At 64.4% G+C, this 454,489-nt stretch carries 424 protein-coding genes, 2 tRNA genes, 2 other RNA genes, 3 pseudogenes, 2 riboswitches and 1 other annotated feature (1 of these 434 cut by a window edge); of the genes and pseudogenes, 203 read left to right on the top strand and 228 right to left on the bottom strand.

Going from position 1 to position 454,489, the window contains the following annotated elements:
- Together GSQ92_RS10015 and GSQ92_RS10010 are read left to right on the top strand one after the other, a co-directional pair.
- On the top strand, positions 1-1,322 hold the 3' portion of the coding sequence (locus tag GSQ92_RS10015) for a DEAD/DEAH box helicase (protein ID WP_158803119.1). It extends 1,900 nt beyond the left edge of the window; only the last 1,322 of its 3,222 coding nucleotides appear in the window; its start codon lies off the left edge, out of view; its stop codon occupies positions 1,320-1,322.
- Positions 1,323-1,436: 114 nt separating this feature from the next.
- On the top strand, positions 1,437-2,723 hold the full coding sequence (locus GSQ92_RS10010; RefSeq protein ID WP_158803118.1) for a cystathionine gamma-synthase family protein: 1,287 nt from the start codon (positions 1,437-1,439) through the stop codon (positions 2,721-2,723).
- Here the strand turns inward: GSQ92_RS10010 and GSQ92_RS10005 are convergent.
- Positions 2,689-3,663, bottom strand: a complete 975-nt coding sequence (locus GSQ92_RS10005) for a hypothetical protein (protein WP_159013409.1) — start codon at positions 3,661-3,663, stop codon at positions 2,689-2,691. The two genes, GSQ92_RS10010 and GSQ92_RS10005, sit on opposite strands and share 35 nt — an antisense overlap.
- A gap of 228 nt (positions 3,664-3,891) precedes the next feature.
- Here GSQ92_RS10005 and GSQ92_RS10000 point away from each other — a divergent pair, with 228 nt between their 5' ends.
- The 6 genes from GSQ92_RS10000 (at position 3,892) to GSQ92_RS09975 (ending at position 10,728) form a co-directional block, all read left to right on the top strand.
- Positions 3,892-4,839, top strand: a complete 948-nt coding sequence (locus tag GSQ92_RS10000) for a 3-hydroxyacyl-CoA dehydrogenase NAD-binding domain-containing protein (protein WP_158803116.1) — start codon at positions 3,892-3,894, stop codon at positions 4,837-4,839.
- 80 nt (positions 4,840-4,919) lie between these two features.
- The gene (locus GSQ92_RS09995; protein WP_158803115.1) at positions 4,920-5,645 is read left to right on the top strand and encodes a ribonuclease activity regulator RraA; all 726 of its coding nucleotides are present in this window, start codon (positions 4,920-4,922) and stop codon (positions 5,643-5,645) included.
- Between the two features lie 144 nt (positions 5,646-5,789).
- On the top strand, positions 5,790-6,563 hold the full coding sequence (locus tag GSQ92_RS09990; RefSeq protein WP_158803114.1) for an HpcH/HpaI aldolase/citrate lyase family protein: 774 nt from the start codon (positions 5,790-5,792) through the stop codon (positions 6,561-6,563).
- Positions 6,564-7,231: 668 nt separating this feature from the next.
- Entirely contained in the window at positions 7,232-8,128 is an 897-nt protein-coding gene (locus GSQ92_RS09985) for a branched-chain amino acid ABC transporter permease (protein WP_158803113.1), read from the top strand.
- Positions 8,129-8,152: 24 nt separating this feature from the next.
- A complete protein-coding gene (locus tag GSQ92_RS09980) occupies positions 8,153-10,003 on the top strand; it encodes a branched-chain amino acid ABC transporter ATP-binding protein/permease (protein ID WP_159013408.1) in 1,851 nt (616 codons plus the stop codon).
- Positions 10,000-10,728 (top strand): ABC transporter ATP-binding protein, encoded by a 729-nt coding sequence (locus tag GSQ92_RS09975; protein ID WP_158803111.1) that lies wholly within the window; start codon positions 10,000-10,002, stop codon positions 10,726-10,728. The genes GSQ92_RS09980 and GSQ92_RS09975 overlap by 4 nt, the downstream gene beginning before the upstream one ends.
- Positions 10,729-10,788: 60 nt before the next feature.
- Here GSQ92_RS09975 and GSQ92_RS09970 read toward each other — a convergent pair whose 3' ends face one another.
- Complete coding sequence (locus GSQ92_RS09970) at positions 10,789-11,955, bottom strand: ABC transporter substrate-binding protein (RefSeq protein ID WP_159013407.1); 1,167 nt, start codon at positions 11,953-11,955, stop codon at positions 10,789-10,791.
- A gap of 295 nt (positions 11,956-12,250) precedes the next feature.
- On the opposite strand from GSQ92_RS09970, the gene GSQ92_RS09965 reads away from it, so the two are divergent.
- From GSQ92_RS09965 to GSQ92_RS09945, 5 genes are all read left to right on the top strand, one after another.
- Complete coding sequence (locus GSQ92_RS09965; RefSeq protein ID WP_159013406.1) at positions 12,251-13,189, top strand: dihydrodipicolinate synthase family protein; 939 nt, start codon at positions 12,251-12,253, stop codon at positions 13,187-13,189.
- A gap of 231 nt (positions 13,190-13,420) precedes the next feature.
- Positions 13,421-14,497 (top strand): sugar ABC transporter substrate-binding protein, encoded by a 1,077-nt coding sequence (locus GSQ92_RS09960; protein WP_159013405.1) that lies wholly within the window; start codon positions 13,421-13,423, stop codon positions 14,495-14,497.
- A gap of 68 nt (positions 14,498-14,565) precedes the next feature.
- On the top strand, positions 14,566-16,095 hold the full coding sequence (locus GSQ92_RS09955; RefSeq protein ID WP_159013404.1) for a sugar ABC transporter ATP-binding protein: 1,530 nt from the start codon (positions 14,566-14,568) through the stop codon (positions 16,093-16,095).
- 35 nt (positions 16,096-16,130) lie between these two features.
- Entirely contained in the window at positions 16,131-16,955 is an 825-nt protein-coding gene (locus tag GSQ92_RS09950) for an SDR family NAD(P)-dependent oxidoreductase (RefSeq protein WP_158803106.1), read from the top strand.
- Between the two features lie 13 nt (positions 16,956-16,968).
- Positions 16,969-17,982, top strand: coding sequence for an ABC transporter permease (locus tag GSQ92_RS09945; RefSeq protein ID WP_254065641.1), 1,014 nt, complete (start codon positions 16,969-16,971; stop codon positions 17,980-17,982).
- An 18-nt stretch (positions 17,983-18,000) separates the two neighbouring features.
- Here GSQ92_RS09945 and GSQ92_RS09940 read toward each other — a convergent pair whose 3' ends face one another.
- A complete protein-coding gene (locus tag GSQ92_RS09940) occupies positions 18,001-18,726 on the bottom strand; it encodes an FCD domain-containing protein (RefSeq protein WP_158803104.1) in 726 nt (241 codons plus the stop codon).
- A gap of 120 nt (positions 18,727-18,846) precedes the next feature.
- On the opposite strand from GSQ92_RS09940, the gene GSQ92_RS09935 reads away from it, so the two are divergent.
- The 10 genes from GSQ92_RS09935 (at position 18,847) to GSQ92_RS09890 (ending at position 28,838) form a co-directional block, all read left to right on the top strand.
- Positions 18,847-20,043 (top strand): sugar ABC transporter substrate-binding protein, encoded by a 1,197-nt coding sequence (locus GSQ92_RS09935; RefSeq protein WP_158803103.1) that lies wholly within the window; start codon positions 18,847-18,849, stop codon positions 20,041-20,043.
- A 27-nt stretch (positions 20,044-20,070) separates the two neighbouring features.
- Positions 20,071-21,114, top strand: a complete 1,044-nt coding sequence (locus GSQ92_RS09930; protein ID WP_158803102.1) for an ABC transporter permease — start codon at positions 20,071-20,073, stop codon at positions 21,112-21,114.
- Positions 21,111-22,628, top strand: coding sequence for an ATP-binding cassette domain-containing protein (locus GSQ92_RS09925; RefSeq protein ID WP_158803101.1), 1,518 nt, complete (start codon positions 21,111-21,113; stop codon positions 22,626-22,628). The genes GSQ92_RS09930 and GSQ92_RS09925 overlap by 4 nt, the downstream gene beginning before the upstream one ends.
- A 132-nt stretch (positions 22,629-22,760) precedes the next feature.
- Positions 22,761-23,786: a 2-hydroxyacid dehydrogenase gene (locus GSQ92_RS09920; RefSeq protein WP_158803100.1), complete on the top strand. Its 1,026-nt coding sequence runs from the start codon at positions 22,761-22,763 to the stop codon at positions 23,784-23,786.
- Positions 23,787-23,836: 50 nt separating this feature from the next.
- Positions 23,837-24,916 (top strand): Gfo/Idh/MocA family protein, encoded by a 1,080-nt coding sequence (locus tag GSQ92_RS09915; RefSeq protein ID WP_158803099.1) that lies wholly within the window; start codon positions 23,837-23,839, stop codon positions 24,914-24,916.
- A gap of 5 nt (positions 24,917-24,921) precedes the next feature.
- The gene (locus tag GSQ92_RS09910) at positions 24,922-25,254 is read left to right on the top strand and encodes a putative quinol monooxygenase (protein WP_158803098.1); all 333 of its coding nucleotides are present in this window, start codon (positions 24,922-24,924) and stop codon (positions 25,252-25,254) included.
- 144 nt (positions 25,255-25,398) lie between these two features.
- Positions 25,399-25,668, top strand: a complete 270-nt coding sequence (locus tag GSQ92_RS09905) for an HU family DNA-binding protein (protein ID WP_158803097.1) — start codon at positions 25,399-25,401, stop codon at positions 25,666-25,668.
- Between the two features lie 192 nt (positions 25,669-25,860).
- Positions 25,861-26,712, top strand: coding sequence for a transketolase (locus GSQ92_RS09900; RefSeq protein ID WP_158803096.1), 852 nt, complete (start codon positions 25,861-25,863; stop codon positions 26,710-26,712).
- Positions 26,709-27,686 (top strand): transketolase family protein, encoded by a 978-nt coding sequence (locus tag GSQ92_RS09895; protein ID WP_158803095.1) that lies wholly within the window; start codon positions 26,709-26,711, stop codon positions 27,684-27,686. The genes GSQ92_RS09900 and GSQ92_RS09895 overlap by 4 nt, the downstream gene beginning before the upstream one ends.
- Before the next feature lie 87 nt (positions 27,687-27,773).
- A complete protein-coding gene (locus tag GSQ92_RS09890) occupies positions 27,774-28,838 on the top strand; it encodes an L-idonate 5-dehydrogenase (RefSeq protein WP_254066596.1) in 1,065 nt (354 codons plus the stop codon).
- A 32-nt stretch (positions 28,839-28,870) separates the two neighbouring features.
- Here GSQ92_RS09890 and GSQ92_RS09885 read toward each other — a convergent pair whose 3' ends face one another.
- Both GSQ92_RS09885 and otnK (GSQ92_RS09880) read right to left on the bottom strand, forming a co-directional pair.
- The gene (locus tag GSQ92_RS09885; protein ID WP_254065631.1) at positions 28,871-29,527 is read right to left on the bottom strand and encodes a class II aldolase/adducin family protein; all 657 of its coding nucleotides are present in this window, start codon (positions 29,525-29,527) and stop codon (positions 28,871-28,873) included.
- Positions 29,524-30,798, bottom strand: a complete 1,275-nt coding sequence (otnK, locus tag GSQ92_RS09880; protein ID WP_158803094.1) for a 3-oxo-tetronate kinase — start codon at positions 30,796-30,798, stop codon at positions 29,524-29,526. Before otnK (GSQ92_RS09880) ends, GSQ92_RS09885 begins: the two co-directional genes overlap by 4 nt.
- Positions 30,799-30,961: 163 nt before the next feature.
- On the opposite strand from otnK (GSQ92_RS09880), the gene GSQ92_RS09875 reads away from it, so the two are divergent.
- From GSQ92_RS09875 to GSQ92_RS09855, 5 genes are all read left to right on the top strand, one after another.
- Positions 30,962-31,750, top strand: coding sequence for an SDR family oxidoreductase (locus GSQ92_RS09875; RefSeq protein WP_158803093.1), 789 nt, complete (start codon positions 30,962-30,964; stop codon positions 31,748-31,750).
- Positions 31,751-31,855: 105 nt separating this feature from the next.
- On the top strand, positions 31,856-32,098 hold the full coding sequence (locus tag GSQ92_RS09870) for a hypothetical protein (RefSeq protein ID WP_158803092.1): 243 nt from the start codon (positions 31,856-31,858) through the stop codon (positions 32,096-32,098).
- A 76-nt stretch (positions 32,099-32,174) separates the two neighbouring features.
- Entirely contained in the window at positions 32,175-32,837 is a 663-nt protein-coding gene (locus tag GSQ92_RS09865; protein ID WP_158803091.1) for a DUF2459 domain-containing protein, read from the top strand.
- Positions 32,838-33,267: 430 nt separating this feature from the next.
- The gene (dinB, locus tag GSQ92_RS09860) at positions 33,268-34,392 is read left to right on the top strand and encodes a DNA polymerase IV (RefSeq protein WP_158803090.1); all 1,125 of its coding nucleotides are present in this window, start codon (positions 33,268-33,270) and stop codon (positions 34,390-34,392) included.
- 29 nt (positions 34,393-34,421) lie between these two features.
- Positions 34,422-34,976: a 2,4'-dihydroxyacetophenone dioxygenase family protein gene (locus GSQ92_RS09855; RefSeq protein ID WP_158803089.1), complete on the top strand. Its 555-nt coding sequence runs from the start codon at positions 34,422-34,424 to the stop codon at positions 34,974-34,976.
- 21 nt (positions 34,977-34,997) lie between these two features.
- On the opposite strand, the gene GSQ92_RS09850 is transcribed toward GSQ92_RS09855, so the two are convergent.
- A complete protein-coding gene (locus GSQ92_RS09850) occupies positions 34,998-36,272 on the bottom strand; it encodes an aspartate aminotransferase family protein (protein WP_159013403.1) in 1,275 nt (424 codons plus the stop codon).
- Positions 36,269-37,315: a phosphotransferase gene (locus tag GSQ92_RS09845; RefSeq protein ID WP_158803087.1), complete on the bottom strand. Its 1,047-nt coding sequence runs from the start codon at positions 37,313-37,315 to the stop codon at positions 36,269-36,271. The genes GSQ92_RS09850 and GSQ92_RS09845 overlap by 4 nt, the downstream gene beginning before the upstream one ends.
- A gap of 229 nt (positions 37,316-37,544) precedes the next feature.
- Here GSQ92_RS09845 and GSQ92_RS09840 point away from each other — a divergent pair, with 229 nt between their 5' ends.
- Complete coding sequence (locus GSQ92_RS09840) at positions 37,545-39,104, top strand: hypothetical protein (protein WP_158803086.1); 1,560 nt, start codon at positions 37,545-37,547, stop codon at positions 39,102-39,104.
- A gap of 45 nt (positions 39,105-39,149) precedes the next feature.
- On the opposite strand, the gene GSQ92_RS09835 is transcribed toward GSQ92_RS09840, so the two are convergent.
- The gene (locus GSQ92_RS09835) at positions 39,150-39,362 is read right to left on the bottom strand and encodes a hypothetical protein (RefSeq protein ID WP_158803085.1); all 213 of its coding nucleotides are present in this window, start codon (positions 39,360-39,362) and stop codon (positions 39,150-39,152) included.
- 198 nt (positions 39,363-39,560) lie between these two features.
- Positions 39,561-40,565 carry a methyltransferase gene (locus GSQ92_RS09830; RefSeq protein WP_158803084.1) on the bottom strand — a complete coding sequence of 335 codons (1,005 nt, stop codon included), beginning with the start codon at positions 40,563-40,565 and terminating at the stop codon, positions 39,561-39,563.
- Between the two features lie 257 nt (positions 40,566-40,822).
- On the opposite strand from GSQ92_RS09830, the gene GSQ92_RS09825 reads away from it, so the two are divergent.
- The 3 genes from GSQ92_RS09825 to GSQ92_RS09815 are packed head-to-tail and all read left to right on the top strand — an operon-like array spanning position 40,823 to position 46,277.
- The gene (locus GSQ92_RS09825; RefSeq protein WP_216856799.1) at positions 40,823-43,267 is read left to right on the top strand and encodes a hypothetical protein; all 2,445 of its coding nucleotides are present in this window, start codon (positions 40,823-40,825) and stop codon (positions 43,265-43,267) included.
- Positions 43,268-43,272: 5 nt separating this feature from the next.
- Positions 43,273-45,102 (top strand): GMC family oxidoreductase, encoded by a 1,830-nt coding sequence (locus GSQ92_RS09820; RefSeq protein WP_158803083.1) that lies wholly within the window; start codon positions 43,273-43,275, stop codon positions 45,100-45,102.
- The gene (locus tag GSQ92_RS09815; protein WP_159013402.1) at positions 45,099-46,277 is read left to right on the top strand and encodes a catalase family protein; all 1,179 of its coding nucleotides are present in this window, start codon (positions 45,099-45,101) and stop codon (positions 46,275-46,277) included. Before GSQ92_RS09820 ends, GSQ92_RS09815 begins: the two co-directional genes overlap by 4 nt.
- A gap of 423 nt (positions 46,278-46,700) precedes the next feature.
- On the opposite strand, the gene GSQ92_RS09810 is transcribed toward GSQ92_RS09815, so the two are convergent.
- The 4 genes from GSQ92_RS09810 to GSQ92_RS09795 all read right to left on the bottom strand — a co-directional run bounded on the left by GSQ92_RS09810 (position 46,701) and on the right by GSQ92_RS09795 (position 50,992).
- On the bottom strand, positions 46,701-47,711 hold the full coding sequence (locus GSQ92_RS09810) for a DUF3644 domain-containing protein (RefSeq protein ID WP_216850056.1): 1,011 nt from the start codon (positions 47,709-47,711) through the stop codon (positions 46,701-46,703).
- Between the two features lie 63 nt (positions 47,712-47,774).
- Entirely contained in the window at positions 47,775-49,280 is a 1,506-nt protein-coding gene (locus GSQ92_RS09805; protein ID WP_159013401.1) for a peroxidase, read from the bottom strand.
- Positions 49,262-50,542, bottom strand: coding sequence for a hypothetical protein (locus tag GSQ92_RS09800; protein ID WP_158803081.1), 1,281 nt, complete (start codon positions 50,540-50,542; stop codon positions 49,262-49,264). The genes GSQ92_RS09805 and GSQ92_RS09800 overlap by 19 nt, the downstream gene beginning before the upstream one ends.
- Positions 50,543-50,560: 18 nt before the next feature.
- Positions 50,561-50,992 (bottom strand): hypothetical protein, encoded by a 432-nt coding sequence (locus GSQ92_RS09795; protein WP_158803080.1) that lies wholly within the window; start codon positions 50,990-50,992, stop codon positions 50,561-50,563.
- A 200-nt stretch (positions 50,993-51,192) separates the two neighbouring features.
- Between GSQ92_RS09795 and GSQ92_RS09790 the strand changes: the two genes are divergently transcribed.
- The 5 genes from GSQ92_RS09790 (at position 51,193) to lpxB (ending at position 57,844) form a co-directional block, all read left to right on the top strand.
- Positions 51,193-53,928: a patatin-like phospholipase family protein gene (locus GSQ92_RS09790; protein ID WP_158803079.1), complete on the top strand. Its 2,736-nt coding sequence runs from the start codon at positions 51,193-51,195 to the stop codon at positions 53,926-53,928.
- Positions 53,929-53,966: 38 nt separating this feature from the next.
- On the top strand, positions 53,967-54,827 hold the full coding sequence (locus tag GSQ92_RS09785; protein ID WP_158803078.1) for a hypothetical protein: 861 nt from the start codon (positions 53,967-53,969) through the stop codon (positions 54,825-54,827).
- Positions 54,828-54,901: 74 nt separating this feature from the next.
- The gene (gene epmA / locus GSQ92_RS09780; RefSeq protein WP_158803077.1) at positions 54,902-55,924 is read left to right on the top strand and encodes an EF-P lysine aminoacylase EpmA; all 1,023 of its coding nucleotides are present in this window, start codon (positions 54,902-54,904) and stop codon (positions 55,922-55,924) included.
- A 139-nt stretch (positions 55,925-56,063) separates the two neighbouring features.
- Complete coding sequence (locus GSQ92_RS09775; protein ID WP_158803076.1) at positions 56,064-56,693, top strand: GNAT family N-acetyltransferase; 630 nt, start codon at positions 56,064-56,066, stop codon at positions 56,691-56,693.
- On the top strand, positions 56,690-57,844 hold the full coding sequence (lpxB, locus tag GSQ92_RS09770; RefSeq protein WP_158803075.1) for a lipid-A-disaccharide synthase: 1,155 nt from the start codon (positions 56,690-56,692) through the stop codon (positions 57,842-57,844). The genes GSQ92_RS09775 and lpxB overlap by 4 nt, the downstream gene beginning before the upstream one ends.
- On the opposite strand, the gene GSQ92_RS09765 is transcribed toward lpxB, so the two are convergent.
- A complete protein-coding gene (locus GSQ92_RS09765) occupies positions 57,788-58,804 on the bottom strand; it encodes a Gfo/Idh/MocA family protein (RefSeq protein WP_159013400.1) in 1,017 nt (338 codons plus the stop codon). The genes lpxB and GSQ92_RS09765 overlap by 57 nt on opposite strands.
- A 159-nt stretch (positions 58,805-58,963) precedes the next feature.
- Here GSQ92_RS09765 and secD point away from each other — a divergent pair, with 159 nt between their 5' ends.
- From secD to GSQ92_RS09745, 4 genes are all read left to right on the top strand, one after another.
- Positions 58,964-60,541, top strand: a complete 1,578-nt coding sequence (gene secD, locus GSQ92_RS09760) for a protein translocase subunit SecD (protein WP_159013399.1) — start codon at positions 58,964-58,966, stop codon at positions 60,539-60,541.
- Positions 60,542-60,633: 92 nt separating this feature from the next.
- A complete protein-coding gene (secF, locus tag GSQ92_RS09755; RefSeq protein WP_159013398.1) occupies positions 60,634-61,611 on the top strand; it encodes a protein translocase subunit SecF in 978 nt (325 codons plus the stop codon).
- Positions 61,612-61,814: 203 nt separating this feature from the next.
- The gene (locus GSQ92_RS09750; protein ID WP_158803072.1) at positions 61,815-63,299 is read left to right on the top strand and encodes a sulfotransferase family protein; all 1,485 of its coding nucleotides are present in this window, start codon (positions 61,815-61,817) and stop codon (positions 63,297-63,299) included.
- A 67-nt stretch (positions 63,300-63,366) separates the two neighbouring features.
- Positions 63,367-64,794, top strand: coding sequence for a tetratricopeptide repeat protein (locus GSQ92_RS09745; RefSeq protein ID WP_158803071.1), 1,428 nt, complete (start codon positions 63,367-63,369; stop codon positions 64,792-64,794).
- 9 nt (positions 64,795-64,803) lie between these two features.
- Here the strand turns inward: GSQ92_RS09745 and GSQ92_RS09740 are convergent, their stop codons facing one another.
- The 5 genes from GSQ92_RS09740 to GSQ92_RS09720 all read right to left on the bottom strand — a co-directional run bounded on the left by GSQ92_RS09740 (position 64,804) and on the right by GSQ92_RS09720 (position 70,562).
- Positions 64,804-65,613, bottom strand: a complete 810-nt coding sequence (locus GSQ92_RS09740) for an exodeoxyribonuclease III (RefSeq protein WP_158803070.1) — start codon at positions 65,611-65,613, stop codon at positions 64,804-64,806.
- A gap of 15 nt (positions 65,614-65,628) precedes the next feature.
- On the bottom strand, positions 65,629-66,312 hold the full coding sequence (locus GSQ92_RS09735; RefSeq protein WP_158803069.1) for a fumarylacetoacetate hydrolase family protein: 684 nt from the start codon (positions 66,310-66,312) through the stop codon (positions 65,629-65,631).
- Entirely contained in the window at positions 66,309-67,496 is a 1,188-nt protein-coding gene (locus GSQ92_RS09730) for a phosphoglycerate kinase (protein ID WP_158803068.1), read from the bottom strand. Before GSQ92_RS09730 ends, GSQ92_RS09735 begins: the two co-directional genes overlap by 4 nt.
- 127 nt (positions 67,497-67,623) lie before the next feature.
- Positions 67,624-68,637, bottom strand: a complete 1,014-nt coding sequence (gene gap, locus GSQ92_RS09725) for a type I glyceraldehyde-3-phosphate dehydrogenase (RefSeq protein ID WP_158803067.1) — start codon at positions 68,635-68,637, stop codon at positions 67,624-67,626.
- 17 nt (positions 68,638-68,654) lie between these two features.
- Complete coding sequence (locus GSQ92_RS09720) at positions 68,655-70,562, bottom strand: transketolase-like TK C-terminal-containing protein (protein ID WP_159013397.1); 1,908 nt, start codon at positions 70,560-70,562, stop codon at positions 68,655-68,657.
- A gap of 220 nt (positions 70,563-70,782) precedes the next feature.
- Here GSQ92_RS09720 and GSQ92_RS09715 point away from each other — a divergent pair, with 220 nt between their 5' ends.
- Positions 70,783-71,175 (top strand): hypothetical protein, encoded by a 393-nt coding sequence (locus tag GSQ92_RS09715; RefSeq protein ID WP_158803065.1) that lies wholly within the window; start codon positions 70,783-70,785, stop codon positions 71,173-71,175.
- Between the two features lie 225 nt (positions 71,176-71,400).
- On the opposite strand, the gene rsmA is transcribed toward GSQ92_RS09715, so the two are convergent.
- From rsmA to lptF, 5 genes are read right to left on the bottom strand one after another with little or no spacing between them, the layout of a single operon-like run.
- The gene (gene rsmA / locus GSQ92_RS09710) at positions 71,401-72,255 is read right to left on the bottom strand and encodes a 16S rRNA (adenine(1518)-N(6)/adenine(1519)-N(6))-dimethyltransferase RsmA (protein ID WP_158803064.1); all 855 of its coding nucleotides are present in this window, start codon (positions 72,253-72,255) and stop codon (positions 71,401-71,403) included.
- On the bottom strand, positions 72,252-73,565 hold the full coding sequence (locus tag GSQ92_RS09705) for a peptidylprolyl isomerase (protein ID WP_158803063.1): 1,314 nt from the start codon (positions 73,563-73,565) through the stop codon (positions 72,252-72,254). The genes rsmA and GSQ92_RS09705 overlap by 4 nt, the downstream gene beginning before the upstream one ends.
- Positions 73,566-73,600: 35 nt before the next feature.
- Positions 73,601-75,823: an LPS-assembly protein LptD gene (locus GSQ92_RS09700; RefSeq protein WP_159013396.1), complete on the bottom strand. Its 2,223-nt coding sequence runs from the start codon at positions 75,821-75,823 to the stop codon at positions 73,601-73,603.
- 9 nt (positions 75,824-75,832) lie between these two features.
- Entirely contained in the window at positions 75,833-76,945 is a 1,113-nt protein-coding gene (lptG, locus tag GSQ92_RS09695) for an LPS export ABC transporter permease LptG (protein ID WP_159013395.1), read from the bottom strand.
- Between the two features lie 4 nt (positions 76,946-76,949).
- Positions 76,950-78,128, bottom strand: a complete 1,179-nt coding sequence (lptF, locus tag GSQ92_RS09690; RefSeq protein WP_158803060.1) for an LPS export ABC transporter permease LptF — start codon at positions 78,126-78,128, stop codon at positions 76,950-76,952.
- A gap of 178 nt (positions 78,129-78,306) precedes the next feature.
- On the opposite strand from lptF, the gene GSQ92_RS09685 reads away from it, so the two are divergent.
- A complete protein-coding gene (locus GSQ92_RS09685; RefSeq protein WP_158803059.1) occupies positions 78,307-78,879 on the top strand; it encodes a hypothetical protein in 573 nt (190 codons plus the stop codon).
- Between the two features lie 290 nt (positions 78,880-79,169).
- Here GSQ92_RS09685 and nudC read toward each other — a convergent pair whose 3' ends face one another.
- The gene (nudC, locus tag GSQ92_RS09680) at positions 79,170-80,093 is read right to left on the bottom strand and encodes an NAD(+) diphosphatase (RefSeq protein ID WP_158803058.1); all 924 of its coding nucleotides are present in this window, start codon (positions 80,091-80,093) and stop codon (positions 79,170-79,172) included.
- A gap of 84 nt (positions 80,094-80,177) precedes the next feature.
- Here nudC and ffs point away from each other — a divergent pair.
- The 5 genes from ffs to ansP all read left to right on the top strand — a co-directional run bounded on the left by ffs (position 80,178) and on the right by ansP (position 84,910).
- Positions 80,178-80,276: signal recognition particle sRNA small type (gene ffs, locus GSQ92_RS09675), an RNA gene on the top strand.
- Positions 80,277-80,339: 63 nt separating this feature from the next.
- Positions 80,340-82,367: a DNA polymerase III subunit gamma/tau gene (locus GSQ92_RS09670; RefSeq protein WP_158803057.1), complete on the top strand. Its 2,028-nt coding sequence runs from the start codon at positions 80,340-80,342 to the stop codon at positions 82,365-82,367.
- On the top strand, positions 82,364-82,687 hold the full coding sequence (locus tag GSQ92_RS09665; protein ID WP_158803056.1) for a YbaB/EbfC family nucleoid-associated protein: 324 nt from the start codon (positions 82,364-82,366) through the stop codon (positions 82,685-82,687). Before GSQ92_RS09670 ends, GSQ92_RS09665 begins: the two co-directional genes overlap by 4 nt.
- Before the next feature lie 12 nt (positions 82,688-82,699).
- On the top strand, positions 82,700-83,293 hold the full coding sequence (gene recR, locus GSQ92_RS09660; protein WP_158803055.1) for a recombination mediator RecR: 594 nt from the start codon (positions 82,700-82,702) through the stop codon (positions 83,291-83,293).
- A gap of 114 nt (positions 83,294-83,407) precedes the next feature.
- On the top strand, positions 83,408-84,910 hold the full coding sequence (ansP, locus tag GSQ92_RS09655) for an L-asparagine permease (protein WP_254065630.1): 1,503 nt from the start codon (positions 83,408-83,410) through the stop codon (positions 84,908-84,910).
- Between the two features lie 56 nt (positions 84,911-84,966).
- Here the strand turns inward: ansP and GSQ92_RS09650 are convergent, their stop codons facing one another.
- From GSQ92_RS09650 to otnI, 4 genes are read right to left on the bottom strand one after another with little or no spacing between them, the layout of a single operon-like run.
- Positions 84,967-85,560 carry a hypothetical protein gene (locus GSQ92_RS09650; protein WP_158803054.1) on the bottom strand — a complete coding sequence of 198 codons (594 nt, stop codon included), beginning with the start codon at positions 85,558-85,560 and terminating at the stop codon, positions 84,967-84,969.
- 26 nt (positions 85,561-85,586) lie between these two features.
- On the bottom strand, positions 85,587-86,216 hold the full coding sequence (gene otnC, locus GSQ92_RS09645) for a 3-oxo-tetronate 4-phosphate decarboxylase (RefSeq protein ID WP_159013394.1): 630 nt from the start codon (positions 86,214-86,216) through the stop codon (positions 85,587-85,589).
- Positions 86,213-87,496, bottom strand: coding sequence for a 3-oxo-tetronate kinase (gene otnK, locus GSQ92_RS09640; protein WP_158803052.1), 1,284 nt, complete (start codon positions 87,494-87,496; stop codon positions 86,213-86,215). The genes otnC and otnK (GSQ92_RS09640) overlap by 4 nt, the downstream gene beginning before the upstream one ends.
- Positions 87,493-88,272, bottom strand: coding sequence for a 2-oxo-tetronate isomerase (otnI, locus tag GSQ92_RS09635; protein ID WP_158803051.1), 780 nt, complete (start codon positions 88,270-88,272; stop codon positions 87,493-87,495). Before otnI ends, otnK (GSQ92_RS09640) begins: the two co-directional genes overlap by 4 nt.
- Positions 88,273-88,469: 197 nt before the next feature.
- Between otnI and GSQ92_RS09630 the strand changes: the two genes are divergently transcribed.
- Both GSQ92_RS09630 and GSQ92_RS09625 read left to right on the top strand, forming a co-directional pair.
- On the top strand, positions 88,470-89,540 hold the full coding sequence (locus GSQ92_RS09630; protein WP_159013393.1) for an aromatic ring-hydroxylating dioxygenase subunit alpha: 1,071 nt from the start codon (positions 88,470-88,472) through the stop codon (positions 89,538-89,540).
- A 5-nt stretch (positions 89,541-89,545) separates the two neighbouring features.
- Positions 89,546-91,192 (top strand): NAD(P)/FAD-dependent oxidoreductase, encoded by a 1,647-nt coding sequence (locus GSQ92_RS09625; protein ID WP_158803049.1) that lies wholly within the window; start codon positions 89,546-89,548, stop codon positions 91,190-91,192.
- 12 nt (positions 91,193-91,204) lie between these two features.
- Here GSQ92_RS09625 and GSQ92_RS09620 read toward each other — a convergent pair whose 3' ends face one another.
- The 6 genes from GSQ92_RS09620 to GSQ92_RS09595 form a co-directional block, all read right to left on the bottom strand.
- The gene (locus tag GSQ92_RS09620) at positions 91,205-91,564 is read right to left on the bottom strand and encodes a transcriptional regulator (RefSeq protein ID WP_158803048.1); all 360 of its coding nucleotides are present in this window, start codon (positions 91,562-91,564) and stop codon (positions 91,205-91,207) included.
- Positions 91,561-91,845: a DUF6516 family protein gene (locus GSQ92_RS09615; RefSeq protein ID WP_158803047.1), complete on the bottom strand. Its 285-nt coding sequence runs from the start codon at positions 91,843-91,845 to the stop codon at positions 91,561-91,563. Before GSQ92_RS09615 ends, GSQ92_RS09620 begins: the two co-directional genes overlap by 4 nt.
- A gap of 156 nt (positions 91,846-92,001) precedes the next feature.
- A complete protein-coding gene (locus GSQ92_RS31680; RefSeq protein WP_216850072.1) occupies positions 92,002-92,208 on the bottom strand; it encodes a type II toxin-antitoxin system RelE/ParE family toxin in 207 nt (68 codons plus the stop codon).
- A complete protein-coding gene (locus GSQ92_RS09605; protein ID WP_254065629.1) occupies positions 92,205-92,441 on the bottom strand; it encodes a CopG family ribbon-helix-helix protein in 237 nt (78 codons plus the stop codon). Before GSQ92_RS09605 ends, GSQ92_RS31680 begins: the two co-directional genes overlap by 4 nt.
- Positions 92,442-92,532: 91 nt before the next feature.
- Positions 92,533-93,588, bottom strand: coding sequence for an AI-2E family transporter (locus GSQ92_RS09600; protein ID WP_158803045.1), 1,056 nt, complete (start codon positions 93,586-93,588; stop codon positions 92,533-92,535).
- Positions 93,589-93,595: 7 nt separating this feature from the next.
- Positions 93,596-94,072, bottom strand: a complete 477-nt coding sequence (locus tag GSQ92_RS09595; RefSeq protein ID WP_158803044.1) for a YbaK/EbsC family protein — start codon at positions 94,070-94,072, stop codon at positions 93,596-93,598.
- Between the two features lie 82 nt (positions 94,073-94,154).
- On the opposite strand from GSQ92_RS09595, the gene GSQ92_RS30885 reads away from it, so the two are divergent.
- Positions 94,155-94,967 (top strand): hypothetical protein, encoded by an 813-nt coding sequence (locus GSQ92_RS30885; protein WP_158803043.1) that lies wholly within the window; start codon positions 94,155-94,157, stop codon positions 94,965-94,967.
- Between the two features lie 5 nt (positions 94,968-94,972).
- Positions 94,973-96,121 carry a radical SAM family heme chaperone HemW gene (gene hemW / locus GSQ92_RS09585; protein WP_158803042.1) on the top strand — a complete coding sequence of 383 codons (1,149 nt, stop codon included), beginning with the start codon at positions 94,973-94,975 and terminating at the stop codon, positions 96,119-96,121.
- Positions 96,122-96,343: 222 nt separating this feature from the next.
- Here the strand turns inward: hemW and GSQ92_RS09580 are convergent, their stop codons facing one another.
- Positions 96,344-97,264 (bottom strand): DMT family transporter, encoded by a 921-nt coding sequence (locus GSQ92_RS09580; RefSeq protein ID WP_158803041.1) that lies wholly within the window; start codon positions 97,262-97,264, stop codon positions 96,344-96,346.
- A 112-nt stretch (positions 97,265-97,376) separates the two neighbouring features.
- Here GSQ92_RS09580 and hrcA point away from each other — a divergent pair, with 112 nt between their 5' ends.
- Positions 97,377-98,453, top strand: a complete 1,077-nt coding sequence (gene hrcA / locus GSQ92_RS09575) for a heat-inducible transcriptional repressor HrcA (RefSeq protein ID WP_158803153.1) — start codon at positions 97,377-97,379, stop codon at positions 98,451-98,453.
- A gap of 97 nt (positions 98,454-98,550) precedes the next feature.
- On the opposite strand, the gene GSQ92_RS09570 is transcribed toward hrcA, so the two are convergent.
- On the bottom strand, positions 98,551-99,207 hold the full coding sequence (locus GSQ92_RS09570) for a glutathione S-transferase family protein (protein ID WP_158803040.1): 657 nt from the start codon (positions 99,205-99,207) through the stop codon (positions 98,551-98,553).
- A 79-nt stretch (positions 99,208-99,286) separates the two neighbouring features.
- On the opposite strand from GSQ92_RS09570, the gene GSQ92_RS09565 reads away from it, so the two are divergent.
- Positions 99,287-100,597 (top strand): polyhydroxyalkanoate depolymerase, encoded by a 1,311-nt coding sequence (locus GSQ92_RS09565; RefSeq protein WP_371417998.1) that lies wholly within the window; start codon positions 99,287-99,289, stop codon positions 100,595-100,597.
- A 120-nt stretch (positions 100,598-100,717) separates the two neighbouring features.
- Here GSQ92_RS09565 and GSQ92_RS09560 read toward each other — a convergent pair whose 3' ends face one another.
- Entirely contained in the window at positions 100,718-100,993 is a 276-nt protein-coding gene (locus GSQ92_RS09560) for a hypothetical protein (protein WP_158803039.1), read from the bottom strand.
- Positions 100,994-101,290: 297 nt separating this feature from the next.
- Between GSQ92_RS09560 and GSQ92_RS09555 the strand changes: the two genes are divergently transcribed.
- Together GSQ92_RS09555 and ilvD are read left to right on the top strand one after the other, a co-directional pair.
- Entirely contained in the window at positions 101,291-101,521 is a 231-nt protein-coding gene (locus GSQ92_RS09555; protein ID WP_158803038.1) for a dodecin, read from the top strand.
- 139 nt (positions 101,522-101,660) lie between these two features.
- Entirely contained in the window at positions 101,661-103,529 is a 1,869-nt protein-coding gene (ilvD, locus tag GSQ92_RS09550; RefSeq protein WP_158803037.1) for a dihydroxy-acid dehydratase, read from the top strand.
- A 93-nt stretch (positions 103,530-103,622) separates the two neighbouring features.
- On the opposite strand, the gene GSQ92_RS09545 is transcribed toward ilvD, so the two are convergent.
- The 5 genes from GSQ92_RS09545 to GSQ92_RS09525 form a co-directional block, all read right to left on the bottom strand.
- Positions 103,623-104,369 carry an SDR family NAD(P)-dependent oxidoreductase gene (locus GSQ92_RS09545; RefSeq protein ID WP_158803036.1) on the bottom strand — a complete coding sequence of 249 codons (747 nt, stop codon included), beginning with the start codon at positions 104,367-104,369 and terminating at the stop codon, positions 103,623-103,625.
- 211 nt (positions 104,370-104,580) lie between these two features.
- Complete coding sequence (locus tag GSQ92_RS09540) at positions 104,581-104,895, bottom strand: helix-turn-helix transcriptional regulator (protein WP_216850053.1); 315 nt, start codon at positions 104,893-104,895, stop codon at positions 104,581-104,583.
- 40 nt (positions 104,896-104,935) lie between these two features.
- Entirely contained in the window at positions 104,936-105,946 is a 1,011-nt protein-coding gene (locus GSQ92_RS09535) for a zinc-binding alcohol dehydrogenase family protein (RefSeq protein ID WP_158803035.1), read from the bottom strand.
- Between the two features lie 51 nt (positions 105,947-105,997).
- Positions 105,998-106,477 (bottom strand): CinA family protein, encoded by a 480-nt coding sequence (locus GSQ92_RS09530; protein ID WP_158803034.1) that lies wholly within the window; start codon positions 106,475-106,477, stop codon positions 105,998-106,000.
- A gap of 68 nt (positions 106,478-106,545) precedes the next feature.
- Positions 106,546-107,475 carry a LysR family transcriptional regulator gene (locus GSQ92_RS09525; RefSeq protein WP_158803033.1) on the bottom strand — a complete coding sequence of 310 codons (930 nt, stop codon included), beginning with the start codon at positions 107,473-107,475 and terminating at the stop codon, positions 106,546-106,548.
- Between the two features lie 108 nt (positions 107,476-107,583).
- Here GSQ92_RS09525 and GSQ92_RS09520 point away from each other — a divergent pair, with 108 nt between their 5' ends.
- The 3 genes and pseudogenes from GSQ92_RS09520 to GSQ92_RS30880 all read left to right on the top strand — a co-directional run.
- Positions 107,584-108,423, top strand: a complete 840-nt coding sequence (locus GSQ92_RS09520) for an oxidoreductase (RefSeq protein WP_158803032.1) — start codon at positions 107,584-107,586, stop codon at positions 108,421-108,423.
- A gap of 102 nt (positions 108,424-108,525) precedes the next feature.
- Positions 108,526-109,857 (top strand): LLM class flavin-dependent oxidoreductase, encoded by a 1,332-nt coding sequence (locus GSQ92_RS09515; protein WP_159013392.1) that lies wholly within the window; start codon positions 108,526-108,528, stop codon positions 109,855-109,857.
- A gap of 231 nt (positions 109,858-110,088) precedes the next feature.
- Positions 110,089-110,253: pseudogene (locus GSQ92_RS30880) on the top strand (type II toxin-antitoxin system RelE family toxin); the annotation flags it as partial.
- A 38-nt stretch (positions 110,254-110,291) separates the two neighbouring features.
- Here GSQ92_RS30880 and GSQ92_RS09505 read toward each other — a convergent pair.
- Positions 110,292-111,485 (bottom strand): phytanoyl-CoA dioxygenase family protein, encoded by a 1,194-nt coding sequence (locus GSQ92_RS09505; protein ID WP_159013391.1) that lies wholly within the window; start codon positions 111,483-111,485, stop codon positions 110,292-110,294.
- A gap of 112 nt (positions 111,486-111,597) precedes the next feature.
- Here GSQ92_RS09505 and GSQ92_RS09500 point away from each other — a divergent pair, with 112 nt between their 5' ends.
- From GSQ92_RS09500 to GSQ92_RS09490, 3 genes are all read left to right on the top strand, one after another.
- Complete coding sequence (locus GSQ92_RS09500) at positions 111,598-112,614, top strand: LacI family DNA-binding transcriptional regulator (RefSeq protein ID WP_159013390.1); 1,017 nt, start codon at positions 111,598-111,600, stop codon at positions 112,612-112,614.
- Between the two features lie 63 nt (positions 112,615-112,677).
- Positions 112,678-114,210 carry a YifB family Mg chelatase-like AAA ATPase gene (locus GSQ92_RS09495; RefSeq protein ID WP_158803028.1) on the top strand — a complete coding sequence of 511 codons (1,533 nt, stop codon included), beginning with the start codon at positions 112,678-112,680 and terminating at the stop codon, positions 114,208-114,210.
- Between the two features lie 55 nt (positions 114,211-114,265).
- Positions 114,266-114,520, top strand: coding sequence for a DUF3297 family protein (locus GSQ92_RS09490; RefSeq protein ID WP_158803027.1), 255 nt, complete (start codon positions 114,266-114,268; stop codon positions 114,518-114,520).
- A gap of 51 nt (positions 114,521-114,571) precedes the next feature.
- On the opposite strand, the gene GSQ92_RS09485 is transcribed toward GSQ92_RS09490, so the two are convergent.
- The 6 genes from GSQ92_RS09485 to GSQ92_RS09460 form a co-directional block, all read right to left on the bottom strand.
- Positions 114,572-115,216, bottom strand: coding sequence for an outer membrane lipoprotein carrier protein LolA (locus GSQ92_RS09485; RefSeq protein ID WP_254066595.1), 645 nt, complete (start codon positions 115,214-115,216; stop codon positions 114,572-114,574).
- Positions 115,217-115,287: 71 nt separating this feature from the next.
- On the bottom strand, positions 115,288-116,271 hold the full coding sequence (gene lpxC / locus GSQ92_RS09480; RefSeq protein ID WP_158803026.1) for a UDP-3-O-acyl-N-acetylglucosamine deacetylase: 984 nt from the start codon (positions 116,269-116,271) through the stop codon (positions 115,288-115,290).
- A gap of 219 nt (positions 116,272-116,490) precedes the next feature.
- Positions 116,491-118,572, bottom strand: coding sequence for an NAD-dependent DNA ligase LigA (gene ligA / locus GSQ92_RS09475; RefSeq protein WP_158803025.1), 2,082 nt, complete (start codon positions 118,570-118,572; stop codon positions 116,491-116,493).
- Between the two features lie 68 nt (positions 118,573-118,640).
- The gene (recN, locus tag GSQ92_RS09470) at positions 118,641-120,335 is read right to left on the bottom strand and encodes a DNA repair protein RecN (RefSeq protein ID WP_159013389.1); all 1,695 of its coding nucleotides are present in this window, start codon (positions 120,333-120,335) and stop codon (positions 118,641-118,643) included.
- Between the two features lie 35 nt (positions 120,336-120,370).
- Positions 120,371-121,324, bottom strand: coding sequence for an outer membrane protein assembly factor BamD (locus GSQ92_RS09465; protein ID WP_158803023.1), 954 nt, complete (start codon positions 121,322-121,324; stop codon positions 120,371-120,373).
- A 56-nt stretch (positions 121,325-121,380) separates the two neighbouring features.
- Positions 121,381-121,959, bottom strand: a complete 579-nt coding sequence (locus tag GSQ92_RS09460) for a cob(I)yrinic acid a,c-diamide adenosyltransferase (protein ID WP_159013388.1) — start codon at positions 121,957-121,959, stop codon at positions 121,381-121,383.
- Between the two features lie 249 nt (positions 121,960-122,208).
- On the opposite strand from GSQ92_RS09460, the gene zapE reads away from it, so the two are divergent.
- On the top strand, positions 122,209-123,387 hold the full coding sequence (zapE, locus tag GSQ92_RS09455) for a cell division protein ZapE (protein WP_159013387.1): 1,179 nt from the start codon (positions 122,209-122,211) through the stop codon (positions 123,385-123,387).
- A gap of 13 nt (positions 123,388-123,400) precedes the next feature.
- On the opposite strand, the gene GSQ92_RS09450 is transcribed toward zapE, so the two are convergent.
- The 3 genes from GSQ92_RS09450 to GSQ92_RS09440 form a co-directional block, all read right to left on the bottom strand.
- Entirely contained in the window at positions 123,401-124,444 is a 1,044-nt protein-coding gene (locus GSQ92_RS09450; protein ID WP_159013386.1) for a glycosyltransferase family 1 protein, read from the bottom strand.
- Positions 124,445-124,449: 5 nt separating this feature from the next.
- Complete coding sequence (locus GSQ92_RS09445) at positions 124,450-125,301, bottom strand: UDP-2,3-diacylglucosamine diphosphatase (RefSeq protein WP_158803019.1); 852 nt, start codon at positions 125,299-125,301, stop codon at positions 124,450-124,452.
- An 88-nt stretch (positions 125,302-125,389) separates the two neighbouring features.
- Positions 125,390-126,022: a hypothetical protein gene (locus GSQ92_RS09440; RefSeq protein WP_159013385.1), complete on the bottom strand. Its 633-nt coding sequence runs from the start codon at positions 126,020-126,022 to the stop codon at positions 125,390-125,392.
- 85 nt (positions 126,023-126,107) lie between these two features.
- On the opposite strand from GSQ92_RS09440, the gene GSQ92_RS09435 reads away from it, so the two are divergent.
- Positions 126,108-126,290 (top strand): DUF3553 domain-containing protein, encoded by a 183-nt coding sequence (locus GSQ92_RS09435; RefSeq protein ID WP_159013384.1) that lies wholly within the window; start codon positions 126,108-126,110, stop codon positions 126,288-126,290.
- Positions 126,287-127,333 carry a GTP 3',8-cyclase MoaA gene (gene moaA / locus GSQ92_RS09430; RefSeq protein WP_158803016.1) on the top strand — a complete coding sequence of 349 codons (1,047 nt, stop codon included), beginning with the start codon at positions 126,287-126,289 and terminating at the stop codon, positions 127,331-127,333. Before GSQ92_RS09435 ends, moaA begins: the two co-directional genes overlap by 4 nt.
- Before the next feature lie 59 nt (positions 127,334-127,392).
- Here moaA and GSQ92_RS09425 read toward each other — a convergent pair whose 3' ends face one another.
- Together GSQ92_RS09425 and GSQ92_RS09420 are read right to left on the bottom strand one after the other, a co-directional pair.
- Positions 127,393-128,274, bottom strand: coding sequence for an aldo/keto reductase (locus GSQ92_RS09425; protein WP_158803015.1), 882 nt, complete (start codon positions 128,272-128,274; stop codon positions 127,393-127,395).
- A 57-nt stretch (positions 128,275-128,331) separates the two neighbouring features.
- Positions 128,332-129,081, bottom strand: a complete 750-nt coding sequence (locus tag GSQ92_RS09420) for a 2-keto-4-pentenoate hydratase (protein WP_158803014.1) — start codon at positions 129,079-129,081, stop codon at positions 128,332-128,334.
- A 140-nt stretch (positions 129,082-129,221) separates the two neighbouring features.
- On the opposite strand from GSQ92_RS09420, the gene GSQ92_RS09415 reads away from it, so the two are divergent.
- Entirely contained in the window at positions 129,222-130,517 is a 1,296-nt protein-coding gene (locus tag GSQ92_RS09415; protein WP_158803013.1) for a Gfo/Idh/MocA family protein, read from the top strand.
- A gap of 255 nt (positions 130,518-130,772) precedes the next feature.
- On the opposite strand, the gene GSQ92_RS09410 is transcribed toward GSQ92_RS09415, so the two are convergent.
- The 5 genes from GSQ92_RS09410 to GSQ92_RS09390 form a co-directional block, all read right to left on the bottom strand.
- The gene (locus GSQ92_RS09410; RefSeq protein ID WP_158803012.1) at positions 130,773-131,183 is read right to left on the bottom strand and encodes a hypothetical protein; all 411 of its coding nucleotides are present in this window, start codon (positions 131,181-131,183) and stop codon (positions 130,773-130,775) included.
- Positions 131,184-131,259: 76 nt separating this feature from the next.
- Entirely contained in the window at positions 131,260-132,234 is a 975-nt protein-coding gene (locus GSQ92_RS09405; RefSeq protein WP_158803011.1) for a sterol desaturase family protein, read from the bottom strand.
- Between the two features lie 9 nt (positions 132,235-132,243).
- The gene (locus GSQ92_RS09400) at positions 132,244-133,263 is read right to left on the bottom strand and encodes a YncE family protein (protein WP_256367094.1); all 1,020 of its coding nucleotides are present in this window, start codon (positions 133,261-133,263) and stop codon (positions 132,244-132,246) included.
- Positions 133,264-133,337: 74 nt separating this feature from the next.
- Positions 133,338-133,889 carry a demethoxyubiquinone hydroxylase family protein gene (locus GSQ92_RS09395; RefSeq protein ID WP_158803009.1) on the bottom strand — a complete coding sequence of 184 codons (552 nt, stop codon included), beginning with the start codon at positions 133,887-133,889 and terminating at the stop codon, positions 133,338-133,340.
- Positions 133,855-134,388: a disulfide bond formation protein B gene (locus GSQ92_RS09390; RefSeq protein ID WP_158803008.1), complete on the bottom strand. Its 534-nt coding sequence runs from the start codon at positions 134,386-134,388 to the stop codon at positions 133,855-133,857. Before GSQ92_RS09390 ends, GSQ92_RS09395 begins: the two co-directional genes overlap by 35 nt.
- A 177-nt stretch (positions 134,389-134,565) precedes the next feature.
- Here GSQ92_RS09390 and GSQ92_RS09385 point away from each other — a divergent pair, with 177 nt between their 5' ends.
- The 4 genes from GSQ92_RS09385 (at position 134,566) to GSQ92_RS09375 (ending at position 137,685) form a co-directional block, all read left to right on the top strand.
- Entirely contained in the window at positions 134,566-135,144 is a 579-nt protein-coding gene (locus GSQ92_RS09385; RefSeq protein ID WP_158803007.1) for a DedA family protein, read from the top strand.
- 62 nt (positions 135,145-135,206) lie between these two features.
- Positions 135,207-136,256, top strand: a complete 1,050-nt coding sequence (locus GSQ92_RS30875) for a D-alanine--D-alanine ligase (protein ID WP_371418552.1) — start codon at positions 135,207-135,209, stop codon at positions 136,254-136,256.
- Between the two features lie 16 nt (positions 136,257-136,272).
- Entirely contained in the window at positions 136,273-137,025 is a 753-nt protein-coding gene (locus GSQ92_RS09380) for a TlyA family RNA methyltransferase (protein ID WP_254066593.1), read from the top strand.
- A 51-nt stretch (positions 137,026-137,076) separates the two neighbouring features.
- Complete coding sequence (locus tag GSQ92_RS09375) at positions 137,077-137,685, top strand: VUT family protein (RefSeq protein WP_159013382.1); 609 nt, start codon at positions 137,077-137,079, stop codon at positions 137,683-137,685.
- Here GSQ92_RS09375 and GSQ92_RS09370 read toward each other — a convergent pair.
- The 16 genes from GSQ92_RS09370 to GSQ92_RS09295 all read right to left on the bottom strand — a co-directional run bounded on the left by GSQ92_RS09370 (position 137,667) and on the right by GSQ92_RS09295 (position 150,089).
- Positions 137,667-139,685 carry a flagellar biosynthesis protein FlhA gene (locus GSQ92_RS09370; RefSeq protein WP_158803004.1) on the bottom strand — a complete coding sequence of 673 codons (2,019 nt, stop codon included), beginning with the start codon at positions 139,683-139,685 and terminating at the stop codon, positions 137,667-137,669. The genes GSQ92_RS09375 and GSQ92_RS09370 overlap by 19 nt on opposite strands.
- A 51-nt stretch (positions 139,686-139,736) precedes the next feature.
- Positions 139,737-140,060: a hypothetical protein gene (locus GSQ92_RS09365; RefSeq protein WP_158803003.1), complete on the bottom strand. Its 324-nt coding sequence runs from the start codon at positions 140,058-140,060 to the stop codon at positions 139,737-139,739.
- Positions 140,061-140,063: 3 nt separating this feature from the next.
- Positions 140,064-140,411: a hypothetical protein gene (locus GSQ92_RS09360; protein ID WP_158803002.1), complete on the bottom strand. Its 348-nt coding sequence runs from the start codon at positions 140,409-140,411 to the stop codon at positions 140,064-140,066.
- Positions 140,412-140,453: 42 nt separating this feature from the next.
- Positions 140,454-141,338, bottom strand: a complete 885-nt coding sequence (locus GSQ92_RS09355) for an EscD/YscD/HrpQ family type III secretion system periplasmic domain-containing protein (protein WP_158803001.1) — start codon at positions 141,336-141,338, stop codon at positions 140,454-140,456.
- A gap of 173 nt (positions 141,339-141,511) precedes the next feature.
- Positions 141,512-141,844 carry a hypothetical protein gene (locus tag GSQ92_RS09350; RefSeq protein WP_158803000.1) on the bottom strand — a complete coding sequence of 111 codons (333 nt, stop codon included), beginning with the start codon at positions 141,842-141,844 and terminating at the stop codon, positions 141,512-141,514.
- A 79-nt stretch (positions 141,845-141,923) separates the two neighbouring features.
- Positions 141,924-142,964, bottom strand: a complete 1,041-nt coding sequence (locus GSQ92_RS09345) for an EscU/YscU/HrcU family type III secretion system export apparatus switch protein (protein ID WP_158802999.1) — start codon at positions 142,962-142,964, stop codon at positions 141,924-141,926.
- 3 nt (positions 142,965-142,967) lie between these two features.
- Complete coding sequence (gene sctT / locus GSQ92_RS09340) at positions 142,968-143,786, bottom strand: type III secretion system export apparatus subunit SctT (RefSeq protein ID WP_158802998.1); 819 nt, start codon at positions 143,784-143,786, stop codon at positions 142,968-142,970.
- The gene (locus tag GSQ92_RS09335) at positions 143,783-144,052 is read right to left on the bottom strand and encodes an EscS/YscS/HrcS family type III secretion system export apparatus protein (protein ID WP_254065626.1); all 270 of its coding nucleotides are present in this window, start codon (positions 144,050-144,052) and stop codon (positions 143,783-143,785) included. Before GSQ92_RS09335 ends, sctT begins: the two co-directional genes overlap by 4 nt.
- Before the next feature lies 1 nt (position 144,053).
- The gene (gene sctR, locus GSQ92_RS09330; RefSeq protein ID WP_216850052.1) at positions 144,054-144,743 is read right to left on the bottom strand and encodes a type III secretion system export apparatus subunit SctR; all 690 of its coding nucleotides are present in this window, start codon (positions 144,741-144,743) and stop codon (positions 144,054-144,056) included.
- Positions 144,736-145,749: a type III secretion system cytoplasmic ring protein SctQ gene (gene sctQ / locus GSQ92_RS09325; RefSeq protein WP_158802997.1), complete on the bottom strand. Its 1,014-nt coding sequence runs from the start codon at positions 145,747-145,749 to the stop codon at positions 144,736-144,738. Before sctQ ends, sctR begins: the two co-directional genes overlap by 8 nt.
- A 42-nt stretch (positions 145,750-145,791) precedes the next feature.
- Positions 145,792-146,208: a hypothetical protein gene (locus tag GSQ92_RS09320; RefSeq protein ID WP_158802996.1), complete on the bottom strand. Its 417-nt coding sequence runs from the start codon at positions 146,206-146,208 to the stop codon at positions 145,792-145,794.
- Entirely contained in the window at positions 146,198-147,622 is a 1,425-nt protein-coding gene (locus tag GSQ92_RS09315) for a FliI/YscN family ATPase (RefSeq protein WP_254065625.1), read from the bottom strand. Before GSQ92_RS09315 ends, GSQ92_RS09320 begins: the two co-directional genes overlap by 11 nt.
- A complete protein-coding gene (locus tag GSQ92_RS09310; protein ID WP_158802994.1) occupies positions 147,615-148,193 on the bottom strand; it encodes a FliH/SctL family protein in 579 nt (192 codons plus the stop codon). The genes GSQ92_RS09315 and GSQ92_RS09310 overlap by 8 nt, the downstream gene beginning before the upstream one ends.
- Positions 148,190-148,807, bottom strand: coding sequence for a hypothetical protein (locus GSQ92_RS09305; protein ID WP_159013381.1), 618 nt, complete (start codon positions 148,805-148,807; stop codon positions 148,190-148,192). Before GSQ92_RS09305 ends, GSQ92_RS09310 begins: the two co-directional genes overlap by 4 nt.
- Positions 148,804-149,583, bottom strand: coding sequence for a type III secretion system inner membrane ring lipoprotein SctJ (sctJ, locus tag GSQ92_RS09300; protein ID WP_158802992.1), 780 nt, complete (start codon positions 149,581-149,583; stop codon positions 148,804-148,806). Before sctJ ends, GSQ92_RS09305 begins: the two co-directional genes overlap by 4 nt.
- Positions 149,580-150,089 carry a hypothetical protein gene (locus GSQ92_RS09295; protein ID WP_158802991.1) on the bottom strand — a complete coding sequence of 170 codons (510 nt, stop codon included), beginning with the start codon at positions 150,087-150,089 and terminating at the stop codon, positions 149,580-149,582. Before GSQ92_RS09295 ends, sctJ begins: the two co-directional genes overlap by 4 nt.
- Before the next feature lie 308 nt (positions 150,090-150,397).
- Here GSQ92_RS09295 and GSQ92_RS09290 point away from each other — a divergent pair, with 308 nt between their 5' ends.
- The 8 genes from GSQ92_RS09290 to GSQ92_RS09255 all read left to right on the top strand — a co-directional run bounded on the left by GSQ92_RS09290 (position 150,398) and on the right by GSQ92_RS09255 (position 157,647).
- Positions 150,398-150,970, top strand: coding sequence for a hypothetical protein (locus tag GSQ92_RS09290; RefSeq protein WP_158802990.1), 573 nt, complete (start codon positions 150,398-150,400; stop codon positions 150,968-150,970).
- A gap of 117 nt (positions 150,971-151,087) precedes the next feature.
- On the top strand, positions 151,088-152,446 hold the full coding sequence (locus GSQ92_RS09285; RefSeq protein WP_158802989.1) for a type II and III secretion system protein family protein: 1,359 nt from the start codon (positions 151,088-151,090) through the stop codon (positions 152,444-152,446).
- Between the two features lie 80 nt (positions 152,447-152,526).
- Entirely contained in the window at positions 152,527-153,318 is a 792-nt protein-coding gene (locus GSQ92_RS30135) for a hypothetical protein (protein WP_216850051.1), read from the top strand.
- 253 nt (positions 153,319-153,571) lie between these two features.
- Positions 153,572-154,420, top strand: coding sequence for a pyridoxal kinase PdxY (gene pdxY / locus GSQ92_RS09275; RefSeq protein ID WP_158802988.1), 849 nt, complete (start codon positions 153,572-153,574; stop codon positions 154,418-154,420).
- Between the two features lie 136 nt (positions 154,421-154,556).
- The gene (locus GSQ92_RS09270) at positions 154,557-154,907 is read left to right on the top strand and encodes a RidA family protein (RefSeq protein ID WP_158802987.1); all 351 of its coding nucleotides are present in this window, start codon (positions 154,557-154,559) and stop codon (positions 154,905-154,907) included.
- Between the two features lie 272 nt (positions 154,908-155,179).
- Positions 155,180-156,151, top strand: coding sequence for a CHAP domain-containing protein (locus GSQ92_RS09265; RefSeq protein WP_254065624.1), 972 nt, complete (start codon positions 155,180-155,182; stop codon positions 156,149-156,151).
- 168 nt (positions 156,152-156,319) lie between these two features.
- On the top strand, positions 156,320-156,793 hold the full coding sequence (locus GSQ92_RS09260) for a TspO/MBR family protein (protein WP_256367093.1): 474 nt from the start codon (positions 156,320-156,322) through the stop codon (positions 156,791-156,793).
- A gap of 128 nt (positions 156,794-156,921) precedes the next feature.
- Entirely contained in the window at positions 156,922-157,647 is a 726-nt protein-coding gene (locus GSQ92_RS09255) for a hypothetical protein (RefSeq protein ID WP_158802985.1), read from the top strand.
- 54 nt (positions 157,648-157,701) lie between these two features.
- Here GSQ92_RS09255 and mscL read toward each other — a convergent pair whose 3' ends face one another.
- From mscL to thyX, 4 genes are all read right to left on the bottom strand, one after another.
- Complete coding sequence (gene mscL, locus GSQ92_RS09250; protein WP_158802984.1) at positions 157,702-158,196, bottom strand: large conductance mechanosensitive channel protein MscL; 495 nt, start codon at positions 158,194-158,196, stop codon at positions 157,702-157,704.
- A 129-nt stretch (positions 158,197-158,325) separates the two neighbouring features.
- A complete protein-coding gene (locus GSQ92_RS09245; protein ID WP_158802983.1) occupies positions 158,326-158,763 on the bottom strand; it encodes a hypothetical protein in 438 nt (145 codons plus the stop codon).
- A 39-nt stretch (positions 158,764-158,802) separates the two neighbouring features.
- A complete protein-coding gene (locus GSQ92_RS09240; protein WP_254066592.1) occupies positions 158,803-159,774 on the bottom strand; it encodes a protein-L-isoaspartate O-methyltransferase in 972 nt (323 codons plus the stop codon).
- A gap of 78 nt (positions 159,775-159,852) precedes the next feature.
- Positions 159,853-160,785 (bottom strand): FAD-dependent thymidylate synthase, encoded by a 933-nt coding sequence (gene thyX / locus GSQ92_RS09235; RefSeq protein ID WP_158802981.1) that lies wholly within the window; start codon positions 160,783-160,785, stop codon positions 159,853-159,855.
- Positions 160,786-160,791: 6 nt separating this feature from the next.
- Between thyX and ssrA the strand changes: the two genes are divergently transcribed.
- From ssrA to GSQ92_RS09195, 9 genes are all read left to right on the top strand, one after another.
- Positions 160,792-161,135: a transfer-messenger RNA gene (gene ssrA / locus GSQ92_RS09230) on the top strand.
- Between the two features lie 172 nt (positions 161,136-161,307).
- Positions 161,308-161,811, top strand: coding sequence for an SspB family protein (locus GSQ92_RS09225; RefSeq protein ID WP_158803145.1), 504 nt, complete (start codon positions 161,308-161,310; stop codon positions 161,809-161,811).
- Between the two features lie 92 nt (positions 161,812-161,903).
- Positions 161,904-162,299 (top strand): VOC family protein, encoded by a 396-nt coding sequence (locus tag GSQ92_RS09220; RefSeq protein ID WP_158802980.1) that lies wholly within the window; start codon positions 161,904-161,906, stop codon positions 162,297-162,299.
- An 18-nt stretch (positions 162,300-162,317) separates the two neighbouring features.
- Positions 162,318-163,355: a tRNA preQ1(34) S-adenosylmethionine ribosyltransferase-isomerase QueA gene (queA, locus tag GSQ92_RS09215; protein WP_158802979.1), complete on the top strand. Its 1,038-nt coding sequence runs from the start codon at positions 162,318-162,320 to the stop codon at positions 163,353-163,355.
- Complete coding sequence (gene tgt, locus GSQ92_RS09210) at positions 163,352-164,467, top strand: tRNA guanosine(34) transglycosylase Tgt (RefSeq protein ID WP_158802978.1); 1,116 nt, start codon at positions 163,352-163,354, stop codon at positions 164,465-164,467. The genes queA and tgt overlap by 4 nt, the downstream gene beginning before the upstream one ends.
- Complete coding sequence (gene queF, locus GSQ92_RS09205; protein ID WP_158802977.1) at positions 164,464-164,928, top strand: preQ(1) synthase; 465 nt, start codon at positions 164,464-164,466, stop codon at positions 164,926-164,928. The genes tgt and queF overlap by 4 nt, the downstream gene beginning before the upstream one ends.
- Positions 164,925-165,992: a tRNA epoxyqueuosine(34) reductase QueG gene (gene queG / locus GSQ92_RS09200; protein WP_158802976.1), complete on the top strand. Its 1,068-nt coding sequence runs from the start codon at positions 164,925-164,927 to the stop codon at positions 165,990-165,992. The genes queF and queG overlap by 4 nt, the downstream gene beginning before the upstream one ends.
- Before the next feature lie 290 nt (positions 165,993-166,282).
- Positions 166,283-166,405, top strand: coding sequence for a hypothetical protein (locus GSQ92_RS31425; RefSeq protein ID WP_256367091.1), 123 nt, complete (start codon positions 166,283-166,285; stop codon positions 166,403-166,405).
- Between the two features lie 805 nt (positions 166,406-167,210).
- The gene (locus GSQ92_RS09195; protein ID WP_158802975.1) at positions 167,211-167,951 is read left to right on the top strand and encodes a glycosyltransferase family 25 protein; all 741 of its coding nucleotides are present in this window, start codon (positions 167,211-167,213) and stop codon (positions 167,949-167,951) included.
- Positions 167,952-167,978: 27 nt separating this feature from the next.
- On the opposite strand, the gene GSQ92_RS09190 is transcribed toward GSQ92_RS09195, so the two are convergent.
- The 6 genes from GSQ92_RS09190 to GSQ92_RS09165 all read right to left on the bottom strand — a co-directional run bounded on the left by GSQ92_RS09190 (position 167,979) and on the right by GSQ92_RS09165 (position 173,448).
- Positions 167,979-169,064, bottom strand: coding sequence for an aromatic ring-hydroxylating dioxygenase subunit alpha (locus tag GSQ92_RS09190; protein ID WP_158802974.1), 1,086 nt, complete (start codon positions 169,062-169,064; stop codon positions 167,979-167,981).
- A 122-nt stretch (positions 169,065-169,186) separates the two neighbouring features.
- Positions 169,187-170,872, bottom strand: coding sequence for an NAD(P)/FAD-dependent oxidoreductase (locus GSQ92_RS09185; protein WP_158802973.1), 1,686 nt, complete (start codon positions 170,870-170,872; stop codon positions 169,187-169,189).
- 42 nt (positions 170,873-170,914) lie between these two features.
- Positions 170,915-171,202 (bottom strand): cell division topological specificity factor MinE, encoded by a 288-nt coding sequence (gene minE, locus GSQ92_RS09180; RefSeq protein ID WP_158802972.1) that lies wholly within the window; start codon positions 171,200-171,202, stop codon positions 170,915-170,917.
- Positions 171,199-172,014: a septum site-determining protein MinD gene (gene minD, locus GSQ92_RS09175; protein WP_158802971.1), complete on the bottom strand. Its 816-nt coding sequence runs from the start codon at positions 172,012-172,014 to the stop codon at positions 171,199-171,201. The genes minE and minD overlap by 4 nt, the downstream gene beginning before the upstream one ends.
- Before the next feature lie 63 nt (positions 172,015-172,077).
- Complete coding sequence (gene minC, locus GSQ92_RS09170) at positions 172,078-172,773, bottom strand: septum site-determining protein MinC (protein WP_158803144.1); 696 nt, start codon at positions 172,771-172,773, stop codon at positions 172,078-172,080.
- A 117-nt stretch (positions 172,774-172,890) separates the two neighbouring features.
- A complete protein-coding gene (locus GSQ92_RS09165) occupies positions 172,891-173,448 on the bottom strand; it encodes a hypothetical protein (RefSeq protein ID WP_158802970.1) in 558 nt (185 codons plus the stop codon).
- 117 nt (positions 173,449-173,565) lie between these two features.
- Here GSQ92_RS09165 and GSQ92_RS09160 point away from each other — a divergent pair, with 117 nt between their 5' ends.
- The 4 genes from GSQ92_RS09160 to GSQ92_RS09145 all read left to right on the top strand — a co-directional run bounded on the left by GSQ92_RS09160 (position 173,566) and on the right by GSQ92_RS09145 (position 177,800).
- Complete coding sequence (locus GSQ92_RS09160) at positions 173,566-174,843, top strand: MFS transporter (protein ID WP_158802969.1); 1,278 nt, start codon at positions 173,566-173,568, stop codon at positions 174,841-174,843.
- A gap of 277 nt (positions 174,844-175,120) precedes the next feature.
- Positions 175,121-176,551, top strand: coding sequence for an APC family permease (locus GSQ92_RS09155; protein WP_158802968.1), 1,431 nt, complete (start codon positions 175,121-175,123; stop codon positions 176,549-176,551).
- Between the two features lie 42 nt (positions 176,552-176,593).
- Positions 176,594-177,361, top strand: coding sequence for an SDR family NAD(P)-dependent oxidoreductase (locus GSQ92_RS09150; protein ID WP_158802967.1), 768 nt, complete (start codon positions 176,594-176,596; stop codon positions 177,359-177,361).
- A 163-nt stretch (positions 177,362-177,524) separates the two neighbouring features.
- Positions 177,525-177,800 carry a hypothetical protein gene (locus GSQ92_RS09145; RefSeq protein WP_159013378.1) on the top strand — a complete coding sequence of 92 codons (276 nt, stop codon included), beginning with the start codon at positions 177,525-177,527 and terminating at the stop codon, positions 177,798-177,800.
- Between the two features lie 65 nt (positions 177,801-177,865).
- Here GSQ92_RS09145 and GSQ92_RS09140 read toward each other — a convergent pair whose 3' ends face one another.
- From GSQ92_RS09140 to GSQ92_RS09130, 3 genes are read right to left on the bottom strand one after another with little or no spacing between them, the layout of a single operon-like run.
- Complete coding sequence (locus GSQ92_RS09140) at positions 177,866-180,340, bottom strand: hypothetical protein (RefSeq protein WP_158802965.1); 2,475 nt, start codon at positions 180,338-180,340, stop codon at positions 177,866-177,868.
- A gap of 8 nt (positions 180,341-180,348) precedes the next feature.
- The gene (locus GSQ92_RS09135; RefSeq protein ID WP_158802964.1) at positions 180,349-181,242 is read right to left on the bottom strand and encodes an alpha/beta fold hydrolase; all 894 of its coding nucleotides are present in this window, start codon (positions 181,240-181,242) and stop codon (positions 180,349-180,351) included.
- Positions 181,239-183,161, bottom strand: coding sequence for a transglycosylase domain-containing protein (locus GSQ92_RS09130; RefSeq protein WP_305782225.1), 1,923 nt, complete (start codon positions 183,159-183,161; stop codon positions 181,239-181,241). The genes GSQ92_RS09135 and GSQ92_RS09130 overlap by 4 nt, the downstream gene beginning before the upstream one ends.
- A gap of 816 nt (positions 183,162-183,977) precedes the next feature.
- Between GSQ92_RS09130 and GSQ92_RS09125 the strand changes: the two genes are divergently transcribed.
- Positions 183,978-184,889, top strand: coding sequence for a D-isomer specific 2-hydroxyacid dehydrogenase family protein (locus GSQ92_RS09125; protein WP_158802963.1), 912 nt, complete (start codon positions 183,978-183,980; stop codon positions 184,887-184,889).
- A gap of 30 nt (positions 184,890-184,919) precedes the next feature.
- Positions 184,920-185,006: transfer RNA gene (locus GSQ92_RS09120), tRNA-Leu, on the top strand.
- Between the two features lie 36 nt (positions 185,007-185,042).
- Here the strand turns inward: GSQ92_RS09120 and GSQ92_RS09115 are convergent.
- The 4 genes from GSQ92_RS09115 to GSQ92_RS09100 are packed head-to-tail and all read right to left on the bottom strand — an operon-like array spanning position 185,043 to position 188,941.
- Complete coding sequence (locus GSQ92_RS09115; RefSeq protein WP_216850048.1) at positions 185,043-186,173, bottom strand: ABC transporter ATP-binding protein; 1,131 nt, start codon at positions 186,171-186,173, stop codon at positions 185,043-185,045.
- Positions 186,166-187,248 carry an extracellular solute-binding protein gene (locus GSQ92_RS09110; protein WP_158802962.1) on the bottom strand — a complete coding sequence of 361 codons (1,083 nt, stop codon included), beginning with the start codon at positions 187,246-187,248 and terminating at the stop codon, positions 186,166-186,168. Before GSQ92_RS09110 ends, GSQ92_RS09115 begins: the two co-directional genes overlap by 8 nt.
- Positions 187,249-187,280: 32 nt before the next feature.
- Positions 187,281-188,078 carry an ABC transporter permease gene (locus tag GSQ92_RS09105; protein WP_158802961.1) on the bottom strand — a complete coding sequence of 266 codons (798 nt, stop codon included), beginning with the start codon at positions 188,076-188,078 and terminating at the stop codon, positions 187,281-187,283.
- Complete coding sequence (locus GSQ92_RS09100; RefSeq protein WP_158802960.1) at positions 188,075-188,941, bottom strand: ABC transporter permease; 867 nt, start codon at positions 188,939-188,941, stop codon at positions 188,075-188,077. The genes GSQ92_RS09105 and GSQ92_RS09100 overlap by 4 nt, the downstream gene beginning before the upstream one ends.
- Before the next feature lie 131 nt (positions 188,942-189,072).
- Here GSQ92_RS09100 and GSQ92_RS09095 point away from each other — a divergent pair, with 131 nt between their 5' ends.
- A complete protein-coding gene (locus tag GSQ92_RS09095; protein WP_254065638.1) occupies positions 189,073-189,699 on the top strand; it encodes a cupin domain-containing protein in 627 nt (208 codons plus the stop codon).
- On the opposite strand, the gene GSQ92_RS09090 is transcribed toward GSQ92_RS09095, so the two are convergent.
- From GSQ92_RS09090 to GSQ92_RS09080, 3 genes are all read right to left on the bottom strand, one after another.
- Complete coding sequence (locus GSQ92_RS09090) at positions 189,684-191,162, bottom strand: SulP family inorganic anion transporter (protein WP_159013377.1); 1,479 nt, start codon at positions 191,160-191,162, stop codon at positions 189,684-189,686. The genes GSQ92_RS09095 and GSQ92_RS09090 overlap by 16 nt on opposite strands.
- Positions 191,163-191,230: 68 nt before the next feature.
- Positions 191,231-191,286 (bottom strand) — a sequence feature (sul1 is cis-regulatory element that is thought to sense ions involved in sulfur or methionine metabolism; They are found in Alphaproteobacteria).
- A gap of 274 nt (positions 191,287-191,560) precedes the next feature.
- A complete protein-coding gene (locus GSQ92_RS09085; protein WP_158802958.1) occupies positions 191,561-192,445 on the bottom strand; it encodes a sugar phosphate isomerase/epimerase in 885 nt (294 codons plus the stop codon).
- 38 nt (positions 192,446-192,483) lie between these two features.
- Positions 192,484-193,965: a mannitol dehydrogenase family protein gene (locus tag GSQ92_RS09080; RefSeq protein ID WP_158802957.1), complete on the bottom strand. Its 1,482-nt coding sequence runs from the start codon at positions 193,963-193,965 to the stop codon at positions 192,484-192,486.
- A 105-nt stretch (positions 193,966-194,070) separates the two neighbouring features.
- Between GSQ92_RS09080 and GSQ92_RS09075 the strand changes: the two genes are divergently transcribed.
- Positions 194,071-194,853, top strand: coding sequence for an SDR family oxidoreductase (locus tag GSQ92_RS09075; RefSeq protein WP_158802956.1), 783 nt, complete (start codon positions 194,071-194,073; stop codon positions 194,851-194,853).
- A 143-nt stretch (positions 194,854-194,996) separates the two neighbouring features.
- On the opposite strand, the gene GSQ92_RS09070 is transcribed toward GSQ92_RS09075, so the two are convergent.
- From GSQ92_RS09070 to GSQ92_RS09060, 3 genes are all read right to left on the bottom strand, one after another.
- On the bottom strand, positions 194,997-195,254 hold the full coding sequence (locus GSQ92_RS09070) for a DUF2934 domain-containing protein (RefSeq protein WP_158802955.1): 258 nt from the start codon (positions 195,252-195,254) through the stop codon (positions 194,997-194,999).
- 74 nt (positions 195,255-195,328) lie between these two features.
- Positions 195,329-196,531 (bottom strand): multidrug effflux MFS transporter, encoded by a 1,203-nt coding sequence (locus tag GSQ92_RS09065; RefSeq protein ID WP_158802954.1) that lies wholly within the window; start codon positions 196,529-196,531, stop codon positions 195,329-195,331.
- Positions 196,532-196,767: 236 nt separating this feature from the next.
- On the bottom strand, positions 196,768-197,661 hold the full coding sequence (locus GSQ92_RS09060) for an SMP-30/gluconolactonase/LRE family protein (protein ID WP_254065620.1): 894 nt from the start codon (positions 197,659-197,661) through the stop codon (positions 196,768-196,770).
- Between the two features lie 117 nt (positions 197,662-197,778).
- Here GSQ92_RS09060 and GSQ92_RS09055 point away from each other — a divergent pair, with 117 nt between their 5' ends.
- Genes GSQ92_RS09055 through GSQ92_RS09040 form a run of 4 tightly spaced genes read left to right on the top strand, consistent with a single transcriptional unit; the run spans position 197,779 to position 201,947 of the window.
- Entirely contained in the window at positions 197,779-200,415 is a 2,637-nt protein-coding gene (locus GSQ92_RS09055; RefSeq protein ID WP_158802953.1) for an MGH1-like glycoside hydrolase domain-containing protein, read from the top strand.
- The gene (locus GSQ92_RS09050; RefSeq protein WP_158802952.1) at positions 200,412-200,753 is read left to right on the top strand and encodes a hypothetical protein; all 342 of its coding nucleotides are present in this window, start codon (positions 200,412-200,414) and stop codon (positions 200,751-200,753) included. The genes GSQ92_RS09055 and GSQ92_RS09050 overlap by 4 nt, the downstream gene beginning before the upstream one ends.
- 13 nt (positions 200,754-200,766) lie before the next feature.
- Entirely contained in the window at positions 200,767-201,678 is a 912-nt protein-coding gene (locus GSQ92_RS09045; protein ID WP_158802951.1) for a DnaJ C-terminal domain-containing protein, read from the top strand.
- Positions 201,675-201,947, top strand: a complete 273-nt coding sequence (locus GSQ92_RS09040; RefSeq protein ID WP_216850047.1) for a chaperone modulator CbpM — start codon at positions 201,675-201,677, stop codon at positions 201,945-201,947. The genes GSQ92_RS09045 and GSQ92_RS09040 overlap by 4 nt, the downstream gene beginning before the upstream one ends.
- A 171-nt stretch (positions 201,948-202,118) precedes the next feature.
- Here GSQ92_RS09040 and GSQ92_RS09035 read toward each other — a convergent pair whose 3' ends face one another.
- On the bottom strand, positions 202,119-202,907 hold the full coding sequence (locus GSQ92_RS09035; RefSeq protein ID WP_158802950.1) for a CDP-diacylglycerol diphosphatase: 789 nt from the start codon (positions 202,905-202,907) through the stop codon (positions 202,119-202,121).
- An 87-nt stretch (positions 202,908-202,994) separates the two neighbouring features.
- On the opposite strand from GSQ92_RS09035, the gene GSQ92_RS09030 reads away from it, so the two are divergent.
- The 4 genes from GSQ92_RS09030 (at position 202,995) to rnhA (ending at position 206,454) form a co-directional block, all read left to right on the top strand.
- Positions 202,995-203,384: an MAPEG family protein gene (locus GSQ92_RS09030; protein ID WP_216850046.1), complete on the top strand. Its 390-nt coding sequence runs from the start codon at positions 202,995-202,997 to the stop codon at positions 203,382-203,384.
- 223 nt (positions 203,385-203,607) lie between these two features.
- Positions 203,608-204,903: a DEAD/DEAH box helicase gene (locus GSQ92_RS09025; protein WP_158802949.1), complete on the top strand. Its 1,296-nt coding sequence runs from the start codon at positions 203,608-203,610 to the stop codon at positions 204,901-204,903.
- Between the two features lie 146 nt (positions 204,904-205,049).
- Entirely contained in the window at positions 205,050-206,009 is a 960-nt protein-coding gene (locus tag GSQ92_RS09020; protein WP_158802948.1) for a homoserine kinase, read from the top strand.
- Positions 205,999-206,454: a ribonuclease HI gene (rnhA, locus tag GSQ92_RS09015; protein WP_158802947.1), complete on the top strand. Its 456-nt coding sequence runs from the start codon at positions 205,999-206,001 to the stop codon at positions 206,452-206,454. Before GSQ92_RS09020 ends, rnhA begins: the two co-directional genes overlap by 11 nt.
- A 27-nt stretch (positions 206,455-206,481) precedes the next feature.
- Here the strand turns inward: rnhA and GSQ92_RS09010 are convergent, their stop codons facing one another.
- Positions 206,482-206,955 (bottom strand): GreA/GreB family elongation factor, encoded by a 474-nt coding sequence (locus GSQ92_RS09010; RefSeq protein ID WP_158802946.1) that lies wholly within the window; start codon positions 206,953-206,955, stop codon positions 206,482-206,484.
- A gap of 156 nt (positions 206,956-207,111) precedes the next feature.
- Here GSQ92_RS09010 and GSQ92_RS09005 point away from each other — a divergent pair, with 156 nt between their 5' ends.
- Positions 207,112-208,122 carry a succinylglutamate desuccinylase/aspartoacylase family protein gene (locus tag GSQ92_RS09005; RefSeq protein ID WP_158802945.1) on the top strand — a complete coding sequence of 337 codons (1,011 nt, stop codon included), beginning with the start codon at positions 207,112-207,114 and terminating at the stop codon, positions 208,120-208,122.
- Here GSQ92_RS09005 and GSQ92_RS09000 read toward each other — a convergent pair.
- The 5 genes from GSQ92_RS09000 to ald all read right to left on the bottom strand — a co-directional run bounded on the left by GSQ92_RS09000 (position 208,119) and on the right by ald (position 212,445).
- Positions 208,119-208,814 carry an ABC transporter permease gene (locus GSQ92_RS09000; RefSeq protein WP_158802944.1) on the bottom strand — a complete coding sequence of 232 codons (696 nt, stop codon included), beginning with the start codon at positions 208,812-208,814 and terminating at the stop codon, positions 208,119-208,121. The two genes, GSQ92_RS09005 and GSQ92_RS09000, sit on opposite strands and share 4 nt — an antisense overlap.
- Positions 208,811-209,518: an ABC transporter permease gene (locus GSQ92_RS08995; protein WP_158802943.1), complete on the bottom strand. Its 708-nt coding sequence runs from the start codon at positions 209,516-209,518 to the stop codon at positions 208,811-208,813. The genes GSQ92_RS09000 and GSQ92_RS08995 overlap by 4 nt, the downstream gene beginning before the upstream one ends.
- 19 nt (positions 209,519-209,537) lie before the next feature.
- Positions 209,538-210,323 (bottom strand): transporter substrate-binding domain-containing protein, encoded by a 786-nt coding sequence (locus GSQ92_RS08990; protein WP_158802942.1) that lies wholly within the window; start codon positions 210,321-210,323, stop codon positions 209,538-209,540.
- A 28-nt stretch (positions 210,324-210,351) separates the two neighbouring features.
- Complete coding sequence (locus tag GSQ92_RS08985; protein WP_305782224.1) at positions 210,352-211,125, bottom strand: ABC transporter ATP-binding protein; 774 nt, start codon at positions 211,123-211,125, stop codon at positions 210,352-210,354.
- 213 nt (positions 211,126-211,338) lie between these two features.
- Positions 211,339-212,445, bottom strand: coding sequence for an alanine dehydrogenase (gene ald, locus GSQ92_RS08980; RefSeq protein WP_158802940.1), 1,107 nt, complete (start codon positions 212,443-212,445; stop codon positions 211,339-211,341).
- 134 nt (positions 212,446-212,579) lie between these two features.
- Between ald and GSQ92_RS08975 the strand changes: the two are divergent.
- A pseudogene (locus tag GSQ92_RS08975) lies at positions 212,580-213,011 on the top strand (Lrp/AsnC family transcriptional regulator); the annotation flags it as partial.
- A gap of 47 nt (positions 213,012-213,058) precedes the next feature.
- Here the strand turns inward: GSQ92_RS08975 and GSQ92_RS08970 are convergent.
- The 10 genes from GSQ92_RS08970 to GSQ92_RS08925 form a co-directional block, all read right to left on the bottom strand.
- A complete protein-coding gene (locus tag GSQ92_RS08970) occupies positions 213,059-214,381 on the bottom strand; it encodes an NAD(P)/FAD-dependent oxidoreductase (RefSeq protein WP_254065619.1) in 1,323 nt (440 codons plus the stop codon).
- Positions 214,374-214,841, bottom strand: a complete 468-nt coding sequence (locus tag GSQ92_RS08965; RefSeq protein WP_158802937.1) for a hypothetical protein — start codon at positions 214,839-214,841, stop codon at positions 214,374-214,376. The genes GSQ92_RS08970 and GSQ92_RS08965 overlap by 8 nt, the downstream gene beginning before the upstream one ends.
- Positions 214,832-215,635 carry a beta-ketoacyl synthase chain length factor gene (locus GSQ92_RS08960; protein WP_159013376.1) on the bottom strand — a complete coding sequence of 268 codons (804 nt, stop codon included), beginning with the start codon at positions 215,633-215,635 and terminating at the stop codon, positions 214,832-214,834. The genes GSQ92_RS08965 and GSQ92_RS08960 overlap by 10 nt, the downstream gene beginning before the upstream one ends.
- Positions 215,632-216,816, bottom strand: a complete 1,185-nt coding sequence (locus GSQ92_RS08955; RefSeq protein WP_159013375.1) for a beta-ketoacyl-ACP synthase — start codon at positions 216,814-216,816, stop codon at positions 215,632-215,634. The genes GSQ92_RS08960 and GSQ92_RS08955 overlap by 4 nt, the downstream gene beginning before the upstream one ends.
- 14 nt (positions 216,817-216,830) lie before the next feature.
- Positions 216,831-219,119 (bottom strand): MMPL family transporter, encoded by a 2,289-nt coding sequence (locus GSQ92_RS08950; protein ID WP_159013374.1) that lies wholly within the window; start codon positions 219,117-219,119, stop codon positions 216,831-216,833.
- Positions 219,120-219,183: 64 nt separating this feature from the next.
- Positions 219,184-219,783 (bottom strand): LolA-related protein, encoded by a 600-nt coding sequence (locus GSQ92_RS08945; protein ID WP_158802933.1) that lies wholly within the window; start codon positions 219,781-219,783, stop codon positions 219,184-219,186.
- Positions 219,780-220,676, bottom strand: a complete 897-nt coding sequence (locus tag GSQ92_RS08940; protein WP_159013373.1) for a lipid A biosynthesis acyltransferase — start codon at positions 220,674-220,676, stop codon at positions 219,780-219,782. Before GSQ92_RS08940 ends, GSQ92_RS08945 begins: the two co-directional genes overlap by 4 nt.
- Positions 220,673-220,981, bottom strand: coding sequence for a hypothetical protein (locus GSQ92_RS08935; protein WP_159013372.1), 309 nt, complete (start codon positions 220,979-220,981; stop codon positions 220,673-220,675). The genes GSQ92_RS08940 and GSQ92_RS08935 overlap by 4 nt, the downstream gene beginning before the upstream one ends.
- The gene (locus GSQ92_RS08930; RefSeq protein ID WP_158802930.1) at positions 220,978-222,306 is read right to left on the bottom strand and encodes an AMP-binding protein; all 1,329 of its coding nucleotides are present in this window, start codon (positions 222,304-222,306) and stop codon (positions 220,978-220,980) included. Before GSQ92_RS08930 ends, GSQ92_RS08935 begins: the two co-directional genes overlap by 4 nt.
- A gap of 27 nt (positions 222,307-222,333) precedes the next feature.
- A complete protein-coding gene (locus GSQ92_RS08925) occupies positions 222,334-222,666 on the bottom strand; it encodes a phosphopantetheine-binding protein (RefSeq protein WP_305782223.1) in 333 nt (110 codons plus the stop codon).
- A 139-nt stretch (positions 222,667-222,805) separates the two neighbouring features.
- Between GSQ92_RS08925 and GSQ92_RS08920 the strand changes: the two genes are divergently transcribed.
- Complete coding sequence (locus GSQ92_RS08920) at positions 222,806-223,315, top strand: hypothetical protein (protein WP_158802929.1); 510 nt, start codon at positions 222,806-222,808, stop codon at positions 223,313-223,315.
- Positions 223,312-224,202, top strand: coding sequence for a polysaccharide deacetylase family protein (locus tag GSQ92_RS08915; protein ID WP_159013371.1), 891 nt, complete (start codon positions 223,312-223,314; stop codon positions 224,200-224,202). Before GSQ92_RS08920 ends, GSQ92_RS08915 begins: the two co-directional genes overlap by 4 nt.
- Here GSQ92_RS08915 and GSQ92_RS08910 read toward each other — a convergent pair.
- Both GSQ92_RS08910 and GSQ92_RS08905 read right to left on the bottom strand, forming a co-directional pair.
- The gene (locus GSQ92_RS08910; RefSeq protein WP_158802927.1) at positions 224,105-224,878 is read right to left on the bottom strand and encodes a glycosyltransferase family 2 protein; all 774 of its coding nucleotides are present in this window, start codon (positions 224,876-224,878) and stop codon (positions 224,105-224,107) included. The two genes, GSQ92_RS08915 and GSQ92_RS08910, sit on opposite strands and share 98 nt — an antisense overlap.
- Positions 224,875-225,693 (bottom strand): 1-acyl-sn-glycerol-3-phosphate acyltransferase, encoded by an 819-nt coding sequence (locus GSQ92_RS08905; protein WP_216850044.1) that lies wholly within the window; start codon positions 225,691-225,693, stop codon positions 224,875-224,877. Before GSQ92_RS08905 ends, GSQ92_RS08910 begins: the two co-directional genes overlap by 4 nt.
- 198 nt (positions 225,694-225,891) lie before the next feature.
- On the opposite strand from GSQ92_RS08905, the gene GSQ92_RS08900 reads away from it, so the two are divergent.
- Positions 225,892-226,869, top strand: coding sequence for a hypothetical protein (locus GSQ92_RS08900; RefSeq protein ID WP_158802925.1), 978 nt, complete (start codon positions 225,892-225,894; stop codon positions 226,867-226,869).
- Positions 226,870-226,934: 65 nt separating this feature from the next.
- Positions 226,935-228,062 (top strand): aminomethyltransferase family protein, encoded by a 1,128-nt coding sequence (locus GSQ92_RS08895; protein ID WP_158802924.1) that lies wholly within the window; start codon positions 226,935-226,937, stop codon positions 228,060-228,062.
- Positions 228,063-228,111: 49 nt separating this feature from the next.
- Here GSQ92_RS08895 and GSQ92_RS08890 read toward each other — a convergent pair whose 3' ends face one another.
- Positions 228,112-228,672, bottom strand: coding sequence for a glucose-6-phosphate isomerase family protein (locus GSQ92_RS08890; RefSeq protein WP_216850043.1), 561 nt, complete (start codon positions 228,670-228,672; stop codon positions 228,112-228,114).
- Between the two features lie 180 nt (positions 228,673-228,852).
- On the opposite strand from GSQ92_RS08890, the gene GSQ92_RS08885 reads away from it, so the two are divergent.
- Genes GSQ92_RS08885 through GSQ92_RS08875 form a run of 3 tightly spaced genes read left to right on the top strand, consistent with a single transcriptional unit; the run spans position 228,853 to position 231,984 of the window.
- Positions 228,853-230,055 (top strand): ROK family transcriptional regulator, encoded by a 1,203-nt coding sequence (locus GSQ92_RS08885; RefSeq protein WP_158802923.1) that lies wholly within the window; start codon positions 228,853-228,855, stop codon positions 230,053-230,055.
- 28 nt (positions 230,056-230,083) lie between these two features.
- Positions 230,084-231,157: a Gfo/Idh/MocA family protein gene (locus GSQ92_RS08880; RefSeq protein WP_216856798.1), complete on the top strand. Its 1,074-nt coding sequence runs from the start codon at positions 230,084-230,086 to the stop codon at positions 231,155-231,157.
- Positions 231,157-231,984 carry a sugar phosphate isomerase/epimerase gene (locus tag GSQ92_RS08875; protein ID WP_158802921.1) on the top strand — a complete coding sequence of 276 codons (828 nt, stop codon included), beginning with the start codon at positions 231,157-231,159 and terminating at the stop codon, positions 231,982-231,984. The genes GSQ92_RS08880 and GSQ92_RS08875 overlap by 1 nt, the downstream gene beginning before the upstream one ends.
- Positions 231,985-231,997: 13 nt before the next feature.
- On the opposite strand, the gene GSQ92_RS08870 is transcribed toward GSQ92_RS08875, so the two are convergent.
- Genes GSQ92_RS08870 through GSQ92_RS08845 form a run of 6 tightly spaced genes read right to left on the bottom strand, consistent with a single transcriptional unit; the run spans position 231,998 to position 237,230 of the window.
- Complete coding sequence (locus GSQ92_RS08870) at positions 231,998-232,627, bottom strand: SGNH/GDSL hydrolase family protein (RefSeq protein ID WP_159013370.1); 630 nt, start codon at positions 232,625-232,627, stop codon at positions 231,998-232,000.
- A gap of 45 nt (positions 232,628-232,672) precedes the next feature.
- The gene (locus GSQ92_RS08865) at positions 232,673-233,431 is read right to left on the bottom strand and encodes an MBL fold metallo-hydrolase (protein WP_158802919.1); all 759 of its coding nucleotides are present in this window, start codon (positions 233,429-233,431) and stop codon (positions 232,673-232,675) included.
- 6 nt (positions 233,432-233,437) lie between these two features.
- Positions 233,438-234,508 carry an ABC transporter ATP-binding protein gene (locus GSQ92_RS08860; RefSeq protein ID WP_158802918.1) on the bottom strand — a complete coding sequence of 357 codons (1,071 nt, stop codon included), beginning with the start codon at positions 234,506-234,508 and terminating at the stop codon, positions 233,438-233,440.
- Positions 234,505-235,302, bottom strand: a complete 798-nt coding sequence (locus GSQ92_RS08855; RefSeq protein WP_158802917.1) for an ABC transporter permease — start codon at positions 235,300-235,302, stop codon at positions 234,505-234,507. The genes GSQ92_RS08860 and GSQ92_RS08855 overlap by 4 nt, the downstream gene beginning before the upstream one ends.
- Complete coding sequence (locus GSQ92_RS08850; protein WP_216850042.1) at positions 235,299-236,204, bottom strand: ABC transporter permease; 906 nt, start codon at positions 236,202-236,204, stop codon at positions 235,299-235,301. Before GSQ92_RS08850 ends, GSQ92_RS08855 begins: the two co-directional genes overlap by 4 nt.
- Positions 236,205-236,219: 15 nt before the next feature.
- Entirely contained in the window at positions 236,220-237,230 is a 1,011-nt protein-coding gene (locus GSQ92_RS08845) for an extracellular solute-binding protein (RefSeq protein WP_216856797.1), read from the bottom strand.
- A gap of 301 nt (positions 237,231-237,531) precedes the next feature.
- Here GSQ92_RS08845 and GSQ92_RS08840 point away from each other — a divergent pair, with 301 nt between their 5' ends.
- Both GSQ92_RS08840 and GSQ92_RS08835 read left to right on the top strand, forming a co-directional pair.
- A complete protein-coding gene (locus tag GSQ92_RS08840; RefSeq protein ID WP_158802915.1) occupies positions 237,532-238,911 on the top strand; it encodes an MFS transporter in 1,380 nt (459 codons plus the stop codon).
- A gap of 51 nt (positions 238,912-238,962) precedes the next feature.
- Positions 238,963-240,027, top strand: coding sequence for a tartrate dehydrogenase (locus GSQ92_RS08835; protein ID WP_158802914.1), 1,065 nt, complete (start codon positions 238,963-238,965; stop codon positions 240,025-240,027).
- Between the two features lie 9 nt (positions 240,028-240,036).
- On the opposite strand, the gene GSQ92_RS08830 is transcribed toward GSQ92_RS08835, so the two are convergent.
- From GSQ92_RS08830 to GSQ92_RS08780, 11 genes are all read right to left on the bottom strand, one after another.
- Positions 240,037-240,849, bottom strand: coding sequence for an ATP-binding cassette domain-containing protein (locus GSQ92_RS08830; RefSeq protein WP_159013368.1), 813 nt, complete (start codon positions 240,847-240,849; stop codon positions 240,037-240,039).
- Positions 240,850-240,854: 5 nt separating this feature from the next.
- Positions 240,855-241,859 (bottom strand): ABC transporter permease, encoded by a 1,005-nt coding sequence (locus GSQ92_RS08825; RefSeq protein WP_158802912.1) that lies wholly within the window; start codon positions 241,857-241,859, stop codon positions 240,855-240,857.
- Positions 241,860-241,881: 22 nt separating this feature from the next.
- Positions 241,882-242,862, bottom strand: a complete 981-nt coding sequence (locus tag GSQ92_RS08820) for an ABC transporter substrate-binding protein (protein ID WP_158802911.1) — start codon at positions 242,860-242,862, stop codon at positions 241,882-241,884.
- Positions 242,863-243,169: 307 nt separating this feature from the next.
- A complete protein-coding gene (locus GSQ92_RS08815) occupies positions 243,170-244,024 on the bottom strand; it encodes a hypothetical protein (RefSeq protein WP_158802910.1) in 855 nt (284 codons plus the stop codon).
- 11 nt (positions 244,025-244,035) lie between these two features.
- Positions 244,036-244,179: a hypothetical protein gene (locus GSQ92_RS08810; protein ID WP_158802909.1), complete on the bottom strand. Its 144-nt coding sequence runs from the start codon at positions 244,177-244,179 to the stop codon at positions 244,036-244,038.
- A 162-nt stretch (positions 244,180-244,341) separates the two neighbouring features.
- Positions 244,342-244,941, bottom strand: a complete 600-nt coding sequence (gene wrbA / locus GSQ92_RS08805; RefSeq protein ID WP_158802908.1) for an NAD(P)H:quinone oxidoreductase — start codon at positions 244,939-244,941, stop codon at positions 244,342-244,344.
- A 131-nt stretch (positions 244,942-245,072) separates the two neighbouring features.
- Positions 245,073-246,854, bottom strand: a complete 1,782-nt coding sequence (locus GSQ92_RS08800; RefSeq protein ID WP_158802907.1) for an ABC transporter ATP-binding protein — start codon at positions 246,852-246,854, stop codon at positions 245,073-245,075.
- Positions 246,851-247,756: an ABC transporter permease gene (locus GSQ92_RS08795; RefSeq protein WP_158802906.1), complete on the bottom strand. Its 906-nt coding sequence runs from the start codon at positions 247,754-247,756 to the stop codon at positions 246,851-246,853. The genes GSQ92_RS08800 and GSQ92_RS08795 overlap by 4 nt, the downstream gene beginning before the upstream one ends.
- Positions 247,753-248,715: an ABC transporter permease gene (locus tag GSQ92_RS08790; RefSeq protein WP_158802905.1), complete on the bottom strand. Its 963-nt coding sequence runs from the start codon at positions 248,713-248,715 to the stop codon at positions 247,753-247,755. The genes GSQ92_RS08795 and GSQ92_RS08790 overlap by 4 nt, the downstream gene beginning before the upstream one ends.
- A gap of 15 nt (positions 248,716-248,730) precedes the next feature.
- Positions 248,731-250,323: an ABC transporter substrate-binding protein gene (locus GSQ92_RS08785; protein WP_158802904.1), complete on the bottom strand. Its 1,593-nt coding sequence runs from the start codon at positions 250,321-250,323 to the stop codon at positions 248,731-248,733.
- 279 nt (positions 250,324-250,602) lie between these two features.
- Positions 250,603-251,346, bottom strand: coding sequence for an FkbM family methyltransferase (locus GSQ92_RS08780; RefSeq protein WP_159013367.1), 744 nt, complete (start codon positions 251,344-251,346; stop codon positions 250,603-250,605).
- A 364-nt stretch (positions 251,347-251,710) separates the two neighbouring features.
- On the opposite strand from GSQ92_RS08780, the gene GSQ92_RS08775 reads away from it, so the two are divergent.
- Positions 251,711-253,504: a sulfatase-like hydrolase/transferase gene (locus GSQ92_RS08775; protein WP_159013366.1), complete on the top strand. Its 1,794-nt coding sequence runs from the start codon at positions 251,711-251,713 to the stop codon at positions 253,502-253,504.
- Positions 253,505-253,539: 35 nt separating this feature from the next.
- Positions 253,540-253,836, top strand: a complete 297-nt coding sequence (locus GSQ92_RS08770; RefSeq protein ID WP_158802901.1) for a hypothetical protein — start codon at positions 253,540-253,542, stop codon at positions 253,834-253,836.
- 27 nt (positions 253,837-253,863) lie between these two features.
- On the opposite strand, the gene GSQ92_RS08765 is transcribed toward GSQ92_RS08770, so the two are convergent.
- Positions 253,864-255,099 (bottom strand): D-amino acid dehydrogenase, encoded by a 1,236-nt coding sequence (locus GSQ92_RS08765; RefSeq protein WP_158802900.1) that lies wholly within the window; start codon positions 255,097-255,099, stop codon positions 253,864-253,866.
- Between the two features lie 62 nt (positions 255,100-255,161).
- A riboswitch (glycine riboswitch) is annotated at positions 255,162-255,259 on the bottom strand.
- A 1-nt stretch (position 255,260) separates the two neighbouring features.
- A riboswitch (glycine riboswitch) is annotated at positions 255,261-255,362 on the bottom strand.
- Positions 255,363-255,689: 327 nt separating this feature from the next.
- Here GSQ92_RS08765 and GSQ92_RS08760 point away from each other — a divergent pair.
- Complete coding sequence (locus tag GSQ92_RS08760; RefSeq protein ID WP_158802899.1) at positions 255,690-255,842, top strand: hypothetical protein; 153 nt, start codon at positions 255,690-255,692, stop codon at positions 255,840-255,842.
- Positions 255,843-255,962: 120 nt separating this feature from the next.
- The gene (locus GSQ92_RS08755; protein ID WP_158802898.1) at positions 255,963-256,190 is read left to right on the top strand and encodes a hypothetical protein; all 228 of its coding nucleotides are present in this window, start codon (positions 255,963-255,965) and stop codon (positions 256,188-256,190) included.
- Positions 256,191-256,192: 2 nt separating this feature from the next.
- Here the strand turns inward: GSQ92_RS08755 and GSQ92_RS08750 are convergent, their stop codons facing one another.
- From GSQ92_RS08750 to GSQ92_RS08735, 4 genes are read right to left on the bottom strand one after another with little or no spacing between them, the layout of a single operon-like run.
- Positions 256,193-257,431 (bottom strand): D-arabinono-1,4-lactone oxidase, encoded by a 1,239-nt coding sequence (locus GSQ92_RS08750; protein WP_158802897.1) that lies wholly within the window; start codon positions 257,429-257,431, stop codon positions 256,193-256,195.
- 25 nt (positions 257,432-257,456) lie between these two features.
- Complete coding sequence (tehA, locus tag GSQ92_RS08745) at positions 257,457-258,410, bottom strand: dicarboxylate transporter/tellurite-resistance protein TehA (RefSeq protein WP_158802896.1); 954 nt, start codon at positions 258,408-258,410, stop codon at positions 257,457-257,459.
- Between the two features lie 48 nt (positions 258,411-258,458).
- On the bottom strand, positions 258,459-259,241 hold the full coding sequence (locus GSQ92_RS08740) for a DUF3750 domain-containing protein (RefSeq protein WP_371417996.1): 783 nt from the start codon (positions 259,239-259,241) through the stop codon (positions 258,459-258,461).
- A 48-nt stretch (positions 259,242-259,289) separates the two neighbouring features.
- Positions 259,290-260,870: an alpha-amylase family glycosyl hydrolase gene (locus GSQ92_RS08735; RefSeq protein ID WP_216850040.1), complete on the bottom strand. Its 1,581-nt coding sequence runs from the start codon at positions 260,868-260,870 to the stop codon at positions 259,290-259,292.
- A gap of 79 nt (positions 260,871-260,949) precedes the next feature.
- Between GSQ92_RS08735 and GSQ92_RS08730 the strand changes: the two genes are divergently transcribed.
- Positions 260,950-262,614: an alpha-amylase family protein gene (locus GSQ92_RS08730; RefSeq protein ID WP_158802894.1), complete on the top strand. Its 1,665-nt coding sequence runs from the start codon at positions 260,950-260,952 to the stop codon at positions 262,612-262,614.
- 242 nt (positions 262,615-262,856) lie between these two features.
- Here the strand turns inward: GSQ92_RS08730 and GSQ92_RS08725 are convergent, their stop codons facing one another.
- Both GSQ92_RS08725 and GSQ92_RS08720 read right to left on the bottom strand, forming a co-directional pair.
- Positions 262,857-264,182 (bottom strand): ammonium transporter, encoded by a 1,326-nt coding sequence (locus GSQ92_RS08725; RefSeq protein ID WP_371417999.1) that lies wholly within the window; start codon positions 264,180-264,182, stop codon positions 262,857-262,859.
- 13 nt (positions 264,183-264,195) lie between these two features.
- Positions 264,196-264,534, bottom strand: a complete 339-nt coding sequence (locus GSQ92_RS08720; protein ID WP_158802892.1) for a P-II family nitrogen regulator — start codon at positions 264,532-264,534, stop codon at positions 264,196-264,198.
- A gap of 163 nt (positions 264,535-264,697) precedes the next feature.
- On the opposite strand from GSQ92_RS08720, the gene GSQ92_RS08715 reads away from it, so the two are divergent.
- Positions 264,698-265,906: a UbiH/UbiF/VisC/COQ6 family ubiquinone biosynthesis hydroxylase gene (locus tag GSQ92_RS08715; RefSeq protein ID WP_158802891.1), complete on the top strand. Its 1,209-nt coding sequence runs from the start codon at positions 264,698-264,700 to the stop codon at positions 265,904-265,906.
- A gap of 11 nt (positions 265,907-265,917) precedes the next feature.
- Here GSQ92_RS08715 and gpt read toward each other — a convergent pair whose 3' ends face one another.
- Together gpt and GSQ92_RS08705 are read right to left on the bottom strand one after the other, a co-directional pair.
- Positions 265,918-266,394 carry a xanthine phosphoribosyltransferase gene (gene gpt / locus GSQ92_RS08710; protein ID WP_158802890.1) on the bottom strand — a complete coding sequence of 159 codons (477 nt, stop codon included), beginning with the start codon at positions 266,392-266,394 and terminating at the stop codon, positions 265,918-265,920.
- On the bottom strand, positions 266,394-266,717 hold the full coding sequence (locus GSQ92_RS08705) for a tRNA-binding protein (protein ID WP_254065618.1): 324 nt from the start codon (positions 266,715-266,717) through the stop codon (positions 266,394-266,396). The genes gpt and GSQ92_RS08705 overlap by 1 nt, the downstream gene beginning before the upstream one ends.
- Between GSQ92_RS08705 and GSQ92_RS29800 the strand changes: the two genes are divergently transcribed.
- The 4 genes from GSQ92_RS29800 to GSQ92_RS08690 all read left to right on the top strand — a co-directional run bounded on the left by GSQ92_RS29800 (position 266,716) and on the right by GSQ92_RS08690 (position 270,230).
- Positions 266,716-266,898 (top strand): hypothetical protein, encoded by a 183-nt coding sequence (locus GSQ92_RS29800; protein WP_174246653.1) that lies wholly within the window; start codon positions 266,716-266,718, stop codon positions 266,896-266,898. The two genes, GSQ92_RS08705 and GSQ92_RS29800, sit on opposite strands and share 2 nt — an antisense overlap.
- Before the next feature lie 76 nt (positions 266,899-266,974).
- Complete coding sequence (locus GSQ92_RS08700; protein WP_254065617.1) at positions 266,975-267,988, top strand: S1C family serine protease; 1,014 nt, start codon at positions 266,975-266,977, stop codon at positions 267,986-267,988.
- Positions 267,989-268,015: 27 nt separating this feature from the next.
- Positions 268,016-268,702: a response regulator transcription factor gene (locus GSQ92_RS08695; protein WP_158802888.1), complete on the top strand. Its 687-nt coding sequence runs from the start codon at positions 268,016-268,018 to the stop codon at positions 268,700-268,702.
- A gap of 25 nt (positions 268,703-268,727) precedes the next feature.
- Positions 268,728-270,230: a HAMP domain-containing sensor histidine kinase gene (locus GSQ92_RS08690; RefSeq protein WP_158803133.1), complete on the top strand. Its 1,503-nt coding sequence runs from the start codon at positions 268,728-268,730 to the stop codon at positions 270,228-270,230.
- Between the two features lie 19 nt (positions 270,231-270,249).
- On the opposite strand, the gene ccmB is transcribed toward GSQ92_RS08690, so the two are convergent.
- Together ccmB and ccmA are read right to left on the bottom strand one after the other, a co-directional pair.
- The gene (ccmB, locus tag GSQ92_RS08685) at positions 270,250-270,918 is read right to left on the bottom strand and encodes a heme exporter protein CcmB (protein ID WP_158802887.1); all 669 of its coding nucleotides are present in this window, start codon (positions 270,916-270,918) and stop codon (positions 270,250-270,252) included.
- Positions 270,915-271,511 carry a heme ABC exporter ATP-binding protein CcmA gene (gene ccmA, locus GSQ92_RS08680; RefSeq protein ID WP_254065615.1) on the bottom strand — a complete coding sequence of 199 codons (597 nt, stop codon included), beginning with the start codon at positions 271,509-271,511 and terminating at the stop codon, positions 270,915-270,917. Before ccmA ends, ccmB begins: the two co-directional genes overlap by 4 nt.
- Positions 271,512-271,638: 127 nt before the next feature.
- On the opposite strand from ccmA, the gene acnA reads away from it, so the two are divergent.
- The gene (gene acnA, locus GSQ92_RS08675; RefSeq protein ID WP_159013365.1) at positions 271,639-274,332 is read left to right on the top strand and encodes an aconitate hydratase AcnA; all 2,694 of its coding nucleotides are present in this window, start codon (positions 271,639-271,641) and stop codon (positions 274,330-274,332) included.
- 142 nt (positions 274,333-274,474) lie between these two features.
- Here acnA and GSQ92_RS08670 read toward each other — a convergent pair whose 3' ends face one another.
- Entirely contained in the window at positions 274,475-275,401 is a 927-nt protein-coding gene (locus GSQ92_RS08670) for a CatB-related O-acetyltransferase (RefSeq protein WP_305782222.1), read from the bottom strand.
- 304 nt (positions 275,402-275,705) lie between these two features.
- A tRNA-Gly gene (locus GSQ92_RS08665) sits at positions 275,706-275,780 on the bottom strand.
- Positions 275,781-275,982: 202 nt separating this feature from the next.
- Between GSQ92_RS08665 and GSQ92_RS08660 the strand changes: the two genes are divergently transcribed.
- The 3 genes from GSQ92_RS08660 to GSQ92_RS08650 are packed head-to-tail and all read left to right on the top strand — an operon-like array spanning position 275,983 to position 277,863.
- Positions 275,983-276,909, top strand: a complete 927-nt coding sequence (locus GSQ92_RS08660) for a tetratricopeptide repeat protein (protein ID WP_158803131.1) — start codon at positions 275,983-275,985, stop codon at positions 276,907-276,909.
- A gap of 50 nt (positions 276,910-276,959) precedes the next feature.
- Positions 276,960-277,625: an LON peptidase substrate-binding domain-containing protein gene (locus GSQ92_RS08655; protein ID WP_158802884.1), complete on the top strand. Its 666-nt coding sequence runs from the start codon at positions 276,960-276,962 to the stop codon at positions 277,623-277,625.
- Between the two features lie 16 nt (positions 277,626-277,641).
- Positions 277,642-277,863 carry a Trm112 family protein gene (locus tag GSQ92_RS08650; protein WP_254065613.1) on the top strand — a complete coding sequence of 74 codons (222 nt, stop codon included), beginning with the start codon at positions 277,642-277,644 and terminating at the stop codon, positions 277,861-277,863.
- Positions 277,864-277,892: 29 nt separating this feature from the next.
- Here GSQ92_RS08650 and GSQ92_RS08645 read toward each other — a convergent pair whose 3' ends face one another.
- The 3 genes from GSQ92_RS08645 to GSQ92_RS08635 all read right to left on the bottom strand — a co-directional run bounded on the left by GSQ92_RS08645 (position 277,893) and on the right by GSQ92_RS08635 (position 279,848).
- Positions 277,893-278,174: a hypothetical protein gene (locus GSQ92_RS08645; protein WP_158802882.1), complete on the bottom strand. Its 282-nt coding sequence runs from the start codon at positions 278,172-278,174 to the stop codon at positions 277,893-277,895.
- Positions 278,175-278,401: 227 nt separating this feature from the next.
- Complete coding sequence (locus tag GSQ92_RS08640; protein WP_158802881.1) at positions 278,402-279,478, bottom strand: YeiH family protein; 1,077 nt, start codon at positions 279,476-279,478, stop codon at positions 278,402-278,404.
- Between the two features lie 4 nt (positions 279,479-279,482).
- On the bottom strand, positions 279,483-279,848 hold the full coding sequence (locus tag GSQ92_RS08635) for a copper resistance protein CopC (RefSeq protein ID WP_158802880.1): 366 nt from the start codon (positions 279,846-279,848) through the stop codon (positions 279,483-279,485).
- Between the two features lie 274 nt (positions 279,849-280,122).
- Here GSQ92_RS08635 and araD point away from each other — a divergent pair, with 274 nt between their 5' ends.
- Positions 280,123-281,862, top strand: a complete 1,740-nt coding sequence (gene araD / locus GSQ92_RS08630) for an L-arabinonate dehydratase (protein WP_159013364.1) — start codon at positions 280,123-280,125, stop codon at positions 281,860-281,862.
- Positions 281,863-282,022: 160 nt separating this feature from the next.
- Here the strand turns inward: araD and GSQ92_RS08625 are convergent, their stop codons facing one another.
- On the bottom strand, positions 282,023-283,351 hold the full coding sequence (locus tag GSQ92_RS08625; RefSeq protein WP_158802878.1) for an MFS transporter: 1,329 nt from the start codon (positions 283,349-283,351) through the stop codon (positions 282,023-282,025).
- Between the two features lie 391 nt (positions 283,352-283,742).
- On the opposite strand from GSQ92_RS08625, the gene GSQ92_RS08620 reads away from it, so the two are divergent.
- The 6 genes from GSQ92_RS08620 (at position 283,743) to GSQ92_RS08595 (ending at position 290,321) form a co-directional block, all read left to right on the top strand.
- The gene (locus GSQ92_RS08620; RefSeq protein WP_158802877.1) at positions 283,743-284,387 is read left to right on the top strand and encodes a hypothetical protein; all 645 of its coding nucleotides are present in this window, start codon (positions 283,743-283,745) and stop codon (positions 284,385-284,387) included.
- Positions 284,388-284,457: 70 nt separating this feature from the next.
- Positions 284,458-285,270, top strand: a complete 813-nt coding sequence (locus GSQ92_RS08615; RefSeq protein WP_158802876.1) for a class I SAM-dependent methyltransferase — start codon at positions 284,458-284,460, stop codon at positions 285,268-285,270.
- Positions 285,271-285,325: 55 nt separating this feature from the next.
- Entirely contained in the window at positions 285,326-286,564 is a 1,239-nt protein-coding gene (locus GSQ92_RS08610; RefSeq protein WP_254065612.1) for a CaiB/BaiF CoA-transferase family protein, read from the top strand.
- Positions 286,561-287,484, top strand: a complete 924-nt coding sequence (locus GSQ92_RS08605) for a hydroxymethylglutaryl-CoA lyase (RefSeq protein ID WP_158802874.1) — start codon at positions 286,561-286,563, stop codon at positions 287,482-287,484. The genes GSQ92_RS08610 and GSQ92_RS08605 overlap by 4 nt, the downstream gene beginning before the upstream one ends.
- A 240-nt stretch (positions 287,485-287,724) precedes the next feature.
- Positions 287,725-289,164, top strand: a complete 1,440-nt coding sequence (locus tag GSQ92_RS08600; RefSeq protein ID WP_158802873.1) for an aldehyde dehydrogenase family protein — start codon at positions 287,725-287,727, stop codon at positions 289,162-289,164.
- Positions 289,164-290,321 (top strand): CaiB/BaiF CoA-transferase family protein, encoded by a 1,158-nt coding sequence (locus GSQ92_RS08595; RefSeq protein WP_159013363.1) that lies wholly within the window; start codon positions 289,164-289,166, stop codon positions 290,319-290,321. Before GSQ92_RS08600 ends, GSQ92_RS08595 begins: the two co-directional genes overlap by 1 nt.
- 168 nt (positions 290,322-290,489) lie before the next feature.
- On the opposite strand, the gene GSQ92_RS08590 is transcribed toward GSQ92_RS08595, so the two are convergent.
- The gene (locus GSQ92_RS08590; protein ID WP_159013362.1) at positions 290,490-292,208 is read right to left on the bottom strand and encodes a dihydroxy-acid dehydratase; all 1,719 of its coding nucleotides are present in this window, start codon (positions 292,206-292,208) and stop codon (positions 290,490-290,492) included.
- A 73-nt stretch (positions 292,209-292,281) separates the two neighbouring features.
- Positions 292,282-292,614, bottom strand: a complete 333-nt coding sequence (locus GSQ92_RS08585) for a cupin domain-containing protein (RefSeq protein ID WP_158802855.1) — start codon at positions 292,612-292,614, stop codon at positions 292,282-292,284.
- A gap of 104 nt (positions 292,615-292,718) precedes the next feature.
- Here GSQ92_RS08585 and GSQ92_RS08580 point away from each other — a divergent pair, with 104 nt between their 5' ends.
- Together GSQ92_RS08580 and GSQ92_RS08575 are read left to right on the top strand one after the other, a co-directional pair.
- On the top strand, positions 292,719-293,555 hold the full coding sequence (locus GSQ92_RS08580) for a transglutaminase family protein (RefSeq protein WP_158802854.1): 837 nt from the start codon (positions 292,719-292,721) through the stop codon (positions 293,553-293,555).
- Positions 293,556-293,833: 278 nt separating this feature from the next.
- Positions 293,834-295,375: a peptide chain release factor 3 gene (locus GSQ92_RS08575; protein ID WP_158802853.1), complete on the top strand. Its 1,542-nt coding sequence runs from the start codon at positions 293,834-293,836 to the stop codon at positions 295,373-295,375.
- Positions 295,376-295,394: 19 nt separating this feature from the next.
- Here GSQ92_RS08575 and GSQ92_RS08570 read toward each other — a convergent pair whose 3' ends face one another.
- Complete coding sequence (locus GSQ92_RS08570) at positions 295,395-295,571, bottom strand: hypothetical protein (protein WP_158802852.1); 177 nt, start codon at positions 295,569-295,571, stop codon at positions 295,395-295,397.
- A 749-nt stretch (positions 295,572-296,320) separates the two neighbouring features.
- On the opposite strand from GSQ92_RS08570, the gene GSQ92_RS08565 reads away from it, so the two are divergent.
- From GSQ92_RS08565 to GSQ92_RS08555, 3 genes are all read left to right on the top strand, one after another.
- On the top strand, positions 296,321-298,831 hold the full coding sequence (locus GSQ92_RS08565) for an EAL domain-containing protein (protein WP_158802851.1): 2,511 nt from the start codon (positions 296,321-296,323) through the stop codon (positions 298,829-298,831).
- Between the two features lie 137 nt (positions 298,832-298,968).
- Positions 298,969-299,994, top strand: a complete 1,026-nt coding sequence (locus GSQ92_RS08560; protein WP_158802850.1) for an isopenicillin N synthase family oxygenase — start codon at positions 298,969-298,971, stop codon at positions 299,992-299,994.
- A 31-nt stretch (positions 299,995-300,025) separates the two neighbouring features.
- On the top strand, positions 300,026-301,360 hold the full coding sequence (locus GSQ92_RS08555; RefSeq protein ID WP_158802849.1) for an O-acetylhomoserine aminocarboxypropyltransferase/cysteine synthase family protein: 1,335 nt from the start codon (positions 300,026-300,028) through the stop codon (positions 301,358-301,360).
- Positions 301,361-301,540: 180 nt separating this feature from the next.
- Here GSQ92_RS08555 and GSQ92_RS08550 read toward each other — a convergent pair whose 3' ends face one another.
- On the bottom strand, positions 301,541-302,710 hold the full coding sequence (locus GSQ92_RS08550) for a zinc-dependent alcohol dehydrogenase (RefSeq protein WP_158802848.1): 1,170 nt from the start codon (positions 302,708-302,710) through the stop codon (positions 301,541-301,543).
- Positions 302,711-302,877: 167 nt separating this feature from the next.
- Here GSQ92_RS08550 and GSQ92_RS08545 point away from each other — a divergent pair, with 167 nt between their 5' ends.
- Positions 302,878-303,471: an NADPH-dependent FMN reductase gene (locus GSQ92_RS08545; RefSeq protein ID WP_158802847.1), complete on the top strand. Its 594-nt coding sequence runs from the start codon at positions 302,878-302,880 to the stop codon at positions 303,469-303,471.
- Positions 303,472-303,638: 167 nt separating this feature from the next.
- On the opposite strand, the gene GSQ92_RS08540 is transcribed toward GSQ92_RS08545, so the two are convergent.
- Entirely contained in the window at positions 303,639-304,697 is a 1,059-nt protein-coding gene (locus tag GSQ92_RS08540; protein WP_158802846.1) for an agmatinase, read from the bottom strand.
- A 99-nt stretch (positions 304,698-304,796) separates the two neighbouring features.
- Positions 304,797-305,933 carry an Mrp/NBP35 family ATP-binding protein gene (locus GSQ92_RS08535; RefSeq protein WP_158802845.1) on the bottom strand — a complete coding sequence of 379 codons (1,137 nt, stop codon included), beginning with the start codon at positions 305,931-305,933 and terminating at the stop codon, positions 304,797-304,799.
- 177 nt (positions 305,934-306,110) lie between these two features.
- Between GSQ92_RS08535 and GSQ92_RS08530 the strand changes: the two genes are divergently transcribed.
- The 3 genes from GSQ92_RS08530 (at position 306,111) to cysN (ending at position 310,676) form a co-directional block, all read left to right on the top strand.
- Positions 306,111-307,712 carry a Do family serine endopeptidase gene (locus tag GSQ92_RS08530; protein ID WP_159013361.1) on the top strand — a complete coding sequence of 534 codons (1,602 nt, stop codon included), beginning with the start codon at positions 306,111-306,113 and terminating at the stop codon, positions 307,710-307,712.
- Positions 307,713-307,875: 163 nt separating this feature from the next.
- Complete coding sequence (gene cysD, locus GSQ92_RS08525; protein WP_158802843.1) at positions 307,876-308,805, top strand: sulfate adenylyltransferase subunit CysD; 930 nt, start codon at positions 307,876-307,878, stop codon at positions 308,803-308,805.
- The gene (cysN, locus tag GSQ92_RS08520; protein WP_158802842.1) at positions 308,805-310,676 is read left to right on the top strand and encodes a sulfate adenylyltransferase subunit CysN; all 1,872 of its coding nucleotides are present in this window, start codon (positions 308,805-308,807) and stop codon (positions 310,674-310,676) included. Before cysD ends, cysN begins: the two co-directional genes overlap by 1 nt.
- Before the next feature lie 207 nt (positions 310,677-310,883).
- Here cysN and GSQ92_RS08515 read toward each other — a convergent pair whose 3' ends face one another.
- The 5 genes from GSQ92_RS08515 to cynS all read right to left on the bottom strand — a co-directional run bounded on the left by GSQ92_RS08515 (position 310,884) and on the right by cynS (position 314,341).
- Complete coding sequence (locus GSQ92_RS08515) at positions 310,884-311,924, bottom strand: alcohol dehydrogenase catalytic domain-containing protein (RefSeq protein ID WP_159013360.1); 1,041 nt, start codon at positions 311,922-311,924, stop codon at positions 310,884-310,886.
- A 70-nt stretch (positions 311,925-311,994) separates the two neighbouring features.
- On the bottom strand, positions 311,995-312,306 hold the full coding sequence (locus GSQ92_RS08510) for a plasmid stabilization protein (protein ID WP_158802840.1): 312 nt from the start codon (positions 312,304-312,306) through the stop codon (positions 311,995-311,997).
- 161 nt (positions 312,307-312,467) lie between these two features.
- Complete coding sequence (locus tag GSQ92_RS08505; protein ID WP_216850034.1) at positions 312,468-313,043, bottom strand: DUF2852 domain-containing protein; 576 nt, start codon at positions 313,041-313,043, stop codon at positions 312,468-312,470.
- Between the two features lie 82 nt (positions 313,044-313,125).
- Positions 313,126-313,755 carry a TetR/AcrR family transcriptional regulator gene (locus GSQ92_RS08500; RefSeq protein WP_158802839.1) on the bottom strand — a complete coding sequence of 210 codons (630 nt, stop codon included), beginning with the start codon at positions 313,753-313,755 and terminating at the stop codon, positions 313,126-313,128.
- 55 nt (positions 313,756-313,810) lie between these two features.
- Positions 313,811-314,341, bottom strand: coding sequence for a cyanase (gene cynS, locus GSQ92_RS08495; RefSeq protein WP_254065607.1), 531 nt, complete (start codon positions 314,339-314,341; stop codon positions 313,811-313,813).
- A gap of 187 nt (positions 314,342-314,528) precedes the next feature.
- On the opposite strand from cynS, the gene GSQ92_RS08490 reads away from it, so the two are divergent.
- Together GSQ92_RS08490 and GSQ92_RS08485 are read left to right on the top strand one after the other, a co-directional pair.
- Positions 314,529-315,497: an MBL fold metallo-hydrolase gene (locus tag GSQ92_RS08490; protein ID WP_158802838.1), complete on the top strand. Its 969-nt coding sequence runs from the start codon at positions 314,529-314,531 to the stop codon at positions 315,495-315,497.
- 51 nt (positions 315,498-315,548) lie between these two features.
- On the top strand, positions 315,549-316,934 hold the full coding sequence (locus tag GSQ92_RS08485) for an FAD-dependent oxidoreductase (RefSeq protein ID WP_158802837.1): 1,386 nt from the start codon (positions 315,549-315,551) through the stop codon (positions 316,932-316,934).
- Positions 316,935-316,970: 36 nt separating this feature from the next.
- On the opposite strand, the gene GSQ92_RS08480 is transcribed toward GSQ92_RS08485, so the two are convergent.
- Both GSQ92_RS08480 and GSQ92_RS08475 read right to left on the bottom strand, forming a co-directional pair.
- Positions 316,971-318,161: an acetyl-CoA C-acyltransferase gene (locus GSQ92_RS08480; RefSeq protein WP_158802836.1), complete on the bottom strand. Its 1,191-nt coding sequence runs from the start codon at positions 318,159-318,161 to the stop codon at positions 316,971-316,973.
- A 23-nt stretch (positions 318,162-318,184) separates the two neighbouring features.
- Entirely contained in the window at positions 318,185-320,212 is a 2,028-nt protein-coding gene (locus tag GSQ92_RS08475) for a M3 family metallopeptidase (protein ID WP_158802835.1), read from the bottom strand.
- Positions 320,213-320,326: 114 nt separating this feature from the next.
- Between GSQ92_RS08475 and GSQ92_RS08470 the strand changes: the two genes are divergently transcribed.
- From GSQ92_RS08470 to xylB, 4 genes are all read left to right on the top strand, one after another.
- A complete protein-coding gene (locus GSQ92_RS08470) occupies positions 320,327-320,650 on the top strand; it encodes a hypothetical protein (protein ID WP_254065606.1) in 324 nt (107 codons plus the stop codon).
- A gap of 84 nt (positions 320,651-320,734) precedes the next feature.
- Positions 320,735-321,841, top strand: coding sequence for an NADH:flavin oxidoreductase/NADH oxidase (locus GSQ92_RS08465; RefSeq protein WP_158802834.1), 1,107 nt, complete (start codon positions 320,735-320,737; stop codon positions 321,839-321,841).
- 68 nt (positions 321,842-321,909) lie between these two features.
- Positions 321,910-323,160: a DNA polymerase IV gene (locus tag GSQ92_RS08460; protein WP_159013359.1), complete on the top strand. Its 1,251-nt coding sequence runs from the start codon at positions 321,910-321,912 to the stop codon at positions 323,158-323,160.
- Positions 323,161-323,205: 45 nt separating this feature from the next.
- A complete protein-coding gene (gene xylB / locus GSQ92_RS08455; RefSeq protein ID WP_159013358.1) occupies positions 323,206-324,687 on the top strand; it encodes a xylulokinase in 1,482 nt (493 codons plus the stop codon).
- A gap of 159 nt (positions 324,688-324,846) precedes the next feature.
- Here the strand turns inward: xylB and GSQ92_RS08450 are convergent, their stop codons facing one another.
- The 7 genes from GSQ92_RS08450 to GSQ92_RS08420 all read right to left on the bottom strand — a co-directional run bounded on the left by GSQ92_RS08450 (position 324,847) and on the right by GSQ92_RS08420 (position 331,401).
- The gene (locus GSQ92_RS08450; RefSeq protein WP_216850033.1) at positions 324,847-325,857 is read right to left on the bottom strand and encodes a substrate-binding domain-containing protein; all 1,011 of its coding nucleotides are present in this window, start codon (positions 325,855-325,857) and stop codon (positions 324,847-324,849) included.
- A gap of 61 nt (positions 325,858-325,918) precedes the next feature.
- On the bottom strand, positions 325,919-326,647 hold the full coding sequence (locus tag GSQ92_RS08445; protein WP_158802832.1) for an SDR family oxidoreductase: 729 nt from the start codon (positions 326,645-326,647) through the stop codon (positions 325,919-325,921).
- Positions 326,648-326,692: 45 nt separating this feature from the next.
- Positions 326,693-327,391 carry a lysophospholipid acyltransferase family protein gene (locus GSQ92_RS08440; RefSeq protein ID WP_159013357.1) on the bottom strand — a complete coding sequence of 233 codons (699 nt, stop codon included), beginning with the start codon at positions 327,389-327,391 and terminating at the stop codon, positions 326,693-326,695.
- 12 nt (positions 327,392-327,403) lie between these two features.
- On the bottom strand, positions 327,404-328,447 hold the full coding sequence (locus tag GSQ92_RS08435) for an Ldh family oxidoreductase (RefSeq protein WP_158802830.1): 1,044 nt from the start codon (positions 328,445-328,447) through the stop codon (positions 327,404-327,406).
- A 45-nt stretch (positions 328,448-328,492) separates the two neighbouring features.
- Positions 328,493-329,485, bottom strand: coding sequence for an aldo/keto reductase (locus GSQ92_RS08430; RefSeq protein ID WP_159013356.1), 993 nt, complete (start codon positions 329,483-329,485; stop codon positions 328,493-328,495).
- A gap of 13 nt (positions 329,486-329,498) precedes the next feature.
- A complete protein-coding gene (locus GSQ92_RS08425) occupies positions 329,499-330,365 on the bottom strand; it encodes an amidohydrolase (protein ID WP_159013355.1) in 867 nt (288 codons plus the stop codon).
- A 49-nt stretch (positions 330,366-330,414) separates the two neighbouring features.
- Positions 330,415-331,401, bottom strand: coding sequence for an aldo/keto reductase (locus GSQ92_RS08420; RefSeq protein WP_159013354.1), 987 nt, complete (start codon positions 331,399-331,401; stop codon positions 330,415-330,417).
- Positions 331,402-331,626: 225 nt separating this feature from the next.
- Between GSQ92_RS08420 and GSQ92_RS08415 the strand changes: the two genes are divergently transcribed.
- The 9 genes from GSQ92_RS08415 to GSQ92_RS08375 all read left to right on the top strand — a co-directional run bounded on the left by GSQ92_RS08415 (position 331,627) and on the right by GSQ92_RS08375 (position 339,600).
- Positions 331,627-332,871: an ABC transporter substrate-binding protein gene (locus GSQ92_RS08415; protein ID WP_158802826.1), complete on the top strand. Its 1,245-nt coding sequence runs from the start codon at positions 331,627-331,629 to the stop codon at positions 332,869-332,871.
- A gap of 114 nt (positions 332,872-332,985) precedes the next feature.
- A complete protein-coding gene (locus GSQ92_RS08410; protein WP_158802825.1) occupies positions 332,986-333,855 on the top strand; it encodes a branched-chain amino acid ABC transporter permease in 870 nt (289 codons plus the stop codon).
- The gene (locus tag GSQ92_RS08405; RefSeq protein ID WP_158802824.1) at positions 333,852-334,904 is read left to right on the top strand and encodes a branched-chain amino acid ABC transporter permease; all 1,053 of its coding nucleotides are present in this window, start codon (positions 333,852-333,854) and stop codon (positions 334,902-334,904) included. The genes GSQ92_RS08410 and GSQ92_RS08405 overlap by 4 nt, the downstream gene beginning before the upstream one ends.
- Positions 334,905-334,908: 4 nt before the next feature.
- Positions 334,909-335,637: an ABC transporter ATP-binding protein gene (locus GSQ92_RS08400; protein WP_158802823.1), complete on the top strand. Its 729-nt coding sequence runs from the start codon at positions 334,909-334,911 to the stop codon at positions 335,635-335,637.
- Positions 335,634-336,362, top strand: coding sequence for an ABC transporter ATP-binding protein (locus tag GSQ92_RS08395; RefSeq protein ID WP_158802822.1), 729 nt, complete (start codon positions 335,634-335,636; stop codon positions 336,360-336,362). The genes GSQ92_RS08400 and GSQ92_RS08395 overlap by 4 nt, the downstream gene beginning before the upstream one ends.
- Position 336,363: 1 nt before the next feature.
- Entirely contained in the window at positions 336,364-337,203 is an 840-nt protein-coding gene (locus GSQ92_RS08390; RefSeq protein ID WP_158802821.1) for a FadR/GntR family transcriptional regulator, read from the top strand.
- Between the two features lie 57 nt (positions 337,204-337,260).
- On the top strand, positions 337,261-337,986 hold the full coding sequence (locus tag GSQ92_RS08385) for a FadR/GntR family transcriptional regulator (RefSeq protein WP_158802820.1): 726 nt from the start codon (positions 337,261-337,263) through the stop codon (positions 337,984-337,986).
- Positions 337,987-338,157: 171 nt separating this feature from the next.
- Complete coding sequence (locus GSQ92_RS08380) at positions 338,158-338,589, top strand: CBS domain-containing protein (RefSeq protein WP_158802819.1); 432 nt, start codon at positions 338,158-338,160, stop codon at positions 338,587-338,589.
- A 315-nt stretch (positions 338,590-338,904) separates the two neighbouring features.
- Positions 338,905-339,600, top strand: a complete 696-nt coding sequence (locus GSQ92_RS08375; RefSeq protein WP_158802818.1) for a hypothetical protein — start codon at positions 338,905-338,907, stop codon at positions 339,598-339,600.
- A 45-nt stretch (positions 339,601-339,645) separates the two neighbouring features.
- Here GSQ92_RS08375 and GSQ92_RS08370 read toward each other — a convergent pair whose 3' ends face one another.
- Complete coding sequence (locus GSQ92_RS08370) at positions 339,646-340,932, bottom strand: MFS transporter (RefSeq protein ID WP_158802817.1); 1,287 nt, start codon at positions 340,930-340,932, stop codon at positions 339,646-339,648.
- Between the two features lie 185 nt (positions 340,933-341,117).
- Here GSQ92_RS08370 and GSQ92_RS08365 point away from each other — a divergent pair, with 185 nt between their 5' ends.
- Positions 341,118-342,152, top strand: coding sequence for an LLM class flavin-dependent oxidoreductase (locus GSQ92_RS08365; protein ID WP_158802816.1), 1,035 nt, complete (start codon positions 341,118-341,120; stop codon positions 342,150-342,152).
- Between the two features lie 25 nt (positions 342,153-342,177).
- Here the strand turns inward: GSQ92_RS08365 and GSQ92_RS08360 are convergent, their stop codons facing one another.
- The 3 genes from GSQ92_RS08360 to GSQ92_RS08350 all read right to left on the bottom strand — a co-directional run bounded on the left by GSQ92_RS08360 (position 342,178) and on the right by GSQ92_RS08350 (position 348,010).
- Positions 342,178-343,611 (bottom strand): NAD-dependent succinate-semialdehyde dehydrogenase, encoded by a 1,434-nt coding sequence (locus GSQ92_RS08360; protein WP_158802815.1) that lies wholly within the window; start codon positions 343,609-343,611, stop codon positions 342,178-342,180.
- A gap of 123 nt (positions 343,612-343,734) precedes the next feature.
- On the bottom strand, positions 343,735-346,878 hold the full coding sequence (locus tag GSQ92_RS08355) for an efflux RND transporter permease subunit (protein WP_158802814.1): 3,144 nt from the start codon (positions 346,876-346,878) through the stop codon (positions 343,735-343,737).
- Positions 346,879-346,912: 34 nt separating this feature from the next.
- Positions 346,913-348,010 (bottom strand): efflux RND transporter periplasmic adaptor subunit, encoded by a 1,098-nt coding sequence (locus GSQ92_RS08350; protein ID WP_159013353.1) that lies wholly within the window; start codon positions 348,008-348,010, stop codon positions 346,913-346,915.
- 229 nt (positions 348,011-348,239) lie between these two features.
- Between GSQ92_RS08350 and GSQ92_RS08345 the strand changes: the two genes are divergently transcribed.
- Entirely contained in the window at positions 348,240-348,845 is a 606-nt protein-coding gene (locus GSQ92_RS08345; RefSeq protein WP_158802812.1) for a DUF5666 domain-containing protein, read from the top strand.
- Positions 348,846-348,867: 22 nt separating this feature from the next.
- On the opposite strand, the gene GSQ92_RS08340 is transcribed toward GSQ92_RS08345, so the two are convergent.
- Both GSQ92_RS08340 and GSQ92_RS08335 read right to left on the bottom strand, forming a co-directional pair.
- A complete protein-coding gene (locus tag GSQ92_RS08340) occupies positions 348,868-350,394 on the bottom strand; it encodes a sodium:proton antiporter (protein ID WP_158802811.1) in 1,527 nt (508 codons plus the stop codon).
- A 25-nt stretch (positions 350,395-350,419) separates the two neighbouring features.
- Entirely contained in the window at positions 350,420-351,202 is a 783-nt protein-coding gene (locus GSQ92_RS08335) for a helix-turn-helix transcriptional regulator (protein ID WP_254065635.1), read from the bottom strand.
- 99 nt (positions 351,203-351,301) lie between these two features.
- On the opposite strand from GSQ92_RS08335, the gene GSQ92_RS08330 reads away from it, so the two are divergent.
- From GSQ92_RS08330 to GSQ92_RS08315, 4 genes are all read left to right on the top strand, one after another.
- Positions 351,302-353,437: a hydantoinase/oxoprolinase family protein gene (locus GSQ92_RS08330; protein ID WP_158802810.1), complete on the top strand. Its 2,136-nt coding sequence runs from the start codon at positions 351,302-351,304 to the stop codon at positions 353,435-353,437.
- A 14-nt stretch (positions 353,438-353,451) separates the two neighbouring features.
- Entirely contained in the window at positions 353,452-355,653 is a 2,202-nt protein-coding gene (locus GSQ92_RS08325) for a hydantoinase B/oxoprolinase family protein (protein WP_158802809.1), read from the top strand.
- A complete protein-coding gene (locus tag GSQ92_RS08320; protein WP_158802808.1) occupies positions 355,650-356,141 on the top strand; it encodes an acetone carboxylase subunit gamma in 492 nt (163 codons plus the stop codon). Before GSQ92_RS08325 ends, GSQ92_RS08320 begins: the two co-directional genes overlap by 4 nt.
- A 184-nt stretch (positions 356,142-356,325) precedes the next feature.
- Positions 356,326-357,153, top strand: coding sequence for an SDR family NAD(P)-dependent oxidoreductase (locus GSQ92_RS08315; RefSeq protein WP_158802807.1), 828 nt, complete (start codon positions 356,326-356,328; stop codon positions 357,151-357,153).
- 25 nt (positions 357,154-357,178) lie between these two features.
- Here the strand turns inward: GSQ92_RS08315 and GSQ92_RS08310 are convergent, their stop codons facing one another.
- From GSQ92_RS08310 to GSQ92_RS08290, 5 genes are all read right to left on the bottom strand, one after another.
- On the bottom strand, positions 357,179-357,868 hold the full coding sequence (locus GSQ92_RS08310) for an XdhC family protein (protein ID WP_158802806.1): 690 nt from the start codon (positions 357,866-357,868) through the stop codon (positions 357,179-357,181).
- Positions 357,865-358,188 carry an XdhC family protein gene (locus GSQ92_RS08305; RefSeq protein WP_158802805.1) on the bottom strand — a complete coding sequence of 108 codons (324 nt, stop codon included), beginning with the start codon at positions 358,186-358,188 and terminating at the stop codon, positions 357,865-357,867. The genes GSQ92_RS08310 and GSQ92_RS08305 overlap by 4 nt, the downstream gene beginning before the upstream one ends.
- The gene (sufU, locus tag GSQ92_RS08300) at positions 358,185-358,652 is read right to left on the bottom strand and encodes a Fe-S cluster assembly sulfur transfer protein SufU (protein WP_158802804.1); all 468 of its coding nucleotides are present in this window, start codon (positions 358,650-358,652) and stop codon (positions 358,185-358,187) included. The genes GSQ92_RS08305 and sufU overlap by 4 nt, the downstream gene beginning before the upstream one ends.
- Positions 358,653-358,654: 2 nt before the next feature.
- On the bottom strand, positions 358,655-359,281 hold the full coding sequence (locus tag GSQ92_RS08295; protein WP_216850031.1) for an NTP transferase domain-containing protein: 627 nt from the start codon (positions 359,279-359,281) through the stop codon (positions 358,655-358,657).
- A gap of 107 nt (positions 359,282-359,388) precedes the next feature.
- Positions 359,389-360,240 carry a helix-turn-helix transcriptional regulator gene (locus GSQ92_RS08290; RefSeq protein WP_158802803.1) on the bottom strand — a complete coding sequence of 284 codons (852 nt, stop codon included), beginning with the start codon at positions 360,238-360,240 and terminating at the stop codon, positions 359,389-359,391.
- 29 nt (positions 360,241-360,269) lie between these two features.
- On the opposite strand from GSQ92_RS08290, the gene GSQ92_RS08285 reads away from it, so the two are divergent.
- Positions 360,270-361,034 carry a class I SAM-dependent methyltransferase gene (locus tag GSQ92_RS08285; protein WP_158802802.1) on the top strand — a complete coding sequence of 255 codons (765 nt, stop codon included), beginning with the start codon at positions 360,270-360,272 and terminating at the stop codon, positions 361,032-361,034.
- Positions 361,035-361,175: 141 nt separating this feature from the next.
- On the top strand, positions 361,176-363,659 hold the full coding sequence (locus tag GSQ92_RS08280; protein ID WP_158802801.1) for a DNA translocase FtsK 4TM domain-containing protein: 2,484 nt from the start codon (positions 361,176-361,178) through the stop codon (positions 363,657-363,659).
- 220 nt (positions 363,660-363,879) lie between these two features.
- Here GSQ92_RS08280 and GSQ92_RS08275 read toward each other — a convergent pair whose 3' ends face one another.
- From GSQ92_RS08275 to GSQ92_RS08260, 4 genes are all read right to left on the bottom strand, one after another.
- Positions 363,880-364,278, bottom strand: coding sequence for a response regulator (locus GSQ92_RS08275; RefSeq protein ID WP_158802800.1), 399 nt, complete (start codon positions 364,276-364,278; stop codon positions 363,880-363,882).
- Positions 364,279-364,335: 57 nt separating this feature from the next.
- Positions 364,336-364,650, bottom strand: coding sequence for a Dabb family protein (locus tag GSQ92_RS08270; RefSeq protein ID WP_158802799.1), 315 nt, complete (start codon positions 364,648-364,650; stop codon positions 364,336-364,338).
- 32 nt (positions 364,651-364,682) lie between these two features.
- Positions 364,683-366,737 (bottom strand): NAD(+) synthase, encoded by a 2,055-nt coding sequence (locus GSQ92_RS08265; RefSeq protein WP_159013449.1) that lies wholly within the window; start codon positions 366,735-366,737, stop codon positions 364,683-364,685.
- 128 nt (positions 366,738-366,865) lie between these two features.
- Positions 366,866-368,737, bottom strand: a complete 1,872-nt coding sequence (locus tag GSQ92_RS08260; RefSeq protein WP_159013352.1) for an ABC-F family ATP-binding cassette domain-containing protein — start codon at positions 368,735-368,737, stop codon at positions 366,866-366,868.
- A gap of 138 nt (positions 368,738-368,875) precedes the next feature.
- On the opposite strand from GSQ92_RS08260, the gene ndk reads away from it, so the two are divergent.
- On the top strand, positions 368,876-369,298 hold the full coding sequence (gene ndk, locus GSQ92_RS08255; protein ID WP_159013351.1) for a nucleoside-diphosphate kinase: 423 nt from the start codon (positions 368,876-368,878) through the stop codon (positions 369,296-369,298).
- Between the two features lie 82 nt (positions 369,299-369,380).
- Here ndk and GSQ92_RS08250 read toward each other — a convergent pair whose 3' ends face one another.
- Genes GSQ92_RS08250 through purM form a run of 3 tightly spaced genes read right to left on the bottom strand, consistent with a single transcriptional unit; the run spans position 369,381 to position 371,343 of the window.
- The gene (locus GSQ92_RS08250) at positions 369,381-369,569 is read right to left on the bottom strand and encodes a hypothetical protein (RefSeq protein ID WP_158802796.1); all 189 of its coding nucleotides are present in this window, start codon (positions 369,567-369,569) and stop codon (positions 369,381-369,383) included.
- A gap of 32 nt (positions 369,570-369,601) precedes the next feature.
- Positions 369,602-370,252 carry a phosphoribosylglycinamide formyltransferase gene (gene purN, locus GSQ92_RS08245; protein WP_159013350.1) on the bottom strand — a complete coding sequence of 217 codons (651 nt, stop codon included), beginning with the start codon at positions 370,250-370,252 and terminating at the stop codon, positions 369,602-369,604.
- Positions 370,249-371,343 carry a phosphoribosylformylglycinamidine cyclo-ligase gene (purM, locus tag GSQ92_RS08240; protein WP_158805885.1) on the bottom strand — a complete coding sequence of 365 codons (1,095 nt, stop codon included), beginning with the start codon at positions 371,341-371,343 and terminating at the stop codon, positions 370,249-370,251. The genes purN and purM overlap by 4 nt, the downstream gene beginning before the upstream one ends.
- A 189-nt stretch (positions 371,344-371,532) precedes the next feature.
- Here purM and GSQ92_RS08235 point away from each other — a divergent pair, with 189 nt between their 5' ends.
- The 5 genes from GSQ92_RS08235 to GSQ92_RS08215 are packed head-to-tail and all read left to right on the top strand — an operon-like array spanning position 371,533 to position 377,667.
- Positions 371,533-372,099: a CDP-alcohol phosphatidyltransferase family protein gene (locus tag GSQ92_RS08235; protein ID WP_159013349.1), complete on the top strand. Its 567-nt coding sequence runs from the start codon at positions 371,533-371,535 to the stop codon at positions 372,097-372,099.
- A 9-nt stretch (positions 372,100-372,108) separates the two neighbouring features.
- Entirely contained in the window at positions 372,109-373,266 is a 1,158-nt protein-coding gene (locus GSQ92_RS08230) for an AI-2E family transporter (RefSeq protein ID WP_158805887.1), read from the top strand.
- A 10-nt stretch (positions 373,267-373,276) separates the two neighbouring features.
- Positions 373,277-373,993 carry a chromosomal replication initiator DnaA gene (locus tag GSQ92_RS08225; RefSeq protein WP_158805888.1) on the top strand — a complete coding sequence of 239 codons (717 nt, stop codon included), beginning with the start codon at positions 373,277-373,279 and terminating at the stop codon, positions 373,991-373,993.
- Between the two features lie 8 nt (positions 373,994-374,001).
- Positions 374,002-376,188, top strand: a complete 2,187-nt coding sequence (locus GSQ92_RS08220) for an RNA degradosome polyphosphate kinase (protein ID WP_158805889.1) — start codon at positions 374,002-374,004, stop codon at positions 376,186-376,188.
- A gap of 3 nt (positions 376,189-376,191) precedes the next feature.
- Positions 376,192-377,667 (top strand): Ppx/GppA family phosphatase, encoded by a 1,476-nt coding sequence (locus GSQ92_RS08215; RefSeq protein WP_158806088.1) that lies wholly within the window; start codon positions 376,192-376,194, stop codon positions 377,665-377,667.
- Between the two features lie 96 nt (positions 377,668-377,763).
- Here GSQ92_RS08215 and GSQ92_RS08210 read toward each other — a convergent pair whose 3' ends face one another.
- Positions 377,764-379,035, bottom strand: a complete 1,272-nt coding sequence (locus GSQ92_RS08210; protein ID WP_254065927.1) for a D-alanyl-D-alanine carboxypeptidase family protein — start codon at positions 379,033-379,035, stop codon at positions 377,764-377,766.
- Positions 379,036-379,374: 339 nt separating this feature from the next.
- On the opposite strand from GSQ92_RS08210, the gene GSQ92_RS08205 reads away from it, so the two are divergent.
- The 3 genes from GSQ92_RS08205 (at position 379,375) to clpA (ending at position 383,195) form a co-directional block, all read left to right on the top strand.
- On the top strand, positions 379,375-379,944 hold the full coding sequence (locus GSQ92_RS08205) for a phasin family protein (RefSeq protein ID WP_158805890.1): 570 nt from the start codon (positions 379,375-379,377) through the stop codon (positions 379,942-379,944).
- Positions 379,945-380,305: 361 nt separating this feature from the next.
- Entirely contained in the window at positions 380,306-380,638 is a 333-nt protein-coding gene (gene clpS / locus GSQ92_RS08200) for an ATP-dependent Clp protease adapter ClpS (RefSeq protein ID WP_158805891.1), read from the top strand.
- 217 nt (positions 380,639-380,855) lie between these two features.
- A complete protein-coding gene (clpA, locus tag GSQ92_RS08195; RefSeq protein WP_158805892.1) occupies positions 380,856-383,195 on the top strand; it encodes an ATP-dependent Clp protease ATP-binding subunit ClpA in 2,340 nt (779 codons plus the stop codon).
- 567 nt (positions 383,196-383,762) lie between these two features.
- On the opposite strand, the gene ssuD is transcribed toward clpA, so the two are convergent.
- From ssuD to thrC, 8 genes are all read right to left on the bottom strand, one after another.
- Positions 383,763-384,968, bottom strand: coding sequence for an FMNH2-dependent alkanesulfonate monooxygenase (gene ssuD, locus GSQ92_RS08190; RefSeq protein WP_158805893.1), 1,206 nt, complete (start codon positions 384,966-384,968; stop codon positions 383,763-383,765).
- A gap of 78 nt (positions 384,969-385,046) precedes the next feature.
- Positions 385,047-385,634 (bottom strand): HdeD family acid-resistance protein, encoded by a 588-nt coding sequence (locus GSQ92_RS08185; RefSeq protein WP_158805894.1) that lies wholly within the window; start codon positions 385,632-385,634, stop codon positions 385,047-385,049.
- 71 nt (positions 385,635-385,705) lie between these two features.
- Complete coding sequence (locus GSQ92_RS08180) at positions 385,706-386,203, bottom strand: hypothetical protein (RefSeq protein WP_216850600.1); 498 nt, start codon at positions 386,201-386,203, stop codon at positions 385,706-385,708.
- Positions 386,200-386,724, bottom strand: a complete 525-nt coding sequence (locus GSQ92_RS08175; protein WP_216850601.1) for a hypothetical protein — start codon at positions 386,722-386,724, stop codon at positions 386,200-386,202. The genes GSQ92_RS08180 and GSQ92_RS08175 overlap by 4 nt, the downstream gene beginning before the upstream one ends.
- 223 nt (positions 386,725-386,947) lie before the next feature.
- Positions 386,948-387,895: a Tim44 domain-containing protein gene (locus GSQ92_RS08170; RefSeq protein WP_158805896.1), complete on the bottom strand. Its 948-nt coding sequence runs from the start codon at positions 387,893-387,895 to the stop codon at positions 386,948-386,950.
- Positions 387,896-387,952: 57 nt separating this feature from the next.
- Complete coding sequence (locus GSQ92_RS08165) at positions 387,953-389,311, bottom strand: TldD/PmbA family protein (RefSeq protein WP_158805897.1); 1,359 nt, start codon at positions 389,309-389,311, stop codon at positions 387,953-387,955.
- Complete coding sequence (locus GSQ92_RS08160) at positions 389,308-390,573, bottom strand: pitrilysin family protein (protein ID WP_159013348.1); 1,266 nt, start codon at positions 390,571-390,573, stop codon at positions 389,308-389,310. Before GSQ92_RS08160 ends, GSQ92_RS08165 begins: the two co-directional genes overlap by 4 nt.
- On the bottom strand, positions 390,570-392,003 hold the full coding sequence (thrC, locus tag GSQ92_RS08155; protein WP_158805899.1) for a threonine synthase: 1,434 nt from the start codon (positions 392,001-392,003) through the stop codon (positions 390,570-390,572). The genes GSQ92_RS08160 and thrC overlap by 4 nt, the downstream gene beginning before the upstream one ends.
- Before the next feature lie 849 nt (positions 392,004-392,852).
- Between thrC and GSQ92_RS08150 the strand changes: the two genes are divergently transcribed.
- Entirely contained in the window at positions 392,853-393,650 is a 798-nt protein-coding gene (locus GSQ92_RS08150; protein WP_158805900.1) for a PP2C family serine/threonine-protein phosphatase, read from the top strand.
- Between the two features lie 243 nt (positions 393,651-393,893).
- Here the strand turns inward: GSQ92_RS08150 and GSQ92_RS08145 are convergent, their stop codons facing one another.
- The 8 genes and pseudogenes from GSQ92_RS08145 to GSQ92_RS08110 form a co-directional block, all read right to left on the bottom strand.
- Complete coding sequence (locus tag GSQ92_RS08145; RefSeq protein WP_158805901.1) at positions 393,894-394,316, bottom strand: cytidine deaminase; 423 nt, start codon at positions 394,314-394,316, stop codon at positions 393,894-393,896.
- 16 nt (positions 394,317-394,332) lie between these two features.
- A complete protein-coding gene (gene recA, locus GSQ92_RS08140) occupies positions 394,333-395,373 on the bottom strand; it encodes a recombinase RecA (protein ID WP_158805902.1) in 1,041 nt (346 codons plus the stop codon).
- A 117-nt stretch (positions 395,374-395,490) separates the two neighbouring features.
- Entirely contained in the window at positions 395,491-396,114 is a 624-nt protein-coding gene (gene pncA, locus GSQ92_RS08135) for a bifunctional nicotinamidase/pyrazinamidase (protein ID WP_158805903.1), read from the bottom strand.
- Positions 396,111-396,635 carry a gluconokinase gene (locus GSQ92_RS08130; RefSeq protein WP_254065928.1) on the bottom strand — a complete coding sequence of 175 codons (525 nt, stop codon included), beginning with the start codon at positions 396,633-396,635 and terminating at the stop codon, positions 396,111-396,113. The genes pncA and GSQ92_RS08130 overlap by 4 nt, the downstream gene beginning before the upstream one ends.
- Before the next feature lie 32 nt (positions 396,636-396,667).
- Positions 396,668-396,868 carry a hypothetical protein gene (locus GSQ92_RS08125; RefSeq protein WP_158805904.1) on the bottom strand — a complete coding sequence of 67 codons (201 nt, stop codon included), beginning with the start codon at positions 396,866-396,868 and terminating at the stop codon, positions 396,668-396,670.
- 236 nt (positions 396,869-397,104) lie between these two features.
- A complete protein-coding gene (gene ychF / locus GSQ92_RS08120) occupies positions 397,105-398,199 on the bottom strand; it encodes a redox-regulated ATPase YchF (protein WP_158805905.1) in 1,095 nt (364 codons plus the stop codon).
- Positions 398,199-398,777, bottom strand: a complete 579-nt coding sequence (gene pth / locus GSQ92_RS08115) for an aminoacyl-tRNA hydrolase (RefSeq protein WP_158805906.1) — start codon at positions 398,775-398,777, stop codon at positions 398,199-398,201. The genes ychF and pth overlap by 1 nt, the downstream gene beginning before the upstream one ends.
- A gap of 117 nt (positions 398,778-398,894) precedes the next feature.
- Positions 398,895-399,551 (bottom strand): annotated as a pseudogene (locus GSQ92_RS08110) (50S ribosomal protein L25/general stress protein Ctc); the annotation flags it as partial.
- 361 nt (positions 399,552-399,912) lie between these two features.
- On the opposite strand from GSQ92_RS08110, the gene GSQ92_RS08105 reads away from it, so the two are divergent.
- The 6 genes from GSQ92_RS08105 (at position 399,913) to GSQ92_RS08080 (ending at position 405,824) form a co-directional block, all read left to right on the top strand.
- The gene (locus GSQ92_RS08105; RefSeq protein ID WP_158805908.1) at positions 399,913-401,049 is read left to right on the top strand and encodes a hypothetical protein; all 1,137 of its coding nucleotides are present in this window, start codon (positions 399,913-399,915) and stop codon (positions 401,047-401,049) included.
- Between the two features lie 82 nt (positions 401,050-401,131).
- Entirely contained in the window at positions 401,132-402,190 is a 1,059-nt protein-coding gene (locus tag GSQ92_RS08100; protein ID WP_158805909.1) for a glycosyltransferase family 4 protein, read from the top strand.
- A gap of 124 nt (positions 402,191-402,314) precedes the next feature.
- On the top strand, positions 402,315-403,037 hold the full coding sequence (phbB, locus tag GSQ92_RS08095) for an acetoacetyl-CoA reductase (protein ID WP_158805910.1): 723 nt from the start codon (positions 402,315-402,317) through the stop codon (positions 403,035-403,037).
- A gap of 30 nt (positions 403,038-403,067) precedes the next feature.
- On the top strand, positions 403,068-403,823 hold the full coding sequence (gene dapB / locus GSQ92_RS08090; RefSeq protein ID WP_158806092.1) for a 4-hydroxy-tetrahydrodipicolinate reductase: 756 nt from the start codon (positions 403,068-403,070) through the stop codon (positions 403,821-403,823).
- Positions 403,824-403,915: 92 nt separating this feature from the next.
- Positions 403,916-405,103, top strand: coding sequence for a methionine adenosyltransferase (gene metK / locus GSQ92_RS08085; RefSeq protein WP_159013347.1), 1,188 nt, complete (start codon positions 403,916-403,918; stop codon positions 405,101-405,103).
- A 16-nt stretch (positions 405,104-405,119) separates the two neighbouring features.
- The gene (locus GSQ92_RS08080) at positions 405,120-405,824 is read left to right on the top strand and encodes a tRNA (guanosine(46)-N(7))-methyltransferase TrmB (protein WP_158805913.1); all 705 of its coding nucleotides are present in this window, start codon (positions 405,120-405,122) and stop codon (positions 405,822-405,824) included.
- On the opposite strand, the gene GSQ92_RS08075 is transcribed toward GSQ92_RS08080, so the two are convergent.
- Both GSQ92_RS08075 and GSQ92_RS08070 read right to left on the bottom strand, forming a co-directional pair.
- Complete coding sequence (locus GSQ92_RS08075; protein ID WP_158805914.1) at positions 405,808-406,938, bottom strand: acyltransferase; 1,131 nt, start codon at positions 406,936-406,938, stop codon at positions 405,808-405,810. The two genes, GSQ92_RS08080 and GSQ92_RS08075, sit on opposite strands and share 17 nt — an antisense overlap.
- Positions 406,939-406,993: 55 nt before the next feature.
- Positions 406,994-407,644 carry a YbhB/YbcL family Raf kinase inhibitor-like protein gene (locus GSQ92_RS08070; RefSeq protein WP_254065951.1) on the bottom strand — a complete coding sequence of 217 codons (651 nt, stop codon included), beginning with the start codon at positions 407,642-407,644 and terminating at the stop codon, positions 406,994-406,996.
- Positions 407,645-407,901: 257 nt separating this feature from the next.
- Here GSQ92_RS08070 and rimP point away from each other — a divergent pair, with 257 nt between their 5' ends.
- The 7 genes from rimP to hutH all read left to right on the top strand — a co-directional run bounded on the left by rimP (position 407,902) and on the right by hutH (position 416,578).
- Entirely contained in the window at positions 407,902-408,465 is a 564-nt protein-coding gene (gene rimP / locus GSQ92_RS08065) for a ribosome maturation factor RimP (protein WP_158806093.1), read from the top strand.
- A gap of 58 nt (positions 408,466-408,523) precedes the next feature.
- Complete coding sequence (nusA, locus tag GSQ92_RS08060) at positions 408,524-410,119, top strand: transcription termination factor NusA (RefSeq protein WP_158805916.1); 1,596 nt, start codon at positions 408,524-408,526, stop codon at positions 410,117-410,119.
- Positions 410,100-410,726, top strand: coding sequence for an RNA-binding protein (locus tag GSQ92_RS08055; protein WP_158805917.1), 627 nt, complete (start codon positions 410,100-410,102; stop codon positions 410,724-410,726). The genes nusA and GSQ92_RS08055 overlap by 20 nt, the downstream gene beginning before the upstream one ends.
- A 16-nt stretch (positions 410,727-410,742) precedes the next feature.
- The gene (gene infB, locus GSQ92_RS08050) at positions 410,743-413,352 is read left to right on the top strand and encodes a translation initiation factor IF-2 (RefSeq protein ID WP_158805918.1); all 2,610 of its coding nucleotides are present in this window, start codon (positions 410,743-410,745) and stop codon (positions 413,350-413,352) included.
- On the top strand, positions 413,349-413,762 hold the full coding sequence (rbfA, locus tag GSQ92_RS08045; protein ID WP_254065930.1) for a 30S ribosome-binding factor RbfA: 414 nt from the start codon (positions 413,349-413,351) through the stop codon (positions 413,760-413,762). The genes infB and rbfA overlap by 4 nt, the downstream gene beginning before the upstream one ends.
- A gap of 285 nt (positions 413,763-414,047) precedes the next feature.
- Complete coding sequence (locus GSQ92_RS08040) at positions 414,048-415,049, top strand: ornithine cyclodeaminase family protein (RefSeq protein ID WP_158805920.1); 1,002 nt, start codon at positions 414,048-414,050, stop codon at positions 415,047-415,049.
- Between the two features lie 5 nt (positions 415,050-415,054).
- On the top strand, positions 415,055-416,578 hold the full coding sequence (gene hutH / locus GSQ92_RS08035; protein ID WP_158805921.1) for a histidine ammonia-lyase: 1,524 nt from the start codon (positions 415,055-415,057) through the stop codon (positions 416,576-416,578).
- A 186-nt stretch (positions 416,579-416,764) separates the two neighbouring features.
- On the opposite strand, the gene GSQ92_RS08030 is transcribed toward hutH, so the two are convergent.
- The 8 genes from GSQ92_RS08030 to gltX are packed head-to-tail and all read right to left on the bottom strand — an operon-like array spanning position 416,765 to position 428,676.
- Positions 416,765-418,270, bottom strand: coding sequence for a S41 family peptidase (locus tag GSQ92_RS08030; protein ID WP_158805922.1), 1,506 nt, complete (start codon positions 418,268-418,270; stop codon positions 416,765-416,767).
- Positions 418,267-420,543, bottom strand: coding sequence for a ribonuclease R (gene rnr, locus GSQ92_RS08025; RefSeq protein WP_158805923.1), 2,277 nt, complete (start codon positions 420,541-420,543; stop codon positions 418,267-418,269). Before rnr ends, GSQ92_RS08030 begins: the two co-directional genes overlap by 4 nt.
- 9 nt (positions 420,544-420,552) lie before the next feature.
- Entirely contained in the window at positions 420,553-423,288 is a 2,736-nt protein-coding gene (topA, locus tag GSQ92_RS08020) for a type I DNA topoisomerase (RefSeq protein WP_158805924.1), read from the bottom strand.
- 15 nt (positions 423,289-423,303) lie between these two features.
- Complete coding sequence (gene dprA / locus GSQ92_RS08015; protein ID WP_254065931.1) at positions 423,304-424,443, bottom strand: DNA-processing protein DprA; 1,140 nt, start codon at positions 424,441-424,443, stop codon at positions 423,304-423,306.
- Positions 424,440-425,042 carry a glycerol-3-phosphate 1-O-acyltransferase PlsY gene (gene plsY / locus GSQ92_RS08010; RefSeq protein ID WP_158805925.1) on the bottom strand — a complete coding sequence of 201 codons (603 nt, stop codon included), beginning with the start codon at positions 425,040-425,042 and terminating at the stop codon, positions 424,440-424,442. The genes dprA and plsY overlap by 4 nt, the downstream gene beginning before the upstream one ends.
- A complete protein-coding gene (locus GSQ92_RS08005; protein ID WP_371418086.1) occupies positions 425,039-426,313 on the bottom strand; it encodes a dihydroorotase family protein in 1,275 nt (424 codons plus the stop codon). Before GSQ92_RS08005 ends, plsY begins: the two co-directional genes overlap by 4 nt.
- A 20-nt stretch (positions 426,314-426,333) precedes the next feature.
- A complete protein-coding gene (locus tag GSQ92_RS08000; RefSeq protein ID WP_158805927.1) occupies positions 426,334-427,260 on the bottom strand; it encodes an aspartate carbamoyltransferase catalytic subunit in 927 nt (308 codons plus the stop codon).
- Complete coding sequence (gltX, locus tag GSQ92_RS07995; RefSeq protein ID WP_158805928.1) at positions 427,261-428,676, bottom strand: glutamate--tRNA ligase; 1,416 nt, start codon at positions 428,674-428,676, stop codon at positions 427,261-427,263.
- 40 nt (positions 428,677-428,716) lie between these two features.
- On the opposite strand from gltX, the gene GSQ92_RS07990 reads away from it, so the two are divergent.
- From GSQ92_RS07990 to GSQ92_RS07965, 6 genes are all read left to right on the top strand, one after another.
- Complete coding sequence (locus GSQ92_RS07990; protein WP_158805929.1) at positions 428,717-430,855, top strand: ComEC/Rec2 family competence protein; 2,139 nt, start codon at positions 428,717-428,719, stop codon at positions 430,853-430,855.
- Between the two features lie 79 nt (positions 430,856-430,934).
- A complete protein-coding gene (locus GSQ92_RS07985; RefSeq protein WP_158805930.1) occupies positions 430,935-431,918 on the top strand; it encodes a sugar-binding transcriptional regulator in 984 nt (327 codons plus the stop codon).
- 91 nt (positions 431,919-432,009) lie between these two features.
- On the top strand, positions 432,010-433,317 hold the full coding sequence (locus GSQ92_RS07980) for a sugar ABC transporter substrate-binding protein (protein WP_158805931.1): 1,308 nt from the start codon (positions 432,010-432,012) through the stop codon (positions 433,315-433,317).
- A gap of 121 nt (positions 433,318-433,438) precedes the next feature.
- Entirely contained in the window at positions 433,439-434,365 is a 927-nt protein-coding gene (locus GSQ92_RS07975; protein WP_216850602.1) for a carbohydrate ABC transporter permease, read from the top strand.
- Positions 434,362-435,189: a carbohydrate ABC transporter permease gene (locus GSQ92_RS07970; protein ID WP_158805932.1), complete on the top strand. Its 828-nt coding sequence runs from the start codon at positions 434,362-434,364 to the stop codon at positions 435,187-435,189. The genes GSQ92_RS07975 and GSQ92_RS07970 overlap by 4 nt, the downstream gene beginning before the upstream one ends.
- Positions 435,186-435,956: an L-iditol 2-dehydrogenase gene (locus GSQ92_RS07965; RefSeq protein ID WP_159013346.1), complete on the top strand. Its 771-nt coding sequence runs from the start codon at positions 435,186-435,188 to the stop codon at positions 435,954-435,956. The genes GSQ92_RS07970 and GSQ92_RS07965 overlap by 4 nt, the downstream gene beginning before the upstream one ends.
- A 183-nt stretch (positions 435,957-436,139) precedes the next feature.
- Here the strand turns inward: GSQ92_RS07965 and GSQ92_RS07960 are convergent, their stop codons facing one another.
- Positions 436,140-437,006, bottom strand: a complete 867-nt coding sequence (locus tag GSQ92_RS07960) for a helix-turn-helix domain-containing protein (RefSeq protein ID WP_158805934.1) — start codon at positions 437,004-437,006, stop codon at positions 436,140-436,142.
- Positions 437,007-437,127: 121 nt separating this feature from the next.
- Here GSQ92_RS07960 and GSQ92_RS07955 point away from each other — a divergent pair, with 121 nt between their 5' ends.
- Positions 437,128-438,168, top strand: a complete 1,041-nt coding sequence (locus tag GSQ92_RS07955) for a fatty acid desaturase (protein ID WP_158805935.1) — start codon at positions 437,128-437,130, stop codon at positions 438,166-438,168.
- Here the strand turns inward: GSQ92_RS07955 and GSQ92_RS07950 are convergent.
- From GSQ92_RS07950 to choX, 5 genes are all read right to left on the bottom strand, one after another.
- Positions 438,105-438,929: a phosphate/phosphite/phosphonate ABC transporter substrate-binding protein gene (locus tag GSQ92_RS07950; protein WP_159013345.1), complete on the bottom strand. Its 825-nt coding sequence runs from the start codon at positions 438,927-438,929 to the stop codon at positions 438,105-438,107. The two genes, GSQ92_RS07955 and GSQ92_RS07950, sit on opposite strands and share 64 nt — an antisense overlap.
- A gap of 241 nt (positions 438,930-439,170) precedes the next feature.
- Positions 439,171-439,800 carry a ParA family partition ATPase gene (gene parA / locus GSQ92_RS07945; RefSeq protein ID WP_159013344.1) on the bottom strand — a complete coding sequence of 210 codons (630 nt, stop codon included), beginning with the start codon at positions 439,798-439,800 and terminating at the stop codon, positions 439,171-439,173.
- A 70-nt stretch (positions 439,801-439,870) separates the two neighbouring features.
- Positions 439,871-441,091, bottom strand: coding sequence for a choline ABC transporter ATP-binding protein (gene choV, locus GSQ92_RS07940; RefSeq protein WP_158805938.1), 1,221 nt, complete (start codon positions 441,089-441,091; stop codon positions 439,871-439,873).
- Positions 441,092-441,093: 2 nt separating this feature from the next.
- Complete coding sequence (choW, locus tag GSQ92_RS07935; RefSeq protein WP_159013343.1) at positions 441,094-441,945, bottom strand: choline ABC transporter permease subunit; 852 nt, start codon at positions 441,943-441,945, stop codon at positions 441,094-441,096.
- Between the two features lie 108 nt (positions 441,946-442,053).
- Complete coding sequence (gene choX / locus GSQ92_RS07930) at positions 442,054-443,022, bottom strand: choline ABC transporter substrate-binding protein (RefSeq protein ID WP_159013342.1); 969 nt, start codon at positions 443,020-443,022, stop codon at positions 442,054-442,056.
- Between the two features lie 275 nt (positions 443,023-443,297).
- Here choX and betB point away from each other — a divergent pair, with 275 nt between their 5' ends.
- From betB to GSQ92_RS07910, 4 genes are all read left to right on the top strand, one after another.
- Positions 443,298-445,376 (top strand): betaine-aldehyde dehydrogenase, encoded by a 2,079-nt coding sequence (gene betB / locus GSQ92_RS07925; RefSeq protein WP_254065932.1) that lies wholly within the window; start codon positions 443,298-443,300, stop codon positions 445,374-445,376.
- A gap of 360 nt (positions 445,377-445,736) precedes the next feature.
- The gene (gene betA / locus GSQ92_RS07920) at positions 445,737-447,392 is read left to right on the top strand and encodes a choline dehydrogenase (RefSeq protein ID WP_158805941.1); all 1,656 of its coding nucleotides are present in this window, start codon (positions 445,737-445,739) and stop codon (positions 447,390-447,392) included.
- A complete protein-coding gene (locus tag GSQ92_RS07915) occupies positions 447,389-447,796 on the top strand; it encodes a DUF2177 family protein (RefSeq protein ID WP_158805942.1) in 408 nt (135 codons plus the stop codon). The genes betA and GSQ92_RS07915 overlap by 4 nt, the downstream gene beginning before the upstream one ends.
- Before the next feature lie 217 nt (positions 447,797-448,013).
- Positions 448,014-449,018, top strand: coding sequence for a hypothetical protein (locus tag GSQ92_RS07910; protein ID WP_159013341.1), 1,005 nt, complete (start codon positions 448,014-448,016; stop codon positions 449,016-449,018).
- Positions 449,019-450,132: 1,114 nt separating this feature from the next.
- On the opposite strand, the gene GSQ92_RS07905 is transcribed toward GSQ92_RS07910, so the two are convergent.
- Together GSQ92_RS07905 and GSQ92_RS07900 are read right to left on the bottom strand one after the other, a co-directional pair.
- Positions 450,133-451,233: an aldose epimerase family protein gene (locus GSQ92_RS07905; protein ID WP_158805944.1), complete on the bottom strand. Its 1,101-nt coding sequence runs from the start codon at positions 451,231-451,233 to the stop codon at positions 450,133-450,135.
- Positions 451,234-451,306: 73 nt separating this feature from the next.
- Positions 451,307-452,008: a MarC family protein gene (locus GSQ92_RS07900; protein WP_158805945.1), complete on the bottom strand. Its 702-nt coding sequence runs from the start codon at positions 452,006-452,008 to the stop codon at positions 451,307-451,309.
- Positions 452,009-452,204: 196 nt separating this feature from the next.
- Here GSQ92_RS07900 and gfa point away from each other — a divergent pair, with 196 nt between their 5' ends.
- Both gfa and GSQ92_RS07890 read left to right on the top strand, forming a co-directional pair.
- Positions 452,205-452,777: an S-(hydroxymethyl)glutathione synthase gene (gfa, locus tag GSQ92_RS07895; RefSeq protein WP_158805946.1), complete on the top strand. Its 573-nt coding sequence runs from the start codon at positions 452,205-452,207 to the stop codon at positions 452,775-452,777.
- A gap of 45 nt (positions 452,778-452,822) precedes the next feature.
- Positions 452,823-453,647 (top strand): DUF4239 domain-containing protein, encoded by an 825-nt coding sequence (locus GSQ92_RS07890; RefSeq protein WP_158805947.1) that lies wholly within the window; start codon positions 452,823-452,825, stop codon positions 453,645-453,647.
- 13 nt (positions 453,648-453,660) lie between these two features.
- Here GSQ92_RS07890 and GSQ92_RS30130 read toward each other — a convergent pair whose 3' ends face one another.
- Complete coding sequence (locus tag GSQ92_RS30130) at positions 453,661-454,149, bottom strand: DNA-binding transcriptional regulator (protein ID WP_216850603.1); 489 nt, start codon at positions 454,147-454,149, stop codon at positions 453,661-453,663.
- The gene (locus GSQ92_RS31675) at positions 454,137-454,409 is read right to left on the bottom strand and encodes a BrnT family toxin (RefSeq protein WP_158805948.1); all 273 of its coding nucleotides are present in this window, start codon (positions 454,407-454,409) and stop codon (positions 454,137-454,139) included. Before GSQ92_RS31675 ends, GSQ92_RS30130 begins: the two co-directional genes overlap by 13 nt.
- Between the last annotated feature and the right edge of the window lie 80 nt (positions 454,410-454,489).

The following is a 454,489-nucleotide window of genomic DNA, read 5'->3' as shown; positions in this document are numbered from 1 at the left end:
TGGGCAAAACCGCGCAGACCATCGCGCATATCGTCATCGAGCAAACGGAGGGACGGCTGGACCGGCCGGCTTTGATCGTCGTTCCGACCAGCCTGGTCACCAATTGGACCGCCGAGCTCGTTAAGTTCGCGCCACATCTGCGGGTCGCCGTTCTGCATGGTCTGGACCGCCATGAGCGTCGCACGGAACTCGCTGGCATCCATGTAGTGATCACCACGTACACCGTGCTCGCCCGCGATATCGAGGAGATGAAGCTGCTGCCTTGGCATTTGGTTGTCTTGGACGAGGCGCAGGTCATCAAGAGTCCGGACGCCAAGGCAACCCGCGCCGTCTGCCAGCTCGATACGCGCCACCGGCTTTGCCTCTCGGGCACGCCGATCGAGAACAACCTTCAGGAACTTTGGTCGGAATTCGCTTTCCTGATGCCCGGCCTCCTTGGCGACCGCAAAGGCTTCGCCAAGCGCTTCCGCACGCCGATCGAGAAGAACAACGACACCACTCGGCGCATTCAACTGATCCGCCGGATCAAGCCGTTTCTGCTGCGCCGCACGAAGGCGGAAGTGGCCACCGACCTTCCGCCGAAACACACCATCCTGCGCCGCATCAACCTGGCCACCGACCAGCGCGAACTCTACGAGACCATCCGCGCGACGCTGTACGACAAGGTTCGCGAACAGGTCGCCGAACTGAGCGCCGCGCAGAGCCGCATCGTGGTGCTGGATGCGCTCCTCAAACTGCGCCAAGTCTGCTGCGATCCGCGGCTGGTTAAGCTCGCCTCGGCCCGTTCGGTCGAATCCTCAAGCAAGCTCGATGAGCTCCTGGAGATGATCAGCGAGATGATCCCCGAGGGCCGGCGTATCCTGCTGTTCTCGCAGTTCACGACGATGCTCGACCTCATCAAGCCGCGCCTGGTGGAGGCTGGTATCAAGTTCGTCGAGTTGCGCGGCGATACGCGCGACCGGGCGGAGCCCGTGCGCGTCTTCGAAAGCGGCGAGGTCGCGCTGTTCCTCATCAGCCTGAAGGCTGGGGGTAGGGGACTGAACCTCACCTCCGCCGATACCGTCATTCATTATGACCCCTGGTGGAATCCGGCGGCCGAGGATCAGGCGTCGGACCGGACGCATCGTATCGGCCAGACCAAGCCGGTCTTCGTATACAAAATGATCGCGGCCGATACCGTCGAGGACAGGATCGTCGAACTCCAGCGCCGCAAGGCCGATCTCGCCAATATCGCGCTCAGCGAGGAGGGCGATTTCGCGGGTGTCGAAATCGACGATGTGGAGTTCCTGTTCAAGGGTCCCGAACAACGCCTGGCGGCTTGAGAACAGCGCGCCTATAGGCGGGCGAGCGGGCTAAAGCTCGGCGTGCAAAACACCTGAGACGCGTGCATCCTCCCCGCCGGGCCGGCCAAATGGGCCGGGACCCTGGGGGACTCCATGAAGGATCGCAGCCACAACCGAACCATCGGGAATCGCGTTTTGGCGCCGGAAACGCTGATGCTCGGCTACGGCTATGATCCGGCGCTTTCCGAGGGTTCGGTCAAGCCGCCGGTCTTTCTCACCTCGACCTTCGTCTTCAGATCCGCCGAGGAAGGGCGAGACTTCTTCGATGTCGTGGCCGGGCGCAAGCCCGCGCCAGAGGGTGGCGCCGGGCTGGTCTATTCCCGCTTTAACCACCCGAACAGCGAGATCATCGAGGAGCGGCTGGCCATCTACGAGGCCGGAGAAGGCGCTCTGGCGTTCAGTTCGGGAATGGCGGCGATCACGACCGCCATACTGGCGACCGCGCGGCCTGGCGACGTCATCCTTCATAGCCAGCCCCTGTATGGCGGCACGGAGACCTTGCTCAGCCGCACCCTCGCCAATTTCGGCATCAAGGCACATGGCTTCGCCGACGGAACCGATCCCGCCGCCATCCAAGCCGCTGCCGAGGAAGCCTGCAAGCTCGGGCGCCTCAGCCTGGTGATGATCGAAACCCCTTCGAATCCGCTCGACACGCTGGTCGATATCGCGGCTGTGCGTGCGGCGGCCGATCGGGTCGGCGAAACCACCGGCCTGCGGCCGCTCGTGATCTGCGACAACACCATGCTGAGCCCTGTGTTCCAGCAGCCGCTCCTTCACGGCGCCGATCTCGTGGCAGCGTCGCTCACAAAATACATAGGCGGCCACAGCGACCTTATCGGTGGCGCGGTGATTGGCAGCCGCGCGCTGTTGCAGCCGGTGCGGCTACTGCGCGGGGCGATCGGCACGCAGCTCGATCCGCATTCCTGCTGGATGCTGGGCCGCTCGCTGGAGACCTTGGCGGTGCGCGTTCGCGCCGCCGCCCGCAACGCCGAGACCGTTATCCGCGCGATGGAACTTCACCCGAAGGTTACAGCGGTGCATGCCCTCGGCGGTGAACGCGGCAGCGAGGCCACGCGTGGGATCTACGCCAGACAATGCACGGGTCCGGGCTCGACCTTCAGCATCGAGATCGCGGGTGGTGAGGCCGAGGCGTTCCGTGTGTTGAATCGGCTGCGCATCTTCAAGCTGGCGGTCAGCCTGGGCGGCACGGAATCGCTCGTGTGCCATCCCGCCTCCACCACGCATTCCGGCGTGCCTAAGGACGTGCGGGCCCGCATCGGTGTCACAGACGGCTTGATCCGTCTCAGTATCGGGCTGGAGAACGAGGACGATCTGGTTGCTGACCTCACCCAGGCTCTGGCGGTGCTGGATCAATCCTGAGCGCGGCTTTCCCAGCGGCCGGCAGGAAATACAGGGGGTCCAAGGCACTGGAGAAGCTGGCCTGATCGATCGGGGAGACCTGGTCGATCCCTCGCCCGAGGAAAGCGGCGACCAAAGCATTCAACGGTCCCGGCGCGTCGAGTTTTAGTCCCAATCCATCAAGATCGTCCGAGACGCAGGAAGGGCTAAAATCCAAATACCTGTTGGAGGTGTCGAGCCGCGCGGCGCTGGGAACACGCACGACAAGCATCCGAGAGGCCGATGGCAGCGCGTGGTGTGCGACAAAGGCCTGGGACGATAATATGCCGCAAAGCACGCTGGCCGGCGGTCCCGGCATGATCAGGATCATCGACGCGGGCAAGCCTGTATCCGGATTCCTCAGCAACATGTGCAACGTCCCGCCGCTGAGCACGACATCGCCAATCATCTGAACCGGGCCTCCGATCAGCGCCTCGGTATAGGTTGCCCTGAGCGTTGATCCCTTTCCCGGCTCGAGACGCAGCGCGCCACGGATCAGTTGCCCGGCATAATGGGGCGACCAGGCGAGCGAGTAACAGGCGAAGGTGCCGTACAGGGTGCGCAGCCCGCCCGGATCGGAAGGTGTTCCGTTGACAGCCTCGGAACGGGCGCGTGGCGTTTCGGTGCGGTGCATGTCTTCGAGGCTGGCGCCAAAGAGCAGAGCGATCTCGTCGCGAAACTCGTTCATGCTGCAGGTCGCGAGCCAAGTGCCGGGTCGGTGCGTCCCGAGAACCTTGGCCCAATCCTCATAAAGCTGGGGCGAGCGCGGCAACGCCCGCCCCTGGATCCACTTATGCAGCCGGTCGATATCACAGGGTGTGTTCGGGTTCACTGCCCTGAACCGCGCACAGAGGCCCTTATGCGTCGCGTTTCCCAGCACTGCGGCCGTCAGGCGCAATTTGGCAGCGAATTCAGCGTGCATCGAAGCGTCCAGGTCACGCACCCATCGCGTCTTGAGAGAATTTTCCCGAAAATGAACGTCTTTCTATGAATCGTCCATCGATTTCCTGGAAATTCCATGGAAATGCTCGCGATGCCTTTTTTGGTGGCGGCCGCTAGGCTGGGTCAACAATCGTCGCAGAAAGTGTGACGCTACGCGGTCTGGAGCGCCTGCAATAGACTATCGACGAGCAACCGAGGATGCTTGGCTATGATCGCTCATGCCGCGCAGTATAATTTGCTCCCCAAGTCGGTCGCGGTGGTGGGGTGTGGTCTGATCGGGGCGAGTTGGTCCGGCCTCTTTCTGTCGCACGGCTTCAACGTAAAGACGTGGGATCCCTCCGCCGAAATTCGCGCGGACCTTGCTGCTCGTGTCCAAGGCATTTGCGCCCAGTTGGCGGAGATGAAGTCCGGCGAGGGACTGTCACGCGGAACCCTCGTAGTTGAGCCGTCGATTGCAGGGGCTGTGCGTGACGTGTTCTGGATCCAGGAAAACGCGCCGGAATCGGTGCCCGTAAAGCAGGCGATCTATGCCGAAATCGAAACAGCCGCTTCGCCTGAGACGATCATCGCAAGCAGCACATCATCGCTGATCTGGTCGGAATTGGCGACCCAGTTACGCTACCCGCAACGCTTCATAACCGCGCATCCTTTCAACCCACCGCACCTCATGCCCCTAGTCGAGCTTTACGGAAACGACCCGGCCGCTTTGTCGTTCGCAGAATCGTTCTACCAAACACTTGGCCGCAAAACCGTTCGATTGAAAAAGGAGGCCGCCGGGCATATTGCGAACCGGCTTTCCTCCGCGCTCTGGCGCGAAGCGGTCAACATGGTCGCCGAGGGCATCGCCGATGTCGCCGAGATCGATGCGGCCCTTGTGCATGGTCCAGGGCTGCGATGGTCCGTCGTCGGTGCGCACATGGCTTATCATCTCGGCGGTGGTTCCGGCGGGATCGAGCACTACTTGAAACATCTCGGCCCCAGCCAGGAGGCTCGCTGGGCAAGCCTTGGCTCCCCCAGCTTGACGCCGGATATTTGCGCCAAACTCATCGCGGGGGTTACGGCGGAGGCGGCCGGCCGCTCCATCACCGAACTCGAGGCGGAACGGGACGCGGGCTTGATGCGCGTGCTCGCGGCGCGCGACGCCCCGCCGAAGTGAGAGGCGGCGGTGGCAGCTCATTCCCACCCAATCGCTAAAGTGTTTACCTCGGCTACCAGCAGGCGGAGGCTAGCCTAGCCATGTCACTTGATCCCTCGACCAGTGAGGTCCTCACCTCTGTTTCCACCGCGACGATCACGACCATCTTGCTGAAGAGGGGTCTGCGCAACCTGTGGATCCGCGGCGCGCGCCCTCTTGAGAAGGGGCAGCCCCGTTGCGCCGGGCGAGCGTTCACTTTGCGTTTCGTGCCCGCGCGCGAGGATCTCGCGACGCCCGCGTCCTGGAGTTCGCCGATTTCCACCCGCGCGGCGATCGAGGCCATGCCGAGTGGCTGCATCTCGGTGGTGGATGCGGGCGGCGCCACCGATGCCGGCATCTTCGGTGATATCCTGACGGCGCGAATGGCCCGCCGAGGCGTCGCAGCGCTGGTGACCGACGGTGCCGTGCGGGACGTCGCCGGTGTGCTCGGAACCGGACTCCCAGTCTGGTGCCAGGGCGTCGCGCCACCGCCATCCGTTGCTGCTCTTACCTTTGTCGGCTGGCAGGAGCCGATCGGCTGCGGCGGCGTCGCCATTTTTCCTGACGACGTGATCGTGGCTGATACTGACGGGGCGGTTGTCATCCCAGCAGCGCTGTTGGATGTCGTTCTGGCTGAAGCACCCGAACAGGAGCGGATGGAAGCCTGGATCATGGAGGAAATTGGCCGAGACGCGCCTTTGCCGGGTCTCTATCCGATGAATGCGGAGACGAAGGCGCGTTACGAGGCCTCAAACAAGGCCGCGGATCCGCCCGGGACCGGGCACTAAACCCAGCATTTGCGCCCCCGCGCCTTGTCGCACATGATGCCATCCTGCGTGCTTTCGCACACAACAACGACGCATGGGCGCCTTCCTGGCGATTGTCCGGGGCGACGATAACAGTGCGGCAGGAACGAAACCAAGGATCGCGTCATGAGCGTCACCCGCAGCCTTAAAGAACGCCTTCGCCGAGATGGGAAGGTGTTCGGCCCTATGATATTCGAATTCTTCTCGCCGGGAATGCCGGCGATCGTTGCCGGATCCGGCGCGGATTTTATTCTATTCGATATGGAACACACCGGCCTCGGCTATGAGACCCTGAAACACATGATTGCCGGTTGCAGAGGCCTGGACGTGGCACCGCTGGTTCGTGTGCCCACCAGCGAATACCACTTCATCGCCCGAGCACTCGATCTTGGCGCACATGGCATCATGGTCCCGATGGTCGAGAGCCGCGCCCAGGCCGAGCATATCGCTGCCTGCGCGCATTACCCCCCTTTCGGCAGGCGCGGAGCGGCATTCGGTGTCGCGCATGATGGTTACCGGGCTCAGCCAATCGCGACGATGGAAATAGCGCGCGAACGCACGCTGGTCATCGCTCAGATCGAAACCGCGACGGGCCTGGAAAATGTCGAGGAAATCGCGGCGGCAGAAGGCGTCGACGTGATTTGGCTCGGCCATTTCGATCTCACGAATTTTCTGGGGATACCCGGTCAGTTCCAAAACCCAATCTACTTAAGCGCCGTCAAGCGCATCGTGGAGGCGGCAAAGGCCAGCAAGAAGGTCGCGGGTTTTCTTGTGCCTGACGACAAATGGGCGACGGAATATTGGGAGCACGGATTTCGCATGATCGGCGTCGGGCCGGATCATGTGCTGTTTCAGAGCGCACTCGCACAGCGCCTCGCGTTTCTGAAAAGCCAGGCCTGACCTCGTCGGCTCGCGTGCCGCACTGCTGAAACCGTCGGGGCGCGGGGCGGCTGCGATGCCTCGCCTCGAACTGATCTACATCCCGGCGGGTTTCTGCAGATCGGCGCGATGGATTTGGTTGAGGAATTCGAGATACTCGGAGACAGAGGATACCGATCGCTCCGTCACCGATCGATCCGACCAGCGAAATCGCACGACACCAGAGGATTTATCTTTTCCGACATGAAATCTCGCTTTCACAAGCGTGATGCCGAGTGTGGACTTCTTGCCTGATTTTCCCATAGCGCGCTTAAGCCGTGCGATTCGATCTGGGCATGTCGCATATCCCTATCTGGCTTAGCTCGGCTCAAATTCGTGGCGAAGCCAAGCTGCCGGGCTGTGGCCGCAATCACTCCCCGAAAAAAAAGACGACGCTGTAAGAGCGCCGCCAAGTTTAGGGAGGGAACCTGCAGCGGGCCTTAGCCGTGCTGCGGACGGGACAATGATGTCGGATGCATCGACGGGCAATTCCTTTTGTGCGCTGCACAAGTGCTAACAGCTATGCCCAGCGTGATAGGGTCGGCCGACCGGCTTTGAGTGCTAAAGCTGGATGGGGGACGCTGCTCGGCAGCCGGTCCTTGATTGTGAGTGGCGGCCCGCGGCTAGGTGTAAGCAAGAAAAATAAGGGCATGATTACATTGTTCCAGGTCATACTCAGTGGGCTTGCGATCGGCGCGATTTACGGCCTGATCGGGATGGCACTGGCGATTTCCTACTACGTCACCCGCGTCATCAATTTTGCCCAGGGACAGTTGTTGATGATCGCCATTATGGTCGTGGCGGCGATTTCGTCCGCCGGGTGTTCCCCTTGGATAGCGGTTCTCGCGGGACTCGCCGCCTCCTGCGTCATCGGGGTCCTGTCCTATGTGGTGGCGGTGCGGCCGATCCTCGCCTTCGATCGCTTCAGCTTCGGCTGGCTAGTGAGCACCTTGGGCTTCGCCGTGGTGGTCGAGAATGCCGCCGCTTATATCTGGGGTCCGACGTCGCGGCCTTTTCCTCCGCTTCTGAACAGTTCCAGCCTCCACATCGGAGGCGCCATTCTCACGCAGCAGCAGCTTCTGGCAATTGTCGCAGCAATTGGCCTTGCCGCCGTATTCGAGTTGGTGCGCAGGCATACGCTGTTTGGCAAGCTTGGCATGGCAATCGCGGCCGATCCGGAAATGGCCTCCGCCATCGGGGCGAATATCACGGTGGTTGCGGTCGTGGCCTTCGCTATCTCGGGGCTTTTCGCAGGCATCGCAGGCATCCTGATCGGGCCGCTGACCTTCGCGAACCCCTATCTCGGTGACACCTACGGAACCTATGGCTTCATCGCGATGATGATCGGCGGGGGAACCGAAAAGCCCGTTGCCGCCATGTTCGGCGGCCTGCTTCTGGGCATTCTGTCCGAGGGCGCCAATGCACTGATCAACTCGCAGGCATCCGACTGGTTTCCGTTCCTCGTGCTCGTGGTGATTTTGATTTTCACGCCGCGAGGTCTTTTTAGTTCCGGAAATTTCTTGCTCCGTCTCCGCCCGGCACATTGATCGCGCTGCCGAGGAAACGCCGCGATGAATGGAAAGCCGGTGCAAGTCTCAACGCCAGTCGGTCGGATGGGGCAAATCGCGGCCCGATTGAAGCAAGCGGCAGGTCTGCTCGTAGTGGTGGGATATGTTCTCCTCACCTATATTGTCGCGAATTTAAATCTGAACCTCCAAAGCCTCGTCCTGGTTGCCGCGGTCTTTGGAATTTTGGCGATCAGCCTCGATTTGGTCGCGGGCACGCTTGGACTCTACTCGCTAGGCCAGGGTGGTTTCTTCGCGATCGGCGCCTATGCCACGACACTGGCGGCCACGGATTTGAACATCAATGTCTTCGTTCTGTTGCCCGTTATTCTCGCAATCACCGGCCTGAGCGGCATGATGATCGGCGCGATGTCTCTTCGCGTCAGCGGCCTGTATTTCGCCATCACGACATTCATTTTTACCCTCATAATCACGGTTCTGGCGACAGATCTACAGATTACGGGTGGCACACAAGGTTTGCTTGGCCCGCCTTTCCCGGACTTCCCGCAAAGCCTCACCGTGCTCGGCTCATCGGTTGCCTGGTGCGCCATGCTCTCGCTTTTCGCTGCCACTGCTCTGGTCTGGAACATACGGAAATCGCCACTGTATCCAGTGCTGCTCGCGATCAGGGATGCCGAGCCCTTCGCTGAGGCCGCTGGAGCGCGTACGGCGCTTATCAAAATCGGCGTCTTCGGCCTGTCAGCTTCCTTGGCGGGATTCGCGGGATGGCTCTTTTCCTTCCTTGGCGTCGTATCTCCTGGTCAGTTCGACTGGGCGGTCTCGCTGAACATCCTCGTCATGGTGCTGCTGGGCGGAATCAATACTACGCTAGGCCCGCTTGTGGGCGCCGCTTTCGTCAGCGCATTCCCGGCCGTCGTCAATATCAACCCTTGGCTCCAAGAGATCATCTACGGAGCACTCTCCATCTTCGCTATCACCGTCTTCCCCGAGGGTGTGGTGGGAATAATCAAACGCTACGTGTTTCGGGACGGCAGGAGCGAGACCATCGGGCGTGCGGATCAACAGGAGGCCGCTCCTGTTCCCCTGTCACGTCCAAACCAGGCCTTGATGCAGCATGGACCGGCCGTTGATGAAATTATGGTCGAATGCCGTGGCATCGAATTCGGCTATGGATCCGGTCCCAAAGTCCTGCGCAACGTGGATCTCATTGTGAAGCGCGGCCATATCCACGGCCTTATCGGCCCGAACGGATCCGGCAAAAGCACGCTTGCGAATGTCATCGCCGGCCGTTTGCGACCATCGTCGGGAACGACGACCGTTAGGGGATCGCGGGTCGATCGTTTTGCCCCGAGCGATCGCGCGCGGCTCGGCCTGCGGCGAACCTTTCAGGCCGCCGAATTGGTGCGCGAATTGACCACGCGGCAGAATGTTCTGGTCGGCTTATATAGCAGTGTGCCCGGTATCGTGCGAAGAGCGGCAGTCTGGCCTTTGCTCCCGTCCGGCCGGCGCGACATGAAACAGATGCAAACACGGGCCGCCGAAGCTCTGCTTTCGGCCGGCGCCGGGGATTGGACCAATCGGCGGGTCGGTGGTGTCCCGCATGGGATCGAGCAACTAACGCAGCTCGCATCGGTATGCGTGGCGGGTCCGGACATTATCATTCTAGATGAACCGGCAACCGGTCTGTCAACGCGGGAGGTTGATCATCTGGCGCGTATTCTCAGCGGTCTGAAGGCTCAGGGCGTCACCATGATCATCATCGAGCACCAGACGCGTTTCCTATTTCCACTCTGTGATCAAGTGACGGTCTTAAATGCGGGCGAGGTCATCCTCACCGGCACGGCGGATGAGGTTAGGGCAAACTCCGTCGTCAGGCAGGTATATCTGGGCGAATGAAAACCGAACCAAACCAGGCATTGCGGATTTCATCGCTATTCGCTGGATACGGGCGTTTTGACGTCGTTCGCGACATTAGCCTGCGGATCGAGGAGGGCGAAGCCGTCGCGCTGCTCGGTCCGAATGGTGCCGGGAAGACAACGGTCTTGCGCGCGATCATGGGTCTGGTGAAACACCGGAGAGGCACGATCCAGGTGTTCGGAACAGAGATTTCCGCGCTTCCCACGCATCGGATCGCCAGCGGATATGCCGCGATCGCTCCCGAAGGTCGCCGGCTTTTTCTCGATCAGTCGGTGGAAGACAACCTGATGCTCGGCGCCTTACATCTACGCCGGGACAAGGCGCGGGTTCAGGCGCTCATCGAGTCGGTCTACGAACTTTTTCCGGTATTGCTGGATTACCGCCGCCGCCGCTCGGCTTTCCTCAGTGGCGGGGAGCAGCAGATGGTCGCGATCGGGCGGATGCTGATGAGCGATCCGCAGGTGCTGCTTTTGGATGAGCCCTCAGTGGCGCTGTCGCCAGTTGCTGTGGACATCGTCGTGAAGGCGCTTCTGGAACTGCGGAAAAGAGGCGCCTCACTACTGCTCGTCGAGCAGCGCATCGATGTGGCGGTGCGGATTTGCGACCGTCTGTATATCATGACGCACGGTGAAATTGTCGACGAGATGAATCCGGATACGATCGGCCATGAAGGCATCGGAATGATCAATAAGTATCTGGGCTAGCCGATCCCCCGCCCGGGATGCACCAAATATAAGCTTCGGTGCATCCTACCAATCAGGAGTTTAGTCGGTAACTTCTACCCATGTCTTGGTCGCCGCGTCGTATTTGACCAGGGTTAGTTCGGCGGCCGTAATGGTAACGTGGTTCTGCGGGCTGAAGCCAAGATCGCCGGTAATGCCACCAAAATGCGAGATCGAGTTGAATGCCGCCTGGAGCGCTTTCGGCTCAGTCGACTTCGCGTTCGTGATGGCCTGAGCGAGCATCATGATACTGTCGTAGCTCGTCTCAGCGAAAGGCGTAGGGTCCTCGTTGAACTTCTTTTTATAGTCCGCGGCAAAAGCTTGCAGGTCGGCGCTCGGATGCAGCGCGGAAGTAAGCGCCGCGCTGATCGTGCCGTCCGCCTGATCACCAGCCAGCTTGGAGTAGGTATCGTCCGCATTAGTCTCGTCATTGCCGAAGACGGTGTACTTTAGCCCGAGAGAATGGAGATCCTGAGCAAATGCCGCCTGATCCTGAGGCGTAAGCCACACGTCAACGCAGGTCGCCCCGGTCGCTTTGATCGCGTTGATCTCCGGGATCAGACCGGTCGTCGCGCCGGTCGACCAATTCTCGGTAATCGTTTGATTGCTGGCGATGAGTTTGCCGGCCTTGTCGTAGACCTGCTTGATCCCGTAATAACCGCCCTCGCCATAGGTCGTCGGGTCATGCAGGACGGCGAGACCGGACGGGCAATGCTTCAACGCATATTCCGCGATTTTCGCACCCCATGCGAAGGTGTTCAATCCGAAATCGAAAACCCAAGGGTTCGGCGCGCCATCTGGCCCTTGGGTGTAAACCGTCAGCCCGCCGTCATCGACCACGCCGATATCCGGAATCTTGTACCGATTGGCCAGCTGCGCCGTCACAGGCCCGGTATCTGGCGAGCCAGCGATCGCAACCGCCCCATTGCTCACAAGCTTCTTGAACAACTGACCCGCGAGCGTGGCAGAAGCGTCATCATTGTGCCATTCCAGCTTGAGCGGCCGGCCGAGCACACCACCGCTCGCATTGATCTTCTCGATTGCGAGTTGTGCACCCTGAACCGTGGCGACACCCGTCGATCCATAAGCGCCGGTTGTTCCGGCAATCAAACCAACCAGGATCGGATCACTGTTTGCATAGGCATAGCCCGTCCCGAAAAGCAGTGTAGCCACCGTCGTGATAATACTATTAGCAAGACGCTTCCTCATCGGATCTCTCTTTCCTCTTTAAGTCCGGGAATGTTATACGCTGCTGGCCTCACCACTTAGCCGAGCGAAGGACCCTTGTGCCGCCGTCCGGAATTAGCAATCGAACCGGATAGGCGAGGATCAGCGCGCGCGACTGTCTTCCGACTGATTGTCTGCCACATCGCCGCGCCTGTCCACAGGTCTTCCTCGTTGCGCCCTCAACGCACCGCCCAAATGCCCCGGTTGTCCCACCTGCGGCATTTATCGGCGCGAAGGATTGCAGTATTCCGGTTCCGACCGATTCCAAGGACAAGCCATGAAACTGGATCACACTGCCAAGGGCGTTTACCCAATCGCGCCCACGCCTTTCAGCGCGGATGGCCGCATCGACTTCGCCTCGATCGACCGCATGACGGAGTTTTATCGCGAGGTCGGCAGTACGGGCATGACGGTGCTCGGCGTGATGGGGGAGGCGCCGAAGTTGGACAATGAGGAGGCGGTGGAAGTCGCCACGCGCTTCATCCGCCGTGCCGAAAACCTGCCGGTAATCGTGGGGGTCTCCGCACCGGGCTTCGCCATCATGCGCAGCCTGGCCCTGGCCTCCATGGAGGCCGGTGCAGCCGGGGTGATGATTGCGCCGCCGAACACACTGCGCACCGATGACCAGATTGCGACCTACTATAGCCAGGCAATTGAAGCGATCGGCGATGACGTGCCCTGGGTGATCCAGGACTATCCGCTGAACTTCACGGTCGTGATGACTCCCGGCGTCATCCGGCGGATCGTTACAGAAAACAAGTCCTGCGTCATGCTCAAGCACGAGGATTGGCCGGGGCTGGAAAAGATCTCCACCTTGCGCGGCTGGCAGGCTGAGGGGGCGATGCGTCCCATCTCCATCCTGTGCGGCAATGGCGGATTGTTCCTGGATTTCGAAACCGAGCGCGGCGCGGATGGCGCCATGACGGGCTACGCCTTCCCCGACATGCTTGTCGATGTTGTGCGCTTGCAGACCATTGGGCAGCGTGACGCGGCGCATGATTTATTCGACGCCCATTTGCCTTTGCTGCGCTACGAGCAGCAGCCCGGCATCGGCTTGGCCATCCGCAAATACGTGATGGCCAAGCGCGGCATCCTCGCCTCGGATGCCCAGCGCAAACCCGCCGGCGGCATGACGGCCCTTGCCAAAGCCGAGGTCAACTACCTGTTGGCTCGCTTGGAGCGACAGGATGCGCGGGCGGCGGGTCTAGCCGAATGAGCGCCAAGTTCCGGCCGACTGGTTCTGAGGGATTTTGACCGAATTTCGATCTGTAGATGAACAAACGGTCGATTTTGCGTGGCGCGTTATGATCGGTCTTGACCGATCATAACCGCTCATGTCTAGAATATAGCGCGGTATGGGCGGGAAGACCCATTGCACCCAAAGCGTGAGCCAGGGAGCGAGGATCGACGGCAGGCCGCCAAGATCTACTCTTAGGGAGCAAACAATATGCCCATGTGGCAGAACCGCATTCCAATGATCCTGCTCGCCGCGAGTTCGGTCAGTTTACTTTCGCCGCTTGCTCAAGCGCAGGACAAGACCACGGTCGGCTTCGTGACCCATTCGCAGGGTGACTCCTTCATCCAACAGATTATCGAAGGTGCCCAATCGGCGGCGAAGGATCTGGGTGTCGACCTCAAGGTTGCCCAGCAATCCGGCAGCGATCCGGACGGCCAGTTGAAGCTTGTGCAGAACATCGTCAATGCCGGCGCACAGGGCGTCGCGACTTCAGTGCCGGGCGAGTCCATGGCAAGAAGCCTGGATGATATCATCGAAAGCGGCGTTCCGCTGGCCCAATACAACTTGCTCAGCAGGGCAGTGAAGGGGCCTTACGTCGGAGAGCGTTCGACGGAAAGCGGCCGTATCCTCGGCAAGATGATCTTCGACAAGCTCGGTGGCGCCTCCGCAAAAGGCAAGGTCATCCTGGGCAACTGCTTCCCGGGACTCACGGTTCTCGAAAATCGCGGGCGGGGTGTCGAGGAATCGCTCAAAGCGGCGCCAGGGCTGACGATTCTCGGACCTTTCGACGTGAAGGTCAGCGCAGTCGAGAACTACAACCATTGGGAGCAGCTTTACGCGGCCAATCCGGATGCGGTCGCGCTCGTTGGCCTCTGCGCACCTGATGTCGCGAGTCTTGGCAAACTGAATGCCGCGAATGGCGATAAGTTCATCGCGGGCGGCTACGACCTTACGCCGCAAAATCTCAAGGCAGTGAAGGACGGTCACGCCTATGTCACGCTCGGACAGAGCGCTTATGTCCAAGGGTACCTGCCCGTAGCTCTGGTGGTGCAAGCGATCAAGACGAAAAAGCCTCTGCCTGTCGGCTTCTTCAATGCCGGCACCCAGGTCGTGACGGCCAGCAGTGTTGATATGGGCAACAATCTGCCGAAGATCACCTTCGAGCAACTCCAGACGATATCAGCCTCCCCTGATGCCACAGTGGAATTCTACAAGCCCTGGGCGAAGACTGTTGCAGGCGCTGACGCGCTCAACGGAATGCAGCCCATCTCCGCCGAATCCCAGTAGACGGCATGCAGGGCGAGCGCGACGATGGCCGGGACCTAACGCGCGCTCGTGCTGCGGCGAGCCCGGCGGTGGCAAACCCACTGCTTTCCGTTCGCAGTCTGACCAAGCGCTACGGCGGCGTTGTCGCGCTGAGCGGCATGAACCTCGAAGTGGCACGGGGCACCGTTCACGCCGTCGTCGGTGAAAACGGCGCCGGGAAATCCACGCTGATGAAGGTATTGGCTGGCGCCGTGCGCCCTGACGGCGGGGAAGTGTTGATCGAGGGCCAGGCCGCCACGATTGGTTCTCCCACCGCCGCTCGCGCCGCCGGAATCGGCATCGTCAATCAAGAGCTCAGCCTTTTCCCGCAGCGCTCCGTTCTCGCCAATCTCTTCGTCAATCGCGAGCCGGTGCGCGCGGGTCTGGTCTCGTTGCGAGACATGGAGGATCGCAGCAGAGCGCTTTTGGGACAATTGGGCCTGCATGTCGACGTCCATGCGCCTATCAGCGCACTGAGCATAGGCGAGCAGCAACTTGTGGAACTCTGTCGGGTTCTTCTGGAGGAGCCACGGCTGCTCATTCTCGATGAACCAAATTCGGCCCTAAACGAGCGGGAGACGAAACGGCTATTCGAGGTTCTGAGGCGGCTGCGTTCCGGGGGTATCACCATGCTCTACGTGTCGCACCGCCTTGAAGAAGTCTTCGCTATCGCCGACCGGGTAACGATTACCCGCAACGGACATGACGTTCTGACAAAAGCTACATCTGACCTCACGATATCGGAAGTCATCGAGGGCATGATTGGGACACAGGCACGCGAACTGTTCCCACCACCTTTGCCAAATCAGACCACCGCGACGCCGGCACGGCTGAATGTTAGCGGCTTGAGCGGCCAGGAACTGGCGGGGATTTCTTTCGACGTCACTTCGGGCGAGGTCGTGGGCCTGGCCGGCTTGGAGGGTTCAGGCGTGTCTACGCTGTTGGGAATGCTCTTCGGAACACAAAAAGCGAAATCAGGCGAGGTTCGCTATCCGGATATGAAGGGCCTGCCCCGCAACCCGACAGAGGCGGCACGGAGAGGCATTTGCCTGGTTCCGGCGGACCGTCGTCATCAGGGCCTTATGCTCGACAAGAGTATTCTCTTCAACATCAGTAACGTTCTTGTCGGCGCCTTGAACACCGGGAGTCCCTGGTTCGGCCATCGCAGCGCGCAGACGCGAGCCCAGCGTCAGATCGATAAGCTCAGGATCAAAACGAAATCATCCAATACCTTGGCCAATCAGCTTTCCGGTGGAAACCAACAGAAGGTCGTCGTCGGCAAATGGCTGGAGATCGCACCCAACGTGATCCTCCTGGAAGATCCGACGCGCGGTGTGGATGTCGGTGCGAAACGGGAGATCTATGAGCTGATTCGGCAGATGTCGGCAGATGGCCGGATCGTGCTCTTTAGTTCGACGGAACTGCCGGAACTCATCGGATTATGCGATCGCGTCATGGTTCTCTATCGCGGCAGGTTGGCAGGAACCGTCAGCGGCGCCGACATCGAAAATAGAATTCTACTCCACCTGATCAATACGGGCGAGATGCCGGCGCTAGCGGCCAAAAGCCGTGCCGTGTGATCGTTGCCGATGGAAAGTCATAGGAAAGCCAGTCGATGACAGATCTCACCGGAAAGATCGCCGTCGTCACCGGCGCGAGCCGTGGTTTGGGCCAGCGTGTGGCGGTGCGGCTGGCCGGGGCGGGTGCCACGGTCGCTCTCGTCGCGCGGCAAGAAGCGCAACTCCGGGAGACGGCGAAGCTGGTGGCCGCGTTAGGCGGCCGCTCCCATGTTTTGCCTGCGGATCTTAGCCGGGCAGAGTCACTTGATCTCATAAAGTCCAGCGTGGAGGCCGAACTTGGCCGCCCTTCCATTTTGGTCAACGCCGCCGGGATTTTCGGGCCGATCCAACTTATCAAAGACAGCGATCCCGCAGCCTGGATTGAAACCATCATGGCCAATACGGTCAGCGCCTATCTCACTTGCCGCGCATTTGTGGGGGGCATGATCGATATGGGCTGGGGTCGCATCGTGAATGTCACATCGGCGGCCTCCTTGCACGAACCAGGGCCAATCAACAGCGCCTACGGTACAAGCAAAGCCGCGCTGAACCAATTCACGCGCCATCTCGCGGCGGAAATCGCGGGCACAGGCGTTACTGCCAATGTCATCCATCCGGGTGACGTGAAGACCGATATGTGGGCCGAGATCCGCGACGCGGCCGAACGGCTGGGTCCGGTCGCCAATGCCTACCGCGATTGGGCACGCTGGGTTGAGCAGACTGGTGGCGACGATCCCGAAAAAGCGGCTGACTTGGTTCTCGATCTGATGGGTCCAGACGCGGCCACGGTCAGCGGACGGTTCCTGTGGATTCAAGGGGGCCTGCAGGCCCCTATTCCAAGTTGGGGCAAGCCTTCGGAAACGCAGCCTTGGAGGAAATGACGGCGTGAGCGATATGCGCGGCCTGAGTGCGGGACCTTCCTCGACCGCGGCGCCGCGAAGCGCACGCTGGCGTTTTGGGGTTCCGGAGGAAGTCGGTGTTGTCGTGGCACTCGTTGTTCTGATGGCGATCATCGGGATCTCACGGCCGCGTTTTCTGAATCCGCTCAACCTGCTGACGATTCTGGGCAATACGACCTTTCAAGGCATGCTCTCGCTCGGCATGGTGTTTCTGCTGGCGATCCGCGAGATCGATCTTTCGGTCGGCTGGATGTTTAATTTTTCGGCCGTGTTTTCAGCGACCCTCATGGTCGCCGGCTTCAATCCATGGCTCGCGACCTTGGGCGGCGTGGCTTTCGGCGCTCTGCTGGGGCTGATGAACGGCGCCTTGGCGGTCAGTTTGCGCCTGCCATCGATCATCATCACGCTCGGCACCTATTCCATGTTCCAGGGGTTGTCGCTTGTCGTGAACAGAGGCCGAGCCGTCGTTCCATCGGACGAATCGAGCAGCTTCTTTACCTTCATCTCGGCGAAGGTCCTTGGTGTCGTTCCCGTCGTCGCCATCATCTTCGTGTTGCTCGCGATAATTCTGCATATCGTCTTGCGGCGCACGCGATTCGGCTATCGCGTGCAGGCCGTCGGCAGCAATCCAGATGCCGCGCGTCTGGCGGGCATCCCGATAGCATTGGTCCGGTTGCAAACACTCGTGCTCATGGGCGCCATCAGCGGACTATCAGGGTCGATGTACATCGGATTTCGGGGGGCGATCGATCCAAATGAGGGCGCGGACTTCGCGCTCATTGTCATCGCCGCTGTCATTATCGGCGGAACCCCTCTTTCCGGCGGCGCGGGCACGGTGATCGGTGCTGTGGTGGGCATGCTCATCATTCAGGTCATCAGCAGTGGCATCATATTCTTCGGCATCGACGCTACGTGGAGTACCTTCGTTACCGGCGCTGTCATTGTGGTAGCCGTCGCCTTGGACCAGATCGTGAGATATCAGCGGAACCGCCGTATCGCCGGGGGCTGAGGACTATCCAGGCCGTTCTCAAGCTGCTTCCACACGGGATTGTTCGACCTGGCTCCAGTATAGAGAAATCACCGTGTCGATATGCTCGGCCATGGCCTCCTCTGCACGATCCTTGTTCCGGTCAACCAGAGCCATGAAGATCTTGGAATGTGCGGTGAACGCCGTCTCCTCCGCTCCCTGAACTTCGAGAACCTGCTTGCGCTGCTCCGTCAGCCAACCCGTGAGCGCTTGATAGATGCCGACCAGCAAAGGATTTCGCGAGACTCGTATAATTTCAAGATGAAAGATCACGTCCGTCTGGCTGAACAGGATGTTGTTCCCTTTGGCCGCTCGATTTTTTTCCAACGCGGCTGAAATCTGCTCCAGCTCATCTGAGGTAGCGGTCATCGCAGCAGTGCGTACGATCGCGACCTCCAATGTTTTCCGCAAAGCCTGGAATCGATGGACGCCCTCATCCTCGGACAGATATATGCTCACCGCACCGCTCATGGCGGAAACCAGCTTGTCCATATTGGATTTAGTGACGCGCGCCCTCTCTCCGTTCCTGATGTCGATAATTCCCTTCTGCTGCAGGGACAGCAGTGCTTCTCTGAGAGTCGCGCGGCTCACGTTGAAGCGGCTCATCAACTCCTTTTCGGCGGGCAGCAACTCGCCATCGACGAGTTGACCCTGCACAATCATCCGCTCGATCTGGGAAGTGACCTGCTCGTATAGCCGCGCTTTCCTGACAGGCTGAAAGCCCATTGCGTCCTCCGCTGGTCAGACCTTCTTCGAAGCCGACCGTGTCTTTCTGCCTATCAGACAGGTTGACAGTCAATAGCGGCGACAATAGGCTAGAGAAAATTGCTTTGCGGAATAGCCGCGTTGCATGCTGGCTCCTCAGCGATCCAGTGTTCCGATGCGTCGGCTCCTTCGCCCTGCAGTAAAATACAAGGGCGAAGCCCGGAAGAGGATGGAACGATGTACAAGAAGATCGGCCTCATCGCCTTGCTGTCGGCACTGGCAATCACGGGACAGGCCCGGGCTCAGAGCGTATCGCAAGTTCCGAGCTCCGGGCCGAAACCGCCCGGCGCTCCAATAACCATGCAAATGCCCTGGGGCACGTTCAAGCTCGCGGACCGCATCGCCGACAAGATTCGCAAGCATGAACCGATCAATGTCGTCTATTCTTACCAGGCCTCCGGCATTCCGCTATATTCCCAGCAACAATTGATGGGATTCAAGAACGGCTGCGCGGAAGCAAAAGCCATCTACCCCATGAATTGCGCCGCGATCGCGCCCGTGCAGGAGGACGCAAACCAGCAGGTTTCCCAGATTCAGGCTAAGCTCGCCACCAACGAAATAGATTGCTTGTCCGTCATGCCGGTGACGTTCGACTCAGCAACGACATTGGTCAATCAGATGATCGCCAAGGGTATTCCGGTGTTTTCCGTTGGCGTCCCGACCCATGGGCATGAATTCACAAACTTCACTCAGATTCCGCTCAAAGAGGGCGCGACAGCCGCACAAGTGGTGTTGGATTGGATGAAGACATCCGGTAATAATCCCAAGGTCTTCGCGATATCGGGAGGTGCCCCGTCACAGCAGTGGGCTCAAGGGCGGCTGAAAGGCTTCAGGGAGGCCATCGAGAAAGCCCTTCCCGATACGAAATTCCTCACCACTGAAACGAATGCCATCAACACGTCCTTCGATCCAGGAAAGACCTACGATACCTATCGGACATTCCTTTTGGGCCATCCAAACGTCCAATTCATCGTGAATGTCGATATCGGGGCCGAATACGCTGATCGCGCAATCGTCGATCTGAACCGCACTGGGAAGGTTTTCACAATTGGCTGGAACGTCAGCAAAGGCCAGCTTGACGCAATTGACAAGGGCATTCAGATCGCGCTGCTCGATCAGCGCTGGCCCGATCAGGGAGCTTTCGGTCCGTTTGCCTGCGCCCGTTTCCTATCGCAAGGGGAAGTCCTGGCGAATACCCAAAGCCTCTTGCCCGTCCTAAAACCGGGCGTGCCAGCCGCGCGCGCGCAGTTCGAGAAATTCCTCTCGAACAAGCAGTGAGATTGTTGATGGCGGGCGGGACGGCGCATGCCTGACGGATCGCGGCGGGCTGGAGACATGACAGGCAAGCTCCCCTTCAGGGCGAGCTTCGCCGTTGTCGTGCGGGCTGGCGGGTTAGTTGCGGCGATCATCATCGTCGCGATTGTATTTGACCTTTTCAACGCGGCTTTCCTGAGCATCGATGTCGGGATATCCATTCTCCGCTCGATGTGCTCGGTCGCGATATTGGGTCTTGGCCTGACGCTCGTCATCATAAGTGGCGAAATCGATCTGTCGGTTGGCGCAATGTACGGATTTGCGTCGAACATCCTCGCCGTTACGTGGATTTTGGGTGGCTTGCCGATTTATCTGGCTTTGCCGCTGACGCTCGTGATCGGCGCCGTGGTTGGGATGTGCAACGGAATTCTGAGCACCTGGGCGCGCATCCCGTCTTTCATTGTCACTTTAGGCAGTTACAATCTGCTCTATGGCCTTTCGCTGCTTGTTACCAACGCCACTACCTTCAATCCGGTCTACCCTCCGGATGGATCGAATGTCGCGGCCGGGCAGCTTAAGTTCTTTGTTGGTCTGACACGTCAGCTGGGGGCGCATCAGCTCTCAGCAGAGATTTTTTGGATGATCGGCGCCGCGCTGGTCGTCGGCTTCGTTCTGCATTACTCACTCTTCGGCTTTCGTCTGTACGCCATCGGCGGCAATGCGGCGGCGGCGCGCCTCGCGCGCCTACCGGTCGATAAATACAAAATCCTTGCTTTCTCTGCGGCGGGCGTTTTGGCGGCCCTGGCCGGCATACTGGATTTCTCGTTTGTTCAGACCACGCAGCCCGATATCGGATTGTCACAGACCTTCCCGGTCTTCGCGGCGGTGGTCATCGGCGGCGCCAGCCTCTCCGGCGGGAAGGGCACAATCATCGGCACCTTAGGCGGCGCGTTTCTGCTCGCCGAACTCCAGACCGGACTTGCGGTGCTATCGCCGGGTCCATACGCGCAACAGATTTTTCTCGGGGTTGTGACGGTGGGAGCAGTCGGCTTAGATATCGCCCTCAGCCGATTTCGGTCCCGGAGGGCGGCGTGACTCCGGGAGTGAGTGCCGCGCCCCTGTCGAAGGGCGGTGGTATAGCTTTACGGGGACTCGCCAAAAGTTACGGAAACACCCGCGCACTGCAAGGCCTCGACCTTGATCTCGCGCCGGGCGAGATACTGGGGATTGCCGGACCCAATGGCGCCGGGAAAAGCACGCTGATCAGGATATTAGCGGGCGAGGAAGATGCCGATGCCGGGCAGATTTCGAATGATGACGGGCACTGCACGCGTGAGTTCCTGGCTAAGCACGTCGCCGTCGTCCACCAGGAGCCACAGCTATTTCCCAATCTCACAGTCGCCGAAAACCTCCTCGTCGGGCGTGAACGAACGCGCTTTTTCAGGCCGCGTATTCGCCAACCAGATCGGGAACTCATGTCCACCATGGGAATCCTAGTCCACTCCAACGACGCTGTATCGAAGGTTCGACTGGCAACGCGCCAGCGTGTCGAAATTGGGCGGGCCCTGGCGCGCAACGCGAAAATCTTCCTGTTTGACGAGCCAAATTCGGCTCTGAGCGCGGATGAGTCGAGAGATCTATTCCGTGAATTGCACAAGGTCTCCGAGGCGGGCAATATCGTTATTCTGGTCACTCATCGGCTCGATGATCTTGTCAGGCACACACGACGTGTCGCCTTGATCCGAGACGGACGGATTGATGGACAACTCACTGGCACGGGACTTACGGAAGAGGCAATAGCCCGTCTCCTTGTGCGAGGACTCGAGCCAGATGAGAAGAGTAACGATGCGGCCAGGCGAGCGCGAAAGGAACCGGGCGAGCCTCCGCTGCTGCAGGTAAGCGCGTGGTGCCACACCGCGAAAGCCTTCTCGAATGTAGAGTTCGCGCTGGCGTCGCGTGAGGTGGTCGCGGTCTTGGGTGTGGAAGGATCGGGCGCCCGGGAAGTATTGCGATCCATTGCCGGTTTCGAAAATTCTCGTGGCGATATTCGCCTGCGAGGGCGCGAAGGCGTCGCGCATGTCCGCTCGGCTACGGCCTATGTCGCGCCATCGCGCTCGGAAAGCTTGTTTCACAACCTAACCGTGGGCGACAATATTCTTGCTCGTCTGGCACGACCCGAGATCGCGAATATCTATGGCCGGCTGAAGAAGGCCGAGATGCAGTCGAGGGCGGATGTCGAAATTCGTCGCTTCTGGGTCAAGGCCGAGTCGGCGAGCCAAAGCATAACGACCTTGTCGGGGGGCAATCAGCAGAAGGTTGCGATCGCACAAGCGATTCTGAAACGACCGCAGCTTATTCTGCTCGAAGAGCCGACGCGCGGAGTCGATATCGGAAGCAAGCGCGAGATATATCAGCTGCTGCGTGACTTTGCCGACGACGGCGCGGGGGTCCTCATGTTTTGTACCGAAATTCTCGAGGTGTTCGAAGCGGCGGATCGGGTGCTTGTCTTTGTTCAGGGTCGGCTGGCGGCATCCATAAAGACCGCGGATCACGAGCGAATCGAAGAGTTGGCAGCCACTGTCGCGCGCGCGGCCGGTGAGGCCGTGTAACCGCGCCTTTCGATGGGGCGCCTCCGAAGCAGAAAGAAAGAAAATATACCAGGATTTTGCGAGCAGAAAATACACGGAGATTCGGGATACTACTGCGGCATCCGTTGTGCCGAAACCGATCTGAGGGATGACATGACAAATTCGTTTCGTATTGGCATAACGCGCGACTTACTGACCAGCAGCGGCGCGCCCTCTTTCGGCGAGGCGGCGCTTGCGGCGCTCGGTGGTAGAGAGTGGGAATGGGTGGAGGAGAACACCACCGACATCACGCCGGAGATTGCCGCGCGCTATGATGCTCTATGTGTCAATGGCCCGCGCGTGCCAGCTTCCAGCGTAGCGCGTGCCGATTGCCGGTTGCGGATCGTGGCGAGGCACGGAGTGGGATATGAGTCGGTCGATGTAGCCGCGCTCACTGCCGCAGGCGTCGTGGTGACCAATACACCTGTGGCCGTGCGTCGCCCTGTCGCGACGGCTGCGATGACATATGTTCTTGCCCTGGCGCAGAAACTCCTGATCAAGGACCGGCTGACCCGCACCGGCGGATGGAACCGTCGTACGGATCATATGGGCCAAGGACTGACGGGGAAACGCCTCGGAATTGTCGGCGCGGGCAGTATCGGGCGGGAGACGATAGGGCTCGCCCGTGCCTTCGGCATGAGCGCTCTGGCGGCGGACCCGTTCGGCGATGCGGCGGCTCTGCGCGAGTTGGGTGCCGAACTGGTGCCGCTTGATCAACTTATGCGTGACTCCGACTTCATCGTTGTCACCTGCTTGTTGAATGATGAGACGCGGCATCTCATCAACGGGCCCCGCATCGCATTGATGAAGCCGACCGCCTATCTGATCAATGTCGCGCGAGGCCCCATCGTCGAAGAAGCGGCGCTGATCGCGGCACTCCAGGCAGGCAAGATCGCTGGGGCTGGACTCGATGTGTTCGAGCAGGAGCCGGTGGATCCGGCCAGCCCGTTGCTGACCATGGAGAATACGATCCTCACACCGCATTCGCTATGCTGGACGGATGAATGCTTCGGTGCCATCGCAACCAGCGCACTCTCGGGCATCGATGCAGCTCTGTCGGGCCGGCCTCCTCGCTTCGTGGTAGATCCCGATGTGATGAAGCATACACGTGTGCGTTCATGGCTTGGGGTGGAAAGCTGAACCGGCACCACTGCCCTTAGATCGCAAACATATAGGCAGGACCGAACATCATGAGCAGCTCGACGGCCATCGCGAACGCCAACAAATCCGGGGCGCCGACGCGCATTGGCCTGATCGGCTGCGGTTTCTATGCGCAGAACCACCTTAACGCCTGGGATGACCTGAAGCATGAAGGTGGCGTGCTCGTCGCCGTATGTGATAGTGACCAGGGCCGCGCCCAAGCCGCTGGTGACGCGCGTGGGGTACCCTGGTTCTCTGATGCGGAAAAGATGCTGTCCGCGCTGCAGCCCGATCTGGTGGATATCGTGACCCAGATGAATGCTCATCGCTCATTGGTGGAACTCGTAGCACGGCACGGCATCGGTCTGATCGTCCAGAAGCCGCTCGCGCCAAATTGGGAGGACTGCCTGGCAATGGCCGCTGCGACCGCCCGGGCGAAGGTGTTCGCGGCGGTGCATGAGAATTTCCGCTACCAGCCACAAATGACCCGGATGAAGGAACTCATCGACACCAACACCATCGGAAAGGCGACCTTTGCGCGTATTTCATTCCGTATCGGTTTCGACGTCTATGCGTCGCAGCCCTATCTTCTGACGGAGCCGCGCGGCGCCATCCTCGATGTCGGCATCCACCTGCTCGACCTCGCGCGGTTTTTCTGTGGTGAGGTGGTGCATGTCTTGGCCGAAACCCAGCGACGCAATCCGCGCGTCGCTGCCGAGGATACGGCGACAATTTTGTTGCGCCACGAATCCACGGCTGTAACGGTGGTGGAATGCACCTACGAATCACGGAGGCTGCCGGATACCTTCCCGGAAACCTTGATCGAGATCGAGGGTGACGAGGGCGCGATCCATCTTCACGCGGGCAACCGCCTTGTCATCACCAGCCGCGGCGCGATGACTGAAGAAACCGTGGAGCTGCCATCGCTCGACTGGGCCGATCCGCGCTGGCGGGCAAGCCAGGTCGCGGTATTGGAGACGAACCGGCACCTGCTGAGGAGTTTCCGAACTAGTCGGCCGGCTGATACGAGCATTGCGGATAACCTCAATACTTACGCACTCGTCGATGCCTCATATCTGGCGGCGGAACGGGGCGTCGCGGTGGTTCCTAAACGCTGGGTGGAGGGCTAAGGATCATGGAGGGCGACCCTGCGGCTCCAACCTTGTTCGGGGTTACAGTCAGTTTCACGATTGCGGATGGCCAGCTTTCGGCCTTTCTCGCCCTGGTGCGCCGCAATGCCGCCGACTCCGTCCGGGAGGAGGAGGGGTGCCTCCGATTCGATGTTTCGGTGCCTGCGGACAAATCGGCTTCGCCAGTGGTCTTCCTCTACGAACTCTATCGTGACCGTGGCGCCTTCGACCTTCATCTGCGCAGCGGTCATTTCCTTGCCTTCGATCGAGCGAGCAGCCACCTCGCCGTAGAGAAAACCATCAACACCTATTTGGTCAGCGAGCATGCGAAAACCTGATCGGTGACGTGCTCCTGAGGCGATTCCGAGGTGCGGGGTAGTGGCGACTCGATAATTCATAGCCTGACGCCGGTGAACGCTCTTGAACCCCCCAGCCCAGATGGGGCAGAAGTTGCGCTCACGCGTCAGAAGGAAAATTGCTTTATGTCCAAAGCCTTTATTGCCGCCGTCCTCCAGGAATCCGCAGAACTCACTGGTGTGGCCGCGAATCGGGCTGCAACCGATGTAGTCCATGCCATCATCAACGAGTTGAAGAAGTCCGGGGGTTTTACCCTCCCCAGCTTCGGGACCTTCCGGGTCGTCAAGACAAAGGCTCGCAAGGCGCTCAATCCTCGCACGGGTGAGCCCGTGAAGGTGAAAGCCGGCAAAACGGTCCGGTTCAAGGTTTCGCCCACGCTCAAGAAGGCCGTCTAACGCGCAAGGCTGCCAGGACAAGGCGAGTCGCGAAAGGATCGGCCAAGTAGGCTCAAGAACAAATAACAGGGCGCGCAAGCCTGCTCTGGCGAGCAAGACCCGGTGGCGGCGGAAGCGGGTGATCGAGCGTATGAAGGCGCCGGTCCCCCCTTCATCCTCGGCTACCATCCTCTCGAACACGGGCGCAACAGCATGAACACGACGCTGACACAGGATGAGATTACCCGCCTTGAGGAGCGCGCCCGCTTCATCCGCCTGGAGACAATCCGGCTCATCAGCATTGCGAAAGTCGGGCATTACTCCTCGGCCTTCTCGGCAGCCGAGATCTTTGCAACGCTCTATTACGATACTATGCGCATCAGGCGTGACGAACCGGCATGGATTGATCGTGACCGCTTTCTCATGGGAAAGGGCCACGCGGCGGTGGCGCTTTTCCCGGTTCTTGCGGATCTCGGCTTCTTCCCGAAAGCATGGCTCGACCAATATACGCGCCTGGGCAGCCCGCTTGGCGATCACCCCGATATGCGCAAGGTTCCTGGAGTGGATTTCAGCTCGGGCTCCATCGGTCATGCTTTGTCCGCCGGACTCGGCATGGCGCTCGGCGCCCGCATCCTGAAACGCGACTTCCGCACCTTCGTCATGCTGGGTGACGGCGAAATGCAGGAAGGCCAAGTCTGGGAGGCGGCGCTCGCCGCGGCCAATCATGGCCTCAGCCGGCTCATCGCGATCATCGACCGGAACGGCTTTCAACTGGATGGCCGCGTCGATGACACGATGGCGATCGAGCCTTTGCGTGAGAAATGGGAAGCCTTTGGCTGGGACGTCTCGGACGTCGATGGGCACGATGTCGTTTCCGTTGCCGAATGCCTGAGGCGCCTGCGTGACGACGAGAGACGCGCCAAACCCGCATGTGTCATCGCGCATACGATCAAGGGCAAGGGCGTGAGCTATATGGAGACGGAGCCGGGCTGGCATCTCGGCTATCTCGCGCCGGCCGATGAGGCGCGCGCGATCGAAGAGATCATGGCGGGAGCCGCCCGATGAACCGGCCCCTCGACCCAGGTTCGTGGCAGTATCGCGAACTGAACAGCCGCGCGCCTACTCTCTCGACACTGTCCGACACGCTGATCGCCCTTGCCGAGGAAGGGCATCCCATTGTCGCGGGCAGCGCCGATCTGCAATATTCGAACGGCCTTGTCGGCTTCGCGCGGCGCTACCCCGAGCGCTTCATACAATTCGGCATTTCCGAGCAGAATATGGTTTCGGCGGCGGCCGGCCTCGCCACGACGGGACTCATGCCATTCGTCGCGACCTTCGCTTCGTTTCTAGCGTTGCTCTGTTGCGAACAAATCCGGATGGATGTCGCCTATTGCGCTCAGCCAGTACGGCTGATCGGCCATCATGCCGGCATTTCGCTCGGCTTCTACGGCACCTCCCATCATGCGACGGAGGATCTGGCGATCATGCGCAGTATCGCCGATCTTACAGTCGTCGCACCTGCGGATGGCGCGCAATTCGCGGCGGCGATCCGCGCCTCGGTTCACCACCCGCAGCCGATCTACTTCCGCATCGGCCGTGGTCACGATCCCGTCGTCTATGACCAGGACACGCCCTTTGCCTTTGGCGAGGCCATCACCCACGGCATTGGGGATGAGATCACGATCATCGCAACGGGCTCCAGCGTTCATCCGGCGCTCGAGGCGACGCGGGCCCTGCAGGCCGGCGGCAAGTCCGTCGGTCTCATCGACATGCACACGATCAAACCGCTCGATGAAAAGGCAGTCCTCGCCGCGGCCGACCGTTCCCGCATCATACTGACGGTCGAGGAGCACACGATATTGGGAGGTCTCGGCGGCGCGGTCGCCGAGGTGATGGCGGAGCATGGCGCGCGCGCGCGCCTGGTCCGGCATGGCATCAAGGACGAATTCAGCTTGATCGCTCCACCCACTCATCTCTACCGGCACTATCGGCTCGACGCGCAGGGTATCGAGGAGGTCGCGCGGGCGCTTTTGGCCTAGCGCGAAATCGCGTCGACCTCGCAACAGGCGGTAAGCGCCCGGCCGCGGCCCAAGACCCGAAGCGCGGGTTCTGCTAGGAAGGGCGAGATGCCGAAGGTTATCGGGGAGGTCCAGATGCGTGCAGTCGTGATTCACGGCAAGAGGGATTTGCGGGTCGAGACCGTTCCGCAACCGGTCGTGGGGCCAAGGCAAGTGGCGGTCCGGATCTCCAACGCAGGCATCTGCGGCTCCGATCTCCACTACTTCCAGCATGGCGCCAATGGCAACATCGTGCTGAGGGAACCGATGGTGCTGGGGCACGAAGTCGCCGGAGTCGTGGCCCAGGCGGGCGCCGATGTCCGCGGCGTCGCGGTGGGCGATAAGGTCGCGATCCATCCGAGCGCGCCTTGCGGCCATTGTGTGCATTGCCGCGAAGGTCGGTCGCGACACTGCAAGAGCATCCGCTTCCTCGGCAGCGCCATGCATTTTCCCCATACCCAGGGCGGCTTCCGGGAGCTGCTGGTCTGCGACGCCTCCCAGGCTTTCGTTCTGCCGGCCGAGATGGATCTGGCAGACGCGGCTTTCGCCGAGCCTCTCGCCGTCTGCCTGCACGCCGTCTCGCGTGCCGGTTCCCTTCTAGGGCGGCGAGTCCTGGTCACAGGGGCGGGGCCGATCGGGCTACTCGTCGCGATGCTGGCGAGACTCGGCGGCGCGGCCGAAATCGTGGTGACGGATGTCGCTGACCCGCCGCTCCGGATCGCCGCGAAGGCAGCGGATGCGCGTGTCATCAACGTCGCGACCCAGGCCGCCGAATTGTCGGAATTGATCGCGGATACTGGTGGCTTCGACGTCGCCTTCGAGTGTTCGGGCCATGTCTCTGGCGTCACCGCCTCGATCAAGGCCGTGCGCGCTTGCGGCATCCTTGTCCAGGTCGGGATGCTGGGTGGCGATATCGCAGCGCCCCTCGGCGAGATCGTGGTGCGGGAGATCGACTACCGCGGCACCTTCAGGTTCGATCGCGAATTCGCGGAGGCAGTCGCCCTGTTGGTCAGCGGCAGGCTGGACGTTCGCTCGCTGCTCAGCCACCAACTGCCCTTCGGCGAGGCGACAAGTGCCTTCGCACTGGCTGCGGATCGGTCCCAGGCGATGAAGGTGCAACTCGTCTTCCCGTAATCCTACCCGACCTCGACTTCATCCAAGGCAAGTCAGGCCGTCGCCGTAGCAGGCGCGACGGCGCTCTGACCATAGCCGCGATAGCGCGCGCGCGCCGCCTGGATCTCCTCTGGCGTAAGTAGCCGTGGCTGACCGGCGCTCCGAGCCAGCAGATACTGCCGCGCCAGTGTCTCGAGGCGAACGGCGGCCGCGAGTGCCCGCTTGAGGTCACGGCCATGGCAGATCATGCCATGGTTGCCGAGCAGGCAGGCTGTGCGGCCTTGAAGGGCCTCTACGGCCAAGACCGCCAGCCTGGGCGTGCCGAAGGTCGTGTAGGGCGAGCAACGCACATCCTCGCCGCCAAAGCCCACCACCATGTAGTGAAAGGCGGGCAGCGGCTCGCGCAGGCAGGCGAGGGCGGTGCAGGCGTCCGCATGGCTGTGGACAACCGCACCGGCCTCCGGGAAGGCCGCATAGATCGCGGCATGCATGGCCCATTCGCTGGAGGGTGCGCCGCCACCCTCCACCTCGCCACCCAGCGTCATCGTGACGAGGGCGTCTTCCGTGATCTCATCGATGGTGGCACCCCCCGGTGTGATCACCATGCCCTCGCCACGGCGGCGGCTGACATTGCCCGCGCTGCCGAAGTTCAGCCCGAGTCGCCCCATCTCGCGATAGGTCGCGGCCACATTCTCCGTCGTATCACTCAAGAAACGCCTCCCATTTCGTCCAGCACCCTCGCGAACATTTCGACATCTCCGAGCTTGCCGGATTTGAGGCAGAAGGACAGGCGTGTGGGCATATCCGCCATGCAGCGCCCCACGCCCAGCCGAGTGTAGGCCGCAACATGCAGCCGTTCGACGCCGAGCGCCTGCACTACGGCGCCGGACGTCTCCCCTCCGGCCACCAGGAAGCGTCGAACCCCAAGTTCCACCAGGCCTTGCGCTATGCGCCCCAGCAGCCGCTCCGCCCGGCGCCCCGCAGCGATGACGCCGAACCGGTTCTGCACGATGGCGACCGCGGCCGGATCGGCAGAACTCGCGATGCAGAACGGCCTGGAGGGTCCCGCCGCCCTGGCCCAATCCAGCGCGCCGGTCACTGCCGCCTCTTCCTCTGCCATCAGATCCAGGTTCAGGACGGGGTAGTCGCGTCCGAATGCCGCGATCTGTTCGCGCGTCCGATCCGCGCAGCTGCCGGCCAGCACTGCGCCAGAGCCGCGAACGGTATCGAGGGCAGGGAGGGCGGCGTTCGGCATCAGACCCTGCCTCCGCCACAGCGCCGGGTAGTGGGCGGCGACGCTGGACCCGCCGGTCATCAGTGGCCAATCCCAGGTCGCCGCCGCGATGCTGCGCAGATCGGCCTCGGTGATCGCATCGGCGATAAGAAAGGGGGTGCCCTCCGCCGCCTTCGCTTCAGAAAAAGCGCGAATCGCCGAGGCCCCCGCCTGAACCGTCGCCCAAGGCAGAAGCCCGACCCCCTTTGAAGTCTGCGGCGCCAGAACTTCCACAAGGTCCGAACGCGTCATCGGTGTGAGCGGATCGTGCCGCTTGGGCGAATTGGCGAGCAGCTGGTCGCCGACGAAGTGGTGTCCCTGGTAGACCGTGCGAAAAGCCTCGGGAAAGCTCGGACAGAACAGCACAGAGCGGGCGCCCATACGCTCCATCAGAGCCTCGGCGCAGTTGCCGATATTCCCGTGATCCGTGCTGTCGAAAGTCGCACAGTATTTGAAGAAGATCTGCCGCGTTCGCAGCCTTTGAAAAGCCGAGGCGGCCTGATCTATTTCGTTGAGCGCTTCTTCCGGCGGCGCCACGCGCGATCGCAATGCAACGACCACGGCCTCTATGTCGTCGATTTGATTCGGAATACCGCCGGGGCTCGTCACGAACAGCGTACGCGCGCCGCCGGCGGTCAGCATCCCCGCCAATTCGACCGCACCCGTGAAGTCGTCGCCTATCGCACCTAGGATGACCGAGTTGGCCATGCGCTGCCGTTTCCTCTCCCATCCGCCGTTTCGCCCAGGCGTGACATTGCGCCGCCCCACCGCAGGATGCGCGCGTGCTCCCGCGATGCCAAGCCGCTGCCATTGGGCACATCATCATGTTAGTCAAAACCACAGAACGTCGCATCGCAGGAGGCAATTTGCCATGACGTCATCCTTCTCATCTACAGCCGTGCAGGGCCAGAGAGTCCTCGTCACCGCTGGCGCCTCCGGGATCGGGCGCGCCATCGCCGATATCCTGGCCGAACACGGCGCCCGCGTGCATGTCTGCGACATTGGCGACGAACAGCTCGACGCTTACCGCAAGGTCCACGGTGCTGCCGCCGCGACTAAGGCCGATGTCTCCGATGAGGCGGATGTCAAACGAATGTTCGCGGCGGTGCGCGAGACGCTGGGCGGACTCGACATCCTCGTCAACAATGCAGGCATCGCGGGACCAACGGGCGGCGTCGAGGAAATAAGCCCGATCGATTGGCGACGGACGATCGACATTTGCCTCACAGGGCAATTCCTCTGCGCGCATGAGGCCGTGCCGATGATCAAGGCCGCCGGCGGCGGCTCGATCGTCAACCTTTCCTCGGCGGCGGGACGCTTTGGCTATGCCTACCGCACGCCTTATTCATCCGCGAAGTGGGGCGTGATCGGCCTGACCCAGAGCCTCGCCAAGGAGCTTGGTCCCGACAACATCCGCGTGAACGCCATTCTTCCCGGTGTTGTCGAGGGCCCACGCATGACCGGCGTTATCCGGGATCGTGCGGCTCAGATCGGTGTCTCCTATGAGGAGATGGAGAAGACCTACATCGAAAATATATCCCTGCGCCGCATGGTCACCGCTTCGGATGTCGCGGCGGCCGCGCTGTTCCTGGTTTCGCCTGCCGGTCGCAACATCTCGGGCCAGTCGCTCAGCGTTTGTGGAAATGTCGAACGTATCTGAGGGTCGGCACGGTTTGATCGAGGCGCGGTGAGGCGCCTGGCTCGGGGGGACTTGCCCGACTCGACGCAATTGTTCTATGGCGGCGTCAGCCACCCGGAGAGAGTCATGGCAGATACCTCGCCGAGTTACTGGCGGTTGCATTGCCCTGAATGCGGTTGCGGCAACCGTGAGTTCGGTCATCTCGCCCGCCCCGACGACGTCTTCTGCATCGTCTGTTTGGAATATGATGGCATTTATGTTCGTCTCGACCGGTGGGAAGAAAAAGAACCCGCTCAGGTGAACCGTCGCGGTGGCCTGGCCCTTGCCTGGGCCACGCTCCTGTTTACGGGCGCTCTAGCCGCGTTCTAAGCGTCGCCGCGACCGACGATGGCGCCGCCCGGATCAGACTTCTCTGGGCGTGCGGTGACCGGAGGTTGGGGCTTCAATGCGGCTTTGGCTCCCCCTGCTCCTGCTAGGCCCGATCGGCTGCGCGCGTCCGGCGCCGCTCATCTCCGTGCCGACGGATCACATGAAAACCGTATCGGTCATAGATCACGGCTGGCACACGGATGTGGCACTTCCGGCGGATGAGGCTGTTGGCGGCCTTGCGGTCTTTCGCACGATGTTCCCTAACGCGAAAACGCTCATGTTCGGCTTCGGAAAGCGCACCTTCATGATCGCCCCGGTGCATTCCGTGGCGGATCTGGTTATCGGTCCATTTCCGGGAGATGCCGCGGTTCAGGTAGACGCGGTGTCGGTCACGGCGGCGCAAGCCTTCCCAGATTTGCAAGTCGCGACGCTTCCGCTGTCCTCAGGCGGCGCGACCGCTTTGTCTGACTTCATCTGGCGGACCATCGCACACGACGCCGCGGGACAGCCGCTACTCATTGCCAAAGGCCCATGGCCTGGCAGCCTGTTCTTCGCATCCACGCACCGATACAACCTGCTCTATACCTGCAATAGCTGGACCGCTTCCGCCCTTCGGCATGGAGGAATTCCAATGCATCTGAGTGGATTATTCTTCGCCAGCCAGGTCATGAATCAGCTCCGCCGCCCCCCAGTCGGAAGCGACATCGCGAGCGCCTATGCAGCTTCGCGAAGTAATTGACGTCGTGTTATTTGCAGGGCGGCGCTGTACCGTTTGAGCAAACCGACCCCTGGCCGTTCGGCAAAACGATGTAGGTCGGACGAGACGGTGAGGAACCGCCTCCACTAGAGGAACTGCATGCCGCAACTGCGAAGGTCATTGCGAGAAGGGCTGATACCATCAGCCTGCCCCCTATCCGCGCCGGCTTTCGATGCGGCACCAGTCCAGCTTTTCTCGCGATCGACCTACCGAGCGTTCCGACGTATTGGGGCATGCGACGATCTAGCTCCAGGAGTACTCGATAGGCAAAGTGACGAGAACATCAAATAAATCGTTGTTAGCATGAATAGCTAAGGCAAATTTTCGACCACCGCAACCGGGTTCGGCGCGCTATTATCGACGACTTGGCTATTAAACTCGCGTTTTCCGTACAGGCGAACCCAACGTCCCGATGATCTCCTCACCATCCGCCCAGCCCAATTTGCTTCGGCGAATCATCCACATCGACATGGATGCCTTCTACGCCTCGGTTGAGCAGCGCGATAATCCGGAACTAAGGGGCGTGCCTCTGGCCGTCGGCGGATCGCGGGAGCGCGGAGTGGTCGCCGCCGCGAGTTACGAAGCGAGAAAATTCGGCGTGCGTTCGGCGATGGCCTCGGTGACCGCCCGGCGAAAATGTCCGGAACTGATCTTCGTGCCGCCGCGATTCGACGTCTACAAGTCGGTTTCGCAACAGGTTCATGCGATTTTCACCCGCTATACGGGCGTTATCCAGCCGCTCTCCCTGGACGAGGCCTATCTCGACGTTACGGCGCCGCTCATCGACCGCGGCTCGGCGACCGCGATTGCTGAGGAGATCCGGGCGGCCATCCGCGCGGAAACGGGCCTCACAGCCTCGGCCGGCGTCTCTTACAACAAGTTCCTGGCCAAGCTCGCTTCCGATCACCGCAAACCGGATGGGTTGTTTGTCATTACGCCCCGGATGGGACCGGGTTTCGTGGAAGATCTGCCGATCGGCAAGTTCCACGGCGTTGGCCCGGTCACGGCGGCCAGGATGAACGCCCTCGGCATCCAGACCGGGCGCGATCTTCGCCGCCAATCGAGAGCTTTCCTCTCGGTGCATTTCGGCAAGGCGGCCGATTATTACTATGGCGTTGCGCGCGGCCAGGATGACCGGCCAGTCGAGGCTGACCAGCCCCGCAAATCAGTCGGCGCCGAAACCACTTTCGCGCAGGACCTCAAGCGCTGGGAGGAGGTCGAGCCGGTCTTGCAGCCGGTTTTCGCCAAGGTCTGGGATACCTGCTCACGCGGCGGCCATGCCGGGCGAACCGTCACGGTGAAGGTCAAATACGCGGATTTCCAGCAAATCACGCGAAGCCGATCGGGTTTGTGGCCGATCGGGTCAGAGGAGGAGTTGGCGCGCCTCGGGTTGGATCTGCTGAGGCCCTGCTTCCCTCCGCGCCGCGGCATCCGGCTTCTCGGCGTCACGATTTCCAGTTTGGAGGCGCGCGAGCATCCACCCCAAGCGCAACTGGCGCTCCTCCTCGATTTGGCGCCTCGCGACGGCGGGGGATAGAGTGCCGCATTCGGAGGACGAGGTATCTCATGACGACCGATAGTGGCGCGCGTTCCGGCGACGGTTTGGATGCCGAGACCCTGCGGCGGATGCCGTATCAATACCCGCAGCCGAAGGAAGCACTCGCCGACATTGTCGTCGCCAACGCGATTCCCGAGGATGAGCGCATCTGGGTGCCCCAGGCGGAGAATGTCTGGTTTCGGCCGCTTTGTTTGAACGTCTCGTCCGGCTACTGGATGAACCTGCTGAAGGTCCGCAAGTCAGGCGTGCTGAGCCGTCACCGTCATCCGGGCCCCGTTCATGGCTTCGTCCTGAAAGGTCGTTGGCGCTATCTGGAACATGACTGGATCGCCACCGAAGGCTCCTATGTGTTCGAGCCGCCGGGCGAAACGCACACCCTGGTCGTCGATGAGGATGTCGAGGAGATGATCACCTATTTCCAGGTCAATGGCGTCATGTACTACGTCGATCCTTGGGGAAATCACACGGGCTACGAGGACGTCTTCACCAAACTCGATATGTGCCGCAAGCACTATCGCGAAGTCGGCCTCGGCGAGGATTATGTGACGCAATTCGTGCGTTGACCGGCCCGCGCCGGCTGGCCCTCAAGCCCGTTCAGTGCAGGCCGCATCAAGCGCTTCGACAAGCTGATCGACATGTTCGCGCGCGAAGACCAGCGGCGGGCGAATCTTCAGAACAGTTCCCCCTGGACCGCAGTTGCTGACAAGAACGCGGCGCTGCCGCATCGCATTGGCAACTCTCCGCGCCATGCTGCCCGCAGGCAAAGTCTCTCCCACCAGTTCGACACCGCAGTAAAGCCCGGCGCCCCGCACGTCGACGATGCACGCGTGTCGCGATTTCAGCGTGAGGATTTCTTCCCGCAGATAATCCCCGACCCGCCGCGCATTCTCGACCAGGCTTTCCCCCTGAACCACATCCAGCACCGCGATGCCGACAGCCGCGGAAACCGGATTGCCGCCGAAGGTATTGAAATAACCTTCCGCCGCGGCAAAGCCCTCCAACAATTCCGGCCGAGCCATGACACCCGCGACGGGATGCCCATCGCCCATCGGCTTCCCGAGCGTGAGGAGATCGGGCACAAGCCCGTAACGCGCGAAACCCCACATGCCGGTCCCGAGCCTGCCAAACCCTGACTGCACCTCATCGGCAATCAGCAGGCCGCCGGCCCGGTGAATGATATCGCCAGCACCTTGAATCAATTCTGCCGCTGGGAAAAAGATCCCGTCGCTGGAGAAAGCGGAATCGAGTAGCAGCGCGGCGGGGCGCTTCCCGCCCGCGCAAAGCCGATCGACCTCCGCCTGCAACGCGCCCAGAAACTGCCGCGCACCAGCGCCATCATCATGAAACGTATTCGGCCGAGGAACCGCCGCATTGAACTCGCCGAGCACCGCTAGACCGCCTGCCGAGGTCGATAGCGCGGCAGTGGCGATCGTCGCGCCATGATAGGAGCAGTCGGTCACGATCACCCCATGGCCGCCGGTCGCGTGGCGCGCGATGCGGATAGCCAGATCGTTCGCCTCGCTGCCAGTGCAGGTGAACAGTGCGTGGCCGAGGTGCGGGGGCGCCGTCGCCAGCAGCCGCTCGGCATAGTCCAGAATCGTCTCATCGAGGTAGCGCGTATGAGTATTCAGTGTCGCGGCCTGCCGCGCCAGCGCCGCGACGACATGCGGGTGGCAATGGCCGACCGAAACGACGTTGTTGTAGGCGTCGAGATATCGCTCGCCCTCGGCATCAAACAGCCAGACACCTTCGCCCCGAACGAGATGCACCGGGCGATCGTAGAACAGCTCATAGGACGGACCAAGCAATCGCCGGCGACGAGCGATCAGGTTGGAGGAAGCATCATTCACCTGTGTCATCTCCGTTCCAATGCGGCGCGAAACATCCGCGTTGCCTGTGCGTTCGAAATACCCGCGATTGAGTCGAGAAAAGACCACAGATCCTCGTTGCCGCGCAGCACGTAATCGATCTTTTCCGGAAACCGTATCGCCTGCCAATTCGACAGGACCAAGGTCAGCGCCAGGCGGCAGCCGACCAGGATGAACAAGTTCTCGATCTCCTCGTCTTCCAGCTGCGTCACGCTGTCAAACCCTCGGGCGAAACGCGCCACGCCTTCGAGCGGATGCTCCCCCGGCGTCCAACGATAGGCGGCGGCCGTCGCGATGTCGCAGATGAGCGGCGCATGCAGCATATCGCCGAAATCGAGCGCCCCGGCGATGACGTCCGGGTCCTCGTCCACCACCACATTGGACAGGTTGAAGTCATTATGAACCACCTGTGCCCGAAACGCGGGAAGCCGAGGGAGCAGCTCTGCGGCGGCCTCATCCATGACCCGCTCGGCCAGATGCCGGCGGGACGGATCCCCGATGAGGCTGGTGCGGTCGCGCACCGCCGGAATTTGCCGAAGATCCCACAGCAACCCGTCACCGCCGGCCGCCGGATGGAAAAAGCCTCGCAGCGCCCGGTTCAGCCGAGCCAGGAAGGCGCCCAGCCGCACATCCTGGGTGGCCGAACGCGGCGCGTCCTTGAGCAGCGTGCCCGGCAGGAAAGTAAGGAGGCGCACGACCCGCCTAGGGCCATCACCCACTTCCAGGTCAAGCTCTTCCGCTCCGCCCAGACTCGGAATGACCGCGGGCACTGCCAGCGTCGGGTCGACCAGCGCGATATGGCGCAGCGCCGCCGTCTGGAAATTCGTCACCGAACGAGGTTCCGCCGGATGGGCGATCTTCAGCACGCTCTCGCGAAAGCCCTCAGCCTGGACGCGGAAATTATGATCGCGCTCGCTGACAAGCGGTTCGACATGCGCTGAAATGCCCCAATGCCGCCGGATAATCCGAACCGCTTCGGCATCGCTGACGGGCGGGGGGCCGTCGGACAGCACATCACCAACCGCGTCACTCATGAAGGCGCCTCACAATCTCAAGCAATTCAATGCCGCATGATGCACCATTCAAGGTCGCCAGAGGAAATCGTGGAGGGAGGCGCGCCGATTTGCTAGTTCGTTTGAATGATGTGCCCGACGGAAGGGTATTGTCCACCGCGAGGCAACCTATTGTTGACATTGCAGGCCCCCCGGTTCCAGCTAGGGCGCCGTTTGATTTCCAGCCGTTCCAAATCAAAAAGACTAGGCAATGTCCAGCATCCAGACCCTGACGCCCAACAACGCCCAAAACCTCAACGCGGCGAATTGGAGCTACAGCCAAGGAAGTGCGGCACTCCCTGCTGGCTTCCGCTACCTCATGGACGGCGGCCAGCCGGTCACGCTCTACAACGCGTCCACCGGTTTCTACGGCGCGGCACTCGTGGCATCGACGGGCCAGGTGATGGTCACCTTCGAGGGCACTAATTTCTTTACCGGCAGCGCGGAGTTTACCGCCGCCCAGGTGCTGGACGATGCCGCCATCACAGCCGGAATCGACGCGCCGTCTTACCAGACAGCTCTCAATTTCACGCAATCCGCGGTTACGGATGCCGAGGCGCAAGGCTACAACGCGAGCGACATCTATCTCGATGGTCATTCGCTGGGCGGCGCCGATGTCGAATATGTCGCGAGCCAGCTCGGGATTCCTGGAACCACCTTCGGCGCACCGGGAATCCCGGCGGGCGACATCCCCTCGGGCGCGACGCAAGACCTCACCAACTACGTGGAATACGGCGATCCGGTCGGCAACTACGCGCAAGGCGGCTACGAAGGCAACATCGTCCAAAGTGACAATATCGTTCACTATGGAACGGTCGACTGGACCGGCTCCTACCTCGGCATCGTCCCTCTAACGACGGCCGCCGTCGCCTATGACGCGGGCGATTATTCAGCCGCCATCGCCGCGCTGGCTGTCGCTCTCCCATTCCACCTCCTCGGCACCTACGCGGAGAGCCTGGGCGTTCCGCCTCTCGCCAATGGCGATCTTTCCTCAGGCGCTCTGGGCGACGGAGAAGCCGCGGCAGCCGCGATTTTTTCCAGCCTGTTCAAAAGCGGCGCGGCCGGGACGTCTGGCACCAGCCCTGGGGCGACCAACAACTCGCAGACGCTCAGCCAGACCGGCAGCGCCGCCACAAGCTCCGGAGACGTTTTCGGCGGTGACTCTGGTGCCACGATCACCGGCGGCGCCGCCCCGCTCCACTTCGTGGGCGGCACTGGCGCGGTCTCGGTTATGGGCGGCTCGGGCAATACGACGATGTTCGGCGCGACCAGCGACGCGAATTCGGTCCTTATCGGGGGATCGGGCAACAATACCCTGGTTGGCGGGATGGGCGCATCGACTTTGATCGGTGGCACGGGCAATGCGCTGGAATTCACCGACGGCGCCGGTCCAGCGCTCCTCGTCGGCGCGGCTGGCGCCTCGGCGATCAATGGTACGGGCGGCAGCGGCGCTGAAACCGTTCAAGTCGTCGGCGGCAAAACCGTGGTCGCGCTGAACGGGGCGGCGGATACCGTGGTCGGTGGCGCCGGTGCCGCGACCGTCGTCGGCGGGGCAGGGACGGATGTCTACGGCTTCATCAAGGGCCACGCGGGCGGCACCGAGCTAATCGGCGGCCTCAAGAGCACCGACACCATCGTCTTCGGCGGTTACGGCAGTGGGCCGATCGTTTCCGAAGCGGTTCAGAATGGTTCGGATGTCATCGCTCTGAATGACGGCACGGTCGTGACGCTTGAAGGGCTCGACCACAAGGTCTTCAACGGCGTCGCTTGAGGCGGTCCGCGGCCCGAATTGCGCCGTCGCAGCGCGCGAAGCGGCCTAGCCTTTCGCGCCCGCGATGCGGGCTTCGACCTCTTCCGGGGGAAGGCCGTAGCAGTCGGAGAGGATCGGTCGCAGCTCCGCCTCCGTATAGCCATGGGGGTCGCAGTCACGGCCCTGCGCTCGTTTCAGCTTCGCCGTCGCGGGATCAACCAACACTACCGCGTAGTGGCCATCTGCGACGGGGACAACGGTCACCGTCAGTCCGCCCATTTTGCTCGCTCCTGGCCTTTGAGGCATGAGGCTGCGGCGTCGGTCTCCGCCTCTCCCGCTACGGCGAAAGGACTCGGATCTTGCCGTCGCTTGTTGGGTATCCCGCCTGGGAGAGGCGAGCCTAGCTAGCCATTGGTCTATCCTGCGTGGCTAAAAGGCCCATCGCGCCGCGCCGGACCTTCGGGAAGCGGCCACACGTCAATCGAGCCTTGTCGCGCGGATGATGCTGCCGCCGGAGGGCAGAATGATCCGCTCTATCTCTCCGCATCCGGCCGCGGTCAGCCAGGCCGCATGCTCGGCCACGGTATGGGAGGCGCCGGCCGGGTAGATGTTCATGAAGGTCACATTCAGGAACACGGCCAGCGGCGGCCCGATCCGGTCGTCGTCGAGAATCCCGCCGCCCAGGATGAAGATCGAGCCGCCTGGCCGTATCGCCGATGCGGCATTCGCGATGGCCCCCGCCGCATCGGAGGGTGACAGCACCTGAAGCAAAGCGCGCAACACCGCCGCATCGAATGTTCCGTGTGGCGGGACCGCGAGAATGTCACCCTGCTCGACCGTCACCGCATCGCCGCCGGGTGTTGTCGCCAGAATACCGGCGGCGAGTGCCGCATTGCGCGGCAGTTCGAAAAGCGTCCCGTGCAACGCCGGATTGGCCTCGCGCAGCGCGATCAGCAGACCGCCCGAGCCACCGCCGATGTCGATGAGCGACCGATATCCGGAAAAGTCGAAGCGCCGGGCGAGGTCGCGGCCGGAGGCGATTGCGAAGGAATGCATCCCCCGCAGCATCGCCTTCATTTCCTCATCGGACGACGCGGCGAAGTCGTGCAGCGCCAACGGGGCGCCAGTGCGGATCGACTGAGCCGTGTGAAGGTCAGCACGCCAAAGCTGGGCCAGCAAGTCATGCGTGTCACCCAGGAAGCCTTCGCGCCCTCTCACCAGAAACGCTGCCGCCTCCGGCACATTGCCGAATTCGCTCCCGTGCCGGTCCAACAGGCCGGCGACGACCAGTGCATAGAGCAGACGTGATAGCCGATCCTCGGCGACCCCCAAGTCCGCCGCGAGGTCGCCGGCGCTACGGGGTCTTTCGGCGAGGCGAGTGAAAATATCGAGCTGCATCCCCGCCAGCAGGGCAAAGGCTGCCGGCACGCTGGCCTGCAAGCGCTCGATCGTCTCCGGCGTCTTGGGGGTGTTTTCGTGCATGCCAATGCCTCTCGATGACGCAAGCGGAGGCTAGCAGATGCACCGGCGCGAGTCGTTCCGCAACCGGCGTGGCAGCCAGCAAAGCTCCCGTCCGACAGAGGCGCGGTTTTTGAACCCTATTGTCGTTTTCGGCATCGATCCTAGAAAACCTGCCGTCATTCACTGCTGCTGCGACAGGTATCGTCCTCGCTTTTCCGCCTGTACCACTGCAATATGGCCGAAAGCGCGAGAAGAATTTGATGTTCCGGAGGATTATGATGGCCTTTCCCCGGCTTCCGAGCCTGGCAGTTGTGCTTGCCTTCGGCCTCGCGTTTGCAGGAAACGGCGGATCCTCGGTGCAGGCCGCGCCGGTGGTCGATGAGGCGACCGCCGCTCATCGCAGCGCCGACTCATTTCCCCAGGCGGATGAGGATTACTTCAAGGATATGGACGGTGGGCTCGCTTTGAGCCCGGCGGCGATCCGTGGCCGAAACATGTGGAATGTCTGGACCGGCGGCAATGATCGGTTCTGGACCGGCCTTACCGCTGAGACCTTCGGGGCTTTCGACCTGCTGAAGATCGTGACATCGCATCCCGGGCAACACACCGACCGCGACGGGCGCTGGCGCTATCTCGGTTTGATCAACGAGCCATGTTTCGACAAGGCAACCGGCCCGGATCCCAAGCGTTACGGATTGTGGCTTGATACCCGCAACACTGCTTGTCCGCCCGATCCCTTCGCCAACGCGCAGAAATATCCCGGCGTCGCGATCGGCGCACGCGGTAAGACCGTGCCGGTCGGCTCGTATTTCGGCGAATCCTCCGGCGTCATCGGCCTGCGCCTCTTCCCAAACCCCGCCTTCGACGAAGCGGCCCGCAAGCGTTGGGACCCCGAGCGCTACTACACGGATCCCACCTACTATAACGACAAGAGCCTGATCCGCCCCTATCGCGTCGGCATGTCCTGCGGCTTCTGCCATATCGGGCCGAGCCCGATCAATCCGCCGGCTGATCCCGCCCATCCCGAATGGAAGAATCTAAGCTCGACCGTCGGCGCGCAATATATGTGGGTCGATCGCCTGTTCGTTTATTCCGCCCAGCCCAACAACTTCATGTATCAGCTCGTGCATACCTACCGCCCCGGCAGCATGGACACCTCGCTGGTCTCGACGGACAATATCAACAATCCGCGCACGATGAACGCGATTTACAACCTCAGCGATCGGCTGAACTTCGCTTTGCGCTTCGGGAAGGAGACGCTTGCGGGCGGCGAGCGGAACAACAAGCAGCTCAATGACTATATCAAAAGCGGCCCGCTCACGGCCTTCTACACACCGCCAAAGACCGTCTGGACGCCGCGCGTTTTGAAGGACGGCTCCGATTCTGTGGGCGTCCTCGGTGCGCTCAACCGCGTCTATCTGAATATCGGATTGTTCAGCGAGGAGTGGCTGCGGCACTTCAACCCGGTCGTGGGCGGCAAGCCCATCACGCCGATCCAAATCGCCGTGGCCGAGCGCAACTCCGCCTATTGGCGCGCCACCGAAGCCGCCACGCCCGACACCGCGGAGTTCTTCCTGGAGGCCGCGAAACCGGATCATCTTTCCGCGGCACCAGGCGGCGCCAGCTACCTCACCGCAAGCGCCGCGCAGCTCGACCAGGGCAAAACCGTTTTCGCGCAGACCTGCGCGCGATGCCACTCAAGCAAACAACCGCAACAGATACCGGCCTTCAACCCAAGTGGCTGCGCCGGCCCCGGCTATCTTACGTGCTGGAACAAGTATTGGAGCTGGACGAAGACGGAGGAATACAAAGCCCAGATGCGGGCAATCGTCCATGCCCCCGACTTCCTCGACGGCAACTACCTCTCGACCGACCTCCGTGTGCCCGTCACGCTTTTGCAGACCAACGCTTGCAGCCCGCTCGCGACGAATGCACTCGCCGGCAATATCTGGGACAACTTTTCCTCGCAGAGCTACAAGACGTTGCCATCCGTCGGTTCGGTCACGGTCTACGATCCGTTCACGGGTGCCCCAAGCTCCTACAAGATGCCCGCCGGCGGCCGAGGCTACACGCGGCCGCCTTCGCTGGTCAGCGTCTGGTCGACCGCGCCGTTCCTGCTCAACAACGGCATCGGCCCCTTCAGCGAGGATCCTTCCGTCAAGTCGCGCATGACCGTGTTCCAAGCGTCGATCGAGCAGCTTCTCTGGCCTGTGCGGCGAGCCAAAGATGCCGTCCTGGGGGACAAAGTGCCCGGCGTCATCGATCGCACCACGGCGCGGAGCTGGATCTTCATTCCCGCCGGTTTTCAGCCCGCCTTGCTCAAGCCGCTGCGAGACTCGTTCCACCACTTGCTGCCGGGCCTGATCAACCCACAGGGCGACATCACCCTTGGCCCCATCCCGGCGGGCGTGCCCATCGATCTTCTCGCCAATCTCCAGCCGCTGCCCGAGAGCAGCAATCCCATCACCATCGCCGATCACAGCGCCAAACTCGTGAATCTGTTGCTGCGGCTTCAGATCGATCTCGCGAACCTGCCGAAAGGTTCGACGGACGAGCAGGCCCGCGCGCAATTCGCCGATCTCGCCAAGCCGCTCCTCAGCCTCAGCAAATGCCCCGACTTCGTCGTCAATCGCGGCCACTACTTCGGAACCAGCCTAGGTGACGAGCCCGGCCTCAGCGATGCCGACAAGAACGCACTGATCGCCTTCCTGAAGACCTTCTGAGCGCCATGCCGGATGAGGCGACCTGCGATTATATCGTCGTCGGTTCCGGCGCCGGCGGCGGCACGGTCGCCGCACGTCTCGCGGAGTTCGGCGCGCATGTGGTTCTCCTCGAAGCCGGCGGCGACCCGAGGGACGCGGCGCCCCGCATGCCGTCCGATTATGACGTTCCGGCCTTCCATCCCTTCGCCGCCGAAAACCCAGCCATGGCCTGGGACTTCTTCGTTCGCCACTACGCCGATGATGCGCTCCAGCGCGCCGACCCAAAATGCCAGCCAGAGGGCATCTACTATCCGCGCGCCGGCACGCTAGGCGGCTGCACGGCTCATAACGCGATGATCTTCGTCTACCCCGACGACGCCGACTGGAATGCCATCGCCGCCCTCACGGCCGACCCCTCCTGGCGCGCCGAGCACATGCGGGGTTACGCGCATCGCCTGGAAGCCTGCCACCATCGCCCCTTCTGGCGGTTTCTCGCCCGTCTCGGCCTCGACGCCACCGGTCATGGCTGGGACGGCTGGCTGCCGGTCGAACGCTCGAAACCCAACGAGGTCTTCCACGATCGCGCCCTCATGGAGACGGTGCTCGGCAGCGCGCTCGCTGCCCTGCGTGGCCCGCGCTTCCTCGACCGCCTCTGGCGCCTCTTCGAGAGCCAGGCCGATCCGAATGACCGCCGCACCCTGCACAAGGCGCGCGACGGCCTCTGCTATACGCCGCTCTCCACCCAGGGCCACCATCGCTTCGGCACCCGCGAACGCGTGTTGCGGGCCCAGGCGCGACGCCCCGATCGCCTCCACATCGAACTCCACGCCCTCGCGACGCAAGTACTGCTGGAGGAGGGCCGCGCCACCGGCGTCACCTACCTCAAAGGCGAGCGCCTCTATGGCGCCCATCCCACGCCCTCAACCGCGCCCGGTGAACAGTGCACCATCCGCGCGCGCCACGGCGTCATCCTCGCGGGCGGCGCCTTCAACACGCCACAACTCCTCATGCTGTCCGGTATCGGCGCGCCCGAGGAACTGGCACCTCATGGCATCCCGCTGCAGCTCGCCCGCCCCGGGGTCGGCCGCAATCTGCAGGACCGCTACGAAATCTCGGTCGTCAACCGCATGGCCGAGCCATGGTGCGTCCTCGCCGGCGCGCGTTTCGAGGCGGGCGATCCGCTCTACCGCGAATGGACCCAAGGCGGCCGAGGCATGTATGGCTCCAACGGCGCCGCGCTCGCTCTGTCCCGCCGCTCCGAACCGCACGTGACCGCCCCGGATCTCTTCTGCATGGGCCTGGTCGCGCGCTTTACCGGGTACTATCCGGGCTATGCCCAAGACCTCGCCAAACACCACGACTGCCTGAGCTGGGTCCTCCTCAAAGCCCATACCGCCAACCGCACCGGCACGGTCCGGCTACGCTCCGCCAATCCCCGCGACACACCCCTCGTGGAATTCAACTACTTCGACGAGCGCAGCGATCCCGGCGGCCACGATCTCAACGCGGTCGTCTCCGGCATCCGCCTCGCCCGAAAGATGACCGAGGGAATGCGCGCTGCTGGACTGGTCGCCGAGGAAGAACTCCCCGGCCCGCGACTGCAATCCGACGAAGACCTCGCCCAATACGTTCGAGACAATGCCTGGGGCCACCACGCCTCCTGCTCCTGCCCAATCGGTGCGCCGGAAGACGGCGGCGTCCTGGGCGCGGATTTCGCGGTCCATGGCCTGCGCGGTCTGCGCGTCGTGGACGCCTCGGTTTTTCCCCGTATCCCCGGCTTCTTCATCGCCAGCGCCATCTACATGATCGCCGAAAAGGCCGCCGAGGTGATCTGGCAGCAGGATCAGAAACAATGATCGCGCAACGCCTCCACGCCGCCGCGGTCAGCCTTCTGCATGCCGAGCGCCGCATCGATCCCTTCATCCGACCCGCGCTCGACAGCCTGTTCCGCCCCTGGCTCGCCGCCTTGACCCAATCGCTCATCAACCGCACGCGCATGCCCGAGCCCGACGAGCCCGCGCGCGAAACTCCACTGCCCGACGAGGCCGCCATCGCCGCCTCCATCATCGCCACGATGGCCGCCTATATGCGATCGATGTACGCGCCCGGCGGCTTCCAGCGCGCCGGCAATACCAAAACCCACGCCGTGTTGCGCGGCCGCTTCATCGTCTCGCCAGATCTTCCGCCCGCCCTGCGCCACGGCCTCTTCGCGGAGCCGGGCGACTACCCCGCCTGGATCCGCTTCGCGGGGCCAGGACCGGACAGTCCGCCGGATATCGAGGATATCGGCGTCCTCAGTTTCGGCATCAAAGTCATGGGCGTTCCTGGCGAGAAACTGCTCGCCGACGAGCGTTTCACTCAGGACTTCACCGGCATCAGCACACCGACCTTCACCACGCCGAATGTCCGAGAGAACGCCAAGCTGCAACGCGCCATAGCACGCCGCTTGCCGCTGTTTTATTTCCTCGACCCGCGTGACCCCCATCTGTTCGACGCCATCATGCAGGGCCTCTGGGCCCGCACGCAGACGAGTCCGCTGGAAACGCCATATTGGAGCTGCGTGCCGTATCTCCTCGGCGAGGGCCAGGCGATGCGCTACTCGCTCGTCCCGGTGAATGCGCCACACAGCAAAGTGCCGCGTCTCCCGTTACGTCCGCCCGACAACTACCTGCGCGAGGCCATGGTCGCGACTCTCGCTGAACGCGACGCCACCTTCGACTTCCGCATCCAACGCCAGACCGTCCCGAGCCGCATGCCGATCGAGTGTGCCTCCGTCATCTGGCCGGAACGCTTGTCGCCATCGATTCCGGTGGCACGGCTCATTCTGCCGCGCCAAATCTTCGACAGCGCGGCGCAGTTGGGGTTTGCGAGTAGTCTTTCGTTTAATCCTTGGCACGCGCTGCCCGCACACCGGCCTCTCGGCAACCAGAACCGCGCGCGGTTGGTGAGCTACGAGGAGTTGTCGCGATTGCGGCAGGAGATGAACGCGACGCCGCATGTGGAGCCTACGGGGGATGAGGTCTTTGGGTGAGGGGATGCGGCTGAGGGTGTGGTGACTTTGATGCGCGATTGTGTACGGCGCGGGTTCCCCTCCCTGGAAGGGAGGGGTTAGGGGTGGGTTACGGAGGGCGGCGGACGGAGAGACTTATCTACTCACCTGGAAGTTAGCTGCCAGGGCCGCTCGCCAGGCCCTATGACCAAAACCTACCAAGTCATCTTGCAACTGGCGCCGATGGCGAATTGACCTGATCTGACCCATCATTAGGTTAGTGCGCTATCTTCACGTTATGGGCCATAAGCCGAGAGCTCCTCCCACCGTTTGTCGTCGGCAATCTGCTTGACGAGGTAACTGACCCACGCTTGGGAATAGGTATACGATTTATACGGCGGATGATAACAGCAGTAGTCCTTGTTAGTAGCTGCGGGATCTGCCGCTCCCGTTTTGGGACGAGCACTATACATTTTCCAAGCCCGTTGGTGCTTGTCGCCCGCTAGCGCGGGCGACGAGCTTGACAACTTCGTTAGGTTTCAGTGGCCAGATATCTTCGGCCGGCTTGTATTTGATCAGAACATTCTGGATTTCCTTTCCTTCAGCGGAATCTGGCTGGACGAATTGGAAATGTGCCTTAGTCTTCGAGGCATTCGTAAGTGTGTAGACAACCCTAAACTGATACTCGAGATTGTCCGCGTCGCCCTCGCCCAGCTTAGCAGCTAGACTAGCATCTAGCGCGGCGATGTGCTCGGGCAGTTCCTGCGCCTGAAGCTTTGCGATTTCCTCCGTGGACAGTTTGGCAAACTGAAGTGAAAAACCGAGCTCGCGACCGAGGGTAAGCCGGTGGCCGAACAGGTCAGTCAGTGTCTTTTCGAAATTAAGGCATGTTGATTGAAAGAGAGGTAGCCACTCCAGATCGAACGACCCGATAGTTCGGTGCTCGACCACATCTCGGATCTCCTTGATTGCCAGAAGATTCTGCTTACAGCCCTTGGAAATGGGACAATCATGTCGGTCAATCATTTGCGAGAGTAGCAGGCTGAAGCCGTCTCTATTGACAATCGTAACGCCGTTGGATTCATAATGCTCATGCAATAGGTAAGTCCAGGCGACATTTGCGAGCATCGAGAAGACCCCGGCTTTGAAGGCGATACGCGGCGTATTGAACAGTTCGACTGCCAGGATCATCGCCTCCCGTGCGCGGACCAGCCGTTCGTTGTCAATGGGACAAAGGCCCGTCACGTGATCGAAGACGAGCTTCTTATGCTGGAAGGCTTCGACTTGCTGCCTGGTTGCCGGGGCGATCGAGGCATTGGCCTTGATCCCGGAAATTCGACCGGAGTTAATTGAAGCTGTCCGCCCGGTGTTGATGAGCGCTTGAACATCTTGATTGCGCCAACCGTCGTCAAGCAATGCCTTGACTACGGCTTTCTCGAGGGGCGTAAGTGAGACCTTTGTTGATTTTCTGGCCATCGGGAAACGCTATCATGAAGGTGTCATGCCATCCAGTTTTTGATCCCGGCTAAGCTCACACTACTACCCCGCCAAATACCGCAGCGCCCGCACCCCCGGAAGAAAGAAATACCCACCCCCGCGCACCGTCACAAAACGCGGCAGCGCGGCGACACGCTTCGCCACCCCACCACCCTGCGGCATACTAAACTCATCGGTCGCAGCGCCCGTCATCAGCGGCGCGCGATTGCCCGTCAGCGGATCCGCCTCACCGGTGAGGCCACCAAACGTGGTCCCCTGCAGCCAAGCATTCTGCACGAACTCGAATTGCCGGCTGATATTCGCGTTCAGGCAAAGAAAATGGATGCCGGCCGGCGGATGCTCGACCGAGGCCTGCGCCTCGCGGATCGAGAGGAGGCGCCCATATTCTCGGCCTCGGCGCAGCAGTCGATGGAAGCGGCTCGGCGCGATGCGATCGGCATCGGTATCCGCCGCGAAGCCCAGCGTGCAGAGCAGCTGACCCACCAGCCCGGTGCGGCCCTCCGCCATATCCCCGTTACGCGGATTGGCCCGCCGCACATGCGCGCCGATGGGACAAGCGAGCCCCTGCGGATCCCGCGTATAGGTGAACTGGTTGCGCACCCTGTCACCCGCATCCTCGCCGACCCCCGGAATCCTCTGAGGCTGCAACGGCACAAGTGGCGACCCATCGAGACGCCGCCCAACAACCGCTTCAGCCAGCGGAATCGGATTCGCCGGGGCCGCCGCGCTCATCGTGCGCCAGAAACCCGGCACATCCTGCTCCAACTGCCGCAGCACCAGATAGGTCCCGTTGCGCCCCGAATCATAGGCATTCGGCCGATCGGCGGCCCGAGGCAGCAAGGCCGCCGCCCGCTCATCCTGCGCGCCATCGACAATTGGCCGCTCGGTAAGCCGCCCATATTCATTGCGATACCCCAGCACGAACTCGCCGGCCGCGATGAGATTGCCGTAGTCCAGATCAGCGGCGCTTCCCGGTGCGCGTTCGCCATTCCAGTCAATACTTGGCTGGCTGACGCCATCGAGAAAGCCGAAAGGCTCGTGGCCTTTCATGTCCGACGTCTCGAGGCTCGTCAGCACATCGAAACCCGCTCCGATCGACCCCACGACCTCCTCGCGAAACACCGCCAAAGCGCCCGGCTGCGCATAGAGCATGACAAGCGCATGCGGCTCTCGCTCGGCCCAGCCCCAATCCCAATGCTCGGGCGCGTCCGGCCCGACATCGCCAAGCCGCCGGCTGCGCGCCGCATCCCCCGCCATGCCCGCGACGAACTCCGCGGAAAACCCGTCGATCACCTTCGGGTCAGTCCCGAGCGCCCGCATCCCCGCCGCCGTCAGCGCGACTTGCAGAACTGTCTCTTGCTTGGTGTCCAAATCCGCCATGCTCGTCACATGGACCCGCGCAAGCCAAGCCCGCGCCGCCACGACATCCGCCACCCGCAACAACAGGAAACACGCTTCGGTGAGCGGCCCGAAGCCAGATCGCAGCAAGGCCTGCACATCATCGCGCTCAGTGACATCGCCGGGCACGGTCAGATCAGCGCCAGCCATGCCCGAGCCTCCTCGTCACTCATGGCGCTGCGCTCGAAACCCTCGCGAATGCGGGTATTGCGGTCGAGATCGGATGTGGTGAGGCCAGGATAGGCTTTGTACCAAACCTCGGTCGGCAATTGATGGCGACGAAGGTAATTCTTGAATCCCTGCTCATCCTCCGCTCCGCCCAGAATGAGGAACCGTGTTCGCGGATAGCCAATCCCATTGCTGAAGACGAGGTTCAGTCCATAGGCAACCTTGTTGATGAAATCATCCATGTAGCTGTCCAGGCTGCCGTCATAATTACTCAGAAACAGCAACCGCCTTCGGTCATCGAAAAACACCCAACGCGCGAAATGTATGGTGCCCACGCGAGCCAACCGCCCGCGCGTATAGATCAACTGGGTCGTGAGATTGACCACCCAAAGCAGCACAACCAGAGTCCAGAGCCGGAACCGCCCAGGCTTGACGTTGCCAAAAGCGCTGAACTGGTTGGTAACGTCATAGTCTTCCCGCAGCGCAAGCTCCGCGACATGCGCGGGCGTCGGCCGTGGCGCTATGACAGCGTCACGGGTCTCCCGCCGCCGCAAAATCGCCAGGAACGGAATCGCGATGAGCAACCCAACGGGAATGGCGATCAGAAATGCCAGCACGCCCAAACCCGCCCGGCCAAGCTGAGCCAATCGCCAGGCCAAAGGCGTCGGAGGGCGAGGCGAAGGCAGCGGCCCATGCCGCGCGACCTCCGCGATCAGCGTGTTGCGCAGCGCGATCGCCGGTTGCGGTCCCGCCTCGACAGGCAGTGCCGCCCTCAGCGCTGCATGCAACGCCGCCTCCTGACACACATCAAGAACCGTGCGCCCGACCCAATTCACATACTGCGTCGCCGGAGAAACCGAATGCGAATGCATCCACTGCCGCAAATCGGTCGTCGGCGCGAAATCCGTGCAATGCGCGAAGATCCGCCGCAATCCCGGAGCGGCATCTCTCGCGAAAGCCTCGACCATCTCTCGCCCATCACCGTCGCAGTCGCCCAGAAACACCAGCCAGATCGGCGCATCGGGAAACGCCACGCCATAAGCGGTGAGATCGCCGAGCGTCTGGTCCTCCAGGATAACAAACCGCGCGAAGTGCAGCCGGTCGAAAGCGCCAAAGGTCACCAGCGTATTGTCCGGATCGGCGAAACCCGGCCGCAGGTTCATGGTCTCCAGCAAAACCCGCAAGCCCGGAACCTCAACGGGGAGGACCGAGGCCGCGACCATGAAATTCCCTTGCGGGGTCATCTGCCTGCCGACTTTAGGTCAGAAACGCAAAGCGAAGTCGATCAGCCGCGTCTTGTCCCAATAGACGATGCCCAGATAGGACCCAGGCGAGATCAGCCTGATCTCATCACGGACCCAATGCGCCACCATCGATGTCTCCGAATAATCGAGGACGATGCATTCCTTCCCATCCAGCCAACTCGCCTGCTTGTAAACACGTGCGACAATCGCGTTCAGGCCGAACGGCAGGATGCGATTCTTCAGAAGCCCAGCCTTAGCGTCAAAGACTTTGCCCTGCCACGCGAAATGATTGACGAACGCCGCGATTTCGCGGGTGAACACCGTGCCCGGCGCGATGATCGCGGTGCCGTCGCCCTCGCCATCCGGAATCGGTCCAGCCTCTAGCGAGCTGAACAGCGCATCGAGTTCCGCTTGCGACATGCGGAGCAGTTGATCGACGTCATACGCCATCGTCTCGCCTCTCTTACAGGGAGCCATCACATGGTCCACGCGAGTGCGGCCAAATTTGTTGCACGCAATGATAGTCTTTATAGATCGGATCCGCTAGTCTCGCATTGCGCCTTCTCAATTCACGCCGACGCCGCACGAGCGACGGAGCATCGGGGCGTTGGCCGCCGACCATCGCCTAACTCGCATGAGAGGGCCTTCCGATGCCTAACACCTCCGAAGATCCGAGCAACGCCGGACGTGGTGTCGGAGAAGTTATCTGTGACGAACTTAAGCGACTCTTCCCAGGGATCGAGACACCGACGCCGCCTCCTACAATTGGACTAGGTGAGGATCGAACCACTAAACAAGCGAGATGGGACGAGTTCGAACGAACCACACAATCGACGATTGACAATCTGCCTGAACCTCTCTCCGCACTTTGCCTATCGGGCGGCGGAATTCGCAGTGCGGCCTTCGCCCTCGGCGCGTTGCAGGCGCTGGCACGCTGCGGCGCCTTGGAACATTTCCATTATCTTTCGACCGTGTCAGGCGGCGGCTATATAGGTGGCTGGCTGACCGCCTGGCGGCATCACGCGAAAAGCGATGCCAAGGTCTTCGCCGGCCTCGATCAACTGCGCCGGACCGGCCAGGAAGCCGCCGAGATCGCCGGAATCAGGGCCGACAGCAATTACCTGACCCCAAGGCTGGGGCTGCTTTCGCCCGACACTTGGGCCGTCGTGGCGCTTACTGTGCGGAACCTCGTTCTCAACTGGCTGGTCTTCGGGCCGCTTTTCCTGGGCTTGTTGTTCATCCCGCTATTCTCTGACGCACTGCTCGTCTCGCTCCGTGCCAAATACTGTCCCGCGCCCCATTGCCTGCAACCGCCGCCGCTTGGTGTACTCTTTGCCTGGATCGGCGCCGCTTTCGCCCTCTTCGCGTCGATCGTCGCTTTCGTGGGTAGGCTCCGCATGACTAACAAATGGTTGACGACCGGCCGCTTCATCCGTCTCGCTTTGATACCTGCCACGATCGCGAGTGCTTGCTTCACCTTGGCCGCCGCCGTCGGCGTCAACGCGGGCCCGGGCTCAGGCGTCATCGACTGGCGATGGATCCTCGGAGGCGCCGCGCTCTATGTCGTCGCTTGGATGGCCGCGCGCCTGATTGTCTTCTTCCACCAGAAAACGACGGCTGGATGCGCCGCACTCGAACTTCTGGCCGCCGCGCTGACGGGCGCCGTCGTCGGCGCCATTCTCCTGGTCGGGGTCGATTTCGCCACGCTGGTGGACAGCAAAGGCCTGGTCGTCTTCGGCGTGTTGTGGACGCTGATGTCCATCCTCGTCGGTGATATCGTCTATGTCGCTGTGTCGAGCTTTCTGCCGCGCAGTGACATGGACCGGGAGTGGCTCGCCCGGGCAAGCGGCCTTTGTATGGCCACGGCCATCAGCTGGAGCATCATTGCCGGCATTGATCTTCACGGACCCTGGTTGTTGAAGTGGAGCCTGTACTCCGCTTGGACCTTATTCGGCACGGTCACTATCACCGGCGCCTTCGGCTTCATCACGCTAATCATCGGCTCCAGCGGTAAAACAGCCGCATTGCCCGGACAGGCGAAATCGGGGCTGCTCTCCCTCAACAACCTGGTCACCGTCGCGAGCGTCGTCTTCGCGATCTGCCTTGTGGCGGTCCTGTCGGCGATCGATGCGAAGCTCCGTGATGTGCTGACCGACGTCTTCAAGGTGAAAAACGCGCCCTGGATGAAGCTTCTGCCGCTGAATGGCGCGGGCCTGGTCGAACTGGGAACCGCAACTATTCTCATCGCGGTCGCTTTCGGCGCGTCCTGTCTCGTCAATATCAACCGCTTCACGCTGCACGGCATCTATCGCAACCGGCTGGTGCGCGCCTTTCTCGGTTCCGCGCGGGCCGGAGCGGGCAAACCACGAAGCCCGGATCCTTTCACCAGCTTCGACAGCGACGACAATCCGCGCATGTTCGAGGTCCGGCCTGAGCCTAAGGACAGCGCACGCCTCTTGCACGTCATCAACATGACTCTCAATGTGGTCTCCACGAAAAAGCTTGCCTGGCAGGAGCGTAAGGCCGAGGTCTTCACGGTCACCGATATGGCTTGCGGCAACCCCATCGTCGGCTATCGGCGGACGGAGCATTATGGCGGCCGCCACGGACTTTCGCTCGGCACTGCAATGGCAGTGTCGGGTGCCGCCGTCAGTCCGAATATGGGCTATCACTCCTCGGCTATCGTGAGTTTCCTTCTGATGCTTTTCAACGTCCGCCTTGGCTGGTGGCTCGGCAATCCCGCGCGCGCGCAATACCGTAAGAAGGGGCCGCAGCCTGGCCTCGTTCCGGCATTGATGGAGCTGGCAGGTGCCACGACCGACGATCGCAAATGGATCTATCTATCCGATGGCGGGCATTTTGAGAACCTCGGTCTCTATGAGATGGTGCGGCGGCGCTGCCGCTTCATCGTCGTAAGTGATGCGGGTGCGGATGCCGAAGGCGCCTTCGAGGATTTCGGCAATGCCGTGCGCAAGATTTTCATCGATCAAGGCGTGGGGATAGAGTTCGAGAGATTCGAAATTCATCCGCGGCAAGAACCTCCGGCGGCCGGAGCCTATTGCGCAATCGGTACGATCACTTATCCCGGATCGTCGAAACTTGGTTGGCTGCTCTACATCAAGCCCGGCTATCATGGCGATGAGCGGCTCGATATCCGCAGCTACGCGATGGCTCATCGGGACTTTCCGCATGAGAGCACGCTCGACCAGTGGTATTCCGAATCGCAGTTCGAGGCCTATCGGGCGCTTGGCGCGCATGTGCTCGAAACGATCTGCAATGGCGGCGCTATTGACCTGACGAAACCGATCCACAAGGTCAGCAGCTTGCAGGAACTTCGTTTGCGCGCGAACCGCTATATGGAGCGCCAGACTGGGATGGGCGGCTAGAGAGTGAGCCGATACGTCATATAGGTCTGGTCGGTCTTATGGCTGAGCATGACGGTGATCGGCCCGGTGTCTTAGAGACTATTGAAACGCACAAGTGTGAGTGGCTGGATCAAGCCTGCTCGGGTCCGGATCGCGCAATCTTCTCTCTCGGGGCAAGGGAGCGGGATGATCGCTACGCCTTGGGCTACGCGCTGCCACTAGACTTCATGTTGTTGCAAGCGATGTGGCGGCGTCCGTTAAACATTTCGAAAACAATAACCAAGCAGTTTGCTCCCTCTGAAATTTTGGGAGTGTTCATCATGGCCTTAGTACCCGTCCATTCGCCTCCCACGCGCGCTCCCTCTATGACCCAGGGAGACCCGGGCCGCTTCGAGCGCCTTGTAGGCGATCGCAAGGACGGGGCGCGCCCCAGAAATCAGCTTCCGCACAAGAATATTTGGAATTGCAAGAACAAGATTTGTTTTATGCGATCCCGGGATGATGGCGTTCCCGGCGTTATCTTCTCCAAATCTGACTACATGGTGGACTCAGTAACGAGGAGTGCGTACGACTTTGCGGGGGCGGCTATGAACGCTACCAGGGGAGCTATCGACTTTTTCAATCCTTACAGCGGCGCGGCCACGCTCGGTTATCTCACCACTCAGACCAGTGCACTCCATAATTGGACCGATGTATCGCCGCTAGGCTTGCCGAATCTCCCTTCGGGTGGCTCGCAGGAATGCCCGGGTTCATGCATTCCCGTGCAAGCAGCTGTCCTCGGCGGCATCGCGCTGTTCGCCGTGCCGGTATTCCTGGGTGGCCGCTGGCTCTACCAGTATTTCACGCAACAACCATCGCCACAGGCTGCACCGACCCCTGAAGTGGTGCCCCTCCAAGCCATACCCGTCACTCCTGCCTGAACGCGGTGGCATCGAGCGCCCTTCAGAACGAGCGCGAGTTCTCATTCCCTCGCGCCCGTTCTAGGCTTCGTCCGATGTCCTCCTATCCCCTGCCGCCCTGGCGTCCCGAAAGTCTGGAGGCACGGCTACCCTTCCTCCGCCGGCGCAATCTCCTGACCGCCGCCACCCGCGCCTTCTTCACCGCGCGCGGCTATACCGAGGTCGAGACGCCCTATGCGGTGGCTGCGCCGGGGGAGGAGGTGCATCTCGCCACCTTCGCCACCGAGCGCATCGGCACGGACGGCATGCGCCATCCCCTGCGTCTCCACACCAGCCCCGAATTCGCGATGAAGCGCCTGCTGGTGGCGGGGGCGGGCCCCATCTTCCAGCTCGCGCGCGTCTGGCGGAACGGCGAGGGTAGCGCGCGCCACGCCGCCGAATTCACCATGCTCGAATGGTATCGCCCCGTCGCCACCCTGGACGACCTCATCGAAGAGACCACCGCCTTCCTCCGCGCCGTCCTGTCGCCCCTGGTGACGAGCCAAGGGATCACCACCTCCCTGGCCGCCGTCGAGCGCCTGACCCTGGCCGAAGCCTTCGCGCGGGATGTGGGCGCCGACCTGCTGGCAACCGCCGGCGACGCCCCGGCGCTCGCCGCCGCCGCTGGCGAGCGGCTGCGGGAAGGCGAGGATTGGGAAGATCTGTTCTTCCGCCTCATCCTCGGCCGCATCGAGCCGAAGCTCGGTCAGCGGCATCCGACCTTCCTCACCCACTGGCCGGCCGCTCAGGCAGCCCTTGCGCGCCGCGACCCCGCCGATCACCGCGTCGCCGAACGCTTCGAGCTTTTCCTCTGCGGCATGGAACTCGCCAACGCCTTCGTGGAACTTACCGATGCGGAGGAGCAGCGCGGTCGTTTCATGGCGGACCGCGCCCGCCGTCACGCCCTTTATGGCGGCCCCGACTGGCCGCTGGACGAGGATTTTCTCGCAGCGCTCGCCCATGGCATGCCGCCAGCCGCCGGCATTGCTCTGGGCTTCGACCGTCTGGCGATGATCGCCGCCGGCGCCGACCGCATCGATCAGGTGCAGTGGCTGCCCTCCCCGCCCGACCCCGACTGAAAGCGACGCCTTGTTTCCGATGCGCACCGGGTTCGCCAAAGCGTGACAGCCGATGGCTTTCCGGCTCACGCTTTTCATGTAGCCTAAGCCGGATGCTCCCCACTCATTCCATAACCGCTCGCCATCACGCCCCATGCGTATGAGCGGCGCGCGCATCGGGCCTTCGCCCGAGATTCTTACCGTCAGCGGCGATGGCTTGCTGCCCTATGTCCCGGCGCTCGCGCAGCTGCGAATCACGGTGTTCCGGGACTGGCCCTACCTCTATGACGGCGACCCCGCCTATGAGGAGCGGTACTTGCGCAGCTACGTCGACAGCCCGCGCGCCGGTGTCGTTTTGGCGATTGCGGGCGACGAGGTCGTCGGCGCTTCCACCTGCCTGCCGCTCACCGACGAAACAGCGAACATCCAGGCGCCCTTCGTCGCCCAGCGCATCGACCCAGCGCGCGTCTTCTACTTCGGCGAATCGATCCTGCTGCATCCCTGGCGAGGCCATGGCCTCGGCCGCCGCTTCTTCGCCGAGCGGGAGGCGCATGCGCGCCGCGTCTCCACCTGCGACATCGCCGCCTTCTGCGCCGTCGAGCGCTCTGTCAATCACCCGGCGCGCCCTGTCGGCTACGTCCCGCTCGACGCTTTCTGGCGCAATCGGGGCTTCGCCCAGGCCACTGGCATGGGCTGCACCATGTCCTGGCGCGAAGTCGGCGCCACAGCCGAGACCCCGCACCGCCTGAACTTCTGGTGGAAAAGCCTCACCGGGGCAGCCCTATCGTGACCCTCATCTACCTCGTGGCCGGTGAGGCGAGCGGCGACGTTCTCGGCGCCCGGCTCATCCAGGCGCTCCGCGAGCAACGGCCGGAGCTGTCTTTCGCCGGTATCGGCGGCCCTCTCATGGCGCAGCACGGCTTCGTCAGCCTCTTCCCCATGGAGGAGCTGGCGCTGATGGGTCTCGCCGAGATCCTGCCGCGTATCCCCGCCCTGCGTCGCCGCATGGCCGAGACCGTGGCCGATATCGCGGCGCGGCGCCCCGATGTGGTCGTCACCATCGACAGCCCCGGCTTTTCACTGAGGCTGCTCCGCCGCGTCATCCCGCTCGGCATCCCGCGCATTCACTACGTGGCACCCCAGGTGTGGGCCTGGCGCGAGAAACGGGTGCGGAAATACCCCGGGCTTTGGGACCGCCTGCTTTGCCTGCTGCCCTTCGAGGTCGAGTTCTTCGCCAGCCACGGCCTCACCGCCGAATTCGTCGGTCATCCCGTCCTGGAATCCGGCGCCGGCACCGGCGACGCCGCCCGCTTCCGCGCCGCGCACGGCCTGGCACCTGACAGCATGCCCGTCATCCTGATGCCGGGCAGCCGCTCCACGGAGGTTTCCCGGCTCCTGCCGATCTTCGGCGAGACCCTGCGGCAATTGGCACCGCGCTTTCCCAAACTGCTGCCCGTGGTGCCTGTGGCCGCGCCGGTGGCGGCGGCCGTGACCGCTGCGGCCGCCGCTTGGCCGCAAAAACCCATCCTCGTCACCACCCTCACCGAGAAGCACGACGCTTTCGCCGCTGCCCGCGCCGCCCTCACCAAATCCGGCACATCGACCCTGGAGCTTGCCGTCGCTGGGGTGCCCATGGTGGTGGCCTATCGCGTCAACCCGATCACCGCCGCGCTCGTCAGGCGCGTGGTCCGGGTCAAACATGCCGCCATGGTCAATCTTCTCGCCGGGCGTGAAGTGGTGCCGGAGCTGATCCAGCAGGCCTGCCGCCCCGAACGCCTTGCCGAGGAACTAGGCCGCCTGTTGCAGGAAGGCCCCGCCGCCGCCTTGCAGAAGGCCGCCTTCGCGCGGATTACCGACAGCCTGCGGCCTGCCGCCGGCTTGCCCTCAGAGGCCGCCGCTGCCGCCGTTCTCGCCTTGCTCGACGAAAAGCCCGGAGTCTGAAACCTCCTGGCGAGAATGTTCCATCGCCGTGGTAACGGCCAGCGCCGCCTCCAGCGCGCGCCGCCCGGCCTCCGCATCCACCAGCACCGGCGCGCCATCGAGGATCGAGGCGAAGAAGGCGCCCTGTTCGGCGGCCAGCGCGTCATGATCTTCCCAGGAAGACTCCTCGATCGAGAATTCCGGCATTCCCGGCACCGGCATTCCGCCGCCGCGCCCGATGGCCGTCAGGCGCCGATTGGCGAAATCGACCGCGAGATAGCCACTCTGGGAAAAGATCCGCATCCGCCGCTCGGTCTTGAGCGAGATGCGGCTCGCGGTGATCGTCGCGACGCAGCCATTGGCGAAGCGCACGCGGGCATTGGCGATATCCTCATGCGCACTCGCCACCGCCGCGCCCACGGCATCGACATGGGCGATCGGCGCATCCACCAGCGCCAGCACAAGGTCGAGGTCGTGGATCATGAGGTCGAGGATGACGGAAACATCCGTACCCCGGATCTTGAAGGGGGCGACGCGCACCGCCTCGATATAAAGCGGCCGTCCCATCCGCGCTGCGACCGCGCCATGGGCCGCGGAAAACCGTTCCAGATGCCCGACCTGCAGCACGGCACCCGCCGCCTTCGCCAAAGCCGCGAGATCCTCGGCCTCCGCGAGCGTGGAGGCGATCGGCTTTTCGATCAGCACATGGCGGCCCGCGCGGATGGCGGCGGCGGCCAGGTCGTGATGCGCCTCCGCCGGGGCGGAAACGACTATCGCGTCCGAGGCGGCGAGCAAGGCCGCGAAGTCCATGGGCGGCACGCCGGCCTCCCAGCCCACGGCGCGCGCCCGCTCGGCATCCAGGTCATAGACACCGACCAGGCGGGCGCGGAGGGAGGCGGCGGCCTTCAAGGCATGGATGCGGCCGAAGTGACCAACACCGGCCACTCCAACTCTAACGATGCCGCTGTGTGATGTTGCCAAATTCTGGACCTATCGGAACGCGCGGCAGCGTTACCAGGACGTGGCGAGGCGTCAACCTTCTGGCGCCTGGGACCTGCCCAGGCCCCGAGGCTTGCCTTCAGACAAACGCGCCGCCATACCTCCGCGCCAAATCATGAACCGCTAAGGCCGTCCGCCCCCATGCTCTATTTCAGCCGACTCAAGGCTGCCGCGATCATCGGGGCTTGCCTGCTCGGCGTCCTCTTCTGCATACCCAATCTGATGCGCGCGCCGAATGGCTGGCTGCCCTGGCGGCAGATCCATCTCGGCCTCGACCTGCGCGGCGGCAGCTACCTGCTGATGCAGGTCGATATGGGCGCGGTCGCCAAGGAGAAGCTCGGCAGCACCGTTGACCAGGTGCGACAGGATTTCCGCGCGCCGGGCATCGGCTATACCCGCCTCGCGGCCGATCAGGCGGCCAACCGCGTCGAGATCACGCTACTCGACCCCAACCAGCGACAAGCGGCGATCAAGGCGCTCAGCGACCTGCTCACGCCGTCCCTCGGCACCACCAGCCTTGCCGATTTCGATGCCAGCGGCGACGGCGCCAATCTGATCCTCACGCTATCGCGGCCCGCCCTTATCGCTCGCGCCACGGCCGCCGTGACCCAGTCGATCGAGATCATTCGCCGCCGCATCGACAGCACCGGCATCGTCGATCCGCAGATCGCGCGTCAGGGCACCGACCGCATCATGGTCCAGCTGCCCGGCATCTCTGACCCGCAGCGCATCAAGACGCTGCTGGGCGAGACCGCGCATATGACCTTCCACCTGGTCGATGAGAGCGCCAACGCGAATTCCGGCGAGCCGCCGCCGCTGGGCGACGCCTTCCTGCCGCTTCAGGGTAGCCCGAACCAAAAGGTCGCCATCCGCCAGGCCGTCATGGTTGACGGTGCCAACCTAACCAATGCCCAGGCCGGCCAGGATCCCCAGACCGGCGGCTGGGTGGTCAATATCGAATTCGATAGCCTAGGCGCGCGTCAGTTCGGCGATGTGACCTCGGCCAATGTAGGCCATCCCTTCGCCATCGTGCTCGACAACCAGGTGATCAGCGACCCGGTCATCCGCGAGGCGATCACCGGCGGGCGCGGCCAGATCAGCGGCAGCGCCAATGCTCAGGCCGCAACCGACCTCGCGTTGCTGCTGCGTGCCGGCGCCTTGCCCGCGCCGCTGACGGTGATCGAGGAGCAGAGCGTCGGACCCGAGCTTGGCGCGGATTCGATCCGGGCCGGCGCCATCTCGCTGATGGTCGGCTTCGTGCTCGTCATCTTCTTCATGGGCGCCTTCTACGGCCTGTTCGGCTGGTTCGCGAATCTCGCCCTCGTCGTCAATCTCATCATGCTGATGGGCATTCTGTCGCTGCTCCAGGCGACACTCACGCTGCCGGGCATGGCGGGCATTCTGCTCACCCTCGGCATGGCGGTGGACGCGAATATCCTCATCAACGAGCGGGTGCGGGAAGAGGTGCGCAACGGGCGGTCTCCCTTGCAGGCGCTCGAAGCCGGGTATCGCCGCGCCTATGGCACTATCATCGACAGCAACGTGACGGCGCTGCTGGCGCATGTGATGCTGTTCATCTTTGGTTCGGGTCCGGTGCGCGGCTTCGCCGTGACGATCACCGTCGGCATCGTCACCACGCTTTTCACCGCCACCGTCTTCGCCCGGTTGCTGACATCGAGATGGTATATCCGGCGCCGCCCGTCGGCTTTGCCGGTATAGGCGGGCAATATGTTGCTCGACCGACGCGAGTTTTCGCCTGACGGCAATGGCCCGGCCGCGCCGGTCCAGGCGCCCCAAAGGACGGCATGAAGATGCGCTTTTTTTACAAGCCGCTGTTCCGCCTGGTTCCGGATGGTACCCGCATTCAGTTCATGAAGGGACGCTTCGCGGGCCTTATCGTTTCGGCCGTGTTGTCGCTCGCCTCGGTCGGGCTGTTCTTCTATCCCGGCCTGCGGCTAGGCATCGACTTCAAGGGCGGCGTGGTGATGGAAGCCCGCACACCGCAACCCGCCGATTTTGCCCATCTCCGCGCCGCGCTGGCCGCCCATAACCTCAGCGATGCCGGGCTGCAGCGCGTGGGCTCCGCTTCCGCCAACGAGTTCATGATCCGCCTCGAAAGCCGGGCCAATGCCGCGGCGACCGACCTGGCGGTGGCGCGGGTTCATGCGGCACTCGATCAGGTGGCGCCGGGCAACAAGGTCCTCAGCACCAGCGCGGTCGGTGCCTCGGTATCGCAGGAACTCTTTCGCCAGGGCCTGCTGGCACTCGGCCTCAGCTTGCTCATGATCCTGGTCTATATCTGGTTCCGGTTCGAGTGGCAGTTCGCGGTTGGTGCCGTGGTGACGCTCATTCTCGACATCACCAAAACCATCGGCTTCCTCGTCGTTACTCGCCTGCAATTCGACCTGGTGATGGTCGCCGCGATCCTGACGATCCTCGGCTACTCCACCAACGACAAGGTCGTGGTCTACGACCGGATGCGCGAGAACCTGCGCAAGTACAAGACCATGCCGCTGCGCCAATTGATCGACCAGTCGATCAACGAGACGCTGAACCGGACACTCGGCACCTCGATGACGGTGTTCCTCGCGGCGCTGCCGCTGGCGATCTTCGGCGCTTCCGTGAAAGCCTTCGCCATCGTCATGCTGTTCGGCATCGTCGTCGGCACCTCCTCCTCGATCTTCATCGCCGCCCCGATCCTGTTGTTGCTCGGCGAGAACCGGCTGCGGCGAGACGCCCAGCCGGCCAAGCCGGAAACCGGGAAGAAGGTTCAGGCGCGCGCGAACTGAGCGGATTCGCGCTCATCTCATTCCGGTTGACGAACGGACGGGCATGACGTTCTATCATCGGAATGAACGTCTCGGTCGGTTCTTCTCAGTCATCGGTTGAATTCGCGGGCCTGCCGGCATCCCCTGCCACCGCCTCTGAAAAGGAGTCGGCCAAGCGGGTCGCGGCGAATCCCAACGATTTACCCGCCACCCAGGCGCTTGCCATGGCGCTTCTCGCGCGCGGCGCCCTGGAAGAGGCTGAGGTCCATGCGCGGAATGCCGTGCGCATCGCGCCGGAGGATCCGAAAAGTCACAACCTGCTCGCCATGGTGCTAACCGGCGTGCACCGCCCGCAACCGGGGGAATTCCACTACCGCCGCGTCCTGAGCCTGACGGGCAAGCGCGACCCCATCGTGATCGCGAATCTTGCCTGGAACCTCAAGAAGCAGGGCAGGTTCGATGAGGCGAGACGCCTCTATCAGGAATCGGTCAGTGCCAATCCGCGGGTGCGGCAAAGCCTGCTCGGCTGGGCCCGGCTGGAAGAGGCGGATGGCCGGTTCGAGGCAGCGGGTTCTTTGCTCGATATCATCGACCGGCTCTTTCCCGACGATCCCGACAGCCTTTTGACCCGCGCTGTTCTACACACCCGTCTACACGACAATGACCGCGCCTTCGCGGTGCTCGATCGCCTGGAGCAGCAGGTGCGACTGGGCAAACTCACCCCTGCCGAACTTGCGGAAAAAGGCCGCCTGCTCGACCAGACCGGCGAATATGCGGCGGCCTTCGAGGTCTTCCTCGAAAGCAAGCGGCGCGTGCGGGACGAATTGGGCCAGATCTATCAGGACGAGGCGGTCAGCGAGATGATACGCCGGCTGCGTGGCTTCTTCACGCGCGGCCGGTTGGCGCTGCTACCGCGCGCGGATGTCGCCCCTGGGCCGCAACCGATCTTTATCCTCGGCTTTCCGCGTTCCGGCACCACGCTTCTCGAACAGATGCTGTCCCGTCATTCGCGCATCGCGGCGGGTGACGAATTGCCTTTCGTGAGCGATATCGCCGCGACCCTCCAGCGCCTTCTCGAGAGTCCGCTCAGCTACCCAGAGGCTTTGAGCGAGTTATGGATGGGCGATCGTCAGCAAGGTTTGAATGACTTGCGGGATGTCTATCTGCACCGCGCCGCCCAAATGGGCGTGTTCAAGCCGGACAAGGATCTTTTCACCGACAAGATGCCGCTCAACGAGACTCATCTCGGTCTCATCTCGCTGATCTTCCCGAAAGCGCCTTTGATCCATGTCGTCCGGCATCCGCTGGATGTCATGGTTTCGATCATGGGCAATATGCTGACCCATGGTTTTCATTGCGCCAGCAGCCTGGTCTCGGCGGCGACGCATTACGCGCGCATCATGCAGCTCGTCGCACATTACAGGGCCGAGATCGACCTGTCTCTGCACACTCTGCGCTACGAGGACCTTTTGACGGAGCCAGAAGAAACCTTGAGGGCGCTGTGCGGCTTCCTGTCCGTGGCCTACGAGCCGGCGTCCCTCGTCTTCCATGAGAGCCGCCATCATTCGCGCACGGCAAGCTACGCGCAGGTTAAGGAACCGCTCTATGACCGGTCGCGCTACCGCTATCGCCACTACCGAGACGAACTCGCCCCGGCTTTGCCGATCCTCGAGCCCTGGATTGAGAAGTTAGGCTACCAGCTCGACTGAAACCGGCCCTGTGACCAGCCAGGATGCATTTCCCGAACACCTGAAGGATAGGGGCGAAGGAGCCAGCTTGAGCCAGGACAAGCTTGAGGTCCCGCTCGACGCGGACTGGCGTTCAGAGCTCGAGCGGCTCATTCCGGTGCCGTTCCGATCGCTGTTGGCAATGGCCGTCCGTGCCGAAGAAAGTGGCCGCATCGACGACGCCGAGCAACTCGCCGTGCATATCCTGCGCGCCGCGCCGGAGGAGCCCGACGCGCTGCATCTCGCAGGCGTTGTCGCCTTCCGGCGCGAGCGCGTCGATCAGGCTGTCGCGCTGGTCGAGCATGCCATTCTCGCCGCACCGCAAAACGCCGTTTACCTGCGCAACCTCAGCGAGATGTATCGCGTGGCGGGACGGCTGGATGATGCGCTTGCCGCATCCAGCCGGGGTCTCGACTTGCAGCCGGCGGACCCGCTGGCCCTGCACAACCAGGCGATCATCCACCAGGAGAGAGGCGAGCCCGAACAGGTCGTCAATTGTGCCCGTCAGGCCATCGCGCTGAAGCCGATGATGCCCGGGCCGCATTTCGCCATCGCCGAGGCGCAGCTCCTGCTCGGCAATTACGCGGAGGGCTGGGAGGAGTACGAGTGGCGCTTTCGGCTGGCCGGCTTCCCGCGCCTGATGCCGCCAGCGCTGCAACAGGGCCGCCCGCAATGGGGCGGCGATCTTGGCGGTGGCCTATTGCTGTTGATCGGTGACCAAGGCTTCGGCGACGTCATCCAGTTCAGCCGCTATATCCGATGGGCGGCGGCACGATGCCCGCGCATCGTCATGGCGACCAGCATCGAAATGGCGCCGCTCTTCCGGCGGCTTTTCCCCCGGCTCCACATTTTCACGAATTGGTCCGAATGCCCCGCGTTCGCGACCTTCTGCCCGATCTCTGGCCTTCCCCGGCTGCATGGCACAAGGCTCGACACTATTCCGCCGCCGCCGGCGATCGAGCCGGATGCGGGCCGCGCGATCCTCTGGAAGGCACGGCTTGATCGTCAGGTTCCGAGCGGTCTGCGCCGCATCGGCGTGGTCTGGGCGGGACGCGCCACCCATCGCAACGACCGCAACCGCTCGATGCCGCTGTCGGCGCTCAACCCGCTCGCGGCGGTGCGGGGCATCGCGCTGGTCAGTCTGCAGAAGGGCGAGGCGGCCGGGCAGCTCGTGAACTATCAGGGTCATGCGCCACTCATCGATGCCGGCGCCGAAATCATCGACTTCGAGGACACCGCCGCCGTTATCGGTGCTCTTGATCTGGTGGTGACGGTCGATACCTCCGTCGCCCATCTCGCGGGCGGCATGGGCCGGCCGTGCTGGGTGATGCTGCCCTATGCCGCCGACTGGCGCTGGCTCCAGGAGCGCTCGGACTCGCCATGGTACCCAAGCATCACGCTATTCCGGCAAAGCGCGGCACGACGCTGGGACGAGGTGGTGGAGGCGATCACCCAAGCGCTCGCCGGCTCGCCGTAAGCGTTTGGTTCAAAGTCTCATTTCCAGCAGCACCGGCACATGGTCCGACGCTTGCGTCCAGCCGCGCGCCTGCTTCAGGATGGCATGACGGACAAGCCGCCCCGTCAGGTCATGCGTGACCCAGATATGGTCGAGCCTGCGTCCCTTGTCCGCCGCTTCCCAGTCTCGTGCTCGATACGACCACCAAGTGTAGAGCTTCTGATCGTCCGGCACGAAGTGGCGCAACGCGTCATGAAAGCAGGTGCGCTGCCACTCCGTATGCAAAGCGGTTTCGACCGGCGTGTGTGAGACGATTTTGAGAAGCTGCTTGTGGCTCCAGACATCATGCTCCAGCGGCGCGATGTTGAGATCGCCGACGAGCACGGTACGTTTCAGCTCAGGCGTCGGCGCGAAATGATCCCGCGCGGCGGCCACGAAATCGAGCTTATGCGCGAATTTCGGATTGACCTCGGGGTCGGGAATATCGCCGCCGGCCGGCACATAAAAGTTGTGGACAACCAGCGGGCCGCCGGGCGCGTCGATCTCGACGGAGAGGTGACGGCAATCCTCACGCCCGCACCAATCTTGTGTCGTGCCGTGCCGCCGCATCGGCAGCTTCGAGAAGGTGGCGACGCCGTTATAGCCTTTCATCCCGCGAAACTGGACATGCGGCAGGCCGAGCACCGCCGGCAGTTCCAGCGGAAAAAATTCGTCCGGGCATTTCGTTTCCTGTAGGCACACGACATCGGGGTCGAGCGCGGTCACGACATCGCGCAGCAGCACCTGCCGCAAGCGAATCGAATTGATGTTCCAGGTAACGATACGAAGCGGACGGGGCATGAACTCGATGCTGAGCTAAACCACCCTCACCCTCAGCGGTGGCAGCCCCGAGATCATCGCCTCCAACTCATCGCCGCGCTTCACTTCGGCCACGCCCTCTGGCGTGCCGGTGAAGATGAGGTCGCCGGGTTGCAATTCCACCAGCCGGGACAGCGCCGCGATCACCTCGGGCACGCTCCAGATCATATCCAGCAAGTCGCCTTCCTGCCGCTCGGCGCCATTGACGTTCAGGAGGATGTGGCCGCTTTCGAACCTGCCGAAATTGCCCACCGGCACGATCTCGCCGATTGGCGCCGAATGGTCGAAGCCCTTCGCCATGTCCCAGGGCCGTCCGAGCTTCTTGGCTTCCGCCTGCAGGTCGCGCCGCGTCATGTCGATGCCGATTGCGTAGCCCCAGATATGGGCTTTCGCATCCGTCTCGGCGATGTCGCGGCCGCCGGCGCCGATGGCGACGACCAGCTCGACCTCGTGATGCAGCTCGCTCGTCGCCGCGGGGTAGGGCATCTCGCCGCCGGTGACGATCGCATCCGCCGGCTTGGTGAAGAAGAAGGGCGGCTCGCGATCGGGATCATGCCCCATCTCCCGCGCATGCGCCGCATAGTTGCGGCCCACGCAGAAGATCCGGCGCACCGGGAATAAGCCGCCACCGCGCACCGGCACAGCCGGGACAGGAGGCGCCGGAATCACAAACTCGCTCATGCGTGCAGCGCCGCGACGCCCGGAAGCGTCTTGCCTTCCAGCCACTCCAGGAAGGCGCCGCCCGCCGAGGACACATAGGTCAGCTCATCGGTGACGCCTGCTTCACGCAGCGCCGATACCGTATCGCCGCCGCCCGCCACGCTGCGCAGCTTTCCGGCGCGCGTAAGTTCCGCGACGACCTTTGCGACCGCCATCGTTGAAGCCTCAAAGGGTGGCGTCTCGAAAGCGCCGAGCGGGCCATTCCAGACCAGCGTCTTTACCGTCTTGAGCCGCGCGATAATGAGCTTCGCGGTCTCCGGCCCGACATCCAGCGCCATGCCGTCATGCTCGGCATCCACCGCAAGCGTGCGGGTGGCGGCATTGGCTTTGAACTCCTGCGCGACCGTGCCGTCCACCGGCAGCAGGATTTCGCATCGCCCGCCCTCGGCGCGCTTCATGATCTCGCGCGCGGTGTCATGGAGGTCTTTCTCCTGCAGCGACTTGCCCACCGGCAGCCCCTTGGCGGCGAGGAAGGTATTCGCCATGGCTCCGACGATGACCAGGACATCGACTTTGCCCAGCAGATTGCCGAGCAGGTCGAGCTTCGTGGAAACCTTCGAGCCGCCAACAATCGCCATGACCGGCCGATCCGGGTCGGTCAGCGCGCTCTCCAGTGCCTCCAGTTCGGCCTGCATCAGCCGCCCGGCATGGGAGGGCAGGTGGCCCGCCACGCCCTCGGTACTGGCATGGGCGCGATGGGCGGCGGAGAAGGCGTCGTTCACATAGAGATCGGCGAGCTTGGCGAGGCTTTTCGCCATCTCGACGTGGTTCGCTTCCTCGCCCGAATGGAAGCGGGTGTTTTCGAGCAGCAGAACATCGCCGTCCTTCATCTTGGCGACGCCGGCCTCGACCTCCGGCCCGATACAGTCATCGACAAAACCGACCGGCGAGCCGAGTACTTTGCCGATCGCGTCGGCCAGCGGCCGCAGCGACATTTCCGGCACGCGCTTTCCCTTCGGCCGCTCGAAATGCGAGCAGACGATGACCCGGCCGCCTTTCTCCGCGATCTCGCGGATGGTCGGCACCACCCGCTCGACGCGCGTGAGATCGGTGATGCGGCCATCGCGCACAGGCACGTTGAGGTCGGCGCGCAGCAGCACGCGCTTGCCCTTGAGATCGGCGTCATCCAGCGTGCGGAAGGTCATCGTGTCGTTCCCCTTTTCACACCGTCATGGCATGCGAAGGCATGCCATCCACGCCTTGCTTTCTTTACGCAGGCAAGGCCTGGATGCTCGGCCTTCGCCGAGCATGACGAGGCAGAGTGTGCTGGACCTACAGCGCCCCGAAAGCCGCCGCGGTATCACCCATGCGGTTCGAGAAGCCCCACTCGTTGTCATACCAACCCAGCACACGGGCCAACTCGCCATCGACAACCGCCGTCTGGGGCGCGTCGAAGGTGCAGGAGGCCGCGTTGTGGTTGAAGTCCGAACTCACCAGCGGCTCGGTGTTGTAGTCGATGATGCCCTTCAGCGCGCCTTCCGAGGCTTCCTTCATCGCCGCGTTGATCTGCTCCTTGGTCGCGTGCGTGCGCAGGTTCACATCGAGCGAAACGAGCGAGACATTGGGCGTCGGCACGCGAATGGCGGTTCCATCCAGCTTGCCCTTCAGCTCCGGCAGCACGAGGCCGACGGCACGGGCCGCACCGGTCGAGGTCGGGATCGCCGACAGGGCAGCGGCACGGGCGCGATGCAGGTCCTTGTGCAGCGTGTCGACCGTCTTCTGGTCGCCCGTGTAGGAATGGATCGTCACCATATAGCCGCGCAGGATATGGAACTTCTCGTGCAGTATCTTCGCCATCGGCGCCAGGCAGTTGGTGGTGCAGGAGGCGTTGGAGATGACCGTCATCTCCTTGGTGATGGTTTTGTCGTTCACGCCGAAAACGATCGTCGCATCCACCCCATCGGCCGGCGCCGATACCAGAACCTTGCGCGCGCCCGCCTCGATCAGCTTGGACGCCGCGTCCTTGCTGGTGAAGAGGCCGGTGCATTCCATCGCGACATCGACGCCGGCGAGCGGCACTTTGGACGGATCGCGCTCGGCCGAAACGCGGATCGGGCCGTAGGTGCGGCCGTTCAGCTTGATGGTGATGGCGTCGCCATTCACCTCGACGGTGCCGGGGAAGCGGCCATGGACGCTGTCGTAGCGGAACATATGCGCATTGGCCTCGACGCTGCCTAGGTCGTTGATCAGGACGGGCTCCAGATCCGTGCGGCCGCTCTCGACCATCGCGCGCAAAACGAGGCGGCCAATGCGCCCGAAGCCATTGATCGCAACCTTCACAGCCATGGTTCTCTCTTCCTTCTTCAAAGCTTCTTCTTGACCGCGATAATCAGCGCCTCGGTCAGGGTCTCGACAGTCTGCGCGGTATGCGTCTGGCCCGGAAGACTCACATCGCTGCTCACGAAGTGGCCACCCGAGCCAAGCCAACGCTCCCAGCCAAATCCGGTTCCCGGCTCGACGCCGATCCGCGGCGCATCGCCCAGGGTTTGCGTCTGATACGCCTCGTCTTGCGCCGCGAAAAGTGACCAGCAGGGCATGGAGACCACCGCCACGGTAATGCCGGCCTGCGCCAGGGCCGCTTGCGCCGCCAGCGCGGGCCCGACCTCGGCACCGCTTGCGATGAGGGTGGCCGCGCGGGGACCCTCTTCCGGCGCGGTCAGATAGGCGCCGCGCGCCGAGGAATTTTCGACTGTATCGGTGCGCCACGGCGGGACGGGCTGCGGCGTCTGCACCAGGACGCTCGGCCCATCCTCCTTGTGCAGAGCGAGCTCCCAGCATTCGGAGGTCTCGACCGCGCCGGCGGGGCGGAAGACCAGCAGCTCGGGCAAGGCGCGGAACGTCGCGAGATAGTCGGCGGACGCGGTTTCAGCCGCTTCCTCCAGCAATGTGAAGACGATGCGGCGGCGGTGGCGGCCGACCGTGCGGATCGCCGGAAACAGCGTGTGTCCGCAAGACATGGCGAGGCCGCCGGCCGGGATCAGGCCGCCATGCCCGACGACGCCGGCTAGGGTGACGGCCATGCTGACCTGACGGCTGCCGAACTGGATATGCCGCCGCGCGAAATCGCCATTTTCGACGGGCTCCTGCCCCAGCGGTGCAAGTCCCGCCGGCCGTCCTGCCGCGCCGAGGGAGGCCCGGATCATCTCCGGCACCGCGGTCCCGAGCGCTTCGATGACGCGGCGGCTCGCTTCCGGGCCGGAGAGGGCGGCGCCTTCTTCCGCCAGCGCGCTGCGATTGACGCGGGCCGCATCGCGCCAGCCATCCGGCAGGCGGCCATTGAGAACCCGTTCGAAGTCGGCGGCCAAAGCATGACGCGCCAGGCGCTTGAGCCAGCCGCGCCGCGCCGCCGTGGCACGCGCCCCCGCGCCGCGCCAGGCTTCAGAGACATCCTCGGAGATTGCGCGGTCCGTGCGAGGCGGAGCGGGCGCCGAGGTCTTGCACACCAGCAGAACAGGCTTGCGCGCCCTGAGTGTGAAGGACAGCGCTGAAGCGATAGCTGCCGCGTCATGGCCCGCGATGCGCTTGGTCGCCCAGCCCCAGGAGGCGAAACGCTCGAGCAACTCCGCCGCCGGCGTCTCATCCGGCTCGGGATGCGCCGGTTCCTCCAGCAGGATGGCGAGCTTCGATAGCTTCAGCTCACCCGCAAGGCTCGCGGCCTCATAACCGATGCCGCCGGTGATGTCCGCCGGTGTCGCGAAGAGCCAGGCGCGGTGATCGACCAGGCTCTTGCCGAAACGCGCCGCGAGCATGCGCTCGCTGAGCACGCAGCCCACGGCGAAGGAGAGCGCCTCACCGGCTTGGCCGATGACCGCCTCGATCCCCGGCAGGCCATGCGACAGGTCAGCGGGATCGAGGCCCGACAGTTCCAGCACCGCGCGCATCAGCCGCGCATCCTGCCGTGTCGCGACGATGATGCGGTCGCGGTCCGGCCATGAACTATCGGCGGCATCGATCCGCAGCACGCGTGTCCAGAGCGTCGTCACGACGTCCGCCATGGCGAAAGCGGGTGGAGCGGCGTTAGCGCCGGGCGCCTTGCCGTTGCCCTCATGCCGGATCGCATCGGAATGGGCATCCGCCCAGTTGCGCAGGGCGGTCAGCCGCAGGGCCTCGACCATGCGCTGCCGACGCTCCGGCTGGCGTGCCTGGGCAAGCGGTGTCGCATCTGTCGTGACGGGGGGTCTGCGGGAAAAGATATCCGCCAGACGAGTCACCGAACCTCCTGCAACCGTCCGGCCCTCTGGAACGAAGGGTGTATGGCGGAATGGAGGGGTTTTGGACTGAGCGCCGGGGCTGAGCAACCCCTTCCGCTTCTGGCGAGCAACCCCATGTCGGGCTACGATCACGGCGCCATAGGGGCTTCGCGAAGGGCTGTACCCGTACTGATTAGCCGGCGCCTAAAGCTGATTGAACTCAAAAGGCATGGAGACCGACATGAAAAAGACCTTCCTTCTCTCGACGATTTGTAGCGTGGCGATCATGGGAAGCGCCTCCGCATGGGCGCAATCGACCAGCACCACCCCGATGGCCGCGCCGAGTGCCAGCGGCTCTAGCATGGCGAAGCCCATGGGTATGGGCATGAAGCACAAGCATTGGATGAAGCACGGCACGGCCATGAGCGGCCCTTCGGACGCGGATCACTCGGCCGACATGCTCAACGCTGAGCAGCTTAAGAACAACATGAGCCCGATGTCGGCGCCGAGCTCGGCGATGCCGATGGCGCCGGGCTCCACAATGGCCCCCGCGACCCCCATGATGGCACCGCCGAACCCCGCCCCGATGGCGCCCCCGACCCCGTCGCCCGGAGCGCCCGCCAACCCGTCCTAGGTGTTGTGACGACCTGATACTGGGTGCGACCCAAAGATCCGTCATGGCACGCGAAGGCGTGCCATCCACGTCTCGCCTTCGTCGAGCAAGGAAGACGTGGATGCTCTGCCTTCGCCGAGCATGACGAAGGGGAAACGAGCGGTTGAAACCAGAGACATCCTGCTCTGGCCCCGATCGCCTTCCCTAAGCCGTCGACGAAAAGGCCTGCGTGCTCGCAGGCCTTTTTCACGACTGCGGCACAACCTCCGCAACACTAGTCATGGCTTCGATCGCCAAAAGTCGCGCCAAGCGATCGAACTCCGCCACGGAGAGCGTCTCCGCCCGCCGCGTCGGCTCGATCTCGGCTCGTCGCAACAGCGCCTCGCCGCCGAGCGGCTTAAGCGCCGCCCGCAGCATTTTGCGCCGCTGTCCGAAAGCCGCCGCCGTCAGCCGTTCCATGATCGTGAAAAGCGCGGGCTCGGGCTGCTCTGCATGTGGCGTCAGCCGCACGATATTCGAGGCGACCTTGGGTGGCGGCGTAAACGCCTCCGCCGGCAGCCGCATCGCGATATCGGCCCGGCAGGTCCATTGTGCGAGGATCGACAGCCGACCATAAGCCGGCGTGTCCGGCGCCGCCGCTATGCGCTGCGCCACCTCCTCCTGGAACATCAGAATCATCCGCTCGAAAGCCGCAGCCTGCCGCAGCCACCCGATCAGCAGCGGCGTGCCCACATTATACGGCAGGTTCGCGACGATCTGGCGCGGCGCCGGCACCAGCCCCGGAATATCGACCCGCATGGCATCCCCTGCGACGATCGCGAGCCGTCCAGGATAATGCGGCGCCAGCTCCTCCAGCGCCGCCACGCCCCGCGGATCGATCTCGATCGCCGTCACATCGACCGCCGCGGTGTCGAGCAGCGCCCGCGTCAACCCGCCTGGACCCGGCCCGACCTCCACCACATGCCGCCCACTCAAGTCCCCGGCCAGCCCCGCGATCCGCGCCGTGAGGTTGAGGTCGAGCAGGAAATGCTGCCCGAGCGAGTGACGCGCCCGGAAATTGTGCCGGACGATGACATCCCGCAGCGGCGGAAGCGCGTTCAATGCATGATCTGGATCGAAGCACGCCGCCGCAGATCGTCCAGGGTCTGCTCCGCCGTGAGATCGATCCGGCGCTCGAAGATCTGTTGCGCCACCGCCTCCCGGGAGTTGTCTGCCACCTGTGCGGTGGCCGCCGCATGGCCGCAAACCATGACAAGGGTCACACCGTTATTGGCGATAAGCGGCGGACTCGGCTTGCCGACCGGCAGACTGGCGAGAAGCCTCTGGAACTGCGGTGGCGTGACCTGGGCGAGGTTGACCGGCCCAGGGTCCGCAGGCTTCGTGCCGCCATCGGCGCGGTTCGCGGCCTCCATATCGTCGCAGCTATGCACTGAGGTCGCGATCTTGTGGAAAGTCACCATCGTCTGCCGCTGCTGCTCGGTAGGATTTTTCGGATCGAGCGGCGTGGTGAACGGCAGGAAAATCTGCCGCACGCTGAGCATGACATTGGCACCCGCATCACCGCCGGCGTCCGGGCCCGCCATCCCGGGGCCTTGCCGGCCGCGCAGCTGCACGATCACCAGCCCGCCCGCCACCTGCACCGGATTGCTGATGGCGCCGATCGGCATTTGCGACACCAAGGCGAGGACCGCGGGATCGAGCTGATCCGGTCCAACCCAGCCGAGCGAGCCGCCCTGCAGCGCCGTCTCGCCTTGGCTGAACTGCGCCGCGATGATCGGGAAGGGCGCGCCGCTGCGCAGCTGAGCGATCACGGTATTGGCGAAGTTCTGCGCGTCCATCTGAGCCGCCTGATTGGCGACCCGGATGAAGATTTCGCCGACGTTATATTGTGGCTGCGCGCCCTTGTTCTTCTCAATGAGAATACGACGGTCGATATCGGCGGCACTCGGGCGTCCCGCATCGCCGAGAACCTGATGCAGCACCTGCGTCCAGGCGAGCTGCGTGCGCACCTGGTTGACCAACGTATCGAAGCCGATGCCGAGTTCGGTCAGCTTCTGATGGAGCACACCCGGCCCCATGTTGTTCGAATGCTCGATCTCGGTGATCGCCTGGGCGACTGACCGGTCGGGCACCACCACGCCACGTTTCTCGGCTTCCTGAATCTCCAGCCGCTCATTGATGAGCTGCTGCAGGATCTGCGGCTTGAGATGTTGCAGCACATCGGGTGAGACCCGCTGACCGGTTGCCAACGCGAAGAAGCGCGCGCGATTCTCCACATCGGCCTGGGTCACGACATCTCCATTGACCACCGCGGCGATCGAGGCGTCTTGCGCGCGGGCGGGATGAAGCGTCGCGACGGCCAGCCAAACTGAGAGCACCAGCAGACAGGCCATTTTCAGGCGGAGGGACATATACGCTACCTTCGCTCGAGTTTCTTGTTGTTGCATTAGAGGGCGTTGAAGCCGATGCCGCCGAGGGTCTTGAAGACCACGCGGAACAGCAACGTGGTCGAACCGTCGTCATCCGCGACCGAGGTGTAACGGCGGCTGAAGCTGGCACTAAGCGCGAGACAGTCATTCTGCCAGGTCGCGTCAAGATTGGTCGCGTCGAATTGCCCGGTTTGCAGGTTGCGCTGCGCGGAGGCGTTCAGCGTCCACTGCTGGAGCTGCGTGCTAATGCCCAGCGTTGCTTCGTTGCGGGGCGTAAAATAGGACGCCGGCGGCGGCACGCCGTCGTAGAAGAAGTAGGGATCGGTGGAGGAATATAGATAGCCCGCCGAGACCCGCAGTATCGGAACGCCCGCCGTCGCGAAGGCATCGATGAATTCATTTTGCAGCGAAACGTGGCTGAGTCGCGTGCGATAGGTGAAATCGACATACTGATTCGGCGTATAGGAAATCTTCGCCACGATATCCGAGATATTGTCCTCAAGGCCGGAGCCGACAGGGAAGGTGTCATCCTTGTGGGCGCGATAGGACTGGCCGACCAGCGCGTCGATCACGCTACCATTGTTCAGATACCAAGCCCCATGAAGCGCAAGATTGGCGCGCATGCCGCTCTCCAGCCGATCAAGGCCTGGGTATTTGTTGAAACCGAACAGGTTGGCGTCGGTGAAATTGAAGTCGAAGCTGTCCTCGTTCGGGATATTGGTCTTGTCGACGCTGTTGCCCACGATCGGCGCGGCGATGAGCTGGAAAATCGGCTCGATCAATTCGGAACCCCAGCGCCCGCTATCGTTGATCAACGGCCAGCGATAATTCAGCGCGATCTGCGGCAGGGCCCGCGCGGTCTGCGCGTCATTCGCGCCGGTCGAGAAGTTCGGGAACTGGCTCAGGTCGCGCGCGGAATAGCCTGCGGCGTCAAGGTGGAAGACGGTGCTCCACTGGCCGCCGAGATTGTCGTGGAAGGGCAGTTCGTATTCGGTCGTCGCGGCGCCGCGTAGCGTGTTCGTGCCGGTGCTGCGCAGGATATTAAAGAAGCTGGCATCGAAATTGACACGGCCGCCGAGGGTATCGGGCGTGCCGGTGAAGGAATACTCGGCATGCGGCAGCACCACCGGCAACTCGCTGTCGGTCACGCTGTCGGTGAGGCCCTGATACCAGCGGCTGTCGATGCGGGCATAGGAGCCGTTGCCGAAACCTTCGAGATAAGCGTCGCTTGTCAGTTCGTTGACACTCGGCAGGATGGAGTAGTCGTTGAGGTAGCTGACCGAGGATGCGCGTTCGAAATCGAAGCCCGCGCGCCAGGTGTCATTGAGGTCGAAGGTGCCATGGGCGAAGAGAGCGCCCTCCAGCTTGCCCTCATCGTAGCCGCCCGAAACATCCGCATTTACCTGACCAAAATTGAAGGCGCGGCGATACTTGAGGTCACCGGCGGCGCCGTTATGCGTCGTCAGGATCGGCGTGACCGTCGCATCGGACTGGTCGTCGAGCACAATATAATAGGGAAGGTCGAGGAACCCACCGAGATGGCTATTGACGCCGATGCTGGGAATGAGCAGGCCACTCATCCGCTTGGCCGTCGGGTCGGGATGCCAGAAATAGGGAAAATACGCGACCGGAACGCCGTAGATCTGCATCGTCGCGTCTTTGTATTCGATCACGTGATGCTGCAGATCCTGCACGCCCGATCGCGCGCGAATCTGCCAAAGCGGATAACTTTTGGGATGCTTCAGGCAGACCTCGCAGGCCGTGTAGACCGCATGGCTGAGTTCGTTGAGCTTGCCCTCGGTCCGCCTCGCGCCATTCGCCGCGAGCTTGGCGTTGCTCGGCAAGGTCACGTTCATCGACTTCATGATGCCGTTGGTCATGTCGCGGCTGAGCTCGGCGTAATCCGAGTAAACCACCTGCCCGTCGGGGGAGATGAGCACCACGTGACCAATCGCATCGGAAATATTGGTGTTGCGGTCATACAGCACGTGATCAGCGAATAGGACGTGGCCAGCCTGCCACGCCTCCACATGTCCGCTCAGCGTGACGATGTTCGACTTCTGGTTGTATTCGATCCGATCGGCCCGAAACGTCACTGGCTGCTTCGCGTCGGATGCCGTCTCGCCGCCCGTAAGCCCGGCGATCTGGGCATGGGCGTGCTGGACGCGCGGTACGGCGACGACCGCTGCGACTGTGGCGGCGAGGGCGATCAGGCCGATCCCGTAACTCGTCTTGGACATCGCCGATCCTTAGCCGTCTTCGAGATGGAGAAGAAGCGACAGCGCGAGCATGAGGCCGGCGGCGGCCGGCGCCCAAGCCGCCAATACCACAGGGAGCGCCCCTGATTGCCCAAACTGCTCAGCGATATTCGAGAGCATGAAAAGGGCGAAGCCGGCTGCGACTCCGCCGCCGATCATCCGCCCCACGCCGCCTCTCCGGCTGCTCTGCATCGAGAATCCGGCCGCCACCAGGGACATCGTGGCACAGAGCAGCGGAAGTGCCAGCAAAGCCTGGAATCGCAAGCGGTGACCCACCGCCGAAAAGCCCGCGCGCTCCAGCACATGGATGAAGCCCGGCAGGCGCCAGAAGGAAAGCGCCTCGGGCGCCGCGAAGCTCTGCTGGATGCGGTCGATAGTCAGGTCTGTCGGCATCGCCATCGCGCTCGGTGGTGAGGGCAGCTTTCCTGGCACGAGGACGCGGGCATTGGCGAGTAGCCAGCTGTGGGGAATGAGCCGCGCCTGCATCGCTTCGATGCGGTCGATCATGTGATCGTTGGGACCGAGACGGAAGATGCTGACTTGCGAGGCGGTTAGCACGTTAGCCCTCATCATCACGCCACGCGCATGCATGATGGCGACACCCTGGACACTCCCGGTATTGTCCGCCTGGCGTAGCCAGAGCTGGCCGCCATTCAACGCGAGCGGACCGCCGCCGGCGTCGAGGAAGCTTTCCTGCAGCCGCTCCGCCTGGGCAAACAGCGCCGCCGAGACCGGGCTCAGCCCCCCGACGGCAAAGAGCCCGAGGGCGAGGGCACACAGCACCGGGCCGCCCAGAAACTGCCAGGCTGAAAGCCCGGCTGCCCGCGCCACTACCAGTTCAGAAGAGCGGGTAAGCCGCCAGAAGGCCCAGATGCCCCCAAGCAGGATGGCGAAGGGCAGGATCGTCATGACCACCCAGGGCGTCCGCAGCAGCGCCATCTCGACAATGAGGTTGAAGGTCGCGTCGGGGCGGGAGGCCGAGCGACGCAGCAACTCCAGGAAATCGAAGAGCGAGACCAGCCCGGTAAGGGCGGCAAGGACCGAAGCCACCGCGACGGAGAACTGCCGGCTGATGTAGATCGTCAGGATGGGAGACGGGAACATCGGCTCAGCCCGGCCCGCTAACGGTGTCGGGACGCGCGGAGACGAGAGACTCGGGTGGTGCCGGAACCCGGAAGCGCTCAGGCCGTAGTAGCAGCCATCCGGCGATCAGCCCGGGCAGCACCGCATGGGCCCAGACAAGAGGCAGCCAAGCGCTGTCGCGTGCAGCGATATTGTTGACCGTTAGCCCCAGCGCCACCAATCCCACCGTGATGGCGACGCCGATCAGCGGCCGCAGCAAACCGCCATGCCGCCGGAAAGCGCCGGTAAGAACCGAAGCGAGGGCGACCATTGCGTAGGAGATGATGGTGAGCGGCGCCGCGAGCCGCCGATGCGCCTCGGCCCGCCATTTCGGGATATCCTGCGGCCTGATCTCGCCGGGCGGCGGGTTGAGCAAATCATGCAGGGAAACCTCGGAATCGTCGCGGAAGCGGGCATCCTGTCCGCCGGCGCTTTCGGCGAGGTTAATGACGTTTTCGCTGAAGCTCAGCAGGTTGAGGCGCCCGGTCTTGGCATCAACCTCCTGCCGCACGCCCTTGAACAGCACCACGCGCGGACCGAGCGGGCCGGGAATGATCCGGCCGCCTTCGGCGAGGATGGTGGTGGGGTCGGTTCCGCTGCGCTCGTCATCGACCAGGATGCCGTGCAGCGTGCCGTCCTGGTCCCGTTTGCGGACATAGACGGTGAGGTTCGGGGCAATCGGCGTGAACACGCCCTCCTGCAGCAGGAAGGCGGCGATGCGGTTGCGAATTTCGAACTGGAACTCCCGGAAGGCGGCGAAACTCGCCGGCACCACCGAGAGGTTGAGCCAGTAGCAGAACAGCGTGACGAGCAGGGTCAGCAGCAAGGTAGGCTTGGCGAGCGCCAGTGGCGACTGGCCGGCCGCTCGCATCACGGTCAATTCGCGGTCGCCGGCCAGCCGCTGGTAGACGAATTGCACCACCACGAAGGTCGTGATGGGCAGTATCACCGCGATAAAGCTCGGGATCAGCAGCACAGTCAGCCGGAGGAAGACGAAGGGCGACAGGCCGCGATTGACGATGAGCTCGACGAAACGCAGCGACTGGGTGAGCCAGATGAGGGCGACGAGTGCCACGGTGACGGCGATCAGCGCCGTCAGCACCTGCTTGAAGATATAGCGGTCCAGGCGCGTGAACCCGGACCGGAAGGGGGAGGCGGTCGCCATATCTGCGTGTCGTATCCTGTCCTCGTCGGCGGCGCGGCAGCGTCCCGGGTCGGGAGGCGCCGGTTCTAATGGAGGGGGCCGGAATTCACAAAAGCCCCGGCCGTCCCTGTTTTTGGGCGGCCCTACCTTGGGGGGAGTTAAGGTGCGGGGAATGGGCGAAGTGGCGTAGAAGGTCGCCATGCCTCAACCCTTCCTCGGCCAAGGCCGCGCCCGCTGGCGGCGGCGACTCGTCGATGCCCTCCTGTTGCCTTTCGCGCTTATGCTCGTGCTCGGCGAGGCGATGCTGCGCTCGGGGTCGCGCGTGCTGCGGCGCTGGACGCCGGTTCGCCATCTTGAGGCGCGTCTGGCCCGGCTGCCGCCTTGGGCGATCCTTCCGCTGTTTCTCATCCCGGAGGCAATGAGCCATGTCGGCGGCTTCTATGCCGCCTTCCTCTTCGCCCACAAGCAATACGCCGCGGCGACCGCCGTCGTGGTGCTCATCAAGGGAGTGGGGGTGATCATCGCCCTCTGGATTTACCAAGCCTGCCGCCCTGCTCTCATGACGATTGGCTGGTTCGCATGGTTGCATGGCAAGGTTGAGGCGAGCCGCCGCTGGGCGACCAGCATCGTGGGGCCGAGCTGGCGGAGGGTCCGCGCGGGCGTAGCGCGGCTTCTGCGCGGCAACCACGGCGCCGTCAGCTCCGGCCGCCGCTTCGCCGCCTTACGGTCGCGCCTCGCGACACGCTTCGCACGCGACCCGACTAATCCGTGATCGACCGCCCGGCTTGAGGAACCGCGGCCGATTCCCAAGTCGGAGATCGGTTCATCATCAAGACGAAGGAGGCCGCGATGCCGGCAATTCTATTATGGCTGCTGGGGATCCCTATCCCGATCATCATTTTGCTGCTGATCTTCCACGTGCTCTGAGGGCGTGATCTTGTATCGAAGGGCGACCAGAAAAATCCGTCATGGCACGCGAAGGCGTGCCACCCACGCCTTGCTTCGTCGCGCAAGCGAAGGCGTGGATGCTCGGCCTTCGCCGAACATGACGTGTTGGCGCGCTTAATCAGCCGGATGCGCCAGCCAGTCCTCGACCAGCCGACGCGCGATGCTGTCGCCGCCCGGCAATTGGAAACCATGCTCCTCGGGTGACAGGCACATCGCGCGGGTGAACCAGCGGGCATCCGCCAGTTCCGCGTCGTGCAGGGTGATCTCCTCGGTCAGCCCCTCCGCGTAAAAGCCCAGCATCAGCGACGCCGGAAACGGCCAGGGCTGGCTCGAATGATAGGCGACATGGCCGACCCGGATGCCGGTTTCCTCATAGACCTCGCGCGCGACCGCTTCTTCCAGGCTTTCCCCCGGCTCCACGAAACCCGCCAGCGTCGAATACATCGCCGTCGGGAAACGCGAGGCGTGGCCGAGTAAAATGGAATCGCCGCGCGTCACCAGCATGATCACCGCCGGATCCGTGCGCGGAAAGTGATCCGTGCCGCAGCCGGTGCAGTGCATGACATGCCCTCCGCCCGTCGGCTCACAGGGCGCGCCACAAACACTGCAGAACCGGGTCCGGCTACGCCAGTGCAGCAGCCCGCGCGCATGAGCGAGGATCGATGCCTCGCCTGCCGGCAACAGGCTCGCGATCCCGCGTAAATCGCCAAACGCGCCATGATCGGGCGGCAGCAGCGCCGCCGGCTCCTCGGTCGCGCTGAGATCGACCGTGAAGATAGGCCGCCCGCTCCACATGCCAAGGAAAACCCACTCCGCTGGCTCAACCGCGCCGCGCAATGCCGCGGTCGGCTCGACAAAAACCGCCGCCGGCGCCTGTTCGCTTCGCAGCAGACTCTTGGTGCGCCACAGCGGCACCACCAGGGCGGTCTCCGCCGCGATCGCATCCGCAATCCACTCCGCATCCGGGCGTCGCTCCGCCATGCGGTCAAGCGGGCTGCCGGTGTACATATTTTTGCGGGAGGGTCTGATAGCGTTCATGGGTCTTGGTCGCATGGCCGCCGCGAGCGGACAACCCAGCGCGACACTTGCAGCGGGAAGGCTGCCACGCGATAATACCGCGTAGGGGGGTCGGCGGTGGACGGGCACCTCGCCAACCCGGTCAGGTCCGGAAGGAAGCAGCCGCAACGAGTTTCCGCTCGGGTCATCGTCCGGCCCCCCGCTTCTCCAGGCGCCCGCACTCAGCGCCCTCTCCCGGCCACGGTCCATATCCGCTAGAGAGGTCGTGTGGCCGATCTCGATTCCCCCGACGACACCCTGCCGATACCCGAAGGCCCCGGCCTGTTCGGCGATGCGGCGACGCCCGCGCCTTCATCCCGCCAGGCCTCCTACCGAGTCCTCGCCCGCGCCTATCGCCCGACGCGCTTCGAGGATTTGATCGGGCAGGAGGCGATGGTCCGCATTCTGCGCCGCGCCTTTGCCACCGGCCGCATCGCCCATGCCTTCATGCTCACCGGCGTGCGCGGCACCGGCAAAACCACCACCGCCCGCATCATCGCCCGCTGCCTCAACTGCACCGGCCCCGACGGCGCCGGCGGCCCCACGGCCGAGCCCTGCGGCGTCTGTTCCAACTGCCGTGCCATCATCGCCGACCGCCACCCCGACGTCATCGAGATGGACGCCGCCAGCAACACCGGCGTCGACGACGTACGCGAAATCATCGAGGCCACGCGCTTCCGCCCCATGGAGGCCCGCACCAAGGTCTTCATCATCGATGAAGTGCACATGCTGTCGCGCAACGCCTTCAACGCGCTGCTGAAGACGCTGGAGGAGCCGCCGCCGCATGTGAAGTTCGTCTTCGCGACGACCGAGTTGCGCAAGGTTCCCGTCACCGTTCTGTCCCGTTGCCAGAAATTCGACCTCCGCCGCGTCCCGGCCGCCGAACTCGCCGCCCACTTCACCCGTATCGCCGAGATCGAGCGCGTCGCCGTCTCCCCCGAAGCCATCGCCCTGATCGCCCGCGCGGCGGACGGTTCCGTGCGCGACGGTCTTTCTCTCCTCGACCAGGCCATCGCCATGGGGCCGGGCGACGACGGGGCCACCGTCAGCGCCGATGCGGTGGCGGACATGCTGGGCCTCGCCGATCGCGGCCTCGTCCTCGACCTCATGGAAGGCGTCATGGGCGGCCAGCCGGCGGCGGCCCTGGCGGCGCTGGACCAGGCCCATGAGCGCGGCGCCGATGCCGGGCTGGTGCTGCAGGACATGCTGGCGCTGGCCCATGTGCTGAGCCGCCTTAAAGCCTCGCCCGACCTGCGCCAAAGCCCCGACCTGCCCGAGGCCGAGCGTTCCCGTGGCGCGGCGCTCGCCGACCGCCTCAGCATCCCCATCCTCGGCCGCGCCTGGCAGATGCTGCTGCGCGGCGTGCAGGAGGTCGAGGCGGCGCCCGATCGCCGCGCCGCCACCGAGATGGTGCTCATCCGCCTCTGCTACCTCGCCGACCAGCCCCCGCCGGGTGAGCTGGTTCGCCGTCTGACTTCAGGCGAACCCAGCGCGCCCCGCCTGCCCGCACCCGCCGCCGCGCCGTCCCCCACGCCCGTCGCAGTAGCAACCGCTGTCGCAGCACCGCCCTTCGCGGTTGAACCGACCCGCGTGGAACAGCCTCGAGCGGACACGCCCCGCGCCTTCGCGAGCTACGGCAATACCAAAACCCAGGCCGCCATGGCTCCGGCTCCGCAGCCACTCGCCGAAGCGCCTCCGCCCGAAACTCCTTCGCCGGACGCCCCCCCCGCCTTGCCCGCGAGCTTCCGCGACGTGGTGATGCTGGTGCGCGACCTGAAGGAAGTCCGCCTCTACGGCCACCTACTGCACTCGGTCCATCTGGTCCGCTTCGCGCCTCCGGTCATCGAGTTGCGGCCGCAGCCCGAGGCGCCGCGCGACCTCGCCTCGAAACTCGCCGCCCTGCTCGGTGAGGCCACCGGCACCCGCTGGACCATCGCGCTCTCCGCTGCTCCTGGCGACCCCACCATCGACGAACAGCGCCAGACCGCCGAGCAATCGCTGCTGGCCGAGGCTGGTGAGCACCCGCTGGTCCGCGCCATCCTGACGAGTTTCCCCGGCGCCAAGTTGCAAGCCGTGCGCGATCCGCTGGCCGAGGAATTCCCAGCGCCGCCCGCTCCGGTTATGCCGGCCGCCGAAGCCGGGCTAGAGATGCCGCCGGACATGCCGGATTTCGCGCCGCCGGAGGCGGAGCTGGTCGGCTCGATGAACCCGGACCTGGATTACGAGGCCGAGATGGCGTTGGAGGAAGATCGATGAAGAACCTGGCCGGGCTGATGAAGCAGGCGTCGCAGATGCAGCAGAAAATGCAGGAAATGCAGGAATTGCTGGAAAGCCGCGAGGTCGAGGGGCAGGCCGGCGCCGGCATGGTGGTCGTGACGCTGAGCGGCAAGGGCGACATGCGCCGGGTCAAGATCGACCCCAAGCTCGCCGATCCGGCCGAGATGGAGATGCTTGAGGATCTGATCCTCGCCGCCCATACCGACGCCAAGCGCAAGGTCGAGGCGCTGGCCGCCGAGGAAATGCAGAAGGCGACGGGTGGTTTGCAGCTTCCAGCCGGGATGAAGCTGCCCTTCTAGGCGTATCGGCTAATGGGCGGCCCGGAAGTCGAGCGGCTGATCGGGCTGCTGGCACGCTTGCCCGGCCTCGGCCCGCGCAGCGCCCGCCGAGCGGCGCTCCGCATGCTGCAACAGCCCGAGGCCCGTATGGTGCCTTTGGCGCAAGCGCTGGTGGAGGCCGCCCGCGCGGTGCGGCCCTGCGAGCTTTGCGGCAACCTCGACAGCCAGGACCCCTGCGCCATCTGCGCCAATCCTGAGCGCGACCGCTCGCTGATCTGCGTGGTCGAGGGTGTCGGCGATCTCTGGGCTCTGGAACGCGCGCAAGCGCATCGCGGGCTGTACCATGTGCTCGGCGGCACTTTGTCGCCGCTGGCAGGGGTGGGACCCGAGGACCTCAGCCTGACCCCGCTGCTGCGCCGCATAGCGGAGGGCGAGGCGCGCGAGGTCATTCTGGCTTTGGGCGCGACAGTGGATGGTGCCGCGACGGCGCATTGGCTGATGGATCGTCTGGCGGCACTGCCGGTGGAAGTGTCGCGAGTTGCCCAGGGCGTCCCGATTGGGGGCGCGCTGGAGGTGCTGGATGACGGCACACTGGCGACGGCTCTGCGCGCAAGACGGGTTGTTTAAGATGTCACTCAAAGGCCGCACGTAACGGGATTGTTACATCCCAAAACGAGAACCTTTGCCGCTTGGCACACGATTTGCTGGATTATCGAAACATTTCAGCAAGGAGTGGCGATTGTGAGCGATCAGACCAGACCGGCGCTCTCCGAGCATCATGCCGCTCGCGCCCATGCGAAGCGCGCCTGGCTCGACTCGCACGAACATGGCTACGACAAAGGCCTCAAACCCCGTCAGGTCACCATGATCGCGATCGGCGGCGCGATCGGCACCGGTCTATTCCTCGGCGCCGGCGGGCGGCTTCAGAGCGCCGGACCTGCACTGGCGCTGGTGTATCTGGTCTGCGGTGTTTTCTCGTTCCTCATCCTGCGCGCTCTCGGCGAGCTTGTGATGCATCGCCCGACGTCAGGTAGTTTCGTATCCTATGCACGGGAATTTCTAGGCGAACGCGGATCCTTCGTCGCCGGTTGGCTCTATTACTTGAACTGGGCGATGACCGGCATTGTCGATATCACCGCCGTCGCGCTTTACATGAAATATTGGGGCACCTTCTCGGATGTGCCGCAATGGCTCTTTGCCCTGGCGGCGCTTGCGCTCGTCACGGTCATGAATATGATCGCCGTGAGCTGGTTCGGGGAGATGGAGTTCTGGTTCTCGCTGGTGAAGGTGACGGCGCTGGTGCTGTTCCTGATTATCGGCGTGGTTTTCCTGATCAGCGGCCATCACATCGCCGGCCACACCACGGGACTGCATCTGATCGCCGATCATGGCGGCATTTTCCCGCATGGTCTGCTGCCCGCCATCATCATCGTGCAAGGCGTCGTCTTTGCCTATGCGGGCGTGGAGCTGATCGGCACGGCGGCAGGCGAGGCGCAGGATGCGCGCCGGGTCTTGCCGCGCGCCATCAACAGCGTGATGTGGCGCATCGCCCTTTTCTATGTCGGCTCCGTGGTGTTGCTGGTGCTGCTGCTGCCTTGGACCGCATACAAGGCGGGCGTGAGCCCCTTCGTCACCTTCTTCGGTGCGCTCGGCGTGCCGGGTATTGGCTCCGTAATGAACGTGGTCGTGCTTACGGCGGCGCTCTCCAGCCTGAATTCGGGATTGTATTCCACAGGCCGCGTCTTGCGCTCGCTGGCCATGGGCGGTTCCGCGCCGCCCTTCGTCGCGAAGATGAACGTGCATAAGGTGCCCTATGGCGGCATCCTTGTGACAGTCGCGATCTATCTCATCGGTGTCGTGCTGAACTATATAGTGCCGTCCAGCGTGTTTGAGATCGTGCTGAACATCGCCTCGCTCGGTATCGTAAGCACCTGGGGCTTCATCATCATCTGCCAGATGATGTTTCGCCGCGCCGTGAATCGTGGCGAACTGCAAGGGGTGGATTTCCGCATGCCCTTCGCGCCACTGACATCGTGGCTCACCCTCGCCTTCCTGTTCGGTGTGCTGGTTCTGATGGGCTTCGACTATCCCGATGGTACCTTCACGATCGTTGCCATCCCCTTCGTGGCGGCGGCGCTCGCGATCGGCTGGTTCTACCTCAAGCGCAGCGCGCTCATCAGCCCAACCATTCCTTCCTTCCTGCTGACCCGCGCTGTCGAGGACGACGACTCAGATCCCAAGTAATTTGGTCACACCTCGATACGGCGGAATGCGCGTTGCGGCGCATTCCGCCGTAAACATTACTGCCCTCGTTCGATCCCCACCGCCGCGCCGCGCGTAAAGATCGCCGTTAGCGTGTCGCCCACTTTTACGTTGGGGAGGCGCGCCTGCATCTGTGGGTCGGTTACCGGCAGCACCTCGACACGGCCGCCGTCCGGCGGTGCCAGCGAGATCGTATTCGCCGAAGGGTCGACACCAACGACGAGGCCCGTCACCACCAGCCGCGCATGCGCGGCGATCGTCGGATCTGCCGCGCCTGGCGCTGAGGTTTTCGACTTGGTGGTCAGCGAATCGGGCGGCAGCGGCGTGCCGCGGCCGGACAGTACGAAGGATACGGCCTGATGGTAATGCAGCACGATGACATCGCCCTGCTTCAGCCGCTCAGCTCCGGAAATCGTCGGGTCATAGGTCACGAACAGCGGTGCGCCCGAGGCGTCCCGCACTTCGAGCAAATGCGACGTTGGATTGGCCATCACCACCAAGGCGCGGATCGTCACGGTCTGGCTGCTGCCGGCGCCGCCCATGGCCGAGGCCTGAGCCAGTGCATGTCGGGGCAGCATCGGCGCCGCAAGCAAAAGGGCGCCGAGCACCCAAGGAACGCGGGCGAATTTCATGGATGGAATCCTCTTTTATTTAATATTCAGCCGAAACGATGTCGCAGCACTGCCACCTGCTCAGGGGTGAGCGGGCGAATCCGGTGTCCTTCTAACATTAAATGAAGCTTCGCGGTCTCCTCCAACTCCTCGATCGCCGCCGCTGCCGCCGAGAGGGAAGTGCCCGCCACCACCGGCCCGTGATTGGCCAGCAGCACCGCATGATGCTTGCCTACCAATGGCCGCACCGCCTCGGCCAGCGCGGTGTCGCCGGGCGGGAAATAAGGCACCAGCGGCAGGCGGCCGACGCGCATCACGTAATAGGCGGTGATCGGCGGCAGCACGTCCTCCGGATCGATGTCGGCGAGCACGGAGACCGCGACGGAATGCGTCGAATGCAGATGCACCACGGCGCCAGCATCGGGCCGACCCTCATACATCACGCGATGCAGAAAGGCCTCCTTGGTCGGCGGCTCGCCGGCGATGAGGCTTCCGTCAGTGGCGATATGAGAGAGGCGGGCGGGGTCGAGGTCCCCCAGCGTCACATTGGTTGGTGTCATCAGCCAGCCATCCGGCACCGCGACGCTGATATTGCCCGAACTGCCAAAGGTCAGGCCCCGCGCATAGAGGCTGTGGCCGAGGCGGCAGATGGCCTCGCGCGCCGCGGCATGGCTCACAGCGGCTGCTCCATGGCGGTGAGGGCGCGGGCGAAGAAATCGGGTCCGCCGAAATTGCCGGACTTCAGGGCGAGCACGAGGTCCCTGTCGCCAATGGTCCGCAGCACCGGCACGCCGGGTGCGATCTCGGGACCGAGCAGGAACGCGGCCAGCCCGAGCCGGTCGACCACGGCGCCGGAGGTCTCGCCCCCTGCGACCACCAGCCGCCCGACACCGGCATGGACCAGGCCCTCGGCGATGGTCGCCAGCGCCTGCTCGATGGCATGTCCGGCAGCGGCGCCGCCATGCTTGGCTTGCAGCGCTGTCACATCCTCTGGCATGGCACTGCTCGCGATCAGCACCGGGCCAAGTGCAAGGCGCGACTTGGCCCAGGCGAGCGCTTCCACTGCCTCGGTCGCGCCCTCAGTCACCAGGCGCTCGGGCGAGAGGTGGCGCACCGGCATCGCGTGTTCGGCGACGGCGATCTGCTCCAGCGTGGCGCGGGAGCAACTGCCGGCGATGATGGCGGCATGACCAGGTGGCGCCGCGCGTTGATCGCCGCTTGCCGACGCTGCCGTCACCCGGCCCCGAGCCACCAGGGCGCGGGCGAGACCGAGGCCGAGACCTGAGGCGCCGGTCGAAAGCGGGTTGTCGAGCACAGCCTCGCCGATGGTCTCCAGATGGCGATCGAAGATGGCGTCGATGATGGCGTCGCCATAGCCCTCGGCGGCCAAGGCCGCGAGCGCTTCCCGCAAAGCCTCGACTCCCGCTTCGACGGTGGCGATCGGCACGAGGCCGACAGTGCTGCTGCTCTGGCGCGCGAGGACGCGGACGAGATTGGCGTCGCGCATCGGGTTGAGCGGGTGGTCCTTCAGCGGACTCTCGTTCAGCGGGACGGAGCCGACATAGAGGTTGCCCTGGAACACGGTCCGGTTGGTGCCGGGGAAAGCGGGCGTGACGGCGACGATCGACGCGCCGCAATCCGCCCGTAGCGCATCCGTTACCGGTCCGATATTGCCGGCATCGGTCGAATCGAAGGTCGAGCAGATCTTGAACAGCACATGGCTCGCCCCGGCGGTGCGCAACCAGCGGTCGGCCAAGCGCGACAAAGCGATGGCTTCCTCCGCCGGGATCGAACGGCTTTTGAAGGCAATCACCATCGCATCGACCTCCGGCAGGTCGAGGCCGGGGGCGGGAAGGCCGATGGTCTGGATGGTGCGCAGACCTTGGCGCGTCAGCGTATTCGCAAGGTCGGAGGCACCGGTATAGTCGTCGGCGATGCAGCCGAGGACGAGGGTCACGCGCGACCCCTCCACGGCGCGAACCAGCCGAGGCCGGCTACGGTGTCTCCCGCCGGGCGGTATTCGCAGCCGACGAAACCGTCATAGCCGAGCCGGTCCAGAGCGGCGAAGACATAGGCTGCGTCTAGCTCGCCGCTATCCGGCTCGTGCCGATCGGGAACGCCGGCGATCTGCACATGGGCGATCAGGGGCATCATGGCTTCCAGCGCTTTCGTCACGTCGCCATGCATGATCTGGCGGTGGTAGATGTCGAATTGCAGCTTCAGGTTCGGCAACTTGAGTTCCGTGATGAGCGCGGCAGCCCAGGCGAAGTCGTTGAGGAAATAGGCGGGCATGTCGCGGCCATTGATCGGCTCGATCACCAGCGTGATGCCCTTCGGCGCGAGACGTTCCGCCACCATCCGGACGCCTGCCCGATAGGCCGCCACCGCTGAGGTGTTTTCGCGCGAGGCGTTCCCGGCCATGAGGTGGAGCGTCTTGCAGCCCGTCGCCGCGGTGTAGCGCAATGCGGTGTCCACGCCGGCGGCCAACTCGTCCGCACGGGCAGGGAGTGCCGCGAGGCCGCGTTCGCCGAGCGCGAAGTCGCCGGGCGGCAGGTTGAACAGGGCCTGGGTCAGGCCGTTACGGCGAAGGGCGTCTCCCACGGCTTCCGGCGTGTGATCGTAGGGAAAAAGGAATTCCACCGCCGTGAAGCCGGCCTCCGAGGCCGCGGCGAAGCGGTCGAGGAAGGGATGCTCCGTGAACATCATACTGAGATTGGCCGCGAAGCGGGGCATTGGCGCGCGTTTCCTGACGCTGTTTGTCGGGAGGCTAGATCAAAAATGACGAGTCATGAAGGTGCTGGGCGAATTCGCGAAGCGGCGCAACGCGCCATGATATTATTCAGTGCAGGCTCAGTGTTGAGCGATCGTTCAGCATCTGTTAATGGTCGCGTGTCGGGTGTCATGCGCCCGAAAAGCAGGGGGACAGCCCGATGTCGATGATCCTGGAGCGGCCGAATGTCGCGAACCCCGTGCCGACGCTGCCCGCGTCGCTCTATCGCGATCCCGCGCAGTTCGAGCGCGAGCGGCAGGCGATCTTCACCAAGGAATGGCTGCTGTATGGCCGCAGCGACCAGCTCGCGAAGCCCGGCGACTATCTCGCGCTCACCATCGTCGGTTATCCGGTCGTCGTCGTCCGCCAGAAGGACGGCACGCTGAAGGGTTTCCACAACGTGTGCCGTCATCGCGCTGCGGCGCTGGCACAGAATCCGGAAGGCGCGTTTTCCGGCGGCATGATCCGCTGTCCCTATCATAGCTGGACCTATGAGCTGAATGGCTGCCTCAACCGCTCGCCGGGCTTCGGTGCCGAGAAAGGCGCGATCGATCCTGCGCAGTGGTCGCTCTTTCCGATTTCCGCTGACGAGTGGCGCGGCCTTGTCTTCGTGCGGATCGCGACAGCGGGTCCGACGCTCGTGGAATGGCTCGGTCCCATCGTGCCGATGGCGGCGCAATATCCGCTGCAGGACCAGCGCTTCTTCATGGAGAAGAACCAGGAGGTCGCGATCGACTGGAAAGTCTACGGCGAGAACTATCTGGAATGCTACCACTGCCCGAATATGCATCCGGGCCTTTGCGAATCGCTCGACATCTCGAAATACACGATCGATTCTTATCCGGAGGATGGGTTTTTCCATCTGTATGGCCCCAAGCGTGATGGCGGCTTCACGGATGGTCTGTATTTCTATCGGTTCCCATTCCTGATGCTGAACTTCTACCAATGGGGCAGCTCGATCGCGACCGTGGAGCCACTGGGTGCGGGGCGGCTGCGTCACATCAATTGGTATTTGTTCTCCGACCTTAGCCCGGAGAAGGCTGAGGAGAACCGGCGCTCGGCTGAATGGTCGGCGCAAATCGTCGCCGAGGATATGGATATGAACGTGACCGTGCAGCGCAACTTGGAAATCGGCGTCTATGATCGCGGCATTCTTTCGCCGAAGCAGGAGCGCGCGGTCGGCGCCTTCCAGAATATGGTGCGCGCCGCCATGCCCGGCCTGGAAGGCTGATCCGGATGCTTGACGCTATCGCCCCCGGCCAGGCCGCGCAGACGGCCGCCAAGACCTATGATGCCGTCATCATCGGCAGCGGCCATAACGGTCTTGTCTGCGCCAATTATCTTGCCCGCAAGGGATTGAAGGTCGCGGTGTTGGAGCGCCGCCACGTGATCGGCGGTGCGGCGGTGACGGAGGAGATCGCGCCCGGTTTTCGCGCCTCGATCTTCTCGTATCTGATGAGTCTGCTGCATCCTCGCATCATTAAGGACTTCGACCTCAAGCGGCATGGGCTGACGGTATTGCCCTGCTCGGACATGATCTCGTCGGTGTCCTATGACGACTACATCCTGTTTTCCGAGGATATGGCGAAAACCCAGGCAAGCTTCGCCAAGTTTTCGCTGCACGATGCCGAGATCTATCCGGCTTTCGACGCCTATCTGAAGGAGGCGACCAAGGTCGTGCAGTCCCTCTTGTGGGAAACGCCGATCGATCCGTCCAAGGCGAATTGGAAGAATTTCCGCGAAGGCGCTGGTCTGCTGTGGAAGTACCGCCGCATCGGCAAGAAGATGTATCGCCTCGTCGATCTCCTCACGATGAGCGCCTATGACTATCTCAAGGAATGGTTCGACGACGACCGCGTGATGGCATGCCTCGCCTATTACGCCTCGATCGGAACCTTCGCGGGGCCGAAGAGTCCAGGGACCGCGTATGTCATCATGCATCACATCATGGGAGAGCATGAGGGCGCCGGCGGCTGGGGCTTCATCAAGGGCGGCATGGGTTCGATCACCCAGGCGCTCGCCGCGGCCGGGCGGGAGATGGGCGTCGAGATCTTCACTGAGACCGCGGTCGCCGAAATTCGCGTGACCAATGGCCGCGCGAGCGAAGTGGTGACGACGAAGGGCGATGTTTTCCGCGCCCGCGTCGTGGCTTCGGGCGCCAATGCCAAGGCGGTCTATCTCGACATGCTGGACGAGAAACACGTGCCGCCGGAGGTGCTGCGAGAGGTGCGCGGCTACCGGACTTTCTCCACTGCCTTCAAGATGAACATCGCCTGCGAGCGGCCGCCGCAATATCGCATCCTGGAGAAGGCTCGGGCCGACGGTTCATTGGGCAATTTCCCCTACCCAACATACTGCCACATCGCGCCGGATATCGATTATCTCGAACGCGCCTATGATGATGCGAAGCACGGCTGGTATTCGTCCGAGCCCTTCATGACGCTTTGCACGCCGACCATCGTTGATGACACGCTGTCGCCGCCGGGCAAGCATGTGGTGAATGTTTTCGGTGGCCACGCGCCCTATAAGCTCAAGAACGGTGACTGGGGCGTCGAGAAGGAGAAGTTCAAGTCGATCGTGCTGAAGACGATCGACAACTACGCGCCGGGCTTCTCAAATGACGTCATCGCGGCGCAGACATTGGTGCCGCCCGATCTAGAGGCGATGATCGGCGTGCCGCAGGGCCATATCTTCCATGGCGAGCTTTCAGCCGACCAGCTTTTCTTCCAGCGCCCGGTTTCCGGCTATGCCGATTATCGCACGCCGGTGAAGGGTCTTTACCTCTGCGGCGCCTCGACCCATCCGGGTGGTGGCGTGTCGGGTATTCCCGGGCACAATGCGGCGCGCGAGATCCTGCGAGACATCCGGGGGCGGAAGGTTTAGCGCCCGGAGGGATCAAGCCGCTTGCCGCGGCTTGGTCGTCTTGGTCAGCGTGAAATCGACATGCACTGAGTCATAGGGGAAGACCACACCGCCATCGGTGCGGTCGATCACTCCGGCCTGGATAAGCGCCGTTACATCTCCGTGAACGGCTTTGACGTCTCGCCTGACGCGGCGCGCGACCTCGCGGATCGACATTTCGCTCTGCCCAGTCAGCGCTTGCAGGATCTCCCAACGCTTCACGGTGAGCGTCTGCACAAGCAACTCAAAGGAGCCGAAAGAAATGTAAGCGCCTTGATGCTCGCCCTTGAAAGCGGCGCGGGCGCGGGGGCCGACATCCTCGCGCGTAGCGACCGAAAGTGTCACGTTGTTCATTCGGGTCTCCATCGGTCCACATCCTGCCAAAAATCCCCGAGAAGTTCATCGGGCGTCCTGAAGTCGTAGGGCGCCTCAAGACCGCCGATATGGCGATGGTCGCCTTTCACGGCTTCATTGTCGTAGCGGAACACACAGAGCTTAGCGACGACATAGGCCAAGGCATGTTTGTAGCTATGCGCTGATCCGGCTACCGGTCGCGGCACCTGCCAAACCCGCAACTCCACAAAGGCATCGACCCGGAGCTGGAGGCGCTCATGAAGCAGGAGCCGAGCTTTCATGTTGGAAATTACTCCAACACGCGGGTGATGTCAATCGCTCCAACGCCGTGCTGCGTTTATTTCCGTGTCGTGATGGTCTGAGGACGTCTACCTGTCCTCACGTGTGTGCCTTAGTCGCAGGACGAAGATTGTCCCGTCGCAGACCTCGTAGCGAATCTAGTAGTGGCCGACGAAGATCCGGCGGATGTGATATGGGCTGAACTCGTCGAGCTTTTCGCCAAGATGCGGGTGTTTGGTTAGCCATAACGGCGCGGCGGTCAGTGAACGCACGATCTCCCCGGCGGCCTTGGCATTGACCGAGGCTAGGAAGTCATGGAGGCGTGACAGGTCGGATAAGGCGCGGCCCGTCCACCGTAGATTCAGGGCGTAACGGTAGGGGCCGGAAGCGGCGCATCGCTGCCGAGGCTATCGGCCCAGGCTTGCACGGCCTGGTGGTCTATAACCTGCCCTGCATCGACCTCGGCCATCGCTTCCAGCGTTAGCCGCCGCCGCTCTTCGTCCTGCTCGATCCAGGCGGTCAGGGCCTGCTTGACGATCCAGCCGCGCGAACGCTCCAGCCGGGCCGCGAGCAGATCGACCTTCTCCGCGAGCGGCAACGGACGAGGGTCGTCAGGACTCTCGTCTCCATGAGGACACTCCACTAATCACACCCAATCATCATGATTGGGTGTGATTGCCGCAAGCCGATTATTTCCGTGTTGTGACGTCCCGGCCGCTCTCGTCACCGAGCACATCCACCACGTAAAGCTCCGACACCAGCACCAGGGCGGCGGCGGCCAGGGGGCTCGCCATGATGATGCCCATCGGGCCGAAGACGGTGCCCATGAAGGTCATCGACAGGATCAGCAAAGCGGGCGGCAGCTTCACCATTCGGTCCTGCACCAGGGGCGAGACGACATAGCCCTCGACGAGATGACAGACGCCGAAGACAAGCAGCGTCATCAGCACCATGTGCCAGCCGGAGCCGAGGGCTATGGCAAGTGCCGGGATCGCCGCCAGGATGGCGCCGAAATAGGGCACGAAGGTCAGCAGACCCGCCAGCACGCCCAAAGCCAAAGCGAGAGGCATGCCGACCAGCATCAGGCCGATGGTGGTCAGGACGCCGACCACCAGCATGTCCACGAGCTGGCCCATGAACCACCAGCGCCAGGCATGGGCGACTTTGCCCATCACCTCGCGGATGCGGACACGGCGCGGCTCAGGCACCAGCTTGACCAGACCTTTGGTGTAGAGGTCGGGATTGGCCGAGAAATAGAGCATCGTCACGATCAGCACGAGGAAGGAGGCCACGCCCTCGATCGAGGCCCCGGCGGCGGCCGCCGCGGGAGCGGCGAGCGACTTCGGGTCCGGCGCGCCCGAGGAGGCCTTTTGCATGATCATGCGGCCCCAGCTGGTCTGGCCGTAGCGGTTCTTGAGGTCGGTGCCCTCCTGGATGAGGTGCTTCACAAGGTCCTGACCCTGCTGGAGCAGCTGCGGTCCGACCCAAACGCAGAAGCCGACGATGAGCAGCAGGATCAGCAGGCTGATGATCGCGAGGGCCCAATGCGTCGAGAGCGGGGAATGGCGCGCTACCCGCTCGGCCGCGCCGCGCAGGGAGACGGCGAGCAGGGTGGCGAGCAGCACCAGCAGCAACTCGCCATGGAGCAGCCAGAGCACGATGCCGGCGAGAATGAGACCGATGCCCCAGACCAGCGTGTTGCGGATCGAAAGGTCGGCGGCGGCGATCTTGGTGGAGCCGAGCACGTTGTGGCTAATCCTTCACGGTGGCGCTGCGTGCGGCGGAAAGCCGCATAAGTTCGGCGGCGGTGGTTTGGAAGACATGGGCGGGGCTGCCCGCCGCTGCCCAGATTGTGTCGAAGGCGAGCAGATCTTCATCCAACAGGGTGACGGGTGCCGTGGCATGGGCGATGGGTGGCACGCCGCCCGGCGCGAAGCCGGTTTTCTCGCGCACGAAGTCAGGATCTGCGCGGCTCACGCCTTGGCCCAGTTCCTTCGAGATTCGGGGCAGGCTGATACGGTTGGGTCCCGAGGCGATGACAAGCACCGGGGTATCGCCGATGCGGAAGACGATGGATTTCGCGATCTGCCTCGGGCTGCAGCCGATGGCGGCCGCGGCCTCGGCGGCCGTGTGGGTGCTTTGGTCGAACGTCTTGATGGTGTCGGGGTGGCCAGCCGCGCGCAACGCGTCGCGCACTTGCTCCACCTCCGCCGGGCTCTCGTCGGCCATTCTCGCTCCGCCGTGGTTCATCTCACCTATAGATGGCATGAACTAAGCCACTGTCGATCCGTGGAGTTTTTGTGAGCCTGTCATGACCGATCTTGCGGCACCGGCGATCGAGCGCCTTCAGCGGCATCCGGGCTTCGCGCGTGTGCCGAAAGTTGGGGAGCGCGGCTACGAGCCGCCTCGCCTTGGCGATCCGTTGGTCCTGCCCGTCGAAGAGGCGACGCGGGGGCGGCTACTGGAACGCGGCGTAACCGTGAACGGTTCGGCCGGGGTGGGGTGCGTCGTCATTGTCGATGCGCGGTTGACGGGGCTGGAGCTTGGGATCGGCTTTCGGGGTCATGACGACTGCACCGTCATCATCGGTATGGGTGGCCCGCTGGCCGGCGAGGTTAACTTCTGGGGGCCCGGCGGCCTGGCGGGTTTCGGCGGCTGCGGCACCATGCACGGCTCGCGCATCGCATTGACCATCAATGCGGGCTGCGCGGCCTATTTCGCGCCCGGTTTCACGTCAGTCGGCAGCCAGTGGCTGGTGGAGGAAGATGCGTCAGGTCCCTGCTGCGTGATGGCCGGGGACGACAGCATGGTCTCCTGGGATGTGTGGTGCCGGAATTCCGACTCGCACGGAATCTTCGATATCGCGAGCCTCGCCTTGATCAACCCGGCAAGGGACCTCGTGCTCGGCGCCCATGTCTGGCTGGGACAGGGGGTCCGCATCTCGCGAGGCGTGACAATCGGTGCCGGCAGCATCATCGGCTTAGGAGCGGTCGTGGCGCAGGACATTCCGGCGCGGGTCGCCGCCGTCGGCACGCCCGCGCGGGTGGTGCGGGAGGGTGTGACCTGGTCTCGCGGGCGGCAGCCGACCGAGGCGCAGATGCGCGCAATGGTCGAGCGGTTATAGCCACGTTGGAACCGCTCGCCCTCTATATCCACTGGCCCTTCTGCCTCGCGAAATGCCCATACTGCGACTTCAACAGCCATGTGCGGGATGTCATTCCGCAGGCACGGTTCCGCGCGGCCCTGGTGCGTGAACTGGAATGGGAGGCCGAACGCCTCGGCCCGCGCCCGCTGCGCTCCATCTTTTTCGGCGGCGGCACGCCGAGCCTCATGGAACCGGAGACGGTCGCCGCGCTGATCGCCCGCGCGCTGGAGCTATTCGTGCCGGTGGCGGATCTGGAGATTACGCTGGAGGCCAATCCGACCAGCATCGAGGCAGGGCGTTTCGCGGGTTTCCGGGGGGCTGGCGTCAACCGCGTCTCGATTGGTGTGCAGAGCCTGGATGAGGCAGCGCTGCGGATGCTGGGGCGGGAGCATTCGGCGACCCAGGCGGTGGCGGCGCTGGAAATCGGGAGGCGGCTTTTCCCGCGTATCTCCTTCGATCTTATCTATGCGAGGCCGGACCAGACCGAGGCGGCCTGGCGTACCGAGCTGCGCCAGGCGCTGGACCTCGCGGCGGATCACCTCTCTCTGTACCAACTGACGATCGAGCCTGGCACCGGCTTCGAGGCGCGGCACCGGCGCGGGGAAATCATTCTGCCCGAGGGGGACCTCGCGGCGGCGCTCTACAACGCGACCGGCGAGGAGGCGGCCCGATTCGGGCTGCTGCCTTACGAGGTGTCGAATTACGCGCGACCGGGTTCTGAAAGCCGGCACAACCTCGCTTACTGGCGCTATGGCGATTACGTGGGCATCGGCCCCGGCGCGCATGGCCGGATCATGCTGGGCGACCGGCTTGTCGCGACGCGGCGGCATCGGGCGCCGGAGATCTGGGCGGCTCGGGTCGAGGCGCAGGGGCATGGCTCCGGCGAGGAGCTTACGGTCGGCACCGAGGATCGCGGGCGGGAGATGCTGCTCATGGGGCTGCGCCTGACGGAAGGCGTGCCGGCGAGCGCCTTCGCGGCGCGGACTGGGCGGACACTGGAAGAGGCGGTCGATCCCGAGATTCTCGAGACGGCGATCGGGGAGGGGTACCTGGTCTGGTCGGGCGATCGGTTACGAGCGACCTTAGAGGGACGGCTGCGGCTGGATCCGCTGCTGGCGGCGTTGTTGAGGTAGGTTTGGATGTGTGTGACCCGCGACGGCTGCGCATGGGCGAGTCGCGCCCAATGTTCCGAGCGTCATGGCATGCGAAGGCATGCCATCCACGCCTTCCTTGGGCATGCGGCCGGTTCGGGTAAGGCGTGGATGGCACGCCTCCGCGTGCCATGACGGGGGAGGCCATGACTTTGCGGCGGTAATATTTCAGGCTGAGTGGACGTGACGCGGAGTTCCCAAGCCTCAACCCAGCGGCGACACCTCGCGCGCCATTCTGTCGCGGCGCGCCTGGCGGATCTCGCTCGTCACCACCATGCCGCCGCTCAGCAGAATGAGGCCCGCGCCGAGGAAAACGCCGACCGCCGGGATGTCGCCGAACAGCAGGTAGCCGAAGACGAAGCTCCACAGCAGTCCGCTGAATTCCATGGGCGCCACGACACTCGCCTGGGCGCGCTTGACGCCCTCGATGAGCAGCAGTTGCGCGGTGGTCGAGATGAGGCCGAGGCTCAGCATGAGGGCGGAAGCGGGGAGTGTCGGCGTGCGCCAGACAAAGGGCAGCGTGCCGCCGCAGACCACCACGAAGATCACGCCGATCAAGAAGATCTGGTCGTAGCCCCGAATCTGCGCCGCGATCTGGCGCATCAGAATCATCGTATAGGCCCAGATTATGGCTGCCGCGCCGACGCAAAGCACCGGCAGCAGCGGGCTGGACCCGCGCGGATGCGCCGCCAGCACAACACCGACAAAGCCGATGCCTAGCGCGAACCAACGAACCAGTGTGACCCGCTCGCCGAGCATTGGCCCGGCCAGCACGGCGACGATCAGCGGGCTTGCGAAGTAGATCGTGATCAGCTGGGCGAGGCCGAGATAGCGCGCCGAAGAATAATAAAGCAGCCAAGCCGTGAGGGTGAGGAAGGAGCGGACGAGCAGCTTGTTGCGCACCGGAGAGAAGAGCCCGCGGGTAATCACCCCGCGCCCACCGAGCGAGAGGCAGAGAACGACGACCGTCAGGCTGCGCATGAAGAGGATTTCGCCGGAGGCGTAATGAGCGACCAGCGCCTTGACCAGCGCATCATGAGCCGCAAAGGCGGAGTAAGCGCCGAGAACCAGCAGAAGCCCGGAATGCTGCGCGAGCACCGGCGGGAGCCGGCCGAAGCGTTCCATGAGCGCGCGTGACCTGCGCTGCAGTCGTATCATGGCGGAGGCTTGTCCCGAGGTCGCGTGCTATCCTGTAGTTTGGCACGTCATCAGTCGTTGGAGGATCGTTCTTATCACCATGGAGTCCCGCGGCCGTGCCTGGCCACCGACCTCGCCACCTTTGCCGCCCGGACTCGATCCGCGGTCGGCGGCGGTATTGCGGGAGATCGTTGAGCAATATGTCGAGACCGGGGAGCCCATGGGCAGCCGCACCTTGTCACGACGCCTCCCAGTCTCGCTGTCCCCCGCCACCATCCGCAACGTCATGGCGGATCTGACCGAGGCAGGCCTACTTTACTCGCCGCACGTCTCAGCCGGACGATTGCCGACCGATCGCGGTCTGCGGCTGTTCGTGGACGGGCTGCTGCAATTCGGCGAACTGGCGGAGGAGGATCGCGACGCCATCGATGTGGCTTTGCTCAGCCATGGCCGCAGCCTGCAGGACACGCTGGCGGAAGCCTCGCTGCTGCTCTCGGGCCTCTCCTCGGCCGCCGGGCTCGTTCTGGCGCCGAAGGCGGAAGGCGCGCTGAAGCACATCGAATTCGTGCCGCTCGCCTCGGGCCGGGCGCTGGTGGTCTTGGTCTCGTCCGACGGACAGGTCGAGAATCGGGTGATCGACATCCCGCTGGGCGTGCCGCCCTCAGCTTTGCAGGAGGCGAGCAACTTTCTCAACGCGCGCCTCGCCGGGCGAACTCTGGCGGAGTTCAAGCTGGATGTGCGGGATGAGATGGCGCAGGACCGCACCACCCTCAACGAACTGGCCGCCAGCATTATCGAGGCCGGGCTTGCTACCTGGGGCGGAGAGGGGCGGGGCGGCAACCTCATTGTACGGGGTCAGGCGCGGCTGCTCGCCGATGTCGATCAGATCGAGAAGCTCGCCTCGATCCAGACACTGTTTGAGCGCCTTGAGACGCAGGAGACGATGCTGCGCCTGCTGGAACTCGCCGAGACCTCGGACGGGGTGCGGATCTTCATCGGCGCCGAAAGCGGCTTGTTCGGCAGCGCCGGCGTCTCGATGATCGTGGCGCCGGCCCGCAACGCGCGGGACCGGATCGTGGGCGCCATCGGGGTGATCGGGCCGACCCGTCTCAATTACGGACGGGTGATACCGGTTGTGGATTACACCGCCCGGGTTGTGGGACGCTTGCTCGGGTGATGCCCGGAAGTCACATATCTGTCAGATTGTCCCACAGAAAGACTTTCCGCCCGTTCATGTCTTTGACATGTTCCGGAACTAGGTTGATGGTCCGGCGTCAGAAATCGAGCTCCAATTCGGTAATTTCCTGAGGTTCTTCCTGTGCGGCGGCCACCCATTCGACCATCTCGGGCCACGCCAGGATGGTGCGGCAATACCCGGCCGAACGCCCTCCCACCGCGACATCGTAGGTCTGCAGGCGAGTGACGACGGGCGCATACATTGCGTCTGCGACCGAGGGGCGTGCTCCGAATAGGAAGGGGCCACCCCATTCATTGAGGCATTCTTCCCAGATTTCCAGGATTCGATCGATGTCGCTGCGCGCCGCGGACCAGAGTTTGAAGCCGGGGCGATGGGCGTGGAGATTCATGGGCAGCGAGTTGCGCAGAGCCGAAAAGCCCGAATGCATTTCGCCGCTGATAGCGCGGCACAGCGCGCGTGCCTTGGGTTCCTCAGGCAGCATGCGCGCATCTGGTCTCAGCTCATTGAGGTATTCGGCTATCGCGAGCGTGTCCCATATGGATATCTCGCCGTGGATGAGCATCGGTAGTCGAATGGACGATGATTGCAGAAGCAGCTCCGCGCGCGCGACCGGATCGTCGGGCGATGCCGTTTCCTCGTGAAATGGCAGGCCGGAGAGGCGCATGATGAGCCAGCCTCGCAGTGACCAGGAGGAATAGTTCTTGCTGCTGATGAGAAGCGTGGCCTCTGTCATGGGCGAAGCCCTTTCGCGGGGGAAGGCGTCGATACCCTACCAGTACGCTGGTCTGGGGCGAAACGATCGCGCGCAGAGAATGGAAGATTCTGGCAAGTCGATTTTCTACGACATGGCGCGTCCCGTAGCGGGTCTGCCGTTTTCGGACGTGGTGGCGGCTGCCGGCACGCCAATGATCTATCAGCTCTACCAGGCGCAGGCGGATGCCATGGCGCCGATGCGCCAGATGGCGAAATTCGCAGATACGCTGTTGCATCAGATGAATCTTGCCTCGCCCTATGCTCTTGGCTGGCGACAGGCGGCGGCCGTCTGCGAAACGATGTGGCGGACCGAGGTCCTGCATGAGCGCCCGGCTTTCGGTTTTCGGCCGGTGACGGTGGGCAACCAGGCTTTCACGGTGACCGAGGAGGTTCTGCGGGAAACGCCCTTCTACTCGCTGCTCCATTTCCGCAAGGAAGGCGCGCCGCGGCAGCCGCGTGTATTGGTCGTGGCACCGATGTCTGGCCACTTCGCCACTCTGCTGCGCAATACGGTCCAGACGCTCCTCGCTGATCACGATGTGTTCATCACCGATTGGAAGAACGCGCGGGAGGTTCCGCTCGCCGCCGGAGCCTTTGGCTTCGACGACTATACGGATCACGTGATCGACAGCCTGGAAGCGATCGGTCCGGGCGCGCATGTGCTCGGTGTGTGTCAGCCCGCCGTGCCGGTGCTGGCCGCCGTGGCGGTGATGGCGCAGCAGGACAATATCGCGGCGCCACGCAGCATGACGTTGATGGCGGGACCCGTGGATACGCGGGTGTCACCAACGAAGGTGGATCACCTCGCCAAGCAGCATCCGATCGAATGGTTCGAGGAGAAGCTCATCGGCGTGGTGCCCTGGAAGTTCAAAGGCGCCAACCGGCATGTCTATCCAGGGTTCCTGCAGCTCGGGTCGTTCATCGCGATGAATTTCGACCGCCATCTACGGGCTCAAGTTACCCAGTGTCGCAATATCGTGGGCGGCGACGTTCCAAAGGCCGAAATGCATCGGCATTTCTACGACGAGTATCTCTCCGTTATGGATCTTCCGGCGGAGTTTTTTTTGGAGACCGTGAAGCGGGTGTTCCAGGACCATGACCTGGCGCGCGGCTGTCTCACCCACCGGGGAGAGCTCGTCGATCCTGGGGCGATCCGCCGCACCGCCGTGCTGACGGTGGAGGGCGAGCGGGACGATATCTGCGGTATCGGCCAGACGATGTCCGCGCTGGATCTGTGCAGCGGCCTGCCGGCAACGATGAAAAGCCACCACCTGCAGACGGGCGTCGGTCACTACGGCGTCTTCAGCGGCAGCCACTGGGCGCGGGAGATTTACCCCAAGGTGCGCGCGATGATCGAGGCGACGAACTGAGGGGCGCCCGTAGTCCCGCGAGAGGAATTGCGTGAAGTAGGCTGTTTACAGGTTGCTTCACCCGGAAATCGGCGGACCGCCGTAGTAGCGGTAGCCCGCCGCATAACCGCTCGGACGAAATTAGACTCCGAGAAACCCACGGGCTTTCGTGATTAGACCTGTAGTGCTGGACACAGGGCCCCGTGGCTTGTATGGGCGGATGACGTTGTTGGGGATTTCGACCATATAGGCAAACCGGCGATTGTTCTGCTCCAGCTTAAATCTCTGCTCGTGTGTCAGGTTTGGGCCGAGTTGACGAGCATTCTCGAGCGCTAGGCCGAACATCTGGGCGTGCGGCACGTCTTGCGGCTTCAGCCGCAACATACGTACTTTGTCGACATTTTCGATCTTGGGCATCGGCCTGACTTTCCTTGGTTGCTAGTCAGAACCAGATCTAGGTTGGTTCAGTAAACGAATCCGAAAAACGGCAAGCCGATTCATTTCGGCTAGATTTCGATTTGATTTGGAATCAAAGGTGCTACCCTCATCGAAAGCGACATGTCGTAGGACATGGCCCAACCTGACGGAATAGCTTTTCTCCGCATTCAGCTATGCTACAGAAGCCCGATCGGAGATTGTGTCTAACAGTGGCGCTTGAGCATTGCTCGCGACACCCAAATTAAATGCGAACGGACCAGCGCCAGGAGTGCCCTCATGACCGACCACGTCTATCGCCTCATCGAAGTCGTCGGCTCTTCCGAGACGAGCATCGAGGACGCTATCCAATCCGCCGTTACGAAAGCCTCCGCCACGATCCGGCATATCCGCTGGTTCGAGGTCATCGAGACCCGGGGCCAGGTCGAGAACGGCAAGGTCCACTACTACCAGGTGACTCTCAAGATCGGCTTCTCGATCGAGGATGAGCACGTCCACCTGCAACCCTGAGCCGAAACGCGCGCGCGGGAGCGGAGGGCTGATCTTCGCCCCGCGCGTGCGCAGAGTCTCGCCTATCGGCGGAGCCCGGCGTATCTAGGAAGTTTCCGGCGTCTTGCGCCGGGACCCTGTTAGGCACGAGGACCCGCCGATGCCCGCCTATCGCTCACGCACCTCTACCCATGGTCGCAACATGGCGGGCGCTCGCGCGCTCTGGCGGGCGACTGGGATGACTGATGGCGATTTCGGCAAGCCGATTATCGCCGTCGCCAATTCCTTTACGCAATTCGTCCCCGGTCACGTCCATCTCAAGGACATGGGCCAGTTGGTGGCCGGCGAGGTGCAGAAGGCGGGCGGCGTCGCCAAGGAATTCAACACCATCGCGGTCGATGACGGCATCGCCATGGGTCATGCCGGCATGCTCTACAGCCTGCCCTCCCGCGAGTTGATCGCCGATGCGGTCGAGTACATGGTTGAGGCGCATTGCGCCGATGCACTGGTCTGCATCTCCAACTGCGACAAGATCACGCCCGGCATGCTGATGGCGGCGCTGCGGCTCAATATCCCCACCATCTTCGTCTCTGGCGGCCCGATGGAGGCTGGCAAGATCCGGTCGGACGGCACCGGCGGCGCCGCGGTGGTCAAGCGCGCGGATCTCATCACGGCGATGGTCGCGGCGGCCGATCCCTCGGTTTCCGATGCCGAGGCGGCGGAGCAGGAACGCTCGGCTTGCCCGACCTGCGGCTCCTGTTCCGGCATGTTCACGGCCAATTCGATGAATTGCCTCACCGAGGCGCTCGGCCTCAGCCTGCCCGGCAATGGCAGCCTGCTCGCGACCCATGCCGACCGGCGGGAGCTTTTCGTCGAGGCGGGCTGGACCGTCGTCGATCTCGCCCGCCGCTGGTATGAGCAGGACGATGCCTCGGCCTTGCCGCGCACGATCGCCAGCATGGGCGCCTTCGAGAATGCCATGTCGCTCGACATCGCTATGGGCGGCTCGACTAATACCGTGCTGCATCTTCTCGCGGCGGCGCACGAGGCGGGGCTGAACTTCACCATGGCCGATATCGACCGGCTGTCACGGCGGGTGCCGAACCTCTGCAAGGTCTCGCCCTCGGTCGCGAACGTCCATATGGAGGATGTGCATCGTGCCGGCGGCATCATGGCGCTGCTGGGCGAGCTCAACCGTGCGGGGCTGCTGCATACCGATCTGCCGACCGTGCATGCGCCGACCGTCGCGGCGGCGCTGGATCGTTGGGACGTGGCAGGTGCGGACCCTAACGGCACGGCGGGCATGATGTATCGCGCGGCGCCGGGCGGCGTGCGGACCATTGTCGCCTTCAGTCAGGATCAGCGCTTCCAGGATCTGGACACCGACCGCGCGACAGGCGTGATCCGGGACGTGGAGCATGCCTTCAGCAAGGATGGCGGTCTCGCGGTGCTGTACGGCAACATCGCGCTCGACGGTGCCATCGTGAAGACCGCCGGGGTCGATGCGGCGAACCTGGTCTTCGCGGGGCCGGCGCGCATCTTCGAGAGCCAGGACGATGCAGTGGCCGGCATCCTGGGCAATCAGGTCAAGGCGGGCGATGTCGTCATCATCCGCTACGAGGGGCCGAAGGGCGGACCGGGGATGCAGGAGATGCTGTACCCGACGAGCTATCTAAAATCGAAGGGGCTCGGCAAACTCTGTGCCCTGGTAACGGATGGGCGGTTCTCCGGCGGCACCTCGGGGCTGTCGATCGGCCACGTCTCGCCCGAGGCGGCGGAGGGTGGTGCCATCGGCCTGATCCGGGACGGCGACCGCATCGAGATCGACATTCCCAACCGCATCATCCACGCGGTTCTGACGGATGAGGAATTCGCGCATCGCCGGGAGGCGATGGTCTCAAAGGGCGCGGGCGCGTGGAAACCGGAATCGCGGGAGCGCCATGTATCGCCAGCGCTGCGCGCCTATGCGGCAATGACGACCAGCGCGTCACGCGGCGCGGTGCGGGATGTGAGTCAGGTGGAGCGTTAGCCCGCGCACCGCCACCCGCTCTGACCTCCCCTGGAAGGTTGGGGATGGAGCGAGTGGCGGCCGCCTTGAACGGCCTAAGCTAAGCGACGGCGATTACATGCCGCCCGCGACGTTTAGAACCTCGCCGGACACCCAGCCCGAATCGCTCGATGCTAGGAAGACCGCCACTGTCGCGATGTCGTTCGGCTGGCCGATTCGGCCGAGCGGGGTCTGCGCCACCATCTGCTTCTCGAAATCACCGCCAATGACTCCGGCGGTGATGGTGCCTTCGGTTTCCACGCCACCGGGGCTGAGGGAGTTCACGCGGATTTTGCGCGGCCCGAGCTCTTTCGAGAGGACGCGCGTGATGGCATCCACCGCGCCCTTGGTCGCGGTGTAGATCGCCGTGCCCGGCGGCGTGAGTTTCACGATGGCTGAGCTGATGTTAATGACGCTGCCGCCCTGCTCGCCAAAGTGCTTCACGGCTTCCTGCGTGGTGAGCAGCAGGCCGAGCACGTTGGTGTTGAACTGACGATGGAACTCCTCCTCCGTCACGTCCCCGATCCCGCCGAACTGGTAGATGCCGGCATTGTTCACCAGCACGTCGACCGACCCGTAGGCCTTCTTCGTCTCCGCGAAAAGCCGCAGGATATCGGCGGCTTTCGAGACGTTGCCCTGAACGGCGATGGCCTTGCCGCCAGCGCCGGTGATGGCGGCGACGACCTTGTCGGCGCCTTCCTTGCTCGAAGAATAGTTGACAACGACGGAGGCGCCCTCGGCCGCGAGGGCCTTCGAGATCGCCGCGCCGATACCCTTGGAAGCGCCGGTCACGACGGCGACCTTGCCTGCCAATTTGCTCATGTCGAACTTCCTAGCCTGTTGGAAGACTCAACAATTAGATGATCATCGAACTATTGCAAGGGCTGGAGTTCGATAGTCGGGAGCGCTGAACCGCTGCCCGTCAGACCCGCGTACCAGAGATCCGTCATGGCAGGGCTTCGCCGAGCCCGACGGGTAGACTGAGGGCGGTTCGAACTGGAAGACATCCCGCTCTTGACGGGCCTCAAAGCGTTCAGATTTCGGAAAGTTGGCGGAGATACGCGTTGAGTACATCGCGGCGCAGAACCAGCTTCGCGAATTTGCCTTCGCGGAGAATCTCGATCAGCCCCGCGGTCTCAAGTTCTTTCATATGATGCGAGATCGTCGCGGCGCTGACGCACTGGGCCTGAAGCATGCTGCTACAGGGCATCGAACCGTCACAACCGGCGATCTGCTTGAGCATCTGATAGCGCCGGGGTTCAGCCAAAGCACGGGCGATCAAAGCGAATTGCTTTTCCGTCAGGGAAGCGTGTTCGACATCTGCCATGGCTATCCTCGCCGCAATCATATCGGGATCGTGGCGCCGCTTGGCAACGGCGGAGATGGGCTCACACCTCGATCATCGCCTTGATCACGCCCGTTTCCGGCCGCAGCCAGCCCGAGAATGCATCCGCCGCCGCCGCTAGAGGCGCGTGATGGGTGCGCAAGGCGGCGGTCGGGATTTGGCCGGCGCGCATCCATCGTACGACCTCGGCGAAGTCCTCGGGCAGAGCATTGCGGCTCGCGAGAAGGGTGGTTTCACGCTTGTGGAATTCGGGATCGGCGAAACCGATCTCCTCCTGCACCACGCTCAGCAGCACGTAGCGGCCGGCATGGGCGAGAAAGCCGAGGCCGCGACGCATCGCGCCGACATTGCCGGTGGCATCCACGACGACATCGAAAAACTCGCCATGGGTTGCCTCTGCGAGAACCGCCTCGGCCTCGGGTCCTGGCACCAGAACCTCGTCGGCGCCCAGCGCGCTGCGTGCCAGATCCAGGCGGTCCTGCCGCATATCCATGGCCGTGACATGGGCGCCGCGTGCCTTGGCGGCGAGGATCGCGGCGATGCCGATCGGGCCGGCGCCCACGACAAGAACGCGATCCTCCGCGCCCACCGCGCCGCGCCGGATGCCATGGGCGCCGATCGCCAGGAACTCGATCATCGCGCCCTCGTCGAGGCTGAGGCCGTCTAGCGGCACGACGTTGCGCGCGGGCACGGCGAGAAATTCGGCCATGCCGCCGTCCTGGTGCACGCCGAGCACGCTTATCCGGACGCAGCAGTTTTGCCGCCCGAGGCGGCAGGCGCGGCAGATGCCGCAAGCGAGATAGGGCACGACATAGACCAGCTGACCCGTCGTCAAGCCGCTGCCGGCGGGGGAAGCGACGACCTCGCCAGCCAATTCGTGGCCCATGACGCGCGGATAGGCGAGAAAAGGGTGCAGCCCTTTGAGGATATGGAAATCCGTGCCGCAGACACCGATGCGGCGGATGTGTAGCAGGACCTCGTCCGCCGATGGCCTGGGGTCCGGCCGGTCAGTCAGTGCGAGGCGGCCGGGGGCCTCGCAGACGAGCGCTTTCATGGCTTCAACTCCTCGGACGTCTAGCGGGTCTTGCGATGGGCGGGGTCATCGCTATCGCGGCAATGCGTTCAGAAGCAGCCGCAGGCTTGCGACCGTGAAAGCCTTCATATTCGCCAGCCGGTCGTCGCTGCTGGTGCGGAGGGTCGTGGCGACAGCCGTGGGGCCGGCCAAAGCGATGCAGCTATGGCCCGCCGGGTCGCCGTAGCGGTTGCCGGTGGGACCGGCGGCGCCGCTCTCGCCCAGACCCCAGTCGGCCGAGAGCCTCGCCCGAGCCGTCTCCGCAAGCAATCCTGCGTACGTTTCGGTCGATGGCCGCCAGTCGGGCGAGCGTTCGGGCAGGCCGAGCAGCGCGGAGCGAGCCTCGGCAGTGTAGATCACGCCGCCGCCCCGGTAGCAGGCCGACGCGCCCGGGACCGCCAGAATCGCCCCCGAGATCAGCCCGCCGGTCGAGGATTCGGCGACCGCCAAAGTCTCGCCACGCGCGATGAGCGCCGCCGCGACTTCTTTGCCGAGCGCGAAGATCTCGTCCATGAGCCAAACCCCATCAGGTGAAACCGTATCTTAGGCGGCCTTGCGCCGGGGCAGAAACCGTCGGCTCGTCATGCGAGAACGGCGGCGGTCGCGGGCGTCTCCGCGGCGAGGTCGGTGCGGAGGAAATCGATCAAGGCGCGCAGCTTGCGCGGCACCCGCTGACGGTCCGGGTAGTAGAGCTTGAAGCCGGCGAGTGGCGGGCTCCAATCGGCAAGAAGGCGCACCAACCGGCCATCCGCGAGGAAGCGCTCGATATAGCCGTTGATCATGTAGACGATGCCGAGGCCGTCCAGCGCCGATTGAACCAGCACCGCCGAATCGTTGAACACCAGGCGGCCGGTGACGGTCAGGGAGAGCGTTTCGCCGCCGCGCGCGAAGTCCCAACGCTCGATCATGCCGCTCGGCCGGTGGCGGAAGCAGATGCAGTCATGGGTGAGCAGGTCGCGCGGATGCTTTGGCACGCCACGTGCTGCGAGGTAGTCGGGCGCGGCCAGGATATGCGCGGTCAGCGGCGGCCCCACGCTGACGCCGATCATGTCGCGCGCCACCACATCCCCGAAGCGGATGCCGGCATCGAAACCCTCGCGCACGACATCGACCATGCCGGCCTCGACGACGATTTCGAGGTCGATCTCCGGATAGGCGTCGAGAAAGCGGCGGAGGATCGGCTGCAGAACGATCATATGCCCGGCGCGCAGAACATTCAGGCGCAGCTTGCCTTGAGGGCGCCGCGCCGCGCTCCCAATTTCCTCCTCGGCCGCCGTGATGTCCTGGAGCGCGGGAGACACGCGTTCGAGGTAGCGGGCGCCAGCCTCGGTCAGCGCGACGCTGCGCGTGGTGCGGTTGAAGAGGCGGGCGCCGAGGCGTTGTTCCAGCCCGCGCACCGCCTGGCTAACGGCGGAGGGCGACACGCCGAGGCTCTGTGCCGCAGCCGCGAAGCTGCCGAGTTCGGCCACCGCCAGGAAGTGGGGCAGGCCATCGAAACTGTAGGAACGCATCGCCGCCTCATTCTGAAGGTCGGGCTTCGGAGCTTACGATGAAATGGGCGGATTATCTTTATAATAACCTTGGGGCATTCTGTGCCTAGCGGAATAGGAGTTAAGCCAATGACCGAGAACGCGAAGACATTCTTCATCACCGGCGTGAGTTCGGGCTTCGGCCTCGCTTTGTCGGAGGAGGCGCTTGCGGCGGGCCATCGTGTCGTCGGCACGGTGCGCAATGAGGCGGCGCGGGCTGATTTCGACCGGTTGGAGAAAGGACGGTCCTTCGCCAAGCTGCTTGACGTGACCGACTATGAGGCGGTTCCCCGCGTGGTCGGCGAGATCGAGAAGGAAATCGGCGGGATCGATGTGCTCGTCAACAATGCCGGCTACGGCATGGAAGGGATCATTGAGGAATCCTCGATGGAGGATCTGCGCCGCCAGTTCGATGTGAATGTATTTGGCGCCGTCGCCGTGCTGAAGGCGGTGCTGCCTTTCATGCGGGCTCGCCGTTCGGGCCATATCATCAACATCACCTCGATGGGCGGGATCGTGACCTTTCCGGGGGTCGGCTTCTACCACGGCAGTAAATTCGCGCTGGAGGGCATCTCCGAGACGCTCGGCAAGGAGGTCAAGGATTTCGGCATCGCGGTGACCGCTGTGGCGCCCGGCGGCTTTCGTACGGATTGGGCGGGGCGCTCCATGGTGCGCGCTCCGCGGGTGATCGCCGATTACGACGCGCTGTTCGAGCCGGTGCGTGCGGCGCGGCAGGCGCGGGACGGTAAGCAGCCGGGCGATCCCCGCAAGGCCGCGCAAGCCATCCTCAAACTGGTGGCGAGCGACAATCCGCCGGCCCATCTGCTGCTCGGCCCCGATGCGGTGACGCTGGTGGATGCAAAGCTGCTCGCCTTGCAGGCGGAGATCGACGCCTGGCGCGGCCTTTCCATGTCCACCGATTTCGACTGAGCAGCCTCGCCGCCGGCGCGGCTGGCCACTGCCGCGCCGGCGCGCCATCCTTCGGGCAGCGTGGAGACTGTTTGGTCGGTCTCCCAGCCCGAAGGACCTGTCATGCCTGAACCTCGCCGCCTTCGCCTCGGCGCCTTCATGCGCCCGGTCAGCATCCACACCGCCGCCTGGCGATATCCCGGCGCCTGGGCGGATGCGAATTTCAGTTTTCCCCACCTGAAGTATCTCGCCCAAACTTTGGAGCGCGGGTTCTTCGACGCCTTCTTCATGGCCGATCACCAGGCGGTCATGAATATGCCGATGGAGGCGTTGAAGCGGAGCGCCACCGTGACCTCCTTCGATCCTCTGACATTGTTGCCGGCGCTGGCCGTGGTGACCGAGCGGCTTGGCCTGATCGCCACCGCCTCGACCACCTATAACGAGCCCTATCAGGTGGCGCGCCGCTTCGCCTCGCTCGATCACATCAGCAACGGCCGGGCCGGCTGGAATCTGGTGACCTCGGGCAACCCCAACGAGGCGATGAATTTCGGCCGGGACGAGCATGTGGCGCATGCGGACCGCTATCGCCGAGCGCGTGAGTTCTATGATGTCGTCACCGGACTTTGGGATAGCTGGGCGGATGACGCCTTTCTGCGCGACCAGGAGAGCGGCGTGTTTTTCCGCCCCGAGGGCATGCATGTTCTCAACCACAAGGGCGCGGAGCTTTCGGTGCGCGGCCCGCTGAATGTGGCGCGGCCGATCCAGGGCTGGCCGGTGATCGTGCAGGCGGGTTCCTCCGAAGCGGGACGCGAAATAGCGGCCGAGACGGCGGAGATGGTGTTCACGAGTCAGGCCTCGCTCGAGCAGGGCCGCGCCTTCTACGCCGACGTGAAGGGGCGCATGGCGCGCTATGGCCGGGCGGCGGATCAGCTGCTGATCCTGCCTGGTTGTTTCGTGGTGGTCGGTGCGACCGAGAGCGAGGCGCGGGAGAAAAAAGCGCGGCTCGATAGTTTGGTGAACGCGGAAAGTTCGATCGCTTCGCTTTCGGTGCAGCTGGGGACTGATGCGTCTCACTTCGACCTCGATGGGCCGCTGCCCGAAATTCCGGAAACCAATGCGAGCAAGAGTGCGCGTGAGCGGTTGGTCGAAAAGGCGCGACGCGAGAATCTGACTGTGCGGCAACTCGCGCAATATGTTGGCGGAAGCTACGGAAGTCTGGAGATGATCGGCACGCCGGCGATGATCGCCGACGAGATGGAGGCCTGGTTGCGGCAGGATGGGTCGGACGGGTTCAACATCATGTTCCCGTTTTTGCCGGAGGGTTTGGAGGATTTCGTCGATAGGGTTGTGCCGGAGTTGCAGCGGCGGGGGATTTTCCGGACGGCGTATGAGGGCCGGACGTTGCGGGAAAATTTGGGGTTGAGGCGGCCGGGGAACCGGTTTTTCGGGGGTTGAGAGTCCAAGGGGGGTTAAATAGTTGACCCGCGGCCGTTGTGCTCTCCGACAAGGGAACCAGGAAAAAGCCTTTCGCCGGTGGGAATACCAAAGCCATACCGCTGGAAGACTCGATCAAGATGCATGGCATAGAAGATCGAGTTCTATCCGGCCGCTCTGAAAGATATTGCCGGGCTTGACGCTTCCTCAGCGAAACATGTGCTCGGCTTTCTATAAACTCGGGTCGCGAGACTTGAAGATCTGCGCAGCATTGGGAGGGCTCTGGAGGGGTCGGAGCTGGGAGATTTCTGGCGATACCGTGTCGGCGATTTCCGAATCTCTGTGGATATCCAGGACGACCTTCTCGCCGTCCCGAATGTCCGTGTGGGTAGCCGTCGAGACGTGTATAGACCTTAGCCGCGGCCGGAGGTGGGGCTCACACTGTCCCCCAAACCTCAAGTCAGACGCTTGTCCGCCTGCTTCGCCTGCGTCTCCTCGAACGCCGCTCCTGTCCACTTCTCCGTCAGCGCCTGTAGCATGAGCGCCTGCTGGGTCTGGGGCGCGAGACCGCCAATCGGCGGGTCGCGGTCGAGATTAGTCGGGAAGGAATAGCCCTCCGCGCAGGAAGCGACGGCGTTCGCCGCTTCGGCTTCGGAGATGCGGCCATCCGCGCGCATCGCGGCGAGCGCGGGAAACAACGCGGCGCTCATGCGCGTGCGGTCGACGCTTTCCATCGCGCGGCCGAAAGCTGAAGACACCTGCAGAAGGTTTGCCATCCGATAGATGTCGCGCGAGCGGTTGGTGCCGGCGGCATGGAAGAGTGCGGGGTTGAAGAAAGCCGCGTCGCCCTTGGCCAGCGGCAGTTGCACGTGATGCTTGTCGAAATAGGCCGCGAAGGCCGGCGTTGTCACGGCGAGGTAACCGGGCTCGTAGGTTTGCGAATAGGGCAGGTAGAGCGTCGGCCCGCTCTCCAGCGGCATGTCGCAATGCGCGACGGCGCCTTGCAGCGTGAGCGCGGGCGACAGGCGGTGCACATGCGCCGGGTAGCGCTCCATCATCGCGGGAGTCTGGAAGCCGAGATGATAGTCGCGATGCGCGGATTGCGCCGTGCCGCCCGGATTCACCACGTTGATCTGCGACGTCATCTGGTAGGCCGGGCCGAGCCAGGCCTCCGAGACCAAGGCGAGCACCGCATTGCCGTAGTAGCGCGCGAAGATCTCCGGCTCGCGCAGGCAGAGCTTTTCGAGGGCGTTCCAGATGCGGTCATTCGCGCCCGGCTTGGCGAAGTGGTCGCCGCCGCCGGTATGGTTCGCGTGTTGCTCGGCGATGATGGCGCGGAACGCGTCGCTCGCGGCGTCGATCGCCGCCATATCGGTGAAGGCGCGGCGCAGCACGATGATGCCGGGACCGGTCATCATCGCCTCAGCCCATTCGGCGAGGAGGGCGCGGCGGGTTTCGGGCATGGCCGCCGCCGATCGCACTCGGTCGCAATCGTAGATGAGAACCTGAGAGGCGATCTCGGCGGCGAAGGGATAATCCTCCGGCCGCGTTTCGTGCGCCAGAAGGGGTGTGAAGTCATCGAGCCAGGTGCGGTCCTGGGCGAGGAAGACGCGATCAGCGCGCAATGGGGCAAGATTGTCGGTTTTCACGGCGACGTCCCTTGGTTCGTTTCTGCCTACAGCATAGAAGCCTTTGCATGGACCAGCAGCGCAGGAATCCCTCAAAAACCCCTCAACGATCCCTGGTTCAAGTCTGCACCTGATGTCGCGTGATTTCCTGGTCAAGGAGATCGCGGCGCAGGCTGGGGTCAGCGTCGCGACCGTGGATCGCGTGCTCAATCAACGCGGTGGCGTGCGGAGCCTGACGCAGCAACGCGTCACCGAGGCGATCGGCGACCTTGCGGCGCAGACCCGACAGCGCGCCTTGGTCGGCCGCCGCTTCACCATCGACCTCGTGATGGAGGCGCCGGCGCGGTTCAGTGCCGAGGTGCGGGCGGCATTGGAGGCGGAGTTGCCTATGCTCCAGCCGGCGGTGTTCCGCTCGCGCTTCCATCTCGCGGAGGCTTTGCCCGAAAGCGCGATGATCGAAACGCTGGAGCGCATCCGCAATCGTGGCAGCCACGGCGTTATCCTAAAAGCGCCCGATGTGCCGGAGGTGGCGGCGGCAGTCGATCGGCTGGCAGCGGCTTTCATTCCGGTAGTGACGATCGCAACGGATCTGCCGCATGCCCGGCGGCGCGCTTATGTCGGCATCGACAACCGGGCGGCGGGAGAAACCGCGGCTTACCTAATCGGCGAATGGCTGGGGTCGGCGCCGTCCCGCGTTCTGGTCACCCTTAGCAGCAATCGCTTCCGCGGCGAGGAGGAGCGCGAGGTCGGCTTCCGCCAGGCGCTGCGACACGACTACCCCTGGGTAAGCGTCTCGGAGGTCAGCGAGGGGCGTGGGATCGACCGTGAGACCGGCGCGCTGGTCGGGGAGGCGCTGGCGGCGGCGCCCGATATCGTGGCGGTCTATTCGGTCGGCGGTGGCAACCGCGCCATTGTCGCTGCCTTCGCGGCGGCGGGCCGTGCCTGCCGGGTCTTCGTGGGCCACGACGTCGATGCCGACAATGCGGCGCTGTTGCGGGCGCGGCGGATCAGCGCGGTGCTGCATCACGAGCTAAGGCAGGACATGCGGACCGCCTGCCGCCACATCATGGTCGCCCATGGCGCGCTGCCGGAGTTCGCGAGCGGATTGTCCCCGGTGCAGGTGATTACACCATTCAATCTTCCGGGTTGAGCGGCAGCATGGACACCGATGCGCCGCGCGCTTATTGATGCGACTTAGCAACGAAAGTTTCCGATGGCGATCGTGCGGGTGCGCAGCTTCGCCTTCTCGGGCATCGAGGCTGTGCCAGTCGAGGTTCAGGCACAGCTTTCGAACGGCATCCCCAACTTCCTGGTCGTCGGCTTGCCGGATAAGGCGGTCGCCGAAGCGCGGGAAAGGGTGCGCGCGGCGCTCTCCGCGATGGGCCTGTCGCTGCCGCCGAAGCGCGTGCTGATCAATATGGCGCCCGCCGACCAGCTCAAGGAGGGCAGCCATTTCGATCTGCCCATGGCGCTGGCCGTACTCGGCACGATGGACATACTCCCATACGAGGAACTCGCGGGTTACGCGGCGCTGGGAGAACTTGCGCTGGATGGCAGCATCGCCGCCGTGGCGGGCGTGCTGCCGGCCGCGATGGCGGCGGCGACGCGCGAATGGGGGCTTATCTGCCCGGCGTCGCAGGGCCCCGAAGCGGCCTGGGCAGGCAATATCGAGATCCTCGCGGCACCCGACCTCATGTCGCTGATCAACCATTTCCGCGGCACCCAGCTTCTCAGTCCGCCCGCATCCGGCGGCGTGGCGGAAGTACCGGAGGGTCCGGACCTGGCTCAGGTAAAAGGCATGGAAACGGCGCGGCGCGCCTTGGAGATCGCGGCGGCGGGCGGGCATCATCTGCTCATGATCGGGCCGCCGGGAGCGGGCAAATCCATGCTTGCCTGCCGTCTGCCGGGGCTGCTGCCGGATCTGTCGCCGCTGGAGGCCCTCGAAGTCAGCATGGTGCACAGCGTTGCCGGCATGCTGGAGGGCGGGCGCCTGCTGAAGCGACCGCCGTTTCGCGAACCGCATCATTCGGCGTCGCAAGCGGCACTCTCCGGTGGTGGCCAGCGCGCGCGACCGGGTGAGGTCAGTCTTGCCCATCGCGGCGTGCTGTTTCTCGATGAATTGCCGGAGTTTCCCCGTGCTGCCCTCGAAGCCCTGCGGCAGCCGGTCGAAGCCGGGCGCACCACCGTTGCGCGGGCGGCCGCCCACATCACCTACCCGGCGCGCTTCCAGCTCATCGCGGCGATGAACCCCTGCCGCTGCGGCCATTTCGGCGATGCGGCGCGCGAATGCGGTCGAGCCCCGCGCTGCGCGGAGGACTATCAGGGACGCATAAGCGGCCCGCTGCTCGACCGCATCGACCTCGTCATTCAGGTCTCGCCGATCACGCCCACCGAACTCTCCCGCGCGCCGGAAGGCGAAGCGAGCGCCCTCGTCGCCGCGCGTGTCGCCACGGCGCGCCTTCGGCAAAGGCGCCGCCTCGGCGAGACGCTGCTCAACAATGAGGCTGACATTGGTAGCCTTCTCATCAGCGGGGAAGGACGTTTGCTGGCGGAGACTGCCTCCGAACGCCTGCGACTATCCGCGCGGGGCTTCACGCGCCTGCTCCGGGTCTCCAGCACCATCGCGGATCTGGCTGGCGTGGCGGAGGTGCGGCGCATGGATGTGGCGGAGGCGCTTGCCTATCGCCACCGCCCGCCGGGTCAGCCGGTGCTCCGAGCCGCTGGCCGTGACCCGCTGGGGCGTTGAGGGGAAGCGCCGGAAGGGGCTAAGGGTTCCGCGTGTTCCTTCGAAGGCTGATCCAATGTCCGATACGCTCCCCGACCGCCTCTCCACCAATCCGCGCAGCCCGCACTACAACCAGGCTTTGCTTGAGCGTGGCATCGGCATTCGCTTCAAAGGTGTCGAGAAGACCAATGTCGAGGAATACTGCGTGAGCGAGGGCTGGGTGCGCGTCGCCGTGGGCAAATCCGTCGATCGCCACGGCATGCCGCTGACGATGAAGCTTACCGGACCCGTGGAACCCTATCTGCGAGACGGGGCGGACGCGAAGGGCTGAGCCGCGCAGCCGCACGGTTTGCCGCCGCGCCACAAACGGCGCCGCGTGGCCTCACTTCTGAAATTGCGGCCCGACAAAAGTGAAAAGACTCTGCGGGAAGGTGCCGCCGTATTGCACGTCGTAGAGGCTCACCTGGGTCTGGCGCCCCTGGGCATCCCGGATGATCCAGCTCCGCAGGGTCAGCGGGTCGGTGGCGAAGACGAGGGTGATGGTGCCGTCATTCGGGCGCTGCGTGCGCACCAGGGTCACCTGAATCTGGCCCTTGGCGCGGGCGAGGCCGGTGACGGTCACCGAGCCCGACAGCCGGAGGTTGTCTTCCAGGAGCAGACCTAGGGGCGTGCTCGACAAGAACAGATTGCTCGTCTGCCGCACTGCCGGATCGTAGTAGACGAGCAAGCCATGGCCCGCGACCAGCAGCATGCTGGCGGGCGCATCGTATTGGAACCGCATGCGGCCTGGCCGCTGCATCCAGGCATCGCCGCCGATGCTGTTGCCATTGGCATCGACCTGCAGGAAGCGCGCCTTCAGCGTATGGATGCCGTTGAGATAGTTCTCGATGCGCGCGATGTCGGCTTCGTCCCGCGCGCTTCGCGGCGGGGCTGCGGCAAGCTGGGCGCGGGCGATCCCGGGCGCGAGGAGGCCGAGGCCGGTGGCAGGCAGGAGGGTAAGGAAGCTGCGTCTCTTCATGCCGATCATGTGGCACTCACGCGCGACTTTAGGAAGGCGGCAGCGTCACATGATGCAATGGAAGCGCATCGCCGCCACGATTATGCCGCCAGCGAACCCATGCTGAGCGAGGAGGAGGCGGGAACCGAGATGCCGCGAGCGCTCATGGCGCCAGCCGTGATCATCCGCCAGGCGCGGCGGTCGGCGAAAAGCGCGCGGAGCACGAGGTTGTTGAGACGGTGGCCCGACCGGTGGCCTGTAAAGCGGCCAAAAAGGGTGCCACCGGCAAGCGCCAGATCGCCCACAGCGTCCACCACCTTGTGCCGGACGAATTCATCCGGCATGCGCAGACCGGCGGGATTGAGCACACGCTCGCCTTCCACCACTACGGCATTGCCGAGATTGCCGCCGCGCGCGAGACCGGCCGCGCGAAGCTCGTCGATTTCCTCTGATAGCGCGAAAGTGCGCGCCTCGGCGACCTGGGCGCGGAAGGCGCTTTCGGACAGGCGAAAGCTACAATCCTGACGGCCGATGGCGGCAGCGGCGAAATCGATCGACATGGTGATGTCGAGACCATGCCAGCTACGGCCCGAGGGCAGCGGCTCGAGCACCGCCGAGGCGTCCCCGTCCCGCACCGTGACGCGCTTGAGCACCTCGATCACCGGCCGGGCGGCCGCGAGTTCCGCGATGCCGGCGCAATCGATCAGGAAGAGGAAGGGCGCGGCGGAGCCGTCGAAGATCGGCAGTTCGGGTCCATCAACCTCAACGAGGAGATTGTCGATCCCAGTTGCCGCCAATGCGGCCATGAGATGCTCGATCGTGCCGACGCTAACATCCGACCCGTCTTCCGTGGAAAGCCGGGTGCAAAGCCGAGTGTCGGAAACGAGATCGTAACGGGCCGGGATGTCGATGCCGAGATCGGTGCGCCGGAACAGAATGCCGGTTCCCGCCGCTGCGGGCCGCAGCGTCAGATGAGCCCGGCGACCGCTATGCAGGCCGACGCCGACGCAATCGATCGCCTCACGCAGAGTGCGCGACAGGGCGGGCGCGGCAATCTCGGCATAGTGTCCGGGCAATCCATCCATAAAAGCTCTCCTGACCCGTCCGGACTCGGAGCGGCATTAGCCAACTGGCTGAGACCGCATTGCGTTAACAGTAGTTAAGGGCCGCGCGCGATCCTCGCCAGTCAAGGATTGTTGCTGGATGTTTCGCTCATAAGGCTCTCGAACTAAAACAAAAACCTCGGGCAAGCAGCACGGTTAGTTAGTTTGCTCTGCTGCGGTGCGGGATGCTTTTCAGTCGGACTATATCTCGGACGGGAGACCCGCAAGCGCCCGCCATCCCGCCTCGTCGAGCACGGTAAGGCCGAGGGCGGCCGCCTTGCGCGCCTTCGATCCGGCATCAGCTCCGGCCACGACGTAGTCCGTGTTCTTCGAGACGCTGTCGGTGACACGGGCACCCAATTCCTCCGCCCGCGCCTTGGCCTCGGGCCGCGTCATCGTCGCCATGCCGCCGGTGAAGACAATGGTCTTGCCGGCGAGGGGGCTGTTGCCGCTCGCGACCGCCGCGTCCTCGATCGTCAGCACGGCGGCCAGCGCATCGAGCGCCTGAATGTTGCGGGGTTCGGCGAAGAATTCCATGAGCTCCTCGGCCACCGCCGGTCCCACGCCGATGATGCCGCCCAGCGCCTCGCGCTCCTCCGATCCCACTACGCGCGCCGCCAGCATCTGCTCCCGCCAATGGGCGAAGCTGCCGTAGTGGCGCGCGAGGAGCTTGGCGTTCACTTCCCCGATGCGGCGGATGCCGAGGCCGAAGAGGAAACGCGCGAGCGGGATTTTCCTGCGTGCCTCGATCGACCGCATAAGATTGGCGGCAGAAAGCTTGCCCCAGCCCTCACGCTTCGCGATCTCCGCCTCGTGTTCCGGAAGGGCGAAGATATCGGCCGGGCCACGGATGAGGCCGTCATCGTAGAACTCGGCAACCGTCCGGTCGCCCAGCCCCTCGATATCGAACGCACCACGCGAGACGAAATGGATGATCCGCTCCACCGCCTGGGCGGGGCAGATCAGGCCGCCGGTGCAGCGCCGCACCACCTCGCCGGGCGGCCGAAGCGCCACCGAGCCGCAGATCGGACAGGTCTCCGGCGGCACCCAAGGCGTCGCGCCGTGGGGTCTTTTGTCCGGCAGGATGCCGAGGATTTGCGGGATCACGTCGCCGGCCCGCTGCAGCATGACCGTGTCGCTGATCCGTACATCCTTGCGCGCGATCTCATCCTCATTGTGCAGCGTTGCGCGTGTCACCAGAACACCGCCGACATTGATCGGCTCCAGCTCGGCGACGGGGGTCAGTGCGCCGGTGCGGCCGACCTGGATGCGGATGTCGCGCAGCAAGGTGACCGCCTGCTCGGCGGGGAATTTCCAGGCGATCGCCCAACGCGGCGCGCGCCCGACGAAGCCGAGGCGGCGTTGTAAACCGAGGTCGTCCAGCTTGTAGACGACGCCGTCGATGTCATAGGGCAGCGTGGCCCGCGTCTCGGCCATCTCCTGCTGAAACGCCCCCGCCTCGCCGCCGCCAGCCACCGCGTGGCGCAGGGGATTGACGGCGAAGCCCCAGGCGGCCAGGCGGTCGAGATAGGCCGAATGCGTCTCCGCGACGCTCTCGCTCGCCTCGCCCATCGCATAGGCGAAGAAGGAGAGCGGGCGGCTCGCGGTGATGCGGGCATCGAGCTGGCGCAGGCTGCCGGCCGCCGCGTTGCGCGGATTGGCGAAAAGCCGCTCGCCGGCTTTCTCCTGCGCCGCGTTGAGCGCAAGGAAATCCGCTTTGGTCATCAGCACCTCGCCACGGATCTCGATCCGCGCGGGCGCCTTGCCCTTCAAGGTCTTCGGCACGGTGCCGAGGGTTCGAATATTGGCGGTGACTTCCTCGCCCACGAAGCCGTCGCCGCGCGTGGCGGCAGCGACGAGCTTTCCTTCCTCGTAGGTCAGGGAAATGGAGAGGCCGTCCAGCTTCGGTTCGGCGAGGAAATGCAGCGCGTTGTCGGTCTTGAAGCCGAGGAAGCGCCGGATGCGGGCCTCAAATTCCTCGAAATCAGCGGCGGCGAAGGCATTGTCGAGCGACAGCATGGGCACGCCATGCGGCCACTTGCCAAAACCGGCGGCGGGCGGGGCGCCGACCGCTTCGGTCGCGTCCGGAGTTGCGAGGTCCGGATGCGCCTCGAGGATCTCGGCATGGCGCCGGCGCAGCGCGTCGTATTCCGCGTCGGTCATCTCGGGCGCGTCATCGCCGTGATAGGCTTGGTCAGCCTTGGCTATCTTGGCCGCGAGTTCGGCGAGTTCGGCCGTGACTGAGGTTTTCGTCTGCGCGCGAGGACTGGGCTTCTTGGTCATGTCGTCCGCTCCGGCGCCCTGATCAAAGTTGCGACCTGCCTCACCCCTGGAAGGGATGGGAGTTTGGCCTATACGCGGGCCCGATTTCCCAACAGGCTATCCGCCGCAGCCCGCGCCGCTTCCGTTACCTGCTCGCCGGATAGCATGCGCGCCAATTCCTCTCGCCTTGCGTTCCCCGTCATCGCCTCCACACGCGTGACACTGCGTTCGCCATCCAATGCCTTGGCGACGCGCAGATGCGCATCCCCGCGCGCCGCGACCTGCGGGCTATGCGTCACGGTTAGAAGCTGGATGCCCTGGGCGAGCCGCGCAAGTCTTTCGCCGACGGCCGCGGCTGTAGCACCACCGATCCCCGAATCCACTTCGTCGAAAACCAGCGTGCCGACGGGCGAACCACGGCTGAGCACCAGCTTCAGCGCCAGCATGAGGCGCGACAGCTCGCCGCCCGAGGCAATGCGCTCGATCGGACCCGGCGCCTGCCCCGGATTCGTCGCGATGAGGAAGCGCACCGCTTCGGCCCCGCGCGCCCCCCAGCCTGCTTCGTCCAGCGGCAGAAGCTCCACGACGAAGCGCGTCTTGTCGAGGCGGAGGGGCGGCAATTCGGCCGAGATCGCGGCTTCCAGATTACGAGCGGCTTCGGTGCGTGCGGCGCTCAACGCCTCGGCGCGCACGACGTAAAGTTTGCGAGCGGCGGCGACGGCGGCGACCCGCTCGGCGACCCCGGCCGTGCCGCTGTCGAGCGCGGCGAGGCGAGCACTGAGTTCGTCCTGCAGTGCGGGAAGTTCATCGACAGCGATGCCGTGTTTGCGGGCTGCCGCGCGGAGGGCGAAAAGCCGCTCCTCAGCCTGCTCAAGAACACGCGGATCGGCATCCGCCTCCTGGCCAAGTCGGGACAGCAGCGTTTCGGCCTCGGCCAAAGCCTCCTCGGCACGGTCCAAGGCTGCCATGGCGGGGGCGAGCGGCCCGGTTTCACCCTCGCCGGCGGGCACCAATCGCTGCAATCCGCGCGCGGCGGCACGCAATGCGGCGGCGGGCCCTGGGTTCCGGCGTTCACGCGGGGCGATTTCCGCGAGCGCAGCGGCGATCCCCTCAGCTCGGCGCACCGCCTGCTGCATCGCGTGGCGGGTTTCGGCGAGCCGCGTTTCCTCGCCGGGTTCCGGCCGCAGCTTGCCGAGCTCATCGACGGTATGGCGCAGCCATTCCTCATCGCGCGCCGCCTCCGCCATGGCGCGCCGCGCCGCATCGAGCGCCGTCGTCTCTGTCCGCCAGGTCGTCCAGGCGGCAGCGACGGCCGAGGTCAGTGCGGGTGTCACGCCGAAGCCGTCGAGCAGCGGGCCGTGGGCGGCGGGGTCCGCCAGCCCGATCTGGTCGTGCTGGCCCTGTACCTCGACCAGCAAGGCCGCGAGACGACGCAGCAGGCCGGCGCTGACTGGCTGGTCATTGACGAACGCACGCGAGCGGCCGTCGCGGCTCACCACGCGGCGGATCACGATATCCTCGTCGCCCTCCAGCCCCTGCTCGGCGAGCAGCGCGAAAGCGGGATGGGCGGGCGGTGGTGTGAAGAAGGCAGTGACGGCGGCCTGTTCCTGGCCCGCGCGAATAAGGCCGCTATCAGCCCGGACCCCAAGCGCCAGGCCGAGGCTATCGAGCAGGATCGACTTACCGGCCCCAGTCTCTCCGGTAAGCACTGTCAGGCCGTCGCCGAAGGTGAGATCGAGCCGGTCGATCAGCACCACGTCGCGGATGGATATCGCGCTGAGCATGGACCCAGGCCATCCGCGTCAGAGGGGGGAAAGTATCAGAACAGCCAGCCGAAGAAGCCCCCCGAGGATTTCGGCGGTGGCGTGGCCGCGACCGGACGGGCCGCCAACGGCGAGGCAGGGTCTGCGGTCGTGCCGGCGATCGTGGTGGTATGGCCAGCCTCGGCAAGCGTCGCGGTGCCGGTCTTGCGGTCGATCACGTCCTCGGCGGCGAGTTTGCCGAAGGCCTGCTGATACCAGGGGCTGCCGGGATAGTTATAGGCCAGCACGGCGGCGGTGCGCCGCGCCTCATCGGTCATGCCGAGCTTGAGGTAAATCTCGGTCAGCCGCTCCAGCGCCTCGGCGGTGTGGTTGGTCGTCTGGTAGTTGTTGACGACCGACTGGTAGCGGCCGATGGCGGCTGCATAGAAATGCTGCTTCTCATAGAAGTGGCCGATGACCATCTCGTGTCCCGCGAGCTGGTCGTTCGCGAGATCGATCTTGAGCTGGGCATCCCGCGCATAGGCGCTGTCGGGGAAGCGATTCACCACATCCTGCAGGGCGCCGATGGCGTCATGCGTCGTCCGCTGGTCACGCTGCTCGTCGGAGATCTGCTCATAATAGCAGAGGGAGCGGAGGTAATAGGCGTAGGCGATGTCACGGTCAGCCGGATGGAGGTCGATGTAGCGGTTCAGCGCGCTGATCGCGTCCGTGTAGTGGCTGCGCAGATATTCCGTGTAGCCGTGCATGAGCTGGGCATTGGTCGCCCAGGGGGAATAAGGCGCGTTCTCTTCCACTGAATTGAAGGCATCGACCGCCTCCTGATAATTCCCCTTCTGAAGATTGTTGATGCCCGCGTTGTAGACCGCCTGCGGCGGCGACTTGGCGTAGATCGACGTCAACTCTTTCTTGGACGGGCCACTATTGAATATGCCGCAGCCCGCCAGACCAACGGTCAGGCAGGGGGCCAGAATCAGGGCGGCGAGCGGGAAATAGCTGCGTTTCTGCGACATCGTCCGGGCTTATAGCCACTTACCCATCGCGCGCGAAGACCCGCGGGAAGCCGTAATCACGACTTTCGGCTGGAGCCCGGAACCCAGACAACCTCCAATCCTGAGCCAGCATTCAGTGCCCGGCTGAGAACGAAGAGATGGTCCGACAGTCGATTGAGCAGCCGGACCGCCCAAGGATTGACCACCTCGGCAGCGGCCAGCGTCACGGTCGCGCGCTCGGCCCGGCGTACGGCTGTTCGTGCCACATGGGCGAAGGCGGCGGCTGTCGTGCCGCCGGGCAGTACAAAGCTGGTGAGCGGCGGCAAAGTCTCATTCATCGCCGCGACTTCCGCTTCCAGGCGGCCAGCGCTCTCCGCGCTCACCCGCAAGCGTTCGTCCGGACCATTCTCGGGCGGCGGGACGCAGAGGTCGGCGCCGAGGTCGAAGAGATCGTTTTGGATGCGGGCAAGCATCGCGTCCTCTTCCGGCCGGTCGCGCGTATGGAGCCGCAGCACGCCGATGGCCGCATTGGCTTCATCCACCGCGCCGATCGCCTCGATTCGTGGCGCAGCTTTCGAAACCCGCTCGCCGGTGCCCAGCGAGGTTTGGCCGCCGTCGCCGCCGCGCGTGACCACCCGGTCGATGCGTATGGCCATGACTGTGCCTCCAATAGGATTGACGGAGCGATGGGTAGCCGCCGCAGGGACTGCCGTTACGACGGGCAAGGGCGGGGCGCCAGGGGCTAAGGGCTAGCGGGGGCGTCCGCGCCCGGCCAGCGTTAGCGCACGCGTCGAGCCCTGCACTTGATGCAGTCCCGGTAATACGAAATGCCGAGGATTTGCGCCGAATTGACGTTAGGCCGCTCATTGTGTGGTCAGAATCCATGCACTAGGTTGCGGTGCAGCATGGACGTCCTGGTTCATCCCCCAACTCTCTCGAGCGAGGTTCCTCCGGATATTGGGCCGCTTGCCCTGTACCGGCGAGAAATCGCGTCGGGCACACTGGTGTCGGATCCGGCGCAGCTTTCCGCCGCCGAGCGGTTGCACGCGCTTTGGGTCAAGCTGCGCGGCTATGATCCTCCGGCGCGGCTCGGCCAGAATTCACTGTTTCGGCGCTTCCTTCGCCGCAAACCGGTCGATGAGGCGCAGAGCCATACGATCCACGGGCTTTACCTTGTCGGCGCGGTTGGGCGCGGCAAGTCCATGCTCATGGACCTGTTCTTCGCGGCGGCGGACGTGCCCCGCAAGCGCCGAATCCACTTCCACGCCTTCATGCAGGAGACGCATAAGCGGATCCACGCCTGGAAACAGGCGAACCCTGAGGGCACGGATCCGATCCTGCCGCTGGCCGATGCGCTGGCGGAGGATGCCATCCTGCTGTGCTTCGACGAATTCCAGGTCAACGACATCGCCGATGCGATGATCCTCGGACGGCTGTTCGAGGCACTGTTCGAGCGCGGCGTAGTCGTGGTCGCGACCTCGAACACCTTGCCGGATGATCTTTTTCGGGGTCAGCCGGGCCGCGATGCCTTCCTGCCCTTCATCGACATCCTCAAGGATCACCTCGACGTCCTCGTGCTGGATGCCCGGCGAGACTATCGCCGCGCGCGGAGTGACACGGGTCACACTTGGCACGTTCCAGCCGACGGCGCGGCGGAGGTCTTCCTCTCTACCGCCTTTCAGCAGCTTTCCGAGGGCGCGCCCGTGAAACCGACGGTGCTCCATGTCATGGGCCGCAGCCTGCCGGTAACGCGTGCGGCGGGCGGCGTCGCGCGCTTTTCCTTCGAGGAGCTTTGCGCCCGCTCCTTAGGCGCTGGCGACTATCTGGCGATCGCCACGCATTTTCAGGCTGTGGTGCTGGACGAGGTGCCGATCCTCTCGCCGGCGAATCGCAACGAGGCCCGGCGGTTCATCAATCTCATCGACGCGCTCTATGAGCATCGGGTGAAGCTGGTGGCTTCCGCCGCCGCGGTGCCGGATGGGCTCTACCCATCGGGTGACGGCGCCGAAGCCTTTTTACGCACGGCCTCACGGCTGATTGAGATGCAGAGCGACACCTATCTGGCGCTACCGCACCTGACCTGAGGGTCCGTGTCCGTCAAGCGCGGGCGATCGGGACCAGGTTGCCCATGAACATCGCCGCTGCGGCGGACCAGGAAAAGCCTTCGGCGAAGCGGCGGCATTGGCCGCGATCGGCTTTTAGCGCCGCGAGCGCCGCCCGGCGCAGATCTTCGTCGAGCGCGCCCACGCTGGGATCGGCATTCCCCATGATGTCGCGCGGCCCGGGCACCGGAAAGGCCGCGACCGGCGTGCCGCAGGCGAGAGCCTCCAGTACGACAAGCCCGAAGGTATCGGTGCGGCTCGGGAAGACCATGACATCTGCCGAGGCATAGGCCCTGCTGAGCGCCTCACCGCTCAGCGTGCCAAGGAAGATCGCCGAAGGATAACGCTCCGCCAGCGCCGCCCGGTCCGGCCCGTCCCCCACCACGACGCGGGTACCGGGCAGATCGAGATCGAGGAAGGCGGCGACGTTCTTTTCGATCGCGAGGCGGCCGCAATAGAGGAAGACTGGGCGGCGCGGCGCCTGCTCTTTCCGATGGGCGGGGCTAAAAGCCTCGGTATCCACCCCTCGGCTCCAAAGGCAGACGTTGGAGAAGCCGCGCCCGCGCAGCTCCGCGATCAGGCTCGGGGTTGCCGCCATGACGGCCGAGCCCGCCGAGTGGAAGCGGCGCATCCAGCGATAGGTGAGGCGGCGCGGTATTGGCAGGCGCGCAGCCACATAGTCGGGGAAGCGCGTGTGAAACGAGGTCGTGAAGGCATAGCCGCGGCGCAAGGCCCAGCGGCGGGCGGCGAAGCCGAGCGGCCCCTCGGTCGCGATATGCAGCGCGTCCGGCCCGAACTCCGCGAGCAAGCGCCGCAAGCGGCGGCCCGGCCACAGCGATAGGCGGATCTCCGGATAATAGGGGCAGGGCAGGGTGGCGAAGCGATCCGGGCCGATCACCGTCACCGCGATGCCCCGCGCGGTCAGCTCGTGCGAGAGCTGGGTGAGGCTGCGCACCACGCCATTGACCTGCGGATGCCAGGCGTCCGAGACGATGGCGACGCGGCGCGGCCAGGCTGGGGACGTCGTATCCTCCGCCATGGCGCTCAGGCGGCGGCCGTGGCGAGGTCAGGGGCGGCGACCGAAAGCCGGTTCATCGTCGCCCAGTCGATCAGCTCGAAGCGGCCGTCGTGATGCTCAACCAAGGCGGAGCAGCTTTCCACCCAGTCGCCGGTGTTGAAGTAGCGCGTGGTGCCGATCATCCGCATTTCCGCGTGGTGAATATGGCCGCAGACCACACCGTCCAGCCCACGGCGGCGGGCTTCCTGCGCGAGGGCGGTCTCGAAACGGTCGATCGCCTTGACCGCCTCCTTGACCTGGCGCTTCAGCCAGGCCGAAAGCGACCAATAGGGATAGCCGAGGTGGCGGCGGCCCCAGTTGAACCAGCGGTTCAGCGTGAGCGCGAGGTTGTAGGCACCGTCGCCGAGCAGGGCGAGGAACTTGAAGTAGCGGACCACGCTGTCGAAGGCGTCGCCATGCATCACCAGCAGCCGGGTGCCGTCCGCCGCATGATGAACGTCGTCCTCGGCCAGCCGTACCCCGGCGACTTCCAGCCCCATCGGCAGCCAGGCGCGGAACATCTCGTCGTGGTTGCCGGGGATATAGATGACCTCTGCGCCCGCCCGCGCATGGCGGAGGATGGAGCGCAGCACGGCGTCATGATGCGCGTCCCAGTACCAGGAGCGACGGAGGCGCCAGCCGTCGATGATATCGCCGACCAGATAGAGTTTTTCGCAGGCCGTCTCATCGAGGAAACGCGCCAGCATATCCGCCTTGCTGCCACGGGTCCCAAGATGCACGTCGGAGATGAACAGTGTTCGGAAACCACGCTGCGGCGTGGTCGGGGTGCTCGGGCCAAGACCCAGGCGGGAAGCGACGGCGTACGGCAGGTCGTTCATGTGCGCGACTCGCGTCAGGGTTTCGTCGTCGCGGCCTCGCTTACCGTCCGTTGCATCGCCGTCACAGTGAAGCTTGCATGACTGCCACTCAGCCCCCCGCTCGCAACTCGGCAAAGGCACCGGTGACTCGCATCAGGGCGTGGTTCACACGGTCGCGCTGGAGCTGCATCCCGGCCCGGCGCGCGAGCAACAAGGTCACCGGCAATTGGCTCAGCCTGGGATCCTCGCGCGCCGCTGTGGCGAGGAGTGAGCGCGCAAGCTGTCCCGGGGTCGGGCTATCCGGCCAGACGACGCCGCGCCCGCGCAGCTTTGCCAGCAGCGCCGAGCCCTCCCGCGAGAGGCGCAGCGTGACCGGCCGCGATTGCTTCAGACCGGCGAGCAGGCCGAGGTTGAGGGCCAGACGGCCCGCTTCCGCGGGAAAATAGCATCGGGCCAGGGTCGGGAGCTCGACACGGATCATGCGGCGCGTCCCTTCGTCTAGAAGCGTGGCGATATCGGCGCCGGTCCGCACGGCTTGCTCGCCACTCCAGGCGGCGCGCAGTAGCTTCAGCCGCGCGGCGGCCTCGCGCATGGCCCGATCCGCGATTTCGCCGGCTTCCTCCGCATTTAGGCCCCCTTGGCGCAGCAGGGGCAGCGCACCTAATATGACACCGATAGGACTGCTCATGTCATGGCAGAGTTGGGCGCAGAGGAGCTCAGCCAGACGCAGTTCGGTGATCATGACGCTACCTCTCAGCCGAACGGCAGTCACCGAGAAACGGTGGTCGGCTAGCCTAGAAAGCCGAAGAGGGTTGAAGGCGGGGTTTATGTCCTACCCAGTATTCTTGCTGATCGAGCCTGGCGCCCGCGTTCGTCATCCGGGATGCCCGGATTGGGGCACTGGGCAAGTGCAATCTGTCATCCACGACCGGATCACCGTGAACTTTGAACATGCGGGTAAGGTTCTTATCGACGCGACAGTCATCACACTCGAACTGGCGGACGAATGAGCGGCCAGTCGGTTGCCCTGGCTGAAAGCGCTCGTCCGATACCCCTGACAGATCCGTTCGGGCGGGCGATTTCCTATGTGCGGCTCTCGGTGACCGACCGGTGCGACTTGCGTTGCGTCTACTGCATGCAGGAACACATGACCTTCCTGCCGCGCGACGAACTCCTGACCTTCGAGGAACTGGACCGGCTCGGCAGGATCTTCATCCGCCTCGGCACCCGGAAGCTGCGCATTACGGGTGGCGAGCCTTTGGTCCGCCGGGACGTGATGCGGCTGGTGCAAAGCCTTGGGGGAGAGCTAGGCCGGAGCGGGTTCGAGGAACTCACGCTCACCACGAACGGCTCGCAGCTCGGCCGCTACGCCGATGGGTTGCGTGCCGCTGGGGTGCGCCGGCTCAATGTCAGCCTCGATACCTTGGACGCGGCGCGGTTCAGCACGATCACGCGCGGTGGCAAGCTGGGTCAGACGCTCGACGGCATCGCCGTGGCCAAAGCCGCCGGGCTGCGCATCAAGATCAATACGGTGGCGCTGCGTGGCGTGAACGAGGACGACTTCGACGAGCTTATCGGCTGGTGTGGCGAGCAGGGTTTCGACCTCTGCCTCATCGAGACAATGCCTCTGGGCGAGACGGGGGAGGATCGCGCTGACCAGTATCTGCCGCTTTCCCGCGTACGAGACCAGTTGCAGCGGCGCTGGACGATGTGGCGCCTGACCGAGCCGCCGGGTCCCGCGGCGGGGCCTGCGCGCTATTGGCAGATCGCCGAAACGGGCGGTCGGGTTGGCTTTATCACTCCGCTTACCGAGCATTTCTGCGATACCTGCAACCGCGTGCGGCTGACATGCACGGGAACGCTATTCCTGTGTCTCGGGCAGGAGGATTGCGCGGATTTGCGCAGCCCGATGCGAGACGGCGCCTCGGATGCGGAAATGGAGGCCATCATCCGCGAGGCGATCGGTCGCAAGCCGAAGGCGCATGACTTCGTCATCGACCGGCGCCGTCCTCAGCCACTCATCGCCCGGCACATGAGCATGACAGGGGGGTGACGCGGCCTAACGGCCATGGCGTTCCCGCCACGGCCGTTTTTAAATCGCCTAAGTAAAATCTACTGCTTGGTCTTCCACTCGTCGCGGCCCTGACGGTCCAGAGCAGCGAAGTCTTCTGCTGAGAGCTTGAGCGACGCTGCCTGCACATTCTCGCGCAGGTGGGCGGTGGTGCTTGTGCCGGGGATCGGCAGCATCACCGGCGAGCGCTGCAGCATCCAGGCCAAAGCGACCTCACCAGCATTGACGCCGAGCTTGGCGGCGATCTTGCTCAGCGACGAGCCTTCCTTCGCCAGACCGCCGGCGTTGAGCGGTGCCCATGGGATGAAGCCGATGCCCTTGGTTTCGCAGTAGGCGAGGACATCCTCGCTGCTCCGATCGACGAGATTGTAGCGGTTCTGCACTGTCGTCACCGGGAAGTGCTTCGCCGCCGCCTCGATCTCCGCGACCGAAACCTGGCTCAGTCCAACATGGCGGATAAGGCCTTCCGACTTCATGGCGGCGATCACCCCGAACTGCTCCTCCGCCGGCACCTTGGAGTCGATGCGGTGAAGCTGCCAGAGGTCGATGCGCTCCAGCCGGAGGCGTCGCAGGCTCATCAGCAGGCATTGGCGCAGGTATTCGGGTCGGCCGAGCGGAGCCCATTGGTCGGGGCCATGTCGCGTCAGGCCACCCTTGGTGGCGATGGTCAGGCCGGGATAGGGGTGCAGCGCCTCGGTGATCAGATCCTCGCTCACGTACGGGCCGTAGCTATCGGCGGTGTCGATGAGGGTCATGCCGAGTTCCGGCACGGCGCGCAGCGTCCGCTTCACCTCCTCCACGTCGGCGGGAGGTCCCCAGATTCCCTTGCCTGTGATCCGCATGGCGCCGAAGCCAAGCCGGACAACCTCGAGGTCGCCGCCGATCTTGAACCGGCCGCTCGCGGCCGCATTGATTTCCGTCATTCGTGCTCTCCTTGCATCGCGCTTCAGTTGGCGCCCCTAGGCGCGAGTGGAAGCGTCTTACACTGTGAAACTGACCTGCACCGGTTCCAGCCCGTTGAACCGGGTCATGACGCTCGCATCCGCAGGGGCCGCGACGGCGCCGGTCCATGACCCGCAGGTGATGATCTGTCCCGCCCTCAGGCCGCCGGCCCAGACGGCGCCGTGATTGGCGAGCCAGACGATCAGGCGGATCATATCGCCGGCCGGGTTGCCGACGCGCATCATCGGCACGCCGCCGCCGATCTGCTGCTCCACCGTCAGGGTGGCGAAGTCAATTTCTCGCCAGCCCGGCACTTCCGCACCCACGATCAGCGCGCCGTGGCCGATATTGTCGGCGAGCTTGGTGAGCGGGTGAGCATTTGCATGGTCCGCGATACGGTATTGCACCACCTCTATGACGGGGTGGCAGCTTCCGATGGCGGCCAGGATGTCGTCCGCCGAATAGGCGGCGTCACGCTTCGGCAGGTCGTGCGCGAGGCGGAAAGCGATCTCCGACTCAACCAGCCTGTCGGTATAGATCGTGGGGTCGAGCCGGGCGGGTGACGGCAGGATGCCCGAGGCTGGCAGCGGCGCCGCATTGGGCGGACCCTCAGGACCCGTGGCGCCGACCTTCCAACCGCCGATCTCGCCGAGGCCGCGAGCGACCTCATGCTGGATCGCGTAGGCTGCTGCCTCATCGGCGGGTGGTTGGCCCATGGCGACGGTGCGTCCGATACGTCTGGCCTCGAGGAGGCTGGCGGAGAGACCGGTATTTTCAGCTGTGCTCATGATGTGTTCCGCCCGATCCTCTTTCACGAAGATTGCGCTTGCGGGGTTCCAGCGGCAACGCCGCTTCGCAGGCGCGTGACCGGCGTTGAACGCGGTTTGCGGCGGCCCAAGTGCCCCCACGACACGAGGGGGATGCGATTATGGCCGAGCTATCGCGGCGTGGCTTGTTCGGGACCACGGCGGCGGGCCTCGCGGGCCTCGGGATCGCACGAGCCGAGGCGGCGACCTTGCCCTCTGATCAGCCGGCGGCGCTTTTCGGAAGTGTCTCGCAAGATCGCGTGATCCTGCCGCCATTGCATGACACGAGCACGGATAGCGACCCGCCAACTGTCAATAGCGACCCGGTCAAGGCGCGGCTCGGGGTCGCGGTGGTAGGGCTTGGCCATCTCGCGTTGAACCAGATCCTGCCGGGTTTCGGACACGCTAAAAGCGTGCGGGTGACCGCTTTAGTCAGTGGCGAACGCGACAAGGCGCGGGCGGTGGCGGCGCAATATGGCGTGCCGGAGACGCATCTCTATGACTATGCGAACTTCGACAAGCTGCGGGACAATCCCGATGTCGACATCGTCTACATCGTGCTGCCGAATGCGCTGCACATGGAATACACGGTGCGGGCGGCGCAGGCGGGCATGCATGTGTTGTGCGAAAAGCCGATGGCGACCAACGTTGCGGATGCCCGCGCCATGATCGACGCCTGTGCGAAGGCGAAGCGCAGGCTGATGATCGCTTATCGCATGCAGTACGAGCCACATCAGCGCCGGCTCATCGCCATGGCGCGCGATCCGGCGAATGGGCCGATCCGGTTGATCGATGCGGTGAACGGCCAGAACGACGCCAATAATGGCCAGTGGCGGCAGAAGAAGGCGATGGCCGGCGGCGGCAGCCTGGTCGATGTCGGCATCTATTGTTTCAACGCCGCGCGCTACATCACCGGGGAGGAGCCGGTGGAAGTGACAGGGCGGATTACCCGACCCGATAGCGACCCGCGTTTCCGCGAGATCGAGGATATCGCGCAGTTCACGCTGCGCTTCCCCTCGGGCACGGTCGCGACTTGCAGCTCCGGCTATTCCTTTCATCAAAGCAATCACTTGCGCGTGCAGTCGGAAAAGGCCTGGTTCGAGATGAGCCCGGCCTTCTCCTATAACAGCCTGGAGCTCAGGGTTGGCCGGAAGGCCGGGGAGGCGAATACCGTCAGTACGATCGGTCTCGCCCCGAACGACCAGTTCGCGCGCGAAATGGACGCCTTCGCCTGGTCGATCCGCAACGACAAGACGCCGTTGACGCCGGGGGAGGAGGGGCTGCAGGACCTGCGGATCATCGAGGCAATCTACCGCTCGGCTGCTAGTGGCGGCGCGCCAGTATCGCTCGCGGGCGGGCCGACGGGGCGCTGGGATGTCACCAGGGGGATGTTGCCGGGCATCGAGGGTATGAGTTGAGATTTAAGCGGGGAAGGTTCGCACGACTCGGTAGAGAATGCTTGCACAGGGCGCACACGGAAGGCACAATCGACCCATCGTCAACAACCGAAAGGAGGTGATCCAGTGTCTCATTGCATGATGCCGTTGGCTGCCGTGACCTGGATGAACCCCGCCGAAGTTACTGGCCGGGCCTAAGACACGTCACTTTCGGCCAGCGACGGCCGTCATCAATGAAGGGGTCCCGGTTCACACCGGGGCCCCTTTTGTTGGTGGTCAGTATTCGGGCGGAATGCGTGGTCGGTCCTCGCGGTATTTCGCTACCGTCTCTTTGCCGAGCGGAGAATAGTGGATTTTGAAGCTATAGACGCCCGTTTCGGAATTCCGCATGATTTTTATAACGAAATAATCATTGCCGATGCCGCCAGACCGTCCGAGCTCTATGGGTAAGTCGATTAATGCGCGATGCACCTGGCGGAGCGCATAGTTCAAGGCGGTCAGCTTCTTGACGTCCTCGGTCTCAGGTGTAGCTGCAGTTGGCGACTGGCGCTGGACGGGGGGAGCTGGAGAAAAAGAGATTCTCCGCTCACCAAATACGAGTGAGTTCGGCCTGGGCCTGAAGGCCGGAGTTGGGTCCGTAGCCTTCGACCACTGAACTGGTTTTTGCGAATCAATACGAATAGCCACGCCGAACTCCCGCCTGTGTCGGAGTGGCGAGCCTAGCGCGCTCTTTCTTTCCGTATCGTGAACGATGTGCCGAGCGTCAGGCTCGCGCCGCCTTATTCGACCGCCGAGGCCTGAGGGCTTTCACTAGCCGCCGCACTCCCGCCGCCTGCTGCTGCACGTAACTACCGGTATGCAGCGCTTCCTCCGCCGAGGGGTCGCCCGTGCGGATATACTCGCGGCCAAAATCAGCGGTGCGGAACAGCATGTCCCACCACGGCAGTGTTGCGCCGTAGTTACAGCTGCGCATGCCCGCCGCCTTGATGCTGTGATGCGCGCGATGGAAGCGCGGCGAGATCAGCAGCCGCTCCCCCAGCCAACCGAAATGCACGCGTGTATTGGCGTGACTGAAGCTTTCCAGAATCCGTACAGTCAGCACCAGCATGGGGAATTGCAGCGGTGGCACACCGATCAGCAGCGCCACGATGCCAAACCAGATCGCCGAGACGAAATCATCCAGCAGATGATTCCGGTCGTCTGACCAGAAGGTCATCTGCCGCTGCGCGTGATGCAGGGAATGCAGCGCGTACCACCAATAGAAGCGATGCGAGAGCCGGTGGCGCCAATATTCGGCAAAATCGAGGATCACCAGATAGACCAGCAGCGTCAGGATCGGGTGGCCGAGCAGGAAGGGTAACGCGCGCTCGATCGTCGGCGGCACGATGCCGCGATCGGTCAGGAAGCCATTCATCCAGGTCTGCACGGCGTAGAACAGCACGAAGCTCACCAGCGGCAGCAGGCCGATACGGTTCAGCAGCGTGTAGAAGATGTCCGTGCCGACGCTCTCGGCCTTGGCCCAGCGCTCCAGCGGCCAAAGCCGCTCCGCCGGCATCGACAGCGCGAGGGTAATGCCGACCTGGGCCACGCCGTAAAGCGCCACCAGCGCCCAGCCGTAGCTCACATCCTCCCAGGCGCTGAGGCCCAGATGCCACAGCATCGGCAACAGCAGATGGCCCTGCAGCCAGCCGGCCAGGAAGTCGAAGGGGTCGGCGAGGAAATCGCTGAAGCTGCCCATGCCGCTACTCTACTGCGCGCTCGCGACCGCCGGGCCCCAAATCTTGGGGTCATGCGTGTTCATCCAGATGCCATGGGGCGAGCGGCCGACGCGGATGGTTGTGAAGGTAAAGGTCTCCGGGTTGATGAGCGCCACCTTGTGGGCCCAGCGCAGCGTCGCCCAGATCGTGCCATCCGGCGCGAAATCCATGTCATCCGGGCCGCCCGCCATCTGGAAGGTCCGCATCACCTGCAAAGTGTGCGCGTCGAGGATGGTGATATTGCCGCTCTCACGGTCGGTCACATAGATGATCCGGCCATCGGGCGGGATGAACATCACATGCGCGCCCTTGGCGGTCGGGATCACGCCCTCCACCGCACCGGTGGCGGGATCGACGATCGCGACATGCGCCTCGCCCATGATGCCGACCAGCAGCTTGCCATTGTGCCAAAGCACGCCCGCCGGCGTATTGCCGACCGGCTTCTGCCACTTCACCGCGCCGGTCGCCGTGTCGATGGCGATCAGCTCGCCAGACACCTGAAGGCTCACGAAGACGGTGGCGCTGTCCGGCGAATAGTTGATGTGGCTCGGCATCGTATGGGCCTGGATGCGATGCAGCAGCTGCATCGTCCGCGCGTCATAGATGTCGATCTGGTCGCGGGCGAGCCCAGCCACGGTCAACAGCCGCCCGTCCGGGCTGAAGACGAGCTGATAGGGGTCGCTCACCGTCACTTTTCGTTGCAATTCCCCGGTGCGCGGATCGAGAAAAAAGATCGCATTGCCCGCCGTGTCGCCGATCAGCAGCGAATGACCGTCCGGCGAAAGCGCCATGTGGTGCGGTTCGCGGTAGACCGGGATCTGCCGGATGCGCTGATGGGTCTGTATGTCGATCTCATCTATCGAGGCGCTGTTTGAGTTGATGATGAAGGCGATCTGCTGATGCGCCGCCCGCGCGCCGGAGGTGCCGGCGCCCAGGAGCAAGCCGATGAGTGCCGCCGGACCGAGCTTCCGCCATAGCCGCATCTTCGTCGCCTTCCACGCCTGTCTGATCGCGCGAACAAACGCCAGCAGGCGCCTGGAAAGTCAAATGAACGCGCCGCCTCGCGCTGGGCGGCTCGGGTATATCAGATCCGCTCGCTAGCGTGGATGGCGATCCGGCAGCCCGTCTTGATCACGGCCGAGAGCAGCCGGTAGGCCGGCGCAAGCTCGGCCTCATTGTCCAATCCGATGTCGCGATGTTCCAGCTCTTCGGCGCGGAAGGTCTCGATCGTGTCGCGAAGCTCGGCCTCATCCTCCGGCAGTGCATCCGATTGGGCGGCGTAATGGGCGTCGATCGTCTCCTCCACGGCCACGGTGCAGGCCATGGCGGCGCGGGAGCCCATGGCGGCCGTTACGGCGCCGAGCGCGAATCCGGCGACGCGCCAGACGGGCAACAGCGCCGTGGGGCGAACCCGCCGGCTGGCGATCAGCCCGGCGAAGGTATCCAGATGCGCCTGCTCCTGCGCCGCCATGTGACGGATGAGGTCGCCCTTTGGGCCGCGTCCAAGAACTGCAAGCTGCCCAGCGTAGATCTGTTTGGCGCCGTATTCCCCGGCATGGTCGACCCGGATCATCCGCGCGGTCTCCGCCTTGGCGGAGCGGTCACCCGGCAGCCGGTTCGTCGTCGCTATCGTCATCGCGCGTTCCTCTCGTCGTGCTGCCCAGATAGACCGACAGCAACACCACGAATACGACGGCATAGAGGAAGTTCATCGTCACGAATGAGATGGGCACCTGCGCGACGAGGTAGTTGGGTGCGTCGCAAGGCTTCGAGGGCCGAGCCGGAAGGCTCGCCATAAGGTTCGACAGGTTGCTCATGTCGAGATGCGGCGCGTTGCATTGGGGAAGAGGGCTCGGCCACCAATGATGCTCGACGCCGAGATGCAGGAAGGCAAGACCCGCCGCCACCAGCATGACCGGCAGGACGAGCCAGAGCACGGGGCGCGGCCAGCGTCCGGGCAATAAGAGAGCGAGCAGGCTCAGCAGGATCGCGACGCGATAGGGCCAGCGCTCCAGCAGGCAGAGCGGGCAGGGCGCCATGCCCATCAGATGCTCCGCCGCGAAGGCGATTGCGATGGCGGCAGCCGCGGCGGCGAGAACGAGGAAGGCGGCGAGGCGGTCGGCCCGAGGATTCATGGCGCCGCTTCTATCCCGGTCCGCGCCCCAATGACCATCATGGGCAAATCTTCATGAAAAGATGAGGGCCGGGATAGCAGCCAAGCTGCCACCCCACGACAATCTGCTTGGATTTCCGATGCTTTCGGGCGATATCCAACCCGAACTCACGCTCGGTTAGCGCGCAATACCTCATTGATGTCCACGATTCTCCTTCTGATCGCCGCCGCGCTTCGGCACCCGGTGATGCAGGTGTTGTCCGTTATCGGCGGCACCTTCATCCTGGAGGACGCTGCGACGATCATCACGGCCATGCAGGTGCAGGCGGGAGCGATCCCGCTCGAGATTGGCCTGTTCGCCCTCTATGTCGGCATCGTTCTGGGCGATTTGGGCCTCTATGGGATGGGACGGCTCGCGGCCATTGTCCCCTGGATGGAGCGGTTTATTCCGCCCCGCCGGCGCGATATCGGGCGCGACTGGCTTGCCGGGCGCCTCGCCTGGGTCATCCTGGTGAGCCGCTTCCTGCCGGGTCTGCGGCTTCCCACCTATACGACCTGCGGTTTCCTCCGCGCCTCCTTCCTGATCTTTGCCGCCACCGCGATACTCGGCACGCTCATTTGGACGAGCCTGCTATTTGGCGTGTCGATGAAGCTCGGCCATTATATTATCGCGTATCTCGGCGCCTGGCGCTGGGCGGGCGTCGGGGTGTTCTGTATCGCTCTTCTGACGATGAGCCGGATCTTCGCCCGGCAGATGAAAGGGAAAGCCACCCCGTGACGGACACCCCCTTTTCTGCTGGCGCACTTTCTCGCTTCCGTAAGCGCCCCCGGGCCGAGCGGCTGACCTCGTGGTTCGAGTTCTGGCCCGGCTGGCTGTTCTACACGCCCGTCGTGCTGCAATGGATCGGCCTTGGTATTCGCTACGGAAACCCGGTGCTCGCGACAGCGGCCAATCCCGGCATCGATGCCGGCGGGTTGTGCGGCGAATCCAAGCAGTCGATTCTCGATCAGATCAGTGGCGAGGCCCGCGCGTGGGTCGCCCCCTATGTCGTCTTCACCACCGGCGCCTTTCCGGAGTCGAACGACCTCGCCATCGCCGAAGCTGCCATGGCGGATGGGGACCTCGCCTATCCTCTCGTCGTAAAGCCCGACATTGGCTGCAACGGAACCGGCGTCTGCCTGGTTGCCGACCGGGCGGAGCTCGGCCGCTACCTGTCGGCCTTCCCGAGGTTACGGCGGGTCATGCTGCAGACCCTCATCCCGCATGAGGGCGAAGCGGGTATCTTCTACATCCGGCGGCCCGGCGAGGCTGTCGGACGTATTACCTCCGTGACCCTGAAGTCTTCTCCGGTGGTGGTGGGCGACGGCCGTTCGACCCTCGAAGAGCTCGTTCTTGCCGAGCCGCGCTGTCGACTCGTCCCGCATCTCTACCTGCCGCGTCTCGCCGGCCGGCTGCACGAGGTTCCCTCTTCTGGTGAGCGCGTGAAGCTCGTTTTCGTCGGCAATCACTGCAAGGGCTCGACCTTCCGCAACGGCGCCCATCTCGTGAGCCCGGAGCTCACCAGCCGCATCGAAGGCATCGCCCGCTCCATCCCCGACTTCCACTTCGGCCGTTTCGATATCCGCTACGAGAGTCCGGCCGAGCTTCGCGCCGGGGACGGCTTCCGCATCATTGAGGTCAATGGCGTGGGATCCGAGGCGACCCATATCTGGGACCCGGACACTACCCTGCCCGAAGCCTATGCGGCGCAATTCATGCACTACCGGGCGGCCTTCGAGATCGGCGCCGCGAACCGGGCGCGTGGCTTCCGGCCGACCCCGCTGTTCAAGCTGCTCGGCCTGTGGCGGCAGCAGAAGCGCCTCATGGCGTCCTATCCCGCGAACGACTGATCGAGGCCGCCTCGCCGTGGCCGAGGCACGCCGCCCGCGCCGCCGCGCCGACCAGCTTCTCGTGGAACGCGGATTGGTGGAGAGCCGCGCGCGGGCTCAGGCACTCATCATGGCCGGGCTGGTCTTCATGGACACGCGCCGCGTCGCCAAGGCGGGCGATATGCTGTCCGAGGATGCGGCGCTCACCCTGAAAGGGCAGGACCATCCCTGGGTCTCTCGCGGCGGCCTCAAGCTTGCCCATGCCTTGGCCGAATTCGAGCTGTCCCCGGCAGGGCGGATCTGCCTCGATGTGGGCGCTTCGACGGGTGGGTTTACGGATGTGCTGCTCGCGGCCGGGGCGGCGCGTGTCTATGCGGTCGATGTCGGCCATGGGCAGCTCGCGTGGAAGCTGCGCTCCGATCCGCGCGTCGTGGTGCGCGAACGGGTGAATGCCCGCCATCTCACCAGCGAACAGGTGCAGGAGCCCGTTGAGGCGCTGGTTTGTGATGCGAGCTTCATCGGTCTGCAGACATTGCTGCCCGCGCCATTGGCACTCTGCGTCTCCGGTGCCTGGGCCGTGGCACTCATCAAGCCGCAATTCGAGGCCGGACCCAGCGGCGTGGGGGCAAAGGGCGTGGTGCGGGATCCGGCCGTGCGGGCGGAAGTCTGCGACCGCATCCGAGGCTGGTGGGCGGGGTTGCCGGGCTGGCGAGTGCTAGGACTCACGGAAAGCCCGATAACCGGGCCCGAAGGCAATCATGAACACCTCATCGCTGCGATCCGGGATTGATCCGGACGGCCACAGGCGCTTGAAAGCCACAAGTTTACGGGAGTGTGGCAAATGCGGCGGTTCGTGATTCCGGTTTTGGCGATGATGGTGGTCATCACCGTCTCCAATCTCGCCGTGCAGTATCCCTTCACGCCCTTCGGCTTGGGTGACGTGCTGACCTGGGGCGCCTTCACCTATCCCTTCGCCTTCCTGGTCAACGACCTCACCAATCGCAGCTTTGGTCCGCGCGCCGCCCGGTCCGCGATCTATGCCGGTTTCGCTACTGGCGTCATTTCCTCGGCAATTCTCGGGGCGCCGCGCATTGCCATCGCGTCCGGCACCGCCTTCCTGCTGGGCCAACTGCTGGACGTGCTGGTCTTCGGCCGCCTGCGCCGCCTCGCCTGGTGGCGCGCCCCTCTCGCGGGTTCCGTGGTCGGCTCGGCGCTGGATACGACGATCTTCTTCTCGCTCGCCTTCGCGGCGGTGTTTTCTGTGCTCGGACCCAATATGGACTTCGCGTTGCAGTCGATCGGCTTTTGGGGGCTGCCCGTTATGGCGCCGCGCTGGGTCTCCTGGGCCGGCGGCGATTTCGTAGTGAAGATGATCTCGGCGCTTTGTTTGCTGGTGCCCTATCGCGCGGTGCTGCGCCGCATGCCGGTCTATCAGCCCGCCGGCGGCTGACTGCCGATGGCAACGAACGCGAGCGGCTGTACCATGAAATCCGGCAGGATCTCGTTGAAGGCGATGACCTTGATGAAGACGCCGTTCTCCCAAAGAATGCGGCTGAGATAGGACCGCACGTCCGGCGCCGTCATGATGACGGGCGTCGGGCCGGCCGAAGCGGCGACTTCGCTGCGGACCTGTTCGACGAGCAGCAGGCCCTGGTGGCTGTTAAGCTCCTCCAGCGTGCCGGTATTCACCTGATACTGGACGGTTCGCAGGAACTCCTCGTATTCGGCGTCAATGATGATGGCGCTGATGATGCGCCGCTCATCCGCGCAGCTCAGGCAGATCTCGCGACGCATATTAAAGCGCACCGTCTCGATCAGTTCGAGCGGCTCCTTGTCGCGCTCGCCATGCTCGACCATCGCTTCGAGCAAGCCGCGCATATTGACGAGTCCGAGGCCTTCCTCGAGCAGGCGGCGGAACATATCGGCGGCACGCTGCAGCGGCACGGCTTTCTGTGCTTCCCGCGCCAGATCGCCCCAAAGGATCTCCGCCTTGGTGAAGGCGGCCTGCGCTTCCTGGACGCCGAAGAGGTGGCCGAGCCGGTTGCGCAACAGCTCAAGCGTGACTTCGGCCACCACCGCTCCGCAGCTTGAGGTGCGGATGCCGAGTCTCTGCAGCCCGGTCTGGGTCTCCGCCGGGATCCAGAGAGGCTCGCGAAATCCCGGCAGCCTGGGACCTGGCATGAGGTCGATGCCAAGCAGCCGCGCCTCGACCGCGCCATCACGCAGCAACAGGCGGCCTTGCGGCAAGGTGCCGCCGCCGATCGCTGTGCCGTCGAGGCGCACGAGAAATGTTCCGGGCGGCGCCGCGATGGTTTTGATCTCGGCCTGTGGCAGCGCGAAGCCGAGATTCGCCAGGAACTCCGTCTGGCCTACCACGATCGCCGCCGCCGTTACCGCCTCTTCCGCCGGTGTCAGAAGGTCCTGCGTGAGACAAATCTGCACGCGTTTCTCGACGGTCAGTTTCTTTGCGAGCGCGACGGCCCTCTCCGCGCTTTGCCGCCGGCTGGCCTTCCGCGCGAGGAAGCCGAGCATTCCACCCATCCCCAAAAACATGATGACCGGAAACCCCGGAATGAGACCCATCATCAACGTGACGCCACAAGCGAGCCAGAGCGCCCGGCCATCTCGGGCGAGCTGAGACGCGATCTCCCCGCCCATGCTGTCCCCGTCCTCGCCGACAACGCGGGTCACGAGCGCGCCTGAGGCGATCGAGATGAGGAGGGCTGGGATCTGAGCCACCAGCCCGTCACCCACCGTCAGCATGGTGTAGGTATTCGCGGCGTCGCCGAAGGACATGCCGCGCTGCGCGACGCCCACAAGCAGCCCGCCGATCATATTCACCATGATGATGATGAGACCGGCGATGCTGTCGCCCTTGACGAATTTCATCGCGCCGTCCATTGCGCCGTAGAGCTGGCTCTCGCGCTGAAGCTGCCCGCGACGGATCTGCGCGGCCGCCTGATCCAGCTCCTTGGAGCGGACATCGGCATCGATCGCCATTTGCTTGCCGGGCATCGCATCGAGGGTGAAGCGTGCCGCGACTTCGGCGATGCGCTCGCCGCCTTTGGTGATCACGATGAACTGCACAACGGTGACGATCAGGAAGATCACCAGCCCGACAACGAGATTGCCGCCGACGACCATATTGCCGAAGGTCCGGATGATGTCTCCGGCGTCACCCGTCGTCAGGATGAGCCGGGTGACGCCGATCGACAGCGAGAGGCGAAACACCGTCGCCACCAGGATCACCGAGGGCAGCGCCACGAATTGCGCGGGCGATTGCAGGTAGAAGACCGTCATCAGGATGACGAGGCTGATCACCATGTTGCAGGTGATGAGCATATCAACGACGAATGCCGGCAGCGGCACGATCATCAAGGCAAGACTCGTGACGAGCACGGCGACGACGCCGAGATCCGACCGGCCGGCCAGCGAGAACTTCATGGCCATGCTGTCACCGGCGCCGTTTCGGCGTGGCAAGAGCGCATACGGTCGCGCGGATCACAGGACATTGCGGATCAAGGCACGCGCTTCTTCCACCCGGCCCAGGATGAGGAGGGCGCGGGCGCGTAACCGCTGGAGCAATGGTTGCTGCGACAAGGCGAGATCGATCGATTCGATGCGGTCGAGCACCGTCATCGCCTGATCGCCGAGCTGCACCGAGATCATCGATGCCGCCAGTGTCACCAGCACATCGGTGCGATGCGGGGCGGCGTGAGAGGCGACGATGAGCAGCACGATCGCGCGATGCGGCTGTCCGTGCCGAAGATAGGTCAGGCCAATGCGATGCGCGAGACTCACCGCGCTTTGTCCGGCGTCGCTCATGGATCAGGTCAGTGCCCTGAACTTCGGCCGACGGATCATGCTCTGCTGCATGCGGATATCCATCACGGCGCTTTGCCGGTCGATCTCCTCGCCGACGACGCCGCGGCCATGCTGTTCGATCTCGGGCGAGGGCTTGGCGTCCAGGAACATTGTCAGCAGCAAGCGCAGCAGAACCGGCGCCTGGGCCTGCTGCATTGGCAGGTCATATTGTTCCTGTTGATCAAGCAGGCGAAGAATCCCGTCATCGAGCGTGCCGTGATTTTCCGCTGGCGGCGGCTGGCGCGAGACCTGCCTCGCTTCCCCGGCGTCCTCCTCCTCCGCATAGTCATCCATGCCGTCGCTATCAGACATGGCGGCGGAGGATGCGGTTTGGCGCGGCGAGAACGGGCCGGGTCATAGCGCGATATGCGTTTCGTGCGGACCGTTGCGCATGATGACTTCCTTGGTGGTGATCGACTCGATCTCCCAGCCGCCCGCGAGCATCGCGCCTTCGGTCAGGCGTTGGCCGCTTGTCGTGATCACATAGGGAATCGGATACATCGAGACCGCGCCGATCTTCAGCGCCGGCGCTTCCAGACTCGAACTGATCGTGACCTGATCGACGAGCACGTTCTGGCTGCCAGGCAATTCATCAAAGGCTGCCTGAGTTTGCGACCATTGGCTGGCGAGCCCATCCGGCACGGTGCCACGTGCCACGACGGCGCCGTTTTCAGTTGTGACAGTGACATAAGTGCCGAGCCCATGATGCAGCAGCAGATCCTGTGTTTGCGCGGCGAGCTGAGTTGCGGCCGAGGCCATGGCTCTCGCGGCCGGCACGGAAGAGGCGGCCGTAGCGCCGGGCGCGGTGCGGGTGCCGCTGCTCAGGTAGAAGCCGATCGCGACGAGGCTGCCGATCGCACCAGCCGCCATCATCACGGAGAACGCCCTGGAGAAGCGGGACGAGGGCACCGGCGGCGGTGGCCGGCGGATGATCTTGGCGGAACCGATCGTCAGCGGCGTATTTTGCCGCCACCGCCTGCGCTCCCCGATCATGATGCTGCGCGTGCCGAGACGGACGCCGGGGGCGAGGGCGGTGAGGAAGATATCGCCCTGCGGTATTCGTTCGATGACGGCGTGATGCTCGGCAGTGTCGTGATCGGCAAGGACGATGTCGTTCTCTTCGTCCGAGCCGATCCGTAGACCTTCGGTGCCCGATGCCATGATCGCTTCGGCATCGACGACCGCGCCGGAGTTTATGCCTTCAATGATGTCGAGGACGAGGGTGTTGGGTCGTGGCACGAGCCGCTTGTCCTAAACCGTGGGCTCAGTCAGCTTTGATGCCGATGCGCAGGGGCGCACCAAAAAAAGAGGCAATCTCGCGCGAAAATCACACAAAGCGCCATGAGTGCGAAATGATTGAGGTGGATTATAGTATCACAAGTGTCCACCTCAACTAGAATTCGATGTGCGAGTCAGATTTGCACTTTAGCGTTGTCGACGATTTTCCCTTCGACTTGCTGAATGTCACTTTCTACATTGGCTAACAAGCCTTGTTGCAGAGCATTTTGGGCGGCTTGGCTCGCTGCCGCTTGGAACTGTTCTTCCTGGGCGGTGGTGCCCGCTAAGCTCGCCATTCCACCACCCGTGCCGACGAGGCCAGCGAGGCCGGTTGCAGCGCCCGTCGCGCCTGTTGTAACTATGCCCATGTCACAGTCTCCTTTGAGGTATTCATGCGACCGGTGCGTTTTCGTTGCACCTGACGTTTCTGAAACTATCGCAACAATATTAACAATCTGCAAAAACATCGCTGATGCATTCGAGGGCGTGTTCGGCAGCGCTTGGGCGAGGGTTCGTTCGCCAAATTAAATCGCTGTCTGCGCGCACTCAACCCATTCTCGCGATCGCATCCGCCACCAGCCCGAAGATATCCGCCGGAATCGTGTGTCCCACCTGCACATCGAATAATTTCTTCGCCAGCACCGCGTCCTCCTGCATCGGAATGCCAAATCGAATCGCCTGGTCGCGCAGTTTGCGGCCAGCCGTTCCTTTTCCGGAACAGACGACGACCGGCACCGGCGTCTCGCCGGCGACGTAACGAAAGCCGCCCAGGATAACGCGGCCGCTGTCGGTCAGAATCAGGGTCGCGCGGTCGACACCGGTCTGCGGGGCATTCGCGTCTTCCTTCATAATCTTCTTTTGTTCCTGCTTCATCTCAGGGTTGCCGTCAATATTCTTGCGTTCTTCCTTCATCTCCTGAAGGCTCATCTTCTGATCGCGCAGGAACAGCCACCGCTGCATCAGGATGTCCGCCACGCCGACGATCATGAAGACCAGAACGGTGCAAAGCAGCATCTCCGTGGCCATCCTGCCGAAGACCTCCAGCACCGCCTTCAATCCAAGGAAGGGTGAAAGCGCGAGCGCGCCGACCCCCTGCCACAACACGATTCCGATGATGCAGCCGAGGCAGGCGAGCTTGAGGATCGACTTCAGTAATTCGACAAGGGCCTTGAGCGCGAAAAGATTCTTGAAACCGGTGACAGGATTGAGCTTGGTCAGCTCTGGCATGATTGGATCGATCGCAAAGACGAGGCCGGGCGTCGCGATCACCGTCGATAGGATCGAGGCGGCCGTGGCGATACCGAAAAGCGGAAAGCTGGCGCGCATCAGGACCTCGAAGCTCGTTGTCGCCACACGCCAGGCGGTAGGTGTGAAATCCCCGGCCGCGAGCGCACCAGCCTGATCGAACATCACAATGCTGACAGAGAGGATCGTGCCAGATTGGCTGATGAGATATCCGGCGCTAGCTGCCATCACCAGGGCGGTCGTGAAGTCGGTGCTATGCGGAACCTCGCCTTTCTCCCGCGCATCCTCGAGCTTCTTCTTCGATGCTGGGAGGGGCTTGTCCTCGTCGCCGCCGCCCGACATGGCTCAGCCCGCGACGAAGCTACGCAGATATTGCGTCATATGCATCAGCGGTGCCAATGCCTCGCGGAAAGAGGTCAGCATCAGCGACAGTGAGAGCGGCATTCCCAAAACGAAGATGATGCCTTTCATGGCCATGGAAAGGTCAAAGACATTGAGCTGAGGCGCGATCCGGCTAACCAAAGCGAGGCCTAATTCGCCAAGCACCATCGCGCCGAGCAGTGGGCCCGCCAGCGTGAATCCCGCCGACAGCACATGGTCGAAGAGCGCGACGAACATCGCCATGCTGTGTGGAGCGAAGACCGGTGTCAGTTGGCTCGCCGGCCAGATCTGGTAGCTCGTGAGGAAGCCGGCGATGAGATGATCCATACCGCCCGCTTGGAAGAAAATCAGGCAAAGAACGAGGATGAAGAGCGTCGCCGTGATCCCAGCGGGCGACGCATTGCCGGGGTCCTGCACCACGGCGCTCTGTGACGCGCGCTGCTGATCGATCAACTCGCCCATCGTCTCCACGATCCAGAATGGCACCGCGATCGCTATGCCGAGCGCGAGCCCGACGGCCCCCTCCTTCACGATGAGCAACATCAGTTGCAGCCCCTGCAGATGGAGCAGTGCCACATCCTCCAGCATGACCGGTTGTACCGGCAGCGCGATCGCGATCGAAAGCGCGGTCTTCTGCAGCCCCGTCAAGCCGAGCCGCGTGATCGGCGGCAGCACGAGGATCATTAGCCGCACGCGGGCGAAGCAGAGAGAAAAACCCGCGACGATATCCAGCGCCTGACGGGGAAGTGCCGATAGGGTATCGATCTGCGGGACGGCAATCATCGCACATCGTTCAGCGCGATCTGATCAAGAATCACGCTCATATCCTGAACAAGACTGCCCGATAACAGCGGTCCCAGCGCCACCACTACGACCAGGATCGCCACCAGCTTGAGTGCCTGCGGCAGCGTCTGATCCTGAATCTGCGTCACTGCCTGAAGCAGCCCGACGATCAAGCCAACCGCTGTCGCGACCCCGAGCGGTGGCGCAGAGAGGTAGAGGACCAGCATCAGCGTGCGGCTGAGATGGTCGATAATGAGCGCGTTCACCTCAATGGACCGCGTAGCTCAGGATCAGACTGTGCAACAAGCGTGTCCAACCACCGACAAGGATGAAAAGCAGGATCTTGAATGGCGTGGAAATCACCATCGGCGAAACCATCGCCATGCCCATGGCCATCAGGATGTTCGAGACGATGAGGTCCACCGCGATGAACGGCAGGTAGAGCAGGAAGCCGATCTGAAAGCCGCGCGTGATTTCGGCCGAGATATAGGCCGGAATCACGATGAGCATGTCATCGGTTGTGGCCCCCGTGTTGAAATCCGGCGGCCAGACCCTTCGCGCGGCCGCCAGCAGGAAACGCCGCTCATCGATAGGGGCGTAACGCTCCAGCGAAGCGCGCAGTGGGTCAATGACGGCGCTCACGACGGCCTGCAGTCCTTCCGCGCTCTTGAAGGTCATATCGGGAGCCATCAACCGTCCGTAGATCTCGCTGACAAGCGGGGCAGAGACATAGATCGTCAGGATGAGCGACAACACGTAGATGATCATGTTCGACGGAACCGACTGCGTGCCGAGCGCGTTGCGCACCAGCATGAGAACGATCGAGAGCTTGAGGAAAGCCGTCAGCGACACGACCGCGATGGGCAGCAGCGACATCACAAGAATGCCGAGCAGCATCGGGTAGAACGACGTCGTGACCATACTGGTCATGCCGCCCATGTTCGTCAGGTCACCCATGCCGGCCTATCCACACGACCTGAACACCCAGCGCGCCGCTGACCTCCACGATCCGCCCCCGACCGATCCGCCGGCCATTCGCGACGATGTCGAGCGGCTGATCCGGTCCCCGCGCGAGTTCGAACACATAGCCCGGACCCATGGATTCCAGATCCTGCAGCGGCACCATGACTTTGCCGAGCTCGAAAGTCAGCCGTACAGGAAGATCGTCCAGACCGAGACCCTCTTCCTCGTCCGGTGGATGATCGCCTGACGTCACAGCCAACTCCTCCAAGTCATCAGATTGGGGCTTGCGGTCCGAGATCACCCGCAACTCCCCCTCGTCCCAGCGGGCGCGCCAAAACGGCCGCTCGTTGACGAGAACGCAGATTTCCTCGCTGGGCTGTCCCTCGACCAGAACGACGTCCCCCGGCTCGAGCGCGCGCACAGAGGCTAGCGGCAAGTCGACGACGAAGGCGCGCAAGGTCACGGGAATTGGGAGATCCGGTAGCCTCTCTCTTTGATGTGCTAGTGGTGCAATCGCCGTAGCCAACCGCGCGGCCGCGTCGGAGCGCAAATCCAGGCGCAGCACTCCCGAGGCACCGTGCCAGCTACAGGCAAGCGTCACCGGCAGCCACTCTCGCGGGGTGACGCGCCGCGGCGGGGCCAGGCAAATAGAGAGCTCCTCATGCCGCTGTTCGAGCTGCAGAAGAGTGGGCTCCAGCGCGAGTTCAAGCAGCATCGCGACAAGCTCGGGGTCGTCATCAATGGCCGCCGCTCCGCCGATGCTTTGGAGGAGACCGCGCACCAGCGTTGACGGAGCCCTTAGCGTTCCAGGCGCCCCACCGATTGAGAGCGCGAAGGTAACCGGCATCTCCGGTTCCTCGAAAGAACCGCCTAGGCTGAGGCTCCATTCCACTCCCGTCGCAATATGGCGCCGCCACGACAGTTCGCGCGCCAGCCCCGCGCCCTCGGGCGAGAGGATCGGCGCACGCCATTGCCGCACCCGGTGAAACTCCGCATTCATTGGCCTGTCGTTTAGAACCGGAAGGTTGAAAGTTTCGACAACTCAGTCCGCGTCATTGTCGCCGTTCCGCTCGGCTTGATTGCTAGCGAGGCGAAGAGTTTCTAGCAGACTTTTTGTAGCCTCGAGTCGGCGCAAGGTTGTGCGTTCAGTCGTGCGAGCCTTCACTGTCGTCTCTGCCGCCTTTGTATTTCGGATTCCCGCCGCCGTTGCGAGGCGAGTGAGTTTCGATTGTTCGTTACGAAGCTGCGTGTGTTTCAAGATTGTATTCTGGATGCTTGTGCTTCCTGTAACGACGAACTCATCCAGCTTGTCCTTGTGAGTTTTCACGGCGGTTTCCGCAGATCTCCAAGCGCTGTGAGCTTCAGTCTCAGCGTTACGCGCATCGCTGTGGGCGGTGGCCGCGCTCCGCGCGCGCGCATCCTTAATCCGCATCAGCTGCTTGAAAGTGTTATCCGACATTAGCGAACCCCGGCATGGCGCCTATTGCTTGGGGGGGTGTGGCTGGCGGCTGGCGATGGGCGAGCGCTTTCAACTGATCGAGCATTTCCACGAACGGCGTCACATCCGTGCCAAGCTCGCGCGTGAAGCTCCGGATGGCATCGATCTTCGCGATCGCCTCATCCGCGACTGCGTCACTACCCGCCTTGTATTCCCCGACGCGCACCAGCAGTTCGATGTCATCGTAGCGCGAGAGAAGCCGGCGGATATGCGACGCCGCCTCCCGGTGCTCCGCGCTCACGACTTGGTTCATGACACGGGAGCGGCTCGCGAGAACGTCGATCGCCGGATAATGATTCGACTCCGCCAGTTTCGGCGAAAGAATGATATGTCCGTCGAGGATCGACTTAACTTCCTCGGCGATCGGATCGGACGAGAGCTCGCCCTCCGCGAGGATAGTATAGAAGGCCGTGATCGTGCCCTTGCGCGTCGAGGCGGCGCGCTCGAGCAAGGCGGGCAAAGCGGCGAAGACGGAAGGCGGAAAACCTCGGCGTGTCGGCGGTTCACCAGTCGCGAGGCCAATCTCGCGCCACGCACGCGCGAGCCGTGTGAGGCTATCGACCATCAGCACCACCCGCTTGCCGCTGTCGCGAAACCACTCGGCGATCGCCGTCGCGACCTGCGCAGCTTTCACACGCTCCAGCGCCGGACGGTCCGATGTCGCGGCGACGATAATCGAGCGTTTGCGCGCGATCGGGCCGAGCGTGTGATCGAGGAATTCGCCAACTTCGCGCCCACGTTCACCGACGAGCGCCACGACAAAGACATCCGCCTCGGCACTCTGCGCGATCCGCGCGATCAGACTCGACTTACCGGCACCGGCGGGACCGAATATGCCTATGCGCTGTCCTTCGGCACAGGTCAGCAATCCGTCGATGACGCGCGTTCCGAGAAATAGGGAGCGTGCCACCGGGGGCCGGTCCAATGGCGGCGGCGGACTCCCGTCGATCGGAATCACGGCTTCGGGGGTTGGGCGGTCGTTTGGCCGGTCGAGGATTCGGCCAAGGCCATCCAGCACACGTCCGAGGTAGGCGTCGCCGACCGCGACGCTGAGACGGTGGCCGAGCGGTTGTACCTCGGCGCGCGAAGAGAGACCCGAGACCAGCCCGAGCGGCGTCAGGAATGCGCGCCCTTGAGACAATCCGACGACTTCAGCCTCGATCGCCGTGCCGCTCGAATCGCGGAGCATGCAGAGTTCGCCGATTCGGACATTTGTAACATGAGCCTCGATCATGCTGCCCGTGATCCGCTCGATCCTGCCGCTTTGGCGCCGTGGCTGGCACTCCGCGATGGCTCGCCGCAGCTTCGGCAGTAGCGCGGCGAGTGCAGGGCGCTGACCACGTTCCTTAGCGGGTGACGGCACCAGATCAACCACGGGCCGCGGCCTCCCGAAGCGCGGCGCGAAGGGCCGCGAGTTGCTCTGATAGCGTGGCCCGAATGTAGCCGGTGGGTGTTTCGATAATGCAGCCATCCGCCGGCAAAGCGGGATCCGCGACGACGTCAGCGGTCTCGCCCAAATCCTTGACGTGTTGGCGTGTCTCCTCAACCGCGAGCGGCGTGACCTTCACAATGATGCGGTGCCGGTCTGTGAGATCGCGCAACGCCAGGCCTGCGGCGCGGGCTACCGCTTCACGGACATCGAGACTGCCCACAACCCGCGCCACACCCTCCGCGATGGCGATGGCGAGTTCATCCGCGAGGCCATTTAGTGAACGCTGGGCGGCGATCGCGACGGTCGCGAGGCGCCTGCTGGCATCGGCCTTCGCCTCCAGCAGCGTGTCCTGCATGATGCGCCGCCGCTCTTCCTCCAAAGACTGATCGGTCTCCGCGCGTCGCTGCGCGATGGTGGCATTGGCGGAGACGACCGCAGCCTCGGCGCCGCGCAGGTGTTCGACCTCCGCGGAGCGCAGAACACGCCCAAGCGGCCTCTGGCGGGCCGTGGTCACGAGGGGCCGGCCAATGCGGGGCGGAGCAGGACTCCGCCGCGCCAAAGGGCATGAATGATTGCGAGCGCGCGCGCTTGTTGCTCGGGTTCTTCGAAGGGAGGTTGCGTGCTATGCCATTTCAAGCGGATGCGGCCGGCTGCCCAGTCCGGGAGTGTGTCGAGCCAGGTCACCAGTGCTCGCGCGCCGTCGAATTCGATGCAGACCGCCAGATCTCGCCCATCGGCGGAGGCCGGCGCGGAGAAAACCAGGTAGGTGAGCGCTACGCGGCACCCCTGTGGCCCGATGCGGCTGGCAAGCCCGGCAATCTCCGCCGCCGTGACGAGCAAGCGTAGCCGCTGGCCGTTGAGCACGGCGCCGATCGCGATGGCGAAGGCATGCAAGGCTTCGGAAGAAGAGCCGAGGATATCGCGCGCGCAGCCGTCCAGGCCGTCCAACTCGCCATGGCCCAGCCGAGACTCCAGGAATTCGGCGGCGCGATCGACGAGTCTCGGCGATGAAAGAAGGCGCTCCGCCACGGTGGGATCGAGACCGCGCAATAGCGCCGCGGCTGATCTGTGATCGATGCCCGCCCTTAGGTTATTCAGCGCCGGGGCCGCATGCATCATCTTGTTCATCGGCGGGCCCGGATCAAACTGCCGAACCGTGGCGCGCTGGTGCCGTGCAATTTCCAAAAGAGCCAGCCGCAGAGAGACAGAAGTGCCACGATCAGGCCGATCGCGCTGGCGAGAATGATCCGCAAAGATAGTGCATCTGCGCCGTACACCCAGATACCAGCGACGTTCTCGGGCGCTTGTGTCGAGGAGACTGTCTCGTCGGGCAGGATGGCAGGCACCAGAACGACGGAGACATGGTCATAGGACAGTCCCTCGACGCTGTTCGCGACCATCATCTTGATCTTGGGCACGAGGTCGGCGACTTTCAGTCCGGTACCATAACGAAGCAGCACGGCGGCGGATGCCGGAACCGGGGTCGCTCTCAAAGGATCGTCGTCGGGCGGCACAATATGCACGCGAGCGGAGAGCACACCGTCGATCTCGGAAATGGTGCGCGATAGTTCCTCACCTTCCGCATAGACCAGCCGTATCCGCTCCTCGGCAGGCGAGGAGACCAGCGAGTTGGCCTTGAAGACGTCGGGAATCGAATCGTAGTGCTGGCGCGGCAGACCATGAGCGCGGAGGAGATCCACCGCGTCGACGAAACGGCTTTCAGCAACCGAGACGGTGACGGTGCCGCTCTTTTGATCATAGGCGGAGGATGCAGGAATGCCGCTACGCAGCAGCAAAGCAAGTTCCTCGTTCGCGGCTTCTTCAGATAGGCCGCGGTTCAATGCTGTTGTGCAGCCCGCGAGCAGCAGCGGCAATCCGACCAGCAGGAGCGCGGACCGCTTCACTGTTGCGAGACTAGCTTGGAGACACTCTGTGCAACATTGCTGACAAGGGTGGTTTGCATCTGGTCCAGCAATGTTTGCTGTGCGCTGCCAAAACCTGCGTTGATGATATCCTTGAGAAACTTCTTGCTCGATGCTCGCGAGCGGCTTTCGCCCACTAGCTCGCTCGCTCCGATCACGTTCGAGTCGTCCTCGGTGCCGTCCGCCGACAGGATGGGCGCGTCCGCACGGTTGAATGGCGTCATGATGCTGCTCATCTCCTCGTCGCGCTTGGAGCTGAGCGAGCTCAGTTTTCCAAGGATGTCGCCGCCCATTGAAGAGGAGTCGTCGAGGCTGCTGCCATCATCGGGGTTGTCACCATCGTCCGTCTCCAGGCTTTTTTGCGCATTCGCCAAGGTATTGGCAAAACCGTCCGTATGGTTGCTGAGGTCGTCGCCGCCACCATCCGACGGCATTGGGGGAAGGAGCATGGTGAGCGGGGCCGGGAGCGGAGCAACGTTTGCGGACATGAGCGCTCCTCCAAAAAATGCCGCGACGCAGTAAGCCGATCGCCCGGGCGCCAGTCGAGCGGCGCCATGACATTTGCGAACGATCGGCTGGAGAGGTGCATGGATACCGTCGCCAGTGGCATCGCGAAAGCCCATCCACCCCTCAGGTCATTACGGCTTCTAGCCGCGAAATCATTTATTATGCGTTAGTAGCGCCTGCCTGGAGTACCTCCCCTGCGGGAAGGCGTGCGAGACACGCGCTAACCGGCGCTTAACTCGTAATCTGTAATATGGAAGGCCGAATAACCCGCTGGAGAACCCGATCAGCCGTGCGCTCGCTTTGGTCCCTCTATGCGGTTTTGGCGGTGACGCTGCAGATGATGCCCGGCCTCGCGGCGTCCCCCGCATTTGCTTCCTCGCTCCCGAATGGCGACCGTGTCTTCCTCTACGCGGTCATCGACCAGAAGCTATCGGATGTGCTCGCGGCGCTTGGCGACCAAATCGGCGTTAACGTCAATATCAGTGCTGGTGTGAAGGGGCACATACGCGGCCGCCTTGACCCGGCACCGGCGAGGGTCATGCTCGATCGGCTCGCCACCATCTATCAGCTCGATTGGTATTTCTATGGTGGCACGCTTTTCGTTTCCAGCACGGACGAGGCGACGTCGGTGATGCTGCGGTTGCCGCAGGCCTCGGACGATGCCTTCTTCGATACCATCAAACAATTGCAGATTGAGGATCCTCGCTGGCCGCTGACGGTTTCCGCGACGGCCGAGGTCGTGGCCGTCAACGGGCCGCCGCAATATATCAAGCTCGTCGAACAGGCGCTCACGGCGGTGTCTCATATACCACCGGCGCCGGAGGCCAATGCGCGGGTTTTCCGCGGCGCGACCGATAACTAGCACTGCCTTTACGGAAACTACACGGCGAACAGCGCAACCTGCCTGCGGTCATTTCATTGCGGAATGAAACCAAAAAGCCGGCGGGATTAGCCCGAGCATCAGCAAGGACTAGACGCATTGAACCGAGAGCCAATTTATTGCCGCTATAAGATCAATTCGCGAGCGTTCATCGGATGGTTCGGCGTGTTTCTTCTCATGCTGGGCGTTGCCGTCTGTTCCTCGGCCGCGCGCGCGCAGTCGAGCGGAGAGCTTGAGGTGCATGTCGGCGAGGGCCGCATGATCCAGCTTGGCGAGGACGCGGCGAATGTCATGGTTGCAAATTCGGGCATCGCGGATGTGCAGACGGTGACGAACCGGGTCTTCTATCTGTATGGACGCCGGCCGGGTGCGACCACATTGACGGCGACCAATGCGAAGAACGGCGTAGCGGCACAGCTTCGTATCCGCGTCACGCGCAGCGGGCGCGACGCGGAAGCGGCATTGCCGGCGGACGCTTCCTCGGTTTCGGTCCAGTTCATGAATAACCGTCTGGTGCTGGGCGGTTCGGTGGCGGGTCTGGGTGCCGCTGTCGATGCCAACGCGGCCGCGCAAGCCTTCGGCGTGCAAGGCAGCTCGCCGCTCGACAGAACCGAACTCGCCGGGGCGCAACAAGTGACGCTCCGGGTGCGCATCGCCGAGGTGCAGCGCTCTTCGCTGAACCAGTTGGGTCTCAGCCTGGATGTGCTCGCTAAGCCAGGCAGCTTCGCTTTCGGCTTGATGACAAGCGGTCTGCTTGGCATCGCGGCAAGTGCCGTTTCATCGGACGGCGGCACAAGTTCGGCGAGCGGAAGTTCTAACAATTTTGCCAATGCCGGGGTGGGTGTCAGCACGAGTAGCGTGAATGCGGCCTCGCTTCTCAACGCCTTGGAATCGGAGGGCCTCATGACCTCGCTAGCCGAGCCGAACCTCACCACGATCTCGGGCGAGACAGCGACATTCATGGCCGGAGGCGAAGTGCCCATTCCGGTGCCGCAAGGTTTCGGTCAGACGACAATTCAGTACAAGGACTATGGTGTTCAGCTCTCCTTCACGCCGATACTCCTGCCTGGTGATCGTATCGCGATGAAGGTGAAGCCACAGGTCAGCGAGATCAGCAACGGCACCTCCTACACGATCGCGGGCAACTCGGTGCCGTCCTTCTTGACCAGAAGCGCCGAGACCAATGTGGAGATGGCGAGTGGACAGACGCTTGCGATCGCCGGACTCTTTCAGCGCGTCGATCAGCAGTCCCTGTCGAAGTTCCCGTTCCTCGGGGATATTCCGATCCTGGGCGCTCTCTTCCGCTCCAGCAGCTACCAGCATGACGAAACGGAACTCGTCATTCTTGTAACCCCCTATATTTCGCAGCCGGTTTCCGACCCGAATGCTTTTCCCCTTCCGACGGACCGCCCTCCGCAACCCGGGGTGACGGTCGATGCGGGGTTCGCGATCCAATGAACACGCTCATTCAGTGGCCCGCTCGCCCCGGCACTTTGCCTCCTGAGTGGAAAGCTATGTCTCGCGGTCGGAGACGTCGGTTGTGGACAATTGTCTGCGCCGTCTCACTTGGCACGCTGTCCGCCTGTGAACCGGTACCCGCTCCGCTCACCGCCTACGGATATCAAGGGCCGGCGCCCCGCGAGACGATGTTGTTGGCTTTTACGCCCGGTGGAAACGAGCCGGTTTCGGCGGATGCGCAGCGCTTACGAAGCCTTCGCGCGACGCTGGATCCTCGGATTCAGGCGGTGCTGATCGAAGCGCCCGGACCCGCCGCCTTGCCGCGTGCCAATCGGGTCGCCCGGCTCTCTCGCCATCCGATTCTGCTGCGCATGGTGCGATCCGTGGCGACGGATGCGGCCTGGCTTCTGCTGCCGCCCTCGGCTGGCATCACCGCCGATGCTTGTGCCACGGCGGCCGGTGCGTTGCCTGGCGGTTTCCTGCCCGAAAGCGACCTCGGGCGCCTCAGCCAACTCATGCCGCCCGGCTGTAGTACCGCCGCAGCGATCGCGGCGCAGGTCACACAGCCCACTGACCTGCTGATGGGCCGTGATCTGCCGCCCGGCGCATCAACGCCTTATGCCGACCTGATCGAAAGCTACGACAACCGAAACAAAGGCAATGGCGGTGCTGGTGGTGGCGGTGCTGGCGGCGGCGGCGGCGGCGGCGGCGAGCTTGGCGGCGGCGCGGGCGGCGGAACCGCCGCGGCTACCGGGGCCGCGGTAGCCGCGGGCGAGGCGGCCACTCCGGCCACGGCGGCTGGAACTGAAGTGCCTGCGCCGACACCAGACAATGCCCCCGCCGCGCTCTTCGCCCCGCTGACAAACAACTAGCGACGGGCGAAGTTCCACCTTTCGCCACCGGTCACAGCCTTGGCGTCTGGCCGTCCTGGGCAGATCACCACGCATCACGCGGCACCCATGGCTGGCGATCACGGCCGTCAATCGCCCGCTCAGGGCGCTTGCGCCTCCCGCATAGGTACGGCAGCCGCCGATCATCTGTCAGGTCGGGATGGCGGCGAGGGCATGGCCGGATTCTCGCCGCCAAGGCTTCGGCCCGCCCTGATCCGCATGGTAGGGAGGCGGCATGAACATCCTCTCCATCCAGTCATGGGTCTCCTATGGCCATGTCGGCAATGCCGCGGCCGTCTTTCCGATGCAGCGCCTTGGCCATGAGGTTTGGGCCGTCAATACGGTCCAGTTCTCCAACCACACGGGTTACGGTTCCTGGCGCGGCACAGTCTTCCCGCCTCAACTCATCCGCGACCTGGTTGCTGGGATCGAGGAGCGTGGGGTCCTGCCTCGCTGTGATGCGCTGCTCTCCGGCTACCTCGGTGATCCCGAGGTAGCCGAGGCGGTGCTGGAAGCCTGGGAGCGTCTCCGCGCGGCCAATCCCGCGGCGATCTACTGTGCCGACCCGGTGATCGGAGATGAAGGAACCGGCGTCTATGTTCGCCCAGGCGTCGCCGAACTCATACGCGACCGTATTCTGCCGGCGGCGGATATCCTCACGCCCAACCTCTTCGAGCTCAGACACCTTACCGGCCTGTCCTGCGTCACCCTCGCGGGGGTCCAGGAGGCGGTTCGCGCGGTCCAGGCGCGGGGGCCGCGTATCGTGCTCGTGACCAGCCTCAGGACGGAGGAGACGCCGGACGAGGCGCTCGACATGCTCGTGGCGGAGGGCGGCGCGTTTCACTGGCTACGCATGCCGCTATTGCCGATCTCGGTGAACGGAGCGGGGGATGCCGTCGCGGCGCTCTTTCTGGTTCATTGGCTGGGGGGGCGTTCGGCGGCGGCGGCGCTGAGTGCCGCAGGCTCAGCGATCTTCGGCATATTGAGCCAGACGCTCGCGCTCGGTCAGCGGGAGATCGCCCTGGTCGCGGCGCAGCAGGAGATCGCCTCGCCCAGCCGGGTGTTCGAACCGATCGCCTGCTAGGCGGGCGCGCGTCCGGGATGGCGTGCGCCCGCAACAGGGCGTAAGAGCCGGCCGCTATGCGGCACCGGAGCGGCGAAACCTGATACGCCCGCCTCGATACGCCTCGCGCGACACTCCCAATACCAAGGAGCATTCCATGAGCAAGATCATTCGCACCAATGCCGGACCTATCCTGGCGCAGGCGGTGGAATACCACGGCTTTGTCTACCTGCAGGGCTGCACCGCCCAGGACCTGAGCAAGGACGTCACTGGTCAGACCGAGGAGGTCCTGGCGCAGATCGACGACCTTCTTGAGCAGCACGGCACCGATAAAACGCGCCTGCTGCAAGCGCAAATTTGGGTCAAGCACATTAAAGACCGCGAAACGATGAACAAGATCTGGTCGGCCTGGCTGCCGAAGGGCATGTCGCCGGCGCGGGCCTGCGTGGAGGCGAATATGGCGGATGACCGCCATCTGGTCGAGATTATGGTCACTGCCTGCAAGTAGCTCACGCAGTCACGCAAAGGCCGCAGAGTCGTCTGGCGCTTCGGCCTTCGCGTAGCGGATCCGCACGAAAAACTGGCAGAATTGTTCTGATATAAGAACTAAATAGTATACGATTCTAGGACAAAATCCCTAAATCCAGGATCGGGCGGCCCCCCTTTTGGACGAAATCAACCTCGCGCGCCGTTTTTAGGTGGCTCAAGGTTGTGTCCCGCGCACGCCTTCGTTACCCACGGGTCGCAGGTTGCGGACCGGGCTGGTAAGGAGAAGAGCGTATGGCGAAGGCGAAGAAGGCCCGGGAACTCATTGTATTGGCATCGGTTCTGATTGCTGGGTCGTCGCTCTTCGGTACTGCGTCGCAAGCTCATTCGCGAAAACATAGCCACCAAACTCAGGCGAATGCTGGCCAGAGGCAGCAGCATTTTGCCTCCGCGCATCACTCACGTTCGGGCTATTACGATTCCGCAATCGCCGAGGCTGGAACCAGCCAGGGCCGGCCCGAAATGCGCCGCGTTACCCTCGTTTCGCATCGCCACGGGCGGACCTTCATTCGCACCGTTTGGCGCCCGCGGGACCGCAACTGGCGCAGTCTCGCCGACAATGTCTATTCCAGCGGCGTCTACGAAGGCGGCTGGATGCAGTGCGTCCCTTATGCCCGGAAGGTCTCTGGCATCGACCTGACCGGCAACGCTTATACCTGGTGGAACGAGGCGGCCGGGCGCTATGCTCGAGGCCATACGCCGCAGAGCGGCAGCGTTCTGAACTTCCGCAATAACAGCCGAATGCATCTCGGCCACGTCGCCGTGGTTACCGAAGTGGTCAGTCCGCGCGAAGTGCTAGTGACCCAGGCCAATTGGGGCGGCCCGTCCTATACCCGCGGGGGCATCTCCGCCGGTGTCTCGGTCGTGGACGTCTCGCCGAGCAACGACTGGACAGCGGTTCGCGTGGCGCTCGGCCATAGCGAGAAATATGGCTCGGTCTACCCGACCTATGGCTTCATCTACGGCCAACCCAGTGATTCGACCCGTATCGCCGACGCGGTCACCGCGGCGCCCCAGCTTCTCATTGACCAGGCGCCTTCCGATCTGCGCTCGCCGCGGATGCGGGGCCTCGCGCAGGCGCGGAGCCTCCCACAGATACGGAGCCTCGAGGGGATCCCCTTCGAGCAATCCGTGCAGTTCGCTTCGGCGCCGAGCTTTGACGGGCCGGCGATCGCGACCAGCGCGCCGGACCGCTCTCTCCGCTGATCGGCAAGGACGGCGCCGCGCTTCCAACCGGCGCGCCCCCGGCTTATCTTCCCAGCGACCGACCTAGCCTTCTTTTTTCAGCGAGAAGGGTGGGACGTAGAGCGGGAGTAGCGTGTCTTCCAGGACGTACGGCATCACGGCGGGGGAGAATCATTCAGCGCGCAGCTTCTGGCGCTGATTGGCTTCGTTGGTCTTGCGCTCATGGTACAGCTTGCCGGCGCGGCCGCATCGAGCGATGCGCTGAGCGGCTGGTACCTGTCGCTGGCCGCCCCGCCCTTGACCCCGCCGCGCTGGGTGTTCGGCCCGGTATGGACCGTGCTCGATATCATGGTGGGCACCGCTGCCTGGCTCATCTGGCGGCAGGTCAGCCCGTGGCAGCTTAGCCGGCGGCCGGCCCTGCGGCTTTGGGGGTGGCAGATCGCCCTGACTGCGGCCTGGACGCCCACCTTCTTCGGGCTGCATTCGCCGGGCGCCGCAATGGCCATCATTGCGGCGCTACTTGCGGTAAGCCTCGCAACGATCGCAAGTTTCTGGCAAAGAAATAGCTGGTCGGCCGTTTTACTGCTGCCGACGACGCTTTGCCTCTGCTATGCAGCGTACCTTAATGCGGGGTTCTGGTGGCTCAACGGCGGTCACGCCTGATCGTTGCCACGACTGAACCCTTGGCGCCTGACCGGCGGCAATGACCGCAAGGATTGGATCAGGCACAGACGACCGCCTGGATTGGGAGTTCTCTCTCGTCGGTGGTCAAGAAGGGATGGAGCAAGTCAATGGTCCGTAGCTTGAGATATGCCCGCTTGCTGCCAGCGGTTTCGGTGGCGATTTTGGCCGGCATCGCCTTGGCACCCCGCATGGCGCAGGCCCAGGCGAACCTGCCGTCTCCCACAGCTATGGGGCCGGTGGTCAAAGGGAATAACGATATAAATCCTGCGCAGCCGTCGCAGCCCGGCCTTCCCGGGGCGTCTCGGCCAACGAGCATCAGCCGGGGCACCATTTCCGGCGACATGATGTCCCCGAATGCGGCGTTGTTCGATGCAATCGACCGCGGGGATCTCGCGGCGGCGCGGGATGCCGTGGGGCGCGGCGCCGATCTCGGTGCGACCAACGCCGTGGGGCAGTCGCCGATCGACGAATCGGTGAGCCTGGGGCGCAACGACATCACCTTCCTGCTGGTCACGCTGCTGCATGCCGAGGGCGCCCAGATCACGGATGCGCAGGGCCCGATGAACGCGCCACCACCCACAACTCTAGGGCTTAGCCAACGGGACGAGCATGTCGCGGCCGAGCCGGTCGGCTTCTTCAGTCCGCCGCCGCCCAATTCGACCGTCACGCAGACCCGCAAGGGACGCCGCTACCCGCCCCCGCCGGTGGCAGCGAAGTCGACGTTCAAGCCGAGCCCTGCGCCGCAATCGCCGCCCGTCTATGGCGATAGCAGCGGCGCCCCGGTCCCAGCCTCGGGCTTCCTCGGCTTCGGGAGCTCTAACTCAGGGCAATAGTTGCCCGGCGCGACGGCGGGGCTCCCGGTCGCGACGGACGTAGCCGCCGAAGCGTCACGGAAGCGGTGAAGGCGGTATGACTACTCTTGGCTGACCGGCGACATCCTGGCGCAGCAGATCGCGGATTTCGGCCAGCAGCGTTTCGGATGTCGTGGGCCCGACCACGGCGGGCGGCGGCTGCCGATAGAGCTTGGTGACCATCTTCACCAGCCAGAAAATGGCGAAGCTCACTATCAGGAAATTGATCACGGCATTGAGGAAGACGCCGACATTCAGCGTCGCCGCGCCAGCCTTTTGCGCGTCCGCGAGGGTATTGAGGTGCGGACCCTTCAAGGTGATGAAGATATTCGAGAAGTCGATGCCGCCGACAACTAGCCCTAGGATCGGTGTCAGTATGTCTTTCACCAGGCTGCTGACAATGCTCGTGAAAGCCGCACCGATGATGATACCGACGGCGAGGTCGATAACATTGCCCCGCATGATGAAGGACTGAAATTCGGTCAGCCATGCCGGGCGGATCGGAATTCCTTTGAGATCGAGACGGGCCATGGGGCCTCCGGATTGATTGTGCTCCCTGGACAATAATGCCGCGACGGTCGAAGGGAAGGGTGGCGACTACAGCAGCGGTCGACCCTGGGCAATCGGCGAGGGCAGACGAGAGCTAATGTTCTGGCAGTCTCAGGGATTTGGCGTGCCCAAAACGGGGGGGCGCGCAAGGTCGCTCGAATTGGGTCCCGCGAGGTCGGCGGGGGCTACGGGAAGGGGTTCAGCCGCTACCGCTGCCGCGGGGTGAGCCGAGACGACACCCGTATTGGCGGGCTGGGTATCGAGGTGGTTGAGGCAGTCAGCCAGCAGATCTTGCTGCTGATGCTGGATGGAGAGAGTGTCCATGGTGCCCTGCAACGTCGAACCGGCGCCATAGGGGGAACTGATCGGGTCTTCCTCGCTCATGATGTCGCGGTTCTGGCGCGTTGTTACGAGATCCGCATGGCGGCGGCAGGCATCATACTGCGCCTCTTCGCTGCGGCTGGGCTGCTGCGCGGGGGTGCAAGCAGCCACCGCCAGGCAGGCAAGGGCCGCCGGGATCCAGCGAGGCGATGACGCAATGCGGCTCATGGTGAAACTCCGGCTGGGCGGCTGAAATAGCGGGCGGTATCAGGTCGCTTTCGGTTGCTTCTGGATCGCGCCCGTCATCGGAATAAAGAATACGCCCACGTCGCGGCGAGAGTGAATCTTGCCGTGCTCGTCCTTGGTATAGACGTAAAGCACCTGACCGCGCTTGAACGGCTGGCCGATGGGAATGATCATCCGCCCGCGCGGCTTGAGCTGCTTGAAGAGTTCGGGCGGGGCGTATTCGGCGGCGCAGGTGACGATAATGACGTCGAAGCCGTCTTTGACTTCGGGCCAGCCGTAATAGCCGTCACCCACCCGAGTCGAAACGTTGTCATAGCCGAGCGGCTTGAAGATGTGGGAAACCGCGTGGCCGAGCGGCTGGATGATCTCGATCGAATAGGCATGGTCGACGATGCGCGACAGCAGCGAACTCTGAAAGCCGCTGCCGGTGCCGACCTCAAGGGAGGTCATGCCGGGCTTCGGGCTCAGCAACTGCGTCATATAGGCTTGGCCGAGGTAATCCGACAGCGCGGAGCCGTAGCCGATCGCCCAGGGTTTCGGCGTCGTCTCATAGGCTTCCGCCGGCGCGGCGACGTGGTCCGCATACATGTAGTGGTAGTATTCGCGCGGGACTTCCTCGAAGGCCGTCATCACCGTCGGATCGACGCTGCCGAAATGTGCCTTCAGGTAGCCCTCGATGAGCTTCATGGCGGCAGGCTTGCGAGCCTGGATGGCGTCGAATTCGGTCTGCGAGATTGTCGTCGGCCGGCCGGATTCCTCCATGGCCTGCGTATAGCGTGCGAGAGTCCAGGGGCGCCTCGGCCGCTTCACGGCCGACGCGCTTGCCTCGACGACAGCGGGCTCAGCGGGAACCGGCGGCTTCGGAGCGACGGGCGGTGCGGCAGCGTCGGGCGCGGCGACGTCGGCCGCAAGGGCGATGCCGGGCACAGCAAGCGCGGCGCCGGCGCCAAGCAGGCCGCGGCGGGACAGCAACTTCAGGGTATCGACGACCACGCGAGGTCTCCGTCTCGTTTCAGCGCCGTCCATGCTGGAAAGCCCGGCCCTGGTCAACGGAAGAGGTGAGGGCGGAACCTAGTCACAACGGGGATTGAGGCTCGCCATCATCTCCCGCCACTCACGCGCTGAAAGACCGCTCGCCGCCTGATCGACGGTCTCGCCGCCGAGCATCCGGCGGAGCACCGCCATCATGGGCGCGGAGAAGCTGACAGCGCCCAGGCGATAATCGCGGAAAGCCTGGCACGCGACCGGCACCCAGGCCTCAGCGACATCGAGCATCGCGTCGGCATAGACGCGAATCTCGTATTGCGCATGCGGATCCGCGCGAAGTGAGAGGAAGTGGAAGAGGTTGTGGAGGTCGGTCTTCCAATACCATTGGGTGTAGGTGTTGAGGGTAAGGTTCATCCGTGCGAGCTCTCGCGCGAGGCCCTGCCGATTCGGGTCCGCCGGGGCTTCGGTGGTGCCTTCGTTAAGCATCCAGGCATAGTTGTCGTGGCAGCGGTCGGCATCGGCGCGCAGCATGGCGAGCACCTCGGCCGCCTCATCGCCGGTCAGCGTCGTATCGCGGCCCTGGCGGTTGAGGGTGGATTGGGCGGCGAGCTGCGCCGGCTGGGGGATATAGAACTCGCGGTCCATCACTGAATAGCGCGCGGAATATTCGTTCACGCTCGACATGCGATGGCGAATCCATTGGCGCGCCACGAAGATCGGCAGCTTCACGTGGAACTTGATCTCGCACATCTCGAAGGGCGTCGTGTGCCGGTGACGCATCAGATAACGGATGAGACCGGCATCCTCGCTGACCTTGCGGGTGCCCCGGCCATAGCTCACGCGCGCCGCCTGAACGATCGCGTGATCGTCCCCCATATAATCGATCACGCGGAGGAAACCGTGGTCGAGCAAAGGAATGGCAGTCTCGAGTCGCGCTTCCAGCGCCGGGACCGTCGGTCGCAATGTTGGGCTTCCCGTCTTGCCTTCACCGCCGAGCTGACCGTCGATCGAGTCCATGCGTGGCCCCTTCAAAAGCGCGCGGGAAGTGGCTATATCTCTTTTCGCTGGTTCGCCAGATACGGCGATAAACGGTGTTCGGAATAATCGTTGTGGACCCGGGGGCAGTACCCGGCGCCTCCACCATATGACCTCTGGGGGTCGCATGGGGGCGAAACAGGCTCGACACGCGTGGTAAAGGGACACTTTTCGCTCGGCATGATTCCGCCGTTATCGGGTCATTGTACAAATGCCAATGGAAACATTGCATTCGCTACCAAGGGCGCTAACGACAACGACGCTCGCGTCGCTGTTGCTGCGTAATTGAAAAGCGCGGTTCGGGGGGCACCGGGCAACAGAAGCCCCCCACTTTCAGGACAATCGAATTCACGGCTCGTCGCGGATTGCGGCGCGGTGAGCGCTCTCGACTACCGGTTGCGTCTTTGCCTGCGAGGCGTGACGCGCTATGGCTCCTGCTTCGCGGCGCCCGATGGGTGGTCTGGCTGGGCCAGCCTCCATCTGTCGGAGTGGGAGATAAAACCGATGAGTGACGAGCCTAGCGAGCCGCCGGCGAGCCTCCTTCCTTACGAGGCTTGGATGGAAGATGCGCAGCGGCAGGTGGTGATGCGCGCCATCGCCTATGCCGCCGAGCAAGGCTTGCCGGGCGATCACCATTTCTACGTCACCTTCCGCACCGACTTTCCAGGCGTGCAAGTTCCGGCCCGAATCTCGGCTCAGTACCCGGAAGAGATGACCGTGGTGCTGCAGCACCAGTTTTGGGATCTGAAGGCGGATTCTGAGAAGTTCACGGTGGGCCTCTCCTTCTCCGGAATTCCGACCACGCTGGTGGTTCCGGCCGCGGCCATCGTTGGCTTCGCGGATCCGCATGTGCGCTTCGGTCTGCGCATGGATGTAGGGACCGCCCGCGAAGCAGCTCCTCCGGAGGCAACCCCGGTCGTGGCCGAGCCGGAAGACGCCACGCCATCGGAACTGCCGCAGATCGTCAGTCTCGACGCCTTCCGTCGCCGCACGCCTCCGAAGGACTGACGGCGCTCGGGCGCCCGGATTTTCACCCGGCTGCCTTTTGCGCTATGGCGCGCGCAGATGCCGTTGATGCGGCCGAGTGGAGGGGTCTCTGCATGCGTTTTACGATAGACCGGCTGGATCACCTCGTGATCACCTGCCAAAACCTCGAACAGACGGCGTCGTGGTATCAGCGCGTGCTTGGCATGGAGCGCGAGGAATTTGGCCGCAGCCGGCGCACCGCGCTCAAGTTCGGCGGCCAGAAGATCAACCTGCACCAGCTCGGGCAGGAGGCGAAGCCCAATGCCAAGCTCGCCGCCCCCGGCACGGCCGACCTTTGCTTCATCTCCGCCGTCGGTCCCGAGGATGTCGTGCTTCACCTCACGAGCTGCGGCGTCACGATCGAGGAGGGGCCGGTTCCTCGGATTGGCGCGCTCGGCGATATGCAGTCGGTCTATTGCCGCGATCCGGACGGGAATCTGATCGAGGTCGCCTCTTATCTCGAGGAATGAGCGCCGCCGCTCGCTCCGATGCGCCTCTCCGATTTCGATTTCGTTCTTCCGCCCGAGTTGATCGCGCAGGCGCCGGCCCGGCCGCGTGACGCGGCGCGGTTGCTGCACGTCGATGGGTCCAGGCTAGGTGACGGGCGGGTCCGAGACCTGCCCGGCCTGCTGACGCCCGGCGACATTCTCGTCACCAACGACACCCGCGTGATCCCGGCACAGCTCACCGCGCGGCGGGGCGAGGCGCGGATCGGCATCACCCTCGATCGCCCCCTCCCGGACGGATCCTGGCAAGCCCTCGCCCGCAACGCGCGCCGCCTGGCGCCCGGAGACACGCTGAGATTCGAAGGCAGTGACCTGAACGCCGATGTGGAGGAGCGCCGCGCGGATGGCAGCGTCGCACTGCGCTTCGACCGCGACGGTGACGCCTTTGCCGCTGCACTGGAACAGGCCGGCGCCCTGGCGCTGCCGCCCTATATCGCGCGGCCGGACGGCCCCAGACCCGAGGACCAGGCGGACTACCAGACGGTCTTCGCACGGGAGGATGGCGCCGTCGCCGCCCCGACAGCCGGGCTGCACTTCACGCCCGAACTGCTTGCCGCCCTCGACGCGCGCGGGATCGGCCGGGCCACGGTCACTCTGCATGTCGGTGTCGGCACATTTCTGCCGGTGCGGGTCGAGGAGGTGAGCGAGCACCGGATGCATGCGGAACGTGGCCTGGTCACGGCCGAGGCGGCGGCCGCGATCAACGCGGCACGCGCGGCCGGAGGGCGGGTCGTTGCGGTCGGCACCACCAGCCTGCGGCTACTGGAGAGCGCGGCGGATGAGGCGGGGCGGGTGCAGGCCTTCGCGGGCGATACGGATATCTTCATCACTCCCGGCTACCGCTTCCGCGCGGTCGATCGGCTGATGACCAACTTCCATCTGCCGCGCTCGACACTCTTCATGCTGGTCGCGGCTTTCTCGGGGCTTGAGACGATGCGGGCCGCCTATGCTCACGCGATCACCGAGGGCTATCGCTTTTTCTCCTACGGCGATGCCTGCCTGCTGGAGCCTGCGGCGTGAGCCTGAGCTGGACCGCCGCTGGGACAGACGGCGCGGCGCGTGCCGGCACGCTGCACACCGCGCACGGAACGGTTCCCACACCGACTTTCATGCCCGTGGGCACTGCGGCGACGGTCAAGGCCATGACCGCCGATGCGGTGCGGGCGACGGGGGCGGGCATCGTGCTCGGCAATACCTATCACCTCATGCTGCGGCCGGGGGCGGAACAGGTCGCGGCGCTCGGCGGCCTGCACCGCATGATGGATTGGCCCGGCCCGATCCTGACCGATAGCGGCGGCTTCCAGGTGATGTCGCTCGCCGGGTTGCGGAAGCTTGACGCCGATGGCGTGACTTTCCAGTCCCATCTCGACGGGTCCCGCCATCGGCTGACACCCGCGAGTTCGGTCGATATTCAGCACAAGCTGGATGCCACGATCAGCATGGTGCTCGACGAATGCCCGCCCTTTCCGGTGACGGAGGATCAGGCGCGATCCTCCATGGAAATGTCGATGCGCTGGGCGGCGCTGTCTCGCGAGGCTTTCGTGCCGCGCGACGGCTACGGGCTGTTCGGCATCGTGCAGGGCAGCGTGTTTCCGGAACTCCGCCGTCGCTCGATCGAGGCGCTGATGGGGATCGGTTTCGAGGGCTATGCGCTCGGCGGGCTCGCGGTGGGCGAGGGCCAGGCCGCGATGTATGCGATGATCGAGGCGACCGGCGACCTGATGCCGATGGACAAGCCGCGCTACCTCATGGGCGTCGGGACGCCGGATGATCTACTCGGCTCCATAGCGCGGGGCATCGACATGTTCGACTGCGTGATGCCGACGAGGGCGGGGCGCACCGGTCGCGCCTATACCTCGCGCGGGGTGCTCAATCTGCGGAATGCGCGGTTCGCGGCCGAGACGGGGCCGCTCGATCCCGGTTGTGCCTGCCTGGGGTGTCAGCGCCATGCGCGCGGCTATTTGCACCATCTTTTCCGGGCCGCGGAGATGCTGGGTCCGATGCTGCTGACCTGGCACAATCTGACCTATTACCAATCGGTGGTGGCCGGGGCGCGTCGCGCTATTCTGGAGGGACGCCTCGCCGCCTATAGCGCCGAAATTCGCGCCGGCTGGGAGAGAGGGGACCAATGACCGAGAAACCCTATGAGGGCCTGACCCAGCTCGGCCAGCCCGCGCGCCCGGCGGAGCGGCCCGAGGATGCGGTGCTGGAGCGGGTGCCCGCCGATGCGCAGGGGCGGCTCTATGTCGTGCGTTTCACGGCGCCGGAATTCACCTCGCTGTGTCCAATGACCGGCCAGCCGGACTTCGCCCATATCGTCATCGACTACATTCCCGATGAATGGCTGGTGGAGAGCAAATCACTGAAGCTGTTCCTCACGAGCTTTCGCAACCATGGCAGCTTCCACGAAGGCTGCACCATGATGATCGCGACGCGGCTGATCGAGTTGCTGTCGCCGCGCTGGCTACGGATCGGCGCCTATTGGTATCCGCGCGGCGGCATGCCGATCGACGTGTTCTGGCAGACCGGCGCACCGCCCGAGGGCATTTTCCTGCCCGACCAGGGTGTTCCGCCCTATCGCGGACGGGGATGAGCCCGGCCGCCGAGGATCTGGGCGGGGCCATTCGCGCCAAGGCGATGGCGCTCGGCTTCGATGCGGTGGGGTTCGCGGCGGCTAAACTCGACGCCCGCACCGGCGCCGGGCTGCGCGATTTCCTTGCCGCCGGGCAGCATGGCGAGATGGGCTGGCTGGCGGGACGGGTGGAGCAGCGCAGCGATCCTCGCGCGCTTTGGCCCGACGTCCGCAGCGTCATATCGCTGGGCACAAGTTACGCGCCGGAGGGCGACGCGCTTGCGACGCTGGGCGAGCCTGATCGGGGCAATATCTCGGTCTATGCGCGGCATCGCGATTACCACGACATCATCAAGGGCCGGCTGAAGCACCTCGCGCAATTCATCGTCGCCCGCGCCGCGCCGGGTGTGGAGGTGAAGGTTTTCGTCGATACCGCGCCGGTCATGGAGAAGCCGCTGGCGGCGCAGGCGGGGCTGGGCTGGCAGGGGAAGCACACGAATCTGGTGTCGCGTCAGCACGGATCCTGGCTGTTCCTGGGCGAGGTTTTCACGACGCTCGAACTGCCGCCGGATGCGCCGCACGCCGATCGCTGCGGCTCGTGCACGCGCTGCATGACGGCTTGTCCGACGGATGCGATTCCGGCGCCCTACCGGCTGGAGGCGACGCGCTGCATCAGCTACCTGACGATCGAACATGCCGGACCGATCCCCGAATCGCTGCGTCCGGCCATCGGCAATCGCATTTACGGCTGCGACGATTGTCTCGCGGTCTGTCCCTGGAACCGCTTCGCCGCCGCCGCGCGGGAGGCGAAATTCGCGGCCCGGGCGGAGCTGGAGGCGCCTTCTCTGGCCGCGTTGTCGCGGTTGGACGATGCAGGGTTTCGCGCGCTTTTCGCCGGGTCGCCGGTGAAGCGGATTGGGCGCAATCGGTTTCTGCGCAACGTCGCGATCGCGATCGGCAATTCGGGTGAGCGCGGACTGCGGCCAGAGGTGGAGCGGCTGCGGTCCGAACCCGATCCCGTCCTATCAGAGGCCGCCGGCTGGGCGGTATCACGCCTTACTTCAGCCGGCGACTTTGCGGGCTAAACGTGTCGAATTTCCGGTAGGTCTAGTGTGTTTGGCTGAGCGGCGCGAAAGTCTCCTTGCCTCGGTTGCGCGTTCCCGTTGCAATAAGTCTGATTAAAACGGCTGAGCCCTGACTGGCGCCAAAGCGAATTCGCTGTCTTCATGTTGGATACCGGTGCCGCGGCGCGCTGACGCCGCAGCAGGGCGCGGAGATTGCGCGCGCACGCAATTTTGAAGACGGCGCGGTGATCCCCGCGACAGCGACGCCGAAGCGCGGCAGTCGCTTGAATAGGAACCGGACGCTCGACTGATTGAGGGAGCGCGGACTGCGGCAGGAGGTGGAACGGCTGCAGCCCGAACCCGATCCCGTCCTGTCGGAGGCCACCGGCTGGGCGGTATCGCGCCTCGCCTCTGGCGGCGACTTTACGGGTTAGAAGCGCTGTACATCATTCTGGTTCGGGATGTTCACCCGGCATTCCGGCAGTACATTTGCGACGTCTATTGGTCCGAGCGGAAAGTCTCCCGCCGGCGGTCCCCCGCCAAGACAATAGTTGTAAGCCTGGCCGCAAAGCCGGGGACCGTTTTTGACCCCGGCGTAAACCATCGCGGCGGTAGCCACGAGGGCTGTGGCACCCATCCCCATGGCTGCCAATTGGTGCTTGCCCCAAAAGTCCCTATCGGGCTGACTCGAAGCAGTATCGTATATCCACGGATTTGACGTTGTGTTGTCTAATGGACCGGTTGGCGGCATCTCTCTGTCTCCTGGTGAGAGTTCAGAATTAGTCTGGAAAAGCTTCTGTTTGCTTACGCTTCAGCGGGCTGAAAAGAATTCTTGGTCTTTGTTCCAAGCCGCCCCCGTATCTGGACGTAGAAGCATTTGTCACGCAGGGCTGCGCCCGTACCGGCCTCAACGCGATCGCTATCTTCGTTATGGGCACTGACGCGGCGGCGCCCTGATGCCGGAGAAGGACGCAGAAATTGCGCGTTCGTGTAATTTTGAAGACAGCGTGGCGATGCCACGACAGTGAAGCCAAAACACGTCCATCGATTGCGAATCACACAAAACTGATCGCTGGACGAAAGCAGAATGTGTCCTCCGCAAGACCCGTGCTTACCTGACAGCGGCGGTGCACATCGCCGCGTATCGCAAGGTCAAGCGTCTCGTTAATCAAGTCTCCAGCTTTATCAACTAATCTCTCGACGCGACAACGAGGGGCGCCAGCGATGGAGCTACGAGTTTTGAACCTGCGCCGTACTCCGGAACGATGGGCGGCATTCCGGACCCACAATCCGTCGCTGGCCAACGCCCAGCAGGTCGAGGCGGTCGATGGACAGGCGCTCGACCTCGCGGCGCTAGTCGCGGAAGGAATCGTCGCGGCTGATCTCAAGTACCGGATGGGTGCCCTGGGCAACGCGCTGTCCCACATCGCGGAGTGGCAACGCATCCTCCACACCGGTGAACCTGCCACCATTCTCGAAGACGATGCCGTTCTCTGCGGGAACTTTGCGGAGGAAGCCGGTCGTATCCTCAAGAACCTCCCACAGGACTGGGATTTGATGCAATGGGGATACAATTTCGATACGCTCGTCGCGTTCGAGGTGCTTGACGGTTCAAGCGTGTGCTACGCGACTTTCGACCAGACGAGAATGCGAGCCGCCTTGCCGTCGTTTCATCGCCAGGCCGTCGTCTCGCAAAGCTTCCGGCTGTGTTTGTCGCTCGGGATTCCCGCCTATGCTGTTTCGCCGAAAGGCGCCGCTCGTCTGTTGGCGTTCTGCCTGCCCCTCCGCAGAACGCAGCAATATTATCCGCTCCTTGGTAGGATCTTCGACAACGAGAGCATCGACTTCATGCTGAACAGCTTCCATGCCACGGCGTCCAGCCACGTGGCCATGCCAGCGCTGGCATTGACGGCAAACAACTCCGCTTTCAGCACCGTACAGGAAGGCAAGGAACTGGTCGGCCGCCTGTTATCCGTGTGAAGGCCGCTCGTCGCGGCCAGCACCTTCCTAACCCGGCAATGGCTCCGTCTCGCCATTGCGCCGCAGCAGTGCGCGGAGATTTCGGATGACCGGGAAGACCTCCTGGTTGCGGTCGTAGCCCTGCGCGTCATGCGCTGCCTGTTCGACCTCCACGATCTCGCGGTCCTCTTTGAAGATCCGCTCGGTAAATAGAACGAGCACCGGCCAGGCCGCTTCCAGCAGGCCGGGGATCTTCGGGCGGCTGATCGAAAGCAGTCCGAAGGTGCGGTTGGTGCGTTGCTCGCGGTCCTGCGGCACGTAGCTGATCCAGAGGTCCATGACCGGCCGCTCATCCTTCGTGCGGATGCGGAGGGTCTGGTAGGGGTATTCGGTGCGGATGGTCATGACGTCCTGATCGTCGATCCCGTCACCCAGCTCTCGCCGCTGACCGAAGATCGCGGCCTCGCCCCAGGGCTGCTTGCCGCCGACCCGGGCGAAGCTGTAACGCGCCTCCACCCAGTCCTCGCCCAGAGCCTGGCCGAGGAAGCGCGGGCGCATCTTGCCCATCTGCTTGCGGTGGAGAAACTGATGGTTCATGTCCATCAAATTCTCGTGCATGAAACTGTAGTGGCAGCCAACGACACGGCCGAAGCGGCGGGTCTTGTAACTGGGATCCGCGACCGAGCCGAGGTTCGGCAGGGGTACGCTCTGGGCTAACGCCTTGTCGCCGGGGAAGACCATGATCAGCCCTTCCTTCTCGACGCAGGGATAGGCGCGGACCCCGTTGGGCAGCTTGTCCTTGCCGAGATAGGGCACATCCGTGCAATTGCCGGACTGGTCATAGGCCCAGCCATGATACCCGCAACGCACCGCGCACCCTTCCACCATTCCTTTGCTGAGGGGCACCTGGCGATGGGCGCAGCGATCCTCCAAGGCGAAAACCGGGCCAGCCTTGGGCCTGACGAGCACGATCGGATCGCCAGCATAGCGCACCGCCAAGGACTTGCCGGGCTTCAGCTCACGCGACCAGGCGAGGGGGTACCAGTGATCAGGCGAACTCGCCACGCGGCGCAGGTCGCGCGCGAAGGGACCGTCCTGATCGAAAGCCTCGGTGGTCGGTAGAGAATGATCCATCGTCGCTTGGCCTCCAGTCCTAAGTCTTAAGCATAGCGGATGCCGCGGAGCGAGATAAGACTTGTTCGTTTCGATCTCGCATTAGAAAGGCTTCGGGAACAAAAGCTCGTCTTCAGGGGCAGTTATTCACCGAGATCCACCGGCCCGATCTCCGCAAAGACATCACCCGGTCCCGGATTTTCTGGAGCCGTCTTCCCGCCCATATGGTGCAGCACACCCCAGACCGCGTTGAGGGCGGTCTGCACCGCGCCTTCGGCCCAGGCGGGCGTGAAGGAAATGCCGTCTCCCGCGAGGAACAGGCCGCGCTCCGCCGGCGGCGTGGCGTCCTGCATGAATTGGCAGAACATGCGGCGATTGTACCGATAGTGGCCAGGCAAGGCACCCTTGAAGGCGCCGAGGAAATTGGGGTCGGATTCCCAGGACACCGTGATTGGATCGCCGATGATATGCTTGGCGATATCAACGTCAGGGTAGATCCGCCGGAGCGCGCTCAGCATCAGCCGCACACGAGCGTCAGCATCCAGGGGCAGCACCTTCATGGCATCCGTCATCCATGAATAGCTGAGACAGATCACAGAGGGTTTACCGGCACCGTTGTCGAACAGATAGGTGCCGCGGGTTATGCGATCGGTCAGCGTCATGCTCATGCGATAGCGGCCTGTCGCGGCGTCACGGTCCTGCCAGAAGGGCCGGTCGACCATGACGAAGGTCTTGGAGGATTGCATGTAGCGTGTGCGGTCCAGCGCCATCCAAAGCTTCTGGCTGAATAGATTCTCGTCGCAATCAATGCGGGTGGTGAGCAGCCAGGAGTGGCAGGTCACGATCGCGGCATCATAACGCCGCGTATCACCCCACCGATCTGTCAGCGCGAGTCTTCCGTCCGCCTCGCGGGCGATGCGGGTGACGCCGGGCCGCGGCGCGCCACCGTGCAATCCGGCGAGCGATGTGCCCTGCGGCCAATGCGCGGCGCGCTCGACCGGGCGGTGCCACAGTCCACGCGGCAGTTGTTCGGCTCCTCCGATGATCAAGCGTTGGTGATCGTCCTGCGCGGTCGCGACGACGCGCAGGATCTCGAGCATGGAATTGGGAAAGTCGCTGTCCCAGCCGCCGGTGCCGAAGCCGACCTGGCCGAAAATCTCGCGATGCCGAAAGCTTCTATTCGCGAAAGCGTGAGACGTGGCGAGGAAGTCGTAGAAGGTGCGCTCGTCCCAAAGCGGCACCAGCCGGTTCCAGATAGATTTAAGCGTGGCGACATCCCGCTCCCGCACGGCATTCTGCAGGGCGGCGAAGTCGGCGCCATCCTCCAGCGCATGCCGCCAGGCATCGGCGACTTCCTGCAGCAGGGGCGGCAGCGCGCCGGCGCCTTCGACATAGACCTGCTCGCCTTCGAGATCGATCAGCGTCGAGGGAGTCGCGGCATCGAGCGGATTGGGGAAGGGCTCGGTCGGCAGGCGCAGCGCGTCGATGTAGTGATAGAGCGCAGTCGAGGAAACCGGGAAGCGCATGCCGCCGAGTTCGGCGATGACGCCGTCGGTACCCGCGAAAGCCTCTGATCTCAACCTTCCGCCAATTCGCCCGGCCTCATAGACCACCGGTCGGAGGCCGAGGCGCAGAAGCTCATGGGCCGCGACCATGCCGGACAGGCCGGCGCCGATGACCGCGACCTCCCGCCCCAGCGCTTCCGGCGGCAGCGCGCCGAGGCCGGCGGGATGCGCGAGCCAGTCATCATAGGCAAACGGAAAATCAGGCCCGAAGGTGGTCACGGGCCGCACGGGAGTCGCGGTCTCGGTGTCCAGCAGCACGCTCATGGCGGCGCTCCCCGGCTGTCCTGCGTCAGGCCGTCCGGGTGGTCAGGTGGCGCGGATGACGGCCTTGGGCTGTTTCTCGGCTAGGCCGGGCGGGATCTCGACACCGATCTCCAAAGTCGAGAAAGCGTTGCCGCGATCGAGCTTGATCTGCACCTTGTCGCGCTCGACGAAAACATGTCTTGCGATGACCTGGAGAATTTCCTCCTGCAGAACGGCGATGAGATCGCTATTGCCGCCGAGCGTCGCGCGCTCATGCGCCAATAGAATCTGCAAGCGGTCGCGCGCGATCGTCGCGGTCGGCTTGCGGTTGAAGAAGCCGAATAGACTCATGCGACCCTCCGCCCGAACAGCTTGTCCATCAGGCTCTTCTTCTCGCCCGGCACCGTCATGGGCACCTTCTCGCCCAGCAGGCGGCGCGCGGCATCCATATAGGCGCGGGACGGCGCCGCATCCGGATTGCTGAAGATCACCGGCGTACCGAGGTTGGAGGCGCGCAGCACTTCCTGACTCTCCGGAATGATGCCAAGCAAGGGGATCGAGAGAATCTCCAGCACGTCCTCGGTCTTCAGCATGTCGCCGCGTGCGGCGCGCACTGGATCGTAGCGCGTCAGCAGCAGATGCTTTTCGACCCGCTCACCGCGGGTCGCGCGATCGGTCTTGCTATCAAGCAGACCGATGATGCGATCACTGTCGCGGACCGACGAAACCTCGGGGTTGGTGACGATGACCGCGACATCCGCGTGGTGCATGGCGAGGCTGGCGCCGCGCTCGATTCCGGCGGGGCTGTCGCAAATCACCCAGTCGAACATTTCGCGCAGTTCGGTGATGACCTTGGCGACGCCTTCATTCGTCAGCGCGTCCTTGTCGCGGGTCTGGGAGGCGGGGAGAATCGACAGCGTCTCGACTCGCTTGTCGCGGATCAGCGCCTGACTCAGCTTCGCCTCGCCCTGGATCACGTTGATCATGTCGAAAACCACGCGGCGTTCGGCGCCCATGACGATGTCGAGGTTGCGCAGGCCCACGTCGAAATCGACGACGACGACTTTCTTTCCTGTCTTAGCAAGCGCGGCGCCGAGCGCGGCCGTGGATGTCGTCTTGCCGACGCCGCCTTTCCCTGAGGTAACCACCAAGACTTTAGCCATTGCCTGCACCCCTATCGCCTGGCCCTGCCCCGCGCGCGCGCCGGGCGAACGAATGACTTTTTCTCAGCTCAACTCGGTGATGATGATCGATTCGCCATCGAGCCGCGCTTGGACCGAGCGGCCGCGAAAGGCTTCCATGTCGTCCGCCGTCATGTAGAGGCCGTCGATCGAAATCAATTCGGCCTCCAGCTTCTGGCAGAAAATGCGCGACTGCGGCGTGCCGTTCACGCCGGCGATGGCACGGCCTCGCAACGCGCCATAAACATGGATCGAGCCACCCGCCATGATCTCGGCGCCCCAGGCCACGGTACCGTTGATAATCACGTCGCCCTTGGGGAAAACGATGGTCTGGCCGGAACGCACTGGCTCGTCGAGAATGAGAGACGTTGGCTCGGGCGGCGGTGGCGCGTCCGGCGGATCGACCGGAACTTCGTACAAGCCGCCGGGACGGCCGCCAATGAGCGGACCGCCCACTGATTGGGCCGCGGGGGTGAGACCGTCCGCGCCCTCGGCGCCAATCACGCGAATGCCGCGGGCCTGCATCTCCTGAAACAGCGTCGGCAAGCCCGGGTCGGACTCGGGGACGGCCGACAGATCGACGACGATCGGGCGGCCCGCGAAGAAGGTCGCGGAGCGCGCGATTTGGGCGTCAAGCTCCGCGATCCAGTCGCTCAGAGGCGGCTCGGGCGAGAGCACGAAAGCCATAAAGGAGCGGCCTCGGACTCGGAGATTGGGACGGTTGCGGGAGAGGGCTGTCACAGCGCGACCGGTACTGCCGGACGTGGCAAAGGTCAACGGATTTTCGGCGGATCCACCAGATGCTGGGTGCTGCCAAGCGTGGATCCCGCTACATCTAGCGAGCGCACCACATCTGGACTATCGGTTCGTTGTCCGCGATCGGCTTGCGGACAGGGCCGAGACGTAGGCGCTGACGCCTGCCTGGCGCAACATCTCGACGGCTCGGTGCTGTTCCGCAGGTGATCCCTTGTCGAAAGGAATCATCTTGTCGCCGAAGGTTAAAAAGAGTCGGCCCGTAGGGTCGCGCACGATACCGTAGGTTGAGCCGTCCTCAAGAGCGTATTTCACACCGTTGACCCATCTGTCCGCGCCGCAGATCGTATAAGGCCCCATTTGCAGATAGTGGCCGGCATTTTCTGGCGAGAACATGGGACCAACATAGCGCTGCAGGTTGTTGAAGAAGAGCGGGACTAAAGCGAGGTGGGGAGGAGCATTTCCGAGATTCTGTAGCGTCGGCAGCTCCGTGTGATCGACGCCGTCGGGCGGCGGAGCGTCGTTCCGGACGATAATTGGAGGCTTGCCTACCGCCTTCGGCTGAGGCGCCTGGCGACTCGGCGCGACACGGAAAGCCAGAGGCGCCCCCGAATCGCTTACCAGGCGAAAATGGCGCTCCGATCTTCCGACAATGTTCGACATCGATCCGCTTCTCTCAGGAACAGACATTTTGTCTGACAAACATTTACGCTGTCTAAATAGAACGATGGCTCGCGCATTCCGCTTGCTGTCGCGCCGCGTCGCCGCCTTCATGGCAGCATGATCGAAGCTCGACCCGTCGCGACCCGCGAAGCCGTTCTCGCCTGTGTCCTCGGCAACGCGCTCGAATTTTACGACTTCACGACATACGCCTTCTTCGCGGTGGCGATCGGGGGCGCCTTTTTTCCGGCGCATGATCCGGTGGTCAGTCTGCTGATCTCCGTCGCGACCTTCGGCGTCGGCTTCGTGACGCGGCCACTGGGTGGACTGGTGATCGGCGCCTTCGCCGACCATGCGGGGCGAAAGCCCGCGATGATGCTGACCATCACGCTCATGGCGGCGGGCATGCTCATCCTCGCGCTGACGCCGCCCTTCAGCGTGATCGGCTACGCCGCCCCCGTCATCGTCGTGGCGGCCCGGCTATTGCAGGGGTTCGCGCTCGGCGGCGAGGTCGGGCCGGCGACGGCCTATCTCGTGGAGACGGCGCCCGATGACCGGCGTGGCCGGATCGCGAGTTGGCAAATCGCGAGTCAGGGCGCTGCCATGCTGGTCGCTGGAGTCCTTGGCTTCGCACTCTCGCATAGCCTGTCGGGCGAGGCGATGGCGCAATGGGGCTGGCGCGTTGCGTTCCTGCTCGGCCTCGCGATCGTCCCGGCCGGGCTCTATATCCGGAACCGTCTGCCCGAGAGCGCACACGGCCGGGCTGGCAAGCGGGATAGCGGCCGGCAGGTGCTGCGGCGTCTGCTTCTCGGCCATCCCCGGCCGCTGGCGCTCGGCTTGGTCGCCATCATGACCAGCACAATATCGACATATGTAGGTATCTACATGACGACATATGCCGAAACGGCGCTGCATCTGAAAACGCCGACCGCTATCACGGCGCCGCTCATTGGTGGCGGCACGACACTGGTCTTCGCGCTCCTCGGAGGGTGGCTCGCGGATCGCTACGGCCGCAAAGTGGTCATGCTGCTCCCGCGCGTCCTGCTGATCCTGGCGATCTATCCGGCCTTCTTGTTTCTCAATGGCCACCCTTCGCTTGCCACTCTTTTGCTGACGACCGGTTTGATGTCGGTGCTCGGCTCGCTAAGCAGCGCCGCGGTGATCGTCGCCATTCCAGAAAGCCTGCCCGAAAGCGTGCGCGCGTCTGGCCTCTCCACGGCCTATGCCTTTGCGGTCACGGTTTTTGGCGGCACGACGCAATTCGTCCTCGCCTGGCTCATCGGGGTGAGCCACGACCCGCTGGCGCCGGCTTGGTACATGATCGTCTCGGGCATTCTGGGGGTGATCGCCATGGCGCTGATGCCCGAAACGCGGGGACGCCCGCTGCCGCGCGATTAGGGCGTGAAGAATTAAATACTGCGCCCCGACCTGAAGGGTCCGTCATGGCACGCGAAGGCGTGCCATCCACGCCTTACCTTCGTCTAGCAAAGAAGGCGTCATGCTCGGCCTTCGCCGAGCATGACGCGCGGGATGATGGGTCCAGTTCCCCCGCGGCTAGGCTAGAAGCCGAGCCTGTGTCAGCATCGCATCGTTCCGCCGGGGCAAATGCGAGTCTTGGCGGCGACAGCGACTCGACCGGTCCACCAAGGACCGGCGGAAAACGCCAGGGGGAAACATGGTCTATGCGGAAGGGACGCCACCGGTGCTGCCGGGGCTCAAGACGAATTCGGTGCGACTGCCGGGTGCCATCATCATGTCGGCCGCCATCATGGGGCCTGCGGTCTCCACCTTTTTTAATCCGCAATTCTCGACACCATTCTCGGGCTCCGCGACGCCTTTCGTTTATTTCCTTTGCCTCATCGCCATCCTGATTGCCGCAAGTGGCATCATGGAAATGGCCGCCGTCACGCCGAGTGCCGGGTCCTTCTACACCTATGTCACGCAGGGTCTCGGGCCACGTGCCGGATTCATCACCGGCGGGCTGATGTTCATGGCCTATGCGCTGCTGCCGCCGATCGAGGTGGCACTCATCGGCGCCTATTTGCAGCAGACCATTCAGCAGCAATTCGGCATCAATATTCCCTGGATATTGATCGGCCTGATTCCCTGGGCGATCATGACCTTCCTTGCCTTGGAAGGCGTGCAGTCCTCGCTGCGCACCGCGATGGTCTTGTTTGTTGTCGAGGTCGCGGTCGTTCTGCTCATGGCTTTGATCGTTGTGGCTTCGGGCGGGGCGCATGGACTTTCGGCGCATCCGCTGACGCCGTCCGCCTCACCACATGGCATGCAGGGCATCATCACCGGCTTTGTTTTCGCGGCCCTGAGCTTCGTCGGCTTTGAGGGCGCGACGACACTCGGCGAGGAAGTGCAGCGGCCCCGCCGCAATGTTCCGCTGGCGATCGCGCTCTCCACCATTCTCGTCGGTGTGATCTATATCTTCTGCATTTGGGCTGAGGTGCTCGGGTTGGGTGACGCGAAGATCAACGCTCTGACCGGAGCATCGACTCCGTGGAACGATCTAGCGCATCTCTACGCGCCCTGGATGACGCCGCTGATCATCCTCGCCTCGGTCTCCTCGATGTTCGCGGTGACGGTCAACTCCAATACCGGCATCGTGCGGATTCTCTATACGATGGGCCGCGAGGGGCTGCTGCCGCGCTTCCTCGCGCATATCAATCCGAAGCGGAGCACGCCGTCCAACGCCGTGCTGTTTCAAAGCGCCTTCACGCTGATCGTCGTTGTGATTGTCGGCTCGGTTTCCGGTGGGCTCGGGAATCCGGATGGCGGAAGCAATGTCTATGGCTTTCTTGGCTTCTTGCTGACGCTCGCGATTCTGATTGTCTATGTGCTCGCTGATATCGCGGCCATCGTCTATTTTCGCCGTCAAGGCAGCACGCGCTTGCTGCGCCATATCCTGCTGCCGGCACTCGGTGCCTTGCTGATGACGGCGCTGTTCGTGGCGCAGATCATCGAGCAGACCGATGCGCCCTATACCTGGATTCCCTGGGTTGTCGTGGCCTGGGTCGTTCTGCTCATTCTCGGCGCTGCTTGGCTATCGGTCGCGCGGCCGGCGATCTTGCGCGCGGCAGGTGTCGTGCTCGGCTAGGGTTCCGCGGCTACCGCCCCGCCTTCGCAAAGGGAACACATCATGGCGCAGCGTTTTACCAACAAGGTCGTTCTGGTGACCGGCGGGGGCGGGGGTTGCGGTGCCGCCGCCGTGCGGATGTTCGCGCAGGAGGGCGGGCGCGTCGGCATTGTCGACCGCTCCGCCGAGAACGGCGCGGCGGTCGCGGCCGAGATCAAGGCGGCCGGCGGTGAGGCCTTCTTCGCCCAGGCGGATGTCTCGGTGTCATCGCAAGTGACGGCGGCGGTCGATGCGGTGACCAAGGCGCTGGGGCCGCCGACCGTGCTGTTCAACCATGCCGGCACCATCATCGTGAAGCCATTCCTCGAAACCACGGAGGAGGAGTGGGACTGGCTGATGGCGGTGAATGTGAAGAGCATGTTCCTTGTCACCAAGGCGGTGCTGCCGGGCATGATCGCGGCCGGCGGCGGCAGCATCGTCTGCACCTCCTCCATCTCGGCCATCGCGGCGACGCCGATGGAGGTGGTCTACAATACGAGCAAGGGCGCCTGTCACATGTTCGCCCGCGCCATCGCGGTCGATTTTCGGGATCGCAAGATCCGGTGCAATGCCGTCTGCCCCGGCTTCATCCGCACGGCGCATGGCATGTCGGAAGTCGAGAAGCTGACGGCGCTGGGCGTCGATGCCTCGGATGAGGTGATTGCCGCACAGCAGGTGCGCATGTGCGAGCCGGAGGAGGTAGCGCGCGCCGTGCTGTTCCTGGCGAGCGACGACGCCTCCTTCATCACCGGGACGCATCTCTTCGTGGACAATGGTTTCACCGCTGTCTGACCAGCGCGCATGAGACTTATGTGCGGCGCAGCATTTGCTCGGAGGCTGCGCCGTCCCACTCTTGAGGCACCGGGGCGGCTACGAGCCGTCTCGCTTCGCGGCGCAGGTGGCGCCGGCCTGGCCGCACGGAGCTTTAGCGGTCATACGTGAACGGAGACTTGCCTTGAAAACCAACCTCTTTTTATCGGCCTTCGCTGCCGTCGGAATTTTGAGCAGCGGCGCAGCCTTCGCGCAGTCGGCGCCAGCTAGCGTCGTTACCCTAAAGCCGGGCCAGACAGTCGACGGCGCTGGTCCCGCGCAGACGGCACCCGCCGTTGTTGCAACCCAGAGCGCCTCCGACGTAGGCGTGGTGAACCTCAAGCCGGGTGAGACTTTCGGCACGGCGTCACAGGCCGATCTGGGCGCGACGCAGGCTGGGGCGACTTCTCCCGCCGGCTAACACGACCGCGTATCGCTTCGTCATGTGAATGAGGGCCGGCGGGGTTTAGAACCGTTGGCCCTTTTTTACGATTCGGGCAGCAGGCGGCGGCCGTTGCGCTTACGGGGATCGCCGGCTTGCAGGGTGGCCCGTTCGCGCTCCTTGAGACGGCGGACCGCGAGGGCTGCGGGGAAGCTCGCCCAGGCGATGCTGTAAAGTAGCACCGCACCGCCAAGCAGGAGGCGGAAGCCGAGTTCCGTCGCGATGAGGTTGGCGAGCGGCGTCGCGATAACGGAGAAGGCGCCGTTCAGGGCCCAGGCCCAGGGTAGGAAGCCGCGCCCCTCGCGGGAGACCTCGGCGAGGCCGAGCGGGAATGGCATGCCCAGCACGAAGGATAGAGCGGCAAGCCACACCGTCAGCAGCGCGATCCGCAGGGGCAGCGGCCAGCCGATGGTGGACAGCATAACGCTCGGCAGCAGCACGAGGCTGACGAGCAGCAAACCAAGGATCACCGGCCAGAGGCGGGTCAGCAGCGCGCGGCGCGCGACCATGCTGCCGAGACCCGAGAAGAGTAGCATCCCGCTCAGAACCAGCGCGAAGGCGGTGGTGACGTCGTCAAGGTAAAGGCTCGCCTCGCCGATCAGCGCGATCTCGATGAAGAGATAGCCAAGGCCAAGTGCCGGGAAATAGATCAGCGCGCGGCGCAGTGGCCGGCCCTCGGCACCGATGCGGCGAGGCGCCGCCAGCGGCAGCAGCAAAACAACGGCCGCGACCAGCGCCGCCTGCGCCAATACGGCGAGATTGATGAGTGGGCCGAGTTCCTGCTGCGGCAGGATCTCCAGCCGCTTGAGCAGGGTGCCGAGGTGATCGAGCCGCAGGATGTCGAAGAATTGCGGCCTGTCCAGCGTCTGTGGCCGGAGGTCGAATTCCCGCGACGAGGCGGTGGGCTGCCCAGCCAGCACGCCAGCAGCCTCGTCGGCGATCGAGTCATCGGCGGTGGCGCTGGACTCGACCTGTCCGGCGGTGAAGGAGATCGCGGGCAGGTCGTTGTAAATATTGGCTCGCGCGGCGGCGACATCCATGCCGGGGTAGAAGGAGACGTCGAAGGAACGGTCGTCGCAGAATTTCCGCACGGCCGCGATGCGGCTTGAGTCCCATGGTCTGCGGGCAACGAGGATGCGGACGTTCCAGGCCGAGCGATACACCATGACATGGGCGGCGGGGTCGGCGACGCCGGCCGCTGCTAGACCCGCCCGCACCGTCGAGATCATGCGGAGCGCATAGACGGGGAAGTCGCGGATCGAGACCGGGATCGAGATCATGCCCTCGGCGCTGAGCGCGCGAAGGTCCTTGGCGATGGCACCGGCCGTGAAGGTGGTGGCATTGGCAGGGTCGGCCGCGAGAAAGCCGTCGGATATTTCAATAAGGTCGAGGCTGCCGGGCTCCGTGGTGTGGATGAGCGCGAGCGGGCTGCGGCCGAGCACTGTGACGCCGGGTGCCGCGCGTAGATCCGCCCGCAGAACGGGATCGGGTTCGTCGGCCAGGATCGTTGACGCGCCCAGCCTTTGCGCCTGTGCCGCTGCCCAGCCACCGGCATCGCCGATCAGCAGGACGCGAGGGTTTTTCAGCAGGAGATAAGGCGCGGCGGCCAGGGTGCCTGGCGCGTACCGGCTGTCGAGCTGGCCGGTCGATGGGACCGCGGCGATCCGCGCGCCATCGCGATAGAGGCCGAGGGTGCGCGGCGGGCTGGGCACATTCAGCATGCCGCTGTCGTTGGAGAGGTCGGTATCCACGCGCTCGGTGAAGTCGTCGAGCAGGGTGTAGACGCCGCGCGGCGAGAGGGTCTGGCGCTTCACCAGGGCATTCGGCGTGTGCAGCGGCGCGTAGATCGGCTTGAACTGGTTGAAGTCGGCGACATCGCCGACGATCAGCAAAGCCTCCCCGGCCAGCAGTCCGACAACGGCGGCAAGGATCGCGGGGAGACGATAGGCGCCGCGCGGCACGAAAAATGCCATGGCGCCTAGCGGCAACAGCAGCGCGGGCAGCAGCCGGAACGGGTGCAACACGAACATCAGGCCGAGCACGAGAAGCGCGCCAAGCCCAGCGCCGCCGAGGTCATAGCCATAGACGCGGGTAGTCTCGGTGGGGCGCGTGACGAAGCAGAGGCTGATGAAGATCCCGGTCAGGAAGAAGAAGGGCAGGAGTTCGAGGTAGTAGAGGCCGATGAGCCCGATCTGCGGCCACAGCGTGACGGGGTTCTGCAACTGCAGCGGGTTGAAGGGATTGCGGATGATCAGCGCATATCCGGCGGCGGCGGTGACCACCAGGGCCGCCGGCAGGAAGGCGAAAAGCCAGCCCCTATGTCGCTCCAGCCAGTCGCGTGCGACGGCGGTGAAGACGCCGCTGATGGCGAAACCCGCCATCACGATCGAGATGACCCAGTAGCCGTATTCGGACCAGGAGGCGACGGCGAAATAGCGCGTGAGCGCGATCTCGATCCCTGTCGAGGCGAGGGAAACGAGGAGCAGCGGGACCAGCGAGATGGCTCTGGTCTGTGCCATCGTGCCGCTCATGCCCAGACCCGCTGGCTCAGGAAATTGGCGAGCACTGTGTTGAAGCGTGTTGCCTGGTCGATGAAGAGCGCGTGGCCGGCATTGGGAAAGATCACACTGACTGCCTGAGGATCGTTGCGAGCGAGATTGCCGGCCTGGCCGGCGAGGCCGGGGCGCACACAATAGAGAATGGGCACGCCTGCGGCGTAGACTGCCTGGCGCCAATAGCTGCGCGGCACGCGGTAATTCAACAGCGCGCGGGACGCTGGTTCAGGCGTGATGAGGCAGGTCGCCGTGAGACGGTCGAGATAGGCGGGGGACTGCGGCGAGCGGAACATGCCGCGGACAAAGCTTCGCATCATGACGGGATAGGGCACCGGCGCCCGTCCATGGCGGCGATGGGGCACGGTCTCGGGGCGTGGGGGCGGCGATTCGCCTATCGAGTTATCGACGAGCACGAGGGCGGAGAGCCGCTGCGAGCCATCGGTGCCGACATAAGCAAGGCTATCCAGCACGCCGAGCGACCAGCCGCCGAGCACCACCTTGGGTGCGCCGATCGCATTCAGCAGCTCCGCGATATCCTGGCCGCGCCGGGCAGCGGTGTAGCCGGTGGCGGGGATCTCGCTATCGCCCTGGCCGCGCGGGTCGAGCGCGATGACGCGGCAATACTGGCCGAAGTACAGCAGCTGCGGGCTGAAGATCCAGGCGGGCATGGTCCAGCCTGGGATCAGAACCAGGACATGCTCGGCGCCGGCACCTGAGACCGGCCGGGTTTCGAGGTAGTGCAGCCGCACGCCGTCGCTGGTCATGAACGCTCGGCTGGCAGCGCCGAGCTGGGCCGCGTTCGCGGGCTGCTGGGCAAACAACGGCAGTCCGGCGGCGGCGAGCAGGGCGGTGCGGCGGCTGATCACTGTGTCACGGCCAAAGCGATCTGGTGGAAGAGCACGGCCGGCAGCGAGCCGCCGGTGACATCCTTCGCCATGGGGGTGTTGTCGTCATTGCCGATCCAGATGCCGATCACGCGGCCGTTTACCCCGCCGATGAACCAGGCGTCTCGGCTTTCCTGCGTCGTGCCGGTTTTGCCCCCGACATAATAGCCCGGAATGGCCGCCGCCGTTCCCGTGCCGTAAGCAACCACCGCGCCAAGCATCTGCCGCATCTCGCCAGCGAGGGCGGGGCTGATGACCGGCTGCGCGACGAGAGGCGGCGCCACGAGGTCATGCCCCTCGGCGGTCAGCGCGGTGATGCCGTGGGGGAAAACGCGGCGGCCGCCGTTGAAGAAGGTCGCGTAGGCACCGGTCATTTCCAGCAAGCCGACCCCGCCGGAGCCGAGTGCCAGGGTCATGTCGTCGGGCAGCGGATCCGTGACGCCCAGGCGGCGGGCGATGGCGGCGACGGCGCGCGGACCGCCGGCGCGCTGCATCAGCCGCACCGAGGCGGTGTTGAGGGACAGAGCCAGCGCGGTGGAAAGGCTGACGGTGCCGTGAAAATGATGCTCGTAGTCTGTTGGGCGCCATTGGCCGATGCGGATGGGGGCGTCGAGGATGGTGTCGTCCGGGTGCATCCCCGTCATCAGCGCCCCGAGCCAGACGAAGGGCTTGAAGGAGGAGCCGGCTTGGCGGCGAGCCAGCACGGCGCGGTTGAAGAAGCTACGCCCGGCCTCCGATCCGCCGACCAGCACCCGCACGGCGCCGGTGGCCGCGTCCATCACGACAACCGCGCCCTGATGGGCTCCGGCTGCGGCTCCGGGTCCGGCGAGCAGGGCCGCGAGATCGGCCTGAACGATGGTTTGCAGCGCCGGGTTGAAGGTGGTGGCGAGGCGGGAATCGGTATCCGCCGGGATCAGGGGGCCGGCCTGCTGGGCGGCCCAGGAGGCGAACCAATAGTCGGCGCCGACTGCGCGGGGCGGGAAGGCGATGGCGTTGGCGGCGGCATCGGCCTGTGCCGGGGTGATATTCCCGGCGCGCACCATCGCCGCCAGCACTTCCTTCGTGCGGGCGGTCGCCGCGTCGAGGTCGGTCAGCGGGTTGAAGCGCGAGGGGGCGCGAGGCAGGCCCGCCAGCATCGCCGCCTGCCACAGCGAGAGGTTCTGTGCGCGCACCCCGAAATAGGTCTGCGCGGCGGCATCCATGCCCCAGGCCCCGGCGCCGAGATAGACCCGGTTGAGGTAGATTTCGAGGATCTCGGAAGGCGTGAAATGCCGCGTCAGCCAGAGGGTCAGCAGCAGTTCCTGCGCCTTGCGGCGAACGGTGCGGGCATTGCTCAGGAACAGCGTCTTGGCGACCTGCTGCGTCAGCGTCGAGCCACCCTGCACGACGCGGCCGGAGATGAGATCGACCACGGTGGCGCGGGCCATGCCGAGCAGGTCGAGACCACCATGTTCCCAGAAGCGCCGATCCTCGACCGCGACGACCGCCTCCGGCAGATAGGCCGGCACCGTGTTAAGCCGGAGAGAGCCGCCCGAGAGGTCACCGAAATGGGTAAAGGGGCGGCCAGTCTGGTCCGTGAGCACCAACGACGGGCGGCGCAACGAGGCGATGGCAGCCGAGGGGCGCGGCATGTCCCAGGTGAACCAGAGCAGCACGATGGCGACGGCGAGGCCGCCCCAGACGCTGATCAGCAGCAGCCAGCGAAACAGTCCGAGCAGGCGACGGCCATGGCGCCGGGGCGCACGGGGCTCGGCAATCGGGGCTTCCGCGGCTGGCGAGTAGAGGGAGGACGGATAGGCGACAGGGGGGTAGGCCGGAGGGAATGTTTGGGGCGGATAGGCTGGCGCCGGCCCTAGGCCTTGACCGGGCGGCGCCATGTTGCCGGAGTTGATGTTGTACATGAAGTAAGTGCGCTATCATCCGGTCGAAACTCTGCGACCATGATAGCAAGGATCTTGCGCAGTCAAGGAAAAGGCGGGAGCCGCGTAGCAGTCCGGCGGCGCGGCCTTTGCTAGACGGAATACCGCCGGGCCGCGACGCCCAATTCCTCTGGCGGCGACGCTGGGGCAACGGGCGGGGTCGCTGATCCCGGAAAAAGCATATCGAGCCGCACATCCGAGGGCGATATGAGCGGGACCTCGGCGCCACCCGGCACAACGCCGGCGGAAGCGGAACCCCAGCAATCATACAGCCTAAAGGCCCCGTAGGTTCCGCCAATGGTTAACGCCGCAGCGACCCAGAACCATGGTGAACTTACCAGGGAGGACCCATTAGTGTCCGCGCTGGTCTGGGCTGCCGCTGAGCCGTTTGTCGGATTAGAGGGATCGGTCGCTGAGCTTGGCCACGGAAGCGCTTCCCAGAGACTGCCAAAATATGTCCATCGATTGTCGGCCGCGACCACTCCCGGCATGTGGCCGAGTGATCTGCCCGGAGGTCTGGTAACCGGCAATCGCGTGCTGGTGGTTTTGGAGGCGTATTTTTCAGGCCAGGCGCAAATGCCAGATTTCCCGAAATAGGCTTCGAACTTCGTCTTTTGGCGGCAAGGCGAGATGGTTGGCATATGCGACCCCTAAAGCAGCGGGTCATGAGAGGCCTAGAATGTTAACACACTGAAAATTTACGGAGATCCGCGTTAATTTGGTTAACACGACCCCCGCTTGCGCAGACGTACACTGGATAGCGTATAACGCGGGAATTCGACCTGAATGGAGATGCGGATGAAAGGTGTCTATCCGGATGCCTCGGACGGGCTCGCGGATATCTACCGGCGCGTGGTGTTGCCGCATGATCCCGTTATCACCCTGCATGAGCACAAGCTGATCTCGGCGGCGGAGCTGCCCGACATCCTGGCCGGGCACGACTTCATGCTCAACGACCACACCTTCCTGCCAACCGAGACGATGGCCCGCTGCGAGCGGCTGCGCCACGTCATCTTCCTCGGCACCGGCGCGCGCTCCTATATGGATGTCGAGGCGCTTGAGGGGATGGGCGTCAGTGTCCATACCATCAAGGGCTATGGCGACCGGGCGGTGGCCGAGCATGCCTTCGCGCTGATGGGCGCGGCTGCGCGCGACATCGCGGCGATGGACCGGGCGATTCGCGCTGGCGGCTGGGCGCGCAGCGAGGGCATGGAACTCGGCGGCAAGACGCTCGGCCTGCTCGGCTTTGGCGGCATCGCGGCTCACATGGCGCGGCTGGCGAGCGGTATGGGGATGCGCGTGCTGGCCTGGAACCGCACGCCGCGCACCGCTCCGGGCGTCACCTTCGTCGATCTGCCCGAGCTACTGGCCGAGAGCCAGGTGCTGTCGCTTCATCTGTTGCTGACCGATGAGACGCGGCACATCGTCGATGCGGCAGCCTTGGCGGCGCTGCGGCCCGGCGCGATCCTGGTCAACACCGCGCGCGGCGGGTTGGTGGATCAAGCCGCTCTGGTCGCGGCGTTGCATAGCGGCCACCTGCGGCATGCGGCGTTGGATGTGTTCGACCAGGAGCCCTTGCCGCCGGGAAACCCCTTCGCCGCATTGCCCAATGTGACCCTGACGGCCCATAGCGGTTTCAATACGCCCGAGGCGGCGGAGACGCTCATCCGGCGTGGCCTGGACATCGCCAAGGGTCTTTCGGAAGGTTAAGCTTTCCGCGATAGAGACACCGGCCGGCTGGCGGACGTGGCGGAACCGGTAGACGCAGCAGACTTAAAATCTGCCTCTCGAATGGGAGTGCGGGTTCGATTCCCGCCGTCCGCACCAGACGGTTCGACCTCCGCCGAGGGTGACGGCAGGCGGTTAGGTTGCCGGCGGGAAAACCCGCACCGCATCCGGCGCTATGCCGAGTTTCAAGGTCGTGCCCGGCGCGGGGGAGGCCCCGGCGCCGAGGCGCGTGAGGTCCACCAGTGCCAGGGTGCCCGCTCCGATATCGACCTGAAGCCGGTGCGTGCTGCCGTGGAACACCGTGCCGGCGACGACACCATCGATCACCGAGAATTCGCTCGACGGCCCGCTTCCGGGCGCCAGAAGTGCGATGCGCTCCGGCCGGATACTGGCAGTGCAGGCGATGCCGACGGTCAGACCACGCGGGGCGCCGCGGGCCCGGACCCGGCCGCTGCCGCAGGAGATAACGCAGTCTTCGCCGACGCGGCTGAGTAGCCGTGCGGGCAGCATATTGGTGCTGCCGAGAAAGCCCGCGACGAAGGGATTGGCGGGGCGGTCGTAAAGCTCGGCCGGCGCGCCAATCTGCGCCACGCGGCCCGCCTGCATCACCACGATGCGGTCCGACAAAGCCAGCGCCTCGGTCTGGTCATGCGTCACCATGATGAAGGTGATGCCGACGCGGGATTGCAGTTGCTTGAGCTCGTCCTGCATCTGCGCGCGGAGATGCGCGTCGAGCGCGGAAAGCGGCTCGTCGAGCAGCAGCACTTCGGGATGGCGGATGAGGGCACGGGCCAGCGCGACACGCTGCCGCTGGCCGCCCGATAGCGCCGCCGGGCGCTGGCCGGCTTTCTCGGCGAGGCCGACGAGTTCCAGCATCTCCTTTACCCGTCGCGCGATTTCGGCACGCGGAGCTTTCGCGACGCTCAGACCGAAGGCGATATTTTCCGCGACGGACATATGCGGGAACAGCGCGTAATCCTGGAAAACCGTATTCACCGGGCGGCGATAGGGCGCGTCACCCGTGATGTCCCGGCCGCGCAGCAGAATGCGGCCTGAACTTGGCGTCTCGAAACCCGCGATCATGCGCAGCGTCGTGGTTTTGCCGCAGCCCGAGGGGCCGAGCAGCGTCAGGAATTCGCCGGCCTCGATGTCCAGATTGAGGTCGGCGACGGCGGGCGGCGCATGGCCGAACCGCTTTTCGATTCCCGTCAGCGTGATGATCGGCGCGCCTTTCTCGGGGCGCGCCGCGGTGGAAAGTTCAGTCACCTTCCTTCATTCTCTCATAGGCAGTTGCAATGGCGCGGCGGTTCTTCATCGGGATGGTGAAGACGGTGTCCTTAAGCGCGGTCTGCGGATCGTCGGGCAACGCCATGTCAGCTTTCTGCTTCGCGGTGAAGCTGTCGAAAGCCTCCTGGTTCGAGGTGCCGTAGCCATATTCGCTGACCAGCGCCTCGGCCGAGGGATCACTGAGCTGCGCGTTGATGTAGTCGTAAACCTTGTCCATGTCCGTCGCGGTCTTCAGCACGACGAGGCCGCAGACCCAGGTGAGCATCTTCTCCTTGGGGTTCATGAAGGCGACGGGCACTTTCTGCTTGCGCAGATTGGTGTAGGAGGCGTTCCAGGTCATCGCCGCCACGATCTCACCCGAGGCCAGGGCCTGTTCGACCGAGGTCATGTCGTTCGTATACAGGCGCATGAGCGGGCGCTGCGCGCGCAGAATGGCGGCGACCTTTTTCACCTCATCGGGTGTTTCGTCGAAGGGATCGACTCCGGCCATGATCGCGCCGACGACCCAGGTGTCGTGAATCGCATCGATCGTCGCGAGTTTGTTCTTGTAGGTGGGATCGAACAGCAGCTTCCAGCTATCGGGCGTGCCCTTCACGAGATCCGTGCGATACAGCACCGAGGTATTGCCCCAGTCCCATGGCACCATCCAGACCTTGCCATCCTCGACCACACCCGGAATGTCTTTCAGCACCGGATAGATTTTGTCCCACTGCTTGATGCGCGCGGGATCGATCGGCTGGACCAGACCGGCATTCTTCCATTCCGGCAGCTTGTCGGTGCAGGGATGCACGATATCGGGATGAAATCCGGCTTTGACTTTCGCTAAGGCCTCATCGTCATCGCCGAAAACCGTGATGTCGACGCCTTCCTTGTGTTCCGCGAGATAGGGCTTGTGGAACTCGGGCAGTTCGTAGCCGGACCAGGTGTAATAGGTCAGCTTGTCGGCCGCGTGGGCGCGGCCGGCGAAGATCCCGGTGGTGGCGAGCGCGGCTGCGAGCAGGGCGCCGCGACAGACAGTTGAGCGTGGGAATGGCGGTGATGCGGCTCGGGACATGGCACGATCTCCTTGAACGGCTGGATTGGCGGTCACGCGAAGGCGGTCTTGTCCGTGCCGCGCCGGCGGATGAGTTCCGCGCAAAGCACGAGGCAACAGGAAAGCAGCAGAATGAGCGTGCCGAGCGCGAGCATGCGCGGCAGTTGCGTCGGGAAGCGCAGATGCGACCAGATGAACAGTGGCAGAGTTTGCTGCGTGCCGACGAGGAAGAAGCTCACGATGAATTCGTCGATCGAGGTAGTGAAGGACAAAATCAGGCAGGAAATCACCCCGGGCGCCGCGATCGGCAGCGAGATACGGCGAAAGGTGGTCCACGGCGGCGCGCCGAGATCCATCGCGGCTTCCTCCACCGCGCGGCTATAGGCGGCGAAGCGGCCCCGCATGATGACGATGCTGAGCGGCAAACAGACGATGATATGGCCGAAGGTCACCGCGATCAGCGAAGGCCCGATGCCGATCAGATTGGCGACGATCAGCAGTGCGATGCCGAGGATAACGCCGGGCACGAAGAGCGGCACGACCGCCAAGGCGGCCACCGTGCGCGTGGCGACGCCCCGGCCGCGCGTCAGCGCATAGGCGGTGAGGGTGCCGGCCGAGGTCGCGGCGAGGGATGCGACCACCGCCACCTTTAGACTGTTCAACGCGGCGGCATGCAGATCGCTATCCGCGAGGAGTTCCTGGTACCAGCGCCAGGTAAAGCCGTGCAGCGGGAAGGCGACATAGGTCGCATCGTTCAGCGAAAACAGCGGCAGCATCAGCACCGGCGCGTAGAGGAATACCAGATAGACGCAGGCATAGAGGCCGAGTGCGGAGAAGCCGCGCCGTTTCATGCGAGGGCTCCGCTTTGCCAGCGGCGCCAGCCGCGCCACGCGCCTCGTCCGACGAAGAAGGCAATGGCGAGAAACGCCATGACGGCGACAGCCATCGCGGCGCCGCCCGGCCAGTCATCGAGGCTGGAGAATTGATCCTCGATGAGATTGCCGACCATGAGGCTGGAATTGCCGCCGACCAGCAAAGGCGTCGCGTAGTCGCCGAGCGTCGGAACGAAGACGAGAATGAAGGATGCGGCGACGCCGGGGAAGGACAGCGGGAAGATGATGCGGCGGAAGACCGTCCATGGCCGCGCGCCGAGATCGAGCCCCGCTTCGCTGAGGCGCGTGTCGATCGCACTAAGACTCACGAAGATCGGCAGGATCGCGAAGGCCGCATAGGCATGAGCGAGGGTGACGACGACCGCGCCGGGGTTATAGAGCAGCGTCTCGAAGGGCGCGCCGGGAATATGCAGCGCCACAAAGGCGGAGTTGAGAATGCCGTTATAGCCGAGGATGGTTTTCCAGGCGAAGACGCGCAGCAGATAGCTGGTCCAGAACGGCAGCGTGACCAGGATGAGCCAAAGCGCGCGGCGGTCGCCGGCGCGGAAGGTAATGTAATAGGCGACCGGGTAGGCAAGCACGACAGTCGCAAGGCTCGCGAGGCCGGCGATGATTAGCGAACGCAACAGGATGCGGGCGAAAAGCGGATCCTGAACCAGGCTCGTGTAGTTATCCGTGGTGAAGGAAAACGCGAGGATCTGGCCGTCATTATTGCGAAAACTGAGAACCAGCAGCAGCGCGAGGGCGAACAAGATTCCGGTCACCGCGACCAGGCCGGCGGGGAAATTGATTACGCGCTCGAACGGGCTGCGGCGCTCCATGGGGTCAATTGAGTTTCAGTGGGGTGAAAAAGTCAATTAATTTTGCATGCTGGTTGAAAAAGATTGTTTTGGCGCTTTCCGCCCCGCATCATCGGCTAGTCTGGTCCGCGTGAGGTTCGCCCTTGTCCGTTGTGTCTCTTCCCGATGCCGCCGAAGGAAAACCATCCGATGCCGACGATCTTCGGCTGGGGGCGCAGATCCGTGATCTGCGGAAAAGCCGGGGGCTCTCGCTGCAGCAAGTCGCCAGCGAAGCGCGGCTTTCGGTGGGGCTGCTGAGCCAGATTGAGCGCGGATTGTGCTCGCCCTCGATCCGTTCGCTGCGGCAGATCAGCGAGGCTTTGAACGTCACGCCCGGACGCTTCTTTCGCGAGGAGGGCGCGCCGCCTTCGGAGGAGATCGGCCTCATCGTGCGGCGCGGGCAGGGCCGCCAGCTCAAATGGCCGAGCAATGGTGTCACGAAGTGGCTGATGTCGCCGGATGTCGCCGGAGCGCTGGAAATGCTGCTGGTGACGATCGAGCCGGGCGGCGCGTCAGGGCCGGAGCATTACACGCATCGCGGCGAGGAATGCGGCTTCATCGTCCGGGGCGCGATGCTGCTTTCCATCGAGGAGCGCAGCTTCCTGCTGCAGGAAGGCGACGGCTTCCGTTTCCGCAGCACCATTCCGCATCGCTTCGAGAACGCGGCGCCCGGCCGTTCTGAGATCCTCTGGGTTCTGTTGCGCGAGCCGGGAGATCGTCCAGCTCAGGTCTCTGCCTGAATGAGCGGACCATGCCGGTCAACGAGCGTGGCGCTGGCCTGGTTCAGCCCGATGAGTTCCACCCGCGTCCCATGCCGGCGCATCTTGGTGACGACGCCTTCCAAAGCGCCGACCGAGGTCACGTCCCAGAAATGGGCACCGCTGAGGTCGATGAGCACGCTTGCCGCCGTATCCCGCAGGTCGAAGCTATCGGCGAACATATCCGCGCTGGCGAAAAACACCTGTCCGGTCACGGTGTAGGTTCGGGTCTCGGTGGACTCGTCGTAGGCGCTCGCCACCGCCATCATGCTCATGACCTTGAAGGCGAAGAAAACGCCACTCAACAGCACGCCGACGACGACACCGGCTGCGAGGTCGCTGGTCGCGACCGTCACCACAACGGTCGCCAGCATCACCAGACTCGAGACCTTGGGATGGCGGACGAGATCCCGGAACGAGGTCCAGGAGAAGGTGCTGATCGAGACCATGATCATGATGGCAACCAGGGCCGCAACCGGAACACGCGCCACCCATGGCCTCAGCAGCACCATGAGAATGAGCAGGAACAGCCCGGCGACAAGCGTCGAAAGCCTGCCGCGTCCGCCGTACCGGACATTGCCGACCGTCTGGCCGATCATGCCGCATCCGGCGATGCCGCCGAATAGCCCGGCGGCGACATTGGCCAGCCCGAGACCCGTGCATTCCCGCGCCTTGGAGCTGGTGGTTTCAGTAAGATCATCCACCACGGTCGCCGTCATCATGGATTCCAGGAGGCCCACCACCGCCATTGCCAATGCGTAAGGAGCGACGATGCGGAGCGTCTCCCACGTCAACGGCACATGCGGCAGCACAAGGCTGGGCAGCGATGACGGCAGCCTGCCAAGGTCCGCAACGGTATGCAGAGGCATGGGCACGAGGAAACTGATGCCCGTAAGGACGACGATGCAGATCAGTGGCGAAGGAATTGCCGTCGTAACGCGCGGTAGAAGGTAGATGATGGCGAGGCCGGCCGCGATCATCGCATAGGTGTGCCAGCTCACCCCGAGCATCTGCGGCACCTGGGCCGAGAAGATGAGGATGGCCAGGGCGTTGACGAAACCCGTGCGGACCGAGCGCGAGACGAAACGCATCAGCACGTCGAGCCGCAGCAGGCCAAAGACGATCTGGAACGCACCTGCAAGCAGAGTAGCGGCCAGCAGATAGTCAAGGCCGTGTGCCCGGACGAGCGCGGCGGCGACAAGCGCCACGGACCCCGCGGCGCCGGATATCATGGCGGGACGGCCGCCTGTGAAGGCGATGACGATGCCTATGATGAAGGAGGCAAAGAGCCCAACCTCAGGGTCGACGCCCGCCACGAAAGAGAAGGCGATGACCTCGGGGATGAGGGCGAAGGTGCCCACCATCCCGGCGAGAACCTCGCGCCGGAGATCGCCGAAGCTGGTGAACCATTCGGAACGGTAGCGAGACAACGCGTGTGTGTTCATCGGGGTGTCCGCAGTAAGCGCGCGAGGGCGGCATCGGCTGCCCCGATGCTCGATACTCGTGTCGTATGCGTTGTCCGGCGGATTGGCGGCCGGAAGAGCCACCCGGATTTACACCGGGTCCGAGGCGAATGCCTGGACCGTAACCTAGGTTTTGCGGCGGTGCAACATAAGTGGCGCTTAGTCAGCCGGTGAGCGTTTGAGAGCCGCCTTGACTAAACGTGATGATCTAATGCTGAGCCGCTGCCCCGTGGTTCGTCATGGCACGCGAAGGCGTGGATGCTCGGCCTTCGCCGAGCATGACGTGGGGGAAGGCCCGGCTCAAACTCGTGAGATGTGACTTCACCCCCTGAATTAGACCGGCGGAGCCGCGCACCACGCCCCGCGCTTGCTACCAATTGTCAGGGCGTGCGGGTGATCCGGCGGCGGCGCTCCGCGCTGGTCAACTGGTCGGTGATGAAGGCGTGGGCGTGGCGCGCGAGATCGATATTGTCGTCCCAGGTGTTGCGCCAGATCCCGGTGATGATCGAGAGATCCTTGTCCACCACAGCGGAGGAAAAAGATTCGAACGTCACGGTATCGGTATAGCCGTTGTCGAGCAGCGCATCGAAAATTGGCGGAAACTCGATGGTGCCGGCGCCGAGATAGCCGCGATTGCTTTCGCCGATATGGAAATAGCCGAGCCGGTCACCGGCGGCGCGAATGGCGTCGGCGGGGTTGGCCTCCTCGATGTTCATGTGGAAGACATCGAGATGGAGATAGACATTCGGCTCGCCGACCTCTTCGAGAAAGGCGAGACCCTGGGCCGTGGTGTTCAGCAGGTTGCTCTCGAAGCGATTGACGATTTCGAGGTTGAGGGTGACGCCAGCGGCAGCCGCGGCGCGCGCGACTTTGCGGATGGTGTCGATGCTGTTCTGCCGGCCGCGCGCCGTCGGCATGGTCATGTATTTGCTATGGGCCGAAAACAGGATGCCGCCGAGCTTCTTGGCCCCGAGATCGCGGGCGACCGACACCGCTTCCAGCAACACGCGCTCGCCCGCCGCGACGACGCTTGCGTCCTCGCTGGAGATGTCGTTCGCGGGCAGCAGTCCCATCGTCACGGCGATGCCTATTTTCCGCTCCGCCATCTTGCGGGCGAAGGAGGGCACATCGAATTTCTTCGGGTCGAGACGAGGGAATTCGATCAGCGTGTAGCCAAGCTCCGAGGAGCGTTCGAGCGCGCGATCGAGATCCGCAGGGGTCGAGCCGGCCGACCAGACGAAGGCATGGATGCCGATGGGGTTCATGTTTTAGGCGTTCTCCGGTTAGGGCGGCGGTTTTGGCGCTATTTCGCCAGAAGATCCTTGAGCGTCGCGATCACGCCGCGGTCGGCGATCGAACGGCGGCTCGCCTCGAAAGCCTCGCGGAAGCGTTGAGAGCGATCCATGCCGAGGCCAGCGAAAACCGGCAGCGACAGGAACCTCGCGGGATCGGGATCTTTCGCGGTGGCCCGCTCGGCATCGGTCAGTCTGGGCTCGGGCGTCGTGAAGTGCTCGCCCTTGTCGTCCACCCCGCCGAGGCAGCGGGCAAAGGCGGCGAGGAGGAAGGCGAGGCGGCGCGGATCGCCATCCTTCTCGATAACGGCGCGGATCGTATCGCCCGCGAAGATCGGAATGCGTGACGCACCATCCGAAGCAATGCGGATCGTCTGATCGCGTGTCGCGGGGTTGAGGTAGCGCTCGAGGAGTTTGTCGCGGTAGCCGGTCAGCGACATGCCCGGCGGGGCCGCGAGCAGCGGGATCACATCGCGATCCCAGAATTGCCGCAGCAGCTCCGCGATCTGCGGGTCCGCCACAGTCTCATGGACCAGCCGGTAGCCGGCGACGGTGCCGGGGAAAGCCAGCATGCTGTGTGACGCGTTGAGCATGCGGAGTTTGATCTGCTCATAGGCCCAGACGTCGTTCGTCATCTGCACACCGACGGTCTCGAACTTCGGGCGCCCGTAGCGGAAGTGATCCTGCATCACCCACTGGACGAAATCCTCGCAGAAGATCGGGATCGCGTCGTCGATGCCGCTGGCGGTGTTGAGGCGGCCGCGATCCGCCTCGCTGGTCGCGGGCGTGATGCGATCGACCATGCTGTTCGGGAAGTCGATCTCGGCTTCCATCCAATCCGCGAGCTTGGGGTCGCGGGCGCGGGCGAAGCTGGTATATGCGAGCTTCGCGACATCGCCGTTGTGCCGGAGATTGTCGCAGGAGAGGATGGTGAAGGGTGCGATGCCCTGCGCGCGCCGGCGAGACAGCGCTTCGGCGACGAAGCCGAAAGCAGTGCGCGGGTTGGTGGGATTGGCGAGGTCGTGGACGATATCCGGCGCGTTGAGCCGGAACTTATGCGTCTCATCGTCGATGTTGTAGCCACCCTCGGTCAGCGTCATCGTGACGATGCGGATCGCGGGATCGACGAGGCGCTTCAGCACCGCCTCGGGATCGGCTGGCGCAAAGAGATAGTCGACGATCGAGCCCACGACTGCGATTTCGGGCGGTGCCGCGGGGGGACAAACGGTGATGGTGTAGAGGTAGTCCTGCTCGGGGAAGGCCGCCGCCTTGGCGCGCTCGGGCGGATTGTCGAGCAGGCCGATGCCGAGCAGCGCCCAGTCATCATGGCCGCCGGCGGCGATCAGCTTGTCGAGATAGACCGCCTGATGGGCGCGGTGGAAATTGCCGACGCTGAAATGCGCGATGCCGGGGCGCAGGCGCCCGCGGACATAGCGCGGCACCGCGACGGCTGAGGGCAGCGACGTCAGGGTTGCGTTGCTCAAAGTGACCATGGATCTCTCCCCTAAGCACGCCTCGCCGCCGTCGAGGTTGACAGGTGGGCGGGCCGCCGCTTGATCTGTGCCGGTCATAACCGGCGGCGGGGAGAGAAGACACCGATGGACCTCGGTCTTCAAGGGCGGAGCGCAATCGTCTGCGCCGCGAGCAAGGGGCTGGGCCGCGCCTGCGCCCTGGTATTGGCGGGCGAAGGGGTCGCGGTGACGATCACCGGCCGCGACGAGGCTCGGCTGAAGGCGACGGCGGCGGAAATCGGATCCGCGACCGGCGCGGTGGTGCTGTTCGCGCCCGGCGATATCGCGACCGAGGCGGGCCGCGCCGCCGCGCTGAGCGCCTGCCCCTCGCCCGATATTCTGGTGAATAATGCGGGCGGCCCGCCGCCGGGCGACTTTCGGGACTGGGAGCGCGAGGATTGGATCAAGGCGCTCGACGCCAATATGCTGGCGCCGATCGCCATGATGAAGGCGGTGGTGGATGGGATGATCGACCGGAAGTTCGGGCGGATCGTGAACATCACCTCGGCTTCGGTGAAGTCACCGATCCCTAACCTCGGCATGAGTAATGGCGCACGGTCCGGGCTGACGGGATTTGTCGGTGGCCTGTCGCGGCAGGTCGCGCGTCACAACGTGACGATCAACAATCTGCTACCGGGTCCGTTTTTGACCGATCGGTTGAAAACGACGATGGCGGGGGCCGCGAAGGCTGCAGGTAAGAGCGTTGACGAGATTTCGGCTCAGCGCGCCGCGCAGTCGCCGGCAGGGCGTTTCGGCGATCCAGACGAGTTCGCCAGGGCCTGCGCTTTTCTGTGCGCGGCGTCGTCCGGCTACATCACGGGCCAAAATCTGCTCCTCGACGGCGGAGCATTCAACGCCTCCTTCGGCTAAGGCGAGTCTGTATTATCCGAAGCGCGTAGCTTTCCCCTCCCTGCAAGGGAGGGGTTGGGCGGGTTCGTTCGGGCGCTGTCAGCTCGACCTGTCGCCGCAAGCACCCACCCCCAGCCCCTCCCTTGCAGGGAGGAGAAAAACGGCTACTCCGCGCCCCCCGCCTTGGTCGGCGTGAATGACGGTGGGTCGCTGGCGGGAAAGCTGTGGTCGAGGTCGACGTCGATCCCTTCCTTTTCCTCCATCGGCTCGGGTGGCGCATCTGGAAGAAGCTCGTAGTCGTCTTCCAGCATCTCCGCGCGCACCCAGAATTCTTCCTCACGCCCCTCGGGCGATCCCTCCTTCTCCCAGAGGGCGTAGGCACGTTCCCGGATCCGGCTCTCACGATCCTGGCTGTCAGACATCGGCTTTCCCCCTCCTGAGCGCCGGATTCTCGGCCGGCTCCGCGCCATGGAGATTCGGATGAGGGGCGGCGGCGTCAAGGGACAGAAGGGGAACGATGTGGCGTTCGGATGAAGACAATCCAGCTTGCGACGATCCCGCAGGCCGAAAACGCCAGGAAGCCGACCATCGGCCGCGCTGTGCCATCCGCCAAAAGACCCATCAGCGCCGTTATGACCGAGCTGCAGGCGAATTCGACGCAGCTGCCGATGGCGGCGGCGGCGCCCGCGATGGCGCCCATCGGCTCCATGGCGGTGAGGAAGGCCGGGGCCAGGATCAGGCCGAGGCAGGTGAAGATGAAGAGGGTCAGCGCGACGAACGGCCAGAGCAGGGTCATGCCGCTAAACACCAGGACGGCGAGCGTGATCGTCGCGATGGCCGTCGCGAAGGCTGCGCCACCGAGCAGCCGGGGCGTGCCAAACTTGCGCATCATCGGCGCGTTGAATTGGCTGATGCCGATCAATGCGATGGCGTGGCAGGCGAAGAGAACGCCGAAGGTTGTCGGCGACAGGTGATACAGCGTGACGATGACGAAGGGCGAGCCCGAGATGAAGGTGAAGAGAATCGCCTGGGCGAAAGCCGCGATCATGATCGGTGCCATGAAGGTGCGGTTTCGCAGCAGGCGCCCGTAGGTCAGCAGGATCAGCGTCGGCCGCGCGCTGACGCGGTCAGCCGGTGCCAGCGTTTCCGGCAGCAGAAACCAGACCATCACCGTGACCGCGGCGCAGATCACGATCAGCACGCCGAAGATCAGCCGCCAGCTGGTGTACTGGACCAGGAATCCGCCGAAGACCGGCGCCAGGATGGGCGAGACGCTGAGCGAGAGCATCGCCAGGGAGAGCAGCCGCGCGGCATCCGGGCCGGTATATTCGTCGCGGATCACCGCCATGGGAACCACGAAGGCGGCGGCCGCGCCAAGGCCCTGGAAGAAACGCGAGACGATCAGCGTTTCGATGGAGGGGGCGAAGGCAGCACTGACGGAGGCGATGGCGAAGATGCCGAGGCCGACGAAGATGGGCAACCGGCGGCCGATGCTGTCCGACACCGGGCCGTAGATGATCTGCCCCGCCCCGAGCGCCACGAAGAAGCTCGTCATGCTGAGCTGGACGGTGCCGGGATCCGTGTGCAGGTCCGCCGCGATGGCGGCGAAGCCTGGGATGTACATGTCGATCGCGAAGGCGCCGATGGCGATGAGAAGCCCGAGTACGATGGCGCGGCGATAGAGGGACGGGCCGGCCATGAAGAGCGCCTCGGTTAGCTGCGCGGCATCGCACCGCGGAATGCAGGAGTGGCCGAAGCCGGATCGGGTTCACGGCATGCCGAGGCAGCCATCGCCGTCTTATAGCAGCCGAGGCTGTAAGCCGAAGGCATGCGTTTGCATGGCACTCGCCGCGGGGCGTGATCTCTGCACTCCCATGCAGGGGGGAGAAGGCTCTGCGTCCCTGAAACAGTCTCGAAAGGCCCGGCAGCGGCCGCCTATGCCGCCAAGCCGTAGCGGCCTGCGGCAAGCCCTACGCAGCCGGGGTCGGCGATGAAGAGCGCGCCGGCGAGGGGTTCGCTTTCGCGCTCGTAAGCGGCGGTGGTGATCGCGAGGCGGTCGAAGTTTGGGCCGCAGAAGGTGCAGGAGGTCACGCGGGAAGCGGGCACCGTGATGCCGCGGTCAAAGCTGCCGTCCGGATGGAACCGGCTCACCCGGCCGCCATCCCAATGCGCGACCCACAGCCCGCCCTCGGCATCGCAGGTCATGCCGTCCGGATAGCCGTCCGCCTCGGCGAAGTGGATATGCGGACGCTTTGCCGAGAGCATGCCGCCCGGCGCCCGTTTGAAGGCGTAGACCGTGCGGGCGGGAGAATCCGTGTGATAGAGCGTCGCGCCGTCTGGGCTGATGGCTGGCCCGTTCGTGACGGTATAGCCGGCGTCGAGCTGAGCCACCGCGCCGCCCGGCGCTATGGTGAAGAGCGCGCCGATGGGGGCGCTTTCCTTGTCATCCATGGTGCCGCAATAGACACGGCCGGTCGCATCGGCCTTGGCGTCATTGAAGCGAGCAGTGGGTGGCAGCGCCAACCGCCAGTCGAGGTTCCGCAGGATTTCGACTGGGGCGCCCGGAATGAAGCTGGCGTAGACGATGCTGTCTTCCAGCCCGACCAGAAAATCCCCCGAGCCCGCGCATTCGACGAGCCAGCAGACGCGGCGCGGCATCGCCCATTGCTGAACCCCGGAACCGTCGATCGCGCAGGAGAGGACGCGCTTTCCCAGGATATCGACGAAGAAGAGCCGGTTCCGGCTGGGCGACCAGAGCAAGCCCTCGCCAAGTGTGGCGCGGCCCTTCCAGATCGGCAGCGCCTGGATGTCTCGGGTCTTCGGCATCATGCAACCCCTGGTTAGTAAGCGCCGCACCCTGCCGCCAGCGCGCGGTCCCGTCCATGGCCCAGGTTTCCGCTTCGGCCCGGCGCGGATATAGCTGGAGGGCGTTTTTCGGAGACCGCCATGCCCGCCGATCCCTCGCCTTTCTTTGCGACCGCCGAAGGCAAGCGTTTGGTTGCCGCACGCGATGACGAGGCGTGGCGGCAGTGGGGTCCCTATCTCAGCGAACGCCAATGGGGAACGGTGCGGGAGGATTACAGCCCGAACGGCGATGCCTGGACCTATCTCACCCATGACCAGGCGCGCAGCCACGCGTATCGCTGGGGCGAGGATGGGCTGGCCGGCTTCGGTGAGCGCTATCTGCGCTGGAACCTCGGCCTCGCGCTGTGGAACCGCGAGGACCCGATCATCAAGGAGCGGCTGTTCGGTCTCGCCAACGAGGAGGGAAATCACGGCGAGGATGTCAAGGAACTGTATTATTACCTCGATGGTACGCCGACCCATTCGTACATGCGGATGCTTTACAAATATCCACAGGCAGCCTTCCCCTACGACCATCTGGTGCATGAGAATGCCGGCCGTGGCTACGAGGAACTCGAATACGAGCTGATCGACACGGGGCTTTTCGACGAGAGCCGCTACTTCGACATCTTCGTGGAATATGCCAAGGCGGCGCCAGACGACATCCTGATGCGCATCACCATCGCCAATCGCGGCCCGGACGCCGCGACGCTGCATGTTCTGCCTCAGCTTTGGGCGCGCAATATCTGGAGCTGGAATCCGGGTCATGCCAAACCGGTGGTGCAGGGGCTGTCGCCGCGCGAGGCGGCGGCGCGGCATCCCGAATTGCCGGAGATGCGGCTTCATCTGGGGCAGGAAGCGCGCATGCTGTTCTGCGAGAATGAAACCAACCGGCCGAAGCTTTTCGGCGATGCGGCCACCGGCACTTTCAAGGACGGCATCAACGACTTCCTGGTGGGCGGCAAGCGGGAGGCGATCAATGCCGATGCGCGCGGCACCAAGGTGGCGGCGGATCACCTGGTCACGGTAGCCGCCGGAGGGGAGCAAGTGCTGCGGCTGCGCTTCCGCCCGGCGACGGTCATCGGCGACGCCTTCGAGGATTTCGACAAGGTTTTCGCTGCCCGCATCGCGGAGACCGAGGAATTCTATGCCGTGGTTCAGGACGGCGTGACCAACGAGGATGCGCGACATGTCCAGCGCCTGGCGCTGGCCGGCATGCTGTGGTCGAAGCAGCTCTATCACTACGATGTTCGGGAATGGCTGAAGGGCGACGAAGGCCAGCCGCCGCCGCCGGAAAGCCGTTTCCACGGCCGCAATGCCGATTGGGGTCATGTGCGGAACGAGGACATCATCTCGATGCCTGACAAGTGGGAATATCCCTGGTACGCCTCCTGGGATCTCGCCTTCCATGCCCTGCCGCTCGCGATGGTCGATCCCGAATACGCGAAAGAGCAAGTGCGGATGGTGACGCATGACAATTACATGCATCCGAACGGCCAGCTTCCCGCCTATGAATATGCCTTCGGCGACGCCAACCCGCCGCTACAGGCCTGGGCCGCTTTCCGTGTGTATCAGATGGACCGGGAGATGCGGGGCGTCGGCGATATCGACTACCTCAAGCACATCTTTAACAAGCTCGCGCTCAATTTCACTTGGTGGGTGAACCGCAAAGATGCCGATGGGCGCAATATCTTCCAGGGCGGTTTTCTGGGGCTCGACAATATCGGTATCTTCGATCGCTCGAAGCCCTTGCCGATGGGCGGGCAGCTCAGCCAATCGGATGCTACGGCCTGGATGGCGATGTATGCGCTGAACCTCATGCGCATGGCGATCGAGATCGCGATGGTTGATCGCGTTTATCAATCGATGGCGGCGAAATTCTTCGAGCATTTCTTGTATATCGCCGAGGCGGCCGCCAAGCATGGCGGGTTGTGGGACGATCAGGACGAGTTCTTCTACGACCAGCTCAATCTTCCCGATCGCGAGGCGATCCCGATCCGCAGCCGCACGATGGTGGGGCTCATGCCGCTCTTCGCGGTCGATGTGCTGCATGTGACCGATGCGCCGAAGCTGCCGGAATTCGCGCAGCGCATGCATTGGTTCCTGGAGCACCGGCCGGACCTCGCCGATCTCGTGTCGCACTGGAATGTGCCGGGTATGGAGGAGACGGCACTGCTCTCCATGCTGCGCGGCCATCGCGTTAACCGGCTGCTGTGGCGGATGCTGGATGAGGAAGAGTTTCTTTCGCCGCATGGCGTGCGCAGCGTCTCAAAGGCGCATGAGGGCGATCCCTATGTCTTCGAGTGGAACGGCGAGACATTCGAATTGCCGTATTGGCCGGCGGAATCACGGTCGGGCCTGTTTGGCGGTAACTCGAATTGGCGCGGCCCGATCTGGATGCCGGTGAATTATCTTCTGATCGACAGTCTGCGGCAGTTTCACAACTATTATGGCGATGAGTTCCAGGTTCCTTGCCCGGCCGGATCGAAGACGATGATGACCTTGGAGCAGGTCGCGAATGAGCTGTCGCGGCGGCTCACCACGCTGTTCACGCGGGATGCCGATGGGCGCCGGCCGGTGCATGGTGACCACCCGCTGCTACAGAACGACCCGCATTTCCGCGACCTGCCGCTGTTCTATGAATACTTCAACGGCGATACCGGCCGGGGCTGCGGCGCCTGTCATCAGACCGGCTGGACAGGTCTGGTGGCCTTGCTGATCCGGGACGCGGCACTGTGAGCGACGCGTCCCGAGAACCGCAAACGCTGCCCTTTTCGCCGAGCGAGCGGAGCTTCCTGCGGCAGGAACTCGGGGCGGCCTTCGGTCATCGCAAATCCCTGGCACAGGGCATCGGCGTCGCGGTCTGGACCACGGGGCCGCGCAAAGGCGAGCCCAAGGTGCCGCCGGTTCTCGCCGGTCTGGTGGCGCGTGGAATCATGGACATGCCCGCTGAAGACCTCGGGCGCCGTGCCTATTTCACGCAGACGGGACTGGCGGCGCTGCGCGTGCTGTATGAGGACGGGCGCTACCTCGATCCCGATCGTTTTGGACATCTGCGGGAGGAGCTTGGACTTTGACAGGAACACGGCGATGAGCACGGATCCCTATAAGCTGCTCGGCGTCGCGAAGGATGCCTCCCAAAAGGACATTCAGAAAGCCTATCGCGCCCTCGCCAAGAAGCTGCATCCCGATCTCAATCCAGGCGACAAGGAAGCGGAACGGAAGTTCAAGGAAATCGCCTCAGCCAATGCGCTGCTGAGCGATGAGGAAAAGCGCGGCCGTTTCGATCGCGGCGAGATCGACGCGGCGGGGGTCGAGGTGCCGCAGCGGCGATATTACCGCGACTATGCGGGGGCGGAGGGGCCGGGCCACGCCTATGACACCGGCGCGGGCTTCGCCGATCTGAGCGAGGATGACGACCTTCTCTCCGCCATCTTCGCCAATCGCGGGCGGCGGCCTTTCCATATGCGAGGTGGCGATCTGCGGTATCACCTCGATCTCGATTTCCTCGACGCGGTGAATGGTGTCACGCGGCGGGTGACGATGCCGGATGGTGCGGCACTCGACATCACCATTCCGCCCGGCACGCGGGAAGGCCAGGCGCTGCGGCTGAAGGGCAAGGGCGAGCCCAGTCCGGGGGAGGGTCCGCCGGGCGATGCCCTCATCGAGGTTTCGGTGCGGCCGCATCCGTTTTATGTGCGGGATGGGAACGACGTGCGCCTCGATGTTCCGATTTCGATCAACGAGGCGGTGCTTGGCGGAAAGATCGCGGTCCCGACGCCAGCCGGTCCGGTCAACGCGAATTTGCCGCCTGGCACCAATACCGGGCGGGTGTTGCGCCTGCGTGGGCGCGGGGTTCCGCTGCCGGAGGGCGGTCGGGGGGATGTCTACATCACGCTCAAAATCGTGCTGCCTGACGCGCCAGATCCGGCGCTGGAGGCTTTCGTCGAAGGTTGGGAAGCAGGGCGCGACCAAGCGCCAAGGCGGGAGATGGGCGTATGAGCTTCGACCTTGAGGAAATGCGGCAAATCACAAGGGTCGATGTCATCACGTTGGAGACCTGGGTCGCGGAAGGCTGGCTGGTGCCTGAGGCCGGCGCGCCGGCGCGGCGCTTCACCCAGGTCGATGTGGCGCGGGCGCATCTCATCCAGGATCTCCGCGAGGAGATGGGCGTGAACGACGAAGGCGTCGCCCTCATTCTCCAATTGATCGACCAAATCCATGGCCTGCGCCGCGCGCTGCGGGGGGTGCGGCCGGTGAGTGAGGGGTGAGGGGGCGTGGATATCGCTAAATCTGTGGTCGATTCGTCATGCTCGGCGAAGGCCGAGCATCCGCGCCTTTGCTGCGTCCCGAAGGCAAGGCGTGGATGGCACGCCTTCGCGCGCCATGAGGGATCTTTTGGATCACGGTTCAGAATCAGATCATCAAGGGACTGCCTGCTCTTAAGGCGCTTTCGCCACCGCGCAGTTGTGGTCCTGTAGGTACTCGCCGCTGCCCATGTTTCCCTTCGCCGGTTCGGCCAGGCCGTCGAGCAAAATGAAACCTGGCGCGCCCCCAGCGAAATTCTCGCCCGCGACGACCAGCGTATGCCGGCCCATATCGGCCGAGGCGCCTGGTTCGCCGGTCGCCAGCAGCTTGAACGGGTTCTGCCGCTCGAGGCTCATCCCCATGATCCGCATCGCGCGGTAGGGCTGCCCGACGAGCGGCTCTGGAAAGGGCGCCCAGGTAGTGCCGATCGTCGCCGCATGGCGGGCCAGGGCATTCCGGACATCGATGCGGATGCAGTCCATGTGAATATGAAGCTGCTGCTGGCTGCGGCCATAGATCGAGTTGATCGCGAGGCTGAGATCCTGGCGCGGCAGATCCTCCTCGGCTTGAGCGCGGACGAAGCCAATCTGAGTCCAGGCGTCGCCGAAATAGTTCCGTGCCCCCGGCGTGAGCAACGCGGGACTCTCGATCCCGGTCAGCCGTGCCGTCGGGATCAGCAGGTACTGCGTATGGCCGACGATGTCCTTGAGGATCGCATAGCCGCCCTTGAGGTCGACGCGGGTGCAGGGCAGCGGGCTGCCGACATGCAGCTGGTCGGGCACGCAGCGGTTATGAACGATCTTCCACAGGATATTCGGATCGGTCGCCGCCCCCAGGAAAATGATAGGCGCGAAGACCGCCACCAGCGCGAGAGCGCCCGTTACAACGCGCCGCCAGCCGAGCGGGACCCCTAGGATTGTCATCACAGCCCTTCCCCGCCGCCGATAGGTTGCATTTTAGCGGAGTGCCACGAGGATGTCCCGCTCCCCTGAAGCTCAGGAGGCCGCCGCGTGACGATCGAAATCCGACTGCTCCTCTGGACCGTTCTGTTCGGCCTTGTCCAATCGGTGGCGACCGGCGTCGCGGTCATGCGGCAGCGCGGCGTTACCTTCACGTCGGGCGCGCGGGACGATCAAAGGCCGATCACCGGGTGGGAGGGGCGCGTCGTCAGGGCCTTCGCCAATTTTATGGAGACCTTTCCGTTCTTCGCGGTCGTCGTGCTGGCGGGCGCCTTCCTGCAACGACATGGCGCGCAGACTGTCATCGGGTGCTATCTCTATTTTTGGGGCAGGATTGTTTATTGGCCCCTTTATGTCGGCGGCGTGCCTTATGCGCGCTCGCTCTGCTACGCCGTTGCAACTCTGGGTATCGTTTTGGTGTTCACCGGCATCACCGGTTGAAAATAGATTGCATTCCATGCTGCGCTGCGGCATAAGCCAGCCATGATTGTTCGCGAGGCGCGCGAACCTTGAGCCCGCTTGGGCCTCGCCATACAGGCGGCGGCCAGTTCGGACCTCATCTCTTCCGGGCAATCTCCCTGAACCTGTTCCACTCCGCATCGCGCGGGGAGCACGGACACGACCCGCCGGCGCACTTGGCCCCGGCGGCGTGGAGAGTCTTGCTTTGTCTTCTACCCAATCACCACCGACCACCGACGGCAGCTTTGATACGCTCGGCCTTATCGAGCCACTGCGCCGCATCCTGACCGATCTGAAATTCACCGCGCCGACGCCGATCCAGGCTGGCGCCATCCCCAAACTGCTCGAAGGGCGTGACCTGCTCGGCGTCGCGCAGACCGGTACCGGCAAGACCGGCGCCTTCGCCCTGCCCATCATCCAGCACCTCCTCGCCGACAAGCGCCGGCCCAAGCCCTACGGCACCCGCGCGCTGATTCTGGCGCCGACGCGCGAACTCGCTCTGCAGATCGAGGAGAGCATCCGCCGCTTCTCGGCCGGTACCGGCATCCGCACCGTCGCCATTCTCGGCGGCGTCGGCCGTAGCCCGCAGGTCCAGAAGATGCAGCGCGGCACCGACGTCGTCGTCGGCACGCCGGGCCGCATCAAGGACCTGATGAGCACTAGGGAGCTGTTGCTCGACCAGGTGAGCCATTTCGTCCTCGACGAGGGCGACCAGATGCTTGACCTAGGCTTCATCCGCGATATCCGGACGATCATGGCTGCGCTTCCGGCGCAGCGTCAGTCGATGCTGTTCTCGGCCACGATGCCGACCGAAGTCGCCAAGCTCGCCACCAGCCTGCTGCGCAACCCGGTTCGCGTTCAGGTCGAAAGCGAGACGCCGACACCGGACCGGATCGAGCAGCATGTCCATTTCGTCGAGGCTTCGGCGAAGCGGGCGCTGCTGGTGACGCTGCTACGTGACCCGGCCTTCTCGCGCGTCATTGTCTTTGCCCGCACCAAGCGCGGCGCGGATCGTGTCGCCGAATACCTGGAAGCCGCCGGCATCCCCGCCGAGGCGATGCATGGCAACAAAAGCCAGAATGCGCGCGTGCGCAGCCTGGATCGCTTCAAGAACGGCCAGGCGCGGGTGTTGGTCGCGACCGATCTCGCGGCGCGGGGCATCCACGTGACGGACATCAGCCACGTCATCAACTTCGACCTGCCGAACGAGCCTGAGAGCTACGTCCATCGCATCGGCCGCACCGCGCGTGCTGGCGCCTCGGGCATTGCTCATGCCTTCTGCGACTCGAGCGAGCAGAGCTTCCTGCGCGCCATTCAGCGCTTGACGGGTGTGGTCATGCACGTCGCCGGGCCGCGGCCTTCCGCGCCACTGGTGCCGGGCGCGACCGCCGAGGTGGTGCCGATGCGCCCGGTTCACACGCCGCAGCAGCAGACGGAGGCCGAGCGACCGAAGCGCCGCAGCCGCCGCTCCGGCTCCGGCCGCCGGTCGCGGGCCGCCTAAAGCTAAGAGTCTTACCGGCCAGGCTTTCAGGCTCATTCTCGCCGTAACGGGCGGGGATGGGCCTGAAGCTTTTTTGGGGCTGGACGGAACCGGGTCGGGGAAGGCATGAGCCCCAACCCTCTACCCACTCGCATGGACTCTCGCTGATGGCCGTCTACACGGAAGTTACGGATGAGGCGCTCGCCGAGTATCTCATCGCCTATGACATCGGCGAGATGGTGGCCTTTCGCGGCATCGCGGAGGGGGTCGAGAACAGCAACTACATGCTGCGCACGACCTCGGGCGATTTCATCCTCACGCTGTATGAGAAGCGCGTCGATCCCGAGGAACTGCCGTGGTTCCTCGGCCTCATGGAGCATCTGTTCGAGCATGGCGTGACCTGCCCCCGGCCAGTCCGTGCGCGCGATGGCGAGGCGCTGCGCATGCTGGCGGGCCGCCATGCCGCGATCACCACCTTTCTTCCGGGCGTCTGGCCACGGCGCCCGCAGGTCGTGCATTGCGGGCCGCTCGGCGAGGCGCTCGCCCGTCTCCATCTTGCCGGTCAAGGCTATGCGCCGGCGCGCTTCAATGCGCTGGGACCCTCCGGCTGGCCGCCGTTGCTGGCCCGCAGTCTTGGACGCGGTGAGGAAGTCGCCGCAGGGCTGGATGCGGAGGCCGAGCGGTCTGTGGCGGAGGTCATGGCGAACTGGCCGAGCGGATTGCCGATCGGTCATATCCACGCCGATCTTTTTCCCGACAATGTATTCTTCCTCGACGGCCGAATTTCCGGACTGATCGACTTCTACTTCGCCGCAACCGACATCCTGGCCTATGACCTCGCGGTCTGCCTCAATGCCTGGTGCTTCGAGACGGACGGCACCTTCAACGTGACACGTGGCCGGGCGCTCATCGCGGGCTACAACGCGGTGCGGCCGCTGAGCGAGGCCGAGGAGGCGGCGCTGCCGGTGCTGGCCCAGGGCGCGGCGCTGCGTTTCCTGCTCACCCGCCTCTACGATTGGCTCTACACGCCGGAGGGCGCGCTGGTGACGCGGAAGGATCCGCTGGAATATCTCCGCAAGCTGCGCTTCCACCATCATGCGCGGGGGGTGCGGTCCTATGTCGGCTGAGGACGCGCTGGCGCTCGTCGAGATTTGGACCGATGGCGGCTGCAAGCCCAATCCCGGCCCCGGTGGCTGGGCGGCGATCCTGCGTTTCGGCACGGTGGAGCGCGAGTTGTCCGGCGCTGAGGCGGTGACGACGAATAACCGCATGGAGCTGACGGCGGCGGCCGAAGCGCTGGAAGCTTTGACGCGGCCCTGCACGGTCGCGCTGCATACCGACAGCGAATATCTGCGCAACGGCATCACCCGCTGGACCACGGGATGGGTACGCAAGAATTGGCGCAGCGCCTCGGGCGATCCGGTGGCGAATATCGATTTGTGGAAACGCATCCTGGCCGCGGCGCAGCGCCACGAGATCGACTGGCGCTGGGTGCGCGGCCATTCCGGCGACACGATGAACGAGCGGGCGGATGTGCTGGCGACGGAAGCGCGGGCGAAGTTGGGAGGCTAACAAGCTGCGAGCGTTCGTCGCCGACACCTAGGCGATTTCGATCTCCAGTACCGTCATCGCCGGGCGGCCGCCTCCGGTTTCCACCACCTCTCCCGGGACCGCGCCCAGGAGAGCCTGGGCGACGGGGGAGGCCCAACTCAGTAACCCCGCCGCTGGATCGGCCTCATCCTCGCCGACGATGCGGTAACGCTGGGTGGCGCCATTGGCTCGGCGCAGTGTGACGGTGGTGCCGAAGGCGACTTCTTCAGGCGTGGCGGGTGGCTCGGTCAGCTGCGCGGTCGTTCGCCTGCTGCGCCAGTAGCGGAGGTCGCGGGCGAGGGCGGGGCGCGCCGGATCCTCGGCCGCAAGGGCGGCGAGATGCGCTTCTAGCCTCGCCGCCTCCGCCTCGATCGCGGCGAGGCCGCTTGGGGTGACGAGGTTGGGCATCGCGCTCACCGGCCGCTCCGGCAGAACGGCGGCAGCGGCGGCAGCGGCATCTTCGGAGACGAAAGCGCGGCTCATCCTGGCGCATCCTTGAATGGCGGCCTCGTTCGAGATCGCCGGACCGAGACTTATGCGCCCTGGCCAGCGTCTCAAGCGCAAAACATTCTTCGGGCACTGTTGAACACACGCTCATCAAGACTAGGATCGCCGCTCGCGAGGAGCTGGAGACGCGATATGGCCGAGGATGTGAGCGTGACCTTCCCGGGAGACGGACCGGGCGAAGTGCTGCGGATCGCCGCCTGGCGCTTCCATGGTTCGGGCAGCGGCCCGGTCGTCCACCTGCAAGCGGGTGTCCATGCCGACGAAATTCCGGGCATGATCGTGCTGGACCAGCTTCTGCCACGCCTCGCCACGGCAGAGCGGCGGGGGCTGTTGCGCGGCACTGTTACGGTGGTGGCGCAGGCTAATCCGCTGGGACTCAGGCAGTTCCGGCAGGACCGGCTGCTCGGGCGCTTCCACGAGGCAGGCTCGCGCAATTTCAACCGGCATTTTCCCGCCTCGATTGCTCACCCCGATGCGACCAGCTTTTCAGCTTGGCAGAGCACGCTCTACGCGCTGTCCGAGGGGGCCGAGATCGTGCTCGACCTGCATACGGATGCCGAGGCGATTTCCTACATCTATGTGCACCGCGACTTCTGGCCGAAGGCGGAGGCGCTTGGCGCAGCCTTTGGCGCCGAGCTCGCGATCCTGTGGGATTTCGACAACAGCGGCGCCTTCGAGGAGGCCGCGGCGGCGCGGCTATTATCCCATCAGGGACCTCAGCGTTTGACCAGCACGGTGGAGCTGCGTGGCCAGGCCGATACCGATCCCGCGACGACCGAAGCGGATGTCCGTGGTCTGTACGATTTCCTCGGCCATGTCGGAGCGATTGAAGGGGCCGATGCGCTGCCGCCCTGGCGGGGTATCGCGGTGCCGATCCAGAATATCGAGACGATCTTCGCGCCCTCCGCCGGGCTCATCGCATTTCCGCTGCCTTTAGGCGCGACCGTCGCGGCGGGGGAGGAGGTGGCGCGGCTGCTGCCGATGCCGGGCAAGCCCTGGATCAGTCTGCGCGCGCCTCAGGCCGGGCGTATCGTGACGCGGCATCGGGACCGTATCGTCGCCAAGGGCGGGGTGGTGGTGAAGATGACGGGTAATGGGCCTTCCGCGCGCTACACGGGCGGCGCGCTGGATGATTCGCCTTAGCGGCCCGGCCGCAGCACTTTGCCGCGTTCGACGCGGCCGTAGACGCTTTCGATGCCGTAGGTGAGCAGCAAGTAGACGATCGCGACCAGCAGCAGCGGCTCATAGACGTGGAAGGTCTGCGCCCGGACGATATCGGCGGCGCCCAACAGATCCGTCACCGCCACGGTCGAGGCGAGAGCGGTCGCCTTCATCAGCATAACCGTCTCGCCGGCCAGCGCGGGCAGCAGGTTGCGCAGCGTGCGCGGCAGCCAGATGCGGCGGAGCGTGAGTATGCGGCCCATGCCAAAGGCGGAGGCGGCTTCCAACTCGCCGGGTGGAATCGCGCGCATGCCGCTCCGGATGAGTTCGCCCCAATAAGCGGCGTTGCTCAGCACGAGCGTGAGCGCGACATACCAGAAGCCGTTGCGCAGATAGGGCCAGAGTGGTCCCCACCGCAGCCATGGCAGCGCCGCGAAAGCGCTGCCGAGCCCGTAATAGAGGATGTAGATCTGCACGAGCAGCGGAGTGCCGCGAATCACACTCGTGTAGAGTCCGAAGGTTGAGGAGACGACACGCGATCGCGACATGCGGCCGAGCGCGACCCCGATCGCCAGCACGATGCCGAGTGTGCCCGACACCGCGATGAGCAGGATCGTGCATTCCAGCCCCTGTAGCAAAAGCCCAAGGTTCGGCAGGAACCAGGAGAAATTCATCGCGCGCGCACCGGCATCCAGCGCCCGAACCGGCCCTCAATCGACCGGATGCCGATATTGGAAACCAGCGTCATCGCGTAGTAGACGGCGGCCGCGACGACGTAGAACAGGAAATAACGCTGGGTGTAACCGGCCGCCTGCTTCGCGGTGTAGAGCAACTCGCTGTAGCCAACGACGCTGATGAGTGCGCTGTCCTTGATCAGGACCATCCAAAGATTCGACAACCCGCCGATCGCCATCGGCAGCATCGTCGGCAAGATAATGCGGCGGAAAAGCAGGATTCGCGCATGGCCGAAGGCATGCGCGGCCTCGATCTGACCGTAGGGAATTGCCAGGATGGCGCCGCGAATGATCTCCGACGCATAGGCGCCCTGGACCAGCCCGAGCACGATGATCGCAGTCGCGAATCCGCTGATCGGCGCATCGCCGAGACCGATCGCATGCAGCGCTTCGTTGAGGAGTTGCGAACCCAGGTAATACAGCACCAGGATCAGCAGCAGTTCCGGGATGGCACGGCAGATCGTGGTGTAGCCGCGCGCGAGGACGACGAGAGGCGGCACGCGGCTCAGCCGCGCCGCCGCCGTCAGTGTCCCGATGACCAGCCCGCAAATGAATGCGCCAATCGTGATCTCGATGGTGACGAGAGCACCCGAGAGCAGGGCCGGACCCCAGCCATTGGGACCGAAGCCGAGGATTCCGCCCATGCCCTACGAGCCGCGCGGCTTACTTGAAGTCTGCCGGCGGCGGCCAAACGTCGATGCTGAAGTATTTGCGGTCGATCTTGGCGTAGGTTCCATTGTCGCGCACCGCCTGGATAGCGGCGCTGAGCTTCGCCTTCAGCGCGGTGTCGTCGGGCCGAACACCGGCGCCGACGCCGTTGCCGAAGAGGGGGTCGTGCGGCAGCGTGGTCGTGACGAAGCCCTGCCCGGCCGGCGTTTTAGCGAAAGCGTCGGCCGCGATGCCGTCGCAGAGCATCGCATCGATGCGCCCGGAGGTAAGGTCGGCATTCACCTCCTCCTGCGTGTCGTAGGTCTTCACGGTGTTCGTCGGATAATACTTCTTCAGCCAATTGACGAAGATCGTGCCGATCTGCACGCCGATAACCTTGCCCTTCAGCCCCCCCTTCGCGACATCGAGGCCCTCCGCTTTCGGCGCCGTCACATCAACGGGCGTATCGTAATAGGGAATGGTGAAGGCGACGGTCTTCTCGCGTTCGGCGGTGATCGACATCGAGGTGAAGATCACATCGATTTTATGCGCGAGCAGCGCGGGAATGATGCCGTCCCAGGCGATTTCGCTGATCTTGCACTGCGCTTTCATTTGCTCGCAAAGCGCGCGGGCGAGGTCGGGTTCGAAACCTTCCCAAACTCCCGCCGGTGACTTGTACGAGAAGGGCGCATAGGGTTCGGCGGAGATGCCGAAGATGATGGGCGCGTCGGCGCGCGCCGGGATATGCGGCAGCACGGTGACGGCACTCGTCGCGAGGAGCGCGAGCAGCAGGCGTTTCATGGCGTTGATCCTCTCTGAGGTTAGGCGATCAGTGAGCAAGATGCGTGCCGATGAATTGTCGGCAGGCGGCGGTCTGCGGATTGCTGAACAGCTCGCGCGGCGGTCCCTCCTCCTCGATAACGCCGCCGCGCAAAAAGCAGACATGCGAGGCGACATCACGCGCGAAGCGCATCTCATGGGTGACGAGGATCATGGTGCGCCCTTCGTCAGCGAGACCGCGGATGACCTTGAGCACCTCGCCCACAAGTTCGGGATCAAGCGCCGAGGTCGGCTCGTCGAACAACAGCAGGCGCGGGCGGATGGCGAGCGCGCGCGCGATGGCGACGCGCTGTTGCTGGCCGCCGGAGAGAAAGCCGGGATAGACGTCCCGCTTCTCGGTCAGGCCGACGCGTTCCAGCAGGGACATGGCGTGTTCGGTCGCCTCGGCGCGCTTTTCGCCCATGACATGAATAGGCGCTTCCATGACGTTCTGCAGCACCGTGAGATGCGGCCAGAGGTTGAAGCTCTGGAACACCATGCCGACGCCACTGCGAATGCGCGCGAGCTGACGGCGGTCGGCGAGCATGGGGCGGTTGTGGCGATCGTGGCGGATCGCGACTTCCTCGCCGTTCACGACGAGCCGGCCGCCATTGGGCATCTCAAGCAGATTGAGGCAGCGCAGCAGCGTGCTTTTGCCCGAGCCACTGCCGCCGATAAGGGCGAGGACATCGCCCTGGCGGGCGGTCAAGGACACGCCCTTCAGAACCTCGACGGGCCCGAAGCTCTTCCTCAGACCGTCCACTTCGACAAGCTTTGGCAGCATTGCTGCCATGCTAGAACAAGCGAATGCGCTTGTTAAGCACTCGCTCAGGATCTCGGCGAAGATTTTGCGTTCGGGTTACGCGGATGTCGTTTCGTTGAACGGCGCGAGCCCTCTCGCCGCCACTCCGTCATGGCACGCCTTAGCGTGCCATGACGCTTACCCGCTTGTCCGTTGCCTCGCGGCCTTTAGCGGCGCCCCAATTCGCGATCTAACTCAGAAAACGACCGGCGCGTGTTCCAGCCCCAGGGCCTTGGCGACCGCGGCATGCGTGATCTTGCCCTCATGCACATTCAACCCGCCGGCGAAACCAACATCCGCCGCCAGCGCCTTGCGCCAGCCCAGATTGGCGAGCGCCAGCACATAAGGCAGCGTCGCGTGGCTCAGCGCATGGGTGGAGGTGCGGGCGACGCCGCCGGGCATATTGGCGACGCAGTAGTGAACGATGCCGTCCACCACATAGGTCGGGTCGTCATGCGTGGTGGGTTTGCTGGTCTCGAAGCAGCCGCCCTGGTCGATCGCGACATCGACGAGCACGGAGCCCGGCCGCATGCGGCCAAGATGGGCGCGGGTGACGAGCCGGGGCGCCGCCGCACCGGCAACGAGAACGGCGCCGATCACGAGATCGGCCTCCGTCACCGCCTTCTCGATCGCCTCGGTCGTCGAATAGGCGGTCTTGAGCCCGGGACCGAAGAGGTTGTCGAGTTCGGCGAGGCGCGGGAGATATTTGTCGAGGATGGTCACGTCAGCGCCGAGGCCGAGCGCCATCCGCGCGGCATTGGCTCCGACCACACCGCCGCCGAGCACCGCGACCTTGCCGGGCAGCACGCCGGGCACGCCGCCGAGCAGCACGCCCGAGCCGCCATAACTCTTTTGCAGCGAAACCGCGCCGACCTGGATCGACATGCGGCCCGCGATCTCGCTCATCGGCGCCAGCAGCGGCAGGCGCCCCTGCTTGTCGATGACGGTCTCATAGGCGATGGCGGTGACGCCGCTGGCCTGGAGCAGTGCAGTCTGGTGCGGGTCGGGTGCCAAATGGAGATAGGTGAAGAGGGTCTGGCCACGGCGCAGACGCTTGCATTCGACCTCCTGCGGCTCTTTCACCTTCACGATGAGATCGGCTTCGCGGAAGACCTCCTCGGCGGAGGGGGCGATGCGGGCGCCGGCGGCCTGGTACGCCGCGTCGTCATAGCCGATGCCGAGGCCGGCGCGGGTCTCGACGAGAACCTGGTGGCCGGAATCCACCAGCTCGCGTACGGCCGCCGGCACTAGGCCGACGCGGAATTCGTTGTTCTTGATTTCCCTGGGAACGCCGACAAGCATCTTGAGCTCCTGATTCCGACGCACGATTATATGCGATTATTGGCGCTATAACCCGTCAGTTCGTGCTTCTAAGCATCGAGCAGGTCGCGGAAATCTGAATTTTCTGCGAAAACGCGGCAGGAAGTTGCGAACCCATGGCAGACCTGATCGATGAGAAGATCCTGCGGGTGCTTCAGGCGGATGGCAGGATAAGCAATGCCCGCCTCGCCGAGGTCGTCGGGCTGTCGCCCTCAGCCTGCCTGCGGCGCCTGAGGCTGCTGGAACATTCCGGAGTCATTCGCGGTTACACTGCGCTGGTCGATACCGAGGCGCCGGAGCATCTCACCGTCTTCGCGGTTGAGATCATGCTCGAGCGGCAAACGGTCGAGTTCCTGTCGCGCTTCGAGGCGGCGGTGCGGAAATGCCCCGATATCCTCGAATGCTACCTCATGAGCGGCGATTACGATTACCTGGTCCGGGTCGAGGCGCGGGATCCGGCTGATTACGAGCGCGTTCATCGCGACCAGCTTTCGCGTCTGCCAGGCATCACCCGGATCCGGTCAAGCTTCGCGATCCGGCGCGTCGTTGGCGCTTCCTCGCGCGCACAGCCCTGGCCCCGCGAGATGCCCGAAGACTATTCGGCGGGCGAGGGTGCCACGGGCGGCCGCAAGGCGGTGGCGGCAGCGCGTGGGGCGAGGCGCTCGAAAAGCGACATCGCGTAATAGGTCGCCTTGAAGGCGAGCACGGGCAGGCGGGTGCCGCGCTCGCTGCCGAGATTGCCGGCGAGCATCGCAACCAGCCCGTCCCGCATGCGAAAGGCGTTGCGCGGCGCCATGAACATGGCGCGCAGAACCGGCCGGTTGATGCGGTAGATGAGCCAGCCGATGTGGTCCATGCCATGCCGCAGCTTGCGCTCCGCCCGCCGCGCCATCGCGCGGGCTGCTGCTGGATTTTCCAGATAGCGCGAGGCGACCTCCGCGCCGAGTTCGCCGCCGGTCATCGCGAACAGAACGCCACTTGAGAAAACTGGGTCGATGAAGGCGAAGGCGTCGCCGATGAGCAGGTGGTTGGCGCCGGTCGCGGCGGTGGCGCGGTAGGAGTAGTTGCCGGTGCCGAAGACCTCCGAAACGCGTTCCGCCTGCGCCATCCGGGCGTGCAGGGTCGGGCTCATGCGCAGCCGCTGCTCCAGGAAGGCGGCCATGTCGCCGTGCCGTTCCTTGAAGGCGGCCTGGGTGCCGACGAAGCCGATGCTTGTGATCCCGTCGGGCAGCGGAATGGTCCAGAACCAGCCGTCTTGCGTGAGGTGGACCGTGATGTAGCCCGCGCGCTCGGTACCTCTCGTTTCGACGCCGCGATAATGCGCATACGCGGCGGCGGTGTTGTTGCGCTTGCTCGATTCCTTGAGGCCGAGCTTGCCCGCGAGGAAAGTGTCGCGCCCTGAGGCGTCGAGCACGAATTTCGGCGCGAAGACCTGGGTCGCGCCGTCCTCGGTAAGGGCGGTCACCCGCGCGCGGCCGTCACCGCCTTCGGGTTCCATGGCCGTGACGCGCAGCCGCTCGATGCAGCGGGCGCCGCGCTTGCGGGCCTCGGAGAACAGCAGCGCGTCGAACTCGTCGCGGCGGACCTGGTAGGCGTGGCGCGCGCCGGGCAACGGCGACAGAGCGAAGGAGAAGGCGACCGCGCCGCCGGTGTCGTCATCGACGAATTCGGCGCCGGGTTTGAAGACGGCCATGGCGGCGATCTGCTCATGCAGGCCGAGCCGGTCGAAGATATCGAGGTTGCGCGGCAGGAGTGACTCGCCGATGTGGAAGCGCGGATGCGCCTCCTTCTCGACGAGCACGACGTCATGGCCCTTGGAGGCGAGCAGCGCGGCGGCGGTCGAACCGGCGGGGCCACCGCCGATCACCAGCACGTCACAGGCGTCGATTGCCGTCACTTGCGTCAGGCTGTCACTCACCGGCATCTGCTCCCGCTGCCGCTATCGTCTCTGGAAAGAGGATAGTGCCGCGTCCTTCGAGCAACAGTCTCCCATTTTGATCGCGAAGAGCGAAGCCATAGATGAGACCGCGCCTATCGGCCAATTCGATCCGCGCGGTGACACGCAATGCGCCGAGGGCTGGATCGTCGAGGCGTTCTACTTCTATGCGGCTGAGGTTGAGGCCGGAGAGGTAGCCGGTGGGCTGCGGCTCGCCGCCAGCCAGCAGCGCGCCATGGAGTGCCGCGGCCTGCAGCCCGTATTCGGCGCCGCAGATCGTGGCGAGGCGGCCTTGCCGTCGGAGGGGGTTGTTGGCCGATAGGTGCGAGGTCGCGCGGCAGTCGATTGTCTTGTCGGACCAGCCGGAAACCTCGTCGAGCAGGCACATGGCGCCGGCATGGGGTAGCAGCGCGCGGAGGGCGGCGCCCTCGATCACCGGCATGGCGAGACTTCGACCGTCACGCGGCCGTCCAGCATCGGCAGCGCGAAGCGGTCGGTCTGCTCCATCGCCAGGGACTCGAGGAGCCGCAGGGACATCGCGGCCGGATTATTCATTGCTAGCGCGGCGAGGCTCGGATCGCGAGGCGCGGCATCGGCGAAGGTTGCTGCCTCCGCCGCGTAGGTCACGTCGAGCGCGCCGAGGCAGGCATCCGGCCGCTCGGGCAGAAGAATGAAGGCGGCGGCGAAGATGACATCGCGGGCGGGTAGGTCGGGCAATGGCGGCGGCAGGGGCGCGTCGTAGAGGCAAAGCAGGACGGGCATCCGCTCGGCGACAGCCTCGGAGACTGCTTTGAGGAGGGCGATACCAAAGGTCGCGTCATAGCCGCCGAGGCAGGTCACGGGCTGAGCAGATCCGGCGGCGATCGACCAATAGCCCGCGACGGCGTTGTGCACCGAGTTGTGGAATTGCGTCGGCGAGAGCGGACGGTCGGGCTCGGCCAGTGTTTCCAGCAGCTTCAGGACGACCTGACCATCGCCATTGGCGCTTCCGAATACGCTGCGCACGCTGTCCAGAGGCAGCGCCGCGTGGTGCAGCGCTTCCTCGGCGACAGCGAGGGCAAGGCGGGTGACGAGACCGGCGCGGCGGCGTTCGTTAGGGGCGAGGAGCGCCGGCATGGGGATCGCGGTGGCGAGCGCATCACGCGGGCGCTCGCCGCGCAGCACACCCAGGCTATCGGTCCAACCGGCGAGGCCAGGGCCCTGAAGGCCGATACCGGCGATATAGGCGCGGCTCACGCGCGATGGCCGAAGACGAGGCTGCAATTGACGCCGCCGAAACCGAAGGCGTTGCTCATGACGTGGCGCAACGGGCGGTCTTCGTTGGCGGTCGTAACGCCCGAGCGAAAGCTGGAATCGAGTTCGGTTACGCCGAGACAGCCAGGGATGAAGCCATGGGTGAGGCAGAGCGTGGCGATCATCGCTTCCAGCACGCCGCAGGATCCCATCGTGTGGCCCGACCAGCCCTTGGTGGAACTGCAAGGCACGCCGGGGCCGAAAACTTCGGTCACGGCATGATCCTCGGCCGCGTCATTGGCGCGAGTGCCGGTGCCATGCAGGTTCACATAGTCGATCGCGTCGGCCGGAAGCGCGGCGGCGGCCAGGGCGCCGCGCATGGCGCCGATTGCTCCGGCACCGTCCGGACGAGGGGCCGAGATGTGGTAGCCGTCCGATGTCGCGCCGGCGCCGAGAAGCGTGATGCCGGCGTGTCCGCGTGAGGCTCGTTCCAGCAGCATAAAGCCGGAAGCCTCGCCGATCGAAATGCCATCGCGTGCCGCGTCGCAGGGGCGCGACGGGCCGGGAGAGATGAGTTCGAGCGCTGTGAAGCCGCGCAGGGTCATGCCGCAAAGACTGTCGGCGCCCCCGACCACGGCCGCGTCGCATACGCCGCTCGTGATGAGGTGCGCGGCATCCATGAAGGCGCGGGCGCTGGAGGCGCAGGCCACCGATACGGTCATCGCCGGGCCGCGCAGCCCCAGCGCGGTTCGGACGAAACGCGCCAGGGCGAAGATGTCGTGCGTATGGACATAGTCGAAGCTGGCGGGGAGAGCGCCGGTGGCGGGGTCGCGAAGCTGAAACGCCTGCTCGCAGGCGAGGATGCCCGAGGTGCTGGTGCCGACCACGACGGCGATCCGGTCAGGCCCGAGCCTCTCGCCTGCGTCCGCCACGGCTTCCGCGAAGCCATCGGTGCGGAGAGCCAGATCCGCGAGGCGATGGTTGCGGCAATCAAAGGCGGCGAGGGGCAGGGGCAGCGCATGTTCGTCGAGGCCGGCGACCTGGCCGACATAGCCAGCCGTCACGCCCGCGAAATCGCAGGGCGCGAGGCCGGTGCGGCGGTCACGCAGGGAGGCCAGGGTCGCCGCGGCGCCACGGCCGAGAGCGCTCACGATGGTACCGTGCGTGATGTCGAGCGGAAGCATGTCAGGCGCGTCTATCAGATGGCGTCCGTCCGGGTAATGCGCGCGGGACGCGGCCCGACGAAGAAAAACGCGAAAACGAGACTTGTGACCACGCCAATCGCCACTGTCTCGCCAATCATCCGCAGCAAGGGTGTCTGGCAGGTGTAGAGCAGGCCGAAGGTGAGCAGCGCCATGGCGTTGCAGGTGATGAGCGTCCGAAAGGTTCGCGACCGCTCCTCGGCATCGAGTTGGGTGCGGGCAAAGAACAGCGCGTAATCCAGCCCGACGCCGGCCACGAACTGCAGGGCGACGACATGGATCAGCGATAGGCGGATACCGAAGGCTGTCAGTAGTGCCACGGTCACCAGCAGCGAGGCGCCGATGGCGCCGATGACGCGGGCGACGCGCCAAAAGTCTCGCAGGACGACGAGCAGAGCGATCAGGGCCGCGGCGGCGCCCGCACCAAGCCATGGCAACGCCTGCCGCGTATAGCCGGCGACGAGTCCGCGCATCTCCGCGCTCACGTCGAGAACGGTGATGTCGGGGTGGCCAGCGAAGGCGGCGACGAAGCGGGCGGAGGAGGTGACCGTGCGCGGCGCGATGATGCCGATCCAGGTTCCGTCGCGGTGAACGAGCAGCGCACCGAGCTGAGCGGCGAGCGCTGGGTTGATGATATCGGCCGGGCCGAGAGGTGTTGCTGCGCGGGCCGCTGCGACATCCGCCTTGAAGGGGTCGAAGGCTTGGGGCGTGAACGGCAGACCCTGCGCCGCCTCGGCAACACGGGCGGAGAGCGTCGCCGCATCGGGAAGCGCCTGCTGGCGGGCACGCTGAAGCGCGGCGCTCGGGAGAAGACTCGCGGCGTCTTGCGCGCCCTGGATGACGCCATCCCGGGTGAGGCGGTCAAGCGCCGGGCGCAGCGCTTCCTCTCGTTGCAGAACCGCCTCGGCCGTTGCGCCTTGGACAACGAGCACCTCGCCGACATCGGGCGCGCCCAGTTCAGCGCGCAGCTTGGCGTCGAGCGCGAGGCTGGCGGCGGGGACCGGGCTGAGGGCATTGAGGTCGTGCTGCCAGCGTGGGCCTCCGAGGAGGACTAGCCCCAGCGCCGCGACCGCAACCGGCAGCAGCGCCCACAGACGGCCATGGCGGAGGCGCTCAATGCCGTCCAGGCGGCGCGGGTCGCCGGCCCAGACCGGGGCAAGGTCGGCGGCGACGATCAGGCGCGGCAGGATGAACCGCGTCGCCGCGGCAGCCGTGAGGACCCCAGCGATGGAGAAGACGCCGAGCTGGGCGAGGCCCGGGAAACGCGCGAAGGCCATGCCGCTGAGCCCAAGCGCCGCCGTCGCGACCGCCAGCGTGAAAGCGCGGCCGATCCGCGCCCAGGTGCCCGCTGGAGCCTCGCCGCGTTTGCGATGGCCAATGAGGAGCACGGGGTAGTCGACCGTGACCCCCAGCATCGTCATGCCGAAGCCGAGCGTGATGCCGTGCAGAAAGCCAAACACGAGCTGCACGGCGAGCGCCGCGACGGCGGTGCTCAGGACCAAGGGCACGGCGATGGCAGCGATCACGAGCGGATTGCGAAAGCGCCAGACGAGCAATCCGGCGACCAGCAGCGCGGACATAACGGACAGCCGTATGACATCGGCCCGGATGGCATGGGCGGCATCTCGGGCGAAGACGGCGGGTCCCGAGACGAGAAGGCGCAGTCCGGACGTTCCTTGGCGTGCCGTGTCGAAAGCTTGGTCGATGGCGTGGAGCGCCGCGTCCTGCACGGCGAGCGAGGAGCTGTCGCCACGCAGGCGGGCGACGAGCAGCGCGCGGTTTTGGTCGGGCGCGAACCAGACGCCATCCCGGATCGCCGCGTGCTGGCTGCCTCCGGCGAGGCTCAGCAACGCGGGGAAGGCGCCGGTCGGGTCGGGCAGGCCGAATTGCTGGACCAGCGGCGAGGCGGAGGATTGCAGTTCGTCCAGAAGGTTCTGGAAATCCTGACGCAGGGCTGGAACCTCGAAAGCGGCTGCGGTGGTGGCGGGTGACAGCAGGTAGCGGCTGCGAAATAACCGTTGCTGATCCGCCTCGCTCACCAGGTCGCGGCCATTATCGGCAAAGGTGAAAAGCCCCCTTCGGCGCAACGTCTCGGTCATCCGGTCGCTGGTCGCGGCAAGCGCGGCGGGTGGCGCGCTCTCCAGGCCGATCAGCACCAAGCTGGCGGCGACACCCGATTGCACCTCCTGCAGCATGAACCGGGTCGTCGCGGTGCGGCCGGTGGGGAGTAGCGCCGAGATGTCGCTGCGAAGCCGCACGTGCGTGAAGATCGCGGCGGCGAACAAAGCGCTGGCGATCAGCGCGAGCAGTAGTGGCCAGGGACGGGAGCGGGCGGGCAGCGGGGGAATCCTACTCGATCGTTCGGATCGTTAGCAGATCCTCGTCGCCATTGGCCTGGGTGGTTCGGATGCGCTGCACGTCGATGCCGCGTCCAGCAACCTCGATCACCTTGATCCGCTTGGCCATGCGCGGGTCGGTTGGGATCATGGTGAGTTGCCAGGCGGAGCGGTCGCCCTGCTGGGTGATGGTGTAGTAGCGCTCCAGGGTGGCGAGATCGCCGGCGATGGTGCCTCGGATGGTGTCGACCATGGCCTGCACTATCGGATGTTCGCTGAGATCGATCTGGCGCGCCGGGGCGCTGCCGGATTGGATGATGAGCGTCTCGCCGCTGACGATGAGGCGCTCGGGCTTCGGGGAGAGCGTGATTTTCTCGAGATAGGACGGCCGGCGGTAGAGCAGCTGGCCCCGGCTGACGAGCGGCGTCGTGAGGCTCGAGAGCCGCTTCTCCTCGGTGAAATCGGCCCGCCGGTCTGGCATGGCGGCGAGATCGGCCATGATGCCGGCGAGCGGCGGCACCGAACTGGCACGGCTGACGCAGGGTGCGCAGGCTAACAGAAGGGCGAACACCGGCAGGCTGCGGCGGCGGAAGTGGAGCGCGCCTGCACTCATGCGGAAGGGTCTTTCCAGAAGGGGAAGAAGTTGAACCAGTTGAAGGGTGCCGCGCGGCATTGCGCCGCCAGGCTCGCACTGTAGCGCGAAACCAGCGCCGCCAGATCATCTCGCCGGGTGGCGCGGCCGAGCGTGATGGTTGCGGCGAAATGCTCGAACCGCACGACGTAGCGGCGGGGACCCAGGCGGATGCCGTAGAACAGCACGACCGGAGCCCCCAACACTGCCGCGAGGATAAAGGGGCCGGTGGGGAAATCGGCACGGCCGCCGAGGAAATCGACCGTGGCGATGCGGTCCGGTCTGGCATCCGGGTCGCGGTCGGCGAGGAAGCTGACGATTTCGCCGCGCGCGAGATTCTCTTGGACTCGCAGCATAGCATCGGGGCTGCCGATGGTGATGACGTCCCGCCAGAGGTCGGGATCGAGGGTCTCCATCAGACGGCTCATCGGGCTGCCGGGGCGACGATACATCACTGCGCTCACCCGCACCGGCGAGGTTCGGCCGAAATCGCGCAGCACGTCGAAGCTGCCGAGATGGGAGCCGAGCAGGATGCAGCCTGTGCCGCGACTGAGGAGCGCGGTTAGTGCGTCGAGGCCCTCGACGGAGATTGCGAAGCGTTCGGTGCGGCCGGAGAGCAGGAAGGCGCGGTCGAGGGTGACTGAGGCGAAGGTGAAGATGTGCCGCAGCACGTCGCTCGCGCGGGCGGGGCGGCCGAGGACGCGGCGGAGATAGTCGCGGGAGGCGGCGCGGGGACCCGATGCGGTCACGTAATAATATAGTGTAATCGGGTAGAGCAGCAGCCGGCCGATCCGCCAGCCGCAGGTCAGCGTCAGCCAGCAGGTCAGGCGCAGCAGATGGGCGCTGCCGCGTTCACGCTCTGTCGTCCAGCTCACGTAGGCGGGTCCAGCCGCAGGCTGCCGCTCATCACGGTCCGGCCATTGCGCAGAGCGGAAAAGCCGAGTGGGCCGGGCGCCTGCGTAGTAAGCGAAACCTCAATCGTCTCGCCCGCTTTCACTACGGCGGTGAACTTCACTCGCAGGCCGCGCGCGCTGCCGCCCGTGTGGGATCGGATCAGCGAGAGCGCCTCGTCCAGCAGCACGACGCCCGGCACGATCGGGTTGCCGGGGAAGTGGCCGGGGAGAGCCGGGTGATCAGCGGCGATGGTGAACTGGCCGAGCCTTACCGGCGGATCGCTCACGTCGCGTTGCCCGAGGTCTCCGCCAGCAGGTCGAGCAGCGCCTGGCGCGGCAGCTTGCCCATCGGCGTGCGCGGCAAAGCCGGCAGGTGGATGAGCCGGCGCGGCAGGAAGACGGGATCGACCGACTGCCGGAGCTCCATGAGGATCTCGGCGCTGGCGCGGGTGGGCGCGACAACGAAAGCGATCAGGCGGGCGGCATCGTTGCGGTCGAGATCATCGGGGGCGAGGAAAACGCCGTCCTCCACGCCCTCGATGCTCGTCAGGATCCGGCCGAGGCCAGCGAGTGAAGCGCGGCGGCCGCCAAGCTTCACAAGGTCACTGCTGCGGCCCATCAAGCGGAAGCGGCGACCATCCGCCTCCAATTCGATCACATCGTTGAGGCGACGCGGCTCGGCGCCGGGTGCCGTGATCAGCGGAGACTCTTCGGTGCCCCCTAGCGTGACGCTGGGATAGAGCGTCCAGAGCGGCCCCGCCGTGGTGCGCCGGCTGGCGATGGAGCCGACTTCCGAGGCGCCGAAAATCTCCTCGACGATACTGCCAAAGGCAGTCTCGGCGGCGGCGGCGGTTTCGGGGTCGAGCGGCGCGGTGGCCGAGATGATGCGCTCCGGCGGGCGCTGCGGAGGATCCAGCCGTAGGATCGCGCGGAGCTGGAGCGGCGTGGTGACCAGGATGCGCGGACCCGGCACGGCGTCCAGCGCGGCGCGGATGTCGGCGGGGTAGAAGACGGGACCGCACCAGCTGGAAACGGGCGCGTGCAACGGCAGCAGCACGGTGGTCTCGCAGCCGTACATGTGCTGCGGTGGCACGGTGCCGATGACGGCGGAGGGCGCCGCTTCGGTCAGCGCGAATTGCACGCCAGCGGCGCGGCTGCGGGCGACGAGTTCCCCCCAGCGCTTCGCGGTGCCCGAGGGCTCGCCGGTGCTGCCGGAGGTGAAGACGATCATCGCGGATTGCTCGGCGGGGATGGCCGGGATTGGCGCGTTTTCGTGCGTGGCGGGGCGGGGGCCGATCATCACATGCGGCAAGGGACTGGCCAGGGCTGGATCGTCCGAGATGGAGACCAGGCCGGGATAACTCTCGGCAAAGGCGGCGAGGCGGGCGGGGGACTGGTCGCCGCTCAGTAGACTCACCGCGCCCCGGCTGAGGGCGGCGAGGAAGGCGACGACGAACCAGTAGCGTTGCTGGCAGCAATTCGCGACCGTCACGCCCTCCGGCAACATCGCCGCGACGCGCGCGACATCGGCGAGCAGCGTGGGCGGCCGCACTTCCCAGCCGGGCCCCTGGAACAGGACGGCATCGGTCGGACGCTCAATGAGGGGGATCACGGTGGGGCTAAGCGGATCAAGCGACGGCTATCGCGTGCGCCGCTCCGTCACATGCCGGGCGAGGCTGCGCAGGCTGGCGAAGATTTCGCCATTTCGCTCGTCATCCGCCTTAAGTTCGACGCCATATTCCGTGGAGACGGCCAGCGAGAGTTCGAGCGCATCGATGGAATCCAATCCGAGGCCCTCGCGGAACATCGGTTCGGTCGGGACGATCTGCTCGGGCGTGATTTCGAGTTGCAGCGTCGTGACGATGAGCCGCGCCAGTTCCTGCTCCATTTCGGTCTGTCCGGCCGCGATCCCGGTCGTGGATGCCGTCGGCTCCTCGTTGGTCTGGCTGGCGATCGAGGAGGGCAGGGTCACGAAGGTTTCTCATTGTTTATAGGACTATGGCAGCCCTACAACGAACCGAACGGGCGCCGCAACGCTTCCATTCCAGGCTAGAGGTTTTGCGCCGAATGATCCGATGTCTACCGAGCTGAGGCGGTCTCGCGGCAGGACATTGACGCCGCGAATCCTGGCGGCTGCGCTCACCATTCTTGTTATCGGCTGCGCAGTGACCCTGCTGATCGCGACCGTCTCGGCGAGACTGCATCGCCTGCCGCGCGAGGCGCGCTGGGGCATGGTGAGCGTGACGGCGGTGTCCCACGCCGCGATCTATCTTGGGCTGACGCTGCTCTTTGGCCGCTCCCTGGTGAAAGGCCAGACGCCGCTCGTCACCTTGATGGCGGAGCAGGTGCAGGGCCCGCTCACGCCGCGCATCAGGCGCTATACGCGGCGGGTGACCATGGTCTGGACGCTGTTCGGCCTTGGCCAGGTCATTGGGTCCGGGCTGTTGCTCGCCTTTGCGCCGCTGCGGCTTTGGTCCCTTTTCGTCAATGGTCTCGATCTCCCCTTGGTGCTGCTGCTGTTCGTCGGTGAATACGCCTACCGCCGTTGGCGCTACCCGGCGAATGAGGTGGCCACGCTGGCGGATAGCATCCGGGTGACGCGGGCGCGGATTTTGAAATGAGGCGGCCGCTCGCCGCATGGGCATCGCTTTCGACGGCATTGCGGCTGACAGTCGCCGTCCATGTTCTGGCGCTGATCGCCTGGCCGCTCGGCATAATCGCACCGGGATGGCTGCTCGGCGCCGTGGTGCTCAACCATGGCGTTCTGCTGGTCGGCATGAGGCCCGGCAGCCGGTTGCTTGGTCCCGATATGCGGCGGCTGCCGCCAGCGAGCGCGCTGCGGGGCGAGGTGGCGCTGACCTTCGACGACGGGCCGGATCCGGAGGTCACGCCGCGCGTGCTCGATCTGCTCGACGCGGCCGGGGCGCGAGCGAGCTTCTTCTGCATCGGCGCGGCGGCGCGTGCCCATCCGGCGCTGGTGCGGGAGATCGTGCGGCGCGGCCATAGCGTGGAGAACCATACGGAGACCCATCCGCTCGCGTTCGCCACGTTCGGAATTGCCAGGATGCGGCGGGAGATCGCGGCTGCCCAGGGGAGTTTGGCGCCGCTCGCCGGACAGGCGCCTCGGTTTTTCCGTGCGCCCGCCGGTATCCGCAGCCCGTTGCTGACCCCCGCGATGGCCGGACTGCCACTGACCTACCTGAGCTGGACGCGGCGAGCGCTGGACGGCACGCGCGGGGATGCGGCTCGCGGCCTTGCTCGCCTAAGCCATGATCTTGTCGCTGGGGACATTCTGCTAATGCATGACGGCCGCTGCGCCCTCTCTCCCGACGGCTGGCCGGTGGTGCTGGAAATGCTGCCGCGCCTGCTCGATCGTCTGGCGGCCGAGGGGCTGCGCGCGGTCTCGCTGCCTATGGCGCTCGGCGAGGCGCCGGTGGCCTCAGGCGCAGCAGCACGGCCGGATGCCGGAGCAGCGCGGATAGCATCAGCCGGATATGCATCCAGGTGAGCCAGGCATTGTCGCACACGTAGCGGAAGTGAGAAACCCCGCCTTCCTCAGCCGAAATGTAGCGCACGGGCGCCGGCAGGTTTACCACCGGCAGTCCAGCCCAGCAGAGCCGCACGGCGGCTTCGGGATCGAAGTCGAACCGGCGCATCCAGCGGTTCGCGGCCAGGACGGCGAGCAGGGGCGCGATGGGATAGACGCGGAAGCCGAAGAGCGAGTCGGCGATACGGCCGCCGGTCTCCAGATTGGCCCACCAGTTGGAGATGCGCCGGCCCTTCACGCGAAGCGGCGGCGCCTCGGGCCCGAATACCGGCACGCCGAGGATCATCGCGTCGGGTTGGCGGCTAGAAGCGGCCATGAAGCGGGGGATGTCGGCGGCGGAATGCTGGCCGTCGGCATCGAAAGTCAGTGCGTGGGTGAAACCCGCTTCCAGGGCGGCGCGCAGACCCTCGTGAATGGCGGCGCCTTTGCCGCGATTGCGCGGCGTTATCAGCACGCGGAGGCCGGTGTCGGTGGCGGCGGCCGTGCGCAGCATGGTGTCCGTGCCATCGGTGCTGCCATCCACCACCACCCAGACCGGTGTCCAGACCGCGCGCGCCTCCGCAACGACGCGCATCACCTGGGGGCCTGTATTGTAGCTCGGGATGAGAACGAGATGCGTCTTGGCGTCGGGGCTCAAGACAGCTCCCGAGGCCAAAGGCGCGGGGATTCGAGTTCCGCCCGGAAATAGGCTTCGAGCTCCGTCACGAAATCTTGCACATCATCTGTCGCCTCGAACCTGCGCCCAAGCCGGGCGCGGTAGATCAGGGGAAAAGCCGGTTTGCGCAGCGCCGGCCTGCCCTTGTGAAGATAGGTCGTGTTGCTCTCCAGAAAGACGGTCTGCACCGAGGCCCCTGTGGCCTTGGCCATCATCGCGACGCCGCTCTTGAACTGACCGATCGGATAGGCCGTCCCCCGGGTACCCTCGGGGAAGACGAGCAGCGGCTCGCCGCGACGAAGGGCGGCGGTGGCGGTGCGGATCAGGGCATGGGCGGAATCGTTTCGGATATAGCCGGCGAGGCGCATGCCGCCGCCTAGCATAAGGCTGTTCCACAGCGCCGCCTTGCTGATGCAGGTAACGCGCGGCAGGCGGGACAGCATCAGCACCGCATCGATCAGCGAGCGATGGTTGGCGATGATGATGACCCCGCGATCCTCGCGCAGCCGGTCGAGCGCCGAGAGGTCGAACCGTGCGAGCCCCGTCAGACGCATGAGCCCGAGGTAGAGGCGGAACCCCGTCGTGATCCCAAAGCGGCCGAGTCGCGGCTGGATGCGTCGCGGCAGCAGGATTGTCAGGAGCCGCGCCGGTAGGCTCCAGGCCAGGCAAAGCAAAGGGAAGGCCGCAAGGACCGCATAGAAGCGCGCGGCTTCCGATACCGACAGCAGCCATCCGCCAAGCCTGCCGCCATGAGCGACATAGCTGGGTGCCAAGGGAGGCGGAATGGAGTCTGGCACCTCGGCCTCCTCTGCTCGCCGCAAACCATCCCCTCTGACCGCCGCACGGTGGCGAAAGCTGGGCCGGAGGATGGACAGGTCACGGCCAGTCGCGCTTTCTGCCTCAAAACTAAGGGCAGATCGTGTCATGGACCAGAGTCGGTCGTGCGAAGTGTCGCGGTTGACGACTTGTATCATGCGGCTGGTGAGGTGTTCCGCATGAGCCTGACTCTTCGCTACCTGACGCCCGAGGCTTTCGCTGCGATGCCGGAAATGGCCGCGCAGGTTCTTGGCGTGGCCGGGTTTGGCAGCTCCAGACCGCCCGGCCTGGCGCCAGATTGCCCCTTCCTCGGCGTGGCGCTGCCGCCCGTCGATGGCTCGGCTTTGCTCGAAGTTTGGACCAGCGACAGGCCGGTGCAACGGAGCGCTCGCGGCGAGTTTCGCTTCAGTCATGACGTCACGCACCTGTTCGGCATGATCCAGTCGGAGGCCGCCGGTGACCTCGCCTCGGTCACGCGCGACTCTTACGACCAGCTTTTCGCCTTGGCCGAGGAAGCGGGCTATCCGCATCTGCTGCGAATCTTCAACTACCTACCGGGCATCACGCGGGTCGAGGCGGGGCAGGAGCGCTATCGCCGTTTCAATGAGGGGCGGCACGAGGCCTTCGCAGCGCGGGGGCGCGTGGTCGAAGCCGCCCCGGCCGCCTGCGCACTTGGCAGCGCCGGGGACCTGCAGACGCTATACTTCATCGCCGCGCGGACGGCGGGCCTGCCGATAGAAAACCCACGGCAAATCAGCGCCTATCGCTATCCGACGCGATACGGTCCGCGCAGCCCGACCTTCAGCCGCGCCCTGGTCGCCCAGGATGAGGCGGGCGCCATGCTGTTCCTCTCCGGCACCGCGAGCATCGTTTCGCATGAGAGTCAGCACCCGGGCGACCCCGCGGCCCAGCTTGCCGAGACGCTGCGCAACCTGCGCGCCCTGCTGACCGAAAGCCGCCGCCAAGGTTATCGCTTCGAGGAGCGGGATCTCGTGCTGAAAGCCTATCTCCGCCGTCCCGAGGATCGCGCGCTGGTGGAACGCGGTCTCGCTGAGGCCGGCATGGGCCGCGCGCCGATCCTGCTGCGGGCGGAGATTTGCCGCCCGGAGCTTCTGCTGGAGATCGAGGGCTATGCGCGGGGCGAGGCGCTCGGCTGACCGCCTCCGGCTTTGTCGGAACGTTAAGAGCGCGTAAACGAGCCGAAAACCCGAGAGGAAGACGCATGGCGATGATCCGCCACTCCCCCTATCACCACCAATTCGTGGCGCATGGCGCCCAGTTCGTCGATCGCATCGGTTTCGCGGCACCCTTCGTCTTCACATCGACGGAGGAGGAGCATCGCGCGACGCGCGAGAAGGTCGGGCTGTTCGATGTCTATTACCAGGTCGCGATCGAGGTCGCGGGCGCGGACGCGGCGAAAGTGCTGGACCGCGCTCTGGTCGCCGATACCAGTGGCCAGCCGGTCGGCAAGGTTGTCTACGCGGCGCCCTGCAACGACCAGGGCGGCATGATCGATGACCTGACGTGCTTCCGCACGGCGTCCGATCGTTTCCTGCTGTATCCGACGCCGAGCCGGGTGGCTCAGGTGATCGCCGCCGTGCAACAGGCGGTTGGCGGATCGCATGCCGTGATCACCAACCTTGGTTACAAGCGCGCCTATATCTCCGTGCAGGGACCTGCCTCGCGCGCTTTGCTGCAGGGGCTGACGAGCACGGATCTCTCGAACACGGCGCTGCCGTATTTCTCCTTCATCGAAGCGACGGTCGCCGATGTGCCGGAGGTTATCCTGTCGCGCACCGGCTATTCGGGCGAGCTGGGCTATGAGCTGTTCTACCCGAGCGAATATGCCGAGCACATGCTCGACACCTTGCTCGATGCGGGGCGGGCGCATGGCGCGCGGCTCTGTGGTCTCGGCGCGCTGCGCACTCTGCGGATCGAGAAGCGTTACCCGCTCTATGGTCTCGATCTGGATGAGACGACCTCGCCGATCGAGGCTGGGCTGGGCTGGACCGTGAAGCTTGCGAAGCCCGAGTTCCGAGGGCGTGCGGTGCTGGAGAAGCAGAAGACGGGGGGTACCTCGCGGCGCCTCGTTCTACTCAAGCTCGCGGCGGGCGCGGCGCAGCCCGCGGTCGGCGCGGCGGTGTCGGTTGAGGAACGGGTGGTCGGCAAGGTGAGTTCTTCCGACATGGGCCATAGCCTCGGCGCGATGCTGGCGATGGCTTATGTGCCGCCGGAGTTTGCTGTGGACGGCACGGTCGTAAGGATCGCCAGTGCCGAGGGCGCTGCCGCGGAGGCGACCGTGTTCACCTGTGCCGCTTATGATCCCGAGGGCAAGCGCGCCAAATCCTGACGCAGCTGCAGCTGGTTGTTCCGGGCTCTCGGCCCGGACCAATTGGCGATCAGAAGCCGGGGTTGGGCACGATCGCGAGTTTGCCGTCTCGATCGACAGCCAGGCGGCGCATGCCGTGGGTCAGGATATCGGCGTAATCATGGCCGGCGGTGGTTTGGCAGAACCAGGCGAATACCAGCGGCTCAGCTCCGGTATTGACCGAGCGATGCGCCCAGTCGGGCGGAATGAAAGCGCAGATGCCGGGCGCCATCTCAACTTCCCGCGTCTCGCCTTCGCGGGTCTGCAACAGCAGAACGCCGTTTCCGCTCTGAGTGTAATAGGCTTCACCGCAATCGCGCCGGACATGATAGTGCCCGCGCGTCATGAAATATTCGTCGCCGATTTTCCCCGGATACATCGTGGTGGTGCCGAAGAAGATATCGGCGCCCTCCCTGCGAAATCCCGCGACTTCGTAGCCGACGGCGGCGGGGTTTTGCGCGACATAGGCGTCGAAAGCGGCGGCGTCCCGGTAGAGGCCGCGCAGTTCCGTCACCGGCTTGACGTAGCGCTCATTGGCATTGGGAACGGCGCCGCTGCGCCCATCGATGAAGACGCCTTCGGGTAACAACATTTTGGGGTCTCTCCGGGTTCGGTAGGCTGGCAAATCCGACCGTGCAGCCGGCGCGGCTTTTGCTGGAGGCGATGTTCCGCGAAATTAAGCACGTCGAACGGGCGCGGGCAATAGTTGATTGAATAAAGCAATTAACTAGGGTATGGTCTGCCGCGCCGCCGAGAGCGACCAGCAGGATCCATGGCCGATCAGACACTCGCACGTTATGTCAATGAACTCAGCATTCTGACGATGTTGCGCACCGAGGGTTCGGCTAGCCGAGCCCAGATCGCGCGGCGCCTATCGCTCACGCCCGGCACGATCACGCGCGTCGTTTCCGAACTCGCGCGCCGAGGACTGGTGCAGGAGATCCCGGGCCCGATCCAGGCGGCAGTGCGGGAGCCCGGACGTCCGGCTATCAGCCTCGCCCTCAATCCGACGGGCGCCTATTTCCTGGGTGTCGAGATGGGTGTCGGGGTCATGCGCTATGCGCTGCTCGATCTGGCGGCGTCGGTGGTCGCTTCCACCGAAGTTGTTGTCTCGCGCTCGATCACGCCCAAAAAGGCGGTGCGCGCGATCGCGGAGCAGGTGGCGCGCTACCAGGACGCCAGACGGTTCGCCGGTAAGATACAGGCCGCTGGCGTTACTGTTCCGGGCCTGGTGACGTCGGAAGGCTACATCGTTCACCTGCCGATTCTGGGCTGGAAAAACGTCAATCTGCTGGCGATGCTGCGGGACGCGACGCAACTCCCGTTCATTGTCGAGAACAATGCGAATGCCGCGGCTTTCGGCTCGGTCTATACGCAGCCAAACCTGCCAAGCCTCTGCACGATCTTCCTCAAGCTTGGCACGGGCTGCGGCGGGGCCGCCATCATCAATGGCCGGCTTTTACGAGGTGCCGCCGGCACCGCGACCGAGTTCGGCCATATGCGGATTACCGAACACGGGCATCGCTGTAGCTGCGGCCAGGTTGGCTGCCTGGAGAGCTGGGTCAACCTTGAAGCCATGGCCCGGATTTTTCGAGGCACAGCCGACCTGACCAGATCGGAACTGGCCGCCTTACCGAGCAGAATTGCCGCGGCGGCAGCCGTGGGGGATGGCGGCGCGGCGGCGGCCGTTGCCTCCCTGACGCATTACCTCAGCCTCGGCATCGTCACGCTCTCGAATATTTTCAATCCGACCACCTTCATGCTCGGCGGCGTCATGCGCCCGCTGCTCGAGTGTTGTCTCGAGGCCGTGAAGGTCCGTGTGGCCGAGGGAATCGTTCCTGGCATGAAAATGCCCGAGATACGGCTCTCCCATCTAGGCGTCATGGAATGCGCGGTCGGCGCGGCAACGATCGCGCATCACCACGCTTTCGATATTTCAACGGTCGAATTGCAAGAACACGAGTTGCGTGCGTGAACGACGGATGTCGCATGGGAGACAAATGATGGCGACGGATGAGCGTCTTCTCAAGGTTGGCGTATTGGGCTGCGGGCCTATCGCCCAGGCTGCGCATTTCGAGAGCGCGGTCAAAGCGAGGAACGCCGAGCTCTATGCGATCTGCGATGTGGCCGAGGACCTTCTCGAGCGCATGGCATGGACTTTCGCTCCGGCCAAAACCTTCCGCGACTACGACGAGATGCTGGCCGATCCGGCGCTTGATGCCGTTATCGTCGCGACCTCCGACGCCTTCCATGTGGCAGCCGCGACCGCCGCGCTCCAGGCGGGCAAGCATGTTCTGTGCGAGAAGCCGCTGGGGGTTGCGGTGGAGGAGGTGGAGGGTCTGCGGCGCGTGGTCGAGGAATCCGGTTGCATTCTCCAGGTCGGCCACATGAAAAGGTTCGATGCTGGGTTGCAGAGCGCGAAAACGTTTATCGACGAGGAAATGGGTGAGCTTCTCGCCTTCAAAGGCTGGTACTGCGACTCGACCCATCGTTACCACCTAACCGACGCCGTGCAGCCGCATATTGTGAAGTCCGCACTGGCGAAGCGCCCGGCGGGCAATCCGAAGGCTGATTTGCAGCGCTATTACATGCTGGCCCATGGCAGCCATCTTCTCGATACCGCCCGCTACCTTGGCGGTGAGATCGTCGAGGTTGAGGCGAGGTTGCGGGAGCGGTTCGGCGCCTATTGCTGGTTCGCTGATGTGGCATTCGCGAGCGGTGCCCTGGGTCATCTGGACCTGACGGTTGCCGTACGGATGGATTGGCACGAGGGCTTTCAGATCTACGGCGAGAATGGCAGCGTTCTCGGCAAGACCTACAATCCCTGGCTTTATAAGACGAGCGACGTCGATATTTTTCATGAGTCCAGTGGCACGACGACGCGCATTCTCGGTGCGGACGGACATTTCTACCGCCGCCAGCTTGAGGGCTTCGCGGATGCGTGTCTCGGCCGCGCGCCGATGACCGGCGCAGATATCGACGACGGCATTACATCCGTGCGAGGCATGATCGCCATCGCTCAATCCGCGCGGAGCGGCCGGGCGGTCAAGCTTGCCGAGGTTTCCGGCGCTCTGTGATGAAACTCGGGATCTTCGCTAAAGCGTTCGACGCGACGCGGCCAGATGTCGCTCTAACAGCCGCGCGCGCCGCCGGATACGAGGCGGTGCAGTATAACATGGCCTGTTCCGGCCTCGAGGCTTTGCCGATGGAGGTGCCGGAGGCTGTCGCGCAGGCCGTGCAAACTGCCTCGCGGGATAGCGGGATCGAGATCGTCGCTGTCTCGGCCACCTACAACATGGTCCACCCTGACCCAGGTGAGCGTGAGAAGGGCAGGAAGAGCTTTGCTGCCATCGGCGCCGCCGCGCATGCGATGGGAACCCGCCTTCTGACTGTCTGCACCGGCAGCCGTGACGCCGAGAACCAATGGCGCCACCACTCTGACAACGAGAAGCCAGAGTCTTGGCTGGAGATGTGCCGCGAATTCGCGCTTCTCCTTCCCCTGGCCGAGCAATATGATTTCGTGATCGGCATCGAGCCGGAACTCGCGAATGTCGTGAGTTCGGCCGCTCTTGCGCGAAAGCTGCTCGACGCGTTCCAGACCGATCGGCTCGGTGTCGTGCTGGATCCCGCCAATCTTTTCGACGTAGAGACTTCCGCGCGGCAGAAGGTGATTGTCGAGAGCGCGATCGATTTGCTCGGGGACTACATCGTCCTTGCCCATGCCAAGGACCGATTGGCGGATGGGCATTTCGCTGTGGCGGGTAAGGGTGTGATCGACTTCCCTCACTACATCACAGCGCTGCGGCGAGCGGGCTTCGATGGGGCGCTCGTAACGCATGGTCTTGCGGCTCAGGATGCCCCCGGAGTCTCGGCTTTCCTGAGCCGGGTGCTGGCGGAGTTCTAACGATGCGTGTCGGTCAGGGGCGCGGCAGCGTCTTGACCAGCTCCGCCATCTTACGGCCCCATATCTTGTGACCTTCGGCGTCGAGATGGATGCCGTCGATATCGGAGAGCGCCACACTGTCGCCGAGCGCGATGAAATGCACGCCGAGAGCCTCTGCGGTTTTCGCGAATTGTGCTCTGAGCTGATGCGATGTTTCGGCACCCCCCGCAAAGGTATCGGCCAAGTCGCTGAGTTTGGCGAGTCGCGGCGGCGAGACCAGGATGATCTGAGGGTGGCGCCCCTCCTCATCGACCGCGAGTTGTTGCGCGATCTGCACCAGGCGCGCAGCGCCGCCGGCGATATCGGCGGCCGATAGCGAGAAGCGGCGCTTAAGGTCGTTGATCCCAAGCGCGATGATGATGACATCTAGTGGCGCGTGGCTCAGCAGGCAAGCCGGCCAATAAGCGACGCCGCTACGGTAGGGCTCGATCGGATCATCAAAGACGGTCGTGCGGCCGTTCAACGCTTCCTCGACAAGCTCCCAGTCATTGCCAAGGGACTCGTGCATGACGGTCGGCCAACGGGTTCCTTTCGGATAGCGGCGGCCGGTTCCGGGCTCAAAGCCCCAGGAATTCGAATCGCCGAATACCAAGATGCGAGGCATATCCAAGCTCCCGTCAATCGAAATGCTTTGGTCGGCACGATAAAGTCACTCAGACGCGAGATGGCAACCCGCGGTGCGGCGGCCCGCGAGGTATTCGGCGATGACGACACGAAGACGTTCCTGGCCGAAACTCGGGAAATGGCCGCCATGCACAACTGAAACCGGCAGCCGTAGCAAACGTTCCAGAGACGCCACATAATCATCGAGCTGCGAGTGGTAGGCGTCGTCGATGAGCGGTCCGTCATAGATGATATCGCCGGAAAGCAATGTGCCAGTCGTGGCTTCCCACAATGCAATGCCGCCGGGCGAGTGGCCGGGCGTGTGGATAACCTCAAAGCTGCGGTCTCCAAGATCGACAATGTCGCCATCGATCAGCAGGCGCCCGGCGGGCGCCGGCGGAATGCGATAGGCGGCGGCGCTCCATCCCGGTGGCACACCTTCAAACATTTCATCGCTCACATAGGGGTCAGCCAGCGTGAGGTCGTTGCGTGGATCGGCGAGGATCGCGGCCTCGGCGCAATGCACGCAGCGGTCGGCGAATTCGTGGTGGCTCCCGATATGGTCGTAATGCGTGTGGCTCGCGACGCACAGGATTGGGCGACCCGTCAGCAACGGCACGGACCGCCGCAGCGGCACCGCGCCGAGCCCCGTATCGAAGAGCAGATCGCGATCGCGGCCGCGCACGAGCCACATATTGCAGCGGTAGAAGGGCTTGATCCAAGGCTCATGGATCAGCGTGATGCCGTCAGCCATCGACTGGGTTTCGTACCAGCGGTCCGCGGCAATCGTCGGGAGTTGCGGCATGACTAGTCAGGCCTCCACGGGAATAAGGTCGACGCGCCGGCATCCGAGTTGTAGTGATTGTCCAGGCGCGACGGTAGTGTCAGGCGCGAGGCGAAGAACGAATTCCTGTCCGCGCTCGTGGCGCGCCAGCGCGCGAAGATGGGCGCCCTGGAACACAACATCTGTCACGCTCACTTCGCCCAGAGTCATTTCACTGCCGCCGGCGGCGCCGATATTTTCGGGGCGCAGAATCAGGGTGAGCTGCGCACCCGCGGCAAAGACACGGCCCTCGGGCTGCGCTACGATGAGCGTGCCGAGGATCGTTTCGACCGTCATGGTGACGGAACTGGCGGCGCGCACCTGGCCCTCAATTTGCGTGCTCTCGCCCATGAATCGTGCGGTGAAGCGAGTGGCCGGCCGGGAGTAGACGCGCGCCGGCGTTCCCATATCCTCGATGCGGCCTTTGTTCATGACGACAACGAGCGAGGCCAGCGCCATTGCCTCTTCCTGGTCATGGGTGACGTGGACGAAGCTGCGGCCGGTGCGACGCTGGAGGCCGAGCAATTCGTCCTGCATCTGGCGCCGCAGGTTGAGATCGAGCGCGCCGAGCGGCTCGTCGAGCAGTAGGATCTCCGGTTCGACGACAAGGGCCCGTGCCAGCGCCACACGCTGACGCTGGCCGCCGGACAATTCATGGATGCCGCGATGGCCGTAGCCGGCGAGACCCACCATATCGAGCGCGGATTCCGCGCGCGCTCGGCGCGGGGCTCGCGCAATGCCGCGCACGCTGAGCCCATAGGCAACGTTCCGCAGTACAGACATATGCGGAAATAGCGCGTAGTCCTGGAACACCGTCGTCGTCGGTCTTTGCGCCGCGCCGAGTGCGGTGACGTCCCGTCCTGCAATCACGATTCTACCCGCGCTTGGCACAGTGAAGCCGCCAATCGCCGAGAGCAGCGTGGTCTTGCCTGAGCCCGAGGGGCCGAGCAGCACAACATAGGAGGCCGCTGGCACTGCAAGCGTGACATCTGCCAAAGCAACAACGTCATCATAGACCTTGCCGACACCCTCGACCGACAGATGGATGGGTGCGGTCATGCGCGGCGCTTTCCGAAAAGCAGAGCCTCGACGGTTGCCACAAGCAGAATGGAACCGGCGAAAATGATGGAGCCGACCGCGTTGGTCTGCGGGTTGAGGCCGCCGCGCAGCATGGTCCAGATCACCACAGGCAAGGTTACATCGAAGCGTGTGACCAGGAAGGAGATGAGGAATTCGTCCCAGGACAGCGTGAAACACAGGCAGAAAGCCGCGATCAGCGCCGGGGCGATAAGCGGCACCACGATGGTGAGCAGAATGCGGGCGGTGGAGGCGCCGAGATCCCGGGCCGCCCATTCCATACGGCGCTGATGTTCCCCGAGCTGTGCAAGAACGATCGCGAAGGCGAGCGGCATATTGATGACGACATGGCCGACGACGACCATCTCGAGTGATGGCGAAAGACCGAAGGCGGAGAGGGTGACCAGCAGGCCCATGCCGATGAGCAAATAAGAAACGGCGAGCGGCAGAACGAGGAAAGCCTGCAAGGCACGACGGCCGGGAAAGATATAGCGGGCGATGCCATAAGCGGCGAGGAAGCCGAGAAGAACGGAGAGCGCGGAAGAGACCGCGCCGACGATCAGCGAATTGCCGAGGCCGGCCATCAGCCGATCATTGCCCAAAGCGCGGCCATACCAGACGAGAGTCGGGCCGTGGAAGGGCGGCACGGGCAAGCGGCCATCCTGGAAGGAAAACAGCACCAGCACGCCAACCGGTAGAAAAATGAAGGCGTAGCAGGCGAGCATATAGAGCGTGGCGAGGGCGGTGCCGAAATAGCGGGAGAAGAAGCGAATCATAACCGTGCCATCCGCAACCAGCGCTGCATCGCGAGATAGACGATGGCGACGACGATCGTCATCAGCAGCGACATGGTGGAGGCCATCGGCAAGTCGAGCTGACGCTGGATCTGCATCATGATGACCTGCGGCAGCAGCAACTCGCGAAATCCGCCAAGGATTTGCGGAGTCACATAGTCGCCAATGCAGAGCACAACGGTGAGGAAAGCACCGACCATGACGCCCGGAATGCTGAGCGGCAAAGTAATGGTAAGGAAACTGCGCCAGGCTCCGGCGCCGAGGTCCCGCGCCGCTAGGACGTAGCGCGGATTGATCTGCACCAGATTGGCATAGATCGTCAGTGTATTGAGCATGATGAAGAAATGCACGAAGCCCAGAATTGTCGCGCCCGGACTATAGGCCAGCATCAGCGGATGATGTGTGACGCCCAAGGCATGCAGCGTCCAGTTGATGACGCCCGATGGCGATAGCGCGAGCAGCCACGCGTAGGATCGCACGACGTAGGAGGTCCAGAACGGCAGGATGGCAACAGCAAGGGCGAGGCGCTGCCAGGATCGCGGAACTTTGGTCGCGATCGCGAAAGCGAAAGGATAGGCCAGCAATAGGCTGAGGACGACGACGATGGCGGTGGTGACGACCGAATTCCACAGCGCCTCGACATAGGCGCTCTCCGCGAAGAACGCCCGGTAATTGCCCAGGCCGATGGCGCCGCGCCCGCCGGTCGGAGAGAGCGGCGTGAAGCTGAAATAGGCCATCAGAACCAGTGGCGCGGCGAAAAATATGAGGATCCATATGAGAGCGGGCAATGTGAAGGCGGCGCCCGCCAGCCTGTCGCGCCGCGCCGCCCGCGCTTCATTCGCGGACCTCTCAACCGCAACCACAGGCGCTAATGTCCGCGCCATCTGTCGGCAAACCGCCTATTTGCTCTGCAGCACCTCCGCCCACATCGCCTGCAGTTTCTTGTCGAAGTCCGGAGTCATTTGCAGATAGGGGAAGGTCGTCTTGATATAGGTCGGCTGGTCCGACCAGCGGAGGATGGTTTTCTGATCATCCGTCAGCACCGCTTTGCTATTGGCGGGCATTCCCCAGTAACAACTCGAGGTCGCGAGTTTTCCCTGACCCTCGGGGCTGAGAATATACTGGATGAATTTCGTCGCGAGATCCTTCTTCTGAGAAGTTGCGAAAACGCTGAGGCCCTGCTGCCAGCGGACACCACCTTGTTTCGGGATCGTGTAGTTGAGGTTCGGATTGTCATGCGCGAGCCCGGCGGTCACCCATTCGCCACCACCGAAGAGAACGTCGACCGCGCCGGTGGCCAAGGCTTGCTGCACTGTCGTTACGTCTCCGACCATGGCGGCGTTCTGTTTCAGCGCGATGAGCTTAGCCTTGATCGCGGGGAGGTCGGCGTCGGTAAGCTTTTCCGGGTTCATCCCCAGGGCGATGGCGGTGTATTCAATTTCCGGAACGTAATAGTCATAGACCGCGACCCGTCCCTTATATTTGGGATCCCAGGGGGAGTTGATGTCGGCAGCGGCGGCCGCATCGAAGGTCGTCTTGTTGTAGGCGATCGTGTTGTAGCCGAATTTTTCCGGCACGGAATAGAGGACGCCATTGACGGAGGTCAGCTTCGGACTGGCGATTGCCGCAGGAATATCTCCGAAGGGAAAGTCCTTCGCGTCGAGAGGCGCGAGCAGGCCGAGGCCCGCGAGGCGGCCGGTATCGGTTTCGTCGGCGACCAGAACATCCCAATCGCCGGGCTTGGATTGACCCAGCACCGCCAGGGCGGCCGCAGTCGAATCGATGTCCTTGAAATTGACCTTGACGTCATTGGCCTTCTCGAAGGGACCGAGCAGCGCGGGATCTTCATGGTCGCACCAGGTCAGCACATCGAGGGTATTCCGCGCAAAAGCGGGGGTGCTGACGACCATCCAAGCCACGCCCGCTATTAGCGCCAGGAGAGCCCCGCGTGCGGCTTTCGTATCTGTTCGGCACGGACTGGTCATCACACTCTCCACCCAACTTCGATTTACGAGAAACGCAGAATAGGTTCCGGGATCAGCTTGCGCCATAAAATCCGATTTTGGCTACTAGGTCGGTATCAGGCAAATTGGTGCCGCCTCCCGATTGGGTTGCAGCCCCGGCCGAGCGCACCTCCCGCACGGGCAATGCGCGCCATACCTGATCAGAAGGCGGTAGTCGGAATCGGACAAGACACCTAACGTATTTACCATGAACTTCAGCGACGGCAGCAACGGTGTGCCCGTACCCCAGCGCTATCTGGCGGTGCTGACCATCGGGCTCGCCGTCACGCTTGCGGTGATGGATGGCGCGATCGCGAATGTTGCACTGCCGTCGATTGCCCATGATCTCCATGCCTCGCCCTCGAAATCCATTTGGGTCATCAATGCCTATCAGCTGGTGGCGACCATTTTCCTGCTGCCGCTGGCGTCCCTCGGCGAGATTATCGGCTACCGGCGAGTTTATCTTGGCGGATTGGTCGTGTTCACGCTCGCCTCGCTGGCTTGCGCGCTGTCGGGATCGCTGCTGACATTGACGCTTGCGCGCGTGCTGCAGGGGCTGGGTGCCGCGGGCATCATGAGCGTCAATGCCGCACTCACGCGATTCGTCTATCCCAGCAAGCTGCTCGGGCGTGGAATGGGCATCAATGCGCTCATCGCGGCGACCTCGGCCGCCATTGCGCCCACCATTGCCTCGGCGCTGCTTTCGGTCGGCCCATGGCCATGGCTTTTCGCGGTCAATGTGCCTGTGGGCTTGATCGCCTTCGTCGCGGCATTGCGTTCTCTGCCGATGACGCCGCTCGCCTCGCATAAATTCGACACTGCCTCGGCCGCATTGCACGGGGTGATGATGGCGTCCTTCATCTTTACACTCGAGGGCCTGGCGCATGGGCAGAAGGCGCTATTCATCGTCCTGGAGTTTGCGCTGGCCCTGGTCTCCGGCGCATTGCTGGTCCAGCGGCAATTGACGCGAACCGCGCCGCTGCTGCCGATTGATCTGCTGCGCATTCCGCTGTTCCGGCTCTCGGCGATAACCTCGACCTGCTCTTTCATGGCGCAGATGCTGGCCTTCACGGCGCTGCCTTTCTACATCGAGGGATCACTCGGCCGCACTGCGGTGCAGACCGGCCTGCTGATGACGCCTTGGCCGATGGCGACAGTGATCGCGGCACCAATTTCGGGGCGGCTCGCGGATCGCTATTCGGCCGGCGTTTTGGGCGGCATCGGACTCTCCATTTTCGCTTGCGGTCTTGCAACCTTGGCGATGCTCCCGGCTCATGCGCATCCGGTGGATATCATGTGGCGGATGGCGGTCTGCGGTATCGGATTCGGACTCTTCCAGTCACCGAATAACCGCGCCATGATCTCAGCCGCGCCGCCTCGACGCACCGGCGGCGCGAGCGGCGCTTTGGGCACGTCGCGGTTGTTGGGCCAGACGATCGGCGCGACCTTGGTGGCGCTGATGTTCAACGTCTTCACGTCCAACGGGACTGTGGTCTGCCTCATCCTCGCGGCGAGTGTTGCGGCGATCGCGGCTGGGGTATCGTCGCTGAGATTGCTGCTGCCTCCCTCGGCGCGGAAGTGGGGCTGAGAGCCCAACAGCTAAGAACGCGAGCGCTCGCGCGACACAGGAGTTTTCGACGTGAAGACATACAGAACTGCTTTGATCCCCGGCGATGGCGTCGGGCCGGAAGTGGTTGAAGCCGCCTGGGACGTTGCGTCACAAGCAGCCGGGCGTTTTGGCTTCGCGCTGGACGGCGTCCGCTTCCCCTGGTCGTGCGACTATTACCTGGAGCATGGCGTGATGATGCCGGCCGACGGTATCGAACAGCTCCGGCCCTTCCAGGCGATTTTCCTCGGTGCGGTTGGTTGGCCGGCCCGCGTGCCGGATTCCGTTTCGCTTCATGGGTTGTTGCTGCCCATCCGGAAAGCCTTCGACCTATACGCCAATGTTCGGCCGCATCGCCTTCTGCCGGGTACCGTCGGGCCGCTTCGCGCGGAAGGTTTCGACATTCTGTGTATTCGAGAGAATACCGAGGGAGAGTACAGCGGCGCGGGCGGCCGCGTGCATCAAGGCACGGCGGATGAGGTGGCCGTCGAAACCTCGATCTTCACGCGGCGCGGCATCGAGAGGATTCTCCGCTACGGCTTCGAGCAGGCGCGGTTGCGTCGCCATCGGCTGGCATCGGTGACGAAATCGAATGCGCAGAAACACTCGATGGTTTTCTGGGACGAGGTGACGGAGGCGGTCGCGCGGGACTATCCGGATGTCGAGGTCACGCGGTATCATATCGATGCGATGGCGGCGCGTTTCGTGACCCATCCGCATTCGCTGGATGTCGTGGTGGCGTCGAATCTTTTTGGGGATATTCTCACCGATCTCGGCGCTGCCATCCAGGGTGGTCTCGGCTTCGCGGCTTCGGCAAATCTCAACCCGACCGGTAGCGGTCCGTCGATGTTCGAGCCTGTGCATGGTTCGGCGCCCGATATCGCGGGGCAGGGCAAGGCCAATCCGATCGCGACGATCTGGTCCGCCGCGATGATGCTCGAGTATCTCGGCGAGAAGGAATGCGCCGCCGCAATCTTCGCGGCGATGGAGCGCGTCACGGCGGCTGGCGCGACTCGCACACCCGATCAAGGCGGCAATGCGACCACGGCCGATGTCGCCGCCGCTGTCTCGGAGCAGATCAAGCGCGGGCCGGCGTAGTCGCTGGCTTCAGTTCACGCTGCGCGCGATTTCGGCCTCTGTCGCGCCGACGATATCGTTGACGACGGCGGAGGTGGTGGTTTCGCGCGTGCTGTGCTCCGCCACGACCTGGCCGAGACGCATGACGATGATGCGGTCGGTGATCGCCATGACATGCGCGAGCGTGTGCGAGATGAGAATGACCGCGACGCCCTCATCACGCACATGGCGGATCAGGCGCAGCAATTCCTCGACCTCGTGCACGCCGAGATGGTTGGTCGGCTCGTCGAGAATGAGCAGCTTGCGCGCCCAGGACATCGAGCGGGCGATAGTGATCGCCTGGCGCTGACCGCCGGACAGATTGCCGACAGTGGTTTCCAGATGCGGCAGGCGGATGCCGGTTTTGGCGGTGTCTTCCCGCGCCACCTTGGTCATCGCGCTATTGTCGAGGAAGCCCATGCGGCCGAGCAGCCCCGGCTTCACCAGCTCGCGTCCGAGAAAAATATTGGCGGTGATGGAGAGCGTCGAAGCCAGGCCGACATCCTGGTAGACGGTTTCGATTCCTGCGCTGAGTGCCTGTTGCGGCGCGGACCAGTGGCGCGGTTTGCCCTCCAGAATGACCTCGCCGCTGGTTTGCGGGAACATGCCGGAGATGATCTTGATGATCGTCGATTTGCCCGCGCCATTGTCGCCGACCAGGCCGAGCACCTCGCCCGCGCGCACATCGAAGGTCACGTCCTGCAATGCGGTGACGGAGCCGAAGCTGCGCGTGACATTGCGCAGCGATAGCAGGGTCTCGCCCGCGGGCTTGCGATCGGTGTTGGTGGCGGAGGTGAGGTTCATGCGCGTCAGTCCCTCGCCCGGCCACGTTCCTGCACCATCACGGCGATGGCGATAATCACGCCGATGATGACGGTCTGCCAGTAAGGCTGGATGCCGGCGACGATGAGGCCGTTGACGATCGTGCCGATGATGAGCGCGCCGAGCAACGTGCCGATGATGGTGCCGGTACCGCCAAAAAGACTCGCGCCGCCGATGACAACGGCGGCGATGGCGTTGAGTTCGTCATTGGCGCCTTCGAGCGGCGATCCGGTGCCGAGGCGCATGAAGACGAGAACGCCGGCGACTGCCGAAAGCAACCCGGCGATGACGTAGATCTTGGTGAGATGCCGCGCCACGGGAATGCCGGCGCCGCGCGCCGCGCGCGCATTGGAGCCGATCGCGAAAGTCCATCGGCCGAAGCGCGCGCGATGCAGAAACAGCCCGACGCCGATGCCGAGGATCGCGGTGACAACGATCGGCAACGTCAGGACGCCGAGGAAGACGTGATTGCCCCAGGTCGCGATCTGCGGCGCGAGGCCCGAGATATCGACGCCATTGGTCAGCACGAAGGTCAGGCCCGTCGCGATGCCGAGCATGGCAAGCGTCGCGATAAACGGCGTGACGCGTGCGCGGGTAATCATCAGCGCATTACACAATCCGGTGACAAAACCGACCGCCAGCGCCGCCAATGTGCCGACCAGCAGGCTCGGCAAAGCCCCAAACCCGGCCTGTCCGAGCGCGACAAGCACGATCGAGCCGATGATGCCGGAGAGGCCGAGCGTGGCGCCGACCGATATGTCGATGCCGCCGGTGATGATGACCAGCGTTTCGGCGAAGGCGAGCAGAATCGTCTCGGTCGAATCCTGCAGGATGCTGCTGATATTGTCAGTTCCGAGAAAACCCGGATTGAGCACGTCGAAGATGCCGACGATGACCGCAAGGGCCACCACCAGCAGCAATTGTTGCTTGATGAGAGGGCGGCGGGACAGCCAGGAGTCATTGGCCGGCACGGTCGTCGCAGGTGTCGCCATTCCGCCGCCCTCGTCTAGTCGCTTACTGGCCGCGGTAGAAATACTGTGACTGCTGATCCATCGTCTCGCGCTTGATCAGGATGTCCGGCAGGATGTTGTTCTTCTGCGCGGGCTTGATGCCTTTGGTCGCGTCGTAGGCCATCTTCACCGCCATCTGCCCTTCGAGCACTGGCTGCTGGGCGATCAAACCGATGAGGTCTCCGGCCTTCAGCGCGGCAACCTCGCCGGGTTCGGCGTCATAGGCGACGACTTTGACCTGGCCAAGTTTGCCCGCATTACGCAGACCCTGGATCACGCCGATGGCCGTCTCGTCGTCGATGCAAAAGACGCCGCCGAGATGCGGATAGCGCAGCAACAGGTCACGGACCACCTGAGCCGCGTGGCTCGGCTGATCGCTGCTGAACTGCTGGCCGAGATATTTGAGGCCCGGATAGCTGGGCAGCTTGCCCTCGAAGCCTTGTTTGCGCAGCAGGTCGGTGCTGGTGCCGGGCAGGCCGTTCATCAGATAGACTTCGCCCTTGCCGCCGAGCGCCTCGTTGAGCAGATCGGCCGCAAGCGCGCCGCCGCCGATATTGTCGCCGGTCACGGCGCCCACGATATTAGTAGTGTCGGCAACGCTGGTATCGGCGGTCACGACGGGAATCTTGAGGCTGACGGCGCGGTTAACGGAGGGCATGAGCGCATTGCCATCGGTCGGCACGAGAACGAAGCCGCTCGGTTTCTGGTTCAGCACCGCATTGACGAAGGGAAGCTGCGCGGTGGGGGAATAGACGCCCATCGCGCCCTGCCACACCAGCTTCACGCCAAGCTGCTTCGCTTCTTCCTGCGCGCCGTATTGCATCGAGACGAAGAACGGGTCGGAGGCGATGCTAGGGACAAAGCCGATCGTCGCCTGCTGCGCTTTGGCTTGCGGGCTGGCGATCAAGGCGGCACCGGCGACCAGTGCCAAACAACAACCGCCGAGAAGCGCCGATCGGATGCCACGAACCTGGAATTTCATCATCGACGTTCCCTATTTTTGCTGTGCGCCACGGAGGCGGACGCTTGGATTTCCTCGCGCCATTCAACTGGCTATCGAATGCCTGTCAAGCGGCGGCCCTGAGATGTTCCCTGAGCTTTACAGAAGTCGATTAGCGGCGCGCGTCGCTTCCGGGAAACCCGGAGGCCGTATATCCGATGCTGCGCTGCAACATGGCGAGCAAGGCGTTTACTGTTACGGGGTGCGGCTGGTTGCGCGATAGGCTCTCGGCGGCTGCAATCGGAAAGTCCGGGAACCTTCCCGGACTTTCCGAGCCTTCGCGAGGACGCGGTTAGAAAGCGTCTCTTTGGCGGCCGCCGATTGCCGCGGCGACGCAGGCGATGAAGGCGCCGATCAGCATCGAGAAGAAGGTGAAGAACGAGAGCGCGGACGCAGCTTTGCGCGCGGCGTTCGCGGCCTGTTTAGCCTTCTGAACGGCAGCCTGCTCCGTCGAAATCACGGCATCGACGCGCTTCTGAGCGTCGGCTTGCGAGACGCCGGTCCGCGCGGCAACGAGCTGCGCGAGGTAAGTGCGGTCGGCTGGAGCGATATCGCCGTCGAGACCGGTGGCGAGGATACGCCCAGCCTCGGCGCGAGAGTCGCCGGCTGATGCCGCCGCCGAGGCTTGGCCCGGCCGGAACAGCGTGTCGGTCAGATAGCTCGTCTGGCTGGCGGCTGCGGTCGCGCCGGAGGCGACCGTCGCGACGGCGTGGGTGCCGGTTCCAATGATGGACGAGGCGCCGCTTGCCAGAAAGCCGATCGCGAGAACCGAGGCGACTGCCCAGGTAACGAAGCCGTTCGCCGTGTCACGGAAGAACACCTCGTCGGTGTGCATCTGGACATGCTTGGTCCGCAGCCGGCCGGTGATGTAGCCACCTAGCCCGAAGGCGATCCAATTCACGAGAATGAGCCAGATCGCGGCAAGAACCGTGAAGGTGGTGGGTGAGGGGTTGGAGCCCGACCAGGGTGAGACCGAGGCGAGCCCGATGCCGGAGCCGAGCGCCACCAGAAGAATGGTGACGGCCGCCGCGACGAAAGCGCCGGCAATGATGGCGGGCCAGGCGACGGCGGTCACCTGGGATTCCCGGGCCGATACTTCGCCGACCGGCGAGACTATGGGCGCGTAGCCGCCCGATGTGATGGCCATGTCCGCTCTCCTCAGTGCCAGAAGATCGCGAGCAGGATGATGATGGGCAGCGGAATGCCCAGGAGCCAGAGTAGAATGCCACGTCCCATGAGAGCCACCTTCGTTTGGGTCTTCCGGGCGTCGAACCTGGACCAAGCGCCTGCGTCGGCACTCAATCCCGGTTCCAAGCCTGGGTTTCCGAAGGTTAGGCGGATCGCGCTATCTGCAAGCTCAGGTTGCGCAGGAAAGACCGTCGCGCGACCTGTCCGCCACGCTCCCACGCTGCGGCGCCGGTCGCGCGGTCACGGCAAGGTGAAGGTGGCGGCGCGGCGTTTGCGTTAGGCGGCCAGTTTCGCTGCGACCTCGGCGACATGCTTGCCCTGGAAGCGGGCGCCCGCCAATTCGTTCTCGCTCGGCTGGCGCGAGCCATCGGTGCCCGCGATGGTGCTGGCGCCATACGGGCTGCCGCCGGTGATTTCGTCGAGCTTCATCTGGCCCGCGAAGCTATAGGGCAGGCCGACAACGACCATGCCGAAATGCAGTAGATTGGTGATCAGGGAGAACAGCGTCGTCTCCTGCCCGCCATGCTGCGTTCCGGTCGAGGTGAAAGCGGCGCCTACCTTGCCGTTCAACGCGCCGCGCATCCAAAGGCCGCCGGCCTGATCGAGGAAGGAGGCCATTTGGCTGGTGATGCGCCCGAAGCGCGTGGCCGAGCCGATGATGATGGCATCGTAATCCGCAAGCTCTTCGATATTGGCGACCTGAGCTGCCTGGTTGAGCTTGAAATGGTTGGCTGTGGCAGCTGCCTCCGGCACGGTCTCGGGCACCCGACGGATCGCAACTTCGGCCCCGGCCTCCCGCGCGCCTTCGGCGACGGCTTCTGCCATGCGCTCGATATGGCCGTAGGTCGAGTAGTAGAGGACGAGAACTTTCGCCATGGCGAACTCCTAACGTTACCGCGCCGAAGGTTGGCGCGGGGCCGCAAGATGGACGCCGGGCGACCGGGCGAAAACCCCGATAAAGTCGAAGGACACGATCATCCCGCTTAACAGTGTGCGGCGCCGAAAGGTCAGGCAACCGCGCTTTCGAAGCGGGGCACGTCCGCCAGCAACAGTTTGGTTTCGGCGGCCTGAGGGTGATCGAGAACCTGATCGATCTCGCCTGCCTCGATGATCCTGCCGCTCTGCATAACGACTGCGCTCTGAGCGATGCTGCGGACGAGGGCGAGGTTATGCGTAATGAAGAGCATCGACAGGCCATGATCCCGCTGCAGGTCGCTGAGCAGCGCGATGATCACCGCCTGGACCGAGACATCGAGCGCCGAGGTCACCTCATCGCAGATCAGCAGTTCCGGCTTGACCACGAGCGCACGGGCAATCGCCGCGCGCTGCAACTGGCCGCCGGAAAGCTCATGCGGCCGCCGGCTGGCGGCGCTGGCGGGAAGCGCCACCTGTTCGAGCGCTTCGGAAATGCGCCGCCGCAACTCGGTCCGGCCGGGCGATTCGAAGGTCTGGAGGGCGATGGCGATGGACTGGCCGATGCTGCGGCGCGGGTTGAGCGAGGCATAGGGGTTCTGGAAGACGTATTGGATGCGGCGGCGCAGTTCGGCGTTGCGGTGCCGTGAACCGGCTGGGAGCGGGGCGCCGCGGAAGAACATTCCGCCATGAACCTCGGCATGCAGCCCGCCGATGGTGCGGGCAAGCGTGGTCTTACCCGAGCCGGATTCTCCGACCAGCGCGACACAACCACGCTCCGGCACGTCGAAGGAGATGCCGTGCAGGATCTCCGTGGCGCCATAATGCGCGACGAGACTTGCAAGCCGCAGTACCGGCGCGGGTTGCGACGCCGCGGCGGTGGGGGCGAGCAGTGTGGCTTCCGCGCCGCCGATGCTTTCGCCCGGACGAATGCAGCGCACCGCATGGCCTTCTATCTGGTCGCGCAATGCCGGCATCTCAGCGCGGCAGGCCGGGATGACCAGCGGGCAACGCGGCGCGTAGGAACAACCGGGTGGGCGGCGCCCTGGCTCCGGCGCTTGGCCCGGGATCCCCTCGATCCGGCTGCGCTTGTCGATATCCGGCACCGCTTTGATGAGCGCGGTGGTGTAGGGGTGCAGCGGGCGGCGAAGCACCTGGTCGGTCGGGCCGATCTCGACGATGCGGCCTGCATACATGACAGCGACACGCTGAGCGAGGGAGGCGACGACCGCGAGGTCGTGGCTGACATAGACGGCGGCGATGTCATGCTCGCGGCAGAGCTGGCGCACGGTCTGCAACACATGGGCTTGCGTCGTGACGTCAAGTCCGGTGGTCGGTTCGTCCATGACGACGACGCGCGGATGCCCGGCGAAGGCCATCGCGATCGCCACACGCTGCTGCTGGCCGCCTGAGAGTTGATGCGGATAGGCGCGTAGCAGACCCCGCTTGCCGGGCAGTTTTACCTCCTCCAGCAGCGCGATGAGCGTGTCGTCATCGACCTTGCCAGGATCGTCGAAATTCTCCGCGAGCTGCGTGCGAATGCGCAGCGCGGGGTTCAGCGCGGTGCCGGAATCCTGTGGCACGTAACGGATCAGCGATTTGCGGATCGCGGGCAGGTCATGCGCCGGAATGGTGAGCAGGTCGCGGCCGTCGATCATCACGCGGCCCTGGCTGATGACGAGCCCGCGCCGGTGATGCGCGAGCAGACCAAGGCCGAGCGTGGTCTTGCCCGAACCGGATTCGCCGACAAGGCCAAGGATCTCGCCGGGCTTCAGCGTGAAGGAGGCGTCGCTCACCACCGGCAGGCCGACGCCCGCCATCGCGACTTCGAGGCCGGTGACCGCCAGCGCCTCGCGATTGTCGGCCGCCGCGCTCATCGCAGCACGCCCGCCACCGCGATTTCCCGTTCGGCGGCGCCTGGCATGTCCTCGATTGGCGGGCTTGCGAGATCGACTCTGCGGGCGCCTCCGAGCATGGCGCGGGCGAGGGCGTCAGTCAGCAGGTTCATGCCAATGGTGAGAAGCGCGATCAGAAGAATGGGTATGAGCACCGGCCAGGGGCTTGCCATCAGTCCGATGCGGTTCTCGTTGATCATCGTGCCCCAGTCGGGGGTTGGCGGCTGGACGCCGAAACCGAGGAAGCTGAGGCCCGCGATGAGGGTGACCGAATAGGCGAGGCGAAGGCCGAACTCGACCATGAGCGGCGAGGTCACGTTGGGCAGGATCTCGCGCAGGATGATCTTCCAGGCCGCGACGCCGAGCGATTCCGCGTGACGCACGAAATCCTCGCCCGCGACCCGCAGCGTGGCGGCGCGGAAGACGCGGGCGACCTGAGGCGCATGGATGGCGCCGACCAATACGGTCAGCAGCCAAAGCCTGGGGCCGAGCAGGCTGATGAAGAGCAGCGCCAGGATGATCTGCGGGAAGGCCATCAATACGTCGGCGGCGCGCATGATCGCCTCGTCCGTGACGCCCTTCGCATAGCCGGCCCAGATGCCAAAGAGCGCGCCGGTGCCGACGCCCAGTATCGTGGCGCCCGTCGACATGATCAGGATGCGCCAGCCGCCCTTCAGCACGCGCGACAGCGTGTCGTGCCCCATCATGTCCGTGCCGAGGGGATATTTCCCCGTCGGATGCGCGAAAGAGAAACTGACGAAGGCGGTCGGCGAATGCGGCGCGACAAAGGGGCCGATCAGCGCAATGGCGACCACGATCAGCACCAGCGCGAGCCCGACCGCGCCGGAGCCGAGCGACAGGATTCGCCCGAGAACCCGCGTCACGAGGTTTGCCAGGCGCGGGCGCGCAGCTTTGGCGTCACCAGAATGGTGATGAGGTCGGCGAGGATGTTGAGGCCGACGTAGAAGGCGGCCAGCAGGATGACCTCGAACTGGATCACCGGAACATCGCGCGCGAAGATCGCGTAGATGAGGCTCTGGCCGATGCCGGGATAGGCGAAGACATATTCCACCAGCACGACGCCGCCAGCCAGATAGGCGAAGGTGAGCGCGATGACCTGCACGGTCGGCGCGATGGCATTGGGTAATGCGTGGACGAAGATGATGCGGCCGCGGCTGACGCCCTTAAGGCGTGCCATCTCCACGTAATCGCTTTGCAGGATCTCGATCATCGAACTGCGGATCATGCGGAACAGGTAAGGGAAGATCACCAATATAAGCGTGAGAACCGGCAGCACGAGGATCTGCGGCCGCGCCAAAACACTGGCGCCGGGTGCGACCATGGAGACAGGCGGCAACCAGTGAAAGACGGAGGTCGCGAAGACGATCACGGTGAAGAAGCCGACGACAAACTCGGGTGTCGCCGCGAGTCCCAAAGCGGTCACCGAGACGACATTGTCGAAGAACCCGGAGCGCCTGCTCGCCGCGAAGATGCCCGCGAGCAGAGAGATCGGCACACCCACGAGACCCGCGAGCACGAGAAGGGTCAGCGAATTCTCGACGCGCGGCATGACCTGGCCGAGCACGGAGCGGCCGTTGACCAGCGAATTGCCGGGCTGGCCGGTCAGGATGCCGCCCAGCCAAAGCCCGTATTGCGTCGTCAGCGGCCGGTCGAGATGGAGTCTGGCCACTGCGGCGGCCAGTGCGTCGGGCGTCGCATCGCGGCCGAGCAGAGCGCGGGCCGCGTTGCCCGGCAGGATCTCGGTGGCGGCGAAAATCACCACCGAGACGAGAAACAGCGTGAGCAGCCCAAAAAGGAGCCGCCGGATGATGAGCCGCTTCACCGGCGGCTCGCCGGATCAGCCAAGCCAGGCATCCGCGAAGCCGAAATTGCCCAGCGCATAGCCGGTGTTGCTCGGCTGGAAGCCCTGCACGTTCGAGGTCATGAGATCGATATTCTTGTTGAAGCAGGGGATGATGAGCGCCCCTTCCTCGAAATCGATCTTCTGCATCTCGTGGATGATGTCGCAGCGCTTGCCGTGATCCAAGGTCGCCTGCGCGTCATTGTACAGTTTCAGATAGCGGTCGTAGGAGGGCGCCTTCTGCCAATGCGTCTCGTTGAAGGGCGAGGTGGTGAGCAGCTCCATCGCGACCTGGGCGAGATAGGGCTTGTAGTTCCACCAATCCTGCGAAAACGGCCAGTTGAGATATTGCGATCCGTAGATCACATCGGTCGTCACCTTGCGGAGATTGATAGTGACGCCGGCATCCTGCGCCTGCTGGGCAATGACCTCCGCGAAGCGCACCGAGGAACTGGCGATATCCGAGGTGACCAGCTCGACGGTCAGCTTCTCCTGCCCCGCCTGTTTGAGCAGCGACTTCGCCTGATCGACATCGCGGTCCCGCTTCCAGGCCGAAGCGTCGTAGCAGCTATCCCAGGGCGAGAAGATATCATTTCCGACCGCGCCGTAGCCGTTCAGCGCGACATCGACGAGTTGCTGGCGATCGACGAGCAGGCGCAGGGCCTTGCGCACCTTCGGATCATTGAAGGGCGGGCTGTCGACGCGCATGGTGAAGGGCACCCATTGTCCCGGGTCCGAGACCAGAGCCTTGATCGGGCCACCCGAGCCGATCTGCTGCATGAGTGAAATCGGCGCCTGGCAGAATACATCGATGACGCCACCTTGCAGCGCCGCGAAGGCCGCCTCGTCGGTCGGAAAATCGATGATGGTGAGCGTGTCGAGATAGGGCTGGCCGCTGCGCCAATAATGCTCGTTGCGTGTGTAGACGCTCTGCTCGCCGGGGGTGAAACTTTTGTATTTGAACGGGCCAGTGCCGACTGGGTTCTTCACATCGTAATCGGTGGGCACGATCGAGAAGTATTCCGGCGCCGACATGCCGCCGGGGAAATCCGCATAAGGCGTCTTCATCGGCAGGCGCAGCGTCCGTGCATCGAGCGACTTGGCATTGGCGAAATCGACGGGTGAAAGGGGTGTCGCACCCGGCAGCGGCGCCTTGGGATCGACGATGCGCTTGAGCGAGAACAGAACGTCGTCGGCCGTCACGTCCTTGCCGTTGTGGAAAGTCAGGCCGGCGCGAAGACGAATGGTCCATTCCGTGGCCGTTGCATTCGGCTCGAGCGATTCGGCGAGGATATTGGAGACCACGCCATGCCGATCGACGGAGACCAGCGGCTCGAACAGCGCCAGGATGCGCGGATTGTCGAGCTGCGTGACGGTATTGCTTGCGGAGATGGTGTCCGAGCTGCTGCCGCCCGTCATGCCGACACGCAGATTGCCGCCGCGCTTGGGCGTCGTGCTCTGCGCCCGCGCCGCTTGCCCGCCCGCCATCAGGGTGGCGGCGGCGCCCAGGCCAACACCGGTGGTGGCGAGGAATCCGCGTCGGGTCGGCGTCAGGAGACGATCCTGCGGCCCATCATGTCGCTGGCTCATGGCTTCACTTCCCCCCCGGGCGCCCTGCGATCAGGCGCGCGCCTCGTCATGTGCCGTCAGCATGACGGGCACCCGCATTGATGACAAGTGGACGGGGTTTCGGGGTGGACTGGCTGCCCACCGCACTGGGCGGGCGTGGACATCACCCAAAAGGCGTATGCTGAGTACGTTATTTTAGCAAAACAGTTGGATGCGAAAGCGCTGCGTTGGGTTCGGAGTTTCGCCAGACACAATCTGTCAGCATCGGCATCCAGTTATCTCTCGTCTGCTGGTTTGTTGCTAACTTCTTACGCGGATATCGGCTGATCGTTCGCGTGGGATACAAAGAAAGTTGACTCCGTTTACGTGGACATCGTAATCGTGACTGATAATCTTCTGTTGTAGTGCAGTGCGGTCGGATTTGAAGAATTCGATATACATGACCGGTCGGCAGTTGCTGATAGTTTGGTTAGCGCCTTCGAGGATCTGCATTTCCATCCCTTCAGCATCGATTTTCAGAAGATTGACATTAGTGAATTCAAAAGAATCAAGCGTTGCCAGACGCACGTATTCTATCTTTTCGGGATTCTTCCCTCGTGTCTGGGATAAGGCCTCCTTCTGTTGTGGGCCAAACTCGATACTTCCAAAATTTAGTGATTTATCGTAATCGAACCGAGGAATTTCTATAAGATCTTCTCTCTCTCCTAAAGCGATGTTATGGCAAAAAACATTCGTGACGCCGTTCAAAGCCATTGTGCCCGCGAGCATATTAAAGATAATCCGTTGTGGCTCGAAAGCGTAAATCTTGCCTTGACTGCCGATGGCGCTAGTTAACCCAAGAGAGTAGGCGCCGACGTTAGCACCAACGTCAACGAAGACATGAGGCGCCTCGATCGTGGCGAGGATGCTTCTCATTAGTTCGATATCGCCATGCCCCTCGGCTGCGCCCGTGCGCAGCAAGGCTCCAGTCTGATTGATATCGTATCGGCTTAAGATCATCTGGCCGTACACCGTCGGGGCAACGAAGCTAAATGGAAGAGCCATGGCCGTGGGGACACCTCTCCAGTAAACGCGACAAGTGGAACGATATCGTAATGAAAAGCGCGTCAGTCGTAAACGCGCAAGATGATGTTGGAGCAAATTCCGGCCACCCTTTCAGCGCATGGCAATTTTGCCGACTGAGACAGAAATGAGAGATTTGGATCAATTAAGATGCTGATTCTCGTCGTGGCACGAGAAACGGATCAAGATCTCAGAGCCACCCCAACTACTGCGCCTAGAGGATTAAGATAACCAAGCCGCGCCTTGCGGTTTGGCCTCTCGTCTGCTCAAGAAGAAAGTCTCTTCGCTGCTTCGCAAATACCTTGCGGTTGTTGCGGGCTCGCCTGCCCCCGATCCGGAGACGACGATGACCGACACGCCAAGCAGCACGCGCAATCCATCCCGCCGCGGATTGATGACTGGCGGGATCGCGGCGCTGGGTGCCGCCCAATTGCTGGCGGAACTGATTCCCTCGGCGCATGCGGCGACCGCGAAGGCCGAGCCCATCATCGCGCCAGGTGCGCCGCCAGGCGGTTACAACATTCTCTTCATCCTCGTCGATCAAGAGCATTTCTTTGAGGAATGGCCAATTCCGGTTCCCGGCCGCGAATGGATCAAGAAAAACGGTGTCACCTTCACGAACCATCAGGCGGCGTCTTGCGTTTGTTCGCCCGCGCGTTCGACCATCTATACCGGCCAGCACATCCAGAACACCGGCATCTTCGACAATGCCGGTTCGCTTTGGCAGCCCGATATGTCCACCGAGGTGAAAACCATCGGACACCGCATGGCAGCGCTGGGTTATCACGCGGTCTATCAGGGTAAATGGCATCTGAGCTACAATCTGGACCAGGCGAAGAAAGCGATCGACGCGCCGCTGGCGGATTACCGCAAGATCATCCAATCCTATGGCTTCGACGATTTCTTCGGCGTCGGCGACATCATCGATACGACGCTCGGCGGCTACAATTACGATGACACCACCACGGCGTTCACAACGCGCTGGCTGCGCACGCAGGGTGAGACTTTGCGAGCGGCGGGCAAGCCCTGGTATCTCGCCGTCAATTTCGTCAACCCGCATGATGTGATGTATGTAGATTCCGATTTGCCAGGCGAGACCGTGCAGGGGAAGTCCCATGCTATGCCGATCGCGCGACCGCCCGCCGATGCGATCTACCAGTCGGAATGGGACGTGGCACTTCCGGCAACGCGCGGCCAGTCCTTCGATGCGCCCGGCCGCCCGCGCGGGCAGAAGATTTATCAGAGCGTGCAGGACACCCTCGTCGGCGCCTGGCCGGATGAGGATCGCCGCTGGCGGCTGCTGCGCAACTATTACTACAACTGCATCCGCGACTGCGACCGGCAAGTCGTTCGTGTGCTGCAGTCGCTCAAAGACAATGGCATGGACAAGAACACCATCATCGTCTTCACCGCCGATCACGGCGAGCTTGGCGGCAATCATCAGATGCGCGGCAAGGGGAATTGCGCCTATCGCCAGCAGAACCATCTGCCGCTGATGATTGTCCATCCCGCCTATCCCGGCGGCGTGACCTGCAAGGCAGTGACCTCGCAGATCGACCTTGCGCCGACACTGATGGCGCTCACCGGCGCCGAGCCGGAGGCGCTGAGCACGGTCGGGTTCGGCCTCAAGGGACGCAATTTCTCAGGCTTGATGGGCGCGCCGGACAAGGCCGATTATAACTCGCTCAGGCCGGCATCGCTCTTCAACTACAACATGCTGTCGTTTCAGGACGCCAAATGGGCGAAGATGATGGACGACTATATGGATTCATCGGCTTCGGCGCCCGATAAGATCGCGGCGCTGCTCAAGACCGAGCCCGATTTCCACGACCGCTGCGGCATTCGTAGCGTTTTCGATGGGCGCTATCGGTTCAGCCGCTATTTCGCTCCGCTCGATTTCAATACGCCCACGAGTTATGAGGATCTGACCGCCAATAATGACCTTGAGCTTTATGACCTGCGGAACGACCCGGAGGAGGTCGATAACCTCGCGCTCACTCCGTCCGCGCATACCGATCTCATCATGGCGATGAACACCACGCTCAACCAGCGCCTTGCCGAGGAGGTCGGCGATGATGACGGGAGCTTCCTACCGATCCGAGATGGAAAGTGGTATTTTCCCCCAAAATCGGAACGGTGAGGGCTCGGGCCGGTTGCTATGATGGAGAGCGCAAGATGAAGAGAACCATCCCGTCGTTTCTGGGGCTCGCCGTTCTAGCGGCGGGTTTGGCCGGGGCGGCGTTGCCGGTTTCGGCCCAGACTCAAAGCAATGCGGTTCCCCTTCGGGAAGGCAATATCTGGGGTGGAGTGGCCCACGATCCGAATCCAGGCGTTGTGGACCCCGAAGAGCGCGCGGCCGGCGTGGCGCCGTCAGCGCAGCAAAACGACGCCATCAACGCGAAGATCAATCATCTTTACGACAAGCTCCTCGACAAGCCGCTCAAGACCCATGCGAATGGCGGGACGCCCTAAGCCGGGTCCCAGGCGCCCGCGATTGGCTCAGTGGATGGCGGCGTGGACGGTTTCCGCGACGGTTTCCGCGGTCGCGGCGGAGAGTGTCCAACCCAGATGGCCGTGCCCGGTGTTGTAGAAGACACCCTTGCGACTCCCGGAGCCGACGCGCGGCACCATGCTCGGGGTCATCGGCCTCAGCCCTGCCCAGGGGATCGCTGAGCTCGTATCGACCTCTGGGAAAAGATCCCGGGTCCATTCCGCCAGAGGCCTTATGCGATCGGCACGGATATCGAGGTTGTAGCCGTTGAATTCGGCCGTTCCTGCCACCCGGAAACGCTCGCCCAGGCGACTCGAGACGATTTTGGTCTCGTCGTCGAGCAGACTGACACGCGGTGCGCCGCGGCTGCTTTGTTCGGTTAGCAGGGGGATGGTGATGGAGTAGCCTTTGACCGGGTAGATATTGACGCGATCGCCAAGCTGCCGGGCAAAGCGCGGGCTCGCTACCCCCGCGCAAATCACCACTGCATCGGCCTTGAGCGTTTCCAGAGCGCGCGGCTCGCGGCGCTTGTCGGCATGGTGCCAGTCGACGGCGATGCCACCACCCTGATGCGCGAGCAGCCGGACATCCGTGTCATACATGAACTTCACGCCGCGCCGCTCGCAAGCACTGGCCAGGCCGCGCGTGAAGGCGTGGATGTCACCGGTGAAGTCCGAGGCCGTGTAGAAGCCGCCGTAATAGTCGCCTTGCAGCGTGGGTTCGATCGCCCGCATTTCCTCGGGTGTCACGGCCTTACGGTCGAGGCCCCCCTCCGACAAAAGCTCGTTCACCTGCATCGCGTGGTCGAATCCGGCTTTGGCGCGATAGAGGTGGAGGATGCCGGTATTTTCCCGGTGAAACTCGATTCCCTCGGTCTCGGCGATCCGGGTGAGGTGTTTTTGCGCGATGATCGCGAGCCTGACGGTATCGACCGTATTGCGCCGGTAATTCGGGATTTGCCCGACGAACTCGGCCATCCAGGAGTATTTGTGCCAGGACGGCCAGGGGTTAACGAGGAGGGGGGCATCCCGGCGCATCATCCATTTGATACCCTTGAGGATGGTGGCGGCCGTGGTCCATACTTCGGCGTTGCTTGCGGAGAGCTGGCCACCATTGGCGTAGGATGTGCCCATTGCGGGATCGCGGTTGCGGTCCAGCACGGTGACATCGTAGCCACGCAGGGCGAGGGCATAGGCGGTCGTGATGCCGGTTACACCGGCTCCGATAACGGCGACATGAGACAAAAGGCGACCTCCGGGCGAGAGAGAGACGATAAAAACTGGACACGCATGTCCAGTCGGCTCCCCCCTCTGTCCCGTTACCTGAGAGTGTAACCCCGATCGCCACGCGGCGATCACGGCTTCCCCTTCGGTGGGTGCCCTTATCGCACCTCTCTCCAGAGTGTCCTGGCCTTGCGGTCCTTGGTGCCTGAGAGATTCCGGGAGGTTGCTCCGTCGGCGCCGGATGGAGGCTGAAGGCCCCGTCCGGTCTCTCCCGCAAGGCTGTAGCGGACATACGAGTATTCCACCCGCAGAGGTTGCTGGCAACGATAATCGGCCGATGGCTGGGTTCCTGCTCGCGCGCGGTTCAGTGCTGCCCATGGATCTTCCTCGAGTCTTGGGCAGGGACGGTCTTGCGAGGCCGACTCGGCAGACGCCGCCCTCCTGGAACATCGCGCCAGGGAGGGTGCCGTCCAGGCCGCCTTTGCTATTCGGAAAGGTTAGTCACGTTAGATCGAAAACTGTCGGCCCATTCTCTCGCAACCAATCGGTTCCGCGCGGGTCTCAGCAATGGCGCGGGGGATGTTATTCAACACGGCGGGTATGAGGACTAGATGACCACCACTCTCGCAACAGGTTTCGCAGCTAAAACGGTAACCTCGGCCGAATCATTGCGCGATCCGTGCAATCTCTTCGAGGAAAGGTTGGGATCGATCGAACCCAAACGGAACATCAAGACCGATGCGGCGAATAATATGCGTCTATGATATACAAAGGATCGTTCGAGACTTCGAATCGACTGCTTGCCTGCGATCCAAAATATATCGCAGCTCGTCCCGAACGTTAACCAGCCGTTGCTGCTTAGTGTGATAACACCGGAAAGTGCTATGATCGGCTACACAGCGGTACGTCACGCCAATGGCGAGATAGACGTGACGTCCAAAGGCACCTTGAACGGGGCACCTCCGAGCCACCTGCTGCACCTGAAGCACTATCGGCTGATCCCCGGACCATCACCGACAATATTCGTGAACGGCGTCTCACTGGACACGCTACCACCAGACGAGCAACGCCAGCACGTGTGGGGGCTGACGCACGCCGCCTTGCATGGCTAGGCTCACCCCAGCAGCATGCGCAGATGGTCGTTGAGGAAGCGGCCCTGGGGATCGAGGCGGCGGCGGAGCGCGCGGAAATCCTCGGCGCGGGGATAGATCTGCGTCACATCCTCCGTGTCGAGGAAATGCATCTTGCCCCAATGCGGTCGGGACTTGTAGCGGCGCAGGATCGTGTCCGTGTCGCGGAGGAAGTCCCAATAGTCGATGCCGGGACCGCCGGACACCGAAAGCGTGATGCTGTCCTGATGATGGAAGGGACTCATCCAGGCCGGGTCGCCGGCGGTGAAGCGATACTCGATCGGGAAGATGCAATTGGTGTGTTTGGTGAGCATGAGGTCGCGCACCGCCCGCACGGCGTCCTTGCCGTGTTCCAGCGGCACCGCGTATTCCAGCTCGACGAAGTTGGGCACGTATTCGATGGGATACACATCGGAACTATAGGCGACGCGCTCGAAGGGGCTTTCCTTCGGCGGCGCCTCGGTAATGTCCATCACCTTCATCTCGCAGACATCGGCGGTTTTGTCGGTGCTGGAAACCGCGGCGGTATCGGCGAGGCAATAGAGATGGCGGCTTTCGGGAGTCGGGCACCAGAAGAAGCCGAAATGCCGGTGGGTGGCGGCGAGTTCGTCATGCCGCGCCATGCAGGTCTCGAAATCATCGCGCCATAGCCGCTCGTGCAGATTGTAGGCCGGCATCGTCTGCAGCGTGAGCGCCGAAATTACCCCCAGCGTGCCGACGGAGACCTGGGCCGCATGCAGCAGTTCCGGGTCGCTCTCGTCGATCGCGAGGATGGTGCCGTCCGCTTGCACCAGACGCAGGCCGACGATCTGCGAGGCCAGGTTCCCAAGGCGCAACCCAGTGCCATGCGTGCCGGTGGTGAACGCGCCGGCAATCGCCTGCGTGTCGATGTCGCCCTGGTTGGTGAGGGAAAGGCCGCGCGCCTTCAGGGCACGGCCGAGATCCCCGATCCGCGTGCCGGCGGCAACCGTTACGCGGTGACGGCTTTCATCGACATCAATGATGCCGCGCAGATTGGCGAGGGATAGCAGCAGCCCGTTGGTGCCCACGACGGGCGTGAAGGAATGGCCGGAGCCGGCAACGCGAAGATTGAGGTCGCGGGCATCGGCTTCGGCCATCATTTCGGCGAGCTGCGCCTCGCTCTCGGGCGCCCCCTTGTAGCGGCTGATGCAGGACTGGTTGCCGACCCAGTTGCGCCACAGGCCGCCCTTTTCGAAGTCCATCGCTCGCTCCCCAAACTGGCCGGTTCTAGTTCCGCCTGAAGCTCCCAGGCAGCAGCACAAGGCTGCGGATCGCAAGCAAGCCCACGACCAAATTCGCCGCGCAAAACAAGACCGGCGCAAGCTCGGCAACAGCGCCGGTTTCACCGTGGATCACCATGACTAGCGGTGCATTGGCGAGCGCCGTTACGCCGAAGCTGAAGGCCCAATAGGAGGCGGCGAAGCGCTGCTCCGTGATCCAAGGCAGCACCCGTAGGAGCAACAGGGCCTGAAGCAGGCCATATCCCAGCATGGCGCGCGCCGCGAGGTCCGGAGCACCGCCTGAGACGTAGAGATAAGCGACGGCACCGACCACCGGTGGCGCAAGCTGCAGGCCGAGAGTCGGTCGCAATGCTGCCGGCATGACCGCCCCTGTATAGAGCCTGTGCAGCAACACCGACTCGATGGCGATCCAGGAAAATAGGCCGGCCCCGAAGGCGAGTTGACCCCAGTCGGGATAGCCGAGTGCCGAGACCACGATAGCGGTGACGAAGGACCCCGCGACGGCGGGGAGATACAGCACCGCGGTTGTTGTTCCAGGATCACGCTCGCCGCGCCACAGCAGACCGGTGCGCCAGAGTGCGAAGCCCAGGGTGAAAAGCGCGCCCGGCGTGAAAAAGACCCAGGCCATCGCTCGGGAATATGGCAGGGCGGCCCCCGCGATCAACATGGTCGCGACGCCGATCAGCCCGAAGAAGCAGCACTGCACGGGGTGGCCGAGTTCGACCAGCGCGGCGTCACGCGCGAAGATGCACTTGGCGGTATAAAGGACGATCAGCACAGCCCAGATGATGGCGGCGATCGCGAGGATCGTCTCGCCGACAGCGCTCGGCAATCCCCAGGCTCGATGGGCGGAGCGCCAGTCGAAACCGAGGCCCGCGACGCCCAATACGATGCCGAAGAGGGCTGCCGGGATCATCGGCAAGGCGATCCGTGAAGACATCCGTGGCGGCCTGCTCTCCGGGACAAGCCTCAAGCTATGGCGGTTTTGTCAGCCCGGCGCCACGGCATTGACCAGCGGTGCCGCCGGTCCGTCCGGCCCGCGCATGCCGAGGCGACCGAGGCCGGGAAGCTTGATCGCCGGGCGCCTGAGATCGAGACCAGCGACGGCGCCGAGGATATTGACCTCGACGCCCTCAACCCAGGCCAGCGTCACGCCGAGATAGCCGCCGATGGTGAGGCGTAAGCCGGTGGCGGAGGGGGCTCGGCGCAGCCAGCGGCCGTCATAGGGGAAGTCCTTGCCGATCGCCGTGGGCGGCAAAGCAGCGCGGATTTCCGGCACCGCGTCGATAATGGCGGCGACGAAGGTGTTGGAGTTCGGACCAGGCCAGGCGCGGTAGTCGCCATGGTTCCTTAGGGCATAGCCCTGGATTGCCGCCTGCACGCGCGGGATCAGGGCGGCGGCGGCGGCGCCGTCGGTCGCGAAGACCACCTCTGGGCGCTGTCCGAACCAGCGCCCGTCGGGCTCGAAGCCGTTCAGGCGGATCGGGTCGCCCCAGGCCGTGTAGTCGTAGCGGGTATAGGTGGCAGCGCCGGTGGGCTTGAAGACGATCCAGCAATGGGTCGCGAAGATGCCGCGCCAGCGGACCGTCTGCGCGGCGAAGATGCGAACCACGGCCTGCGGATGGCGGCTGGCCGGCGGCAGGTGGCCGATGCTCGACCGGTCCGCCGTCCGCCATCCCGCGCCGACGCCCTTGAGCCGGTAGAGCACCGCCGAGATGCCGAGCGGCAGCGGGTAGAAGACCAGGAACAGCAGCAACGAAGTTTCGAACAAGCGCATGCGGCAGGAAATTGGTGCGGCGCAGCAGATCTCAACGGCGTCCTATGGCTGATCTGATGCCCGGATCTCGACGACAATCGCTTCCGATCCTCCGAGGGTGGTCTCGCCAGCCAAAGTCTCGCCGCGCCCTTGGGTAGAGAGGATGATTTTGCCCGCCGAGGTGTAGATGCTTCGGGGCGTCTCTCCGAGGTTGAGGAAAATGGCGAGTCGCTGAGTGTCGCTGTGGCGTTCGTACGAGAGCACGTCGCCATCCGCCACTACGTGAGCCACTCGGCCATGCAGCAGGGCCGGGCTCCCCCGGCGAAGTGCGATGAGTTCGCGGTAGAGAGCCAGCATGGAGGTGGGGTCAGCCGCCTGTCTCGCCGCATCGGTGGCCTGCGCGCCGAAGCGCAGCCAGGGGGTGCCGGTGCTGAAGCCATGGCCGGACGAGCCATCCCAAAGCATCGGGGTCCGCTCCGGATCGCGCCCCAGGCCACGGCCGGGCTCGCGCTTTTCCGCCGGGTCCTGCACCTCCGCTGGTGGGATCGGCACATCCTCCATGCCGATCTCCTCGCCGTAGAAGATCGTCGGCGTGCCACGCAGGGTCAGCAGCAACATCGCGGCGACCCTTGCCTGGGCCGCGCCGATCCGGCTCGCGATGCGGGGACGATCGTGGTTGCCGAGCACCCAGTTAGGCCAGCCACCCGCCGGCAAGGCCGCCTCGTAGGTCTCGATGATGGCCGCGATGGTCGCCGCGTTCCAGGCGCTCAGCAGCAGCTGGAAGTTGAAGGGCAGCTGGGCGCCGTCGAGATTCGGACCGTAATAGGTCACCAGCCGATCGATCGGCAGGTAGAGTTCACCGATCATGACGCGATCAGGATATTCGTCGAGAACCCTGCGCAATCCGGCGACGACATCATGCACCTCGGGCCGATCGGCGGTGTACAGCGGGATCAGCCTGTCATGAGACGAGCCGCCGGGTGTGTAGTCCGGGTTCGGCGGATTGTCGCGGAACTGGTCGTCCTTGATCATCATCCACATGACATCGACGCGGAATCCATCCACCCCGCGGTTGAGCCAGAAACGCAGCGCATCAGCCATGGCCGCCCGCACCGCCGGATTGCGCCAGTTGAGGTCGGGCTGCTGCGGCAGGAAGGAGTGGTAATAGTATTGGCCGGTGCGCTCATCCAGCGTCCAGCCAAGACCGCCGAAATTGCTCAGCCAGTTGTTGGGCGGTCCTCCATCGGGCGCCGGGTCGCGCCAGAGATACCAGTCGCGGTGTGGGGATGTCCGGCTCGCGGAGCTGTCGAGGAACCAGGGGTGCTGGTCGGAGGTATGGTTGGGCACGAAGTCCAGGATGAGCTTCAGTCCTAGGCCATGGGCACGGGCCACTAGCGCGTCGAAATCCGCCATCGTGCCGAAGATCGGATCGATCCCGCAGTAATCGGCGACGTCGTAGCCGAAATCCGCCATTGGCGAGGGGTAGATCGGCGAGAGCCAGACCGCATCCACGCCAAGCGAAACCAGATAATCCAGTCGCTCGGCAATCCCCCGGAGGTCGCCGACGCCATCCCCGTTGGTATCCTGGAATGATCGCGGATAGACCTGATAAACGATCCCGCGCTGCCACCAAGCCATTTCCATTCACGCACTCCACCTCATGTCAGACCGGACGGCGGCGGCGATCACGTCGCCCGCCCCAAGAGATGGCAGGGATGGACGCATGATCAACGACCTGTGGTACAAGAACGCGATCATCTACTGCCTGTCGGTCGGCACCTTCATGGATGCGGATGGCGATGGGGTCGGGGACTTCAAAGGCCTGATCCGCCGGCTGGACTATCTGCAGGGCCTCGGTGTAACGGCAATCTGGCTGATGCCGTTCCAGCCCTCGCCGCAGCGCGACAACGGTTATGATGTGGCGGATTACTACGGGGTCGATCCGCGCTTCGGCACGCTTGGCGACTTCGTTGAATTCACCAATGGGTGCAAACAGCGCGGCATGCGGGTGCTGATCGATCTGGTGGTCAATCACACCTCCGATCAGCATGCTTGGTTCCAGGAGGCTAGGCGCGACCCGAAGTCCCGCTATCGCGACTGGTATGTGTGGTCGGAGAAGAAGCCGGCGCATAGCGAGGATGGCGTGGTCTTCCCCGGCGTGCAGAAATCGACCTGGACGCGTGATCCGCTCGCGAAAGCCTGGTATTTCCACCGCTTCTACGAATTTCAGCCCGATCTCGACACGGCGAATCCCGTTGTCCAGGCGGAGATCCTCAAGATCATGGGATTCTGGCTGCAGCTCGGCGTCTCCGGCTTCCGGATGGATGCGGTGCCGTTCGTGATTGCCCGCAAGGGCGCAGGAATCACGAAGCCGGTTGAGCAATACGACATGCTGCGGAGTTTTCGCGAGTTCCTGCAGTGGCGGCAGGGCGAGGCGATCATTCTCGGCGAGGCGAATGTCTTGCCGAATACCGACATGGAATATTTCGGAGAGACCGGCGAACGCATGCAGATGATGTTCAATTTCCAGGTCAATCAGCATCTGTTTTATGCACTGGCCAGCTCCGACACGCGCCCCCTGGCACGCGCGCTGAAGGCGACCGAACCGCGGCCGGCGACCGCGCAATGGGGCCTGTTCCTGCGCAACCATGACGAACTTGATCTCGGACGCCTGACCAAAACCCAGCGGGACGTGGTGTTCGCCGCTTTCGGGCCGGACAAGAATATGCAGCTCTATAATCGCGGGATCCGCCGCCGCCTGGCGCCCATGCTGCAAGGCGACCGGCGGCGGTTGGAGATGGCCTATAGCCTGATGATGACGCTGCCGGGCACGCCGGTCGTTCGCTACGGCGACGAAATCGGCATGGGTGACGATCTCAGTCTGCCCGAGCGCAATTGCGCTAGGACGCCGATGCAATGGTCATCTGAGGCGCAGGGCGGGTTTACGTATAGTGACTCGCCCGTTCTGCCGGTGATTGGCGACGGCGCGTATTCGTATGAGCATGTGAACGTCGCTGACCAGCGCCGTGATCCGGACTCGATGCTGAATTGGATGGAGCGGATCATCCGCATGCGAAAGGAGGTTCCGGAGATCGGCTGGGGGACCTTCGCTATTCTACGCGTCGACACCGACGAGGTGCTGGCGATGCGTTACGATTGGCGAGGCAATGCCGTGCTGTTCCTGCACAATTTCGGCGCGGTTCCGCGGGAAGTGACGCTGCGGCCCGGCGCGGAGGGAACGCATGATAGCCTGCTGGTGAATTTGCTGTCCAACGATCACAGCGAGCCAGGGACGAACGGGCGGCACAGCGTGCTGCTCGAACCTTATGGCTATCGCTGGTTCCGCGTCGGTGGCCTCGACTATCTGCTTCGTCGGAGCGACGTTTAGTTCGGGATGCCTTCGATCTGTTTTTGAGCTACCACGTCATGCTCGGCGAAGGCCGAGCATCCACGCCTTGCTTGCGCAACGAAGAAGGCGTGGATGGCACGCCTTCGCGTGCCATGACGAATCTTTAGGTCGCGGTTCAACGTCCGATCATCACGCTCTAGTTTGGCCCGAACTGCGCCGCACCAACAAAAAAGAGCGCCCTTGCGAGGCGCTCCCTTTTGCCAACCGAACAGCAGCCGAAGTTAGACGATCTGCTCGCCGTGCATGGTGATGTCGAGACCCTCCACCTCGTCGTCCCGCGAGACGCGGAGGCCGATGGTCATGTCGATGATCTTGAGAATGACGAAGGAGAGCACTCCGCTCCAGATCAGTGTGGCGCCAATGCCTTCGCATTGGATCATGAGCTGATGGAGACTTCCTCCCGATCCTCCGTACAGCGGACCGAAGGCGAATACTCCGGTAAGCAAAGCACCTATAATACCTCCGATGCCATGTACGCCCCAGCAATCCAGGCTGTCGTCGTAGCCGAGGAAGTTCTTCATCGTGGTCGCGGCGAAGAAGCAGCCGACGCCGGCGGCGACGCCGATAATGATGGACGGACCAGGCAACACGAATCCCGAAGCCGGCGTAATCGCGACGAGACCGGCGACGGCGCCAGAAACAATGCCGAGGAGGCTCGGCTTGCCGCGGATGATCCACTCGGCAAACATCCAGCCGAGCGCCGCCGCGGCGGTCGCGATTTGAGTCGCGGCCATCGCCATGCCGGCGCGGCCATTGGCGGCAACCGCGGAACCCGCGTTGAAGCCGAACCAGCCGACCCAGAGCAAGCTCGCCCCGATCATCGAATAGCCCACGTTATACGGATGCATATTCTCGCTGCCGTAGCCGGTGCGCTTGCCGAGCACGATGGCACACATCAAGCCAGCGATACCGGCATTGATATGCACGACGGTGCCGCCCGCGAAGTCGAGCACGCCAGCGGCTCCGGCCCAGCCGGTCGTCGACCACACCCAATGTGCGATCGGGCTGTAGACGACGATCGACCACACCACCATGAAGATGCACATTGCGCTGAACTTCATGCGGTCCGCGAAAGCGCCGCAGATCAGCGCCGGGGTGATGATCGCGAAGGTCATCTGGAACATCATGTAGACGCTTTCGGGGATCGTCTGATCCACCGTGCCGCCCAGCAGGAAGTCCTTGTTCCAGTTGGCGCCAAAGCCATTCAGCATGAAGCGCGAAAGGTCGCCGATATAGGCGTTGCCGGGGGTGAAGGCGAGGCTGTAGCCGACCACGCACCAGACGATCGTGACAAGGCAGCAGATGGCGAAGGATTGCGCCAGCGTCGCCAGCACATTCTTCTTACGCACCATACCAGCGTAAAACAGGCCAAGGCCTGGAATGGTCATCATGAGAACGAGCGCGGTGGATGCCAGCATCCAGGCAGTGTTGCCCGTGTCTATCTTCGGGGCATCCGCGGCGAAGGCGGGAACCGAGATAGCAAGGAACGGCAGCGCGAGAAGCGGTGCCGCGGCGCGCGTCACGCGCCTCGAGAGAAGTCGCTGCATCATCGGTTCCTTTTCAAAGCGCCTCGGCGTCGAGCTCGCCGGTGCGGATCCGCACGACGCGTTCGACGTCCATCAGAAAAATCTTGCCGTCTCCGATCTTTCCTGTGTGCGCGGCACGCATGATGGCCTCGACCACCTGCTCCGCGAGGTCCGATGGCACCGCGACCTCGATCTTGACCTTCGGCAGGAAGTTCACGTGGTACTCCGCGCCGCGGTAGATCTCGGTCTGCCCCTTCTGTCGGCCAAAACCCTTCACCTCGGAGACCGTGAGCCCTTGAACCCCGAGGGGTGTCAGTGCTTCCCGAACATCGTCGAGCTTGAAAGGTTTGATGATGGCCATGACCAGCTTCATGTCGCCGTCCTCTCTCCCGGTTGTCGATCACGCGAAACGTGATTGCCGGGGAGGCTTGCAAGCGGCGTGCCACGGAACAATTTCGCTGGCCGTCCGAGGAGAAGGGCTCTGGCTCGATGGGATGCCGCCTATATAACGGGCAGCCTTTAGCGCCGGGACCGTGATGACCACCGAATTGACTGTCGACGTCTGTATCGTGGGAGCCGGGCCGGTGGGCGGCGCGCTCGCCTGCCGTCTGGCCGAGGCGGGGGCGCGAGTGGCGGTATTCGACCGCGCGCCGCTGTCGCCGATGGAACATCCCGACTTCGATGGCCGGGCCTATGCCATAGCCGCCGGCTCGGTGCCGCTGCTGAGCCAGGGCGGGCTATGGGATGCACTGCCCTTCGAGCCCAGTCCGATCGAGCAGATCCGGGTGTCCGATGGCAGGCCAGGCCGGCCAGCCTCGCCGCTATTCCTTCATTTCGATCAGGCCGAGCTGGATGGCGGACCCTTCGGCTGGATGGTTGAGGCACGGGCTTTGCGGATCGCGTTGAACCGGCGGCTGCATGCCGGCCGCGGCATTACCCTCTTCGCCCCGGCTCAGATCGACGTCGTGCGGAGCGCGGAGGGGGTCGTGGTCCGCACCAAAGCCGGGGAGCGCATCACCTGCCGTCTCGTCATCGCGGCCGAGGGGCGAGAGAGTCCACTGCGGCGCCAAGCGCGTATCCCGGTCATCCGCTACCCCTATCGCCAGAGCGGCATCGTTTGCGCCATCGCGCATGAGCGTCACCACGAGAACGTCGCGCTGGAGCATTTCCTGCCCGGCGGACCCTTCGCGCAGCTTCCCATGGGCCCGACGCCGGGCGCCCCGCATGTCTCGGCGATCGTCTTTACCGACCGCGCGGACGTGGCCAAGCGCCTCGCGGCGCTGGACGCGCCAGCCTTCACCCGCGAGGTGGCCCGGCGGCTGGGCGATCATCTCGGCGGGATTCGCCTGCTGGGGCGGCGCTGGCACTATCCGCTCTCGGCCCTGCTGGCGACGCGCTACGTCGATACGCGGCTCGCCTTGGTGGGTGATGCGGCGCATGGCATCCATCCGATCGCAGGCCAGGGCTTTAATCTGGGGCTGCGCGACGCGGCCGAACTGTCCCGCCTGGTGCTCGAGGCTTTGGAGCGCGGCAATGATCCGGGAGAGAGCGGCGTGCTCGCGCGCTATCAGCGCCAGCGGCGGCCGGACAATCTCATGATGTTGGCGGCGACGGATGTGCTCGACCGGCTATTCAGCAACGACAATCCGCTGCTGCGTGGCGCGCGTGACCTGGGAATCGCCGCCGTCCACCGCCTGCCGCCGGTGAAGCGCTTCTTCATGCGGCGCGCGATGGGTGCTGGCTGAAGGAGGACCCGCTACGACCCCCGCGCCATCGGCGCCACGAATTGGGGCGTCGCGTCGGTGTCCCACGGGAAAAGGATCCAGGTGTCCTGCGATACCTCCGTCACGAAGGTATCCACCTCGTTCTTGCCGGCGGGTTTCGCATAGACCGTGGCGAAATGGGCACGTGGAAGCAGGGCGCGCACGACCCGGGAGGTTGCTCCGGTGTCCACGAGATCATCGACGATCAGGAACCCAGTGCCATCCCCGGCAGCCATCGGCGCCTTGGTGACCCGAGGCTGCCCAAGGTCCTCATCCTCATAGGCGACGACCGAGACGGTTTCGATCAAACGGCATTCCAGTTCTCGCGCGATGATGGCGGCGGGGATCAGGCCGCCCCGAGTCACCGCGACGATGCCCGCCCAAGGGCCGGCGCCCATCAGCCGCCATGCCAGGGCACGCGCATCGCGATGAAGCTGGTCCCAGGTGACCGTGTAGTAATGTTGGGCCATCAGAAGAGCCTGCCTCCGTCGGGGATTCGCAAATCGGGTTTGATGAGCACAACCTCGCCGCTCGCATCCGGCATCCCCAAGGTCAAGACCTCGCTAACGAAAGGACCGATCTGCCGCGTCGGGAAATTGACCACGGCGCAGACCTGCCGCCCGATCAGCGTCTCGGGCATGTAATGGCGCGTGAGCTTGGCGGAGGATCGCTTCACACCGAGCGGCTGGCCGAAGTCGATCCATAGCTTGATCGCGGGCTTTCGCGCCTCAGGGAAAGGCTGGGCATCGACGATCGTCCCGACTCGGATATCCACTTTATGGAAGTCGTCCATGGAGATGGTGCTGCTCACGCTCAAACCTCTTCCAATCCCGCTCGCTCTTGCCGCCATTACCTTGGCGGAGACCGGCCGATCCCCGGCCGTTACCTTGTGGCAGATTGTCCTGTCGTTAAACCTTGGCAATCACCGCAATCAGGCGGCTCGGGCTCTGGATGACCGTGCCCTGGCTGTGTGACAAGAGAAGAATGTTCCACTCCTCGCTTCGGCCTGCCTATGCCTTCAGGGCTCGCTGCCCCGCCCGCGCAGGCATCTTGGCCGCGGCTAGCCTGCTCACGCTCTCCTTTTGCGGCTGCGCCCAAGCTCAGAACGGCTTCCCGAGCTTTCGCAACCTCGTAAAGAAGGTGGCACCCTCCGTCGTCAATATCTCGGTAACCGAGGAACAATCAGCCGAAAGCCCTGACGACGGTCAGGATCAGGTTCCCGGCCGGCACCGTCCCGGCAAGAATCGTGTGCTTGGGGCGGGTTCGGGCTTCATCATCGATCCCAGCGGCTACATCGTGACCAATGACCATGTGGTGGGCGGTGCGAGCCGGATCACCGTTTCCCTGGCAGACGGCACGCAGCTTCCGGCACGAGTCGTGGGGATCGACGAGCTGACGGATATCGCGGTCATCAAGGTGGCCGCCCGCCACGCGCTGCCCGCTGTGAACTGGGGCGATTCGCGACAGGTCGAGGTCGGCGACTGGATCCTAGTCGCCGGCAATCCCTTCGGCCTCGGCAGCTCCGTCACCGCCGGCATAATCTCCGCCCGTGGGCGCGACATCATGAGCGGGCCGTTCGACGACTTCCTGCAGCTCGATGCGCCGATCAATCCCGGCAACTCCGGCGGACCCACCTTCGACATGACGGGTGAGGTCGTCGGCGTGACCACCGCCATCATTTCCCCGACCGGCGGCTCGGTCGGCATCGGCTTCGCTATCCCGAGCGAGTTGGCCGAAGGGATCGTGACGGAGCTGGAACAGCGCGGGCATATCGACCGTGGCTGGCTGGGTATCGGTGTCTCGGATGCGGAGGCTGACGCGGCGGCGCCCGGCGTCGTGGTGACGGGCGTAGAGCCTTCGGGGCCAGCGGCGCGCGCGGGTCTGCGCTCCAAGGACCGCATCCTCACGGTCGATGGCGCGCCCGTCGATACCGCGCTCGGCCTGATCCGCAAGATCGCCGGGATTCATCCGGGGCGCTCCGCGCGGCTCAATGTCGTGCGGCGCGGCAGACCCATGGTGGCGACTGTCGTGGTCGGGCTACGGCCCATGACTCAGGCAGAGTAGAACGACTGAAGGCGAGGAGAGGCCAAGATGCGGATCTTGCTGGTGGAGGATGATCGGGACGTCGCCGGTTTCGTCGTCAAGGGCCTGCGGGAGGCGGGGCATGTCGTCGAGCATGCCGCGAACGGGCGCGACGGGCTGTTCATGGCGGCGAGCGAATCCTTCGACGCGATCATCCTGGACCGCATGCTGCCGGGCGGCATCGACGGGTTGCGGCTGCTGGAAACGCTGCGAGCCCAGGAGAATACGACTCCCGTGTTGTTCCTCTCCGCTCTCGGCCAGGTCGATGACCGGGTAAAGGGCCTGAAGGCCGGCGGCGACGATTACCTCACCAAGCCCTTCGTCTTCGCCGAGCTGCTGGCGCGGGTCGAGGCGCTAACGCGGCGGGGCAAGGCCGATTCGGTGGTGACGCGCCTAGCGGTGGGCGATCTGGAGATGGATCTGCTGTCCCGCAGCGTGCGCCGCGCCGGCCAGAAGATTGATTTGCAGCCGAGGGAATACCGGCTGCTCGAATATCTGATGCGCCATGCCGGGCAGGTCGTGACGCGGACCATGTTGCTGGAGGGCGTGTGGGACTACCACTTCGATCCGCAGACCAATGTGATCGACGTTCATGTCTCCCGGCTGCGGCAGAAGGTCGACAAGCCTTTCCCCCGGCCCTTGCTGCATACCGTCCGCAACGCCGGCTACATCATGCGGCCGGATAACGAGGCCTAGGGACGGATAGCGGGGCGGCCGGATGATGAGCCAGGTCGCGAGGCCGCTCCCGGCACGGGCGCCGGATGCGGCCGATGCTCCGGCGGAGCCCCGGCCGCGTTTCCTGCCACGGGTGCGGCGCGTGAAATTCCTGCGTTCCTCGGCGCTGCGCTTCGCGCTGCTCTACGCCCTCATCTTCGGCGTGAGCGCCTTGGCCTTGGCGATCTTCCTATGGTGGGCGACGGCTGGGCTGCTCAACCGTCAGGTTGAGGCGGCAATCAATGCCGATGCTCAAGGATTGAGCGAGCGCTACCAGGAAGGCGGCCTGGCGGCGCTGGTTCTGACCATTCAGGACCGGCTGGCGCAAAGCCTCGACGAGAACGCGATTTATCTTCTGGCGAATGCGCAGCTCAAGCCCATCACCGGCAACCTGTCGGTGTGGCCGGGACAGGTCTCAGGTCCGGACGATTGGTTCGAGCTGCCGGTGGAGCGCGGCAGCCACGAGGCGCTGGCGCGCATGCATCGCTACGATTTACCCGGCGGCTTTCATCTGCTCATCGGGCGGGACGTGGCATCTCGCGCCAAGCTGCGTTCGCTGCTGACCGCTGGCCTCCTTTGGGCGCTGCTGCTCATGGTCGTGCTCGGCTCGGTCGGCGCCATCGTGATCCAGAGCCTGTTCCGCCGCAGCCTCGCCGATGTGTCGGAGACGGCGGCGGCGATCGCGCGGGGCGATTTGTCGAACCGCGTGCGGCTGTCCGGGCGCGGCGACGAATTCGACCGGCTGGCCGAGACCATCAACGACATGCTCGACCGCATAGCCCGGCTGATGGACGGCGTGCGGCAGGTGTCCAATGCCATTGCCCATGATCTTCGCACGCCGATCACCCGGGCGCGGGCGCGGCTGGAGGATGCGGCGCTGCATGCGCGCGACGCTGGGGACCTGCATGCCGCGGTTGAGCGCGCGACCTTCGATCTGGACGGCATCGTCTCGGTCTTCCAGGGTCTGCTGCGGATCGCCGAGATCGAGGTCGGCTCGCGCCGCTCGGCTTTCGCCTCGCTCGACCTCTATGCGCTGCTGAGCGATATGCAGGAGCTTTATGGCGCGGTCGCGGAGGAGCAGGGGCTCGAGATCGAGCTGCTTGCCAAGCCGCCGCTGCCGGTCTTCGGCGACCGCGATCTGTTGCAGCAAGCGGTGGCTAATCTGCTGGAAAACGCCCTGAAATTCTCGCCGCCGGGCCGGCCGATCCTGCTCGGCGCAGGGCGGCTCGGGGACAAAATCGAGATCGTCGTGGCGGATGGTGGCTGCGGCATCCCGCCGGAGGATCTGGACCGCGTGACCGAACGTTTCTTTCGCGGCGAGAGCGCGCGCAGCACGCCGGGTTCGGGGCTTGGACTCGCTTTGGTCCAGGCGGTCATGCAGCTACACAACGGTTCGCTGCGGCTGGAGGACAACCAGCCGGGGGTTCGAGCGGTGCTCAGCCTGCCCGCGGAGTTCAATGCGAGCCGCCGGTTGAAGGGTGCGCCAGCGGTCGAAACACCGGCGGTGTAGGTTGACCGCGCACAGAGAGTCACTCGGCCGCCGCGGCCCTTGCTGCCGCGCCGGCCGCCAGCGGGCAAAGCGGCAGGGCCAGCGCGAGCAGCGCGCAGAGCAGCAGCAGGTCCGGCCGCGCGGAGAGCCCGGCATTCACGGCGCCAACCGCCGCTGCCCCGAAGATCAAGACTGGTGTCGCGAGTGGTAGGACCAGCAGCGGCAGCAGGACGCCGCCGCGCCGCGCCCCGATGACGAGCGCCGCCCCCGTCGTGCCGATCAGCGACAGGGCGGCGGTGCCCGGCAGCAAACCGAGTAGCAGCGGCGCAAGTTCGGCGGGCGGCAGGCGTAGCATGATCGCGACCGGCGCCGCGATCAGCAGCAGGGGCAGTCCCGTCGTCATCCAATGCGCCACCGCCTTGGCGAGCGCCATCACCGCCGCCGGGGCGCCGGACAGCAGAAGCTGATCGAGCGACCCATCCTCGAAATCGGCGCCGAACATCCGGTCGAGCGGCAGCAGCGCGGCGAGCAGGGCGCAGACCCAGATGGCACCGCCCCCCAGCCGCCCAAGCAATTGCGGCTCCGGCCCGATCGCCAAAGGAAAGAGCGCCGCCGTGAGCACGAAGAACAGCAAAACCGCGAGGGTGTCGCCGCCGTGGCGGAGCGCCAGCCGCAGCTCGCGCCTTAGCAGCTGGAGGAAGGCGCTCATTCGCCGAGCCGCAACGACCGTGGCGAGGCGAGCGGCAAATCCAGATGGGTTGCGGCTACGACGATGCCGCCCGCCGCGCGGTGCTGCTCCACCACAACGCCCAGGGCCACCACTGAGGCCGCATCGAGCGCGGTGGTCGGCTCATCGAGCAGCCAAAGCGGCCGGCGCTGCAGCACCAGCCGCGCGATTGCGAGGCGGCGCTTCTGACCGGCCGAAAGGAAGCGGGCAGGGAGGTCGGCAAGGTCGGCGAGCGCCATCGTCTCCAGCGCAGCCCGCTGCCCATCGCCGCCTCTCGCCGCGCCGAGCGATAGGTTCTCGGCCATCGTCAGGCCCGACTTCACGGCATCCTGATGACCGAGGAAACTGGTGCGGCGGCCGAGAGCTGGAAGATCGCCAAGCGCCTCAGCGCCCTGCCACAACACGTCGCCTGCCGCCGGTGGCACGAAGCCCGCGAGCAGCCGCAGCAGCGTGGTCTTGCCGGAACCATTGGCACCGGTCAGCACCAGCGCCTCTCCGGCGTCAAGGCGGAAGGAGATCGCCTCGAAGACGAGCCGCTCGCCGCGGAAGGCCGCGATATCCCGTAGCTCCAGCACCCGCCGTCGGCCCCTCTTCCATGCACCGGCCGACGTGGACCCCGGCGGATGGCTATGGTTTAACCAAGACCAAGATCCCTTGCACCTGCCGGGCACGGCCGGCGCGATCGCAAAGAGGCGAAACAGCATGAAAATCAGTGGCCAAGACAGTCTGAAGACGAAGCGCGTGCTGCGCGTCGGGGACAAGGACTACAGCTACTTCTCCCTGCCGGAGGCCACGGCCGAGTTGGGTGACATCAGCCGCCTGCCGGTCAGCCTCAAGGTGCTGCTGGAGAATGTGCTCCGCTTCGAGAATGGCACGTCCTACAAGACCGACGACGCCCGGTCGATCGCCGGCTGGCTGAAGGACGCCTCCTCGACCCAGGAAGTGCCGTTCCGCCCGGCGCGCATCCTAATGCAGGATTTCACCGGCGTTCCCGGCGTGGTCGATCTCGCCGCCATGCGCGACGGCATTCTGGCACTGGGCGGTGACCCGCAGAAGGTCAATCCGCTGGTGCCCGTCGATCTGGTCATCGACCATTCCGTGCAGGTCGATATCAGCGGCACCGCCGACTCGCTCGAGAAGAACGTGGAAATCGAGTTCGAGCGCAACGGTGAGCGCTACAGCTTCCTGCGCTGGGGCCAAACCGCCTTCAACAATTTCAGCGTCGTGCCCCCCGGCACCGGCATCTGCCACCAGGTGAACCTCGAGCATATCGCGCAGAACGTCTGGGTGACGGTCGAGGAGGGCGAGAGCTTCGCCTATCCAGATACGCTATTCGGCACCGATAGCCACACGACCATGGTCAACGGCCTCGGCGTGCTGGGCTGGGGCGTCGGTGGCATCGAGGCCGAGGCGGCCATGCTCGGCCAGCCGATCGCCATGCTGATCCCCGACGTCATCGGCTTCCGCATGACGGGCAAGCTCACCGAGGGCGTGACCGCGACGGATCTCGTGCTGACCGTGACGCAAATGCTGCGGAAGAAGGGCGTGGTCGGCAAATTCGTCGAGTTCTTCGGCCCTGGGCTGGACCACATGCCGCTCGCCGACCGCGCGACGATCGCCAATATGGCGCCGGAATATGGCGCGACCTGCGGCTTTTTCCCGCTCGACCGAGTGGCTGTCGACTACATGCGCCTGACCGGCCGCCCCGAGGATCGCATCGCGCTGGCGGAAGCCTATGCCAAGGCGCAGGGGATCTGGCGCGACAGCCAGACGCCGGATCCGAGCTTTACCGATACGCTGGAACTCGATCTTTCCAGTGTCGAGCCTTCGATCGCTGGGCCGAAGCGGCCGCAGGATCGCGTGGCGCTGAAAGATGCGTCGCAGGCGTTTAAACTCGAACTGACGCGCAGCCTGGGCGTGCCGGCCAATGATGTTGGCGTCACGGCGCGCGTGGCCGGGCGCAACTACGACATCACCCATGGCGACGTGGTGATCGCGGCCATTACGAGCTGCACCAATACATCCAACCCTTACGTACTCGTCGCCGCCGGACTTGTGGCGCGCAAGGCGCGGGCCTTGGGCCTGACGGCGCGGCCTTGGGTGAAGACTTCTCTGGCGCCGGGCTCGCAAGTGGTGACGGAGTATCTGGAAAAGTCGGGCTTGCAAGCCGATCTGGATGCGCTCGGTTTCCAGACAGTTGGCTATGGCTGCACCACCTGTATCGGCAATAGCGGCCCGCTCGACGATGAGATTGTCGAGGCGATCGAGGGTAACAAGCTGGTTTCCGTGTCCGTCCTTTCGGGCAATCGCAACTTCGAGGGACGCGTGCATCCGAATGTGCGCGCAAATTATCTCGCGAGCCCGCCATTGGTTGTCGCCTATGCGCTACTTGGCACGATGAATGAGGACATCACGACGGCGCCGCTGGGCACCGGCAAGGATGGCAGGCCGGTTTACCTCAAGGACATCTGGCCGACCGCGGCTGAGATCAACGCGCTGGTCGGCGCAAATGTCACGCGCGCGATGTTCGTCGATCGTTACTCGGATGTTTTCAAGGGCCCGAAGCAGTGGCAGGAAATCACGGTCGAGGGTGACGCTAAAACCTATGCCTGGTCGGATAGCTCCACCTATGTCCGCAACCCGCCCTATTTCGAGGGCATGACGATGGAGCCCAAGCCGGTCACGGATATCATCGGCGCGCGCGTGCTGGCGGTATTGGGCGACAGTATCACGACGGATCACATCAGCCCGGCCGGCAGCATCAAGAAGTCATCACCGGCGGGCGAGTATCTGCTGCAATACCAAGTCCAGCAAAAGGACTTCAACAGCTACGGCGCGCGGCGCGGCAACCATGAGATCATGATGCGCGGCACCTTCGCCAATATCCGCATCAAGAACGAGATGGCGCCTGGCACCGAAGGTGGCGTGACCACGCATTACCCCTCGCGCAAGGTGATGCCGATCTACGACGCGGCGATGCTCTACAAGGCCGAGGGCACGCCGCTGGTGGTGTTCGGCGGCAAGGAATACGGCACTGGCTCGTCACGCGACTGGGCGGCGAAAGGCACCATGCTGCTGGGTGTGAAGGCGGTGGTGACGGAAAGCTTCGAGCGCATCCACCGCTCGAACCTTGTCGGCATGGGCGTGCTGCCGCTGACCTTCAAAGTGGGCATGGACCGCAAGACGCTGGGCCTGACGGGCGAGGAAACTCTGGACATCCTCGGTCTTGAGGATTTGCGGCCCCGCATGGACATCAAGATGGTGATCCGGCGGCCGAGCGGGCAGACCGACACGGTCGATCTGCTCTGCCGCGTCGATACGCTGGACGAGGTGGCCTATTACCGCCACGGCGGTATCCTGCACTACGTCCTGCGCGAAATGGCCCGCGCTGCTTGAAGACCGTTTGAGAGCAAGCGTGTGACAGACCGATCGTAGCTTTCCCTGCCCCTGCCAAGGCAGGGGCAGGGGCGCTATTCGAAGACGTTTGAGGTTCCGTAAACGGCGGACCTCAAGGCTCTTCAGGCTAAGTCGGGCGCCGCTATTGGCTACCCACAGGCCGCTGCCCCGGATGTGACACGCCTTTAGCAACCGCGACAAACGCCTCAATGTCGTCGGTCAGCATGTGCTTCAGCATTCGGTCAATCTTGCCATCGGGCCAGTCCCACCAGGCGATTGCCTGAAGTTCGGCAATGATGTCCGGGGAGAAGCGGTATCGAACGACTGACCCTGGGACGCCGACGACTACCGCATACGGCGGGACATCTTTGGTAACCACGCACGCGGCTCCAATGACAGCGCCATTTCCGATCGTGACGCCTGACATGATTATGGCCGACCGGCCGATCCATACGTCGTTGCCGATGCGGATGTCGCCCCGGGAAGTATGGGTGATGAGATCGGGAACATGGGGCCACTGTGCGCGCAGATCCGCGAACGGATAAGTGCTGACGAAATCCGTCCTGTGGTTCCCCATCGAGATCGTTACATCAGCCCCGATCGACGTGAACCTGCCAATGTGGATCTTCGGGTTTGCCAGGCCCACGTCCAGAATGCGCGGGTAACCATAGGTATGGTCTCCAACTGTCCAGCCCGCCTTGTCGATTCCCTCCTGCAGGTGGACTCGCGTCAGGTTGTCTTGTTGCGGTATCTTGGCGCGGTCGAACTGTTCGAGACTGAGGGCCACAGGCGGTCGGCCCGGAAGGGAAAGTGTGCCGTGGAACTGCATGATGCCGTTCTCCGCTACACCTTTGCCGAATCGAACCGTGGGCACTCCCTTGTCTGAGGAGAGGGTGAGCCGGCCATCAGCGATCGCCCACCGCCTCTGGTTCGGATGATCGAAGAGGTCAATCGCCCCATCAGGAAGGAACTGAATTCTGACCCAGCGTCGGGGGATGGTTTCCGCCACAGCTAAGATCCAGACGTCCTGCGTCATCAAAGCTTCGGTCGCAGGCACGTCGTCGGACATGGACTCGGCAGCTCCAGAGGAGCTGTCGAGACTACCTGAACGAGTTCACTGCCGCCTCAATTTCTTCGAGCATCACGCCCCGAGCTGCACCATGACAGCCCAGATAGCCACCAGTCCCAATACCGTCCCGACCGCCTTGAAATAGGCCAACATCTCGTCCACTCCCTCAACACGGGCAGGATCGAGACTTCTGGCTTGGCGCGCAGTGATGTAACTCACAAGCGGCCGATTTTCGGTCTGATTTATCTGCACTGTTGCCACACAGGCGCGAGCGGGGTTAACCCGTTAATTTCACTTTGTTCTTTGGAGCGGGCGAAGGGATTCGAACCCTCGACCCCAACCTTGGCAAGGTTGTGCTCTACCCCTGAGCTACGCCCGCGCTCCAGCGGGAGCGCCTTCTATGCGGCTTCCGGGATGATTGCAAGCGCCTCTCCGCCGTGCCATCACGCGGACCGCGCATGGCCCGGTTCAGTCATGTGGTAGAGGTCTTCCCAAGCGCCCGAAAGGCGTTGTTGGCAGCGCCGAACCACATCACCTGACAGGCAACTGAGATGGACGAGCTAGACAATGGACGGGGTGATATGGATCTGACATCCGGGGCGGCCGCCCCAGCCGGCGCCTCCTTCATCCTCGAGGGTAACCAGGCGACCTTCCTCAAGGACGTGGTCGAGGCGTCTCGCCAACTCCCCGTCGTGGTGGATTTCTGGTCCGCGCGTTCCACCCTCTCGAAGCAGCTTTCGCCGGTCCTGGAGCGGGTCGTCACCGCCGCGGGCGGCCGCGTGCGGCTGGTGAAGATCGACATCGACACCAACCGGGCGCTGGTGCAGCAGCTCGCCCAGCTCGGGCTGCCGGTGCAGTCGGTGCCGACCATCGCCGCTTTCTGGCAGGGCCAGATCGCGGACCTCGTGCAGGGCGCCATGGCCGAGGCCGAGGCGCGCCGCTTCGTCGAGGCGCTGTTGAAGGTCGCCGGTGGCACGATGCCCTCCGCCGATCTGCTCGCCGAGGCGCGGGCCGCGCAGGAGGAGGGCGATTTCGGGGGCGCGATCGAGCTCTACCAGGCGCTGTTGGAAGAAGAGCCCGAGCGGCCCGAGGCCTGGGGCGGCCTCATCCGCACCCTGCTCGCTGCTGGCGAGGAAGACGAGGCGGAAGCGTTGCTCGGCCGCGTTCCGCCCAAGATCGCGGATCATGCCGAGGTCGCAGGTGCGCGCAGCGCGCTCGCCTTGGCGGTGGAGGGCCGCCAGGCCACCAGCCAGGTGCAGGAGTTGGAGGCCCGTCTCGCGGCCGATCCCGCCGACCACCAGGCGCGCTACGACCTCGCCAGCGCCTTCAATGCGCAGGGACGGCGGGAAGAGGCGGCTGCCGCCCTGCTCGATATTATGAAACGCCAGCGTGGCTGGAACGAGGATGCGGCGCGGCTTCAGCTGCTCAAATTCTTCGAGGCCTGGGGGCTTGAGGATCCGGCCTCCATCCAGGCTCGGCGGCGTCTTTCGGCGCTCCTCTTTAGCTAGGGCGCCACACGGAAAGCCTTGCCGCAGAGCCGACCCGGGGACGACAGACTATGGACTCCGCCGCTGCCTGGCCCGACATGAGCGAGGCGATCCCCATCTTCCCTCTCGCCGGTGCCATGCTGCTGCCCTATGGGCGGCTTCCGCTCAACGTCTTCGAGCCGCGCTATCTGGCCTTGGTCGATGATGCTCTGGCGGCCGGCCGGTTGTTCGGAATGATCCAGCCCGATGCGTCGAAGCCCGAGACCCCGTCCGGCCCCGCGCTGTTCGGTGTCGGCTGCCTTGGCCGCATCACCTCCTTCACCGAAACGGGTGATGGGCGCCTGCTCATTTCATTGATCGGCGTGGTTCGTTTCGCGGTCGCGGAGGAGCTTGCTCCAAAGCGCGGCTACCGGCGTGTGCGCGGCGACTTCGGCGCCTATGCCGAGGATGTCGGCGAGGAGCCAAGCGGCATCGGTATGCCGCGCACAAAGCTGCTGGGTGAACTGCGCGGCTATTTCTCGCAACAGGGCCTGGATGCTGATTGGGACTCCATCGGCCAGCTTGATGATGCGAGCCTGCTGACCGCACTCTGTATGATGTGTCCCTTCTCGCCCTCGGAGAAACAGGCGCTTCTGGAGGCGCCGAGCGTGCCGAAGCGCGCGGAGATCCTGCTCGCCTTGCTCCGCATTGGAATGCATGGCACCGAGAGCCCGCCCGGGGGCCTACGTCCAAGCTGAACAGGGATTTGACCACGTGACGGATCAACCGCCGACATCCGAAGCCGAAGAGACCCTTCCCCCGCAACCCGTCGATCCGCGGCTGCTGGAGATCCTTGTGTGTCCCCTGACCAAGCAGCCGCTCATCTATGACCGGGTGCGCGGTGAATTGGTTAGCCGCGCCGCGGGTCTGGCCTATCCGATCCGGGGCGGCATCCCGATTATGCTACCGGACGAGGCACGCGTTCTCGACGACTGAGGCGCTACTGGCGGCGTAGCGGCCCCTTTTCAAAGGGATGAGGCGTGATGGGCTTCGGGGCCGGGCACATGGCGGCGGATCAGGCTGAACCGATAGCCGTCGTGCTGACATTGGATCTTGCGGAGAAATGGGTTTCCCGCGCCATGCTCGAGAAAAATGCGCTCCGCTTGGGCGACGCTGGAAGCCTCGACGCAGATGGCCGGCTCCAACTTGATAGCGCGCATGAGACGGGCGCAATTGCTGATGACCGAGGTGGGTTGCAGGGGTGCAACATGGCCATCCTCCGAGCAGGCAAAATAAAAGTTGCGCATGGGCGTGTCCTTTTGTCGCGCTGAACTCCAACTTTCCAGTCTGGGCCAGACGTCGGTTATCGGGTTGTTGCTTGCGTCGTTGCTGGACCCGTTATTCAGCCGCATTGTGATCTCTAGCCCTCGGCGAGGGCTTTGTTCAGACGGACATTCGGCTGACATCCATAGACCTTCAGTGTGATGCCCCTGCCTGGACTACGCCCTTCCGACGCTGAAGCCGTATTCGGTCTTCAGCCGATCTGGAGAACGCGGATCAGACCGAAGCTGATCACACCAAGCATCACGAGCGACAGGGTAACCGCGGCCGCGACCCGCGGCCCGGCCAGTGCCACGACACGCACATCGACACTAAGACCCAGTGCCGCCATCGAGATGGTTGTCAGGAGATTCGCGAACCTTGTAATCGGTGCCACCAGGGATGTCGGGATCATGCCAGTCGAGCGAAGCGTCAGCATGATCAGGAAGCCGACGATAAACCAGGGCACCAACTCGTGCAGCGGTGGGTACCGTCGTTTTGTGTGGCTGGCTGGGGCTTCTGCCTCGCTCGCCTCATCACGCATCCGGCGTGTGAGGAGCGAAAGCGCGAGGACGACAGGACCCAAAGTCAGCACACGCACCAGCTTGACGACCGTGCCGACCTGGTTACTTAGCGCACCGATCGGCAAGGTCGCTGCCAGAACCTGCGGCACTGCATAGACTGTCAGCCCGGCGAGCACCCCGTATTGCGTCAGTGACAGGAGAAAGACCGGCACGAGCAACGGCAGCAGCAACACGACGACGACGCCCAGAACCGCCGTGAAGGCGATCGAGGAGGCGATATCGTCGCTGTCAGCGCCGATGATCGGGGCCACCGCCGCAATCGCGGAATTGCCGCAGATGGAATTGCCGCAAGCGATCAGCATCGCCATGCGCCACGGCAAGCGGAAGGCTCGGCTGATGCCGTAGCTCGCCACGATCGCGACGGCGACAATCAGGACAATGCCGACCAGGAGCCCCGGCCCGAGGGCCAGCACGGCACGCGCACTTATCGCCGCACCGAGCAGCACCACCGCGATTTCGAGCAGGATTTTGCCGCTGAAGACTATGCCCGGATGCCAGAGATCGCCTGGCGTCCAGAGCGAGCGGATGGCAACTCCAAGAAGGATCGCGAGGACAAGAGCTTCGAGATAGGGCTGCCCGACCAGCCGTGTTTCGACCAGTTGGAGCGCCGTTGCCAAGCCTGTGACCAAGATGCAAAGCAGGATGCCGGGCAAGCTTCGCAGGACCCCATGGCGGGTCGAGCGGGTTGCAACCGGCGTGTCGATCATCCGGCTATGGCGCGATCGTCACGTAGTAGGAGCCGTGGGTCTTATGCGTGTCGGTGTCCGTCGCGTGCCACCGCACTTCGTAGCGGCCGGGGGTTAACGGCTTCAGGCCGACGACAAGCTCCTTCGCATGGCCAGCGGGGACATGGGCATTGCCGAGATCCACCCGGACACCTTTGCTATCCGTGACGACAACGCCCGTGAACTTAGGCTCCAACTCGTCATCGAAGGTGATCGAGAGGTCATGCGGCGCCACGCGCACGGTGCCGTTGATCGGCGGTATTCCCTTTTGCGGATAGGCATGGGCGAAGACGGCGGTGGGGGCGAGAAGCATGGCGGCACAAGCCGCCGCGATGGGAATGCGGTTTGACATGGCAGGTCTCTCTACGATTGCGACAAACAAGCAACTCCCGGGGCGCGTCGTGTTTCACGAGACGGTCCGGCGCGGGCGCGTGCCTTCACGAGCCGGCCGGCACAGTCCGGGCAGACCTCGGGGCTTGTCAATGGGCGCGGGTCGCGCGCCGGGCTTATCGGCGGGACTCCCTATACCCTGATCGTTGACGCTACGGCGGCAGGCGTGTGACGCTTCTAGCCGGCGGCATCGCAGCGTGAGCGCCGCATGCCTGCAGCGATCTCCGGAGAGCGTCATGACCAGCACAAGAAAAACGCCAGACTCCTTAAGAAGCGCGCGCTGGTTTGGTCCAGACGATTTGCGGACGTTCGGGCACCGGTCTCGCATCATGCAGATGGGTTATGGGCCCGCGGACTGGGAGGGGCGGCCGATCATCGCGATTCTCAATACATGGTCCGACATCAATCCATGTCATGCGCATTTCAAGGACCGCGTTCAGGACGTCAAACGCGGCATTCTGCAAACGGGCGGCTTGCCGTTGGAACTTCCGGCGCTGTCATTGTCCGAGAACTTCGTCAAACCCACGACAATGCTCTACCGCAACATGCTCGCGATGGAGGCGGAGGAGCTTCTCCGCAGCCATCCCATAGACGGCGCGGTGCTGATGGGCGGCTGCGACAAGACAACGCCCGCGCTCATCATGGGAGCAATAAGCGCGGGGTTGCCGGCCATTTTTGTTCCGGCCGGCCCGATGCTGCGCGGGAATTGGAAGGGCAAGGTGCTGGGCTCCGGTTCCGATGCCTGGAAGTATTGGGATGAGCGGCGCGCCGGGAATATATCGGATAAGGAGTGGCTGGAGATCGAAGGTGGCATCGCCCGGAGCCACGGCCACTGCATGACGATGGGGACGGCCAGCACGATGACGGCGATCGCCGAATCGGTCGGCCTCACGCTCTCCGGGGCGTCGTCGATCCCCGCCGCCGATGCCGACCATATCAGAATGTGCGCCGAGTCCGGGCGCCGGATCGTGGAGATGGTTTGGGAGGATCTGACTCCTGCCAAGATTCTGACGCGCAACTCGTTCGAGAACGCGGTTACCGTGGCGATCGCGATGGGATGTTCGACGAATGCGACGATCCACGTGACCGCCATGTCGCGGCGAGCGGGGTTCGATGTTGGTCTCGACGAGTTCGACAAAGCGAGCCGTCGCGTGCCGGTTGTCGCGAATGTGCGGCCGAGCGGCAAATTATATCTGATGGAGGATTTTTACTACGCCGGAGGACTCACTGGCCTCATGACTCGGCTACGCCCGCATCTTCACCTCGATGCGCTCACCGTCACGGGCAAGACGCTTGGCGAGAACATAGCCGAGGCCACGGTGCACAATGACGATGTCATTCGCACGCTGGACAATCCGGTTTATGCGGATGGCGCAATCGCGGTGCTCCGGGGCAATCTTGCGCCGGATGGCTGCGTGATGAAGCCAAGCGCCTGTGAGCCCAAATATCTGCAGCATTCCGGCCCGGCCATCGTCTTCGACGACTATCCTTCGCTGAAGGCGAATATCGACCGTGACGACCTCGATGTAACACCCGACCACATCCTTGTGCTGCGCAATGCCGGGCCGCTGGGCGGTCCTGGGATGCCGGAATGGGGGATGCTGCCCATTCCCAAGAAACTCCTCAAGCAGGGGGTGCGCGATATGATTCGCATTTCCGATGCACGCATGAGCGGGACGAGCTACGGCGCTTGCATTTTGCATGTGGCGCCAGAAGCGCATATCGGCGGGCCGCTGGCACTCGCGCGAACCGGCGATATCATCTCCGTCAATGTGGCGGAGCGCAGCATCAACCTCGAAGTCTCCGAGGCTGAGCTAGAGCGCCGCCGCGCGGCATGGGTGCCAGCGCCCCGGCCGTACGAGCGCGGCTACGGCTGGATGTTCTCGCGCCACGTGCTTCAGGCCGACCGGGGCTGCGACTTCGACTTCCTGCAAACAGGCTTCGGCGCGGCGGTCGGCGAACCGGCGATTTATTAGAGGGGCGTGTCTCTGGCCCGAGCCGTGTTCATTCCCCCACGTCATGCTCGGCGAAGGCCGAGCATCCACGCCTCGCTTGCCCATGAAGGCAAGGCGCGGATGGCACGCGGGGGGCCGCCCCGCCTTCGCGTGCCATGACGGATCTTGGATCGCCGTTCAACTACAGCTCCGGCGGAAGCACCTCATCCGGCTCGAGGTTTTCAAGCTGCTGGTCATGGCTGAGCGACAACGCCACCAGCATCGCGAAGCCGACGACACAGGCGATCGCGAGTAGCCCGATCGTGTAGCTCCCCGTGGAATCCTTGATCTTGCCCATGACGTAAGGGCCAAAGAAACCGGAAAGATTGCCGAGGGAATTCACCGCCGCGATGCCGCTCGCCGCCGCCGCTCCGGCGAGGAAATTGGTCGGCAAAGTCCAGAACACCGGCAGCACGCCGAAAATGCCGAAGCCCGCAAGCGTCAGCAGCAGCATTTTGCCAACCGGATCATCGACCAGAGTCGAGCCCGCGATGCCGAGTCCCGCAATCAGAGCAGCGATCGCGACATGCTCTCGCCTTTCGCCGGCGCGGTCCGAATGGCGTCCCCAATAGATCATCCCGATCGTTCCCGCGACATAGGGAAGGGCGGTCACGAAGCCGGTCGCCGTGTAGCTCAATCCGAAGCCGCGCACGATCTGCGGGAGGAAAAAGCTCAGCCCGTAGTTGGTTCCGTTGATGCCGAAATAGACGAAGGCGAGCAGCAGAACGCGCGTATTGGAAATCGCTTCGAGGATGCCAAAACGCTTCGCCCGCTCGCGTTTGGCGCGTTCCGACGCCAGGCGTTCGACGAGCCAGGCGCGCTCGTCCGGGGCAAGCCATGTCGCGTCGGCTGCCCTGTCGGTGAGGTAGAACAGCACGACGACGGAGAGCAGGATCGCCGGAAGCGCTTCGATGAGGAACATCCACTGCCAGCCGCTCAGCCCAAGCCCGGTAATATTGAGCAGTGCGCCGGAGATCGGGCCGCCGACGACGGTAGAGAGCGGGATGGCCGCCATGAAATAGCCGATCATCCGCCCGCGGTAGCGTGCCGGGAACCAGATCGTCAGAAAGAAGATGATGCCGGGGAAAAAGCCCGCCTCGGCAAGCCCGAGCAACACGCGCAACACGATGAACGTCGTCGATGCGCGGACCCCGAGCAGCGCCGAGATTTGCGGGACAAAGGCCATCGCGCCCGCGACCACGCCCCAGCTGAACATGATCCGGGCGATCCACTTCCGGGCGCCGAATTTCTCAAGCGCGAGATTGGAAGGCACTTCGAAGAAGAAATAGGCGATGAAGAAAATGCCAGCGCCGAAACCGAAGACGGTGGCGGTGAAGCCAAGCTCCTTGTTCATGCCGAGTGCCGCGAAGCCGACGTTCACGCGATCGAGATAGGCGACGAAATAGCAGAGCATGAGAAACGGGATGAGTCGCCTCGTTACGCGGCGGATTGTTCGCGTTTCGATATCCATCGAAGTCAGTCCTCCCTCGGCACCCAGCACGACCGGGCACCCGTTTGGGATATAAGATCGATGCGACTCCGATCGCGTCAACTGGCCGCCGGTGGGGCGCAAAAACCTGGATAGGCGGCTCGATTCGTGATCGACTGTGGCCCGTGTAGGCGATGTCGAGTCGCTGAATAGATTCGGAGCCACACAGGAAAAACCGAGGGATAACAACTCAGCGCCCGGTTGAGTGACAGTCAAGCGAGAAGAGCCTAGCCTTTCGGTGAGGGCGGGGGAGCATATGCAAAGCGGACGTGCAGTCTTGTGGTTGATTGCGGGCTTGGTAACCGCTTCCGGGTCGAGCTACGCCAGCAACTTACTGGCTCATCCAAGCCCCGACACCGTTTCGGCCACAGTCATGAATTTCCGCAAGGCCCTGCATGCCGGGGGCATGAAGCTCGTGTCGAGCGATATCGCGCAATGCTATGTCGATGCGAAAGAGGCCCCGCAAAGCGTTGTCGATTGTATGCTGTGGGACATATCGGCGCTCAATGTGGACGCAATCGTCCGCAAGGACATGATCGATCGAGGGGTCGCGGATCCGGGCCCGGCCACACCCTATCAAGCTTGGCCAGCTTTTCAGGCCCGCGTGGACAAATGGCGCCCGCTTGCTTTTGGAAGCGAGATTGCGGATGCGCGCTCATATTTCGGAACCACACCATCCGAGATCGCGGACAACGTTGTCAAACTTTCGCCAGACGATGTGGTCAAAGCCTATACCGGGCTCGTGGCCGCTCCTTCCAACAATGTGGTCGATGCTTCATCTCAAAATGCCGTGAAGTCCTCTCGGGATCATTCGGCCGGGAATGCAGCGGCCGATGTCGCGGAGGCCTCTCCCAGCGCTGTGGTTCCTGCGCCGGCAACGAAGACCTCCACAGAGGCAACCAAGACATCCTCTGGCGACTCGACACATCACAAGCACAGCACGAAACACAAGCACAGCGACGACCACAAACACAGCGACAAGCACAAGAAAAAGCACAAACATAAGACCACCAGCTGATTCAGGGTTTGGTTGATCGGACCCCAGCGAACATTCTCCTCGTGATGGCAACGCCCTTTGAGCACCGGTTATGACGCGGTTCGATGCGTCGTGGCTGGAACTGCGCGAGCCTGCGGATCTCCAGGCTCGCAATCCGGATTTGCTCAGGACTGTCGCGGCTGCCTTGGGCGCATCGGGCGGCGTCGTCGTCGATCTTGGCTGCGGCACCGGTGCGACATTCCGAGCCCTGTCGCCATGGCTTCTCGCGCCGGTGCGTTGGCGCCTCATCGACAATGACCGGAGCTTACTGGATGCCGCCATGGTGTCCATCGGAGCGCTAGCTGAAGCAGTTCAACTGGACCTCGCGCAGCTCGATGAGTTGCCACTGCGCGATGCCACATTCGTTACCGCCTCCGCGCTCTTCGACCTTTGCGCGGCATCCTTCATCGAGGCTCTCGCGGATCGGCTTGCCGAGCGGCGTCTCGATCTCTACGCCGCGCTGAACTATGACGGCACCATCATCTGGTCACCCCTTCACGAGTCCGATGGGGCGATCGTTGCACTCTTCAACCGGCATCAGCGGTCGGACAAGGGAATGGGCCAGGCGCTTGGACCGGAGGCCGGTCGGGCATTGGCTGATACCTTTGCCGCGCTCGGCTATGATGTCATTCGCGCGGACAGTGCCTGGCAATTGTCGCAGGGGGTGGAGGCCTTGCAAATCGCGTTCATCGAGGGGGTCGCCCGGGCGGTGGCGGAGACGGGCGGCATGGCCGCGGCGGAGCTTCGCGATTGGAGGACCTTCCGGCTGGCGACCCTGAAAACCGGCGCCTCCTGCCGGGTTGGTCATGTCGATGTGCTGGCGCGGCCGCCTGATGCAAGGAGGCATGAGCCGCAACGCCATTGACGATGGGGGCCGCCGTGGCGAGTGTGCGTCTGGCCCATACAAGCAAAGAGATCGCGTGACCGACAACACGACGAGCGATGCGCCGCCCTCATCGGGTCCCCTGACGGGGTTGCGCGTGCTGGAACTCGGCCATTTCGTCGCCGCCCCGTTCTGCACACGGCTCCTTGGCGATCTTGGCGCCGATGTCATCAAGGTCGAGCCGCCCAAGGGCGATCCGGTGCGCGAATGGGGTGCCCGGCTGGCAGGCGAACCGCTGTGGTGGTCTGTTCACGGCCGGAACAAGCGCTGCGTCACGCTCGATCTCAAGCATCCGAAGGGTCGTGAGACCGTTCTGGCACTTGTCGCCCATTGCGATGTGCTGGTGGAGAATTTCCGGCCCGGGCAACTCGACCGCCTGGGCCTGACCGAAGTGGCTTTGCGCGCCGCGCGGCCCGATCTCGTCATCGCCCGCATTTCCGGCTACGGCCAGGATGGTCCGCAGCGCGACCGGGCGTCCTTCGGCGTCATCGGCGAGGCGGTCGGCGGGCTGCGCTACCTCACCAACCACGCGCCCGGCACCAGCGATCTGCCGCCGGTGAGGGTTGGTTTGAGCATTGGGGATTCGGTGGCCGGCATCTATGCCTGCTTCGGCATCATGGCGGCGCTGTGGAAGCGGGGTGCTGCGGGGTGCCAAGGCGTCTCGGTCGACGTTGCACTCAGTGAGGCCATTGCCAGTCTGCTGGAGGGGGCTCTGCCCGAATACGGGGCACTCGGAATTATTCGGCAGCCAAGCGGTGGACGCATCGCGACGGCGGCACCGACCAATGCCTATCGCACACGGGACGACATTTGGCTGCTCATCGCCGCCAATTCGGATGCGCTGTTTCGCCGCTTGGCGGGGGCGATGGAAGCGCCCGACCTTCTGGAAGATCCGCGCTTCGCGGGCAATCAGGCGCGCGTCGCCAATGCCGAGGCGCTGGATGCCCGAATCACGCAATGGACCCAGCAATGGGACGTCGCGGCCCTGGAGCCAGTGCTGGCCGCGGCCGATGTTCCATCGACCCGCGCCTATTCCATCGCCGATGTCGCGGCCGATCCGCAATTTCGGTTCCGTCGCATGGTGCGGGAGGTCGAGGATCCGCTCCTCGGCCGCGTGCTGCATCCCGGCATCGTGCCGCATGTGCCGGAGGATCCGGGGCAAATCCGCTGGCCCGGTCCTGCGATCGGCGCGCATAACCGGGAGGTCTTCGGCGGCCTGCTCGCCATGTCCGACGCTGCAATAGCGGAGCTGGTCTCGGAAGGCGTCAGTCGGTGAACGCGATCGAGATCGTCGATGTGACGCTGCGGGACGGCATTCAGCCCATCGGTCCGTGGATACCGACCGAGCGCAAGATCGCGCTGTTGCATAGTCTGGCCGCGACCGGCCTCAGGCGCATGGAAGTCGGCGCCTTCGTCAGCGCCAACGCGATGCCGCAGATGCGCGATACCTTGGCTGTGCTGGAAGCCGCATTGGCGATCCCTGGCATGCGCGCTCAGGTGCTGGTACCGACGGCGCGGCGGGCGGCCGAGGCGGTGGCGGCTGGGGCGAGGGAACTGGCCTTCGTCCTGTCGGTATCTGAAGCCCATAACCAAGCGAATCTGCGCCGGTCGGTCGATGAATCGGTCGCCGATTATGGTCGGTTCGTGAACGAAACGCCGCCGGATATCGCGATCCGGCTCAATCTCGCGACCAGCTTCGATTGTCCCTTCACCGGACGGGTCGCGGAGGATGCGGTGATCTCGTTGCTTGGACGCCTTCTGCCCTTGAGGCCCGAGGTCGAGGTTGGCCTCTGCGATACCACCGGCCGGGCGACACCGGATCAGGTCGATCGGCTCGTGGCACTCGCGATCGCGCATTATCCGGGTGTGGATCGCTGGGCCTTCCATGGCCATGACACCTACGCGATGGGAACCGCTAATGCCTATGCCGCCTACAATGCCGGGGTGCGGGTGATCGATGCGGCGAGCGGTGGCCTCGGCGGCTGCCCCTTCGCGCCCGGCGCGACCGGCAACGTCGCGACCGAGGATCTCGTCTGGATGTTCGAGAAGATGGGCGTTTCGACAGGCGTCGATCTCGATCGCCTCGTCGTCGTGGCGGAAGAGGCGGCGGCATTGCCGGGCGGCCTTTCAGGCGGCCGTGTTCGCCAAGCCGTGTTGGCCCAGGCTCGGAGGCGTGTGGCTGCCGCCGGGGCCTGAAGGCCTGTCGTCGCTGATCTCCGGAATAGGCATCGCTGCCACGGCCGATTCGCTTGCGAGGGGCGGCCGCCAAGCCTTGCGCCTGCTCTGGGGCGGGTGAAATATGTTGCCGAGCGTAGGTTCCAAAGAGGCGCTGCCATCAGCGGGCGCCGTCCAGCACGCATATGACCCTGCCATATCTGGTCGAGCACGATCTCGGCCTGCCGGGCTGTGATAGGCGGGGAAAGAGGAGATCTCGGCATGCAGACACAACAGCAGTTCATTGGCGGTTCCTGGCGCGCGGGCGCGCAGACGCTGCCGATCATCAATCCATCCGATGGCCAGGAGGTCGGCCGCATCGCGCGCGGCACCGCCGCCGACGTCGATGCGGCCGTTAGGGCAGGGCTGGCGGCGGTGGAGGGCGAGTGGGGGCGGACGGATGCGGCGGCGCGCGGACGGCTGCTTCTCCGCATGGCGGAATTCATCCGGCGCGACGCGGAAAGCCTCGCGAAACTGGAAAGCCTCGATGTCGGCAAACCACTGTCCCAGGCACGCACGGATGTCACCGTCTGCGCGCGCTACTTCGAATACTATGCCGGCGCGGCGGACAAGGTGCACGGCGAAACCATTCCGTTCCAGGACGGTTTCACCGTGATGACGGTGTGGGAGCCGCATGGCGTGACGGCGCATATCCTGCCGTGGAATTATCCGTTGCAGATGACTGGCCGCTCGATTGCGCCGGCGCTCGCCATGGGCAATGCGATCGTGGTCAAGCCGGCCGAGGATACCTCGCTCACGGCGCTCGCACTGGCGCGGCTGGCGGAGGAGGCGGGGTTTCCAGCCGGCGTCCTCAATGTCGTCACCGGGCTGGGCGAGGAAGCCGGGGCAGCGTTATGCGCGCATCCCGGTGTCAGCCACATCAGCTTCACCGGATCGCCCGAGGTCGGCACGCTGGTGCAGACCGCCGCCGCCCAGCGCACGATTCCGGTGACGCTGGAACTTGGCGGCAAGTCGCCTCAGGTGGTCTTCGCGGATGCGGATTTGAACGATGCGGCCGCCACCATAACCCGCGCTATCACGCAGAATTCTGGTCAGACCTGCAGCGCCGGCTCCCGCGTGATCATCGAGGATCGTGCCTATGACAGCTTCACCGCCGATCTGGCGAAGCGGTTTAAGGCGCTCCGCATCGGTGCATCGGACCAGGATCTCGATATGGGTCCTGTGGTCAATGCGGTGCAAAAGGAGCGGATAGAGGGTTTCCTCGCGCTGGCCGAGCGCGACGGGTTGCCGATCCTGGCTCAGGGCGATCTCGGCACTAATGTTTCGGCTGACGGGTTTTATGTGCGTCCGACACTGATCGGCGACGTGCCCTTCGATCATCCCTTGGCCCAGCAGGAGATCTTCGGGCCGGTGCTCGTCGCCATCCGTATGAAGGACGAGGCGGATGCACTACGCATCGCGAACAGCACTGAATACGGCTTGGTCGCTGGCATCTGGACGGGCGATATCGGGCGCGCGCTGCGCCTGGCGCATGGTGTGAAATCCGGCCAGGTCTACATCAACAACTATGGTGCGGGTGGTGGGGTGGAGCTGCCCTTCGGTGGCGTGAAGCGTTCGGGCCATGGGCGCGAGAAGGGTTTCGCGGCGCTGCACGGTTTCGGCACGCTGAAGACCATCGCCATCAAGCACAAGGCCGCCTGATGGCGCAGCCGGGATCCGCGCCGAGGCCGGAGCCCGGCAAGCCGTTGCGCGGTCTGCTGGTGGTCGCCTTGGAGCAGGCGGTGGCGGCGCCTTACTGCTCCTCACGTCTCGCCGATGCCGGGGCCCGGGTCATCAAGATCGAGCGGCGGGAAGGCGATTTCGCGCGCGGCTATGACGCCGCCGTGCATGGCACGTCGAGCTATTTCGTCTGGCTCAACCGCGGCAAGGAAAGCCTCGTTCTGGACATCAAGAATGCAGAGGACTCGGCGCTTCTGCATCGCCTTGTCGCGCGCGCCGATGTCTTCATTCAGAACCTGGCGCCGGGAGCCGCGGCGCGGGCGGGTTTCGACAGCGTGCAGCTGCGTGCACGGCATCACAGACTGATCACCGTCGATATTTCCGGCTACGGAACCGGCAACAGCTACGCCGACATGAAGGCCTATGACCTGCTCGTGCAGGCCGAGAGCGGTCTCGCTTCCATCACCGGCCATCCGGCCGGGCCGGGGCGTGTCGGCGTCTCCGTCTGCGATGTGAGTTGCGGCATGTATGCCTATTCGGCGGTGCTCGAGGCTTTGATCAGCCGAGGCGTCACCGGGCAAGGCGCGCGGCTGGAGGTCAGCCTGTTCGACGCCATGGCGGATTGGATGAATGTGCCGCTGCTGTATTTCGAGGGCACCGGAAATGCGCCGAAGCGTGTGGATCTCGCGCATCCTTCCATCTGCCCCTACGGCGCTTTCGCGCTAAGTGACGGCCACCTGGTCCTGATTGCGATTCAGAACGAGCGGGAGTGGGCGAAATTTTGCAATGAGGTTCTGCTGGAGCCTGATTTGCCGCGGCAGCCGGGTTTCGAGAGCAACACCACGCGCGTCGCTCATCGTGAGGCCGTGGATGCGCGTGTCGGCCGTTCGCTTGGTGCGCTTGACCGCGAGACGGCTTCTGTCCGTCTGCGTGCGGCGCAGACGGCGTTCGGCTTCGTCAATGACCTGAGCGGTCTCGCCGCCCATCCCGCTCTGCGGCGTTCGCGGGTCGAACTGACGGATGGCACGGCCGATATTGTAGCGGCGCCGGTTCTTATAGACGGTGGCAATCGGCGACTTGGCAAGGTTCCAGGCATCGGCGAACACTCCGCCGCCATTCGCGCGGAATTTGCCGGATGACGGCTGCGAGTTTTTTGGCAAAGTCTCCAACGTCATCGTCGGCGAAGGCCGAGGATCCACGCCTTACTCGCGGCGCAAAGGCGACGCGTGGATGCTCGGCCTTCGCCGAGCATGACGAGGCGCCCGCGAGGCGCGCGCAAGATAGGTTGAATATAGGCGACTGCCGCTTCAGCGATCCGCCGCATCCTTCATCAAGAACCGAAAATCGCAGCCAAACTCTGCCTGTGTGACGAACTCGCTATGCAGCCAGTCGTAGCCGCGCTTCGCCGGACCGGCGGCGGCCGGAGCGGTCCCGGCTTTTCTGCGTTGTAACTCGTCGGGCGCGACACGCAATTCGATGCTTCGGTCACGCACACTCAGCGCGATCACATCGCCCGTCTCAACGAAGCTCAACGGACCGCCCGAGGCTGCGTCCGGCGAAACATGCAGCACGATCGTCCCGAAAGCCGTGCCGCTCATGCGCGCGTCGGAAATTCGCAGCATGTCCTTGACCCCGGCGCGCGCGAGCTTCTTGGGGATCGGCAAATAGCCTGCTTCCGGCATGCAAGACTCGCTACGCGGCCCGGCATTCTTGAGCACAAGGATATCGTCGGCATGCACATCAAGATCCGGATCGTCAATCCTATTGGCGAGATCATCGAGCGACGAGAAAACCACGCATCGTCCCTCCTTCTCGAACAACTTCGGATCGGCGGCCGAACGCTTGAGAATGGCCCCATTCGGCGCAAGATTGCCGAACAGCGCGACAAGCCCTCCTTCATCCTGAACCGGCTGGTCGCGCGCCCGGACAACCGCGCGATCGACCCAAGGATCCCAGCGCTCGATCCGCTCGCCAATCGTCTCCCCGGTGACTGTCAGGCAATCGAGGTTCAGGAGATGGCGTAGTTCGCGCATGACGGCGGGAATACCTCCGGCGGCGGCGAGATCCTCCATGTAGAAAGCCCCCGTCGGCTTGAGATCGACCAGAACCGGTGTCGTGTCGGACAGGACGTTGAGCCGTTTGAGGTCGAGTTGCAGTCCGAGCCGCCCGGCGATCGCGGCAAGGTGGATCACCGCATTGGTCGATCCGCCGATCGCGAGCAGAACGCGCACGGCGTTCTCCAGCGCCTGCTCCGTGATGATGTGGCTGGGCGTGAGGTCGGAGCCAATCAGCCCAACGGCCATGCGGCCGGTTTCCTCCGCGAGGCGCAGCCGCAAAGCATCCACCGCGGGAACGGCTGCGGACCCGGCCGGCATCATGCCCAGCGCCTCGGCGATCGAGGCCATGGTGCTGGCGGTGCCCATGACCGCGCAGGTGCCGGCCGTGGTTGCGAGCCTCTGCTCCACCTCGGCGATCTCCACGTCATCGATTTCGCCGGCGCGGTAGCGCGCCCAGAAGCGGCGGCAATCCGTGCAGGCACCGAGCCTTTCGCCATGATAGCGGCCGGTCGACATCGGCCCGGTCACCAGCTGGATCGCGGGAAGATCGGCGGAGACCGCGCCCATGAGCTGCGCCGGCACGGTCTTGTCGCACCCGCCGACCAGAACGACGGCATCCATGGGCTGCGCGCGGATCATCTCCTCGACATCCATCGACATGAGGTTCCGAAACTTCAGGCTGGTCGGCACCAGGAAGACCTCGCCGAGAGAAACCGTGGGAAATTCGATCGGCAGCGCCCCCGCCGCCAGAACGCCACGCTTCACGGCCTCGACAAGTTCCGGCATGGCGCGGTGGCAGTTGTTGAAGCCGCTCTCGGAATGGCAGATGCCGACGATCGGCCGCTCCAGCATCTCCCGGCTGTAGCCCATGGAACTTGCGAAAGACCGCCGCAGATACCCGCTGAAGCCGAAATCGCCGTAGTTGGTGAGGCCGCGACGCAATCCGCGCGGCTTGGCTTCGTCGCTCATTGTCTCGGTCCTCTAGTTCGTCTCAGCCTCACACGGTCTGGCACAGCTTACCGCCGATGCCGAGACGGCGAGCCTATTCGAGCAAGTGGATCAGCTCCCGGTCCTGCTCACCGAGCAGGTAGGTCGCGATAAAGACGGCGGGCGCGGAGTCCGAGGCATTGTCGAAGCGTTGCAAGGTGGTGTCGGCAGGCTCGAAGACCGTTTGCCCTACCGTAAAGGTATGCGGCTCCTCGCCGAGAAATTGAACCGTGACGCTGCCCTCGACGACGAAGCTGATAACCGGGCAGGGGTGGCGATGCAGGCCTGTTTTGCCGCCGGGCGGGAGAGTCAGGCGCTGAACCTCGACCCGGCCGATCATCCGGCCGTTCGCCAGGGGGTAGGTGCCCAAGGGTTTGCGATCCACCATCGTCAATCCTTTCGTTTTCGCGCGCACCGGGCTTCCCGCTCTTGTCTTTCGAGCCGCTCGGCCCACGCGTAAGCTTGGCAGATCATTGGCCCTGGGAACCAGCAATGCGCTTCAGACTCGGCTGCAGGCTCGGCTATCGGACCACAAACGAAACGACGTTCATCTTCAACGTGGAGGCGCAGCAGTCGGCTGGGCAAGTCATCGAGGAGGAACGCCTCGAAATCGCGCCGACCCTGCGGCAGGAGCAGTGGCAGATGCCCGAGACCGGCAACCGCTATCTCCGGGTGACCGCGTCGCCGGGCGAACTGATCGTGAAGTATGAGGCGGTCGTCAGTCTCACGCCCAGCCTGGAAGATCCCAATGCCGTTACCGAACTCAATCCCTCCAATCTGCCTCTGAATGTCTTCCCCTACCTCAACCCAAGCCGTTATTGCCAATCGGACAAGCTCGACCGGTTCGCGCGCAGCACCTTCGGGGCGCTTCAGCCCGGCTACACGCGGGTGAACGGGATCTGCAACTGGATCTACGACTACGTGTCCTATGAGGGCGGCGTCTCGGACGCCATGACCTCGGCCTTCGACACGGTAACGCAGCGCGCGGGTGTGTGCCGTGACTTCGCGCATCTCGGCATCGCGCTCTGCCGCACGATGAACATCCCCGCCCGCTATGTCAGCGCCTATGCCTTCCGCCTCAATCCGCCGGACTTCCATGCGGTCTTCGAGGCATTTCTCCAGGGTCCCAACGGGCCCGGCTGGTATCTGTTCGACCCTACCCGCATGTCCGATCCCGCCGGGCTCGTGCGCATCGGCGTCGGGCGCGATGCCGCGGATGTGGCCTTCGGCAGTGCTTTCGGCGCGGTCAGCTACGACATACCTCAAGTCCATATCGAGGCTGACGGGGAACAGAGCCCGGCCACCACGCAGGCGATCCGCTTAGGCTAAGCTGGCCGCCGACCGGTCAATCCGAAGGTCTCGCGACAGCCGGTGTTCCGGCATGGGTCTTGAGCCCGGCAGGTGGTTTCGATATGAGGCTGCTCTGATGTCCGGGGCGGCGCCGTGATCAGCGGCCGCCCGGGCTCCGGTTGCGCCGAACCACCACTTGCCGCGCGCCGGATCGATCTCCCGCAACTGATTGGACGCGTGATGCCTGCCCCGACCCTCGCCTGCGATCCGAGGGCCATCACGGCCTTCCCGGCATCATCCGGCTACGGTGGTGTCCGATGAATAGCCCTACCTCCCTGGTCACCGAGATCGCGCGCCGGCGTACCTTCGCCATCATCTCGCACCCTGACGCCGGCAAGACCACGCTGACTGAGCGGCTGTTGCGAGCGGGCGGCGCCATCCAGCTCGCCGGCAGCGTTCGCGCCAAGGCGGAGCGCCGCTCCACACGCTCCGACTGGATGGGGATCGAGCGGGATCGCGGCATCTCCGTCGTCACCTCGGTCATGACCTTCGAATATGGCGGCTGCGTCTTCAACCTGCTCGATACGCCGGGGCATGAGGATTTCTCCGAGGATACCTACCGCACGCTGACGGCGGTTGATTCCGCCGTGATGGTGATCGATGCCGCCAAGGGGATCGAGGCGCGGACCCGCAAGCTGTTCGAGATCTGTCGCATGCGGAATATCCCGATCATCACCTTCATCAACAAGATGGACCGCGAGGCGCGGGACCCCTTCGAACTGCTGGACGATGTGGCGGCCACCCTGGCGCTGGATACCGCGCCGGTCACCTGGCCCGTGGGCCGTGCCAGCGACTTTGTCGGCACCTATGACCTGCGGACCCGCGACTACCACCTCACCACGAAGCTGCCGCAGTCCGACGATCGCATGATCACGCTCGGGGAGGAGGTCGATCTCGTCCGTGCCGCGCTGCCGGTCTTCGAGGAGGCCAGCTTCATGGAAGGCCACCTCACGCCGGTCTTCTTCGGCAGCGCCATCCGGGAGATCGGGGTGAGCGATCTGCTCGACGCATTGGCCGATTTCGGCCCCAAGCCCCGCGCCCAGCCTGCGGATACTCGGGTGGTCGAGGCAATGGAGCCTGCCGTCACAGCCCTGGTCTTCAAGATCCAGGCGAATATGGACCCGAATCATCGCGACCGCATCGCCTTCGCCCGCGTTTGCTCCGGCCGGCTGGTGCGCGGGATGAAGCTGAAACAGGTCCGCACCGGCAAAACGATCCCGCTGACCGCGCCGCAGTTCTTCTTCGCGCGGGACCGGGCGCTGGCCGAGGAGGCCTTCGCGGGCGACGTGGTCGGCATTCCTAATCACGGAACGCTTCGCATCGGCGATACTCTGACCGAGGAGGAGAGCCTCAACTTCGTCGGCGTGCCACATTTCGCGCCCGAGTTGCTGCGCCGGGTGCGGCTCGACGATGCGATGAAGGCCAAGAAATTGCGGCAGGCGTTGCAGGAATTGGCGGAGGAGGGCGTCGTGCAGCTATTCCGCCCGCAGGATGGCTCGCAGCCCATCGTGGGCGTGGTCGGCACCCTTCAGCTCGACGTGTTGCTGACCCGTCTCGCCGGCGAATACGGCGTCGCGATCGGCTACGAGCAGACGCCCTATTCGGTGGCCCGCTGGGTTTCCGGGGAGCGGGTGCCGCTCGCGAAATTCGTGGCGGCGCAGAGGACGTCCATGGCCGATGACGTCGATGGCGACCCGGTCTATCTCGCCAGTTCCGCCTATACGATGCGCCGGGCGATGGAGACCAACCCCGATCTCACCTTCCGCGACATCAAGGACGTCCGGCTCGAGGCCGCCTGATAGCCCGGCGACCGAGGGGTCAGAAGCCCACGAACTTCCAGTTATAGACCGTGAAGAAGAAGAAAAACGCGCCAATGACGATCATGAAGCCGACACGCTGGTCATGCGTGGAATTCGGCCGGGAGTGAAAGAACACGAATAGGGCCAGGGCCAGGAATACCAGGAACCCTATGATCTCTCTCAGTATGCCCGACACTCTTAGGCTCCCTCTCTGGCCGGCCGCTCCGAAGTCGGGGCGGCTCCGCACAGCCTCCTTAGATCAGCCAGCGCCGCTCCACCAGCGGCCGAAAGGCCCGATCCCGGTCGGTCGGCGGTTGAGAGTTATCATACCGCGATTGCCAGGACTACCGCACCCGCATCCGCTTCCCGTGGCCCAGATTCAACGCTTCATGATTGTATATATCGATGCGTCCGCGAAGCCTCATGAGCGCGTGCGACATCAGAGATGCACGCCGCTGGCCGCCTCCCACGGGGAGTCCTTGCCCCGTAATGCGCGACGTTACTCTATGGATATTGTTTTGATGGGGTTAGCCTGCGAGGCGTTTGTGTGGTGCTGAAGCGCCGGGCGGTGATTGCGAAAATTGACGCCACGATCAGCGTCTCGCAACGATTAAAGTCTTTTGGGGCTGTACCGAAGATCGGCCCAAGAAGACGGCAAGAACGATGGTCCAATTCTGAAGTTAGGCATCTGCGATTAGCGCGGGACGAATCCGCCTAGCCTACGGCTAGACTCTACGAGATTCGATGCAGTGGGTGAGACCTTGCCATTTTCCGATCAGAGCGCCGATTGCGACACAAAATGGCCCGGTGCACTCGCGGGAGTTGCAGAGTCGCTCAGTTTCCTCTCTAATCATGCGACGTTTCCACAGCAGTTAGGCACAGATGGCTTCGGCTCTAAGGCCAGCGAACGAAGCAGAAAGAATTCGCTCGCTGCTGGCGCATGATGTGCTTGACACCCCTGATGACCCCTATTTGGTCCGCCTGACGCATTTCGCGGCACGCGAATTCAGCATGCCTATGGCGCTGGTCAATCTGGTCGATGTCGAGCGGCAGTGGACCATGTCGGCCTATGGCTTTCCCAGAGGGTTAGACGTTCCGCGCTCGCTGGCGTTTTGTTCGATCACCATCCTGTCCCCTGACAGGGTCACGGTGATACCCGATGCGCGGCTCGATCCGCGTGTCGCGAATAACCCGGCGGTAACCCCAGAATGTGGCATTCGTTTCTACGCCGGAGCGCCGATTACGGACTCCGAGGGCCTTGCCCTTGGCACGCTCTGCGTCCTCGACACCGAACCGCGCAGCTTCAGTCCCGCCGCCGCCGATGCGCTGGCTGAGCTTGCCAAGGACGCATCCTCGCGATTCGAACTCTATCGCGCTGCTGCGGCCCTGCGTGAGAGCGAGATCCACCATCGCCATGCGGTCGAGCTCAATCCGCAAATTCCCTGGACGGCCTCGGCCGCCGGCAAAATGGAGGAAGCCAGCTCGCGTTGGCAGGCTCTCACCGGGTTGTCACCGGCCTCGCCGCGAGGCGATTCCTGGACCGAGGCAGTACATCCGGATGACCTCTCCGCCGTTCAGGCCGCCTGGGCGGTGTCGTTGCCCAGTGGAAAGCCGCTCGACCATGAATACCGGCTGCGGTTGGCGGACGGCAGTTACCGCTGGTTTCGCTCCCGCGCGGCCCCGCGGCGCGACGATGCCGGGCGAATCATAAAATGGTATGGGACACTCGAGGACATTCATGATGGCAAGCTCGCCGATCTGGCGCTGCAGGAAAGCGAGAAGCGGCTACGCTTTGCCTTGGAGGCCGGAAAGTTCGGCGCATGGGAGGTCGATTTCAACACGCGCCGCGTCACCGCCTCCGATCTTTGCGCATTCAACTTCGGGCTGAGGCGTGGTGAAGACCTCTCGGATTACGATCGGCTAATCGAATCCGTCCACCCGGCGGATCGCGAGCGGCGCAGCCAGGCGATCGAGCGAGCCCTGGCGGCCGGCGAGGCATACGAGGTCGAATACCGCAACATTTGGCCCGACGGGAGCATTCACTGGATCCGCATAACGGGCCGCGGGGTCTATTCAGAGGACGGTACGCCGATGCGCGCCGTCGGCCTGTCGCTCGACATCACCGATCAGCGCCGGGTCGAGGAGGAGCGGCTAAGGGCTGAAGCCAAGCTGCTTTACCTCGCGCATCACGATGCCCTCACAGGCGTTGCGAACCGGCGTCTCCTGAACGACCGGCTGTCGCAAGCGCTCGATCTGGCGGACCCGGACAATATGGCAGCGCTCCTCTGTATCGACCTCGACAATTTCCGGGCGGCCAACGACGCTTTGGGCCACGACACCGGAGACGGGTTGCTGCGGCTGGCCGCCGACCGGATCGGCAGTTGTCTCCGCCCCACGGATACCGTGGCGCGCTATGTCGGAAATAAATTCGCGGTGCTGCGCGGCGGGGTGACTTGCCCGAGCGAGGTCGATGAACTGGCCCATCAGATCCTCCAGGTTCTCAGCGAGCCCACGGAGCTGAACGGACATACCGTGGTGCTAGGCGGCAGCATCGGCATCGCCTTCGCCCCAGGAGACGCCAGCCGGCCTGAGCGACTGCTCCGCAATGCCGACACGGCACTCTATCGCGCAAAGACGACCAGCCGGGGTTCGTACAGACATTTCGAATCCGAGATGGATATGGGTTTGCAGGCGCGCCAGGCGCTCAAGCTCAGCCTGCGCGACGCGCTGGAAAAGCAGGCATTCCGGCTGTTCTTCCAGCCCCTGATTGAGCTGTCGACCGGCCGCCTCGTCAGTTTCGAAGCATTGCTGCGCTGGGAGCATCCAACGCGCGGGCTGCTTTCCCCCGCTGAGTTCATCCCGCTTGCCGAGGAAACCGGCCTGATCGTGGGTGTGGGGCGCTGGGCTCTCACGGAAGCCTGCCGCGCCGCTCTTTCCTGGCCTGAGGCGATCAGTGTCTCGGTCAATCTATCCGTCGTGCAGTTCAATATCGGCAACCTGGAGGCCGATGTCGTCGCGGCGCTTGCCAGCACTGGCCTCGCGGCCAATCGGCTGGAACTCGAGGTTACCGAGACGTTGCTGTTGCAGGATACCTCGACGAATGCGGCAACTCTGCTTTCGCTGCGACGGAAGGGCGTGCGTATCGTCATGGATGACTTCGGCACAGGCTATTCCTCGCTCAGCTACCTTCGCACCTTCGCCTTCGACAAGGTCAAGATCGACAAGTCGCTGATCAGCGGCCTGCCGGACCGGAATGGCGGAGATGCGATCGTGCAGGCCATCATCGGCTTGTGCCGCAACCTGCGCACCGAAACGACCGCAGAAGGTGTCGAGACTCGCGCCCAACTGGAATTTCTCAAAGCGCAAGGTTGCACACAGGCGCAAGGGTATCTCTTTAGCCCTCCGGTGCCTGCCTCGGCCCTGGAGGCGCTGCTGCGGCGGGTTTGGCTCAACTGAGCCGCCAGGCAGCGCTTATAGCTGTTGCGGATCGTGCAATATCCGAAATCTATTGACGCCGGAAGCGCCCCGCGCGACTGGTAGCCCGTGCGAGAAATCACGAAAAGAAATCGTGATAGTTTGGGGCGAGGTCAAAAATGAACGTTTTGTCGCCGGCTCGTGTGCTTCCAACACTCGCTCTGTCGCGGTTTGACGGAGATGCTGCCGTGCGCCGCGCCTTCTTGGCCGATCTTCGGCGCGCGGCGCGTGAGGTCGGATTTTTCTACGTCACGGATCACGGCGTTCCGTCCGACCTGAACCGCGCCGTGCTCGATCAGGCGACGAAGCTCTTCGCCCTTCCCGAGGACGAGAAGCAGGCCATCGCGATGGTCAATTCGCCGCATTTCCGCGGCTATAACCGTGCCGGTCTTGAGCTTACGCGCGGCAAGCCCGATTGGCGCGAGCAGCTCGATGTCGGCGCCGAGCGCGCGCCCATACCGCAATCCTCGGGCACCCCGCCCTATACCCGGCTGCAAGGCCCGAACCAGTGGCCCGCCGCGCTGCCAAGCCTGAGGCCCGTGGTGCTGGAGTGGCAGGAGCAGGTGACGCAGGTCCTCGTCCGGATCCTGCGGGCTTTCGCCCTGGCCTTGGAGCAGGACGAGCATGTCTTCGCGCCGATCTATGACGGCGCGCCGCACCAGCTCCTCAAGCTCATCCGCTATCCCGGGCGCGTCGCCGAGGATGCGGAGCAGGGGGTTGGAGCTCATAAGGACAGCGCGCTGCTGTCGCTGATCCTTCAGGATGAGAATGGCGGATTGCAAGTCGAAGCCTCGCCGGGCGTGTGGATCGACGCCGCACCGCGTGAGGGCACCTTTGTCGTCAATATCGGCGAATTGCTCGAACTCGCGTCGGACGGCTACCTCAAGGCGACCATGCATCGCGTCGTGAGCCCGCTTTCCGGGCGCGAGCGGCTATCGGCCGCCTTCTTCCTGGGCGCGCGATTGGACGCGACGGTCCCGGTGCTGCGGCTGCCGCCCCATCTGGCCGCCGAGGCGCCCGGCTTCGACCGTGACCCGCAGAATCCATTGTTTCATCAGGTCGGTCAGAACACCCTCAAGGGGCGGCTGCGCTCGCATCCCGATGTTGCCCAACGCCACCACGCGGATTTGCTGGCCGCCTCCTGACTCCCAAAATCTTTGCGAAGGGGAAAGACCGATGCCCGATATTCAGCCGAGCGACCTGCCGTCAGACGCCAGTTTCCGCGCCGATTGGCAGCCGGAGACCATAGCACTTCATGGCGGTAGCTACCGGTCCGATCCGGCGACCGGCGCGGTGGCGGTGCCGATCTATCAGACGACCTCGTTTCAGTTCCAGGACACCGCGCATGCCAGCCGGCTGTTCGCGCTTCAGGAACTCGGCCACCTCTACACGCGTGTCACCAACCCGACGCAGGACGCCTTCGAGCAGCGGCTCGCGGCCCTGGAGGGCGGCGCGGCCGCGCTGGCGCTCGCCTCCGGCCAAGCGGCCTCGGCTTTCTCAGTGCTGAACGTCGCGCAGGCCGGCGACAACATCGTCAGCGGCACGGATCTCTATGGTGGTACCTGGGCGTTGTTCGCCAATACACTCAAGCGCATGGGCATCGAGACACGCTTCGTCGATCCCGCCGATCCGGAAGCCTTCGCCCGTGCGACGGACAGCAAGACCCGCGCTTATTACGGCGAGACCTTGCCCAATCCGAAGCTCGAGGTTTTCCCGATCCGCGAAGTGAGCGAGATCGGCCGCAAGCTCGGCGTACCACTCATTCTCGACAATACCGCCGCTCCGCTGACGGCGCGGCCCTTCGAGCATGGCGCGGCGATCATCGTTTATTCGACCACCAAATACATCGGCGGCCACGGCACTTCAATCGGTGGCGCGATTGTCGATGGCGGCAATTTTCCTTGGGAGGAACATGCCGCTCGCTTCCCGCTGCTCAGCGAGCCAGATCCCGCCTATCACGGCGCCGTCTGGCTAGAAGCGGCGAAGCCGCTCGGCCCTGTCGCCTTTGTGCTGCGCGCCCGCGTGGTGTTGCAGAGGGACATCGGCGCTGCGGTGTCGCCATTCAACGCGTTCCAGTTCATCCAGGGTCTGGAAACGCTTCCGCTGCGCATCCGTCAGCACAACAGCTCCGCTCAGCGTGTCGCCGAATTCTTGAGCGGGCATGCCAAGGTTTCGCGCGTCATCTATCCGGGCTTGCAGACCGGCGAGGCGCGGCGCAGGGCGGATGCCTATCTCAAGGGGGGCTATGGCGCGCTCGTTGGTTTTGAGCTGGCAGATGGCGCCGAGGCAGGCCGGCGCTTCATCGATGCGCTTCGGTTGTTCTACCACGTCGCGAACATTGGCGACGCGCGCAGCCTGGCGATCCACCCCGCGACAACCACGCATTCCCAGCTTACGGGTCCGGAACAGCTACAGACTGGAGTCACGCCGGGTTATGTCCGGCTGTCGATTGGGCTTGAGCATCCCGACGATATTCTGAGCGACCTGCAACAGGCGCTGGCGCGCGCATAGGCGCGACAGTCTGATACTGAACCGCGCCCAAAGGGTCCGTCATGGCATGCTAAGGCGGGGCGGCCCCCCGCGTGCCATCCACGCCTTGCCTTCGTTGAGCAAGGAAGGCGTGGATGCTCGGCCTCCGGCGAGCATGACGTGGTGGAACGATTAGCTTCAGGCCAAGGACATTGCGCTCTGCTACGGCTTCAGCACAACCTTAATGCAGCCGTCCTTCTTGTCGCGGAACGTCTTGTATAACTCGGGACCTTCCTCCAGCGTGGCGCGGTGGGTGATGACGAACGAAGGATCGATCTCGCCCTTCACCACGCGCTCCATCAGTGACGGCAGGTAGTGCTGCACCGGTGTCTGCGCCATGCGGAAGGTTAGCCCGCGATTGATGGCCGATCCCATCGGCACCTTATCCAACATCCCGCCATAGACACCAACGATCGAAACCGTGCCGAAGTTGCGGCAACAATGGATCGCTTGACGCAGCACATGCGGGCGGTCCGTGCCCATGAAGGTCGCGACCTTAACACGGTCCACCACGGCATCGAAGCCTGAGCCCATATCAGGCTCCGTTCCCACCGCATCAATACAGGCGTCAGCGCCGCGCCCATGCGTCAGTTCCTGGATGCGGTCGAAGATGTCGTCCGTCTTGAAGTCGAGCGTTTGCGCGCCACCCGCCTGCGCCATGGCAAGACGCTCCGGCACCGTATCGATGGCGATCACCCGCTCGGCGCCGAGCAGAAAGGCACTGCGGATCGCGAATTGTCCCACCGGCCCGCAGCCCCAAATGGCGATCGTGTCGCCACGCTGGATGTTGCAAAAGTCGGCCGCCATATAGCCTGTCGGGAAAATATCGGACAGGAAAAGCACTTGCTCGTCGCTGAGCCCCTCGGGCACCTTGATCGGCCCGACATCAGCAAAAGGCACGCGCAGATATTCCGCCTGACCGCCGCTATAGCCGCCGAGCATGTGCGAGTAGCCGAAGAGCCCGGCTGGGGAATGTCCCCACATCTTCTCTGCCATCGCGTGATTCGGATTGCTGCGCTCGCAGCCTGAGAAGAAGCCGCGTTTGCAGAAGAAACATTCGCCGCAGGAGATCGTGAACGGCACCACGACCCTATCGCCGATATTCAGCGCCTTGTTCTCGCTGCCGACCTCGACGACCTCGCCCATGGTCTCATGGCCGATGATATCGCCGCTTTTCATGCTCGGCATGACGCCGTCATACAGGTGCAGGTCGGAGCCACAGATCGCGCAGGCCGTAACCTTGATGATTGCATCGCGCGGATGTTCGATCTTGGGATCCGGCACCGTGTCGCACCGCATGTCGCTCTTGCCGTGCCATGTTAAAGCTCTCACGAGACTGTTCTCCCACCAGGATCCGAGGCGGGCATCTCGGGTGCCGAGTGGCCTGCTGCAATCTCCGCTCGCGAAAGGGGCGGTCATAACCCCGCGAGGAGGCGCCTCATTCGCGATTGGGTGACGTCGAGCTAGGATACCTCTGCTCAACCGCGAGGAGACAAGCGATGCCCACCGCCGATACGAGGCTGACGATCCCGGTTCTACTCGGCTCTGTCCGTCGGGACCGCCAAGGCATCAGGGCGGCGCGGCTCATCTTCAATGCGCTGACCGAACGCGGCCACGAGCCCGTTCTGGTCGATCCGTTGGAACTACAATTGCCCTTGCTCGACCGGATGTACAAGGAGCATCCGAAGGGCGAGGCGCCGGCGCAGCTGGAGCAACTCGCGACCCTCTATCGGCGGGCTGACGGTTTCATGATCGTGAGCGCTGAATACAACAACGGCATTCCGCCGGCGCTGAAGAACCTGCTCGACCATTTCCTGGAGGAGTATTTCTGGCGCCCCTCCGCAATCCTTTGCTATTCGGCTGGCCAGTTCGGCGGCGTTCGCGCCGCTATGCAGCTCCGCATGACCCTCGCCGAACTCGGCATGCCGAGCATCCCGAGCCTTTTCCCTATCCCCCGCATCGGCCAGGCCATCGACGAAGACGGCACGCCGAAGGCCGAAGGGATGGCTAGGTCTCTCGGCAGATTCCTCGGCGAATTCGAATGGTATGCCCAGGCCCTTAAGCACCATCGTGTCGCGGGCGTGCCGTACTGACACCGGCTGGCGGCTGTAGTCACTCTCCAACGTCATCTTCGGCGAAGGCCGAAGATCCACGCCTTTGCTCTCGGCTCGAAGGCTAGGCGGGGATGCCCGCCCTTCGACGAGCCTGACGAAACCCTCGTGTTTTGCGAGACAGGTGGGGTTCCAGCGCGGAAGTCGGCCTAAGCGCCCGCCTTCCGCCGCTTCAGCGATGCCGCCGAGAGGCAGAAGATCTCGAACAGGACCTGTGCCGCGACCTGTGCCGTGTTGGTGGTCGCATCGTATTGCGGCGCCACCTCCACCACGTCGCCGCCGATCACATCGACACCGATCAGCCCACGCAATAGCTGCAAGACCTGAAACGGCGTCAGCCCGCCAACCTCGGGCGTTCCCGTCCCCGGAGCGAAACCAGGATCGATGCTGTCGATGTCGAAGGAGAGGTAGGTCGGCCCGCTGCCCGCCACCTGTAGCGCTCGCTCAATCACCGCCGGGATGCCCATGCCGTGCACGTCCTCGGAGTGCAGTACCGTCATCCCGGAGTCGTACGAGAACTCCCAGAGATATTCCGCGCCGCCGCGAATGCCGATCTGGATGGTGCGTTCGGGGTCCAGCACGCCATCCAGCACCGCCTGGCGGAAGGGGCCGCCATGCTGGAACTTGGTGCCCTCATAGGGTCCGCTGGTGTCGCAATGGGCATCGATATGGATCATGCCGACGGGTCGCTCGCGGCCCACGGCCTTCAGGATCGATTGCGTCATGGAATGGTCGCCACCGACCGATAAGGGCACCACGCCGGCCGCGATGACCTTCGTGTAGAAGGCCTCGATATCCTCGTGGCAGCTTTCCAGGCTGAAGCGGCTGCGCATCGGCACGTCACCCACGTCGGCCGCCTGGCACATCTGCGCCGGCGCCAGCCGTAGCGCATGCTCATAGGGACCGATCCGCTCGATCGCCCGTACCGCCCGTGGCCCCAGTCGCGTGCCGGCGCGGTTGGTCACGCCGAGGTCCATCGTGACACCCGCCACCGCGATATCGAGGCCGCCGAATTGTGGCTGGTCCGGCGCCTCGGGCCGATAGGGCAGGCCCATGAAGGTCGCGGCATTGGCGTAGGGGAGCGCGCGCCGGTCCCCGCCCTTGAACTGGCCCGCCGCGACGGCCGCGAAGGCGGGGTCGAAGATGTCGCCGCCCGCCGCATTGCCGTATTTCGCTCGCAGCGCCGCTAGCTTGTCCCGATCCGCCATGGGTCGCCCCTCCTCATCCTTCAGCCACGAGCCCGCCTCGCCAAGACAGTATGACGCGCCTCGGCCCGACGGAGCTAGGCGCCGGGTCGGAAGGGCAGGCTAGGCCGCTGGCAACAACAGGCGTGCGGCGAGGCTCTCCGCGATGGCGGCAAAGGCCAGCGCGCCTTCGCTCTCCGGCTGCTCCGCGACGATCGGGGTGCCGGCATCGGCGGTTTCCCGCACGTCCATGAGGAGCGGGATCTCGCCGAGGAACGGCAGGCCGAGCTTTGACGCTTCTGTGCGCGCCCCGCCATGACCGAAAATCGACGAGCGGTGGCCGCAGTTGGGGCAGCAAAAGACGCTCATATTCTCGATCATGCCCAGGACCGGCACCTCGACCTTCTCGAACATCCGCACGGCTCGGCGCGCGTCGATCAGCGCGATGTCCTGCGGCGTGGAGACGATCACCGCCCCCGTCACCTGCACCTTCTGCGAGAGCGTCAGCTGGATGTCCCCCGTTCCCGGTGGCAGGTCGACGATCAGCACATCCAGCTCGCCCCAGGTGACCTGGCCGAGGAACTGCTGCACAGCGCCCATGATCATCGGGCCGCGCCAGATCATGGCGGAGTCTTCCTCCACCAGGAATCCCATCGACATCGCCTTAAGCCCCCAGGCCTCGATCGGAATGATGCGCTCGGCCCGTACCTCTGGGCGGCGGCTCTCGCCCAGCATGCGGGGCAGGCTCGGCCCGTAGATATCGGCGTCGAGCAGGCCGATGCGCAGCCCCTGCCGGGCCAGGGCCACCGCGAGGTTCACCGCGACGGTGGATTTCCCGACACCGCCCTTTCCCGAGGCGATCGCCACGACGGCACCCACCCCCGGTAGCGGCGCCGGGCGCGATGCCGGGGTGCGGCCATGCGCCGGGCCTTGCGGTGCTGGGCCTTGCGCATGGGCGTGGGCGTGCGGAGCGGGAGCGGCGGCCGCGCGATGAGAGGTCAGCACCACGCTCGCATTGCGCACGCCGGGTAGACGGCCGATGGCGGCCTCCGCCTCACGCCGCAAGCCCTCCATCGCCTTTGCCTGGGCAGGGTCGATTCGCAGCGAAACCTGCACGAGGCCGCCGGCAGCCTTCACTCCCTCCACCATGTCGCTCGAGAGCAAATTGGCTCCGCTGATCGGATTTCGCAGGCCGCCAAGGACCCGCTGAACCGCCTGCGCCATGGCGTCGTCCGGGCTGCTGGGTTCACGGTTTGTCATGGAAAAGACACTCCTGAAGGTGCCGTCGCTTGACGGCCCATACTGGCGCTACGCGCATTGGAGGGGCGATCTGCGGCGATCCGCGGCTTCGGTCCGACGTAACCAGTGCTTGCGTGGCGCTTGGCGTCGTGCTTCCGCAGATGCACAATCATGCCTCCGATCAGGAATGTCCACTTGATGCGCCGCATGCTGCCCCGCGCCGGATCGGCGATCCTTGCGACGCTACTCGCCGCCACCCCGCTCGGCGGCGCGGCGCTACTGCCTCTGCGCCCCGCGACGGCCGCGGAGACTCCGGCGGGCTTCGCCGACCTTTCGGCCCGGCTGCTGCCGTCCGTAGTCAATGTCGCGAGCACGCAGTCCTCCTCCAGCAGCGACAGCGGCGGCTCAGACGGCGCTGGTGCCGGTCCCTCTCAGGACCAGCCTTTGGAGCAAGGGCGGGATCAGCAGGGGTTTGACCCGCCACGGCGCCATCAGGCGGACGCGACTACCTCCAGCTCGGCCTCTTCCTCAGCTGCCCAGTCGCCGCTCGACAAGCGCTTCCAGGATTTCGCGGCTGGGCCGCCGAGCGACTCCCAGGCCGACCAGAAGGGTGGCGTCAAGCTGCAAAGTCTCGGCTCCGGCTTCATTATCGACCCTTCCGGACTGATCGTGACCAATAACCACGTGATCGACGGTGCCGACAGCATCAGCGTCACACTGGCGGACGGGACCTCCCTGCCGGCCGATCTGGTTGGTCGGGATACGCAAATGGACATCGCACTGCTGCGCGTTCATGCCGACCATCCGCTGCCAGCTGTGGCCTTCAGCCGCGCCGCACCCGCCAGGATCGGCGACTGGGTACTCGCGATCGGCAATCCCTATGGTCTCGGCGGCACCGTGACCGCCGGAATCGTGAGCGCGCGCGGCCGGGATATCGACGACTCGAGCAGTGATGACTTCATCCAGACGGATGCGCCGATCAACCGCGGCAATTCGGGTGGCCCGCTCTTCAACATGGACGGCGCGGTGATCGGCATCAACACGGCGATCTACTCCCCTTCGGGCGGCTCGGTCGGCATCGGCTTCGCCATCCCGGCGGAGGAGGTGGCGCCTGTCGTCGAGCAGCTTCATCGCTACGGCAAGCCACGCCGCGGCTGGCTCGGCGCCCAGGTTCAGGAGGTGACGCCCGACATCGCACAGAGCCTCGGCCTGCCGCAGCCGGGCGGCGCCATGGTGGCCTTCGTGCAACCCAACAGCCCAGCGGCGGTGGCCGATCTGCGGGCCGGTGACGTCATTCTTACCTTCGATGGCCATGCGGTCAGCGGCATGCATGCCCTGCCGAGGCTGGTCGCGGAGGTCGCCGTCGGCGCCAAGGCGTCGCTCACCTATTGGCGGGACGGCAAAAGCGAGACTGCGACCGTCGCGATCTCCGATGCCCCTACGCCGCCGTCAACGATCAGCGCGGCGGCCACGCCGCCGCCCAAGCCCAGCACGCTGAGCATCGCGGGCCTCGGCTTTTCCGTCACGGCGATTACCCCGGCGGTGCGGGGCAAGTATTCGGTCCCTGAGAACCACGGCGTCGTCATCGCCGATGTCACTGCCAAGGGACCTGCCGCCCAGGCGGGCCTCTCGGCGGGGGATGTCATCCTGCAATTGGGCGCCGCTCCAGTTGCCCACCCGCAAGACGTCGCGGGACGGATCGATGCCTTGCGGCGAGCGCATCGGGGCGAGATCCTCCTGCTCGTCCAGGGCAGTGACGAGACGCAATGGGTGACCTTGCCCCTCAGTGGCGGAACCTAAGCGCGGGCGCCCGGTCGTTGTTTCTCGCTGTGCCAGGGAGGCGCCCGGCAGGCGGGTGCGATGGCTTCCAAAAAATGAACCTCTCCGTCGCGGTATCCGCGCTTCCCAAGCTCGGCGCTCGGGATCAAACAGCGCCATCGCTTTGCAAAAGGCCGCTGCCGTAATGACAGACCTCTCGCTCGAGCCGCACGGCGACACCGCGGCGCATCTTCGCCAGCTCGAGGATGAGAGCATCCACATCATGCGGGAGGTCATGGCCGAACTGCGAAATCCCGTGATGCTGTATTCGATCGGGAAGGATTCCTCGGTCATGCTGCATCTGGCGCGCAAAGCCTTCTTCCCAGCGCCGATCCCCTTTCCGCTGCTGCATGTCGATACCGGCTGGAAGTTCCGCGAGATGATCGCCTTCCGGGACCGCATGGCCCGCGAGTTCGGTCTCCGCCTCGTCGTCCACCAGAATGCCGAGGGTCGTGCCCGTGGCATCAACCCCTTCGACCATGATGCCGGCACCTATACCCACATCATGAAAACCGTGGCGCTGAAGCAGGCGCTCGATGCTGGCGGCTACGATGCCGCCTTTGGCGGCGCCCGCCGCGACGAGGAAGTCAGCCGTGCCAAGGAGCGCATCTTCTCCGTGCGGTCCGCCGATCACGGCTGGGATCCGAAGAATCAGCGGCCGGAGCTATGGAATCTCTTCAACTGCCGCGTCGCGCGCGGCCAATCGATCCGCGTCTTTCCGCTGTCGAACTGGACTGAGCTCGATATCTGGCAATATATCGAGCTGCATGGCGTGGCGATCCCCGACCTCTATTTCGCCGCGGACCGGCCGGTGGTCGAGCGTGACGGAACGCTCATCGTCGCCGACGACGATCGCTTGCCGCTGCGTCCCGGCGAAAAGCCCGAGATGCGCCGCGTGCGTTTCCGCACGCTCGGCTGTTATCCGCTCACCGGCGCGATCGAATCCGACGCGACGACGCTGGCCGGGATCGTCGCCGAAATGATCGCGACCCGCCGGTCCGAACGCTCCGGCCGCCTCATCGACAAGGATCAGGCTGCGTCCATGGAGCAAAAGAAGCGGGAAGGGTATTTCTGATGGACGCGCTGGCGGATCCGCTTCAGGCGACGCTGCTGCGCTTCCTCACCTGCGGCAGCGTCGATGACGGCAAATCAACCCTCATTGGCCGCATCCTTTTCGACACCAAGCGCATCTTCGAGGATCAGCTCGCCGCCGTCGCCCAGGCCTCGCGCCGCTTCGGAACCGCGGGCGATGAGATCGACCTGGCCCTGGCGCTGGATGGGCTGGAGGCGGAGCGGCAGCAGGGCATCACCATCGATGTCGCCTACCGGTTCTTCGCGACCGCCCGCCGCCGCTTCATCGTGGCCGATACCCCAGGCCATGTGCAGTACACCCGCAACATGGCGACCGGGGCGTCCACCGCAGACCTTGCCGTCATTCTCATCGACGCGCGGCACGGCATCCTCAGCCAGACGCGGCGCCATTCCTTCATCGCGAGCCTGCTTGGTATCCGCCACATCGTGCTGGCCGTGAACAAGATGGATCTGGTCGGCTTCAGCGCCGAACGGTTTCGGGAGATTGCCGAGGCCTACAAGGAATTCGCCGCCACACGCTTCGCCTTCGACGACATCACTGCTATTCCGCTCGCCGCCCGCCACGGCGACAATGTGACGGCGCCGAGCGCCAGGCTGCCCTGGTACCAGGGACCAACGCTGCTCGATCATCTGGAAACGGTGGACGTGACGCCACCGGCGGCCGCCGCGCCCTTTCGCATGCCGGTGCAATGGGTCAATCGCCCGGATTCGAGCTTCCGTGGTTTCGCCGGCACTGTCGTCGCTGGCCGCACGGAGCCCGGTGACACCGTCGCCATCCTGCCGTCCGGCCAGACCACGCGCATTGCTCGCATCGTGAGCATGGACGGCGATCGTCCTGAGGCGAAGGCGGGGGATGCGGTAACGCTGCTCTTCACCGATGAGCGCGATGCCTCGCGTGGCGATGTGATTGCCGCCGCCGCCGCGCGGCCCGAGGTCGCTGACCAATTCGCCGCCGATCTCGTTTGGTTCGATGATGCCGATCTATTCCCCGGCCGTCCGTATTTGCTGAAGATCGGCACCCGCACGGTCTCGGCGCAGATCACCGAGATCAAGCATCGCGTGGATATGGAGTCTCTCGACCAGCTCGCGGCGAAGTCGCTTTCGGCCAATGATGTCGCGGTGGTGAATCTGTCGCTCGCCGAGCCGATCCCGTTCGAATCTTATGCCGAGAACCGCAAGATGGGCGGTTTCATCATCATCGACCGGGTGACGAATGCAACCGCCGGCGCGGGCATGATTCGTTTCGCGCTGCGACGGGCCGCGAATGTGCATTGGCAGGCGATCACCGTCGATCGCGCGACCCGCGCCGCGCAGAAAGGTCAGCAACCGGCCGTGCTGTGGCTGACCGGGCTGTCTGGATCTGGCAAGTCGACGATCGCCAATCTTGTCGAGCAGAAACTTCTGGCGCGCGGCGCGCATACTTATCTGCTCGATGGCGACAATATTCGCCACGGCCTCAACCGCGATCTTGGCTTTACCGAAGTCGATCGCGTGGAAAACATCCGCCGCGTCGCTGAAGTCGCGCGGCTGTTCATGGATGCCGGTTTGATCGTGGTGGTGTCCTTCATCTCGCCCTACCGCGCCGAGCGTCAATTGGCGCGCGAACGGGCAGGGGAGGGCGGCTTCATCGAGATCTTCGTCGATACACCCATCGAGGATTGCCGCCGGCGCGATCCGAAGGGGCTCTACGCCAAGGCGGATGCCGGCACGCTCGTCAACTTCACCGGCGTCGATGCGCCGTATGAGGCGCCCGAAACGCCGGAGTTGCATATCCGCACCGTGGAAACAACGCCGGAGGCGGCGGCGGACACGGTGATCGCGGAGTTGCGGCGGCGGGGAATGATTGGGGGTTAGAGCGTGATGATCTAGTAACGAACCGGGGCCAAAAGATCCGTCATGGCACGCGAAGGCGTGCCATCCACGCCTTGCCTTCATCACCCACGTGAAGGCGTGGATGCTCGGCCTTCGCCGAGCATGATGTGATGGAATAGGCACGGTTCAGATCAGAGACATTCCGCTCTAGGTCTACGCCAATTCATCGACGCCGCTGCCGCCATTGCCTCAACCCTTCATAGTGAGCACCAGCCGTCCTGTCACACCGCCGCGCCGCAGACGGTCCAGCGCGATACCGGCATCCGCCAGCGGCAAGGTCTCCACATTCGCCAGGATCCCGGCGGTCAGCGCGAGATCCACCGCTTCGCGCAAATCGGCTCGTGTGCCGACATTCGTGCCGATCAGCCGTTTCTCGTTATTCGCCAAGTCGGAAATCGAGATCGAGATCCTGTCCTTCTGCTCACTCGGCAAAGCGATGAAGATCACCGCGCCGCCGGGCGCCACCGCCGCGATGCCTTGCTCGAAAGCCTTGGCGACCGGCGCCACGATGACCGCGGCGCGGATGCCGTTTTCGCCAGCGATGGCCTGCAAGGCGGCCGGAAGCTCCTCATCAGACCCCACCGTCGCCACCGCGCCCAGGCGTGTCGCGAGTTCGAGCTTAGCTGGATCGAGATCGACCGCGATCGGCCGCAGCCCCATGGCACGCGCATACTGCACCGCCATCTGGCCCAGCCCGCCGCAGCCGATGACCGCGACATAGCCGCCGGGCCGCACCGCCGCCTTCTTCAGGCCGCGATAGGTCGTGACCCCAGCACATAGGATCGGCGAGAACCGCGCCGCGTCGATACCTTTCGGCAAGGTCACCACGAAATCGGCGCGCGCGACGATGTGATCGGCATAGCCGCCGTCCCGCGAATAGCCGGTGCCCTCACGCTCGGGGCAGATGGTCTCCTCGCCCTCCAGGCAAGCGCGGCAATGGCCGCAGGCGCCGCCGTTCCAAGCCACACCCACGGTTTCACCGATCGCCGGGACGGTCACTCCCTCGCCGAGAGCGACGACCTCACCCACAACTTCGTGGCCGGGAATAAGCGGCAGACGCGCCGGGCGGCCCCAGTCGCCATCGACGATATGGACGTCGGAATGGCACACTCCGCAGGCGAGAACGCGGATCAGAATCTCGCCGCGTTCGGGCGCTGGAATAGCGTCGCAACCGAGTTCCAACGGCGCGCCCATTGCCGTCATCAGCGCGCGCCTCATTGTCTGGGTCATTGCGCATCGTCCCTGGTTGTGCCGGCCAACCTGAAGGTTCAGGCGCCGCGCCGCAACTCGGGCGAAGGCGTTAGGCGCGAGCTTCGGCGTTCCTTTTGCGGGTCGCCGCCGCTTTCTTGGCGGAAGTCGAACGTTCGGCGGCTGTACGATGCGCGGAGGCGGCGCCACCGGTCTTGCCGCCCTTCTTGGCGGAGACGTGAGTATCAGCTTTGCCCCGGCCGGAGCCGCTCTTGTTGCCGCCGCCGCTTTCTTTGTTCACCGTCGCCCAGGCCCGGCGTTCGGCCTCTTTTTCAGGGACGCCGCGATCCTCGTAACTCTCGGCTATGTGATCGGCCTTGCGATCCTGCTTGTCGGTGTATTTCGATTTGTCGCCGCGTGGCACTGCAACCTCCATCGTCATGCGGATGGGTTGAGATGGCGCGCGAGGCAAGCGCGTCAAGCAGTGCTCGGACCTCTCATAAAACTGCGTCCCAACGAAAAAGGGGCGGCCAATGCCACCCCTCTTCCGATTTCTCTACTCACCCGCGATCGCGGGTGAGGCGCCTAGTTTTCCGGCTGGTGCTGCGGCTCGGATGGCGGCGGGGACTGGCGGCGGTCGGCCATGAACTGGTCGAACTCGGCCTTGTCCTTGGCGAAGCGCAGCCGCTCCAGGAAACCGGAGAAGTCGCGTTGCTCTTCCTCCAGGCGGCGGAGCGTCTGTTCGCGATATTCGTCGAAGGCGCTATTGCCGCTGGATCGTGAGGAGTTGCCGCCGCCGCCGCCACAGCGGCTCTTCCAGCCGGACCACGGCCCAGCCCAGCCGCAGCCTCCGCCACTTTGGTGGCCGCCGTGAGCCCCAAAGGCCCAGCGCCCAACCCGCTTGTTCCAAATGGCGACGAACAGCAAAGCAAGCCCGACCGGCCACCAGACGATAAAGCCCGTGATCGTCGCGGCGATCAGCAGCGGACGCGAGATCGACCAAAGGCCGAAATAGTCGTTAGGCGCGCCATTCCCTCCCCAAGGCCGATCCCCGGGATTGCCCTGATTGCCGCCACCGGGGCCCCAGTTCGGCCCGGTTCCCCAGGATGATTGTCCCATACCGGGGTTGCCAAAGGCCCCTTGGTTCGCAGCGCCAGACATGATGTGGTTCCCATGTGAATGTAAAGCACATTTACATCTAGGCACCGCGCTTTGCCGCCGTCAAGGGTAATGCGCGGATCGCCTAATTGCCGCCGGCCAATCCCAGGCTTTGCAGATAGAGTAGCACACCCGCCTCGAGCAGTTCCTCAGCTGACATCGGCAGCTTCCGGCGCCCGGCATCGGGCCGGCAGAAGAGCGAGGCGATGCCGTGGGACATCGCCCATACGTGCAGCGCCACCATGAGCGCCGGTGGCCGCCCTCTACCGGGCGCCGCTTCGGTCAGGGTGTCGGCGGCATCGCGCAGTACTGCGAAAGCGCGATCGCTGGCGGCGAGCAGACCCGGATGCGCCTCTGCATCCACACGAGCCTCGAACATGGCCGCGTAATAAGCGGGCTCGGAACGGGCGAAGGCGAGATAGGCCCGGCCAAGATTCTCGAAAGCCTGGATCAGTTCCGGCTTTCCGCCATTCCACGCCTGGGTCAGCGCAGTTGCCAGGCTCTCGAACCCCCGCAACGCAACTTCGGCCAGAAGTGCCTCGGCGTCACGGAAATGCCGATAGGGCGCGCCAGGGCTGACGCCTGCCCGGCGCGCCGCCTCGGCAATGGTCAGGCCGGCCGGCCCTGTTTCGCCAATCAGCGCCAGGGCGGCTTCCACCAGCGCCTCGCGCAGGTTGCCGTGGTGGTAGCCCCGCCGCTGTCCGGACCAACTCATGCGGGTGGATTAGCCCATGTGAGTCGGTTTTACATCACCCGGCGGTGCCGGTCGGTCATTCCTCCTTGAATCCGTATTCCGGCAGCCCCTGTTCGCTCTCGTAATATTTATACGGGAGGAATTTGCCGGACATGGTGAGCTGCACGCGGTCGCCCTTCGGATTGGCCAGCCGCTCGAGCCGGAGATCGAAGTCGATCGCGGACATGATGCCGTCGCCGAACTCCTCCTCGATCAGGGCTTTCCAGGCCGGCCCATTGACCATCACCATCTCGTAGAAGCGATAGAGCAGCGGATCGGTCGGCGGCATCGGCATGCCGCGCATCGGAATCTCGTTGAGCATCCGCTGCTCGACCTCGCTCAACCCAAACAAAGTCGCGGCCTTGGCGGCCAGCGGTTTCGTCAGCTTCATCTGGCCGAGCAGCGCCCCCACGACGAGAACGGGCGACATGCCGCCGATCTCCTCCGTGATATGCTTCCACGTCCAGTCCCGCTCGCGCTTGATGTCGAGAATCTTTTCGGTGAGTTCCTCGCGTTTGATGACCGGTCTCCTCAGGATGTTTGTGTGCCTGGACTTTGCGCGGGCCATCCGCTGGCGACAAGGGAGGCGGCGAAGATGACATCCCACCGTGGCATTGCGAAAACTGCAGCGAGCATTTCGAGGTTGATGTAAGGCTCGCTGGTCGATCTTCTGACTGTGGCGCCGTTGGATGCATACGCGGCGGAGTTCCGAACCGAGATGGGCGAAACCCGTCCGCAACCGAGGAAACGAAGCCATGAGCGACACCCAGACACGAGCTGTCCCGCATAGCCTGGGCTGCACCTGTGGCACCCGAGGGGCCACGCTTTCCGCCGATGGCGCCTGGCTCACCCCGAGGCAGGTCTTCGCCGCATCACGGCACATCGTCGAGACGATCCGCGCCGCGGCCGCGAAAGCAACGATCACCGTCCATCGGCTGAGAGGCCAGGTGAGCGTCCTCGAAGGTTCCGGTGGCAATGTTGCCGTGCTGGTGGCGCCCGATGGCAAGCTGCTGGTGGATGCCGGCATCGGCGTTTCTCAACCGATGATGGCGGAGGCGTTGGCCACGCTCGGTGACGCACCAATTCGGCAATTGATCAATACGCATTGGCATTTCGACCATTCGGACGGCAATGCCTGGGTGAATGCGGCCGGCGCCTCCATTCTCGCTCACGAGAACACCCGCACGCGACTGAGTTCCGCCCAGCATGTGGAGGATTGGCACACCGATTTCCCGGCTCCCCCCGCGGGCGCCCTTCCTTCCGATGTCTTCACCACGGAGCGCAGCGTTGATTTCGGCGGCACGGCGATCGCGCTGAAATACTACGGCCCGGCCCATACCGACGGCGACATCTCCGCGACTTTCGGCGAGGCCGATATCCTCCACACCGGCGATACCTTCTGGAACGGTATTTACCCATTCATTGACTACTCCACCGGCGGTAGCATCGACGGTTCGATTCGCGCGGTGGAGGAGAACCTGGCGATGACCCGCGACAGCACGATCATCATTCCCGGCCATGGTCCCATCGGCAACCGGGCACAGCTTGCCGACTACCGCGACATGCTGGTCGCGATCCGCGAGAATGTCGCGACGTTGAAACGCCAAGGCAGATCGCTGGACGACATCGTGGCCGCCAAACCCACGGCGGCCTTCGATGCGAAATGGGGTCAGTTCGTCATCGACCCCATCTTCTTCACCGAGCTGGTTCATGAAGGTGTCTGACGCTGCGATACGCCCGGATTCAACGAACGCGCGACGCGAGGAAATGATGTGATGGCCGAACTGGAACACTACGACATCCTGGTGCTGGGCGGTGGCAAGGCCGGCAAGACGCTGGCGATGGACCAGGCGAAAGCAGGGCGGAAGGTCGCGCTCGTTGAAGTCGGCATGATCGGCGGCGCCTGCATCAATATCGCCTGCATCCCGACCAAGACTCTGGTGCGGAGCGCTCAGATCGCTGATCTCGTCCGGCACAGCGCCACCTTCGGTGTCGCTACCACCGCGCCGACCATCGACATGGCGCGCGTGGCCCTCAGGACTGCCGAAATCGTGGCCGGGATGGTCGAGTATAATCTGCACGCGTTCCAAGCGAGTGGCCTTGACCTGGTGCTTGGCTGGGGCCGCTTCGTCGAGCCTCGCGTGATTGAGGTAACATCAGAAACCGGCGTGCGGCGGCTGACGGGCTCGCGGATCTACCTCGATCTCGGCACCCGTGCTGCCATTCCCAATCTTCCCGGCCTGGCCGAGGCGATGCCGCTCACCCACGTCGAGGCTCTTAAGCTCGAAGTTCTTCCGCGCCGGCTGGTGGTCCTTGGCGGCGGTTACATCGGCATGGAGATGGCGCAGGCTTTCCGGCGACTGGGCAGCGAAGTGGTGGTCATCCAGAACGGCCCGCGGCTGGCCCCGCGCGAGGATGACGATTTTGCTGCCGCCATCCACGATTTGTTTAAGGAAGACGGCATCGAGGTGGTGCTGGGGGCGGGCGACTACCGTGTCGAGGGCCGCTCCGGCGAGCAGGTGACCGTCAGCCTCAGCGACGGGCGAAGCTTTGACGGCTCGCATCTTCTGGTGGCGGCGGGCCGGGTGCCGACCACGGCGGATATCGGCCTCGATCTCGCTGGCGTCGCGCTGGACGCCAAGGGCTTCATCAAGGTCGATGAAAAGCTGCGGACGACCGCGCCTGACATCTGGGCCATGGGCGAGGCCGCTGGCAGCCCGATGTTCACCCATGTGGCACTGGATGACTACCGCGTCGCGAAAAGCGATATCACCGGCGGCGACCGCACAACCACCGGCCGGCTCATTCCATACTGCGTCTTCATCGACCCGGAATTCGCCCGCGTGGGACTAAGCGAAAAAGAGGCGCGCGCCGCTGGCACAGACTATCGGTTGGCGACGATGCCGATGGATGTCATTCCCCGCGCGCGCACGCTCTCGGAACGCAAGGGATTCATGAAGGCTCTGGTTGCGGAGGACGACAGCATTCTTGGCTTCGCGATGCTTGGAGCTCATGCGGGCGAGGTGATGCCCGTCGTGCAGATGACGATGCTCGGTGGTCTGCCCTTTACGGCATTGCGAGACGGCATAATCGCCCATCCGACGATCGCGGAAGGGTTGAACATGCTGTTCTCGCATCTTAGCAAGCCAGAGGCCGCGTAGCGTCGAGCGACGCAACACCGCTAGGCACTGCGATGATCAGTGAACGCGCTCGACCGCGATGGCCGTAGCCTCGCCACCCCCAATGCAAAGTGCCGCCACGCCGCGCTTGAGGTCGTGACGCTCCAGCGCGTGCAGCAATGTCACGATGAGGCGGGCACCGGTCGCACCGATCGGATGGCCGAGAGCGCAGGCGCCGCCATTGACGTTGACGCGGTCGCGCGGAATGTCGAGGTCGCGCTGCGCCGCCATGGCGACAACCGCGAAAGCCTCGTTGATCTCGAAAAGATCGACGTCATTGATGCTCCAGCCCGTCTTGGCGAGCAGCTTACGGATCGCCGGTATCGGCGCCGTTGTGAACCAGGCGGGTTCCTGCGCATGCGTGGCATGCGCCTTGATTTCGGCCAGGATCGGCAGCCCCTCGCGCTCGGCGATCGAGCGTCGCGTCAGGATGAGCGCGGCCGCGCCATCCGCATTGGCGGATGAGCTTGCGGCGGTGATCGTGCCATCAGCCCGGAAGGCGGGCTTCAACAACGGGATTTTCTCCGGCGAGACTTTCAGCGCATGTTCGTCATTCTCGACGAGCCTGTCTCCGCCTTTCGCCGGAACGGAAATCGAGGTGATCTCCGCGCGAAAAGCTCCGCTGTCGATTGCATTGCGCGCTCTCGTCAGGGTTTCGATCGCGAAGGCGTCCTGGTCGTCGCGGGTGAACTGATAGGCCTGGGCGGCCGCCTCGCCGAAATCGCCCATGGAGCGGCCTTTCTCGTAGGCGTCCTCCAATCCGTCGAGCATCATGTGGTCGAAGATGCGGTCATGCCCGACCTGATAGCCGCCACGCGCCTTGGCGAGCAGATAGGGCGCATTCGACATCGACTCCATGCCGCCCGCCACAAGGATATCGGCAGAGCCCGCTGTGATCAGGTCATGTGCCAGCATCGCCGCCTTCATGCCGGAACCGCAGACTTTGTTGACCGTCGTAGCGCCTGTCGCATCCGGCAGGCCGGCGCCGCGCGCCGCCTGCCGTGCCGGTGCCTGCCCCTGACCCGCCGGCAGCACGCAACCGAATAAAACTTCATCGATGCGCTCCGGCGCAAGTCCAGCCCGCTCCAGCGCCGACCGGATCACATGCGCGCCCAAGGTCGGCGCCGGGATCGCCGCGAGATCTCCCTGGAAGCGACCGAGCGGCGTGCGGGTCGCGGAAACAATGACGATCGGATCAGCGACAGGCATGGGATTTCCTGGCTCCTTGTCGCCTATGCCGCTGCCAGACCACGTGTGCGCAACAGGGCCTCGGTGCTTGGCGCGCGCCCACGGAAGGCGGCGTAAAGCTCCATCGGATCGCGGGTGTCACCCGCGCTTAGCAAGACTCGCAGGCGAGCCGCGGTCGCGGGATCGAACGGGTTTCCGGCCTCCTTGAATGCCTCGAAGCCGTCGGCATCGAGCACTTCCGCCCAGAGGTAGGAGTAGTAACCCGCCGCATAGCCTCCGCCCGAAAACAGATGCTGGAAATGCGGTGGCCGGTGGCGGATGCCGATCTCCGGCGGCATGCCGATGCCCGCGAGAAACTCCGCCTCGAAGGCTTCGACGCGGATCGTTTCAGGCGCCGGATGGCTGTGCATCGCCATGTCGATCAGCGCGGCGGCGGTATATTCGACCGTGCCGAATCCCTGATTGAAGTCACGCGCCGCAAGCAGTTTCGCCACAAGTTCCGGCGGCACCGGCGCACCGGTCTCGTGGTGCAAGGCGTAGCGGCCCAGTGTCTCCGGCAGCGCGATCCAATGCTCGTAGATCTGCGACGGCAACTCGACGAAGTCGCGGCGCACGGAGGTGCCGGATTGACCCGGATAACGCACCTTGCTCAGCAAGCCATGCAGCGCGTGGCCGAATTCGTGGAACAATGTCTCGGCATCGTCGAAGCTCAGCAACGTGGGCTCCGACTTCGCGAAGTTATTGTTGTTGACGATGATCGGCGAAATTTCGCCGTCGAGCGTCTCCTGATCGCGGTAGCTGCTCATCCAGGCGCCGGACTGCTTGTCGCTGCGCGCATAATGATCCGCGAGGAATACGCCGACATGGCCTGTCGCGTCGCGCACCTCAAAGGCATGCACATCGGGGTGATAGGTCGGGACATCCGGGCGCGGCGTGAAGGTGACGCCGAACAGTCGCGTCGCGGTATCGAAAGCCGCGCTCTGGATATTCTCCAGCACGAAATACGGCTTGATCTCCGTCTCATCCACCGCGTAGTCGGCTCGGCGCACCTTCTCGGCGTAGTAGCGCCAGTCCCAGGGTGCGAGGGCGCCGTTGAAGCCCTCGGTTCGTGCCACCGCCAGCAGCCGGTCGCGCTCGGTTGCCGCCACGCGCTTCGCCGGTTGCCAGACCTCCGCCAGCAGCCCCTCCGCCGCCGATGGAGTGCCGGCCATGCTGTCGGCGAGGCGAAATGCGGCGAAGCTCGGATAGCCGAGGAGCCGCGCGCGCTCGTGGCGGAGCGCCAGGATCTCCGGGATCAGGACGCGGTTGTCATGTGCGCCGGGATGCGTGCCTCGGGCGATCCAGGCTTCGTAAGCCGTCTGTCGCAGGTCGCGGCGGTCCGAGAAGGTCAGGAACGGATCGATCAGCGAGCGCGATAGGGTGACGATATAGCCATCCATCCCGCGCTCCGCCGCCGCCTGCTTCGCGCCAGCGCGGACGAAATCCGGGAGGCCTGCAAGATCAGTCTCGATTAGCGGTAGCTGCCAGGCTTTTTCGTCATGCAGCACGTTCTGGCCGAATTCAGTGTGCAGCACGGCGAGGCGCTCCGAGATCTCCGTCATCCGCGCCTTCTCAGCCGGCGCCAGCGCGGCGCCACTGCGGACAAAACCCAGATGCGTGCGGTCGAGCAATCGCCGCTGGTCCTCGGTCAGATCCAAGGTCTCGCGCTTGCTGTGCAGAGCATCGACGCGGCTGAAAACTGCGGGGTCGAGCGACACTTGCATGCCGTGCTGTGCCAGCTTTGGCGACATCTCGCGATCCAGCGCTTCCAGCGCTTCGCCGCCCTGGCTCGCCACGAGATTTCCGAACACGCTGCCGACCCGCGCCAGCGTCCGGCCGCTGCGCTCCAAGGCCTCGATCGTATTGGCGAAACTCGGAGGCGCAGCGGAAGCGCCGATCGCCGCAATCTCGGCAAGGTGCTCGGTCATGGCCACGCCGAAAGCTGGCGCGAAGTGCTCCGGCTTGATGAGGTCGAAGGGCGGAACGCCGAAGGGCGTGGTCCAGGAAGCGAGGAGTGGATTGCTGGTGTTCATGGGCGCAGGGGATGCAGAAGCCGGGAAGGAGGTCAAGCGACGTTGAATGACGCGCGTGGGCGGCCACATGCCGCTAGCCGAACCCTGGTTCGGGCAATTCAAGGAAACATGAATATGGCGGATGACGACGAAGCCTCCTCCACTGACGCCGAGGCGGGGAAGCATTCACAAGCCAGGCAACTCGCCGAGAAGGCCCTCCGCGCCGAAGCCGCTGGCAACCAGGATGAGGCGGACACCCTGTTCGCCGAAGCCAACCGCATCGACCCATCGGCGGTGGAAGCGGCACTGAGTGACGCGGGCGGCGACTACCGGGCGGCGGTCGAACCGGCCGGGAATGATGAGGAGGTCGCTCGCATGTCGCGGGAGATCAGGCCGGGGTCTGCGGCACCGAGCCGCGCCGGCATCACCAATTCCGGAAGCGGAGCGGACGGGGAATAGCCCGCCGGGCCTTCTGCGAAGACGCGGCCTCTGCGAGGGTGCGACATCCGACACCAACTCCACACCACCAGTCTGAGGTCCGAGATGAGCGAACTGTTCCAACCCTGGCGCCTGGGTGCGCTTGAACTCGTCAACCGCGTCGTGATCGCGCCGATGTGCCAGTATTCGGCCGAGGACGGGGTCGCGAATGATTGGCACATGATCCATCTCGGCCACCTTGCATTGTCGGGCGCCGGGCTGCTGATCACTGAGGCGACGGCGGTCTCGGCTGAGGGGCGGATCTCCCCGCGCGACCTCGGGCTCTATTCGGATGCGGCCGAGGCGGGGCTGGGGCGGGTGCTCGCGGCGATCCGGCGGTATTCGCCGATCGCGGTGGCGGTGCAGCTCGCGCATGCTGGGCGCAAAGCGTCGTTCCAGGTACCCTGGGAAGGCGGCGCGCAGATCACGCCCGACGCGCCGGACGGCTGGGACGCCGAGGCGCCCTCGGCGGTGCCGCAAGTGGATGGCGGCGTCGCACCCTTGAAGCTCGACCGCGCCGGTATGGACCGGGTGCGAGAAGACTTTGTCGCCACAGCGCGCAGAGCCGCGCGGCTGGGGGTGGACGGGATCGAACTCCATGGCGCGCATGGCTATCTGCTGCACGAGTTCCTCTCCCCCATCTCCAACCAGCGGGACGACGAGTATGGCGGCAGCCTCGCTAACCGGATGCGTTTTCCGCTGGAGATCTTTGACGCGGTGAGGGCGGCTTTCCCAGCCGAACGGCCAGTTTGGATGCGGGTCTCCGCGACCGACTGGGTGCCGGAAGGCTGGGATATCGAGGGCACGGTAGAGCTGGCAAAGGCACTGAAGGCGAGGGGCTGCGCCGCGATCCACGTCTCCAGCGGCGGCATCTCGAACAAACAACAGATCCCACTGACGCCAGGCTATCAGGTGCCATTCGCGCGCCGGGTAAAGGCGGAGGTAGGGTTGCCGACGATCGCGGTCGGGCTGATCACCGAAGCCAACCAGGCGGAGGCGATCATCGCCGGCGGTGATGCGGATGCGGTGTCGCTGGCGCGGGCGATGCTCTACGACCCGCGCTGGCCCTGGCACGCCGCCGCAACCCTCGGCGCGCATGTCTCGGCTCCGCCGCAATATCTGCGCTCCCAGCCCCACGGCCTGCGCGATTTGTTCAAACTGGGGAAGGGATAGAGACCTCGAAACGCCTGAGGCGTTGCCCGACGGACAATCGCCCGCCGACCTGCTAACCTCTCAGCATCATGCCCAGCCTTTGCCGATCCTGCGATGCGGTGGCAGACCGACCATCGGGCGCTTGTGCCCGCTGTGGATCGCGAGCGATCGTCTCCCACGCGGAGCTGTTCACGCTCACGATCGGTCACATCGATTGCGACGCCTTCTACGCGAGCGTCGAGAAGCGGGACCGGCCGGAGCTGGCGGCGAAGCCCCTCATCGTCGGTGGCGGACAGCGCGGGGTAGTGACGACCGCCTGCTATATCGCGCGCATCTCCGGCGTGCGTTCGGCCATGCCGATGTTCAAGGCGCTGAAGCTTTGCCCCGAAGCGGTGGTGATCCGCCCGGACATGGCGAAATACGTTCACGAATCCCGCCGCATCCGCGCGCTGATGCGCGACCTCACGCCGCTGGTCGAACCGCTTTCGATCGACGAGGCGGCGCTCGACATGGCGGGCACTGAGGCGCTGCACCGCGCGCCGCCCGCCATGATGCTGTCGCGACTGGCGCGGCGGGTGGAGGCGGAGATCGGCGTCTCCATCTCCATCGGCCTTGGCCCCAACCGGTTGCTCGCCAAGCTTGCGGCTGAGCGTGGCAAGCCGCGTGGCTTTTCGGTGCTGGGGTCGGAGGCGCCCGCGCTGTTGGCGCCCGAACTGGTAGGGCTGTTGCCAGGTGTGGGTGCCGTCGCGGTCGCGCGGCTTGCCGCCATGGGCATCACGCGTATCGGCCAATTGCAGGCACTGGACGACACCACGGCGCGTCGCAGGCTGGGGGAAGATGGCCCCTCCCTGGTGCGGCGCGCCCGCGGCGAGGACGCCCGCAGTGTAGAACCCAGGCGCGAAACCAAGTCGGTCAGCGCCGAGACGACCTTCAACAGCGATCTCTCCAACCCGGCCGAGCTGGAACGCATTTTGTGGCGCATGGCCGAGAGGGTGGCGGCCCGGCTGCGTGCCGGCGAATGGGCGGCGGGTGGCGTAGTGCTGAAGCTCAAGACCGCGAAACACGTCATACGAACACGAACGCATCGCCTACCGGCGCCGACCGCGCTGGCGGATGTGCTCTTCGCCACCGCCAGGGCGATGTTGACGCCCGAGGCGGATGGCACGGCCTTCCGGCTGATCGGCCTCGGCGCCCAGCCGCTACGCTCGATCGCCGAGGCCGATCCCGCCGATCTTGCCGATCCGGATTCCGGCCGGCGAGTGGCGCGGCAGCAGGCGCTCGACCATTTGCGGGATCGCTTCGGCCCGGCCATCATCGGGCGCGGACGGGGCTTCGGCTGAGCCGGGGGCGGCCGCTTCAAATCCGCTAAGAGATAGAGCGCTCGCATGACCACCTTCCTCGGCCTCGACCTCGGCACCTCCTCGGTCAAAGCGATCATCCTGGATGAGGCGGAAACGGTGCTGGCCGTGGTCTCGGTGCCGGTGCCGTCGCCCACCCACCCCACGCCCTTGGCATCTGAGCAGCCGGTGGAGAGCTGGTGGACGGCGGTCGCGGCGGCATTGGAGGAACTGGCGGCCGAGCATGCGCCTGCCATGGCACGCGTCGCTGGCATCGGGCTTAGCGGACAGATGCACGGCCTCGCGCTGCTCGACGGTGCGGACCGCCCGGTGCGGCCGGCGATGCTGTGGAATGACGGACGCGCGGCCGGTGAGGCTCAAGCCCTCGCCGATGCCCACCCAGATCTAGCGCGGCGGCTTGGCGTGCCGCCAATGGCGGGGCTCACGGCGCCCAAACTGCTGTGGCTCGCGCGGCATGAACCGGAAGTACTGGCGCGCGCGCGCCATATGCTTTTGCCGAAGGACATCATCCGACTGCATCTTACGGGCGCGCGCGTGACCGATGTTTCGGACGCCGCCGGAACCTGGTTGCTCGATGAGGAATCGCGAAGCTGGAGCGAGCAGGCGATCGCCGCCGTTGGGATCGATCCCGCACTGCTGCCGCCCGTGGTGGAGAGCCCAACGCCCACCGGAACCCTGCGGCCTGAGATCGCCGCGCGTTTCGGCCTGTCGCCGGGCGTCGTGGTAGCGGGCGGTGCGGGGGACACTTTGGCCGGTGGCATGGGGATCGGTGCGGTCGAGGATGGCCGTGCCTTCGTGGCGCTCGGAACCTCCGGCCAGGTTTTTGTCGCGACCGACCGCTACCGCCCGGCGCCTGACGCCGCGGTGCATAGCTTCTGCCACTGCCTGCCAGGCCGCTGGTGCGCGATGGCCGCTGTCCTTAACGGCGCGAGTGCGCTTGGTGCGGTCGCACGGATGATAGGCGGCACGGCGGATGCAGGCGACCTCCCCGCGCTGCTGGCCGAGGTCGAGGCTGGTTTCACCGGGCCGGGTTCGCTGCTCTTCCTGCCCTACCTCGCGGGCGAGCGCACGCCGCATAACGATCCCCATGCGCGCGGCGTGATCTTCGGCCTGACGCCGGATACGCGGCGGCCGGAGGTCATCCAGGCGGTGTTGGAGGGCGTGGCTTTCAGCCTCGCCGATGGTGTGGCGGCTTTGGACGCGGCGGGGCTGCATATAAAGCGCGCGGGCTTTATTGGCGGCGGCGCGCGCAGCCGGTTCTGGGCGCGCATCATCGCCAGCGCGACCGGTCTTACGCTAGACCGCTATGATGGCGGCGAGCATGGCGCGGCCTTCGGAGCGGCGCGGCTCGGCCGCATGGCGACAGGGGACACAACGCCGCCGCGCCAGCCGGTAGTCGTGGAGCAAATCACGCCGGATGCCGGGTTGCACCAGGCTTACGCACCGCGGCTTGAAGCTTACCGTCATCTCTATCAGGCGCTGCGTCCGGAGTTCCGGCGTAAACCCTGAGACAAGCGATACGCGGCTAGGCGTGGAGATCTAATACTGAACAGCACCCAAAGATCCGTCATGGCACGCGAAGGCGTGCCATGCACGCCTTGCCTTTGTTACGCAAGCAAGGCGTGGATGCCCGGCCTTCGCCGAGCATGACGTTGTGGAATGAAAGTCCTAAAGTCCAGAAGCCGCCAGTTGCGCGACGTTCGCCTTATCCACGGTGATGATGCGGTTGAGGCTGATGATGCGTTTATCCACATCGACATTGGCTTTCCCGAGGCCAGGAATATCCATCCCCGTCTCGAACTTCGCCTTCTTCAATGTCAGGTTCGCGACGGCCACCATGGCATAGCCGGCGTCTTTCGGGCTCCAGAGAAATGCCTTCCGCACCGCGCCCGCCATCAGCAGCGATTGCACCTGCGACGGAATGGCGGTGCCGACGATCGCGACTTTCTTCTGCAAATGCCTTTGCCGGATGACATTGCCGCAGCCGATCGGCCCGTTCGATCCGAATGCGACGATGCCTCGTAAGTCGGGATAGGCCTGCAGCGCCTCGCGCGCCACCTGTTCCGAGGTATCGACTTCGTCCGCGCCGGGGAACCGAGATGTAGCGAGCTTCATCTTGGGATAATTCGCGAGCTGATACGCAGTGGCGGCATCGGCCCAGGCATTGTGCAGCGGCGTCGTCAGCGTGCCGACGAGGATGATGTATTCGCCCTCCTCGCCCATCTCCTCGGCGAGCGCCTTTATCTGTGTTTCGCCGAACAGCTTGCTGTCGATCATCTCGACATCCCACGTGCGGTTGTCCTGGTTCGGACCTTCCTGGGTTATCACGATGATGCCGGCATCCTGCGCCCGCTTCAGCACGGGGCTGAGCACCTTCACGTCCAGCGGCACCACGCCGATCACATCGACCTTGCGCGCGATAAGATCCTCGACCTCACCGACCTGCTGGGCCGGATCGACATGGGCGGGACCGATCATCGAGGTCGTGATGTTAAGATCCTTGCCGGCCGCGGTCAGCCCCTGGTCCAGCAGGTTGAACCAGGGCACGCCGATGATCTTGACCACCGTCACCATCGTCGGGTCAGCCGCTCTGGCAATCGTGGGCGCACCCAAGGCGCCGATGGCGGTCGTTGCCGCCAGCGCCTTCATCGCACCGCGCCGCGTAATTCCTACAGCCATGACGTCTCCTGCCGTTTCGATTTATCGGTCCATCTCTCCACATTCACCGTCTGGGCGCAACTCAGAGATCCTGGCCCGCAGGCAGCATCACGAGGTCACGGATGGTGACATTGCGAGGCCGGGTCAGCGCGAAGAGGATCGCCTCGGCGACATCCTCCGACCTCAGCCCCTCGCGTGCCTCGGCCCGCCGGTCGATCTCCTCCTGGCTTGCGATCCCCCACAGCTCGTTCAGGACCATGCCGGGCGAGACCGAGCTGATGCGGATGTCCTGTTTGAGAACCTGTCGCCGCAGGCCATGCACGAAAGACCGGATGGCGTGTTTGCTGGCGCTGTAGACCGGTTCCCAAGGGATCGCCTGATGGCCGGCGATCGAGCTGGTCACCAGGATATCGCCTTCGCCGCGCGCGATCATCCCCGGCAGCACGCGGCGCACCGCACGGAAGACGCTTGCGACGTTGATCTGCAAAAGCCTGTCCCAGTCATCGGGATCGCCATCCGCCACGTCGCCGTGAATATAGATCCCGGCATTGGCGAGCAGCACATCGATGCGGCCGAAATGTCCGAGCACGGTCTCCACCATGCGATCGGTCTCCTCGGGTCGGGCGAGATCCGTCGGCACGACGAAGGCGCCTTCGCCGATCTCGTCCGCCACCTTGCGCAGCCGATCGCTTTCCCGGGCGACGAGCGCGATCTTGCATCCTTGGGCCGCAAGCACCCGGATCGTCGCCCGGCCAATTCCGGAACTCGCCCCGGTTACAACGACAACTTTCCCGGCAAGGTCATAATTCATGGCTTCTCGTCCCTTCTGAAGGATTGTTGCGGCTGTCCCAAAGGATCAGGCCGAGCATTCCGCATCCGCTTGCTCCGCGACCGCGGTGAGTGCCGCCGCGATGATCGGCAGCCACGCTTCCCAATTCTCTCTCGGCACCTCGATCGGCGCGCCACAGACGATGACGCCACGCCCGAAGGGCAGCGGGACGATCGTTCTGTCCCAGGTCGACAAGGTCCGGCGGCGGCTGGTCTGAACCCCGATCGGCAACACTGGCACACCCGACAGGCCCGCGATTTGGGCGACGCCTTGAGCCGCCACCCGCCGTGGACCCCGTGGGCCGTCTGGCGTGATGAGAATGTGCTCGCCAGCCTCGAGAACATTCAACAGAACGCGCACGCTGGATACGCCGCCCTTCTCGGCAACTTCCCGCGCGGTGCCGGTCTTCGTCGAGGAGCCGTACACCACCTCCACGCCAAACCGCCGGACAACATCGCCGATCAGGCGGCCATCGCGATGTTTGCTGACGAGAACACTCGGCGTGCCCCGCGCCCCGCGCCGCCGCATGATCGACCACAGGGCCGGCAGCAGCGCCAGGCGCTCATGCCAGAAGGCCGCGATCACCGGCGATGTGGCAAGAAATGGCGTCAGGTGTTCGCCGCCAAGCAGCGTCCACCGCGTCGTGCGCAACGCCAAAGCCAGGTAGGAACCGACGATACGCGCGGTAAGAGCCTCGACCGCCGCGCTGCGGAGCAGTGTCGTCAAGCTACACCCACGTCAGGCCCTGGTCCCCAGGCCGAGGAAAGCCGCGGTTTCCGGATCGATCGGAATGCCGTCCTGAAGCCGCTGTCCCTCGATACGCCATTCGCGGTCGCCCGGCGCCATGACCGCCTGACCCTCCGCATTGGGCGGGACGGAGCGGAGCGCCACGAGATAATCGCGCATGCCGCTTGCGAACATCGCGCTGCCCCCGAACCGTTCCGGGTCGATGGCGAGGAAGAAATGCCCCATGCCGCGTGGTGTCTGAACATCCGCGGCGCCGATCATCGGAATCATCGCGTGATCCAGCGTCATGCCCATCAGTATGGCCGAGAGCAGCGTGGCCACGCCCCCAAGCCCCGCCCCCTTGAAGCCGAAACCCGCGCCGCCGAGCGGCATGAGCATCTCGGCGACCTGGGGGTCCTGGGTGGGCGTGCCGGCGGCATCCGCGGCGACCGCCTCCGGCAGCAGCTTTTGCAAAGACCGGAACAGCAGCACGCGATTAAACGGGATGGAGGATGTCGCCATATCGAACAGCCACGGCTTCTCCCCCGCCACCGGCGCCGCGAAGGCGAGGGGATTGGTGCCGTGGAAGGCCTCGGCGGCGGCGAAGGGGGCCACGATGCTGTCGCCATTGGTGGTCGCGAAGCCGATCATGCCATGTTCCGCCGCGACAAGCGCATAAGCGCCAGCCGCGCCGAAATGGGACGACCGAATGGCCCCGACCGCGCCAACACCCGAATCCCGCGCGATCTCGACGGCCGCCTCCATCGCACGGTAGCCGGTGAGGTGGCCCAGTCCATCATCGCCATCGACAACAGCTGTTGCCGCCGCCGTCCGGCGCGTGACGATGGAGGGCCGTGGGTTCACGCGCCCAGACTTCAGCACCGAGACGTAATGCGCGACTAGCCGCACGCCGTGGCTGTCGATGCCGATGCGGGAGCCATGCATCATCGCCTTGGTCGCGGCCTCTGCCGATTCAGCGGAGGCGCCGGTCTCCGTCAGCACCTGCAGGAGCCGGGCCGCCAAGATCTCGGCAGGAACCAGGATAGCCTCGGTCATCGAATCTCCGCGCTCAGAAAGCCTTAAGCAGAGGTATCGATGCCCTCAAGGAGCGTCGGCGCGCAAGAGCCCGGCGGACCGGAGATCCGCCCATAGCGCCGGCGGGATGGGCCATTTCGCCCATTCATTGTTCTGCGCGACTTCCTTCGCGCTGCCCATGCCGATGACCACGGCCGAGATTGCCGGTTGCCGCAAGGGGAACTGTATGGCCGCGGCCTGAAGCGGCACAGTATGCGCGTCGCAAACCTCGCGCAGTTTTCGCGCTTTCTCCGCGATCTCCGGTGGGATCGACCCATAGTTATAGGTGGAGCCCGCCGCATTGGCCGCGCTTGCCGCCAGAATGCCGGAGTTGAAGACGCCGACCGCGACGAGTTCGACACCCTTAGCCGTCGCCTCGGGCACCAGGTCGGTCAGAGCATCCTGCTGCAGCAAGGTGTATCGGCCGGCAATCATGATGGCGTCGAAATCGGCCGCCCGCAGGAAACGCGTCGCGACATCGCTTTCGTTCACGCCGACACCGATGGCGCGGATATCGCCGGCGGATCGCAGCTCGTCGAGCGCCCTGTAGCAGCCGTCCATCGCCTGGCCAAAGATCCGATCATAGTGAGCGCCATGATTGAAGCGATCAGCATCATGGATGTACAGAATATCGAAACTCGCGAAGCCAAACCGGCTGGCGCTTTGCTCGAAACTCCGCATGGTGCCATCGTAACTATAGTCGAAGACCGGCTTCAGCGGTAGCGCATTGGCCCAGATTCCCTGATCGACCGTCTCGCCGCGCGGTGGCACCAGATATCGGCCGACTTTCGTGGAAAGCGTGAAGCTTTCCCGCGGCACCGAACGAAGAAACCGCCCGAAGCGCAGCTCGCTCAGTCCGTAGCCGTAAAGCGGCGCCGTATCGAAGTAACGCAGGCCCGCATCGTAAGCCGCGCGCAGTGCCTCCTCCGCCTGCCGATCCGACATCGAACGATAGAGCGTCCCCACCGTGCTGCCGCCAAAACCGATGGACGACGCGAAGCCGATGCGTTTTCCGCTCATCGCCGAATCCTCCTCATCCTGCGCGGAGACTGGGAAGCCGATAGCTTTCAATCACCGAACGACCGAAGATCTGGTCGCGCTGTGCCTCAGTCAGGTAATCGAGATTGGCGCGAAGCGCTTTGATTACTCGGCCATAGCTTCCCGCGACAAGGCAGACAGGCCAGTCCGTGCCGAACATGCAACGCTCGGGGCCAAAGAGCCGCACGGTCTCCGCGATATAGGGCCGCAGATCCGATGGCGACCAGCTTTCCCAATCGGCTTCCGTGATCATCCCCGACAGCTTGCACCAGACGTGATCGCGATGCGACGCGAGCTCCGTCATCAGCGATGCCCAAGGCTGTATCACACCCTGCTTGATCTCCGGCTTCGCGATGTGGTCCAGAACGAAACGCAACTGCGGATGGTTGGCGACCGTCTGGATCATGGCGGGCAAATGGACAGTCTTGCCGACGAGATCATAGGCAAGACCTGCGTCAGTAACTGCCCTCAGCCCGCGCTGCGCATCCTCACGCAGCAGCCATTTTGGATCTGGCTCCTCATGCAGAAGGTGCCGGACGCTAACGAGCCACTGCCCGCCCGGTCCGGCCTTCAGCGCTGCGAGAACCTCCTCGACCTTCGGGTCCGTCAGATCCACCCAGCCGACCACGCCAGCAACAAAATCCGTCTGCTCAGCCAGACTGAGAAAATCGCGGGTCTCGTTCAGATCGTGCCAGGTCTGAACGAGAACCGTCGCGGCGACGCCATTTTCCTCCATCGCCGGCTGGAGGTCGGCGGGCGAGAAGACTCTGCGGATCGGCTCGAACGGGCCGCTCAGCCAGCCGTAGTCGCCGTTGACGGGATCCCAGAAATGCTGATGGGCGTCGATGATGCGCGATGTCATGTCGGATCCATGGTTTGGGCAGTCGGTCGCTCAGTGGTTTGGCGGCTGACTACCAGCGCTGGTGGACATGCGGCCGGATATCCTCGTCGTAGATCGCTTTGAGCTTCTCCATCACCTCCGGCGCGAGCGGAGGCAGCGCGGCCGCTTCGGCATTCGACCGAGCCTGCTCGGCATTGCGCGCGCCAGGAATCGCGACCGTGACAGCCTCGGACATCAGGATCCACCGCAGCGCGAAGCGCGCCATAATGGTACTGTCCGCGACGAGCGGCCGCACGCGTTCGACGGCCGCGAGGCCGACGTCATAGGGCACGCCCGAGAAGGTCTCGCCCACATCGAAGGCCTCGCCATTGCGATTGAATTGGCGGTGGTCCGTTTCCTCGAACTTCGAATCCGCGCGGAACTTGCCGGAGAGCAGCCCGCTCGCGAGCGGAACGCGGGCGATGATCGCGACCTGATTCTGCAGGGCGAGATCGAACAGCAATTCCTCCGGCCTCTGGCGGAAGATATTGTAGATGATCTGGATGCTTACTACGCCGGGATATTCGATCGCCTTGATCGCTTCCTCTATCCGTTCGACACTCACGCCATAGTCACGGATCTTGCCCTGCTGCTTCAGCGTATCGAGAAAGCCGAAGACCTCGGGGTGGTAGTAGAGATCGGTCGGCGGGCAGTGCAGTTGCACCAGATCCAGCGTGTCGACCTCGAGGTTCCGCAGGCTTCGCTCGATCCATTCCGTCAGGTTTTTCTGAGTGTAGCCCGCTACGGTCTGAGAAGGCAGGCGGCGGCCAGCCTTGGTCGCCACGAAAGGCCGATCGGCGCCACGCTCTTTCAGGACCCGGGCAATCAGCTTCTCCGAGCGTCCATCGCCATAGACATCGGCTGTGTCGATGAAGGTGACGCCGCTATCCAGCGCATGGCGTAAGGCATCAAGCGCGTCATTCTCGTCGACATGCCCCCAGCTCGCGCCGATCGCCCAGGCGCCGAAGCCGATTTCGCTGACCTCGCGGCCAGTCCGCCCGAAGATTCGATTACGCATCTCGTTCCCTTCCGCCGCACGACCTTGTTCCTGCCGCATTGCAGCCCGCTCGTGCACGCTTGACTTCAATCGAGCCTAAAGTTAGAGGGGATCGGGTTGTATGACAACAGGGTAAAGGACCTTGTCTCGCGGCGGATGAGGGTTTAGGCCGTCACCACGCCACTGCCTCCAGAACAAGCCGGCCACGAAAAAGCCAGTGAAACAAAAATTGCAGAGGAAAATCCGATGAAGAGGCTGAGACTCAAACTGGGGCTCGGGATCGCCGCGTTGGGACTTTTCGGAGTCTTGTCGCCGCCATCCCATGCAGCCGATAAAGACCTGAAGATCGGCGTCGTGGCGGCGGAGTCCGGCTCATTCGTTTCCGCTGGCAACACGATCGTCGCGGCAGCCAAACTCGCGGCGACGAAAATCAATGACGCCGGCGGCATCAAGGTCGGCAACGACACCTATAAGATCAAACTCTATATCCGCGATAACCGGACCGACGTGAACGTCACCGTCGCTGCCGCGCTCGAACTGGTCAATGACATTGGTGTGAGTGCGATCTGGGGCACCGAAACGCACGACTATTCCATCGCCATGGCCAAGATCACCGGTCCGGCGAAGGTGTTGCAGTTCTCCGGGAATAGCTCGCTCGGCAGTGCGCTGAATGCCAAATCGGTCGCGCCTGGCGCCTGGCTGCACTACGCCTTCCAGACCGAGCCGCAGGAATGGCAGCGCAGCGGCAGCACGGCCAAGGGTGTGCTTTCACTCCTGACGCCGATGCTGGCGACGAAGCCGGTGCATTCCGTCGTTCTGGTCGGCAATGACGCGACCGGGCAATATCTCTCCTCGCATTACGTGAAGGCGCTGGAGGCTGACGGCCAGACCGTCGACTTGGTGAAATATCCGCCCGACACGACGGATTTCCTGCCCATCCTGACGCGCATCAAGGGCATGAAACCGGATATCGTGCATTTCTGGTACAACGGCGATTCGACGCTGACAGCCTTCCCCCAGGCCGAGCAGATCCATGTGGCGCCCGCTTATTTCCTGTTTGGCGTCGATCCTGGCATCTACGCCCAGCGTAACCTCAAGGCGACCGTGCCCGTCGCGATGAGCTGTGTGCCGGAATGCTGGGGCGGCCCGAAGCGGCCGGAAGTGGATGACTACTTCACGAAATACTTCGCCTCCGGTGCCTCCAAAGGCCCGCAATCCTCAGTTTCGCTGCTCTACTACGACTACTTCTTCATGTATGCGAAGGCGCTCACGCAGGTCGGGTCCGTCGACAATCCGGATGGCGTCGTCGATGCCCTGTTGAAGATGCAATATCAGGGCGTGGTCTCGCCCGTGCCGCTGGTCTTCAACGCCAATCACCAGGTTACCTTCGCGACCGAAGTCTGTGTCGTGAAGCCGAATACCTCGGACGACTTTCATTGCGCGACCGAGCAGCCTCCTCCGGCGCCACCGCCCGGCGATGCCGGCGGCTGACGGATCGTCAGATTCCGGGCCCAGGCTAAAGGGCCGGGTGGCGAGCATTAGCGCTTCGTCTCCGGCCCACCTCCGCGAGCGAACACCTGACTTTGCCGGGATGCAGAACGGACCATGGATATCTTTCTCCAGCAGCTGATCAACAGCCTCTCTGTTGCCAGCGTCACCATCCTGATCGGCATGGGGATCACCCTGATCTTCGGCCTCGCGGGGATTGTGAACTTCGCGCATGGCGAGTTCCTCATGGTCGGCGGCATGGTGACGTGGCTGCTGGTAATGGCCGGCGTGAATTTCTTCATCGCGATGTTCGGCGCCATGGCGGCCGTTGGTGTGCTGGGCTACGTGGCGGAGCGCACCCTGTTCCGCTTCACGCTCAATCGACCGATGAACGGCTTCATCATGTCGATCGGCCTTAGCGTAATCCTGCAGAATGTCGTGATCAAGGCGCTGAACGAGGTGCAGAAGAGCATTCCCGATCCGATCGCCAAAGTCTGGGTGATCGGTGGCGTGGACATCATCGCCATGCGCGCGATCGTCGTGGCGATCACGGTCGTTGTCGTCGCGATCACCTATTTCGGCATCACGCGAAGCCGCTACGGTGTCGCGCTGCGGGCGAGTGTCTCCGATCAGGACACCGCCGCGCTGATGGGCATTCCCGTGCGGCGCTATGTCACCGGCGTTTTCATCTATGGCAGCGTGCTGGCGGGCCTCGGTGGCGCCCTGATGATCGCGCTGTTTCCGATCACGCCCTTCACCGGCAGCGTCGTCATCATCCGTGGCTTCGCGGTGTCGCTCATCGGTGGCCTCGGTAATGTCGGAGGCGCCGTAGTCGGCGGCCTGGTTCTCGGCCTGGTCGATGCCTTGAGCGCGCAATACGGCTATCCGCAATGGACCGATGCCTATTCGCTGGTGGTGATGATCGTGATCCTCATCCTCCGGCCGCAGGGCTTGCTGGGCGGCACGCTCGGGCCGCGCGCCACATGAGCGCCGATCAGCGGAGAGACGCCGTGACGGCGCCCGGCTTTTCGCTCAACACACGAAAGACAGGCTCTTCCGGCTGGCTGGAGCGGCCGCCGCTCGATCACATCGTGATGGGCGTCGCGATACTGGCCTTCCTGATTGCCTTTCCTTTCTTCAATCCGGGCTATCGGTTCCTGTCTCTCGCGATCACCACAGGTTTCACGGCGATCGCGCTGTACGGTCTCGCGCTGCAATTCGGCCAGGCGGGTATCATGTCGGTCGGTCATGCGGGAATCATGGGCATCGGCGGCTACACGGCCGCGATCCTCGCAAACCAACTGGGGATCGGATTCTGGCTCGCTTTGCCCGCATCTATCCTGCTTTCGGCCCTGGCGGCGGGGCTGGTAGGGCTGCCGTCGCTTCGGGTGGGCGGGCAACACTACATAATCATCACCTTCTGCTTCTGCGCGCTGCTGGTGATTGCGCTCACCAATGGCGGTGACTTTACAGGCGCGGCAACGGGTCTCGATGTCGGGCCGATCGCGGGACCTTTCGGCATCAACCTCGCCAAGCTGCGGAACATGTACTATCTCGTGATGCTCGCGCTGGTGGTCTCTCTTGTTCTGACCTATGTCATCGTGCATTCGCCCTACGGCCGCACCCTCTGGGCGATCCGTGAGAATGAGCCGCTCGCCCGCGCGGTTGGCATCAACACCAACTTCCACAAGATCGGCGTTTTCGCCCTCAGCGGCGCCTTCGCGGGGGCGGCTGGCATCCTCCAGACTTATTATCTGCGGCACATATCACCACCGCTCTACGGCGCATTCCCCAGCCTGTATCTCGCTTTGATGGTCATGCTGGGCGGTGCCCGTCCGCTCTATGGTCCTCTGCTCGGCGCGATCATCGTGACATTCCTGCCCGAGGTCGGCGGACTCGACCCGATCGATTCCCGCATCGCCTACGGTGTCGGCTTGCTCCTCGTCATCCTGCTGCTACCTGCGGGCGTCAGCGGAGGCCTTCTCGGCCTGTATCGATCGATGATCGGCCGCCAGCGCCGGGCCGAGAAGGGTTAGCGGGATGGTCGCGGCAAGACTTGAAATCACCGGTCTGCGCAAGAAATTCGGCGGCGTCGTGGCCCTCGCCGGTGTCGATGTTTCGATCGATGGTTCGGGCATAACCGGGATCATCGGCCCCAATGGATCGGGCAAAACGACTCTCTTCAACGTCGTGACAGGCGCCCATAAGCCCACTGCTGGCCGAGTGACATGGAACGGTCAGGACATCACCGCACTTCCAGCCTACAGGATCGCGCGCTTGGGCCTGGTGCGGACCTTCCAGCAAGCGATGTCCTATCCCGGCCTGTCGGTGCGCGACAATGTCAGCATCGGCTTCGAGCACGGCCGCAGCATAGGATCCACGGACCGTAGATGGCGCTCGCCGGACGAGGTTCTGGCATTCGTGGGGCTCGATGGCCTGGGCGAGGAAGTCGCCGGCTCGATGTCCTTCGGCAATCTACGCCGCCTGGGCATCGCCGTGGCGCTCGCCGCCGATCCGGTATTGCTGTTGCTCGACGAGCCGGCCGCCGGGCTAAGCGACAGCGAAGCAGGCGACTTGCGAGAGCTGATTCTGCGTTTCCCGAAAATGGGTATCGGCGTCTGCCTGATCGACCACGACATGGCGCTGATGGGGGCCGTCTGCGACCACTTCATCGTTCTCAACTTCGGCACCAAAATCGCCGAAGGCGCGCCCGCTGAGGTTTTGCAGAACGCGAAAGTGCTCGAAGTCTATCTGGGGGTCGATCTATGACGCTCCTCCAGGTCGAGCATCTGGGCACAGCCTACGGACCCGTGACGGTCAATCGCGACGTGTCGCTGACCGTTGGCCAAAACGAGATTGTGACGATCCTCGGCCCGAACGGCGCAGGCAAATCCACACTGCTGCGCGCCATCTCCGGCCTGCTTAAACCGCGCAGCGGCAGCATCCGCTTCGATGATCGCGATGTCACCAATACGCCGGCCGATCGCGCGGTGGGTCTCGGAATCATCATGGTGCCCGAGGGCCGCAAGATCTTCGCTGATATGACGGTGCGCGAGAACCTCCGGCTCGGTGCCTATGCCCGCAAGGACCGCGACGCGGTGGAGGAAGACGTCAAGCTGATGGAGTCCTACTTCGAAATTCTGGCACAGAAGCGCGGCGCAAAAGGCGGCGAGCTGAGCGGCGGTCAGCAGCAGATGCTGGCGATCGCGCGGGGGCTGATGGCGCGGCCACGAATTCTGCTGCTGGATGAACCATCCCTCGGATTGTCGCCAAAGCTCGTCAAGGATCTGCGCGCCGTCATCATGGACGTGAAGAAAACCTTCGCCTCCGCTGTACTGCTGGTCGAGCAGAACGCCGGTCTCGCGCTGACCGTCGCCGAACGCGGCTATTTGTTGCACAACGGCCGCATTGTCGCCTCCGGCCCGATTTCGGAGCTGCGGGACGATCGTCTCATGCGCGATCTCTATCTTGGCAATACGCCGCAGGGGCACTGAAATGCCTCTGAAGCTCCGCAAAGTCAGTCGCGGTCCGCATCTGCCGACGTTGGTGGCGAGTTCGATCACACGCGAAATCGCCCAAGGACGCCTGCGCCCCGGCGACCAGCTTCCCACCGAACAAGCTTTGGCCACGACTTTTGGCGTCAGCCGCAACGTGGTGCGGGAAGCCATCGCGCGTTTGCGCTATGAGGGCCGCATCTGGTCCCAGCAAGGCCGCGGCGCCTTCGTGTCGGAGGCCTCGCAATCCAGCGTGCTGAAGATTGAACATGACGCGCAGCAGCCCGGCGACGCTTTCGACTCGCTGTTCCAGTTTCGCGGCATATTGGAGGTGCAAGCCGCTGGGCTCGCAGCCAAGTCGTACACTGCCACCGATCTGGAGGCGATGCGCGCCGCCCTCGGCATCATGTCCTCATCATTGTTCGGCAGCGTCGGCTGGCTAAAGGGCGACCTGGAGTTTCACCAGGCAATCGCGCGGGCGACCCACAATACCTATGTCATCCAGATCGTGACTTTCGTCGCCGAGCGTGTCCGCGAGAGCATCATCGCGGCTGGCAACCAGCATCGTTCCGACGAGATGGCTGCGATGACGGAGCGCGAGCATCATGAGATCCTCGCCGCCATTGAAGCGCGGGACGAGGCGTCAGCCGAACAGGCCATGCGCCGGCATCTGGCCGCCGCCCGAACCCGCATCACGGCGGAGCCCAGCTCTGAGCTCGGTGACAAGCCAGTCGGGCGGTCCGGCGAGGCGCGGAGCCGGCCGCTCGTGGAAAGCGGGCAGCCGAAGCCTAGGCCCCGCCGAGCCACGGGCACGAACCGGCAGGCCCGGGCGGAATCTTGAACGCCACCCTGCTTGCCGCGCTATCTACGTCCATGAGGATCAGAGGACGGGGGGAGAATGGGCGGTAGGAGGCCGGCGGTATTCGACCGCATCGAGCAGGCGCCAAACCTGACGGCTGGCCTTATCGACACTCTGGTAAGCCAGATAGAATCGGGGGAGCTGGCGCCGGGTCAGCGTCTGCCGACCGAACAGGCGATTGTGACGGCGACCGGCGTCAGCCGCACGGTCGTCCGGGAAGCACTGGCTTCGCTCAGGGCACGAGGTCTCATCACGACTCGCCAGGGCCTTGGCGCCTTCGTCGCCGAAAGTGCGACGCCACGTTCCTTCTCGATCGACTCGAAGGCGGGCCTGGCAGACGCCCTTCGAATCTATGAACTGCGGCTTGGCATAGAGGCGGAAGCAGCCTCGCTCGCCGCGGTCCGGCGGACCGAGGAGGATCTGTCGCGGCTGCGAGCGGCATTGGCCGCGATCTCCGATGCGATCCTTGCCAGCCGTTCGGGTGCCGAGGAGGATTTCACCTTTCACCGCACCATGCTGCTCGCCGCCGACAACCCCTATTTCAGCCGGGTCTTCGACGTGGTCGGCAGCGCGATCATCCCCCAGCGGCGCCTTCGCCTCGACGAGATGAGCGACCGGGAGCGCGAGTTGTACATGCGCCGGCTCCACGGCGAACACGAGTCGATCGTGACCGCCATCGCGCGGGGAGACGCCTCCGCCGCGCGCCTTGCCGCGCGATCTCATCTCCGGAAGTCCTACGCGCGCCTCCAGAAGCTTGGGTTGTGAGGCGGTTCGCCCGGGGATGGTCCCGAGGCACGCTTTGGTTTTGTGGAATGTTGCGTTTTGCCGCGCCCAATCGGCTAAGCTTAGGTTCAGCCCGCCGGCCGCAGCCTTGTCGCGCTCAGGTATGGGAAAACGAGGCCTCTAGAAGCTCTCGCAAATGGAAGGATCCGTGACGTGATCATCGCAGCCATTCTTCGACACAAGCAGGGCGAGATTATCACCGTGAGCCCCAGCGCTCCGCTCTCCGAGGTCGTGGCGCTCCTCGCCACGCACCGTATCGGTGCCGCTCCCGTATCGGGTGGCGGCGGCCTCGACGGGATCATCAGCGAGCGGGACATCATCCGTGCCCTCGCTCAGCACGGCGCGGGCGCGCTCACTCTGAAAGTGGGGGACACCATGACCCGAAGTGTCCAGACCACCACGCCGGACGCGACGGTGGAACAGGCGATGGCTGCGATGACAGCCGGACGGTTTCGCCATCTGCCCGTGATGGAGCAAGGGCGGATGACCGCCATCATCAGCATTGGTGACGTAGTTAAAGCGCTGCTCACCGAGCAGGCCTACGAGGTGGAGAACTTGCGCTCGTACGTGGCGGGCGGCAGTTAACGCGGAGACGATTTAAGACTGAAACGCGACCCAAAGCCCCGTCATGGCACGCGAAGGCGTGCCATCCACGTCTGCCTTCGTCCACGCAAAGCAAAGGCGTGGATGCCCGACCTTCGCCGAGCATGACGTGGTGGAGTGAGCATGGTTCAAACCACAGAGACACCCCACTCCGAAACCCAGACCGGTCGCTTTTTCCGCCAATCTACTCGCTCAACCACGCCACCATGGGCCTTTACGAATCGAACAGGCACCGCTACGTTCTTGTTTCGTTCACGCCGAGTCGGGCGGTTGGCGATGGAGAAGGAAGGGCGACGAATGGCGCGCATTAGCAAAGAAGACCATCCGGCGATCTTGCGAATGGTCGACGTCGAAAATCGCAAGGTCTCGGAAGTCGCGGCCGAGTTCGGCTGCACGCCTGCCAATATCTATGTCCTGCTTGGAAAGCTGCGCCGTTCGATGGGCGAAGCGTCGGGGCAGGGCGCTGCGCAGCAGCCGCTAGCTCTCGACCAGGCTCCGCCGACAGTGACGGCCGTGGTTTCCGCCAGCGAGGAAGAACACCAAGTCGCCGAACTTGAGCCGGCAATTGAGCCTGCCAAGCCGGATCGGCCAGAGAGCGTGGAAACCGCTCCGCCGAGCGAGGAAAACGGGAACGTTCTCAGCTTCGAGCGGACAACCCTGAGTGCGGTCCTCGCTCAGGAGACTGGACAAACCGAGGTTCGCGCCGTGGAGCCGGTTTCGTCCGCTTCGCTACCGGCACCCAAGGCGGCGCGACCTCCCGCCCGCACATCTGGTCCAGCGCCCACGAAGGTCGGCGCGAAGCTGGCAAAACCAGGCGTCGGGCTCGTCATGCGCACAGCGGATGGTGAGGAAAGCCTGGCACCCTTCCGCTCGCTGGATGATCTTCTCTCCGCCATCAAGCCGATCCTGCGGGCCTCCGCTCGCAGCGCAGACCCGGTGTGGTTTTCACTGCAACCGGTGGATCTCTCCGTGCTGGACAGCGACGCGGCCTGACATCCGCACTTGCGGCGCGCATAAACTCGCGCGCGGGAACACGCATCAGCCGAATTTGGTCCGCCGCGGCCGGGACGGCGGCGGCCCAGCCACGGGCTCTGGCTCCGTCTCCGTCTCTGGCGGAGCCTCGGGATTGAGTTCGGCCATCAGGGCTGGCGCCCTGCGGGCCACAACGAATGCGCTTTCATTCGGCACGCTCGCACTCTGGCGAATGCGCAGCAGCGTGAAGCCGGAGAGCAGCAACAGCGCCACGGCGAGAACCGCGAAGAGCGAATTGGCTCCGGCGCGTGCCATGACAGCGCCCGCCGCCAAAGGCCCGACCGTCGAGCCGAGCGCCCAGGCGAACAACAGGCCCCCGCTCGCCGCCACATAGTCACCGCGCGAAACCCGGTCATTGGTCTGTCCCGCGCCAAGCCCATACAGCGGCGCGGTCACACCCGAGAGCAGGCAGCCGAGCACGATCAGCACCCAAAACGGTGCCGCGCCGCAGACCGCGAGAGAGATCGAAATGATCACCGCGAGGCCAAGCGACGCCACGGTCATCGGCCGGCGCCCGAAACGGTCCGCGGCCATGCCGACCGGATATTGCACGAGCAGCGCCGCCACCAATGCCGACGAGAGAAAGATCGGCACATGCTCCAACCCGTATCCGTGCCGCTCGAGATAGACCGGCACCAGCGTATAGAACGAGCTGTTGAAAAAGCCGGAGGCGATGACGCAGGTCATGCCCATCGGCGAGATACTGTACAGACGCGCGAGGCTCAGCCGGCGCCGATCGCCTAGCGGCGGGTTTGAAACTGGACTTAGCGCCATCGGCAGCAATGCGCTTGCGAAGGCAACGCCGACCATGATCAGCGCCGTATCGGTGCTCCGCAGCAACCCGAAGGCGAGTGGGCCGGCAGCAGCGCCGCCCCAGGAAATCAGCAGATAGGCTCCGAAGGTGCGGCCGCGCGTCTCGCTGTCGGCTTTGTCGTTCAGCCAGCTTTCCGCCACCAGGAACAGCCCGCTCATCTGCCATCCCATGACGAGGCGTAAGCCAGTCCAGACCCAGGGCGAGTGGGTTGTCGTCATCAGCAGCGCGCAGTCCGCGCCCAAAGCGGCGAAAACGGTGAAGGCGCGAATATGGCCCACCGCGCGCACCAGTCTCGCACAGGTGAGGGTGCCGATGAGGAAACCCAGAAAGTAACCCGAACCCACGAAACCGATGGTGCCTGCCGCGACGCCGCGGCTGGACAGCGAAAGCGGGATGAGAGTCGTGAGCATGCCGAGCGCGACCTCGGCGATCAGCACGCCAAGCAGGACGGGAGCAATCGGGGCGAGGGGAGCGCGCATGATGTCCCGGCTAGTGTCTTCTCAGGGCTCCGGCAACCTATCCCATGGGACCGGCCGCCGTCCCGCCTTGGTGTGCAGCCATGCCGAGCCGGGAGCATCACAGGCCTGCGGCAATCGTTCTACAGTTGTCGATTGATCATCGCGTGCCGATTTCTGTCTCAGTGCCACGCCTGGAGATTTTGCCCATGTCACCGCTGCTATCCGCATCCGGCTTGCCACTGTCCGTGCTGGATCTGGCGCCGATCGCTGAGGGCTCCGATGCGGGTCACGCGCTGGGTCATGCGCTCGATTTGGCGCGGCACGTGGAGGCGCTCGGCTTCCGCCGCTTCTGGCTGGCGGAGCATCACAACATGCCCGGCATCGCGAGCGCCGCGACAGCGGTGGCGCTCGCCCATGTCGCTGCGGGCACCACCACCATTCGCGTCGGTTCCGGCGGTATAATGCTGCCGAACCACGCGCCCCTGCTGATTGCCGAGCAGTTCGGCACCCTCGCGGCGCTGCATCCGGGCCGCATAGACCTTGGCCTCGGCCGGGCGCCTGGAACCGATCAGGTCACTGCTCGCGCGATGCGGCGCGATCTCCACGCCGCCGCCGATTCCTTTCCGCGCGATGTGGTGGAGCTGCTGCATTTTTTCGGACCGGGCGAGCCGGGCCAGGCCGTCAGCGCCATTCCCGGGCGAGGCCTGAATGTGCCGATCTGGATCCTGGGCTCGAGCCTGTTCGGCGCGCAGCTGGCGGCCGCCCTCGGGTTGCCCTTCGCCTTCGCGTCGCATTTCGCGCCCGACTACTTGTTGCAGGCGCTCGAAATCTACCGCAGTGGATTCCGGCCTTCCGAGGACCTCGCGCAGCCTTATGCCGCCGCCTGCATCAACGTCTTCGCGGCGGACACGGATGCCGAGGCGCGGCGCCTCTTCACTTCCCTCGAACAGGCTTTCATCGCGCTGCGCACGGGCAGGCCGAGGCAGCTACCGCCGCCGATCGACCCAGAGGCGGAGGAGCTGCAATTCGCGCGTGCCGCCCTCTCCAGCACTTTCCGCTACGCGGTGATCGGCGCGCCTGAGACGGTGCGTCAGGGTCTGGAGGATTTTGTCGCGCGCACAAAGGTCGATGAGGTGATCGCCACCGCCAATATCTTCGACCACAGCGCGAGGCTGCGATCCTTCAAGCTATTGTCGGAAGTCTGGCCGCAAGTCACCGCCGGACAGCAACGCGCCGCATAAGGGCGCGCTGCTGTTCGAACCCGTCTCAGGCGTGGGTGATGAACTTGGTGACCAGATAGCTGTCGATCGCCTCCGAGCCGCCCTCGGACCCATATCCCGACTCCTTCACCCCGCCGAAGGGCGTCTCCACCAAGGCGAGGCCCGCATGGTTGATCGAGATCATGCCGCTCTCGACCGAGGTGGACAGCGCCTGGGAGGTCGCGGACGAGCGCGTATAGGCATAGGCGGCCAGCCCATAGGGCAGCCGATTCGCCTCAGTGATGGCATCGTCCAACTTGGCGAAGGGCACCATCAGCGCGAGCGGACCAAACGGCTCCTCGTTCATGGCGCGCGCGGTGGTCGGCACCCGGCTGAGCACGGTCGGCTGGAAGAAGTTGCCTGCATTGCCGATCCGCTCGCCGCCCGTCACTAGCTTGGCGCCCTGCTGAACGGCGTCCTGCACGAAACCCTCCATCGCCTGCACCCGGCGGGCATTGGCGAGCGGCCCCATCACCGTTCCCTCCGCCAGACCGTCACCGACCTTGATGGCGCGGGCGGCGGCGGCGAAGCCCTCGACGAACTGGTCGTAGACGCCTTCCTGCACCAGAAAGCGCGTCGGCGAGACACAGACTTGGCCCGCATTGCGGAACTTGCCGGCGGCCAGCAGCCGCGTCGCCAGCTCGATATCGGCGTCGTCGAAGACGATGGCCGGGCCGTGGCCGCCAAGCTCCATCGTCGCGCGCTTCATATGCTCGCCCGCCAGCCCCGCCAGCTTCTTGCCGATCGCGGTGGACCCCGTGAAGGTGATCTTGCGGATGACGGGGTGCGGGATGAGGTAGGAGGAAATCGTCCCCGGATCACCATAGACGAGGTTGATCACGCCCGCCGGCACCCCTGCATCGGCAAAGACCCGCACCAGCTCGGCCGGAGAAGCCGGCGTTTCCTCGGGGCCTTTGGCGATGATCGAGCAACCCGCCGCGAGCGCCGCCGAAACCTTGCGGACGACCTGGTTGATCGGGAAATTCCACGGCGCGAAGGCCGCGACAGGACCCACCGGCTCGCGCACCACGGTCTGGAAAACATGCGGCGCGCGCGAGGGGATGACCCGGCCATAGGCCCGCTGGGCCTCGCCCGCGAACCAATCGATGATATCGGCGCCAGCCAGCGTCTCCATACGCGATTCAGCAAGGGGCTTGCCCTGCTCCATCGTCATGAGGTGGGCGATGCCCTCCGCGCGCTCCCGCAGCAGATTGGCGGCCGTGCGCATGATCTTGGCGCGCTCATAGGCCGAGGTATTACGCCACACCTTGAAGCCGCGATCCGCCGCCGCGAGCGCTAGGTCGAGGTCCGCCTTCTCGGCGCGAGCGAGGGTGCCGATCTGTTCGCCGGTCGCCGGGTTGAGCACGGGCAGCACGCCGCCCGCTGCGGCCGGACCCCATTGGCCGTCGATGAAAAGCTGGGTGTTGGGATAGTTCGGCATGTCGGAGCCCTTTCAGTGTCGCGCGTCTACAAATGGTGCGTTGCACCCGAAGTGTCGAAGACACGCCCAAACGAGAAGGGGTAATCGTTGCTGCGCAGCTATGCGAGCGGGCTTGGCGGCGCCCTAATCCGCCGCCAAAACGCCCATCTTGGTTGCCAAGGCCGGCAGGCGCGCTCGCCGGCGCGGCGTCAGCCAGCGCTCCAGCCGATTCAGATAAAGGTAGATGACCGGCGTCGTGTAGAGCGTGAGGACTTGGCTCAGCAGCAACCCGCCGACCATCGCATAGCCCAGCGGTTTGCGCAGCTCGGAGCCCGCGCCGGATTCCAGCATGAGCGGCAGGCCGCTCAGCATGGCCGCCATCGTCGTCATAAGGATCGGCCGGAACCGCAGCAGGCAGGCTTGGCGGATGGCGGTGAGCGGTGGCAGCCCATCTCGCCGCTCCGCCGTGATGGCGAAATCGACCATCATGATTCCGTTTTTCTTCACGATGCCGATCAGCAGGATGATGCCGATCATCGCGATGACCGACAGATCCGTCTTCGCCAGCATCAGCATGAGCAGCGCGCCGACCCCCGCTGAGGGCAAGGTCGAAAGGATCGTCAGCGGCAGGATGTAGCTCTCGTACAGCATCCCCAGGATGATGTAGACGGAGATGAGAGCGGCGGCGACCAGATAGGGCTCGCTGCTGAGTGACGACTGAAAAGCCTGCGCCGTGCCCTGGAACGAGCCTTGCAGCGCCAGCGGCGCGCCGAGCTGCCCGCGCATCTTGTTGATCGCATCGACTGCCTCGCCGAGCGAGGCGCCAGCCGCGAGATTGAAGGAGATGGTGACCGCCGGGAACTGGCTCTGATGATTGACGGCGAGCGGCGCCACCGGAGCGCTGTCGATTTCGACAAGCTGCGACAGCGGGATCACCTGACCGCTGCTGCCCTTCACATAAAGCTCATCGAGCGTGCTGAGCTTCCCTTCCAGCCTCGGAGGCACTTCGAGAATCACGTAGTAAGAGCTTAGCTGCGTGAAATACTGCGTGACCTCGCGCTGGCCGAAAGCGTCGTACAGCGTGTCGTCGATCTGTTGCGGGCGGATGCCATAGGTCTCGGCAACGTCACGCTTGATCTTCAGCGTGGTCGTCGTGCCCGCAATCTGCTGGTCGGTCGCGACATCCCGGAGCATCGGCAGGGTCTTCACCTTCGCGAGGATCCTCGGCGCCCAATAGTTGAGCTGGTCGGAATCCGGATCCTGCAGGGTGTACTGGTAAAGTGTCAGCGCCAGCCGTCCGCCGACATTGATGTCCTGACCGGGCCGTAGATACAGATTGACGCCCTGCATCGCGCGGGCCTTCTCGGCCAGCCGGGCGATGACCTTCATCACGGGGTCGCCGGGTCGTTGGCTCCAGGGCTTGAGGTTGATGTAGAAGCGCCCTTGGTTGCCCTGCGCGCCCGCCGTGCCCGCTCCGACCTGCGAAGCGAAGCCGGCGACTGCCGGATCATCCTTGACGAGTTCGTTGAGCTTCGACTGCACCTCGACCATCTGGTCGAAGGACGCGTCCTGCGCCGCCACCGAGGTTCCGATGATCATCCCGATATCCTGGGTGGGGAAGAAACCCTTCGGGATGATCACATACAGGAAGACCGTGAATCCGACGGTCGCCAGAAACGTCAGCAGGGTGAAGAACCGGAAGCGCAGCGCGATATCGAGCGTGCGGCGGTAGCCGTCGATCAATCCCACGAACCCCGCCTCGATGAAGCGGAATATTCGGCCATGCGCGCCGTGGTGGCGGCTGAGCAGGCGCGAGCACATCATCGGCGTCAGCGTCAGCGACACGAAAGCCGACATCACCACGGCGACCGCCACCGTCATCGCGAATTCGCGGAACAACCGGCCGACGATGCCGCCCATCAGCAGCAGCGGAATGAACACGGCGATCAGCGAGAGACTGATCGAGACGATGGTGAATCCGATCTCGCCCGCGCCCTGAAGCGCCGCCTCCTTCGGACTCATGCCCTCTTCGATATGCCGGTAGATATTCTCCAGCATGACGATGGCGTCATCAACGACGAAGCCGACGGAAATCGTCAGCGCCATCAGCGACAGATTGTCGAGGCTGAAGTTGAACAGATACATCGCCCCGAAGGTGCCGATCAGCGCCACCGGCACCGTGATGCTCGGGATGATGGTTCCCCACAGGTTACGCAGGAATAGCAGGATCACCATCACGACCAGCGCCACGGAGAGCAGCAGCGTGAACTCGACATCGCGAACCGAGGCGCGGATCGTTTGTGTGCGATCGACGATGGTGCTGACATGGATCGCCGGAGGAATGCTGGCTTCCAGCGGCGGCAGCGCCGCCTTCACGCGATCGACGGTCGCGATGACATTGGCGCCCGGCTGCTTGAAGATCAGCAGCAGCACGCCGCGCTTGACCTCGCTGCCTTGGCTGCTTTGCCAGCCCCGAAGCTCACGGTTCTGCGCGCCGCGCACCGCCGTGCCGATATCCCGAATGCGAACAGGCGCGCCGTTCTTATAGGCGACAACGATATTGTCGTAAGGCGAAGGCGTGGTGAGCTGGTCGTCGTCGAGGACGGTGTAGGATTGGGTTGGTCCGTCGATGCTGCCTTTCGGCGAATTGACCGTCGCCTCATTCAGGACGGTGCGCACATCCTCTAGCGTAAGGCCCATATACGCGAGCTTGGCCGGATCGATCTGCACCCGGATCGCGGGTTTCTGCTGACCGCCCACCACAACCTGCGATACGCCGGCGATCTGCGACAACCTCTGCGCGAGCAGGTTCTCGGCCTCGTCATCCACCTCGGTCAGCGGCATCTCATCCGAATGCACCGACAGGATCATGATGGGTGCGTCGGCCGGATTGATCTTGCGGATCGTCGGCGAGCTCGGCAGGTTCTTCGGGAGCTGGCCCTGCGCCGCGTTGATCGCCTCGAGCACATCCGTTGAGGCCGCATCAATATTGCGGTTGAGATCGAACTGCAGGGTGATCGTGCTGGTGCCCTGCACGTTGCTCGAGGTCATTTCCGTCATGCCCGCGATCTGCGAGAACTGCGATTCGAGCGGCTCGGCGACGCTGGACGCCATCGTATCCGGACTGGCACCCGGATATTTCGCGGTCACCGTGATGGTCGGAAAGTCGACCTGGGGCAGGGGCGCGATCGGCAGAAGCGGAAAGGCTGCGAGGCCACCAAGCACAATCGCCGCGACCATCAGGGACGTGGCGATCGGCCGCCGGATGAAGGGCGAAGAGATGCTCATTCTGTGCCGTCATTCCCTTGGATGGGTAGCCAGGCTAGCTTGATTTGGCCGCGACCATCGTGCCGTTCTGAAGGCGGGATTGACCGTTGAGAACGACCTTCTCATCGCCATTGAGGCCGGTCGCCACCACGGCGATCTTGTCGTTCTGGTAGCCGACCGTGATCGGCTGGTTAGCCACCTTGTCATCGGATTTCACGACATAGACATAGAGCCCGTTCGGCCCGTGCTGGATGGCCTCTATCGGCACCGTCACGGCATTGGACTGAACCGAAAGCTCCAGATGGGCATTCACGAATTGGCCCGGCCACAATCTGTTGTCGAGATTGGGGAAAATCGCCTTCAGGGCGATCGTGCCGGTGCTGATGTTGATCGTGTTGCTGGGCGTCAGCAAAGTGCCAGCGCTGATCTGCGTCACATTATCGTCCGCGAAGGCGAGCACTCGCGCCTTGCCATGCGCCATCGCGGCTTGCACGGCGGGCAGCGTGTCCTCGGGCAGGGTGAAGACGACGGAGATCGGGTGAACCTGATTGATGGTGACAATGCCTTGGCTATCCCCGGCCTGAACCAGGTTGCCGGCATTGACTTGCTGGAATCCCACCACCCCGGCAATCGGCGAGGTGATATTGCAAAAACTGAGGTTTAACGCGGCCGTATCCACCGCCGCCTTGTCCGCCGCGACATTGGCCTGAAGCTCCCGCATCGTCGCCATGTCGTTGTCGACTTGCTGCTTGCTGGCATAGCTGTTCGCGGCGAGGCTCGAATCACGCTTGAGATTCACCTCGTCATTCGTCGCCAAAGCCTGATCGGCCGCCTGCTTGGCCTGCGCCTGGGCGAAAGCGGCGGCATAGGGCCGGGGGTCGATCGTGGCGAGAAGATCGTTGGGCTTTACTTCCTGGCCTTCCGTGAAGGCGATCTTGTCAATCGTGCCCGTGACCCGCGCTTTGACAACGACAGTTCGGTAGGGCTGCACAGTGCCGATGCCGTTCGCGAAGACCGGCACATCGGAACGTCCCACCTTGATGATCGTGACAGGAACAGCGGCTGGGGCATGCGTTGTTTCGCTCTCCGCCGGAGACCGAAATTGCATGCCGACCAAGATCGCCGCGGCAGCGACGCCAAGAGTCGCAAACAACCAAATTCTTAGGCGCCGTCTGCCTCCCGATGCTCCCGCGGCTGGGAGCTCCTCTTCGGTGTTCCGTGACTCCATGATCCTAGATGCCATAGACCTTCCATCGCGGGAACGCCTTCGTCCAACAGGAAACACTTCTTCACAAACGCGGGTGGCCTGCTGAGCTATGTCTGCAAATTGAAACCCCCAGACTTCCCGCAGCATGACAGCTTTCTCAGATCGAGGAATAACAATGGCAAAGATGTCGTTCTTGGCAGCCGCAATTGGCGCTTGCCTCGTATCTGGCGTGGCCTTGGCGCAGCCTGCCCATCCGCTTCGGACGCGGGGCGTCATTACTAGCGTCAGCGGAAATGAACTTGACGTTACAAGCCGGTCAGGTGCGAAGGTCGTGTATGTTTTGACCGACAAGACCCGGATCGCCGGCATGACCATCGCAAAGCTGAGCGATATCAAGCCAGGCAGCTTCATCGGCAGCGCCGCGATCCCATTGCCGGACGGCAAGCTCAAGGCGCTCGAAGTTCACGTCTTTCCGCCGAGCCTGCGCGGCATGGGCGAGGGCCATCGCCCCTGGGATCAGGGCAAAGGCAGTTCGATGACGAACGGCACCGTGGGTAAGCTGGTCGTCGCGAATGGCGACACAATGACGGTGACGTATCATGGCGGCCAGAAGATCATCGTTGTGCCGCCCGATGTTCCGATCGTCAGCATCGTGCCGGGGGATCGCGCTTTGCTGACCGTCGGCGCCCATGTCAGCGCGTCGGGGGCCAAGGACACGGACGGCTCTATTCACGCGCTCAACGTCTCGGTCGGCCTGAACGGCCTCGTGCCTCCGACATAACGAGACCGGCGAAGGAGGCCAGTCAGTGTTCTCGCTCGTTGGCCTCCGCCCAGTCCAGTTCCTCTTCAACGAGGTGGAAGGCGTCGTCGCCGATCCGGCCCTCCCGCAACAATGCTGCCAGACGCTGACGCTCCGCCCCCAGGGCACGCCGGCGCAGCGCGGCGACGGCTGCCAGCTTGGTTTCCGCTTGAGCGTCTGACCTAAGCCGCGCCTCATATTCCTTGGCGACGAAGCGGCCGATGTCACTCGCCCGATCGTCGCCCAAAGCCTCAAGCGCGGCGCGCGCTGCCTCGGCGCGAGCCATGCCCACCTCATCCGCTACGCTGTCATCCTGCTGCAGCGTCAGCCGGGCCAGGAACGGGCGAAGCGTGATCCCCTGCAAAACCAGCGTCCCCAACACCACGCAGAAGGCGGTGAACACGATCAGGTCGCGCTCGGGGAACTGCTCGGGCAGGGCGAGCGCCGCGGCGAGGGTGACGATGCCGCGCATCCCGCACCAGGAGATCACCAGGCCCCCCTGGATGGTGGGTGGCGTCAAAGCTTCGGCGCCCCGTGCCAGGGCTCGCCGCCGCGTCCAGCGCAAGGCGGTGTTGTGGGTCATCACCCAGGCGAACCGGATGAGGATGCAGGCGGCCAGCACGGCGAGGCCGAAGGTGGCATAGCGGCCCGGAAGTCCGTGCAGCCGGGTGAGGATGCCGCGAAGCTGCAAGCCCACGAGGATAAAGGCGAGCACGTTCAGCACAAAAACGACCACCTCCCACACCGCGTAGCTCGCGCGCCGGTGCCGTGCGCTCATGCGGCCCGGAGCCACGCGCGCAAGGGTGACAGCAAAGGCAACCACGGTGAGAACCGGCGATAGGGCCAGCCTGTCCGCCAGGAGCCAGACGCCGAAGGTGCCGAGGAATTGCAGCAGCACGGCGGCCGGCCCTTCCTCGATGCGGGACGAGATCGCGAGGAAGCCGCGCGCGAGCACCATACCCAGCAAAACACCGCCCGCCGCCGACAAGGCAATCATCGGGCCGGTATAAAGCGTCACGCCACCGGCCGCGGCACCGACGGCGAGGCGATAGATCAACAGGGCGGAGGCGTCGTTCAGCAGGCTTTCGCCTTCCAGAATAACCAGCATGCGGTGCGGCAGCCGCACCTGCCGCAGCACCGAGGTCGCGGCGGCGGCGTCGGGCGGGGCAACGATCGCGCCCAGCGCAATGGCCGCCGCCCAAGGCATCGCGGGATTCAGCCAATGCGCGGTGGCCGCCACCCCGGCCACGGTGAGACCGACAGCGACCAGAACTAGGCCGGTGACCGCCGCCCAGTTCTGCCGAAGGTCGCGCGGGCTCGCATCATAGGCGGCGTCGAGCAGCACAGGTGCCACGAAGAGGCCGAGGGCCAGCCGAGGGTCCAACGTCACCTCCGGCACACCCGGAATCAGCGCCAGCACCACGCCCGCCAGAGCCAGCAGCGCGGGCCAGGGTACGCCAATCCTGGGCGCCAGCAAGGCCAGGCAGACGCCCGCGAGCAGGAGGCCCAGCACGAGCTCAAAAACGATCATGCGTTATACCGTGATCCTCGAAGTCTCATCGTTTCGATCCGTACTGGAAGAACTGAAGAAACAATTCGCGCTCTGTCGTTATGTCGAGCTTGGCATAGATCCGCCGCCGATGATTCTTGACGGTACCGGGCGTGATCCCGAGACGTTCCGCGATGGTCGCGGAGGGATGGCCGGCGAGAATGAGCGTCGCAAGCTCCCTCTCCCGCGCGCTTAGCTCCGGCCAAAGGCTTGGCGGGAGTGCGGAATCTCGCGTTTCGGCTGAGACTGTCACCGCTGTCGCCAGTGGGGCGGAGGGCGGCTCCGTCAGTCTGCGGTGGGCAAGATGCAGCGCCTCGAAGACTCCGAAGAGCTTGCCGAGCCGCTCGACCTCCTGCCCGCGAAACGGCGTCTTCGCGCGGTCGAGGAAGATGCCGAGGCACCAGTCGCCGCCATCCTCCAGCAACACGCCGACCTCGTCACAGATCACCGAGGAGGCGAGGAATTCCTTGATGTACCGGCCACGTTTCAGCTCACGGCTGGCGAAGGATTGCAACGGCACCACGCCGGCTTTGCGGCTCTCTCGCCAATGGGCGCCGAAGGGATCGTAGACGAAATAGACCTCCTGATACTGCCGGGCCAATTCGTCCGAGAAGTTGCGGTGGGACAGGAAGCGCGGCGGCTCGGTCGCCGAATAGCGTGTCACCGTGACCAGATCATGCGGCAGCGCCGCGGCGATCGCATCGGTCAGCCTGTCGAGGTGATTCGGCTCGCCAATGCCCGCGATGGCGTGGCTCAGCGCCCGGAGGAATGGCGCGTCCCCGGCCGTCACGGCCAAGGCGGTGCGGCTTCGTTGTGTCCAAAGGCACATAGCCACGGCGCTTCGCCGGGACCTAGTCTTCGCGGCTCCAGGCAAGGGAGGCGGCACTTCATGGCAGCGACGAACCCCATCGTGATTGGCATCGATGCTGGCGGCACCATGACGGATACGATCCTGGTTGATTCGGATGGCCACTTCAAGATCGGCAAGGCGGCAACCACGCCCAAGAACGAGGCCGAGGGCTTCCTCGCTTCGGCGGAGGATGCCGCCGATGCCTGGGGCATTTCGCTGGAGGAATTATTCACCGGTGTCGGTGTCGTGCTCTATTCCGGCACCGGCATGCTCAACACGCTGCTGTCCCGCACCGGGCGGCGTCTCGGCCTGATCACCACCAAGGGCCTTGAGGACATGATCCTCATGGGCCGTGGCTTACAGGCCTGGGCGGATTACTCCTACGCCGACCGGCTGCATGCGGTGACGCATCACCATCCCGACCCGCTGGTGCCGCGCCGCCGCACCCATGGCGTGACGGAACGCATCGACCAATTCGGCGACGTGGTGATCCCGCTCTACGAGCATGAGGCCGAGGCGGCGGCGCGCAAGCTGATTGCCGACAAGGTCGATTCCATCTGCATCATGACGATCTTCTCCCACGTCAATCCGATGCACGAGAAGCGCATCGCCGAGATCGTGCGCGCGGAAATCGCCGCTGCCGGCGCCGAGATCCTCGTCTATACCAGCCATGAGGTGCGGCCGGTGATCCGCGAACAGTCGCGGCTCAACAGCGTTCTCATCGAGGCTTACGCGACCGCGCGCGGGCGGCAGCAGCTTCGCGGCATCGAGGCGGTGTCGAAGAAATATGGTTTTCGCTACGGGGTGCAGACCTTGCTGTCCTTCGGTGGCCTGACCTCGATCAACCATCCCCGGCTGCACGAAACCATGATCTCCGGCCCGATCGGCGGCATTCTGGGCGCGGCCTATGTCGGCAAGCTGATCGGCAATGATTCGCTGATCTGTTCCGATATGGGCGGTACCAGCTTCGACATGGGCGTGATCACGCGCGGCCAGACGCGGATCGAGAACGAGCCGATCATGGACCGGTTCAAGCTCAACGTGCCGACCCTGCATCTCGACACGATTGGCGCGGGCGCCGGCATGATCCTGAAAGTGGATCCGCTGACCCGCAAGATCAGCCTCGGCCCGGAAAGCGCGGGGTCCGATCCCGGTCCGATCTGTTTCGACCGTGGCGGCACGGCGCCGACGATTGCCGATTGCGATGCGATCCTTGGACGGCTGAACCCGGATTATTTCCTTGGCGGCAAGGTGAAGCTGGACGTCGCCAAGGCGCGGCGGATCTTCAAGGAGACCTGCGCCGATCTGCTCGATGTCAGCCTGGAAGACGCCGCCGAAGGCATGATCGAGATGCTGGAGACGGATGCCAATAGCGCGCTGCGCCGAGTGATCTCGGGCCAGGGCATTCATCCGTCGGAGTTCACGCTGTTCTCCTACGGCGGTTCCGGGCCCTTGCATCTTGCCGGATGCAGCCGGGGCATCGGTTTCCGCGACATCATCACCTTCCAATTCGCCGCCGCCTTTTCCGCCTTCGGCTGCACCACGGCCGATTACAAGCGGCGCCATTCGGTTTCCACCCAGCTCGATATTCCATCGAGCGCGAGTGACGACGCTCTGGTGGCTTTCGCGGCCAAGGTCACGAAAGTCTGGGACGACCTGACGGAAGCCGCCGTGGCGGAAATGATGGAAGACGGCCATCCGCGCGAGAAGATCCGCACGGAGGCTTTCCTGATGGCTCGCTACACCGGCCAGCTCGAAGATGTCGAAGTGACCGCGCCACTGACGAAGCTTTCGACCGCCGCCGATATGCGCCAGGTCGTGGCGAGGTTCGAGGAAGTCTATGCAACGATCAACCATCGCGTTTCGGCCTACGGCTCGGTCGGTTACTCCATCATGGAACTCGGCGTGGTCGCGACCGCCGATAAGGTCAAGCCGATCCTCGTCAAGCGACCGCTCGGCGGCTCCGATCCATCCGCCGCCGCCAAGGGCATGCGGGAGACCTATATCGGTGGCCGCTGGCACAATGCGCGGCTCTACGAAATGGACCTGTTGGAGCCGGGGCATGAGGTGACGGGACCGGCCATCATCGAACACCCGGCGACAACGCTCGTGGTCCATCCGCAAGACCAGGTCTTTGTCGACGAGTGGACCCTGCTCCACTATCGCCACGCGTAAGGGAGACGATCCGCATGCTCGACAGCACCCACATCGCCATGCCGTTGCGCGACCGTCTGCTCGACTCCGAGCGGATGATGGCGGAGACCGGCTGCTACGACGGTATCACCGACCTCAGGCTGCGCCAGGACAATCCGCTCAAATTCGAAACACTGCACACGAAGCTCCGCGCGCTGTGCGTATCCGCGCGCGAAATGGCGCGACGGATTTCCGCCTCCCCCGGCGTGCGCGAAGTGGGTGAAATGGTGGTTGCCATCTACACGCCCGAGGGCGATGCGATCGCGCTTTCCAACGGCATCATGGTGCATGTCCATACCATGAGCCGCTTCATCAAGTGGATGATCAAGCAAGGCTACGAAGCCGATCCCGGTATCAACCCTGGCGACATCTTCGCCAATAACGATGCCTTCATCGGCACCGTGCAGGTGCCGGATGTGATGGATGTCGTGCCCATCTACTACGAGGGCACATTGGTCGGCTGGGCCGGCGCCGTCTGCCACGAGCTGGAAAGTGGTGGCATCACGCCGGGCGGCGATGTCTGCCTCGCACAGGAACGCTATACAGAAGGGCTTTTCGTCTGTGCCGAGAAGATCGGCACGAATGATGCGATCCGCCGCGACTATGTGATCCGCTGCGAGCGTAATTTGCGCATGCCGATCTACTGGGTGCTCGACGAAAAGGCGAAGGTCGCCTCCTGCATCGATATGCGCGAGGCGGTGAAGGGGCTCATCGGCGAGATCGGCCTGGATTACTGGATGCGCGTCAGTAAGGAGTTCATCGAGGAAGGCCGGCGCGGCCAGCTCGCCCGCACGCGCCAGCTCACCGTACCAGGCATCTATCGCGGCCATACCTTCTACGGCCATGTGACGGAGGGAAAACCCGGTTTCCAGCCGCTCGGCGATCCCAATTGGCTCTATAATATTCCGATCGAGATGGAGATCACGCTCGACGGCACGATCAAGCTCGATTTCGAGGGAACGCAGCCCTGGGGCTATCATTCCATGAACTGCACGCCCGCTGGCATGGATGGCGGCATGTTCGTGACCCTGACCCAGCACATGAATTACGAGGGTCTCGTCAATGACGGCGCATGGATGGGCACCGAGCTGAAACTGCCGTACGGCACCTGGACCAATCCCGACAACGAGAAATGCGCCACCGCGACTTCCTGGGCCTTGCTGCTGCCGGCCTACGGCGTGTTCCAGCGGCTGCTGTCGCGCGGCTTTCTCGGGCGTGGTTTTGTCGAGGAGATTTTCGTCGGCCAGGTGAATAGCCCGATGATTGAGATGGGCGGTGAAAGCCAATACGGCACCCAATTCGGCATGGCCCATTTCGAATGCGCGGCGGCCGGTTCCGGCGCGCTCGCCATCAAGGACGGTCTCGACACCGCCTATGTCGGCTGGAATCCGGAATCCGATATGGGGAATATCGAGATCTGGGAACAGAATATGCCGATGCTCTACATTGGCCGCTCGATCGTGCCGAATTCCGGCGGCTCCGGCAAATACCGTGGTGGCTGCTCGTTCATGTCCACCTGGCTCATCAACAAAACGCCCCACCTGCGGCTCGTGACCTCCGAACATTCCTCGCGCGTCTTCGACAATGCGGGAATGTGCGGCGGCTATCCAGCGCCGACCTGCCAGATGCACCGTGTCGTCCGAAACACGAATATCAACGAGCTGACGGCCGCCCGTTTGCCGATCCCGCATACCACTGGAACCGATCCGCACCGCTCGGATCTGGAGAAGCTGGTGACCGGCGATCACCTCACGGACGAAGGTCCCTATATCAGCGCGCCGCACAAAAGCGGCGATATCTTCACCCATTCCTATAATGGCGGCGGCGGCTACGGTGATGTGTTGGAACGCGATCCGGTCAAGACCGCCTGGGATGTCGAGAACGGCTTCCTCACCGCCGAGTCCGCGCGCAATGTCTTCGGCATCGTGGTGCGGGAGAACCTCGACACCGACGAAATGGAAGCCGACCTTGCCGCGACCGCAGCGGCCCGTGAGGAGCTTCGCCGCGAACGCATAAGACGTGCGGTACCTGTGGCGGAATGGATGGCGCAGGAAAGCACGCGCATCCGCGACCAGAAATTCGCCTTCGAGGTACGCCGCATGTATGCGAGCGCGATGCGCCTCTCCCCGCGCTTCTCGAGCGAATTTCGCGACTTCTGGGGTCTGGAACCCAGCTTCACCTTCGGGGAAAAGCCATGAGCAGCTATAGCCGCGAGATCATCGGCGAACTCGTCGCCGGAACGCTGCCCTGGCACCAGACCAAGCGCATCATGAGCGCCTACAAGGACGAAGACCGCTTCTTCAAGGTTCTCTCCGTGCTGCAGGACCGCGTGTCCTGGGACGACCGGATCCTTTTGCCCATCGGCGATCACCTCTTCATCGCCGAAACCCCGCGCGGCCGCGTCACCAAATGCGAATGCGGCCACGAGCATGGCGATTATCGACGGAACTGGAAACTCACCGCCCATATCTTTGTCCGCAAGACCGAGGAGACCCTGCGCGAGATCTACCCCAACAGCGATTTGCCCGACCCGCGTTGGATGGAGATCCGCGAATTCATCTGCCCAAGCTGCGGCATCCTGCACGAGGTCGAAGCCTGCGCTCCCGGCTACCCGATCCTGCACGACTTCCAACCCGACCTCGAAGGCTTCTACCGCGATTGGCTGAAGCAACCTTTGGAAGGCTAGAAAAGGATGTTTTGGGTTTGAACCTTGCTCATTCCCCCACGTCATGCTCGGCGAAGGCCGAGCATCCACGCCTTCCTTGCTCGACGAAGGCAAGGCGTGGATGGCACGCCTTCGCGTGCCATGACGGATGTCTGGGGCTTGGGCCAGCAATACGCCCTTACGCTCAATTGGACAGGCACATTCCATGAAATCCCTCGCCAACCGCGCCGCCGTCATCACCGGCGGCCTAACGGGCCAGGGCCTGGCCATCGCCAAGGCTTTGGCGGCGGAAGGCGCGGCTGTCGCGGTCGGCTCCTATATCGGCGAGCAAGCGGGGCGATCGGGCGATGCGGCCGCCTATCCCGACCCCGCCGAAATCGTCACGGTGCGCGCGGCGCTGCGTGACTTCGGCGTCCCCACCTATGTCGGACATCTCGACGTGCGCGACACCACCGCCATCGACCGCTTCCTGCACGACGCTGAGGCTGTCGGCGGCCCCGCCGATATCCTTGTGAACGCTGCGGGCACGACCGCGGAGCAGCCGGTCTCGGGCCATTCCGACGAGCTCTGGACCAAGATCATCGACACCAATCTCAACGGCGCCTTCCGCATGATCCGCACGCTGCTGCCCGGCATGATCTCCCGGCGCTGGGGGCGGATCATCAATATCGGCTCCACTGCGGCGACCGTCGGCTGGAAGGACAACCCGGCCTATTGCGCCTCGAAATCGGGCCTGCTCGGCCTCACCCGCTGCGTTGCCCTGGAAGGCGCGCCGCATGGCGTGACCTGCGTCATGATCAGCCCGACCTGGGTCGAAACCGAACTCATGCGCCGCAACCTCGAACAAGTCGTCGCACGCGAAGGCGACACGCGGACTCTTGCTCAGGCCATGGCTGAGGTCGCCGAGCAGAACCCGCAGAAGCGCATCATTCAACCCGACGAGGTCGCGGCCCTGGCGGCTTTCCTGTGCCGCGAAGAGGCCAAGGGAATCACAATGGAAAACATCCAGATCACCGGCGGCGCGCTCTGGTAGCCGCCGCCGCGCGCTCGAACCTGGATCAGCGCCCCGCACCCAACGCGGCACCGCGCCGCACCGCGACCAGCTCCGCAAGGATCGAGAGCGCGATCTCGGGCGCGGTAACCGCGCCGATCGGCAACCCCACCGGACCTTTGATGCGCGAGAGACTGCTCTGCTCATGCCCCAGTGCCGCCAGCCTTTCGAGCCGCGCGGCATGAGATCTGCGAGATCCCAGCGCGCCGATGTAGAACGCGTCCGACCTCAGCGCGCGGTCGAGCGCGGGATCGTCAAGCTTTGGATCATGCGTCAAGACAACGATCGCGCTGCGGGCATCGAGTTTCGCGAGATCCAGCGCTTCGTCCGGCCAGTCGGACATCAGTGCGGCATCGGGAAATCGTTCAACGGTCGCCAAAGCGGGTCGCGGATCGATCACGATGGTCGCCATGTCGAAAGGCGCCGTCAGCCGCACCAATGCCTGGGCGATATGCACCGCGCCCACCACGAAGATTCGCACGGGGAGGTTATGCACATGCAGAAACCAGCTTTCGCCGGCAAGCTCGACAATCCCGTTCCGGTCGCGCTCAAGTGCCTGGCGCGCCGCATCCTGTAGATCATCTTCGATGGAATCTGGAAGGATCCGTTGCAGCCCATCGGGGAGGCGGGTCGCCAGAACCAAGGGACGCCGTTCGGCTCGGGCCTGAAAAAGCGCCGCCGTGATTTCCGGCGTCATCCCACCTCTTCCACGAAAACGCGCAAGCGGCCGCCGCAGGCGAGACCGATCTCCCAGGCGCGCTCATTAGTTACGCCATAGTCGAGAACCTGCGGCTGCCCGGTGGCAAGCGTCAGAAGGCTCGCCTCCGCGACCGCGCTTTCGACACAGCCGCCGCTGACTGAACCGACGATGCGGCCACTCTGCGTGACAGCCATCTGGCTTCCGACGGGCCGAGGTGAACTACCCCACGTGGCAATGACCGTCGCCAGGGCCACCCGCTCGCCCTGGTCCCGCCACGCACCGACCTGGGCGAAGATATCCTCGACACCGCCGCTCATGACCGGGAGTCCGATACCACTTGATCAGTCCGGTTCACCATGCCGATCGCCCGCGTCAAGGATCGCCACGCCAATGTCGCGCAACCGATGCGAGAGGGCGTTTCGTGCAAGGGCGCAAATACGCGCAGTGGCTCCATCCCCAAATCCGCCGAAATCTCGGTGCCGGAGCGTAAACCCTGTTCGAAGGTTTCGGCCATCACGCAGGCATCCTCCGCCGCGATACCCTCGACCAGCTCGGCCATGATGTCGGCGGCCGCGATGCAGATGGCGCAAGCCCGCGCCTCATAGCCGATCGCGGCAATCCGCTTCTCGGGATCGCAGCGCAGGCGCACCACAACCCGATCGCCGCATAGCGGATTGGTCTCGCGCGCCTCGGCATCAAACACCTCCAGCCGGCGTTTATGCCGGGGAGACCGCGCTCGTTCCAGGATTGTCGCGTTGTAGATATCCTGTGTGTCGCTCATGGTCATCGTGCCACGGATTGGTAGCGCGCCCGCATGGCCGCGTAGTCAGCTGGCGTGTCGCAATCCTGCACGAAGGCATCATCATCCATCTCGATCCGGGCGACCAGTTCGGGGTGGCTATCGACCAGCTGGCGGCAACCGACATTCAACGCACCCGCCGCGATCTCCGGAATATGGCGCGCGGCGAACAGCACCGGATTGCCCCGTTGTCCGCTGCGCATGGGCACCAGGATCGACTTGCCTTCGTCCACCGTCCGATATGCGTCGAGCAGAGCGCGAAGACTCCTCGTTGTGAGAAAAGGCTGGTCGCCAAGAACCACCATCAACACCTCGCAAGCCACCGTCAGCGCACGCACCCCGGCGACGACCGACCCCGGCTGTCCTTGCGCGTACTCGGCGTTATGCACGAAGCGGACGGGCAGGGCGTCTAGCGCGGCCGTCACCTCGGGCGCGCGATACCCGGTCACGACCACGAGTTCAGCAAGTGCCACGCCAAGAACCGCCGTCACGACATGACGCAGCATCGGCTGGCCGCCGAGGTCGAGCAAAAGCTTGTGCCGGCCTTCCATCCGAGACGAGAGACCGGCCGCCAGAATGACGGCGGAGGTAAGAGGGGTGGGCGCGGTCACAGCACCTCCAGCGATGGTAGCCCCCCACGCGGCGGGGACTGTCCGAACATGCCGCCAGAAGCTCGCTCTCCTCAAGCGGCACCTGGCTTGGTCCAAGGCTTTCGGGTTCACGTCTGTGCTGGCAGGAGGATCACCAGCTTGTGGTCCGCCTGCGCCGCGGGGATGAGAGTGACCTGCTCGTATTGCACGATGCCGTCCTCGGGGTGGCTGAACATGCGCGTGCCGCCTTCGCGAGCCAGCACCGTGTGGCTGTTCCAGAAGCGCGCGAAGTCCGGGCTGTCTTGTAGCAATCGCGCGACCATATCCTGTGTTTCGGTATCACCCGGATTGCGCGCGATATCCGCCCGGAATTCCGCCAGAAGCCGCCTTGCGCGATTTTCCCACTCGCGAATGAAATCGCGCGCTGACGTGTCCAGAAAAACATAGCGCAGCAGAGAAGTCTCACCGCTGCCGAGCCACGGCGAAAACAGCCGGCCCGCCGCTGCGTTCCAGGCGCGCGCATGCCAAAGCCGGTCAAGCAGATACGCCGGTGCCGTTGTCGTCGAGAGGACAGCGCTCAGAGCATCCGGTACGGCCGACGGCAATATCGTGGCCGGAGAGGGGTCCTTCTTCCGGGTCAGCTCAAACAGGTAAGCCCGCTCCGCCGCGCTCAAATGCAGAGCGCTTGCCAGCCGCGCGAGGGCCTCGGAGGAGAGCGAGATATCGCGGCCCTGCTCGATCCAGGTGTACCAGGTGACGCTGATCCCGCAGAGCTGCGCGACCTCCTCCCGTCGCAATCCCGGTGTGCGCCGGCGGGCATGAGCCTCCATCGGCAGCCCGGCAGCGGCGGGGTCGAGCGCCTCACGCCGGGCGCGGACGAAGGCAGCCAGCAGCTCGCGTTGCGCAGCGGTCATAATCATCAGGGAAGCGGTGATACCAGTATATCTACCCGGCTTATACTGGTTCCAATCGAGTGACATGGTGACGCGTCAGATAGGGGAACCCGACCATGAGCATCGCGATGAACGCCTTCACGGCCGCGCAATACGCGCCCCGTGCCCAGGACTACGTCACCAGCATCAATCACAGCACCGGCGATGACCTGGCGCAGATGGAGGCGGAGCTGCACGGGCAGGGCGAAGCGCGGGTTCTCGACCTCGGCTGTGGCGGAGGCCATGTCAGCTACCGCGCGGCCCCCCATGTCGCGGAGGTCGTCGCCTGCGACATTACCAAGAGTATGCTGGATGTGGTTGCCCAGACGGCGGCGGAGCGCGGTCTCTCCAATATTGCCGTCCGTCAGGCCGCCGCCGAGGATTTGCCCTTCGAGGATGCGAGCTTCGATGTCGTTCTCTGCCGCTTCACAACCCACCATTGGCGGAACATGGAAGCCGGCTTGCGCGAGGCGCGCCGCGTTCTCAAGCCTGCCTGCCGCGCCGTCTTTGTCGATGTGACCGCGCCCACGGACCGGATCCTCGACACGCATCTGCAGGCCTTTGAGATCCTGCGGGATGCCTCGCATATCCGGAATTATTCGGTCGGCGAGTGGCTGGCGGCCCTCTACCGGTCCGGCTTCGCGGTCGAGGGCATCACAGCCCGCAAGCTGCGCATGGACTTCCCGGTCTGGATCGCCCGCACCCGCACCTCTGAAGCAAATGCCAAGGTGATCCGCTCGCTTCAGGCCGCGGCACCCGCCGCCATCCGGGACCATTTCGCGATCGCGGAGGACGGCAGCTTCGATCTGGACACCGCGACGGTCATGTGCCGGGCGGCGTAGCGGTCGCGGATTGCAAACGACGCCAATCGCTCAAATGCCCGGACGGGAAGGCTGATCGACTCCGAGCTTTATGCTATCAAGCCCTTGAGACCGCTTCTTCAGACCCGCCGGGAAGCCGGCACTGACGCGAAATGGGATTCGATGGCCGCTCTGGTTGAGGCTCGCAGGCTTATCTCACCAACACTTCTGGCAATGGGGCGCAGGCGGCTGGCCGCGCTGGGCGGCTTGGTTCTCGGCCTCGCCGGTGTCGCACTGGCGGTCGCCCTGGGCTCCTACCACCCGTCGGATGCGTCCTTCGACACGGCGGGTGCGGTGGTCCGCAACCTCGCGGGTCCGGGCGGCGCGATCCTCGCCGATCTCCTGTGGCAGGGCTTCGGCATCGTCGCGGTCTTGCCTGCCGGCGTAATGCTCCTCTGGGGCTGGCGTATCGCGGAAAGCAAGCGGCTCTCATTCGTACTTCTGCGCATTCTTGCGCTTGCCGTCTCCATGCCATTGGTCGCCGGTGTCCTCGCCACCCTGCCGGTGAGCGGCGTCATCACTGGCGGCTGGCTGTCCAGCGGCCTCGGTGGCGCTGTGGGATTCGGCGTCGGACATGGCCTCGTCGGGCTCGGCGCCGATGCGCTCGGCGCGCTTGGAGCGGCGATCGTCTGGGTCATCGAGTTGCTGCTGGGGCTCGGCCTGGCGGCCTTCGGCTTCGGTCTCAGCCTGGGTGAGTGGCGCACTGCCGGCCGCCATGCGGGCCGCGGGGCGCTTGGCGCGGCGAATTTCTCGATGCGGTCCAGTGGCCAGGTCGCGCGCGGCATGAGCGGCGCTGGCCGTGGCCTCGGCGTGCTGTGGCGCCTGCTGCCGGATTGGGGCCAAGCCGCCGATCGCGAGCAGGCGCGAGCCCCGCACCCAGCGACGCTGCTGCCACCAATGGAACCGGAGGATGCGCCGGACGCCTTGCCGCCGATGGCGCGCCAAGCCACGCCATTCGCGCCGCAGCCTGCCGCGCCCCGCGCTCCAGCCCCCGCCGTCCGGGTCCAGCCACCGAAGAAGCGCGAAAATCTGTCGCCCGAAATCCAGCCTTCGCTGCCGCTCGGCTGGCGCTTCCCGACGCTGTCGCTTCTCAAAGAACCGCCCCTTCGCCGGGGAGTGGGCGTGAGCCCCGAGGCGCTGCAGGCCAATGCCCGCCTGCTCGAAACGGTTCTCTCGGACTACGGCGTCCAAGGCAGCATCGTCGAGATCCGGCCAGGCCCGGTCGTCACGCTCTACGAGCTTGAGCCGGCGCCCGGCATCCGCTCCGCCCGGGTCATCGGTCTGGCCGATGACGTCGCCCGCAGCCTGTCCGTGACGGCCGTTCGCATCGCGACTGTCCCCGGCCGCAATGTGATCGGCATCGAGGTGCCGAATGCCGAGCGCGAAACCGTGTTCCTGCGCGAGCTTCTGGCGACCCCGGATTGGACGAATAACAGCTCCAAGCTGCCGATCGCCCTCGGCAAGGACATCAGCGGCGCGCCGGTGATGGTCGATCTCGCGCGCATGCCGCATCTGCTGGTCGCCGGCACCACCGGTTCGGGCAAGTCGGTCGGCATCAATGCGATGATCCTCTCCCTCCTGTACCGCATGTCGCCCGAGGAATGCCGCCTGATTCTCATTGATCCGAAGATGCTCGAACTCTCCGTCTATGACGGCATTCCGCATCTCATGGCGCCCGTCGTAACGGAGCCCGCCAAGGCGGTGACCGCGCTCAAATGGACCGTGCGCGAGATGGAGCGCCGCTACCGCGCCATGAGTCAGCTCGCCGTCCGCAATATCGGTGGCTACAACGACCGCGTCGCCGAGGCGCGGGCCCGGGGCGAGGTCGTCACCCGCCGCGTGCAGACCGGTTTCGACGCCGAGACCGGGCGGCCGATCTTCGAGGAGCAGCCGCTGGCGCTCGAGTCGCTGCCCTTCCTGGTGGTGATCATCGACGAGATGGCCGACCTCATGATGGTCGCCGGCAAGGAGATCGAGATGGCGGTGCAGCGTCTCGCGCAGATGGCGCGGGCGGCCGGCATCCACGTCATCATGGCGACGCAGCGGCCATCTGTGGATGTCATCACCGGCACCATCAAGGCGAACTTCCCGACCCGCATCAGCTTCCAGGTCATCAGCAAATTCGACAGCCGCACCATCCTCGGCGAGCAGGGGTCCGAGCAGCTGCTGGGCCAGGGCGACATGCTCTACATGGTGGGCGGTGGCCGCATCACCCGCGTCCACGGCCCCTTCGTGACCGACCGCGAGGTTGAGGATGTGGTCGCCTTCCTGCGGGAACAGGGCGAGCCGAACTACCTCGAGGAAGTCACGGATTCGACCGAGGAGGAACCGGCTGGCGGCAATAGCGCGCTATCCGGAATTGCCGGCGCCAGCGAGGGCGAGAAAGGGCTGTTCGACCAGGCCGTCGCTCTCGTGGGCCGCGAAGGCAAAGCCAGCACCAGCTTCATCCAGCGGCACCTGCAGATCGGCTACAATCGCGCCGCCCGCCTGATCGAGCAGATGGAGAAAGAGGGCATCGTCGGCGCCGCCAACCATGTCGGCAAGCGCGAGGTCCTGATCCGCCGGATTAAAAAGGAAGAGGAAGACGACGAGGACGACGACAAGTGAGGCAGCGCGCTTTGAGCGTGATGATCAAATAGAACCGCGTCCAGAGGTTCCGTCATGGCACGCGAAGGCGTGCGGGGCACCCCGTGCCATCCACGTCTTACCTACGTGAAGCAAGCAAGATGCGGATGCTAGGCCTTCGCCGAGCATGGCGACGTGGCCCAGACCAGGCATTCTCAAGGGCCCGGCGCCGTCTCGTGCCCAACTTCGCCACCACCACACCTCAGCGGCGGGTCGCACATTCAGCGAGGACACGCTCCAGATCCGCCTGACGGAAGGGTTTGCGGAGGTTCGGCTTAGCGCGCCATTGGGCGCCGAGAGCCGTGTCGTCATAGCCCGTGCTGAAGACGAAGGGCAGGTTCAGCCGGTCGAACGCCTCGGCGACGCCGTCACTTCGCTGCCCGGCGACATTGACGTCGAGAATCCCGAAATCGACCTCGGACGGCCGTTCTTCCAGGAAACGAAGCGCTTCGTCGCAGCGCGCGAATGGACCGACGATGGAACAGCCCAAATCCGTCAGTACATCCTCTAGGAGCATCGCCAGGAGCGCCTCGTCCTCGAGCACAAAGACCCGCAGCGTTGTCGATGGCCGCGACTGGTCAAGGCTGGGTCGTGGGTCCATCCGGGTAATTTACCGTGCGGAACTCACGAAACGCTAGCCCCGTCTCGGTTGTAAGTCTTAACCCTCGACAGGGATGTCCATCACAAGAAGCCCATCAATGCCGCCTTGGGTGGCCGCGACCAGCTTCGCGCCCGCCGCCTTATGGGCCGCGTCCTCGGCATAGACCTTGAGCGCCGCCCAGTCGTCGAAGTCCACCATCAGGGCATGGGTATAGCCACGCTCGATCTTCTCCGGACTGTCACTGCGGCCGAAAGTGACCGTGCGGAGACCCGGCAGCCGGCCCCGCAAAGCCGCGAGTTCCGCGAATATGGCCTGCAAATCCGTGGCCGCCATGTCAGCACGGGCACGCATGAGAACGATGTGCTTGATCATCACACTATCGGTAGAGGGGCGTCACTCCGGCATCAACCCTCTTCGCCCGAAGGCACATTGCGTTCCAGCTCCTCGATCCAGGCCGCCGCATTGCCGTCGGAGGGCGCGCGCCAGTCGCCACGCGGCGAAAGACTGCCGCCGCCGCTCACCTTCGGGCCGTTCGGCATGGCGGACCGTTTGAACTGGCTGAAGGCGAAGAAGCGCCGCAGGAAGACCGTCATCCAATGCCGGATCTGCGGCAGATCGTAAGCGAGCCGCTTTTCCTCCGGGAAGCCCGGTGGCCATTCGCCCCGGGCCGCATCCTCCCAGGCCATCAGCGCCAGGTAGGCGATCTTGGAGGGGCGGAAGCCGTAGCGCAGGACATGGAACAGGGTGAAGTCCTGCAGCGCGTAGGGGCCGATCTTGGCCTCCGTGCTCTGCGGCGCCTCCCCTTCACTCGCCGGCACCAGCTCCGGCGAAATCTCGGTGGCGAGGATCGCGGTCAGCGTGTCGCCCACCGCCGCGTCGAACTGCCCGGTGCTTATCACCCAGCGGATCAGATGCTGGATGAGGGTCTTGGGGATGCCGCCATTGACGTTGTAGTGCGACATCTGGTCGCCGACACCATAGGTGCACCAGCCCAGCGCCAGTTCGGACAGATCGCCGGTCCCGATGACGATGGCATCGTTGTGGTTGGCGAGGCGGAAGAGATAGTCGGTGCGAAGCCCGGCCTGCACATTCTCGAAAGTCACGTCATAGACCGGCTCGCCTCGCCCGAAGGGATGGCCCATGTCGCCGAGCATCTGCGTCGCGGCCGGCCGGATATCGAGCTCCTTCCAGGTGATGCCCAAAGCTTCCATCAGCGCGATGGCATTGGTCTTGGTGTAGTCGCTGGTGGCGAAGCCCGGCATGGTGAAGCCGAGAATATTGGCGCGCGGAATCTCCAGCAGATCCGCCGCCCGTGCCGCGACGATGAGCGCATGGGTGGAATCGAGGCCACCCGAAACGCCGATCACCATCTTCCGCACGCCGATGCCGCGCAGCCGCTGCGCCAGCCCGCTGATCTGAATGTTGTAGCCCTCGTAGCAATCCTGGCTCAGCCGTGCGGGATCGGCCGGCACGAAAGGAAACCGCGCGAGCTTCCGCTTCAGGCCAAGGTCTCCGTCGGGCGGTTCCAGCGCCAGGGTCACACGCCGGAAGTCGCCCGCCTGCACGTCATGGTAACGCCGGTTGTCGTCCAGGCTGCCGTTCCGCAGCCGCTCCTGCCGCAACAGATCGAGATCGATATCCGCGATCGCCGATTGCGGGCCGAGCGGGAAGCGCGGGCTTTCCGCCAGCGTCACGCCGTTTTCGAAAATCGAAACCTGCCCGTCCCAGGCAAGATCGGTGGTGGACTCGCCGACGCCCGCCGCCGCGTAGAGATAGGCCGCCTGGCAGCGCGCCGATTGCGACTGGGAGAGCAGCGTCCGGCTATCCGCTTTGCCGATCGTGATGTTACTGGCTGAGAGATTGGCGAGAATCGTCGCCCCGGCCAGCGCCGCGGCACCGCTCGGTGGCGATGGCACCCAGACGTCCTCGCAAATCTCCACATGCAGCACGAAGCCCGGCAGATCCTCCGCCTCGAATATGAGGTCCGGCCCGAAAGGCACTTCCGCGCCGTTCAACCGGATGTTGCCGCCCTCCGTTCCGGCGCCGGAGGCGAAATGCCGTTTTTCGTAGAATTCCCGATAGTTGGGGATATGTATCTTGGGCACCACGCCCAGAATCCGTCCGCGATGGATGACGACCGCCGTGTTGAACAGCCGCTCACCAAAACGCAGCGGCGCGCCCACCAGCAGGATGGGCAGAAGATCCCGGCTACCCTCGGCGATCTCGGCCAGCGCGAGATGCACCGCATCCAGCACCACGTCCTGCATGAGCAGGTCATCGATCGCATAGCCTGAGACGCAGAGTTCCGGAAAAACCGCAAGCACCGCGCCCTCGGCATGAACCGACTGTGCCTCGGCCAGAATCGCGCGGGCATTGGCGGCCGGATTGGCAGCGCTGCTGACAATGGTGCAGGCGGCGACCCGGGCGAAGCCATGGGCATAGAGCGAGCGAAAGGACATGAAACGAATGTAGGGCGGATCGCCGATCGCTAGAAGCGGCACGAGTCTGCGCTCCACGCGCATCACGCCCCGCGTCGCGGCTTCCGGCGAACCGGATGGAGGCGGCCGAGCCTAATCCGTCCGAGAAGCTACTGAGCCGCCTCCAGCGCCCCCGTCGCTTCCAGCCATGTCTCCTCGGCCGCCTCGATGTCGCGGTTCAATGCCGCGAGCCGGGTCTGCACCTCTGCCACCACCGCGCCCGTTGATTTGCTATAGAACTCGCCATCCCCAAGCTTCGCCTCAACCGCCGCCCTCTCAGCGGTGAGCTTGGCGATGCGCTTCTCGGCATCCTGAGCCGCCCGCCGCAACGGTGCGAGCGCGATCCTGGCCTCCGCCCTCTCGCGACGGTCGTCCTGACGTGACGGCTCGGGCTTCGCACTGCCGCTCGGTCCGGTGCTGCCCGATATGCGCTGGCGGTAGTCATCCATATCGCCGTCGAAGGTCGTGACTGTGCCGTCCGCCACCAGCCACAGCCGGTCGGCGACCAGCGAGACCAGATGCGGGTCATGGGTGATGAGCAGCACCGCGCCCATGTAATCGGCCAGCGCCCGGATCAGCGCTTCCCGCGCATCGATGTCGAGATGGTTGGTCGGCTCATCCAGGATCAGCAAATGCGGCGCATCCCGCGTCGCCAGGGACAGCAACAGCCGTCCCTTCTCGCCGCCCGACAATTCGGAAACCTTCGTTTCGGCCCGCGCCGCGTCCAGCCCGAACCGCGCAAGCTGGGCGCGCAACTGCGGCGGCAAGGCACGGGGCAGGGCGCGCGCCATATGGTCGATGGCGCTCTCCCCCGGAACCAGCGCTTCGGCCTGATCCTGGGCGAAATAGCCGACCCGCAGCCCCGGCGCCCGGCGCATCTCTCCGGACAGCGGCGGCAGCGAGCCGCCGACCAGCTTGGCGAGTGTCGATTTGCCGTTGCCGTTGGAACCCAGCAGCGCCACCCGATCGTCCATGTCGAGATTGAGTGAAACGTTACGCAACACCGGCTTGCCGCCATAGCCGACCGACACGCGGTCCAGCGTCAGGATCGGTGGCGCCAGCCGTGTCGGCTCCGGGAAGGCGAAGCGCGTCGGCGCGTCCTCGATCACCATCTCGACGGGCGGCAGCCGTTCCAGCGCCTTGAGCCGGCTCTGCGCCTGGCGCGCTTTGGTTGCCTTCGCGCGGAAGCGATCGACGAAAGCCTGGATGCGCTCCCGCTCGGCGCCGACCTTCTCCGCCATCCGGCGCTGCTGCGCCGTGCGCTCCGTCCGCAGCCGCAGGAATTCGCTGAAGCCGCCGGTGCTCAGCAGGATCTTGCCGCGATCGAGATGCGCGATGGCTTCCACGGAACGGTCGAGCAAGCCGCGGTCGTGGCTGACGATCAGGGCGGCGCCGGGAAACTTCGCGAGCCATCCCTCCAGCCACAGCGAGGCTTCGAGGTCGAGATGGTTGGTCGGCTCGTCCAGCAGCAGCAAATCGGGGTCTCCGAAAAGCGCGGAGGCTAGTGCCACGCGCATCCGCCAGCCGCCGGACAGCGCGCTGACCGGTCCTTCCTGCCGCTCGCGCGAGAACCCCAGCCCGGCGAGGATCGCCCCGGCCCGTGCCGGTGCGCTCTCGGCGCCGATCGTCCGCAGCCGGTCATGGACTTCGGCGAGGCGCAGCGGGTCGGTGCGCGGATTCTCGGCTTCCGCCAAAAGCGCGGTGCGCTCCTTATCGGCCGCCAGCACCACGGCAACGGGGGTGATATCCCCGCTCGGCGCTTCCTGCGCCACCGCGCCCATCTTGGCCCGTGTGGCGAGCCGGATCTCGCCGCCATCGGGCGTCAGATCGCCGGTGATCGCGCGCATCAGCGTCGATTTGCCCGCGCCATTGCGCCCGATCAGCCCGATGCGGCGGCCGGGATCGACGGTGAGGGCGGCGTTCTCCAGCAAGGCGCGGCCCTTGATGGAGATGGAGAGGTCGCGGATGACGAGAAGGCTCATGGGCGCGCTCTTTAAAGCGCTTCGCGGAGCTAAGGAACGGCGGCCTTGGCCGGGCGGGATTGCGGCGCCTGTCTGTACCCTCTAAAGGCGCCGCCAACTGCCGGTCGCAGTCACACGTAACGAAAGAACCTCAGAGCCATGGCCACCGAACGCACCCTGTCCATCATCAAGCCCGACGCCACGCGCCGCAACCTGACCGGCAAGATCAACGCGATTTTCGAGGGCGCGGGCCTTTCGATCCTCGCCCAGAAGCGTCTGCAACTCACGCGCGCCCAGGCCGAGGCCTTCTACGGCGTGCATCGCGAGCGAGGCTTCTTCAACGATCTCGTAAGCTTCATGATTTCCGGCCCGGTACTAGCCCAGGTCCTGTCGGGCGAGAACGCGGTCGTGAAGAACCGCGAATTGATGGGCGCCACCGACCCGAAGAAGGCCGAGGCCGGCACCATCCGCGCCCAGTTCGCCGAGAGCATCGAGGCGAATTCGGTCCATGGTTCCGACAGCGCCGAGAACGCTGCGACGGAAATCAGCTTCTTCTTCGCCGAGATCGACATCGTCGCCTGAGCTGATTCAAGATCCGTCATGCTCGGCCTTTGCCGAGCATGACGTGCGGGGGACCAAAGCCGTTCCGCCGCCGCGAAAAGCCTCAGACCAGAAAGATCGCCATTCCGATCAGCACCACGGCAATGGCGATGATATTGCCGAGCAAAAACTTGCCGAAATCGTGCCAGAGGTGACGGCGCTCGTCGAGCATGGCCTGCGGCGTGGCATCGACATCGGCCGCGGCATGCGCGTCGTGGCCGTGAGTATCGGCTGTGGTCACTGCTTGGGCCATGGGCATCTCATTATCCGCGATCCAGCCGGCATTTAGGGCCCGGCGCCGCGCCTCGGCAAGGGGTTGATGAGTGCCGCCTCGGGCGCTGCCGCCCGTTTACCCGCCGGGTCGATCAGGTCACGCAAAGCCTGCGGGTAGAGCGCGTGTTCCTGCCGCAGCACTCGGGCGGCAAGGGCCGTCTCCGTATCGCCCGGAATAACCGGCACCGCCGCCTGTGCCAGTATCGGCCCGGCATCCAGCGCCTCGGTCACCAGATGCACCGTGCAGCCGTGGAGAGTGACCCCCGCCTCGATCGCGCGGGCATGGGTGTGCAGCCCGGTGAACGCCGGCAACAGGCTCGGATGGATGTTGATCATCCGCCCCGCCCATCGTGCGACGAGCCACGGGGTGAGCAGCCGCATGTAACCCGCGAGACAGATCAACTCGACCCCATGAGCGACCAGCGCGGCATCCATAGCCGCCTCATGCGACGCGCGGTCCCGCCCGAACGTCCGATGGTCGATCGCCTCAGTCGCCACGCCCCGCGCGGCGGCGCTGGCAAGACCCTCGGCCTCCGGGTTGTTCGACAGCACGAGCGCGATCTCGGCGGGGAAATCGGGTGCCGCCGCCGCCGCGACCAGCGCCATCATGTTGGAGCCTCGGCCGCTGATCAGGATGCCGACCCGGCGGCGAGAAACGCTCATCCCAGCCAGTCGGCCGGCGTCCGCACCTCGACCGTGGCCGGACCCGGACCCGCGCCCGCGTCGACCTTGCCGATGGTGAAGACGCTTTCGCCCTCTGCTTCGAGCATCGACCGTGCCGCATCCACATCCGCCGCCGCGACTACCAGCGTCATGCCGATGCCGCAGTTGAACACCCGCAGCATCTCCTCATGCGCGACGCCACCGGCCCGAGCGAGCCAGCGGAACACTGGCGGTACATCCCAAAGGGCCGCGTCCAACCTTGCGACAGTGCCTTCCGGCAGAGCGCGGTTGAGATTGCCCGGCAATCCGCCGCCGGTGATATGCGCCGCCGCCTTGAGCAGCCTGGCACGATGCAGCTTGAGCAGCGGCAACACATAAAGCCGCGTTGGCGTCATCAGTGCCTGCGCCAGGGTCTGACCCTCGGTGAAAGGGCAGGGGCCATCGAGATCGGCACCGGCCCGCTCGGCCACGCGCCGCACCAGCGAAAAGCCGTTTGAATGCACGCCCGAACTGCCCAGACCCAGCACCACGTCACCCACCGCCACGTCGCGTGGCAGCAGCGCGCCGCGTTCCGCCGCCCCCACCGCGAAACCGGCGAGGTCATAGTCGCCACCCTGATACAGTCCCGGCATCTCCGCGGTCTCGCCACCCACCAGCGCGCAGCCGGAGAGGCGGCAACCCTCGGCGATGCCGGCGATGACCTTTGTCGCCGCCGCGACATCCAGCGATCCGGTCGCGAAATAGTCGAGGAAGAACAGCGGCTCGGCGCCCTGCACGATGAGGTCGTTGACGCACATCGCCACCAGGTCGATGCCCACGGTCTCATGCAGCCCATGGTCGATCGCGATCTTGAGCTTGGTGCCGACGCCATCGGTGGCCGAGACCAGAACCGGATCGGTGAAGCCTGCCCCCTTAAGGTCGAACAAGGCGCCGAAGCCGCCCAGCCCGCCCATGACGCCGCTGCGCGAAGTGGCGCGGGCGAGGGGTTTGATGGCCTCGACCAGCGCATCCCCGGCTGCGATATCGACGCCCGCCTCGCGATAGGTCGCACCATTTCCGCCGGCGCGCCCGGCGCTCGCCCCTGTGGTCATGCTGGGCTCGTGCCTCTGGTCATCCGGGCCCTCGATGCGCTAGGCCTTGGCCGCTGTTCCGCCGCGTTTCGTGGCGGGCTTCAGAGGGTGCAAGGCACAGTCCTGTGACGAGGCGCGGACACAATCACAGCCGTCTCGCCGGCGCAACCGCCGTCCCAGCGAGATCGGGCAAGGGTCTGGGCGCCTTCGATGCCTGACGGCGCTCGCATTTCCGGGCCACATTCCACTGCTCTGCTGACAGCTCCAAATCTCATAACGCTCGCCCGCATCGGCGCCGTTCCGTTAGCCGTCTGGCTCGTGCTGCGGCAGGATCTGTCGCTTGCCTTCTGGCTCTTTCTCGCGGCTGGCGTCTCGGATGCCATTGACGGCTGGCTGGCCCGGCGAGGGTCCGCCTCCGTCATCGGCGCGATACTCGATCCGGTGGCGGATAAGGCTCTGCTCGTCTCGATGTATGTGACGCTTGCGGCGGTCGGTGAACTGCCGCCGTGGCTCGCCATCCTCGTGGTGTTCCGCGACCTGGTGATCGTCGGCGGCATCCTGTGTCTGTCCTTTATCGGCGTCCGGGTGGCGATCAAGCCGCTCCGCATCTCGAAGTTCAACACGGTGCTGCAGATCACACTGGTTGCCTTAGTGCTGTTGATCAGCGGCTGGCATCTTGCGATCCGCGCTCTCGTGGACGCGCTGGTTGTCTGCGTCGCACTCAGTACCTGCGCTTCCGGCGCCGCCTATGTCTGGCAATGGACTGCCCGGCGGTGAGGGTGGCGAATGGCTGAGCGCATCGAACCGCCGCCGCTACCGCCGCAGGCACCAGTCGAGATGCCGGTCATCCTCGGGCGGCGGGCGACGCGAGGCCAGCGCATCGCCCTCGTCATCTGCATTCTGCTGCTCACCTGCCTCGTCTTCTACCTCTTCTCGAGCGTGCTGCTGCCCTTCGTGGCCGCGGCGGGCATCGCTTATTTCCTGGATCCGGTGGCGGTCCGCCTCAATCGCCTCGGCGTGCCGCGCTGGGTGGCGGCGCTACTGCTGGTGCTTGCCCTCATCGCCCTGACCCTCACCTTCGTGCTGCTGCTCTATCCCATCATCCTGTCGCAGCTCGGTCTGTTGTTGCAGCGGGTGCCGACCTATGTGGTCGAGGTCCAGGCCTGGGCCAACGGCACGCTGTCCCATCTGCAGGAACATCTCGGCCGCGATTTCGTGGACAGCAAGCTGCGCGAGATCGTGAGTTCGCATGCGGGCGCGATGATCCCTTATGCCGTCGGCGCGCTGACGCGGGTCATCGGCGGCGGCTTCGCCATCGTCAATGCCATCGCCCTGCTCGTCGTCACGCCGATCGTCGCCTTCTATCTGCTGCGGGACTGGCCGAGGCTGGTGGCGAGGATCGATGCGCTGCTGCCGCGTCGCTATGCCGGCGTCATCCGGCTCCAGGCGCTAGAAGTCGATCGCATCCTCTCCGCCTGGCTGCGCGGACAGCTGCTCTGCTGCCTCATGCTGGCGATCTTCTATGCCATCGGCCTCACGGCGGTCGGGCTCGATCTCGGCCTCATCGTGGGCATGACGGCGGGATTGCTGTCCTTCATTCCCTATGTCGGGACCATCACGGGCGCGGTGACCTCGATTGGTCTGGCGCTTGCCCAGTTTCCCAGCTGGAACGGCGTCTTCCTGGTTGCAGGGGTCTTCATCCTCGGGCAGATCCTGGAGGGCTACGTGATCTACCCGCGCCTCCTCGGCAACCGGGTGGAGCTGCACGATGTGCTGGTGATCTTCGCCCTGATGGCCGGCGGCGCGGCCTTCGGCTTCCTCGGCGTGCTGCTCGCGGTGCCGGTCACGGCGGCACTTGGCGTCCTGACGCGCTTCTGGCTCCGCCGCTACCTGGCGAGCCCGCTCTACCTCGATCCGCCGCCGCTCGATCGCTTCCGGCACTGACGCCGCGCTGATGCGCCAGCTCGCCTTACCCTTCGCGCATGCCCCGCGCTTTCGCGCCGAGGACTTCATCGCCGCGCCCTCCAATGCCGAGGCACGCGCATGGCTCGACCGCCGCACGAGTTGGCCGGGCGGCCGCCTCGCGATCTATGGCGACGAGGGATCCGGCAAGAGTCACCTGCTCCATCTCTGGGCAGCTCGCCAAAACGCTGTCCAGCTCAGCGGCCCAGCTCTGAGGATCCTACCCAAACCGGGCGAGACCGGCCCGCTCGTCATCGACGATGCGGATGCCGCCCCTGACGAGGCCATCCTGCTTCATCTCCTCAACCTCGCCGCTGAGGATGCTCGCCCGGTGCTCCTCGCGGGCCGCTTGGCACCCGCACATTGGCCCGTGCGCCTGCCCGATCTCGCGAGCCGCCTGCGTGCCATCTCCGCGGTACTCCTGAAACCCGCCGAGGATGATCTCCTGCAAGCGCTCCTGGCGCGGCTCCTATCGGATCGCCAATTGCTGCTGCCCGAAAGCCTCCAAGTCTGGATGCTGACCCGCCTGCCGCGCCATCCCGCCGCCTTGCGCGAGGCGGTTGCCCGGCTGGATCGACAAACCCTTGCCGAGGGCCGTCGGGTCACTCGAGCCGGCGCCGCTGCCGTACTCGCTGAAATCTGTGCGGAAAATGATGATTTCGATAACTCTCCGCCGCTACTCTCCACAAATCCGGCGAGTCTCCTGTAGGGTAAGACATGAGCTCAGTCGCCCGGCTTCCCCCCGCCGCCGAAACCGAAATCCCCGCGATCGCGCCCGACTCGCCGAGTCGCTTCATAAACCGGGAGCTGTCCTGGCTGGATTTCAACCACCGCGTGGTCGAGGAGGCCGAGAACCGCCACCACCCGCTGCTCGAACGCCTGCGCTTCATCTCGATCAGCGCCTCGAATCTCGATGAATTCTACTCGGTCCGCGTTGCCGGGCTGGTCGGCCAGGCCAAGGCCGGGGTCAACGTGCAGTCGCCCGACGGGCTGACGCCGGCCCAGCAGTTGCTCGACATCAACGCCCGCGCCCGCCGTCTCCTCGCGGACCAGCAGCACGCCTGGCGCAAGGTGCGCGACGAGCTGGCCCATGCCGGGCTCGTGGTCTGCGATGCGGATGATCTGACGGCCGCCGATCGCGAATGGCTGAGTGCCTATTTTATGGAGCGCGTTTTTCCGGTTCTGACGCCGCTCGCCATCGACCCCGCCCATCCGTTCCCCTTCGTGCCGAATATGGGTCTGGTGATGGCCCTGCTGCTCGTCTCGAATGAAGACCGCACGACGATGCGGGCGCTGATCCCGCTTCCCGCGCAGATCGAGCGCTTCGTGCGCCTGCCCTCGGAAGCGGGCAGCCCGATCCGCTTCATCATGCTCGAAGCGCTCGTCAACTTGTGCCTCCAACGGCTCTTCCCGGGCTATTCCAATGCGGGCGAGGGGCTCTTCCGAGTCATCCGCGACACTGATGTCGAGTTCGAGGAGGAAGCCGAGGACCTCGTTCTCTCCTACGAGACGGCGCTCAAGCGCCGCCGGCGCGGTGTCGCCATCAACCTCACCCTCCAAGCTTCAATGCCGGACGACCTCCGCGAGCTGGTGACCGAGGAGTTCGAGGTTCCGCCTGACGAGGTTTTCACCGAGGCCGGCATTCTCGGCGCCGTCGATCTCAAGCAGCTCATCGTCGATGACAGGCCGGACCTGCTCTTCCCGCCCTATACGCCGCGCTTCCCCGAGCGGGTGCGTGACTTCGGCGGCGACTGCTTCGCCGCCATTCGCGCCAAGGACATCATCGTCCACCACCCCTTCGAGAGCTTCGACGTGGTAGTGCAGTTCCTGCGCCAGGCGGCAGGCGACCCGAACGTGATCGCGGTGAAGCAGACGCTTTACCGCACCAGCAAGGACAGCCCCATCGTCAAGGCGCTGATCGAGGCGGCGGAGGCCGGCAAGTCGGTGACCGCCCTGGTCGAGCTGCGCGCCCGCTTCGATGAGGAGGCCAATATCCGCCTCTCGCGCTCGCTGGAGGCGGCGGGCGTCCAGGTCGTCTTCGGCTTCGCCGAACTCAAGACCCACGCCAAGATTTCGCTGGTCGTGCGGCGAGAGGGCGGTGCGGTACGCTCCTACGCGCATTTCGGTACCGGCAACTATCATCCGATCACCGCGCGCATCTACACCGACCTCAGCTTCTTCACCTCCGACCCCGACCTCACCCGCGATGCCGCCCGGTTGTTCAACTACATGACCGGCTATGCGCGGCCCGAGAATATGGACGCCATCGCCTTCAGCCCGCTGACCACGCGGCTGACGCTCGAGTCGCTCATCCGGGCGGAGATCGCCAATGCCAAGGCGGGCAAGCCATCCGGCATCTGGCTCAAGGTCAATTCGCTCGTCGATGACCGGATGATCGACCTGCTGTATGAGGCGTCGCGCGCCGGCGTCAGCGTCAAATGCGTCGTGCGCGGCATCTGCTGCCTGCGTCCGGGCGTGCCGGGCCTGTCCGAGAATATCCGGGTAAAATCGATCGTCGGGCGCTTCCTGGAGCACGCGCGGATCTGCGTCTTCGCCAATGCCCATGCCCTGCCCAGCCGCCAGGCCAAGGTCTTCATCAGCAGCGCCGACTGGATGTCCCGCAATCTCGACATGCGGGTGGAAACGCTGGTGCCGATCCGTAACGCGACAGTGCATGCCCAGGTGCTCGATCAGATCATGGTTGTGGACCTAAAGGACAATGTGCAGTCCTGGGAACTCGGCGGCGACGGGGCCTGGAGGCGTGTTCAGGGTGGACGCAAGCCGATTTCCGCTCATAACTACTTCATGACCAATCCATCCCTCTCGGGCCGCGGCTCCGCGCTGCATGGCCCCGCGATGGCGGCCACGGCGGGGCGTCGCCCGCTTCACGCATTAAGGGACTGACCGCTGACCCCGCCACGCTTCGCTGTCGTCGATCTCGGCTCCAACTCGGTCCGCCTCGTCGTCTATGAGGGTGAATCCCGCAATCCGGTCGCGATCTTCAACGAGAAGGCGGTGCTGCGCCTCGGCCGTGGTCTGCAACAGACCGGGCTGCTGAACGAGGAAGGCGTCTCCCAGGCGCTGACCGTGATGAGCCGCTACCACGCGATCGCCCGCGCCATGCATGCCGACCCCTTCGAGGTATTGGCGACCGCCGCGGTTCGGGACGCAGAAAATGGCCCCGCTTTTGTTGCTGGTCTCCAGGCCCGCATGCCGGGCGTGCCCATCCGCGTCCTGCCCGGCAAAGAGGAGGCACGGCTCTCCGCCCAGGGCGTGGTTTGCGGCATTCCGGACGCCCAAGGCATCCTGCTCGATATCGGCGGCGGTTCGCTGGAGGCGGTGCGACTAGTACGCGGCACAGTGGTACAGAGCGAAACCATGCGTCTCGGCGTCATCCGCCTCGCCGACCGCTCCGAAGGCGACCTGCTGCGGGCGCGCATCATCGTCGAGGAAGACACGGCGAAGGTGCCGTGGCTCGGCGATGGCGCGGGCGAGACGCTCTATCTCGTCGGCGGCGCCTTCCGGGCGCTCGCGCGCATCCACATGTCGCAGACGGGCTACCCGCTCAACATGATCCACCAGTATTCCATCGCACGCGAGGAGGCGCGGGATCTGGCGGGAGTGGTGGCCGGCGCCAGCCGCCGCGCGCTGGAACGGCTGCCCGGCATCGCCCGGCGGCGTATCGACGATCTGCCCTTCGCCGCCGTCGTGCTGCGCCGCCTGCTACGGGTCACGGCCGCGGCCCGCGTCGTATTCAGCGCCAATGGTCTGCGCGAGGGTTGGCTCATGGAGCGCATGCCCATCAACGTGCGCGCCGAGGATCCCCTGCTGGCCGCCGCGCGCGATATGGCGACCCGTTTCGGTCGGGACGTGAACCTGCCGCCCGCTTTGTTCGAGTGGACAGCCCGGCTAGCCCTTCGCGAGACGCCCGACCAGCGGAGACTGCGGGAAGCCGCCTGCTGGTTCTCGGACGTCGCGAGCCACGACCATCCGGAATACCGCGCCGAGCAGGCGTTCCTCCGGGTTTTGCGCCAGCCGGAAACCGGCGTCAGCCACCATGCCCGCGCCTTCCTCGCCCTGGTCATCGCCATGCGCTACGAGGCGGAGCCCGATGCCGCCTTCCTCGGCAGCGCCAGGCTGCTGCTGGATATGGCCTCCGTGCAACGCGCTGAGGTGCTCGGTGTCGCTTTGCGCCTCGCCTATACGCTTTCGGGCGGCACACCCGACCTTCTCGCCGGCACTTCGCTGGGTATCGAGGAGGGAAGACTGATCCTCGACCTCAACGAGAATGCGGGTGTTTTCGCGGGCGAGAGCGTGATCCGGCGTCTTGGCCGAGTCGCGGCGGCCCTTGGCCTCGAACCGGCCGCCCGCGTCGCGCAATGATTGCCTCGCCGGCTGCCGGGTCCCCCGGAAGCCGAGAAGTGAATTGGGGCGCCGCCGCTGGATCCGGACGTCAAGAGCCGGCAAGCCGCGCGACGGTTAACGCTCCGCCACTTCGTTGCCTGCTGGCCGCACGGCGACGCAGGTGCGGCCATAATGGTTCATTGCGTTGCAGGCGGCGCGGGCACGGACTGGGCTGACCGAGGCGATCCAGGCATGCCACTTGTGATGCCGCCCGATCTTGGCGGAAACCAGGTGAGCCGTGCCGCCGCCCGCCGCGCGGACCCCGATACGCAGCGCCGACTGCGCCAAGCCCTGGCTTGGATAGCTACCGAGATCCAGACTCCATGCTCCGGAAACGATGCGCTGGCCACTCCCGGTCTGGCTGCCGATCTGGCGCCGGCCATGCGGCAGCATGGCGGTCACCGGCACGATAGGACCGCTGCCCGCTACCCGCTGGGCGCGGCGGACCGCGGCATTGGCGGCCATGGCGGATAGGCCAGCCGATGGACCGAGCTCCGTGGCGAAGCCGTCATCCAGCATGCCGGTCATCTGGTGATCGCGAAAGCCGTTGGAGGGCGCCGCCATGACGACCCCAATCAGCCGCACACCGCTCCGCTGGGCGCTTGTCACAAGGTTATGGCCGGCGGCATTGGTGAAGCCGGTCTTCAGGCCGTCCGCGCCCGGATAATATTTCAGGAGGTTGTCATGGTTGAAGACGACCCGGCCGCGAAATAGAAAGCTCGGCGCCGAGAAGTAATGGTAGTCGTCCGGGAAATCCTGGATCAGACGCCGGGCCAATACAGACATGTCCCGGGCCGTCGAGATCTGTGCTGGGTCTGGCAGGCCGGAAGCGTTGCGAAACACGCTGCTGTTCATGCCGAGTGAATGGGCCTTCAGTGTCATGAGAGCGCCGAACCGTGTCTCATCGCCGCCCGCAAGGAACTCTCCCGCAGCCGTCGCCGCGTCATTGGCAGAGAGTGTGACCATGCCGAGGATCGCCTCTTCCACCGAAAGTCGCGAGCCTGGCCTCATGCCAAGCTTCACCGGCTGAACCGAGGCGGCATGGGCGGAGACCGGCATCATCTCGTCGAAGCTGATGCGGTGATCCCGAATCGCCTCGAACAGCATGTAGAGTGTCATCAGCTTGGTCAGGCTGGCCGGATAGCGCGGCGCGTCCGCCTGTTGCTGGAAGAGCGTTTGCCCGCTCCGCGCATCGACGAGGACGGACGCCATGGGCGGTAGTTCATCGGCTCGCGCTGCGGCTTTGCCCATCACGCTGAGCACGGCCAGGCTGGCAATGAGCCTGAAAATCACCCGGATCGGGGAGCGTCGCCGCGGCTGATCGGCAGAATCGCTGGCTGCCGTCATGCTCTGCCGTCCTCCATCACGTCGATCCTCTGTTTCGGCCGGCGCGGGAGCCGCTCACTGCCGCGAGAGGTTTGAAGCAAATCTACCGGAATTGCAATCAGTTGGAGGATGGACCTCACAAGCTTCCTATGACCTTGGCGGAGATAGGAAAATTAAATTTATTGTGCAGCGCACAATTTCTCTTGAGTTAGCGGTGTTAGCTCTGTAAACGCGGTTTTGCTGCACCGCAACACGACGTCTCGCTGGCCTTTGCCACCGGACAAACCAAGGCGGGGCAACGCATTAGCAGAGCGCTCGGAAACCGGGTACTCGAATGAAACGAAACGGAGGGGCCAGCCTATGGCAGACGAAGTGAAGAGCGCTATCGAAAAGAACACCGAAACCGCGAAGACGGTGACGGCGAAGGCTGTTGAGCAGACGAAAGCCGTGGTCGAGCAGACCAAGGCCGCCGCCGATCGCAGCTTCGACAACACGGTCGCGGCCGTCAAGGACGGCATGACCAAAGCCGCTTCGGGTTTCGAAGCATCGCAGGACCGCTATAAGGAAGGGCTTGAAAAGGCAATGAAGTCAGCTGAAGAAGTCGTCGCGTTCAACCAGGGCAACGTCGAGGCCTTCATCAAGTCGGGCCAGATTCTGATGGCCGGCCTGCAGGACCTTTCGCGCCAGATCGCCGAGTCGATGAAGGCGAGCTACGAAGAGTCTGTGAACAACGCCAAGGCGTTGACCTCGGTGAAGTCGCTCAAGGAAGCGATGGACCTCAATGTTGGCCTCGTTCGCACCGCGATCGAGAAGAGCGTGAGCGAGTCCGGCCGCTACACCGACGCTTCAATTAAGCTCGCCGAGCAGGCCATGGCGCCGCTGACGAGCCGCGTGACCGTTGCCGTCGACAAGCTTGGTAAGGCCGCCTAATTCCGCCTCGCCGAGACGAATTGGAGGGCCCGGGTGGAAACGCCCGGGCCCTTTTGCGTTCCCCGGGAGTAATCGCCCGGTGACACAAGGGGGCCTAGACTTCACAGCCGCGTCATGAACTGCGGGCTGCCCCGTTGAAAGCAGATGCGCGGTGGCTCTTTTCTGCGCAGAATGGATTGCCCACATAGGGCCTGTCAGGGTCGGAAGAGCGACGCTGCAATCTTGGACTTCCTGTCTCTTCGCCCATGCCCCTATGCTGAGTCTCGAACGGAGGCGGTTGGGCAGCCGCCTGGATCAATAAGGCAGATTGGCGCGGCCCGTCAGGTTCGCCCGGTCACCCAGAGGAAGTGCGATAGGCGCGATGAGCGATAGCGGCAGGCGCAACGGCGACCAGGATACTCCGAACGTCGGAACCGTGGTGAAGACGCGCGCGAAAACGCGCAAGCCCACCATGTACAAGGTCCTGATGCTAAATGACGACTACACGCCGATGGAATTCGTGGTCCATATCCTGGAGCGCTTCTTCCAGAAGTCACGGGACGAGGCGACGCGAATCATGATGCATGTCCACCGGCGGGGTGTCGGGGTCTGCGGCATTTTCACCTACGAAGTCGCGGAAACCAAGGTAACGCAGGTGATGGATCTCGCTCGGCAAAACCAGCATCCGCTCCAATGCACCATTGAGAAAGAGTGAATTGGTCAAAAAAGAATTAGGTGAGGAGGCGAAAAAGAGTGAGCCTGAGCAAAAGTTAATCTCTGCATCTGAACTCATGGTGCAGGATGATGACTCAATACGAGCCGCAGCCGCGGCGCGAAGGCGAATAGGAGACTGGCTACCCCTGGGCGGGCCTCGATCGACGGTGTGTCGGTGGCGTGCGTCGACAGGGGCGAAGTGAAGGAGCGTCGGACTGATGTTGTCACGTAATCTCGAACAGACCCTGCACCGCGCGCTCTCACTGGCTAGCGATCGGAAGCACGAATACGCGACCCTTGAGCATCTCTTGCTCGGACTCGCGGAAGACACGGATGCCGCCACGGTGTTGCGCGCCTGCGGCGTCGATCTCGATAAGCTGCGCGCCGACCTGACCGAATTCCTCGACAAGGATCTCGCCGGGCTGGCGACGGACCGGCCGGGCGACCCGAAACCCACGGCGGGCTTCCAGCGCGTGGTCCAGCGGGCCGCGATCCATGTTCAGTCCTCAGGACGGGATGAGGTGACGGGCGCTAATGTTCTCGTCGCGCTGTTCAGCGAGCGGGAAAGCCATGCGGTGTATTTCCTGCAATTGCAGGACATGACCAGGCTCGATGCCGTCAACTTTATCAGCCACGGCATCGCCAAGGCGCCGGGCAAATCCGCGCCTCGGGCGGATAAGGCATCCTCGTCCCAGGACTCGTCGGAGCAGGAGGAGAAGACGAACCGTCGCGGCCAGGACGCGCTGTCCAATTACTGCGTCAATCTCAACAAGAAGGCGCAGAACGGCAAGATAGACCCGCTGATCGGCCGCGAGAGCGAGATCGAGCGGACTATCCAGATCCTCTGCCGCCGCACGAAGAACAATCCGCTTTATGTCGGTGATCCCGGCGTCGGCAAGACTGCCATCGCCGAAGGGCTCGCCAAGCGGATCGTCGAGGGCGACGTGCCGGAAGTTCTGGCGAAATCGACGATCTACGCGCTCGACATGGGCGCGCTGCTCGCCGGCACCCGCTATCGTGGCGATTTCGAGGAGCGGCTGAAGGCCGTTGTGACGGAGCTGGAGGCACAGGCGGCCGCCGTGCTGTTCATCGACGAGATCCATACCGTCATCGGCGCCGGGGCGACCAGCGGCGGGGCGATGGATGCCTCCAACCTGCTGAAGCCTGCGCTTGCCTCGGGCACCCTGCGCTGCATCGGCAGCACGACCTATAAGGAGTTCCGCAACTACTTCGAGAAGGATCGGGCGCTAGTGCGCCGGTTCCAGAAGATCGACGTGGCGGAGCCCAGCACCGAGGATGCCTTCCGCATTCTGCGTGGCCTGAAGCCGGTCTACGAGAAGCACCACAAGGTTCGCTACACGGATGAGGCCATCCGCGGCGCGGTGGATCTCTCGGCGAAATACATCCACGACCGCAAGCTGCCCGACAAGGCGATCGACGTGATCGACGAGGTGGGCGCGAGCCGGATGCTGCTCCCCGAGCATAAGCGCCGGAAGACCGTGACCTTGCGGGACGTCGAGGAGATCGTCGCCAAGATCGCCCGCATCCCCCCAAAATCCGTTTCGGCTGACGACAAGGAGACGCTTCGCAATCTGGAGCGTGACGTGCGCTCGATGGTCTTCGGCCAGGACAAGGCGATCGAGTCGCTGGCCGCCGCCATCAAGCTCAGCCGTGCCGGGTTGCGGGATCAGGAGAAGCCGATCGGCAGCTACCTGTTCAGCGGCCCCACCGGCGTCGGCAAGACCGAAGTCGCGCGGCAATTGGCGAGTGTCCTGGGCATCGAGCTCGTTCGCTTCGATATGAGCGAATACATGGAGCGGCACTCCATCTCGCGCCTGATCGGTGCGCCGCCGGGCTATGTGGGCTTCGACCAGGGCGGCATGCTGACCGACTCCATCGACCAGCACCCGCATTCCGTGCTGCTGCTGGACGAGATCGAGAAGGCGCATCCGGATCTTTACAACATCCTGCTGCAGGTCATGGACCACGGGAAACTCACCGACCACAACGGCAAGACGGTCGATTTCCGTAACGTGATCCTGATCATGACGACCAATGCCGGCGCCGCCGATATGGCGAAACCCGCCATTGGCTTTGAGCGGGAAGCGCGGATCGGCGAGGACGAGGATGCGATCAAGCGTATGTTCTCGCCGGAATTCCGCAACCGCCTGGACGCGGTGATCGCCTTCGCGGGGCTTACGCCGGAAGTGGTGGCGCGCGTCGTCGAGAAGTTCGTCATGCAGCTCGAGGCCCAGCTCGCCGACCGCAACGTGACGATCGAACTGTCCTCGGCGGCCAAGGAGTGGTTGTCGGAGCGCGGCTATGACAGGCTCTATGGCGCGAGACCGCTGGCGCGGGTCATCCAGGAATACGTCAAGAAGCCACTCGCCGAGGAGCTGCTCTTCGGACGCCTGGTGAAGGGCGGCGCGGTCAAGGTCGGCATGAAGGACGGCGCGCTCGACTTCGAAGTCACCGAGGCAGCGGCGCCAGCCGCGGTGTCTCGGCCGGGTGGCGGAGACGAGAGCGGGACGGAGAAGGAGCCGGAGGAGGTGGAGTAATTCCTCCACCATCTGGCGTGAACTTTGGGCGGTGCCGTAGGGCGCCGCCCTTTTCGTATCGGCGGCGTCCTGGGAGCGTCGAATGTGTAGGGTTCGTCTCAGCGCGGTTCTGCAGGACCCGAGCTTCAATAAAAATTCAGCATTGCGTCGCAAGATAAGCGCCGCTCCGAATCTACTTTCACGGGATGAAAATGGTCATCGAGATCCAGGGGGCATTCGGTCGCGCGCAAGACAACAGCGACCACACAGCAGCAGGGGCGGCTAGCGAGTGGTCCGCGATATACAGCGATCCTCCGCCACCTCATCCGAGCCACGATTTTGCACCGCCGCCCTATTTCGCCAAGACTCACGCAGTACCGCGCTCCTTTCGCCCGGGAGCGCCGGTGAGAATGCCTCCGTCACCTCCGGATTACAGCCTGCAACCTTGTAATTTCAGCCAGAGCCCGCCCGACGCCGAAACCTGGTGGTCGAAGCTGTTCTGCGGCTGTCTCCGTCCCGTCTACGACTGACGGCCGACGCTAGCTGAACCGCCACATCGTGGTCGCGGCAATGAAATCGCGAACCGGCCTAGCCCGCCGAGGCAACCTTCATCCGCGACGGCGCCGCTACATTGGCGATGACCTCACCGAATGGCCCGGCGTTACGTGCCGCGCCGAGGTCGTTGCCGGTCGTCTTCTTCAACGGCAACAACGGGAAGACCAGCTCGGCGAAGCGGTAGCATTCCTCGAGATGCGGATAGCCCGACAGGATGAAGCGGTCGATGCCGAGCGCCATGTATTCCTTCATCCGATCCGCGACCTGTTGCGGATTGCCGACCAGCGCCGTACCAGCGCCGCCCCGTACCAGACCCACGCCCGCCCATAGATTGGGGCTCACCGTCAGCTTGTCCTTGCGGCCGCCATGCAGCGCGCTCATTCGCTGCTGCCCGACCGAATCGAACCGCGAGAAGGCCTTCTGCGCCGTCGCGATCGCCTCGTCATCGACATGCTTGATGAGCGAGTCGGCCGCAGCCCAGGCCTCTTCCTCGGTCTCGCGCACAATTACATGCAGCCGGATGCCGTAGCTGAAGGTCCGGCCCTCTTTGGCGGCCGCGGCGCGGGCGGAAGCGATCTTCTCCGCCACATCGGCCGGCGGCTCGCCCCAGGTCAAATAGACGTCGGCATGTTTGGCCGCTACCACCTGGCCATCGGCCGAAGACCCGCCGAAATACAAGGGCGGATGTGGCGCCTGCACCGGCGGATAGAGCAGCTTCGCGCCCTCCACCGTGATGTGCTTGCCTTTGAAATCGAAGGTCTCGCCAGCCAGCATCCGGCGCCAGACTTCCAGATATTCGTCCGTCGCCTCGTAACGCTCGCCATGGCCGAACCACACGCCGTCGCCATGCATCTCGAAGGGATCACCGCCAGCCACGACATTGACCAGCAGCCGCCCGCCGGACAGGCGGTCCAGTGTTGCCGCCATGCGAGCCGTCATGGAGGGTTCGGAAAGGCCGGGCCGCACCGCTACCAGGAAGCGCAGCCGCTGGGTCAGCGGCACCATCGCTGAGGCGACGACCCAGCTATCCTCGCAGGAACGCCCCGTCGGCAGCAGCACGCCAAAGTAACCCAGCTCATCGGCGGCTTTCGCGATCTGGCTGAGATAGCCGAGCGTCACATGCCGCGCGCCGACCTCGCTCGCGAGGTATCGGCCGTCGCCATGCGTCGGCAGAAACCACAACACATCGGTCTCGGTGGCCGCCGGCACGCCCGAGATTCCAGTCACCGAACCGTCCATTGTGAATTGCGCTCCACAGCCTGCATTCGACCGAGGGATATAGGATCGTTCAGCGGGGAAGAGAAGTATTTCCGCTATTCAACGAGACGCCGAGGTGATTTGCGCGCCACGCTTAAGGCCAAGTCCGAGTTGCACCCAGGCAAAACCGTGGAACACCAATTCGACCGCGATCAGTGTTCCGACGGCCCAGAGTCCGGACCAGGGCAGCGAGGCATAAAGCAGTACGCCAACGACGAGACTCACCAATCCGCTCAGAACCACGAGCCACCACCCCGCCATGTGGCGATGCGTCGCCGCCATGATCAAGCGCGATATACCGGCGATGACCAGGATGACCGAAATGATCGAGGTGAGGATTACCGAGCCTCGCACCGGCTCCTCCATCAGCAACACGCCGCCCGCCATATAAAGGATGCCAAGCAGGAGGTTGAGCAGGAAGCCGCTCCAGCCGCGTACAGCGAAGGCGTGGACGAATTGCAAGACGCCGCCGATCAGCAGCAGCGCGCCGATCACGATCGTCCCGGCGATGCTGGCCGCCACCACATCGATCCAGGCCAGGATACCGATGATGATCTGCAGCACGCCGAGGCCGACGAACCAGCCCCAGCGATGGCTCGGCAATCTACCGGCAAGGTTGAGGGAAGGCGCTAAAGGAGATCCGGACATGGGCAATCCTCATTCTGACGGCGGCGCGAAGGGCAGAAGGGCCGCCGCACGCCGTTATGTTGAGGAGCGTGTTATTGCAATGAGCCCCATCGCGCTACCGCGGGCTCTGCCTCGGCCCATTTCCACCCGCCCGACTGGTGGCAGGCTGTCGTGACGTAGCGCGGGTCGTCGGGCTGCGGCGCCTTCTTTCGCGCGACCGAGAAGACCAGCTCCTTGCAATCGGCGAGCGCCGTGTCGATCACTCGCGTGACCTGCACCTCGCCATGTTCGTCGCCGATGGGAATGTCGTGCTGAATTTCCCAAGGCTGCACGACGCCGGGCGGGAGCGGCCCGATGACGGCCGCGATGGCATTCTGCTCGGCCTGCTGGCGCTTGCGCATGACGTAGCTCACGGCTGTATCGGTCGCCGCTCGCACGCCGACGGCGACCGCATAGCCAACCAGCGGGTTCATGCTGACCGAGCCGGTCGCCGCGCCGGCAACGGCACCGGCGATGCCGCCAGCGGCGCTGCAGCCCGTCAGGAGAATGAGCGCCCCGAGGCCGCAGGCCGCAGGCGTCAGGCGCTTCACTGCAGGGCGCCCCACCGTTCGGTGGCGGGTTCGGCGGAGGCCCATTTCCAGGTCTCGCCGTCCCGGCAGACGGTCGCGGTATAGAAGGCCCGGACGAGCTGAGCCTTCTGGGTGGTATCGACGGAGAAGACGATCTCACGGCAAGCGAGCGTTGGCGTGCCGATCTCCCGGCTCACCACCACCTGGCCTTTCTCGTCAGCCTCCAGCGGCACAACATGCGTGACCGACCACGAGCCCACGGTGCCGGGCACGAGCCCTCCGGCGATCGCCGCGATCTCGTTCTGCTCTTTGCGATGAACCGCCCGCGCCTCGGCCTGAACACCGGTCTGGGCGACAGCCTGCACGCCGAGACCGATAGCCGTGGTGACGGTCGGATTATCCGTGATCGCGCGGGAGATGGCGGCGCCGCCGACACCGGCGGCGGCTGAGGCGCTCTCCCCGACCAGTGCATTGCAACCGCTCAGCGGCACGATCGCGGCCAGGAGGAGGCAGGCGAGGAGACGCGGATCGCTGTTTCGCACCAGCTCTTTCTTTCGCGTAGCGCCGCCTGCGCGGCCCGGCTCAGTCGGCGCGGTCGCGCCTGCCTAAGTTTTGGAGAAAGATTCCAGCAGGCGCAATGGAGTATTGCCCAATGTTACGCAGGACGTACGACCGCGCGGCTCCTCCGGCGCGTATTCACGTCATCCACTTTGCTTTCGCGGGATGAAGTCCGGGGAGGCCGCAGCGAGCCTCCCCGTCGCAACCCTATCGAGATTGCTGGATGCCGGAGAGCACCCAGTGGCTGTTGCGGGCCCGCAGGAAGGTCCAGACCTCGGTCGCCAGACTGCGCGTCGTCGTACTGCCATCGACCACTTGGCCCCGGGCATCCTGCGTGACATCCAGCATGGAGAAACGGATCGCCACGGTGCCGTAGTCCATGCCGTTTTCGGTCCAGGCTTCGGACAGCTCCATGCCTTCGATTCGGATGTCGGAGATGCGGTTACGCAGGCCCTGTCGCTGCAGGTTGGTCAGCTGCTCGCGGAAGTAGCCCACCATCTCCGGCGTCGCGGCGCGGCCGATGGCGTTGAGGTCCTGGTTGTCCCAGGCCTGCTGCGTGTAGAGAAAGCATTGCTCGAAGGCGCGGAAATCCTCCGGCGACAGTTGCAGCGGCGCACTCCCTCCCGCGCCGCCGCCCATGCCGCCCGCGATCCCGCCCCAGCCTGAGCCTTGATTTGCAGGCCCCCGGCTGAACGCGGGGCTCGCCCCGGCCATTCCCCCGCGACCGCTGAAGAACCGGCGAAACAGCCAGCGTACGATGAAGAACAGGATGATCAGCTGCAGCAGCACACCGAACATGCCGCCGAAGCCGTAGCCTGGATGGAAGAAGCCGTGCCCAAAGAGCATTCCGCCGATACCAGCGCCGACCAGGCCGCCGAGCAAGCCGGTGGCGAAGGGATGCCGGCTGAACATCGACCCGCCAAGGCCGGCACCGGCGCCATAGCCGTTCTGGTTGTAGCCGCCAGCCGGCGCCTGGCTGCGCTGGAAGGGCTGCGCCGAGTTGGGCGAAAGCCGTGTCGAGGGTGAGGCGAAGTAGCTATGGCTGCCACGGCTGCCGAAGGAATGGCCGCCGCCAAGACGCGCATCGGCGTCTGGCACCAGAAGCGCGCCCATCAGCGGTAGAAGGGCAGCGAACAAAATCAGGAAGCGGCGCATGACGCGCTTGATCTCCTAAGGGGTGGAGATGACGATATGGTGATGGGGCGGCGAAAATCAGGCGCCCGCCATCGTCATCCCATCGATGCGAATTGTCGGTGCATCGGTGCCGCGTTTGAACTCGAGGTCATTCGCGGGTCGCATCCCCGCGAACATCTCGATGAGATTGCCGGCGATGGTGATCTCCGCGACCGGCTCGGTGATGGCGCCATTGCGGATCATGAACCCGGCCGCGCCGCGGCTGTAGTCGCCGGTTGTGGGATTGATGCCGGAGCCGATCAGCTCGGTGAGATATAAACCTTCGGTTATATCCGCCATCAGCTCGGCAGGCGTGACCTGTCCCGGTGCGAGATAAAGGTTGGTCATCGAGGGGCTCGGCGGCCCGGAGGTACCACGCGAGGCATGACCGGTCGTCGTGAGGCCAAGCTGGCGCGCGCTGCGGATATCCAGCACCCAGCTCGTCAGAATGCCATCGGCGATGAAGTCCCGCGCCATCGTTGGCTGGCCTTCGCCATCGAAGAGGCGTGATCGCAGGGAGCGGCGGCGGCGCGGATCGTCCCTGATGGTGATGCCCGGAGCGAATATGCGCTGCCCCATGCGATCCTTAAGAAAGCTCACGCCGCGCGCGACGCTGCTACCATTGATCGCCCCAGCCATATGGCCGAGCAGACTGCCCGAGACGCGCGGGTCGTACACCACGGGCAGTTTCGCGGTTTTGGGGCGTCCAGGATACATCCGCGCCAAAGCCCGCTCGGCGGCGGAATGCCCGATCTCGGAAGGTTTCGCGAGGTCATCGGCATGCACCATGCTCGAGTAGTCGTAATCGCGCTGCATATCGACGCCGGCGCCCGCAATGGCCGTGGCGGAGATGCTGTAGGTCGTGCGCGTGTTGCTTCCGACAAAGCCGCGGCTGGTCATGAGGATGGACAGACCGCGCGCGAAATTAGCGTCACCGCCCTCGCTATTGGTGATTCCCGGCACTGAGCGCGCGGCATCTTCCGCCTCTGCCGCCCAGCCTTGGAGCACGGCGACGTCGGGCTCGAAAGGGTCATCGAGATCGAGGTCATCGGCTGGAACCGGATGAACTTCGCCCAGGCTCGCCAGCGGATCAGGGGGCACCACTCGCGCCATCGCGACCGCGCGGTCCGCCATATCGGCGAAAGACGCCGGGTCCATCGCAGAGGCGGAGACGATCGCCGAACGCTCGCCAAGGAAGACGCGGAGGCCGAGATCGCGGCCCTCTTGCCGCTCCACATGTTCCGTCTTGCCGAGGCGGCACGCGACCGAAAGGGATGTGCCGGAAAACAAAATCGCGTCCGCCGCATCGGCCCCAGCGCGCTTGGCCTCGGCCAGCAACGCGCCGAGCCGGTCGGTCAGGGCAGCAACGCCAGCGTCGCTCGTGAGGGTCTCGCTCATGCCGCCAAGGTCTCCGTGATACTGGGGAGCGCGGGTACCTTATCGGCCGGACCCATAACGGCGAGTGTCGGGGTAGCCCGGAAAAGGCGCGACGCGGTGCGGCAGACGTCATCGATCGTCACCGCCTCGATCTTGGCGACCATCTCAGACACCGGCATCATGCGGCCAAGGATCTGGATCTGCCGGGCGAGCTGCTCGCACCGGCTGCCGGTGCTTTCGAGCGACATGAGGATGCTCGACTTCGCCTGCGCCCGCGCCCGCGCCAATTCGACCTCGGTCACGTCATGCTGCACGCGGCGCAGTTCCTCCAGCGTGACGGGCATGAGTTCCTCCGCCTCGCTCTCGCCGGTGCCGGCATAGATGCCGAACAGGCCGGAATCCATCGCGGGCGCGGTGAAGGAATAGATCGAATAGACCAGCCCGCGCCGCTCACGCACCTCCTGGAACAGCCGCGAGGACATGCCGCCGCCGAGCAAGGTGGACAACATCATCGATGGGTAGAAGTCGGGGTCGCTGTAGGAGACCGAGGGAAAGCCGAGCACGATATGGACCTGGTCCAGATCCCGCGCCTCGCGGAATTCGCCGCCCCGATAGGCAGCGGCGTGCGGCATGTCAGGCGAACTGGTGGGCAAATCCGCGAAGTGCTTCGCGGCGAGCCGCACGACCTCCTCGTGCTTGAGGTTGCCGGCGGCGGCCAGCACCACGTTCCGCGTTCCATAATGGGCGCGCATATAGTTGGTCAGCGCATGGCGCGGCAGCGAACGGATGACGCCCTCTGTCCCCAGCACCGGACGGCCCATGGCCTGGCCGGGATAGGCGGTCTCCTGGAAGTGGTCGAAGATGATGTCGTCGGGCGTGTCGTTGGCCTGGCCGATCTCCTGCAGGATCACGCCGCGCTCGCGTTCCAGCTCCTCCGGCTCGAAGCTGCTATGGGTCAGGATATCGCCGATGATATCGGCACCCAGCGCCAGGTCTTCCTTGAGGAGCTTGACGTAATAGGCGGTCTGCTCGCGGGCGGTATAGGCGTTGATATGGCCGCCGACCGCCTCGATCTCCTCGGCGATATGCGCGGCGGTGCGGCTCTCCGTGCCCTTGAATGCCATGTGTTCGAGGAAATGGGAGACGCCATTCTCCTCGGCCTGCTCGTGCCGCGTGCCGGCCGCGACATAGGCCCCGAGCGAGACCGTTTCGACCCGTGTCATCTCCTCCGTCACCACCGTGAGGCCGGAGGGCAGGGTTTCGACCCGGATGGCATCGCTCATGCGGCGGTTTCCTGTGTCTGTTGGGCGGGTGGCTGATTGGACTGGGCGAAGGCGCGGATGAGGCTCTCCACCGCGCCGATATCATTGGCGGCACGCGAGAAGCGCTCGGTGCCACTCATGAGATGGGCGAGGCGCGGCGGCAGAGGAGGGCGGATTCCGGTGGCCTGCTCTACCGCATCCGGGAACTTTGCCGGATGCGCGGTTGCCATGGCGATGATGGGCACGGGCTCAGGGAGGCTCGCCGCGCGGGCGGCGGCGATGCCGATGGCGGTATGGGGGTCCGCGAGATAGCCGCTCGCCGCATGGATGCGCCGGATTTCCGCGGCTGTTGCGGCATCGTCGAGAGCAAAACCCTGTAACAGCGCGGTAGCCTCACGCCAGGCCGCCTCGGGCACCGGCATGCGGCCGGTGGCGCGGAAGTCGCGCATGGTGGCGGCCGTTGCCTGGGCATCGCGGCCGAGCAGTTCGAAGAGCAGCCGCTCGAAATTGGAGCTGACCTGAATGTCCATGCTCGGCGACAGGCTGGGCTCGACCCCTCGCGCCGACATGTCATTCGCGGCGAGGAAGCGCGCCAGGATGTCGTTGCGGTTGGAGCCGATAATGAGCCGCTCGACCGGCAGCCCCATCCGCCGAGCCGCCCAGGCGGCGAGGACATTGCCGAAATTGCCCGTCGGGACCGCAAAGGCCACCGGCCGGTCCGGCGCGCCGAGCGCCAGGGCGGCTGCCACGTAATAGGGAATCTGCGCCGCGATCCGCGCCCAGTTGATCGAATTCACCGCCGAGAGATGCATGTCCGTGCGGAAGGCCGTGTCCGCGAACAGCGCCTTCACCATGTCCTGGCAGTCGTCGAAGGTGCCGGCCACCGCGATATTGCAGACATTGGCGGCATGCACAGTCGTCATCTGACGCCGCTGCACCTCGCTGGTGCGGCCCTCGGGGTGAAGGATGGCGATCTTGATCCGCGCGCGGTCCCGGCAAGCCTCGATCGCCGCCGATCCGGTATCGCCGGAGGTCGCGCCGACGATGGTGATCCGCTCGTCCCGCTCGGCCAGCACATGCTCGAAGAGCTGCCCGAGCAGCTGGAGCGCCATGTCCTTGAAGGCGAGGGTGGGGCCGTGGAACAGCTCCTGCACCCAGAGCCCGTCCTCAAGCTGAATCAGCGGCACGGTCGCCGGATGGTCGAAGCCGGCATAGGCGCGGCGGCAGAGGGTCAGCAGCGTCTCGAAGGAGAGCGTTTCGCCCAGGAAGGGATGGATGACGCGGGCGGAAAGCTCAGCATAGGGCAGCCCACGCATCGCACGCCACTCCGCGGCGGAGCGTTCCGGCCAGGTTTCGGGCATGAACAGCCCGCCATCCTCGGCGAGGCCAGCCAGCAGCACGCCGCCAAAGTCACGAGGGGGCGCCTCGCCGCGGGTCGAGATATAGCGCATCGGACGGAGCTATCCCAAGACCGCCTGAACCGCCAGCGGGAAGGCGGCATGGCGGGGGCGATTGTGTGTCTTCGGGTCGTATCGGGAAGTTCCACGGTCCGCACTCGAGTGACCGGCACGTTTTGTCCGCCGGAGCTTCAGCGCCGATCAACCTCCCGGCAGCGAGATGCGCATTGCTGAAAAACCACTTCGAGGGTCCACCATGATCCCATTCGAACTGCTGTCGGCTGCAGCCGGGCTTCTGCCAAACTCGGTGAGAGGGCGTTGCGACCTTTCCCAATTCGCGTAACTGGCCGCTATCGCCAAGACACCGGCATCCTTGGCGCACCGCCGCATACTGGGATCCAGGCACCGCGCGACGCTATTGGGCGAGGCATAATGCCGTTCGGGCACGCCGCTAGCTCCAAAGGCTTGAACGTCATCAGAATTTTCCTCCGCCCACCGCCCGATTTAACGCTCGCAAGAGTGTTAACGTGCAAACTGCACCGGCATGCGGTTGGGACCATCGGTGATCAGGCAGGCCACGCCTATCGCCTATTCAAACCAGCATGCAGAGGCTTGCAGCTGACAAGGTGTGCCGCGATGGTCGCAATAGTTACTCGGCAAGACCCCGCGTCATGGGTGGGACACTCCAAGGTCGCGCAAAATGCCGGAGCGTTCCAGCATGCTTTGCAAGTTCGTAGACCAGCGGCACAGGTGAGGCACGCCCCCGAAACTACCACGGTCGCCGCCCGCCATCACATGGGCTACGGCGACGGCCGCTATCCTGACCAGCAGGATCGCGCCTTTTGGGGAACCAGCTCCCACATAGCCGACGCCAGAACGGCTAGAGAATTGCTGTGCCGAGCCGTGAAAGACATCGACGACGCGACACAGCACTATATTGAAGGCGGTTCGACACTAAGCGCCGCCATCCTCACACCGGATCATAAGCTGACAACCCTGCAGATCGGCGACAGCCCCTTGGGTTACGTCTTGGTCAATAGAAGGACCGGAAAAGCCGACCTGCGCGATCTGACCGAAGACCAGAGTCCAGACGCACCGGCTGAGCTCGCGAGGATCAAGAGGCGGGGCGGTAAGGTCGAGCACGGCCGCCAGGTCAATGGTAACGCGGATCTTGCACTTGCTCGGAGCTTCGGCGACCGTGAGTTCGTCGGCATTACCGCCAAACCAACCATCCAGACGCTCGATCTGAATCAGGTTCTTGCCAATCCCGATATCGACGTCTTTGTGTTCTGTGCCAGCGACGGCCTGATTGAATGCAACGACACAAAAGATTTCGAGGCCGAGTTCAAGCCGGGAGACAAGTCCGCGGATATCGCGAGACGCTGTATAGACCGCGCCCTCAAGAGCGCGGAGAAGGCGGGGGTGAAAAAGGGCGACAATATCTCCGTCTCCATCGCTCGGCTGAAACGAGATTCCAAGGTCGCCACCTACATTGGCGTGGCCGACGGCCATGGCGAAAACGCCGCCGAGGTGGCGGCCACGGTGCGGTCCGGCATCCACCATGCGCTTCATGCGCGCGAGACCGAGTCTGGGACGAGCCGGCGACATCATGCCTCAGCAAGGCCTCGGCTGGCAGCGCCTGAGCAATTGGCTGCGGCAGCAACATCTGCTGGCGAGCAGACAACAGGTGTTACAGGTTGAGCTGATCGTTAGAGGCGGCTGTGAAGCAGCCTTGAGCCCCGTTGGCTCAGCGGCACCGAGGCCACGAATGGAGCGACCAAAAGTCGATCAAGAGATTGAAGTGTTCTGCGATGGAAGTGTGACGTTGCCAGCACGATACGACGTTCGCGGATAGCCCATTGCGATGCTAGTGTTGAGAGATGCCGCAGCGGGCGCCGGTGTCTAGCCTCATGACAGCTTCATCGACGCTCCGGAGCGAGGCGTCTATCGCCGGTAAGGCGAAGGCAGCAGCGCGCGCACCGGCAGCTTGATGGGCGCCAGCAGCCCCGGCAGGATCACCCGCGCTTCCGGGTCATAGTCCAGGATCATCTCCCGGCACGCGCCACAGGGCGAGACTATGGCGAGGCTCTGGTCGTCCTCTCCTGGCTTCGGATGGCGGATCGCGACTGCCGTCTCGATCGTTCCGTCGCCTTCGAGAATGGCACGACCGAGAGCCACGGCTTCAGCGCAGACCTGCAGCCGGCCGACCGTCGCGCCTAGATGAATACCCGTCCAGACACGTCCGTCCCGCCCGCGCAGCGCGGCCGAGACCATGTGCCAGAAGGGCCGGTAATGCCGCGCGAGCGTCTCCCGCGCGGCCGCGATCAGTTCGTCATCCGCCTCGGTAAGCGGTTCGGCGGGGTCCAAGGCCCCGGCATCCACGTCATTCGGCAGCCTCAGCTTCCTCCTCGGATGTCGGCTCGGCCATCATGGCATTGACCAGGATGCCTGACTGATCCCGCAGCTTATGCTCCAGCGCCTCGGCCATCTCAGGATGGTCGGTCATGAACTGCTTGGCATTCGCGCGCCCCTGGCCGATGCGCTGGCTGTCGAAGCTGAACCAGGCGCCCGACTTTTCCACCAAACCGCCCTTCACGCCAAGGTCGATCAGCTCGCCCATCTTGCTGATGCCCTCGCCATACATGATGTCGAACTCGACCTGACGGAACGGCGGGGCGAGCTTGTTCTTCACCACCTTCACGCGCGTCTGGTTGCCGACGACCTCTTCCTTGTCTTTGATCTGGCCGATGCGGCGGATGTCGAGGCGGATGGAGGCATAGAATTTCAGCGCGTTGCCGCCCGTCGTCGTCTCCGGATTGCCGAACATCACGCCGATCTTGAGGCGGATCTGGTTGAGGAAGATCAGCATGGTCTTGGATTTCGACACCGAGCCGGTCAGCTTGCGCAACGCCTGGCTCATTAGCCGTGCATGCAGCCCGACATGGCTGTCGCCCATCTCGCCTTCGAGTTCGGCGCGGGGCACCAGAGCAGCGACGCTATCGACCACCAGCACGTCCACCGCGCCCGAGCGCACCAGCGTATCGGCGATTTCGAGCGCCTGCTCGCCGGCATCCGGCTGGCTGATCAGCAGGTTGTCGACATCCACGCCCAGCTTGCGGGCATAGAGCGGGTCGAGCGCATGTTCGGCGTCGATAAAGGCGCAAGTGCCGCCGCGCTTCTGCGCCTCCGCGATGGCGTGCAAGGCGAGGGTGGTCTTGCCCGAGCTTTCAGGGCCGTAGATCTCGACGATCCGGCCGCGCGGCAGGCCACCGATCCCAAGCGCCAGGTCGAGCCCGATGGAGCCCGAGGGGATCACCTCGATATGCTCATCGCCCGTCCGGTCTCCCATCCGCATGATAGAGCCCTTGCCGAAAGCGCGCTCGATCTGCGCCAGGGCCGCGTCGAGCGCCTTGTTCTTTTCCATCGGGGTCTCCAAAAAACGGTGCCGAGTCGCAATCCGCGCTGTCCGAATCGGCCGGGCGCGGACACTGCCTAAATGTGAACGTTTAAGCAACACCGCATGGGGCGGCCTTCGTAAAGTCTAGCCGATAAGTTGTGAGATCGTTACGAAATTCGCACCCGCAACGGCCATATTGCGATGCGCCCGGGCCATCGAGCCATCGAGATCGATCGCCCGGCTGGCCTCCTCGATCACTTTCACGGTGAGCCCGAAATGGCGGCCGTCGCAGGCGGTCCAGCCGACGCAGAAATCGGTGGCGAGGCCGCAGACGACGACCTCCGTTATGCCCCGGCTGCTGAGCCAGCCATCGAGCCCGGTGCGCGTCTCGCGGTCGGCTTCCAGGAAGGCCGAATAGCTGTCGACCGCCTTGTGGTAGCCTTTGCGCAGGATCAGCCCGGCATGGCGGATATCCAGATCGGGGTGCAGCGCGGCGCCGTGGCTGCCCATGACGCAATGATCGGGCCAGAGGATTTGCGGACCGTAGAAGGCGTCGATGGTCTCGTAGACCTGCCGCCCCGGATGGCTGGAGGCGAAGGAGGCATGGCCGGGGCAATGCCAATCCTGCGTCAGCACGACATTGGCGAAGCGCTGGGCGAGACGATTGATCGGCTCGACGATCTCATGCCCGCGTGGCACAGCGAGCGCGCCGCCCGGCATGAAGTCGTTCTGCATATCGACGACGAGCAGCGCCGCATTCGGCGTCATGCCGCATCCCGTGCGGCGAGGGCCTTCAGGACATTCGTCACCACCTCATCGGGCGGCGGCCCCATCTCGATCGTCACGGCGGCCTCGTCGGCGCCCGGCTCCTCCAGGGTTGCGAGCTGGGTGTCCAGCAGGCTCGCCGGCATGAAGTGGCGCGTGCGGTGCTGCATGCGGTCGAGCAGCAGCGCCCGGCTGCCCTTGAGGTAGACGAAGAGCACATCGTCATGCCCGGCGCGCAGCACATCCCGGTAGCTGCGGCGCAGCGAGGAACAGGTGACGATCCCCTCCATACCGTTTTGCCGCCAGGCCGCGATCTTTCCGGCGATGATGCGCAGCCAGGGCCAGCGATCCTCGTCGGTGAGAGGCGTGCCAGCGGACATCTTGGCGATATTGGCGGCGGGATGAAGGTCGTCCCCTTCCAGCATCTGCAGCCCGAGCTTTTCGGCAACCCCGGCGGCGATGGTCGATTTCCCGCTGCCGGAAACGCCCATGAAGATGAGGGCGGTGGGTCGGTCGGCCGTCACGGCGGCTCCTGTCGCAATGGGTCGCGGACGGCTCAGTAATGCGCCGGCACCGGCTTCACGCCGGCTTCGATTGCCCGCTGCTCTACGCGGCGAAGCAGTTCACGCTTCTCGGGCGTGCGGTTGAGGCCGCTATTGCGCAGCGCCTCAACCCCGGCCGGCGTATCAGTCATGCCGAGCGCCTTCTTCCGCGCATCGACTCGGGCCAGCAGATCTTCAAGCCTGATCGTCTTCATGTTTCGAAACCTCCGACCGTCTCAGGGCTCCAGCAGCCCCAGGTCGCCACCTTCGTCGCGTATTCGTTTAGAGAGATAAGCGATGTCCAACCCGTCTGCCAGCCGGAACAAGGCCCGAGCTTGCTCAAGCCCCGAAGTGTCGAACGCGTTCCCGGCAGAATACTGAGCGAGGCGATCCGCGATCATATCCTCGATCGCGGGGAGGAGTATCGCGTCGTCTTTGGCATGGCACTCCGTCACACGTTGAAGCGGAACAGCAAGACGTCGCCGTCCTTTACCACGTATTCCTTACCTTCGATCCGCAGCTTGCCGGCCTCGCGGGCGCCAGCCTCGCCTTTGAGTGCGACGTAATCGTCATAGGCGGTGGTTTCGCAGGCGATGAAGCCGCGCTCGAAGTCGCCGTGGATGGCGCCCGCGGCGCCCGGCGCCTTGGTGCCCTTCAGGATCGTCCAGGCCCGCGTTTCCTTGGGACCGACCGTGAAATAGGTGATGAGGCCCAGCAGGCCATAGCCTGCGGCGATGACGCGCGCGAGGCCGCTTTCGGTCAGGCCCAGACCCTCCAGGTATTCGCCCTGATCGGCCTCCGGCAACTGACTGACTTCGGATTCGATGGCCGCCGAAACCACGACATAAGCCGCGCCTTGCCGCGCCGCCATCTCGGCGACCTTGGCCGAAAAGGCATTGCCGCTCGCGGCCGAGGCTTCCTCGACGTTGCAGACATAGAGCACCGGCTTGGCGGTCAGCAGTTGCAGCCGCTCCGCCGTGCGGCGATCAGCCTCCGGGATCGCCGTGCGCGCCGCCCGGCCTTCGGTGAGCGCCGCGATGATGGGCTCCACTAGAGCAAGTTGGGCGACGCTGTCCTTGTCGCCGCCGCGCGCCCGCTTCTGCAGGCCGATCAGCCGCTTCTCCAGGCTTTCGAGATCGGCGAGCATGAGTTCGGTCTCGACCACCTCGGCGTCGCGTACCGGGTCGATATCGCCCTCGACATGGGTGATGTCGCTATCCTCGAAGCAGCGCAGGACGTGGATGATGGCATCCGTCTCGCGGATATTGGCGAGGAACTGGTTGCCGAGGCCCTCCCCTTTGGAGGCGCCGCGCACGAGACCGGCGATATCGACGAATTCCAGGCTCGTCGGCAGAATCTTCGCCGATTTCCCGATGGTGGCCAGAATTTGCAAACGCGCGTCCGGCACCGCCACGCGGCCGACATTCGGTTCGATCGTGCAGAACGGATAATTCGCCGCCTGCGCCGCCGCCGTCGCCGTCAGCGCGTTGAAAAGCGTCGACTTGCCGACATTGGGCAGGCCGACGATGCCGCAGTTGAAACCCATTACGATACGCTCCGCATCTTTTGCGCGACGGCTGTCATGAAATCTTCCGGCCGGTCCTCGGCCAGGAGCGGCGCGTCATCCGCCACGGCGTCCAGGAAAGGGATCAGCCAGTCGCGGTCGCCGGCGGAAAAGTCGCTCAGCACATGGCCCGTCACGCGGTCCTTGTGGCCGGGATGGCCGATGCCCAGCCGCACCCGGCGGTAATCCGGTGTCCCGAGCATCTGGTCTATGCTGCGGAGGCCGTTATGCCCCGCCGCTCCGCCGCCCTGCTTCACCCGCAGCTTGCCAGGCACCAGGTCGAGCTCGTCGTGGAAGACCGTCATCGCCGCCGGTTCGATCTTGAAGAAGGCTGCCGCCGCCTGAACCGATTGGCCGGAGGCGTTCATATAGGTCAGCGGCTTGAGCGCCAGCACGCGCGCGGTGCCGACGCGGCCTTCGGCGATCAGCCCTTTGAAGCGCGGCCGCCATGGCCCGAAGCCATGGCGGATCGCGATGACGTCGAGCGCCATGAAGCCGATATTGTGGCGATTCCGGGCCATCCCCGGATCGGGATTGCCGAGGCCGGCCCAGAGCAGCATCGCAGCGAAGCTAACCCTGTCCGGCCTGGCCAGCCCTTATTTCTTCTTCTGCGGTGCCTTCACGGCCGGGCCAGGGGTCGAGCCCTTGGCGGCAGCGGGTGCGGCACCTTTCGCGGCGCCGCCCTTGGCGGCCACAGCGGGCTTGCCGCCAGTCGGGGAGGCGGCGACGGCGGCGGCGGCATCCTCGGCCGCATCGGCCTCGGCCTGCTGCGTGGGCGGCGCGACCGTGGCGACTACGAAGTCACGCTCGACGATGGTCGGGCGCGTGCCCTCGGTGCCGCGCAGGTCCGAGAAGCGGATGTTGTCGTTGATGTCGAGTTCGCTGAGATCGGCATGGAAGGCTTCCGGCACTGTCTCAGGGTCGGCATAGACCTCGACCGTGTGGCGGACCACGTTCAGCACGCCGCCGCGCTTGATGCCGGGGGACACCGTGTCGTTCTCGAAGATCACCTGCACGGCAACGCGGATCTGCTCGCCGGGGGCGAGGCGCTGGAAGTCGACATGCTCGGGCTGGTCGCTCACCGGATGGAACTGCACGTCCCGGATGAGGGCGCGCGTGTTCTCGGTGCCGAGGTTCAGCTCATACAGACGCGACCGCCAACCACCGCGATGCAGCTCCTTCATCACGGCGCGCGGCTCGAGCGAAATGAGGGTCGGCGCCTGCGAGGCACCATAGATAACCGCGGGAACTCTCCCCGCCCGGCGTGTCGCGCGCGCTGCCCCCTTACCTGCCCGCTCGCGCAGCTCGGCCGGAATAGACGTAAACTGGGCCATAACCTGCTCCTTGGGTAAAACACTAAAAACGCCGGCCTCCAGGGGTGCCGACGTTCCGGGCGCGATGTAGCGGAAGCGAACAGGACGAGCAACCGCTAAGGGCCGCACGGCTGCCTCAAGCGGATCGCGCTTAACGGTGACTTTCTCGTTGCGGAACTTTTCGGCCGCGGTTTAAGTCAGATTCAACGAATAAATCGTTTCGGCGTCGCGAAAGCATAGCGCCTTCCGATGCTGGTTCCTGCTGCCTGATTTCCCTTCAAGAGGAGACTGGCTATGCCGGGTTCAGTCCATTTCGCCAAGGAACAAGACCCGCCTGGGGGGCACGCCGATACTGCTCCCGCTGGTGCCGAGGGGCGGTAGCATGTTTGGCAGTGCAATACTTGACGTCGGGATCGGGCTTGTCTTCGCGTTCCTTGCCGTCAGCCTGATCAGCAGCTCAATTGCCGAGGCGATCAATTCGCTCTTCAAGATCCGGTCAAGTTCTTTGCTGGGCGGGATCAAGGACCTGGTAAATGATCCCGAGTTGCAGGGCCTCGCCAGGGTGCTTTACGGCCACGCCGCCATCAATCCGCGCGGCTTCCTGCCGCCGCTTTCCGCCCCACTCGTCGCTCCGGTGGCGGCGCCGGCCGCTGCGCAGGCAGGCGCGCCAGACGCTGCCCTGGCGCATGTCGTTGACGCCGCGAGAGCCGCCGCTGGTGCCGCTGCCACCCGGGCCGCTGCCCCGGGTCCCGTGCCGGCCAGTTGGGGATGGCAGTGGGCCCAGGGGAAGATCGTGGAGGTGTGGCGCGGCGGGACGCGCCTGCCCGCCTATGTCAACAAGATACAATTCGCCAACGCCCTGCTCGATGTCACAGGACTGAACGCCGCCAGCAGCGCCGCCGCTGCTGCGCCCGGACCCGAGGCGGTGCGTAACCTCAAGGCGGCGCTGGCGGCCGGACTGGCGACGATTGGCCAAGTGGATCCTCAGGTGCAACAGCTTCTGGAGGGGATCATCGACCGCGCCGAGGGTGATATCAAAGAAGTCCGGACCGAGGTCGCGGACTGGTTCGATAGCGCTATGGACCGCGTCGGTGGCGCCTTCAAACGCTGGGCACAGCTTCTAACCTTCGTGATCGCTCTGCTCGTTTCCGCCCTGGTCAATGTCGATACGATCCATCTGGCAACCTCCCTCTGGAGCCATCCCGAGCTAGCCGAGCAGTTGAAGATACCGGACAGCATGAAGCCCACGCTCTTCGCAAACCCGACGAATCTCGCTGATTGGGCCACAGCCGCGACTGGCATGATTGGGCCGCTAGACAAGACGCTGCCGGTCGGCTGGCCGCCGGGCAGATGGGGCTCAGGCTTCACTTTGGAATCCGTGTTGGGCTGGCTGGTGACCGCATTCGCGACGCTGTTCGGCGCACCCTTCTGGTTCGATACGCTTCAGGGCTTCGTGCGTCTCAAAGGAGCCGGTCCTAGCCCGCAGGAGAAGACGGACAAGACCGCCGCCTCCGCGTAAAGTCCGGCCATGCCTGAGCGGTGCGGCTTGCCCGACGTGCGGCCATCCGCCATGGTCCCGGCCGCTCACCGCCTCGGGCCGCATGACACTTCACGCCTCGATCCGCCACCTGGTCTTCCTCGCCGGCCTGGCGCTGCTCTCGGCGGCGGTCGTGCGGGTGATGATATCCGTCGGCTTCATGGACCACCCGAGCGAACGCAAGGTGCATGGCGCGCCGGTGCCCAAGATGGGCGGCGTCGGTATCGTGGTCGCCTATCTCCTCGGCATCGCGATCCTCTATCGCTACGCCGGCTTCGCCCGCATCGCGGATCCTTATTTCCGCGGCATGATCATGTCGTCCTGCGCCATCGCGCTCGTCGCCTTCCTGGACGACCTCTACGACTATCCCTTCGTCATCAAGCTGGCGACGCAGGTGGTCGCGGCGCTCGCGGCGGTGGGCAGCGGTCTCTATGTCGGGCTGTATCGCGTGCCTTATGTCGGCGGCGTCGATGTCGGGCCGCTGGCGATCCCCTTCACCCTGTGCTGGATCCTCTTCGCGACCAATACGATGAACTTCATCGATGGGCTGAACGGGCTCTCCTCGGGTACCGCGCTCATCACCTGCGTCTTCCTCAGCATCTTCGCGGCCCATGCCAATGGCTGGTTCACCTATCTCGCGGCGGCGCTGCTGGCGGCGGGCATCCTTGGCTTCCTGCCGTTCAACTATCCCCGTGCCCGCATCTTCATGGGTGATGTCGGCAGCCAGTTCTGCGGCTTCGTGCTGGCCATGCTCGCGGTCGCCTCCTCCCGATTCCAGACCCAGGAACTATCCTTCGTCCTGGTGCCGATGATGCTGGCGGGCGCGCTCTACGACGTCGCCTTCACGCTGGTGCGCCGCCTGTCGCGCGGCGAGAACATTACCCAAGCCCATCGCGGACATCTTTTCCATGTCGCGCACCGCGCCGGCATGGACCCGCGGCTGATCACCCTGATCTATTGGGGCTTCGCCCTGTTCGGCGCGGCCTCGGCCTGGTGTTTTCTGGCCGCGCCCTCGCCCTATAAGCCGCCGATCGTGCTGGTGCCGCTGCTGCCGCCGATCATCTGGACTTTCTATGTCGCCCATCGCGCCCGGCGGGCCGAGATTGGTCGATGGTCGCGATGAACCGCCTGTGCGGATCCCGAACTTCCCCTACATTGTCTTAAGGCCCGCAGAAGGCCGCATGGCCGCGCGGGACTGGAAGACCGGCGAGAAACGTCGGAACCGGGAACAACAGGGAGGCTTAACCATGGCTCGCGTCGCATTGGTCACCGGAGGCACGCGCGGCATCGGTGCCGCCATCAGCGTGGCGTTGCATAAGGCGGGGCGAAAGGTCGTGGCGAATTACGCCGGCAACACGGCCGCCGCCGAGGCCTTCACCGCCGAGACCGGCATCCCAACCATCCGATTCGACGCCGGCGATTTTGCCGCCTGCGAGGCGGCGGTCGCGCGGATCATCGAGGAGCACGGCGCGATCGAGATTTTGGTCAACAACGCCGGCATCACGCGGGACGGCACCATGGCGCGGATGAGCCGTGACATGTGGGATCAGGTGATCGACACCAACCTCGGCTCCTGCTTCAACCTCTGCAAGCTGACCTTCGACGGGATGAAGTCCAAGAAATTTGGGCGCGTCGTCAATATCGGCAGCATCAACGGCCAGGCGGGTCAGTATGGCCAGGTGAACTACGCCGCCGCGAAGTCGGGCATCCATGGCTTCACCAAAGCCTTGGCGCAGGAAGGCGCGCGGTTCGGCATCACGGTCAACGCCATCGCGCCAGGATATGTCGATACGGAAATGGTACGGGCCGTGCCTGAGGATGTGCTGGTGAAAATCGTCGCCCGGATCCCCATGGGCCGACTCGGCCACGCCGAGGACATCGCCCGAGGCGTCGCTTTCCTTACGGCCGACGAGGGCGACTTCATCACCGGTTCGACGCTATCGATCAACGGCGGCCAGCATATGTACTGATGATAAACATATAATGATGTCTTTATGTCTCTGAGGATCGGCATCGCCGGCATCACCGGCCGCGTCGGCAAGCTGCTGGTCGAGGAAGTGGCGGCCGCCGGCGCCGTGCTGGCCGGTGGCACGCGCGGGTCGGGCGGCGGGGAAGCGCCGCTCTTCCCAAACGTCGCCGCCCTCGCGGTGGCGAGCGATGTCGTGATCGACTTCACCCGTGCGGCGGCCGTTCAACAGCACGCCGCTGTTTTGGCCGAGGCCCTTACACCTTGGGTGCTCGGCACCTCGGGCTTGTCGGCGGCGGACGAGATGGCCGTCAGCGAGGCGGCGAGGCGCGTCGCGATCGTCTATGCCGCGAATTTCGCGCCGGGCGTTACAGTCGTCGAAGCCCTGGCCGAGCGGCTGGCAGCCGCCCTGCCGCCGGAGAGTTACGACGCTGAAATCGTCGAAATGCATCACCGGCAAAAAGTCGACGCGCCCTCCGGCACCGCGATCGCGCTGGGCCGCGCGGTGGCGCGCGGGCGCGGCGTGGCGCTTGAGCAGGTCATGCGGAGCGGGCGGGACGGCCATTCCGGCCCTCGCCCAACTGGCGAGATTGGTTTCGCCGCTTTGCGGGGCGGCCAAGTGGTTGGGGAGCATAGTTTACTCTTTGCGGGAGCAGATGAGCATATCGCTCTCATACATCGGGCCTTTGATCGCAGAGCCTTTGCGACAGGCGCCGTGCGCGCCGCTGCCTGGATAGCCACGCGGCCGCCCGGCCTTTATTCCATGCGGGATGTTCTGGGTCTTCACTAACCGCCGCTGTATTGACCCCCTAGCGGCTTTCGGCCAAACCCCCTGCGCGCCGCCCGGTGCGAACTATCCCTGTGGTCTGGAATCAGTAAGCAATGCGTGACAGCGGCGAGTATCTCTTCACGTCGGAATCGGTGTCCGAAGGCCATCCGGACAAGGTCGCCGACCGTATCAGCGACACCGTGCTCGACGCCTATCTGACTGCCGACCCCTATGCGCGCGTCGCCTGCGAAACTTTGGTGACCACGAATCGCATCGTGCTAGCCGGCGAGACCCGGGGACCGGATACCATCACGCCCGAATATCTCGCCCATCTCGCGCGCCTCGCGGTGCATGATATCGGCTACGACCAGTCCGGCTTCTCCTGGCGCAATGCCCAGGTGGATGTGCATCTGCATGCCCAGTCCGCCGATATCGCGGTGGGCGTGGACGCCGCCGGCAACAAGGATGAGGGCGCCGGCGACCAGGGCATCATGTTCGGCTATGCCTGCCGCGAGACCGAGGATCTGATGCCCGCGCCGCTGTACTATGCGCATCTCATCCTCCGCCGGGTCAGCGAAATGCGCCGCAACAAGGATCTGCTGGTCGCCGGTCTGCAGCCCGACGCCAAGAGCCAGGTCACGCTGCGCTATGTTGATGGCAAGCCGGTGGGCGCCACCAGCATCGTCGTCTCGACCCAGCACGACGAGGGCGTCAGCCAGAGCAAGATCAAGGGCATGTTGTTGCCCATTATCGAAACCAGCTTGCCCGCCGGCTGGATGCCCCCTGAGAAAGAAATCTACATCAACCCGACCGGCAGCTTCGTGGTCGGCGGCCCGGACGGCGATTGCGGCCTGACCGGGCGCAAGATCATTGTCGATACCTACGGCGGCGCGGCTCCGCATGGCGGGGGCGCCTTCAGCGGCAAGGACCCGACCAAGGTCGATCGCTCGGCCGCCTATGTCTGCCGCTACCTCGCCAAGAACGTCGTCGCCGCCGGCCTCGCCGAGAAATGCACGCTGCAGATCAGCTACGCCATCGGCGTGTCGCATCCGCTCTCGGTCTATGTCGATCTGCATGGCACCGGGAAGGACGTCGACGAGAAGAAGCTGGAGCGCGTGCTGCGCGAGCTGGTCAATCTCTCGCCGCGCGGTATTCGCGAGCATCTCCACCTCAACCGCCCGATCTACGCGGTGACCTCGGCCTACGGCCATTTCGGCCGCACGCCGGATGAGGAGAAGGGCACCTTCACCTGGGAGCGGACCGATCTCGAGGGACCGCTGAAGTCCGCCTTCGGACGCTGAACCGGCGGCTTGCGGGTTGATCGCGTCGGTCAAGCCGCAACCTGACCGGCTTTACGGTCGCCAGCGCAGCCATCCGCTCAGGGCGCGGCAGGAATGGCTGATGCAGGTCGTCCTGCCGGTCGCGGCTTTCGCGGCCGAGTGCGCGACCGATCCGCGGCGAGCCTTTCCGGCCTCCATAGCTGAGGTCTGGCTGGAAGTCGGTTTCGGCGGCGGCGAGCATGCGCGCGCGCTTGCGGCAGCGCACCCCACCGCGGGGCTGATCGCCTGCGAGGTCTTCGAGAACGGGCTGTGTTCGATGCTGTCCGCCCTCGTCCCGGATGACGGTTCGGAGAAAATTCCGCTCTTGCCCGCCAACCTCCGGCTTTGGAGCGACGACGCACGGACGTTGCTGGCCGCATTGCCCGCCGGGTCGCTGTCGAGACTATTCCTGATGTTTCCCGATCCCTGGCCGAAAACGCGGCATGCGAAGCGCCGCTTCATGCACCCGGCCAACATCGCCTTGGCGGCGCGTGTGTTGCGGCCGGGCGGTCTCTGGCGAATCGCGACGGACGATCCGACCTACCAGGACTGGACCACCGAGGTTCTCGCCACGCAGCAGGATTTCGACGTGCCGCCGCCCGCGACCGAACGGCCCGACGGCTGGCCGCCAACCCGGTACGAGGCGAAGGCCGCTTTGGCTGGACGGCCGTCGCTTTACTGGAACCTTACCCGCCGGCCGTGATCGGGGCTGGTCCGCGGACTTTCGCCCAGTTTTGGCCGGGCAGCTCAATGAGATGGTGCAGTAGCCAGGCGGCCAGGATCGGCAACAGGATCGCCGGCGGCACCCAAAGCCAGACGAAACGCCAGGGATCGCCACTTGCCAGATTGCCCGCCGCCAGCATCAACGCGCGCTGAACCGGCGCGTGGATGAGGTAAAGCGGGTAAGAAACAGCGCCGAGCCACAGAAGCGGCGGCAGGCACAACAGTCTCCTCGTCAGCCGGCCTACTGCGCTCTGAGCCCACAAGCTCGTCAGGCAGACCGCCCAAAACAAGGGCGCGCCGATTTTGGCGAACCCTCCGTCGAAGACAGCCGATAAAATGCATCCAATGAGGGCAACGGCGAAAAGCCCGCTCGATTTCGCCTCTCGCCGCGCCAGCGCATCACTCGCGACGCCGAGCGCGAAGTAGGCGGCCTCTTGCGGCAGGAAGGCACGGCCGAACTGCCACTCGGGCGGCAGCAACTCCAACGCCCGGCCCGCGATGCTCAGGATCAGCAATCCGGCGACCAAGGGCGCAGGGCGGGGGCGCCGAAGAACAAGGATCGCGGCGAGGCACAGATAGAACTGCCACTCCGTGCTGAGGCTCCAGGCCGGTCCGAGGATGGAAAACTCGGCATCCGGCAGCATCGCCGGAGGGAAAAGGCCCTGCGCCATCATCAGGTGGACGGCGAGATGCGTCATCGCCTGCGGCGGCCAGCCGGCGGCCACGATGTCGCGCGCCTCCGGCCGGCTCAGGGCGGGCAGCACGGCGTAAGGGTCGCCGAGCGATAACGCCGCGCATGCCGCCATCAGCGCGACGAGGTAAACCGGCAAGAGTCTCGCCGCCCGCGCGCGCAGAAAAGCCATCGCGACGGTCCGGCCAGGCCGCTCGCTTTGCCAGCGCCGCAGCGAGCGGAAGATCACCATGCCGCTCAGGATGAAGAAGACATCGACTGCCGCCCGGCCATGCGAGGCGCCTCGCGCCAGCCAGCCCAGCCATGAGGTTGCCGGAACGAAGGGCATCGTGTGGCCGAGCAGGATGTAGACGGCGAGGATACCCCGCAGCCCGTCCAGGCTTCTCAGTCTGTCCGTTGCCATCTGGCAACGATATCACGACCTGATTATGCCGTGGAGTGGCGTCCCAGCCGTAATTTCAGTGGCGGCTGTAGTGCGGCGTCAGGCTGGCGTGGCCGATGGCATGGCGGCGGAGGTAGATCGCGATGGCATCCGCCGGTTCGCCGTTCTTGAACGGCATCTGCGCCTGGGTCAGCGCCCAGACGGTGATGAGGTAATGATGCGGCAGACTGCCGCGCGGCGGGCAGGGGCCGCTATATCCCAAGACATTGAAGCTATTGACCGCCTGACGCGCTCCCGTAGGCCGCAACGCCGGATCGAAATCCGCATTCTGTGCCATGTCAGTTGTGGCGGCGGGAATATCGAACAGGATCCAATGCCAGAGCACGCCGACCTTGGCATCCAGATCGGCCATGGTGACCGCGAAAGCGGCGGTGCCGGATGGGGCATGGGCCCAGGTGAGCGGCGGCGACTGGTTGGCGCCCGAGCACCCACCGCGATTGGAGATCTGTAGCGGCGGCATGGCCGCGTTATTGTGCACTGCTGAGCTGCTCAGGCTGAAGGCGGCTCCCGTCGCCGCGGCCGAGGGAGTGCGCGCGGCCAATCCCAAAGCGCTCGTGAGAATCACGAGTCCCAGGACCAAACGGCGAAACCCGAGACGGTTCAGCAGCACATCCCGGCAATGCCGCGACAAACCGCTTGGCACGCCGCCGGGTTGCGAGTTATACATCACGCAACAAACACTCCCGCATATAATGGGAACAGATCACCGACCTAGAAAAGGGTGGCCAAGTGGCCGCCTTTTTTATTTCGTTTTCGAACGTTACGTCCCCCGGCCCGCATCTAGCGAGGGCCGGAAGCGCTTGGCAAGAGCGGTGGGATGAAGCTTGGCTATCCGGACAGCCGACCCGCTGCGCGCCGATGGCGCTTGCACCGGGATGATTGGATGTCTATATGCCCCTCATCCAATCATTCATGTCAGATCGAATGGGGGTGGCCCAAAAGGCCGCCTTTTTTGCATTGAGCAACGAAGACAGACCACACCACACCGGGATCGAAGCCCGAATCGCCGATATCGTGGAGCCTCGGCTGGCCGCGATGGGCTATGAGCTCGTGCGGATCGCCTTGCTCGGACGGGAGAGGCCGACCCTGCAGATCATGGCGGATCGCGCCGATGGCGGCTTGATCGCCGTCGAGGATTGCGAGGTGATCAGCCATCAGATCGGCGCCGTGCTCGACGTCGAGGATATCGTGCCCGGCGCCGCCTGGACGCTGGAGGTCAGCTCGGCGGGCATCGACCGCCCTCTGACACGGGTGCGGGATTGGAACCGTTTCGCCGGACACTCGGCCAAGGTCGAGATGTCGGTGCCGACTCTGGACGGCCGGAAGCGCTTCACCGGCACTTTGCTAGGCGCTGCTGGCGGCGAGGGCCGGCTGAAACTCGACGACGGAACCGAGGTTGTGGTGCTGCTCGCCGATATCCGGCGCGCGCGACTCGTTCTGACTGACGCCCTGATCGCCGCGACGGCCGCGCCGCCGCCGGTGAATTGATCGCCTAGCCGGCCGGCCCTGCCGACCGAATCGAGACCTGAGTGAGAGGCCACGAGTGATGGACACCGCGATAGCCCGCCCCGAATTGCTTTTGGTCGCCGACGCGGTCGCGCGCGAGAAGTCGATCGACCGCGACGAAGTCCTGGAAGCCATGGAGCAGGCCATTCAGAAAGCCGGCCGCGCGAAATACGGCCAGGAGAAGGACATCCGCGCCACCATCGACCGCAAGACCGGCGATGTCCGGCTGTCCCGCTGGACCGAGGTCGTGGAAACCGCGGAGAATGAAGACACCCAGATCCCGCTGCATATCGCGCTGAAGTTCAAGCCGGAGATCACGCTCGGCGAGTTCATCGTCGATCCGCTGCCGCCAATCGATTTCGGCCGTATCGCGGCGCAGACGGCCAAGCAGGTCATCGTCCAGCGCGTGCGGGAATATGAGCGCAAGCGCCAGTTCGCGGAGTTCAAGGACCGCGTCGGCGAGATCATCAACGGCGTGGTGAAGCGCACCGAATACGGAAACCTCATGGTCGATCTCGGCCGTGCGGAGGCCTTGCTGCGCCGCGACGAGCTGATTGCTCGCGAGAGCTTCCGCAACGGGGACCGCGTGCGCGCCTATATCTATGATGTCCGCGAGGAGCCGCGCGGGCCGCAGATTTTCCTGTCCCGCACGCATCCGGGGTTCCTGGCGAAGCTCTTCGCGCAGGAAGTGCCGGAAATCTATGACGGCATCATCGAGATCAAGGCCGTGGCGCGTGATCCCGGCAGCCGCGCGAAGATGGCGGTGATCAGCCGCGACAGTTCGATCGATCCGGTCGGCGCTTGCGTCGGCATGCGCGGATCGCGCGTGCAGGCCGTGGTGCAAGAGCTGCAGGGCGAGAAGATCGACATCATTCCCTGGAGCCAGCAGGCCGCGACCTTCGTCGTGAATGCCCTGGCCCCCGCCGAAGTTACCAAGGTGGTGATGGAGGAGGAGACCGGCCGGGTCGAGGTTGTGGTGCCCGATACGCAGCTTTCGCTGGCCATCGGCCGGCGCGGCCAGAACGTCCGGCTGGCGAGCCAGCTTACTCGCTGGGACATCGACATCCTGACCGAGGCTGAGGAGAGCGAGCGCCGGCAGGAAGAGTTCCGCCGCCGCTCCGGCCTTTTCGTCGAGGCGATGGACGTGGACGACGTGATCGCGGGCCTTTTGGTGACCGAGGGATTCACCACTTTGGAGGAGCTTGCCTTCACGCCCCTAGACGAATTGGCTGATATCGAGGGCTTCGACGAGAGCGTCGCGGCTGAGCTTATCCGCCGTGCTGAGGAAGCCCTGGTCCGTCGCAACAATGAGTTGGACGAGAAGCGCTTGTCCCTCGGCGTCACCGATGACGTCGCCGCTTTCGAGATCTTCACGCCGGCTATGCTGGTCACGCTGGGTGAGAAAGGCGTCAAGACTCTGGATGATCTCGCGGACCTCGCGTCGGACGAGCTTATTGAGATTCTCGGCACCGCCGCGCTCGATGAGGAAGCGGCGAATGAGATCATCATGCAGGCCCGCGCTCATTGGTTTGAAAATGAAGAGGGTGGTGAGGGCGTCGCGGATGAGGATGCGGATGACGTGACGCCGGGCGAAAACCCGGAAAGCGGGGAAGCGGTTGCCCACGACCGAAACTGAAACGACGGAGGCGGCTGACAACGACGCGGAAGACGAGAGCGGCCCGTCTCGCCGCTGCATCGTGACGCGGGAACGCGGTCCGGCGGAGACGATGATACGATTCGTTGTCAGCCCGGACCGCATAGTCGTGCCGGATATCTTGGCAACCCTGCCTGGGCGGGGAATGTGGTTGAGCGCGCGGGGCGATGTGTTAGAAACCGCTCTCGCTCGCAAGGCCTTCGCCCGGGCGGCCCGTGCGGAGGTGATTATCCCCGCGGGATTGCCGATGATGATCGAGACGGCGCTGTTCCGCAGGGTGCGGGACCTTCTCGGTCTGATCCGACGTGCGGGGCAGGCGGTCAGCGGCTTCGAGAAGACGCGGGAATGGCTGGTACTGCAGCGCGCGGCGCTTGTGGTTCAAGCATCTGACGGTAGCCCAGACGAGCGGGCAAGAGTTTTGAGTGGACGAGACGTGCCTGTGATCGCGCCGCTGCTGGCCCAGGAACTCGGGCAGGTATTCGGTCGGGATCGCGTTGTGCATGTGGCGGTGGCGGCTGGACGTTTGGCCGCGACGTTACGGACTGAGGATGGACGCTTGACCGGCATGCGCCGGTCGATTGCGGGCTGATTAAGCGGGCGGGTGAATGAGCGATACTAAAGATCAAGACGGCAAGGCGCGTCTGTCCCTGCGTCCCGCGGGGCGGCTGGAACTTGGGCGGACGGTCGATGCCGGTTCTGTCCGGCAGAGCTTCAGCCATGGACGTTCCAAGGTGGTGCAGGTGGAGGTGCGCAAGAAGCGCGCGGCCACGGCTCCGCTGCCGGCGGGGCCTACGCCTGCGGGCACGACCCCAGCACGGCCCAGTGGTGGGAGCCGGGGCCCAAGCGGTGCGCCAACCCGCGCGCTGACAGCGAACGAGCTTGCCATCAGGCAGCGCGTTCTCGCCGATCAGCAGCGCGACACCGCGAAGCGCGAGGCCGAGGCACGTGAGCAGGAGAAGATCTCGATCCTCTCCGCCGCCGAGGAAGCGCGCCGCCGTGAGGATGACGCGAGGCGCGCGGCCGAGGAAGCCGAACGCATGAAGGCCGAGGAGGCTGCGCGCGCGATCGCCGAGGAAGCTGAGCGGCGCGCTGCCGCTGAGGCTCACGAGCGAGCTGCCGCCGCACCTGTGCCGGTTGCCGATCAGCCGGTGGCGCCGCCACCGCCGCGTCCCGCGCCCGGTGAGACTCTGCGTCTCAAGACACCCTCTCGCCCCGGCGAGGAGGATGAGGATCAGCGCCCGGTTCGCCGTCTCGGCGTGCTGGTGCCGCCGCGCAAGCCGGCCGTCGTCGCGCCTAAGAAGGGTGCCGATGATCGCCGCCGTACCGGCAAAATCAATGTTCAGGCCGCGATCGAGGGTGACGACGAGCGGGTGCGCAGCATCGCCTCGATGCGCCGCCAGCGCGACCGTGAGCGCCGTCAGCAGGAACTCGAGCGTCTGCGCGCCGATCAGGTGAAGGTGGTGCGCGATGTCGTGCTGCCGGAAGCCATTACGGTGCAGGAACTCGCCAATCGTATGGCCGCGCGGGCCGGCGATGTGGTCAAGACGCTGATGCGGATGGGCGTGATGGCGACCATCACCCAGAGTATCGATGCCGACACCGCCGAACTCGTGGTGCAGGAATTCGGCCATCGCGTGAAGCGCGTGTCCGAAAGCGATGTCGAGATCGGTCTCGAAGGCGCGGATGACGAGGACGTTGACCTCATCAAGCGCGCGCCTGTTGTGACCGTCATGGGCCATGTCGATCACGGCAAAACGAGCCTGCTCGACGCGCTGCGCCGGACCGATGTCGCGGCCGGAGAGGCGGGCGGCATCACCCAGCATATCGGCGCCTATCAGGTGACGCTGCCTTCGCAGGAACGCATCACCTTCATCGATACGCCTGGCCATGCCGCCTTCACGGCGATGCGGGCACGCGGCGCCGGTGTCACGGATATTGTGGTGCTGGTCGTCGCGGCGGATGATGGCGTGATGCCGCAGACGATCGAGGCGATCAGCCATGCCAAGGCCGCGCATGTGCCGATCATCGTCGCCATCAACAAGATGGATAAGCCGAGCGCCAACCCCGAGCGCGTGCGCAACGAGCTGTTGCAGCACGAGATCGTGGTCGAAAGCCTCGGCGGCGATACGCAGGAAGTCCATGTCTCGGCGCTGAAGGGCACGGGTCTCGACAAGCTCGAGGAAGCGATCCTCGTCCAGGCCGAAATCCTCGACCTGCGCGCTAACCCCGATCGCGATGCGGAAGGTACTGTGATCGAAAGCCGCCTCGACCGCGGGCGTGGTCCGGTCGCGACGGTGCTGGTCCAGAAGGGCACCTTGTTCCAGGGCGATATCGTGGTGGCCGGCGCCGAATGGGGCCGGGTGCGCGCGATGCTCGATGCCAGCGGCCAGCCGGTGAAATATGCCGGTCCGTCCATGCCGGTCGAGGTGCTCGGCCTGTCGGCGGTGCCTTCCGCCGGCGAGCCCTTCGTGGTCGTTGCCGACGAGGCGCGGGCACGCGAAGTCGCCGAGTTCCGCACCCGCAAGGCGCGCGACAAGGTGACGGCGGGCCAGATCGCGGGCCGCGGCACGCTCGACCAGATGCTCGCCCGCATCCAGGCCGGCGTGCAGAAGGAAGTCGGTGTGCTGATCAAGGCCGATGTGCAGGGCAGCGCGGAAGCGCTCCAGGCCGTCGTGCTGAAACTCGCCAATGAGGAAGTGAAGGTTCGCGTGCTGCTGGCCTCGGTGGGTCAGATCACCGAGAGCGACATCCAGCTCGCGCGTGCCTCGAACGGCATCATCGTTGCCTTCAATGTGCGTGCCACCGTGCAAGCGCGGGAACTGGCGACGCGTGAGGCGGTCGATATCCGCTACTACAGCATCATCTACGATGTCGCCGACGACATCGAGAAGCTGGTGCGTGGCCGGATGGCACCGATCGTGCGCGAGAACTTCCTGGGCTACGCGCAGATCCGCAAGGTCTTCGACATCACCAAGTCCGGCAGGGTTGCTGGTTGCATGGTGACCGAGGGTCTGGTCCGCCGTGGCGCCGGTGTCCGCCTGCTGCGCGACAATGTGGTCATCCACGAGGGCGATCTGTCGCAGCTCAAGCGCTTCAAGGACGATGTCCGCGAAGTGGCGCGCGGCTACGAGTGCGGCCTGTCCTTCGCCGGGTTCCAGGACCTGCGTGAGGGCGACATGGTCGAGTGCTACGAGAGGGAACTCGTTCCGGCGTGATTGCCGAAGCTCCGACCCAGAGACAGCTTCGCGTCGGCGAAGAGATCCGCCACATCCTGGCGGGTCTCTTCGCGCGCGACATGATCCGCGAGCCGTCTCTCAATGGTGTCACCATCACCGTCACCGAGGTTCGCGTAAGCCCGGATCTCCGAAACGCGACGGCTTTCGTGACGCGTCTGGGGCGGGATGATGTGGACAAGCTGCTGCCAGCGTTGAAGCGCGCCGCGCCTTTTCTGCGCGGTCAGGTCGCGAAGGCGATCCGTTTGCGTGTGGCGCCCGAACTTTCCTTCCAGGCCGACACCTCGATCGACTACGCGATGCAAGTCAGCGCGCTGCTGCACCGGCCCGAGGTCGCACGCGATCTAGGCGCGGACGAGCAGCCTGCCGAGGGCAAGACTTCCACCGGTTAAGCGGCAGCTAGACCAGGCTCTCTCTGGTGTGAACCCTGCTCATGCCACCGCGTCATCCTCGGCGAAGGCCGAGGATCCACGCCTTGCCTTCGCTTGCGTGACGAAGGCAAGGCGTGGATGGCATGCCTTCGCATGCCATGACGGCGCTTTGAGGCACGGTTCAGTATCAAATCATCACGCTGTAGGCAGCGTGGCCGCACGTTTCGCATGCGGCCACGCTGATTGGTGGATGGCATCAAACGCGATAGCCTCGGCCTGACGCAATCTCAGTCCGAGGAGCCGCGCGTGGCGCCGATCTACATCACCTACCTCAATCGCCTCGATATCGAGGAACTCAAGATCACCGATGAGGAAATCCTGACGGCGATCGAGACCAGTCTCGCGACGCAAGGGCGCGGCGAAGCGGTGATCGAGCCGCGCATGCATCTGGAGCCGAAAGTCGCGAATGGCCATTTCAACGTATTGCGCGGTGCGCTGAAGGCTCCGATCGATTTGGCGGGCGTCAAGGTGGTCGGTGATTTCGTCGATAACTACAAGCTGGGCTTTCCCTCCGAACTCGCGGTGCTGTTGTTGCTCGACCCCGCGATGGGCGCGCCGAAAGCGATCCTGGACGCGAGCGGCATCACCGATATGCGCACCGGCGCAGTGACCGCGATCGGTGCGAAGTATCTGGCGCGCAAGGACGCCAAGGTGCTCGGCCATATCGGCGCCCGTGGCACAGCTTATTGGAACGTGCGCCTGCTCAACCACCTCTTCGACTTCGACGAAATTCGCATTCATTCCCGGCGCCGCGAGAGCCGCGAGGAGTTTGCCGAGCGGCTGCGCCAGGATCTCGGCAAGCCCGTAACCGTCACTGAGGATTGGCGAAGCTGTGTCGAGGGCGCCGATATCGTGGTCGAGGCTTCGCGGCTGAGCGAGCCGCAGCCGCTGCTGCTCACCGAATGGATCAAGCCCGGCGCGCTTGTTGTGCCCTACGGCACAATGAGCGCTGTCGAGTTGTCGCTGACCGACATCATGTCGAAGCTCGTGGTGGATGACTGGGGCCAGTGCAGTGGCGGGAAGTTCGGCAGTCTGCGCGCCCATGTCGAAAGCGGCCGGTTGTCCGAGGAAACGCTGTATGCCGAGCTTGGGCAGATCGTCGCCGGTCTGCGCCCCGGCCGGGAACGCGAGGATGAGACGATCCTGCTTTGGCATCGCGGGTTGTCGCTGTCGGATATCGCACTGGGTCATGCGATGCTGGAGAAGGGCGCGCGCCTCGGCATCGGCCAGCGCCTGCGTTTCGCCTGAATCCGATGGACGCGCTCGAAATAGGGACCGTTCCACTGCGTCCGCGCGCGGTCGCGGTCGCGGCGCGATCGGGGCTGGCGGTGCGCCTGCATCCGGCGGCCTGGGAGCGCATCGTGACGGGCCACGAGGCACTCGGCCGGCTGATCGTCTCGGGCGACGCGATCTATGGTGTGAGCACGGGTTTGGGCGCGGTCGCGGATACCCGCATCGCGCCGGACGGTGATGGGGTGCAGCGCCGTGTTGTGCTGGGGCGCATGGTCGGCGTCGGACCGCGCGCATCCGCCGAGCAAGTGCGCGCGGTGATGCTGGCGCGCCTCGCCGGTTTCGCCGAGGGGCGGTCCGGCGCTTCGCCGGAAATCGTCGCGGCCTATATCGGTCTGCTCAATGCCGGCGTCATCCCGGTCATGCCGCTGATCGGCTCGGTTGGCGAGGCCGATCTGGCGCCGCTCGCGCATATCGCCGGCGTATTGGCTGGGGCAGGCGAGGCGATGATCGACGGCGAGGCCCTGCCCGGACCCGAGGCGCTTGCTCGCGCGGAGCTTATCCCGCCGGTGTTCGGCGTGAAGGATGGTCTGGCGCTTGTTTCGTCCAACGCCGTGGCGACCGGTCTCGGCGCCCTGATTCTGGCGGATGCGGAGCGGCTGTTCGGTGCGTGGCTGGCCGCGGCGGCGCTGAGCTTCGAGGGCTACCGGGCGAATCTGGCGCCGCTCCACCCTCAGGCGGCGGCGCTGCGCCCCGCGCCAGGGCAGGGCGAGGTGGCAGCAGCACTCCTCGGCCTGTTCGAGGGCGGCGACCTCGTCCTGCCGGGCGCCGCGCGAAAGCTGCAGGATCCGCTGAGTTTCCGATGTGTGGTGCCGGTTCTGGGTGCCTGCCTCGCCGCGCTGCGTGGCGCGACGGCGGCCGTGGAGCTGGAACTTAATAGTTCGGACGACAACCCGGCGATCATCGCGGCTGAGGGAGCGGCGGACGACGCGGTGCAGCCGAACGCCAACTTCGACACGACGCACCTGGCGCTGGCTTTCGAAACCCTGAGCCTGGCTGTGGCGCGTGTGGCATCGGCGCAAGCCGCGCGGATCCTCAGGCTGATGTCGGCGGAGTCGAGCGGCCTGCCGCGATTCCTGTGTTCGGCGCAGGACGGGCGGAGCGGTCTGGCCGGGGTGCAGAAAACCGTGGCGGCGCTGGTGGCGGAGATCGGGCAGCGCGCTGGGCCGATGCCGATCTGGTCTGTGCCGGCAGCGGATGGCGTTGAGGATTATGCCACCATGGTCGTCTCGACGCTGGGCAAGCTCGGCGAGTCGCTGGAACGCCTGCGCTTGCTCTGCGGCATCGAATTGCTGGTGGCGGCGCAGGCTTGCGACCTGAGGTCTGAATTGCGGCTCGGCCTGGGCACCGCCGCCGTGCGGCGCGCGGTGCGGGGCACGGCGGCGATGCTGCTGGAGGATCGTCCGATCGCCCCGGACATCGAGGCTCTGGGTGCGCTGATCGCCAGCGGCCGGTTCGACGATTTCGCGGCAGGGATGTTTCGCTGAGCCTGACGATCCAAGGCTGCGGCGCGACCCAAAATGTCCGTCATGGCATGCGAAGGCATGCCATCCACGCCTTGCCTTGGTGGAGCAAGCAAGGCGTGGATCCTCCGCCTTCGCGGAGGATGACGTGGTAAAATGCGAACGCTCAACTGAAGACATCCCGCTGAGCGGATAGCCTTGCCTCGCGACCTATCGCAGGCTGGCCTGCGCGGCGGCGTAGGCGGCGGGCGTGGTCAGCAGGAACTGCGCCGCCTGGGAATCGAGCGCGGAGCCGAGCGCGGCGGGACAGGCCTGGCGGATCTGGAGAATGCGGCTCAGCGAAATGCCGGGACGAGCCGCGCGTGACGCATTCAGGGCCCCGGCAAGAACCTGCGTGCCGTCGGCCAGGGACTGCAGTGCCGCCTCCACCTGATCGGCGCCGCCGCTGGTGCAGACCTGCGGCATCACGCCCAAGCCCTGCAACGGCCAGCCCAGCGGCGCCAGCACGCGCGCCCAGGTGACGAGCAGATCGCCGCCATCCGGTAGCGCCGTGCCGGTCTGCACGAGACCTTTTCCCAGCGTCGCGCTGCCGACCACCACCGCGCGGCGGTTATCGGCCAGCGCCGCCGCCAGCACTTCGGCGGCGCTGGCGGTACGGCCATCGACCAATACGATGATCGGCAGGCCGCTCGCGGTATCGACGCCGCTGCCGCGCCAGAGCTGGTTGGCCGCGGGGTCACGGCCGATGGTGCTCGCGATGGTGCCGGAGACGACCAGCGTGCCCGCTATCGCGACCGCCTGGTCGAGCAGCCCACCGCGATTGCCGCGCAGGTCGAGGACGATGCCGCGAACGTTGCCCGTGGAACTCGCGATGGCCTGGCGCAGATGCTGGGCGGTGTTGCGCTCGAAGCCGGCGATCTGGATCGTGAGGATGCCGTTTTGCAGAGCCGGAAACACCGTCTCGGGCAGCAGGGCGGCGCGCGGCACCGCGATATGAACCGGCCGCCGGCTACCTTGGGGCAGGATGACAAGGTCCGCCGTACTGCCAGGCGCGCCGCCCAGCCAGTTGTCCAGCGTCGAAAGCGCTTGCCCCCGCGTCCGGTGGCCGTCGATCGACAGCACGCGGTCGCCGACGGCAAGGCCCGCTGTCGCCGCTGGCCCGCTCGGATCCACGCTCTCGATCGACGCGCCGCGCCCCCGCGAACCAAGCGCGAAGCCCGGTCCCGCCGAAAGCCTGTCGGGATCGGAGTCGCCGGGCGCGATGTAGCGGGAATAGGGGTCGAGATGGTTGAACAGCTCGTCGAAGAAACTCGTGACGATGCCAGTGGTGCCGGCGCTCGCGATGGCGGGCGAGACCTGCGTCGCCTTGTCGCAGAGCGTGGCGGCGATATTGCCCCAGCTAGCCGCATCGGTTGGCGGCGGCAGCGGCAGGGTGAGGACGGTCTGGTTGCGGCTGATCAGGTTGATCGCGGTGCTGCTCAGGGTCGGGCCAACAAGGGGGTCGAGCGCCGTGAGCCCCCGCAATCCCCATAGCGTCAGATTGGCCATCGGGATCGCGTTCAGCGTGCGCGGCGCCATGAAGGCGAAGGCGGCGCCATAGACCTGCGCGGCGAGTCTCGGGTTCCAGCCCTCGGCCGCCACGGGAGAACCGCTTTGGGCTTCGGCCGTGACCGGAAAGGCGAATAGCAGGAGAACGAGGAAGGCGCCGCGCCTCACCGGCGACCCGATCGCGGAACCGCCGAGCCTTGGCCGGATTTTGAGCGAGGCTGAGGCCGCCCGCCCTCGCTTCCGCGCGAACCGTCCGTGATCTGGAACAACAGGCCCCCCGTCAGTGGCCGCGCTTCCACCAAACGCACCGCGACAGTTTGCGCGAGGTGATAAACGACCCGGCTGCGGCGTCCGCTCAGGCTCTGGGTGGCTTCGTCATACATCCAGAAATCATCAGGGAGAGCAGAGAGCGGAACCATTCCGCTCGCACCGCTGTTAGCCAATGTGACGAAAATACCAAAGCGCGTAACGCCAGAAATGCGTGCGTCGAAGATGAAGCCGATCTTTTCCGCCATAAAAGCCGCCATGTAGCGGTCAGTCGCATCGCGCTCGGCCTGCGCGGCGCGGCGTTCAGTGGTGGTGATGTGTTCGGCGGTATCCTCGAGTCGGGCTTCCTCATCCGCCGTCATGCCGTCATCGCCGAGCTTCAGCCCTTTGATGAGCGAGCGATGCACCAGCAGGTCCGCATAGCGCCGGATCGGGCTGGTAAAATGCGCGTAGCGGGTGAGGGCGAGGCCGAAATGGCCGATATTCTCGGGGCTATAGGCAGCCTGGGATTGGCTGCGCAGCACTGCCTCATTGACCAGCGGCGCCTCCTCCGTCTCCGCGACGCGTTGCAGAACGGCGTCTAGGTCGCGCGGATGCAGCTGGTCACCGGGCGGCAGGGAGATGCCCATGGAATGGAGATAGGTGCGGAGCCCTTCGAGCTTCTGTTCCGATGGCGGCGCATGGACGCGATAGACCACCGGGCGCTGTAACCGCTCCAGCTCCTCGGCGACCGCGATATTGGCGAGAACCATGAACTCTTCGATGAGCCGATGGCTGTCGAGGCGCGGGCGGCGGGAAACGTTGGCGATTTTGCCTTCCTCGTCCAGCGCGACCTTCCATTCGGGCAAATCGAGGTCGAGCGTGCCGCGTGCCTGCCGCGCCCCGAGTAGCAGGCGGAACGCGCCATAGAGATCGTCGAGCGGTAGGCCCGGCGTTTCGCGCCCGGCGTTATGCGCTTCCTGAACCTCCTCATAGGTCAGGCGGGCGGCGCTGCGCATGAGGCCTCGGCCGAAGCGATGGGAGAGCTTGCGGCCGTCTCGGGCGATGCGCATCTCGGCAAAGAGGCAGGCGCGGTCCTCGTTCGGCCGCAGGCTGCACCAGCCGTTGGAGAGCGCCTCCGGCAGCATCGGCACGACGCGATCGGGGAAATAGACGGAATTGCCCCGGTCACGCGCCGAGCGGTCGAGCGGCGAATCCGCCCTCACGTAATGCGCGACATCGGCGATGGCGACGAATAGGCGATAGCCGTCGCCATCGGGCGTGGCGAATACGGCATCGTCGAAGTCCCGCGCATCGGCGCCGTCGATGGTGACGAGGGGAATGTCCCGCAGATCCTCGCGGCCGTCCGGCCCGACGCCGCGCGCGCGTTCCGCCTCGGCGACCACTTCATCGGGGAAGCTGTCGGGAATGCCGAGAGTCGCGATGACCAGCAGGCTAACGGCTTTCGCGGCGCCGGCATCGCCGAGGCGTTCGAGCACGCGGGCGGGTTTGAGGCCGAGACCGCCATGCGGCAGGGGCTCGGCGCGGACGATCTCGCCATTCTGGGCGCCGCCATCCTCGCCAGGCGGCACGATCCATTCGGCCTTCACCTTCTTGTCGGTGGGCTCGATCCGCATGAGGCCGCCTTTGCGGCGGAAAACACCGATGACGCGGCCGGGTGTCGCCTCGATGCGCTTGAGGGTGCGGCCCTCAAACTTCCGGGCGCCGCCACGGCCCTCGCCGATCGGCTTGAGGCGGGCGAGAACCTTCTGGCCGGGCGCGAGCGCCGGTTGGCCGCGTGCCTCGGGCTGCATGAAGATCGCGGGAGGCGGGCCGTCGCCACGCCAGCCGATGGGGCGGCCGATGGCGTCGCCCTCGCTGTCGATGCCGGTGATCTCGACCATCACGGCTTCCGGCATGCCCTCGCCGCCGCGCCGTGCCGCGCTTCCCGAAGGTGCGGTGAAACGCTTGTGTCCGGCGGGGGCCGCTTCGCCGCGCGACGCCAGTTCCTTGAGCGCGGCGCGCATCTCGACACGGTGCTCGGGACCCAGCCCGAAGGCGCGCATTGCCTCGCGTTTGCCGACGCGGCCGGGGGCCTCGGCGAGGAAGGCTCGGAGCGCGTCTCGGCTGGGGAAGCTGCGCGGCTCGACCGGGAGTTTGGCGGCTGCCTTGGGCTTCTTCCGCGCGGTCTTCATACGGTCTTGCTACTGCGCTGCGCGGCGGGGAGGCGCCTTGGTCGCGGCTTTCCGGGCGGCGGGTTTCGCTGTTTTGCCAGCGGGCTTGGGGGTCGCTGACTTAGCCGCCGGTTTGGCGGCGGCTGTCTTTTTGGCTGGAGCTTTGCGCGGTGTGGCGCTCGGTGCCGCTGTCTTTGCCGCAGGCTTGGCCTTCGCCTTCGTTGACTTCGCACCACGCGCACCGGGCTTCGGCTTGAGTTCTTTGCCCTTCTCGGCGAGCAGCGTGACCGATTCCTCAAGCGTGATGTCTTCCATCGCGACGCCGCGCGGAAGGTTGGCGACCATCTTGCCGTGCTGGAGATAGGGGCCGAACCGCCCCTTCTTGACCATCACCGCCTCGCCATCCTTGGGATGGGAGCCGAGCGCGCGGACGCTCGCCAGCTTCTTCGCCAGCAGATCAACGGCGCGATTGGCGCCCACGCTCAGCACATCGTCGTCGCGGTCGAGCGAAGCATAGACGGAGCCCATGCGGATATAGGGTCCGAACCGGCCGACGCCGGCTTCCATGGGTTCCTTCGCCTCGGGATGCAGGCCGATGAGGCGGGGCAGGCCCAGCAGGCCGATGGCCTGTTCCAGCAATATCGTCTCACCATCCACGCCGCGCGGCAGGGACATGCGCTTGGGCTTCTCGGCTTTCTTGCCCTTGGTCTCCGACGGCGGCGGTTCGCCTTGCTGGACATAGAGGCCGTAGGGACCCCGGCGGACCGTGATCTCCTCGCCAGTCTCGGGCGAGCGGCCGAGCACGCGCATGCCCTCCTTCAGCGTCTCCTCGCCCTCCTCGCCGCCATTGATGGCGAGGCGGCGGGTATATTGGCAGGCAGGGTAGTTCGAGCAGCCGATGAAGCTGCCATGGCGCCCGAGCTTCAGTCCGAGGCGGCCATTGCCGCAGGCCGGGCATTTGCGCGGATCGCTGCCATCGGCGGGCGGCGGAAAGAAATGCGCGCCGAGGTCATTGTCCAGCGCATTGATGACGTCGGAGATCTTGAGGTCCTTGGTCTGGTCCACGGCCTCCGAGAAGTCGTGCCAGAAGGCCCGCATCACTGCGCGCCAATCGGCTTTGCCGTCCGAGATCTCGTCGAGCTTCTCCTCCAGCGAGGCGGTGAAGCCGGTATCGACGTAGCGGGTGAAGAAGCTGGTGAGGAAGGCGGTGACGAGCCGGCCGCGATCCTCCGGCACCAACCGCTTGGCGTCCATTCGGACATAGTTGCGGTCGCGCAGCACCGAGAGGGTGGAGGCATAGGTGGAGGGGCGGCCGATGCCGAGCTCCTCCATTTTCTTGACCAGGCTCGCCTCGGTGAAGCGGGGCGGCGGCTGGGTGAAATGCTGGCTGGCCTTGACGCCACGGCGGGTGAGGGGATCGCCCTCCACCATGGCGGGCAGCACGCGGCTTTCGTCGTCTTCTTCCGACTGGTCGTCCCGGTCCTCGCGGTAGAGTTTGAGGAAGCCGTCGAAGGCCAGCAGGGAGCCGGTTGCGCGCAGCACGGTGCCCTGGCCGTCGGCGATGTCCACGGCCACCTGATCGAACTCGGCATGGCTCATCTGGGAAGCGACGGCGCGTTTCCAGATCAGCTCATAGAGCCGGGCCTGGTCATGGCTGAGGCGCCCGGCGACATCCTGCGGGCGGCGAGAGACATCGGTCGGGCGGATCGCCTCATGCGCTTCCTGCGCGTTTTTCGCCTTGGTGCTGTATTCGCGCGGGGCGCCGGGGATGTAGTTGGACCCGAATTCGGCCTTCACATGATCGCGGATAGCATGCACCGCCTCGCGCGCCATCTGCACGCCGTCGGTCCGCATATAGGTGATGAGACCCACGGTCTCGCCGCCGACATCGATACCCTCGTAGAGCTGTTGCGCGATGCGCATGGTCTGCTGCGCGCCGAAGCCGAGCTTGCGGCTCGCCTCCTGCTGCAAGGTCGAGGTGGTGAAGGGCGCGCTGGGATTGCGGCGGACACGCTTGCGCTCGATCTCGGCGACCGAGAAGGTGCCGGCTTCGACCGCCGCCTTGGCGGCCTCGGCGGCGGCGGAATTGGGCAGGTCGAACTGGTCGAGCTTGCGGCCCTTGAGGGTGGTCAGCCGCGCGGTGAAGGGGGCGCCGGCGGGCGTCGCCATCTGCGCTTCGATCGACCAGTATTCGCGTGCCCGGAAAGCCTCGATCTCGGCCTCGCGCTCGCAGACCAGGCGGAGGGCGACGGATTGCACGCGGCCGGCGCTGCGGCTCCCGGGCAGCTTGCGCCAGAGCACCGGAGAGAGGGTGAAGCCCACGAGGTAATCGAGGGCGCGGCGGGCGAGATAGGCCTCTATGAGTGGCTGATCCAGCTCGCGCGGCTTGCCCATAGCCGTTGTCACGGCGTTGCGGGTGATCTCGTTGAAGGTCACGCGATGGACGATCTTGCCCCGCAGCGCGTTCTGGTCCTGCAACATGGCGCGGACGTGCCAGGAGATCGCCTCGCCCTCACGATCCGGATCGGTTGCAAGGTATAGGGTGCCGGCGCCCTTGAGGGCGCGGGCGATCACGGCGACCTGGCGGGCACCGCGCTCATCCGCTTCCCAATCCATCGCGAAGTCCTGGTCCGGCCGCACGCTGCCATCTTTCGGTGGCAGATCACGCACATGGCCGAAGCTGGCGAGGACGGTGTAGCCGTCGCCCAGATACTTGTTGATCGTCTTAGCCTTAGCGGGGGACTCGACGACGACGACGTCCGGCATACTGCTCCTGCTCGCTCAGCCGCCAAATTCGGGGATCAGGACCACGCGATTGCCGGGAAGAGACTCGATGCGGCCGCCGAGTTCCAGGTCCAGCAGGGCGGCCATAATGGCGGCATGAGACGTGAACTGGCAGTGTCGGAGCAGATCGTCAACAGACGTAGGTGCCGGGCTGAGCATCTGCAGCACAGCATTTCGCGTTTCGATGGGTGCCTCTTCCGTTTCTGAAGCGTAATCGAACGCCTGCGCGGGCTCGGCCAGGCTCGCGGGCGGGCGTAGCTGCTCGGGCCCCTGCGGTAGGTTGGCGAGGACATCGGCGGCCGTCTCGGTGAGCTGGGCGCCTTGGCGGATGAGGTCGTTGGAGCCATGGCAGCGGGGGTCCAGCGGTGAGCCGGGCACGGCGAAAACCTCGCGGCCGGATTCGAGCGCGAGCCGGGCGGTGACGAGACTGCCGGAATGGCGCGCGGCTTCGACAACCACCACGCCGAGAGAGAGCCCGGCGATGATGCGGTTGCGGCGCGGGAAGTGGCGCGCCTGGGGCTGGGTGCCGAACGGCGCCTCGCTGACCACCGCGCCGGTCTCGGCGATGCGGCGCTGCAGGTCGATGTGCTGTGGCGGATAGGTCTGGTCGAGGCCGCCGGCGACGGCCGCGATGGTGATCCCGCGCGCCTTCAGCGCCGCCTCATGCGCGGCCGCATCCACGCCGCGCGCCAGGCCGGAGACGATGGCGAGACCGGCTTCCGCGAGCGACGCCGAGAGGTTGGCGGCGATGTGCTGGCCATTGAGGGAGGCCTGGCGGCCGCCGACGATGGCGACCGCGCGTTTCGCGAGGAGGGTGACGTCGCCGAGCACGCTCAGCGCCGGCGGGGGATCGGCCAGCATGGCGAGAAGGGGCGGGTAGGCGGGCATATGCGCCATCAGCAGCGTGGCGCCGAGGCGGGTCAGGGCCGCGATCTCATCCTCGACGGCGGCCACCGGCGGGATGGTCTTTTCCGTGCGCCCGGCGGCGCGGATGAGGCCGGGCAGGGCGTCGAGTGCGGCGGCGGCGCTGCCGAAGCGGGTAAGCAGGCGGCGGTAGGTTACCGGCCCAACGCCATCAGTCCGCGCCAGTCTGAGGCGGGCAACGAGGTCGCTGATGGGTCGGGTCCCGCGGCTCACGTCGCGCCGATACGCGGTTCGGTGCCCGCCAGAAGGCGGCGGATATTGGCGTGATGGCGGGCCAGCACCAGGATGGCGACGACAAGCGCCAGGATCGCGCGGGCCGGACCGCCGAAACCCCAGGCAAGCAGCGGCGAGAGGATGAAGGCCAGCAGCGCTGAGGCGGAGGAGATGCGAGTCGTTTTCGCGCCGACCAGCCAGATGAGGCACATGATCGCGCCCTCCGGCCAGCAGGCGGCGAGCGCCACACCGAGGCCGGTCGCGACACCCTTGCCGCCGCGAAAGCGCAGCCAGACCGGGAACATGTGGCCGAGCACCGCTAGACCGCCTGCCCAGAGCGGGGCGAAGCTGCCCGGTATGTCGAGCGCCGGGACATTGGCCACGATCAGAACCGCGGCGGCGCCCTTGAGCCCGTCGAGCAACAGGGTCGCGGCGGCGAGGCCTTTGCGGCCGGTGCGGAGAACATTGGTGGCGCCGATATTGCCGGAGCCGATCTGGCGGATGTCTCCCGCGCCGCCGAGGCGGGTGATAATGAGGCCGAAGGGGATGCTGCCAAGCAGATAGCCGACGAGCACCGCGAGGAAGGGGAATTGGGTCATCCGAATACCCTCCGTCCCGCTTTCCAGGTGCCGAGCACGCGACCCTCTAGCGCGCGGCCGTCGAAGGGCGTGTTGCGCGCCTTGCCGGGGAGTTTCCCGGCCTCGACCTTCCAGGCGCGGTCAGGATGAAACAGGCAGAGGTCGGCGGCGACGCCTTTTGTGAGCCTCCCCTGCGGCAGCCGCAACACGGTGGCCGGACCGGACGTCAGCAAAGCCAGCGCGCGGATGAGCGGGATGGCGCCGCCATGGACCTGCGCCAGCGTCACCGCCAGCAGGGTGGCGAGACCGGCGCCGCCAGCGGAGGCCTGGGCGAAGGGCTGGCGCTTGTCGTCAGCGTCGCGCGGCTGATGGTCGGAGGCGACGGCGTCGATCGTACCATCGGCGAGTGCCGCGACCACCGCCAGGCGGTCGCTGTCGGCGCGCAGCGGCGGTGAGAGTTTCGCGTAGGTGCGGAAATCGCCGATGGCGATCTCGTTGAGGTCGAAATAGGGCGGCGCCGTATCGCAGGTGATGCGCAACCCCTCCGTCTTCGCGGCGCGGATGAGGTCGAGCGCGGCGGCGGTGGAGATATGGGCGAAATGGACCCGGCCGCCGGTGAGGCGAACCAGGGCGATGTCCTGCGCGACCTGGATCGCCTCCGCCGCCGCCGGGATGGCCGGCAGGCCGAGACGTGTCGCCAGCTCGCCCTCGGTCGCGCAACCGCCCTCGGCGAGCGACGGATCCTCGGGGTGCTGGACCACAATGCCGTCGAAGCCGCGCGTATAGGAGAGGACCGCGCGCATGAAGCGGGCCGGGCCGATGGCGCGGCCGCCATCGGTGAAGGCGACTGCGCCGGCTTCACGCAACAAACCAAGCTCGGCGAGTTCCACCCCGGCGCAGCCGCGCGTCACGGCGCCATAGGGGAGGATGCTGAGGCTGCCGGTCTCGACACCACGCGCCAGCAGCAGCCGTACCAGCGCCGGATCGTCGATGGCAGGGCGGGAGTCGGGGAGCGCTACCAGCGTCGTGATGCCACCGGCGGCGGCGGCGCGGGCGACCGAGGCGATGGTCTCGCGATATTCATGGCCGGGCTCGCCGAGTTCCGCGCGCATATCCACCAGGCCGGGGCAGAGCACGGCGCCCTCGGCGGCGATGATGTCGGCGCCCTCGGGCTGGACGAGGCCCGTTGCGATCTCGGCGATCAGACCGTCGCGGAGCAGAACGTCGGCGGTCTGGTCGAAGCCGCTGGCCGGGTCGATGACCCGGGCGCCGGCGATGAATGTGTCCCGCAACTGCACCGGGGGCATGGCGTTCATCGGCGCACGATCTGCAGTGGCCGGGCGAGGCGGTCGAGCACCGCCATGCGGATGGCGACGCCCATTTCCACCTGCTCGCGGATGACGCTGTGGACGGGGTCGTCCGCCACCGCGCTGTCGATCTCGACGCCGCGGTTCATCGGGCCGGGATGCATCACCAGTGCATTGGGCTTGGCATAGGCGAGCTTGTCCGCATCGAGGCCGAAGAAGCGGAAATATTCGCGCGCGCTCGGGACAAGGTTGCGGGTCATGCGTTCTTTCTGCAATCGTAACATCATGACCACATCCACCCCCGCCAGTCCATCCGCCATGTCGTTGAAGACCAAGACGCCGAGTTCCTCGATAGCCGCCGGGATCAGGGTTGGCGGTCCCACCACGCGCACCTGGCTGCCCATCGACAAGAGAAGATGGATGTTCGAGCGCGCGACGCGGGAATGGCCGATATCGCCGCAGATCGCGATGGTCAGCCCTTCGAGGCTGCCGCGATGACGCCGGATCGTCAGCGCGTCGAGCAGCGCCTGGGTCGGGTGCTCATGCGTGCCGTCCCCGGCATTGATGACCGCCGCATCGACTTTCTGGGCGAGCAGGTTGGGCGCGCCGGATTGGTCGTGCCGCACCACCAGCAGATCGCATTGCATGGCGTTGAGCGTGGAGGCGGTGTCGAGCAGCGTCTCGCCCTTCTTCACGCTGCTGGTGGAGACCGACATATTGAGCACATCGGCGCCGAGGCGCTTGCCGGCGAGTTCGAAGCTGGTCCGCGTGCGCGTGCTGTCCTCGAAAAAAAGGTTGATGAGAGTGCGGCCGCGCAGCACGTCCCGCTGCGTCTTGCCCGAGCGGTTGAGCAGAACATAGCTCTCGGCGAGGTCGAGAAGATCCTCGATGACGGAAGGCGCCATGCCCTCGATGGCGAGGAGGTGGCGCATTCAGGCGGCATCCTGCGTCGCGGCCGTGACGGCGGCGATGCGGGCGAGACTCTCCTCCCGCCCCAGAGCGGCGAGAGTCGCGTCGATCGGCGGGCTGGTGGTGGTGCCGGTGAGCGCCGCGCGCAGCGGCTGGGCGACCTGGCCGAGCTTGCGGCCGGTGGCCTCGGCGAAGGCGCGGAGGGCGGCATCGACCGCGGCGGCGGAGAAGTCGGTCGCGGCGAGATGCGGCGCGAGGTTGGCCAGCATGGCGCGCGCTTCCGGAGTGAGCTGCAGAGCCGCCTTATCGGTTATCGCGAATGGCAGGCGGCGCGCGAGGAAGGCGGCGGAGGCCGCGAGTTCGAGCAGGGTTTTCGCGCGTTCCTTGAGGCCGGGCATCAGCGTGGCGATACGCGCCTCGGTCGTCTCGTCGAGGACGAGGCCGGGCTCATCCGCGAGACGGCGCGCGACGTCCCGCGCCAGCCGTGCGTCATCCGCCTGGCGCAGCCAGAAGCCGTTGAGGTGGGTGAGTTTGGCGTAGTCCATCCGGCTCGCCGCGCGGCCGACGCCATCGAGGTCGAAGAGGGAAATGGCTTCGTCCCGCGACAGTATTTCCGCGTCGCCGTGGCCCCAGCCGAGGCGGAGGAGGTAGTTGCACAAGGCTTCCGGCAGGAAGCCCTCGCGCTCGAATTCCAGCACGCTGACGGCGCCGTGACGTTTCGAGAGCTTTGCGCCATCCGCGCCGTGGATCAGCGGGATATGGGCAAAGCGCGGCAGGTCCCAGCCCATCGCGCGGTAGATCTGGACCTGCCGGAAGGTATTGGTGAGGTGATCGTCGCCGCGAATGACATGCGTGATCGCCATGTCGTGGTCGTCCACCACCACGGCATGCAGGTAGGTCGGCGTGTTGTCGCTCCGCAGGATGATCATATCGTCGAGCTCGGCATCGGCGACGCGGACCATGCCCTGCACCAGGTCGTCCACCTCGGTCACGCCGCCACGCGGGACCTTCAGGCGGATCGAGGGTTTGACGCCGGCCGGCGCCTCGGCCGGGTCGCGGTCTCGCCAGCGGCCGTCATAGCGCGGCGGGCGGCCTTCCTTGATGGCGGTCTCGCGCATCGCCGTAAGCTCCTCGGGCGTGCAGTAGCAGCGATAGGCGCGGCCTTGGTCCAGCAGCGCGTGCGCGACCTCGACATGGCGCGCCTCGCGGGCGGATTGGTAGACGGCTGGCTCGTCAGGCTGCAGATCGAGCCAGGCGAGACCTTCGAGGATGACCTGGGTCGCGGCGGCGGTGCTGCGGGCGCGATCGGTATCTTCGATCCGCAGCAGGAACTGGCCGCCGTGGTGGCGGGCGAAGAGGTAGTTGAACAGCGCGGTGCGTGCTCCGCCGATATGGAGCAAACCGGTGGGGCTGGGGGCGAAGCGCGTGCGGACGGTCATGGCCGCTCCATAGAACATTTGAGGGCGGCGTGAAAACGCCGTGAGGTGGCGGCGGCCGCCCGATGCGGCCCGCCTTTGGGCAGGCGCCCGGCTCGCCTTCGATCGATGGACGATGGCCGAGCATGGCCGGTTCCTGGCTTGGCTGCCGGTCTTCATGGGCGCGGGAGTGCTGCGATACTTCGCGGCGGAAAAGCCGGCGGTGCCCTGGCTTGGCCCGGCGATGGTTGCGGCGGCGCTCGTGGCGGTGATGGCGTCGCGGCTTTGGCTGGCGCCCCGCGCGGTGGCTTTGGCGGGACTCGCGGCAGCCATCGGCTTCGCTTCCGCCGCTCTGCGAACGGAGCGGATGGCGGCGATGCCCGACCTGCCGCGCCACGCCGCGATGATCTCGGGCATCATCCGCGCGGTCGAACCGCTGCCCGCCGGGCGGCGCTTGGTGCTGGATGATGTGCGGATCGACGACGCGGCTGCGCTCAGTCGCCGCATCCGCATAAGGGTGCGTGGCACTGACCGGCAGGCGCTGCTGCCTGGCGAGCGGGTCAGCATGAAGGTGCTGGTGCGACCGCCTTTCGCGCCGACCTATCCCGGCGGCTGGGATCTGCGGCGCGACGAATTCTACGCGGGTCTCGCAGGCGGTGGCTTCGCGCTGTCGGCGGTGACGCGTGAGAGTTTGCCCGAAGCGCAGGGGCTGAGCGAACGCTGGCAGGTACTGCGCGAGACTATCGCCGGCCGGATTCTGGCGGTGCTGCCGGGCACGACGGGCGCGGTGGCAGCGACGCTCCTCACCGGCATCGCGACCGCGATCCCGCCGGACGACCGCGCCGCCTTCGCGACCGCTGGGCTCGCGCATATCCTGGCGGTCGCCGGGCTGCATATCGGCATCGTCATGAGCACGGTTTTCGCGGCGTCCCGTGCCGCCCTCGCTTTGTCGCGCCATACGGCTTTGCGCTGGCCCATTAAAGAGATCGCCGCCGTCATCGCGATCGCGGCCGGTGGCGGCTACATGGCGCTGACCGGCATGCATCTGCCGATCATCCGCAGCTTTGCGATGGCGTCCCTGGTGACGGTCGGCCTGGTCCTCGGCCGCCGCGCCTTGTCGCTGCGCGGGCTTGGGCTGGCGGCGACGCTGCTGATGCTGACGCAGCCTGAGGCGGTGGCGGATGTCAGCTTTCAGATGAGCTTCGCGGCTGTGCTGGTGCTGATCGCGGGCTATGAGGCGATCCGGCAGCGGCCCATCGTGTTACTCGCGCGCGGTGCCGGCTTCTTGCGATGGCTGCGGCGCGACCTGCTGCTGGTGGCAACGACGAGCCTGCTCGCCGCAGCGGCAACGGCGCCCTTCGTCGCCTACCATTTCGGCCAGGTGCAGCCCTATTCGGTGATGGCCAATCTGCTGGCCGTGCCGTTGACGGCGTTCTGGGTGCTGCCGTGGGGACTGGCGGCGCTGGCGCTCATGCCGCTGGGCCTCGCCTTCCTCGCGCTTGTTCCGATGGGTTGGGGCTGTGCACTGCTGATCGGCATCGCGCGGCTCATCAGCCGGTTGCCCGCCGCGACCCTGGCTGTGCCGCCTGAGACGCGCCTCGCATTGGCGCTCGCGGCCTTTGGGCTGATTTGGCTGTGTCTGTGGCAGAGCCGCCTGAGGTTATTGGGTCTGGTGCCGCTTGTAATCGGCGCTTGCGTGCTGCCTTGCCTGGTCACGGTGCCGGATCTGCTGGTCTCGCCCGATCTCCGCATCATCGCCTTCCGCACGCCGGGCGCGATCTATCTGCTGCAGGCGGGCAAGGACGACTTCACGCTTGGCGAGTGGCACCGCTTCTTCGGCGCGCGGACGCTGCGGAGTTTTCCCGCGCAGGGCAGCTCACCCGATGGCAAAGTGGTTTGCAGCCCCGACGGCTGCCTGTTGCACGGCGCCTCGACCGCGCTGCTGTGGCGCGCGGAGGCACCACCGGAGAATTGTCGTGGGTTCGCGGTCCTGGTCACCACCGACTTCCTGGACGGTCTGTCCGGCCCGGCTTGCGCCGAGATGCCGGTCATCGATCGTTCGACCGTTCGGCGCGTGGACGCAGTCTCGGTCAGGCTGACGCCCAAGGGCGCCGTGCTGGCGGAGGACCGGCCGTTGCGTGGCGACTGGCCCTGGCTGCCGTCGCCTTGGCGGCCGGAAAACGGCTCCGATGAGCATTGGTAACGACTTCCGCATTGCATTTGCCCACAAGTCGGGCAAGACTTCGCATCAACGAATAAGCCGCGATCCGCGGGGGGACGTCATGAACGAGAGGTCGGCCGCCGAGATGCGGTCGCCGCAAGGTGCCCGGCTGGAACAGGCCGCACGCGCGGCATGGCTCTACTATGTCGGTGGCCGCACGCAGGATGAGGTGGCGGGGCAACTCAACATCTCGCGGCAGGCGGCGCAGCGGCTGATTTCGCTCGCGCTGTCCGAGAAACTCATCAAGTTCCGCTTCGACCACCCCATTGGGCCGCGCATGGAAACCGCCGAGGCGCTGTCGCGGCGCTTTGGCCTCACGGTCTGCGAAATCGTGCCGACGATGGGCAATGCCACAACGACTCTCGCCTCCGTCGCCATCGCGGGCGCGCAATTCGTCGAGAAATGGCTGGCGCAACGCGCGCCGCTGGTACTGGGGATGGGAACCGGCCGCACGCTGCGCGCGATCGCCAATGAGCTTTCGCCGATCGCTGCACCGCAGCACAAGATATTCTCGCTTTGCGGCACGATTCTGCCGATGGGACGCGCCATCGCGCTCGATCCTGTCTTGCGTCTTGCCGAAAGGTCCGGCGCGCAATGCTACTCGCTGCCAAGCCCGGTCATCGCCGCGACTGTCGAGGAACGCGAGATGCTGCAAAAGCAGCAGCCCTATACGACGGTACGCCACCTCATCAGCCAGGCACGCTGCATGTTGGTGGGCATCGGCGCGGTCGGCTGGCGGGAAGCCCTGCATGTCGATGGCGTGGTCTCCGACGCCGAATTGACTGAACTGATCGAGGAGGGGGCGGTGGGCGAAATCACCGGCTGGTCCTACGACGCGAGCGGAAAACTGCTCGGCGGCGCGATCAACGACCGGGTGGCGGGGCTGTGGCCCTTGGCGCTCGAATCGGGTGCCCTGCGGGTGGGCGCTGCCTTCGGGGCCCAGAAGGTAGCCGCTATACGGGCGGCCCTTTCGGGCGGCATGGTGAGCGGGCTGATCACCGACGAAGCGACGGCGGAAGCGCTTCTAGTGGAAGGGAGTTCTTGACAGTCGTTTCTCTACTTGATGTTCTGCTCAAAGCCTGGGCATACGCTCGGTTCCGGATTGGCTTAAAATTATAAACGACGAGGGGATGGACATGCGCATGAAGACCATCGCGGCTTTTGCCGCCGCTTTGCTAGCCGGCACGAGCCTCGCGGCCAGCGCCGAGACGATCACCATCGCGACCGTGAACAACTCGCAGATGGTCGTGATGCAGAAACTCGCTCCCACCTGGGAGAAGAAGACCGGCAACAAGATCAACTGGGTCGTGCTCGAGGAGAACGTGCTGCGCCAGCGCGTCACCACCGACATCGCGACCCATGGCGGCCAGTTCGATGTCATCACCATCGGGTCCTATGAGACGCCGATCTGGGGCAAGCAGGGCTGGCTCACGAGCGTCGGCGATATCAAGGGCTACGACTATAACGACGTGTTCCCGTCGGTCCGTTCGGCGCTCAGCGAGGGCGGCAACCTCTACGCGCTGCCCTTCTATGCCGAGAGCTCCTTCACCTATTACCGCAAGGATCTGTTCGACGCGGCCGGGCTGAAGATGTCGGACGCGCCGACCTATAAGGATATCGACGCCGCCGCCGCCAAGCTCACCGACAAGAGCAAACAGCAGTACGGCATCTGCCTTCGCGGCAAGCCGGGCTGGGGCGAGAACATGGCTTACCTCGATACCGTCGTGAATACTTTCGGCGGCTCGTGGTTCGACATGAAGTGGAATGCGCAGCTCGACAGCAAGCAGTGGAATGACGCTGTCACCTTCTACATCCACCTGCTCAAGGATTACGGCCCGCCGGGCGCCAGCTCCAACGGCTTCAACGAGAACCAGGCGCTGTTCGCCACCGGCCATTGCGCGATGTGGATCGATGCGACTTCCGGCGCCGGCATGATCTACGACAAGAGCAGCAGCCAGGTGGCCGACAAGGTCGCCTTCACCGCCGCGCCGGTCGATGTGACGCCGCATGGTTCGCATTGGTTCTGGGCCTGGGCGCTCGGCATTCCTAAGACCTCGACCAAGGCAGAAGTCGCCAAGGACTTCATCGGCTGGGCGACGTCCAAGGATTACATCGACCTCGTTGGCCAGACCAATGGCTGGACGACGCTGCCTCCCGGCACGCGCCTCTCCACCTACGAGAATGCCGACTATCTCAAGGCGGCACCTTTCGCCCCTGCCGTGAAGCAGGCGATCGATACGGCCGATCTCGATCATCCGACGATGAATCCGGTGCCCTATACCGGCGTCCAATACGTCTCCATCCCCGAGTTCCAGGCGATGGGCACGACGGTTGGTCAGCTCGTTGCCGCGGCCCTGACCGGCCAGAGCACGGTCGAGAGCGCGTTGAAGCAGGCACAGGCTTCCGTCACCTCGACGATGCAGCAGGCCGGCTACACGCAGTAACGCGTCTAGACGCGGTTTGGCGTAACTTCATGAACGGCTCGACGTACCGCGTCGGGCCGTTCATTGTATTTGAAACGAACCCGGGGACACACCGGGGGCCGCGAAGCGGGGGAGGATTTGGATGAGTACGGCCGCATCTGCGACAATGGGCGGCCCGCGCGCCAAGCCGGGCAAGAAAAAAGCGATAGGCGGCGGCGTCAATACTATGCCGCTGCTGGCTCCCGCGGTCGGCTTATTGCTGATCTGGATGATCGTGCCTCTGGCGATGACGCTGTTCTTCGCCTTCCGCCGCTACAATTTGCTCAACCCGATGATCCATGGGTGGGCCGGGTTCAACAATTTCAAATATCTTTTCGAGGACCCCGCACTTCTCCACTCGCTGCTGGTCTCGGTGATCCTGGTGGTCGGTGTCATCGCCATCACCATCATTCTGGGTTCCATTCTCGCCGCCATCTTCAACCAGCCCTTTCCGGGGCAGGGCGTCGCGCGCGTGCTGATGATCTCGCCCTTCTTCGTGATGCCAACGGTGAGCGCGCTGGTGTGGAAGAACCTGCTCATGCATCCGGTGAGCGGCCTTTTCGCCGCCTTCGCGCGCATGCTCGGCTTTCAGCCGATCGACTGGTTCGGCTCCTTCCCGCTCAGTTCGATCATGCTGATCCTGTGCTGGGAATGGCTGCCTTACGCCTTCCTCATTCTGTTCACCGCGCTGCAGTCAATGGACGAGGAACAGCTGGAAGCCGCCCGGCTGGACGGTGCCACGGCCTACAACATCTTCGTCAGCATCCAATTGCCGCATATGGCGCGCGCTATCTCGGTCACGATCATGATCGAGATGATCTTCCTGCTCAGCGTCTTCGCCGAAATCTACGTGACGACGGCGGGCGGCCCGGGCTTCGCCACGACGAACCTGACCTTCCTCATCTACCAGCGCGCGCTGCTGGCCTTCAACGTGGGCGGCGCTTCCGCCGCCGGTGTCATCGCCATCATTCTCGCCAATATCGTCTCCGCCTTCCTCACGCGGAGCGTCGGAAAGAGGCTTGAGATATGAGCCATTCTGTCGCCAAGCAGCGCCATCCCGTCGCCGGCATCATCGCCTGGGTCGTGGCGCTCGTCATGTTCTTCCCAATCGCCTGGATGGCGCTCGCAAGTTTCAAAACCGAGGTGGAAGCGGTACAGACGCCGCCGCTGCTGTTCTTCATGCCGACGCTGGAGAATTACCGGGCAATTTTCTCCGAGGCGAATTACCTGCTGTTCGCGGGCAATAGCGTCGGTATCGCGGTCGGCGCAACCTTGCTGACGCTGATCATCTCCGTCCCGGCCGCCTTCGCGATGGCCTTCTACCCGTCGCCGCGCACCCGTGGCCTGCTACTATGGATGCTTTCGACCAAGATGCTGCCCGCGGTGGGTGTGCTGGTGCCGATCTACCTTCTGGTGCGCGACGCGGGGCTTTTGGATAGCCGCACCGCGCTGATCGTCATCAATACCCTCAGCAATATGCCGATCGCGATCTGGATGCTGTTCACCTTCTTCCGCGATCTGCCGAAGGACATCATCGAGGCGAGCCGCATCGACGGTGCCAATCTGCGGCAGGTTCTGGTGCATGTGCTGCTGCCGCTGGTGATGCCGGGCATCGCCTCCACCGGGCTGCTCTGTATCATCCTGTGCTGGAACGAGGCTTTCTGGAGCCTCAACCTCACGGCGCATAACGCGGCACCGCTCACCGCCTTCATTGCGTCTTTCTCGGCGCCTCAGGGTCTGTTCTGGGCGAAGCTTTCGGCGGCTTCGGTGCTGGCGATCGCGCCGATTCTCATCTTCGGCTGGTTCAGCCAGAAGCAACTGGTCAGCGGCCTGACCTTCGGAGCTGTGAAGTGAAACTACTGGGCAAAGTCGCCGTCATCACAGGCGGCGCGCGGGGCATCGGCCGCGCCATCGCGACGCGCTATGCGGAAGAAGGCGCGCGGGTGGTGATCGCGGACATCAACCAGGCGGAGTCGGAGAACGTCGCGCGAGAGATCGGGCATGACGCTCTCGGCGTTGGCCTCAATGTCACCAAGCAAGAGTCGATCGACGCGATGGTGCGTGACGTCGTGGCGCGGGCGGGGCGAATCGACATCCTCGTCAACAACGCCGGCGTTTTCGAGATGGCGCCGGTACTGGAGATCACACGCGAGAGCTACGCAAAGCAATTCGCGGTGAATGTTGAGGGTCTGCTCTTCACTCTTCAGGCTGTGGCGAAGCAGATGGTTTCGCAAGGAGAGGGCGGCAAGATCGTCAATTTCGCCTCCCAGGCGGGGCGGCGAGGGGAGGCGCTGGTCGCGGTCTATTGCGCCTCCAAGGCCGCGGTCATCAGCCTGACGCAGAGCACCGGCTTGGGCCTGATCAAATACGGCATCAACGTCAATGGCATCGCGCCGGGCGTGGTGGATACCCCGATGTGGGATGTGGTGGACGCGCAATTCGCGAAATACGAGAATCTCCCGCTCGGCGAGAAGAAGCGGCAGGTAGGCCTTGCGGTGCCTTATGGGCGTATGGGCAATGTCGGGGATATGGTGGGCGCGGCGGTGTTTCTGGCGAGCGCCGATGCCGGGTATATCGTGGCGCAGACGCTCAATGTCGATGGCGGGAATTGGATGAGCTGAGGGGGGCCGTTCATTCAGAGCGGGATGACTTTGGCTCGAAACCGTGCCCACTCCACCTCGTCATGCTCGGCGAAGGTCGAGCATCCACGCCTTGCTTGCTCGACGAAGGCAAGGCGTGGATGGCATGCCTTCGCGTGCCATGACGAGTATTTGGTTCGCGGTCCAGTATTAGATCAATACGTTTCAGCCCAAAGTCTTCAGCAGGTCCCGGAAATAGCGCGGCAGGTCATTCGGCTGGATGACCGCCGCTCTCACCGTCTGGTCGAAATGTTGCACCAGCGCGCGGACGTGTTCGCGTGACTGGAACACGAGATACATCTGGCCGACATAGATGGTCGCGCGGATCGGCCCGAAGATGGTGATCGGCGCGGAATACAAACGCCGCCCGTCATAAAGATACCAGCGATATCGGGGATAAAGCTCGTCGCACAGGGCGATGAGATGCTCCAGCTGCGCGCGGCGTGTCGCGAGCGGGAGATCCTCCCAGATCCCCGTGCCCCGTGCGAAGCTTTCGATCACCTGGATCGACGCGCAGACTTCCATATCCGTCTCGGGACGCCGCAAATAATCGAGACGAGATCGCGTGATTTCAATTCGTCGCTGTGGCGAGAGGGCGATGAAGTGCTCGTATTCGAAGGCGATGACCTCCTCGGTCTTCAGCACATCGGGGAAATTGCTGGGAATGTGCCGCACTTTGTAGCCGGTCGCTTCCTCGTGCCACTCGATCAAGCGCTCATCGACCGGCGACAGGGCATTGGCCTCGATGCGCGGTCTGTCATCGCTGAGCACGCCGGCTTCACGGTCCTCGATTTCCCGCAGACCCAGCAGCCAGTCCACCGAGACCTGGCCGATCCGAGCGATAGCGGCCACCGACTCGATCCGCGGCAGGCGATCGTTTGTGGGTGAAAGAATCTGCGACAGGGTCGAGCGGTCTATCCCGATAGCCCGGGCGAAGTCGCTCTGCCCCCCGCCGGAGCGGGACATGACCGAGAGCAGGCGGGTGCGGAAGACACGGACAAGCTCGGCGCGACTTGAAGAGGCTGAGATCATAAATACATTGTAAAGCCAATGCTGTGAATTATCAACAGAAGCGGATATTGGTTATCATTCCCACGATCCATTTGTTGGTTATCTTATTGAATCCCTCATATTCCCCGATCATCATAGGGGAATGCAATTACAGAGCCCAGCCGCCAGCCTGCGCCACCACTCAGCCGTCGAATGGCCGACCTGTTTTCTGGCGCTCGGGATCTATCTCTGCTGGGGGTTGCTGACCTTTTTCCACGCGTCCATTCCCTGGCCGGTATTGGTCGTTGGCGGCGGCTGGATCGTCGCCTGGCAGATGTCGCTGCAGCATGAGGTCATGCATGGTCATCCGACGCGTTATCGCTGGCTGAATGACGCGATTGGGTTGCCGCCGCTCACGCTTTGGCTGCCCTATCCGATCTACCGGCGGTCGCATCTTCGGCATCATCGAAACGCGCATCTCACCGATCCGCTCGAGGATCCTGAGAGCTACTACCTGACGCCGGAGCGTTTCGGCCGTCTAGGGAGCGCTGCCCGCGCCTTCCTGCGGTTCCGCAACACGTTTTTCGGCCGCATCACCTTCGGCGCCGTCCGCAGCATCGTGCTTTTCCTCTGGAGCGAGTTGCGTCACGCCCTGCAAGGCGATCGTGCGACCTTGCGCATCTGGTTGCCCCATCTTCTCGGTGTCGGGTTTCTCTTAGTCTGGGTCTGGGGAGTTTGCGGCATGTCGCCGCTGGTCTACGTGGCCTGCTTTGTGCTGCCGAGCCGCTCGCTATCGCAGATCCGCTCCTTCGCCGAACATCGTGCGGCCGACGTGCAGGACGAGCGAACCGCGATTGTCGAGAATTCCCCCGTCCTGGGCCTGCTGTTCCTCAACAACAATCTGCACGTCGTCCATCACGACAAGCCCGCGCTGCCCTGGTACCGCATCCCGGCCTATTACCAAGCAAATCGCGCACGGATCATCGAGGCGAATGGCGGGCTGGTCTATGACGGCTATGGCGATGTGATCCGGCGCTATTTCCTGACGCCGCATCACGAGGGCGCCCATCCCGGCCATGACGCCCCGCGCGTCTCGGTGCCATCGCCGGCGCGGCGATTAGCCCATGCGGCAGTGCTCTCTCAGGCGATTGTGGAATACCCCGCCGCTGCCGCCTCCTCCTCGAAAGCCGCGACGGCCGCGTAGGTTTGGGCCTTGACGGGGCGGATGTCCCGGATGCTCAAGCCGGTCATCGCCTGCCGCAGCGCCGGACGGTGAGCGGCGCCGGTCAGCACCCGGCGCAAGGCTTCGATGAGGGCCGGCTCGGTGTGGGACGAGGTGATGAACGGAATGGCGGGGCTGGCGGCGGTCTCGGCGATGATGCGAAGGCGAGTGATGTCCTTCGGCCGATAGTGCGCGACGAGGCCGAAGGTCACGCAGTCGATCGCGGCAACATCGGTCGAGCCCTCCGCCACCGCCGCCATGCTGGCGACATGGGCGCCGCTGACGGTGACGGAGCCGAAGAAACGGCCCTCGCGCGCGAGACGTGCCACGAGATGACGAGGCAGGTTCATCCCTGAATTCGAGTGCCATCCATTCATGGTGAAACGCGCGCCGCGAAGATCTTCGAGGTTGCGAAGCGACGAGTCGGTTGCCACGACGATGAAGGATCGGTGGGTCGGCATGCCGCTCGGGTCCATCGCGCAGCCCGGCAGATCATGCAGCGGCGCGGCGAGGATTTCATATTGGCCGGGATAGAGGGCGAGCAGCGGGTAGCCGCACATGTGGCTGAGGAGCGTTTGGGGCTCGATCTCCTCTGGCAGGTCCAAGCTCGGCTGAGCGATCGTCTCCGGGATGTTCGCAAAGCCTTCCTCTTGGAGAGCTTCGCGGATCGCGGCCCAAAATGTAGCGTTGGCGGCGGCCATCTCGGGCAAGGCGTACATCGACAGCGAGACGAAAGGCGTCATTGTTATTCGATGGCCGTTAGAAGCCGAGGATATCTCTGGCCTGGACCGTCCTCACTCCACCACGTCATGCTCGGCGAAGGCCGAGCATCCACGCCTTCCTTGCGCGACGAAGGCAAGGCGTGGATGGCACGCGGGGGGCCGCCCCGCCTTAGCGTGCCATGACGGATCTTAGGGGCCTGGTTCAATGCTTGGGCGCCACTTTTCAAAGAGTCGTCGTGACCCAGCTCGGGCCAAGTCAGCCTCATGCCAGCAGCGCTTCCACTTCCGCCAGGAGCGCCACCATCTCGCGCGCCGCCTGGGACTTTGGGCTCGCTTCCGTCACACCCATGCCGACGGCGAAGGCATTGGCAAAACCCGCGCGGTTGCCGAGCGTGGATGTGAGCAAGGCATAGCCTCCGCCGGCGATCTCCTGCTCGACGAGGCTGCGCAGGCGGGAGGAGGCTGGCGTCCGGTTAAGCAGCAGCCGAACCAGCCGCTTCTCCGCCTGCGCGAGTTTCAGCGTTCCCTCGGCAGCCCAGAGATCTGGCGGACTCGGCTGGAGGGGCACGAGCACCAAATCAGCCTCCCGCACGGCGAGCTTCGCATCGGTGTCGATATGCGGTGGGCTATCGACGACAACCACGTCGTGGCTTTGCCGCAACCGGTTGAGCTCCGACCGCAACCGCCATCCCGATAAATCCGAGGCGGTGATCTTGGGGAGCGGCCGGGATTGGCGTTCCCGCAACTCGTGCCAGCGGGCCAGGCTGCGTTGCGGGTCGATATCGAGCACCGCGACGCGGCGCGTGGCGGCGAGCGCGGCAGCAAGATTGACGGCAACCATCGTCTTGCCCGCTCCGCCCTTCTGCTGTGCGATCGTAATCACGAATGACATGCGCACGACTCCATCGAGACGCCCATTATAGGACGAGATGGTGTCTATGCGTCTGCAACGACTCTCGCGGTCAACTTGCTGCCTGCACCGTCTGCCATCCCTCGGAGGCAAGGGCGTGCAGGATCTCATCCTCTCCGCATAACCCGACCACGCGGCCCTCCGCCGTCATGATGACGGGGAGCCCGGAGGTCTGCCGCGCCTGGATGACCGACTTCATCGTCGCCTCGGAACTGATCGCCGTGCACCAGCCTGGCTGCGTGACGTCGTTTTCGGTCGCGGCGAGCAGTACTGGCACAGGCTTGCCATCGACCTTTACCTGGATGTCGCGGCCATTGCCGAGATCCATGAGGATGTCGCGATGCGGATCGAGCACTTTCCAGCCGTCGCGGCTCGGCAGCTGGTCGAGCTGCCGCATGAAGGTCCGGCCGCGCAACACGTTCAGCGGATTCATGTGCTGGACGAATTCCCGGACATATTCGCTGGCCGGGCGCAGCACGATATCCTCCGCCACGCCGGATTGGATGATCCGGCCGCCTTCGAGAATGGCGATCTGGTTGCCCAGCTTCAGCGCCTCGTCGAGGTCGTGGCTCACGAAGATGATGGTTTTCCGGACCTCCTTCTGCAGGGCGAGAAGCTCGTCCTGAAGCTTGGTCCGGATGAGTGGATCGAGCGCGGAAAATGGCTCATCCATCAGCAGAATATCGGCATCGGTCGCGAAGGCGCGGGCGAGGCCGACGCGTTGCTGCATGCCCCCTGAGAGTTCGCGCGCGTATTTGTCGCCCCATTTATCCAGCGCCACGAGCTTCAGCTTCTCATCGACGATGCGGCGGCGCTCGGAATCCGAAACCCCGCGCAGCTCGAGGCCGAGGCCAACATTTTCGCGCACCGTGCGCCAGGGCAGCAGCGCGAATTGCTGGAACACCATGGCGATGCGCCTTGTGCGCATGAAGCGCAGAGTGGCGGCGTCGCAACTCGCCATATCGACCTGGCCTTGGTCACGCGCCACCAGGATGCGGCCGCGCGTCACCTTGTTCAGGCCGTTGACGGCGCGCAGCAGGGTGGATTTGCCCGAACCGGACAGACCCATAAGAACGCAGATCTCGCCCTCGCGAATTTTCAGCGAAGCGCCTTGTACGCCCATGACGACGCCGGTTTTGGCGATGATCTCGTCCCGGCTGTGGCCCTTGTCCATCAGCGCGAGGGCCTCGTTCTTGGCACGAGCGCCGCGCCGGCCGCGGCCTGAGAACAGAATATCGACGTTCGAGAATTCGATGACCGTCTTGTCGTCCATGATCAGCCCTCCCCGCTCTCACGCGGGCGACAGACGCGATCGAGAATGACGGCCAGGACGACGATGCAGAGACCGGATTCGAAGCCGACATCGACCCGGACGGAATTCAGCGCTTCCACCACCGGCACGCCCAAACCACCTGCGCCCACCAGGGCCGCAATGACGACCATCGACAGGCTGAGCATGATGCATTGGGTTAGCCCGGCCATGATCGTCGGCAGCGCGTGCGGCAATTCAACCTTCCAAAGGAGCTGACGCGGAGATGCGCCGAAGGCCTGTCCCGCCTCGATCAATGGCAACGGCACGGAGGCGATGCCGAGCTGCGTGAGCCGGATTGGCGCGGGCAGGGCAAAGATGATGGTGGAGATCAGGCCCGGCACGGCACCAAGGCCGAATAGCACCAGCGTCGGGATGAGATAGACGAAGGTTGGCAAGGTCTGCATGAGGTCGAGGAACGGCCGGACGCCGACGAAAAGCCAAGGCCGATGGGCGCAAGCGATGCCGATCGGCACGCCGATGAGCATGGAAATCACGGTCGCGAAGATGATTAGCGACAGCGTCTCCATCGTCGCCGTCCAATAGCCCTGGTTGAGGATAAAGAGCAGGGCGATCGCGACGAAGAGCGAGAGTTTCCAAGACCGGCGCATCGCATAGGTGATGGCGATGACGATGAGGATGAGCACGATCGCCGGGATCGCTTCCAGCACGTAAGTGACGCCGTTGATGGCGCCAGCGATCCCGTTCGAGATGGCGTCAATGAAGTCCGTGCCGTTAATCGCGTTGACGATGCTCGCAAGCCAGTCGCCGATCGGGATTTTGTGACCGGAAACGAGCTTGGCGATTCCATCGAACATGCGGCACTCCGTTGCTAGTTGAAAATGATCGTAACACGGCGCACCGCTTCGGCGAAGGCGAAGATTCCTTTGGCGCCGGCGACCATCGCCGCCGGCGCGCTTTCTGACTTACGAGGTGGCGAGCGCCTTTTTGACGGCCTCATCGGCCGGCTGGCTGCCGTCCAGCGTCGTCACGCCCTGCAGCCAGGGCGTCATCGCATCCGGATTGGCCTTCAGCCACTTCGTCGCCGCAGGCACGGGATCCATCTTGTCATACATGATCGAACCCATGATCGTGTTCTCCATGTCAAGATTGAACTTCAACTGCGTCAGGAACTTCCCGAGATTCGGGCAATCCTGCAGGTAGTTCGCGGCCACATTCGTATAGACGGTGGCGCCGCCGTAGTTCGGACCGAACACTGCGTCACCGCCCGACAAATACTTCATGTCGTATTTGGTGTTCATCGGGTGCGGCTCCCACCCTAGGAACACAATGCCTTTGTTGTGCTTGGTTTTACGGGAAACCTCGGCGAGCATGCCCTGCTCGCTGGACTGCACCAGCGTGAACTTGCCGACGCCATCGGTGTTGTTCTTGATCATATCGAGGATGAGGCGATTGCCGTCATTGCCCGGCTCGATGCCGTAAATCTTGCCGTCCAGTTCACTGTAGAACTTCGGAATGTCCTGGAAGGACTTCAGCCCCTGGTTGTAGAGATAGGTCGGAACCGCGAGCGTGTATTTGGCGCCCTCGAGGTTCGCCCCGACAACATAGACTGTTTTATTTGCGACATATGGCTTGATGTTATCCGCCATCGTCGGCATCCAATTGCCGAGGAAGACATCGATCTTCTTCTGCTTCATTTCCTCGTAGGTGACGGGAACCGAGAGCATCGTTGTCGTCGGATTATAGCCGAGCGCCTGAAGAATTGCCGTCGCGGTGCCCGTTGTGGCCGTGATGTCGGTCCAGCCGACATTGGAGAACGGTACGTTTTTACAGCTCGCCGGATCACCGGCGGCGCGCGCCGCCTGAACGCCGCCGCCAATCGTGACCGCGGCCAAGCCCATTGCCGCGACAGCCCGGAGAAGTTGTTTGCGCATCGCGCGGTTCCTTTTGACGAACGGAGTCTGGGAGCCCGAGGCGCTCGGCCTGGACAAGAGTTGAACATACTTTCAATAATCGGGCGGGGTCACGCATTTTTCGCCCAAAACGAGGCCAAATCAGCAAAATTAACCCGAAGCCCACCAAATTCTTCGGCTCGCTGGGCGAGATCTGGTGATGAAAGGCGGGGCCGAGGTCCATTTCGACATCGCTTGATTGCACGTTCAAGCAATTCTACAAGAGCCGGCCAACTCATCGACGGACAGGAGCATTCGTGGCCCGCCGAGATTCCGAGGATGTCCGACGCCGGCAATTGATCGATACGACGATCATCGTCATGGCGCAGGTCGGGTTCAATGGAACCACGCTTGGCCTCATCGCGAAACATGCAGGCGTCTCCACGGGGCTCGTCGCTCATTATTTCGGCGACAAGGACGGGCTGCTGGAAGCGACGCTTCGCGCCCTCGCTTCCCGCCTGAGCCTTGCCGCCGCAGCGCGGATGCGCGCGGCCACGTCGCCGCGCGCAAGGCTGCAGGCGGTAGTGGATGCAAATCTGGCGCCAGAGGAGATGGATTCGCAAACCGCGACCGTCTGGCTAGCCTTCTGGGGTCAGGCGATCCATTCGGAGCCGCTCAAGCGCATCCAGCGCGTCTATCAGCTCCGCGTCCTGTCCAATCTCCGCCACGCCCTGCGCAGCCTGGTGCCGGAAAGCGAGGTCGCGCGTCTCGCCATTATCATCGCCGCTATCATCGACGGTCTCTGGCTGCGTACCACGCTGTCCGCGTCCTGGAGCGAGGCGGATGCCGATGCGATACGCCGCATCGCCGCCGGTTTCGTGGAAAGCCAGATCATCGTCCGCACGGAAGGACTTCCCATGGCCGCCAAAGCCGTCCCGCATCCGCGGCACCTGAATTGGATCGGCGGCGCGCCCGTCGCCTCCGCCGCGGGCCGCAGCTTCACGACGATCAATCCCGCGACAGGCGAGGTGCTGGCGGAGATCGAGATCGCCGAAGCGCCCGAGGTCGAGGCGGCCGTATCGGCCGCACGGGCGGCGCAGAAGCTCTGGGGCCGCATGACGGGATCGGAACGCGGCCGGATTCTGCGCCGGGTCGCGGATATCCTGCGGGCAAAGAATGACGAGCTGGCCGAGTTGGAGACGCTCGACACCGGCAAGCCGATCCAGGAGACGCGGGTCGTCGATGTCATTTCGGGCGCCGACTGCATCGACTATTTCGCGGGTCTCGCGGGCGGGCTGGCGGGCGAGCATATCGATCTCGGTCCGGGTGCCATGGGCTATACACGGCGGGAGCCGCTGGGCGTCGTCGCCGGGATCGGCGCCTGGAATTATCCGTTGCAGATCGCCTGCTGGAAGGCCGCGCCGGCGCTGGCGGCGGGCAATGCGATGATCTTCAAGCCCGCCGAACTCACGCCGCTCACCGCGATCAGGCTCGCCGAGATCATGCGGGAAGCGGGGGTGCCGGACGGTGTTTTCAATGTCGTGCAGGGCTTCGGCGACACCGGGCGGCTACTGACGCGCCATCCCGGCATCGCGAAGATCTCGCTGACCGGCGAGGTCGGCACCGGCAAGAAGGTGATGGCGGATGCCGCCGAGACCCTCAAGCAGGTGACGCTGGAATTGGGCGGCAAGTCGCCGATCCTCGTGTTTGAGGATGCCGATATCGAGAATGCGGTGTCGGGCGCGTTGCTCGGCAATTTCTACTCGGCGGGCGAAGTCTGCTCCAACGGCACGCGGGTTTTCGTGCATCGCGCGATCAAGGAGCGGTTTCTGGCGCGCCTCACCGAGCGCACCGCGCGCATGGTGGTGGGCGACCCGATGGACCCCGCAACGCAGGTGGGCGCGCTGATTTCCGAGAAGCATATGGAGAAGGTGCTGTCCTACGTCGCGCGCGGCGTAGCCGAGGGCGCGCGGCTGGTCTGCGGTGGCGAGCGCATGACGCGCGACGGGCTCGATCGTGGCTTCTTCGTCTCGCCCGCCATTTTCGATGGCTGCCGCGACGATCATGCCATCGTGCGGGAGGAGATCTTCGGCCCGGTGATGACCGTGCTCGACTTCGAGCATGAGGACGAGGTCGTGGCGCGCGCGAACGATACCCCCTTCGGCCTCAGCGCCGGGGTGTTCACGCGCGATATCTCGCGCGGCCATCGGGTGATCGCGGAGCTTCAGGCCGGGACCTGCTGGATCAACACCTATAACGTGACGCCGATCGAGCTACCCTTCGGTGGGTACAAGCAGTCGGGCCTGGGGCGGGAGAACAGCCGCGCGGCGCTGGAGCATTACACGCAGCTCAAGAGCGTCTATGTCGCGCTCACCGATATCGACGCACCGTACTAACGGTGCTGCCGTCTCCCGCCGTGAGGTCAGAAGAACCGAATCATATGCAGTGCAGGCAGGGCACTGAATGGCGGTGTCGTAGTCGTTGTCGCGTTGACCGTGGTACATGATTCGTTGCCCAGAACGCGCGCGAAGCGGTCGAGCACGATGGGCAGAACCCCAGCCGCTATTCGCGCGGTTAGGTGCGGTTCGAAACCTCCATTAGGGGACGTGAAGTTATCAAACACGGAAAATCGAACAGTGCCGTGGCCAATTCTCGCATCAGACGTTTAGTCATCTCCTGATTTTCGACCAGGACACCCTAAGCCCGCCGGCACTAACAAAACCTGAGTCAATCATTCCAGCCAACGGAACAAGGATATGGAAAGCTTCGACTACATCATCGTCGGCGCGGGCTCCGCCGGCTGCGTGCTGGCGAACCGGCTGACCGAGGATGGCGAGCACAAGGTGCTGGTGCTGGAATATGGCGGGTCGGATCGCTCGATCTTCATCCAGATGCCGGCGGCGCTTTCCATTCCGATGAACCGGAAACGTTATAACTGGTTCTATGAATCTGAGCCGGAGCCGCATCTGGCGGGCCGGCGCATGCATACGCCGCGCGGCAAGGTGATCGGCGGCTCGTCCTCGATCAACGGCATGGTCTATGTGCGCGGCAATGCCCATGATTTCGAAAGCTGGGAGCGGCAGGGCGCGCGCGGCTGGGGCTATCGCCATGTGCTGCCCTATTTCCGCCGCGCCGAAACGCGGGAGGAGGGTGGAGACGCATATCGCGGCGCGGATGGTCCGCTCTACACCTCCTATGGCAAGCTGAAGAACCCGCTGTATCGCGCCTGGATCGAGGCGGCGAAGCAGGCCGGCTATCCGGAGACCGAGGATATCAACGGCTTTCAGCAGGAAGGCTTCGGCCGCATGGACATGACGGTCCGGCGCGGCCAGCGCTGGAGCGCCGCGAATGCCTACCTGAAGCCGATCCGTAGCCGGACCAATCTTGAAATCCGCAGCCATTGCCTCGTTACTTCGCTGATCCTGGAAGGCCGGACGGTGGTGGGCGTGCGCTACCGGCGGGGCAATGTCTCGCATGAGGTCAGGGCGTCGCGCGAAGTTATCCTCGCCGGCGGTCCGATCAATTCGCCGCAGTTGTTGAAACTCTCTGGTATCGGGCCTGCGGCGGAACTCGCGGAACACGGCATTACCACGGTCGCGGACCGTCCCGGTGTTGGTGAAAACCTCCAGGACCATCTGGAGTTTTACTTCCAGGTCGCGGTGACACAGCCGATCACGCTGTTTTCCGCGCAGGCGCTGCTGCCGAAAGCGGCGATCGGCTTGCGGTGGCTGCTGCGGCGGGATGGGCTCGGCGCCACCAATCATTTCGAGAGCTGCGGCTTCATCCGCAGCCGTGTGGGGATCGATTATCCGGACATCCAGTATCATTTTCTGCCGCTCGCGGTGTCCTATGACGGCAATAGCCTTGCCACCGAGCATGGCATGCAGGCGCATGTCGGCCCGATGCGTTCCAAAAGCCGTGGCTGGGTGCGGCTGCGATCAGCCGATCCCGCCGACAAGCCGCGCATCTTCTTCAACTACCTCAGCCATCCGGACGACCGGGAGGAGATGCGCGCCTGTGTCCGCCTGACGCGGGAGATTTTCGCCCAGCCCGCATTCGCTCCTTATCGCGGGCGTGAGATCCAGCCGGGTGCAGATGTGACGAGCGACGAGGCGATCGATGCCTTCGTCGCCGCGAAGGTGGAAAGCGCCTACCACCCGTCCTGCACTTGCAGGATGGGCGATGCCGCCGACCCCATGGCGGTGGTCGATCCGGAAACGCGCGTGATCGGCGTCGAGCGGCTGCGGGTGGTCGATTCCTCGATCATGCCGAGTGTGACCAATGGCAATCTCAACGCGCCGACCATCATGATCGGCGAGAAGGGGGCTGATCATATCCTCGGGCGGCCGTTGCTCGCGCCCTCCAACGCGCCCTTCTACACCGCCGCGAATTGGGAGCAGGCGCAGCGATGAGGTCCGCGTTTGCCTATGGCGCCGCGCTGATTGTCTTCGTGGCGCTCGACTTTGTTTGGTTGACGCTCACGGGCGGCTTCTATCGGGAGGTTCTGGGTGACTTGCTGGCGCCCAGTGTGCGCATCGCTCCGGCGGTTTTGTTCTATCTGGTCGATACCCTCGGGCTCCTGCTCTTCGTCATGCGGCCCGGCTTGGGCGGATCGGCTGCCAGCGTGCTTGGCCGGGGTGCTCTGTTCGGGGCCTTCACCTACGCGACTTATGATCTGACGAATTACGCGATCCTGCGCCGCTGGACACTGGGGATCACGCTCGCCGACATCCTCTGGGGCATGGTGATCAGTGCTCTGGTGTCACTCGCCGGCTGGGCGGTGCTCAGAAGAGGAAATCGCGCGAGCCCGGAATAGCCTCTCGAAAGGCGGCGGCTTCGCTCCGGCGAATGCATTCCGGAAGCGGATCGTTAACATCTTTCTGGTCTTATATCGTCACGAATAGCCGACGGATTGATAAGGACTCATTCAGGTCTCTCTCATTTCCGGATGGTGACAGGTGGGAGAACAATCCGTTCTCGACCGAGTCTCGTGACAATATCGCCGCCGCAGTGGCGCCGTAATGAGGTTCAACATGTCGAGCGTCGCGCCCTTTTCCTCGGTCTCTTCTGCGGATGGTCTATTCGGGTCTGAAGGCGTTGGCTCGACGACGCAGCCTGATTTCGCCGCGCTCTTCAATTCCTATCTCGATGACGACGACGAGACCGGCGGCGAGTCGCAGTCGTCGGCCGCTGGCCCCCTCGCGAGCGCGCAGGACAATGACATACTGCAGCAGATTACCGCCGGGGATTCCACACTGGGCGCGAAGTTCGAGAAGGATATGAAGAGCGGCGACAAGAAAGCGATCCTGAATGACATCCAGAATGCGTTGCATGAGGGTCTGATCTCGAAAGACGCCGCCTCCCAGTTCATGCAGCAGCCCGACATGGAGAAGTTGTTCAAGGGCACGCATATGGCGACGCACAAGGGTTACGAAGACGTCATCAACGAAGACGATACGAGAGGTTTCGACGGCGGCAAGGGCGGCTCCGATCTGCTAAAGGCCGGCGATAAATACGATGCCGAGCAGGTCGGAATGATTTTCGCTAAAATCTTCCTTGGCGTTGTCGCGGCGGCGGCGCTCGTCATTCCCGGCGTGGGTGAGGCGGTCGCTGGCGCAATGGGCGGCGTCGCCGCCGGTGTCGCGGTCGGTATAGGGGAGGGCGCGTCGGCGGCGGTCGATGTTGCGACCGGAGTAAGCTCGACGGTCGCCGGCGTCGTTGGCTCGGTCAGCGATGCCGCCGGTTCGGTCGCCGACGGCGTGGGTTCGGTCGTCGATGGCGTCTCGGACGCAATCAGCCCCGCCACCGATGCCGTCAATCAGGCCGTCAATCGGGCCGTCACGCCGGCGGCGGATCTCTTCGATACCACCAACGAGGACCTCTTACAGAGCGCTCAGGATGCGACAAACAAGGCCAATGATGCGGCCAATTTCGCGCAGCAGCAGGAGCGGAACGTCAGCCAGCAGCAAGACTACGATCAGCAGCAGGCCGCTCTGCAACTCCAGGCGTTGCAGGCGCAGGCAGCCGTAGGCGCCTGACGAGCAGGCGCCTTGCTTTCTGCGTTACGACGGTCGTTTTCTTCTCGGTGCGGCGCCATTCGTCGTGCGGATAGACGACGAAAGTCTCGACAAGGACGTGCTTGGCGCACTCATTGAGACGGCATAGCCAGAGGAGCCGAGAGACGATCCAGGCTCGGGCGAAATCCTCTCGAACAGGGTGGCAAGGCGGCCTTTCGGTGCGGTATCGAGCCGTTCCGATAAGCGTATCTTAAACGCGCAATGCCTAAGGTCGGTGCGGTCAATCGGCGCCAGAGCGAATTCGCTTCGCGTGCGTTCGGGGAAAAGGAGGTCGGATCATGACGATAGCGCACGCTTCTAGACGGTCTGCTACCCAGTTTACGCGGACTCATGCCCTGGAAAACAAAGGCGAGGAGCAAGAGTCACAGCACGCGTTCACGACGCATGCTCCTATCGCGACTTTGCACCATCAGCCGGACAGAGAGCCGCCAAGACAGGCGAATCCGAGGCGTTTTGTCTCTTCCAAAAATAGTCCGCGCGGGCTTCTCACAAGGTCCTCGCGTCGCTTTTCGTCGGCGTTCTTGGGTGATCGTGCCGCTGACCTGGATGGTGACGACATTGAAGGGAGCAACGATGCTGATGCCAGGCAGACAGGCTCCAACAGCCTCAGGCCTGCTACCGGACGGCCCAGGGCGCGCACCTATGGCGATAAATACATCTTCATGGATCGGAAACGCCAGTCGCATAGGCCGGTTACGCTTAGAGCGGCTAAAGGAAAAATTCAGCCGCTGACGCCAGCTGAACGGAGGGCCACGCTCAGCGCGTATCGCGCTGCAGCGACATACGGTGGGAAGGCGCAGTCCTACAGAAAGAGAAGTCTCAGGGCACCTTGGCGGGCGCAGCCGAAGCCGCCATCCCAGAGCCGGGTGCGCTTACTAAACGAGCAGACTCTGCGAAACGCGATGATTCGACGCGGAAGTCGTAGCGATGTGCCCCGTAAAGCCGTCGCCAACATTCCCATAGGCGCCATGTTTGCCAGTGCGGCCCGCAGATAGCGACCGTCAATCGCCAAACGACAAGATCAAGTCTCGGTAGTGACACCACCGCGGACTGGAACTCGCCGTCCCGAACGCCCTTAGCTCTCGCCATCCGTCTTGAAGCGAAAGATCGTGCTCGACCGGAAGACGTGGCCAGGCTCCAGAACCGTCGAGGGGAAGCCCGGCTTGTTTGGTGAGTCCGGGAAATGCTGCGTCTCGAAACAAAAGGCGTCGGACTGGCGATAGGCGCGCCCCGCCGTGCCCGCCGAGCCGCCCCCTAGGTAGTTGGCGGTGTAGAACTGCACACCCGGCTCAGTTGTATCCACTTCCATGATGCGGCCGCTCACCGGATGATAAGCTCGGGCGGCGAGCGTCATCGCATGCGGCGCGGGTTTGTTCAGGACCCAATTGTGGTCGTAGCCATGGCCTAGCAGGATCTGCGGATGGGCGATCCGAATCCCGGCCGCGATCGGCTTGGGGTGGCGCAGGTCGAAGGGCGTGCCGTCGACCGGGGCGATCTCGCCTGTCGGGATGCCGGTCGGATCCGTGGGTGTGAAGGCATCGGCATTGATCTCGACGAGGTGCTCAAGCACCGAGCCGCTGTCATTGCCCCCGAGGTTGAAATAGGCGTGGTTGGTCAGGTTGATGACCGTGGCGGCCGTGGTCTCGGCCCGGTAGTCGATGCGGAATTCGCGTTGATCGTTCAGGCTATAGACGACCTCGACCGTGAGCGTGCCGGGGAAACCCTCATCACCGTCAGGGCTGGTGTGGGACAGGATAGCGGAGAGCGCGTGGCCGCTTTGGGCTGCGGTCACCGTCCAGATGGCACGGTCGAAGCCGCTTACGCCGCCATGCAGCGTGTTGCCCTTCTCGTTCGCCGCGAGGCGATACGTCTTGCCGTGCAGCGAGAATGCCGCCCCACCGATCCGATTGGCGTAGCGCCCGATGAGCGCGCCGAAATGGCCGGGATTCTCCTCGTATCCGGCCATATCGGCCTGATCGAGGGTCACGTTGGCGAGCCTGCCGTGGCGGTCGGGTACGAGGATCGCGGTCAAGATGCCGCCGAGATCGAGGAAGCGTACCTCGACCCCGTTCTCGGTGCGCATGCGATGCTCGGTCACCGCGCTGCCGTCAGCTAGGTGGCCGAAAGGGCGATGCGACAGGCCGATCGAGTCCCGATCCTTGGTGCTGGTCGTCATGATGCCCTCCGCCTGATGGCCGGACCCTAGACGACCCTCGGGGCGAGGGGAAATGCCGGGATCGGGCCTCGGCTTAACCCGCGGCCTTGAGCATCGGCAAAAGAAGATCCTGTACACCGGCGGCGACGATCTGCACGCCGATGGCGAGAAGAATGAGCGCGACCAGCCGCGTGACGATGCGCGAGCCGGTGTCGCCGAGGCTGCGGACCACGAAATCCGCATAGCTGTAGATAATCCAAACGATGAGGGCGATGGCGATCGAGGCGATGGAGACGCCGAGGTAGAAGGGGATTGTGCGATCGCCCGGATGCGCGGCCCCCAAGGCGATGGCGACCGAGATCGAGCCGGGTCCCACAGTGAAGGGCAGAGTGAGCGGGAAGAAGGCGACATCGGCGAGATCGGCGGTGGCGACGGTTCGTCCGTCCTGATGAGCCTGGTCGCGCTTCTCGGCCTCCCGCACCTCGGGCGACTGCAGCATGCTCCACCCCCGCGCCGCGACCACGAGACCACCGGCGATCCGCAGCGCGCCCAGGGTGATGCCGAAGAAACTCAGGAGATAGGAGCCGGCCCAGAGCGAGATGAGCAGCAGCACCATCGAATAGAAGCCAACCTTGCCGGCCAGTTTGCTCCGCTCGGCATGGCTGCGGCCTGCCGTAACCTGGGCGAAGATCAGCGCGCCGCCGATCGGATTGACGATCGAGAATAGCGCCGGGAAGGCGAGGAGAAACGCCTTCGGCACCGTGGAGACATCGCCGATCGTGAATAGAGAGGTCATCGGCGCGCTCCCAACGTGGCGCCAGGATGCCGCAGCCTCGAAGCTGGTCAAGCCCGGCGGTGCAGTCGGTTCGCGGCTGTCCGCCACTTGGCCATTGCTGGCGGAGGGGCCTAGACTTTGCGACCGCCTCGGCCATTTCGCTGCCGAAGGCGAGTAAAAAGACGTTGGTAGAACGCAAAAACAGGAGAACGCTCCGATGAGTGCTACCCTAATTCATCCTACTGTGGATAAAGGCGTCGTGCCGGGGAAAGCGGGCTTCGCCGGCGGCACGCTGGTGTGTCACTGCAAGAGCGATCAGGTAAAGGTCGAGGTCGCTTCGGATGTCGCGCATAATCATGTGTGCGGCTGCACTCAATGCTGGAAGCCTGAGGGCGCGGACTTCGCGGTCATCGCGGTGGTGCCGCGCGATAAAGTGCGGGTTGTGGCGCATGAGGAGAAGCTGGCGGTGACCAACCCTGCCGCCACGATCCAGCGCCATGCCTGCAAAGCCTGCGGCGTTCATATGTTTGGCCGCATCGAGAAGAAGGACCACCCTTTCTACGGCCTCGATTTCGTGCATACGGAGTTGGCGAGCGAAACCGGCTGGTCGCCGCCGGGCTTCGCGGCCTTCGTGTCCTCGGCGATCGAGGGGGGCGTTTCACCCGGCCAGATGGCCGCGGTCCGCGCCCGTCTCAAGGAATTGGGACTTGAGCCTTATGACTGTCTCTCGCCGGCGCTGATGGATGCGATCGCCACCCATGTCGCCAAGGCGAGCGGTAAGCTGCATTGATACAAGGCGGAGCGAAAGAAGGATGACCCGGCCATTCTCCAAGCATTGACCGGCCTGCTTTGCAGCCTGCCAACCACCCTCGCGACGGTCGTGGCGATGGTGGTGGCAGGTTTACTTTCCGCAGGCTGCCTGCTGGCGGTCCACCGCCTGATCCCGCACAACCTCCGCAGCCTGCACAACGACATCGCGGGATTCGTGCTCGCCATCGTTGGCGTGATCTATGCCGTGCTGCTGGCTTTCATCGCTATCGCGGTGTGGGAGAACTACACCGCCGCCGACAACCTGGTGCAGACCGAGGCCAATCTGGTGGGGGATCTATACCGCGCCACGATCAGTCTGCCCGACGATGTCGCGCAGGGGTTGAGGCGCGATCTCTTCGCTTACACCGAAGCTGTCGTGAAGACCGAGTGGCCCGAGCTCGCCGGCGGTAAGGTCATGCAGCATGGCGGATGGCTGGCGCTCGACAACGTGCACCTCAAGCTCGCCGCGCTGCATCAGGAGGACCCGGGCACGCTGGCGGCTCAAACCTCGATGCTGCACATGCTGAACCAGCTTTACGATGTCCGGCGCGGCCGCTTCCACGCCGCGGCGGCAAGCCTGCCGGAGATCTTGTGGTGGAATTTGCTGGCGGGCGGTGGGATCCTGATTGTCTTCAGTTGTCTGTTCGGGGTGCCGCGACTTGCCATGCACGCGGTCATGGTCGGGTTGCTGGGTGCATCGATCGGGCTGGTGCTGATGCTGATCGTGCTGCTGGACAACCCCTTCAGGGGCCGCAGCCACGTCTCCGCCGAACCCTTCGACTCGTTGTCGAAAGCAGTGGAGACGATGGAGTATCCGGGCTTCATGGCGCCAGCGATGCGCGTGCGTTAGGCTGGCGAAACGATCAGGCGCGTCGCCGGTCACCCGGCTTAGCGAGTCGGACCGAGGTTACGCCGGTCTGTCCCCTAGACTCATGCAGCGCACCGCAGGCTTGGCATTCGATGATTTCACCGCCGGCCGCCGATGGTTCCCGTGCTGCATCTTCTCTCAGGCAGACCGGGCACCCGCGCAACGAACGCATCGCCGTATGCGGAATACGCCAGAAAACGCGAAGCAATGCCCGCACGGCAGGATCAATCTCAACCCGCTCCTGCTCCCAGTTGCGCCAGGTCGCCACTGGCAACTGCAGCTGTTCCGCCAGTTCGACCTGACTTAATCCAAGCTTCCGCCGCACCGAGGCAGGAGAAGGATACCAGTCGTCATGAACGACGTCTGGGTCCTCGCCATCCTCGATCATATGGCCCCGAATGTCTGCCTGCGTTGTGGCGGTCGTCTTAGGCCTGTTTATCCGGCCAGCGCCCAGCTCTGAGGCTGTCAGCCTCACTTCAGCCATCTGTCCAGCTCCTTCTGATGGGCACGTCTCGCGGAGATGATGTGCTTAGCGCTGCCGCGTTGCGTGTAAATAATGGCGTAAAGCTGCCCACCGACGCGGCCAATCTGTCTTCGTACCTCGCCGTAATCGAACCGATCACCAACCCGCTCCAAATAAGAACTGGAGAAGAGGCGGGCGACGTATTCAAAGTCTAATCCGCGCGCCGCGTAGCATCGGTCACTCTTGGCATGATCCCAAGTAAATGAGGCATCCTCGCTCACGCACTAGGGTCAGGACTCATTCTTTGAGATAGAAGGTGACACTGGCTGCGATGCAGATGGCGGAGAAGAAGGTGTGTGCG

This window comes from Acidisoma sp. S159 (assembly GCF_009766125.1).
In the GTDB taxonomy this organism is placed as follows: domain Bacteria; phylum Pseudomonadota; class Alphaproteobacteria; order Acetobacterales; family Acetobacteraceae; genus Acidisoma.
This window is presented reverse-complemented; position numbering and strand designations above follow the sequence as displayed.

Excerpts from the sequence above, each read along its gene's own strand:
- GSQ92_RS08500 (WP_158802839.1), bottom strand. The coding sequence starts at position 313,755 with ATGAGTTGGTCCGGACAGCGGCGGGGCTACCACCACGGCAACCTGCGC.
- GSQ92_RS09075 (WP_158802956.1), top strand. The coding sequence starts at position 194,071 with ATGGACCTCGGTCTTCAAGGGCGGAGCGCAATCGTCTGCGCCGCGAGC.
- GSQ92_RS08800 (WP_158802907.1), bottom strand. The coding sequence starts at position 246,854 with ATGAGCGCGGCGGCCGACAATCGCGAGGCGCTGGCGGTCACCGGCCTC.
- sctT (WP_158802998.1), bottom strand. The coding sequence starts at position 143,786 with ATGATTGCCGTCCCGCAGATCGATACCCTATCGGCACTTCCCCGTCAG.
- GSQ92_RS08770 (WP_158802901.1), top strand. The coding sequence starts at position 253,540 with ATGAAGAGAACCATCCCGTCGTTTCTGGGGCTCGCCGTTCTAGCGGCG.
- GSQ92_RS09520 (WP_158803032.1), top strand. The coding sequence starts at position 107,584 with ATGACCGAGAACGCGAAGACATTCTTCATCACCGGCGTGAGTTCGGGC.
- GSQ92_RS09165 (WP_158802970.1), bottom strand. The coding sequence starts at position 173,448 with ATGTCGAACATTGTCGGAAGATCGGAGCGCCATTTTCGCCTGGTAAGC.
- GSQ92_RS08545 (WP_158802847.1), top strand. The coding sequence starts at position 302,878 with ATGCCCACCGCCGATACGAGGCTGACGATCCCGGTTCTACTCGGCTCT.
- GSQ92_RS09060 (WP_254065620.1), bottom strand. The coding sequence starts at position 197,661 with ATGATGCCGAAGACCCGAGACATCCAGGCGCTGCCGATCTGGAAGGGC.
- GSQ92_RS09155 (WP_158802968.1), top strand. The coding sequence starts at position 175,121 with ATGGTCTATGCGGAAGGGACGCCACCGGTGCTGCCGGGGCTCAAGACG.
- GSQ92_RS09460 (WP_159013388.1), bottom strand. The coding sequence starts at position 121,959 with ATGGCCATACGCATCGACCGGGTGGTCACGCGCGGCGGCGACGGCGGC.
- GSQ92_RS08585 (WP_158802855.1), bottom strand. The coding sequence starts at position 292,614 with ATGGTGGATCGCAAACCCTTGGGCACCTACCCCCTGGCGAACGGCCGG.
- GSQ92_RS09080 (WP_158802957.1), bottom strand. The coding sequence starts at position 193,965 with ATGGTCACTTTGAGCAACGCAACCCTGACGTCGCTGCCCTCAGCCGTC.
- GSQ92_RS09150 (WP_158802967.1), top strand. The coding sequence starts at position 176,594 with ATGGCGCAGCGTTTTACCAACAAGGTCGTTCTGGTGACCGGCGGGGGC.
- GSQ92_RS09010 (WP_158802946.1), bottom strand. The coding sequence starts at position 206,955 with ATGAGCCGCGCTTTCGTCTCCGAAGATGCCGCTGCCGCCGCTGCCGCC.
- acnA (WP_159013365.1), top strand. The coding sequence starts at position 271,639 with ATGAAAATCAGTGGCCAAGACAGTCTGAAGACGAAGCGCGTGCTGCGC.
- purN (WP_159013350.1), bottom strand. The coding sequence starts at position 370,252 with ATGAGCGTTTCTCGCCGCCGGGTCGGCATCCTGATCAGCGGCCGAGGC.
- GSQ92_RS09440 (WP_159013385.1), bottom strand. The coding sequence starts at position 126,022 with ATGATCACCGAACTGCGTCTGGCTGAGCTCCTCTGCGCCCAACTCTGC.
- GSQ92_RS09960 (WP_159013405.1), top strand. The coding sequence starts at position 13,421 with ATGCCCATGTGGCAGAACCGCATTCCAATGATCCTGCTCGCCGCGAGT.
- hutH (WP_158805921.1), top strand. The coding sequence starts at position 415,055 with ATGGACGCGCTCGAAATAGGGACCGTTCCACTGCGTCCGCGCGCGGTC.
- GSQ92_RS08075 (WP_158805914.1), bottom strand. The coding sequence starts at position 406,938 with ATGGCAACGGACAGACTGAGAAGCCTGGACGGGCTGCGGGGTATCCTC.
- GSQ92_RS09425 (WP_158803015.1), bottom strand. The coding sequence starts at position 128,274 with ATGACGGAAATCAATGCGGCCGCGAGCGGCCGGTTCAAGATCGGCGGC.
- GSQ92_RS08595 (WP_159013363.1), top strand. The coding sequence starts at position 289,164 with ATGGCGCAGCCGGGATCCGCGCCGAGGCCGGAGCCCGGCAAGCCGTTG.
- choX (WP_159013342.1), bottom strand. The coding sequence starts at position 443,022 with ATGCGCAAACAACTTCTCCGGGCTGTCGCGGCAATGGGCTTGGCCGCG.
- GSQ92_RS08990 (WP_158802942.1), bottom strand. The coding sequence starts at position 210,323 with ATGAAACGCCTGCTGCTCGCGCTCCTCGCGACGAGTGCCGTCACCGTG.
- GSQ92_RS09890 (WP_254066596.1), top strand. The coding sequence starts at position 27,774 with ATGCCGAAGGTTATCGGGGAGGTCCAGATGCGTGCAGTCGTGATTCAC.
- GSQ92_RS08775 (WP_159013366.1), top strand. The coding sequence starts at position 251,711 with ATGACCGACACGCCAAGCAGCACGCGCAATCCATCCCGCCGCGGATTG.
- GSQ92_RS09485 (WP_254066595.1), bottom strand. The coding sequence starts at position 115,216 with ATGATCGGCATGAAGAGACGCAGCTTCCTTACCCTCCTGCCTGCCACC.
- GSQ92_RS09255 (WP_158802985.1), top strand. The coding sequence starts at position 156,922 with ATGGTCCGTAGCTTGAGATATGCCCGCTTGCTGCCAGCGGTTTCGGTG.
- GSQ92_RS09855 (WP_158803089.1), top strand. The coding sequence starts at position 34,422 with ATGACGACCGATAGTGGCGCGCGTTCCGGCGACGGTTTGGATGCCGAG.
- GSQ92_RS08285 (WP_158802802.1), top strand. The coding sequence starts at position 360,270 with ATGAGCATCGCGATGAACGCCTTCACGGCCGCGCAATACGCGCCCCGT.
- GSQ92_RS08620 (WP_158802877.1), top strand. The coding sequence starts at position 283,743 with ATGAATTTCCGCAAGGCCCTGCATGCCGGGGGCATGAAGCTCGTGTCG.
- gpt (WP_158802890.1), bottom strand. The coding sequence starts at position 266,394 with ATGGCCCAACATTACTACACGGTCACCTGGGACCAGCTTCATCGCGAT.
- GSQ92_RS08645 (WP_158802882.1), bottom strand. The coding sequence starts at position 278,174 with ATGCGCAACTTTTATTTTGCCTGCTCGGAGGATGGCCATGTTGCACCC.
- recN (WP_159013389.1), bottom strand. The coding sequence starts at position 120,335 with ATGCTCAGCGCGATATCCATCCGCGACGTGGTGCTGATCGACCGGCTC.
- GSQ92_RS08945 (WP_158802933.1), bottom strand. The coding sequence starts at position 219,783 with ATGAGTGCAGGCGCGCTCCACTTCCGCCGCCGCAGCCTGCCGGTGTTC.
- GSQ92_RS09615 (WP_158803047.1), bottom strand. The coding sequence starts at position 91,845 with ATGAAAGCTCGGCTCCTGCTTCATGAGCGCCTCCAGCTCCGGGTCGAT.
- GSQ92_RS09190 (WP_158802974.1), bottom strand. The coding sequence starts at position 169,064 with ATGGATCATTCTCTACCGACCACCGAGGCTTTCGATCAGGACGGTCCC.
- GSQ92_RS09715 (WP_158803065.1), top strand. The coding sequence starts at position 70,783 with ATGAAAAAGACCTTCCTTCTCTCGACGATTTGTAGCGTGGCGATCATG.
- GSQ92_RS08320 (WP_158802808.1), top strand. The coding sequence starts at position 355,650 with ATGAGCAGCTATAGCCGCGAGATCATCGGCGAACTCGTCGCCGGAACG.
- ychF (WP_158805905.1), bottom strand. The coding sequence starts at position 398,199 with ATGGGTTTCAACTGCGGCATCGTCGGCCTGCCCAATGTCGGCAAGTCG.
- GSQ92_RS08475 (WP_158802835.1), bottom strand. The coding sequence starts at position 320,212 with ATGAACACCAGCAATCCACTCCTCGCTTCCTGGACCACGCCCTTCGGC.
- GSQ92_RS08355 (WP_158802814.1), bottom strand. The coding sequence starts at position 346,878 with ATGAGCATCTCTTCGCCCTTCATCCGGCGGCCGATCGCCACGTCCCTG.
- GSQ92_RS09560 (WP_158803039.1), bottom strand. The coding sequence starts at position 100,993 with ATGCCCAAGATCGAAAATGTCGACAAAGTACGTATGTTGCGGCTGAAG.
- GSQ92_RS08165 (WP_158805897.1), bottom strand. The coding sequence starts at position 389,311 with ATGAGCGAGACCCTCACGAGCGACGCTGGCGTTGCTGCCCTGACCGAC.
- GSQ92_RS09810 (WP_216850056.1), bottom strand. The coding sequence starts at position 47,711 with ATGGCCAGAAAATCAACAAAGGTCTCACTTACGCCCCTCGAGAAAGCC.
- GSQ92_RS08860 (WP_158802918.1), bottom strand. The coding sequence starts at position 234,508 with ATGACCGCACCCATCCATCTGTCGGTCGAGGGTGTCGGCAAGGTCTAT.
- pncA (WP_158805903.1), bottom strand. The coding sequence starts at position 396,114 with ATGACGCCGAATGCGGCGCTGCTCGTCGTCGATATGCAGAACGACTTC.
- GSQ92_RS09125 (WP_158802963.1), top strand. The coding sequence starts at position 183,978 with ATGAAAGGTGTCTATCCGGATGCCTCGGACGGGCTCGCGGATATCTAC.
- GSQ92_RS08820 (WP_158802911.1), bottom strand. The coding sequence starts at position 242,862 with ATGATGAAATTCCAGGTTCGTGGCATCCGATCGGCGCTTCTCGGCGGT.
- ald (WP_158802940.1), bottom strand. The coding sequence starts at position 212,445 with ATGCTTGTCGGCGTTCCCAGGGAAATCAAGAACAACGAATTCCGCGTC.
- GSQ92_RS09500 (WP_159013390.1), top strand. The coding sequence starts at position 111,598 with ATGTCGCGTGATTTCCTGGTCAAGGAGATCGCGGCGCAGGCTGGGGTC.
- GSQ92_RS09570 (WP_158803040.1), bottom strand. The coding sequence starts at position 99,207 with ATGACAGAGGCCACGCTTCTCATCAGCAGCAAGAACTATTCCTCCTGG.
- GSQ92_RS08815 (WP_158802910.1), bottom strand. The coding sequence starts at position 244,024 with ATGGCCATCACATCGGGCGGCTACGCGCCCATAGTCTCGCCGGTCGGC.
- GSQ92_RS08780 (WP_159013367.1), bottom strand. The coding sequence starts at position 251,346 with ATGGCTCTTCCATTTAGCTTCGTTGCCCCGACGGTGTACGGCCAGATG.
- GSQ92_RS08560 (WP_158802850.1), top strand. The coding sequence starts at position 298,969 with ATGAACGTTTTGTCGCCGGCTCGTGTGCTTCCAACACTCGCTCTGTCG.
- GSQ92_RS09775 (WP_158803076.1), top strand. The coding sequence starts at position 56,064 with ATGAGCGGCGCGCGCATCGGGCCTTCGCCCGAGATTCTTACCGTCAGC.
- GSQ92_RS08715 (WP_158802891.1), top strand. The coding sequence starts at position 264,698 with ATGACCACCGAATTGACTGTCGACGTCTGTATCGTGGGAGCCGGGCCG.
- tehA (WP_158802896.1), bottom strand. The coding sequence starts at position 258,410 with ATGTCTTCACGGATCGCCTTGCCGATGATCCCGGCAGCCCTCTTCGGC.
- GSQ92_RS08305 (WP_158802805.1), bottom strand. The coding sequence starts at position 358,188 with ATGAGCGGCGGTGTCGAGGATATCTTCGCCCAGGTCGGTGCGTGGCGG.
- epmA (WP_158803077.1), top strand. The coding sequence starts at position 54,902 with ATGTCCTCCTATCCCCTGCCGCCCTGGCGTCCCGAAAGTCTGGAGGCA.
- ilvD (WP_158803037.1), top strand. The coding sequence starts at position 101,661 with ATGCCCGCCTATCGCTCACGCACCTCTACCCATGGTCGCAACATGGCG.
- GSQ92_RS09800 (WP_158803081.1), bottom strand. The coding sequence starts at position 50,542 with ATGACCCCGCAAGGGAATTTCATGGTCGCGGCCTCGGTCCTCCCCGTT.
- GSQ92_RS08345 (WP_158802812.1), top strand. The coding sequence starts at position 348,240 with ATGGCAAAGATGTCGTTCTTGGCAGCCGCAATTGGCGCTTGCCTCGTA.
- pth (WP_158805906.1), bottom strand. The coding sequence starts at position 398,777 with ATGCTGCTCTGGGCCGGCCTCGGCAATCCCGATCCGGGGATGGCCCGG.
- minD (WP_158802971.1), bottom strand. The coding sequence starts at position 172,014 with ATGGCTAAAGTCTTGGTGGTTACCTCAGGGAAAGGCGGCGTCGGCAAG.
- GSQ92_RS09085 (WP_158802958.1), bottom strand. The coding sequence starts at position 192,445 with ATGAACCCCATCGGCATCCATGCCTTCGTCTGGTCGGCCGGCTCGACC.
- lptF (WP_158803060.1), bottom strand. The coding sequence starts at position 78,128 with ATGGCGACCGCCTCCCCCTTCCGGTCCGGGTTCACGCGCCTGGACCGC.
- GSQ92_RS08415 (WP_158802826.1), top strand. The coding sequence starts at position 331,627 with ATGAAGAGGCTGAGACTCAAACTGGGGCTCGGGATCGCCGCGTTGGGA.
- nudC (WP_158803058.1), bottom strand. The coding sequence starts at position 80,093 with ATGAACGCTATCAGACCCTCCCGCAAAAATATGTACACCGGCAGCCCG.
- GSQ92_RS09220 (WP_158802980.1), top strand. The coding sequence starts at position 161,904 with ATGCGTTTTACGATAGACCGGCTGGATCACCTCGTGATCACCTGCCAA.
- recA (WP_158805902.1), bottom strand. The coding sequence starts at position 395,373 with ATGGAAAAGAACAAGGCGCTCGACGCGGCCCTGGCGCAGATCGAGCGC.
- GSQ92_RS09875 (WP_158803093.1), top strand. The coding sequence starts at position 30,962 with ATGACGTCATCCTTCTCATCTACAGCCGTGCAGGGCCAGAGAGTCCTC.
- GSQ92_RS09055 (WP_158802953.1), top strand. The coding sequence starts at position 197,779 with ATGCCCGCCGATCCCTCGCCTTTCTTTGCGACCGCCGAAGGCAAGCGT.
- GSQ92_RS09970 (WP_159013407.1), bottom strand. The coding sequence starts at position 11,955 with ATGAGGAAGCGTCTTGCTAATAGTATTATCACGACGGTGGCTACACTG.
- GSQ92_RS09265 (WP_254065624.1), top strand. The coding sequence starts at position 155,180 with ATGGCGAAGGCGAAGAAGGCCCGGGAACTCATTGTATTGGCATCGGTT.
- GSQ92_RS09305 (WP_159013381.1), bottom strand. The coding sequence starts at position 148,807 with ATGAACAAGATGATGCATGCGGCCCCGGCGCTGAATAACCTAAGGGCG.
- GSQ92_RS08830 (WP_159013368.1), bottom strand. The coding sequence starts at position 240,849 with ATGAACCTCACCTCCGCCACCAACACCGATCGCAAGCCCGCGGGCGAG.
- gltX (WP_158805928.1), bottom strand. The coding sequence starts at position 428,676 with ATGACCGTCCGCACGCGCTTCGCCCCCAGCCCCACCGGTTTGCTCCAT.
- GSQ92_RS07975 (WP_216850602.1), top strand. The coding sequence starts at position 433,439 with ATGAGTACGGCCGCATCTGCGACAATGGGCGGCCCGCGCGCCAAGCCG.
- GSQ92_RS09850 (WP_159013403.1), bottom strand. The coding sequence starts at position 36,272 with ATGACACAGGTGAATGATGCTTCCTCCAACCTGATCGCTCGTCGCCGG.
- GSQ92_RS09625 (WP_158803049.1), top strand. The coding sequence starts at position 89,546 with ATGCTTGACGCTATCGCCCCCGGCCAGGCCGCGCAGACGGCCGCCAAG.
- GSQ92_RS09365 (WP_158803003.1), bottom strand. The coding sequence starts at position 140,060 with ATGAGCGACGCCGGACAAAGCGCGGTGAGTCTCGCGCATCGCATTGGC.
- GSQ92_RS09370 (WP_158803004.1), bottom strand. The coding sequence starts at position 139,685 with ATGGCCATGAAGTTCTCGCTGGCCGGCCGGTCGGATCTCGGCGTCGTC.
- GSQ92_RS08695 (WP_158802888.1), top strand. The coding sequence starts at position 268,016 with ATGCGGATCTTGCTGGTGGAGGATGATCGGGACGTCGCCGGTTTCGTC.
- GSQ92_RS08460 (WP_159013359.1), top strand. The coding sequence starts at position 321,910 with ATGCCCAGCCTTTGCCGATCCTGCGATGCGGTGGCAGACCGACCATCG.
- GSQ92_RS07960 (WP_158805934.1), bottom strand. The coding sequence starts at position 437,006 with ATGATCTCAGCCTCTTCAAGTCGCGCCGAGCTTGTCCGTGTCTTCCGC.
- GSQ92_RS09830 (WP_158803084.1), bottom strand. The coding sequence starts at position 40,565 with ATGCACGAAAACACCCCCAAGACGCCGGAGACGATCGAGCGCTTGCAG.
- GSQ92_RS08315 (WP_158802807.1), top strand. The coding sequence starts at position 356,326 with ATGAAATCCCTCGCCAACCGCGCCGCCGTCATCACCGGCGGCCTAACG.
- GSQ92_RS08515 (WP_159013360.1), bottom strand. The coding sequence starts at position 311,924 with ATGACCCAGACAATGAGGCGCGCGCTGATGACGGCAATGGGCGCGCCG.
- GSQ92_RS09990 (WP_158803114.1), top strand. The coding sequence starts at position 5,790 with ATGAGCGTCACCCGCAGCCTTAAAGAACGCCTTCGCCGAGATGGGAAG.
- GSQ92_RS09840 (WP_158803086.1), top strand. The coding sequence starts at position 37,545 with ATGTCCAGCATCCAGACCCTGACGCCCAACAACGCCCAAAACCTCAAC.
- GSQ92_RS09820 (WP_158803083.1), top strand. The coding sequence starts at position 43,273 with ATGCCGGATGAGGCGACCTGCGATTATATCGTCGTCGGTTCCGGCGCC.
- GSQ92_RS09345 (WP_158802999.1), bottom strand. The coding sequence starts at position 142,964 with ATGTCGGGCGGCGGCGACGAGGACAAGCCCCTCCCAGCATCGAAGAAG.
- GSQ92_RS09790 (WP_158803079.1), top strand. The coding sequence starts at position 51,193 with ATGCCTAACACCTCCGAAGATCCGAGCAACGCCGGACGTGGTGTCGGA.
- GSQ92_RS07910 (WP_159013341.1), top strand. The coding sequence starts at position 448,014 with ATGTCGAGCGTCGCGCCCTTTTCCTCGGTCTCTTCTGCGGATGGTCTA.
- GSQ92_RS09225 (WP_158803145.1), top strand. The coding sequence starts at position 161,308 with ATGAGTGACGAGCCTAGCGAGCCGCCGGCGAGCCTCCTTCCTTACGAG.
- GSQ92_RS08225 (WP_158805888.1), top strand. The coding sequence starts at position 373,277 with ATGCGCCAGCTCGCCTTACCCTTCGCGCATGCCCCGCGCTTTCGCGCC.
- parA (WP_159013344.1), bottom strand. The coding sequence starts at position 439,800 with ATGTCATTCGTGATTACGATCGCACAGCAGAAGGGCGGAGCGGGCAAG.
- GSQ92_RS09835 (WP_158803085.1), bottom strand. The coding sequence starts at position 39,362 with ATGGGCGGACTGACGGTGACCGTTGTCCCCGTCGCAGATGGCCACTAC.
- GSQ92_RS08555 (WP_158802849.1), top strand. The coding sequence starts at position 300,026 with ATGCCCGATATTCAGCCGAGCGACCTGCCGTCAGACGCCAGTTTCCGC.
- GSQ92_RS08070 (WP_254065951.1), bottom strand. The coding sequence starts at position 407,644 with ATGTATAACTCGCAACCCGGCGGCGTGCCAAGCGGTTTGTCGCGGCAT.
- GSQ92_RS09495 (WP_158803028.1), top strand. The coding sequence starts at position 112,678 with ATGGCGATCGTGCGGGTGCGCAGCTTCGCCTTCTCGGGCATCGAGGCT.
- GSQ92_RS08670 (WP_305782222.1), bottom strand. The coding sequence starts at position 275,401 with ATGTCCGACGACGTGCCTGCGACCGAAGCTTTGATGACGCAGGACGTC.
- GSQ92_RS08635 (WP_158802880.1), bottom strand. The coding sequence starts at position 279,848 with ATGTCAAACCGCATTCCCATCGCGGCGGCTTGTGCCGCCATGCTTCTC.
- GSQ92_RS09020 (WP_158802948.1), top strand. The coding sequence starts at position 205,050 with ATGGCCGTCTACACGGAAGTTACGGATGAGGCGCTCGCCGAGTATCTC.
- mscL (WP_158802984.1), bottom strand. The coding sequence starts at position 158,196 with ATGGCCCGTCTCGATCTCAAAGGAATTCCGATCCGCCCGGCATGGCTG.
- ssuD (WP_158805893.1), bottom strand. The coding sequence starts at position 384,968 with ATGGACGGTTCGGTGACTGGAATCTCGGGCGTGCCGGCGGCCACCGAG.
- GSQ92_RS09035 (WP_158802950.1), bottom strand. The coding sequence starts at position 202,907 with ATGACAATCCTAGGGGTCCCGCTCGGCTGGCGGCGCGTTGTAACGGGC.
- araD (WP_159013364.1), top strand. The coding sequence starts at position 280,123 with ATGACCAGCACAAGAAAAACGCCAGACTCCTTAAGAAGCGCGCGCTGG.
- GSQ92_RS08640 (WP_158802881.1), bottom strand. The coding sequence starts at position 279,478 with ATGATCGACACGCCGGTTGCAACCCGCTCGACCCGCCATGGGGTCCTG.
- rnhA (WP_158802947.1), top strand. The coding sequence starts at position 205,999 with ATGTCGGCTGAGGACGCGCTGGCGCTCGTCGAGATTTGGACCGATGGC.
- ligA (WP_158803025.1), bottom strand. The coding sequence starts at position 118,572 with ATGACCAAGAAGCCCAGTCCTCGCGCGCAGACGAAAACCTCAGTCACG.
- GSQ92_RS08290 (WP_158802803.1), bottom strand. The coding sequence starts at position 360,240 with ATGTCACTCGATTGGAACCAGTATAAGCCGGGTAGATATACTGGTATC.
- GSQ92_RS08470 (WP_254065606.1), top strand. The coding sequence starts at position 320,327 with ATGGCGGATGACGACGAAGCCTCCTCCACTGACGCCGAGGCGGGGAAG.
- GSQ92_RS09845 (WP_158803087.1), bottom strand. The coding sequence starts at position 37,315 with ATGAGTGACGCGGTTGGTGATGTGCTGTCCGACGGCCCCCCGCCCGTC.
- GSQ92_RS08705 (WP_254065618.1), bottom strand. The coding sequence starts at position 266,717 with ATGGACGACTTCCATAAAGTGGATATCCGAGTCGGGACGATCGTCGAT.
- GSQ92_RS08725 (WP_371417999.1), bottom strand. The coding sequence starts at position 264,182 with ATGCAGCGACTTCTCTCGAGGCGCGTGACGCGCGCCGCGGCACCGCTT.
- otnI (WP_158803051.1), bottom strand. The coding sequence starts at position 88,272 with ATGCCCCGCTTCGCGGCCAATCTCAGTATGATGTTCACGGAGCATCCC.
- GSQ92_RS09100 (WP_158802960.1), bottom strand. The coding sequence starts at position 188,941 with ATGGAGCGCCGCAGCCCGTTCGAGCGCGTAATCAATTTCCCCGCCGGC.
- sctQ (WP_158802997.1), bottom strand. The coding sequence starts at position 145,749 with ATGAATGCGGAGTTTCACCGGGTGCGGCAATGGCGTGCGCCGATCCTC.
- GSQ92_RS08880 (WP_216856798.1), top strand. The coding sequence starts at position 230,084 with ATGGCGACGGATGAGCGTCTTCTCAAGGTTGGCGTATTGGGCTGCGGG.
- clpS (WP_158805891.1), top strand. The coding sequence starts at position 380,306 with ATGAGCGATAGCGGCAGGCGCAACGGCGACCAGGATACTCCGAACGTC.
- GSQ92_RS08105 (WP_158805908.1), top strand. The coding sequence starts at position 399,913 with ATGTTTGGCAGTGCAATACTTGACGTCGGGATCGGGCTTGTCTTCGCG.
- GSQ92_RS08400 (WP_158802823.1), top strand. The coding sequence starts at position 334,909 with ATGGTCGCGGCAAGACTTGAAATCACCGGTCTGCGCAAGAAATTCGGC.
- GSQ92_RS08530 (WP_159013361.1), top strand. The coding sequence starts at position 306,111 with ATGCGCCGCATGCTGCCCCGCGCCGGATCGGCGATCCTTGCGACGCTA.
- gap (WP_158803067.1), bottom strand. The coding sequence starts at position 68,637 with ATGGCTGTGAAGGTTGCGATCAATGGCTTCGGGCGCATTGGCCGCCTC.
- GSQ92_RS08340 (WP_158802811.1), bottom strand. The coding sequence starts at position 350,394 with ATGATCGTTTTTGAGCTCGTGCTGGGCCTCCTGCTCGCGGGCGTCTGC.
- GSQ92_RS09405 (WP_158803011.1), bottom strand. The coding sequence starts at position 132,234 with ATGGGCAGCTTCAGCGATTTCCTCGCCGACCCCTTCGACTTCCTGGCC.
- thrC (WP_158805899.1), bottom strand. The coding sequence starts at position 392,003 with ATGCGCTATATCTCGACCCGCGGCGAGGCGCCCCCTCGTGACTTTGGC.
- gfa (WP_158805946.1), top strand. The coding sequence starts at position 452,205 with ATGAGTGCTACCCTAATTCATCCTACTGTGGATAAAGGCGTCGTGCCG.
- GSQ92_RS08385 (WP_158802820.1), top strand. The coding sequence starts at position 337,261 with ATGGGCGGTAGGAGGCCGGCGGTATTCGACCGCATCGAGCAGGCGCCA.
- GSQ92_RS08100 (WP_158805909.1), top strand. The coding sequence starts at position 401,132 with ATGACACTTCACGCCTCGATCCGCCACCTGGTCTTCCTCGCCGGCCTG.
- lptG (WP_159013395.1), bottom strand. The coding sequence starts at position 76,945 with ATGTTCCCGTCTCCCATCCTGACGATCTACATCAGCCGGCAGTTCTCC.
- GSQ92_RS09895 (WP_158803095.1), top strand. The coding sequence starts at position 26,709 with ATGAACCGGCCCCTCGACCCAGGTTCGTGGCAGTATCGCGAACTGAAC.
- betA (WP_158805941.1), top strand. The coding sequence starts at position 445,737 with ATGGAAAGCTTCGACTACATCATCGTCGGCGCGGGCTCCGCCGGCTGC.
- GSQ92_RS09805 (WP_159013401.1), bottom strand. The coding sequence starts at position 49,280 with ATGGCTGGCGCTGATCTGACCGTGCCCGGCGATGTCACTGAGCGCGAT.
- GSQ92_RS09980 (WP_159013408.1), top strand. The coding sequence starts at position 8,153 with ATGAATGGAAAGCCGGTGCAAGTCTCAACGCCAGTCGGTCGGATGGGG.
- GSQ92_RS08265 (WP_159013449.1), bottom strand. The coding sequence starts at position 366,737 with ATGTCCTTTCGCTCGCTCTATGCCCATGGCTTCGCCCGGGTCGCCGCC.
- GSQ92_RS08235 (WP_159013349.1), top strand. The coding sequence starts at position 371,533 with ATGCCTGACGGCGCTCGCATTTCCGGGCCACATTCCACTGCTCTGCTG.
- lpxC (WP_158803026.1), bottom strand. The coding sequence starts at position 116,271 with ATGGATGGATTGCCCGGACACTATGCCGAGATTGCCGCGCCCGCCCTG.
- minE (WP_158802972.1), bottom strand. The coding sequence starts at position 171,202 with ATGAGTCTATTCGGCTTCTTCAACCGCAAGCCGACCGCGACGATCGCG.
- GSQ92_RS08310 (WP_158802806.1), bottom strand. The coding sequence starts at position 357,868 with ATGACGCCGGAAATCACGGCGGCGCTTTTTCAGGCCCGAGCCGAACGG.
- GSQ92_RS09070 (WP_158802955.1), bottom strand. The coding sequence starts at position 195,254 with ATGTCTGACAGCCAGGATCGTGAGAGCCGGATCCGGGAACGTGCCTAC.
- GSQ92_RS09900 (WP_158803096.1), top strand. The coding sequence starts at position 25,861 with ATGAACACGACGCTGACACAGGATGAGATTACCCGCCTTGAGGAGCGC.
- GSQ92_RS08425 (WP_159013355.1), bottom strand. The coding sequence starts at position 330,365 with ATGACATCGCGCATCATCGACGCCCATCAGCATTTCTGGGATCCCGTC.
- GSQ92_RS08730 (WP_158802894.1), top strand. The coding sequence starts at position 260,950 with ATGATCAACGACCTGTGGTACAAGAACGCGATCATCTACTGCCTGTCG.
- GSQ92_RS09295 (WP_158802991.1), bottom strand. The coding sequence starts at position 150,089 with ATGTCCGCAAACGTTGCTCCGCTCCCGGCCCCGCTCACCATGCTCCTT.
- GSQ92_RS08535 (WP_158802845.1), bottom strand. The coding sequence starts at position 305,933 with ATGACAAACCGTGAACCCAGCAGCCCGGACGACGCCATGGCGCAGGCG.
- GSQ92_RS09785 (WP_158803078.1), top strand. The coding sequence starts at position 53,967 with ATGGCTGAGCATGACGGTGATCGGCCCGGTGTCTTAGAGACTATTGAA.
- GSQ92_RS08410 (WP_158802825.1), top strand. The coding sequence starts at position 332,986 with ATGGATATCTTTCTCCAGCAGCTGATCAACAGCCTCTCTGTTGCCAGC.
- GSQ92_RS09000 (WP_158802944.1), bottom strand. The coding sequence starts at position 208,814 with ATGAATTTCTCCTGGTTCCTGCCGAACCTTGGGCTTTTGCTACAGGGG.
- GSQ92_RS09005 (WP_158802945.1), top strand. The coding sequence starts at position 207,112 with ATGGCCGAGGATGTGAGCGTGACCTTCCCGGGAGACGGACCGGGCGAA.
- GSQ92_RS08490 (WP_158802838.1), top strand. The coding sequence starts at position 314,529 with ATGAGCGACACCCAGACACGAGCTGTCCCGCATAGCCTGGGCTGCACC.
- GSQ92_RS09630 (WP_159013393.1), top strand. The coding sequence starts at position 88,470 with ATGTCGATGATCCTGGAGCGGCCGAATGTCGCGAACCCCGTGCCGACG.
- GSQ92_RS07985 (WP_158805930.1), top strand. The coding sequence starts at position 430,935 with ATGAACGAGAGGTCGGCCGCCGAGATGCGGTCGCCGCAAGGTGCCCGG.
- GSQ92_RS09420 (WP_158803014.1), bottom strand. The coding sequence starts at position 129,081 with ATGAGCACAGCTGAAAATACCGGTCTCTCCGCCAGCCTCCTCGAGGCC.
- cysD (WP_158802843.1), top strand. The coding sequence starts at position 307,876 with ATGACAGACCTCTCGCTCGAGCCGCACGGCGACACCGCGGCGCATCTT.
- GSQ92_RS08840 (WP_158802915.1), top strand. The coding sequence starts at position 237,532 with ATGAACTTCAGCGACGGCAGCAACGGTGTGCCCGTACCCCAGCGCTAT.
- GSQ92_RS09665 (WP_158803056.1), top strand. The coding sequence starts at position 82,364 with ATGAAGAACCTGGCCGGGCTGATGAAGCAGGCGTCGCAGATGCAGCAG.
- GSQ92_RS08170 (WP_158805896.1), bottom strand. The coding sequence starts at position 387,895 with ATGCGCCGCTTCCTGATTTTGTTCGCTGCCCTTCTACCGCTGATGGGC.
- GSQ92_RS08220 (WP_158805889.1), top strand. The coding sequence starts at position 374,002 with ATGAGCTCAGTCGCCCGGCTTCCCCCCGCCGCCGAAACCGAAATCCCC.
- GSQ92_RS09385 (WP_158803007.1), top strand. The coding sequence starts at position 134,566 with ATGTCCACGATTCTCCTTCTGATCGCCGCCGCGCTTCGGCACCCGGTG.
- GSQ92_RS09870 (WP_158803092.1), top strand. The coding sequence starts at position 31,856 with ATGGCAGATACCTCGCCGAGTTACTGGCGGTTGCATTGCCCTGAATGC.
- GSQ92_RS08390 (WP_158802821.1), top strand. The coding sequence starts at position 336,364 with ATGCCTCTGAAGCTCCGCAAAGTCAGTCGCGGTCCGCATCTGCCGACG.
- rnr (WP_158805923.1), bottom strand. The coding sequence starts at position 420,543 with ATGAAGACCGCGCGGAAGAAGCCCAAGGCAGCCGCCAAACTCCCGGTC.
- GSQ92_RS09530 (WP_158803034.1), bottom strand. The coding sequence starts at position 106,477 with ATGGACGAGATCTTCGCGCTCGGCAAAGAAGTCGCGGCGGCGCTCATC.
- GSQ92_RS07970 (WP_158805932.1), top strand. The coding sequence starts at position 434,362 with ATGAGCCATTCTGTCGCCAAGCAGCGCCATCCCGTCGCCGGCATCATC.
- GSQ92_RS08955 (WP_159013375.1), bottom strand. The coding sequence starts at position 216,816 with ATGCTTCCGCTCGACATCACGCACGGTACCATCGTGAGCGCTCTCGGC.
- GSQ92_RS10000 (WP_158803116.1), top strand. The coding sequence starts at position 3,892 with ATGATCGCTCATGCCGCGCAGTATAATTTGCTCCCCAAGTCGGTCGCG.
- GSQ92_RS09130 (WP_305782225.1), bottom strand. The coding sequence starts at position 183,161 with ATGTACAACATCAACTCCGGCAACATGGCGCCGCCCGGTCAAGGCCTA.
- GSQ92_RS07915 (WP_158805942.1), top strand. The coding sequence starts at position 447,389 with ATGAGGTCCGCGTTTGCCTATGGCGCCGCGCTGATTGTCTTCGTGGCG.
- GSQ92_RS09740 (WP_158803070.1), bottom strand. The coding sequence starts at position 65,613 with ATGCCCCGTCCGCTTCGTATCGTTACCTGGAACATCAATTCGATTCGC.
- GSQ92_RS08885 (WP_158802923.1), top strand. The coding sequence starts at position 228,853 with ATGGCCGATCAGACACTCGCACGTTATGTCAATGAACTCAGCATTCTG.
- GSQ92_RS09375 (WP_159013382.1), top strand. The coding sequence starts at position 137,077 with ATGCGGCGGTTCGTGATTCCGGTTTTGGCGATGATGGTGGTCATCACC.
- GSQ92_RS07950 (WP_159013345.1), bottom strand. The coding sequence starts at position 438,929 with ATGACGCCTTTCGTCTCGCTGTCGATGTACGCCTTGCCCGAGATGGCC.
- GSQ92_RS08615 (WP_158802876.1), top strand. The coding sequence starts at position 284,458 with ATGACGCGGTTCGATGCGTCGTGGCTGGAACTGCGCGAGCCTGCGGAT.
- queA (WP_158802979.1), top strand. The coding sequence starts at position 162,318 with ATGCGCCTCTCCGATTTCGATTTCGTTCTTCCGCCCGAGTTGATCGCG.
- GSQ92_RS08480 (WP_158802836.1), bottom strand. The coding sequence starts at position 318,161 with ATGCCTGTCGCTGATCCGATCGTCATTGTTTCCGCGACCCGCACGCCG.
- GSQ92_RS08865 (WP_158802919.1), bottom strand. The coding sequence starts at position 233,431 with ATGCCGCAACTCCCGACGATTGCCGCGGACCGCTGGTACGAAACCCAG.
- GSQ92_RS09390 (WP_158803008.1), bottom strand. The coding sequence starts at position 134,388 with ATGAATCCTCGGGCCGACCGCCTCGCCGCCTTCCTCGTTCTCGCCGCC.
- GSQ92_RS08395 (WP_158802822.1), top strand. The coding sequence starts at position 335,634 with ATGACGCTCCTCCAGGTCGAGCATCTGGGCACAGCCTACGGACCCGTG.
- choW (WP_159013343.1), bottom strand. The coding sequence starts at position 441,945 with ATGTTCGATGGAATCGCCAAGCTCGTTTCCGGTCACAAAATCCCGATC.
- metK (WP_159013347.1), top strand. The coding sequence starts at position 403,916 with ATGCGTGACAGCGGCGAGTATCTCTTCACGTCGGAATCGGTGTCCGAA.
- GSQ92_RS09490 (WP_158803027.1), top strand. The coding sequence starts at position 114,266 with ATGTCCGATACGCTCCCCGACCGCCTCTCCACCAATCCGCGCAGCCCG.
- GSQ92_RS09545 (WP_158803036.1), bottom strand. The coding sequence starts at position 104,369 with ATGAGCAAATTGGCAGGCAAGGTCGCCGTCGTGACCGGCGCTTCCAAG.
- GSQ92_RS09465 (WP_158803023.1), bottom strand. The coding sequence starts at position 121,324 with ATGTCGCAGAAACGCAGCTATTTCCCGCTCGCCGCCCTGATTCTGGCC.
- GSQ92_RS08575 (WP_158802853.1), top strand. The coding sequence starts at position 293,834 with ATGAATAGCCCTACCTCCCTGGTCACCGAGATCGCGCGCCGGCGTACC.
- wrbA (WP_158802908.1), bottom strand. The coding sequence starts at position 244,941 with ATGGCGAAAGTTCTCGTCCTCTACTACTCGACCTACGGCCATATCGAG.
- GSQ92_RS09985 (WP_158803113.1), top strand. The coding sequence starts at position 7,232 with ATGATTACATTGTTCCAGGTCATACTCAGTGGGCTTGCGATCGGCGCG.
- GSQ92_RS09945 (WP_254065641.1), top strand. The coding sequence starts at position 16,969 with ATGCGCGGCCTGAGTGCGGGACCTTCCTCGACCGCGGCGCCGCGAAGC.
- GSQ92_RS09700 (WP_159013396.1), bottom strand. The coding sequence starts at position 75,823 with ATGTCCAAGACGAGTTACGGGATCGGCCTGATCGCCCTCGCCGCCACA.
- GSQ92_RS09445 (WP_158803019.1), bottom strand. The coding sequence starts at position 125,301 with ATGAACGACCTGCCGTACGCCGTCGCTTCCCGCCTGGGTCTTGGCCCG.
- GSQ92_RS08870 (WP_159013370.1), bottom strand. The coding sequence starts at position 232,627 with ATGCCTCGCATCTTGGTATTCGGCGATTCGAATTCCTGGGGCTTTGAG.
- purM (WP_158805885.1), bottom strand. The coding sequence starts at position 371,343 with ATGACCACAGGGGCGAGCGCCGGGCGCGCCGGCGGAAATGGTGCGACC.
- GSQ92_RS09580 (WP_158803041.1), bottom strand. The coding sequence starts at position 97,264 with ATGGAACGCTTCGGCCGGCTCCCGCCGGTGCTCGCGCAGCATTCCGGG.
- GSQ92_RS08875 (WP_158802921.1), top strand. The coding sequence starts at position 231,157 with ATGAAACTCGGGATCTTCGCTAAAGCGTTCGACGCGACGCGGCCAGAT.
- GSQ92_RS08430 (WP_159013356.1), bottom strand. The coding sequence starts at position 329,485 with ATGAGCGGAAAACGCATCGGCTTCGCGTCGTCCATCGGTTTTGGCGGC.
- GSQ92_RS08895 (WP_158802924.1), top strand. The coding sequence starts at position 226,935 with ATGGCGATGATCCGCCACTCCCCCTATCACCACCAATTCGTGGCGCAT.
- GSQ92_RS09750 (WP_158803072.1), top strand. The coding sequence starts at position 61,815 with ATGGCGCTTCTCGCGCGCGGCGCCCTGGAAGAGGCTGAGGTCCATGCG.
- GSQ92_RS08660 (WP_158803131.1), top strand. The coding sequence starts at position 275,983 with ATGGATCTGACATCCGGGGCGGCCGCCCCAGCCGGCGCCTCCTTCATC.
- GSQ92_RS08445 (WP_158802832.1), bottom strand. The coding sequence starts at position 326,647 with ATGAATTATGACCTTGCCGGGAAAGTTGTCGTTGTAACCGGGGCGAGT.
- GSQ92_RS09620 (WP_158803048.1), bottom strand. The coding sequence starts at position 91,564 with ATGAACAACGTGACACTTTCGGTCGCTACGCGCGAGGATGTCGGCCCC.
- GSQ92_RS07955 (WP_158805935.1), top strand. The coding sequence starts at position 437,128 with ATGCAATTACAGAGCCCAGCCGCCAGCCTGCGCCACCACTCAGCCGTC.
- GSQ92_RS08625 (WP_158802878.1), bottom strand. The coding sequence starts at position 283,351 with ATGGATATCGAAACGCGAACAATCCGCCGCGTAACGAGGCGACTCATC.
- GSQ92_RS08420 (WP_159013354.1), bottom strand. The coding sequence starts at position 331,401 with ATGCGTAATCGAATCTTCGGGCGGACTGGCCGCGAGGTCAGCGAAATC.
- GSQ92_RS07900 (WP_158805945.1), bottom strand. The coding sequence starts at position 452,008 with ATGACCTCTCTATTCACGATCGGCGATGTCTCCACGGTGCCGAAGGCG.
- GSQ92_RS08720 (WP_158802892.1), bottom strand. The coding sequence starts at position 264,534 with ATGAAGCTGGTCATGGCCATCATCAAACCTTTCAAGCTCGACGATGTT.
- GSQ92_RS09910 (WP_158803098.1), top strand. The coding sequence starts at position 24,922 with ATGGAGGGCGACCCTGCGGCTCCAACCTTGTTCGGGGTTACAGTCAGT.
- GSQ92_RS09825 (WP_216856799.1), top strand. The coding sequence starts at position 40,823 with ATGGCCTTTCCCCGGCTTCCGAGCCTGGCAGTTGTGCTTGCCTTCGGC.
- GSQ92_RS08590 (WP_159013362.1), bottom strand. The coding sequence starts at position 292,208 with ATGAGCGACGAAGCCAAGCCGCGCGGATTGCGTCGCGGCCTCACCAAC.
- GSQ92_RS09735 (WP_158803069.1), bottom strand. The coding sequence starts at position 66,312 with ATGAGCGAGTTTGTGATTCCGGCGCCTCCTGTCCCGGCTGTGCCGGTG.
- GSQ92_RS08580 (WP_158802854.1), top strand. The coding sequence starts at position 292,719 with ATGCGCTTCAGACTCGGCTGCAGGCTCGGCTATCGGACCACAAACGAA.
- GSQ92_RS07980 (WP_158805931.1), top strand. The coding sequence starts at position 432,010 with ATGCGCATGAAGACCATCGCGGCTTTTGCCGCCGCTTTGCTAGCCGGC.
- GSQ92_RS09185 (WP_158802973.1), bottom strand. The coding sequence starts at position 170,872 with ATGAGCGTGCTGCTGGACACCGAGACCGCGACTCCCGTGCGGCCCGTG.
- GSQ92_RS09540 (WP_216850053.1), bottom strand. The coding sequence starts at position 104,895 with ATGATTGCGGCGAGGATAGCCATGGCAGATGTCGAACACGCTTCCCTG.
- GSQ92_RS09160 (WP_158802969.1), top strand. The coding sequence starts at position 173,566 with ATGATCGAAGCTCGACCCGTCGCGACCCGCGAAGCCGTTCTCGCCTGT.
- GSQ92_RS08965 (WP_158802937.1), bottom strand. The coding sequence starts at position 214,841 with ATGCCGGTGATCGAGGGCGCCGCCCTCCGCGCGCTGCTACCCCATGCC.
- GSQ92_RS09040 (WP_216850047.1), top strand. The coding sequence starts at position 201,675 with ATGAGCTTCGACCTTGAGGAAATGCGGCAAATCACAAGGGTCGATGTC.
- GSQ92_RS09525 (WP_158803033.1), bottom strand. The coding sequence starts at position 107,475 with ATGCGTTCCTACAGTTTCGATGGCCTGCCCCACTTCCTGGCGGTGGCC.
- plsY (WP_158805925.1), bottom strand. The coding sequence starts at position 425,042 with ATGACCCAATTCCCCTTCCTCGCGGTGCTCGTCGGCTATCTGCTTGGC.
- GSQ92_RS08365 (WP_158802816.1), top strand. The coding sequence starts at position 341,118 with ATGTCACCGCTGCTATCCGCATCCGGCTTGCCACTGTCCGTGCTGGAT.
- GSQ92_RS09595 (WP_158803044.1), bottom strand. The coding sequence starts at position 94,072 with ATGGCCGACGAGAGCCCGGCGGAGGTGGAGCAAGTGCGCGACGCGTTG.
- ndk (WP_159013351.1), top strand. The coding sequence starts at position 368,876 with ATGGCCACCGAACGCACCCTGTCCATCATCAAGCCCGACGCCACGCGC.
- GSQ92_RS09110 (WP_158802962.1), bottom strand. The coding sequence starts at position 187,248 with ATGTCCCGAGCCGCATCACCGCCATTCCCACGCTCAACTGTCTGTCGC.
- GSQ92_RS08405 (WP_158802824.1), top strand. The coding sequence starts at position 333,852 with ATGAGCGCCGATCAGCGGAGAGACGCCGTGACGGCGCCCGGCTTTTCG.
- GSQ92_RS09650 (WP_158803054.1), bottom strand. The coding sequence starts at position 85,560 with ATGAAATTCGCCCGCGTTCCTTGGGTGCTCGGCGCCCTTTTGCTTGCG.
- GSQ92_RS08845 (WP_216856797.1), bottom strand. The coding sequence starts at position 237,230 with ATGGTCGTCAGCACCCCCGCTTTTGCGCGGAATACCCTCGATGTGCTG.
- GSQ92_RS09915 (WP_158803099.1), top strand. The coding sequence starts at position 23,837 with ATGAGCAGCTCGACGGCCATCGCGAACGCCAACAAATCCGGGGCGCCG.
- recR (WP_158803055.1), top strand. The coding sequence starts at position 82,700 with ATGGGCGGCCCGGAAGTCGAGCGGCTGATCGGGCTGCTGGCACGCTTG.
- pdxY (WP_158802988.1), top strand. The coding sequence starts at position 153,572 with ATGAACATCCTCTCCATCCAGTCATGGGTCTCCTATGGCCATGTCGGC.
- zapE (WP_159013387.1), top strand. The coding sequence starts at position 122,209 with ATGGACGTCCTGGTTCATCCCCCAACTCTCTCGAGCGAGGTTCCTCCG.
- GSQ92_RS08755 (WP_158802898.1), top strand. The coding sequence starts at position 255,963 with ATGATCGGCTACACAGCGGTACGTCACGCCAATGGCGAGATAGACGTG.
- ccmB (WP_158802887.1), bottom strand. The coding sequence starts at position 270,918 with ATGAGCGCCTTCCTCCAGCTGCTAAGGCGCGAGCTGCGGCTGGCGCTC.
- GSQ92_RS08375 (WP_158802818.1), top strand. The coding sequence starts at position 338,905 with ATGGCGCGCATTAGCAAAGAAGACCATCCGGCGATCTTGCGAATGGTC.
- GSQ92_RS08275 (WP_158802800.1), bottom strand. The coding sequence starts at position 364,278 with ATGGACCCACGACCCAGCCTTGACCAGTCGCGGCCATCGACAACGCTG.
- GSQ92_RS08735 (WP_216850040.1), bottom strand. The coding sequence starts at position 260,870 with ATGGAAATGGCTTGGTGGCAGCGCGGGATCGTTTATCAGGTCTATCCG.
- GSQ92_RS08485 (WP_158802837.1), top strand. The coding sequence starts at position 315,549 with ATGGCCGAACTGGAACACTACGACATCCTGGTGCTGGGCGGTGGCAAG.
- GSQ92_RS08000 (WP_158805927.1), bottom strand. The coding sequence starts at position 427,260 with ATGCGCCACCTCCTCGCCATCGAGGGCATGGCGCCTTCCGTCATCGAG.
- clpA (WP_158805892.1), top strand. The coding sequence starts at position 380,856 with ATGTTGTCACGTAATCTCGAACAGACCCTGCACCGCGCGCTCTCACTG.
- GSQ92_RS09245 (WP_158802983.1), bottom strand. The coding sequence starts at position 158,763 with ATGAGCCGCATTGCGTCATCGCCTCGCTGGATCCCGGCGGCCCTTGCC.
- GSQ92_RS09555 (WP_158803038.1), top strand. The coding sequence starts at position 101,291 with ATGACCGACCACGTCTATCGCCTCATCGAAGTCGTCGGCTCTTCCGAG.
- GSQ92_RS29800 (WP_174246653.1), top strand. The coding sequence starts at position 266,716 with ATGGAGATGGTGCTGCTCACGCTCAAACCTCTTCCAATCCCGCTCGCT.
- GSQ92_RS08270 (WP_158802799.1), bottom strand. The coding sequence starts at position 364,650 with ATGATCAAGCACATCGTTCTCATGCGTGCCCGTGCTGACATGGCGGCC.
- GSQ92_RS09920 (WP_158803100.1), top strand. The coding sequence starts at position 22,761 with ATGACAAATTCGTTTCGTATTGGCATAACGCGCGACTTACTGACCAGC.
- GSQ92_RS09140 (WP_158802965.1), bottom strand. The coding sequence starts at position 180,340 with ATGGCACAGACCAGAGCCATCTCGCTGGTCCCGCTGCTCCTCGTTTCC.
- GSQ92_RS30885 (WP_158803043.1), top strand. The coding sequence starts at position 94,155 with ATGACCGATCTTGCGGCACCGGCGATCGAGCGCCTTCAGCGGCATCCG.
- GSQ92_RS09705 (WP_158803063.1), bottom strand. The coding sequence starts at position 73,565 with ATGTCCCTCCGCCTGAAAATGGCCTGTCTGCTGGTGCTCTCAGTTTGG.
- GSQ92_RS08850 (WP_216850042.1), bottom strand. The coding sequence starts at position 236,204 with ATGGCGCGGACATTAGCGCCTGTGGTTGCGGTTGAGAGGTCCGCGAAT.
- sctR (WP_216850052.1), bottom strand. The coding sequence starts at position 144,743 with ATGGGTGACCTGACGAACATGGGCGGCATGACCAGTATGGTCACGACG.
- GSQ92_RS10005 (WP_159013409.1), bottom strand. The coding sequence starts at position 3,663 with ATGCACGCTGAATTCGCTGCCAAATTGCGCCTGACGGCCGCAGTGCTG.
- GSQ92_RS08330 (WP_158802810.1), top strand. The coding sequence starts at position 351,302 with ATGGCAGCGACGAACCCCATCGTGATTGGCATCGATGCTGGCGGCACC.
- cynS (WP_254065607.1), bottom strand. The coding sequence starts at position 314,341 with ATGGCCCGCGCAAAGTCCAGGCACACAAACATCCTGAGGAGACCGGTC.
- GSQ92_RS08785 (WP_158802904.1), bottom strand. The coding sequence starts at position 250,323 with ATGAGCCAGCGACATGATGGGCCGCAGGATCGTCTCCTGACGCCGACC.
- GSQ92_RS09360 (WP_158803002.1), bottom strand. The coding sequence starts at position 140,411 with ATGTCTGATAGCGACGGCATGGATGACTATGCGGAGGAGGAGGACGCC.
- queF (WP_158802977.1), top strand. The coding sequence starts at position 164,464 with ATGACCGAGAAACCCTATGAGGGCCTGACCCAGCTCGGCCAGCCCGCG.
- GSQ92_RS08540 (WP_158802846.1), bottom strand. The coding sequence starts at position 304,697 with ATGGCGGATCGGGACAAGCTAGCGGCGCTGCGAGCGAAATACGGCAAT.
- GSQ92_RS09415 (WP_158803013.1), top strand. The coding sequence starts at position 129,222 with ATGGCCGAGCTATCGCGGCGTGGCTTGTTCGGGACCACGGCGGCGGGC.
- xylB (WP_159013358.1), top strand. The coding sequence starts at position 323,206 with ATGACCACCTTCCTCGGCCTCGACCTCGGCACCTCCTCGGTCAAAGCG.
- GSQ92_RS09685 (WP_158803059.1), top strand. The coding sequence starts at position 78,307 with ATGCCTCAACCCTTCCTCGGCCAAGGCCGCGCCCGCTGGCGGCGGCGA.
- GSQ92_RS09815 (WP_159013402.1), top strand. The coding sequence starts at position 45,099 with ATGATCGCGCAACGCCTCCACGCCGCCGCGGTCAGCCTTCTGCATGCC.
- GSQ92_RS09105 (WP_158802961.1), bottom strand. The coding sequence starts at position 188,078 with ATGAAACGGCGCGGCTTCTCCGCACTCGGCCTCTATGCCTGCGTCTAT.
- GSQ92_RS09995 (WP_158803115.1), top strand. The coding sequence starts at position 4,920 with ATGTCACTTGATCCCTCGACCAGTGAGGTCCTCACCTCTGTTTCCACC.
- GSQ92_RS08985 (WP_305782224.1), bottom strand. The coding sequence starts at position 211,125 with ATGCTGCCAAAGCTTGTCGAAGTGGACGGTCTGAGGAAGAGCTTCGGG.
- GSQ92_RS08915 (WP_159013371.1), top strand. The coding sequence starts at position 223,312 with ATGAGGCGGCCGCTCGCCGCATGGGCATCGCTTTCGACGGCATTGCGG.
- choV (WP_158805938.1), bottom strand. The coding sequence starts at position 441,091 with ATGGACGACAAGACGGTCATCGAATTCTCGAACGTCGATATTCTGTTC.
- GSQ92_RS08360 (WP_158802815.1), bottom strand. The coding sequence starts at position 343,611 with ATGCCGAACTATCCCAACACCCAGCTTTTCATCGACGGCCAATGGGGT.
- otnK (WP_158803094.1), bottom strand. The coding sequence starts at position 30,798 with ATGGCCAACTCGGTCATCCTAGGTGCGATAGGCGACGACTTCACGGGT.
- GSQ92_RS08760 (WP_158802899.1), top strand. The coding sequence starts at position 255,690 with ATGACCACCACTCTCGCAACAGGTTTCGCAGCTAAAACGGTAACCTCG.
- GSQ92_RS08995 (WP_158802943.1), bottom strand. The coding sequence starts at position 209,518 with ATGGGCGGAATCCTCGGCTTCGGTCCCAATGGCTGGGGTCCGGCCCTG.
- GSQ92_RS08750 (WP_158802897.1), bottom strand. The coding sequence starts at position 257,431 with ATGGACTTCGAAAAGGGCGGCCTGTGGCGCAACTGGGTCGGCAACCAG.
- GSQ92_RS30130 (WP_216850603.1), bottom strand. The coding sequence starts at position 454,149 with ATGGCTGAAGTGAGGCTGACAGCCTCAGAGCTGGGCGCTGGCCGGATA.
- GSQ92_RS09350 (WP_158803000.1), bottom strand. The coding sequence starts at position 141,844 with ATGTTTTTGCAGATTGTTAATATTGTTGCGATAGTTTCAGAAACGTCA.
- GSQ92_RS09975 (WP_158803111.1), top strand. The coding sequence starts at position 10,000 with ATGAAAACCGAACCAAACCAGGCATTGCGGATTTCATCGCTATTCGCT.
- GSQ92_RS08450 (WP_216850033.1), bottom strand. The coding sequence starts at position 325,857 with ATGGCTGTAGGAATTACGCGGCGCGGTGCGATGAAGGCGCTGGCGGCA.
- moaA (WP_158803016.1), top strand. The coding sequence starts at position 126,287 with ATGAGCGGCCAGTCGGTTGCCCTGGCTGAAAGCGCTCGTCCGATACCC.
- GSQ92_RS09565 (WP_371417998.1), top strand. The coding sequence starts at position 99,287 with ATGGAAGATTCTGGCAAGTCGATTTTCTACGACATGGCGCGTCCCGTA.
- GSQ92_RS09535 (WP_158803035.1), bottom strand. The coding sequence starts at position 105,946 with ATGAAAGCGCTCGTCTGCGAGGCCCCCGGCCGCCTCGCACTGACTGAC.
- GSQ92_RS08505 (WP_216850034.1), bottom strand. The coding sequence starts at position 313,043 with ATGTCTGGCGCTGCGAACCAAGGGGCCTTTGGCAACCCCGGTATGGGA.
- GSQ92_RS08370 (WP_158802817.1), bottom strand. The coding sequence starts at position 340,932 with ATGCGCGCTCCCCTCGCCCCGATTGCTCCCGTCCTGCTTGGCGTGCTG.
- dinB (WP_158803090.1), top strand. The coding sequence starts at position 33,268 with ATGATCTCCTCACCATCCGCCCAGCCCAATTTGCTTCGGCGAATCATC.
- GSQ92_RS09090 (WP_159013377.1), bottom strand. The coding sequence starts at position 191,162 with ATGAACACACACGCGTTGTCTCGCTACCGTTCCGAATGGTTCACCAGC.
- GSQ92_RS08125 (WP_158805904.1), bottom strand. The coding sequence starts at position 396,868 with ATGAAGACGATCAGGCTTGAAGATCTGCTGGCCCGAGTCGATGCGCGG.
- GSQ92_RS10010 (WP_158803118.1), top strand. The coding sequence starts at position 1,437 with ATGAAGGATCGCAGCCACAACCGAACCATCGGGAATCGCGTTTTGGCG.
- GSQ92_RS08185 (WP_158805894.1), bottom strand. The coding sequence starts at position 385,634 with ATGTCCGGATCTCCTTTAGCGCCTTCCCTCAACCTTGCCGGTAGATTG.
- GSQ92_RS08855 (WP_158802917.1), bottom strand. The coding sequence starts at position 235,302 with ATGATTCGCTTCTTCTCCCGCTATTTCGGCACCGCCCTCGCCACGCTC.
- infB (WP_158805918.1), top strand. The coding sequence starts at position 410,743 with ATGAGCGATACTAAAGATCAAGACGGCAAGGCGCGTCTGTCCCTGCGT.
- GSQ92_RS09065 (WP_158802954.1), bottom strand. The coding sequence starts at position 196,531 with ATGGCCGGCCCGTCCCTCTATCGCCGCGCCATCGTACTCGGGCTTCTC.
- GSQ92_RS09395 (WP_158803009.1), bottom strand. The coding sequence starts at position 133,889 with ATGACGATAGCGACGACGAACCGGCTGCCGGGTGACCGCTCCGCCAAG.
- cysN (WP_158802842.1), top strand. The coding sequence starts at position 308,805 with ATGGACGCGCTGGCGGATCCGCTTCAGGCGACGCTGCTGCGCTTCCTC.
- queG (WP_158802976.1), top strand. The coding sequence starts at position 164,925 with ATGAGCCCGGCCGCCGAGGATCTGGGCGGGGCCATTCGCGCCAAGGCG.
- sufU (WP_158802804.1), bottom strand. The coding sequence starts at position 358,652 with ATGAGCGACACACAGGATATCTACAACGCGACAATCCTGGAACGAGCG.
- GSQ92_RS08690 (WP_158803133.1), top strand. The coding sequence starts at position 268,728 with ATGAGCCAGGTCGCGAGGCCGCTCCCGGCACGGGCGCCGGATGCGGCC.
- GSQ92_RS08465 (WP_158802834.1), top strand. The coding sequence starts at position 320,735 with ATGAGCGAACTGTTCCAACCCTGGCGCCTGGGTGCGCTTGAACTCGTC.
- GSQ92_RS08325 (WP_158802809.1), top strand. The coding sequence starts at position 353,452 with ATGCTCGACAGCACCCACATCGCCATGCCGTTGCGCGACCGTCTGCTC.
- GSQ92_RS09435 (WP_159013384.1), top strand. The coding sequence starts at position 126,108 with ATGTCCTACCCAGTATTCTTGCTGATCGAGCCTGGCGCCCGCGTTCGT.
- GSQ92_RS08900 (WP_158802925.1), top strand. The coding sequence starts at position 225,892 with ATGAGCCTGACTCTTCGCTACCTGACGCCCGAGGCTTTCGCTGCGATG.
- GSQ92_RS08825 (WP_158802912.1), bottom strand. The coding sequence starts at position 241,859 with ATGGCGACACCTGCGACGACCGTGCCGGCCAATGACTCCTGGCTGTCC.
- GSQ92_RS09515 (WP_159013392.1), top strand. The coding sequence starts at position 108,526 with ATGCCTGAACCTCGCCGCCTTCGCCTCGGCGCCTTCATGCGCCCGGTC.
- nusA (WP_158805916.1), top strand. The coding sequence starts at position 408,524 with ATGGACACCGCGATAGCCCGCCCCGAATTGCTTTTGGTCGCCGACGCG.
- GSQ92_RS08890 (WP_216850043.1), bottom strand. The coding sequence starts at position 228,672 with ATGTTGTTACCCGAAGGCGTCTTCATCGATGGGCGCAGCGGCGCCGTT.
- GSQ92_RS09270 (WP_158802987.1), top strand. The coding sequence starts at position 154,557 with ATGAGCAAGATCATTCGCACCAATGCCGGACCTATCCTGGCGCAGGCG.
- GSQ92_RS09965 (WP_159013406.1), top strand. The coding sequence starts at position 12,251 with ATGAAACTGGATCACACTGCCAAGGGCGTTTACCCAATCGCGCCCACG.
- GSQ92_RS09320 (WP_158802996.1), bottom strand. The coding sequence starts at position 146,208 with ATGTCGGATAACACTTTCAAGCAGCTGATGCGGATTAAGGATGCGCGC.
- secD (WP_159013399.1), top strand. The coding sequence starts at position 58,964 with ATGCTCTATTTCAGCCGACTCAAGGCTGCCGCGATCATCGGGGCTTGC.
- GSQ92_RS08160 (WP_159013348.1), bottom strand. The coding sequence starts at position 390,573 with ATGAGCGATGCCATCCGGGTCGAAACCCTGCCCTCCGGCCTCACGGTG.
- GSQ92_RS09905 (WP_158803097.1), top strand. The coding sequence starts at position 25,399 with ATGTCCAAAGCCTTTATTGCCGCCGTCCTCCAGGAATCCGCAGAACTC.
- GSQ92_RS08280 (WP_158802801.1), top strand. The coding sequence starts at position 361,176 with ATGGCCGCTCTGGTTGAGGCTCGCAGGCTTATCTCACCAACACTTCTG.
- GSQ92_RS08230 (WP_158805887.1), top strand. The coding sequence starts at position 372,109 with ATGGCTGAGCGCATCGAACCGCCGCCGCTACCGCCGCAGGCACCAGTC.
- thyX (WP_158802981.1), bottom strand. The coding sequence starts at position 160,785 with ATGGACTCGATCGACGGTCAGCTCGGCGGTGAAGGCAAGACGGGAAGC.
- GSQ92_RS07905 (WP_158805944.1), bottom strand. The coding sequence starts at position 451,233 with ATGACGACCAGCACCAAGGATCGGGACTCGATCGGCCTGTCGCATCGC.
- GSQ92_RS08655 (WP_158802884.1), top strand. The coding sequence starts at position 276,960 with ATGGACTCCGCCGCTGCCTGGCCCGACATGAGCGAGGCGATCCCCATC.
- topA (WP_158805924.1), bottom strand. The coding sequence starts at position 423,288 with ATGCCGGACGTCGTCGTCGTCGAGTCCCCCGCTAAGGCTAAGACGATC.
- GSQ92_RS09950 (WP_158803106.1), top strand. The coding sequence starts at position 16,131 with ATGACAGATCTCACCGGAAAGATCGCCGTCGTCACCGGCGCGAGCCGT.
- rimP (WP_158806093.1), top strand. The coding sequence starts at position 407,902 with ATGGGGGTGGCCCAAAAGGCCGCCTTTTTTGCATTGAGCAACGAAGAC.
- GSQ92_RS09045 (WP_158802951.1), top strand. The coding sequence starts at position 200,767 with ATGAGCACGGATCCCTATAAGCTGCTCGGCGTCGCGAAGGATGCCTCC.
- GSQ92_RS08210 (WP_254065927.1), bottom strand. The coding sequence starts at position 379,035 with ATGACGGCAGCCAGCGATTCTGCCGATCAGCCGCGGCGACGCTCCCCG.
- secF (WP_159013398.1), top strand. The coding sequence starts at position 60,634 with ATGCGCTTTTTTTACAAGCCGCTGTTCCGCCTGGTTCCGGATGGTACC.
- GSQ92_RS09930 (WP_158803102.1), top strand. The coding sequence starts at position 20,071 with ATGCCTGACGGATCGCGGCGGGCTGGAGACATGACAGGCAAGCTCCCC.
- GSQ92_RS08600 (WP_158802873.1), top strand. The coding sequence starts at position 287,725 with ATGCAGACACAACAGCAGTTCATTGGCGGTTCCTGGCGCGCGGGCGCG.
- GSQ92_RS09450 (WP_159013386.1), bottom strand. The coding sequence starts at position 124,444 with ATGGCGGAGGATACGACGTCCCCAGCCTGGCCGCGCCGCGTCGCCATC.
- hrcA (WP_158803153.1), top strand. The coding sequence starts at position 97,377 with ATGGAGTCCCGCGGCCGTGCCTGGCCACCGACCTCGCCACCTTTGCCG.
- GSQ92_RS09795 (WP_158803080.1), bottom strand. The coding sequence starts at position 50,992 with ATGGCGTATGACGTCGATCAACTGCTCCGCATGTCGCAAGCGGAACTC.
- GSQ92_RS08250 (WP_158802796.1), bottom strand. The coding sequence starts at position 369,569 with ATGGCCCAAGCAGTGACCACAGCCGATACTCACGGCCACGACGCGCAT.
- GSQ92_RS09865 (WP_158803091.1), top strand. The coding sequence starts at position 32,175 with ATGCGGCTTTGGCTCCCCCTGCTCCTGCTAGGCCCGATCGGCTGCGCG.
- GSQ92_RS09730 (WP_158803068.1), bottom strand. The coding sequence starts at position 67,496 with ATGACCTTCCGCACGCTGGATGACGCCGATCTCAAGGGCAAGCGCGTG.
- GSQ92_RS09940 (WP_158803104.1), bottom strand. The coding sequence starts at position 18,726 with ATGGGCTTTCAGCCTGTCAGGAAAGCGCGGCTATACGAGCAGGTCACT.
- GSQ92_RS08205 (WP_158805890.1), top strand. The coding sequence starts at position 379,375 with ATGGCAGACGAAGTGAAGAGCGCTATCGAAAAGAACACCGAAACCGCG.
- phbB (WP_158805910.1), top strand. The coding sequence starts at position 402,315 with ATGGCTCGCGTCGCATTGGTCACCGGAGGCACGCGCGGCATCGGTGCC.
- GSQ92_RS08435 (WP_158802830.1), bottom strand. The coding sequence starts at position 328,447 with ATGACCGAGGCTATCCTGGTTCCTGCCGAGATCTTGGCGGCCCGGCTC.
- GSQ92_RS08260 (WP_159013352.1), bottom strand. The coding sequence starts at position 368,737 with ATGAGCCTTCTCGTCATCCGCGACCTCTCCATCTCCATCAAGGGCCGC.